This is a genomic window from Paenibacillus sp. CB74 (genome assembly GCF_055687625.1).
The window spans coordinates 5650544-6111916 of the sequence record NZ_CM146009.1; the positions used below are offsets into that span (position 1 = coordinate 5650544).

A 461373-nucleotide genomic window follows, 5' to 3' on the forward strand; every position below is an offset into this window, starting at 1 on the left:
GTGAAGTGGAGTGCTGGCAGTCGGAAGAAGAAGTTATTGGAGATAAATCAATACATGTAGCCAATTAAGATTTCATCTGAATATCGTTGGTCATATACAATTGGACATAACAAAAAACAGGACTTGGATTATCCATCATGGGCAACCCGAGTCCTGTTTGTTGCATATAAGATGTATCTTCACACGAGTTGAAGTTCATCTGGATATACATATAATTTATTTATTAACCGAATAGCTGATCAGTTGCTCGGACAGAGCTTTCATTCGTGCACCTGTTTCATTAAGCTGCTCAATCACATCCGTGAAGGATGATACAAGCGTTGCTTGTTCCTGTGAAGAGGCAGCAATCTGGGAGACTTCAACTTCCATCTGTTTGATAACCTGTTGTACATCTCTCAGGCTGGTATCGATATCACTTGTAGCCTGTTTGGCATCCACAGAGAGTTTGCGTACTTCCGAAGCCACCACGCCGAAGCCGGCACCAGCTTCACCAACACGAGCAGCTTCAATAGCGGCATTCAGACCAAGCAAATTGGTCTGTTCAGAGATTTCACGAATGAATCCGGCTACCTTGTTGATTTGGGAAGAGTTCTGAACAGCAAGTCTTGTGTTCTGCAAGATCTGTTCACTGGTTGCTTGCAATTCTTCGGCATGGGCGGCGACATGCTGCACCATATCAACGAGGTTTCCATTGATGGTTTGATTTTCTTGTATAATGTCTTCAAGCTGGTTCTGATTGGATTGGTCGTAAGATACACAGAAAACAGCAACAACATTTTGGTTATCATCAAAGATCGGAATATTCAGGGTATCAAGTTCAATACCAAAAACCTCCTTGGGAATCGTGGAAAGACTGGCTTCTCTTCCGTTTTTCAAGACGGCGAAGTTCTGGAATGAGTCCAAGAGCGCCATTCCTTTTTCAAAACCAAGGTCAAACTTGTCGGTGGTTATAACCTCCAATACCTTTTCGTGATCATATACAGTTAAACTGGCTGGTTCTCTAAGGATCTTGCTGATATAAGGCATTACTTTAAGCAGGGCATCTACAACGTTCATGGAAGAGGACCATCCTTTCAATATTTGAATGTAATATATATAACGATCTATGGAATGCTCTATCTTTCATCGGACAGAAAGTGCGTTTCGTGAACGGCATTTTGCACGAATGAATGAACATTTTATGATTAAATTTTAAAATATTTACCATTTGAAATGATTTACTGGATATAAGTGTTAGCTGTAACTATTTTTATATCAAGATATTTGTACGAGTGTATATCAATTATGGGACATATGTCCCTTTGTGTACGTTATATACGATAACGGAGGGGACGTCGGAATGAAAGAAATCATGGACTTTGGACTAGTGCGACAACTCGCCCGTGAGAATGGATTGGATCAGGTGCTGGACGAGTCTGCACTCGCTGAGTTGCGACTACTTGAGGCTGCAAAGGGCGAGATGATCTGTTCCAAAGGTGAGCGACCCGAGCGATTGTATTTTCTCGTGCAGGGCAAGCTCAAGATCTATACTACCCTGCCTAACGGAAAGTCTCTGTTGCTTCGTTTCAGTACACCACTTGCGCTCGTGGGAGATTTGGAACTGGTGAATGGCAAGGAGGCTATGAATACGGTAGAGTCTGTGAGTAAAAGCCTGTTGCTGGGTATCAGCTATCGTTCTCTCCAGAATACGTATGCAGAGAACCCTAAATTTCTCCACTTCATGCTGAGTCAAGTTACACACAAATTGTATACCTTTTCTAACCTGTCGAGTCTGAATATGTTATACCCGGTCGAGAGTCGCTTTGCCAGTTATCTGCTGTCCACAATGGGCCAGGACGATTCCTCTTCGGAAGAAATCCAGACCTCCAAGCTCACCGAACTCGCCGATATGCTGGGTACCAGCTATAGACATCTTAATAGAGTCGTTCAAGATCTGTGTAATCGAAATATAATTCGCAAGGTGCAGCGTAAGCTTCTGATCTGTGATCTGGAACAGTTGCGTGCCATCGCGGGGGGCAATATATATGAGTGATGGCATCTAAAATAAAGATCAAGCCAGCATATCTGTACGACATGACGCGGTACAACAAAATACAATATGGCATAACAAAGAGCACCCTCCCGAATATACGAAGGGGTACTCTTTGTGCTCTTTGTGCACTGCACGTCAAGTGGATTAGATATCTCCGCGCTGCTCGAACAATTGAGCGATCTCTACAATAACATGGGTTGCCTTCACCATATTGTCTACCGATACATATTCGAATTTGCCATGGTAGTTCTCGCCGCCAGTGAAGATATTTGGTGTTGGCATGCCCATATAGGATAGCTGGGAACCATCTGTTCCTCCCCGGATGGGACGAATAACAGGTTCGATATCCAGTCGGGTCATGGCTTCATGAGCAATGTCGACGATCTGGCGTACGGGTTCAATTTTCTCGCGCATGTTATAGTACTGGTCACTCAACTCAACCGTAATGCTTTTCTCTCCATACTTGGTCTTCAGTTCGTTCGCGATCTGGAGCAGATTTGTTTTGCGCTCTTCAAACTTCTCCCGGTTGAAATCACGGATGATGTAACTCATCTTAGTCAGTTCAACGTCACCCTCCAGAGACAACAGATGGTAGAAACCATCATAACCGTCCGTGAATTCAGGAGCTTCCTCCACAGGCAGGCGTCGATTCAATTCCATCGCAATTTTCAAAGAATTCACCATCTTATCCTTCGCTGTTCCGGGATGTACATTGGTGCCTCGTACGGTAATTTTGGCGGCTGCTGCATTAAAGCTCTCGTATTCGAGCTCGCCAAGTGGTCCGCCATCAACCGTGTACGCATATTTGGCTCCAAAAGCAGCTACATCGAATTTGTGCGGTCCACGGCCAATCTCTTCATCCGGGGTAAAAGCAACCCGAATCTTACCGTGTTTTACTTCCGGGTGCTCAATCAGATAGGCCATCGCGGTCATAATCTCGGCAATGCCTGCCTTATTGTCTGCACCAAGTAACGTTGTACCGTCGGTTGTGATCAGGGTGTGGCCTTTATATTCGTGCAGTTCCGGGAAATCCTTGTTGGACAGGACTACATCCAGTTCCGAGTTCAGCACAATATCAGCACCGTCATAGTTATCGATAACCTGTGGTTTGACATTTTTGCCAGTAAAGTCGGTCGCTGTGTCGAGGTGAGCCAGAAAACCAATGACGGGAACATTCTTGTCGGTATTGGATGGCAGGGTAGCCATGACATAACCGTTCTCATCCATCGTAACATCTTGCAGACCAATGGAGGTGCACTCTTCAACGAGCAGTTTGCCCAAGGCCAGTTGGCCGGGTGTGGAAGGGCATGTTTCACTATTTTCATCGGATTGGGTATCCATCTGAACATAAGTACTCAGTCTTTGAATTAATACATCTTTCATCTATTTTCTCTCCCTAGCTTGAGTAGTGTATAAGTTGAGCTACTTTGTTTTACACTGATCCACTACGAGTCCAGAATAACCTTGTGATCGCTGTTATCTCCAGATTCTATAAATCCATTATCACGAAGCAGCTTTCTTGCAGAAAGCTTGTAGCTTCTAAGGGTTATTTCCGTCCTCTCTGTTATCGTGTATCCGTTCGTCGCAACTTATGTAAATTGGGTATATTAATTATTGTGGCTCTCTAAGGTTATCATATCACGTTTTGCAGGCATTTCCAGAATGGGACAGAGCGATATATGAGGATAACTAGGTATCAAAAAGGGTACTAGGTCACAAAAATGTACGTACTTGTATTTCTATAACTGAGGTTCATAATGAATGATGAAGAAAGGATGGGTTCTAGACATGCCATTTATCACGGTTAAGGTACTGGAAGGCAAGTCGGTCGAGCAAAAACGTCAGTTGATTGAACGTATGACTCAGGTGGCTTGTGAGACACTGGATGTTGATCCGAGCAAAGTCTTTATCTTCATTGAGGATTTGGAGAAGGACAATTACGGCAAGAATGGTAAACTGTTTTCGGATTTAGACAATAAGTAAGGCTTCATATATATCATGATCAAGGAACAGGAGATGCAGCAACAATGACTGAGCAATTATTTTCGCCTTATCAATTCAAAAGCTTGCAATTGAATAACCGTGTCGTTATGGCACCGATGTGCCAATATTCTGTCACTGCGAAGGATGGCATTCCAAACGATTGGCACCAGGTCCACTATGTAAGCCGTGCGGTTGGCGGTACTGGACTCATCGTGATTGAGATGACCGATGTCGATCCGGATGGACGTATTACCGATAATGACTTGGGTATATGGTCAGATGAGCATGTACCTGCCTTCACCAAACTGGTAGAGGGAATCCATGCCTACGGCTCCAAAGTCGCCATTCAGATTGCACATGCGGGACGAAAAGCAGAGGATGCACCGCAGCCGGTTGCCCCATCGGTAGTTACATTCCCGGGAGAAAACTACAAGGAGCCACGTGCGTTAAGTACGGAAGAGGTAGAAGCCATGGTGCAGAAGTTCGCAGATGGTGTTCGCCGCGCAGTACAGGCTGGAGTGGATACCATAGAGCTTCACGGTGCACACGGATACCTGATCCACCAATTCCATTCCCCGCTGATGAATCATCGTGAGGATGTATATGGGCAGGATCTCTCCCGTTTCGGCGTTGAGGTCATTCGGGCAGTGAAAAAAGAAATGCCCGCAGATATGCCGCTGATTATGCGGATTTCGGCTGTAGAATACGCGGATGGTGGATACGACATCGACCATACGATCAACATCGCCCGTGCCTACCAGGATGCAGGCGTGGACATGTTCCATATCAGTTCAGGTGGCGAAGGACCTTCGGGACAGCGAAAACCGGGGAACTATCCGGGGTATCAGGTACCCTTTGCCCGTCGCTTCCGTGAAGAATTGAACGTTCCTGTCATCGCAGTGGGTATGCTGGAGGATGCAGCATTGGCTCAGGCAGTGATTGGAAACGGCGATGCGGACCTGGTTGCCGTAGGAAGAGGCATGTTGCGTGATCCGTATTGGGCAAACCATGCCGCTCTGGAACTGGGTGTCAGCAAGGATCAAGCTGCCATTGCAGAGCAATATTCTCGTGGATACTAATTTGCACTAAATTTATATTTACACTTGCCACTCCGATGACAGAATAACTTTCCGAGCGCTGTTATCCTCAGATTTTTTGATTTACTTTTACAAAGGTGAAAAACTGAGGATAAAGGCGAACGCGTTGCTTCTTCAGGCTATTTCTGCCCTCTGCGTTCTCGTGTAAATGTTCATTGCAAATCCTATATAGTAAAAAAATTAGGCCGCAGCATGGTTAAACCTTATGCTGTGGCCTAATTTTCTATAGTGAGATTCATGTAGACTAATTTACTGATTACTACACTCTTCGAGTTGCTTCATAGACGAATTTTTGATTCGACTGTGTAGGTGGCTGATCCGGGTTAAAGTCAGCGTATACTTTAATATCAGAGAAACCAATAAGTTCAAGAATCAGGCGTAACTCTTCTACGCCGTACCCACGCAGAGTGAGTTGTTGCATCTCTGTAGCGACAAGTTGGCCCTGATGCCATTGTTCGTAGCGAATCAGACTTCGTTTATATTGGTGTAGAAGGTTTACTTCAATGGTTGTGACTTCTACTGTGATCGTATCCCCATCGGGTAATGGAACGGTTGAAGTTTCAATTGAAGAGGGCTGTGTTACATCGGGTAGAAACAGATCAAACACAAGTCTGCCGCCAGGTTCCAAATGTTGAAATAGACTACGCAATGCGTTAATCGATGCCTCTCTGTCTTGAATGAGGAGCAGGGAACCTCCAGGGATGATAATGGTTTCGTATCGATAGGGAAGGTCTAGCTTCTCCAGATCGGCAACAAACAGCTCGGGCATAGGTAGTGCACGCTCGGTGCAACGAGAACGACAAGAGTCAATCATATCGGTTGAATAATCAAGTCCATCCACCTTCAAGCCTGCTTCAAGCAAAGGAATGAGCATCCGGCCTGAACCAGACATGGCTTCAAGAATTCGTCCTTTGCAGCCTTGAAGATAGTGGCGATAAAATTCAATATCTCCTCCCAAGGAGTGTCCCACTGGCTTGGTTAGATCATAAACGGTGGTGCATAATGGACCGTAATAACTGAATGACATGGTATAGGTATCCCCCACATTTCAATATATAATATCGAGACTGTAGAAGGGCTGGAATGGAATTATCCCTTCCGGCAACGGTTGGAATTGGATTTTTCAGAGCAGACTATCATAGGAATCACGCACCTTATATGTAGTATATTCCAATTATGGGGTGAGAGCAGAATAGAGGTCAATACTTTTCTTGGCCGTTATATGAATCCATTTGACATGAATCTTAAAATCTCAAACAATGAATTAATATATCCAAGGAGGCGATACGAGTGGAATCATCATCAAGTGCATTACCGGATATCCGGCAGGAGCTTGTGCTCCAAGCACCTGTAAAGAAGGTATGGGAGATGGTCTCAACCGCGCAAGGATTGGAGGCCTGGTTCATGCCAGGCAATCTGGAACCTGTGGAAGGGCATGAATTTATATTGGAAGCAGGCCCTTTCGGTCAGTCACCATGTCAGGTAACGGAGGTTCTGCCGCTGCACAAGCTGTCATTTCGCTGGGGTAAGGACTGGACGTTGACGTTCCAACTGAATGAACAGCCAGAAGGTACGGATTTCACACTGATTCACAGCGGTTGGGATGCGGATAAACTAACTGAGTTTGGACAGGCACATGCGATGGTGCGGGAACGTATGGAACAGGGATGGGCCGGAATCGTTCAGAAGCTTGCCCAAGTGGTTAAATAATCAGTGAGATTCGATTCAGATTCATAAAAGATCATCATCTAAGTTTATTCATTCCATCAACCCCAGGACCTCTAGCCCGTTCATTCGGGTGAACAGCGGCCTGGGGTTCGTTGCTGTACCAAACCAAGATTCGGCGGAAAGAGACAGGAAACCTTCAAATTATAAGGAAGTTACCGATTATGATACGGAAACTATTTCAGTGAGCACTAGAAACGTTTAAAATGATGAATAGGAATAAAACGACAAAATTAGACGTCTCTCGCCCTTGTGGATGGAAGGAATATATAGATGAGAAAACACTGGATTATGCTGACCCTAAGTTTCATATGCATTGTCATTTTTCCGCTGGGCTGGATTGCCCAGACGTTAATTAGCGAGCAGGGTAACCCCCAAGCTATGGATGGGAAAATTGATCTGACCCAATGGGACTTTGATCGCAAGGGTGCAGCGCCTTTAAAGGGAGTTTGGGATTTCTACCCTGGGCAGTTACTGAGCCCGGCAGATATTGAAGCGAGTGTATCTGGACGCAAGCCATTGCCGGCTTCGTCTGGCACTCAGGTTCCGGCCCGATGGAACAAATCTCTCGGACAAGCACATGGGTATGGAACCTATCATGTGCAAGTACAGCTTACACCCCGAACGACCAAAAACGATTATGGCATACGCACGAAGAATATACGTATGGCTCACCGGGTATTTATTGATGGCAAAGAGATTGGCGGGAATGGACTGCCAGGAAAGACCCCGGCGACAGATGTACAATTAAACCTGCCCTTTACAGGGTTCACCTCCATTGAAGGCAACACGGCTGACATTATCATTCAGGTATCAAACTATAGTTATTCTTCCGGGGGCATTGTAGCGCCCATCTTGTTTGGAGACGAGCATAGTATTCTGAAAAGCCAGCAGCAGGATTGGCTCAAGGATCTGATGACCTTATTCGGTTTTATCTTGCCAGCCGCCTTTTTCCTACTTCTGTTCAGATTGCGGCGTACGGAGAAGGAACTTCGTTTCCTCGGATTGTTCAGCCTTTCCGGTGCGTTATACGCTCTGACCCATGGAGAGAAGTTACTGGGGACGTTTGTACCGTTTCTGACCAACAATGAGATGCTTCGAATTCAACTCCTTAGTTCAGCCTTTGCCTATTACTTTTTGCTTCGGTATATGGATGCCCGGGTGCCAGGAGCAGTTCATCAGTGGTTTGTACGTCTGGCTGTCGTGCTACTCGTTACGCAGACCATTGTCGGTCTTACGCTCCCACCAGCTCTATTCTCGATGCTTGAGCTTCCCATGTTGCTGATCTCGCTTGTTGTCATGCTCTACACGCTGCGAGCCATGTTCTATTGGTTAAAAGGACGGCCGAATGATAGTCACTTTGCACTGGTGAGCATGATGAGCATACTCATGGTTGTTGTGTTGCATACAATTGGTGCGTTCACTACCCTAGACACAGCGTTCTTAGCGCTGATTGAACTTTTATTATTTGTATTTGCCCAGATGATTGTGACCGCAATCCGCTTCGCCCAATCATTCCGCGACGTGGAAGCCCTGTCGGAGCGTTTGCTTGCCATCGACAGCCTCAAGGACGAGTTCATGGCGAATACGTCTCATGAGTTGCGAACTCCCCTGCATGGCATCATTAATATTGCACAATCGATGCTGGAAGGTGCGGCCGGAGCAGTCACACCCAAGCAAGCCAAAAATCTGTCCATGATTACTTCAACCGGCAAGCGACTTTCACTGTTGGTTAACGACATTTTGGATTTTTCCAAATTAAAAAATAGTGAGATTGAGTTGAAACGGGTAGCTGTAGATCTGGAATCCGTTGCTCGTACTGTAGTTGAAGTCTCGGGGTTCACGTTTGAGGACAAGCCGGTTATATTGATTCAGCAATGGCCCCAGTCGTTGCCGCTTGTTGAGGCAGACGAAGACCGTCTCCGGCAGGTTTTGTATAACCTGCTGGGCAACGCCTATAAATATACTGAGCAGGGTGAGATTCGGTTGTATGCCAGTGTTGAAAGGGATTGGGTGAAGGTATCCGTTGCCGATACGGGGGTAGGCATCGCCCTGGACAAACAAGAAGATATTTTCCGGGCGTATGAGCAGAGTAACGGAACCGTGGAACGGGTGAATAATGGAACCGGACTCGGTCTGAGTATTACACGGAAACTTGTCGAGCTTGGCGGAGGTAAGATCTGGGTTGAATCGGAGCCGGGACAAGGTTCGACCTTTCATTTCACCCTGCCTGTTATGAAATTGCCGCTGCTGCAATCTCATACGAAACCCGCTGCCGCACGATATGTTGCTGCACAAGGGGCGGGGGCGAAGGAGATTGTGACGAGAGAGTCAGATGAGCCGGAAGATCTTGTGGAAGGAGAGCATACCATTCTGATTGTAGACGATGATCCCGTCAATCGACAGGTCTTGCTTAACCTGTTATCGACGGAGCGGTATCGTGTGATTGCAGCGGACAGCGGGTCCACTGCATTGAAACTCCGTGATGAATTTCCGTCCATTGATCTGGTTATTACGGACTGGATGATGCCCAAAATGTCCGGGCTTGAGTTATGTCGCAAGCTGCGCGAGCACAGTTCCTTGTCTGAGTTGCCGATTCTGATGCTGACCGCCCGAGGGTTGCCTGAAGATATCAAACACGGATTTCAGGCGGGAGCCAATGACTTTCTGAGCAAACCGGTGGATGCCGGTGAATTGCGAGCCAGAGTTCGGACGTTAATTGAAATGCGGAGTTCGGTGCAGGAAGCTATCCGGACCGAAATGGCCTTTTTGCAGGCCCAGATCAAGCCTCACTTTCTATATAATGCACTCAATGTCATTATCGCGACCTGTGCAGTGAATCCGGACAAAGCAACCGATCTGCTGATTGAACTCAGTCATTACCTGCGTGGAAGCTTTGACTTCCAGAACAGGGAGCAGCTTGTTCCTTTGACCAAAGAGCTGGAATTGGTGGAATCGTATGTGCATCTGGAACAGGCCAGATTCGAGGAAAGACTGGTGGTTGAATATGAGGTGGAGCCGGATGTGCAGCTCTATTTGCCACCTCTCAGCATCCAGCCACTTGTGGAGAATGCCATTCGACACGGCGTGATGGAGCGGGCAGCCGGCGGGACAGTTCATCTTAGGATTTTCAAAGAGAGTGAGCATGTGGTCGTGCAGGTCCAGGATGATGGTGTGGGTATCCCTCCCGAGCGTATGGCTCAGGTCAAGTCTGGGAAAACCGAAGGTCCTGGAGGTGTCGGGCTGCAAAATATAAACCGCCGCCTGATGTCTCTCTATGGTCAGGGACTGGAGATTCATAGCCATGTGGGTAAAGGCACACAGATCCGGTTCCGCATCCCTGTGCAAAAGGTGGATTATACCAAATAGTGTGCCGAGTTAAGCATTTATGGTTAACAGACTAGGGAGGGGCTGAAAACTCCGAAGGAAGCAGATTTTGCCGAATTTTCGTTCCAAGCCAGGAAATTTTACGCAGGCGTGTCGGGGCACGTCAAGGGAAAGTGACGCAGCAGGGGGTGAAAAGGCGGTAAAAGATGCACTTCAGCGAGTTTTGAGACACGACCTAATAAGCGGATGCCGATAGAATCGGCATTCTAATTGAATCTTTCATGGCAGGAGGCTGAAAGAACGGTGAGAGCCATTGTGATCGATGATGAGAAGCCAGCGCAGCTCCATCTGGAGCGCTTACTACGGACAGACGGACGGATTACATCCGTGCAATGTTTTTCAACAGCTCGTGATGGTCTTCATTTTCTGGCAAAGGAACGTGTAGATGTTGTGTTTTTGGACATTGGAATGCCGGAAATGAATGGCCTGGAAGCGGCTGAATATATACAGCAATTGGATCAGAGTATTCGTATCATCTTTGTGACGGCTTATGCGGATCATGCGGTTGAGGCATTTGAGCTGCATGCACTGGATTATGTGCTTAAGCCGGTAAGCTCCGCACGATTGGCCAAAACCATTGATCGGATCGCGGGCATAATGTCGTATCATTCCCAGGTTGCAGCTAGCGCCGAGGTACAGGCATCGGAACCTGTCTCTGTGGAGCTGGATACCGAGGTTCCGGGGCTGCTAACGTTCAAACATCTGGACATCTATAAAAGCCTAGAACAGGGTGCCGAGAAACATAAGTGGCGTACAACCAAAGCGCAGGAACTATTTGCTTTTTTGTTTCATCACAGGGAAGAGTGGGTAAGCAAGGAGATTCTGCTTGATCAGCTATGGGGTGATGTTTCCCAGGAAAAAGGTCTAACACATCTACATACCTCCGTGTACCAGATTCGAAAGCTTTTTAAGGAATGGAATATGACAGGCAAGCTGGAGTACAATATGAACCGCTATCGTCTGTTATCAGGCAACCTGGTAAGTGATGTGGATCAATTTGAGAAAGCCATGGTCTACAACGCCATCACATCAGACAATATCGATGATCTGAGACATATGATTCCACTCTATCGTGCCGATTATCTGGAAGAGCATGATTATCGTTGGGCACAGGCCAAAGCAAGGGAACTCAGACGCAAGTATACAGGGCTGGTTATGGACATCGCGAGATGGGATATGGAGCATGGTCGTGGCAAGGAAGCAATTGAGCAATTAACGTTATTGCAGGAACGGGAGCCTTATTTGGAAGAAGTCTGCCGACTCATGATGGAAGTGTATGCATCTATGGATGATCAGCAAGGCATACTTCGTTTATATCATTCATTTACATTGACATTAAGTGAGGATCTGGGGCATCAGCCGGAGCCGGAGACAAGCCGGTTATATCAGAATCTGACGGATAAATAAACGAAGTTCAGACAGGAGGGTGAGGCATGAAGCTATTCATACACCGCAAAGATCTGCGTACGGATGATCTGGCGGCATTTGATTATTTGCGGGAACACGAAGAAGAGAGTGTGCATGTTCTCATCTATGATCCATTTCTCCTGCGGCAAGGCCGAGAGAAGGAACACAGCGGTGTGAATTTTAGACAGCATGCAGCGGCATTAGGCAGGCAGTATCTTGAAGCCAAACGAAAACTGCATGTTGCTTATGGCAAACCGGCTGAAGTGGTTGATTTTATCCTGAACGAATTCAAAGGCGAGATCGATGAGATTGTCGTCCATCGGGACATGACGCCATATGCAATTGAGCGGGATAGGGCCATACGCAAAGTCAGTGAGGCATACGAGGTTCCCTTTACGCAACTGACGGATCATCTGCTGATGGATCTGAATGGATTCGCGAATTTCACGGGCAAGTCGGAGCCTTATAAGGTATTTGCGGCTTTTCATCGGCGGTGGGTGGAATTCATGAATGAACATCCCAATCCTCCTTCGGCAACAACGGTTGCCGAGTTGAAGGTGAGCGATCGTCCGATTGAATGGCCGGATGCGATGATGGTTCCTTCAGAGTTGCTGGAGGGCAGTGGTTCGAATGACGAGGACCCGCATCTCCTGCTGGATCAATTCTTATCGGATCGAATTGCTGAATATGGGGATCATCGGGATGAATATGAGGCTTACGAGCCGAGTCATCTCAGTTCGTATGTAGCGGTTGGAGCCGTGTCGATCCGCAAAATGTACGATGCCGCGAATCGCACGGCGGAAGCTGGAGAGTGGATCAGACAGCTGTGCTTCCGCGACTTTTATCTGTATCGGGCGGTCTATGAGAGTCACTATTTTACATATGAAAAGGTGTATGATCTCTCGTCACTCCATGATGATCATTTTGAACGGTGGTGCAGGGCAGATACGGGCATTCCAATTATTGATGCAGCCATGACGGAACTGAATAAAACCGGGCATATGCCGAACCGGCTACGGATTCTCACGGCGATGTTTCTCACCAAAAACCTGCAATGTCCGTTTACCTTGGGTGAAGCCTATTTCAGGCGCAAGCTGAGTGATTATGACAACATTCAGAACCGGGGTAACTGGCTATGGTGTGCCTCGCTTGGGGAGAATGCTGCTCCGTATTTTCGGGTGAACAACCCGGTAACGCAATCCGAGAAATATGATCCGCAAGGCGATTATATTCGTAAGTGGTTGCCTGAATTGAAAGACTTGCACAGCAAAGACATCCATCAGCCGCGCAAGGATGCCATTGTGGATCTCAAGGCATCGAGACAGGCAGCAATTGAGGTGTACAAACAGATTTTGGCGAGTCGTGGGAAGTAGACTCGGGCAGGGCGAGTTCAGTGTCTAACCAGATTTACCATTCTCATCCGGACGAACCAACAATAATTTGGTTGAAAGCAGGATGTTCGAAAGACCGCGTACTCGCGGTCTTTTTTACATATATAGACATGAAAATAGTGTGAAATGTGATGAAAATTTAGGGATTATTAAGAAATTGGACTACCCTTCTTAAGCAATATGGCTTTTAATAGATAGAGAGCTTTAATGTATTAAGTCATATCTGACATATTGACGAACATATGAAGGAGAAACGTGAACATGAGTGAAACACTGAAAAGAGAGCGAATTCCAGAGCTGAATCTGGTACGCGCCATGGCAATTATCGGCGTACTATGCGTGCATTCCACGTCTTATGCAACGGTGGACATGACGGGCTCAGGCTACTACTGGCTGTACAACTTTATTAATATTTTTATGAAATATGGTACGCCAACCTTTATTTTCATGAGCAGTTTCGTACTGTTCTATAACTATTATTCCCGTCCGCTGGATAAGAAACTCGTAAGTAATTTTTACAAGAAAAGATTCGTGTATATATTGCTTCCGTATTTCCTGTTCTCATTGATGTATTTTGTTATTCTGCACTTCACGCACTATCAGGGTCGACCGTTCGGCGAAACGGCTGTAAGCTTCATAACGAAATTGTTTACGGGGAAAGCATATACGCATCTGTACTTTGTATTCATTAACATGCAATTTTATCTGTTATTCCCATTGGTGTTATGGCTGCTCAAGAAGTATCCTTCTGTGGTGAAATGGTCTGTACCAATTGGTCTATTGATTCAATGGGCATTCATCGTAAGTAATAAATATGGATTCCAGGTACCCAACAAGGGAAGCTGGGCGTTCTCGTATTTTTCCTATTTCATGCTTGGTGCTTTTATCGGGGTGTATTTCCCTAAAATCAAGCAATGGTTCGTCATCAGTCGGGCCAATGCAACCAAAGGGCGCGTAGCTTCATGGATTCTGCTCTGGGCGGTCTGGATCATTGCCGGACTTGGCCATGTGTATATCTATTATCTGCTGCGTCTGAAGATCGCAACGTATAACACACTATGGTATGAATTCTTCTGGAATGTTCATACTTTCGCCTGTGCCCTGGTCCTGATCCAGGTCGCTTATCTGCTCTATCGCAAAGGGCCATCACTGATCGTGAAGCCGCTAAACCGGCTTGGAGCTCTGTCGTTTGGGATCTATCTGATTCATCCCTTCTTCCTGCTGGTGTATCGTGAATTTCCACCGCAAACAGGAGTCTCCTGGTTAGTGCATCTGTGGTATGCCGGAGGATTCGGGGTAGCGCTGATCGCTTCGTGGATTGTCGTTGGATTGACGGCAAGGTTCGTTCCCTATGCTTGGGTCATCTTTGGCAATCTGCCGAAACCGAAACCGCGACTGGTACCTCAACAGAACTCGGGCCAACTGGACGTTCGTTAATATGTATTTCCAACACAGGAATAATAAACCGTTTCTTGGTCGACCTTAGGGGAGAACAAGGAACGGTTTTTTTTATCTATACGATAATCTGGATTATGGGGAACGAGTGTTTCTTTTTCATGGTTGAGGGGTAATCATATGGCGGAACGTTAATACATTATAGATAACAGGGTTAAGGTGAATAACATGACAACATGCGAAAAATGCGGGAGACCGATGCAGGATATATTGGAATATGTGGAACACATTCTTCACGAATGTAATGAACAGGCACAGGAGTACAACTCGAAAGATTATCAGGCCTATGGCCATGAGGGTGTTCACGAGCAGATGTGATACAATAGAAAGAAACCGGATTCATACGGAACCGAGGTGACAACATGGAGACGGGTCCAGCCCCTTTCCGGCAAGGAAAGACGGAACAAGAAGCGCGACTGAGCAAAACGTGTATGTATTGCGGACAACAGCGGGTGATGTCCGAATTCCGGCGCAGAACCGGAAAGCGGGCAGGTCCCGGAGCCAGGCGGGGAGCCTGCCGCAGCTGTCGTCAGCTCGGTGGACAGGCTGAACATGGTACTCGTTCAATCGGGCATACAGGTGAACAGATAGAGCGTCAACGGGATGGCATGGTCGCCCGAGCTGCGGTTACGGACAGATCATCTGTCTCTGCGAAAAATGAAGCAGGTCAGATCGCTCATGGTATGGAGCGGGGATCTATTATGTCAACTGAGCCGGATCGAAGTCGAGTGCCTGAGCCCACATTGGACTCGACATCTTCGGATGACGATGAACAAGCTGACTTGGTGATTTCCTCCCCCCCTTCTTCAGGAATTCGGAAGAAGCGGAGAAGACGGAGGAAGAGCAAGCCAGACGGAATGCAAGGTAATACGCAGAAAGAGGCTAGTCTGGAGCATGATGGTTTGGCGGGTGAGGCAGCAACTGATCTGGCTAAGCCACAGCCAGGCGAGCGCTGGCGTGGGGAAATGCATTCGCAGGACCCTGCTGCTGCGAATGCAAAGGGCACTGCACAGCGGGCTGGTGCGCGAGCAGCCGCTGCAGTGCAGGCCGCCGAACAGACTGCGGCGGCCCACCAAGCTCTGCTGCCTGCTGAGCCGCAAGGCCCGGCAGCAGAGCCCATGGCTGCGGATCAACCGACCGCAGCCAAACGCAAGCGCAAGCGCCGCCGCAAGCGTGCTGGCGCGCTCGCGCCCGGCGCAGGGCAGGCCCGCAGCATCGCTGCTGAGGCCCATGCGCCGACACTGAGCGACCGTGGCGATGCAACCACGGTCGCTGCACCGACGGCGGCGGAGGCACAGCCTGCCGCCACCGGGCGTGAGCCTGGGCAAGCACCGGGGGCTGCTGCGGAGGCAGGGCCTCCTGCGCCCGTGCGCCAGCCTGGCTCGCCAGGGACCAAGCCGCGCCAGGCGCGCAAGGAGCGTGCGCCTAAGGCGAACGGCGAAGACGCTGCCCGCGGTGCATCCGGGCAGCGGCCCGCGCATGCCAGCCGTAGTCACGGGGCTGGCACGGATGGCCGTCCTCGCCGCCAGACGCCGGCGGCTCCGGCAGCCATCGATCCGGAAGATCCGGCTTCGCTCCGGACCAACCGGCAAGGCATGGTACGGATGCGCGGCAAAACGGACAAAGGACGTCGCTGGCATCAGGAAGTGGACATGGAACTTGCGGTCACCCTGGTCAAGGAAAAAGCTGCTGTGGTGGTCAATCGGTACACGATTCGCCGATTGTTCAGCAACAAGGATTTCAAGCGGTATATTCTGACGCGGGATCACTATACCTGTTACTTCTGTGGATCGTACGGGGATACAATCGACCATCTGCTGCCGCGTGCCAAAGGTGGACATACCACCCCGCTTAACTGTGTCTGCGCTTGCAATCTCTGCAACCAGTCCAAAGCGGCAATGGATGCTGAAGAGTTCATGCGTTCCGGGATTCCTGAATGGAATGCTGCCCATCAGGCAGAGTTGATTGAACTCGCAATGCAGGAAGCACAGCTGGAAGAAGGATGATATACTCCCGAAGATAACATCGGGTTTTAATATGAAGAGCACACCAAGACCACTAGAGGGTCGAGGTGTGCTTTTTGGATTTCATTTTGATTTCGGTGGGACGTCAGTTCACTGTGCGATAATTTCTTCAAATTGACAACGTTGTTCATGGAAGATGTACGTTATACTTGGAGTGAGTTGTGAAAGAAGCTTCATCATTCACTTGAATGATGAAAGGTATAGTGAGCATCAAACCTAAGAATGTAGATTGTATAGATTGGATGGATGCTAATGACCCCAGCAGCATTGGATATTATGTCATATATTACGGAAGAAAATATTCGTTTCTGGCTGGAGAAGTTTCGCTCTTTCGGCCCGTTACCGGGAATATTGCTTACGTTTATGAAATCATTTGTGCCGCCACTTCCAACGTTGTTGATTGTGGGCGTGAACGGTGCGGTATACGGTCTGTGGGCAGGGTTCTTATATTCATGGATCGGCATGATTCTCGGTTGCACCGTGACATTTCTGATCGTACGGGAGATCGGGAAATCTGCCTTTGTGGAACGGTGGGCACGCAAACCTCGTGTGCAACGCAGCATGGTGTGGATTCGGAGGAACGCGTTCGGGTATGTCTTTCTGCTCAGTATCTTCCCGGTGGGTCCGTTCGTCATTATTAATGTGGCGGCAGGGATCGCGCGAATGCGGTTATTATCCTTCCTGCTTGCGATGGGCTGTGGTAAAGCGATCATGATCTTCTCTGTGACGTATATCGGTTCCAATGTGGAACAATTTCTGGAGCACCCTGCACGCTGGGTGGGCGTATTGTTGTTCATTGCGGTTTCCTTGTGGGCAAGCCGCAAACTGGAGCGACACTTTACCCGGTCATCGTCAGATGGTGAAGAGTTGAGTGATCTGAATCAACCAACTGGAAAGTCAATCTCCTCATAAACAAAAGGAATATCAGTGTTCAGATATTTAATCTCTGTCAATATTGACGTTAGCTTGAAGGAGGATCAGCATGATTGATGATATCTTTGCTTTCAGTCGAGTGTTGAATCGCATGAATGAGAATGACCTTCGTTCAGCTCTGCGTGTGCTTTATATGAAATCAGCACAGGTGGTCAAGCGGCAGGAGGAGCAAGGTGAAAAGGTGGATTTTGCCGATGCGGTACAGTCTCTGTTTCGGAATATGGAACCCCCTTTTGATCTGGAATTGCTGGAACAACAAGCTCTGGCTGAGACCGACAAGCTAAATGAAATCCATATTACGTTTGGAGAATCACCTCTGAGTAGTCTGAAAATGGGAATGAGCACTTTACCTAATCAGGAAAAGCGGAGCTTTTTCTCTATGGATGATGATTATGCTGTGGGCCCGTTAGGTGATCTGACTCATCGTGCAGAACTGCAGCGCAGGCATCTCTGGCTGACCGAACGAATGTGTCTCAGTGACCGCGAGGCTTATGCCATGCATGAACTTGAATCATTAATTGAGCTTAACTCCACAATGCAGTCTCTTGATTCCAAAACGTCAATCATCATCTGGTATTCGAATAATGCACGTGAGAAGACGGGACTGCTCTATGCGATGCATTTATTACGCGACAGTAAGAGTCCTATATATCTGATCGAAACGAGCGGCTTATATCAGCAATTATTTAATACACCTGACGTTCAATATGATGTGCTCCACACAGGCGAGATTCTTCCTGAGAAGCTTCTGGCGATGTGGCACGTCTGCTCTGAGCAAGAGCCGCTGTCCAAGCAAGAACACCTGCAACTGGAACAGGATTGGCTGGAACTATCGGTACAGCCCGGACTATTGCGTATGATGGAGAATGGCGGGATTCGAAGTCTGCCTGAAGATGCGTTGGACGAGTACATTATGCAGAAGGTAAGGGAACTGACACCGAACTGGGAGCCAGGCAAGTATATCCGAGCAGCTCGTATTGTGGGCGAAGTGATTGGGACGAGCAGCCAGCATATAGGTGATGCGTTCGTGGAGTACCGTCTACGACAACTGGTGCTGCAAGGTCAGCTTGAGATGGATGGAAAGCCACTTGCAATGAGGTATTACAGTGTTCGGCTTGCCGAACGCTGAAAGGGCCTAAGGCTGAAACGTACAGATAGAAAACAAGCTACGTGATCGAAAAGGTTGAAATAAGACGAAGACCTGAGCGTTTCCTTCCTCATACAAGAAGATAATCACAAAGTATCTCGAATTCCAGCTTTTTAGAATTCCCACTTAAATAGACCGTTCTCCGGTGAGCAACTCCTACATGTCCGGGGAACAGTCTATTTGTTTTTCGTGAAGTGCTGAACCAGCATCGTCTGAACATTGTCCAATACCTTTCCAATACCATTCATTTTTATGATCTTCATTCGTATTATGGCTTCTTCCCACTCCAAATTTCCATTAGAGGACCATCCTGCCCATAGACCGGATCGGTATCCGGAATCGGAACCTCTTGGATTTCCTGAAGAGCCTTGGCGCGATCGTTTTCTTCACCTGTACGTGTGTTGTAACTCATACCGCCTGGGTAGGCACCCGCAATACGAAAGTCGGCGCTGGCCTCCAGTCGTTTATGTCCTGTCCCGGCAGGAAGCACAACAACGTCACCTGTTTGAAGATAAACTTTCTGCCCATGTTCTCCGCCTAGAATCAGTTTCACGAATCCACTCACCACCGCAAGAGCTTCATGAGCATTACTATGATAATGATGATAATTGAACACACCATTCAACCAGCTATTTCCCCATCCATGACGGTTCAGCAACGATTCTGCATGAAGAGCCTCTTCAACCCATACGTTTTTATACAAAAGCACAGGCAGGGTCGGATGATTGGGAATCACACCGTTATTCTGAAAATATAACGTCTCTACATTCTTTTTCCAATCACTCATCTCATATCACCTCATGATAAATTACCCGATATCCGCAAGGACGAACAAAAAACAATTGTAAAATGATACAAAATGTATCATTTTAAGGTTATACTCAGTACATAGACTCTCTTCAATGCACTCGTTGTATAAATCGCAAGGGGGAATCGTGTGTGAACATTGTGATTACAGGGGCTTCTGGATTTGTAGGATTCAATCTGTCACAGTATTTGGCGCAAAAGGGACATCGAATTACCCTTCTGGATCGGGATGATTATTGTCAGAGGCTCGTTCACGTCTCTCCTCTGCACGAGATGCCGTTCATCTGTTGTGACCTTGCATCGGACCGGATTCATCTGCCTTCTGGAACAGATTACATTATTCATCTGGCAGCCATGCCTCACGTGGATTATTCTTATCACCAACCCGGGGAAGTCTTCCGCAATAATACACTCAGCACCCAAGCTATTTTACAGTATGCTACCGAACATCACATCCCTGTCTTGCTGGCATCATCTGTTGAAGTGTATGGCGGCGATTGGGGCAGGGTCTATCATGAATCAGATCCGTATGCGCCGGTCTCTCCTTATTCTGCGTCCAAAGTCGCCTGTGAAATGCTTGCTCATTCCTACGCTCAATGTTACCAGCTTCCAGTCAAACTCTTTCGTTTGACCAACCTCTATGGTCCGTGGCAATTGCCAGACCGTATTATTCCTCGCAACTTCGGTCGGATGCTGGACGGACTTCCTCTGGATATTCAGGGATCGGCAGTGCGTGATTTCTTGTATGTAGATGATGCCCTCCGGGCCATTGAACAGATCATGCTAAAAGGCAAAGACGGACAGGTATATAATATATCGACAGGGCTTGGAACAACCATGCAGGAGATCGGGGATATATTGAAACCGATGGATCGATCCGTAGCTGCTGTAGAGATTCGGGAGCAAGAGCCAACCCAGTCCAGAGGGTCCAGTCTGGTCGTACATTCAGGTAGATTACGGGCGGAATTGGGATGGTTACCTCAAACCACATTGGAAAAGGGACTGGAAAAAACCTTCCGCTGGTATCAGGAACATCCTGAATGGGTCAGACAATTCAGCCGTGAATATCATACAACAAGGGAAACGCGCAGTTTCATTATTGATATGGCAAGATACACAGTTCCAGCCGTATAAAATGCACAAAAAAAGCCAGGGAAGGGTGTATTGAGTAACACCTTCCTTGGCTTTTTTGCGCCTCCGTCTCATCTTCCGTTTTCTCCGAAAAGGGACGGTTAGGCTATTTTACTTCGATCTATTGCACGAAATCTTCGTGCTTCTTGACCTCACATCAAAAGGATCTAGTGATCTTTTTTAATGTCGGCAATTTTATCCTGTACAGCACCTTTGGCTTTGTCTTTTTTACCCTCAGCCTGAAGGGATCTGTTATTGGTTGCATTACCGATCTGATCCTTCACTTCGCCTTTGGCCTTGTTTACGCCTGCTTTGATTTTATCGCCAGTTGAATTACTCATATCGAACATCTCCTTCGTTGTCTGGTGTAGTCCTTATTAACCGGGATGCCAGCATTCTAAACGCCAAAGGTTTGACCCAAGTTTTGCATTCGCAGTCGAAGAGGTTCATACTTGAGCTAGAAAAGATATCTCCACGATGGAATAAGGCTGAGCTCAACGCTGCATAATAACGACAGTGACCAATTTCGTTGCGCGAAATGATTGGATTTGGAAAACAATTCCTGTAAATATTCAGCAAACCAATCCTTCCTTGTGTACATATCGCACATCTGGTCATATGTGATCTTGTCTTAATACCACATGTGGTAGGAAAGCGGATCTTGGACAGGAGGATTGGCGGCCTTGGCTTGCCTGAACGGGTTGACAAAAAAATCGATTTTGTTACAATGTTCACAATATCTTCACAAGTGTAAAAAATTTCTTTTTCATGTTCATGTGTAAGAGGTGTAATATAAGGGTATAGAGTTCGGTTTCGGCCTGCTTGTCGTTTTGTGCGTCAACACATGTTGTCCGCAATAGATCCAAGATACAATGCATGATGTGGAAGTAGCCATGAGCTACGCTCATCCTATTGTGTGAAATTTGGTACATTTAGATGTATTCGATGTATTTTGTGGTTCGGCTCTGCTTGACAGGCATCATGAAAGTCGCGGACTTCTATCCCAAAGTAAAGGAGGACTTTCTCTTATGTCACAATCGCCTACTCAACAAGAGGTGCCAGTTACAGAAGGTGCCAACGTTTCCGAGCGCCAGTCCTTGGACGTTCTGGATCAACTGATGAAGCCTGAGGTACAGGAGTCTTTAACCGTTCTGGTGGAGAACCTGCCTAAATTGGCTGAAATGGTTACTGCTATGACGAAAGCTTATGACTTTGCACAAAGTGTAGCAACAGACAAAGTTCTGATCAGCGACACAATGAGCGCAATGGGCGAGTTCGCTAAGCCTGTTGTAGACAAAGCTAAAGGTGTAGCTTCTGCTGCCATCGAAGCCAATGACCGTGCGCAAACAGAGCAAACTTCAGTTGGCTTGTTCGCTATGCTGAAAATGCTCAAAGATCCAAACGTACAACAATCGCTTCGTTTTGCTCAATCTTTCCTGAGCATCCTGAACGAGCGTCAACAACCGAAACGTTAAGACTTAGAAGAACGGAGGATGGATATGTCGAAGCAAATTTTGATCTTGGGTGGAGGATACGGCGGTCTGTTGACTGCATTGACTGCACGTCAATACTTGTCTCCGGAAGAAGCGACAATTACTGTCGTTAACCGTTACCCTACACACCAAATTATCACGGAACTGCACCGTCTTGCAGCGGGAAGCATTGCTGAACAAGCTGTTGCTCTTCCACTTGAAAAATTGCTGCGTGGCAAAAACGTGAACTTGAAAATCGATACGGTGGATACAATCAAGCCGGACGAAAAGAAAGTTCTGATGACTAGCGGCTCCACATACTCTTACGATGCACTTGTCGTTGCTCTGGGCAGCGAAACGGCATTCTTCGGAATTCCGGGATTGCAAGAGTACAGCTTCACGCTCAAATCGGTTAGCGATGCAAACCGTATTCGTGCACACGTTGAAGCTCGTCTTGATGCTTACAAACAGTCCGGCAACAAAGCAGACGCTACGTTTGTTATTGGTGGCGGCGGCTTGACAGGTATTGAGCTTGTTGGCGAATTCGCTGACCTGCTCCCTGCAGTATGTCAAGAAAAAGGGATCGATTTCAAAGAAGTATCCCTGTACACGGTTGAAGCAGGTCCTTCCATCCTGGCAGGTTTCCCGCCAGAGCTGGTTGAGCGTGCGAAATCAAGTCTTGAGAAACGTGGCGTTAACTTCATCGTTGGCGTAGCGATTACCGAGATGAAAGAAAATGAAGTTCTGCTGAAAGACGGCAGCTCCATCCCTACGAATACACTCGTATGGACAGGTGGCGTACAAGGCAACGCTGTTGTTGCTAACAGCGGAATTGAAGTGGACCGTGGCCGTGCGAAAGTTACGGAAGTTCTGCAATCCACTTCTCACAAAGACGTGTTTGTTGCTGGTGACAGCGCAGTGGTCTTCCCAAGCGAAGGCGCTCGCCCTTACCCTCCAACAGCACAATTGGCTTGGCAAATGGGTGAGACTATTGGTCACAACTTGGGCGTTATGTTCAAAGGTGGCGCAATGGAATCCTTCACACCAGTATTCTCCGGTACGCTGGGAAGTCTGGGTCGTAAAGATGCTGTCGGCATGATCGGTGGCAACCAGACTCGTCTGAAAGGTCTGCCTGCAACCATGATGAAAGAAGCAAGTAACATCCGTTACTTGGCTCATATTCACGGTTTGTTCGCACTGGCTTACTAATCTTAAATGCTATTCAAGGGCGCCCTTTTGGGCGTCCTTTTTGGTTGTCAGTAGATGGTCGATGTGAGATTGCGTATAAACCACATATGGAATATGGCATATTAATGGGACAACGGAAAAATTCACATTTCAGAGATGTACTTAACGAATATGAACCTGGAAGCCGGCGCTTAGAAGCGTCGGCTTTCGTTTAAATATTAGATGAGCATCTATATATATTTAAGGAACGGATGGCTGCAACAAGTGTTCCGTTTACCGAGAGGAGAAATGACGTATGAACGTTTTAGTTATAGGAGCAAATGGGCAAATCGGCAAGTTTGTGGTAGAGCAGCTGGCACAGGAAGGCAAACATAAGGTAACGGCCATGATCCGCAAACCGGAGCAGGCGGACGCATTGAAGAAACTCGGTGCCGATGTGGTGATCGGGGATCTGGAGGGCAGTGTAGAGGACTTGGCTGAAGCCATGAAGGATCATAATGCCATAGTGTTTACAGCAGGCTCTGGCGGATCTACGGGTCAGGACAAAACTCTGTTGATAGATCTCGATGGAGCAGTGAAAACGATGGAAGCGGCAGAGCAGCAAGGCATCTCCAGATATATTCTGGTCAGTGCATATGGTGCGGATCAACGGGAGAAATGGTCAGAGTCCATCAAGCCTTATTACGTGGCGAAACACTATGCGGATCGTGCCTTGTTTGCAAGTGATCTGAATTACACCATTATCCGCCCGGGCGGTCTGAAGAATGTACCAGGCACAGGCAAGATTGCTGTAGGAACTGATCTTGAACCCGGTAGTATTCCGCGTGAAGATGTGGCCCGCGTCATCGTGGCTTCTTTGCAGGAAGAGAAGACATACCGGATGGCCTTTGATCTGATTGCCGGGGAGCATCAGATTGATGATGCCTTGGGCAAACTGTAAAAGGTATTGTAAGATAACGGGAGAATGAAATGATGGGAATGAGGGGGAGCGCTGCATGAACGAAGCCGTGCTGGTCATAGAAGATGAGCCCAAAATAGCACGTCTGCTTGAACTGGAATTACAGTATGAGGGATATCAGGTAGGCAAGGCGGGGAGTGGAACAGAAGGACTGGAGAAGTATGGGGAAGGTCAGTGGGATCTGATTCTGCTTGATGTGATGCTGCCTGGCCTGAGTGGAATTGAAGTGTTGCGCAGAATTCGGGCCAAAGATGCTACAGTTCCGATTATTATGCTCACCGCCAAAGATTCCGTGGAAGATAAGGTATCTGGCCTGGATCTCGGAGCCAATGACTACATCACCAAGCCGTTCCAGGTTGAAGAGCTGCTTGCCAGAGTTCGGGCCGCATTGCGTCTTGGGGCAGTGGCATCGGTTGTTTCTTCCGCTTCTTCGTCTACACCTGCTGATACAGGCAATGACTCGCCTGGACATAAGCTTGAAGCTGATGCAGGCTGGTTGACGGCTGCCGGGTTGAAACTGAATGAAGGAACGCGAGAGGTATCCCGAGATGGTGTGGCCATTGAGCTTACTCCACGTGAGTTCGACTTGCTCGTGTATCTGCTGCAGAATCAACGTCAGGTGCTCAGTCGTGATCAGATTGTGCAGGCTGTGTGGGGGTACGATTATTATGGAGACACCAATGTGGTGGATGTGTACATCCGTTATGTGCGCAAAAAGGTGGATAACGGATTCACACCGCCCTTAATACATACGGTACGGGGCGTAGGTTACGTCCTGAAGGAACAGTCATGAGCCTGCGCAGTAAAATCTACGGATATTCGTCTGTATTATTTGCTGTGCTGTTAATCGCGGTGAACCTGTCGGTCTATATCGTGTTTGAACGAATGTCGATTGATAACGAGGTTAATCGGGTGGAAGCGGAAGCAGAGTCTATTGTCAAAGGAGTGCGTCAGTCTGCCGGCTCCATTCCGCCGGACGACTTGCTGCGGGCCTACGCGCCTGTGAACGGCATGCTTCGGATCGTTAATGAAGACGGCACCAGTTCTCCGGTGACGACAACATCAGCTTCCGAGCAGCTGAGCAAGCTGCCCTATAAGTATGAAAGTGAGAAGAAATCGGAGTATACCCAAGTGGAACAGGTTGGTTATGTGTGGGTTTCCGTTCCGGTCATCTGGCCTGATGGTGAGGTGGTGAATGTACAGGTCACCGAGAGCATTGCAGAGACGGAGAATCGTCTGTCTGTACTGCGTACCGTGCTGGTGGCTGTCACGATTATTGCCCTGATTCCGGCCATTATCTCCAGCCGAATCCTCGCGAACCGGATGACCAGACCGATTCAGCAGATGACACGTACGATGAGTGACATTCAGTCCAGCGGACAATTCAAACGTCTTCCTCTGGAGGAAGGATCGAAGGATGAATTGAAAACGATGGGACAGACGTTCAACCGGATGATGGACCTGCTCGAATCCAACTTTGAGCGGCAGGAGCGATTCGTATCGGATGCATCTCATGAACTCAAAACGCCGCTGACCATTATTGAGAGCTATGCCAGTCTGCTTCAGCGGCGAGGAAAAGAGCGACCTGAGGTGTTCGATGAAGCTGTAGAAGCGATCCTGTCCGAATCGGTTCGCATGCGGGAGATGACCGAGCAACTGTTACTGCTTGCGAAGCAGCCGGAGCAGTGGAATGTACAGTTGGAGCGAGTGGATATCACGAGACTTGCGATGGATTCTACACGAGCTTTTCGCGAAGCCTACCACCGGGAAGTCCGTTGTGTCGATCCAGGTCCAATCTGGGCAATCAGCGATGAGAGCAAGCTGAAGCAACTGTTGTTTATTTTGCTGGATAATGCCCGGAAGTATAGTGAAGATTCCATTGAAGTCAGGCTTGAAGCCAAGGGGCAGGAGTGCCAAATTCGAATCGTGGATACCGGGATTGGTATGCGGGAGGACGAGCTGGAGAAGGTATTTGACCGATTCTACCGGGTTGATCCGGCCAGAACACGCAGCCTGGGTGCAAGCGGTTCGGGTCTGGGATTATCGCTAGCCAAAGAACTGGCAGGTGCAGTGGGAGCCCGGATTGAATTGAGCAGTACCGAGGGTGAAGGCACCGAAGCTTCAATTATTTTGCCTTTATCGGTTCAGAACGGGCCGCTCTCATGAAATTCTCATTCTTCTCTTATATACTATATAAACTGAACTAAAGATTGTTCACACTGACACTACGATGACAGAACAACCTTCAAATCGCTGTTATCCCCAGATTTTTTGGATTCTCTTTTGCTCAAAGGGGAAAATCCGGGGATAAAGGCGAACGCTTCGCTTTTTCAGGTTTTTTCTGTCCTCTCCGCGCTGTGTAAAAGAATAGTTCATTTTATGTAGTAGCCATTGGAAACTAAACTCAGACCGAATATATAGCATTTGAACTTGGGCTATGGGGAGAGCTATAAGGGGGGATACGTGATGACAGAGCATGAGCAGCGGCCACCGGAAATGAAGCGGCATGAACAGGGGAACAGTGGATGGGCGAAATCGCGCAGATCACTCTGGTGGGGTTCAGGGCTTCTCATTGTGCTGATTGTGGCAGCAGTTGCTTGGTGGAAGCCTTGGCAATCGACTGGAGCGGTACTTACGGCAGATGCGGCAGCCCAATCCGTACTGGATCAATATCCGGGCGAGATTGTGAATTCCACGTTGAAGGACGGGACGTATATTATGCAGCTCCGTTCGGAGACCGGATTATATGACGTTCAGGTGGATGCCGTTACGGCTACCGTGAATTCCATCAAACGGCTGGAGTCGAACCCGCAAGCGGAAGAGAAGACGTTATGGAGCCGCGAGCAGATCAAGACGGCGTTGTTAAAACAACAAACAGATAATCAATTGGTCTCACTTGAACTTGTGGAGCAACAAGGCAGTCCGGTATACACTGCGATAGTGAAGGCGAAGGATAACAGCCGTGAAGAACTCACGATTGATCCATATACGGGAGAGACGATATCTTCCAAAACAATAGCAGCCCCAACAACTGAACCAACCAAGGATGATCCCAAGCCCCAGTTTCTGAGCGAGAAACAAGCCAAGCAGAAGGCACTTGCGGAGGTTCCGGGGGAAGTGGATGACATCGAACTGCGTGGAACCAACAGCGGGAATCCGTATTATCTGGTGGAAATTGATCTGGAGGATGGCCGGGAGGCTATTGTGCAGGTGAATGCCATCTCGGGAGCCATTCGTTCCGTAACCTGGGATGAGGACGATGATTAACCTTTTGCAAGGGACAGATTAAATATAACGTTAACTCGTTGGAAAGATGATTCCTCATGTGGAGTCATCTTTTTCATTTGCTTTTAAATACATGTTTTTGAATACATACATCATGAACACCGGTTAAATGAGCAATCTCCTCATTTTCTCATCAAATTCTAATCTAACTCTCGCTGATCTCTCATTCCTGCAGGTTATTCTATGAATGTAGACGAGAACGAAACAACATACGAGGAGATGAATGATGATGATGAACAAACATAAACTTTGGATTGGTAGCTTGTCAGCAGCGGTGTTGCTCGGAGGATCGGCAGTAGCGGCTAGCGGGAATGTGAACGGACAACCGGTGCAAACTACACCAACATCAACGACACAATCCGTAACACAGAATCAGAACAGCACAGGCAAAATGCTGAATGCATCCCAAGCAAAAGCGTTGGCGCTAAAAGCAGCCGATGGGAAAGTGGATGACGTGGATCTGGAGCGCAGAAACGGCCAAACGTTCTATGAAGTTGAGATCGACAGAAAAGGCAAAAATGATGTTGTCGTTCGTCTGGATGCTTATACCGGAAAAATCCTGGCAGTCGTGGATGATGAAGACTACGATGATGACGATGACTATCAAGGCTCTGTTACAGGCAATACATCCAACAGCTCTGCCTCCAAGCAGGTCAAATTGACGGCATCCCAAGCTTCAAACATTGCGTTGAAACAAGTTACCGGTGGTAAAGTAACCAAAGTCGAGCTGGATCATGATGATGGACGCTATGTGTATGAGATCGAACTGAGAACCGCTCAAGGTGAAGCGGATGTAGATATCGATGCCAACACGGGTAAAGTGTTATCGTTCGACCAGGATTTTGACGACCAAGACTAAGCAGTAAGAGCGAGTATACGCTGATAAAACAACATATTTAAAAACTGCCTATGAACAGCCTACACAGCTAGAGATTGTTACATCATGAAGGGGCAGGGCAGGTTTAGCAGAGGACGCTTCGGAGGAAGCGTCTTTTTGCTTTTTATGGAGAGCGGGGAGTATGGAATTGTACATGTTCCGCCGGATTGTTCACTATTCGAGCAGGGACATGTCAGCTACAATCGGAAACAAGGAGGTGAAGCTGAGCCAATCAACCTTGCCAGGAATTCTAATGTTAAAATGCATCATCGATCGGAGGCAGATGTGACATATCGACTTTATTTTATGTAAGCGCTTCATAAAAAACATGGAGGTGCATTACGATATGGCTATGAACGATGGATGGTTGAAAAAGAATACACACTCACGCCGTTTTCGATTTACTCGGCGCTTGAGTTATCTGCTTATTTTGGTGCTAGTGCTGCAATCAGTAGGCATGCTGCTCGCACCCGGACCAAATGCTTCAGCTGCTCCGCTCAATGTAACGAACGGGGTACAGTTCAAGGACACCAATGGCAACATCGTTCATGCTCATGGGGGCGGGATGATCAAGGCGAATGGGTACTATTATTGGTTTGGGGAGAACCGAAATGCGAATGGAACGTTCAAGGCCGTGTCCGTGTATCGTTCATCGGATCTGAAGAACTGGGAGTACCGTAATGATGTGCTCACCAGCAGCTCAGCGACCGAGCTGAATATCTCCAACATTGAACGCCCGAAGGTCATCTACAACAGTGCCACGGGCAAATACGTGCTTTGGATGCACAAGGAGAATGGTCTAGATTATGGCGAAGCCAGAGTGGCTGTAGCTACTTCTAGTACGGTTGATGGAAACTACACGTATGTGGGCAGCTATCGTCCACTTGGGTATGATTCCAGAGATATGACGGTATATAACGATAACGGAACCGCTTATCTGATCTCCGCGACCCGAGTGAATGCCGATCTGAATATATATAAACTGACCCCGGATTTCCTGGGTGTGGAATCCCTTGTCACAACACTGTGGCCCGGACAATATCGTGAAGCACCTGCTTTATTCAAAAAAGACGGCGTTTACTTCCTGATCACCTCGGGTGCAACCGGCTGGAATCCAAATCAGGCCAAATATGCAACAGCCTCCAGTATTACAGGCACATGGAGCGGCCTTAGCAACTTCGGAGACAGCACAACATATGGTTCCCAATCCACCTATGTCGTTCCGGTAGAAGGTTCTCAGACCACATCCTATCTCTACATGGGCGATCGCTGGGCTGGAGCGTGGAGCGGACCTGTGCAGGATTCCAAGTATGTCTGGCTGCCACTCTCGTTCCCAAGCGCAACCAGTCTGGCGATGAACTGGGCCAGCAGTATCACGATTGATACAGCAACAGGTACCGTGACTGGAGTGAATACACCGGATGTCTGGGACCCGAATGCTTCATATCAGCTGATTAGCCGTAAGAGTAACAAGTTGCTAAATGTCATCGGGGGTTCTTCTGCCAACGGTGCGGATGTGGAGCAGCGAGCAGATGGGGGAACAACGAGTCAACAGTGGCAGATTACCGATGCAGGTGGCGGTTATGTCAAAATCATCAACCGTTCCAGCGGCAAGCTGATCGGTGTGGAGAATGGTTCCACGGCCGATGGGGCTGTTATTGAACAGTGGAATGACGGGGGTTGGGCTAGCCAGCAATGGCAGCTCGTCCATGTAGGTGGTGGTTATTATAAACTGAAGAACCGCAGTACAGGCAAGGTTTTGGACATCTCCGGTCAATCGTTGGCAGATGGTGCTGCGGCCATTCAGTGGACGGATAATGGCGGTACGAATCAGCATTTTCAGATTGTTAAAGTGCAGTAAGACGGTTAGATATTAGAAATAAGATTCCAATTGTAGATAAAGCTACAGATAAAGCTACAGATAAAGCTACAGATAAAGCCCTTGTCTCTTCCCTTAAGATGAGACAGGGGCTTTGTGATGTGTTCACGCTTGTTATGTGATGCTCTTACTCCATGGAATATGCAGATGTTGGGTCATATCATGATTTAATTCCGATCAACACCATACCAAACTGTGGTAAACTAGTAGAATTGTAGAAAAAGTAGAGACAGGAGTGGATAACGAAGTGAGTGAACAACATGTGCTATCCATTGAAGGCTTGCGTATGAGATACAACGGGCGTTATGTGTTGAATGGCATCGATCTGGAAGTGAATCGCGGTGAGATGATTGGATATATTGGTCCCAACGGAGCCGGCAAGAGTACGACGGTTAAGATTTTACTCGGGCTGGTTGAAGGATATGTGGGCACGGTGCGAATCTTTGGTAAGGATATTGCGGATGGGGATGTGGAGTATAAACGCAAAATAGGCTATGTTCCGGAGGTCGCGGAATTATACGAACAATTAACTCCTGCGGAGTACCTGACGTTTACGGGAGAGTTATACGGCATGTCCTATGAAGATGCGGATTATAAAGCCAAGCTATTGATGGATTGTTTTGGACTCGAAAAATCATATCATTCCCGTATTGCCTCCTTTTCCAAAGGTATGCGGCAGAAAGTGTTGTTAATCTCTGCACTGCTGCATGACCCGGATCTGTTGTTCCTGGATGAACCTCTCAGCGGACTGGATGCCAATAGTGTGATGGTGGTGAAAGAGATTTTATCGCAGTTGTCAGCCAAAGGTACAACCATCTTTTATTCGTCCCACATCATGGATGTGGTGGAGAAGATCAGCAGTCGGATTGTACTGATCGCTGAAGGACGCGTCGTGGCAGACGGTACGTTTAAGCAGCTCCAACAACAATCCATGGAAGGCACGCTCGAGGAAGTATTTAATCAATTGACGGGTTTCAATGAGCACAAAGCCATTGCTGAGCGATTCGTATCGATTGTGCAGGAGGTGTACTGATATGGAGGAAACCTCCGACTTCCGCACGCTGAAGATTCTGGATCACTTTCGTCCAATCATCGCCAGAACAGGAGCAGATTATGATGCACTGCGCCTGATTTTGCGGGTGAAATTCCAGATGGATCAACGCAGAGTTCCTACTATTTTGTCCAACAATTCAGGGAAAAAAGAGCGCAAGGAAGGTAATCAGTTTCATCGATCCCTGTGGTTGTATGGATTAATGGGACTGATGATGGTTCCCTTTATTGTGTGGGATACAGGGCATTTCATGCTTCAGATGGGTCTGGTGTTCGGCATCTTAATGTTTATGATCATGACGTCCATGATCTCGGATTTCTCCTCCGTACTGCTGGACATCCGGGACCGTAATATTATCATGACGAAGCCTGTTAATGGGCGAACGGTAGGTATGGCCCGAGCCATTCATGCAGGTGTCTATCTGTTCCTGCTGACGGGTTCGTTAACAGGTGTGCCGCTAATTGCCGCGTTGATTACGCATGGCATCGGATTCTTTCTGATCTTCCTTGTGGAATTAATTCTGATCAACATGCTGATTCTGGTGACCACGTCCTTGGTTTATCTTCTCATGATGAAGTTTCTGGATGGCGAGAAGTTGAAGGATATGATCAATATGGTGCAGATTCTGCTGTCCGTGGGAATTGCAATTGGTTATCAGCTGGTCATCCGCTCGTTCGACATGTTTGATTTTGGTATGGTATTTACCCCCGCTTGGTGGCAATTGTTGTTGCCTCCGTTATGGTATGCGGCTGCCTATGAATGGTTATTTGCAGGGGGCGGGAATGTATGGATGTATACCTTTACAGCACTCGCAGTCTTGGTTCCTTTGGTGAGTCTGATCGTATATGTGAAGCTAATGCCTTCCTTTGAGTTGTATTTGGAGAAAATGGCACACTCGGGTGAGTCTTCTGAACGCAGACGCGGAACCTGGGATCGGTTAATCTCCAAGGTGGTCAGTCGTTCCAGAGAGGAGCAGGCTTGCTTCCGTCTGTCCGCCAGCATGATGCGTAATGAACGGGAATTTAAGCTGAAGGTGTATCCATCGCTTGGCTTATCCTTTGTTTTGCCTTATATATTTTGGTTTACCCAATTGCAATCCTCCACCTGGGCGGAGTTCAGGCAAAGTTCGTTCGTATATACGTTTTACATCGTGCTGATGCTGGTTGTAACGGTGGTAGTCATGCTGAAATTTTCGGGACAATACAAGGCGTTCTGGACCTTTCGCGCTGCACCGATGGCGAATGATAGTGCATTGTATAAAGGCGCTCTGAAGGCATTCCTGTGCAACATGTTCCTGCCTATATTTCTGGCAAATGCCATTCTGTTCACCTGGACATTTGGATTACGGATACTGCCGGATATTGCGATCATCTTGTTAACGGCGACTGCGCTTGTTCCGCTGGCAGGCAAGTTGTTGCTGCGGAAGCCGCCGTTCTCCCAATCCTTCAGTATGGCGCAACAAAGTGATGGCTGGTATGTATTTGCCGCCCTCCCTGTGCTTGCCATGTTATGGGGAGTCCATGTCTTTTTCCGATCCATGTCGGGGGGCATCTGGATCTATGGAGTACTACTGATCGTGGCGAATGTGTTGCTGTGGACGCTGCTGTTTCGGGAGAAGAAGACAGCGGATAAGAGGCCGGTTGCCGTTTAAGAATAGAGTAGTAGAGAAAGAGAGTAAGAGGGCTAAACAATAAGAGAGGGTATAAGAGCTAACCTGAACACGGATGTCGGGGGTTAGCTCTTTTTGATAGGTGATACTACCCCAAAGAAATCTTCGGCCTCAGCGCTAACGAACCTGAGACAACCTATTCGGGAAAAAACATGAAATATAAATTCTAACGAACCTCAGGAACGCTATCCTTCAGAAAAGTAGTTATTTAGCTTGAAAAAGGACCAAACTAGGCACAATAACGTGTCTGAGATTCGTTAGATATTAGATCCATGCTAAAAGGACCAAATAGGGTGTATCAGGTTCGTTAAAAATGGACTGAAGCGGTGGAGGCTCACTTTCGGAATGTCGAAATACCGAAATCGAGGGAGCTCATGATGAGTTCCGAGTAATACTATACCTTTGAATGAATAACGCGGCGGAGGATGTGTTGGCGTTGTGAATATGCTTAAGTGGCAGGGGCTTGCTTGTATACAGATGTTGTAATCAGTCTAGTAATAAGGACTCGCAGTAACGTCCCGTCCATAGAGCATAGTTGAGGTTCAGGCGTGTGAGGACGCATGAGCACCCAATCAGCCGCTTGAATTGTGATAAGCGAGTGAGTTAATACGGGATGGTCTCGACATGTTTACGGCGTAGAAGTCAACGATTGGAATGGTTCTCTATCTGCATCTTGTGGCAGAGTGGGGGCACCCTATCTTGTATGGCCTGATCGGAGGATGGAATCCGCTAGCCGATCGGCTGCATCGGCTGTAGAGATCGCAGATTGCGCAGCTTCTGCGTATACCTTGCTCAGCGTGCCTGCAATCCCCGCCACCTTTTGGCGGATCAGGTCAGGCCCGGCGCCTTCCAGCTCGTAGGCGGTAGAGATGATTCCGCCTGCGTTGAGCACGTAATCAGGCGCGTACAGGATGCCGCGCGCCTGCATGCGGCCAACAACCAGCTGTCGTTCACTCAGCTGGTTGTTGGCCGCCCCGGCAACGATGGGGCAGCGCAGCTCCTCCACCGTTGCCGGGGTCAGTACGCCCCCCAGGGCACAGGGGGCGAAGACCTTGCAGTCAGCGGCGTGGATATGGGCCGGATCGGCCGAAATGGCGCCGCTGAACTGCACAAGGGCACGTTGTACACGCTCTGGTACAACGTCTGCCACAATGAGCCGTGCCCCGGCTGCATGCAGGTAACGGCACAGGGCATGCCCGACCTTGCCCAGTCCCTGGACGGCAACGGGTATGCCCTGCAAAGATGCAATGCCTTGCTGGCGCAGCGAGGTCACAATGCCGATGTGTACGCCGTAGGCGGTCATCTCGGCAGTGAAGTCATCCTGCGCCCCAAGTGAACCGGTGGTGTCCGTCACATGTGCGGTCTCCATTCGGATCTGGTCCATGTCTGTCGCCGTGGTACCCAGATCAAGGCCGGTCACGTAGCGCCCGTTCAGCCGCTCCAGACAACGACCCAGTGCGCGAAAGCGCTGCGCCCGCCTGGATACGCCTGTATCCGGGCTCCCATCGATATGATGCGACACTTCCTCAGCAACGATTTCCCCTTCAGAGGCAAGGCTCTCTTGTTGCTCTATCTTCAGATCTCCAGCGACATGCTCAACGCTCTGAGATTCACAACTAACCTCATCCGGTTTTGCATTCCTTGCAAAAGAACCATCCCATATGACCACCTTCCCGCCGCCATAGGGCAGTCCAGAGATTGCATTTTTGTACGTCATGCCTTTGGCAAGCTTCACGGCGTCCCGAACAGCCTCTTCCTCGGATGCATACGTCCAGTAGCGGCATCCACCCAGTGCAGGACCAAGGGCTGTACTATGAATCGCAATGACTGCCCTCAACCCACTAACTGCATCATGGCAAAAAATGAGTTCCTCCATGCCTTCCCGTTCCATCTCCTGCCATAGCTGCATGCCGGTACCTCCTTTTTGTTTTGCCTCATCCATCCTGATTCTGACCCGGTATCCTGTGCAATTATGCTCGATTTTATGATGATACAGCATATTCACAGTCACCAGTTTTCGCCCCTGGGACCTTCGCCCGGGTTGATAATCGGTATAAACGGTTCTATAATGGCAGTTCCGGCATGACGAAGAGCAGAAAATGCCTACGAATTGACATCCAACCGTTTAGAATAAGGGTATAACGTCCAATGATGGAGATAGAGCGAACGTACAGGAAGTATGGGTAAAACGAAATCGTCAAGTATACGCAGCAAAGGGCCGATTCACTTGTGAAGGCCAGGAAAGAGGGATTACGATTGTTTAAAATATTGGTATTTATCTTTTTGATCCAGATTGTGTACGTATCGGCTTATACACTCCGGATGATTCTGACGCTCAAAGGACAGAAATATATCGCCGCACTGATCAGCATGGGTGAGATTGTGATCTATGTGCTCGGCCTGAATCTTGTGCTTAAATATCTGACCCAACCTTCTGCCTTAATCGTGTATGCCGTGGGATACGGACTTGGTGTGTTGCTCGGAGCCTGGATTGAAGAAAAGATTGCACTCGGTTACGTTACCGTTAAAGTTATCTGTAACCAGATGGGGGGCAACGTCGCGAATGCACTTCGAGATAAAGGGTACGGCGTTACTGCATGGGTGGGTAGCGGACGTGACGGGGATCGGCTCGTCATGGAGATTCTGGCGAAACGCAAAAACCAGAAACTGCTCTATCAGACGATTCTCGATCTGGACCCCAAAGCATTTGTCATTACCGTAGAGCCCAAACAGTTCCATGGCGGCTTCTGGACACGTTCCATCAAAAAGTAAAATCGAGCAGGTCTGCAGCAGATGCAGTCCTGCTTTTTTGTTTTCATTTTATCCGACACCGTCTTGCTGTCTCAAAGTATCCCGGAAATCTTACTCCTCAAGTTAACTCTGTACGATTCAAGGTTGCTTACAGTACAGATCCTTGCCACATCGGCAGTTCCTCCTACATGTGAGACAGGGATTATTGTTGTAATCGCTCTCAACACTTACATTGAGGGCATGTCCTTCGTAACATGGCTTGGCAGCGATGGACGAATGTAATCATCATATTTCGGGAGGAATGAATTCTATGAAAACTACAATTCGAAGCTGGTGCAGCGCAGCCTTGGCTCTAACCTTGGGGCTAACATTATTATCCGGACCAGCAAGTGTTCAGGCAGCAGGCAACGCAGACTACAATCTCACAGGTTTCTCCCAAGGCAACACGGGCGGCGGCATCGTCAGCGAATCCAACACAGCTACGTATAAGAAAGTGTATAATGCGACTGATCTGGCACTGGCTCTGAAAAAGAACTCCGGTGTCAAAGTCGTTGAGATCATGAACGATCTGAATCTGGGATGGAATGAGATTCCGAGTGCAGCGCAGACTTCGCCGTTTGCCAAGCATAATGATGCGTTGACGCATCCTGTATTGAAACAGACAGGTGTAAGTAAAATTACAGTGGACGGTTTCAATGGACTCACCATTTTCTCCGCCAATGGTTCCAAAATCAAACACGCTGCGATTAGCGTGAAGCGAAGCTCCAACGTGATCATCCGCAACCTGGAATTCGATGAGTTATGGGAATGGGATGAATCGACCAAAGGCGATTACGACAAGAACGATTGGGATTATATCACCCTGGAAGAGAACAGCAACGTATGGATTGATCACTGTACATTCAATAAAGCTTATGACGGACTCATCGATTCGAAAAAAGGAACCAGCGGCGTGACCATCTCCTGGTCCCTCTTCAAAGGGGATGACGGCAGCTCGAACAGCTGGGTTACCCAGCAGATTAACGAGTTGGAAGCGAATAAGGCTTCCTATCCGATGTACAACTACCTGCGCAGCAGTGCTGTAGGTCTCAGCAAAGCCGATATTATTGCCATCTCTGGACCGCAAAAGAAAGGACATCTGGTCGGTTCCACCAGCCTGGAGTCGGCTAATGCCAATCTGTCCATGACGCTGCACCATAATCTCTACAAAGACATTCAGGACCGGATGCCACGCCTGCGTGGAGGCAACGCACATGCGTATAACATCGTGATGGATGCAACAGGGGCACGTGCCGCTAAAGCCAAAATTACAACGGCAATGGCAACAGCGATTGCGTCCAAAGGTTATAAGTTCGATATTATTGGCAATGGGGCTATCTCTACGGAAAGCGGAGCTGTATTGGTGGAGAAATCGGTCATCAAGGACGTGCTGTATCCTGTTCGTAACAATCAGACCGATCCGGCAGACCCGACCTATACCGGCAAAATCAGAGTGACCGATACAATGTATTCTTTGGATGGAAGCTCCTTCCGGGGCAGCAGTGATACATCTGGCAGTCCACTGGCACCAGTCCCGGCCGTGGTAAAATCATTCTCCTGGAATGGCTTCTCGACACTTCCTTACAGCTATACGACGGATGATCCATCTACGCTGAATGCACGCCTCACAGCATCCAATGGGGCGGGTTCGGGTAAACTGACTTGGTCCAAGGACAATTGGTTGAAGACGAGTTATTAGGCGATGATGTGATGTAAGTCTGAGAACAAAGCGAGGGGTATCGGGGTATTCTGTTGCTGGTTCTTTCTTCAAACAAGAAAAGAGTACTCCTGCAGCTGCGATAGCCGGGAGTACTCTTTATTGTATAAATTAGCTCTATAAACAGTTATTAATACAAGTTCGTCTTGTAATTATACTTACTGGTAAATATAATAAATGAATGGAAATGATAACTAGTTAATTATAAACAAAAATGAGCAAGTGAATATGAGTTTGGATATAAGGATGGTGAAGCAGCTTGGATGTATGGCTATACTCCGCACTGACTCTTGTTTATTTAATACTTGTTATTCGGATGGCCGGCGTTTTAACCCAGAGAAAGCAATGGCTCACATATTCCAGTTTTCAGCTATTCGTAGCGTTTAGCTTGGCATATGATAATGGAATTATTGCTGTAGGCAACCTGTTAGGAGAAGGGGAATTGTTAACCGTTCTTAGTAGCCTTCGATTTTGGCTACATGCCTTCGCTACGCCAACCCTTATTCTTGTTGGCTACCATATCTTGCGTAGCTCAGGTGCCAAGTTTGCAAATAGAAGTATAACGAAAGTGATCGCCTGGCTGATAACGCTGGGTCTGGTTATCTACCAGATTGTAGGCTTTACTTTATCCGAGGTTAAAAATCTCACTGCTATAGAAGAGTATGGAGTACTGCGATATATGGCAGAAGGTCATGGAGGTCCGCCGATGATGGTTATCATCGTGGGCATTGTACTCTTGTTTGTTAGCTTGATTGTGCTTTTCAAACATCAATGGGTATGGCTGTTTATTGGGACTGCGTTATTGTTTGCAGGGCAGCTAATCTCCCTGCCCGTGAAGAGTGGGGCTTTAACCAATGTGTATGAGCTGATTCTCATTCTCTCGATTTGGAGAACGACTACATTTTTGATGGATTCAACAGATCGTCGTCGTTATTAAGCCCCGGAGCATCAGAAAAGACTGGCCAATAAGATAGAGGCCAGCCATCTGTGTTCGTTTTTTAAATTCTATTATTCGGCTATCCATTTGTATCTGATGAGGCAGACGCAGCACTCACTGAGTCACGATAGATGATATTACCTTTCACATGAACACGGCCGAAACTGCGGTTCGGGTTGTCGACCTTTTTGAGCATCGACTGGACTGCCGTGCGCGCCATCTGTTCCACATCCACTTCGACAGTTGTCAGTTTGGGATCGGAGAGCATGGCATAGATATCATTATCAAAACCAACAACAGAGCATTGGCCAGGCACCTGAATATCCATCGAATTCAGTTTTTGAACCAGCAGATGGGCGACCTGATCACAGTTGCATACAAAGGCCGTTGGCAACTGCTCAGGCAGATCGATCTCAATAAACGTACCCCGTTCATCCCGATCATTCAGAATTAGATTTGGATTCATCGGCAACCGATGTTCCAGCAAGGATTTGTAATACCCGAGGAATCGGTCCTGGATGCTGCTCGTGGAATACAGGTTCCCTACATAAGCAATGTTACGGTGGCCCTGCTGAACCAAATAGTTCGTCAGCTCATAGGCAGCGTAGAAGTTATCGGTAACGACGGAATCAATGTCCGAATGTTCATCATAGAAGTCGAGAAACATTTTGGGAACTTCCATTGATCGCACCAGTTCAATATACTCTTTGCTGATCTGCCCGAGCACGATAAAACCATCGACTTTGTTGTCGCTGTACAGCTTGGGCAATGTTAATTCTTCTTCATCCTCCACATTCAGAATGTGCAGAATGCCGTAGTAGCCCTGTTCCTCCAGATGTTTGGTGATGCGCTGGAACACGCGTACATAGAACGACTGCGTAGGTCCGGTAAAACGCTCCGGGATAATTACGCCAATATTATGGGTTAAGCCTTCCTTCATCGAACGGGCAGCGGCATTATACCGATAGCCCATTTCAACAGCAAGCACTTTAATTTTTTCTTTTAATTCGCCACTCACGCCATCTTTATCATTCAACGCTTTCGAGACGGTCACACTGCTGACCCCGAGCCTGTCGGCGATATCCCGCATGGTGATATTGTTCTTCAGTATGGTCGCCTCCTTCAAGCCGGTATAGGCACAATGTGCTGTCACTATGATGAGTGCTTTCCTCCAACATAATAACAATCCATATCAGTATACATCGTTACCCACTTGGAATAAAGCCATTCTGGCTGTTGCTTCGCTAATTTTCAGCACATTGCAGGTTTCCCTGAGAGGACGCTCTACCGATGTTACGTTAATTGTTTCTGTAAAAGCTTCTCATTCTGTTCAATCAGCTGACCCCGCTGGCTGGCACAGTCCAGGGAACGATATGGATCGGCCGGTGTGTTGAACGTATAATCAACCAGTTTCTCCAGAGTGGTAGTTGCCACATGACAGCGGGTATCACTGGATGCGTAATAGATAAAGACTTCTTGCTTCTCATTGACTACGGCACCGTTGCAGAAAATAACATTGGACACATCGCCTACACGCTCGTCGTCATAAGGGGCAATGAAGTGGCCGCCCGGCTTGGCAATCATACGCGTCGGATCATTCAGATCCGTTGCGAAAGTGTACAACACATAACGCAGTCCTGCTGCGGTGTTCCGAACCCCGTGAGCAATGTGAATCCAGCCACGATCCGTCTTGAGCGGAGCAGGGCCTTGGCCGTTTTTGACTTCGTAAACCGTATGATACTGCCGTTCATCAATAACCGTCTCTTCATGAATGACCGGGTTCAGGATGTCTTCACACAGACCGAAGGCGATACCGCCGCCGCTACCAGTCGAGATGAATCCGTCCTGTGGACGGGTGTAGAAGGCATATTTTCCATCCACGAATTCCGGGTGCAATACGACATTGCGCTGTTGAGGGGAATTCGTTGTGATGTTGGGCAACCGTTCCCAGCTTGTGAGATCTCGTGTCCGAACCAGTCCTGCCTGTGCCACTGCGCTGGATGTATCAAATGCAGGAGCCTCCGGGTCTTTGCGTTCCGAACAATAGATGCCGTAGATCCAGCCATCTTCATGTTGAACGAGGCGCATATCATACTGATTCGTTTCATCGGCATCGATATCATCCCAGACCAGTGGTTTACCCGTGAAACGGAACCCGTCAATTCCATTGTCACTCTCCGCAAGCGCAAAGATCGATTTACGATCCAATCCTTCCGTACGAATGACCATGATGTATTTGCCATTGAAATAGATGGCTCCCGGATTCAGCGTTGCGTTAATGCCCAGGCGTTCCATAAAATGCGGGTTCGTCGTCTCATCCAGATCGAATCTCCAATGCAGCGGTACATGATGGCGAGTGATGACCGGATATTGATACCGATCATATACGCCATTGTAGAAGGAAGAGTTGATCTCATTGGGGCGGGCAAGCAACTGCTCCTGTTCCTCCAGTAACTCCTTGTATTTCGGGTGTATCATTCTGATCCCATCCTCTCGATTAGTTCAATACAGAATCTGCTGTTGTGATACGGGCATTTCCACGGTCCGGCAATTTCGCTCTGATCCGGTGTTCCGTTCCCGTCCACCGACCAGTACCATTCTCCGCCAGCACGCTGATCAATGATGTTCTCCTTCGTGTAGTTCCACAGCCGTTCCACTCTCTCCAGAAACAGTGGATCACCTGTGCGCTGATACGCGTTATAGAAACCGACCATCGCCTCCGCCTGAACCCACCAGATTCGCTTCTCATCGATATGTTCACCTTCTTGTTCATTGAGCAGGGAACCATCGGCATTCACGGCCACATTGGAGATGCTATAAGCAATATCCGTTACCATCGCCGCATACTCCGGATGTTGCTCCATCCCCAGAACTTTCAGTGCTTCGTCGATCAGCCAGCTGGCTTCAATGTCATGTCCGAACGAGCGCAGATCAATGATGGACTCCCACTGTTTGTTGAAAAATACCCCGAGAAACGTGGTGTCTTGGTCATACACCCGTTCATATAGAATGCCGAGCAGGCGTTCCAGCGCCGCCTTCACTTGCTGATCTGGCCACACGCGATAGAGTGTGGTGTAGGCCTCTAACACATGGATATGCGTATTCATGGTGTAATCCGCAATCACCCCGTTTTCGCTCAGCATTTCATTGGGCTGTTCCTTCCATGTACGATCAAATTGTTCCTTGTACGCAGGCAGTTCGGCATCCAGACCTTTGTCCTCAATGAGAGCAAAAAGCGTTTTCGCAAGTTCCAATGCAGAAGCATCCCCGGTAGCGCGATAGTACTCACTGAGTGAGTACACGCCGAAGGATTGCGTATACACATGTTTGCTCGTGTCCAGCGCTTCCCCTGTGTAATCTACCATCCAGTACATCCCACCATGTTCGGTATCCATCACATGGTCGGCGAGAAAACGGTATGCGTGTTCGGCGTGGTCCCGCCAGATCTCCTGCCCGGTAACCCGATACGCCGCTGCAAAAGACCAGAGTTGCCGTGCCGTGGCGATCCCGCCTTTCGGGGCCTGTTGATTCACCTGAAGATCATTGCCCACCCAACCGTAGAACCCACCGTGGGATGTATCTTTTAGGTTGGACCAGAAGGGTAAAATCTGCTTTTCCCAATGCTCCTTGATCTCAGATTGGAGTTGGGATGTTTTTGTATTCATAAGTGAGCGCTCCTTCAACGTGTTACTTAAATCTTAAAATATAAACGGACTAAAGAATATTTACATTGGCCACTCCGATGACAGAATAACCTTCCGATCGCTGTTATCCCCAGATTTTTAAATTCCTTGTCATAAGGAGAAAATCCGGAGATAAAGGCGAACGCTCCGCTTCTTCAGGTTCTTTCTGTCCTCTCCGTTTCGTGTAAATGTTTAATCAGTTTATATATTTAAGTTAACGGTAACTTTATAAAATAATATTAGTGCTCTGAAAAACAGATGTCAACGAATTACCTCGCAATTTTTCTTGTTAGGTTCTAAATAAATGAATTGACAGGTAAGCGTTACCATAATAGAATTCATTTTGTAACCTTAACGATAACTTAATTAAATTAAGAGAGGGGTCGAAACAATTGAGAAAAAACAAAGGTTGGATGATGTTGCTGACGATGCTGCTCATCACTTCACTACTTGCTGCATGTTCATCCGGAGGTGGATCTTCGCAGGCAGGGGAGGAGATCAGTACAGATCCTGCAGATATTAAGGGTGAAATTACCGTCCTTACACAACGGACAGATATTGTGGATACTGTGTTCAAAGACTACGCGGCCGAGTTCAATAAGGAATACCCGGATGTCAAAGTAAACTTCCAAGCGCTGGCTGACTATGAAGGACAAGTGAAGATCCGTATGAGCACCAAGGATTATGGTGACGTACTGATGATTCCGACCAGTGTACCAATCGCGGATATCCCTGACTTCTTCGAGCCGCTCGGCACTTATGATGAATTAAAAGACAAATACACGGCCATTGAAGAACGTATGGTAGACGGTCAAGTGTATGGTATACCAACCGTTATTACGTTCTCAGGAATCATCTATAACAAACAGGTATTCAAGGATGCCGGTATCAATGAAGTGCCTAAGACGCCTGAGCAATTCCAGGCAGCGCTTCAATTGGTGAAAGATAACACCGATGCAATTCCTTTGTATACCAACTATGCATCCGGCTGGGCGCTTACTCAATGGGAAGCGGATCTGCCAACCGTTGCGGGTAGCGTAGATTATGTGAACGTGGACCAACCGAACACAGATGATAACTTTGTGCCTGGTCAGCCGCACTATGAACTGTACAAAGTGCTCTATGATGCAGCCAAGAATGGTCTGATCGAGAAAGACCCAACGACAACCGACTGGGAAAGCTCCAAAGCGGATCTGGCCAAAGGCAAAATTGCCACAATGGCACTTGGCTCTTGGGCCATCACACAGATTCAAGGGATGACAGATACGCCGGACGACATTGGATTTCTTCCTTTCCCAACCAATGCAAGTGATGTTGTGGTACCACTCTCCGCAGACTATAACATCGGGATGAACGTGAACAGCGAGAACAAACCTGCTGCTAAAGCCTGGATTGACTGGTTCCTGGCGAAGTCAAACTATGCAGTTGAACAGGGCGGCGGTATGGATGCAGACAAAAACGCGAAATTGCCACCGATTTTGGATCAATATAAAGATGTGAAATTCTCCACGCTCACCCCTGCCAAAGAAGGTCAGGAAGGTCTCGTTGACAAGATTGATAACGAAGGCGAAATCGGCCTCTGGCAGCCTGACTTTAAGAAACGCATTATCGAAGCAGGTATTGGTAACCGCAAGGAATCCTATGACGACATCATGAAGGACCTGAATGACAAGTGGGTAAAAGCACGAGCAGAACTCACAAAATAATGGGATTAACGTAAGTGGTCAAGTGGTGAACAGACTACGGGAGCATGGGATAAAATCCATGTTGCATGGGGGCAAATGGTGTCTGAAGTTATGGTGCCGGATGCCTTCCCCGGCAGTTGTTCAGCCCAATTTTCCTGAACGGGAGTCTTTCGATATATAGGCGGGTCAACCGCTTGGAGGTGTGGAGAGCATGAAGTACTTAAAGGTTTCGAATTGGGGTTACTCAGCGCAACGCATATTTATCATCTGTGCCTTCTCAATTATTCCGCTGGCGTTGCTGTTCACGTTTGCATACTTACCGGTCATCAACATGTTCAAATACAGTTTCACCGATTGGAATGGATACAGCAAAAGATTCGATTATGTTGGGTTTGAGAACTATACACGCATCTTCAGTGATCCGGAATACTTCAAAGTATTTATTGTTAGTTTGTACTACTTCGCGGCTACGTTCGTGCAGATGGGCCTGGCGCTCTACTTTGCCACAATTCTGAGTTTCAAAGTCCGAGGAAAAAACTTCTTCAAAGGCATACTGTTCTTCCCCTATTTGCTGAATGGGGTAGCTATCGGTTTTATCTTCCTCTTTTTCTTCAAACCGGACGGCACACTCGATATGCTCATGCATGCTGTAGGGCTTGGACAATACACGCAGCTTTGGCTCGGTAATCCGAATATCATCAATGTGTCCCTTGCAGGCGCATCGGTATGGAGATACATGGGCTTCAACTTTATTATCTTCCTGGGTGCAATCTCCTCCATCCCGAAGGATGTATATGAAGCTTCGGATATTGACGGCGCCAATCGCTGGCAGCAATTCCGCCATATCATTCTGCCGAGTATTGCGCGCATCCTGCAGCTTAACCTGATCTTGGCCATTAGCGGCGCAATTAGTGCGTTCGATATTCCATATATCATGACCGATGGTTCCAACGGCAGTATGACATTTGTCATCCAAACGGTTCACTTGGCGTTTAAATATGGCAAGCTAGGACTGGCATCTGCCATGGCAGTCGTGCTGCTCTTAATCGTTATTCTCGTTACGCTCGTGCAGCGCGTCACCATGAAAGGGGAGGAATGAACGTGACACAATTCAAATACACCCTTGCGAGCGTAGTTAAATATGCTTCCTTGATTATTGCGGCGTTTATCGCACTGTTACCTATCGTGGTGATCCTGTTTGCATCCCTCAAAACCAATGCGGAATACGCCACCAGCAGCCCGCTTGCCCCACCAGCCAACTGGCTGAACTTTGCGAACTATGCGAAGGCATTCGTGGACGGCAACATGCTGGTCGGTTTCAAAAATACAATTATTATCCTGGTCATTTCCATTATCGGTGCAACCTTAACGGGTTCCATGATTGCGTATGTGTTGGATCGGTTCAAATTCAAAGGCAAAAAGATCATGGTCGCCGCATTCCTGCTCGCTACCCTGATCCCCAGTGTGACAACGCAGGTTGCCACATTCCAGATCATCAACGCGCTCGACCTGTTCAACACACGCTGGGCAGCCATCGTGATGTACTTGGGTACAGATATCATCGCGGTGTATATCTTCCTGCAATTTCTGGGCTCCATCTCCAGTGCATTGGATGAATCCGCCATGCTGGACGGTGCTTCGTACTTCACGATCTACTGGAAAATCATCTTGCCATTGCTGAAACCGGCCATTGTAACGGTCATTATCGTGAAGGGCGTTAACATTTATAACGACTTCTACACACCGTTTCTGTACATGCCGAAGACCGATCTACAGGTCATATCCACTGCCTTGTTCAAATTCAAGGGACCGTTCGGATCGCAGTGGGAGGTCATCAGTGCCGGCATCATGATCGCCATTATACCAACGATGATCATCTTCCTGCTGTTACAGAAGTACATCTATAACGGCTTCGCACAAGGCTCTGTTAAATGAATGAAACGACGAAAGGTTTTATGAAATGCAATGAGAATGCACAGGAACGAAGAGGACAGAAAAAAGCAGGAGAAACGGAGTGTTCGCTAAAAGATTTCTGAAAGAAAGCTCACTTCGTAAGCATACGCTATAACTGGATGTTCCCCTTTCATAAGGGATCAAAAAATCTGGGGATAATGGCGATCGGAAGGTTGTTCTGTCATCAAAGTGACCTTGTGTAAATTTAAAATGTTCATTTCATAAAAGCCTAACCGAAGGGAGAAATGAAAATGTCAGTTGCTGAAAAGAAAAACGTACACATTGTGGGGGATGCTTTGCCGAATATGCCGTGGGAAGCCAAACCGGAGGGAACAGAAGGGCCGGTATGGAGACATTCGGCGAATCCGGTAGTTCCGCGTAACCCGGTTAAAGGCGTTGCCCGTATCTTCAACAGTGCCGTTGTACCTTATGAAGGGAAATTCATTGGGGTATTCCGCGCTGAAACCGTTAATGGACGTCCGCATCTTCACATGGGAGCGAGTGAGGACGGTCTGGAGTGGACGATTGAAGAGGAACGCATTGCCTTTGTCGATGAAAATGGCGATCCGTTTATGCCGAACTATGCTTACGACCCACGTCTGGTCAAAGTGGAGGATACATATTACATCATCTGGTGTACGGACTTCTACGGCGCTGCATTAGGACTGGCGAAGACGGATGACTTCAAAACGTTTGTCCGTCTCGAAAATCCGATGCTGCCGTTCAACCGGAATGGTGTGTTGTTCCCGCGCAAAATCAACGATAACTATGTGATGTTGTCCAGACCAAGTGACAGTGGACATACGCCATTCGGGGATATCTTCCTGAGTGAAAGCCCGGATCTCGTGTACTGGGGCAAACATCGTCATGTCATGAGCAAAGGCGGTCAAGGCTGGTGGCAATCGGTAAAAATTGGCGGCGGGCCTGCTCCGATCGAAACGTCCGAAGGCTGGCTGATGTTCTACCATGGCGTAACTGGAACGTGCAACGGTTTCGTCTATAGCATGGGGGCGGTCATCCTGGATCTGGATGAGCCGTCCAAAGTGAAATATCGTTCCTCCAACTTTGTGCTGACCCCGGAGAAATGGTATGAAGAGCAAGGCTTCGTGGATAATGTCATCTTCCCGTGTGCAACACTGCATGATGCCGATACCGGGCGTATCGCCATCTATTACGGTGCTGCCGACACCTATGTCGGTGTGGCTTATACGACCATCGAAGAAATCGTGAACTATGTGATCGAGACGGACGAAGTCATTGCAGGAGATCACGAGGAAGGCAAGTTGTAATTGAAGTGAAAGTGCAGAACCAATCTGAAGAAGCGAAGTGGTCGCATTTATCCCCGGATTTCTCCCTTGTATAAAAGGGATTTACAGAAATCTGGGGATAACGGCGATCGGAAGATGGTACTGCAATCGTAGTGGAAGTGAATATATTCGACTGTTTTTTAAATGAAGTGAATGGGACACAGGGGAGTATTGCACATGGAATATATCAAAGGATTTACATTTGGCTGGATGAGTGGCAGGGGAGACTTCCGCAAGCCGGAAGCGAAGGAGTCCTTGCGCCTGATGGCTGAACGTACAGGCAGTTCGCATGTTATTTTTGCACTGGCGGCACATCAGGATCATCCGCAGGCGGTAGAGGTCAAATATCGGGGTGAACATCTGGTGGATGATGATGAACTGGTCGATATGATGCGTTATGCCCGTGAACTCGGGCTGCGTGTCATTCTGAAACCAACCGTCAACTGCACCGATGGCACATGGCGTGCACATATTAACTTTTTTGATATCGATGTGCCTTGTGAACCGAAGTGGAAGGATTGGTTCCGCAGCTACACGGCATTTCAGAAGCATTATGCAGCCATTGCAGAGCAGGAAAAGTGTGAGATGTTTATCGTGGGCTGTGAGATGGTGCAATCCGAGCGTCGGGATCAGGAGTGGCGCGAGGTGATCGCTGGTGTGCGTGAAGTGTACACTGGACTGGTGTCATACAACACGGACAAATATCAGGAAGATCATGTGAAATGGTGGGATGCTGTGGACGTAATCTCTTCCAGTGGTTACTATCCCATCGGAGATTGGGAGGCACAGCTGAATCGAATCGAGCAGGCGATTGCTCCGTATGGCAAACCCTTTTTCTTTGCGGAAGCCGGTTGTCCTAGCCGCAGCGGATCAGCCCAGGTACCGAATGATTGGGGACTGGAAGGCGAAGTGAGCGCTGAGGAACAGGGACGTTTCTATGAAGCCATGTTCCGGCATGTCAGTCAGCGTGACTGGGTACGCGGATTCGGCCTATGGGATTGGAGTGCACATCTCTATGCGGAGAAGGACGCGCTCACCGATGATGGATATGGAGTTTACGGTAAGCCGGCGGAGCAGGTCATTCGTCGGTTCTATGAGGGCATCACGGTAGAAGTCTAACCAGAAACAAGAAGACGTATGTGAAGATGAATCTTCAGTGATATCCTCATATGCGTCTCTTTTGGTATCAATTTAAAATACGAGATGAACATGACTCACGAAGAGACGTGTTGTGTGCATGCAGACAGGAGTGAATCCCATGGGCGACATGTCATTGGAACAGTTGAAAAAATACAGCGGAAGCAGTCCGAAACCGGAAGATTTCGATGCTTATTGGAGCCTGGCCCTCGCGGAGCTTGATGCGCAATCGCTTGAATATGAATTGATTCCAGCGGCTTTCACATCGCCGCTTGCAGAATGCTTCCATCTTTATTTCCCGGGTGTGGGAGGCGCACGTATACATGGTAAGCTGGTTCGGCCTATAGCAGCATCTATTGATGACAAGGGCCAAGCAATGGCCATGTTTCATGGATATTCCGGTGATAGCGGCGACTGGTTCGACAAGATTACATATGCAGCTCATGGCATCACCGTGCTGGCATTGGATTGCCGTGGACAGGGAGGCCTTTCCGAGGATAACCTGCAAGTTAAGGGGACAACTCTGCGGGGACATATCATTCGGGGCATCGATGACCCTGACCCCAATAAGTTATATTTCCGTAATGTTTTCCTCGATACGGTACAGACCGTACGCATTCTGATGTCAATGCCACATGTTGATGCGGAGCGGGTGGGTGTCTACGGCTGTTCACAGGGTGGGGCGTTAGCCACGGCGTGTGCTTCACTTGAACCGCGTGTGAAGCTGGCGGTGCCGGTATATCCCTTTTTATCAGATTACAGACAAGCCTGGGAACTGGGTGCCTCAACCTCTGCCTATGAGGAACTGGTGTATTACTTCCGGTTATTTGATCCAAATCATGAGCGGGAGGACGCTATTTTCAACAAGCTGGGATACATCGATATCTCCAATCTGGCTGAACGAATTCAGGCCAAGGTTTTGTTTGTTACCGGACTTGCAGACACCATCTGCCCGCCATCCACCCAGTTTGCAACATACAACCGGATTCGTTCGGATAAAGAGTTGGTAGTCTATCACGAGTACGGGCACGAGTACATTCCGGGTTTATCTGATCGAACGTTACAGGCATTTTTGGAGCTTTAGATGTAGATCATCATTCAGGAGTTCTCCATCTATACTATGCGGTGGATTCAACCCAACCTGTTTCGGGCACGTTATCTTCGATGATATTCGTGCTGTGAGCAAGGAATAATTCGTAAAGGCAAGCTTATTCCTATATATGAGGGCATATTCAGGTCAAGTGGCTCTTCCTCCCACAGGAAGGGCTTTTTTGGCATATTTAATAGGGATACATATAATGTCGAATTTTGTTGACAAAAGAAGGACTCCTGCCTATTCTTAATGGATGAATATGATAATCATTATCATAAAATAGAGAAAAGGGGTTCAACATCCATGTCTGTACAACATCGCAAATCTTCGGCTCTCACACTGGCAACGATGCTCTTGTTGTTATTTGTTATTGTGGGTTGCAGCAATACAGGAAGTGGAGATGAGTCCTCATCTGCTGCCTCGGATCAAACATCTACGAAGTCGATTACGATGTCATGGCCGCGTGATATCGGTACAATGAATCCGCATACGTACAATCCTTCGCAATTATTTGCCCAATCCATGCTCTATGAGCCATTGATCAGTTACCAGAAGGACGGAAAACTGGAACCTGCGCTGGCAGAATCATGGACCATCTCCGATGACGGCAAAGTATATACATTCAAGCTTCGCCAAGGTGTGAAATTCTCAGATGGTACGCCATTTAATGCTGAGATTGTGAAAAAGAACTTTGATGCTGTAATGAAAAATAAAGATACACATAGCTGGCTGGGCATTGTAGGTGTGCTCAACAAGACGGAGGTTGTGGACGACCAGACTTTCCGACTGACACTCACAGAGCCATATTATCCTGTTCTTCAGGATTTGTCGGTGGTTCGTCCTTTCCGCTTCCTGGGTGAAGCTGGATTCCCGGATAACGGAGATACTTCCCAAGGCATTAAAGAGCCAGTTGGAACGGGCCCGTGGATGCTGGCTGATTACAAGCAGGACGAATATGCTGTTTTCAAACGCAATCCGAATTATTGGGGAACAGCACCGAAGGTAGATCAGATTACGGTCAAAATCATTCCTGACGGTGAAACCCGTGTCCTTGCATTTGAAAAAGGCGATCTCGACCTGATCTACGGGGAAGGTGTGATCAGTCTGGATGCATTCCAACAGCTTCGTGACAACGATGAATATGTGACGCAATTGTCTGATCCGGTGGGCACACGCAGTCTGCTGCTGAACTCTTCCAATCCCAAGCTGTCCGATGTCAGAGTGCGGATGGCGCTCCAGCAAGGGTTTAACAAACAGGCGATGGTTGAGGGGGTCACTTCCGGTTTGGAAGAACCAGCCGACACCGTATTGTCCAAAAACTATCCGTACACCAATGTAGACCTGGAACCGATCACGTATGACGTGGAGAAATCCAAAGCATTACTGGATGAAGCGGGCTGGAAGCTGCCGGCTGGTGGTACGGTTCGTGAGAAAGACGGACAGCAGCTTGATTTCGAAATGATTTTTGACAAAACGGACCCGATTCAGAAAGCGATGGCGGAGACCATTCAGGCTGAGTGGAGCGAGCTGGGGGTTAAAGTAAACCTCACTGGACTGGAACTGACGGTTCAGATCAAACGTCTGAAAGCCAATGACTTCGACCTGTATTTCTGGTATAACTATGGCGCGCCGTATGATCCCCATTCTTTCATTAACGTTGTAGCGAGCCCTGGATTCGGGATTTCCGAGACCCTGAGTGCGTTGCCGATGAAAAAGGAACTGGACGATCAGGTGCATGCAGCCCTTTCATCTACAGACGAGACGAAACGCCAGGAGTTATATGGCTCCATCCTGAAAACTCTTCAGGAGCAATCGGCGATCGTACCGATCTCTTACATTAAGAAAACGGCTGTATATCAGAAGAAAATCTCCAACTTTATTTTCCCGGCGAACCGTGATGAGAATCCGTTTGTCGGCATTGAACTGGGCAATCAATAAATAGTAAATACTTTAATTAGGGAAGTGGATGGTCCTTGGTAAGGCCATGTAGCTTGATGAAAGGGAGGAACGTTTGGTGATCGGCTATATTGGTAAACGAATGATCGCGATCATTCCTATCGTTTTTATCGCTACACTTGTTACCTTTGCACTTATTCATATCTCACCAGTTGATCCGGCAGAGGCTTATCTGACAGCAGCTCATATCTATCCAACACCGGAGCTGCTTGCACAAAAGCGGCATGAATTCGGGCTGGATCAGCCCTTGTTAACCCAATATGCGCATACAATTCAGAAGATTGCCAAGCTTGACTTCGGCACCTCCTACTTGACCAATAAACCCGTATGGGATGAAGTGAAATTAAGGCTTCCGGCTACGGCTGAACTAGCCTTCTGGAGTATAATGTTATCGGCCTTGGTGAGTATTCCTTTGGGAGTCCTAGCAGCGATATATAAGAATAGCTGGATTGATATGGTCAGCCGGGCCATTTCCTATATTGGAGCATCTATTCCGCAATTCTGGCTCGGTTACCTGCTGATTTTCTTTTTCTCGGTGAAGCTGGACTGGCTGCCTGTGGAGGGGCGTGGATCGTGGGAGAATCTGGTTCTGCCTACGATTACACTCTCCTTGATTCTTATTGCGGTCTACACCCGATTGTTGCGTTCCAGTGTACTGGAGCAATTGCAGGAAACGTATGTACAGTACGCGAGAACACGTGGAATTCGCGAACGAGTCATTATGCTCAAGCATGTCCTGAAGATCGCTATATCCCCCCTCATTACGGGGATGGGGATGAGTATGGGCAAGCTGCTCACAGGCACGATTATTGTAGAGCAGGTGTTTTCCTGGCCGGGGTTCGGACGATATTTTGTTGATGCGATATTTAACCGGGATATTCCCGTGATTCAATGTTATGTCTTCCTCGCGGCATGCCTGTTCATCGTATGCAATCTGCTCGTTGATCTGGTGCAGCTCTATATGGACCCACGGATTTCGGCGAAAGGACGGGCAGAACATTGATAAACAAATGGCGTGCGGTATTTAAAGGACAGAGAGCCATCCAGATCTGCTCGGTGATCATATTGCTTTTCTTCGGGATTGCTATACTTGCTCCATGGATTGCCCCTCATGACCCGGTGAAGGTGAACCTGTTGCAGAAGCTATCGAGTCCATCGCTTGAGCATTGGCTCGGAACGGATCATCTGGGACGCGACAATCTCACCAGGCTGATATATGGCGCGCGGGTGTCGCTTGGTTTTGCTACCCTGATCTTTCTGTCTTCTTTGCTTATAGGTGTCATTGTAGGTTCAATCTCCGGTTACCTTGGTGGCTGGGTGGACAGTCTGCTAATGCGCTTGTGTGAAGGCATTATGGCGTTTCCGAATCTGGTGCTGGTGCTCGGTATTGTGGGGATTTTTGGTCCAGGTCTGATGCAGGTGCTCCTAGCACTCATGATGGTACAGTGGGTGCATTATGCACGCATCTGCCGGAATATGGTCGTGAGTCTGAAGGAACGGAATTTCATCGCGGCGGCGCGGATTAGCGGCTCTTCTTCGTGGACGATTATTCGCAAACATATCATCCCCAACGTGCAGCGTCCCATTGTTGTCATGGGTACGTTGGAGATGGGCTGGGCGATTATGGATATATCCGCACTGTCCTTCCTGGGACTCGGTATTCAACCACCCAATGCAGAGTGGGGCGCCATGATTCATGAAGGAACGGGTTATATTCGCAGTCATCCGGAGTTAATGATCTACCCGGGTGCATTGATTCTGCTGGTCGTCATTACGTTCAACATCTTGGGTGAAGCATTATCCGAGCGTTATGGCATTGCAAAACAGTAGTTGATTCGGAACCAAACTCACACGGAGGTGAACGTAACGGTGGATGATGCAACGAAAGTACTCGAAGTTCGAGGTCTGCAAGTGAATCTTAGAACAGCGGAGGGTTCCGTCCCGTTACTTGCGCCTATTGATTTCGAATTAAAAAAAGGTCGTGTCTTCGGTCTGGTCGGCGAGAGTGGCAGCGGCAAGACGGTTACATGTAACGCATTGCTCCACCTGCTTAATCCGCGCAGGATGGAGGTATCGGGCAGCATCCGTCTGAATGGACGGGAGCTGGGCTCGTTGTCTGGCGAGGAGATGCGGCGCATCCGTGGCAAGGACATCGGATTTATTATGCAGAATCCGATGAATGCTTTTACACCCGTATATACGATTGGATCTCAATTCATTGAAACTTTGCGTACGCATACGGGAATGTCCAAAGCCGTGGCCCGAGAGCGGGCCATTGCTGCCTTGGCAGATATGAACCTGCCCGAGCCGGCCAAGCTGATGAAGCGATATCCCTTCCAACTCAGTGGCGGCATGTTGCAGCGGGTGATGATCGCCATATCGATGTGCCTGCGCCCCGCTCTGGTTATTGCTGACGAACCAACGACGGCACTGGATGTTGTGAATCAGTTGAAGGTGCTTCAGGAATTGGATCGACTACGTACCGAATACGGCACATCCATCTTGCTCATCTCCCACGATCTGGGTGTGATCTCGCAAATGGCAGATGAGGTCGCAGTCATGCAGAAGGGTCGAATTGTAGAGCAGGCAGATGTGTATCAGCTGTTCGATCAGCCGCAGCATGAGTATACCCGGATGTTGTTAAATGCTAGACCCAGTATGTCTTTGGGACGATAGTGATTACAGGTGAGTTGAATCGTTCAGTGAGTGTATGTGTGGAGCGAGCGGGTATGAACTGTATTTTGAGTGGGTAGTGTAGGGGTGGAATGGACATGGTGATGTGTAATTTCGTCTTCTTCGGAGATTGCTTCTGCCAAGTACAAGAGAGGAGGATGACCTGATGCTTCAGGTACGTGAAGTGAGCCATAGCTATGGCAAACGCAATTGGCTAGATCGTTCGGGAGCACGTCCTCCTGTGCTGGCAGACATCTCACTTACGATTGAAAAGGGTGTTTGTCTGGGACTGTTGGGTACGAGCGGGGCAGGTAAAAGCACCTTGGGAAAAATCATTCTTGGTCTGGAGAAGCCCAGACAGGGTCAGGTTTTATTTCAAGGTCAGGATATCTATCGATCCAGCAAACCCGTGCTTAAGGGATTACGACGTGATCTGCAAGTCGTGTTCCAGGACTGTTATTCGGCTGTGAATCCGCTTATGACTGCCGCGCAGATCATCGGTGAGCCGCTGGATAATTACGAGCGTTTGTCGGCAAAAGAACAACTTCGTGTGGTTGGACAACTGCTTGAGCAGGTCGGACTTACACCAGAGGAAGGGAGCAAGCTTCCGCACCAGTTCAGCGGTGGCCAATTACAGCGGGTCAACATCGCACGAGCCATCGCGCTCAAGCCAAAGTTAATCGTACTGGACGAATCGATCAGCAGCCTGGATATGGTGCACCAGACACAAATCCTATCTTTGCTGGCAGAGCTCAGAGCATCTTATGGGTTGTCGTATCTCTTTATCACGCATGATATCCGGGCCGCCATGACCATCTGTGACCGCATTGCCGTGATGGATCAGGGTAGGATTGTCTATAGCGGTGATGCCGGGAATTCGGTCATGCAGTCGGATCATCCGGCTGTGCAGCAGTTGGTATCGTCCATTTTGCCTGAGCATCCATCGGGTCGTATTTCGTTTGGGTAAAGGTTGCGTGTATTTGTTGTAGATGGCTGTTGATTGGAGTTGCTTACCTTGGTTGTTCCACTGCATGACGGATACGAAGTCGCTAACGAACCGAGTGAGCGTTAAATGGCGATTTAGCGCGGAATGCAAAACGTAACGAAACTCAGTGAAGTTATTCCGATGCAAACCTGCCAAAACCTGCGAAAGCACATACAGATGGGGAGTATAACGCTTCTACGATTCGTTAGACCATAATTAAAATGAATGCTAAAAGGGTTGTCCCCTACGCCTTGAACAAGACGTAGGGGACAACCCTTTTTTATACCTGGGAATAGGCACATTTCCTGCTTTCTGATATAAGTTAAACTAAAATTACGATTGCGCCATTCGCGGAAAACAGGACTGACTTTGAATTACACATATCCCCAGATTTTTAATTTAACTTACAAGGTGAACATCTGGAAAGAAACCTATACTTCCGATGAGGATTTCTTGCAGAAATCTTTTACCCCATCTTCCGCCCAAGTAGCTCAATCTTATCCAGCCAATTCTTTCTCTGTTCATCGGACTTCTTACCGACTTGATCTACAGTTGTTATCCGCACAGGTTTGATGCCAGTGAGTGCAAAGGTGGAGATTTTCATCATTTTGTGTGCGGGCTCACCTTGGAACCATTTGAAGTACCAGCTAGGACCATCCATCGTGGTGATCATGCGAGCCGTACGGCCTTTGAGCAGTTGATCCGGGAAAGGTTTTCCTTTTTGATACTTGAAGGCATAACCTGGCATGAAGATTCGATCAACAAAACCTTTCAGCAGGGCAGGCGGTCCTCCCCACCAAATCGGGAATACCCATACGAGATGCTCGGCCCATTTAATCGCCTCTTGTGCTTCTAACAAGTCCGGTTCAAGCGGCAGTTTATTACGATAACCTCCCTCTAAATTCATGTTGAATTCCAGTTCTTTCAGGGTGATCATGCGAACCTCGGCACCAGCCTGCACCGCACCTTTACGGTAAGCTTCGGCGATTGCGCCATTGTAACTTGGGGAAACGGGATTGCCTTGGATGATTAATATTTTCTTCATGATGACGACACGTCCTGACTATTTTAGTTAATGAACACTAACCTCATGTGCAAAAAGAAAAGGTCACGTATGACCCGGTAATCCATCGGTATATCCTGATGGTATGTTGAAGACAGACTCTATTTTTATATCGTGCAGCTCTGAACCTTTTTTGGTGTTCGGCGAGGTCAGGATGGTTGCGCCTCTCCAGTTCTACTCCTGAGATACCTGCCCCAACATCAATGAGAGTCGGTGAACGGTTTCCCCGGTGTAGGGTACCAACAACTCTGGCAATTCACCTTGCATACTCGAGACGGCCATACGTGTAATCGCACCGATCACCAGAACGGCTGTGAGCCGTGAATCCTGCTGAGGCAGTTCGCCCCGCATCATTCCCTGATCGATCAGATCCATTAACGCATCCAATGGCTGACGGTAGTCCTCACTGCTGCCGGCTTCAATGAATATTTCATGATTCTGTGAAATCAACAGCAGTCCATAGGGATCTTCATCATGCAGATGGAGAACCTCAGTCACCAGTTGCTTGAAGCGCTCCAACATGGGACCTTCCTGTCGAACATACCCGTCAATCAGTGAAGTATAGTCCGCGCAGTATTGAGTGAAGGCTTCCAGGGCAACGGCATCTTTGTTTTTAAAATGTTTGTAAATCGCCGCATCGGTTACTCCGGCGGCGTCACCGATCTCTTTGACGGATATGCCGTCAACGCCTTTGGTTGCAAACAAGCGCATCGCCGCTTGTAAAATATCTTTCTTTTTACTATCCACATGAGGTTTGTTCTTCATAATCGTATAGTAAGTGATTACTAACTAAAATGCAACAAGCAATTTTGAAACTCTACATGGAGACGCGGAATAAGCGCTTACGAACAAAGCTTGCAGGCTTGAGAGAGGCAACGTATGATGAATAGAAATCAACATCGGAGCAGCAGGAAGAACGAAACGGATGGTGAATTGCGTGAAAGATGAGATGGATGCATACAGCTGGGTGACACCTGAAGGAATGCTGAATGATCACTATATAACAAGCCGCGAACAGTTGTATAAAGGAATGAACGGACGATATGTGGAGCGATTTACTGTTCCTACCGGTGGAAGTTATATTTTTAAACCGCTGACGAATCCTGCACAGCACGGACGAGAACGATGGATGTACGAGCGTGTGATGTCTGGTCTACCCCCGATCTATCCGCAGCTTGTTGCAACCTCGGACCCTACCACTGCGCCGGCACAGAGCTGGATGATCTATGAGGATCTGGGGCAGCTGGTACATGATTCGCAAGAAGTGACAATGCTGAACACAGCGGTGCATATGGCAATGTGGCATGCGTTGCCTGTTACGGAATGGAGCGAGTTGCCTCGCGTGGGCCAGAAACCGTCTATTCGCACCATGTTGGATGAGTTGCAGATGCACAGACAATCTGTGGATGACCTGTTGTCTACGCTGGATATGCGGTTGTCTTCATCGGATTGGGACAAGATTGCCATGTTGATTCTCACAGCAGAGGAAGAACTTCCTACCGTTCTGTGTCACGGAGATCTGCATCCCGGGAATCTGGCGGAAGTTGACGGTAGGCTGGTTGTCTTGGACTGGGAGCATGCCCATCTGAATACGCCGCTCTGGGACATGTACCATCTGGTAGATCTCTCGCATCCGCTGTTTCCCAGAACGGTTACGCCTGCTTTGCGAGAGCGGGTCATAGACATTTATTTGGACAAACTAGAGAGCCTGGGCGTGCAGATTGAACGGGATTCTTTGGCAGGATGGTACAACGCCTATGCTATTGTATTCTCACTCTGGATGCTGCGTTTGATTGATGGTGACCTGAGAAGTGAGGAATGTGTATGGCCGAAGGAACAGCTGAATAACCAGTGGCTTGAGACGACAGCGACGCTGGAACAGTGCATGAAGCAGATGCGTGAGGAATAGAAATGAGGGGTGAGAAGCTTGCGTAAAGTCGGACTTGTAATGCGTAAAATTCAATTCACAGAAGCACAGGGGCCGCGTGTATTTGCAGATCGGCTGAAGCAGATCGGCCTGGAGCTGGGCGTGGAGATTGTGTTCATCTCGCCGGAGCGTCATGTCAGCGGATACGACTGGTTGCCGGGGTATGAGCATGAGAAAGGTGACCTGGTGAACTACGATATCGTGCTGGACCAGATTTATAGCCAAAATATAGAGCATGTCATCTACACGGTATCCGGGTTTACGTTTTTGAAGATGTTCTTACCCAAGAGTGTATTGTTCCCGCACAGTTTCCCCGATCCCGCGCTGACGGGGTATGAGATGATGAAGCCATTTTATACGATGGTGGACAAAGCAATTGTGCAGACCGAGTTTTTGAAAACAGAACTGGGTCGCAACTTCGGCGTACATGACGTGAACGTCATCCCGATTGGCTTTAGCGAAGAGCTGGCGAACCGGCACTATGACCCGAGCCAGGTCGTGCATAATCGGGTGCTCTGGATCGGTAGGGATGAAGCGAATCGTCGACCGGATCTGGTGCTGGAATATGCGCGGCAGAACCCGGATAAGGAAGTGTACATGGTGTTCGGCGGTGTTCGCTATAAGGAAACCATGAAGAAGTACGACATTCCTGCCAACGTGAAGCTGAAATTTGCGCTCACACAGGATGAGATATTTACGTTGATGAATTCCGCTAAGGTCTATTGGAACTGTTCCGCCTTTGATACGTTTGCAATGCCGCTGACCGAAGCAATGGCGATGGGCAAAATGGTTGTGAAGCCGGAGCACGCTTGCTACGGTCACATTCGATCCACGCATGCCTTTGCAGGCAACGAGGACAACTGTTTTGAACTGGTGAACATGGCTGCCGCAGCGCCGCGCAGTGTGTCGGAAGACAATCGGGAGTATGCTTTTGGTGCTTTTTCGCGCACGAAGATGAAAGAGGGGTACCGGAACTTTTTCTCCGATTGGTTGAAATAATTCATATTTATCCTGCTATAAACTTGCTTGAGGTCACGTTAAATCAACTTGAGCAACAAGAGCAGGACGCGCAACGATAACATATTTGGTCTATGAATTGAAAACATGGCTAAGAGGCTTCTAATCGGGTAAACAATCCGGTCAGGAGCCTTTTTGTTATACCTGAATCAACAGGTGCCCTGATAGCGATCAACAGAGGGGTATATTAATTTGACCTGAATGAAATGGACATATTTTAGTATTTAACAATAAAAAAACGAGTGTTATGCTGTGAGCGTAAGGAAGGAGTGATCCCCATTGAAAGCGCTATCTGCGAGGGAATATCAGATTTTGCATTTTCTATTGGAGCGTAGGGATTTCGTTCCGGTCAAAGAAATAGCCGGTCAGATGAACTGGTCGGAAAAAACGATTTACAGGGAACTAAACGCCTTGGAACACAATTTGCACATTCGCGGGATTCGCCTCGAACGGAAGCCAGGAAGAGGTATTGCGCTGGCTTTAACTCAGGAACAGACGATGGAGCTAAGGAGAACGCAATGGTATTCGGGGAAAAGGGTAGTCTCAACCCTTTCCGTAGAGGCAAGAAGAATCAAAATATTGACAAATTTATTATATGATTCTCCTGAGGAAACCTCGATTAACAAACTGTCAGAAGAATTCTTTATCGGCAAGGCATCAATTGTGAATGATCTCAAGGCTATTGAAGAACGAATTGAACCCTTTGAGCTCCGACTGGAGAAAAGCCAACTCGGCACCCGTTTGATCGGTTCAGAGATTAACATTCGCAAAGCCATGGCCTCTCTCATTCATGAACTTGTGAGTGAAGAACGGGCGGAAGAACAAGAGCATGAATTCCGGATTGATGGCAATACACGAGTTGAATTGATAGAACATTTTGGTTGCAATTCAGTTGAGGGGATTCAACGTATTTTGGAAGAAACCGAGCAGCAATTAGGATATACCATAGGTGATCCCTATTACATCAACCTGCTGACTCACCTGCTGATTTGTATCCGCAGACTGAAGAGTGGCAAGGTCATTCGATTGGCTGATGGCATTCCTGATCATCCCGTAACTGACCCTCATGTGTATTCCATCGCAAAAGCCATGGCCGAGCGAATCAGTGAGCTATGGGAATTGGAATTACCAAGTGAAGAGGTCTATTTCATCTATCAATATCTGATCTCATCAGGCATGAGTGTTCCGTCCCTTAATCTTGAGTTGTCAGGTCTGATGGACAAGGTTTGTCCAGAGTCTAAAGTGATGGTCAAGGAATTAATTCAGACTGTATCGGGGATGATCCGGCGTGATCTCACAACAGACGAACAATTGTATAAGGGTCTGATCATTCATTTCAAACCGATGCTGAATCGTCTTAAATACAACATTTCCATTAATAATCCTCTGCTGGAGGATATACGTGAGGCGTATGCCGAGATTTTCTCTCTGGTCCGTTTGGGGATGCTGCCCCTGACCCAAGCCTGCGGGTTGAATTCGTTTAGTGATGATGAAATAAGTTACCTGGTCCTTTATTTTCAGGCATCCATTGAGAAAAGCAGTAAAAAGAAAAGAGTTATTCTGGTCTGTTCCACTGGAATAGGGACATCGCATTTGTTGAAAAGCCGGATTAATCGTTCATTTCCCGAATGGGAAGTTGTTGATGTCATTTCGACAAGCTGGTTCAAGCGGATGGAGGATTGGACGGATATTGATCTGATTATTTCAACCGTGAAACTGGAGCATCATGACTTGCCAGTTGTGTATGTCTCGGCGCTTTTAAATGATACGGATGTCAGCCTGATCAAGGCGAAGTTTAACGAGGAGAGGTTGAATCAACATCAAAACAGGGTGTTTTCGTTTCCGCTGCTCAGGGCGTACTTCCACCCATCTTATGTTCAGATTGAAACGAATACGAAGGAACAATATGCAGAAGGTACAACATCCAGTCTGAAGCTGTGTGCGTCCATACTCCAACACGTAGATGCTAATCCGGAAAATCGGACATTTGCCGAGGCCAAGTTGAATAAGCATTTGTCCGTTTTCCTGATTCGCGGTGAGGTGAATGTTAATCCGATCGTCGGTTTTAACGTCATTCAAGGTGAAACGGCCAAATGTAAACTAGAAATTGTAATCGCTTTCTTTAATGACGAACCACTAACTGAGCTATTGATAGAAATACAGAGTTTGTTGATGTGCAGGCGCATGTATGAACAGATCATGAGAATAACTACACCACAGCAGCTTTTCGAGATATTACAGTCCACGCACGATCAGGAGGAGAAAGATTATGGATATAACCAAGATTATCAACGAACGGTTGATTAAGCTGGATCTAAAAGCACGAACCAAAGCTGAAGCCATCGAGGAATTAGTGGATTTGCTGGCAAAGGAAGGAGCCATTTCCTCCAAAGAAGAGTTTATCAAGGATGTCTATTTAAGAGAGGAAGAGGGACAGACTGGCCTGGAGAACCACGTAGCGATCCCTCATGGCAAATCGGCGGCGGTCCTCAAGACCTCCCTCACCATCGGGCGAACAGAGCACCCACTTGAATGGGAGACCCTGGATGGAAAACCTGTCCATGTCGTTATTCTATTTGCTGTACGGCTTGTAGATCGGAATACAACCCACATGAAGCTGTTGGTCCAGGTTGCCAGTATGCTCGCTGATGAAGAGGTTTTGGAGCGTTTGATGCATGAGCCGGACCCGGTCCAGATTATGGAGCTGTTTGCTAGCAGGGAGAGCGTATCGTAGAACATAGCCATTTATGATTTTAATATAGAACACATTACATCATTTGGAGGGATTCTGATGAAGATTGTAGCCGTAGCCGCATGCACTGCTGGTATTGCCCACACCTATATTGCCAAGGAAAAATTGATTAAAGGTGCAAAAGCGCGTGGTCATGAGATCAAAGTAGAGACCCAAGGCACCATAGGAACAGAAAACGAGCTTTCCAGGGAAGAGATCGGGGCAGCTGATGTTGTCATTGTGGCTGCCGATATCAAAATCGGTGGAGAAGAAAGGTTCAAAGGCAAACGGATCATTCGAGTCAAAACCGAGACGGTCATTAAAGCCCCGATTAAATTCATTGAAAAGGTGGAGCAGTCTCTAGGGGTATCCTCATAACAAGGGAGGCACGGCGATGAGCGCAAAATCCAATCACGCAGGTTCAGTCATCAAAGGTCATCTGTTAACAGGCATTTCCTACATGATTCCTCTGATCGTTGCTTCAGGGTTGTGTATCGCGCTGGGTCAAATTCTGGGCGGAGCCGATGTGGGCAAAGCGGAGGGTACCATTCCGTACATGATTAATCAGATCGGCGGTTGGGGCATGGGGCTAGTGGTCCCTTTAATTTGCGCAGCGATTGCTTATTCAATCTCGGACCGTCCCGGAATTGCTCCAGGATTAATTGTTGGTTTTATATGCAGTCAGATTCAAGCGGGGTTCATTGGTGGCATGCTGGGCGGATTTCTGGTGGGTTATGTCGTACTCGGTATCCGTAAATATGTGAAGCTGCCAAAGTCCATGCAAGGATTAATGCCTGTTCTTGTTATTCCGTTTCTAGCCACACTGATCTCTGGTTTGGGTATCTTTCTGGTCATTGGTCAACCGATTGTCTGGTTACAGGACAGTCTTACTCATGTTCTTGAATCGATGCAGGGAGGATCCAAATTTGTTCTAGGTGCCATTCTGGGCTTGATGGCCACCTTTGACTTCGGGGGGCCTGTGAATAAAACGATGTCACTATTTGCTGATGGGATGTTAGTCCAAGGGATCTATGGACCTGAGGCTGTCAAGTTTGTCGGCTCCATTATTCCACCACTGGGGATTACCCTATCGTATTTCCTGACGAGAAACAAATATACGGCAGCAGAAAAAGAATCGTTAAAGGCCGCATTTCCGATGGGAATATGCATGGTCACGGAGGGTGTCATTCCGATTGCGGCAAGGGATCTGATTCGGGTGGTGACTTCCTGTGTCATCGGCTCAGCGGTAGCTGGTGGATTGATTATGATCTGGGGCGTTGAGGCTCCAGTGCCACACGGTGGACTATTCGTGGTACCCCTCTTCACCCATCCATGGCTGTTTATGTTATCTCTTCTCATAGGAACCGGAATCTGCGGTGCAACCCTATCTTTATTAAAGAAGCCCGTTACGGCGATGGATGAAGAATTTGACGATACCGAAGACGAGAGCGTAACCTTCGATGACATTGTGTTCAAAGTGGAGTAGCACCCTTCATATAGATAACGCTTACAAATTAATTATCCAAAGGAGATGTATCTCATGTTGATTACGATGAAGGAATTGCTTAAAGTAGCCAAGGAACACCAATTCGCGGTGGGAGCATTTAACGTGGCAGATAGTACATTTTTGAGAGCGGTGATTGAGGAGGCCGAACATTCCAATTCTCCAGCGATCATCGCCATCCACCCCACGGAACTTGAATTTTTGACGGATGAGTTTTTCGCATATGCCCGCCAGCGTGCACATGCCAGTCATGTTCCACTGGTGATCCATCTGGATCATGGCGGGTCCATTGCAGATATCATCCGGGCGATCAAGTGTGGATTCACCTCTGTCATGATTGACGGTTCCCTGCTCCCTTATGAAGACAATGTGGCTATTACAAAACAGGCGGTGGAAATTGCACACGCTGTCGGCGTCTCTGTTGAAGGGGAATTGGGAACGATTGGGCAGACCGGTAACTCTATTGAAGGCGGCGTATCGGTGGTAACTTACACGGACCCGGCTCAGGCAGAAGATTTTGTGACACGCACGGGGATCGACACGTTAGCCGTAGCCATCGGTACAGCCCATGGCATCTATCCCAAACATATTAAACCAGAGTTGCAAATGGAAATCCTAAGAGAAATCAATCAATTGGTAGACATCCCTCTCGTTCTGCACGGGGGGTCTGCAAACCCTGATCAGGAGGTCTCCGACTCCGTTCGACTAGGTATTTGTAAAATCAATATATCCAGCGATATGAAACATGCATACTTCAATAAAGCTCGTGAAATTCTAAGCACTACGGAATTATGGGACCCTAATGCCATTTATCCAGACTGCATTATTGAGGCTCAGAACGTCATTCGCTATAAAATGAATCTGTTCAATTCCGTGGGCAAAGCAGACTTGTATAAAGGGTTACGTTACGAGCAACGTCAGGCTGATAGTGTGAGCCTTTACTAAGCCTGCTGGCGGGGTAAATCACCCGAAAAACGATTCTCATTTCATCTCTCGGATACTCTCTGAAGCCCACTATTCACGAATTTCATTTATCGTGAATAGTGGGCTTCATTATGTGATAAAATCTACACGTATCAGAATGCTCAGCGTCAATATGTATTGGGAGAATGTGTGAGGGAGGGGAGCATGAGTGAAAGGTCTTATTATATTGACACTCCTTGTTTGGGTCGCATTATTGCTGATTGAATGGTTGATCTATCGGTTACAAGGACGCCGAATGACGTGGGTACAATATATATTGCCATGTGTGGCCTTGCTCGGTGGTGCCGTTGTAATCATGATCAGTATCGATATGGGCGGCTGGAATGGCATCGGATATGCGTTGCTCGGTGTATCACTCGGCACTGCGGGAATGTTAACACTTATTACGGTGGCGATCAGGGATGTGATGCTTCGGCGACGGGGCGGGAACTAGATTCTGCAGTAAAGCTGCTGTGCAGTTAGGATGAATTGCGCGATGGGATGGTTGCAGGAATGCATTCGTCTGTGATATATTGACATTAATTATGACAAGGGAGGTGAAGACAGGTGAATCACGAGATGCTTAACAACCGTATTAGCCAGCTGCCGATTGCTATGGCTGGCATTGTTCATACTTTTCTGACCAACGGGAGAAGTCTGTCCAATTATGAATATACGGAAGTTAACATGTGCGAGAAGATGCCTGCCTTGACCTCATTCGGACGATAAGCGATATTGCTTGAATTCTGAAGGGCCGCGGAGCTAACCTCCTGCGGCTCTTTTTGTGTTGCGGTCAGGATCTTCCAACTATAGGAGGAACCTTATTATGATGATGATTAGCGCGCAACAACTGACTCAATACCACGGAGCACATCTGGTGCTGGACGGCATTACATTTGAAATTATGGAAGGTGACAAGGTTGCCTTAATCGGCCGCAACGGAAGCGGCAAGACCACACTTATGCGCCTGATGGCAAGAATGAACAAGCCGGATGAAGGGCAATTGATGATCAAAAAAGATACACGGACCGGTTACGTGGCACAAGTTCCGGAAGGGCTAGATGACCATACCGTACTGGATGTGCTGAGCCTTGGATTCAAGGAGCTTATGATATGTCGCACGCAAATGAAGGAAATGGAGCAGCAGATGTCCGATCCGGCATGTGCAGTAGACCCTAATCAATTGGAGCGTCTGCTCAAACGATACGCGGCACTGCAAGAACAGTTTGAGCGTGAGGGTGGATACGAAATGGATGCCCGAATCAATCAGGTTGCGGACGGTCTGGATATTGCCAAGACGCATTATGAATGGCGCTTCGGTTCACTGTCCGGTGGGGAACAGACCCGGGTGGTGCTGGCCTCGCAGCTGATCGTAAAACCCGATCTGTTATTGCTGGATGAGCCGACGAACCATCTTGATCTGGAGCGGGTGGAGTGGCTGGAAGGATTTTTACGAGAATACTCCGGCACCATTGTCCTGATCTCGCATGATCGCTATTTTCTGGATCGGGTGGTGAATCGAACGCTGGAGCTGGAGGATGGTGAGGCGTTAACGGCAGCGGGGGGCTATACGGAATATATGGCGGTGAAAGAACAGCGGCTGTTGCAGCAATTCGAGGAGTTCAAGGAGCAGCAGAAGGTGATCAAAAAAATGAAGGAAACGATCCGCCAGCTGGAGGAGTGGGGCCGAGTTGGTGGCAATGAAAAGTTCTTCCGGCGGGCCGCTTCCATGCGCAAAGCACTGGAGCGGATGGAACAGGTGAAGCGTCCCATATTGGAGCGGCGCAATGCCGATTTCGATGTGCGTCCTACGGATCGAACAGGTAAACGGGTCGTGGTCCTGGAACAAGTGGAGAAGAGTTATGGCGAGCGAGCGATTCTACGCGGGATCTCGGGTCTGCTGGAATATGGCGACAAGATTGCTCTTATTGGTCGGAACGGCTCCGGTAAGACGACCCTGTTCAAGCTGTTGCTTGGTGACGAGCAACCCAATGCTGGCAAGCTGGAGTGGGGGGCGCGTGTGGATGTAGGGTATCTGGCTCAACAGGAGGAACCTGCGAATCCGAAGCTGAATGTACTCGAATACTTCAGACTTGAAGCAGGCGTGGAGGAAGGCGAAGCACGCGGGATTCTGGCACGATATCTATTCTATGGCGCGGATGTATTCCGCGCAGTGGGGCAGTTATCCGGCGGGGAATGGACGCGCCTGCGGCTGGCTCTGCTGGTGCAGCGTAAACCCAATGTACTGCTGCTCGATGAGCCGACCAACCATCTGGATATCGCATCCAGGGAAGCGCTGGAAGAGTCGTTGGTTGATTTTGAAGGTACCGTACTTGCCATCTCGCATGACCGGTACTTCGTCAATCGCCTGGCGTCCCGTGTCTGGGAACTGGAGGACGGTCAGATGACCGCTTATCTGGGAGACTATGAGGCGTATCGTGAAAAGAAGCTTGAATTGCAAGTTCGTGCGGCGGCGACAGATCAGGGTACAGCGGGGGGAGCCGCCGTACCATCCGGCGGAAAAGGCAATTCAGAGATGAAGTCAGGTATGGCGACAGCGTCGAGCGGGACTGTCCGATCAGGGAAGAAGCCAGAAGCTACCTCGGTAGCAACGGCATTGAACGATAGAAGTGGCAATGGCAACCAACCGTCTGCGGAGAAGCTTGAACAGACGTTGGCTCGTCTTGAGGTACAGATTCAGGTGTTGGATCAACAGCTGGAAACCGTGCAGAACAATCCGCTTGAACTGGAACAAATCTGGCATGATCGTGAGCAATTGTCCGCTGAATATAATGATGTATTGGCTCAGTGGGCTGAGTTATAGGTCCGAATGGCATGAGCATAAGGTTGAACAAACGAGGTCGGGGAATCTTCTCCGGCCTTTTCGGAGCGGGGTTAAAACATACCAAACGCGGAATCTGCTAGTTTTCTCAAGCTTTATTGATCCAAGAACGTGGCGACAACCTGTTCTCATTTTTACATGTCATGGTGAATAGTGTAACTTTTTTCCTCCACATGCGTTAAATACGTTTGTATGAATGGAAACGGCTCACCTAAGAGCTTACAGAAAGGGAGGTTATCGGTATCTATTATTCATTGACGTATCGGAGTTGGTCAGATGATCGACAGGCGGAGACGGGGGTGCTGGAACAGACTTCAGTCACACGGGATGAACTGTTCATGCGCAAACTGGTGGATGCCACCTTGGTGAAAAATAAACTCTGGGCGCATCTGTCCAATGAATGCCAGGATGGGCGGGAACATGCGTTATATGTAACTGCGTATGACCAACAGATGCCGGACGAGTACGGTGCAGCCATTGCGGATGCTGCGCTGGCGATGTGCAAAATGTCTTCCATGTACAGCGCAGAGTATATGTTGTGGAATGGAAGTTCATTTCAGGAGTTGGAACTCACAGCTTCATCCACCTATACGATGGAGCTTGCCGAGCAGCTGCTTGACCATTATATGGTTCGGGATGGCAAGACGTATGAATTCCTGTATTCCGTGCTGGATGCGGATCGCAAGAAAGTGTTGTTTTATATGAAAGAGGTGGATCTGTGATGAGTGAGCAAGAGCGGGGGCAAGCATCGAAACCCGGATCAAAAGCGAAGCTGGTTGCTTTCTCCCTGATGCTGGCAGTTCCTGCCGTGTTATCCGGTTGCGGCAGCAACAATGATGAATGTGACCCGGAGTATGATACCGGATGTGAATATGATTCCAGCAGCGGGCACTATTACTATGGCGGGTCGTCGTATCGAAGCAATAAGGACAGCAACAGCTCCTATAGCAAATCCAAGTCCAAATCAAGCGGCTTCGGCAGTTTCTTCCGCAGTTCGGGAGGATAACCGGATGAGGCACGTGATCCAACTGCCATTAAGTCACGAAGAGGTATTTCAGGGAGAAACGGCACGACAGATTCCATACCATCGGATGTACGGGAAGCAATATTGTGTGCCTGCATTAACAGTCTATTCTCCTTCGGAGGTACAAGAGCTGCGTACCGCAGCCGAGGCGGTAGACAGGATCTATTGCAAAGTGATGCGATTTATCCAACAGTACATGCCGGATTCCTTTTTGGAGCATCAGTTAGGTATTCATCCTGGGCTTATTCCGGCGGCACGTATGGAGATGGTGACTGGAGGCATTACCCGCCAGGATTGGATTATTGGAGAAGCGGGGCCAAAGTGTATTGAAAATAATACGGACACCCCGACGGGTATACCGGAGGCTGCTGCTTTGGAAAATATTCTTGTGGGTCTTGCCGAGGATACCACGCTAGCCGCGCCATCTGCCGAGATGGATGAACGTATTCGAGAATGTTTCAGAATGTGGCTGGAATTCTATGCAGCGCAGGGGTTACAGGGCCCCGTGACGTTCACTTCTTTTGGGGAACATGTCGAAGATCGAACGAATACCGAGTACCTGATGAAGCGTTGCCGGGAAGCGGGATACGAAGCCTGTTATGCCCCGCTAGAGGAACTGGAGATTGTTCCGGGAGAGGCTCTTTACCATAAAGGTCGGGAGATTAATCTGCTCTACCGCCTCTATCCACTGGAATATCTAGTTGATGATCGGGATGAGACAACAGGGGTGGACATTGGCGCTGCGCTACTTGATCTGGTACGAGAGGGACGATTGGGCCTGATGAACCCCGTTCAGCATGTGCTGATGCAGAGCAAAGGTTTCATGGCGGCGATCTGGTCGCTCTACGAGCGTAATGAGCAAACCCCGGAATATTGCGGGTTTACCCTCTTTGATGATACAGAGATGGACGTCATTTCCCGATATCTGCTGCCAACCTATTTTTCGGCTGAACCCTTCGAGCTGAACGCCATGCCATATGTAGCCAAAAGCTATTGGGGGCGCGAAGGCAGAGGAACTCTTTTGCTGGATGGGAATGCAGTACAGCAGAAGTTGGATCATCAGAGGCTTACGGAGCTGGAGGAAAAGTCGGCTTCTCCTCTAACCTTGAGAGCGGCAGATTCACTCCAAGAAGACGAGGATGAAGAAATTGCGGCCTACTACAATAACCAGCCCAAAATCTATCAGAAACTGGTCCCGATGGAGCAGGTCGTGATCGAGACAGAAGATGGCGCGTACAGCGGTTATCTGCTTACAGGGGTATTTGTGATCGGTGGGCGTTTGGCTGGGTTGTTACCCAGGGTCGGGGAGAAAGTAACCGGTGATATGGCCTATTATTGCGCGGCTGCGGTTCGTGAACGGATGAATGATGAGGAGGAAAAGGAATGGAGAACTTAGGATTGAACTTGCTGAATGTTGTGGTGGGTATAGGCATTTTGCTGGTGGTATTGGTATGTGGGTATTTCGCTTTTAGCAAATTGACCCGGTATAACGATAGTGAGGAGATTGCGAAAGGAAACGAAGCGGCAGGCATGTACATGGGAAGCAAATTGCTGGGACTGTGTATTATTGTGGGCATGGTATCTTTCTCGACACATTCGTGGTTGGATATGCTGCTGTGGTCGGCGTTTGGAATTATTGTGCTGTGCCTGGTCTATATTATATTTGACTTCCTCACGCCCAAAATGCGAGTTTGCGACGAAATTGCACGAGGGAATATGGCGGTAGCGCAGCTGCTGCGTTCGATTATCATCGGCGTTTCCATCGTCATCGGTACATTTTTGATGTAAAATAAGACATAGTGTTTTATAGAATGTACTATATAAACGGAAGAAGGGGCGCGGCATCATGAGAAGAGTCATCATCGATACAGATACAGCAGGAGACGATACGATTGCGATCCTGACGGCATTGCATCACTTTCAGGTGGAAGGCATCACCATTACGGGCGGTAACGTACAATTCGACCAAGAGGTTGAAAATGCCCTGTACACGGTACAGGTTGCTGGACATGGCGGCAAGGTGCCTGTGTATAAAGGATGCGAGCGACCGCTAATGGCTTACGGTAAAGCTCAGCACCGTACAGTGGAAGACGTGCATGGCGATGACGGCATGGGCGGCGCGCATTTCCCGAAGGCGGAGCAGCGTCCTGAGAGCGGGCATGCGGTTGATTTTATCATTGAGAAGGTGCATGCACATCCAGGTGAAATTGAACTGCTGGCAATTGCCCCGCTGACCAATATTGCCATGGCAATCCAGAAAGACCCAACGATTATTCCGGAGATTGCTCACCTGTACATCATGGGCGGAACGAATAATGCACTGGGCAATATCACACCGGCGGCGGAGTATAACTTCTACGTAGACCCGGAAGCCGCGAAAATTGTACTGCATGCGGGCATTCCGATCACAATGGTTGGTTGGGAGATGTGTACGCAATATTCGGTGATGGACGATGACGATCATGCAGAGATTGCGGCTCTGGGGACATCGGGTGCCGATTTCTTCACCGCAATTAACAAAGTGGTTATGCAGTTCAACAAGTCGGTACATAAGCTGAATGGTACTACTCATCCCGATACGTTGCTGATGGCTGTTGCAGCAGATGAATCCGTCATGACCAAGTCGGGTCAGTATTATGTGGATGTCGAAGCGGCAGGAGAGCTGACACGCGGATACAGTGTGGTTGATATTAACGGACGTTTTGGCAAAGAGCCGAATGTACGTGTCTGTGAAGCCATTGATCGGCCGAAATTCAAATCCATGTTGCTCGATGTTCTCTCAACGATCCAATAAACGCAGTAATTAATCTGCAGGAAAAACAAAAAAATCCGTACCTTTCCCAGGTACGGATTTTTTATTGCCCATCTTTGAAATAACTACTTCACCTGTCGTAGTAAGTTGTGCTATACTTCAACTACTACGACAGATGAAGTAACGAGGAGGAGTATCTTTTGTGATCAGCAGTGACGTTATACGTGGCTACAATGATACGCTGATCCTCTACATGCTGCTCGAAGGGGAGTCGTACGGCTACGAGATTTCCAAGAACATCAGACAGCTGACAGAGGAAAAGTACGTCATGAAGGAAACGACATTATACTCGGCCTTCACCCGATTGGAGAAGAACGGTTATATTCAATCGTTTTACCTGGATGAGAATAGTATGGGGAAGCGTCGTACCTATTACCGGATTACGCCGTCCGGCCTTGACTATTACAGAGAAAAGTGTGAGGAATGGAAGGTTACGCAGGAGGTTGTTAATCTATTTATCAGGGAGTTGTGACGGAACATGGAGACAATTATGGTGTATCTGGAGAACATGTTTGTTGGTCTGCCGAAGACACCCGAGGTGGAACATCTGAAGCAGGAGCTCCTTTCGGGGATGGAAGATAAGTACCTGGAATTGAAGCGAGAAGGCAAGTCGGAGAATGAAGCCATCGGCATTGTGATCTCGGAATTTGGTAACATTGAGGAGTTAACAGCCGAACTCGGTATTCAGCCAATCAGCCCGGAAGAGACAGTACCTGTGTTAACGGAAGAAGAGATTTACGCATATACCACTGCGAAGAGAAATGCCGGATTTTGGATTGGACTGGGTGTTTTATTGTGCGCGTCAGGTGTGGCATTTCTGATTTTCATGGATGCCTTATTTGAGAACTATGCCATTTCAGCTGCAAACCGTTCGGTGGAAACGGGCGCTGTATTAGGCCTGATCGGCATGTTCGTATTGATTGCCATTGCGGTAAGCATGTTCATATACAGCGGTATGAAGTTGGAACGCTTCAATTATATGGAGAAGGGCTTCCAGCTTCCTTATACACTTAAAATGAGTATTCAGCATAGTCGGGAAAGCTTCGCTCTGACTTATCGTATAGCCATCATTACGGGTGTCTGCCTGTGCATTCTGTCTCCTGTGTTTATTTTCGGAGCCTCTTCTATCAATGATAACTACGCCTCTTATGGTGTATCTGCCTTTATGGTCATGGCTGGGGTAGGAGTATTCCTGTTTGTATATTACGGTAATATTCAGGGGGCTTACACAAACTTGCTGGAGAAGCACCAGTTGACGGTAGAGAAGAAGCAGGAAGTCAAGGTTGTGAGAGCCGTGGAAGCGATTGTATGGCCGCTGGCGACAGCCATCTTCTTGTTCACAGGCTTTGTATATCAACGGTGGGATATCAATTGGGCCATATTTCCGATTACCGGTATTCTCTCCGGCAGCTTTAGCAATGTGTACCATATTATGAAAAGCAAAAATCCGTCCTGAGCATGTTGCTTTGGATAGTAAAGCCCACGTGATCTACTATATAGATCACGTGGGCTTTTTACACGTTTAATCTACCCTTGCTGCAACAAAAACGAGCGAATTCCTGTCGTGACCAGATCATGGTCTTCCTCATCAGGCAGACCCGATACTGTAATGGTGCCGACCTGTCCCTCATTTTCCAGAATCAGCGGGAAAGCGCCACCAGCCAGTACATAGTCCGATGAAGGCAGATTGAAGTTGTGCTCAAGGGTCTGGTTCTCGTTTCTCAAACGCAGGGCGGTATGCCAAGAACTGGATGAAAAATGATTCACCACGTTGTTTTTACGTCGAATCCAGTCCTCGTTGTCGGGATGGGTACCTTCCATCGCATGCAAAAAGAGACGATGTCCCTTCAGGGTAATGTCGATGGTCACGGCCTGGGAACGACGCTTCGCTTCTTCAACCAGATGCAGGCCAAGGTTAAGCGCCGTTTCAGAACCAAATGTGCCAAATACCAATTCTATTTCTTCCTGTTTCATTTCCTTTAATTTTTCGATCATGGTGAGGTTCAAATTACAGGCATCCCCTTTACATATATGGTTGATGTCTACATTCGACATGAACGGGGACAGTACCTTCCAAGTGCGACTGGACCATGTTACTGGACGCTATATGTGTGGCTGGAGATGGCTCATTTGGAGACCGTACATCAGCTGTGTTAAAGTGAAGGTAACCTAATATACAAAACTCTTAAAGTTAAAATAAGTTAGCCTCAGTAGGCAGGAGGAGAAGCACGATGCTGTTTTATTTGGTAGCACTGCTGGTGACTTTGGTGGATCAGGGAACCAAGATTGCAGTGAGGATGTATATGGAAGTTGGCGATGTCATGAGACTGGGTGACTCGGGCATGCAGTTACAGCATTATGAGAACAGTGGAATGGCAGGCAGCATGTTTCAGGGAAATGCACGTCTGTTTGGTGTGATTGCTGTTCTGTTCATAGCGGGCATGCTGTATTACCGGAGTAAAGGTGAGATTCGTGGTTTCTGGATGCAAGCTGGCGCGGGTTTTATGGTTGGCGGGGCTTTAGGAAATGCAATCGATCGATTTATCTATGCGCGGGTAACGGATTTCCTCGTGTTTCCGTCAGGACGCGGCATTTTGAATCTGGCTGATGTCGCAATTAACATCGGTGTGGTTATGATCATCATAGGCATGTTGATTCGTGCATATCAGAGTTATCGAGCCAAGCGTTTACGCAATGCTTTGCCAAAAGCTGAGCGTTCGTGACACACGGATAAAAGCTGTATAGTGGGTGAATATAGCTTAATAAATAAGGGACATTGGATATCATCCAGTGTCCCTTTTCTTATGCCCAATTCGGGTCGTGGGAAGAAATGCCTTGATTCATTTTTATCGAAACCGTTTTAGGAATAATAAAGGCTTGTATAGCCAACGCTCATAATATGAGTGAGTGGAAGGATTAACCAATTGGTTATTTCACCACCTGAATGGGTAAATCTTTACGTATATAAAGCTGAGGGAGGTACAACATGAGAACAACGCTTACCAAGGCTCTCGGGACAATGTTGCTATGCGGAATGATGGCTGTACTTCTATCTTCCTGTACCAGTGGGGATAGTGCGAATGGCAAAGTGCAGATTGAATTTTTCCAGAACAAGCCTGAAGCCAAAACAACCTTTGACGAATTGATCAAAACGTTTAATGCCGAGCATGACGATATTCAGGTGACACAGGTGAATCCGCCAGATGCGGAGACCGTATTGAAGACACGTGTTGTCAAAAATGATATCCCGGACATTATGGCCATGGGGGCAACCGACACCTATTCCATTCTGGCCCAGAGTGATATTTTCACCGATCTGACGGACAGCTCATTACTCCAGACGATTGATCCAAACTACATACAAATGCTTAAGGATCTCACAGGTATGGACGAAGTGACGGGTATTCCTTACGCGACGAATGCAAACGGCATCATGTACAACAAGACGCTGTTTAAGGAAATGGGATTGGACGTACCCAAAACGTGGGATGAACTTATCGCGACTGCCCAAAAGATTAAGGATGCGGGCAAAATTCCATTTTACTTCACATATAAGGATGACTGGCAGACAAGCTTGCCGTTCAATGCACTTGCCTCCAACCTGGTCGGCATTGATTTCTATCAGGAGCGTCGGGATAACAAGGTAACGTTCAAAGAGAAATACCGAGAGGTTGCTGAGAAACAGCTGGAGCTTATGAAGTACGGTCACGGCGATAACTTTGGTAAGGCCTATTCAGATGGTAACCGTGCCTTCGCAAATGGTGAAGCCTTCATGTACATCCAGGGAACCTGGGCCATCTCGGAGATTCGCAAAGCGAACCCGAATGTAGACATCGGTTTCTTCCCATTCCCAACAGGCAACGATGCAAGCAAGATTAAGTTGGTGAACGGGATCGACTCCCTATTTACCATTGCGGCGGATACGCCTAATCGGGAGCAGGCAGAGACGTTTATTGCATTTCTGTTAAAGCCTGAAAATATCGGAAGATACATTGACGAACAGACGTTGTTCTCTGCGGTCGAAGATGTGAAGCAGGATGATCCTGCCGTGCAGGAACTGATGCCTTATATCGAGCAGGGCAAGGTTATTGACTTCCCCGATCACTATATTCCGGCTGCGGTGCAGCTGAATTCCATCGTACAGTCCTTTTTGCAGAACCAAAACATCGATAACTATCTAGATACACTCGACAAAGAATGGGACAAGGTTGCCAATCGGCGCTAAGCCTTGTCTGAAGGAGGATGGAGTATGAACAAGCGTATCGCACCTTATTACTGGATGACGGTTCCGGCGGTAGTATTGTTCTTTGTATTTATGACACTGCCGGCCCTCCAGGGTATCTATTATTCATTTACGAATTATAACGGATTCGGGAAAGAGTATGATTTTGTTGGCTTCAAAAACTATTTCAACCTGTTCCAGGACGACAATGTAGGTAACGCCTACTGGTTTACGTTTAAATTCGCGATCGTGGTGACGATCCTGACCAATATCCTGAGCCTGCTCATTGCACTCGGGCTGAATGCCAAGATCAAGTTCCGTAACTTTTTCCGCGGCATCTACTTCCTGCCCAATATTCTGAGTGTACTGATCGTAGGTTACATATTTAACTACTTGTTCTCCAACGTATTCCCGATCTGGGGACAAAATCTGGGCATCAACGCGCTCTCCACGAACATACTCGGTAGCGAGAGTCTGGCTTGGATCGGTATCGTTATTGTTGCCGTATGGCAATCCGTGGCCCTGAATACGATTCTGTATTTGGCTGGTCTGCAAACGATACCAACAACACTGTACGAGGCATCCAACCTCGACGGTGCAGGCAAATGGCGTGAATTCTGGAGCATTACATTCCCGCTCATTGCTCCGTTCTTCACCATTAATATGGTGTTGGCGATGAAAAACTCGCTGATGGTCTTCGACCAAATCGTAGCCTTGACCAACGGTGGTCCCGGACGGGCGACGCAGTCCATCTCCCATCTGATCTACACCGGAGGATTTGAAGGCGGCGAATATGCATATCAATCTGCGAACTCGGTTATTTACTTCATCGTTATTGCGGTGATTTCAATTCTGCAAATCCGGTTCCTGCAAAGAAGGGAGATGGATCTGTAATGAGAAGCCGTACACGAATTAATTGGCTCGTTATGCTGCTCGTTGTACTGGGTACCCTGTTTATCCTGTTCCCCTTGTATATGACCGTTACGATTGCTTTGAAAAATCCGGAGCAGATGGCCCAATCGGTCTTTGCCCTTCCGACAACGCTTCACTGGGAGAATTTCGCAAGAGCCATCGACATGACGAACTTCTTCCAATCGTTCCGTAACAGTGCAATCGTTACCGCCTCCACCGTGCTTTTGACGTTGCTCAGTAACTCCATGGTGGCCTATGCCATTGCACGGAATATGGAGAAGCGCAAGTTTTTCAAAGGACTCTATTATTACTTTGTCAGTGCGATGTTCATTCCGTTCCCGATCATCATGCTGCCGATTGTTAAACTGACCGCATCGCTGGAGATGACGAACCTCGTAGGTCTGATCCTGCTGCACACGGTCTATGGTCTGGCATTCAACGTATTTGTGTACGTTGGATATATCCGGTCCATTCCGGTAGCGCTGGAGGAAGCGGCTTTTGTGGATGGGGCGACAACCTGGGGCACGTTCTGGAAAATTATTTTCCCGCTCATGGCACCCATCAGTGCCACGGTTGGTATTCTGACCTGCCTGTCCACGTACAACGACTTCCTGCTGCCACTCATTATTATCAGTGATCCGGGACAGTACACGTTGCCGCTTGTACAGTATGTATTCCAAGGACAGTTTAATACCGAGTTTAACCTTGCGTTTGCATCCTACCTGCTCGCGTTGCTGCCAATGATTATCATCTACCTGTTTGCACAGAAGTGGATCATCAACGGGGTTACACAGGGGTCTGTGAAATAACCGAAGATGTGCTAAAGAAAAGAATAGATGTGAATGGGATATGAACCAAGAGAGGTGGACTGTAAGAGTCCCCTCTCTTTTTTTGATCCTTGTCATTTGACGTTTGGGAACGCTCGGGAGGATTGATTAACCTGTAAATCTATGCTATTTTTTAGTCGTTAGTTTAATCGATAAACAAAGACGGAGAGAAGAGGGGATTCAGGTTTATTTTTTTGCAAGCGCTTTAATGAGAAGAACTGAATACGTAGATAAATCCGGCATCGTTAGTACCCAGTCTTCAGGAGCACGGGCGTAAAGTGGTGGGTTCTTTTACATGCAGAAAAGAGAGGAGAATGGGGAAGTTGCATAGGAAAAAAGGACATTTTAACTCCCTCCGCAATCAGATCTTCATTGGTTTCGTTCTGGTGATGCTTGTTGTTCTGCTACTCGCAGGCATATCGGCTTATGATCGTGTAGCTGCTCTGCTGACAAGCAATGCGGAGAAACATATTCATCAAACCGCCGTCCAAGCCAGTGGCAGATTGGATGCACTCATTGCACAAGTGAATTCGCTGACCGCCCAAGTGGCGGATGATTCCTATGTGCAGCGTCTGCTGAGCGATGAGAAGCAAGGCAACCCGGCCACCTTCAATCAGCGTCAAGCGCTCTTGCAGATTGCAGGCAGTTATCAGTCTTTCATCAATGGTGCGCAAAGTATGGAGATATACACAACCGGTTACCATCGCATTTTCCCTATGGATGACCGATCCCTCGATCTTAGAGTAGAACGCAGCTGGATAACCAAGGCGGATGAAGGAAAGGGCAGACTGGTATGGGCAGGTGATGATCCTGAAGACCCGGGAGTGCTGCTGGCTATTCGACGCATTAATCTGCTGGATCATTCTTTCGAACATGGAGGCTATATTGTGGTGCGGATGCAACGCAGTTTTTTTCAACTCAATGATTCCAATGGGGCAGATGGTTCGCAGGACTCGATCATGCTCTTGGATGGGGCAGGCGAAGTGGTGACTTCGGATCTGGAGATTAATCTCGATCCAAAAGCCATATTGGACAGCGAATCCGTCGTGCAGAACGGGGAGGAATCCTATATCGTCGTCCGGGAAAAGTCTGAATTAACGGGATGGACACTTGCTGTGCTAACTCCGCTGCGGGAGACAACGGAAGGGGTATCCATCCTGAGGACGGCGCTTCTCGTTTCGGGAATCATTGGTGTTGTTCTATTCCTGATCATGTCCTTCTTTCTGTCCACGATGATTACACGTCCGCTCATACGTCTGATGCGGGCCATGCGCAGTGCACAACCGGGAGCCATGAGGCCTAATCTAATGGTCAGCTCTACGATGGAGATCAATGAACTCAACAACGTATATAACCAGATGGTCTACAGGCAGAACGAATTGACCCGTGTGGTTCATGAGAAGGAAGTCATGCAGTCCCGGGCTGAGCTGAAGGCGTTGCAGTCTCAGATTAATCCCCATTTTCTATTCAACACACTGGAGGCATTTTATTGGTCTCTTGAGGAAAAGGGAGATGAGGAGATGGCACGTATGGTTGTGGCGATGTCCCGATTATTCCGCTACACGATCTCCAGTTCGCAGCAGGATGAATGGGTTACGATTGCCGACGAGCTGGAACACGCAGAGCGGTATCTTCGAATTATGCAGATGCGGTTGGGAGATCGAATGCAATGGGAAATTGAGCTCAGCGATGCGGTGCGTAAGGTCCCCATTCCCAAACTGCTTATACAGCCCTTGGTGGAAAATGCGATTCTCCATGGCATTGAAAGTAAACTGGGACCGGGAAAGATAAGCATCCATGTGGATGCTTCGACCGAGAGAGACCTGGTTCGTATTGAGGTTAGGGATGATGGCCCGGGAATGGATGAATCACGTCTTCAATCTGTCATTCATGCTTTAGATGGTGGCCCCGCTGTATCCAAGAAAGGGACAGGTGTAGGGCTAATCAACGTACATCAGCGACTGAAGCTTTACTTTGGCGGCCAACTTGGTGAACGTTGCAAGCTCTCCATAACTAGTCAGGTTGGGGAAGGGACCGTCATTTGCTTTGAGATTCCCAAAGGGGCGGAGGGTGAATATGATTCATGACAAAACGATTCTTATCGTCGATGATGAACCGCGTACAAGAGAGGGTATTCGCAAGACACTGGAAGGATGGTCGGCAGGACGAAATCACATCCTGACCGCGGAGAGTGGCACGCAGGCCGTGGAGTGTCTCAGGAAACAGCCAGCAGATCTGTTAATCACGGACATTCGCATGCCAGAATTCTCCGGCTTATCCCTCATTGAAGCCATTCAGCATTTTGCAAACAAACCTGTCGTCCTGATTATGTCGGGACATGCCGATTTTCAATACGCTCAGCAGGCCATTAAGCTGGGTGTCGTGGAGTACATGTTAAAACCGATTGATAAGGAACAGTTGCTGCAGACCGTCGAAAAGGCCTTGAAGTTTAGCGAACAACAGCGACGTATTCAAACGATGCAGGAACTGGTGGACCCCAAGCTGCTGGATGTTAAGGAGCGTGGGGAACAGAGACTCAATAGCCAGATCAGTGAAGCATTGGCCTATGTGGATACGCATCTGGGGGAACATGTGACCATGCGTGAAATTGCTGATTTACTCCATCTCAACTCCAGTTACTTTAGCGTATTGTTTAAGGAACAGATCGGCATCAATTTTAGTGAATATCTCACCCGGAAACGCATTCAGCGGGCAAAGGAGCTACTTGTGCAGACGACCCTGCCGATCTCGGAAATTGCCGAACAGGTGGGGTATCAGACGGATAAGTATTTTATCACGGTATTTAAAAGTCTGGAGGGGCTTAGTCCAAGCAAATATCGGCATTCCCTATCTGAATAAAATAACAAATAACCTCAAAAAAGTGGAGTTTTTCCAAATTACTCTGGTCTTATGGGGGCGATAGACCCATGCTACAATTTGGTTAAAGCGGTTACATTAACCGAAAAAAACCAAGGGGGTTGGGATAATGAGCAAAAAGACGATGGCCATGCTTCTGTCATGGACGCTGGTTCTCGCCGTAATTTTATCCGGATGTAACAGTTCAGGTTCGGATCAAGAGGGTGAAACGGGCAGCAGCGGCACAGATGGGAAAGTAACCCTCAAATTCATGCACCTCTGGCCGGCAGGCAGTTCTGCACAGCAAAATAAATTGGTCAACGATATCATCAAGCAGTATCAGACGGATCATCCGAATGTGACCATTAAGCAGGAAGTGCTGGAGAATGAACAATACAAGAATAAATTAAAAATTCTGTCTGCATCCAATGAACTTCCCGATGTGGGTGTAACTTGGGCTGCCGGGTTTCTGGAGCCTTATGTAAAGGGCAATCTGTTTGCGCCGTTGGATGATGTGCTCAGCGGCTCGCTTAGCGACAAGTTCATAGCCGGAACAACAGAAGCCTATGCGATTGACGGCAAAACATATGCCCTGCCTATCGAGTTAAATATCTCCCCCATTTATTATAACAAAGCCATTTTTGCGAAATATAACTTGCAGCCGCCAGCAACGTACGATGAATTCCTGAGTGTGCTGAAGACACTGACCGAGAACGGTGAGGTTCCGATCGCACTAGGCAATAAAGACCGCTGGACCGGCTCACTCTGGTATATGTATCTGGCGAATCGGTTAGGTGGAGATGCACTGGAAAAGGCGATCAATGGCTCCGGCAAGTTTGACGATCCTGCTCTCACTCAAGCTGCTGCCGAGGTACAAAAGCTGGTGGATATGAATGCCTTCAACAAAGGCTTCAACGGGTTGTCCAACGATGAGGGCAAATCCGAATTCATGAACGAAAAGGCTGCCATGTATCTGATGGGCACCTGGGAGCTGCCGAACTTCACGACCAACCCGGATATTCCACAGGAGTTCAAGGACAAGATCGGATTTTTCAAATTCCCAACGATGGAAGATGGCAAGAGCGATATTAACAGCTGGGTAGGTGGCCCAGGCGTAGGATTGTTCGTGGCCCAGAACTCCAAAGTGAAGGAAGAAGCACAGAAGTTCGTGCAATACTTTGTGGAAAAATGGGGTGAGAGTTCGGTGACTGAAGCAGGTGTTATCCCGGCAACCAAAGTGGATACGGCGACAGTACAGCTGCCACAGCTCTACATCGACCTGCTGAACGAATTGAATCAGGCCAGCAGTCTCACACTCTTTGCAGACGTGCAGATGAAACCGGCAGCCGCTCAGGCACATCTGGACATGATTCAGGCGTTGTTTGGCAAAGCGGTGACACCTGAGGACTTTGTGAAGAATCATCAGGCTGCGATTGATAAAGGCAATTGACGTACACGTGCTTGAACGCTTGAAGGGAGGATAATGTGATGGACAAAGTCATGTCCAACCGTCTCGTTGCTGCGTTGTACGTGCTACCTGCACTGCTTCTGCTGCTGATCTTGGTTTACATCCCGATTGTGCTCACCGGGTATTATGGGTTGATGCAATGGGACGGGATCGGTGCAATGACCTTTATTGGATTGGATAATTACGCCAGACTGCTTCAGGACGGAACATTCTGGCAGAGTGCGAATCATACTTTTTTGCTTGCTTTGTTCTCCGCGCTGAGTCTGATCGGTTATCTGATGATTGCTTTGGTGCTGTCAGGCAAGATTAAGGGTGCCAACCTGTTCCGCAAAATATATTTGATCCCGATGCTGCTGTCTTCGGTCGCGATCGCCCAGTTATGGCTGAAGATCTATCATCCCAGCAACGGTGTGCTTAACACCTTTCTGGAAGCGATCGGCTTCAGCAATCCGCCAGCCTGGCTGGCGGAGCCATCCCTGGTACTGTATGCACTGTTCGTACCAATTCTGTGGCAGTATGCAGGCTTCTATATTTTGATCTATTATGCGGCCCTCAAAAACATTCCGGAATCTCTGGTGGAAGCAGCCCGGATTGATGGGGCCAGTCCTTGGCAGATCGCTTTTCGAATCAAGCTGCCGCTTATTACTGAAGTCATCAAGGTGACCGTAGTACTGGCTGTGGTAGGCTCACTCAAGTATTTCGATCTTATCTACGTGATGACTGATGGCGGACCGAATGGCTCCAGCGAAGTGATGGCCTCCTATATGTATCGTCAGGCGTTCCGTAGCTTCGACTTTGGTTACGGCAGTGCTGTAGGTTTCTTCCTGCTCTTGATCTGTCTGTTTGTTACCTGGCTGCTTCGCAAAGCGACGGCATCCAAAGATACGATCCAGTATTCCTGACGCATGTCAAATGAAAGGAGGTCCATCCCGGTGAAGACGGAAACGGCCGTTAGATTGCCAACTTACCCGGGGACAGACCGAGGTTCGGCATGGTTGAGAAGATTCGGCTATGTTCTACTATATTTCCTCTTGTCCCTGGTCGCTTTGCTGCAAATTTTGCCCTTGGTCTGGCTAATGTTATTCTCGCTTAAAAATAATCAGGAAGTATTCGACATGGCGCCTTTTTCCCTTCCTGCTACCCCACGTTGGGAAAACTATGTCAAGGTATGGACAGAGGGAAATATCAGCTTATACTTCTTCAACAGTGTATGGATTACGGTAGTCTCAGTGGTGTTCACCGTGCTGTTTGCCAGTCTGGTTACCTTTGCCATTACACGTATGCGCTGGAAGGGTCGTTCGCTGGTATTGGGGTTATTCATGGTGGGTCTCATGATCCCTGTGCACTCCACGTTGATTCCGCTGTTCAGCTTGTTCCTGAAGCTGCATCTCACAGATCATCCAATGTCAGTTATCTTGTCTTACATTGCCTTTAATATGCCAATCACCATTATGATTCTGCTCGGATTCTACTACGCACTTCCTCGGGAAGTGGAAGAGGCCGCAGTGATGGATGGTTGCTCCGTGCATCGGATTTTCTTTCGGATTATCTTGCCGATGACAGCTTCGGTTATCTCCACAACGGCAATCATCAACATGATCTATAACTGGAATGAGTTCATCTTTGTTAATACGTTCATCAGTACGGATTCATACAAGACCTTGACCGTGGGGGTACAGAACTTTATCGGTCAATATACAACGGATTGGGGAGCCATTGGTGCCACGCTGATGATTAGCATTATGCCGATCCTGATTGCTTTTCTCATCCTGAGTAATCGAATTGTAGAGGGAATTGCTGCGGGTTCAGTTAAAGGTTAAAAGGCTGAACGTCGAAGGTCCTTTCATCACTTGCTTAAAAGCGAGTGGGGAGGGGCCTTTTTTGTCTTCTAAAACCTTGGATAATCGTACGGAAAAAGGACTAGATGAAAACGCTGAAAATACCTATTTATGGAATTGCAAAAAACTTTCAACTATTTTCGCAAAACTACTGCATTTTCAAACTACCTGTGCTAACATACCCTAAGAATTAAAGCCCACATGGGAAAGGTGAGAAAATGACAGCAATATCCTCAACCAAAGAGTCCCTTCGTTCTGATGCCAAGGATCTGAATCTGATTCGACTAACATGGCCTATTTTCCTGGAACTCTTCTTATTTATGTTGATGGGGAGCGTGGATACGCTCATGCTCAGCTCGGTATCCGATAATGCGGTCTCCGGCGTTGGAGCAGCCAATCAGATTATATCTATCGCTATCCTTGTACTGGAAGTCATTGGACATGGTGCTGCAATTGTAGTGGCACAATATATCGGATCAAAAAAGCTAAGTGAAGCAGCACAGGTTACAGGTAATGCCATTACACTGAACCTTATTGTGGGTCTGGTCCTGAGCGGAATCTTCCTTCTGTTCGGAGGACATTTGTTATCACTCTTGAATATTCAAGGCGAAATTTATGATTTTGCCCGTTCGTATATAAATATCGTCGGTGGCGGGATCTTCCTCCAGGCACTCATTAATGCGCTGGCTGCGACGATCCGTACACATGGTTACACCAAAGAAACGATGTACGTCGCTGTATTCATGAACGTGATTCACGTTGTTGGTAACTATGCATTGATCTTTGGTCACTTCGGCCTGCCGAAGCTTGGGGTGGAAGGGGCAGCCATCTCCACAGTAGGAAGTCGGTTTATCTGCCTGCTGATCTTCTTCTGGTTGTTGTATCGTGTGAGTGAGGTGCGGGTGGATTTCGAATACTACATTAAATTGTCCAAACATTTTATTGGCAAAATTCTGCGGATCGGCATTCCGTCTGCGATGGAATCGATGGTATATCACTCCTGCCAGCTCGTGTTCACACTGTATGTGACCTATCTGGGCGCAGAAGCCATGGCAACCAAGCAGTATGCGGGCAATATCTCCAGCTATATCTACCTGTTCAGCATGGCGATTGGTATGGGGACATCAATCATTGTAGGCCGGCTTGTCGGTGCGCGCCGCAAAGACGATGCGTACAAACGTGTTTTTGACAGTGTAAAATGGGCGCTTCTGGCCACGGTTATCATTGATGTAATTATCATTTTTTTCCGTGTGCCGCTGATGAGCATATTTACGGATAATCCGGAAATTATCAAGCTGGGTGCTCAAGTGATTCTGCTCAGTCTTTTACTCGAAACCGGACGTACCTGCAACATTGTTATCATTGGTTCCCTGCGTGCGGCAGGGGATGCGAAGTTCCCGGTATATATGGGTCTGATCTCCATGGTCTGCATGAGTCTGCCACTGGGGTACCTGCTCATATTCCAGCTTCATCTGGGGCTTGCTGGTGTATGGCTTGCCATTGCGGCGGATGAGTGGACCCGTGCAGTCATTATGTTCTTCCGCTGGAAGAGCAGAGCTTGGGAGAAACATGAACTGGTGGAGCATGATGACGAAGAGGTTGGCGCACAGCCGGTACCGGCTGTCTGACGAAGAATATGATGTGCGGATAAATAAAAGGAGAGTCAATGACGGAAAAGATTCAATCCGTGGTTGGCTCTTTTTTGCGTTCTCGGCAGAGGACTACCGAAGTGAAGTTAGCAAAAATGGTCAAAACGATACATACATCATTCACGTATAGTAAGGATATGGAAGGGGGATTTACCACAGTTGAGCCGTTACCGTGCAATGATTCAGCAAAGTTTGTTCTATATTGAAACCCATCTGCATGAAGAGATCGGGCTGGAAGAAGTGGCATCCGAGGCGTTGTTGTCGCCGTATCACTACCACCGGATTTTCCGTAATGAGGTGAGTATGACTGTGGTGGACTATATTCGTAATCGCCGGATGAGTCTGGCGTCCACAGCCCTGCGATCCACGGATGCAGGCATTCTGGACATTTCCCTGGCATGTGGATTTGAAAGTCAGGAAGCCTTCACTCGCGCATTTCGCAAATGTTATGGCATGCCACCAGGACGTTTCCGCAAATTGTTCGATCTGAAATTATTCGAAGGAAGAACCAGAGGAGGAGAAGTACAGATGAGTCAGACGTCAACGATTACAGGCTGGATGTTAACCGGAAGTCATCCGCAAAATTATGAGATGGGCATTGATCCTGCCGAAGTGCATCAGGGGAAAGCTTCAGGTTATTTGAAGGCAGTTACACCGATGGAGCCTAATGAATTCGCAACGATGATGCAGCAGTTCAAAGCGGACAAGTATGTAGGCAAGCGGATGAAATTATCGGGATTCGTGAAGACCGAGCGTGTGGAGGCGTTCTGCGGATTATGGATGCGTGTGGATAATAACGTTCATGATGTGCTCCAATTTGATAACATGCATGATCGGCCAATTACGGGTACGCAGCCATGGAACCAGTACAGTATTGTGCTTGATGTGCCGGAGGGCAGCGCGGTCATTTCGTTCGGGGTGATTTTGAACGGTAAAGGAAAAGTGTGGGTCGACAGTTTCCGCTTCGATGAGGTTGATCTGAATACGCCGCTGACACATATGGAGACAGAGTATGAGATGTCGGACGAGCCGCTCAATCTGTCATTTGAGGAGTAAATGCTGAGGTGATCAAGAAGTTGTTGCCTAAAATCAGTAACATGAATTGGGAATCTATAGATCCAGGGCTGATCCAATCGCGGGTTGGCTCTTTTTGTTGCCTTTGGGGTATAAAGAAAGTAAAGCCAAGACTAAGCTGAGAGGATATGCACCTGTCATTCAAATTGCAATTCATCCATAGCTAATTAACATAGACCTTGCTAACATAAATAAAAAAAACTGAATTTTTACACGAAAACGAAGAGTGCAGAAACAGTTTGAAGAAACGAAGTTCAAAGCTTTCTGTAAAAAGCTACTTCGGAAGCATATGCTAGGCCCTTTATCCCCGGATTTTCTCTTAGGAGAATTGATTCAAAAAATCTGGGGATAACAGCGATCAGAAGACGGTACTGCACTTGAAGTTATCTCGTGTAACGTAGAGGATGGATTCCATGAATAAAAAAGTGCTCGTGGTAGATGACGAATCAAGCATCGTCAGTGCCATTGCTTACGCGCTGCGGCGCGAAGGATATGAAGTTGAGACTGCGAGTGACGGCGAAGAGGCCTTGGTGAAGGTCGCATCGTTTCACCCACAGGTCATGATTCTGGACGTGATGATGCCAAGGCTTGATGGATACGGCGTATGCCGCAGGCTGGAAGACCGCGAGGATATCGGCATTATTTTGCTGACCGTCAAAAATGATATCGTGGACAAGATCGTTGGTCTGGAAATGGGTGCGGATGATTACATGACCAAACCATTCGAGATCCGTGAACTGCTTGCAAGGGTGAAAGCGCTCATGCGTCGTGTCGAGAAAAGCAGTCCACCACCTGACGATTCGAAGAATCAGGCCATCGTGAATGGCACACTGCGTATTCATGTTGCTCACCGCACGGTGACTGTGAATGAGGAGAAGCTGGATCTGACACCGAAAGAGTTTGATCTGCTGACCATTCTCATGTCTAATCCTGAGCGGGTTTACACACGAGACGATCTGCTGGATCGGGTATGGGGCATGGAATATGCGGGTGGGACACGGACCGTGGACATTCATATCCAGCGTTTGCGCAAAAAAATCGGAGATACGGATCAGCAAAAATTGCAGACCGTATACGGGATTGGCTACAAAGCATCTGCACCTGAACCAGGCGGGGCCATATGAGAGTCAGCATCAAGCTGAAGTTCAGTGTTTTTCTGGCAGCCTTGCTAATCCTGACCGTGGTTGTGCTTAGTTCACTGGTCCTGCGCGGTATTGAACGCAATCAGCAGTCACAGATTGAAGGTATTCTATCGCAGCAGACACGGCTGGTGAACCTGAATGTACGACAGTCCTACTACACCGAGTCGGTTCATCTCGAACAGGACGTTTTTTTACAGCGAAATGGCCGCAGACTGGCACAGGAGCTGGCCAACTCTACCGGATTGCCAATTGCACTCTATAACATGACAGGCCAGCAGGTGGGAGCATCCTTCGCCTCCGGCGAGAGTGAACTCGTACAGGAAACGTTGGACTATGCGCTGCAAAATAAAATAGCTTATCATGAGCAGGGCGAGACCCTGCTCTATGCCGCACCACTGGATGGCCCGGATGGACAGATGGGCGCTGTATGGATACAATATCCTGTCCAGAGTTACCATGAGTTCTATACTCGCATCCTTCAACTGTTCATATGGGCAGGAATTACCGTGGTTGCGCTGAGCTTCATATTAGGTTATCTGTTCTACAATCGGTTTGCCGTTGCGATTACCCGGCTGAAGAGGTCCGCAGATTCCATTCGAGAAGGGAACTACATTACGGAATCTCCTGTAAGGCGTAAGGATGAATTGGGAGAGCTGGGGCAAGGCATCTATTATATGAGTACATCCATTCAGCAAAATATCACAGCCATGCATGCGGAGCAGCAGAAGCTGCAACTGGCGATAGAGAAGCTTCAGGCGCTGGAACAGCAGCAGAAACAATATATCGGTAACATCAGTCATGAGTTCAAGACTCCGCTGACCTCGATCAAAGCTTATGTGGAGCTGCTCGACATGTATAAGGATGATCCGCAACTGCTTGATGATGCGACGAGTAACATTGGCAAAGAAACGGAGCGGCTGTACGAGATGGTGGAGAAAGTACTTCATTTATCTGCCCTGGAAAAGTACGACTTCGAGAACCAGGCCGAAGATGTAGAGGTCAGTGCTCTGCTGGAGGATGCCTGTGGCCGGATGCGTGGGAAAGCGGAGAAGTTTGCGCTGAACATGGAACTGGATCTTGAACCGGCGGTGATCCGCAGTGATCGGGAGAGTCTTATGCATATCTTCATCAACATGCTGGATAACGCCATCAAATATAACATTCCGGATGGTGTGATCCGGGTGAAGAGCGAATTACAGATGCAGGAGCGTCAAGCGGTCATTCGCATCTATAACTCGGGTACGCCGATTCCGGCAGAGGCGCGGGAGAAGATTTTTGAACCCTTTTACACGGTGAACAAAGACAGGGCCAGAAAAACCGGCGGAACCGGGCTCGGATTATCTCTCGTAAAGCAATTTGTTGAAAAGCAAGGCGGTACAATCACCTTACTTCCAAGCAGTACGAGCGATTCTCAGAATGGGGAAGGCGTGACGTTCCAACTCATTTTCCCTTTGGCTGATGCAAGTTTACAAGTTCGAAACAAGTCTGAATAACTTTGGAAGTATGCCGTGTGTATGCTTGGTCTAATAGCAAGAGGAACCAGGGGGGACCATGATGAATTGGAAAAAAGCAGCTTTGGGTACGTTCGGGGCCATTGCCCTGTTAACGACAGCAGCATGCGGGGGAACAACAGAGCCGGGGAGCAATGCACAAGGCGGAAAAACAGGCACCGATATTACGGTGAAAGATAATACCAACACGTCTGTGTACCAGAGCTTCAAGTTGGAGAAAATTGATAAATTGCCCAATATGCGCGGAATTGCATGGCTAAGTGACGACTGGATTGTATCCGACAAGGAGAATAAGTCCTTGAAACCCGTTACTGTTGAAGGTGAGGAAAGATACCCGCATAACTTATATATGTATGATCTAACCAAAGGTACAGACACGCCGCTCAAGGAAAGTGAAGTTAGCCTGGGTGCACCGCTGGTGTCACCGGATGCTCAGTACCTGTTCTATCGGGAGCCGGAGGAAAGTACGGGTAAAGGTTACATTCTGAATCTGCATAACGGGGAGACAACCCCTGCCGGTAAGGAGGATGGCTTCATCCAAGAGGGTGCATGGCTGGATAATGAACATGTCGTTTTTCCCAATATGAAGGGTGATCTGATCTCGGCAAGTGTGGATGGAACAACGAAGGTGCTGGTGGAGACAGGCAATTTCAATGTACGGAGTATCAAAGTGTCAGGCAATATGCTCTATTATATTACGGGCGAAGACGGCCAGTTGAATGCATACGACGTGAAGACGGGTGACGTGAAACAGGTGCTGAAAAGTGTGGAATGGGTCATCCCTTCCAATGATGGAACAAGGCTTGCGATTGTGAAAAGAACGGCGGATACCAAACGGGCGCTGGTGCTCACCGATCTGGAAGGTAACGAGAAGGCCACACTCGCCAGAGGCACGCAGATCTTCGGCACCAGCTGGTCGGGTGATGATTCCAAGATTGCGTATACGATCAATTCCGAGAATGATAATGAGAAAGGGCTGTTCGTCTCCAACACGGAGTCGGCAGAACAGTTCCAGATCTCGGCGGATATGGACAACGCCTCTGACCCGCTTGCCTGGAGTCCGGAAGGCAATAAGATCCTGTTATCGCAGGCGGTATTGGAGAATGAGTCGTATCACTTTGTGACCTCGGTCATTACGATCTCGGAATAAAACAGTTCAGAAAAGCCTGTTCCCGGGAAGGAACAGGCTTTTAGATATGCACTAATTCTTTGTTTTCAACAGTAATTTGACCGCTTCTGCACGCGTAGTTTTATCACTTGGAGCAAAGGTATTCAGCCCTTTACCGTTCAACATCCCGGCTTTTTGCATGCCAGCGACAGCTGCTTTGGCCCAAAGTGGAATCTGTGCATCATCTGCAAAGGTTGAGCTGGTGCCAGTTATCGCTTTTAATTGAAACGCACCGGCTACCATGACAGCCATCTCGGCACGGGTTACAGCGTCATTGGGGCGGAAAGCCCCCTCAGTGTCCCCCTGAATAAATCCTGCTTTCACTGCACGAGCTACAGCAGACTGTGCCCAAGCTCCTATTTTTGCATGATCGGTAAAAGATATTGCGGTTTCTGTGTATTCTGTTTGCAGTGCATTCATTAGCATCACCGTAAATTCAGCACGCGTAACGGATGCATTAGGCTTGAATGACCCATCGGAGAATCCACTTACGATACCTTCACGGACGGCTTCCTGAATGAAATCTTCCGCCCAGTGCCCGTTGACATCGCTAAATCCAATCTCTGCTGGCGCCTTGGGTTGTTCAACCGCAAAAACAGCAAATTTGGTGAAATGGTCTACGTCTACGTTGACTTGATTGTCATGAATTGAAGCTTCTCCCGCAGAGATCCACAACTTGTTTTGTTCATCAAAGTAGAATAGTCCAGCCTGGTGATTGGTTGGCAAGCTTGATGTATCAAAAGTCAGATTCAAGGTTACGTATTTATTGAAGTTCTGTTGAACATTCTTAAGTAACTCATATACCGGGCTGATTAATTTAGTCTGATTAGTTAGCAATTCCGAAGAATCTGTAATCTGGTCAATCGTGATCTTCATTTCTTGATTAGTTGCTCCAGCCGGGATGGTTACAGTGATGCCATCACCCAAACTCACTTGCCCAGCCTGCCCCGCAGCAAGTGTTAAACGTCCATTCGTGGTCGAATGGGTTATGGTATTAGGCGGCGAAGGGGTAATGCTCGACCCGTTGTTATTCTGGTTACCAGAGCCTCCGCCGCTGTTACCATCATTACCACCTGCTGGTGGCGTGGAATTAACACTCCATTTGGCATATAAGATCAGATCGGCTGTAATCTCTGTTTGAGCGAAGTTGAATGGAGTCTTCAACTCGGGGTCTGCGTACCAGCCTGCAAACATATAGCCGGAACGGGTTGGCGAAGCAGGTGCTGAAAGTTTCTTTTCGTATTCAACAGCTGCATCGGATACTGCTGATCCTCCGAGTGTATTGAACGTTACCTTATATGTGTTTGGTGCCCATTTTGCATACAATGTGGTCTCCTGGACAATCGATCTAGTATTCAGGTCAAATGGCGTACTCCATTCAGGCTCAGTATACCAGCCAGCGAAAGTGTGTCCTGCTTGGATTGGAATGTCAGGAGCTGTCACCAACTCACCATATGGGACCGTCTGATCAGGAACGACTGACCCACCATTAGTTTCGAAGTGAACGGTATAGGAGTTGACCGTCCATTTCGCATACAGCGTGATATTAGCGGTAACGGTGGTATTGCCGAAATCAAAAGCCTGACTCAGACCTGAATCGGTATACCATCCAGCAAAGGTGTATCCTGCTTTAGTTGGAACTGCTGGAACAATAACCTTGTCACCGTAGGATACTGTTTGTTCGTTTACTTCAGAACCGCCGTTACTGTTAAAGTTGATCGTTCGAGGCGTATAAAAGCTGAAATGCAGGGTTGTGGTATTGCCCGCACTATCGGTAACAATCAGTGCATATTCTCCTTCAGATTGAACCGTTTCTCCGTTGTTGAAGGGTGAACCGTTCAGAGTGGCTGTTCCTTCATTAAAAGTAATTGTTGGGCTTTCGTTGTATTTTCCATTATCAGTGACACCCAATACAACAGGAGCTGCTGTATCAATGGAAAAATTCAACGTTGTACTGCCAATATTGTTGGTTACCACCAATGTATAAACCCCGTCAGCCGTAACTGTAGTACCATTTGCGAATGCATTACCATTCAAAAATGCGGTACCACTATTAAATGCAGGTGTTACCGTTTGATTATATATTCCACCGTCAGATATGCCGTTGACTATAGGAGGAGTGGTTTGCTCAATTGTTATGGTCACTGACACTGGAATACTTGTACCATATGGATTGCCGGCACTATAGGTAAAGCTGTCACTTCCAACATAATTGGCGTTCGGAGTATAAGTAAATGCCCCGTTAGCATTCATTACCAATGTTCCGTTCATCGGCCCGCTTTTCAGAATAGCGGTAGAACCGTCGCTATCATTGGAAAGTACGCCTGGTGCAGACTCAGCCAAAGTGGAGTTTTGGTTCGTGGTATAGGTGTCTTCGATTGCTTCCGGAAGCCGTCCACCGTCCAAGTTGGGGAACGTTCCTGCGTTAGCAATATAATAAACCAAGTTGGATTGGCTGCTGTTTAAATTAGGTACTTTAAAATTCACCTGACCATCGCCCCCAAACCTGGTGCTCAACAGACTAAACAGGGGCTGGTTATCGTTAGTGCCAAGAGTGGAACCATTCGCCAATATCCAGTTTTTTGTCGAAAGACTGACTAACATGGGAATGATCTCACCAATGTACTCGCTACCTGTACCATTCTCGGCATGGTTAGCTTGGTTTGTAAATATAGCGTAATGTACACCATTAATCTCTGGGAAGTTAGGCAACTTGAATTCATTCGGTGTGTCTGATCCGTAGGTTGTACCAATCATTTCATATAGATCCGAATATACGGAGGTATTAACGTTCTGCCCTTCAGCAGTTAGCCAACCCGTGGGAGAGAAGGAATATGGAAATAGGCGAACCTCGCCTAACACAGCATTTCGGGTGTATAAAACATCGGGGTCTCGGGAAGGGAATATACCATTCATAGCTATGTAATAGCCCAACCCTTCTGGTGCAGCATTAGTAAGGTTAGGTAAGGCAAATGTTGTTTTTCCGTCGCCGCCATAATTATTGCCAAGCAACGAGTAGAGGGCTGTATTTTGGGTTAAAGAGAGCGTCTGTCCTCTGGCGGGCATCCATCCTGTAGGGACCGCACTGTAAGGGAATAATCTGATCTCACCAAGATAGGGATCTGCAGCCGCGGCATGGACTCGCTGTATAATGTTAGGATTATTCCATAGACCGCTTAGTCCAATCAGGAATACTAACCATAGGAAGCTTACTTTTTTTAATAATGTTATACGCATGACTCATTCCCCATTTTCCATTTAAATATGTTACGTTATGGTTATTCCTGTCCACTGTACTTTCCTAATTCATAGTGGTAAGCCATATAATGATGAGCATAGTTTAATGGATATGAGAGCAAAAATGAATACGATTATAGTTCAAATTCGAAATATATTTTTTGGATTTTCCAGAGACAAATCATTTATGGTTGAAATGTTCCATATCTTTCATCCCTTTCTATACATTTATATTGACTAAGCTATTCCGCTTCCGATAAACTAGAATGCAGGAATATAAGTCGAATGTCAGGCAGCAGTTCGAGACGAAGTTTCGGGCGGCTGTTTCTTTTCTTTTTACAAGTAAGGGTGCAACGTAGTCGTCTTGCCGGATGATCCGGCTCATAACAACATGGAATAGGAACAGGTGATATACATGTGTAACAGCGCGTATCGCGTGCTTTTATATTATAAGTTCGTGAAGATTGAAGACCCCGAGACGTTTACACAAGAGCATTTGCAATACTGCAAGGACCTCGGTGTGAAAGGACGTATCCTGATCGCATCCGAAGGCATTAACGGCACGGTATCCGGTACGCCGGAACAGACGGAACAGTATATGAAAGACATGCATGGGAACCCGCTGTTCAGCGATATGGTGTTCAAGATTGATGATGTGGAAGAACATGCATTCAAAAAAATCTTTGTTCGTCACAAAGCAGAGTTGGTTACGTTCCGCGTAGACGAAGATCTGGATCCAAATGTGATTAGTGGCAAACGCCTCTCACCGAAAGAGTTCCATGAGCATCTACAACGGGATGATGTCATCGTTATCGATGGTCGCAATGATTATGAATATGAAATCGGCCATTTCCGCGGCGCCATCCGTCCAGATGTTGAGTCGTTCCGTGAGTTCCCGGAGTGGATTCGCGAGAACCTGGGTGACATGAAAGATAAAACGATTATTACCTACTGCACGGGTGGTATTCGCTGCGAGAAGCTGACTGGATTCATGATTAATGAAGGATTCCAGGACGTGGCTCAATTAGACGGCGGTATTGTCACGTATGGTAAAGATCCAGAAGTTCAAGGCCATCTATTCGATGGTAAATGTTACGTGTTTGACGAGCGTATCTCTGTACCGATTAACCGGACAGAAGAGGATATTGTCATTGCCAGCTGTTATCACTGTGGAACGACACATGACCGATATATTAATTGTCCAACCTGCAACCTGCAGCACGTAAGCTGCGAGGATTGCGAAGAGACGCATAACCGCTTTTGTTCGGATGCCTGCCGGGAGGCAGCACCGGTACACGCATAAGCAGGAGAGCAGGTGCTGATCGTGAAGCGCGAAGAGGAACGAACGACGCGTGAACGGATTTTGTTCATGCTGAAGCAGCAAGGTACATTGACCGCGAGGGAAATGACAGCTGATCTGGGTCTGACCGGCATGGCCATTCGTCGTCATCTGACAGCACTGGAGCAGGACGGCTGGATCGAGGTTCGGGAGGCCCGGGCTACGGCTGGACGTCCATCCTCGGTGTACCAATTGACGGTACGCGGGGACAGCTTTTTCCCAAAATCATATTCGTCCCTTACGCTGGAACTGCTCGAAGAATTGTCTGAATCAGCCGGGAGCGGTGTGGTGGATGCATTGTTCGAGAGTCGCCGGGACAAGCTGCTCCGCAGCGGATTGCCACAGATGGAGGGCCAGGATCTGGCCGGACGGGTGGAGGAACTCGCGCGAATTCAGAATGCCAACGGATATATGGCGGATGCGTCCAGAGAAGAAGATGGAACCTACGTCATTACGGAAATGAACTGCCCGATTGTACAAGTTGCGAGTGTATACAAGCAGGCTTGTCGCTGTGAACTGGAATTGTTCCGCTCGCTGCTTCAAGCGGAGGTGGAGCGTACCGAATGTTACGCCGATGGCGGCAAAAGGTGCAAGTATGAGATTCGCGAAGCGTCAGGGAATTAACGGTTTATACACAAGAGATTGTTTCGATTCGTCGAAATAGTCTCTTTTTTTGGGTGAAAATGACGTAAAAACGTTATTTTTGTAGTGAGATACGTAATATAATCTGAGATAACACCAGATTCTTATACATAACTCTATGTTAGATGGGAGGCGTTAATGATGCATGAACCCGAACCGGCTTTGAAAAAGGCCATGAATCTATTGAAGGAACTGAGCGAGGATGAAGAGTTCCGCGAACAGTATGAAGCACGTCAAAAGTTTTTACGGATCAGATATCCATGATTGAGGGCGCACGAGAAGAGGGTCTCAAGAAAGGCATGGAGGAAGGAATTCAAAAAGGAATCGAAGAAAGTGAAGCTGAGAGCAAGCGGAAAATTGCATTGAATATGCTCACCTTGGGTCTTGATCAAGAGACCATTGTCAAAGCGACGGGACTAACCTCTGCTGAGCTAAAAGCAATTCAAGAAGAAAAATAAGCTATCTATATGAGGCTGCTCGCATAACATGTGGGTTGCCTTTTTTGATCTTATGTAATGTTTTCTATCACAATCAACCGATGAGAGTAAATTGGAAGCGGTTCAACCATTGACGTATATCGGGACGCCCCTTAATATTAGGGGAACAATAAAACACTAACACGGTTCATGGACTTCAGTCGCATGACAAAAGTCTATATTTGTCTGCTTTTGTCGATCAAAGCAACAATGCGTTGAAGCGTTTGTTTTGTCCCACCCTATCGTGTCAATGGAATCTCGATAAGGGTAACCACATTTTATAAGATGGAGAGGGGTTCTCACACATGAAAAAGAAATTTTGGATGTCACTGATGATGGTTGCTTCAATGATCGTTGCGGCAGGTTGCGGAAATAACAGCGGTACAGGCTCGGAATCCGAAGGATCGGGGAGTACAACAGGTGGAGGCAGCGAGGAAAAATCATACCAGATTGCCATCTCCCAGATTGTTGAACATCCATCCCTGGATGCTACACGCGAAGGTTTCATCGCAGCCCTGAAGGATGCGGGTATTGAAGAGAACAAGAACCTCAAAATCGATTACAATAACGCGCAAGGTGATTCGACGAACAACCTGTCCATTGCACAGAAAATCTCGGGTGACTCCAAAAATGATCTCGTACTTGGAATCGCAACACCATCGGCGCTGGCTCTGGCTCAGCAAGTGAAGGACAAGCCATTGCTGTTCGCGGCGGTAACAGACCCACTGGGTGCCAAACTGGTAACTGATATGGACAAGCCGGGCGGCAACGTTACAGGTGCATCCGACACGAACCCGGAGGCTATCGTACAATTGGCTGACTTTATCGCCAAAAATCTGCCGGATGTAAAAACGGTAGGCTTGGTCATTAACGAAGGTGAACCGAATGCAGTGGTTATGGCAGATAACGCAGAAAAAGCGCTCGCAACACATAATATCAAGCTGGTGAAAGCACCAGTTACGAATACATCTGAAGTTAAACAGGCAACGGATTCTCTGGTTGGCAAAGTAGATGCCTTCTACATTACGCTTGATAACTCTGTCGTAAGTGCGGTGGATACGATCATCCAAACGGCGAACAGCAATAAAATTCCGTTCTTCTCCAGTGACCGGGATACGGTTGAAAAAGGAGCTTTCGCAACGGTAGGCTTCAAATATTATGACCATGGATATCAGGTGGGTGAGATGGCTGCGGACATTCTGAAGAATGGTACGAATCCTGGTGATATGAAAGTCACCGTTCCAGACAAACTGGATCTGATCCTGAACCTGAAAGCAGCGGAAGCCCAAGGCATCACGGTTACGGATGAGATGAAGGCGGAAGTAAAAGACCAAGAAAACAACATTATTCAATAGAATCAATTCATAATACCTTTAGCTACTTCAATCAAGGGTAGATATAGATCAAAACGATTCAATTTGTCTATATCTAGTTACAGAAACAATAATTTAATGAGTTATGAGATTGATTCAATAATCTGACCGGATCATCATCCGGCAGTATGGATGCGAGGCGAACGTGCAACGGGTTCGCCTCATTCTTTTCGATAGACAGGGAGGAAGTAACGTGAGTATAAGCTGGAATTCAATTGAAGGAGCAATCGAGCTGGGACTTTTATATGCACTGATGGCTCTTGGTGTGTATATTACGTTCCGCATACTCGATTTTCCTGACCTTACCGTAGACGGAAGTTTTACAACAGGAGGCGCAATCGCGGCGGTGATGATCTCCAATGACTTCTCTCCTTGGCTTGCCTGTTTGGCGGCAATGGCTGGCGGCATGGTGGCCGGGGCTTGTACAGGTCTGCTTCATACCAAAGGCAAGATTAACGGGTTGTTATCCGGGATCTTGATGATGATCGCGCTCTACTCCATTAATATGCGTATTCTTGGCGCACCGAATAAATCCATTATGGGTATGGATAATCCATTCTCAGGTGAGCATGTCATGGTGCTTATTATTATCGTGGTACTCGTGTTCAAAATCATGCTCGATCTGTTCATGAAAACAGATGTTGGCCTGGCGCTCCGTGCCACAGGGGATAACAAACGCATGATTCGCAACTTTGGTGCAAATACGGATGTAACGACGATTGTAGGTGTCAGCTTATCCAATGGATTGGTAGCTCTGTCTGGGGCATTTATTGCCCAGCAATCCGGTTTTGCGGACATCACAATGGGTATCGGTATGATCGTCATTGGACTGGCTTCCGTCATCATTGGTGAAGCCATCCTTGGTGCAAGAACGGTGTTTTGGGCTACACTTGCAGCAATCGTTGGTTCAGTTATTTACCGGATTGTGGTTGCACTTGCCCTACAGGTCGAATGGTTTGATACATCTGATCTGAAGTTGATTACCGCGGTGATCGTCATCATTGCCCTTGTATTCCCAACGATGCAGCGTTCCATGAAGCAGCGGAGTCTGGCTCGCAAACGAACAGAAGAGTTGATGCGATCCGGGGGTCAACAGGCGAAGGGAGGTATGTGAGCATGCTGGAGATTACGCAAGTAACCAAGCTGTTCAACCCAGGTACAACGGACGAGAAGACTGCGCTCGTCGGTGTGAATCTGACGATGAATCCGGGAGATTTTGTGACGGTCATTGGCAGTAACGGAGCAGGTAAATCGACGTTGATGAACATCATTTCGGGTGTGATGAAGCCGGATATGGGTGATGTGCTAATCAATGATCGTTCCATCAAAAACCTGCCGGAGCATAAACGCAGCAGCTGGATTGGCCGGGTGTTTCAGGACCCGATGGCAGGAACAGCACCGCATATGTCCATTGAAGAAAATATGGCGATGGCATACAAGCGTGGCAAAGGACGTGGATTGGGCTTCGGCGTTACCCGTGCCAGACGTGAGATTTTTAACACGCAACTGGAGAAGCTGGGAATCGGACTGGAGAAGCGGCCTAACGCGAAGGTAGGTCTCTTGTCAGGCGGGGAGCGGCAGGCACTCAGCCTGTTGATGGCTACGTTTACCCAGCCGCAGATTCTGCTACTTGATGAGCATACGGCAGCCCTTGACCCCTCGCGTGCCGAACTGATCACGGAACTGACGGAGACACTTGTGCGTGAGATGAGACTTACCACACTGATGGTGACGCACAATATGGAACAGGCCATCCGTCTGGGCAATCGTTTAATCATGATGGATAAAGGCCGCATAATTCTGGATGTCAGCGAAGAGCGCAAGCGTACGTTGACCGTGCCAGAGTTGCTTGGTGAATTCGAGCGGATTAGCGGCAAAAAAATGGCGGATGACCGGGTCGTACTCGGTTAAAACAAGGAAATAACTTGTCCCCAAATAACTATTTCGTACTATAACAAGCTCTTTATTACAGAAACCTTTTGCGTTCTCGCAAAGGGTTTTTGTGGTATGTTGAAAATACGATGAGAAGAATACATAGGAGGAACCAGGCATGTCTTTACAATTGGATGAAGGGACATACACCGTAACCCGGCGTATGGATTCCATTCGCCTGCTGGCGAAGGAATTTGCGCTTTTTCATTTTTTATATGAGAACAAGGATAAAGTCTTTACGCGCAGCCAACTGTTGGATCGGGTATGGCCGCTGGAGTATCCGGTTGAACGCACGGTGGATGATCATATCTACCGTCTGCGCAAGAAATTAAAACGTTGGGATGAGATTAGTCTGGATACGGTACGGGGATACGGATATCGGCTTACGGTGCAAGAGAACAAGTCCGTTCTGCCCGCTAGTCCTTCTGCTCAGGACCCGGAAATGCAGGAAGTCATTCACGGATTACTTCGTAAATATCACTTGTTTGGGCAGGGAAATGCCATACAGACTCTGGTTCAACAGCAGGAAGCGCTAGGCATTCAGATTGAGCCGTACTATCAGTTGTATATCCATTTTATACAGGGCGATCTGGAATGGCTAATTACAACAAAGGAAATTTCTTTTGAAGAGCGTTTATACTGGTTACTTATTTTTGTTCATTCGCTAATTGAACCATCAGAAAGCTTACCCTTATATGAGCAAGCATTGAATTCATCGGCATTATCTGCGGAATTGCTTCGAGAACTCCGCATTTTGAACATCATTGAACTCTATGCAGAGGTAGGTCAATACGAGCGTGCTCGGATGCAACTGGAGGAGACGTATCGTCTGATAGAGACAGACGAGCTCAAGAATTTCAGACTGCCGGTAACCCTTGCAGCGTTATACGTGGAACTGTGGGGTGGTAGCGGTGAAGCTGTTGAGGCTCAAATGGCAGTGCTGCGAGCAGGATTGAAGGATGCCCCCTATCTGCGGGAGATCGGACGTTTTCAGGTGATGGAAGGTTTATGGTTGCTACGGCAAGGGCGAGTGCGTGAAGCGGAACTTAGGATGGATGACGGACTGGACGTGTTGAAAATGTCGCTGAATGTGCCGCTATATCTGAATGCTGCATATCAGATCCTCCTGTTCATGGAACAACATCGAATTGAAGGCAGACTGCGCAGGAAATATCGTCAAGTGTACGCAGAGATTGGTAAAAATTATGGTGTTCCCACCTATAAACAACGAATTGTAGATGAAATACGTAAATTTTTATCCCCTATCTCCCCATCCTCTGATCTTCCTCTGATATAACTCTCTTATGATTACAGTCAAGTAACACACAGACCACACACGGCTGTAATCAAGGGAGGAAGTACACGTATGACCGTCATTTCAAATGAACCCACATCCAATGAATCCACCGAACCCTCCGCTTCATCTGCGGAATCCTCCAGAAGTTTATGGACCAATCTCCGGTTTGTCCGCATGTTTATTGCCTATTCTCTGGCTACGTTTGGAGACTGGTTTGATGCACTCGCCATCCAGGTGATGGTGGCCTACCGATGGGGCGCCGATCCGTTGATTATCGCCCTTATTCCTGTATGTATGGCCGTACCGGGCATACTGCTGGGCTCCGTTGCTGGTGCACTGGCAGATCGGCTGCACAAAGTGAAAATCATGCTCCTGTGTGATGTAATCACGGTGGGATTAACCATTGCAATTTTATTTGCACCAAGTCCGCTGTGGTTGCTTCCACTGCTTGCCCTGCGAGCCATGATGGGAGTGTTCCATGTTCCCGCCCAGCAGGCGCTAACCCGCCAGGTGGTGGCAGAGGAGCATCTGTTTCAGGCATCGTCCCTAAATGGTTTTGTGAACCAGTGCTCGAAAGTGGCGGGACCGCTACTGGGTGCAGTCATTTTGGCCTTCTTTTCACCACAGATCTGTATATTAATCAATGCTTGTACCCGCCTGCTGTCGGGCGCAGTGTTATGGCCCTTGCGACGGTTGATGGAGAAGCCGGAGCCTGTTGAACCAGACGGAAGTACGGCTGATACAAGGGATATCCCCGAATCGTTGTTTACCCAGTGGCAGCAAGGCTGGCGTTTTATACAGAGCAGTCGCCCCGTACTGAGCACGATGCTGTTCGGCTGTTTTGGACTCATGGCTATCCTGATGATCGATTATCAATTTACGACTCTGTTTCGGGAGATCAAGCCGGGGAATGAATCGCTGTTAGGTTGGTTGGGTTCATCGGGAGGTGCCGGAGCCATAGTCATCATTTTGCTGTTAAATCGTTTGCCGAGAATTGGGTATGGGTGGGGGCTAGGTGGAGGATATCTGTTCATCGGGGCTGGAATTGCTGCATTAGGGTGGATTGGCCCACAAACACCTGAAATTTGGGTCTTAATGTGGGGGTTGTGCATTGGGGTAGGCAATGGGCTCTTTATGGTAACACTGAATTATTTGTTGCAAAAGGAAACCCCTCCTGCCTATGTAGGACGTGTCTTCGGCATTCAAAATTCACTATTCAGTGTTGTACTTGTTGTAGCCCCACTTGCAGGTGGAGCGCTCATTCGAGTTGCAGGACCGAGTCCCACCTTTCAATATATCGGTCTCGCTACGCTGGTGATTGGCCTTGCGGGAATACTGCTACAGCGCATCCTATGGGAGGCGAAGCCGCCGCTCCTATCGGAAGCGAAAGAGACCATTCCGCAGGAATCGGTCTGACTGCTTTCTCGGGTCAACATGTTAAACATTCATTGTATCTACAATAAAACGAACAGCCGCTTCCGTATTCTTCCGAAGGCGGTTGTTTGCACGTTGTACTTGTTGTGCATCGTTGAACCAATCAGACTTCCCACCAAGTGAAATAAGCAGTAGAGGCCAGCAGTCCACCAACCGAAAGTGATCCGCTGACAGAGAGGTTAATGGCTTGACCTGGAGGAACCACATAACGGCCAAATTCATTGGATTGGAAAGGTCCCGCTTGAAGGGGCATCGCCATCAATGAGGTCGCTCCTGAAGGCGCAGAAGAAGAGAATCGTACGATGGCTACGCTGGTATTGCTGCTGGAAAGATTGCTGTTGACCGCCGTGAGTGTACTGGGAGAGCTTAGCGTTCCGTTCGCGGTCAGACTCATGGAACCGCTGAAGGATGACAACAGATTCAGTGCCACTGTGATTCCACCAGAGAGCCGTGATACATACAGGGTTCTCCCACTCCCAGCTGGATTGGCTAATTGAACGGTGGCGATCACTGTTCCTCCCAGTAACCCCAGTGTTGTGGAGTTGGTGGAACCTGCATTGTACAGATTGCCGGTACTGCCAGCACTATTCTCCGGAGGAGCAACAATGCCGGGAGAGATATACGTGTTCGTATTGGACGTATAGACAGGCAGATTTAATGGATTAAATACATTATTGTTCGGCACAGTGTGCACCTCCTTTTATAAGCATCATGCTTAGAATTCCCACCAGAAGAGATTAATGGCTGCAGTCTGACTGCCAGTTCCCAAACTAATGGATAGTGATTGTCCCGGTGGAACAAGAATGGAACCGTTTAAATCCAAGAAATACATTCCCGCAGTGAGAGGTATGCTGAGCAAACTTGTGAAAGTCCCCCCAAGCGTGCCGGTATTTTGCCTTGTAGTAACGATGCTGGAATTGGCGTTGCCAAGCAATGTATTGACGGGTGTAGGTGTACTTCCTGCCGTCACCGTGCCCCCGGAATATACGGCCAGTGTAGCTGCCGCCGTTGTCCCTCCCGAAAGGCTGGCAATTCGTACTGTTCTGCCACTCCCACTTGCATTCAGGATTTGAAGAAGGAGGTTTTGGCTGGAAGGGATCGATGTATTATTGGTCGTCAGGGCAAAAAAACTGCCAGCCGCAGCTGCACCGGCATCTGCTGAAGCCTCAATACCCGGGGCTGCATAAGTGTTGGTCAGTTGAGTGAACAGGGGCCCATTAGACTGGTTGAATATATTAGAGTTTGTCATCTTGTCCCCCCCCTCTGAATAGATGAAACTGGTCTCGCGATACGATTTGTTTCGCATGTCCTCATTACTTGCATTGTATGTAACAACAAGAGAAAGCGTTTGGGAACGGACTGCTAATTCCAAAATAACGGCAGATGCCGTGCCCGTATATCCAATCCGGGCATACGATGCGTAAGCACATTTTTTAAGGGGAAATCGAGATGAGTCGAACAGCGAAGCGAAGCAAGAAGAGAACGAAGCAACCAACCAAATATGCAAGCCGTCGCCGCTCACGTCATTCCTGCCGCGCTAAATTGCTGAAACCCCCTTGTTCCCGGATTACTCGTCCCCGGTTCAAGCAGGGTACTTCCTCACGTACGAAACTCCCTGGTGCTATTCATTGTTTTACAGAGCATACGTATGTCGGAGCCGAAACCAGCAGCAGCATGAATTCCCTCCCGGCACAAGACACCTCATCACTCAGCATGTACACCTATGGCGTTGTGAATCGTGGGAAACATCCGGCTCTGGTACAGATCCAGATCAGCCCCAATGCCTTGGACTATGCTGTGGACAGCCAGGAGGTGGTCGCGGGAGGACAGACCAAAGCGCTGGTACCTTTGCGATTTTTGCATTATACCCGGCTTGCAATTCGATCCGTTGAACCGGATCAACCGACCCGGCTTGATGTTTACTTTCAGGCGCAGCGTATGCCGTAAGGGAGTAGGATTACACAGATTTGACCAGGGAGGAGGACGAGGCACATGCCTAACTTTACGACGTTTAATACGAATCCGGATAATCTGAGGACATTGATTTTCGGCCAGGATAGTACAGGCACAGCCCAGCCTGTCAGAACCGATACAAGCGGGAATGTGGTTGGCATTATTTTGGACGGGACCATTAGTAATATCTCAGGTCTGACTACCGTCACAATTAACGCAGGAACCATTACCAACATCCTGAACGGAACGATTACGAGTGTACTTGGAGCGACGATCACGGCAGGTACGATTAATAGTGTGCTGGGAGCCACCGTAACCGCAGGTACATTAACGAATTTGCTCAATGGTACAATCACAAGTGTATTGGGAGCGACGATCACGGCCGGAACGATTACGAGTGTGCTTGGAGCGACTGTAACTGCGGGAACATTGACGAACCTGCTAAATGGTACAATCACAAGTGTACTGGGAGCAACGATTACGGCCGGAACGATTACAAGTGTGCTCGGAGCGACTGTAACTGCAGGGACACTCACCAACTTGCTTGATGGTACACTTACCAGTGTGCTCGGAGCCACGGTGACAGCGGGAACGCTGACAAACTTGCTGAATGGTACAATCACAAGTGTACTGGGAGCGACGATTACGGCCGGAACCATTACCAGCGTGCTTGGGGCAACCGTAACAGCAGGGACACTCACCAACTTGCTGAATGGTACAATCACAAGTGTACTGGGAGCAACGATCACGGCTGGAACAATCACGAGCGTGCTTGGAGCGACGATTACAGCGGGGACCATTACAGGTATACTCGGAGCAACGGTAACAGCGGGAACATTAACGAACTTGTTGAATGGTACGATTACGAGTGTGCTCGGAGCAACGATCACCGCAGGAACGCTTACGAACTTATTAAATGGAACCATTACAAGTGTCCTTGGTGCAACCGTAACTGCAGGTACGTTGACGAACTTGCTAAATGGTACGATTACGAGTGTGCTTGGCGCAACGATCACCGCAGGAACGCTGACCAACTTGTTGAACGGAACCATCACCAGCGTGCTCGGAGCAACGATTACGGCAGGGACGCTCAGCAGTGTGACGTCCATTTCACAAAAGAGTTTTCAGGAGTCACAGATCATAAGCACACCTACAGCAAACACCTTCACCGCGCTTCCAGCGGTTACGACCAGTGTATTTGGCACGTATTCTTTCTTTGTATATAACCGGGGGCCAGGTGTAAACCGGGTGGATGCTCTGGTTGAGATCAGTGCCAACGGAACGAACTGGTACACGGATGTGACCACTGTGACTGGCATTTTGTCCGGATCAGTAGATGTACTCGTACCACAGCGTTTTCTCAAATACACACGTCTTTCCTACCGCTCCAGCCTCATTGGTGCACCAAGCACGATTGATGTGTTCTTTAATGGACAAGGCACATAACCCATTTATATTTCATATAGGTACATGGAGTTCCTTTGGTGGACTTCATGTACTTTTTTTGTATTGGAGGTGGTCGCATTTGAAGAACCGTTTGCTTGGAATCCATATGATTGTTCAAAATGAAGAACATCACCTGCCCCGCTGTCTCGACAGTTTGAAGCCTTTCGGCATGGAATGTTTTATCACGGATACGGGTTCCTCTGACCGCACACCCGAGATCGGCAAAACGTACGGAGCAACGGTGTTGCACGCCGACTGGCAAGATGACTTTTCCCAAGCACGAAATATCAGTCTGCCTCTGGCAGGTACAGAATGGGTCCTGTGTCTGGATGCCGATGAGTACGTCAGCCAGGGATTGGAAGAACTGCTGAAATATTTGCCCAAAGTCCAAAGAAGCATTTCAAGATTACGAATTACCATAGAGAATCGATACGGTGATGGGGCGGAAGAGCGGGTAATCTGCCAACCAGTGAGACTATTCCGTGCTCATCAGGGATATCAATATGTGGGACGCGTCCATGAGCAGTTGGTACGCAGTAGCTCATGCAGATTTGGCCAGGATGGGGCCGCTGATATGAATGACAGCAAGATCGCTACACAGGATGAAGAACATTTATTGATGGAGTCGGAACCACTTGCGCCGTTATGTCTGATTCATGATGGATACCTGGCCTCCACAATTGCGAAGGAACATAAACCAAGACGTAATTTAAAGCTGATTGAACGGGAACTCGCAGATGAGCCTGCACAGCCTTTTCACCTGTACAATCTGGGAGTAACGTATTGCCAGCTTGGTCAGATCGAACAGGCAATTGAAGCGTTCCGTGAATCATTACGTCTCACAGAGCTACTTGCGCCATATCGCCCTACACTGGTTAAAGATTATGCTAAGACCCTTGTAGGAACGGAACGTTATGACGAGGCACATGCAATTCTGACTGTGGAAAGACAGCGTTATCCAGCCTATGCCGATCTGCACCTGTTGTATGGGGAGACGTTGGAGCACCAAGGTTTGGAGGAACGTGCATACCAATCCTACGTCCGAGCAACCGAATGTCGGGAGGGACTGCAAGGTAATGAACAGAGTAATGGAGGCGGCGCATTAGACTCGCCATATGTAACGGAAGCAGGTTCCGACAGCTACAGAGCTTATTCCGCAATGGGAAGACTTGCACAGAAACGAGGATTTCTAAAGGAGTCTGCACATCTGTATGAATTGGCATTGGACAGCATGTTTGCGTATGCCCCGGCGTGGGCTGGGTTGGCAGATGTACTGCAGCAATCCGGAGAAACAGATGAGAGCATAACAGAAACATTACTCGCCAGATGCATGGGAATTGAGGAGCCGAGTCAAGGCAAATCGATTGGTGGTGAAATGCCTCATTCATATGCAGTGATGCATGAGGATCATCTGGTGCACGTGATTTATGTTCTGGCAGGCTGCGGAGCATATGAGCAGGCATTGAAAATGCTGGATACAGATGCGCGTACTGCTCGTATCCATATAGCGGAACGTATACATTGGATGTTGTGTGCGAATAAGATATCCGAAGCACTGCAATTGGCGGAAGAACACTGGGGCACGGAATGTGTGAGTGAATTCAACATGCCGGCTGAGCACAGAATGGATTGGGCACTGGCTTGTTGGGCTAATGGATTACGATTAAGCGATACATTTCTCGCAACCTCGCATCCACAGGAAAAAAACATTTGGAAGGTCATGGATCGAGTATTAACTCAGCTGTCCAAAGAGCCGCGAAGCGTTGTACCAGTGCCACAAGAACAGAAGCTTATGCAATGGGGTTCGCAGGCAGAGATAATCGCAGAGAAGGTTGTAGAGCAGGCGTTATATACGGGACAGCTTACACTTGCCGAGCAACTGCATAAGCTGCGGGCAATGATGGTGAGGGAGTATTGGGGAACTGCCGTAACTTTACGGAGGGAGTTTGCAAGTCTGTTATATCGTCAGGGCTACACCATAGCAGCCGCGAACATCCTGATTCAGTGTATGACCGAGAATGAACTCGATGCCGAAGGATTATTCTGGCTGGGTGAAACGCTGTATGCCAAAGGATACGATGAACAGGCGTTGTCTCTGTTCGAACAGGCACTGGAGCGGGAACCTGCTCACCGACAAGCCCGGGCTGGAGCAGCTGTATGTTACATGCGATTGGCCTTGAAGGCGATTCAGCAGGAGTTGGTTCGTTCCCAATCTGCCGAGATGCTCATTGCACAGCATACTGCGTTGGATCAAAGATTACGTACGGCCGAGGGCATTCCCTGGCGTACGATTTTCCATGCGAAGGAAAGGAGGAATCAGCTTGCGAGCGGAACGAATTTCCTTATGCATGATCGTGAAGGATGAGGAAGAGTTACTGCCTCATTGTCTTGCCAGTGTCCAGGGAGCGGTGGATGAAATGATCGTAGTGGACACCGGTTCGTCGGATCGTAGTGCAGAGATTGCGCGTCAGCATGGCGCGGTAGTGGTGCCCTTTGAGTGGTGCGATGACTTTGCCGCAGCACGGAATGCTGGCCTGGAGCAGGCTTCCGGCGACTGGATTCTTTTCCTTGATGCGGACGAGGTGCTCGATAGTGCTGCGCGGGAGCAGATCAGAAGCTGGACGGCGGTCAGCGGATGTGACGGATTGTTTTTAAACATTCATAACTATACAGGTACAGGTCAGCAGGGGGCTACTGTGAATCCGGTGCTGCGTCTCTTCCGCAATGCTCCGGGTCATCGGTTTGAAGGTCGAATTCATGAGCAGATTGCGGCGGCGATCTGTCGGGTTAACCCTGAAGCTGCATTTCATGTAACGGACATGATCATCCATCATTATGGGTATCAGACGGCAATTGTGGAGCGCAAAGATAAGGTGAACCGCAATGTTCGCCTGCTGGAACAGGCAGTGGAGGAAGAACCGGATCAGCCGTTCCATCACTATAATCTGGGGGTCGAGTATCTGCGTGTAGGGGAAGCGGAGCGGGCATTGGAGACGTTTGGTGTGGCTCGGATGGGGATTGATCCTGCGGTGACCAGTTACGCGCATCTGCTGTTCAAATATGAAGTTCGTTGTCTTCAGCATCTGAATCGCTGGCAGGAGGCCTTGGATCGCATTGGTGCTGCGCTTGAACTCTTCCCAGAGTACACGGATCTCATGCACCATCGCGGGGTATGTGCAGACGCATTGGGGGATACAGATCGGGCAGAGTATGCGCTACGTGAAGCTATTCGCATGGGTCCGCCTCCGCCCATATACCATACGGAAGAAGGCATCGGAACCTATCAGACGTGGTATACGTTAGGGCGATTACTGGAAGGAAGGGCCGATCTGGAGGGTGCAGTGGATGCTTACGTGGAAGCGGTGCGCGCCAAATCCAGTCTGCTGCCGCCACTCTATCGGATATTCCGTATTATGCGAGTTTCTGGTCAGGAACATCAGATTCCAGAGCTGGTGAGGGAGCGTTTTGCACTCAGTTCAGAAGAGGCTATACACAAAGTATTGGGCATTCTGGAGCAATCCCGTTGTTATGATGCGGCCCTGCAATTATTACCTGGTGTGTCGTCACAACCCAACGGAGCGATGAGGGAGCGTTTATCCGTAGCGGAGGCGATGCTCCAAATCCAGCAAGGGAGATGGAACAAGGCGCGTCTGAAACTGGAACCTGTGAGGCGCAAAAAAGGGTTGCTTGCCGCCTCATCTGCCCGATGGCTCGAACGTTTGGAGTGGATCGAGGGGAAGGAAGTTAGCGGAGATGATCCATTAACGTTATGGTTGAAGCGTAGTTCGCAGATGGGTGAAGCAGTAACTAACAATGAAGAAATTGCTGTACAGACAGGGCGAACCTTGGGTCTGAGAGCGACAATGAAGAAGGACGTGGACTCCAGCATGGACGGAACAGTTGCAGGAGCAGAGTATGATGGCTGGCAGGCCCTTGGACTGATGATGGAAGGGTGTGTACAGTCAGGACGATGGAAAGAGCTGCATAGCCTGATTCAGATGTGCCAACAGCAATTGTCCGTAGAAGGGGTATCGTCAGAAGAGAGCGCTCGTGTAGGAGAGAAGGAGAAAGAGGAAAGGAAGAGGAGCGAGAAGGAGATGGGTAGAGGAAAAGGGGAAGAAAAGGGGCCATTCCCTGGATCTTTGGATACGCTGATGGGAACCAGTTGGCTGGTGAAAGGATTGGTCAGCGCTGCGGATCATCATCTGGAGGTATTCGCACAGCCTGCAGATGGACAGCGGCATCGTTGTTGGCCTGTCGTTCAGCATATTCGGCTGGAGTTACCGGGAGCGGACGGGTTTGAGAGCTGAAGGGATCAGGTAGGTGAGGGGTGGTGGAGAATGTGGGGTCGGAGATTAGCTTGTGCATGATCGTGAAGGATGAAGCGAGGTCACTCCAGCGGTGCTTGAATGCAGTCAGGGATGTTGTGGATGAGATCATCGTTGTGGACACAGGCTCGGTAGATGATACACCTGAAATTGCACGTCTCCATGGTGCCGTTGTCATCCACTCGGAATGGAAGGGTGACTTCAGTAAAGCCCGTAATCTGTCGCTGGCCGCAGCTACGAAACCGTGGATTCTGGTGCTTGATGCAGATGAGGTATGGGTACAGACCAAGCAGATGAAGGCAGAACTCGTGCAGTTGTTAGCAGCAAGCAGAGACGACGTATGGGGATATTGGATACAGGTCACGAGTCTGCTGGGTGTGTCCGGTGAAGAGCGCGTGACGGATGCGGTATGTCGATTGTTCCGTAATGATTCCCGAATTGCTTTTCAGGGCAAAATTCACGAAGAGATTGCTTTTTCGATCATGGCACTCGCTCCGCAAGGCGTACTTCATTCTGGACTTGAGGTCATGCATTACGGATATCTGGAGCAGGTGATCAATGCCAAAAATAAAGGTGCACGCAACATGCAGTTGATCCGTTCCGCGTTGAATCAGGAGGGAAATCAACCGGAGCTGTTATATGCTCTGGCTGCCGAATGGTTTCAGCAAGCGAAGTATGATGAAGCACTCCGGTTGTTACAGCCCTTATTGGCGCAGCTTATGCCGGATTGTGGATATCACTCGGATCTGGTGCTGAAAACGGCTTACGCCTGGCGAGAGATTGGCAGCCCGGAACGGGCGTTTGCTGTGGTGGAAGCGTGGGCGCCGGTGTATGAGGATTTTCCGGATTTGTTGGAACTTGGTGCTGTACTTGAACTGGATCAAGGGAGAGAGGACTTGGCCCTGGACTGGTTAAAACAGGCTAAAATGGCTGCTTCCACAGCCAACAGGTATACATCTGTCTCTGGTGCTGGAACCTACCGCAGCCTGACGCTGGAAGGCATGGCACATGAGCGGGCTGGCCGCTGGGCAGAGGCAGAAACCGCATACACGGCGGCGCTGGACGTGCAACCCGGCAGCTTGCCTGCATGGCAGCGGCTGTTGTTGCTGGCCGCTGCCACTGGGCGGCCACACGCAATCGCAGGCGTAGCCGCCCGAGTAAGCTTGCCGCCTGCGGCATGGCAAGCACTGATCGCGGCCGCGCTGGCTGCGCATCGGCCGGAGTGGCTGCTGCGCCATGCGGCGGCGCTTGCGGGCCCGCTGCGGGCACAGCCGCTGGCCGCCGGGCTTGCGCTCGCCCAGCTGGGCGAGGACGCTGCCGCTCGGGCGGCTTTGCAGCCCTGGGCGGTGCATGCGCAGCACGGGCCAGAGGCGGCCCTGGCGCTGTGGGCGCTAGGCCACAAGCAGCCCGGCAGGCGCAACGCCAGAGCGGCAGCTCGCCAGCAGGCTGGGCTGCCCGCTGCGGCCCACACCGCCGAGGCGCTGCTGCAGCGCGGGGCCATGGCTCGCAGCAGCGGCATGGCGTCTAGCCCGCCCGGCGATGCAACGCCCGGCGGCTCTGCCGCGCCTGCGGCTTGCGTGCTCGCAGCGGCGCAAGCGCTCGCCGGCGTGGGCGCCTGGGCCGCATGGCTGCGCCTGCTGCAAGCCCTGCCGCCCCGCGGCGCGCTGGCGTTGCTCGCAGCGCTTCCGCCTGCGGCACGCTGCGGGTTGCTGCGAGCACCCGCGGGCGTCCGCGAAGGGCTGCTTGCGCTATGCGGCACGCCTGACGGCGCGCAGCAGCCCCGCGCGGACGCGGTGCCCACCCCGGAGCGCGTCGCTCACGCACTCCTTGCGGGCACGCTCGCGCTGCTCGCCGGGCGGCAGAACCTGGCACGTGAATGGGCCGAATTGGCCCAACTCACTGCGCGGCAATCTGCCGCCACAGGTCGCCCGGCGACGACCATTTCGCCGGGCCTGCACATCCTGCTGCGCCTGACAGCACCCGGCGCAGCCTCCGCCGATGCGTATACCAACCAGTGCAACATGTTACTGGTACACCTATAATTTCACTTATCACTTATCACTTATCACTTATCACTTATCACTTATCTCTCGTCTCTTATCTTTATCTTTATCTCTTATCTTTATCTTTATCTCTTATCTCTAACATCTAAGCATCTAACTTCTAATTTTAATTTCTAATCCATAGTCCCTAAATCCCAGTCCCATCCCCCAATGTGTAACCACGATCTGTTTCTCAATCCATCTCCAATTGAAAGTGCAAAAGCAACGGAGCTACCGGTCTTGGGAGCATTCCCCGAACCGTGCATGGTTCCGTTGCCAATAGATCGGTGCCTTAACCTTTGCATATCACCGCTCGAAAACAGCGAATCGGCGCGCCGTACATGTCAGACCAGATCGCATCGTCCGGCTCTTCCACATTCAGCTTATCCTTAATGTTTAGTCCGGTAACGGCCATGATTGTCTCCAGCAGATCAGGGCGCATCTCGGGTACATCGAAGGTAGCGATCAGCTGTCCGTTTGGCTTCAGCACGCGGGCGAACTCACGAAACGCTCGCAGCATTGTGCCCGTATCCAGATGCTCCAGGACAGAGATACAGAACACCCGATCAAATTTACCCGACTCGTACGGAAGCTGGGCCAGATTGGCCTTTGCACGGTGCAATCGGACGAGCGTGGATTCCGGCAGATCCTGAGCGGCCAGCTCGCCAAAATCAGAAGCGATATCCAGTCGTATCGCATCTTCAGACAAAATGCGTTCATCCCAATCACAGGCGTGAACCTCGCGGCAGTGTTCGGCAAGCCAAAATTTGAACGGATGGGAGATGCCGCAGGCTGCATCAAGGACCACATCGTCTGGACGTGCAAACCGCCGGGCCCATTCATATTCGTAGGGACGGCTCCACCATGCCGGATGCAGGGGGAAGACCAATGTGTCCGTTTTAGGGTCACTTTGCCTAATGTATCTTGATTCCATGAATTCCGTTGCCTTGGGCGTATCCATCATCCCCGAATTCCCTCCTTTAATCCTGTCTCTGCCAAAAAAGATTCCAACACCGTGCTCCACCGGCTCCGCCACTTGGCAAGATCATAGGACAGTGCAGTCTCGCGCGCATAGATTCCCAGTCGTTCCCGCTCGGCCCGATCCTGTACGAGACGAACCAGGGCGGCGGTTAGTTCCTGCTCGCCGGGAGGTACCAAAAGCCCGTTAAAACCATCCTGAATCAGATCATTCAATCCGCCGACATTGGAGGCAATCACCGGAAGTCCACAGCTCATCGCTTCCAGACAGGCATAGGAGGTACCTTCCGAGAACACGGTTGGAATTACGGCGATATCTGCCTGATGGTAGGCCTCCCGAATGTCCCGGAAATCATACGTACGCTGGGTAATCCGCTCCGCATGTGGATGATTACGATGCCAATAACGAAAGGCTCTCCCGACCGTACTGCCTTCAACCAGTTCCCCGGCAAATTCAATCTCCAGATCCGGAAAAGCCCCCAGCAGCTTATCTGCTGCCAGCATCATGGGAATAATGCCCCGTTCCATGCTGATGCGACGCGGATATATAATGCGAATTGGGCGGGGAGAGGTCAAGCGGACATCCATAGTTTTCTGTTCAACCTGTTCCTGAGTCAGACCATTAACCTGATAATCAGCATCTGCTGATATTACACTATCCGTAGCCCAATCCGTTGAATTCAGGTGGTGACGAGCAACCGTAGACGATCCGCCGACTACCTCGGCTTTTTCCAGCTTTGATAACTCCAAATGGTGACCTACCGCTCCCTTCTCATCTCGTTCTTGATCGCTATCTGTATCCCCACCTCCATCTCCGTTAGCCTTCCCACTGTATGCTCCATCACCACTCGGTCCAACCTTGCTTTCCACAGCTTTCATCCCCGATATAACTGCACCGGCATTCTCCTCATGACTGGCGAGATCGGTCTTCCATGCGGCAAGCCATTCGTCTTCCTGTTCCTGCTCGAAGGTTCGTGTTGGCGGGGCAGGTGTGAAATAGGACGTATCCACTGCATTGGGAATCAGGACGACCTGCCTTGGATCGGTATAGGTGCACGCAGCCCGGCAGAAAGTCTGGAAATGGGAATCCACGGATACAATGCGCACGAGTCCATCTAGAGCGAGTTGAATATGTTCCGCCACTTGTTGTTTGGTCTCCAGTGGCAGTCCGGGACGATCCCAGTTAATGCCGTGACAGATGCCAAGACTGCCCGGTTTGTAGGTGATGGGCTGCCACAGACAGCTTGCATAGATCACTGGGCCGCGTGCCGCGGCTGCCATTCGATCAAAGGCTTCCGGTACATTATCCATGTCGTACGAATAACCGAATACGTCAATCTGCTCCGTCCGAGTCTGGAATGCTTCAAAATAGGACAGTTGATGGACCTCGGGAATATGTCCGAGTCCGCGGATGACACTGCACAGATCCAGGATATAACGCTCCAGCCCACCACCGAATACCCGACCAAATTCCCGGTTATACCCATCGGTGAAGCTATGCGTCAGAATACTCACCACGCCCATCTCACGGTCCCTCCTTCCAGGGAATCAGCCGAGGTTCCGGATCGAGAATCGACTCGTAATGTGCAAGATTGCCCCACTCACCGCTGGGATCAATGCGCTTGTAACGCAAATATTTACGCACCCGGTCCTCCAGACTGCCTGCCCAGCCGAGATGTTGAACCTTCAATTCCGTGCTGACTCCGGGCAATACGGTGCAGGACAGGGGAAGACGGGGAACATGATGATTCTGTTGTGGATAAAAATAAGGATATCCAGGCATATAACGTACAAGTGAAGCGGTATGCCGCTTGTGCAGACACCAGAGATCATCTTCCCGGTAATGGGTCCGGCCACCCCACATATCATAGAAACGGAAGGCAAACCAGTCTGCATATTCCTGATTAATCAGCGTGCGTATGGCTTTCTTGGCCTCTGTGCTGTACAGCTCATCCGCATCAACCGATAGCAACCAGTCGGGACGTGTTCCCGCCGCCGCTTGCCATAAGGTGTTGCGAAGTCGCCATTCCTCGGCGAACAGCGGTTTCTCCAATACCTCCAGGCGGACCACCTTCGGATAGGCTTTGCATAGCTCCGGGGTTCCGTCTGTACTGGCATCGTCTACAATCACGATCTCATCCACGAACTCACTCAGATCATGCAATACTTCTTCAAGGTATCGGCCGCGTTCATTGCGAACCTGGAGCATGGCGGTCAGCTTGTTGCCTTTGCTTTTGCGAACTCGACGGATGGAGAAGGGCTCTTTGAATGCACTCGTTTCCTCTTGTGATACAGCAGCATCCTGTTCACCCTGACCTTGTTCACCGCCCCAGTGATGCACCTGGCTTCGGATGTTCTGCGCTGGCTGTGCATGATTCGGCGGCTGATCGCCTTCTCCCGATGCGTCTGTATGTGTCAGATCCACTGTTACCGTTGGCGTGTAAGTGGTTTCGGTTCGGATATTCCTGTGCACCATCGGCCCATTCAACTGTTGCCTGCGTTTCTTCGGGTCCAGCATCATGGCACCTCCCCAAGCAATTGCTGTACGGCATGATCCAACAACTCCAGCTCGACAATCCGGGCGAGCGCATCTTCATCCTCCAGTGCCGTTTCGAGAAAATGTCTGACTGCCCCGTGTCTGTCGCCTCGCAGGGCCAGCACACTTCCGGATAATTGCTGATAATCCCGGCGACTGGCATCATCCTGAATATCGACTGCATGAACCAGCGCCAGTGCCTCTTCCACGCGACCTGTCTCCTGATAAATGCGGAATTTCCAATGTCTCGCGGTTTCTCCGCCAAGTTCGTCCAGGGTGCGCAGCGCGGTTCCATAATCATCGTTCATACGTAGTAATTCCGCTCGTACAAGTTGATCTTCTCCTGCCTCCAACCAGCGACATAACTGTTCATAATGATGTCGTTCCTGTTCGTCGGATGCACTAATCCCGTACACCAGCAGGGCGTCCTCCAATTGTCCGGCCCGGGCATGGATGGCAGACAGGAAGCGATAGTGGGAGATCACACAATCACTTCGACCATTCAGGACCGCTTGGGTGAATGCCTCTTGTAATGATTGGATGGCCCGAGAATCTTCAAGCAAGTACTCATAGGCTGCGAGCAAAAAGGATATGGTCTCATGCGCCCCTGCTTTGGCTCGAAGCTGGCGATAGAAATCAGCACGTACACTGCATTGAAGCAGGGTAACGCTATCCGGAGTGCCTGACAGGATCTGCCGCAGCGCATGCAGGAAGAACAGTTCGTAGTCCCGGAGAGGGACTTCGAGATTATCCTTTTGCACCGTACCCGCTTGTGAAGGATCTTCGCCTCCCAGCCAGATGGCGCGTACGCCTTGGAATAATAGCTTCATATATCGTGTTTCGGAGGATGTACCTACCAGATCAGCGATACCCACCAGTTTGGAAATACTGCTTTCCCACAGGGGAGAAGAGGCTTCGTCTCCGACAGGCTCAGGGAGCAGGACAATACATAGCTCTGGTTCCAGCGAAGCTGCAGCCATGAGCCAGTAGGGATGAGTAACCACTGCCACAGTGCGTGGCTCCATCAATAGCTGCTCGGCTTCAGGTAAGGAGATTACAGTGATCACCGCAGGTACATCCTCTGTTTGCGTCAGACTGCTGACATAGTGGACCTCGCCCTCAATCGATAGCAGTGCAACAATATCGGGATAGGGAAAGGATGACCATCCTCCTTTGCGAGGGAAGAGAACATATCGGACAGGGGGCTGTTCTGCGACAGCTGCACGGGCCTTATCCGGACTGGCTTCGGAGTCTTCACTTGGTAACGGCGCAGGTTTTTCCATGAATCGTTCACCTCACCTTGACTGTAATAAGGAGCGTCCTTCACTATGCATGTGCTCCATGCTTCCACTTCATATGTAAAGCCCTCACGGCACTTCGCATGATATGCCTGAGACTAACATATGGGCATTCCGTCCCAAACATGAGTATCTTCCATGAATAGATGAAGTAGGCAAGCCATTATAGAGCTTCCTTAAGCTCCAATCCTCTAATTTCGGCTTCACTACACCTTCTCGATACTGTAAAAAAGATATTTGAATTCGCACTACAATAGGCTGATTTTTATCTTTTGTGTGACCAGGATCACTTTTTTTTGCTCTAAACACGGAGATTGTGATAATTCTCACATGTATAAAATAGGGAATCTGGCACAATACGTTCATCAACGTATTTGGCGGACAGACAGCGAAGGTGCAGCTTCAATGCCAAATACGCATACTGCGAAGTGAACAGAAAGAAGGGGTAACGGTATGGATCCGATTATGTTATCGCGTATCCAATATGCACTTACAACGATTTTCCATTTCTTCTTTGTCCCGCTATCCATCGGTCTTGTGCTGTTGGTTGCAATCATGGAGACGTTGTACGTTGTTAAGGGTAAGGAAATCTACAAAACGATGGCCAAGTTCTGGGGCAAGCTGTTCCTGATTAACTTTGCCGTCGGGGTTGTCACAGGTATTCTGCAAGAATTCCAGTTCGGCATGAACTGGTCCGAGTACTCCCGGTTCGTGGGGGACGTGTTTGGTGCGCCACTGGCTGTTGAAGCGCTACTCGCGTTTTTTATGGAGTCTACATTTATTGGGCTGTGGATATTCGGATGGGATCGTTTGTCCAAAAAAGTGCATCTGGCCTGTATCTGGCTGGTGTTTGTCGGCACATTCCTGTCCGCGCTGTGGATTCTGGCAGCCAATTCATTTATGCAGCATCCCGTCGGCTTTGAGATCAACAACGGCCGAGCCGAGATGAATGATTTCTTCGCACTCATTACGAATGGTCAACTTCTCGTTGAGTTCCCACATACGATTTTTGGGGCATTGATGACAGGGGCCTTCGTTGTCACCGGGATCAGTGCTTACAAATTAATGAAGAAGCAGGATGTAGAGATCTTCCGCAAATCGTTTAATATTGCGATCATCATTGGACTCGTTTCTTCATTAGGTGTGGCTTTCTCGGGACACTTTCAGGCGCAATATCTGGTGGAGACACAGCCCATGAAGATGGCAGCCAGTGAAGGCACATGGACGACGACAGAAGATCCGGCACCATGGACGGTAGTTGCTTTTATCGATCCAGACAAACAGGAGAATACCGGTGAGATCAAAATCCCTGGATTGCTCAGTTACCTGTCCTACAGCAAGTTCTCCGGCAGTGTCACAGGCATGAAGGAGCTTCAAGCCGAGTATGAGCAGACGTATGGACCGGGGAATTACATCCCGCCGGTACGAACAACGTTCTGGAGTTTCCGTATTATGATCGCAGCGGGTGGCTTAATGATTTTGTTATCCCTGTATGGTACGTTTCTGGCCATGCGCAAGAAGCTGGAGATTGCAGGAAAGTGGTTCATGCGTCTGATGGTAATTGCTATTTCTCTGCCATTTATCGCTAATACATCTGGTTGGATCATGACCGAGGTTGGCAGGCAGCCGTGGACAGTGTTTGGCTATATGACGACCGAAGCCGGTGTCTCACCGAACGTATCCGCAGGAATGATCCTGTTCTCGACCATCGCTTTTACCGCTGCGTATACGGTTCTCGGTATCGTGATGGTATACCTGTTCGTACGTGAGATCAAGGCAGGGCCATTTGCAGTCGATAAGCCGGAAGATCACGATGAATCGGCCGATCCGTTCGGCGTGGATGGAGGTTATTCCGTTGTCACTAAGTGAGTTGTGGTTTTTGCTGATTGCCGTATTGTTTGTCGGTTTCTTCTTTTTGGAAGGTTTTGATTTTGGAGTGGGGATGTCTACAGGCATTATTGCCAAAACGGACCGTGAACGCCGGACCCTGATCAACTCGATTGGTCCCTTCTGGGATGGTAACGAAGTATGGCTGATTACAGCAGGGGGTGCCATGTTTGCTGCCTTCCCGCACTGGTATGCCACGATGTTCAGTGGTTTCTACCTGCCGCTTGTGGTCGTATTACTCGCCTTGATTGGTCGCGGGGTTGCCTTCGAATTCCGCAGTAAAATGAAACAGCAGCGTTGGCGCAAAACATGGGATATCATCATTGTGGTATCCAGCGCGCTCCTGCCTTTCCTGTTCGGCGTAGTCTTTGCCACGTTCATGAAGGGTCTGCCCATTGATGGGGAGATGCAGTTGCGCGCAGGATTCTTGGATATCGTTAATCCGTACACTGTAATTGGTGGTTTGAGCGTAACCCTACTGTGTCTGGTTCATGGATTGCTGTTTGCCTCCCTACGAACAGTCGGGGAACTCCGAGAGCGTGCCTTGAATACAGCGCAAAAATTGATGCTGCCGCTAGCTGTACTGCTTGCCGTGTATGCGATATTGACGTATTTCATGACCGATGTGTTCGCCGTTCGCGGCTGGGCACTGTGGATCATGGTTGTACTTGGTGCAGTTTCACTTGCGCTTGCGGCATACTTCATTCGTCAGAAGCGTGAAGGTTGGGCTTTTGGTATGACAGGTGCTGTGATTGCAATTGCCTTTGCTTCGGTATTTATCGGACTGTTCCCAAGAGTGATGGTGAGTTCCTTTGGAGCGGCATATGACCTGACCGTATACAATGCGGCATCTGGTGCGTATTCCTTGAAAGTCATGACCATTGTAGCTTGTACACTGCTGCCATTTGTTCTTGGGTATCAGATCTGGAGTTATTATATCTTCCGCAAACGCCTGAACGAGCAGCACCACCTGGAGTACTGATATGGGACGGGGGCTGCTGAAGCTGCCGGGCATCCGGCCAGTACTCGCGCTGGCATCAGCGCTGGTACTGCTACAGGCGATGACGATCATTATGCAAGCCAAATGGTTGGCACAAGCCATCACGGCATTGTTTGAAGGTTCATCCGTAACGGAGCAGTACCCGGTACTGCTGCTGTTCCTGGCTGCTTTTGCCGCCCGATACGCTCTATCCTTCTGGTTACAACTCGTGACATCACGATATGCGGAGAGGACAGGGACTGATCTGCGCAGACAGATGGTGGAGCAGTGGTTCAGACTTGGGCCGCGTTATGCCAAGACCGAGGGCACAGGCCATCTGGTTACACTGGCACGTGAGGGCACCGCTCAATACAAGACGTATCTCGAACTGTTCATTCCTCGTATGCTGGGCATAGGATTCACACCCATCGTCATTTTGCTGTATGTGTTCAAGCTGGATATGATGTCCGGGGTTATTTTGATGCTGACACTCCCGATCCTAATCGTGTTCATGATTCTGATTGGCCTCGCAGCTCAGCGTAAGATAGACGGACAATTCAGATCCTACAAAGCGCTCGCTAACCATTTTGTCGATACCCTGCGTGGGCTGGAGACGCTAAAAACATTGGGACAGAGCAAAACACATGAAGGCTCCATTCGGCGGGTCAGTCAGCGGTATCGGAAAGCGACGATGTCTACCCTGCGTATGGCCTTTCTTTCTTCATTTGCACTCGACTTCTTCACCATGCTGTCCGTTGCTTCCGTGGCGGTTAGTCTGGGATTACGTCTGACGGAAGGACATATGTTGCTCGGTCCTGCACTGACGGTACTGATTCTCGCACCCGAATATTTCCTGCCTGTACGTATGCTCGGCGCTGATTATCACGCCACATTGGATGGTAAGGAAGCCGGAGCGGCCATTAATCAGGTGATCGAACGGGGTAGAGCCGCTGAACAGAAACAGAAGGAAGCCTATGCTAATGTTGTTGCGCATGCGGTTACGGCAGAGGACGAAGCAGGATCTACACCATCATTATCTTCGGGTAAAAGGAAAGTCGGCATCTCGACGATACGTGTCGTGTTGAGTGACAACATGGCTGCGGTGCATCCTGATCTTGATCCCGATGCTATTCCTGAGTTGGATTCTTCCTTTTCCTCCAGATCCTCTTGGAATGAGAATAGTAGACTCGCACTTACGGATGTACAGGTACGGCATGAGGATGAAGGTCCATATTCGCTAAAGGATGTCACATTTCAGACCACAGGTCTCGGCAAAATCGGTATTATTGGCGCCAGCGGAGCAGGCAAGTCCACATTAATTGATGTATTGGCTGGTTTCCAGTTACCTACTTCGGGTCAAGTACTGGCTAACGGACAGCCGGTTACATCGGATATGCTCGAATCCTGGCGAAGACAGACGGCAGCGATCCCGCAGCATCCGTATATCTTTAGTGGAAGCCTGGCCGATAACGTTCGTTTTTACATGCCGGAGGCTTCGGATGCGGAGGTGGCCAAAGCAGTTAGCGCTGCCGGATTAACCAAGTTACTGTCCTCATTATCCGGTGGGCTGCATGAGCCTATTGGGGCTGGCGGCAGACAGCTCAGTGGTGGGCAGGAGCAACGGGTGGCATTGGCAAGAGCCCTGCTGAGCAAACGAAACATTCTGCTGCTCGATGAACCGACAGCACATCTGGATGTGGAAACAGAGTATGAACTGAAACAGACGATGCTGCCGCTGTTCGAAGGCAAACTTGTATTTTTGGCTACCCATCGTCTGCACTGGATGCCGCATATGGATCGGATTATTGTTATGGATGGCGGCACGGTGGCAGAGACAGGAACACATCAGGAACTGCTGGCAAGGCAAGGTGTATATTATCAGATGATTCAGGCCCAGATGGAGGCGATATAACATGAAGTCCGGATATGAACATATGGAGGCCGTCCGTAACGGCAAAGAAAAAAATAGCTGGATTGCTCCGTATGTGGCACAGTACCGCTGGAGATTCATCGCAGTCATTGCGCTAGGCACTTGTGCTGCACTGTGTGCGGTACTGCTGCTGTTTACATCCGGATTTCTGATCTCCAAGTCTGCGCTGCGTCCTGAAAATATTCTGATGGTATATGTCCCCATCGTAGGTGTACGTGCATTTGGAATATTCCGCGCGGTGTTTCGATATATCGAGCGCTTGGCAGGACATGATGCCGTACTGCGGGTATTGGCCGATCAACGGGTGAAATTATATCGCATTCTGGAGCCACAGGCCCTGTTCTTGCGTTCTCGCATGCAGACCGGAGATGTACTTGGAGCACTCGCCGATGATGTGGAGCGGTTGCAGGATATTTATCTACGTACCGTCTTTCCCGCTGTAACTGCGCTTGTAATGTACGGCGGGGCTGTGATTGCTTTTGGCAATGTGGATCTGGGATTTGCGGTGTGGATGGGCTTGTATATGTTATTCCTTGTTGCCGCGCTACCTGCGATTTCCCTGAAAGTGACGTGGAAATGGCGTGTGCGGCTAAAAAAAGAAAACAGCAGGTTGTATACCCGTCTGACTGACGGTGTGCTTGGACTGGGAGATTGGCTTGCAAGTGGACGAGCAACCGAATTTGTTCAGCAGCAGGAAGAGGCGGAAGAACAGGTCGACATGGTTCGTCGCAAGTTGCGGCGTTGGACACGTTGGCGTGATCTGATGGCCCAGTATGTCATTGGCTTGATGGTCGTATCAGTTACAGTATGGGCCGGAAATGCCGCTTCTGTCGGACAATTACCTGTCGTGATGATTGCTGCTTTTGTGTTGGTGTTATTTCCGCTCACGGAAACACTTCTGCCTGTAGGGGATGCTGTGGAGCATCTTCCACAGTACCAGGAATCACTGGACCGCTTAAAACAGCTGGAAGGGAATCCGGATCTTCCGGGGCAGACGGGAGTGGGCGATATTGGCGGAAAAGGCGAGTCGATCTCTGCAGTAAAAAACAGCAACCCGGCGGCTAGACAACCATCAGAATCCTTACCCGCTACAGATGATACTCAACACAGACGAATTCGTCTGCGCATTCCGCCCAAACTAAGAGCAGACATCGAGATCAATCGCGTTAGTTATCGCTATGCACCGGATGATCCTTACGCTGTGCAGGATATCTCCCTTCATTTGCCGCAAGGCAAACGATTAGCTATCCTTGGGCGAAGCGGTGGCGGCAAGTCGACCTTGTTGAAGCTCATTCAGGGTGCCTTGCTTCCGTCTGCGGGGAACATTCTGATCAATAATGCACCTGTGCAGACGCTGGATGAGAGTGTGCCTGATGTCATCGCAGTGCTGAATCAGAGCCCACACCTGTTCGATACCACGGTAGCCAATAATTTACGGATTGGTCGTCCACATGCAACGGATGAGGAGATTCGTCAGGTGGCTGCCCAAGTCGGTTTATCCGGTCTGATTGAATCCTTGCCGCAGGGATATGATACACCGATGCTGGAGACGGGTCTGCGTTTCTCAGGTGGGGAAAGACAACGAATTGCACTTGCCCGGGTACTGCTCCGGGAGACACCTGTTGTGATATTCGATGAACCAACCGTGGGGCTTGATCCCGTGACGGAACGTGAACTGATGCGCACCATTCTGGACAGCTTGCAAGGCAAAACGATGATCTGGGTCACCCATCACCTGATTGGTGCGGAACAGATGGACGAACTTATTTTTATGGAAAATGGACAGATTGCCATGCAGGGTTCTCACGAACAACTGCTGGCTGGGGAAGAGCGATACCGCCGTCTCATTGAACTTGATCGGCCGGGATGGACAGGGCGGCAGCAACATGAACAACCGTTGCCGCCGGCGGCTTCGAGATAAGTGTGAGCCAGTGAGCGCGAATCAGATAAACATAACAAAGAGACGAGCCAAGAAATCTTGGACTCGTCTCTTTTTCTAGGATATGACCGCGTTGTTGCGGATACTTACATCTCTACCAACATCAATATGATGGAGGAAAGGCACAGACAAGTGCTGACGAGATAGAGCACAGCAACCACCTGTTTGTGATTCAATCCGGCACGCAGCAGTCGATAATGGGCTTGACTCGCATCGGCCTGGTAGATTGCTTTACCTTGAATGAAGCGTTTGATCACGACAAAGATGTTATCGAAGATTGGTACACCGAGCGCCAAAATTGGAATGAAGATGGACAACATGGTCGCTTGTTTGAATGCACCATCCAGAGCGATAACTGCCAGAATGAAGCCGAGGAACGTAGCACCTGCATCACCCATAAACACTTTGGCAGGAGCTTTGTTGTACTTCAGATAACCTATTGTCACACCAACCAGAGTGATCGACATGAGTGCGGAGTCACTTTGTCCTTTGGCCAGGGCCACGATGAACAAGGTAATCGCCGAAATGGCCGATAATCCACCAGCCAGTCCGTCCATGCCGTCCGAGAAGTTGATGACGGTTGTCACTCCGAAGATCCAGAGGATCGTGAGAATGAATTGCAGCCAGATCGGGAGCATAACATATTCCGCGTTGAAGGGATTCACGAATCCGGTGAACGCAATGCCTGAAGCAAATACGAGCACTGCTGCAGAGACTTGTACGAGCATCTTGGGCAAGGCAGGAAAATCTTTGCCTTTTGTTTTGTACCAGTCATCGACGGTTCCAATCGTTAGCAGAAGCATACCACCAGCGACCAGAGCCGCCGTTTCCCATGTGATTTCTTTGGTCAGAGCAATGTATGTCAGGAAAAATCCAGTAAATATCGCATAACTCGCCGTGAGTGGGATCGGTTGCCTGTGCAGCTTACGCTCCACATCCTCTCGAGGCTTGTCCACAAAATCTAGCCGGTGAGCCAGTCGACCAAGCGGCGGAATAAGCAGAACCACGACAGAAAAAGACACTATAAAAGCCAGTATGTATACCATAAACTCGCTTGTTTCACTCCCATCTACCAATTTCTCCTTATTATACGAGTTAAACAGGAAATCTGTCGATGTCATTATTGTAACCAGACGTACGAAAAAAGGTGAGCCAAAGTTCAGATTTTATCGCATTTGAGGAAGATAGGAGCCGAAATATTGTTTTACGGTTTCTGCATGATATCCATCATCACCTTGCCAGGTTGCTGCAAAGATGAAATCACCGGAACCACCCTTGCCTTTTCGCGGGTTATCTCCAGGAACCAATATTCCAGCTGCCGCCCAGATTTCCAGCAGGGCATCCCGCTCCTGTTTGCTGGAAGGCAAGATGTCTTTCCACTTTTTCTCCAGTGAGCGTGCACTGTCCTTGGGGTCTTCCGTCTGAGCTGCTTCAAGCAGCTTTACCAGAATAGCTTGGTCTTCAGGGGTTACTTCATAGCTTGTATCGTTGTCCTTACGCAGTAATTCCAGATCCATAAGGCAATAGAGAAGCCAGCCATGACGCACGCCGCCCCACTTGATCCGTTCAAAGTTCAAGACGTTTAAATCGACGTTGGAATATTCCTTGTCTGACTGCAAACGCAGGTAATTACAATCCCCGCAGGCACTGGTGTTAGGGTGAAGGGCAGGGCGTTCCGCATAGGTATGCAGAGGCATGTTCGATGTTAAAGCCCAGCTGGATAATGCGCTGCGCAGGTAAACTTTTTTGGTGGACAGACTATGTAGAAAGGCCGATATTACCCGCTCTTTGAACGAGTCATCCTGATGCATGTCGTATAGACGCTGGACAATCTCGTCATGCGTAATTGTGAGCGGGTCGAACATGACGCCTTTGCTTTTGGCATACTCAAATTCATCCCCGGAGAACGGGATAGAAGCTGTTTTCCAGCCGCCACCTCCCCAGAATGTGCTCAGCAGTATCTTTGCCGCTTTTTTGTCCATATAGTTAGCCTCCTTTATGGATATACCATCATGATAAATGTGGTTCTTCAATCGATCCCAGACCTGCCTACTTTAATGTGCGTATTCCTCGGTTGTATTCAGAATCATCTCGACGAGACCTGGAAAACGTGAGTTTAGTTCTTCCTTTCGCAGGGAATAAAAGTGCTGTTTACCTTCAATGCGTGGCTGGATCACGCCAGCTTCACGTAAAATTTTGATGTGATGGGACAATGTGGATTTGGAAATATGGTCTACTTCGAAGGCGGAACAGTTTTTCTCGCCAGAACTGGCCAGACAGTGTGCAATTTTCATGCGGATTGGATCACCGAGTGCATTGCAGACCGTAGTCAGCTTCAGTTCCGAAGCCATAGGTATCGTTGGAGTTCTCATATCTATGACGTTAGCATATTCGGCTTTTTCTTTCAATGTTTGAAAAATATCGAACTATCTCTTGCGGGTAGGATAGGAAGTGTGTTACATTTCTTTTCAGTTAGTTCGAAATTATTCGAACTGAAAGATTGGAAATCGGCTTTTTATTCTAGGAGGAATATATATGAGTACTACAAATACCACTACAATGTTGAACAACTACTTCCGTTTATTTGATGCTTCACGCACAGACGAGCGCGCCATGGAAGATCTGTTGTCCCTGTTTACACCGGACGCAGAAATTGTACTTAACGGTACCAGTCGAACAGGGTTTGATGGTTTTATGAAAGCTTTCTACGAGTATAATAAGGACGTAAAACATATGTGGGACGCGTGGGTACAACAGCCTGACGGCAGCTACCAAACTAACTGGGCGGTATGCGGACAAGCGGCAGACGGAACGGTATATGCCAAAGCAGGCATTGATATCGCGCGTGTAAATGATGCGGGGCAGATTGTGTATCTGGAGAATGTTCAGGCCGATCAGAATGCATTCAGCAAGTATAATCAGTAAATAAAATCTAGCGATTTCAGTTTGATGAATGAAAATCCAGAAATTTGAATTACTAAAAAGATAGCCACACGGAGGTCCACAGTTTTTCATGCTGTGGGCTTTTTTCTGTAGCGCTTTTAGTTAATTAGAAGGCACTGAGAACGAGGGCTTCATCACTCTGATCGCACAGTTTCTACAGGGAAATGGATGCACCAACACACTGTACATGAAAATATATGTACCTGAAAAACTGTGCATGAAAAAGACCATCCCGCATGTCGTAAGCATGGCGAGACGGTCCTCATGAATGTGCATAAGCGTAATCGTTAGAGTCGAATGTTGATAGTCGAATGTAAATTTGAGCCGGATGTAGCGAAGGAGATAGTGATTCGCTGCGTGGGTGGCGAGGGTCCGGCAATTCTAACGAACCTGAGACGTGCAACAAGGAAACGATGCTCTTTCAATGTAACGAACCTGAGACGCGCTATTGGAGGATATTTCGCAAAATCAAAATTCTAACGAATCACAGACACGTTAATGATCAACATAATAGGTTCTAGCGTAGTTTTGCGCCCATGTAAGCTGATATAAGGCGTCTCAGATTCGTTAGATTTTTAAAACACGCTAAAAGCTGCAAATAAGACGTCTACGATTCGTTAGCTGCTCCATGTTCAACGTTTTGACTCTCCAACGTGTAACATTGAGCCTTTTAACCCCGCTCCAAGCTTCAAACGCTCCAAATCTCCAATCCCAACCCCCAGACCTAACCCAATAACCAAACCCCAATCCTCCGGTCATCTTCCCGCCTTCCCTATCCCTGCATCGTCTTGTTCTGAAAAGCAGCGATATCCGCATACTCTTCTTCGAATTTGCGGGAGATGCGGATGAAGATCGGCAGCAGTTCCCGGTAGACACGGACACTGTCCGGGTCCGGCTGGTGTCGGTGCGTTGATCCGATCATGCCGGAGACGGCACTCAGGGAATCAATGCGGCCAAGGGCGTACAAACCCAGTACGGCTGCGCCGAGACAGGAGCTTTCAATACTTTCGGGGATGATGACATCCTGATCGAAAATATCGGCCATCATCTGGCGCCACAACTCGGAGCGGGCGAAGCCGCCTGTCGCCTGAATCTTTTTCGGACGACCGATCTTTTCTTCAATTGCTAACATAACCGTGTACAGGTTGAACAATACACCTTCGAGCGCAGCGCGAATCATATGTTCTTTCTTATGATGCAGCGTCAGGCCAAAGAACGAACCGCGTGCATTGGGATTCCAGAGTGGAGCCCGCTCACCCGTCATGTATGGATGGAACAAGAGCCCTTCCGAACCCGGAGGCACATTTTCCGCAACACGAGTGAGCACTTCATACGGATCAATGCCAAGTCGTTTCGCGGTCTCTACCTCGGAAGCCGCAAACTCGTCCCGTATCCAGCGGAAAATAACACCGCCGTTGTTCACGGGTCCGCCAATGACCCATGCATCCTCTGTGAGTGCATAACAGAAGAAGCGTCCTTTCGGATCGGTCACTGGTTTATCCACGACGGTACGAATCGCTCCACTGGTACCAATGGTCACGGCCACAACGCCTGGATCGATGGCGTTAACGCCCAGATTGGAGAGCACGCCATCACTGGCCCCGATGACAAACGGTGTGGTGAACGCAATGCCCATCTCCTTGGCGTACTCCGGATGCAATCCATGTTTGAGCACATGGGTGGTCGGTACCAATCGGGATAGGTGTTCCGGCGTGATGCCCGCCACATGGAGTGCTTCTGCATCCCAGTCGAGTTTCTCCAGATTCATGAGTCCGGTGGCGGAGGCCATGGAGTGATCTATGACGTATTCAGAAAATAATTTATAGAACACATATTCTTTCATGGATATGAATTTGTGCGTCTGCTGGAACAGTTCCGGTTGATCCCGGGTGAGCCACATGATCTTGGTGAGTGGGGACATCGGATGAATCGGCGTCCCTGTTCTCAGATAGATTTCGTGACCATTCATCTCCGATTTGAGTACTTCGGTCCACTCGGCACTGCGATTATCTGCCCATGTCATGGCTCGCATCAGTGGTGTGCCGTGTTGATCGACAGGCAGAATACTGTGCATGGCCGAACTAAACGATACAAACAGAATGTCTTCAGGCTTAACTCCCGCTTTAGAGGTAGCCTGTTTAACCGATGTAATGACTGCTTTGAAAATATCTTCCGCATCTTGCTCCGCAATCGCAGGTGTGGGGGTGTGCAGCGGATAATCGGCACTGCCTTGAGCCACAATGGTGCCGTTCTGCTCGAACAAGACGGCCTTGGTGGAGGTTGTGCCGATATCTACGCCGATCATATAGGGTGAAGAAGCCATTTTGTCATCCCTCTTTCTTAAATATATAAGTGAAAGAATGCTGTTACACGTTAACACTTCGGGTACAGAAAGCCTTCCGATCGCGTAAATGCGAAGTATATGCTTTCGAAGTAGCTTTCCTTCAGAAAGCTTTTAATTCCATTTCTTCAGGCCCTTTCTGTCCCCTTCGCGCACGTGGCGCTATTCATCCAACTTATATGGCATCTGTTATTTCAACTATAGATAAGAATATCAGACTTGAGGGATGGATCAAAATAGATCAGACCACGCTATCGCTTTTACACATCTTCAGTCCTTCACCGCCCCTGCGGCAATATCCGAAATAAACTGGCGGCTGATGAACAGGAACATGACAATCAGCGGAATGACGGCAAGCAACGTACCTGCGATCACCATCGCGTAGTCGGTGTTATACAGCCCGTTTAATTGAGACAACGCAATCTGCAACGTGTATTTACGCTCATCCGTCAGGACGATCAAAGGCCACAGATAATCGTTCCATACGCCGATAAAGGTAAACGCACCGAGGAAAGCAAAGGCAGGTCGCAGAATCGGCAGCGCCACGTTCCAATAGAGCCGGAAGAAATTACAGCCGTCGATGCGTCCTGCATCGAGCAGATCATTCGGAATCGACTCCGTAGCATATTGGCGAATCCAGAAGATCCCGAAGGCATTGACCATGCCTGGAATAATAAGGGCTTTGAAGGAACCGACCCAGCCGAACGTGGCCATCAGCACGAAGGAGGGCACCAGTGACAGCTGGGAAGGTACCATCATGGTCGCGAGCAGCAAGATGAAAAGCCACTTTTTGCCGGGAAATTCAAACTTCGCAAACGCAAACCCCGCCAGTGAGTCAAAAAACAGTACCAGAATGGTCACGAGGCCCGACACAAACAACGTATTCAGAAAGGCGCCCCAAAAATCAATCTGCTGTAACACTCGCGTAATATTATTCCACAATTCGCCCCCGAACCAGAGCTGCGGTGGAAACTTGTAGATATCGGACGTTGTCCGGGTGGACATTACAATCAGCCAATAGAACGGGAACATGGATATGAGCATGCCCCCGATAAGACCGGTATACAACACCAGCGATTTGAGGTGTTTGGTCGCCATGTGCGCTCCCCCTTATCACATCAGGATGATTTGCCTTGAACAAGCTTCCAGTTCACAATCGAGAACAGGGCGATAATGAGGAACATACCCCAGCCAACAGCAGCGCCGTATCCGAAGTAATTGTTAATGAAGGATTCACGGTAGAGGTACAGTACAATCGTCATGCCTGCTGCACCCGCGCCACCATCATTGCCTACCAATACTTGCGGCTCGGTGAACAGCTGCATACCGCCGATGGTTGATGTAATGACTGTGAACAGGATGACTGGACGCAGCATCGGGATTGTGATCCGGAAAAAGGACTGTATCGCGGATGCCCCGTCAATCTTGGCTGCTTCGTATAACGTCTGCGGGATACTCTGTAGCCCGGCCAGATAGATAACGGCGTTATATCCGGTCCAGCGCCAGACCACCATGGAGGAGATCGCAACTTTGATGCCCCATGGTGCATTCAGCCACTCCACAACAGGTAGCCCGACCGACTGCAACAGATAATTGAGAAAGCCATAATTGTTGGCAAATAAGGCACCGAAGATAATGGCTACTGCCACAATGGACGTGACGTTTGGCAGGAAATAACCGACCCGAAATAATGTACGGAACTTCACAAATGGTGCATGCAGCAGAAAGGCAATAATCAATGCGAAGAAGAGCATCGGAATCGTCGAATAGATCCAGATCATGAAGGTGTTGCCCACGGCTTGCCAGAATTCGGCATCGGTCAGCATGTATTTGAAATTGTTAAACCCGTTGTACGTCATGATCCCGATGCCATCCCATTTATGAAAAGCCAGATAGAGGGAGAACCCGATCGGGAATAGGCCAAATACGGCAAACAGAATATAAAACGGCGATATCGCAACATAGAGTGCACGATGCTCCCACATTCTGGACCAGAGTGACTTCTGCCGATCCAGATCAGGTCTGGTATTGCCAGGATCGGGCGTAAGACGAGGTTCAGTTACAGCCATATGAATTCCTCCTTTGCGGATAACAAGACCACATAAAACCAGGACCAGTAATCAGGATAACGCTGTATTTTATACTCACCGCTGCAATTCCCGCTCAACGCGGTGTACCGTATCCGTCCAAACCTGCTGTGGATTGGCATTTTGCTTCGCGATATCATTCAGCCTTCGCGTAATAATGTTGTGTACAGAGGGGTATCTTTCACCAAAAAAAGCATCCGGCACTTGCTGTGCCGAGTCGGCAAATACAGGGCCGGTCGCCTGACCACCGAAGAAGGGTTCCTTCTCTGTCATGGCAGAGTCGTCGAATACACCTGGTGCAGAAGGGAACAGGTTCAATGTCTGATATTGCTCCAACTGATTCTCGGGACTTTGCAGCCAGCGAACCAGTTCAAAGGCTTCCTGAGGATGTTCACTCGACTTCAGGATAGACAGGAATGATCCTCCGTTGTTGCCATCCCCTCCCGGAGCCCGAGCTACCCGCCACTTTCCGGATGTATCCGGTGCAGCTTCCTGAAGTACTTGCTTCATCCAGACAGCACCCACGAACGAGGCGACTTCACCGTTATTCATGGCTGCGTTCCAGCCCGGAGTCCAGCCATCTGCATTGGCAAGCAAGCCTTTCTCTTTAAAGGCAACGGCCGTATCCCAGCTCTTGCGCACAGTAGGGGAATCCATACCGATAAAGGACCCATCCGGGCGGAAATAACGTTCGGCAGCCTGTGATAAGACTTGATTGTAAACGGTTGCAATATTGTCGGTCAGAAATACCTTTCCGCCGAATTTTTCCTTGATCTGTTCTCCGGCAGCAGCATAGGCCTCCCAGCTGTTGATCTGACGTGTAACGTCTTCAGGATCAGACGGCAATCCGGCTTCCTTGAACAGATCTTCCCGGTAGAAGAGGGCTGTCGGTCCCGTATCCATGGGGAAACCGATCATCTGTCCATTTGGCGTCACGCCTTGCTTCCATTTCCACGGCAGATATTGGTCTTCAATATCTCCTGCACCAAGATCATACAGATTATAGAAACGGTCCTCACTGGGGAATAGCTCCATGATCCAGTCGTTCAGTGCAACAATGTCTGGCTCACCTGAGCGTGCAGCGAGTGTTGTTTTGAGCTTTGCTTTGAAATCACCGCCGATTTTCTGAGCTGTCAGTTCGATATTGGGGAACTTTTCTTTAGCCCTGGCAATCAACTTATCATCAATGGAACGGTTCCAGTACCATAATGTAAGCGTTACCTTTTTGTTGTTCGCTGAATCGTCCTGTCCGGGCCAGATGGAGCATCCGCTTATGAGCAGGACGCAGACCATCAGTATGGCTGTCCAGCATGTTCTTTTCCGGCGGATCATGTGTATTACCCCCTCATCGTTAAGTTCGAGGCATGAAGTGCTTTGTACTACAACATTAGTGTATGAGCAGTTTATTAAGTCATACCCAATATTCCTGAAATGAAACACATATTTGTGTCCATTGCGTAACATAAATTGGGTAGTTACTTTAAAAATAAAAGTTACTTGACACAATATAATTTTTATTCTAAACTAACTTACATAAAGTAACTAATGATGATGAGAATAATATAGATACGTACTATATAACATCTGAGTGATCCATTTTCGCTCTGGATGCGAATCAATCAACAGACAGTGGCCTAAACAGGAGGAACGACAATGATCAATTCACATATTATTCAACTGCTTGCCCCCAAAATTCAGACTTTTCCGAGTGGAAAAGAGTTTATATACCTGGTGGGACCGATCAAGCTTCCGGTTAACCTGGATGGGGAGACCAAGACATTTCAGTGGTATAGCTGGATGAAATCGGACAAAGCGATGGAGAGCGGCGAGTTAATTGAATCTCTCGCTGCTGCTGAACTGGCAGAGCGCCAACAATCCAGTGTTCTGGTATATGGTGACTTTGCCGAAGCGCAAGAAGCATTAATTCGGATGCACAGCATCTGTCATACAGGCGATATCTTTGGCAGCAAACGCTGTGATTGCGGTTTTCAGTTGGAGCAATCCATGAAGATGATCGCCGCTCACGGAGCAGGTGCCCTGTTCTATCTTGCGAACCATGAAGGCCGTGGTATCGGTCTGTTCAGCAAAGCGATGGCGTACATTTTGCAAGAAGAGGGTCTGGATACGGTAGATGCGAACTTGCAGCTTGGATTCACGGACGACGCTCGTAATTATGACGATGCGATTGCTGTGTTACGTGCGCTTCGTTCCGCACCCGTTACATTGATCACCAACAATCCACGGAAGCTGGCTGCCTTGCAGGAAGCGGGATTGAATGTTGGTGGACGTGTCCCACTGTGGGGCGATCGCTCTGCGTTCAACGAGAAATATCTGCAGACCAAAGTGAACCGTTCCGGTCACTTGGCAGAAAATGATGGCTGGGCTGGGGCAGATACGCTGCTTCCGCATGCACAGGCTTAATGATAATTCATTAAAGGGCACGATTAACTGGGAGCCGTTGTTGTACTCTCCATTAAGGAGAAATACAGCAACGGCTTTTTGGTGCGATCTTGATAGCCGGCAAGCAACCAGATTTCCTGATTTACGGAATGGCTTGCCGTTCTCACTGGACGGATTATACAATATAGGCATCTGATGAATGCGGGAGGAACGAAGGTGCCATTTGAGGGACAACGTATATTGCCAGCTGCGAAGAGCATGAAGCAGTTTGAAGCGATGATTGAAGGCCCTTATACCTATGGGGTGATGCTGGAAACCCATATTGCACAGCTTCAGAGTGTGATGGACGAGGCGAAGCGGTATGACAAGAAAATACTTTTGCATGCAGATCTGATACAGGGATTGAAGAATGATGAGTATGCGGCAGAGTATCTGTGTCAGCACATTCGTCCGGCAGGACTGATCTCTACACGTGCAAGTGTCATTCAGAAAGCGAAGCAGAAAGGGATTACAGCTATTCAGCGTATTTTTCTGCTGGACACCCACGCCCTGGAGAAAAGTTATCTGTTACTGGCCAAAACTCAACCGGATTATATTGAAGTATTACCTGGTGTCATTCCGCATATTATTGCGGAAGTGTCTGTGCGTACCGGTATCCCTATTATTGCAGGGGGATTGATTCGATCACCGGAAGAGGTTGAACTTGCGCTTGGTGTTGGGGCTACGGCGGTGACCACATCCAATGCAGATCTGATTCGACACTTTGAGAAATCGCTTACACCCTAAAAAGAACCCACAACAGGAGGTTATCTGTATGGAAAAGTATATATTGGCTCTGGATCAGGGAACGACAAGCTCCCGAGCTATTCTGTTTAATCGGGGCGGAGAGATCGTGCACATTGCACAGCAGGAATTCCCTCAGTATTTCCCCAAGCCGGGCTGGGTGGAGCAGAATGCCAACGAAATCTGGAGTTCCATTCTTGCCGTGATGGCTTCATGTCTGGCAGAGAGCGGCATCAAACCGGTCCAGATTGCGGGAATTGGAATTACCAATCAGCGGGAGACTGTGGTGGTATGGGACAAAGTAACAGGCAGACCGATCTATAATGCAGTGGTATGGCAGTCCAGACAGACTGCAGATATCTGTGAAGAATTGAAGATGCAAGGTCTGGGGGACCTTTTCCGCAGCAAAACAGGATTACTGATCGATCCCTATTTCTCGGGAACGAAGGTCAAATGGATCTTGGATCATGTCCCTGGCGCCCGTGAGCGGGCAGAGAAGGGGGAATTACTGTTTGGCACGATTGATAGCTGGCTGATCTGGAAACTAAGCGGGGGGACACATGTCACGGATATATCCAATGCCTCACGTACCCTGATGTACAACATCTATGATCTGCAATGGGATGACGAATTGTTGGAGATCCTCGACATTCCTAAGGCCATGCTGCCAGAAGTGCGAGGTTCATCCGAGGTATATGCACACACGACAGACTATCATTTCTTCGGTCATCGGGTTCCGATTGGTGGAGCGGCAGGAGATCAGCAGGCAGCGATGTTTGGTCAGGGATGTTACACCAAGGGCAGTATGAAAAATACATATGGTACCGGATGTTTCATGCTCATGAATACGGGAGAGAACCCGGTACAATCCGATCACGGACTGATTACAACCATAGCCTGGGGGATGAATGGCAAGGTTGAATATGCGCTTGAAGGCAGTATTTTTGTTGCTGGTTCAGCGGTTCAGTGGCTGCGTGACGGATTAAGGATGCTTCGATCATCCAAAGACAGTGAGGACTACGCCTCGCGCGTGCCTTCAACGGACGGCGTATATATGGTACCTGCTTTTGTGGGGCTGGGCAGTCCGTATTGGGATAGCGAGGTTAAGGGTGCGGTGTTTGGCCTGACCCGAGGCACGACGAAGGAACACTTCATCCGTGCTACGCTTGAAGCGTTGGCGTATCAGACCAAAGATGTACTGGAGGCCATGGAATCCGACTCGGGTATCTCCGTACATGCTTTGCGTGTGGATGGGGGAGCGGCAGCGAATGATTTTCTCATGCAATTCCAGAGTGATATTCTGGGCATTCCTGTCGAACGACCAACGGTGAATGAAACGACGGCATTGGGTGCGGCTTATCTGGCAGGATTGGCGGTTGGGTATTGGACGAGTGCGGATGAATTGACCGATCATGAAAATACGGAGCGTGTCTTCCAGCCTGTTATGGCGGAGCATCAGCGGACAGAACTGTATGCAGGTTGGAAGCGTGCAGTGAAAGCGGCGATGGCTTTTAAATAAAAAGAAATAAAATATACCTCATTGTGGGTATTTGTACTTTTTAACTAAACATATGTTATAAATGATATTTACTGGTGGAAAATGATGCATGATTTACAGGGTTATTCTTCCTGGAGATGCCGAAACGTAAACCCACTATAAGGAAAAAATCAAGTTTAGTGGATTCATTTGAAATTCCATCCTTTGGTAGAACAGGTTTTTGAATATTTTTTGAATAATGTGTCATTTCAGGACTTCACGCCGTGAAAAATCTGTGATAGGATAAAGGCACAAGTTAAAAAATGATGTCTGGAGATCGGGAGGGACCACGTGCCGCTCAGCAATTGCTGAGCGAATGACGTGGTCCTTTTTTTGTTTTTTTTATGGAAACATTAAGGAAATCAATGGGAGGTTCAGGAATGACAGAAACGTTCTCTTCAGCACACCGGACCGAATATTTGCGAGGCATGGCGAATGCACATTTTGACATATTAATTATTGGCGGTGGGATTACAGGCGCAGGTATTGCATTGGATGCAGTTTCACGCGGATTGAAGACAGCACTTGTAGAAATGCAGGATTTTGCAGCGGGTACATCCAGTCGTTCGACCAAACTGGTCCATGGCGGATTGCGATATTTGAAACAATATGAAGTGAAGATGGTTGCTGAGGTAGGACGGGAGCGGGCTATCGTTTATGAAAATGGGCCACATGTGACAACACCGGAACCGATGTTGTTACCGATCTACACGGCAGGTACGTTCGGCCGATTCAGCACATCCCTTGGACTGATGGTGTATGATCGGCTCGCCGGGGTGAAGCGCAGTGAACGACGCCAAATGTTGAATGCTGGAGCGGTGTCAGATTGTGAACCTTTATTGCGCAAACAGGGGTTATTGGGTGGTGGACTCTATGTGGAGTACCGGACTGACGATGCCCGCCTCACCATTGAAGTGTTGAAAGAAGCTGTTAAACGCGGGGCACAGGCAGTGAACTATGTCAAGGCGACGGGTTTTCTGAAGGAGGATGGCCAAATTACAGGTATTCAGGCCATCGATCAGATCAATGGGCAGAATTATACGCTGAACGGAAGCAAGGTGATCAACGCTTCCGGTCCATGGGTGGACGGTCTGCGGGAATTGGATGGCTCGCGCCAGGGGAAAACGCTGCAGATGACCAAAGGCATTCATCTGGTCTTTGATGGTGAACGATTCCCATTGAGGCAGGCAGTCTATTTTGATACACCAGATGGTCGAATGGTGTTTGCTGTCCCACGTGATGGCAAAACCTATGTCGGAACAACCGACACCGTATATCAGGACGATCCTGCACACCCGCAAATCTCCGAATCGGATCGAGATTATGTAATTGATGCAATCAATGGCATGTTTCCAGATGTACACATTGGTATCGAAGACGTGGAATCCGGATGGGCGGGTGTGCGTCCACTTATTCATGAGGAAGGCAAGAATCCCTCCGAAATCTCACGTAAAGATGAAGTCTGGGTCTCTGATTCCAATCTGATTACGATTGCCGGGGGCAAATTGACCGGATACCGTAAAATGGCCGAGATGGTCGTTGATCTGGTCGCACGCCAGATGGAGCAGGAGAGTGGACATAACATAGGCCCATGCGTAACGAAGAAGATGCCCATCTCCGGCGGTGACGTAGGCGGTTCGGCTGGATTTGTATCGTATGCGGAGCGCAAGATCAAGGATGGTGTCGCTTTGGGGCTTACTCGGCCTGCCGCAGAGCGGCTGGTTCGCACGTATGGTTCCAATGTAAAAGCACTGTATGAGCGAATGCCTGATCCCCGCACCAAGGCTGAGCTCCATGGCATGCCACAGGAGCTACTGTTGATGCTGCGTTACGCGATTGATGAAGAGATGGCTGTAACCCCGTCTGACTTTTTGGTACGAAGAACAGGTCATTTATTCTTCCGCATTGATGAAGTACGTCGCTATAAAACAGCGGTTATCTCGTATATGGCCGATTGTTTGAACTGGTCGGAAGAGCAAACGTTCAAGCACACACAGGAACTGAATCAGCTGTTGCTGGAAGCATCCGGCAAAATCTAAGGCAGGATTTCAAGGCCGAGAGTCGAATGGAACATGTAAGCGTGTAACATAGAGAGGGGATTACATCCATGACATTACAGATCGGAATCATTGGAACAGGCTGGTTCAGTAAGGTGCACGCGGATATTCTCGCACGAATGGAAGGTGTTCGTGTCGCGAGTGTCTGTGGAACAACGTTGGAAAAGGCAGAGGCCATGGCCTCCGTCTATGATGCTGTTGGTTACGGGGAACTTGAACATATGCTGGATGGTGAGAAGTTGGATGCGGTATATATCTGTGTGCCTCCGATGTCTCACGGATCGATAGAGTCCGAATTAATCCGCCGGGGTATTCCATTCCTGGTGGAGAAACCATTGAGCACCGGAATGGACGTGCCACGTCAGGTGTTGGATCAGGTGCAGAAGAGCGGATTGTTAACCTCTGTCGGATACCATTTCCGTTATCAGGAGGCTGCTCAAGTAATGCAACAAGCGATGAAAGAACAGACTGTTGGCATGGCTCTTGGCCGCTGGATGGGCGGAATGCCAGGGGTTGCCTGGTGGCGGCGTCAGGATGGTTCTGGAGGACAATTCGTAGAGCAGACTACACATATTGTAGACTTGCTTCGGTATTGTGCAGGAGAAGTTACAGAGGTATATGCTGTAGCAGCTCAGCGAAGCATGCATGAGAAACATGAAAATGTCAGCGTTGCTGATGTGGCGAATGTGACGCTCAAGCTGGAAAGTGGAGCGATTGCAAGCATCGCCAATACCTGTCTGTTGCCAGACGGAGAGGGCGGCGCAGGACTCCAATTCTACACGGATGCAGGTGTGTGGGACTGGACACCGGAACGTTTGCTTCTGCCAAGTGCCGCAACACATGCGATGGCAGGACTGGAGATTTCGGCAGGACCTAATCCATACGAGCGTGAGAATGAAGCGTTCATTCATGCCCTGCGTACCGGGGACCGTTCACGAATCCTGTCCGATTATGCGGATGCCTGCCGTACACAGGAGATTACGACGGCGGCGTTGGCATCGGCTGATTCCGGTCTGCCTGTCAAGCTTCAGCCCTCAAAGCATCTCTCTCATTAATCAAGGTTGAACGTAATATAAATACGCCTGAATCAGAAACTGATCGGTAGATCAGCCTGATTCAGGCGTATTTGTGTCGAGCGGACATGAATGGATCGGCATTCAAATTACTCGGATTTCTGCTGTTTCAACCAGTCGGAAGACCAGCTGTAGATCTGATCAATGACAGGTTCAATCGCTCTGCCTTTGGGTGTTAATTCATACTCTACACGAGGAGGAATCTCCGGAAACATGTGCCGGGTTACAATGCCTTCCGTCTCCATTTCCTTCAATCTCTCCGATAAAAGTCGTCCACTGATCGCCATCTCTGCTTCAAGCTCCGTGAACCGTTTGGGTCCGGACAACAGTTGGTACATGATCAACAGAACCCATTTCTTGCCTATAATGTCTATCGCCTGAGTAATCATACAGGGACTTGGTGCTTTTACTTTTCTCAGTTTCAACGTATTCACCTCGCTTCATGATCATTTTCTTCACAGTTGTATATGAAAGGACATGGTTTCTGCCACTTTTGGAATGGTAGAACATTCAAGTAAATGAGGGTTACTACAAAATATACTGTAACATACCTTTTGTATGTATTATACATCATATAGTGAGAAATTACTTGAAGAAATTATATTATTATTATATACTAACTTTATAAAAGTAAGTTGGTGATAAATAATACGTATAATATGAACGCGTACTATTTTGAAAATGGAACTGGGCTAAACGCTTGAAAACAGAGTGACCCTTTGGGAACTTTTACATAGATTTTTTTTACAATGTACAGCAAAAATATTCATTACATAGTAGGAACATATAATTTGTCACAGGAGGATCTACATATGAACAAAATTTTGGGTTATATTTTTCTGGTTGTGCTTGCGGGTGTGTTCGTCATGACGGGGTTTAATAAAATTACTGGAGCAGACATGATGATTCAGACATTCGAAAGTTTCTCTTATCCGACATGGACCATGTATCTGCTTGGCGCTGCCGAGTTGCTTAGTGCAGTCGGACTGCTGATTCCACGGACTCGTATCCTAGCTTCAGGCATACTGACATTCATTCTGATTGGAGCCGTGGGAAGCCATCTGATCTATGCACAATATGCTGCGGTTCCATTCCCGGCTGTGTTGTTGGTAGCTAACATTATTGTCCTGATTGTGGGCATGCGCAGATTGGAAGCGGAAGAAGAAGGCCAGATGGATGCGATTCAGGCATAATTGAGAGACAGCAAGAAGATGACCACTGCCAATAAGCGGTGGTCATCTTCTTATGTAAGACTTCGTTTGGCACGTGTGATAATTCGCAGTGTATGTTTGGTATCGGACTGCTGAATCCAAGTGTCACAGACCTGCCGGACCCACTCGGGATTTGTTTTGCCGGCATCGTTCAGCCAGTTGCTTACCGAATCCTGTACATACTTATGAGCATCCGATTTCACCGCGTCAAGCAAGGGAAGGGCCATAGCCGGGTTTTCTTTTAACTCCGGAATATGTTTGGCCCATACGCCACGAGGTCTGATGCATTCTATGGCAAACCGACGGATCAGTGGATCAGGGTCAACGCTCCATGGGATCAAATCGTGCAAAGCGGAGGATAAATCGGCAGAGATGGGCTCCCGTACCGCCATCCAGGCAATTTCCCTTACACCAAAGTGATGATCTGCTGCAAAGGGGCGAATACGCTCCAACTTTTCAGTCAGGTTGAGCCGGGAATCTAACCCAATGATATAAGCCGCCCAGCAGCGAATACTGTCTGAACGATGTTCTGCAATGGAACGAAAGAGATTGGGATGTTCATTCATGGTTAGACAATTCAACAGATTAAGCCATTGCATAGCTATGGCCGGGATGATTTTCATAATTCGCTGTTCATTCATCTGTCTTAACTGTGCAGTAATTGCTCCGGTTTCGGCATCCATTCCCCATTCATGGGTAACCCTCTCAAAAAGAGAAATATGATCTACTGCCAGCCATTCGGTCAGATTGACCGACTCAATATGTCCTGCTTGTAGCCAATTGCGGATATGCTCCGGGATTTCCGCAGCTTTACGGGCGCCTTTGCGAAGAAGAATGTCTTCAGGGATAAACAGATCTGACTTAGCATCCAACGGTATACGCCTCCTTGGTTGTATAGACTCATGCGTTATACAATACAACTTGCCGGAGAACAGGGATGTAAGGCATCTTACAACTGTGCAGTGATTTTTCGAAGGGTAGCGATTTCGTCACGATGAAGGGAGACTGATTTGAATCCGGTACGAATACGGCCTGCTCTTGCTAACTCTTGCATGGCAACGGTGACCGATTCCCGTGTGACTCCCGCCATCCAGGCAATCTCCTGATGCGTAAGTGCCAGTTGAATCTTGCAGAACTCCTCTTCTTCGATGCATCCCATCTGTTCAGCCAGCCGGAAGAGATTATGTATCACCTTTTCGTGCAGGTTACCGAGTGCAAGCGTCTGTGTCAACTCGCTCATTCGCTTGATTCGCTCACTTAGTATGTTCATCAGTCTCATCATAAATTCCGGATGCTCAATTAGGAACTGTTCAAAACGCGGTTTGTTCATCAGGCAAATATCACATTCCTCCATCGTTTCGATATAAACGGCACGTGTTCCGAGTGAGATTCCATTCATCTCTCCAAACACGTTACCTTCCGTCAACATATCAAGCGTGAACTGCTTGCCCTCCGGGTTCAATGTATATAAACGAACCTTTCCCCGTTTTACAAAATAGAAACCTTCCGTAAATGTATCCGGTGTCTGGATCTGACTGTCTTTAGGTAAGGTCGTGATAGAAGTCATCTCATCCATTTCAATCAGGTCGGCCTCGGACAAGCAGGACAGCAGGTCGAATTGTGATAAATACAGAATTTTATCCATAGCATTCCTTCCCATAACATTATGAAAATAAAAAAAGAAGAACCCACGAAAAACAACGGGTTCTCTTGCAGCGGGACTTCCGGCATCGGAAGGTCTTCTGACTATAAATGATCGAATGCCATTTTAATTATAGTAACTTTTTTAATTGAGAGACGCGTCCTTGGCTGATGCCAAGCTTTTCCGCAATTTGCTGTTGAGCCAAACCTGGATTCTGTTCAACAATTTCTTTCATTTGTTGCAGCATGCGTGCCGTTTTCGGCCGCAAATCCGGATATTCTTGGTTGTCAGCTGTGGTCCCTTCTTCCCTAGCGGGAGATGAGACAGGGGCGGATTTGGAAGCAGGACGCTCCACGGGTGCAGGAGCCTGTTTGTTCTGAGGTACGAACCAGTCGGGAGAGTCATCCGGGTGTTTTAATTGAATTGCACAAGTCCGGCAGATGAATTGTTCTTTGAAATACATTTCCGTATCTACATCACCGCAAAAAATACATAATGTTGATTTGTACTTTCTCAAAATCAACTCTTTCCCTTCAATGAAAAACTCAAGCGGATCGCCGATATGGATTTCCATCGTATCCCGCATTTCTTTGGGAAGGACAATTCGTCCAAGACGGTCCAGAGATCTCTTCATTCCGGTTCTTTTCATCGCATCTCCCCCGCAATATTCACAATTAAAACCTGTCCTTATTGTAAGGAAGAAAGGGCTTTAATACAACAATAATATTTCAAAAAAGTGGGATAATTCCATCTATTATGGGAAAATAAGTTTGGAAAGGATCGGTGCAACGGCTAAAGTGAATAATGCGGCGAGCACCATGGAGATGCTGGAGATGGTACCTGTCAGGGAACTCAGTTCAAACGCTTTGGATGTTCCTGTGCCATGGGCACCGGTTCCAAACAGTGTGCCTCGTGCAATTTCCCCATCGATGCGCAGCATCTTGACGATAGAAGGTCCCATAATCACCCCGAGCAGGCCGGTCATAATAACGAAAACAGCTGTCACCGCAGGAATGCCGCCGATTGTAGCGGAGACGTTCATGGCAATTGGGGTGGTGATAGAACGTGGGATCAAGCTATGGATCAGTCCTGAATCCAGTTGCAGCCATTTGGCAAGCAGGGCAGAAGACAGCACGGCAACCACCGATCCGGTCATGACACTGAAGACAATCTCGGAGATATGTTTTTTGAGTACATGGAAAAAAGTATAAAGCGGTACGGCAAAAGCCACGGTGGCCGGTTGAAGCAACAGACTCAGCCATTTGCCACCACTGCTATACGTGGTATAATCCGTTCCGGTTGCGAGCAATACGCCAACGACAAGAAGCGGTGTAATGAGCAACGGAGACAGATACACTTTTGGCAGGTTGCGATACATTCGTTTGGCTACCGCATAGATCCCGACGGTTAACAACAGGCAGAGGAATCCAATCATCCAGTGTGACGCTCCTTTCGTTTCGCAATTCGTGTAGCAACGAGTCCTGTGCAGGACATGACCAGGAAAGTGCTAAGTAGTACGATGAATAAAATCTGCAATCCGTCATGCTCCAACATGGGCATATAGTTCATGATGCCAACGGCTGACGGGATGAAAAATAATAGTAGTTCTCCGAGCAGCCATGCAGCTCCAACTTCAATCCAGCGCAGCTTCACGACACGAGTCTGAAGCAGAATGAATAGCACGACCATACCGAGAATCGAACCCGGTACAGGAAGATGGAGAGTACGGGCCAGCAGGTCCATAAGCAGTGAAAAAACCATTAATAGCGCAACTTGTGCAATACCAAGGCCCCATTTTTTCACTTCAATCCCTCCTTGTATCATCAACGTAATCGTTTATTTTTTTTTGAAAATGTTTCATTTGATATCATAAATTTTACATGGCATTCTTTCATGAGTAAAATGCATATTAAGAATGTTTACTATTCCATTTGTCTATGAGAGGTGGAGATCAACGGATGGATATCCGCCATTTGCAATATTTTCTGGAAGTTGCCCGACAACAAAGCTTCACCAAAGCCGCTGAAGTGCTGTATATCACCCAGCCTACCATCAGCAAGACGGTCAAGAGTCTTGAAGAGGAATTGGGGATCACGCTACTGGACCGTTATGGCAAAAAGGTGGAATTAACCGATGCAGGCCATGTGTTTTTCCGACAGGCGCTTGAGATTGAAAAATCATTCCGCAATCTGTCATCCGAACTGGACGACTTGATGAATCTGAAGAAAGGTCACCTGCGGATTGGCCTGCCGCCGATGGTGGGGTCCAGCTTTTTCCCCATGATCATTGGTGAATTCCACAAAGCCTACCCGCAGGTGACCATTCAGCTATTTGAGGATGGTGCCAAAAAAGTGGAGGCCGATGTGATTAGCGGTGCACTGGATATTGGCGTTGCCGTTCTGCCAACCGTGGACGAACTGTTGGATCATTTTGTTTTTGTGAAAGAGAAATTGAATCTGCTTGTGCACCCTTCACATCCACTTGCGGATAAAGATTCGGTTGCGCTGCATGAACTCGAAAACGACGCCTTTGTGTTGTTTCGGGAGGATTTTGCGTTGCATGATCGGATTATTGTGGCCTGCCAGCATGCGGGGTTCCAGCCGAGGGTGGTGTATGAGAGCTCTCAGTGGGATCTGCTCAGCGCAATGGTTGCCGCCAATCTGGGTGTAGCTTTACTGCCGGAAACGATCTGTCGTGAGGTAGACCACATGCGCGTGCGCATTATACCCGTGGTGGAACCGGTGATTCCATGGCAGCTCGGCATGATCTGGCGGAAGGACCGTTATCTGTCTTTTGCCACGAGAGAATGGATCGGATTCACACAGTCGATGCTGGGTGAGTAAGGGAGCGATCGGAAGGTTATTCTGTCGTTGTAGTGCCCAGTGTAAATACTCTTTTGTTGAATCAGGATCGTTGTTACAATGGAAACATAATGATGGTGGAGGTGTACGAACATGAAACTGCGGGTATCCGCTGTACAATACCAATTGCACACAATCAGCTCGTTTGAGCAGTTTGCCGCTCAGGCGGAGCATTATATACGGACAGCGAATGAATACGGGACCGAATTTGTGCTGTTCCCTGAATTTTTTACAACGCAACTAATGTCCATTGGAGACGAACAAGGTAATGCATTGACCATTGAGGATCTGCCGAACTTTACGGAGCAATATGAACAACTGTTCACGTCACTTGCTGCCAAGTACGGTATGCATGTTATCGGGGGAACCCACGTCATTCGCCGTGAGGGAAAGCTGTATAATACAGCTCACCTGTTCTACCCGGATGGTCGCATCGCACGCCAGGACAAGATTCACATAACGCCAACTGAAGTGCAGGAATGGAATATGGCTCCCGGAGATGGACTTGAGGTGTTCGACACCGATAAAGGCCGTATTGCCATGCTGACCTGTTACGATATTGAGTTCCCGGAAATTGTACGGATGGCCAAAGCTAAAGGGGCTGATGTGATTTTCTGTCCTTCCTGTACGGACGATCGTCATGGATTCTACCGTGTGCGTTATACGAGTCATGCCCGCGCGGTGGAGAATCAGGTATATGTGGTGTTAACCGGAACGGTGGGTAACTTGCCGACGGTTGACTTCATGCGTGCCAACTATGGACAAGCCGCAATAATTACGCCCAATGATATCCCGTTCCCGCCACGTGGCATTCTGGCCGAGGGTGAGATTAACAACGATATGATTGTGACCGCTGATCTGGATCTGGAATTGTTGTATGAGGTACGCGAACGTGGATCGGTAACGACCTGGCGTGACCGCCGTACTGATCTGTATACCGATTGGGAGTAGTAAAACTCCATTTATAAATGAACAGGACATCGGAACATGTAACAAAATTCATTTGTCAGTGGAAAGGGGCGATCCGGCAACATGTATACGAAAGAAATGCTGATCACCGACCCGGAGCGGAAGGGTAAAAGGGTAAAAGCGGTCGTCCGCAATTACATTGCAGCCGACTTTGAGGAACTTGTTCGCATTCAGGCGGAGAGTTTCCCTCCTCCTTATCCGGAAGAGCTGCTCTGGAGTCACGAGCAGCTCAACAGTCATGTGCAGCATTACCCGGAAGGGGTCATCTGCATTGAAGTGGATGGAGAATTGGCCGGATCGATGACCTCGCTGCGGATGCAGTGGGACCCTGCACATCCAGCGAGCCATACCTGGTCCGAAGTCACAGATGACGGCTATATTCGTAACCATCAACCGGATGGCAACACGCTGTATATAGTTGATCTCTGCGTTCGTCCGAAGTACCGCAAGTGGGGACTGGCTCAGTTGATGATGCAGGCGATGTACCACCTGGTGATTGCACAGGGTATAGATCGGTTACTGGGTGCAGGCAGAATGCCAGGTTATCATCTGGTTGCAGACCAACTGTCTGCGCAGGAATATCTGGATCAGGTGGCCGCGGGAGAGAAGCATGACCCGGTGATATCGTTCCTGCTGCGTTGTGGCCGCATGCCAGTTGGCGTGACCGCAGACTATCTGGATGACGAGGAGTCCTGCAATTATGCTGCCCTGATGGAGTGGCGAAATCCATTTCGATAAGATTTGCTCACCATTACAGATCAAACCCAATTTTGAACGAGTTATGTACACGAATGATTAAAATATACATTCATATCAAGGAGGCATTTATCCATGGAATTCACGCGTATTACATCCATTAACGATCCATTGTTTGCCCAAATGCACAAGCTGATGCAGGAGATCTTCCCAAGGGAAGAAGTGCTGGACTTCCCGCTCTGGGCAGAGCCATTGGAAGATCCAGGTATTCGGGTATTCGTGGCTGTGCACGAGGGACAAGTCGTTGGCGCGACAGAGTACCGTTACTACGAGGATTGGAATGTGGCCATGACGGACTTTACGATTATTGGGCGTGAAGGTCTGGGTATCGGCAGTTTCCTGGCCAATCACCGCAAGCGTGATCTGCAGAAGCTCGCGGCAGCCAACGGGAAGGAATTGTTCGGCATGTTTGCCGAAATCTATAACCCATATCTGAGTCAGGATCACGAATTTGGCGGGATCAAGCCGATGGACCCGTATGTACGCCGCGAAGTATTGTCCCATCTGGGATACCAGCGTTTGGACTTCCCGTATGTTCACCCATCCTGGCAAGGAGACGGGGAAGCGGTTGGCGGACTGGATCTGTGCTTTATGCCAGGCGATGAGTCACTTGGCGAACTGCCAGCCAGTCTGGTGGCAGATTTCCTGAATCGGTATTATGCGGTGTTACCGAACAAACCACAGGAATGGCTTGCCATGGTAGAGCAATTGACTGCTCGCAAGTCTGTTGCGCTGTTGCCATTGTAATTCGTTGAAAGACCCGAGCCTGGACTAACAGGGCTCGGGTCTTTTTGGTTTATTTTTCAGAACGAACGAGATCCTCTTTTTATTTGTGTGGGATATGTTACCATTAATATGGAAGATATATGTTTATTTTCATTTTTATTTAAGGAGGGGATTAGATGAGAAAAAGCAGAATTTTGTTCATATCGATTTTCGCTTTGTTTTTAACAGCCTGCACTCCAAGTGACGATGCTTCACTACCAGATGTACAGCAGAGGGAACGCAAGGATGCCATAGATATCGAACAAGTTCAGAAGGAAAACGAACTGCTGAAGGAGCAGGTGCGTAACAACCAGAAGGAAAAAGATGAAAAAAAAGCAAAAGAGCAGGAAGAAGTAGAAAGTTTAAGAGAAACGCTGAATATTGCGTTTAAACTGATGGCAGCGATGCAATCTAAAGACTATGCATATCTTGAATCGGTGTCTTCTCCGAACATAGAAATATCGCAGCAGAGCAATATCATTATTTCGAAACGGGATCAGGTAGATTACGAAGTACCTTTTCTGCAAAACGTTAGCCTGAATAATCTGGAGTATCGCGGATTTAATCCGCTGGATTCAGATCGGGTCATTTTACATATGGCTACTGTATGGTCTGATGGAAACGGTGCATTGGATCTCTATTTCATTCGTTCCGAGGAAGGCAACTGGCTCTTTGATGGTCTGCTCACGAATGGATAGGCAACCAGTCTGGCACCGTACAGATAAATAGCGACCATTCCGTCTATGTAAGAGAGGAAGGTCGCCGCATGATGAGTTCGATTGAAAAATAATTATTGTGTAGTCTTTCGATCCGGAAGCTGGCTCAAATAACTGTTGGACAAGTGTGCAAGATCCAATGCTCGATCATACTGTTCCTTGGTTATAAACCGTGAAGAAGAAACCTCATTGTTACTGGATGTAACGATTGCTGGAGGTACCTTGCCCGCCGAAATCTGTGGCGTCTCTTCCGAAGGAACAGCCTTCTGCTCTTGCCCGGTATCCTGTCTGCCCGCATCAGCTAGGGAATAATGCGTTCCGTCCCCGTATCCTTTTGCGGGTATGAAGAGAGAAGCATCGTTTAGAACCGACCCGGAAGGAAGGTAATATCGTTCGGGTAGAAGATTTCCGCCTTCACGCAACAAATCCTGTCCGAAGTGTAATTGGTCCTCCAATGATACGCCGGTGAGTCCCGCAATCGTTGGCAGAATGTCCACCTGACCTCCGATCTGTTCCAGCTGCACACCCGGGGTAACGCCCGGGGCGGAGATTATGAGCGGAATATTAATCATATCTGCTGATGTGTATTCCCGGCCATACAACTCTTTCATAAGGACTTTGTCATCCCGATCCAGTGAGTAGATGGGAAGCCCCAGGTGATCCCCGTACAAGACGAACACGCTATTTTCCCATAATCCCCGTTCCTTCAGTCCAGCAATCAACTGTCCAATCGCCTGATCGGCATAGTGCTGCGATATCAGATAATCGCCGGGCAACGTATCCTTGTAACGCTCAGGCAGCGTCAGCTTCACCTTATTTTCGGGCAAAGTGTACGGGTGGTGGGCTGACATGGAGATGATATGGGCATAGAAGGGATCACCGGAAGACTGCATGGACTCCAGCTTATCCAGTGTTTTGGAATATAGCACTTCATCCGAGGCCGAGAAGGCGATAGAATCCTGTGTGCCGAAATAATCAATATCATAATACTGGTCGAATCCAAGTGCCTTGTATAACTGATCCCGATTCCAGAATCGGACATCATTTGTATGGAATGTGGCTGTCTGATATCCGTTCGCCGCCATTAGCTTGGGTAGACTCGGCAGAGCCTTATCTGCGTATACAGTCGTTGCTGCCCCGTTCGGTGGGGTGTAGAACGAAGTATTCACAACGAATTCGGCATCGGATGTATTTCCCTGTCCCACTTGCTGATAAAAGTTCGGAAAATACAGGCTCTGTCTAGCCAATTGATTCAGGTTGGGCGTGATCTCCTGTCCATCCACCTCTAATCCAATCAGAAAGTTCTGAAACGATTCCATCTGGAGCATGATCACGTTGCGTCCGCTCGCTGCACCCTGCTTCACAATCGCAGGAAGTGGAGTCGTTTGCTTCAGTTGGTCGATGGCAGCCTGATCAATGTGAGCAACGGGCACAAGTTCATCAGGTCGATCCAGGATGGTATATGCCTCGTAACCGAGGATGCCCATCTGTTCTGCTTGTGTAAGCTCACTCATGCTGGCCCGATTGGGATAGATGTTAAGCATGCATAGGATCATGGACAGGGTCAGAATGACCGAAGCCACTCGTCTTCTGGCACGTCGTTCAAGCGGAATGCGATTCGGGCGTTCTGTACTCCCGAGCTTGATCCGACGACGAACGAGCATCCCCCCAATGATCAGTACGTCTGCAAAAATAAACAAATAATAGGGGTCCAGCAAAGAGAACATGCTGCTCTTGACCGAAGTCACCTGATTCACCTGTGCCAGCGCGTGATAGTTAACGATTACGCCATAATATTTGTAGTACATGATGGCTGCAAAGAAAATGCCTGAGAGCAGCAAATTCATGGCAAGATACATCCACATCCGCCGCTTGGCAGCAAACCACTCAATTAGACAGAAGCCGATCCAAATGAGCGGCAATTCGGTCAGCAGAGGTTTCCAGATAGGGATGTTATCGAAGATAACAATCCAGGCCAGTGAGCTTTTGATCATCATAATGATGGTAAAGAATATAAAAGGTCCGCTTAGAAATCGGGTGAGTGAACTGCGTGACAAGGTACCGCCTTCCCTTCCGAAGTTTCATTTAACAAGTATTATCCTATCTCAGCATGGCTGTGTCAAAAATGAAAGCCTTCAACAATGGACGGCAAAAAACCTCTTCCACGCAGGAAGAGGTGTGAAAAAACGTGGGTTACCGCGATAAAAACCAGATACGACCCATTCCGTTATTCGATCGTGTACGTTGTGACGTAAGAAGGTCTGGGGAACATGGTGGGCTTCTGTGCAGTCAGGCCTTCGCTTGTACTGCGGTTTCGGTGAGCGTGGCTATAGGCTTGAGATTCCTGCCAGTCTTTGAAATGTTCTTCGGATTGCCAAAGTGTGAGTACAACATACGTATCATCCTTGATAGGACGAAGCACACGAATACCGACAAAACCAGGCTCATCTTCTACCTTGCGGGCACGGTTCTTGAACCGTTCTTCGAAATCATTACGGCCATCCTCTGTGACAGGGATATTGTTGAGAACAGCGTAACCTCCGCCAGTCCAGGAGCCTGCGGCATCGAAAGCTTCATATGCGGCTACTTTATCATCAGACTCAATATTCATCAGGCGTTCTGCGGATTCAATCGCCAGACGCACATGCTCTTCGCTTCGCAAAGTGAGATGCGGGTACGCAGCAAGTGCATCCGGAATCGGTGAAGGAACCAAATAGATATACATAGAAGCTGCCTCCTCATTAAGTACATTCTATCTCAAGATAGCATATGGAATTCAGTGAGTCCAATCGGTGGATCAACTGGTTTGAGCACGTCTTTTCATGATAAAGTATAATCACTACAAACAGAACGGGTGATCGTATGACAACAACAATTCGGATATCGGTAAGACCTTTGGTGGAGTATGTGTACCGCAGTGGCAGCATACGTCCGGGGTTCCGGACCAATGCCTCGATGCAGGAGGGGACTCGAATCCACCAACGTGTCCAGAAGGAGTATACCGAAGAGGATTTAAAAGAGATTGTGCTCGAAACTGAGATCCAACACGGGGATCTGACCTATGTGGTGGAAGGGCGCTGTGATGGCCTGATTCGGTTGGAGGGTCAATTGACGGTGGATGAGATCAAATCAACTGCGGGCAATCTGGATGATCTGGGAGAGGGTCTTCCAGTGCACTGGGCACAGGCCATGATGTATGCCTATATGTACGCTGTTCAGCATGATGAACCACGTATGCAAGTGCAGTTGACGTATGTGCATTCGGTAACCCATGAAGAGAGACGGTTTCGCCGAATGGCAGAACGAGAGGAACTGGAGCAGTTTGCGGCAGAAGTGATTGCCGGCTATGCGCCATATGCGGAGATGATTGCTGCATATGAAGAAGAGCGGGATATCAGTGTGCGAGAGTTGCCGTTTCCTTTTCGCAAATACCGGGAGGGGCAGCGGAAGTTGGCGGGAGCCGTATACAAGACGATCCGCGAGGGTCAGGGATTGATGGCAAAAGCACCAACAGGCATTGGTAAAACCATGTCCGTGCTGTTCCCCACGGTCAAAGCCATTGGCGAAGGCGAAGCGAACCGATTGTTCTATCTGACCGCGAGGACAACGACACGGGTGGCGGCAGAAGAAGCTTTTGCCCGGATGCAATCGGAAGGATTGAAGATGCATGTCATAAGTCTGACCGCGAAGGACAAGATCTGTTTCAAGGAAGAGGAAGCTTGTGATACGGGGCAGTGTGGCATGTGCGAAGGATATTATGATCGTATTAATGGAGCCGTGCTGGACATGCTGGAACATGAGACGTTAATGACACGCCCGGTTATTGAGCAGTATGCACGCAAACATCGGGTGTGTCCGTTTGAGTTTTCACTGGATGCGGCATATGCAGCTGATGCGGTGATCTGCGATTATAACTATATTTTTGATCCGCGTATTTCTCTGAAAAGAATGTTGGAAGAGCAGAAACGCAAGACGGTATTACTGGTGGACGAGGCGCATAATCTGGTCGATCGTGGGCGAACGATGTTTTCCGCGGAGCTGGAGAAGGCGGTGTTTCTGGATGTGAAAAGGGAGTTCCAGTCGCTGGACAGCAGTGTGCCTGCTGCCAAAGCCATTGTTGACTACACCGGGGCCATTGATAAGTATCTGATTACCCTTCGCCAAAATGGTGGAGATGAGGGGAAAATCATTCAACAGGAGGCACCGGAGGAACTGATTGAACGCCTGGAGCCCTTTGTCATGGTTGCGGAACAGTGTCTTGTTGAAGGTGGCTCGGGCAATGCCGAGACGGATCAGTTGCTGCTGGATGCTTACTTCACGGCACAGAATTTTCTGCGTATTGCCAAGCTGTATGATGAACGTTTTATTACGTATGCAGAGTGTGTACGAAGTGAAGTGCGAGTGAAGTTATTCTGTCTCGATCCTTCGGTGTTGCTTCGTCAGACGGCCAAAGGCTTCCGCTCCCTCATTCATTTCTCGGCAACCTTGTCACCTCTTCGCTATTATCGGGATATGCTGGGTGCAGAGGAAGAAGATTATACGTTGCAGATTCCCTCACCCTTTCAGCGTGAACAGCTGGATGTGAGACTCATGCCCTTATCTGTTCGTTATAAAGACCGGGAACAATCCCGGCGACCCATTGCGGAGATGCTGCAACAGCTGGTAAGTGAATGGCCGCGCAGTAATCTGATGGTGTTCTTCCCGTCGTATCCTTATATGCGCGAGATCTATGACACCTATGCACAGCTTCCAAGTGAAGCGGATACGGTCATACAGAAGCAGGGCATGAACGAACTGGAACGGGAGCAGTTTCTGGATGGATTCCAGCCGAATCCTGAACGAACACGACTGGTGTTTGCCGTTATGGGTGGTGTATTCTCGGAGGGTGTCGATCTGCCGGGAGACCGCTTGAATGGCGTTGTGGTGGTAGGTGCGGGGCTGCCGCAGATTGGCCTGGAGAATAACGTATTACGTGATTATTATGATCGGACAGGACGCAACGGATTTAATTACGCTTATATTTTCCCGGGGATGAACAAGGTGCTGCAGGCGGGGGGACGGCTGATTCGAACGGAAGAAGACAAGGGCGTGTTGGTGCTGGTCGACGATCGTTTTATCCAAGAACCGTACCGTTCCCTGCTGCCCGAGGAGTGGCGGGACTATAAACGAATCTGATATTGCACCTTCAGAGCAGTTCCAATGGAATCAGGCAAATGCGGAACTAAGGAGTTTAACATTTTTTTTCAAATTTCTTCCCTTACATGATTGAAGGGTAGGGTGAAAGGGTTATAACTTGGTTAGCAACGAACGAACAACGGCGATTACCCTATCCGTTCCGCGGTCCGCTTCGAAAGCAATCAAGGAGGTCGGTTATAATGAAGAGAAATCATACCATGATGCAGTTTTTTGAGTGGCACCTGGCTGCAGACGGAGATCATTGGAAGCGACTGGCTGAAATGGCCCCGGAACTGAAAGCCAAAGGTATTGACTCGGTATGGGTACCACCCGTAACCAAGGCAGTGTCAGCAGAAGATACAGGTTATGGTGTATATGATCTGTACGATCTGGGCGAATTTGATCAAAAGGGTGCCGTGCGGACCAAATATGGCACCAAGCAGGAACTGGTGGAGGCCATTGCCGAGTGTCAGAAGAACGGAATTGCCGTCTATGTGGATCTGGTCATGAATCACAAGGCCGGAGCAGATGAGACGGAAGTCTTTAAAGTGATTGAGGTTGATCCCAATGATCGGACGAAGGAAATTTCTGAGCCGTTCGAGATTGAAGGCTGGACCAAATTCACATTTCCGGGTCGCGGCGATCAATACTCCTCCTTTAAGTGGAGCTCCGAACATTTCAACGGCACGGACTATGATGCCAAGGGAGAACGGAGCGGTGTATTCCGCATCGCAGGTGAGAACAAGAACTGGAATCAGAATGTCGATGATGAGTTCGGCAACTACGATTATCTGATGTTCGCCAACATAGATTATAACCACCCGGATGTGCGACGCGAGATGATCGATTGGGGGAAATGGCTGATTGACACCCTCCAGTGCGGTGGGTTCCGGCTGGATGCCATTAAGCATATCAACCACGAATTCATCAAGGAGTTCGCAGCAGAGATGATCCGTAAACGCGGTCAGGATTTCTACATCGTAGGTGAGTTCTGGAACTCGAATCTGGATGCATGTCGTGAATTCCTTGATACGGTTGACTACCAGATCGACCTGTTCGATGTGTCACTTCACTACAAATTGCATGAGGCTTCGCTTGCAGGCAGAGACTTTGATCTCTCCAAAATTTTTGATGACACCTTGGTCCAGACCCATCCTACCCATGCGGTAACCTTTGTAGATAACCATGACTCCCAACCCCATGAAGCATTGGAATCCTGGATTGGAGACTGGTTTAAGCCGAGTGCCTATGCGTTGACACTATTACGACGTGATGGATATCCGGTTGTATTTTACGGGGATTATTATGGTATTGGTGGTCCTGAACCTGTGGATGGCAAAAAAGAAATTCTGGACATTCTGCTGTCTGCGCGCTGCAACAAGGCATATGGGGAGCAGGAAGACTACTTCGATCACGCCAATACGATTGGCTGGGTGCGTCGTGGCGTAGAGGAAATCGAAGGTTCCGGTTGTGCAGTCGTTATCTCCAACGGGGATGACGGTGAGAAAAGAATGTTCATCGGAGAGCATCGTGCTGGTGAAGTCTGGGTGGATCTGACGAACAGTTGTGAGGATCAGATTACCATCGAGGAAGACGGCTGGGCCACCTTCCATGTGTGCGGTGGAGGCGTCTCCGTATGGGCCCTGCCTGAGCAGAATGAGGGCTGCGCTGACGCTGAGTAACGGCGTATATCAGGCAATATATAAGAAAAGAAAAGATGCACCGATGGATGATATGAATAATGGTGTATAGATCGATCGATAATCCACCTGAACAGGGGAGATAGCACTCCTATGTTCAGGTGGTTTTTGCATTTTTCTATGGGTGCCTAGGGCGTGTCTGAAAACTCCATCTAAGAACCTAGCGCGCCTAACGAACTCAGCCCGCCTTATTTGCATCGAATTGGCATTAGTGTAATCCTAACGAATCTCAGTAACCTTATTACTGTCAAAAGTGACTTTAATAGCGCCAATTGGAGAAACATCATCAGATTAACGCGTTTGAGATTCGTTAGAATACTGATAACCTCAGATTTTGAATAATTAAGGCTTCTAAGATTCGTTAGCTAAACGTGGGTTAACGCTCTCACCATAGGCAAACGGATCAAAGGAACCTGAGTAGACGCTGCCTATGTGTTGGATCTCCGTTTACCTACTCCAACTCAAAGGATTCCAGCGTGCCAACCATTCGCAGATCATGATCGCGGTTGAATTGTTCCCGTTTGTCCGCATCCGCGTACTCATCATGATAATGCATCAACACGGTTTTCTGTCTCACTTCGGCTGGCAGTTGCTCCAGTTCCTTCAATGAGGTATGAGATTTGATCACCAGATCATGCATATGACATTCATGGAAAATCAGCTGCACATCAGCGGCAACTTGCTCCACCCGTTCCTGGTTGAGTGTACTGTCTGCACTGTAATAGAAGTAAGGCTTGGCGATTAACCCATTGCTGACCATACCGGGAACATGCTGCGTCCGAAATGTCTCAAACGTCACACCGCCCAGTTCGAATGTGCCTCCATCTGGCAGGGGAACAACATCGTAGTAATCACTCATGGTACGTTCACCATCCGTTGTGTAGCGCATGCCGGGGGATAGTATGTTCCAGAGCGGATCTACCAATTGTTCGTGGATGAACAGACGGGGTTTGCGATCGCCCACGATCTGTGCGTAATAACCCAGCATCTGTACACCATTAATATGATCTTCGTGTAGATGTGAAATGAAAACATTGTGGATATCGGTCATGGGGAATCCATATTCCTTGAGTGCTTTGGCATTTGATTCCGGAAAATCAATGACTAGATGCGTGTCTTCGAATTCAGCCAACATACTATTGTGGTGCTGCTCCACGCTGAACATATCTCCTGTGCCGAGAAAAGTAATTTTCATTCAAATTCATCTCCTTGTGTGATCTTCAGATCAGCATCCTTGCGTTAAATCCAGTATACCTTGTTCCCGAATATATGCCTAAATCAACCTTTTTTGATAACGCTATCATTTTATATTGAACTTTGATGGCAAACAGTGTAGCGTAAAGATGGGAAGTGAACCCATATGAACGTAAACTCACCTAAAGGGAGCGTGCGAGGCGAATGAAATCTTTTCTGGATGAACAATTTTTGCTGCATAATGAAACGGCGGTCAAGTTATATGAGGATTATGCCAAAGACATGCCGATTATTGACTATCATTGCCACCTCAGTCCTCAGGAGATCTACGAGAACAAAACCTTTGGCAATCTTACGGAGGCCTGGTTATACGGTGATCACTATAAGTGGCGGCTTATGCGCGCTAACGGAATTGAAGAGCAATATGTAACTGGCGGCGAAGGCGTGACCGATTACGATCGTTTCCTGGCTTATGCGAAAACAGTGCCTATGATGATTGGTAATCCGCTGTATGCCTGGTCTCACTTGGAATTACAGCGATATTTCGGCGTTTACGAAGTATTGAACGAGGCTAGCGCACCAGCTATATGGGATAAAGTAAATGCCAAATTGAACAGCGACGGATTCGGTGCACGTGATCTGATTACCAAATCCAATGTCACTGTTGTATGCACAACCGATGATCCTACCGATTCGCTGGAGTATCATCTGAAGATTCAGGAGATTGAAGGCTTTGATACGGCGGTATTGCCTTCTTTCCGCCCAGATAAAGGACTGGAATTGAACCGGGATACATTCACCGAATGGGTGGGCAAGTTGTCACAAGCCTCCGGCACAGCGATTTCCGATTATGAATCCTTCCTTGCTGCATTGGAGTCCCGGGTGGAATTTTTCCATTCCGTCGGTGGCAGAGTCTCTGATCATGCACTTGATTATGTTCCTTACGGTGTGGCTACGCGAGAAGAAGCGGGTGAGATTTTTGCGAAGGCACTTGCAGGTCAGAAGGTAACTCGTGAGGAAGAGGACAAGTATAAGACGGTCACATTGACGTTCCTCGGCAAACTGTATGCAGAGCGCGGTTGGGTGATGCAGTTCCACATTAATGCAGCCCGTAACAACAATACACGGATGTTTGCCAAGCTTGGGCCGGATACCGGTTATGACGCCGTGAATGATACACCACTGTCATCAGCAATGATTGGATTGCTCGATGCGTTAGAACAGCAGCAGGCGTTACCCAAAACGATTCTGTATTCCTTAAATCCAAGGGATAATGAAGTTCTTGCAGCGATCATCGGCAGTTTCCAGGGCGGTGGTATTCCGGGCAAAATCCAGCTTGGTGCAGCATGGTGGTTCAATGATACGAAGGACGGCATGCTCGCCCAGATGAAGGCACTTGCGAATGTGGGTCTGCTCAGCCGATTTGTCGGTATGCTGACTGATTCACGCAGCTTCCTGTCGTACACACGGCATGAGTATTTCCGCCGCCTGGTCTGCAATCTCATTGGTGAATGGGCTGAACAGGGCGAAGCACCGCAGGATATGGAGCTGCTTGGTCAGATCGTACAGGGCATTGCCTACAACAATGCAAAAGAATATTTCGCGTTTGCCTCAGTGCCTCAAACGGTCTCTGCTTCAAAGTCATGATAGGTGATGCGTGATGCTCAACAAGTTCATCTAATTTTGCAATAAGAGAGGCTACCTTGTTTCTTCATTCCATATGTATAACAATGCTCCCATTAAGTACACCGGGTATTCATCTACCGGAGTATTGGATGGGAGCTTTTTTGAGTTTCCTTCCTGATATTGCGCACAATAACTATAGCCAGCTCCAATGACGGCAAAATGACAAAGCCAATAACGAAGCGTTTATAAGCGTTTAGTATGGGTTACTCTTGGTTATTTTTAGTTGTTTGACTTTCGCTTCCTGCGATAATATACTTAGTACACCTAATTAATTGCATATCTATTTAATTGTGATGCTATTTAATAGGTGTCCTATGATATTGGATATCTATGCATTAATAAAGAAAGAGGGAGGAATCCAATATGACTGGTATAGATCCGGTCGCTCAGAAGCTTTTATACTCCATCATGCAGTTTAATAAAGGCAAGTGGAGGCAAAATAAACCTCATGGGCGCAATCATAATGAAATTATGGTGCTGGCTTGTTTGCTGCATGGTACGCATCCAGGAGAACGTCTGGACTGGCGGGATAATCCGCCAGATTTTGAGAGAGAACTGAATGAGAGTCGCCCAGGACTTAAAGTATCGGAAATCAGTGCGTTACTGCGGGTGAAATCACCAACAATAACCCCGGTTATTCGTGGGCTTGAGGATGAAGGGCTTGTCGAACGGACCATGGACCCGACGGATCGCCGTGCTGTGCGTATCACCATTACAGAGGCAGGGCGGAACATTATTCGGGCGGCACATGAGGAGCGCATGCAAACGTTCAACCAGCTCGTCGAGCATTTGGGTGAGGAAGAAAGCATTCAATTGACGGAGTTGTTGACCAAGGTTTATACCTTTTTTGATACAGTGGTTTTTCAACAGACGGAGACGTCCACACAAGGAGATGATACGCCATGATGAAACTGTTTCGCATGCTGAAGCCTTATCGAATACCGATTATCTTCATTCTGGTATTGGTACTGTTTCAGTCGCTTGCCGAATTGTACCTGCCTACGTTAATGGCGGATATCGTGAATTTTGGCATCATTAAGGGAGATGTCCCTTATATTTGGCAGATTGGTGGATGGATGTTGGTCATTGCGATTGGCGGAACAGCGTGTTCAGTGATCGCTAGTTACCTCTCCTCCCGCACTGCGGGTGGATTTGCCAAACAACTTCGCAGCAGAGTATTCCGCCATGTGGAGAACTTCTCGCTCCAGGAGTTCGATAAGATGGGTACGGCTTCCCTGATTACGCGTACGACGAATGATATCACGCAGGTACAGAACGTACTTACGATGATGCTGCGCATGATGATTATGGCTCCATTGATGTGTATCGGTGGTATCTTCATGGCGGTCTCGCAGGACGCCAAATTATCTACGATCTTCCTGGTCGTGCTGCCTGTACTGGGCGGAGCCATTGCGCTGATTGGTTCCAAGGGATTACCTTTGTTCAAAACCATTCAGAAAAAGCTGGACCGACTCAACCTAGTGCTGCGTGAGCAGTTAACAGGGATTCGTGTCGTGCGTTCCTTTAACCGTGGTGAGCATGAGCGCGTGCGCTTTAACGGGGCCAACACGGAACTGAGGGATTCTTCGATTAAAGTTAATGTGCTCATGGCGACCATCATGCCTGTTATGATGCTGGTTATGAACTTTTCGATGATTGCCATTCTTTATTTTGGTGGAATGCGGATTGACAGCGGCAATATGAACATCGGTGCATTAATTGCCTTCATTCAATATGCCATGCAAATCATGTTCTCACTGATTATGGTTTCCATGATCTTTGTCATGATTCCAAGAGCTTCAGCATCGGCAGAACGGATTAACGAAGTACTTGATATGCAGCCGGATCTTAGCAATCCCGAGCAGCCTCATGGCATGAAATCCATGCAGGGGATGATTGAGTTTGACCATGTAACTTTCCGTTATCCGGGCGCAGAGAATCCAGCGTTGTCCGATATATCCTTCACAGCTCGTTCAGGTGAGACAACAGCCATTATTGGGGGTACGGGTTCCGGGAAATCGACATTGCTCAGTCTTATTCCACGATTCTACGATGTGACTGAAGGCAGCGTTCGGGTCAATGGTACGGATGTGCGGGAACTTCGGCAGGAAGATTTGCGTGCCAAAATTGGCTTTGTGCCACAAAAGGCAGTCCTCTTCACGGGTACAATTACGGAGAATATCCGTCACGGGAAAGACGATGCCACAATGGATGAAGTTGTTCATGCGGCTCGTACGGCTCAGGCAGAGAACTTCATTACCGAGATGAAAGATGGATATGACAGCCTAATTGCACAAGGGGGTAACAACGTGTCTGGTGGACAAAAGCAACGTCTGTCCATCGCTCGCGCACTTGTTCGCCGTCCGGAAGTCTATATCTTTGATGACAGTTTCTCTGCCCTCGATTTCAAAACGGATGCTAAACTTCGTGCTGCGCTGAAGTCCGAAACGACAGAAGCGGCTGTGCTGATTGTTGCCCAGCGCGTAAGTACAGTAATGGATGCCGATCGCATTCTGGTTATGGATGAGGGACGAATTGTCGGTTCAGGAACACATAAAGAGCTGCTGGAGCACAATGAAGTATATCGCGAAATTGTATCCTCCCAGCTGACTGAGGAGGAGATCGCATGAGTGATCATACAGAAAAACATAAAGCACCCCGTGCCTCTCGCGGACCGGGACCCGGTCCGGGTATGGGCATGCGACCTCCCGCTGAGAAAGCAAAAGATTTCAAAGGCACACTGCGGCGTTTGATTCGTTATCTCCAGCCCCACAGCTCTCGTCTACTTGGGGTACTGGTTGCAGCCATTCTGAGTACCGTATTCAGTATCATCAGTCCTAAGATCATGGCCCAAGGTACGGATATTCTTAGTGAAGGCGCCATTGCCATCCTTCAGGGTGTGCAGGGAGCCGGGATTGATTTTCCTGCATTGATGAAAGTACTATACCTGCTTGGCGGGCTCTATCTGTTCAGTGCTGCATTCATGTATATTCAGCAATACCTGATGGCTGGTGTAGCCCAACGTGTTGTCTATGACATGCGTGAGCAGATCAGTGCGAAGGTTGGACGCCTTCCTTTGAAATATTTCGACTCCCGCACGACTGGGGAGACACTGAGCCGTGCCACGAATGACGTGGACAATATCAGTAATACCCTTCAGCAAAGTTTGGCACAGTTCATTACGTCCATCGTCACGATTGTCGGCGTAATTATCATGATGCTGACGATTAGTCCATGGATGACGCTGATCACGATTTTGACACTGCCACTCAGTGTCGTTGTTGTTATGCTGGTCGCTTCCCGTTCGCAAAAACACTTTGCAGGCCAACAGAAGTCCCTCGGGGAACTGAATGGTCATGTCGAAGAGATGTACACAGGACACAAGGTTGTCAAAGCATTTGGACGCGAAGAACAATCGGTACAGCAATTCGAGAAGGTCAATGAAGAGTTGTATGAATCCGGTTGGAAGGCCCAGTTTATCTCCGGTATTATTATGCCGCTCATGAGTTTTGTCGGTAACCTGGGTTATGTACTGATCTGTGTGGTGGGTGGGATCTTCGTTACTCGCGGATCTATCTCCATCGGGGATATTCTAGCCTTCACGCAGTACTCCCGTCAATTCACACAACCGATTAACCAGATTGCTAATATCTCTAATATCATTCAATCGACGATTGCATCGGCAGAACGAGTATTTGAGTTGCTGGATGAAGAGGAAGAAGTTCCGGAGTCCAAACAACCCGTGCAACTACAGCAGCCTAGAGGTGCGGTTACATTCCAAGGTGTTAATTTTGGATATAAAGAAAATGAACTGCTCATTCATAACATGAACATTGATGTAAAACCGGGACAGACCGTAGCCATTGTTGGACCAACGGGAGCCGGTAAAACGACCCTGATTAACCTGTTAATGCGTTTCTACGAAATTCAGGATGGTCGGATTACGATTGACGGTGCCGACATTAAGGACATGGAGCGTGGCAAGCTGCGCAGTCTGTTCGGTATGGTGCTTCAGGATACCTGGTTGTTCAACGGAACGATTCGGGACAACATCGCCTATGGTCGAGAAGGTTCAACGGAAGAGGATGTCATCAAGGCAGCCGTTGCGGCACATGCGGATCACTTTATTCGTACACTGCCTGATGGATATGACACGGTGCTGAATGAAGAGGCGTCGAACATCTCTCAAGGGCAGAAACAGTTGCTGACCATTGCAAGAGCGATTCTGGCGAACCCGGCTATTCTCATTCTGGATGAAGCGACGAGTAGCGTGGATACACGGACTGAAGTATTCATTCAGAAAGCCATGAATGATCTGATGAAGGATCGCACGAGCTTTGTCATTGCACACCGTTTGTCCACCATTCGCGGCGCCGATCTGATCCTGGTTATGGATCATGGTAACGTGATTGAACAGGGCAATCATGAGGAATTAATGGCGAGTCAAGGTTTCTACGCGGATCTGTACAATAGTCAGTTTGCAGAGCAGCAACCGCAGGCGATCTGATTACAATGTAAATAACAAGAATAGCCGGGAGCCCTATTAGGGGTTCCCGGCTATTTGTCGTATATCCAGAGGAGTGACATTAGGATATGGATCGTTTTAGTTACTGATCCTTAGACTCCTTAGCAGGTTCATCTGCGCCGTTGCTAGAGATCGACCTCGCTTCTATCTTCATGTCGTCCCTGTTAGCTTCCTCCAGCGCAGACGGAGCGGGTTCACCCGGGATCAATTCGCGTTGCTCAATCATGCGTTTGACGACTTCATAACAGTCATCGACATGTTTGTTACCCACATATCGCATAGCTGTGAAGCTGAGTGCAGCGGCCAGTCCCTGTCCAGCAAATGGGACGAATTTGGCGACGGACTTAGTAGCTACGCGTACGCCAACTCTTTTCAAAACCTGGACAACCAGTTCTTTCGTCACCATACGTCCGATGACTTTGCTTCCGATGGACATGACGAATCCATAGATCATGGATTTGGTCTCGGGGTCCATGCCGTCCAACTGTTTTTGGGATAATCCGAATTTATTGTTAATGGCAGGCAACAGCTGCATCAGCATCCCCACATCAGCCAGTACGTCTGTACCGGGCAGCGGAACGAGTGTTGTACCGGCAGATGCGGTAGCTCTTTTGCGAACCATGGTACGGCATTCCTTGCGAACTTGCTCCAATTGTTCCAACGTTGCCGGAATCATAGGGAATCCCTCCATTCGTATATGGTATAGATATAACCGTTTTGAATCGTTTTGAATGGGTTTTCACCAGCAAAATTTGCAGCCTTATGACATTAAGGTGCGGAGAAACCCTTTTTTCCATGCATACATCTGGTTAAAAAAGGAAGTGGTTTGTAAGATCAACGATTTATCTAAATAGTTGAACTTATATAGCTTTTACGAATAAATGAGGATTAGGATGCATATCTGATTGGGGAACCTATTTGGAATGATGAGTGCTTAGCGCAGGGATTGTTTATGGATTCAACCTTCTTGGGTAAAGGTTAACAAGCATTGGAATGGAGGAAGAGAAGGATGGAGTTTAACAAAGCATTGTTAATTCATCATCATCATTCAGGCAAGGCCAATCGTGAGAATACAGTGGGTCTCGTGGTTGGTGTGCTGGCCCCCGCTGTCCATGAACTCGTCATTGTGCGTACCGATGAACCCGGCGAAGGAGAGAAGTTGTGTCGTGAACGCGGTGAACAATTCGATGTGGTGTTTATTCTGGGTGGGGATGGCACGGTGCATGAATGCGTGAATGGACTGGCTGATCTGCAGCATCCTCCGTTGATTGGCATATTGCCTGGAGGCACCTGTAATGACTTTGCGCGTTCGCTCGGCATTTCACCCGATGCAGAGACTGCTGCACAAGAAATGCTCGCAGGTCGGGTAGTATCTATTGATGTTGGACGAGCCAATGATCGGGTGTTCACGAACTTTTTTGGTATTGGCTTGATCAGTGATGCATCGCAGAATATTAACGAGAATCTGAAAGGCACGCTGGGTAAGCTCAGTTATTTCATCAGCACGTTGCAGACAATTAGTCACACGGAGCCGTTTCGTTATCAATTGGAGGCAGATGGGAAAGAAATGGAAGGCGAAGCGGTAATGATCTACGCAGCAAACGGCCGTTTTCTGGGAACGAATGCCCTGCCTTTTGCACCGGATGCATTGCAGGATGGGGAGCTAGACGTACTCATTATTCATGAGACAGGCATCCCGCTGCTGCGAGAGATCCTGTCACATAAGCCCGAGGGAGATTGGCAACCCCAGAGTGAGAGCATTTCATACTTCAAGGCATCTACGCTAAAAGTGAACACAGATGCCCCAATGTCAGCTGACACGGATGGCGAATTGTATATGAAGACACCCGCCGAGCTATCGGTGCTGACGGGTCATCTGAAGTTTCTAACCGGGGAGGTGTACTAAATCCCCGGTTTTTTTGTCTCATTTTGGCTGAACGGAAACTTAATTATTCCCTGCCTGTCCTTTCATATGACGTTGCCTGAACTCATCTTCCAGCATGCTCATCTGAATGGCATCATGATATTGGTGATTGTAGAACAAGACATCCCGCTTCACACCCTCGCGCTGGAATCCGAGTTTCTCATACGTGCGGATAGCTCTCTCGTTGAAGGCGTACACTTCAAGTTCGATTCGATGCAGGTTACAGATACCGAAGCCGTAGTCCAGCATAAGCAGTAACGCCTCGCTGCCGTAGCCTTTTCCTTGATGCTCCGCCTGATCGATGGCCACACGAATATGTGCACTGCGATTCTTGGCATGCATGTCCATCAGGACGACATCTCCGATGATCTGGTCATTTTCCTGTAAAGCAATAAGTAGCATGAGTCTGGAATCATCCTGTGCTGCGTTTTCAACATAACGTTCAACCTGAGCGCGTGTGAAACTATTCTGTGTTCCTGTCAGCCTGCGCATCTCAGCGTCAAACAGACCGGGGAAGTAAGCATCCACATCTGTAATCTCGAAAGGACGCAGATATATGCGCTTTGTTTCCAGCAGACGGGGGATGCGTGGGGATGGTTTTGAATGTGACATAAGTTGTTCCTCCTATCATGATCTTTCGTTCCGCTTAACCGCTCCATCCAGAAACAGGGCAACAAGTTCTCGTGCGAGTTCCTCAATGCTGCCACCATTCATATTGCGTACATCTTCGCGGTTCGCGAGCATGAGCAGTGATGTAAATGCATGGGCAAGCAACATGGGATTGGCGACCCGCAAATAGCCGTTATCCATCTCCTGCTGGAAGTGGGTCGCAAGCACTTCAAAGATACGAACCTCGGCTTCTCGAATCTGGCTGAGTTGCTCCGTATTCAGATGCTTCTCGGCTTCTCGCATCATGGTCTCGGTTTCAATATGGGAGTGTTGCATCTTCGCTTCTGCAACCTTGATTAGCCGCTCTTGTAGTGTGCCAGGTTCATCCAAGCGGAGTGAAGTCTGCTGCATACTCATTGCCATCATTCGTGTAATGGCAACGGTGAACAGATCGGCTTTGCTGGTGAAGTGATAATAGATCGATGCTTTGGTTACATTACATAATGAAGCAATCTGTTGAAGAGAGACGGGTTCATACCCATATTCCATAAACAGACGTGAAGCTGTCATCAATATGTTGGTTTGTACAGATGCTTGATCGGCACCCGTTTTGGGTCTGCCCGGAGACCGGGGAATGTTTGTTTTTTTGCTCATAATCACTGACCTCTTTACGTATTTAATTGCTAGTTTAGCAAGTTCACAAATTAGGCATTGCAAAATTAACCTTCCGGTATATATAATTAAGTCGATTATACTATGACCCGTGGTTCATTACTACATCATCACTTAAATAGGGCTTCATAGAAACAGAATAGGGAGATGAAGAGACAATGCAGGAAGGTTCGGGTTATGGTCGCTGGGTTGCTGGCAAACGAAGCAAATGGATTACACTGTTGGTATGGATCATTATTGCCGTTGTGCTTGGCATGGTATGGCCTGCTGTTGGTGATCGTGAAACTAATAACGCGCAGGATCTGAGTGAGTCCAAACCATCGGTTCAGGCAGCTGCACTTGCCGAGAAGGAATTCCCTGGTGGTGAAGGATTGCCCGCGCTGATCGTATGGCGTCAAGCCGGCGGTTTGACGGATGAGCAGATTGAGAACATTCAGGCATTAACGGAACGACTGGATCAAGATCCGGTAGAACAGCAGCAGTCCGTTGTGCCACTCTATCAATTGCCGCCACAGGCGTTGAAAGGCCAGCTTTCGGAAGACGGAAGCACCCTGGTTATGCCGCTTTTCTTCAATGAAGGTGCCGATGCAGAACAATTAGAGCAAGGCATTGAAGCACTTGAGCAAAAAACACAAGACATCTTCGGGGCAAACCCGTTCGATGTGGCTATAGATGATACTAATACACTAATTGCTCGTGTGACAGGGCCCGTAGGAATATCCATTGATGCGAGCGGACTGTTTTCCTCCGCCGATGTATCCTTGTTGATCGCTACGGTTGTACTGGTATTGGTGTTGCTGCTATTGATCTATCGCTCGCCGGTACTCGCGATTATCCCAATTATTGCGGTTGGATTCGCGTATATGGTGACCAGTCCGATTCTCGGATTCATGGCGGATCAAGGCTGGATTACGGTAGACGCACAGTCCATCTCAATCATGACTGTATTGTTATTTGGAGCAGGAACGGATTACTGCCTGTTTATGATCTCCAGATACCGCCAGATTCTCTATCATGAGCCGGACAAAAAGAAAGCCATTTTCCAGGCCATTACCGGATCTTCCGGCGCTATTGCCATGAGTGGATTCACGGTCGTTGCAGCACTGCTGGTGCTATTGCTGGCTGAATATGGGGCATATCATCGTTTTGCCGTACCATTCAGTCTGTCCATCTTTATTATGTTTATAGCAAGTCTGACACTGGTTCCGGCACTTCTCGCGATCTTCGGCCGGGGTTCATTCTACCCGTTCGTACCGCGTACTCATGAGATGGAAGTGGAACGTGCCAAGAAAAAAGGCAAGCCGGCTCCTGCTCCACGCAAAGTGAAGGAAAGCTGGATTGGCCGTACGGTGGTCACTAAACCTTGGGCCGTGCTTGCAATTACCGTGGTACTGCTGGGAGGACTGGCAGCATTCTCAACTCAGGTTAAATTCACATATGATCTGTTGTCTTCGTTCCCGGAGGATGTACCTTCCCGCGAAGGTTTCACGGTCATTGGTGAACAGTTCTCCCAAGGCGAGCTGGCTCCGGTAAAAGTGATTGTAGATTCAGGTGGCAAAGAAACCGATCTGAAGCAGCGTCTCGAATCACTGGACTACATTAGCAAAGTAGGCGATGCCCAACAGGGTGCCGAGAACGCCAACATTACCGCCTTTGATGTGGAATTCGATCTGAATCCATACTCCATGGAGGCGATGCAGCATATTCCGGATCTGAGGGCTACTGCGGAACAGGCGCTTCAAGATGCCGGTGTAACCAATGCGGACAGTCAGGTCTGGATTGATGGTCAGACAGCAGAGCAGTATGACATTGAAGTGGCTGGAGAACGGGATGCCAAGATCATTATTCCGGTGGTCATCGGCATGATTACACTATTGCTGCTATTATACTTGCGTTCTGTTGTAGCTACGGCGTATCTGATTGCAACGGTTGTTCTGTCGTATTTCTCTGCACTGGGTCTGGGTTGGATCATCATTCACTATGGCCTTGGCGCAGATGCTATCCAAGGCGCGATTCCGCTGTATTCCTTCGTATTCCTGGTGGCATTGGGTGAAGACTACAACATCTTCATGATCTCCAGCATCTGGCAGAAACGCAAAACGATGCCGCTTCGTCAAGCCATTAAGGAAGGCGTCGGTGAGACAAGCTCCGTTATTACCTCTGCCGGCCTGATTTTGGCAGGAACTTTTGCGGTACTTGCTACATTGCCAATTCAGGTGTTGGTACAGTTTGGTATTATAACGGCTGTTGGTGTGTTGTTGGATACATTCCTAGTACGTCCGTTCATGGTTCCGGCAATCACCACATTGCTGGGCAAATGGGCCTTCTGGCCAGGCAAGTATGTACCGATTGCCGAGAAGAATGAAGAGAAACAGAACCAGTCCGTGTAATGCATGGATGGGTAGTATGGGCAGCGGGGCTTCGAGCCGGCTGTCCATTTCTTTTTGCATAACAATGGCATGGAATTAGTTGAACGGGTCTGCTCCTGAGATGGAATGGTGGAACTGTAAAATATCCGCAGGATGAGGCGTGATCCTTGTTTTCTTTGCGTAGGGAAGGTTTACGTAGACAAGGGTTATGGGACATAATAGAGGAAGCGTCGGCTTAGGGCAGACGGATGAATCAACATCAATGGGACAACCAGGGGAAGGATGAAAGCAAGCATGACGAACCAACTTAATGTGTATTTTAACCATGACGGCGGCGTGGATGACCTCGTATCGCTGTTCATGCTTCTGCAAATGGACAATGTACATGTAACCGGTGTATCGGTTATTCCGGCAGACGGATATCTGGAGCCAGCAACAGATGCCAGCCGTAAAATTATCGATCGTTTCGGTACATATTCCGTAGAGGTATCCAAATCCAACTCCAGAGGAAAAAATCCATTTCCTGCGGCGTGGAGACTGCATTCCTTCTATGTAGATGCACTTCCTGTACTGAACGAGTCCGGCAAAATGGAAGCACCACTCTCTGCTATTCCTGCACACCAGCATCTGATCGAGAAAGTGCGTAACACCGAAGGCAAAACATTGCTCCTGTTCACAGGACCACTGACAGACCTTGCGCGTGCACTGGACGAAGCACCAGACATTGAAGAGAAAATCGACAAGCTGGTATGGATGGGTGGCACATTCGAGCGTGGTAACGTAGAAGAGCCCGAGCATGACGGCACAGCGGAATGGAACGTATTCTGGGACCCGGAAGCGGCTTACCGTGTATGGCAGAGCGGCATCCAGATCGATCTGGTTGCACTCGAAAGCACCAACAAAGTACCTCTGACTCCAGCCGTTCGTAACCGTTGGGCAGCAGAGCGTCGCTTCGAAGGTGTAGATTTCCTGGGGAACTGTTACGCAGGTTGTCCGCCACTGGTGTACAGTGAGACAAATTCCACATATTATCTGTGGGATGTGCTGACAACGGCTTCCGTTGGACGCGAGGACATCGTGAAGAAGAAAACGGTCAACTGTATTGTCATCCCGGATGGTCCTAGCCAAGGCCGCACAGTGGAGCAAGCAGACGGACGCCCAGTACAACTGGTGTATGATACCGATCCGGAAGCGTTCTTTACGTACATGACGGATTTGGGTAAAAAAGCTGCTCCGCAGCGCTACTAATTCAGGCAGCCTTAGGGCTCGCCATCCTTAAAGGTACAACAAAAATAAAGCCGCAGGCAGTGTCTGGAAATGGGGTTGACCCCATAATCCCGTCCCTGCCGTGCGGCTTTTTTGTTGTGGGCTATATCTAACAATCTATGCTGCCCGCTATATTTTAAATCGACTAATTAGCCCGTTCAGTTCACTGGAAAGTACCCGGAGGGATTCAGCGGATGCACTCATCTCATCCATGGATTGCAGCTGGCTTCCGGTAGCGTGTGACACCTGTTGGATACTGGAAGAGGATTCGCGCGAGATATGCTCCATATCCTCCACGGAAGCGGACACTTCCTCTGCGCTGGCAGACAGCTGCTCGGATGCTGCGGATACTTCGTGCAGACGTTCATTCATCGTCTCAATTCCGGTATGAATGGATGTGAACGAACGACCTGCTTCCTGTACAACAGCGAGACCGGACTGTACGGCAGATGTGCTTGCTGACATATGTTCTGACAACAGGGAAGTCTGACGTGTCATCTCGGCGATCAGTTCGGTGACATGCTGGGACGATTGCTCTGATTCCCCCGCAAGCTTGCGAACCTCTGAGGCAACCACTGCAAACCCGCTGCCATACTCTCCTGCACGAGCCGCTTCAATACTCGCATTAAGGGCGAGCAGATTGGTCTGTGAAGCGATACCCTTCATTAGATGTGCAACCGACTCAATTTTATCAGAGTACTGCTCTAGCTGAGAGGTGGAGGCCACCATCTGCACATTCGCTTGATGAATTTTGTCCATGCTGTCTATTGCCGTGTTGATGTTGGCTTGACCTTGCACCGCATTATTGGTCGTTTCCTGCGAGACATCCGCGACCATAGAAGAAGAGTTCGCAATATGCTGCATGCTGCGCGTGATCTCTTCCATGGCAACGGTGACTTCGCCTGCTCGTGCCACCTGTTCGGCAGCTCCACTGGCTGTATGATGGGTATGCTCGGCAATACGCTGACTCGCTTCGGCAGTTGCCTGCGAGTGTTTCGATACACCTTCTGCGGCTTGCAGCAGAGAATCGGAACTTTGACGGATGCCCGTCATAACATCACGGGTACCTGTGACCAGATGTTTGAATTCGGAAGCCAGCTGTCCGACTTCGTCCTTTCGTCCAAGTTCGACGTTGACGGTCAGGTCGCCTTTTCCCACTTCGGTAATCAACTTCTTCAGTTTCACCAACGGGCGGGTCAAGTAGTGTGCGAATCCATACACCAACAAGACACTGAGCAGCACAATAACGAGCGCTGTCCAGATCATGGTCATACGGTTGCGAGACATCAGTTCATAGACCGCAGTGGAATCCAGATCCGCACCGACTAACCCCAACACTTTTCCGTCAGCCCCATGGATGGGCACATACGCTGTAATGGTAGCTCCATAGTCATCCTGGGTGAGTTCGCCTCGAATAGGTTCATTCTGCTCAAAAGCCTGTAACATACCCGCGTAAGGGGTCTCTTCTGCGGAACCGTAAGGGGAGAAGTCGTCCTCTGCCACATCGGCAGCGGCCCCATCCACAACATAGAAATATGTATTAGTTCCATTTTCTTCGCGTGTACCCAGTGTATACAGATACTTGAGCCCATTGGCCTCGCGCAGTTGACTGAGTTGCTCACGCAATGTGCCATAATACGCTGTCTTGTTCTGTCCGGTACTGAGTGGTGCATACAGAGAAGTATCAATTAATGCAGCTGCCCGTTCAGCCACAGCCTGTGCCTGCATCCCCATGGATTGTTCGACCAGTTGCGCCGATGAACGGTACATGGTAATGCCAAGAACCGCACCCGCGGCCAGCATCAGACAGGAAAAAAATAAAAAGATCCGCATAAACAAACTGTTCATTGGTAAAAGTGTTCCCCCTTGATCTGTTGGATGAATCGTCTCTTTGTCTCTTTAGATGGTGTTTGTCGCTTCTTTGGTTCGTATGTATTGTATATCAAATATACAGTTTTCTACTTGAAATATCGGCATCCGGGCGATAAAGAATTAGCCCCCAATTCAATTTTGATCCGGGAGCTAATTACGTTTTAATATTATATTGACCAAGTACATTATTGGTACAAGCTTCATGGTTACGACTTGATGCCTTCACATGACTGAGTGATTACGCCATTACATTGTTCCGCCGCCCTGGCGAACAGAGGCAGGAATCTTTTCCGGTCCCTGATTAATATATTTATTGATAAAAGTACCTACTTTGGCATCGTCGAATTGGTCGAGTTTCATCGTTTTGGTCCATGCGGTCACCACGACTTCACTGCCTTCGGGAATATCCTTGTTGGGTACAGCCAGAATACCTGCTCCGGCTTCGCGGAATTTGGCGAGGTATTTCAGATGTTCCTTCAAGTCCTCGCTTGCGTTCTCACGATAATAGATGATGATATCCCCGTGCTCCAGATTGTGTACCAGGTAATTATAGCCCGGGAAGTCGGTGTAAAATCCAAACTTGATATCATGCGGATTATGCGGCCCGGATGTTGGAATTGTCATCTCATACTGAATGGGGTCCTCCGTATGGTCAGCCCCATAATATTTATCGTCCGTCACGTCGATTGTCGCGTTGGATTCCAGATCGGCTACATTATATGTTTTACCTGCTCCTTGCATGAAGAACAGGCCAAACGTAATAATCGACACAGCCATCATTACATGTGCAGACAGCCGAAGGGATCGACTTTTTTTCTGAATGTCCGCCCGTTCTTTCTTTTTCATGTGGCCCAGGATTTTGCCCTGTGTGCGTGATGCCCAGATATAGGCGGCGATGGAGAACAGTAACACAATTACACCAACGATGAGCCACAGGTAGGATGTACCTGCCTCATGCTCCATTTGCATATGATTCATATTGGTCATGTCCATAGAGAGTCCCTCTGCTTTCTTTGTAAAATGAGTGAATTTAACACTACATAATGTAGTGTTGGTAACAACGATGAATCCTTTCATTACGTAACGGGGAGTTGCTGGATTGGTTTATTACGTCAATAAGAACATACCTGTTGCACTACACATTATAGTGTATGATACATGCACAGTGCAATGCTGCCTTGGAAAACAAAAAAAGGCGCTCCCCACGTGAGCAGGGAGCGCCTCAATACAATTTTATGGATAACGAGGATAATGTTTACAGACGACCAAACGGCGACAGCATCAATCCGATCAGTCCCATAATAACCTCACCCAACAATCGATACAGAATAAAGAATACGACCACATTGGCGATGAGTACGCTGTACATACTGTCGATGGCCGCTTTGGTACGATTCAGTGGATAGTGGAATAGCACCGAGTTCAGAGCGACAAATATGATGATGTACGAGATCACAAGCAAGGCGATCGCGATGGAATACGAGATGATAATAAACAGATTCGCCAGAACAAGGGATACGACAGCAGGAACAAGCAATGTACCGAACTGGGCAACCAATGTTTTGGGACGAAAGGTTATTTTTTCAATTTTCAGAATAGCGTACATCAGTGCAATTGAGGCAATCAGGATAATGACGGTGAACAATAGCGGCCTTACAAATCCACCAATGAACAAGCCGTCCATGCCTATGCGACTAAAGGTAATTAAGAAGTATGTAGAAGATAGGACTGCAATCAGTGCCATCGTTAGCCATCCGTTTAGTGAATGCTGGTCGCCAACGGTTTTCATCGTCTGATAAGGACGAGCTAATACACTGAGGAAATAGGATAGATACTGTTTGCTTACTTCTTTGGCTTGCTGAACTTTCTCATTCTGCACGATATTATTCCACTGATTGGAGTTGTTGTCTCCTGCAGAAGCATGATCATGGGTGCCTGTTGATTCTGTTGTCTGTTGTTTCTGAGTAGAGACGGATGTTGTGTTCGGTCGAACGGGTGTCTCGGAAGATGTGTTCTGCGTACTGGACCAGCGAGTATATTCAGGTTCTGAAGCAGCAGCAGATTCCGGGTTCTTTACAAGAGAGGGTGAAGAGTTAGTTTGCGTTAGATTAGATCCGCACCTCTCGCAAAACTGGGCATCTCCATTTTCGTGGTTACATACTGGACATTGCATGGTATAAGCCTCCAATTTCTAGAAAATAAAAGCATGTTAACATTGTGTCTCATTTTAACGGTTGTTGACGAAGTTTGTCTATGTTTCGCAGGAATTAATACCCTTTTAAGGAAAGTTGAAACGAAGACTTGAACACGGTGTATTAAAACGTAGTTTAGAAGTAACAATAGTATAGGACTTACATGCAGGCATATTAATGTAAATTTACTGCGGTTTAAGACGAATTTTTTTTGGAGGCAAATATCTTATCGTTCGCTTCTGTGTGTAATTTACATGTTAAGTATATCTTTTGGGTTGCTCATTTCAGAAGATTTATGTATAATCAATCGTGTTAACACGTCGAATGTACGGTAGTAAGAGATGTGGGTGAGTTCATGGAACTACTGGACAGCAATGAGAGCAAGAAGAAGATGTGCCAGTATTATAACGAAATCTCGAAGGAACTGTTCGGATTTGGCACCACTCTCCTGAGAGTGACCATTGACCAGAACATTGTGACCTTCTACGCGAAGCACCGACGTTCACCGCGCTCTGACGCCCTGGAAGGGGAGGCCCCCGGCTTAAAGCTGGAAGTGGACTTCCGCATGTCTGTCTTATATAAGAAGAAATTCCGGGAGAAGCTCGAGCAACACATGGGTTTGCCAATTGAAGCTATATTGCGGGATTATGATGCGTCCACCCAGTGGGCGATCACGAATGTGATTCTGGAACAGGCCTAGGATGGATCGGCAGGATAGATTCTTGTTGAAGCATACGAAGGTTATGGCCCGGATCCATGATCAGGTTCCGTACAATTTCATATGATGGCGTCTGTCTTCGGATTGATTCTGAAGCAGAAACCGATGATGTACCGGCAGCGGGTGTCGCTTTCCTTTGTTTACGAAGAAAAGTGTTCTTGTTTATACAAGAATGCTTTTCTTTTTGTTTTTTAAGTCGAACTAGCCCTGTATAACACATCATATTCTTCGAAAATCAGAAAGACCTTTCAATCGCTGTTATCCCCAGATTTCTTTTATTCCCTTATCTAAGGGAGAAATCTTGTGATAAAGGCGAACACTTCGTTTCTCCAGGTTCTTTCTGTTTTCTACGTAAGATGTGTTATCAAGCTAGTTCAACTTATTGGTTGGGTTGTTAAAACACATATATCAGGGGGAATCAGGATCATGATGAAAAAGTGGATTAGCGGTTTGGCAGCAGTGGCAATGACATCGGTATTACTTGCAGGTTGTGGCAGCAGCACAGAGGATGCAGCAGGTGGATCAGGCAGTGGGGGAACAGCAGCTACCAAATTGGTTATCTCCACTTGGGGCTTCTCCGAAGATTTCTTCAATGAATCGGTATTTGGTCCTTTTGAAAAAGAACATAATGTAGACATCGTACTGGAAGTCGGCAATAACGCTGAACGTCTGAACAAAATTCGTCAGGGTACATCCAATGTCGATGTTATCTACCTGTCTGACTACTATGCACAACAAGGTATTGATGAAGGTTTGTTTGAAAAAATCGACCGCTCCAAAATTCCAAATGTAAATGACATTTATGATATTGCCAAAGCCCCGCTTGGTGAAGATTATGGCCCGGCTTACACGGTTGGACAGCTTGGAATTGCTTATAACCCGGACCTGGTTTCCAAAGAAGTGACTTCATGGAGTGACCTGTGGGACCCGGCGTTTGAGGGTAATCTGACTATCCCGAATATTACGGCGACAGCAGGCCCGATGGTTGTGGATGCAGCTTCTCGTGTAGCTGGTAATGATACGTTTAATGAAGATGCGGCATTTGCTGAACTGAAAAAACTGAGCGGCAATGTGGTGAAATTCTATAGCCAAACGTCCGAGTTCGTGAACATGTTCTCCCAGGAGGAGATTGCAGGCGGACCGATCATGGAAATGTATTTCAAAGACCTGAAAGCAGCCGTACCTAATGCGAAGTTTGTTACACCGAGCGAAGGTGCATATGCCGTGATGAACACGATCAATGTCGTGAAGGGCAGCAAAAATAAAGAACTGGCTGAAGAATTCATTAACTGGCAGCTTAGCCAAGATGTACAAGCAAAATCTGCTAAAGCTAAAGTTGACTCTCCGGTTAATACCAAGGTTGAACTGACTGCTGAAGAAGCAGAAGGCGTAACCTACGGTGCTGACGTTGTTGAGAAACTGAACAAGCTGGATATGGAATTCGTCAATCAACAGGTTAAAGGCTGGACAGATCGTTGGAACCGCGAGATTGCACAATAAAAACAAGTAACCGACTGACTTAAAAGTTTTCTTGGATCAACATGTTCAACTTATCATTTGCAGCAAGCAACCAATCACCGTATAGGAGTTGAGAACGGATGAGTGAATCGCTGAATCGCATCATTATGGATGTGGACACGGGGATTGACGATGCACTGGCAATTTTGCTGGCGGTCAAAAGCCGGAAGCTGGACATTCTCGGTATCACCACAGTCTGTGGGAACGTATCACTCCAGCAGGCAACAGAGAATACGTGCAAAATCCTTGAACTTGCGGGTGCACCTGAAATTCCGGTGATTGCTGGAGCGGCAGGACCCCTTACTCGCAAGTCGCATTATGAACACCGGGTACATGGACAGGACGGATTGGGCGGTGCGCTGCCTGATCCGGCGGTGTCCAAGCAAGCCGAGGAAGGTTTTGCGCCGGACTTTATCGTGGAGCAAGCCAAGTTGTATCCAGGCGAACTGACATTGATCATGACTGCTCCATTAACCAATCTGGCACTCGCGCTGATGAAGTGTCCTGAATTGCCTTCTTTATTGAAGGAAGTTATCTTCATGGGTGGCGTGGTTCGCGGACATGGCAACATTACGCCGACAGCCGAGTACAACACATACGCTGATCCAGAGGCGGCACGCATCGTATTGCACGCAGGCATCGAGAAACTTACACAAGTCGGACTGGATGTGACGCGTCAAACGCTGTTGAATGAAGCAACGATTGAGCGTCTCACCGATCCTGCACTGCGCGCGTACGTGGCTCAGAGCACGGAGATCTACATCAACCGGTATGAACAAATGAACGGTGTTCGCGCTTGCGCGTTGCATGATCCACTGGCCGTGGGCGTAGCCCTTGCCCCCGAACTCGTTGGACGCAAATCGTATTACGTCGATGTCGAAACCGCCAGCCGCTTGTGCGATGGCCAGATGGTATGCGACTTCCAAAACCGTTTGGGCGAGCAGCCCAACACCCTCGTCTGCGAAACCGTAGACGCAGAAGCGTTCCTTGAACTGTTTATCAACGCGTTAAACGCGTAGTTGCTCTGCCCCAATTAGATATTTATACGATTGCGGAGAGTGCAGAACCGATCTGGAGAAGCGAAGCGTTCCCCTTTATCCCCCGATTTTTACCTATGAAAATAAATCATTAAATCGGGGGATAACAGGGATCGAAGGACGGTACTGCAATCGGAGTACTCAAGTATCAATCTCGAATTAAATTTACAAGTCAGGAGTATGGCGATGAAAAAATCAGTAATCTACTGGCTATTGCTGCCGGGGTTCGTGTTTTTGGCGGCATTTATGATCATTCCGATTGTCCTGACGATCGGATCGACGTTTTTCCAAGAAAACTCCTTCACGTTTGAAGGATACATGCATTTTTTCAGAGACCCATACTTTTTGAAAATACTGCTTACGACGCTGCAAGTCAGCGTGGTCACCACCATCGTCTGTGTGGTGCTCGGATTCCCGACAGCTTATTATATTTCGCAGAAAGCGCCGCGCCGCAAAGGCATTTTGCTGGCACTGGCGATCTTCCCACTGCTGACCAGCCCGGTCGTGCGTTCGTTTAGCTGGATGATCATCCTTGGACGCAAAGGGCTGATCAACAACACCCTTGTTGGTCTGGGGATCGTGGACAAACCATTGGATATTCTGTACACACCAGCAGCGATGATGATCGGTCTGACGCATCTGTTCCTGCCATTGATGATTATCTCTCTGGTGGGCGTGCTGGAGAACATTGACGGTGACCTGCTCAAGGCAGCGCAAAGTCTCGGCGCATCGCGCATTACGGCATTCCGCCGGGTTGTATTCCCGCTGGCTGTGCCAGGACTTGTGATCGGAGCCGTGCTTGTCTTTGTCGGAAGCCTGACGGCGTATACCACACCTGCCCTCCTTGGAGGCAAGCAGCGCGTGATTGCTACGTTCCTGTATCAGAACGCCATGACCCTCAACGACTGGTATCTGGCCTCGGTTGTTGCCGCGATTATGATTGTGATTACATTTGTCGTGGTCGGTGTCATGAACAAAATGGCCAAAACTTTAAATCCGAAGGGGTAGACATATGCGGGAGAAACATATCGGGCTGGGCCTGTTCAGTCTGCTGGTCTTTATCTTTCTGCTGGGCCCGCTTCTGATCATATCGATCACTTCGTTTGAACCGGGAACGGTACTCAAATTTCCGCCGGAAGGGTTCTCCTTCCGCTGGTATGAGAATATTTTCAACACAGGCGGTTTCCTCCGCACGTTCCAGACGTCCATCATCATTTCCTTGCTGGGGAACCTGTTGGCACTGGTGCTTGGAGTTCCGGCTGCGTATGCACTCAGTCGTTACGATTTCAAAGGCAAGTCCGTGCTGAACGCACTGTTCCTGTCCCCGGTACTGATCCCGGGAATCGTGCTTGGTTTTACATTGATGAAATATCTGATCGTAATCTACCATCTGCCGATGTACCTTGGACTATTGATTGGTCATACGATTATCATGCTTCCATTCATCATTCGGGTTATCGCGTCGAGTCTGTCGAGCTTTGACTTCGCCGTGGAAGAAGCTGCGCTGAGTCTTGGGGCGGGACGGGTGAGAACGTTCTTCACAATCGTGCTTCCCAACATCCGCTCAGGCATTATCGCTGCGGTGTTGATTGCCTTCCTAGAATCGTTCAACAACGTGGACATCTCGGTATTCATGACCGGACCAGGGGTAAGTACATTGCCAATTCAGATGCTGACGTATGTGGAGAATTACTTTGACCCAACGATTGCAGCGATTTCCATGCTATTGATGGTACTAACCGGACTTTTAATGTTCGTGATCGAACGGATCATGGGCGGATTTTCATACTTTACTAAACGTTAATTGGAGGCGCAGAACGCTATGGCATTGCTGACACTAGACCACGTATCCGTGGCATACGATAAGCAGACAATCCTGAAGGATTTTCAGTTGGAGCTGGAAAAAGGTAAACTGCTCTCCCTGCTCGGACCGAGCGGTTGCGGCAAAACAACTACGCTGCGCCTCATCGCCGGATTTCTGGAAGCATCACAGGGCAAGTTTATGTTCGGCGGCAAGGATTATACGAAGGTTCCGGCGAACAAGCGCAACTTCGGATTTGTATTTCAGAGTTATGCATTATTCCCGCATTTGTCTGTCTATGACAACGTGGCCTTTGGCCTGCGGATGCGCAAGGTGAAAGACAAGGATATCTCTTCCCGTGTAATGCGAATCCTGGAAGTGGTTAACCTGAACGGATTTGAGAAACGTTTTCCACAAGAACTGTCTGGTGGACAGCGTCAGCGTGTGGCCATTGCTCGCGCATTGGTTATTGAGCCTGACCTGCTCTTGTTCGACGAACCACTCAGTAACCTGGATGCGAACCTGCGCCTGAACATGCGGGTGGAGATTCGCCGGATTCAGCAAGAGCTGGGCATTACAACGTTGTATGTCTCTCATGACCAGGAAGAGTGCTTCTCGATCTCGGATCAGGTAGCCATCATGAACAAAGGTGTGGTCGAGCAGCTCGACCGCCCGGAAACGATTTTCAAATATCCGGCAACGGAGTTTGTCGCACGATTCATTGGATTCCATAACTTTATTGAATTCGCGGATCGCAGCGATGCAGGTGAAGTCATCACATTACATGCGGGTGGACGCACATTTACAGCAACAGCACATCCCGGAACAGCACGTCCCGGTGCACGTAAAGGCGCGATTCGCCCGGATGATCTGATCGTAAGTGGTGATACCTCTGCGGATGTGGTGAACGCTTTGCCGGGCATTATCAAAGTCAGCACGTATCTGGGACGCAGCTATCAGTATGTAGTTGAGACGGAACTGGGTGACTTTACAGCCAATCAGGAGATGGAAACACCGTACCTTAGCGGGCAGCGTGTTAGCCTGATCTTCCCACAGGACAAGCTTGTACTGGTAGAGTAGCTATGAATGTATGGAATAGCTTGAAGAAATAAGAGCAGCGAAGAAAGCAACTCATGCGATGATTCCGGATGATGGCGGTGGTGCGCAGTCATGTGCAGCACAGCAGATTAAAGTGCAGGTTCATTGTCCGGTTCGGATCGCAGTGAAATGCTTGTGAAGAAGGAGATTATGCCCCATGCGTGCAGATCAACTGATTGTGAATGTACATGTGTATAACAGTTATTATAAACGGTTTGAAATGAACAACGTCGCTGCTGTATTGGACGGCAGATTCCTATATGTTGGACCCGGTGGACCGGAGATGATTCAGGCAGACGAAGTCATTGATGCACGAGGAAGATACATGATTCCTGGTTTGATCGATATCCATCTGCATATTGAAAGTACGATGGTGACACCGGAAACCTTTTCCCATGGCTTGATTGGCTGCGGGGTAACGTCCATTGTTGCAGAACCGCATGAAATGGCGAATGTGTTTGGGCTTGAAGGAGTTCAGGAGATGATGGCTGCAAGTCGAGAGACGACGGTGGACATGTTCTATGCGATCCCAAGCTCCGTTCCGGCAACCCCGATGGAGACGACAGGTGGTTCGATTGAAATCGAAGATATGGACGTGCTGCTCGCCACTGGCGAGATTATCTGTCTGGGTGAGATCATGAACTATGTCGATGTCATCCGTGATCCGGAGTGCAAGACGAACCAGATTTTACAGCATATCCGCAAAAACTATCCTGATCTCGTGATCGAAGGTCATACACCGAAACTGCTTGGACTCGATCTGCATCGACTGATCTACGCAGGTATTGATTCCGATCATACCCACCAGAGCATTGAGGGATTACAGGCACGGATTGCAGCAGGTATGTTTATTGAAATCCAGGAGAAATCGATGACGCCCGAAGTCATGGAGTATCTGATTCAACATGATGTGGCGCAGCACTTCTGCTTCGTCACAGATGATGTGATGCCGGATTCACTGGTGGAGCGTGGTCATCTGGATCATATCGTACGCAAGGCAATTCAGATGGGGATGCGTCCGGAAGATGCGATCTACGCAGCAACGTCTACCCCTGCTTCCCGGATGAAAATGACCGATCGCGGCAGCATTGCCCCTGGCAAAGTGGCCGATTATGTGCTGGTATCCAACTTGCATGATCTCTCCATTGATCAGGTGTACAAAAATGGCCGCAAAGCTTATGACGATTACGAACCGTATAAGCAGGAACGGATCATCGGGCAATTCCCACCTCACTTCTATAAGAGTGTGCAGTTAGAGAAACTGGGGGCAGCAGATTTTGCTATTCAGTTGTCCGACCCGAAAGTCAGTGGATCAGGTGTTGATCTCGCTGGTGAAGGTGAGTACCATTGCCGTGTCATGATGGTGAAGGATGGTTCTACTTTTGTGGAAGAACATATTGCACCGGTTCAGTCTTCGGATGGCGAATTGCGCTGGGAAGAGAGCAGATATGCGCAGATCGCGACCTTTGAACGTTATGGTGTGAACGGCAATCGAGCACATGGCTTGATCGGTGGAGACACCATCAAACGAGGCGCCATTGCAACGACATATTCACATGACAATCACAACCTGCTGGTTGTAGGACGTAATCGTGAAGATATGATATTGGCAGCTAACACCGTAATTTCGAGCCAGGGTGGCTTCTGCGTGGTGGAAGATGGCAAGGTGCTGTCCCATCTGGAACTTCCCGTAGGTGGCATTCTGACGGAAGAACCACTCGCAGTGGTATCCCATCAAGTGAAGGAACTGCGTGCAGCCATGTTGTCTCTTGGTTACGTGCATTACAACCCGATCATGTCGATCAGCACTCACTCTCTTGCGGTAAGTCCAGCTCTGAAGATCACTGACCATGGCCTGATTGATGTAAATGCAGGTAAGGTTGTATCGTTGATTGTATAAGTGGGATAGACACATCTGGTGGTATTCTTCCGATGATTGATTAGATTATTCGTTGTTATATCGTTGGTGTGTTCTATAAGAAAAAGAAGCCCCGGTTCACTCAAGTGAACCGGGGCTTCTTTTTGGCTAATTCATATACGTATTATTATGTTCTTGTAATAATTATAGTTAATACGAACCCTGTTTATATTAATTTCTCTGGATTCTTCACCTTAATGGAGACCACTTCTCCGCAATCCAAACAAACGGTATATACTCTTTCTGAACCAATCGACAATTTCTTATCCACTGGACGAAGATTAATGAAGTCGGATGCCTGTACGAAAGATGTGCTTCCACAATCGGTGCATTTCTCTACTGTAGTACTCATATGTTCATTCCACCTTTTAATCATTTTGGATGTGATCCTTAATAAATTATATTCCAGTAACTGGGATGTAGCAATTATTGATTGTCCACGTCTACCAAATCCCTTTTGGACGAGGCATAGGATTACATATATAGTAAGAAGAGAATGTTTGGACTCATAGCAGGAGGATAGAAAACGATTATGAATGAAATAAATCATGCTAAAACCATATTTTTTGACGTGGATGATACCTTATATGATCATTTACAGCCGATTCGTGGCGCGTTGCAGGACGTTCTCGGCTTGCCGGATGATTTCCCTTATGCTGAGGCATATCACCGTTTTCGTTATTACAGTGACTGGCTGTCTGCACAAGAAGATCTGTCTGCTGTACCGGAGCCGGATGCGGTGGAGCGAATGCGCCGTCGGAGGTTTGAGCTGACGATGGAGGAGTTTGGACTCGCCCTACAACCAGGTCAGGCTGAAGAACTGCAAGCTCGGTATCTGAGCAGACAGTTTGAGATTGTGCCTTTTGAAGGAGCCTATGAGCTAATTAGAAGGCTTCAGGCAGAGGGCCATACCGTTGGACTAATCACCAATGGAGAAGGAGAGCATCAGCGGCGCAAGCTTGAAGCATTGGATGTGCTCAGTCTCGTGGACGAGCATCTGATCTTCATCTCTGGTACGACTGGTTATGCGAAACCGGATCGCAGATTGTTTGAATATGTGAGTAAGCAGTCCGGGACAGATGCCCGTTCCAGCTATTACATCGGAGACTCGTGGCGTAATGATGTGGTAGGTGCAGTGGATGCAGGCTGGAAGGTTATCTGGTTCAATCATCGGGAGGCGCTGCCGGAATCCGATCATCAGCCTCATTTTGTAGCATCGAGCTATGAAGAGATCAGTCGTATTCTGACTTTTGAGGTTTTCCGAGTTTAAGGAGATATTTGTTGAAAGGAGCAGTCCTGTTACCGTTTTAGGTGCAGGTCTGCTTTTTAGTGTTTAAAGAAAGACTTCATTTCTTACGTTATACCTTCTATAAAGGCATTAATAATGAGATGTCTAACTCTTCGCTTTCAATTACAATGGCCATGAGTCCAGCTTCTGTTTTGGTTTCGTGCCATTCATGTTTATCCCAGAGTACGGCTTCCCCACAATGCACTTTAATGTATTCGTTTGCTTCGCCTCTAACCCAACCTTCTCCACTTACGATCAAAAGCAGTTGAGGAACCACAGCTTGGTGATAACCTACTACTCCACCCTCAGGCAAGTGCATACATCCGATATGAGCTGTTTTGTCAGTCTGCGTAATACGTGACATGACGAAATTAGAATCAAATTGGGTAATCTTTTTCCCTGACTCTTCTTTAAATTGAAATATCCTCATGTTTACCTCCGCAATCGTGACTAAGTTAACTTCCTACAAGGGCAACGTTCCTTATGATGGTATCATCCTAATCCAAAATAATATGGAAACCCAATCAGATGAGTCTATCATAGCTCCAATCGTTGAGGAATAGTTTGTTTACAACTCTCATTTCGTTAACGCCTGTGCCGTTGATTCTATGAAGTTGTACTTCATGGAATCTTCATTCACAAGACAGTGCAAAAGCCTTCCCAAACTATAAATGCAGTGTTATAATTAAAACAAGATTTAGATTAAGTCTAAATTAAAACGATGAATCAAAGCAGCGCCATAACAATCATTTACATTCTATTTTTATATTCGAGAGGGGATAAATTCCATGAGCACAATCCAAACTAGAAACAACACTTTTGCTAACAATGCCACAGCACTTCAAGATGTCCTGAACCGTCAGATCGCAGGTTGGTCCGTACTTTACACGAAACTGCATAACTTCCACTGGTATGTCCAAGGACCTCATTTTTTCACACTGCATGCCAAATTCGAAGAACTGTACAACCTGGCTACGGCGAACATGGACGAAGTTGCAGAACGTTTGCTTGCCATTGGTGGACGTCCGGTGGCTACGATGGCTGAACAGCTGCGTCTGTCTCCAATTGAAGAGGTACAAGGCCAATTGTCTGCTGAGCGTATGGTAGAGTCGGTGGTTGCTGATCTGCGTACCATGGTGGAAGTGATTCATCAAGGTATTCACGAAGCGGGAGAAGCAGAAGATAACGCAACAGAAGATATGTTAATTGGTTTCACCGCTGCGCTGGATAAAGAGGTCTGGATGTTAAACGCATTTCTGGGCAAATAAGCAAGGTTACCCTTCATCCTGACAACGATATGTAGAGTCCGTGAACAAAGTGCCCGTTCGCTTACAAATCCAGTGCGCTTGCCGTATAATGATGGCATCCAAGATGTACAGAATGGTGGAATGAATGATGCGGTCAGACCTGGAACAATTGCAGGAAGAAGCTGAACGGTTTATATATACATGTTATGAAGAGCTGGGCCATTCGCGTGAAGACGCGCAGGCCCGGCTTGTTGCTGTTATGGAGGAGATCGAAGTAACGGGTACCTATGTGCATACCACAGAAGAATTGGAGCAGGGTTGCAAAATGGCCTGGCGGAACAGCAACCGTTGCATCGGGCGGCTGTTCTGGGATAAATTGCGGATTGTGGATGCCCGTCATGCCGATACGGCAGGCCCGGCAGCGGATGCTGTGTTGAATCATATTCATGTGGCATCCAACGGAGGCAAGGTCATTCCGATGATTACAATTCTTCCTCCGGATGGTCCGAATGGAGCCCCGGTACGTGTCTGGAATCATCAGCTCATTCGTTATGCAGGATATGAGACAGAGCAAGGCATTATTGGCGATCCTGCTTCCGTGGAGCTGACCAAGGTAGCCATGTCACTTGGCTGGCAAGGAACAGGTGGCTCTTATGATGTGTTACCGCTCATCATTCAGGCACAAGGACAAGCGCCAGAGTGGTATGTTATACCCGAAGAAGAGATTGTGGAAGTGATGATTGAGCACCCGGAGCAGAAGGAGATTGCTGAGCTGGGTATGCGTTGGTATGGTGTGCCGATGATTGCCGATATGCGTCTGGAGATTGGCGGTATATCCTACCCGGCAGCGCCGTTTAATGGTTGGTATATGGGTACGGAGATTGGCGCCCGTAATCTGGCGGACACGTTCCGTTATAACAAGCTGCCTGCGGTGGCCGCAGCATTTGGGTTGAATACGTCAAGTGAAACGACACTGTGGAAGGATCGGGCGTTGGTGGAGTTAAATGTCGCTGTGCTGCATTCGTTTAAGAAAGCAGGCGTGAGCATTGTCGATCACCACACGGCGGCAGCGCAGTTTGCACTCTTTGAACAGCGGGAAGAGAAGGCTAGGCGTGAGCTGACCGGGGATTGGGTGTGGCTGATTCCGCCAGTCTCCCCGGCGACGACGCATATTTTCCACAGCTCGTATCGCAATGAGATTGTGAAGCCGAACTTTTTCCATCAGGATCAGGCGTATACCCTGAAAGATGGCGTGGCATCTGCCGCAGAACTGCGAAGCAGTGAGCAGCAGAATGCACAGGTAGAGCATCCCCAGCCACAGGCCGGGGATGCACCAATGAAATGCCCGTTTGCACATTAAATTGTGCAGACGGGTTATTTTTTGTGATCCTTTTTTCAAAGGCAGGGTTACCCCTCTTTCAATCGGTACCGACTGCGCATCATACCCTGAACGGCAATGGCTACCGCAATTAGTACCAGATTGAACACAAACACGGAGTACAGCGAACCAACCTCCATCAGCAGCGCTGCAACCAGTGGGGATACGATGGAGCCGATCTCAGCCGCAGAGACAATTTTGCCTATGACAGAGCTTCGACTCTCATCGGGGATATGATCACCGACATGGGCAAAGAACGAGTCCATGTAACATGCCCCGCCAACCCCGCCAATCAGCATGCCAACGTAGACCCATAGATGGGATGACGTGCTTAGAAATACAGCAACTTCGATGCCAATCAGGAACATGCCGAGCATACATAGCAACAGACGATCCCCCATCCGGTCAGAGAGATAACCAACAAAGGGTGCAGCGGCAAGCGTAGAAATCCCGGATACAGTGAAGGCGAGACTGGTTGCAAAGGGGTCCCAATGCATGATGTGAGCTGCATACAATGCGAAGTAGGTGAGAAACACCGCATAGGCGCTCATCTCCAGAAAATGTACTGTACCATAGCCGAGAAGCTGCTGACGCTGGGTAAGCTCTGTAGTTGGGCTAATCGTTATTGAGCCGGAAGCTTGATTGGATTGGGAGATACCTGTACCTTGCCTATGCAGTGCACCAGATGTTGTTGAAGGTAAAGGAGGTGCCGTCATCTTCATTCCCATCGCAGCGACCACAGCCATCAGACAACATAACGTAACAAGCAGAAAAGGAACTGACAGAGGCCAGTGCAGCGCGAGCCAGCCACTAATAACCGGACCGAGCACCATTCCGCCACCCTCACTGCTGCTGATATATCCATTATACAGTCCGCGGTTGTCTGCATTGCCCCCATCTCCGATGATGGAACGCACGACCACGGTAAGACCGGTGGAAGCCAGCCCTTGCAGCAGTCGGAGCAGGCCGAACAACACCGCAGCAGTAGACACCGCAAAGCCACCCATGCAGACAGCGAGCAGTAACAGCATGAGGATGAGAGCACGTTTACCCCCGAGTTTCTTATAAATTGCCGCAGCAGGAATGCCACCAATCACTTTCCCCACATAGAAAAGCGCAAAAATAACCCCCATCATCCAGCCAGACAGGCCAAATTCCTCAATAAACAAAGGAAACAGGGGCAGGATCATGAACCCGCCCATCTGACTAAGGAAACAAATCGTTATCAGCAAAGGCAGATTACGACGAATATCCAAGAGCCAAGACTCCTTTCACATATAAAATGGAATCCCAAACGTGCTTCATATCCCAAAGGAATGCGTAGATATCGACATATACCCGTAATGTATGCAGGATTTTTGAGAATAAGAAGAAAATGACACGCGGCGTTTACATCAAAACCATTGCGGTTATACCTGAATCATATATAATAGATGGGTTATCTATAAGGATGCATGAACGAAAGTGTACAGAATTAAAGAGGTACCTCAAGTATAAGGGGGCGATGTGAAGCATGTCAGAACAACAACCGATTATCCGCTTCGAAGCGGTGACTCAGCAATACGATCAGGATGAAGCCGTATTGAAGGCAGTCAGCTTTGAGATTGAGCGGGGTAAATTTTATACGCTTCTTGGCCCATCGGGCTGCGGAAAAACAACGATATTGAGGCTGATTGCCGGTTTTGCGGAGCCGACTCAGGGCAGTATTTATTTTAATGGTGCGCTCATTAACCGGGTGCCTGCTCACCAGCGGCAGGTGAACACCGTATTTCAGGATTACGCGTTATTTCCACATTTGAATGTATTTGAGAACGTAGCTTTTGGTTTGCGAATCAAAAAGATGAAAACGGCTGAAATTCGCAGCAAAGTGTTGGAAGCCCTCAAGTTCGTCAATCTGTCCGGTTATGAAAACCGTGAAATTGGCGAAATGTCTGGCGGACAGCGGCAGCGTGTTGCGATCGCACGCGCAATTGTGAACGAGCCAGAAATCCTGTTATTGGACGAGCCTTTGTCTGCACTCGATCTGAAGCTGCGGACCGAGATGCAGTATGAATTGCGGGAGCTGCAACAGCGACTGGGTATTACGTTTATCTTTGTTACGCATGATCAGGAAGAGGCCTTGGCGATGTCGGATGAGATCTTTGTCCTGAATGGCGGCGTCATTCAACAGAGCGGTACACCGAACGATATCTATGATGAGCCGATTAACCGTTTTGTAGCGGATTTTATTGGGGAATCGAACATTGTATCGGGCAGAATGAAGCAGGACTTTGTGGTGGAATTCGCTGGCGCACAGCACGAGTGTGTCGATCAGGGTCTCCAGCCGGACGAGCCGGTAGAGATTGTCATTCGCCCAGAGGATCTGGAGATTACAACGGAAGAACAGGGCAAGCTCAAGGTCAATGTGGACTCCCAATTATTCCGCGGGGTGCATTACGAGATATCCACGTACGACGATGCGGGCAATGAGTGGCTTGTTCATTCAACGAAGAAAGCCGTTGTTGGCGCGCGGATTGGACTCTATTTTGACCCGGAAGCGGTGCACGTCATGCGCTTTAACGAGACTGAAGAAGAGTTCGACAAACGACTCGAAGCTTATCAAGAGGCCGCTCATGCAGACTAAGGCCAGCACACGCAATGCGTATCTGATTCCGTATGTATTATGGATGGTGTTGTTCGTTGTGGCGCCGGTTCTGCTGGTCATCTATTATTCGTTCTTCGATGTGGAGGGTAACTTCACGTTTGGCAACTACGCCCGGTTCTTCACGCCGGTGTACTTGCAGATGACGCTCAGTTCGTTCTGGTATGCATTTCTGATTACGGCGTTCTCGCTGCTGATCTCGTATCCAACGGCGTATATGCTGACCCGGACGAAGCACAAGCAGCTGTGGTTGCTGCTGATCATTCTGCCAAGCTGGATCAATCTTTTGTTAAAAGCGTACGCCTTTATCGGCCTGTTTGGAACGTATGGTCTGACCAACTCCTTGCTTGAAGTGGTGGGGATTGGCACACAGCAGATTTTGTTCACCGACTTCAGTTTTATCTTTGTCTCGGTGTACATCTTCATTCCATTCATGATTCTGCCGATCTTCAATGCGCTGGAAGAGATGAATCCATCGTTGATCTACGCGGCGCGAGATCTGGGAGCCTCATCGTGGCTGACATTCCGCCGGGTGATCTTTCCGCTGACGATTAGCGGAGTGAAATCAGGCTGTCAGGCTGTATTTATTCCTGCGCTCTCCCTGTTCATGATTACCCGCCTGATTGCGGGAAACCGTGTAATTACGCTGGGAACAGCGATTGAACAGCATTTTCTCGTCACCCAGGACTGGGGGATGGGGTCAACGATTGCCGTCTTTTTGATTATTGCGATGGCGATTATTATGTTCCTGACCGGATCAGGCAAGAAGGAGGTGCGTAATGGGAAGAAACGGAAAGCTGTCTAACGTCTATCTGGCCGTTGTATTCGCCATTCTGTACGCACCAATTGCGTATCTGATCTTCTATTCCTTCAACAGCGGCGGTCATATGCGCAGCTTCGAAGGATTCACGCTTGAATGGTACAGAGAGGTGTTCGCCGATACACGGCTGCTCATCATTGTGCTGAATACATTTATCATTGCACTCCTGTCATCGGCGATTTCGACGATCCTTGGTGTAGCAGGAGCACTGGCGATCTACCATGTGCGTCGCAAACGAACGAAGAATACGTTGCTGTCACTCAATAACGTGCTCATCGTTAGTCCGGATGTCATCATTGGTGCTTCATTCCTGATTCTGTTCACCATGATTGGCATCAAACTGGGCTTCACTTCGGTCCTACTGTCTCATATCGCATTCAGTGTGCCGATTGTCGTCATCATGGTACTGCCAAAGCTGCAGGAGATGAGCCCAACACTGATGGATGCGGCGCGCGATCTGGGCGCTGGATCATGGCAGATTCTGACGCGTGTGGTGCTGCCATATGTGAAACCCGGTATTTTTGCCGGATTTTTCATGGCCTTGACGTACTCGCTCGATGATTTTGCAGTAACATTCTTTGTCACGGGTAATGGATACTCCACGCTCTCGGTAGAGATATACTCCAGAGCAAGGCAGGGCGTTTCGTTGTCCATCAATGCGTTGTCTACCCTGTTATTCCTGCTCACGGTGCTGCTGGTGGTTGGATATTACTTCATTAACCGCCGTGCAACACGGATACCTCCCGGAGGAAAGGGGCTGCGACCATGAAGCAACTGGTACGGACATTTGCGCTTGTTTTTTTGGCCGCGTTTGCCCTGATGATCCTGGCTTCGTATCTGAACAAGAGTCAGGGATATTCTGGCGGCAACACACTAACCATCTATAACTGGGGCGATTATATCGATCCTGATCTGCTCAAGGAGTTTGAGGATGAGACAGGCATTAAAGTCATCTATCAGACGTTTGACTCCAATGAAGCGATGCTGACCAAGATTGAGCAGGGCGGTACGACGTTTGATGTGGCGATTCCTTCTGAATATGCGATTAGCAAAATGAAAGAAGAAGACCTGCTCGTGCCACTCGATCATAGCAAATTAACCAACCTGGACAACATTGATCCGCGATTCATGGACTTGTCCTTTGATGAAGGCAACAAGTACTCCATTCCTTATTTCTGGGGCACGGTGGGGATTGTATACAATCCTGAGCTGGTGGACGGGTTGACGTTTGATAGCTGGAATGACTTGTGGGACCCACGTCTGAAAAATCAAATCCTGCTCCTGGATGGCGCACGCGAAGTCATTGGCATGGGATTGAACAGTCTCGGGTATTCCCTGAACGATACCAACGAAGACCATCTGCAAGAAGCACTGAAGAAGCTGTCTACATTGACGCCGAACGTCAGAGCAATTGTCGGAGACGAGATCAAGATGCTGCTTGCGAACGAGGAAGCGGCAGTTGGACTTGTATGGTCCGGGGATGCGTCGGAGATTATGGATGAGAACGACAAGCTTGATTATATGGTGCCGGAAGAAGGCTCAAACCTCTGGTTTGATAATATGGTTATTCCGAAGACGGCGACTAATATTGAAGGGGCACACCAGTTTATCAACTTCATGTTGGACCCCGACCATGCCGCTCGCAATGCCGAGTATGTCGGGTACTCTACGCCAAACGCTGAGGCGCTGAAGTTACTGCCAAAGGACATCTCCGAGGATGAGCGCTTCTATCCAGACGAGACACTGACAGGCAAGCTGGAGGTCTACGATAATCTGGGCAAAAAAATGCTCTCGCATTATAATGACCTGTTCCTGGAGTTTAAAATGCATAGTAAATAACCGCCAATAGCGTGTACACAGTTCGTTAGATCCTCAAAAAAGACAAAAAGGGTAGCTGCTCGTCATTTCACTTGAATGACGAGCAGCTACCCTTTTTATATTACCTACTTCAGAGCAAAAGCGTAGGTTATGTTTTTTCGTGTACACGTTAACGGAGGGGACAGAACAAACGAAGGAAGCAGAGCGTTCGCCTTTATCACCGGATTTTCCCATTGTAAAGGGGAATCAAAAAAATCCGGGGATAACAGCGATCCGAAGTTGTTCTGTCACCGCAGTGATCAAGTGGAAACGAATAAAGGGTTACATGCGCTTTTTGCGACCCACCATGATCCAAGCCCCACCCATAATCAGTACAATCGCTACAAAAGGCTGGATAAAGCTCAAACTGCTCAGCATCGTGCCAATCGACATCACAGCGAAGAACAGCAGCGAGATAACCGTCAGAATGTTGATGGGGATCAGCAACCATTTGTTCCGACCACCGAACCAGTAGAGTTCAAACAAACCCACAGCTACAGCCAGAATGAAGCCCGGCCACATCGTACCCCAGTTGTTAAACAGCATGGCGATCTGACAGACAATACCCACAGTGAGCAACAATCCACCGGGAACCAGCAGTCCAACCCCTCTGCCAATCATGGAGAAGTAGAGCCAGTGGAAGAACAGTCCTAGTGGAATCACGAATAACGTGGGCCAGAAGGTCGCAAAGATCGTACCCGGACCGAGTGAACCTCCCTGGTTCAGAATCAGGTACACGCCCAGCAAAATGAGAACAGGCGCAAGGATCGTACGTTTAGCCATAATATCTCTCCTTCTCAATACAAGGTCAATTTCCGAACAGTCGTATGTAGATCAATTACTTTCGTTACTCACAGCATACCATGAAGTGGAAATGTCTATCCTCCGTCTTTGGAGTTAAAGTGAACCTAGACCAAAGTCTAGGTAAGCATGTAAGGGCAACGACCTCTTTATAAATGAGTATATAGTTGAATATACTAAAAACCCACTCTATTGAAGAGTGGGTTCTGTCATTTTTTTTATCCAAAACGTAGCTTGTTATTTCACCACATCCGAATGTTTCTTGCCCCAGCTGTTCACGCCGTCATCCTCAATGATGGAGATGGCTGCATCTGCGATGTCGGGGTTCGTCATCAGTTTCTCCTGAATCCGGAACTTGATGTCATCCGCATCCGCCAGGCTGAGTCCTTTGGTTAACTCAATCAGACCTTCCACATGATAATAACGGCCTTCCTGAATGATACGCATCATCTGAATATCGGCAACATGCGTATCTGCCAGAATGGTCTGGGATACTTTGTCCTCAATATCCTGCGGAGCCGCAACACCAATTAATCCGATCATATTATCGTAACCGACACGGAAGGCTACAGCGATCATCAAGCATCCAATAATCGTGGTTACAATGCCATCAAGCAATGCAAAATTGGTTAAGGCAATGACCACGACAGAGATTAACGCGAGCGTGGCACCCAGTACAGCGACAACATCTTCGTAAAATACGAGACGGGTTGGTGGCGCAGCACGGCCTACATTTTTGATGGCAGCAGGGACCAGGGCCAATCCGGCGGCTTTGGGTGCCCGTGCTTCTTTTAGGATTTCCTTCATGGCTTTGATCAGAATGGCCCCATCAATCAGGATGTTCAAGAGGAGCACACCGATATTGATCCAGAGTCCCCCGGAATGACCGGCAGGATGCTGGAGCAAGTGAATCCCTTCATGAATGGTCTCATAGGCCATAATCGTCACGACAATCACAGCGATCATACAGAAAATGTTAATGACCCGTCCGAATCCGGTTGGGAAGCGGCGTGTAGGTTTTTTCTCGGACAACACACTTCCGACAAAGACAAACCCTTGGTTAATGGCATCAGCGAGTGAATGCATCGCCGAAGCGAACATGGCGCCACTGCCACTGAATAGGAAAGCTCCCCCTTTGCACACAGCAAGTACCGCATTACCTGCCATCGCAACGGCGGAGGAGGTGTTCCCCTTTTTGACGAGAGACATAAAGCTCTCAGACTTTGGTTGTTCAGCCACTTCGTATGTTCCTCCCAGATCAATGTAATGTGTAGAAAAGGTAGTCCTAATCTACATAGGTTGTGCATTTCAACTAAATGTTATTATAACCGCTTTGACATATCCCAGCATTATGCAAAAAAGATCATATCATCATGGATTCATGAGATTTACAGGAAGTGGAGAGATTACGGTTGGAGTAATTTACACTTCCTTAGTACTCAATAGCCTCCAAGGCACGTAGATTACGATTGGACTGTTCCAACAATTCCGTAAATGTCCCAGCCACGTAATATACAAAATCCGGATCATGTATGTACATAATAATCTGCCCGTACGAACCTTCTTCTGTCGGATCAAAGTCAAACATCAGATACAGTGACCCACCGCCGAGCATGCCAAACGCAACCCATTTTTTCTGAAAAAGGTAGGGTTTGATTCGGGGATCAAGTTCTCCGATCTCTTCTTCGGTAAAATAATCTTCCATGCGGTTCTCCACCAGCGTGGATTGCCCCTTTTGAATCCTTTCCAGGGACAACAGGTAGAATGGCTCAGTTTCCCGTCCTTCCTCAAGGCTTGGATACAAGACGTGAAAGCCATAACCGCTTCCATCTTTACGTTTATAAAACGCACGAAAATCAGCAGGTAAACGAACACCATGTTCCCGCTCGAATGCGTCAAGCTGCTCATCCGTCACCCCTTCAAACTGGCGATATGCCTCCAGAAGCTCTCGGTTTTCCTCATCTTGTACCTTCTCCTCCAGCAACATATCCAGTTCATCCATCAATTCATATATACGCTGTTCTGGCATCTAATTCCCCTCCGTATGAGCTATTCAGATAATATGGCGAGTGTTATACGAGCAAACTCTGCCTTGATTTCACCTCATATTATAGTTATAAGCCGCAAAAGCACACAAGAAACCGGAGTCCTTGCTTTACATACTACAATGGTCTCATTATTCTAAGGCGGTTGTTGCGTAATTAGCACACCTGGCTCCATCCCAATCAATGATGTACAGCTTTCACGAAAGTCGCTCCTAACAACAAATAAGCATGGTTTACAGGGGCAATCCCCTGTAACCCACGCTTACTTATTTATCAACTATATAAATGAAACTAGCTTTTCACATCGTCCTCTTTAATCAAATTTCCAACAGGACAAGCTCAGGTTGCCATACTGATAGGCTTTGAACAGGAGCGATGCCCGCTTGTTTTGATGACCTGCACCCATGGCGAGCAGTAGTGGTACAAAATGCTCCGGCGTAGGTACGGCCGCTTGAGCTGAAGGTGCCAATTTATCATAGGAGAAGAGAGACTCCGTATCCCAACTCACCAGCTTGTCATGCAGCCAGTTGTCGAATTCGGATGCCCACGGGTCAACGCCGTTACTTTCCCAGTTCAATCGACGCAGGTTATGAACGGTTCCGCCGCTGCCAATGACAAGAATGTCTTGCTCACGCAAGGAAGCGAGCGCCTGTCCGACCTGATATTGCTGCTCACCTGTCAGATAGCGATTCACAGACAAGGCAATTACGGGAATATCCGCATCCGGGTAGAGCAAGCGCAGAACGACCCAAGCGCCATGATCCAGGCCACGGACATCATCCGTCTGTACTGGAATCCCGGCTTTTTGCAATAACTGCTCTACTTCGGCAGTGGTTTCTGCCTTTCCTTGAGCCGGATATTTGATCTGGTACAGCTCGGGCTGGAAACCTCCAAAATCATAGATGGTTTCGTAATTGGCTACCGAGGATACAAGCTGAGTTGTGGATTCCCAGTGAGCAGAGAACAATACGATTGCTTTGGGTCTTGGCAGTTCCTGTCCGAGTTTCTGTAAAAATTCGGTGTACGCATTCTCCTCCAGTGCCAGTGATGGGGCACCGTGAGCAATAAACAGGGATGGCATCATTATGAATTCAGTCCTTTCGGGTCTTCGGTAGTCACATTTGCATCTATCCGGAGCCATTGTTGGAATTGTTGATATAGATCGGGTGTCACTTGATGCCCACCGTTGTAAGGTACATACGTGACGTGATGGGTATGTTGACGGAAGAAATTGGCGTTGTCTTCGCCCAGTTGCAGCGGGAATAGATGATCCTGATCCCCATGCGAGATAAACACAGACAGTTCCGAATCGGGTTGCAGCTTGTACTCGTCTTTCACAAATTGCGGGATGTACCCACTCATGGCTACAATGCCTTTAATGGCATCTCCCATGATCAGTGATAGGGTCATTGCCATAATGGCACCCTGACTGAATCCGGCGATGTAACGCCGCTTGGGATCAATCGCATATTTGCCGGACAGATCAACAATCAACTGTTGCAGTCCCAGCACGGAGGCATCATACAATTCACGGATGGGATTGCCGATGCTTTTGATCTGAAAATAAGCATAACCACTACCCTGAACGATTGGTCCACGGATGGCGACGATAATAAAATCAGACTGCATAGGCTCCATCAAACGAAGCATATCTTGCTCATCTGATCCCATGCCATGTAAGGCGAAGATGACAGGATAACGTTGATCTGGATTGTAATGAGACGGTAATCGGACTTCATGTATATAAGGAGAATTCATTGAAAACACCACCTGATGAGGATTGAGTTACATATATTATTCTGATGCTACATGATGAAGTTCACTAATATGAAATAAATATTCTTATTTATGAACAAAATCTATCATGGTTTGATTGTAGGGTCAATACTTTTTTTGTATGATGAATATATGTTGAGGCACGCACCGGATAGATAAGTAGTAGAAACCAAGCGTACGCCTGGTGTCTTATATAGATCATTAGAAGGGGAGGGACGCAATATGGATATTGGCTTGGCTATTCGTACGATCCGCAAACAGAAACAGATTACGATCATGCAGATGTGCGAGGGCACGGGGTTGTCCAAAGGTTTTATCAGCAACGTGGAAAATAACAAAACGTCACCTTCTATTGCTACGCTTGAAAGTATTGCGGATTATCTGGAAGTGCCACTTCCCTACTTGCTGTTGACACCGGAGCAACGGATGAACGTGGTACGCAAAAACGAACGCAAGGAAACGACGGCCGGTAGTGGACAGATCAAAGTGCAGCACCTTACCGCCAAAGGCGCCATGCGCATGTCCATTGTAGAATTACCGCCAGGCGCATCGACAGGGGTTAGCAAACATGCGGGGGAAGAAAGCCATCTGGTGTTGCAGGGCAAGATTCGGGCGGAGCAATGCGAAGATGTGGAAGTTCTTGAAGTGGGTGATTCGTTCACCTGGAATGCGATCGTGCCCCATGAAGTAACCAATATCGGTGAGGAGCCCGCCGTGGTGCTCATTGCGGTGTCCAAGGAATTAGGTTTGGATCATTTGTAGAATGAAAAAAGGACGACTCCCTAGTCATGAACATGCGAACATGCATACATGTACAATGGAGACGTCCTTTTTCATATTTCTAACGAACTGGGAAGGTCAGGAACACGCTATCTATTGTGGATTCGTTGTCCAGATGCCTGCGGCTTTAACGAAGACACGATCGGACAGCTTAAGTGTTGCGAGTGCAAGTTCAGCTACATCTTCCGCTTGCATCATACGGTCTTCGTCGCCAATTTTCAGTCCGGCATTGGACGCAAGCTCCGTATTAACTGTGCTTGGTGTCAATGCGGTCACACGAATGTTGGACTTGCGCACTTCCTGCATCAGAGATTCGGTCATGCCGAGTAGAGCAAACTTGGATGCACAGTATGCCGAACCTGTAGCGAACCCACGCTCACCTGCAGTGGAAGCAATATTGATGATACTGCCGCTACTTTCCTTGATCATGCTTGGAAGGACGGAGCGAGTGACGTAATATGTACCCATAACGTTCACATGCAGAATGCGTTCCCACTCTTCGGGGTCCATTTCCAGCAATGTACCGAAGCTTCCGATGCCTGCATTATTAATCAGGATGTCCACCGCTCCGAGTTCCATCTCGATGGCTGCTACAGCGGCTTCCGCCTGTGTGCGATCCGAGATATCTGCCACAGCACTGGTTACTTTCACACCGTATTCTTGACTAAGAGACTGCTGCAGAGCCTGAAGATCCGAAGCGGTGCGAGCGATAAGGCCGAGGTGCACTCCTTCTTTGGCAAGTGCTTCAGCGATGGCACGACCGATGCCTTTACCGGCACCTGTGATGATAGCTGTTTTATTTTTAAGTTCCATGTGGATAATTCCTCCTTAGAATTGGACTGGCATTTGATTATACTATATTACCCACAGTTCGGAAATTTGCTTCATCACTATTTGGTAATCTCAATGCTGCCAGAAGAGGTACGGGCTTTAATCACTTCCCGGCTCACCATTGGCGATTCAGGTACATCTACATCTCCGGAAGTAGCCTTAGCATCATAGATTCCTTCAAAATCAGGTGCAGCCTGAATGAAAATATCGCCTGATGTTCCAGATGCACTAATCGGTGCGGAATGGGATTGTTCAATATGAATGCTACCTGAAGTGAATTGAACATCGGCTGCACCGTTTAATTCGGTGATTTTAATATCTCCTGATTTAATCTTGCTGTCTACATGACCCACAATCTGATCTGCCTTGAAGCTTCCGGATGTCTGTTTTACAGTCATGTCTCCATCAATCATGGAAGCGTTAATGTTACCCGAAGTTAGAGAAAGTTCAATCTTGGACGCATGGATATTTTCCAGACGTATGGAACCTGAGGTATTATTCAGCTCAAGCTGATTGGCATTTAGACCGGTCAGATCCCAGTCACTTGAAGAGGAGTCCAGCTTAACCTCATTTAATTGGTGTCCTTCAGGCAAGGCAACCGTTATTGTGGAGTCTTGATCATTCCAATACAGGGTGAAAAATTGCAATCGTTCACGTTCTGTCTGAGACAGTTGGAATGTGCCGTTGGATAAAGTGGCCTGTTCGAAGCTTCTGACTACGGCAGGGTCCCATTTGCCATCCACTTCAATATATCCGTTCGAATCCGGGCTTACGACAAATTCAATATCTGCACTGAAATTAGCATTCATGATCATGTTCTGCAATTCATCTGCTTTGAAATCCCATCGTTTGGAATACTGTTCTCGTTTATCCCCGAATTGAACGCCATAGATGGATGTTCCAAGCAAACCTATTCCGATACAGATCACGGCGAGCGCAAGCCATTTTTTGGTGCTCATGCGGCAACATCTCCTTTCATCGTGTTTTTATTCCATTGAATGTATTGTAGTGTGATATTTTTGAAGGCTCTAAAAACGTACTTCGATGCTATGGCAAAACAAATGCCGACACCGAATGCGCCAATCGCAACGAAAATCTCTGCTTTATCGAGTTGGCCAAGGAATACGAAGTCCACAACTGCTGCCACTGGAGCCAATACCAGCAAGGATAGGCTGGCAACCGTAAGCCATACTGACCATAGAGTAAGACCAAGTGGAATGCCAAGCATCAGATTCAGGAATAACAGGCCAACGGCGGTGAAGAAGTTGCGAGTAGCTCTGGTACTGTTTCTGGGGGACCGCATTTCGCGATACGTCGGTGCATAGAATGCATCTGTTCCTGGCGTATGAATGTCATAACGATCACCGAGTGCTTCCTTGGCGATTTCTTCCGGCTGCCCCAGTTCCCGAGCGATCTCTTCTTCCAGTCTGCCTTCTCTGAGTCCAAGCTCGAAATGTTGATCATAATCTGCGAGCAATTCGGCTCGTTCCTGCGGTTCCATTGGCCGTAGATGAATCTCCATGGCTTGCATAAATTGTTGTCTATTCATTGTGAGTTCCTTCCTCAATCAGATTTGCGACATTGCGCACAAATTCATTCCACTCCGTCGTCAGTGCCGTCATGTAGTCGCGACCTGTATCGGACAGTCGGTAATACTTGCGCGGCGGACCTTCACTTGATTCTTGCAGGTAGGTGGTGCAGTAACCGTCACTCACAAGCCGGCGAAGCAAAGGATACAGCGCACCTTCAGCAACTTCGATATGTTTGGAGACCGCCTGAGCCAGTTCGTAGCCATACCGATCCTGGCGGTTGATTAATACCAGGACGCACAGCTCTAATACTCCCTTTTTGAACTGGATGTTCACATTCACACAGGTTCCTCCTTAATAGCCTCATTTATCGCTAGTGTTTATTATTCAGTAGTGGTGGATTCATCATAGCATTCAGTACTGTTTAATGCAAGGTAGTGATTTTAAAATAGTTCCGTATCCTGAAATATCGTTGATTTGTTCGTAGGATGTTGATGCTCAAGCCGAAGCTGCTTGTTTAGCTATCATTCAGCATAAGCAAAAACCGGATCGGTTACTTCCGCCTGAAGGCGGATTCCGATCCGGTCTGAGAGATGAACTTTTGTATCTGTGACTTATCGATTAATCTCTACACGTTAATCCTGTACGTCCAAAACTTTAAGATCTTCCACAGCAGGGCCCTCAATTACATGACCTGCATAATTGAAGCGGGAACCATGGCATGGGCAATCCCATGAACGCTCGCCTTTGTTCCATTCGACTTCGCACCCCAAGTGAGTGCAGGTGGTATCCACCAGGAACAGCTTTCCACTGGTGTCCTTGTAGGCGCCAGCCCGTTTACCATTATGACGAACGACAGCTCCTTCATCTTCGCCAATATCGCTAACGCTTTTGTGCACAATACCCACTTTGCCAGAGATCAATTCCTTGGCGACATTCATATTTTCCACAATAAAGTGCTTCATGCCAGGGTCAGCTTTGAATCTTGCCGGATCGAATACAGCGGCATGAGGATTGTCACGTCCAGTGATGCGATCTGCGAGAAGGTGCCCGGCCATTGTACCCGTCGTCATTCCCCATTTGGCAAAACCGGTCGCCACGTAGACACGTTCATGTCTTCCCGTAATCGGTCCGATGTAAGGCACCTTGTCAATGGAGATTAGATCCTGGGCTGACCAGCGATATGGAATGTTGCGAATGCCAAATGTCTCCGCCGCGAACTGCTCGAGGCGTTCATAATGACCGAAGGTACAGATGCCTTGTCCGGTTTTGTGATTTTCTCCCCCGAAGAGAATGAGTTCTTTTCCATCATGAAGGACAGTACGCAGAGATCGGTACGGTGTATCGTCCGAGATGTACATGCCACCAGCATAGGGTTTATCCGGTTCGACTAATACAGCATAGGATCGCTCTGCGTGTAATCGTGTGAAATAAAATCCTGGATCATAGACGGGAAAATGAGAAGCTACGACGACATGTTCAGCCGTAACAGATGGGCCATCTCCATAAGTTCTGACATGCAGTGAAGCATCTTCCTCTACATCCGTAACTGTCGTATGCTCATAAATCTGTACCCCTTGTTTCACAGCGGAATCGAGCAAGTAGTGCAGATAGGCCAACGGATCAAAGCGTGCCTGACCCGGCATGCGAATACCTGCCCTGGCGGGAACTGGAATAGGGAGCGGGTCTACCCACTCACCAGGGATATTGAGTTTGCCATAGGCGGTCAGCTCGATCTCCAGTTTTTTGATGTTTTCCTCTGATTGAATATAGACGTAGGCATCTTCCTCTGCCCATTGGCAATCAATTTGTTTTTCCTTCACCAGATTGCGCATCCATTTGGCGGCTTCGGCATTGCCTTCGTAATACATCCGGGCCTGTTCTTGTCCGAAGTGATGCATAATTTCATCAAATATGACGCCGTGCTGTGCAGATACCTTGGCAGTGGTATGACCGGTCGTGCCATCCAACACTTTTCCAGCCTCCAGTACGACTACACGCATACCCGTCTGAGCCAGCAGATAAGCGGTAGTAATCCCAGCAATACCGGCACCAATAATCGCTACATCGGCGGTGATATCTTCGGTCAGTTTCGGATAGGCATTGAATTTATGCGTAGCACGCCACAGTGATTCGGGGACGGGCGGCAGACCCGTCTTGGGATGCTGATTGTCGCTCATTAGTCTTCCTCCTTATTTATCTTCATTCGGTTGATTCGCATATCGTTCAGTGCACATCGTTGTTCTCTTAATCATGATTGCCAGACTATGCCAGGAAAAAACGGTGCGGTTCAGATTTTGCAGAGGAGATGTTCACAATTTCCTCCGCAGGCCCTCTGTTTTTTTTGTTAAACATGCTATATGATAGGATTACCGAAACCGTTTTAGGTTTTGGGAGGAGATAGAATTATATACCCGGAAAAGTTGATTATAAAAGGGTTAATCTATCCATGGAAGAACGAATTTATCCAAATTTACCCTCGTTTTTTATTAATGTATGTATTCGCTATCATTTTGAATTTAGCGAGTTTTGAGAAACGTCCTAACTACCGATAACCAAAGGAGATTCACTATGACCACCAACCAAACGAAATATCCGTTTCAAGATACAGCACTAGACTTGGATTCCCGCGTGAAAGATCTTGTATCCCGCTTGACTGAAGATGAAAAAATTGAATCCATGCTGCAATATCAGCCAGCAGTAGATCGCTTGGGTGTGCCTGCTTACAAACACGGAACAGAAGCGGCACATGGCTTGGCCTGGCTTGGCGAAGCAACATCCTTCCCACAACCGGTGGGGCTGGCATGCACATGGGATACGGATCTGATGAAGGAGATTGGCTCCGTTCTCGGAGATGAGGCACGTGTATTTTATAAACGCAATCCGGCAGTGAACGGTCTTACGCTGTGGGCACCTACAGTGGATATGGAACGTGACCCGCGCTGGGGACGGAATGAAGAGGCGTATGGTGAAGATCCGGAACTGACAGCGGAGCTGACGACAGCATTGGTCAAAGGAATTCAGGGCGACCATCCCAAGTATTACAAAGCGGTAGCTACGTTGAAGCATTTTCTTGCGAATAATAACGAAGTGGATCGTGGAAGTGGTTCATCCAGCATCGATCCGCGCAACATGCGTGAATATTATCTGAAAGCATTTGAGAAGCCGTTCAAAGAAGGCGGCGCACAGTCCATGATGACTGCGTACAACTCCATTAATGGTACGCCAGCATTGTTGCATCCTTTTGTAAACGAGATTGTCAAAGGCGAATGGGGCATGGATGGTTTCATTGTCAGTGATGCAGGCGACGTAATGGGCATCAAGAACGATCATCAGTACTATGATTCCCACACACCGGGTACGGTAGAGTCCGTAAAGGCAGGAATTGATAGCATCACCGATGATGCTGAGCTGTCCAAACAGGCACTGCGTGAAGGGTTGGAACAAGGCACACTCACGATGGATGACATCGACAAGGCGTTGTTTAATACGTTCCGTGTGCGTTTCCGTCTGGGAGAGTTCGATCCGGAAGAAGGCAACCCATACGCTGCTATTGGTGAAGAGTCCATGATGACGGAGAAAGCAAAAGAACTGTCGCTCAGAGCCGCGAGAGAACAAATGGTATTGCTCAAAAACGACAAAGGCACACTGCCGCTAGACAAGACGAAAGCAGGTAAAGTGGCTGTGATTGGTCAATTGGGCGGAACCGTCTATCGTGACTGGTATGCAGGTACCATGCCGTATAACGTAACCCCGCTTGAAGCAATCCGTGGCAAAGTAGGCAGCGATAACGTGGCGTTCAAAGATGGAAATGATCGCATTACGTTAACTTCCGTAGCCAATGGGAAGAAGATTGGACTGGCGGATGGTGAGAAATCACCTGTTATTGCATCGGGAGAAGCGGAGACGTTCATGGTGTCCGACTGGGGCTTCGGAAGTTATACTTTGCAGGCCGAAAGCAACGGCAAATATTTAACGACTGATGAAGAGACCGTAACAGCTTCCGCTGATGAAGTGTACGGCTGGTTCGTGAAAGAAGTATTCCACCTGTTGCCACAACAGGATGGCAGTATAGGTCTGACTACATGGAATGGAAAAACGGTGACTGCACCTAATGGTGGAAACGATGCATTCGCAGTGTCAGAAGAACTGAAGACTTTCGGTGCCACAGAAACATTCAAGCAGGATGTGGTTGTGAACGGAATTGAGGAAGCGGTAGCAGCTGCCAAGGCTGCGGAAACGGCGATTGTCTTTGTTGGTAATAATCCGCTTGTAAACGGGAAAGAAGAGATTGACCGTCCAAGTCTGGATCTCGCCGAATCCCAGCAACGTCTGGTTGAGGCGGTCTATGCCGCGAACCCGAACACGGTTGTCGTCATTGTAGGTAGTTATCCGTTCACGTCCAATTGGGTTCAGGAGAACATCCCTGTGGTATTGTATACTTCACACGCAGGACAGGAACTGGGTAACGCAGTAGCTGACGTTTTGTATGGCGACTATGCGCCAGCAGGCCGTCTGAACATGACATGGGTACAATCCGCAGATCAACTGACCGACATCAAGGATTACGATATCATTCAATCCGGTCGGACGTATCAATATTTTGAAGGCAATGTACTATATCCGTTTGGACATGGTCTGACGTATGCAACGTTTAAATACAGCAATTTGGAACTTAACCCAGCTCAAGTTGATACAGCGGGCAACGTAACGGTAACCGTCGATGTGACCAATACCAGTTCAATCGCCAGTGACGAGGTTGTGCAGTTGTACGTTCGTGCAGGCAAATCCCGGGTGAAACGTCCACTCAAAACGTTAAAAGGATTCCGTCGTCTTCCTATCGAAGCGGGAGCTACAGCTAAAGTCAGCTTTACCTTGCCTGTTCAGGAACTGGCAATCTGGGATGTAACACGTGATCGATATGTCGTGGAAAGTGGAACTTACTCTATTATGGTGGCCAAGTCATCTTCCGATGTTCAACTGGCTGCAGACCTCACGGTAGAAGGAGAGACGATCCCAGCTCGTAATCTAGGCGTGGCTACCCGTGCCGAGAATTATGATGCTTACCTGGGTGTTGATCTGGATGAGAGCAAAGAGGGTGGCAGTGCTGTCCGTGTAGTTGGAGAGCAAGGATGGATTGCCTTCAAAGATGCCGATCTGGGTAGTGGGGCAGCAGCAATGGAAGCACGTGTCTCCGCAGAACAAGCTGGCGCTGTGTTGGAAGTGCGACTCGGCTCACCGGATGGTACACTCGCAGGACGTGTGGAACTGGTACAAGGCGCAGCCCAACAGTGGTCTACCGTGAAGGCAGAACTCACAGGTGCATCAGGCGCGCAGGATGTATACATTGTGCTGTCGGCAGGTGTACGTATCAGCCATTTCCAGATTCGTTAAGTCAATAGCACATGGAAAAGCCTCCGAATGCATTCGGAGGCTTTTGTTCGTCTGTACGCCTTTTTATTTTCCGTCAAACGTAATCATTTTTTGCACAAATTGCTTCAATTGTTTGTTGGTTTCGTTCAGCTGCTCAATTGTGCTCATGAAATTGTTTACGAGTTCAGCCTGCTCTTGAGAGCTTGCCGTGATCTCACCCAGTTCATTCTCCATGCCCTGAATGGATTGTCGAACGGATAGAAGAGAATCTTCAATACGGGCCGTCGCTTCCTTGGTGTCCACAGACAGTTTGCGAATTTCTTTGGCAACAACGCCAAAACCTGCACCTGCTTCACCTACACGAGCCGCTTCAATGGCCGCATTTAAGCCGAGCAGATTCGTCTGTTCGGAGATTTCACGAATGAAACTGGCGACCTGAGTTACATTTCCTGATTTCTGTACGGCTTGTTTGGAGTTGTTCCGGATCTCTTCGGTTGTGGCACTGAGTTCCTCGGAGTGTGCAGCTACATGCTGAACACTGTCAATTAATTGGTTGGTCAGATTTTCGGTAACATCCATGAGTTGTTGCAGCTGGTCCTGGTCATCCATACTGTAGAGCAGATTAAACAGGGCGATGACTTCACCTTGTTCATTTTTAATGGGAATAAAAGCTACATCAAATGGAACACCAAACAAATCTTTAGGATAGTGATCGAATCGTTTGACTGTACCGCCGTTGAGATCAGCAAAATTTCGATTTACATCTAATAGAGGGTCGCCGGGTTGATAATTCAGTTGCTTTAATGATTCTCCTGCTGAGAAATATAAGAATTTTTTATGATCAATAACGGAGAGGGTTACATCCTGACGAATCGTATCTCGAAAGAAAGGCATACATGTAATTAAAGCTTGAACAATATCCATATAAAAGATGATTCCTCCCTGGTTACCTTATGTAAACGGTTAAATTTTAAATGCTAAATTAATAACTACCTATATAATATATCGTCATGCAATAGAGAAGAAAATAGAGAGAATGGATAAATCCTATTTCTTTAAGGCAGATCTCTATACGCCAAAAAGACACAAGTCCGCTGGGGGACTCATGTCTTGATAATTGGGGAGGGGGAGTACAATCAATGTTTATGGCATACTGAGCTGCATCGTAACGATAGTCTGAGTGGCTAGTGTTGCACTAACATCAATCAAGCGTTGATTCCGACTGCCGCGAAAGGGCAGAGAGACGTCACGCTCAGCTTGAATATATCGCCCGTCGATAATAACGTCGCATAGTCGGGCAAGCTGCGCTCTCGCAGGGTCAGTAACAAGCTCTTCATATGCGAATCCGGTATAGGCCCATACTGTCATATCAGGACGTGCAGTGCGGAGCTGCTGAATCCAGTTCGCACATTCTGCTGCCGAGAAAAAGGGATCACCACCACACAACGTCACGCCATCGAGCAACGGATGGTTCGTCACTTCATGCAGAATCTGCTGCTGCCGCTCCTCTGTAAAAGGCTCACCCGCCCGAAAGCTCCAAGAATCCGGACTGAAGCAGCCCGGACAGGCGTGGCGGCAACCGCTGATGAACAACACCGCACGCAGGCCGGTCCCCTCATTCACCGATTCCGGGATGTATCCATATAGATTCATCGGTGTTTCACCCGATCCCGTACTTCAGCCTGCTTTGCAGCATTAAATCGCACTTTGTAATCTCCGGTCAGATAGCCGGTTACACGGCGTAACCGCTGGAAGTGTACATGGTTCTCATGGGCTTCGCAGCCTGGGCATACATCCCCGATAACACCTTCATAACCGCATTCAGGGCAGCGATCAATCGGATGATTAATGGAAAAATACCCGATATCCTGCGCCAGTGCATATTGCACGATTCGAAGGAAAGCTGCGGTGTTGGCTCGAACGTTACCGTCCAGCTCCACATAGGAGATTGCCCCCGCATTACACAAAGTATGGAACGGGGCTTCCAGTTCAATCTTCCGATAAGCTGGAAGAGTGTGGTATACGGGGATATGGAATGAATTCGTATAATACTCCCGATCATTAACTCCAGGAATAAGCCCATATCGCGCTCTGTCGATCTTCGTGAATTTGCCGGATAGCCCTTCAGCAGGTGTAGCAAACAGGGTGATATTCAAGTTATGCTGCTCGCTCATCTGATCACAGAACTCTCTCATGGTGCGAATAATATTCAGCGCTTCACGATGTACATGAGGGTCCTGTCCATGATGGCGTCCATAGAGGGCTGTCATACATTCTGCCAGACCGATAAAACCCAGGGATAACGTACCATGTTTGAGCAACTCCCCAACGGGTTCATTCGGAGCAAGTTGCTCCCCGCCTTCCCATACACCCTCCCGCATCATGAAATCTGACGCCTTAGCAGGTTGAACAGTCTGGATACGGTACCGATGCAACAGACCATGCGCAGCATTTTGCATCACGGATTCCAGTGCAGTGTAGAATCCCGCCCGATCGGCAACCGCTCTGTTGCCCTGGCAGATGCCAAACCGGATGCCGAGCTTGACCAGGTTGATGGTATTAAAAGACAGATTACCTTTACCACTTTGACGATTACGACCAAACCGGTCAGCCAGAGTACGTGTGCGGCATCCCATGGTTGCAATGATCGTATCCGGATCTTCCGGATGATAGAAAGGCAGATTGAACGAGGCATCCACATTGACAAAGTTAGGATACATCCGCCGGGATGAACAGGTGACCGCAAGGCGGAACAGATCATAGTTTGGCTCGCCATGAGCCTGATTGATCCCTTGTTTACATTGGAAAATATGTTGAGGGAACACGGGAGTTTCCCCGTTGCCCAGGCCGCGAATCGTTGCTTCGAGCAATGAACGTGATACCAACCGTCCTTCCGCAGAAGTACATAGTCCATAATTCAGTGATGTGAATGGAATCTGTCCACCAGCCCGACTGCTCATCGTATTCAGGTTATGGATCAGCGATTCGGCAGCTTGTCCCGTCTCCAGTTCAGTCTCTTCATAGGCGAAGTCATATGCGCGTGGGCACTGATTCTTCGCTTCCATACTGTCCAGATGAAGTTGTTCATCTTCAATCAGAGCATTCTCACCAAAAAGTCGTTGTCCTTTGCGATAATGTTTGCGAAACGATCGCTGCACATAGGGCGCTAGATCCCAATCAATCTTATTGGCCGATACGCCACCATACTGACTGTTCTGCTGGGATTGGAAGATGATTGCAACCAGAGCCATTGCAGACATGATCGTCTGAGGTGTGCGAACCGATCCGTTGCCTGTATTGAAACCCGCAGCAAGAAGACGGTCAAACGGGATAAAGATGCAGTTGGTCGTGCCAAGTGCATACTGATCCAGGTCGTGTACATACAGATCCCCGTTCTCCACAGCTTGAGCAAGCTCTTCCGGCAACACATGACGCAGAGCATGCCACTTGGCGGTCTCCGAACCGAGCCTGCTCATCTTGCCGCTGAAGGAGTCCCCGTTCAGATTCGCATTTTCCCTCAGCGTATCGGCATCTTCAGCGCCAATAATTCGTCTTCCCAGGTCGGATAATAGATCGGATGCCGGTGGAGCGGCATACTCAAGCAAGTTCATGTAAGGTTCCTCCTAAAATGATGTGATGATCATTTAATTTGCGTTAAATACTATATGTAGGTTTGTATTATCCATTTATAAACTATATATGGTTTTTTGGGTGTGATAATGGTCACACAACTTAATGGACAAAATGGACTTTCCTTTAATTACTGCGGATAAAGGTTCCCAAAGCCTGAGTAGAAGCGTATAATTTCTAGTTATTCTGCATGTAAGATATCCGAAGTTGGACAAGATGAACTTTGAGCCATTTGAAAAGGCAATTTGCAGTATATTTACGCTTGTTACGTCATTAGTTCAAGACCTGCTTTTGTCCAAAAAAGGGGCGATTGGCAGAGAGTATGATTCTCTTTTACTTCTACGGTGTTAATCATATAAGTATAGATTGTGACAGATATTCGGATTCTTGATGAACCCTTGTACGTGATTAAACATTCTGATATACAGATTTGAAAGTGCAGCTGAGACAAGAGGGGTGAATCATGGGGACGGCAGAAGGCATTACGAGAGGCTTCTATGAAGACATAAAGGAAGCTGCGGCCCATATCGTGGACGTATTAAGCGGGATATTGAAGGTCAATACCATCTTCGTTGCCACGAATGATGGGGTGACGAATTTCATTTTGGAGGCCTTTAACCGTACGGAAGAGTTGATTGTTAAAGGCAGTGAGCTTTCATTTAACGAATCATATTGCAGTCTGGTGTTAAGAGACAAAGGTAGCGTTCTTACCATTCAGAATACATGTGAAAACCCAATGACAAGCTCCATGGACGTCACGAGTGGACTTGGGAGTCGTTTCTTCGTGGGTGTACCTATCATACGAAGATCTGGCGAAGCATTTGGAACGATATGTCTAATGGACAATGCTGGTTATGTGATCAGTGAAACGGATATGAAGACGCTGAACGCGATGGCTGTCTTTCTGGGATATGTTGTGGATCTGGAGAGCACCCTGCATGTGCAGGAACGAAAATTGAGTGACTCGGAACAAATGAAAGAGCAGCTCCAGGCAGAGAAAGAGCGAGCCGAATCCGAGGCGATGACCAAATCACAGATGTTAAAGCTGATGAGTCACGAGATTCGCAATCCGTTGAACGGCATTCTGGGATTGACGGATCTGATGCGTACACCGGACATGCCTGAAGAGCAATCGGAGTATGTAAATATGATCGAGACGAGTGGCAACATACTACTCTCGCTCCTGAATAATATGATGAACTTCAATATTAATGAGGCAGGCAAAACGGTTATCCATGATGATCCGTTTGATCTGGTCGGCACCATTGAAAATACCGTTTATCTCTATGCCGGAATGGCATCGGGCAAGAATATTGATCTGGGATTGAATCTTGATTTGAATGTGTCGCAAGTATTTGTTGGTGATGAGATCAAGATCGGACAGTTGCTTGCACATGTCATTCAATATGCTCTGGATTCAACGCGTGAAGGCTCAGTTCTAATCACGGCCATGGTGAACGGCGAAGAGACAGAGGATATGGGTACACTTGCGCTCAAGGTGAAGTACACGGGTCAGATGGTATCCGATAAGAAGTTGCGTACTTTGAACGGCCAAGATGAAAATTTGGATATCCAAAAACTGATCGGAAGCAATCTGGGTTTGGCAGTAAGCCAAAATCTTGCCATTCTCATGCATGGCCGTATTCAGGTGAGTAGTGCGGGAGAGAATGAGACGGAATTCCATATTGCCCTTCCCTTACGCAGATACTGGGAGTTACCTCAACTTGCAAGTATTCAGCAGCGGTTAAAAGGGAAAAAGGTGTTGCTCGCCAAGGACCCGGATATATTGCAAGGCGTTTCTTCCCTGATGCGCAGATGGGAGATGGATGTGCATATGACCTCGGGTTCGAGTGTAGCACATGAGTGGATCAAGGAGGGCTTCAAGCCGGATGTAGCCGTTGTGGATATGGGACTTCAAGAGGGCGGCGCAGTTGATTTCGTACATGAAATGAAACAGCGGCTGGAGAATCTGCCCGTCATTGTTCTGGTTCCATATGGTATGCACATTGACCCGCACGAAGCGGAAACCTTTGATGCTGTTCTGACGAAACCGGTCAGACAAGCTGATTTGTTGAATGCATTGAGTATTACGCTGCCCTAAACGGGCAGCCGAATGGAAAGTTATCTCAGTTGGCGCACCTGCTACAGGTGCGCTTCTTTGTTTTTCCCTTTGCATTTATCCAATTTCTGCGCCAAAGCCCTTTTCATCCGAGCTGGTTACGTTACAATAGAATGTGTACTTCATCTTTATAACCAATAGAGGAGGATATGCAATCAATGGATTATCGCAGATTGGGTGGAAGCGGACTGAAAGTAAGCGAGATCAGCCTTGGAAGCTGGCTGACGTACGGAGGGTATGTGGAACGTGAAAATGCGGTGAAATCAATTGAAACTGCATTCGATGAAGGCATTAACTTTTTTGATACAGCCAATGTATACGAACGGGGTGCAGCAGAAGAACTGCTGGGACAGACGCTCAAAGCGTATTCTCGTGACTCCTACGTGCTTGCAACAAAAGTATTTGGCAAAATGGGGGATGGTCCGAATGACCAGGGGCTGTCTCGTAAACATATTAAGGAACAATGTGAAGCCAGCTTGAAGCGCCTGGGCGTTGAATATGTGGATATCTATTACTGTCATCGCTATCATACCGAGACACCAATTGAAGAAACACTCCGCGCACTTGATGATCTGGTACGTCAGGGCAAGGTGCTGTATGTTGGTGTCAGTCAGTGGACTGCGGCTCAGATGGAAGCTGCCTTGGGTACAGCAGATCGCTTGCTCTTGGATCATATCGTGGTGAACCAGCCCGTGTACAATATGTTTGATCGTTATATTGAAAATGAAATTATTCCGCTAGGTGAGCGTAAGGGTATCGGACAAGTCGTATACTCCCCGCTTGCTCAAGGTCTATTGACCGGGAAATATACTTCCGTATCAGATATCCCCGAGAACAGTCGTGCGGCTAAGCTTGGATGGGACGAAGGCAAGATCAACGCGGATCGCATCGGGAAAGTTCGCCAATTGATTGAAGTGGCGGACAAGCTGGACCTGAAGGTTGGACAACTGGCCTTGGCCTGGATTCTACGCCAGAACAATGTATCCAGTGCACTTGTAGGGGCGAGTCGTCCCGAGCAGGTAAAAGAAAATGCGGCTGCATCTGGCGTGAAGCTGGATGCTACCATTATTGAGGAAATTGAAGGGATACTTTCCTGATTCCAGTCAGATATTGGGCTGGGATGATATGGAGTGAGATATAAAGCAAGGGATGTCCTGTACGCCTGTGATTGGCGTGCGGGACATCCCTTTTTCAATTGGAGCCGTCAGCTTTCCAGTGTAAGAGGCAAGGACCTTAAAGGTAAGACACATACACGGTTACGTCCTGTATTCTTGGCTTCGTATAGTGCACGGTCTGCCTGTTCGAAGAAGTCGTCATCGTCTTGCTCCACACAATGATCCGGATACACGGCTACGCCAATGGAAATGGTTAGACGTGTGGTGTGTCCGTCAGGCAGGGCAAAATGATATTTCTCTACTGCCTGCCGGATAGATTCGGCGATAGCCATGGCCTGCCGTTGTCCGCAGTCGAGCAAGAGTATAGCGAATTCTTCACCACCGTTTCTAGACACGATATCCGCAGAACGTGCGTGTTCAACAAGAAGTTGTCCGAGTTGCTTCAGAACGGCATCGCCAGCGGAATGACCAAAGGTATCGTTTACCTTTTTGAATCGGTCAATATCCATGGCAAGCAAGGACAGCTTTTGTTGGTAATCCCGCGCATGTTGAAGTTCCGATAGAAGTGACTTTTCGAACTGTCGTCGATTGCTAAGGTTGGTAAGATGATCGGTAGATGCTCTTCTCTCCAATAGAAATAACATTTCATTGGATTTATTGATGAATTCTGCGATGAAATAGATGAATATTCCACCGATGAAGGAAATGGTCATTTGTAACGGATATACCTTCATTAATGAATTCATGCTGTCTGTATTCAACATAAGGATGATAAAGATTAACGTTATGCCGAGTAGATTCATCGTAATAATTTTGGTCAGTCTGGACCAGGAAGCATAGGCGAAGTATACACCAGACAACCCGATTAGAGTCATAACAAATCCTGCATCTATGGCAGAGGATGACAAGCCAAACATCAGAATACGAAGGATCGAGAGCACAAGTCCCGTAACGACCGAAGCCAGTCCTCCCAGATATACCGCTGCGGTAACGATCGCCAGATGCCGTAGATCTACAATCGTACTCTCGTTCAGAGGGAAGGAATAGTTCATGAGTACTGTGCCATATATGCCGAATAATAAGCCGCCGATCAACTGAACACGTAACGAGGGAAAAGGCAATCGGATACTATAGAACTTTGCAATGATCCCGGATACATACATAAACGTAATCATGACACAGATATTAATGAAAAAAGTGCTAAACAACCGACATTCCCCCTTTTTACGCACATCCCTACATTTTATCTGAAAAGCGGTGTCGTAGCGAACCATATTATCCCAAATATATGAGGGGATTGCTGGGAAAGGTGTTTTATTTGCATTGCCAGGATGTTGGCGTGCATATTGACTTCGATATACAATAAGATTTATACTTAATCTAAATCAAAATGTAATCTTAGTTTTTTGGGAAAACCATCCTAAGTAGAAGATCAGTGTCTGATTTCATATAAAATGCATCAATATAAAGGAGAAATGGTTGTGAGAACTTTAAATCTGACGATACAACGGCAAGCGGTATATGATGTGGTGCGCCATTCGGAGGATCACCCGACAGCTGCTGATGTTATGAATCGACTAGTGGAACAAGGTTATAATCTGGCCTATGGTACGGTGTATAATTCTCTACGTTATCTGACGGACAAAGAATTGATACGAGAGCTTAAACTCGGAGAGACAGCAAGCCGTTACGATGCCCGGATGGACGATCATCAGCACATTATGTGTGAAGTGTGCGGCAAAGTGGACGAGGTGATGACAGAGGTTCCTCCACAATGGATGAAACAGGTAGCTGAAGAAACCGGATATGCAATCGATCATGCTCATGTGGTCTTTGGAGGTGTCTGCGGGGAATGCAGAAACAAACGGATCAAGTAAAAATAAAAGTTCCTGGCCGCCGCTTACCACTTAGGGTTAAACCTGCCTTGTCCGATGCAGCACCTCTTGTGGACAATTGTCCTGTTACACGACGGGTTATTCTGATAAGCCCGATGCCAGGGCAAGTTCATGAACTGGTAAAGGCCTTAACGGATAGCTGTTTCGATGTACTGGTCTTTCATCGATGGGAACCGGATCTGCATGAGCGTCTTGTCTTCGATCTGTTGATCTATGATCTATCTGTTGCCGGAACGATCGATGCATTTGCCGGCATTAGCAGTCGATTGAATCGTGAGGCTGAGCATACAACCCCTTGTCTCTATCTGGTCGGTGAGAAGATGATCGGCAGCGCGAGTGGACCGATGCTTCAGGAGGAATTGCTGGTGTGGCCTGCACGCCCGCAGGAAGCTCTCTACCGGGTGCAGCGTATGATTGGCAACAGTCCCGCTCTGCCCAAACGTGGCTTTTTGCCTGAGGAAGGGCAGCGTGTCGGCTTCAAAGATCTGTGGCTCGATCGTGAACGGATGAGTGTGCAGCGTGATAATAACCGGATCCATCTAACCAAGACCGAATATGATCTGTTACTCAAGCTGATTGATGCCAAAGGTGCAGTCATTTCCCGTGAGGAGATGCTCAGCGATATCTGGGAAACAGACTTTACAGGTGGAAGTAATGTGGTTGATGTTCATATCAAAAGCTTGCGCAAAAAATTGGGCGATAACGCGTCTTCGCCGCAATATATCGTAACGGTAAGAGGAGTGGGCTACCGCCTGGCGGATTAGTCCGCTTTTTTTTATTGCCATGATTATCGTTCAGATCATGCTCTTTGAAAACATGTTCATGGTTCATTCATGAAGTGTTGAGGAACCTCATCTTAATCTCATGTGAACCTCATGCAAGAGCGGCGTAGGACATGTTAGAATCAATTTAACAGTTAGATCAAGTCTAAATGTATATTTATATCGAAGCCGAATATGATTTTAGTAGTAGATATATAGCAGCCGTGAGATCCATTAGAGGAGGACGACAGGATGACAGAACGTATGACAACGAATCAGGGAGCACCTGTAGGTGATAACCAGAATTCCCGCACAGCAGGCAGAAGAGGGCCGACATTGCTTGAAGACTATCATCTCATTGAGAAAATTGCCCACTTTGACCGTGAACGTATTCCTGAAAGAGTCGTACATGCAAGAGGTGCCGGGGCTCATGGTGTATTCACGCTGGAGCAGAGTATGAAGGCTTATACAACAGCGGATTTCCTGCAAGATCCGGGTACGGAGACGGATGTGCTAGTTCGTTTTTCTACCGTTATTCACGGTACGGGATCACCAGAGACTGCACGAGATCCACGTGGATTTGCCGTTAAATTCTACACCCGGGAAGGCAACTATGATATCGTTGGTAACCATCTGCCTGTGTTCTTCATTCGTGATGCGATGAAGTTTCCCGATATGGTTCACTCTCTGAAGCCGGCTCCGGATACGAACATTCAGGACCCCGCCCGATATTGGGACTTTATGACCCTCTCACCTGAATCAACGCATATGATGACCTGGTTGTTCTCAGATCTGGGCACACCGGCCAGTTATCGGGAGATGGATGGTTTCGGCGTACATGCTTTCAAATGGATTAATGCACAGGGGCAAGTCCATTATGTGAAATACAAATGGGAGTCTGCACAAGGGGTTCGGGGATTCTCTCGTCAGGAAGCTGCCGAGGTACAAGGACAGGACTTTAATCATGCTACCCGTGACCTGCATGAACATATCAAGAACGGGCAATACCCGCAGTGGAAGTTACAGGTACAGCTCTTAAAGCCGGAACAAATGGATGATTTTGCTTTTGATCCACTCGACCCAACCAAAACATGGCCTGAAGATGTACTGCCATTTCATACGGTAGGGACCATGACACTGAATCGGAATCCGCAAAACTTCTTCGCTGAAGTGGAACAGGCGGCCTTTTCTCCTAGTTCGCTTGTCCCTGGAATTGAACCTTCCGAAGATAAATTGCTGCAAGGGCGCCTATTCTCCTATCCGGATACACAGCGGCACCGGCTTGGAACGAACTATTTGCAAATTCCGGTGAATTGCCCGTACGCACCCGTTCGTAATCATCAGCGTGATGGACTCATGAATGTGAATCAGGACCCATCTCCGGTGAACTATGAACCGAACAGTTCCGGAAACAGCCCGCAGGAAGATCCGGCATACCGGGACAGTCAGGTTCCATTACAAGGGCATGTTACACGCGAGAAAATTGAGAAAACGGATGATTACACGCAAGCAGGAGAGCTTTTCCGTTCATTTACTCCAGTAGAGCAGCAGCACTTGTTCGATAATTTGATCAATGATCTTAAGGGAGTGTCAGTCGATATTCAAATGCGTGCTTTATGCCACTTCTTCCGTGCGGATGGACAGCTAGGCGGACGTCTGGCTCATGGACTTGGTGTGGATATATCTGCACATATGCCTTCACAGGATGGAAAATAAAGCGCAGTAAAATCATATTCTCACAACATCATATGGACTGATATTCGGTGAAGACCGGGAAAACCGCGAAACGTGCGGAATTTCCCGGTCTTTGGCCTTTTTTACTGAAATGGAAAACAAATTTACAAATCATTTACATAAAATAGCTGACATAGAGGTTGACTTCTCATTTGATGGCACTACAATGGGTAGTGTGAGGGGTGTCAGAACATGAGAATACACAATTTTAAAGTGGGTGAGCGTGGGCTCAACCGATTTTTCGGTCCGCTGGAGGCCAAGATCATGGACATTTTATGGGCTCGTCCAGGCAGCAGCATCCGTGAAGTGCAGACCGCACTTGAACAAGACAAAGACGTCAATTTTAATACAGTCATGACAGTGATGAACCGGCTCGTGGACAAGGGACTTCTCGGAAAGTCACAAAAGGGCAGAACATCTTTGTACCAACCGGTACAGAGCAAGGAGGAGTTTATGAACGACCAATCCAAGGAACTGTCGCATGAGTTGGTGGATGAATTCGGAGCATTGGCATTGAATCATATGCTGGATGCACTGGACGAAGCAGATGAAGGTCTGATTGAACGCCTGGAACAGAAGATCAAGCAATGGAAAAAGGATAGCGATTAAGATGTGGAAGACCCGCTCGAAACTTTTGTTTACCGTCGGGTTTGGCATTCCGCTACTCGTGTTCATGCAGATGTTCATGTACGCGATGTACAAAATCTTTGGCTGGGATATCCCGTTTAATCTGCTCTGGCTCTGCAATCATTGGATGAGTCGATTGGGTTGGTTATCCGTTGGACATTTCCTGCTGGCACTGGTTTTGTTGACCTTTGCAGGAACAGGCTGGTTGCTAACGGTACGTATGATGAAAACACGGGCAGCAATCCACAAGCTTCGCTCTATGGAGATTCGGGCGCTATCCCGTGAGTTGGAGTCCACATATCATGATCTAGGACAGCCAAGTTTCATTGTGGTGGACAAGCTTTCACCCGTCGCATTTACCATTGGTTTATGGAGACCCTATATTGTACTTTCCACTGGGCTACTGGACATGCTTGATGCAGAAGAGGAAGTAGCGGTTGTCTATCATGAAGTACACCATCTGTGGCACCGTGATCCTTTGAAGACGACGTTACTGTCGGTATTTGCAATCATGATGCCGTATATTCCTGTTTTAAAGCACACTTCAAAGCAATACCATATCGTTAGAGAAATTCTGGCAGACAATGAGGCCATTGAACGTACAGGCAATGTGGCAGGTATTGGAAGTGCTTTGCTCAAGCTACTACGTGCTTGTCCTGAACCTTGGGGAGCAAAAGAACTGACCGCTCAATCCTCATTTGCGGATACGTCGGTGAATGTCCGAATTTCACGTCTGCTTAACCCGGAACAGGATGTGACACTGAGATTGCCACGTTATGCTGTTCTGATGTCGGTTACTGTTTTCCTATTGCTGTCTGTCTTGTTTGTCTGGTCCATCGGATAGATTAATTTGGCTAAATGTGAGGTCAAATATTTCGAATATAACGAGGAAGGAAGATGAACATGAATAATAAAAGTGTAGAGATTGGACTGCTTTTCTCCAGGATTATGATCGGGTTGATCTTTGTATTGCACGGATGGAGTAAATTCGAAGGTGGAATTAGCGGTACGGTAGGATTTTTCGAAAGTATTGGTATTCCCGGATTTCTTGCCTCCGTTGTAGCAATCATTGAGTTGGTAGGTGGTGCAGCGATGATTCTGGGTCTTGGAACACGTGTGTTTGCTGCCCTATTTGTTATCGTTATGGGTGGCGTTCTGCTTACAGCCAAAGTGGGTCAGCCATTCATGAGTGGTACCGAGTTCGATTACCTGTTGTTGGCGGGTTCCCTGACACTGCTCTTCACAGGAAGCCGCTTCCTGGCTGTGGATTATCTTTTCTCCAGACAGGGTAACGCTCGTCAGAATGTGAGTGCTTGACGCGCTAACGATTGTTAAATAAATAATGAAGTGCAGGATTAGTCCTGTAACGAGGTTCTTTATTGGCCAGGCCGGTTCGGAAATTGTATTTGCGAACCGGGCTGATCGGTAGAGAACTTTTTTAGTTTGGACGACATGCCTGTGGTTTGTTACAATGAGAATAAGTATGCTACTAAGAAAAAATAAGGAGGATGCATTTTATGATTAACGTCATTCCATCCGATGCCCGCTCCAGCTTTGATCGAGGCTGGCTCCGTGGCAGTCACAGCTTTTCTTTCGGAGAATATCAAGACCCGGAAAATATGGCATTTGGACCGATGCGGGTAGCGAACGATGATGTAATTGCACCTGGTCGCGGCTTTGGAGCTCACCCACATAGTGATATGGAGATTGTGTCCATTGTACTCAGAGGCAAGCTACGACATGAAGATAATCTGGGCAATGTCGCCGTTACAGGTTTTGGCGGTATTCAGCGAATGTCAGCAGGCAGTGGCATGATTCATACCGAGCATAATGCATCCGATACCGAAGAAGTACGTCTGCTTCAGCTCTGGTTCATGCCGCATACGAAAGGGTTGCAACCTTCATATGAGACCACATCTTTTGATCCAGCGGCACTGGCAGGAGCACTCGTGCCGATTGTATCCCCGGATGGAGGACCAAGAGTCGCGACTATTCATCAGGATATGACGATCTATCTTGGCCGATTGGCCAAAGACGAGACGTTAACCTTCAACCAGGATTCGGGCCGTCGGATGTACCTTTTCTCCATCGAAGGCAAGCTGGGATTGGATGGAGAGTACCTGTTGAACGAAGGCGATACAGCTCGTGTGGAACAGCGAAATTCAATAGAATTGCAAGGAAACGAAGATACGTTCTATATGATTATTGATTTGCCGTAGATGGCTGATGAAATGAACTCCAAGATGAAGGAGGATATATACGTATGGCGCAACAGGAATGGTTTATGGTCAAACATGCGGTAACCGGGCGAGGACTGGCGAATAGCAAAACAGATTCACTGTCCTATCGATTCCAACAGGAGGGTACAGGCTTCTTATTTACCGTGACGGGTCTGGACGAGCAGATTGTGGAACAGATTATGGAGCTTAGACAGGAACTGAACGTATTTCGTTTCGTGCAGCGCAAGGAGCAACCCCTTTTGAAGCACTGGTACTACGTAGAAGGTGAGCGAGTTGTGTACGACAGGGAGAGCCACACACTAAGCATCTATGCGAAGTCGGAGATTCGTTATGTGCCTGAAGATTATTTTGCGGATTAACTTTAAAATAGCTTGATTAGGATCTGGAATAGATAAGAAGGTCTCTGTTAAATACAGAGGCCTTTTTGCTGTCCGGATAGAGAAAATTCTTCGTAATTTTGCAAAAAAGACCACATAATTCACGACTGTCTGGCACAAGCTACCTTGTATAAAAAAACAAGAACGGAGGGGCGGCATATGGCGGACAAAACATCTGGGAAAGACAAGTCCCGACAACCGGGACGAGCTTCAGAAGAGAAAAAACATATCCCTTTGGGACTGCCATCCCCGCCTTTTCTACGGCAGCCGATTAGTGCAGTACATGAAACTCAGATTCAAGCGGTAAAGGAGATCTTCTCCGATTGCTCGGATGTGGTTTTTCGCAATGTCATGATTACACCGGAAGTGAAAGGGCTTCTGGTCTATATTGAAGGCATTGTTAACTCGGCTGATATCCAGGAGCATATGCTGCGTCCAATTATTCGAGGGCTGGTGCAGCAGCGCACAGATGAGCCCGATGTTCCACTGGATGATACAACCGTTGAGCTGACGCAGGTGAAACGGGTCGAAACTTGGGCTGCTGCGGCAGAAGGTGTGCTGGCATCCTCTGCCCTTCTGGTGGTCGGTGGAAGTCGCGAAGCCTGGATGTTCAATGTCAAAGGTGGCGTCAGACGTGGTGTGGAGGAACCGCAGACAGAATCCGTGATTCGGGGACCGCGGGAGGGGTTTACCGAAACACTGCGCGTGAATACGGCTTTGCTGCGCTTCAAGCTGAAAACACCTTCTCTCAAGATGGTAAGCATGACTCTTGGCACAGAAACCAAGACCGATATTGTGCTGACCTATCTGGAAGGTATTGCTGATCCAAAAACGATTCAAGATGTCAAGAAACGTCTGGAAAAAATCAATATTGATGGCATCCTGGAAACGGGTTATATCGAGGAATTGATTGAAGATCATCCGTATTCGCCTTTCCCGCAGATGCACTACTCGGAGCGGCCGGATACCGTTGCAGGCAATCTGTTGGAAGGACGCTTTGCCATTCTGGTAGATGGAACCCCATTCGCGCTGATTGCTCCAGTCACGATGTGGCAGATGCTGCAAGCCAGTGAGGATTATTACGAGCGATTCTTCATCAGTAATCTGGTGCGGTGGATTCGCTTCTTGTTCGTAGCCATCGCTCTGTTCCTGCCAGCCTTGTATATCTCTATTACAACATTTCATCAGGATATGCTGCCAACCACGCTAATTCTGAGTATTGCTGGTGCACGGGAAGCCATCCCTTTTCCGGCTTTGGTGGAAGCCCTCATCATGGAGCTGTCATTTGAAGCTCTTCGGGAAGCCGGGGTCAGGTTACCCAAAACAGTGGGGCAAGCCGTCAGTATTCTCGGCGCACTTGTGATCGGGCAGGCGGCAGTCCAGGCCGGGATAGTGTCCGCACCGATGGTTATTATCGTATCCATGACAGGTATAGCCTCCTTTACAATTCCGCGGTTTAACTTCGCGATCACCGTACGCCTATTGCGATTTCCGATCATGTTACTGGCGGGTATGCTCGGATTGTATGGCATTGTCATTGGCTTGGTTCTGATCTCGGTGCATCTGACACAGATGACTTCGTTTGGTGTACCTTATCTGTCAGGTCTTAGCCCGTATAGTAAAACAGATACCAAAGATATTCTTATTCGTGTGCCATGGTGGAAAATGATCAATCGTCCTTCTACGGTTCATCGGGATCAGAAACGGATGAAAGAGAAGATCAATGGTTCGCCTGAAGCTGAGGAAGGATGGTGAACACATGTTTCTTATTCGTAAATTCCGCACTGTGTTGATGTTACTGCTATGTACCATTTTCATAGCAGGCTGTTGGGATCGTAAGGAAATTAATGATATTGCCTTTGTGATTGGCATAGCCGTTGATAAGGAGCAGGACAATTACAGATCCAGTCTCCAGATTGCTCTGCCTGGACAATCCGGTTCTACCGGAAGCTCTGGAGGTGGCGGGGGGACAAGCGGGGATAAATCGTGGTTCATGTTGTCCAATACCGCGAAGACACTGAGAGGGACTACACTTGAAGGCCAAAAATCACTCTCACGAAAGATTTATTATGCACACCGCCGTACCATGCTTATTGGAGAGGATCTTGCCCGGGATGGCGTGGCTCCGATGCTTGATTTGTTTACGCGCTACCCGCTCAACCGATTCTCTGCATTACCAGTGGTGACGAAAGGCGCGGCATATAAAGTCATGGATACGGATGCACCCATAGAGAAGTTTCCATCTGAGATGGTGAGAGAGTTGTGCTTTCTAAATATGCGTAATCCACGTTCCCTTAAAACGTTCACTGATGCGATCCTGAGTGAAGGAGTAGACCCATTCCTGCCGGTTGCTTCGAAAGTGGACAATGTTCCGAAGAATTGGAAGGATGCCAAAACAAATATCAAGCTGGATGGACTGGCCATTTTTAAAAAAGACAAGTTGGTAGGCATGATTGACAAAGCTCCCGCAGATGCTTTGATTCTCGCTATGGGAGAAGCCAATGAACCAGAAGTTATGGTCAAGGCTCCACGCGGAGAAGGAGATATATTCATCAAGCTGAACGAGAACAACTCTTCACTGCACCCCAGTGTCAAGAATGGCAAGGTTAGTGTAACCGTTCAATTGTACGCCAAAGGCGTGGTAGTAGATAACGAATCAAATTACGGTGATCTGAGTGAAAAAGAGATTTTGAAATTAAATGACGCGATCCACCAAAAAATAAAAGAGGATATCGTTGAAGGAGTTCGGTTAATACAGGAAAAATACCATGCCGATATTCTCGGGATTGGTCGGTCGATCCATCAACACATGCCTAAAGAGTGGGACAAAATGAAGGATCGATGGAATGATATCTATCCTGATGTTGAGGTAAAGGTTATCCCTCATGTCATCATTGAAAATGTGGGGATAGTTAACAAGCCGATTGGTGTCATGGAGGAGGATATTGTACATGATTAAACCACTATTGTTCACCTATCTGGGGATGGTCATTATTGTCATTGTCATGGACTTCAGACACCTGAAGCAGGCCGCAGCTGTTAATCGATGGTTATCCTACGGTCTGATTGGAATAGGAACTGGCCTTTGGCTTTATGTAACCCATTTAAGCAAAACCTTTTTTGTGGCGGTATGGATTAGCCATGTCATCCAGCGCTTTTTACCGTTACCGTAGATGGGGACTGGGGGTGGTGCGAAGTACAGAATGAATGATGGAAAGGAGGTATTATATGAATCAAAGTGTGACTTCTCGACAGATTGTACTACTCGTGCTGTTGCTCAGTATTACAGGCACGTTGATTCAACCCCATGCACAGGCCATTTTTTATGCGGAACAGCATGCTTATCTCTCGTATGTACCAGTTGTTCTCGTGATGATTATATCCATGTGGATGGTAAGCCGAGTCCAGCGGAGGTTTCCGAATCAGGATCTATTTGAGGCCCTTGCTGACCGATTCCCCTTTATGGGAAGGCTCGCAGGTGTAATGTACGTTTTGTTTTTTTTCTTCATATTCGCAAGAGATATCCGATTGATTGGTGATTATGTAAGTATAACTTTATTAGAGACGACACCGATTTCCATCGTTGTATTGTCACTTATGATTATGGCGGTATTTATCGTCCGAGGTGGGCTTGGTTCGTTGATCGGAATGTCGGAACTCTATGTTACCCTGTTCCTGTTGAACTCTCTCATTGTGCCTTTCATGCTTATCCAGCAGATCAATATGGAGAATCTGATGCCTTATTTTCATGTGGATGTTGCAGGAGTAGGTAAGGGGAGTTGGTACATATTTTCTTTTTACGGAGAGATGATCGCATTGCCTTTTGTCGTTAAGGGCAGTGACTTTCGCTTCAAGTCTGTGATATGGGGCATTATCATCTCGGGATTGCTGATGATACTGATTCTTGTGGAAACCATTACATCGATAGGTGTGCCTATTGCGTCCAGGCTGGTATACCCTTCTTATGAGCTGGCAAGACAGTTGCAAATAAGTGATTTCCTGGATCGGTTTGATCTGGCGCTGGCAGCGGCGACCCTGCCTACCATGATTACCAAAATTGCATTTGATCTGTACTTTGTCTGTTGGGGACTGAAGCGAATGATTCCGAACGTATCAGGAAAGGTCATGACTGGCCCTGTGGCGCTGTTAGGATTCGTATGTGCCTTTTGGTTCTTCAAGAACGCAATTCAGCTGTATCGGTTTACTCGGGAATGGACATGGATTGCCATTGTTTTTGAAGTACTGTTCCCGATTGTGCTGTTTCTTTTCCTTCGTCCTCGCAAAAAGGATAAAAAAGAATCTGCCCACCAGAAATCGGGAGAGCAGTCCAAGAAAGAGAAGCATGAACAGGGACAAGAATCCACTGATTCGGAGAAGAACGGGGAGAAAAGAAGGCAAGATCGTCATGGGGGAGAACTCCAACCTTCCTGATACATTCCATCAAAAATCCTTATAGATGAACGGGCAAAAATAGCGTAAGCACAGTTTCGCTTCACAGAAGTACCCTGTATACTGTAGTCAGACTGATGAACATTCGGCTGGACTAACGGGGGGAACATGAATGGCTCAACATTTGGCAGGTGTGCGTGTAGCATTGACAGGACCACGAAAATCGAAAGAAATGTCCATACTGGTTGAAAAAATGGGGGGAATCCCGCTTGTGCGACCGGCACAGGGGACCGTATTCCTGGATGATCGGAGTATCAGGGATGGGCTGGTATCCTGGATCTCAGACCCGCCAGACTGGGCGGTGTTAACGACGGGTATGGGATTGGATGCATTGTTTGAAATGGCTGAGGATATGGAAGTCGCAGGACAATTGTTGGATGTATTATCGGAATCCTCCATTGCAGCGAGGGGGTACAAGACGGTGAATGCGCTCAAAAAGCGCAGATTAACGCCCCTGGTACGGGATGATGACGGTAGCACGGACGGGCTCATTCGAGAATTCGCCCCGCATGATCTCGCAGGGAAAAAGGTCATATTACAGCTTCATGGGGAGACAGCTCCCAAACTCGTTGCATGGTTGGAAGAACAAGGTGCAATCGTCAGACAAGTGCTCCCTTACCGCCATGTACCGCCGGAAGATGCAGAGCTGGAACAGCTGTTGAATGAAATTCTAAAGTTCGAGGTAGATGCTGTTGCGTTCACAAGTGGACCCCAAGTCAGATTTCTGACGCAATATGCGGCCTCCCAGGACAAGCTTGAGCCGTTGCTTGCCGCCTTCAGACAAGGCGTAATTCCTGCATCCGTAGGTAAAGTTACAGCAAACTCCATGCGTGAAGAAGGCATTGAGGCGCTGGTCATTCCGGAGGAAGAGAAGATGGGTGCACTCATCGTTGAACTTGGACGTTACTTTGCCGCAGGGCGTGCGGACAAGGTTGGCGGTCAGCAATAAAGGTTGAGTCGTTAACAGAAACGAACTCAATGCAAGGGTTGTTGGATGGTTATAACGAATGGGATATGCATAGGTTATTCCGGGTTCTGATCCGATTTTTGGATCAGGACTTTTTTCTGTTTTGTCTGAAAATAGAAGAATGGATAAGTATCATAAGCATGGACATTATTTCCTGCACGGTGTTATTATGAAAACAATATTGAATGAAAACAAGCAAGGTGCTCTTGCGTGCAGCAAGAGGTAACAGGGAATCGGGTGAAAGTCCCGAGCGGTCCCGCCACTGTAATGGTGAAGCCCTTTTTGATCCAAGTCACTCGGAAAGCCGGGGAAGACAGAAAAGGAAGCTGATGATCCAAAGCCAGGAGACCTACCTTGCATGTGTCACCAAACCCTTCGCGGAAAGGAGTGGTGTACGAAGAATCAGGAATTGGGCGAACAATCGGTGCGCCCGGCTGGCCCCTCCAGGCCACATAGTCACAGGACTACCCTTCGGGAGTCTGGGGCTGTGTTCTTGAGTGTACGTACATGCGTATCCCATCCGTTACAAGGATGGGATTTTTTTGTTTTTTTAGATAAATGCACATCCTTGCGATACCTACCCTGTGTCGGGAAATTGCAGGTAGAGGAATAGATTAGTTGGATCATAACGGGTGATGTAAGAGCCTTGTTCGATAGTCTGAGTAAACAGAGCTGACGAGTTGAACATGCAGTACAGCGGGGGAGAAGGTCGGCATAGCCGCCCTTCTTCACTGTTTAGATCAGTACGACAAGTGTGATGAAGGAGGAGAAAATCATGCAAAATCAAGGCAAGCTGTTGATTATCGGGTTCGGCCCGGGAGCAATGGAACATATCACCAAGCGGGCACTCGAAGCACTTCAGGAGAGTGAGGTAATTATCGGATACAACACGTATGTGGATCTTATTCGCCCTCTGTTGAACGGGCAAGCGATTGTGCGTACAGGCATGACGGAGGAAGTAAGCCGTGCACAAGAAGCGGTTCGACAGGCGGAGACGGGCAAAATTGTTGCCGTAATTTCCAGCGGTGACGCAGGTGTGTATGGTATGGCTGGACTGGTGTACGAGGTGCTGATGGAGCAAGGTTGGAAGCCGGATACGGGTGTTGCCGTCGAGGTTATTCCGGGCGTATCGGCCATTCAGTCCTGTGCATCACTGCTGGGTGCCCCTGTCATGCATGATGCATGTACGATCAGCCTTAGTGATCACCTTACGCCGTGGGAGACCATTATTCGCCGGGTTGAAGCCGCAGCGTCCGCTGATTTTGTCATTGCCCTGTACAATCCACGGAGTGGACGGCGCACACGCCAGATCGTGGAGACACAGGAAATGATCCTGCGTTATCGTGACCCACAGACCCCCGTAGGTCTGGTGAAAAGTGCATACCGTGAGCGTCAGGACGTTGTCATGACCACACTGGAGGATATGCTGAATCATGATATCGGCATGCTGACGACCGTGATTATCGGCAACTCCTCGACCATGATGTACGAAGGACTCATGGTCACCCCGCGCGGGTATCAGCGGAAATATACGCTGAACACCGCGGAACAGTCGCTCAGACCTCATGAGCGACTACGCACGGAAGCCGAGCCATGGTCGCTCGGCGCAAGGGAAGCCCGCGCTGCCGCCTCCGGCGAGGCAGCGGGCGAGAGCGCCCGAGCGGGCACGGCTCCGCAAGGGCAGCCGCCCGCAGGCGCAGGGGCAGCTGCCACTACGCCTGCGGCAAGCCCGGCGAGCGGCGCTGGCACCGCCGTGCTTGCCGGCGAGCGACCTGCGCCCGTTGCGGCAGAGGCCGCTCCGGGCCGAGTCGCAGAAGCGCCACGCGTCAGCGCAGCTGCGCTGGCCGCCGAGGCGCTGACACGGCTCGCGGCAGGCGGCGCGCTCGCGGGCGAATCGGCGAGCCGCTGGCTGAATGCAGCAGCGCCGAGCCGAGAAGCAAGTTCACCCCAGGCTGCGACCGCAACGGCGGTACGCACCGCGCCCGAGCCTGGGCGTAAGGCGCCGCTGTTCGAAGTCGGCGTGTCGCCCGGCGTGGGCAACAAAAAATTCACCGCAGCCCAGATGGCGCTGCTGGCGCAGTGTGCAAGTGAAGACGGCGAACTGGAGTACACGCCGGAGCACCAGATTATTCTGAGAGTGCCGACATTTGAACCGGACTCGCTGGTTGAAGAGCTGCGTGCAGCGAATTTTATCGTTGTACCGATTGGTGATGTCATCAAGGTGAAGGCCTGTGACTTCTGCAATATGGAGAAGGACGATGCTGTCCCGATGGCTAACCATTTGCAGGCCGTGATTGGCGGATTGGGTGCACCCAAAGAAACGAGTGTGGCGCTGAATGGCTGCGGTATGGCATGTTACGGGGCAGTACTGGAGGATATCGGCATCGTATATCGCAAAGGTGCATATGACCTGTTCCTCGGCGGCAAGAAATTCGGCCGCAATGCTCACCCTGCCCAGCCCGTAGCGGAGGGAATTCCGGGTGATCAGATCGGTGGCATTGTGGAACGTATTGTGGCGGATTACAAAGAAAAGGGCCATCCGAATGAGCGATTTCACAAGTTCTTCAAACGAGTCGGCGTAATTCAGGGCTTCCGCCATGTCGATGCACCGGTCACTGTGGAAGTAAACCCGATATGTGGTGACTAATTCCATACTTAATTCCTTACTAAATTTCTAAATAAGTCTTGAGTAATCATTAATTAATTCCCTGCCTGCACGACTTCTTTCGTGGAGACATGAGGGTGCAGCTTGTCAGGACCTATCTAATATTTTGCAATATTCGCTGGATTTCAGCTGACATAGATGGATTGATTTTTACGAGTAATGCAGTGAATGGGTGGAATGACTGGTTTGGCGTAGTTTTTACCGGATGAACTGGAGTGCCGAATGAATATGAAAAGTCTGATCTGCGGGTCAGACGGGGGAGGAATAACAAAGATGGATGCAATATTGTTGGTGGGACACGGGAGCCGTGATCCCGAGGGGAACCGGGAACTGAAGGAGTTTGCACATGAAGTAGCAGCGAAGGCACCTGAAAATACGTTGGTGGAGACCTGTTTTCTGGAATTAACGAGACCAAGTATTGCTGATGGTGTTACCGCTTGTGTGGACCGAGGTGCAACACGTGTTGTGTTGGTGCCGATCATTCTGTTTGCTGCCGGGCATGCCAAGATTGATATTCCTAACGCCATTGACCGCGCCAAGGCACGTTATCCGCAGGTGGAGTTCGTATACGGTCGTCCAATCGGTGTTCACGAGAAAGTTGTTCAGATCATGCAGACCCGTCTGCAAGAAGCACAACCTGTACTTGTCGCATCCCAAGGCGGCACAGCGGTAGCGGCTCCACCTGCTCCGGTGACGGATGAAGAGACTGCCGTACTGGTGCTTGGACGGGGAAGCAGTGACCCGGATGCCAACAGTGACTTTTTCAAAATGACCCGGATGTTATGGGAGAAACTGCCCTACAAGTGGACGGAAAGCAGCTTCATCGGTGTGACTCAACCCTCTTTCCCGGATGGATTGGAACGCTGTCTCTTGCTGGGCGCGAAGAAAATCATCATCATGCCTTATTTCCTGTTCACAGGTGTACTGATCAAGCGTATTGATGAAATGACCGCAGAATTTGCAGCGGCGCATCCAGACATTCAGGTTGAGGTTGGCGGATATTTTGGCTTCCACCCGAAGCTGGTTGAACTGGTACTGGAGCGGGCCCATGAGGGGTTATACGGACGTGTAACAGCTAACTGTGATAACTGTCAATTCAGACTTGAAGCAGCCAAACACCACCACCATCATCATGATCACGACCATGGGCATGACCACGATCACCACCATGATCACGACCACGACCATCATCACGATCATGGACATGAGCACAGTCACGACCACCATCATGAGCACAATCATGCGCACAACCACGATCATTCGGACCATGATCACTCTCATCTTCATGATGAGCATGACCACCAGCATGTACATGCACACGATGACCATACACATAAACATGACCACAGTCATGATCACGCGAATACTGCCGGCGATCGTCAAACGTCACTCGATTATCATCATGATCACGATGAAGAGTTGCATCATACGCATCACGAGCACGAAGATAATCGGAACAACCAGGGTGACGCAGAAGGAATCGTACAAGAAGCGGCTTCTCCCGATCAGTCACAGGTTGCAGCAACTTCGGAGCAGGTGAATCGTCCATGATCTTCATGTTGTGTGGTACGAGTGATGCCAGGGAACTCGCTCTACAGATCCAGCAGCAAGGTACAGACGTGCTGACTTCTGTCGTAACCGACAGTGCTGCCCATAGCCTGACAGAGGCCGGATTACCTGTTCGGACAGGCCGTTTGACCGTGGAAGCGATGGTGGAACTTGTGCGTGAAAAAGGTAGCCGTGCCATCGTGGATGCAAGTCATCCATTTGCCGAAGAAGCACATGCCAATGCGATGGAAGCAGCCAAACAGGCGGGCATTCCATACATTCGTTACGAGCGCACGGGTCTCGCGTACGATGATCATGCGTTGCTGCATGTCGTGTCTTCCTACGATGAAGCGGCACTCAAGGCCAAAGAATTGAAGGGCTCGGTCATGCTGACGACAGGTAGCAAAACGTTACAGATTTTCACCAAGCACCTGCTCGGTGATCCGGACATTCGTCTCGTTGCCCGCATGCTTCCACGTCTCGATAATATGGAGAAATGCGGTGAGCTTGGCGTTGAACAGCGCAATATTATTGCGATGCAGGGACCTTTTTCCCGTGAAATGAATGAAGCTTTGTACAAGCACTATGCGACGACGGTAATGGTTACCAAGGAGAGCGGCAAGAACGGAGCGGTGGATGAGAAAATTCAATCTGCACTGGAGCTGGGCATTCATGTCGTGTTGATTTCACGCCCTGAAGCTGAATTCGGAACGGTGTTTGATCATTTTGAAGGTGTACTGGATGAGTTGGAGCGTGTATTGGTGCAGTAGAGCACCCCAATAGTTTTAATTTGAATAATGAATTTTTGAATGACACAACGAGTAGAAGGAGTGAAATGCACATGGATTTCAAAACGGAATTTAAACCGTTGACCGTACAGCCACAGGAGATTGAGGGGAAAAGCTTTGAGATGATCACGAAGGAACTGGGTGAGCACCCTTTCACGGCTGAGCAATATCCAGTGGTACAGCGTGTCATTCACGCCTCGGCTGACTTCGAACTGGGCCGCAGCATGGTGTTCCACCCGGATGCCATTCAAGCAGGGATTGCAGCGCTTCGTGCCGGCCAATCCGTCATCGCTGACGTACAGATGATTCAGGCTGGCGTAAGCAAGGATCGCATTCGCGGTTTTGGCGGAGATGTGCATGTACATATTTCCGATCCCGATGTGATGGAGGAAGCCAAACGCTTGAACACCACTCGGGCCATCATCTCGACACGTAAAGCGAATCAATTATACGAAGGCGGAATCTACGCCATTGGTAACGCCCCAACAGCATTGCTGGAACTGATCCGTCTGGTCAAAGAAGGCGAAGCCAAACCGGGCCTGATCATCGGCATGCCCGTCGGTTTCGTATCCGCAGCAGAATCCAAAGACGAGCTGCGCAAACTCGACATCCCGTTCATCACCAATATCGGCCGCAAAGGCGGAAGTACCATCGTCGTAGCCGCCCTGAATGCCATCTCTCTGATGGCCGTGAAGGCGTAGTCATTTTAAGTAATTTTAAGTAACGACCACAGGTGAATAGAGGCAATCGCGACGCAAACAAACGAGCGTTACAAACTTTAACAAATTCTAGCGAACATAATGAGCTTTAACAATCCTTAGCGAGCTTTAACGTACCACGAACCTTAAAGGACTTTAAGGAATTCTCGCAAACTTAATGAGCTCTAACGAACCTCACAGGCCTTATATTGCGGATTATCATCCGTTTCATATTCTAACGAATCTGAGTAACGCTATTCCGGTGAAACACGCCGAAAAGTGGTGAAAACAACGTCTGTTTAATGAAATAACGTCACTACGATTCGTTACAATTTTTGTTTGTGGAATTTGGCCCAAATAACGTCTTCTCGATTCGTTAGAAATGTAGATGTCATAAAAAGTTATCCACTCATACTCGCATGACTGAAAGGGATTGCACGGGTATGTTGTTCACCGTCATAAGGTGATCAATCCTCAAGTATCACCAACTAGCAAAAAGAACAGCACACGCTCAAACACAAACCAAGTAACTACATTCCATGCCAAGTCCTACGGGCATGGGATGATTAGTTACCCAAAAAAACCTCAGGGCATTGTTTAGCCCAAGAGGTGGCATTATGCACTGTGCCAGATGGATGCAGAAGCAGATAGCAGCGAAGGGGACGGAATCGATTCTGAAGAAGCGGAGCTCAAAGCTTTCTGCAAGAAAGCTACTTCGGAAGCATACACTCGCCTTTGTCTCCGGATTTCTCCCTTTACAAAAGGGAATCAAAGAAATCTGGAGACAACAGCGATCATAAGAACGATCCGTACCCGTAGCGGTCACCCAAGCGCCAAAAGCCACCACCCACGCACACAGCATAATTTTCACCTCATTTAAACTAGCTAATTAAAGGACGGGAGGTTCAAAACCCATGAAAGGCGGCAATACACCAGATCCCGACAAACCCATGCGTTCCGGCTTCACCACAGGTGCGTGTGCCACAGCCGTTGCCAAAGGAGCGACGCAGCTCCTGTTAACGGGCCATGTACCTGCACAGGCCGTGGTTTCATTGCCCGCGGGCTTTGACCACTCGTTCGAACTGATCGAGCAGGAACTGACCGATGGCGTAGCGACCTGTGCCACGATCAAAGATGCCGGAGATGACCCGGACGCCACGCATCGGGCGAAGATCATCGCACATGTGTCCTGGCGGGACGAGCCAGGCATGGAGCTGGATGGGGGCATCGGCGTAGGCCGGGTCACGAAGCCTGGACTGCCCGTGCCTGTAGGCGAAGCGGCAATCAATCCCGTTCCGCGCCGCATGATTACCGAAGCCGTCACTCAGGTGCTCGCCGAACACGGCACAGCCAGAGGCGTGCGGGTTGTGATCAGCGTGCCGGACGGCGAAGAGATGGCGAAGAAGACACTGAATTCCCGTCTGGGCATTTTGGGCGGCATCTCCATTTTAGGTACACGCGGCGTGGTCGTTCCGTTCTCCACCTCTGCTTACAGAGCCAGTGTGGTGCAGGCCATCTCGGTTGCTCAGGCATCCGGATGTGATCATATTGTACTGACGACGGGCGGCAGTAGTGAGAAATACGCCATGAAGATGATGCCCGATCTGCCAGAGGAAGCTTTTATCCAGATGGGTGACTTTGTCGGCTTTGCGATCAAACACGGTAAACGGTTGGGCATGAAACGCATCACGCTGGTCGGGATGCCAGGCAAATTTGCCAAAGTGGCCCAAGGCGTCATGATGGTGCACTCCAAGAGTGCGCCGGTGGATTTTGGATTTCTTGCGTCCGTGGCCCGCGAGACTGGAGCCGGGGATGAACTGGCGCAAGCGATCGAGGAAGCCAACACGGCCACTCAGGTGGCAGATATGATGACCGAAGCCGGGTACTTGCCCTATTTTGAAAAGTTATGTACATACGCCTGTCGGCACTGTTTGGAACATGCCGGAGGCGGCGTGACAGTGGAAGTAGTATTGGTAACAATGAAAGGAATGGAACTGGGGAGGGCGGAAATCAGTGAACTCGAAGACAGCAACTGGAGCAAAGAATCGTAAAATCCGCATCATTGGCGTGGGTGAAGAAGGTGCAGCAGGACTGACAACGGATAGCCTGAATCTCATTCAGGAGGCAGATGTACTCGTTGGCGGAGAGCGCCAGTTAGAGTATTTCCCCGCATTTGCAGGTGAACGGTTAGCGATTAAGAGCGGTTTAAGCGATCTCGTTGTGAAAATAAAAGCGTTACAGGCCACACACAACGTCGTTGTGCTCGCCTCGGGTGACCCGCTGTTCTACGGCATTGCCGGGTATTTAGCGCGCCAAATCGGCCCGGATCAACTGGAGATCCGGCCTAATCTCAGTTCACTGCAGCTGGCATTTGCCCAGCTTGGCGAGAGCTGGCACGATGCCGTGCTCGAAAGCGTGCACGGTCGCCCGCTCAAAGGCCTCGCCCAGCGCATCGATGGCAAAGCCAAAATTGCGCTGCTCACGGATGAGCACAACAGCCCCGCTGCGATCGGGGTTTATCTGCAACAGTTCGGCATGACCGAGTATGATGCCTACGTTGCCGAGAACCTGGGCGGCGCAGACGAACGTGCCCGCCATTACACCCTCGACGAGCTGGCGGCAGCAGAATGCAGCCCGCTGAACGTCGTGATTTTGCTGCGCCGCAAGGATGCACCAGCGCCGCGCAAAGGCTTCGGGTTTGCAGATGAGGAATTCCATCAGCGCAAACCGGAGAAAGGCCTCATCACCAAGCGTGAAGTCCGCGCGTTCAGCTTGTCTGAGCTGAAACTGGGCGAGGACAGCATCGTGTGGGATATCGGCGCAGGATCAGGCTCGGTGGCGGTGGAGTGCACGCGGCTGGCGCCGCGGGGTCAGGTCTTCGCCATCGAAAAGAACGAAGGTGACCTCGTGAACATCGAGGCCAACCGGATCAAATTCCGGACCGATTTCACCGTCCTTCATGCCAAAGCACCAGCAGGGCTGGACGAACTACCTCATCCGGATGCGGTGTTCATTGGTGGCAGCGGCGGCGAGCTCGGCCAGCTGATCGCCCTGTGTGCGTCCCGGCTGCGCCCCGAGGGACGCCTCGTTGTGAATGCAGCGACGATCGAGACGCTGCATGACAGTATGAAGGCGATGCGCGAAGCAGGCATGGACGCCTCCGTGACGTTACTTCAGACGGCGCGCAGCAAGCCGATCCTGAATATGACCCGTTTTGACGGACTCAATCCGATCTATGTCATTACAGGACAACACACAGTAACCGAAGAAACGGAATCCGCAGACGGAGCAGAGTGATTTTTCAATGAATGAACAAGGGGGAGAGCAGCATTAGCACAACAACTGCAAGCACAACAGGAAACACTGTGTGGGGAAGCACTTCCGCAGAACCATTGGAACATAAATCAACGGATCACAAAGCCATCGGTACACTGTATGGCGTGGGTGTTGGGCCGGGAGACCCGGAGCTGATTACGGTAAAAGCATACCGGATGATTCGCGAATGCCCGGTGGTTGCATATCCAAAGAAACGTAAAGGCGGTAAGTCCTACGCCCACGAGATTGTGGAACTGTATGTGAACCCGGAAGAAAAAGAGATGCTTGGCCTGATCTTCCCGATGACGAAGGACCCGGTTGTGCTTGAACGCGAGTGGGGCAAGACCGTTGAAGCATGCTGGGGCGCGCTCAAGGAAGGCAAGGATGTGGCTTTTGTAACTGAGGGTGACCCCAACCTCTACAGCACATTTATTCATCTGGCCCGGCTGATGCGAGAGTTGCATCCTGAAGTACCGATTAGTTCGATCCCGGGTATCTCATCCGTGTTGGGTGCAGCGGCAGCGCTGGATATTCATCTGGCAGACGGAGACGAACAGGTGGGCATTATTCCGGCTACGGCAGATAAAGAAGCCATGCGGCAGGCAATTGAGCATCACGATACGATTGTATTTATCAAAGTGGCGAAGGTGCTTGACCCGATGCTTGAATTGCTGGACGAGATGGGACTCGGCGGCAAAGCTTCGGTCGTTACCAAAGTCACTTCTCCATATGAACTCGTCTGGCGCGATGCCCGTGAACTGAAAGGGCAGGAGCTGGAATATCTAAGCCTGATGGTGGTGAGCAAATGAAGACATTGGAAGCGAAAGTCTATATCGTAGGCGCAGGCCCGGGTGATCCGGAACTGATCACGGTGAAAGGTTCTAACATTTTGAGAAGTGCAGATCTGGTGCTGTATACGGATTCCCTCGTGAACGATGAACTGATTGCAACGGCGAAGCCCGAGGCAGAAGTGCTGCAAAGCTCTGGCATGGATCTAGAACGTCAGGTCGAACTGATGTGTGAAGCGACTCGTGCGGGCAGAAGTGTGGCCCGTGTGCATACGGGTGATCCGGCGATGTACGGCGCAATTCTGGAACAAATGGTACTGCTGAAACAGCAGGGCGTGGAATATGAGATCATTCCGGGTGTGAGTTCGGTCTTTGCTTCAGCAGCTGCACTAGGGGCGGAATTGACCGTACCAGAACTGACGCAGACCGTTATTCTGACACGTGCAGAAGGTCGTACCCCTGTGCCTGAACGGGAGAAACTGCGTGATCTGGCATCCCATCACTGTACGGTGGCGCTCTTCCTGAGTGCAACTTTGGCGAAAAAAGTCGTGGTTGAATTCCTCGCCGCAGGCTGGAGCGAAGATACACCTGTGGCAGTTGTGCAGCGGGCAACATGGCCTGATCAAAAGATTGTACGGACCACGCTTGCTAATCTGGCCGCCGATCTGCGCGCCGCCGGCATTACAATGCATGCGATGATCTTGGCAGGCTGGGCGCTTGATCCGGATCTCGTGAACCGCGATGCCCACCGTTCCAAGCTGTATGATAAATCCTTCACTCATGGCTACCGTAAGGGAGTGAAGTCCGGTGAGTAATCCGTTTGCAGCTGTTGCCATCACGAAGCATGGTGTGGAGATGGTGCGTAATCTGGCAGGGCAGTTCCAGGGTACAGACGTGTATTATATGAGCAAGTTTGCTCGTGGCGATGAGGAACAGTTGGGTTTTGAGTTGTTCGAAGGCTCGGTGAAGCTGATTTTGCCTGATTTGTTCAAACGATATAATGGCATCATTCTGTTTATCTCCCTGGGGGCAGTTGTGCGTATGATCGCTCCAATTCTGGTGGACAAAAAAGTCGATCCTGCCGTCCTGGTCATTGATGACCGCGGCGAAAATGTCATCAGCGTGCTGTCTGGTCACCTTGGCGGTGCAAATGAGTTAACTCGTCAGGTTGCGGAGGTACTCGGCGCACGTGCTGTTATCACGACAGCTTCAGACGTGCAAGGCACCATTCCGGTGGACATGTTTGGGCGGGAGTTGGGCTGGATCGTAGACAGCTTCGACAAGGCAACCCCTGTCAGTGCGGCTGTTGTGAATGAAGAACCTGTGGCTCTCATTCAGGAGACGGGGGAGCGGAACTGGTGGAGATATAACAAACCCGTGCCGGATCATATCCGTGTCTTCAGCAATCTGGAGGAAACGGAATCCTTCCCGTTCAATGCTGCCCTGGTCGTTAGTGACCGTCTGCTTTCGGCAGAAGAAGAGCAACGTTTTCTTACCAATGGTGTATTGTATCGTCCGAAAAGCCTCGTGCTCGGCATGGGCTGTAATCGCGGCACATCTATCGAGGAATTGGAGCAGGAAGTTCTTGCTACCTTGGAAGAGTTATCCCTTTCCGTAAAGAGCGTGCGCAACATTGCCACAATTGATCTGAAAAAAGATGAAGAAGGCCTGTTGGCTCTCTGTGCCAAATATGGCTGGGAACTCGTAACCTACACCCCTGAGGAACTGAATACAGTGAAGCTTGCGAATCCATCCGAGACGGTATTCAAATATACGGGAGCATATGGCGTAAGTGAACCTGCGGCGTTGCTTTCCTCCGGAGCGGATCATTGGCTGTTGGAGAAGAAAAAGAGCGGCAATCTGACGATCTCCGTTGCACGCGTTTTATTTTAGTAGAGATATGCATGAAATGAATCTACTTTACACAATAGCACTGCGATGACAGAATACTATTTCAATCGCTGTTATCCATGGATTTTTGATTCCCTTTTTAAAGGATAAAATCTGGTGATAAAGGTCAGTTGTATGTTACGAAGCAGCTTTCTTTCAGAAAACTTCTAACGTCGCTTCTTCAGGTTATTTCTGTCCTCTCTATTATTGTGTAACATTCATTTCATGAATAAAGAGAGTGCAATAATCTTGACCGCATCGCTATGTGATGCGGTTTTGTTTGGATTATAGAATTTATACGTTCTCAGCGGAGCTGAAGGATTCGATATTCGATATCGCAAGAAAAGGTGGAATTGAAAATGACCATTGCAGATCGTAACGCCAGGCCCCGACTGATCATCGCAGGCACCGGAAGTGGTGCAGGGAAAACGACAGTAACTTTGGGGCTGATGAGAGCACTCGCCCAGCGTGGTTTGAGTGTACAGGGGTTCAAATGCGGCCCAGATTATATTGATCCGACATATCATACCGCCGTTACGGGCAGACCGTCACGTAATCTGGATGCATGGATGACATCGCCAACGTATGTGAGAGATACGTTTGAGAAGGCATCGGCAGGACATGATATCTCCATTATAGAAGGCGTTATGGGCCTCTATGATGGCAAAGATCCGCTCAGCAATACAGGCTCGACGGCAGAGATTGCTATGGTCACGCAGACCCCTGTAATCCTGGTTGTGGACGTACGCAGCATGGCTCGCAGTGCGGCCGCGATTGTACTGGGTTTTCAACAGTTGGAACCTGCATTAAATATTGCCGGCGTGATCGTCAACCGTTGTGGAAGTGCAGGTCATTATACCATTGTGAAAAAAGCCATCGAGCAGATGTGCGGCATTCCGGTGGTTGGTTGGCTGAAGCGGGACGAAGACATGTCCATCCCGGAGAGACATCTGGGACTGGTGCCTGCCATTGAGCGCGGTGAACTGGAACCGTTATTCCAACGTGCTGCCGATGTGCTGATGGAAGGCACTGATCTGGATCTTCTGCTTGAACTGGCGGCAAGTGCTCCACCGCTCAATGCAGAAGACATGAGCCCTTCAACCGCTGTCCACACGGATTCAGATCATGCTGAATCAATCTCAAATTACGATTCACATTCCGATTCAATGACTAACGTTGATAATCGACAAGTATCATATGCACTACAGCCTGTTATTGCCGTTGCGCGCGATGCGGCATTTAATTTCTATTATCCTGACAATCTGGAATTGCTCGAAGCAGCTGGGGTTCGATTACAATATTTCAGTCCACTCGCTGGTGAAGGTATTCCAACGGATGTGGACGGCATCTATTTGGGTGGTGGATTTCCTGAGGAATTTGCAGCAGAGATTGCCGGTAACCAAGGATTCCTGGATGGACTTCGACAGGCGGCACAGACCAACATGCCTTTATTTGCCGAGTGTGGGGGCTACATGGTGCTTGGGGAAACGTTGACCAACCGTGAGGGTGCCACCTTCCACATGGCGGGTATTATCCCCGCACAGGTGCAGATGCAGAAGAAGCGAGCTGCGCTTGGATACCGTGAAGTGAGCAGCGTTCAGGATTCCTTTTTGCTGAAAAAGGGTGAGGTGCTTCGGGGTCATGAATTTCATTATTCCACGATGAGCTATCGTGACGAAGAGACGATCCCTTATGCGTATGAGACCAAAGGGTTACGTGGCTTGAAGCAAGAAGGATATGCGACAGGCAACATCGTGGCGGGGTATACGCACGTTCATCTGGGCTCTTACCCGGCAGCCGCACGAAGATGGGTGGAGCATTGTCAGGCTTATCGGAAGGAGCGATATATTCAGGAGTGAAAGCAACGGTTAGACAGTTCAAAACGATGGCTGAATTCAATAAGCAAAATGGCTCTAATCTGATTTTTATCTCATGAGTCTTTGGTCGTGAAGTTGGCGATCCCATTTTCGAATTAAAGGTTTTCAGATGAATATGTGGAATGAGTTAAAGACAGAATCATTATGCGAGGGAGGGACATCAGGATGAGAACTGTATGTGTAACCGGAGCTGCTCGGGGATTGGGGCTCGCTTTGACGGCACAGATGCTGAAGAGAGGATATCTCGTGTATGCGGCCGGTCTGGACGTGGAAGATTCCGAGGGAATTCGCATGCTTGCAGAAGGATATCCTGACCATCTGCGCGCCATCGAATTAGATATTGCGGACGACCTGTCGGTGGCTCTGTTCACGGAGACATTGAAGCTGGATACGAATCATTTGGATATGCTGATCAACAATGCGGCTATACTAGGAAGTATTACGGATCATATCCGCGGGCCGATGAATATGGCGGAGATGGCTGAAGTATTTAATGTGAATACCTTAGGTACACTGCGCGTGACTCATTCCCTGTTACCCCTCCTTCTTCAAGGACAGGTCAAACTGATTGTTGATATCTCTTCCGAGGCTGGAAGCATAGAGCAATGCAGTCGGGATGGATGGTTTGCCTATTGTATGTCCAAAGCTGCTTTGAACATGCAGGCCCGTCTTGTGCACAATGGTCTGAAGGATGAAGGCGGACAAGTGATGCTTGTACATCCTGGTTGGGTACAGAGTTATATGCGGGGTGAACTGGATGCTTCTGCGGATCTCACGCCCGAGCAATCTGCACAGCATATCGCTGTACTTATCGACCGCCATGAACAATTTAAAGGAGATCAGCCCGCATATGTGGACTACAAGGGAGAGAAACTCCCCTGGTAGTTGGTTTTTATACAGTGAGGTGAACAAGAAAGGAGATTGATTGAATGGATCAACGTAAAAAAGCATTGCTACTAGGCGATTATACACATCCGGACTGGCACCCGCTTCAGGGTGTGGATGCGGAGATCAGCCGGATTTTCCATGATACGATGACTGTACAATGCAGTGAGAATCGAAATATGCTGCTGCAAGAAAATATAACCGGATTTGATGTGTGTATCTCCTACATGGACGATTGGAAGGGGAAAGTCTCTCCACAGCAGACAGCAGGTTTGTTGTCCTATGTGAGTAATGGGGGGGGACTGGTCATTATACATAACGGCATTTCGCTCCAAAATCGTTATGAACTCAAACAGATGATCGGTGCCAAGTTCCTGCATCATCCGGCTTATGCACCACTTGAATTCACTGTAACGGGAGAAAGCCATCCCGTGACGGAGGGTATCTCGAATTTCACAATGGAAGAAGAACCGTATCAGTTCGAGTTTGGTTCTTTTGCCGAAACGAAAATATTGCTGGAATATCAATCCGAAGATGGACCGAAGCCTGCGGTTTGGGCTCATCGATATGGTGTTGGACGTATTGTTTATCTTATGCCGGGTCACCATGTACCGTCTTTTGCGCACGAAACGTACCGCAAGTTACTTCTGCAAGCAGGCAAATGGGCTGCGCGTTATGTCTGATCGGACGGACATTTTTGCATGCGGAGTAGAAGGGGTATAATATAGAGATCAACGAAGAGGAGGATGACAAAAATGAGCGATTTGTTCAAAAAGGCGATCTCGTTAGGGCTTGGACTTACTGTCGTAAGCAAAGAAAAAATTGAGAAAACCGTGGATGATTTGGTCAAGCGCGGGGAACTTGCGCCCGGTGAATCCAAAGCTTTGGTTGAACGCCTGATGGAACGGGGCGATGAAGAGCAAGGCCAGTTCAAGAGAGTGATTCAGGAACAGGTCAAGCGCGTGCTTCAGGAAGCGGGTGTGGCATCCGAAAGCGATGTAACCAGTCTGGAACAGCGTGTTGCCGTTCTGGAGAAAAAAATTGCCGAACTGGGCCACTCACCACAGCTTCAACCTGATGAATCCCCGGCTCCACTTGAAGTTCCTCCTCCTCTCAAAGGAAACGAGATCGAGTAGATGGCCGTGCGAATCAAACATGTCGGCAGATACCGTGAAATTGCCATGGCGCTGGTGCGTCATGGCTTCGGTTATATGGTCGAGGAGCTGGGGCTGTTCCAGTTGCTCGCTCTGCCCAGACGGTGGATGTCGCGTGAAGCACATACCACCAAAACGCTGAGTGAACGCATCAGGCTTGTGCTGCAGGAGCTGGGGCCGGCTTTCGTCAAGCTGGGGCAACTCGCAAGCACAAGGGCAGATCTATTGCCTGAGTCTGTCATTCGCGAGCTGGTGAAGTTGCAGGATCAGGTCCCGCCGTTCTCTTCCGAGACGGCACGGGGTATTTTGGAACAGGAATTGGATACACCGCTGGAGGAGATCTTTTCCCGGTTCGAGGATACCCCTGTAGCTGCGGCCAGCATTGGCCAGGTGCATCTGGGCAAACTTCGAAGCGGTGAATCGGTAGCCATCAAGATTCAGCGGCCCGGTATATCGCGTATTGTGCAGCGTGACCTGGATATTTTGCGTGAGCTGACAGCCATGGCCGAGAAGCGCTGGGATTGGGTGAAGCAATATCAGATTCCGCAGATGGTAGAAGAGTATGCTCAGGCATTGATGGCTGAACTGGATTATACGGTTGAAGGCCGAAATACGGAAAAGATTGCACAGCAATACCAGCAGGACAACAAGGTGAAAATTCCGACAATTTACTGGGATCAGACGTCTTCGCGTGTGCTGACTATGGAGTATATCGAAGGGATCAAGCTCAATGATCGTGATGAATTGGTCAGACGCGGCCATGATCTGAACAATATTGCTGAGCGGTTAGTGGACTCATTATTGAATCAGATCTTTATTCATGGATTCTTTCACGCTGACCCACATCCGGGCAACCTGATGGTATTGAAGGATGGACGTCTTGCCTTTATAGACTTCGGTATGGTTGGTAGCCTGAGCGATGAGATGAAACAGCAGCTTGCTTCCCTTATTATTGGGTTAATGCGCAAAGATACGGACAGCATGATCCGGGCCATTGAGAAGCTCGGCATGATGCCGGATGACATGGATCTGCGTGGGCTTCATGTGGATTTGGACAAGTTGCGTACCAAATATTACGATATTCCCTTTTCCAAGATTAGTGTGGGCCAGGCGTTAAATGATCTGTTCGGCGTAGCCCAGAGGCATCGGGTGGTGATGCCTGCCGATATTCTCCTGCTTGGTAAATCGTTGCTGACGATGGAAGGTGTGATCGAACATCTCGATCCTTCCTTGAGCATTGTGGATATGGCCGAGCCCTTTGGGCGGAAGCTGATCAAGGAACGTTTTAGCGCAGGAAGAATCAAGAATCGGTTGTTCCGCAGTGCGGCTGATATGGCCGAGAGTGTCATTGGTCTGCCAGGGCAGTTAAGACAGTTATCATCCATTATTAGCAAAGGTAAGCTGAGGCTGGAGATCAGTGTCCCTGAACTCGATGCACTCATGCGCAGAATGGACCAGATTAGTAATCGGCTATCCTTTAGTATCGTGCTGCTCGCCTTCTGTATCATCATGGTAGGCTTGATTATCGGTTCGTCGATCAGTCATCAGTCCACGATGCTATGGGATATTCCGGTCATTGAGATTGGTTTCCTGGTGGCGATTCTGATGGTGGCTTTCCTGCTCTATTCGATATTCAAATCAGGAAGATTCTAACATAGTATCGCGAGAATACCCGTAAAGAGACCTTCTTCAAAGGATCTTTGCGGGTTATTTTTCGTGAATAGAGGATGGATGAGTATATCACAGAAATATTAAGATAATAGGAGATAAGGTTTTATTTTTAAGGCTTAACTGTATTAGTACATATTGATTCCAGTGACTATAATAATAGGTCAGTAGAATAACGGACCCGGTTTCTCTGAGAGAGGGAAACCCATGGGCATCTGGAGCAGACCAGGATGTCACACAAGGAAGATAACTGATCGTTGTAACGGAACAGAAGCAAAACACTGGAACGGAAAACAGACATGATGATTCATCCAACTATCCATACGATAGGGGTGGTGAATGAGCATGTAACTTAGATGCATAGGCAATTGTGCGGAGAAGATTCCGCTATTTTGTGCTGTCTCACACACTGTTATTAATTGCTGAGTGTATTGATTAGTGATGAATGCTTCCGTTAAGCTTCAGGGTCATCTTCCAATTTGAGTAATGACATGTAGGAGGAACGGTAGAGAACATATGAATACTTTAAAACAACAATGGTTTGGCAACATTCGCGGAGATGTGCTGGCAGGCATTACGGTAGCGCTGGCGCTCATTCCGGAAGCCATTGCTTTCTCCATCATTGCAGGAGTCGATCCCATGGTCGGGCTGTACGCTTCGATTACCATTGCGATTGTGATCTCGATTGCAGGTGGAAGACCCGGTATGATCTCGGCTGCAACGGGTGCAATGGCGGTACTGATGGTTGGACTCGTCAAGGATTATGGTGTGGAATATCTTTTTGCAGCTACGATACTGACGGGTGTTATCCAGTTTCTACTAGGCATATTTAAGGTTGGGCGATTTATTACGTTTGTCCCTCATTCGGTACTGACCGGATTCGTGAACGCACTGGCGATCCTGATCTTTATGGCGCAGTTAACTCACTTCACGGGAGCGAACTGGATTATGTATGCGATGGTGGCGGGCACGCTGGCGATCATTTATATTTTGCCACGTTTTTTCAAAGCTGCTCCATCTCCATTGATTGCAATCATCGTGATGACGATTATTACGGTGGTATTTCATCTGGATGTAAGTAAAGTAGGGGACATGGGAAATCTCACAAGTACCCTGCCGATGTTCCACTTGCCGAATATTGCATGGACTTGGGATACGCTGATGATTCTGCTGCCTTATTCATTTACCATGGCACTGGTTGGGCTGCTGGAATCCCTGCTGACCGCAACCATCGTGGATGAGATGACCGAGACCAAGAGCAGCAAGAACCGTGAGGTGCGTGGTCAGGGTATTGCGAACTTTGTGAACGGTTTGTTCGGCGGCATGGGCGGCTGTGCGATGATTGGGCAGTCGGTCATTAATGTGAAGTCTGGTGGACGTGGAAGATTATCCACGTTTACTGCGGGTGCGTTTCTCGCGATCCTGTTGCTGCTGTTCAGCGGTGTGGTGAAGCAGGTACCGATGGGTGCGCTCGTCGGTGTAATGTTTATGGTGTGTATCGGAACATTCGACTGGAGTTCCATCAAGAATATTGCTCGCGTGCCACGCGCGGAAGCCTTTGTCATGATCGTGACCGTGGCGATTGTGGTCTATACCCACGATCTGTCGATTGGGGTCATGGTCGGCGTTGTGCTAAGTGTGCTGCATTTTGGCTGGAAACAGACCAAGATTCGCGTACAGGCGAGCCAGGAGCTAGGGCAGAAGGTGTACCGGGTTCACGGACCGTTCTTCTTTGGATCTTCGTCCCGCTTCGTGGATGAATTCGATGCAGAAGCTGATCCGAAGGAGATCACGATTGATTTCGGAGGGTCACATATCTGGGATAATACCGCGGTTGTGGCCATTGGCAAAGTGAAGTTTAAATACGCGAAGCTGGGCAAAACCGTGCACCTGCGTGGGTTAAACGAGGAAAGCTCCCGTATTCTTGAACGGAGTGGATTTGCCACAGCTAGCGGACACGGTTCGTAACTTGGTTGGAACGAAGTAAACAGCGAATAGATAACACAAAAAGATGATTTATAATCAGCGGCGCACTTTTTCCGGAAATCGGGGAGAGGGCATCGCTGTTTTTTTTTGAGCCTGAGGCATGCTAGGTCGGTTATATCCACAGATCAGCAACCTGAAGGCAGACTTAGAGTCTCTTACTACCCGACTCAAACTCACTTGGTCGATACAAGTTAAGCTGATCTTGGGGTTTTGTGCTACAACTTGGGGGTGTAACGCTGTATCCCCTTTTGTTTTGCTTGACTAACGTGTAAACTACAGGGTATGGAGAAGAAGAGCAACGAGTGGATTGCTTTTTAAAAAATTCATTTCATAATCATGATTGAACTAAGGAAAACTAGTCTTAATGGCAGATACTAATACTGAAGTCATTATGAAATGGACTTATCTAAATGAATATACAGAGGTGTAACGATTGGCAAACTTTGAACAACTGGGCATTCGCCCGGAATGGTGCGAGATCCTGAAACATCAGGGCATCGCCGTGCCGACTCCGGTACAGGAGCGTTCGATTCCGGTACTGCTGGGTGGACGCGATATTATCGCCGAGGCACAGACAGGCACAGGGAAAACGCTGGCTTTTTTGCTGCCGATTATTCAGAAAATTAATGTATCTGACCGTTCGCCGCAAGCGTTGATTATCGCGCCTACGCGTGAGCTTGCGCTGCAAATTACGGAAGAAGCGAAGAAGCTCACGGCAAACGATGATAAACTGCACGTGCTTGCCGTATACGGCGGGCAGGATGTGGACAAGCAACTGCGTAAATTGCAGAACGGCACCCAGATCGTTATCGGTACACCGGGTCGTCTCCTGGATCACCTGCGCCGGGGCACGTTGAAGCTGAATAATGTCAAAAAACTGGTGCTGGATGAAGCCGACCAAATGCTGCACATGGGCTTCCTGGACGATGTGGAGACGATTCTTAGCGAGCTGCCACACAAACGCCAAACGATGCTGTTCTCCGCAACGATGCCGAAGGGTATTCGCCACCTTGCGAAGACCTATATGAAAGATCCGGAAGATGTAAAAGTATCCTCGCAATCGGTAATCCCGATCAAACAAATTCGCCAGCAGGTGCTGGAATGTACGGATCGCGGCAAGCTTGAAGCACTTCGCGGCATGATTGATACGTATCGCCCATACTTGGCGATAATTTTCTGCCGGACCAAGCGTCGTGCATCCAAGCTGAACCAAGATCTGCGTGAAGCAGGTTATGCAAGTGATGAACTTCATGGAGATCTGTCCCAATCCAAGCGTGAGAACGTCATGAAAGCGTTCCGCGATGCCAAACTGCAAGTGCTGGTTGCTACAGACGTAGCTGCACGTGGACTTGATGTTGAAGGTGTAACGCATGTCTTTAACTACGATATGCCGCATGATGCGGAAAGTTATATCCACCGGATTGGTCGTACGGGCCGTGCAGGCGGTACAGGTCTTGCTGTAACGTTTGCAACAGAGCACGACAGACCTGAACTTGCACGTATTGAACAAGGGATCGACCAGAAGCTGTCCCGTATTCAGTGGACGAGCGAAGGTCCAATTGCATCAACAGGAGCAGCTAGACGTTCCATCAACAGTCAGGGGGATGACGAACGAGGCGGACGCTCTTCCGGAACAGGCAGCGCACGTCGCGGTGCAGGCCGTAACGATCGCAGAGATGGCGGACGTGGGGGGCGTGGTTCCCGCGGTGGCGAAGGTGGACGCAGTGGTGGTCGTAGCGGTGGCCGCAGTGGGGACGAGCGCAGTGCAGGCCGTGGCTCTGCGCGTAGCAGCGACAGCAGTCGAGGCGCAGTAAGCCAAGGTGGCCGCAGCAGTAGCCGCGGTGCGAGCCAAGGCGGACGCAGTGCAGGTCGCAGTGGCGATGAGCGCAGCAGCTGGGCTGGCCGTAGTGCTGACAAGCGCACCTCCGGGCGCAGCAGCGAAGGCTCTCGCCGTCCGGAATCCGCAGGACGCGGACCGGCGAAGGGCGACCGTCGCGATTCTCGTCGCGGACGGTAAAGCCTTGGCGCAAGCGGCGATATAGCCGCACCTGCGCAGGCACTATGCCATGCCACAGCGTTTGGCATGGCATATATGAGAGGGTTCGGGTACAGGCGTGCCGAACCCTCAGATCAAGGGTCGCGGGCGGAACCACGTCGCGGCCCTTTTTCAACAGGACAGATGATTCTTTCCGCTTATTCTTTTTGTCATCTGTGAGTGCCTGTTGGCACGCCTGCTTGATCCATGGAAGATGCCATTTAGATATTGGCCATCTAGTTATTCTTTTGACCGTGTACTGCGGACAACACTCGGCAAACTTCCATAAAATTCAAAACACCTCATCCTAGACCTAAGGATGGGGTGTTTTTGGCTGAATTCTTATATCATTAGAAGCATAACCTTTGATTCGTGGTGTTGATGGGCATGCAGGGATGGATGAAATTGCAATCGTCTATATACACGGAGTGAGTTTGCACTAAACTACGTTTTTTCAGTTCCAGTATGTCATCCCTACATGTGAATATCTGCGTACTGATCCCGATATTTCTCGTTATACACTCGGCCCACCGACTCCGCCAGTCCTCCGCGTGCTTTGCTCGGATAGCGTTCAATCGTGTGATAAAGTCTCATGAATCGATCTTTGGGCATAAAGCGAGCGTAGCGGGTAATAAGACTAGGGAATAACTCAATATATTTACTCTTGCGCACGGCAGCAGCAGCTACGGCTGTAAGAATCTGAATTCCATTGTGGAGCTGTAAAATGTTCACTTCATAGATTGCGATATAACGAATCGCGTCTTCCCGGATCAATTCCGGCTTAAGCCGTGCAATCTCACCGATATATTCAGCCAGCAGCCGCTCGAAGCTGCGTAGCAGCAAGGGCTTGAGCTGCAAGTCCATATCACTGCGCAGGACAAAGGATTGTAACAGCGCAACCTGTTGCAGTCGAATCCGGTCATTGTAGACGAGTGAGCCGATCTCGCGAAGCATCTCATAGGCCAGTGCTTCATCCTGCTTGCGGGCTTCGGCGACCAGGGCCCAGTTGCGGTTGATGCCCTGACGGATGAGTTCCTCATCCTGTTGCAACGTGCGCTTCAACTCACGCTGCTGCTCTACCTTGAACGAACGTTTCTGCATGAAGATCAACAATGCCAGAAGCAACAGGGAAACGCTGGCTGCCGCCATGGTCTGATCTATGGTTTCACCAAAATAGGTGGCCGCTGCACCGAACAATAGGGTAATGAACAGGTCGCGTGCAATTCGACGTTTCACACGGGAAGTCGCTTTCGCCTGAACGGAAATCAGGGTACCCTTGCCACAGGCTGTGCACTCATCTTCCCATAGGCAGGTATACTGTCCGCAACGTGTGCAGACTTGCAACTTTTCATAGGCATAGGTCGTTCGATGAAATGGTCTTATGGATACGACTAGTTTAGTACTCATGCTCAATCACGCTCACCATTCAGAATAGTGTAGAGGGTACGATCCGTGTCTTCGCGGGAAACTGGCTTCCGCCGATGAAGCTGGAGTGAAATTACCTTTATGATGACAAAAAGAAACAATATGGCGAGGCATCCGTATGTAACCATAATCCGTTCCCTTCTATGGCTTGGTGAACAAGCGCTGTTATATTGCAGTTTGCTGGCAATAACTATATCATATTTCCATAGTTGGTACTTTTGTGCCAGTTCAAGGCATGAAATCGTCGATTTTTGTCAGTCATTACAAAACTGTAACTCAAGATAGGGGTGCTTTTCAGAATTTATTAGTAGACTGTTAAGATTTCCTTAAGGCTTGACGCCTATAATAAACTATTCCCATTTTAATCTCAAACGTGAAGGAGTACACCCAATGCTGCGGACACGCAAAATACGCTGGCTGAGCGGAACGATGGTTCTGCTGGCCATTCTAACGCTGCTGCTACCTCAGGCGTTGCTGCCACACGCTGCAGCGGCTCAGGCACAGACGAGCGGAATCGATGCGGTACTTGTAGCCGATGTAAGTAATTCAATGAATACAAGTGACCGTGACAAGATCAGTAATGAAGCCATGAAAATGTTTATTGATATGCTGCCCGTCCAAGGGGACAAGGTAGGGATTGTCGCTTATACCGATCAGGTGGAGCGGGAAAAGGCAATGCTTACGATTCAGTCCGATGCGGACAAGAGCAGCCTGAAGGACTTTATTGATCAGCTCGGCCGGGGGCCATACACCGATGTCTCAGTTGGTGTCGCCGAAGCCATGAACATACTGAATCATGGTGCAGACCCATCTCACTCGCCAATGATCGTGCTGCTGGCGGATGGCAACAATGACTTTAACAAAACCAAAGGCCGTACACAGGCACAATCCGACGCTGATCTGGCGAAATCCGTGAAGGAAGCACAGGATCAAGGTATCCCGGTGTATACAATAGGACTGAACGCGGATGGCAAGTTGAACAAGGATGCACTCGCAGACCTCGCGAAGCAGACCGGAGGCAAGTCATTCATTACCGATACGCCGGATGATCTGCCACAGATTCTGAGTGAGATCTTCGCCGATCATGCCAAACTCAATGTGGTGAAGCTGCCCTCTGTGACAGGAAACGGCAGTTATCAGGAAGTTACCGTGAACGTGCCAAATGACAGTGTGCTGGAAGCAAACATCTCGATTATGTCCTCGAAGCCGGTGGAAGTGCAATTGATGGACCCTTCCGGACAAGCCGTGGACCTGAACTCGGATGCAGCCAAGCTCTCGACATCGAAGAGTTATTCGCTCGTGAAGCTGTTGAAACCCCAAGAGGGAGACTGGAAACTTCGGGTAAAAGGGGCTCCGAAAGACAGCATCGATATCAACCTGTTGTTCAACTATGATCTTCAGCTCGTTGTGGACCCGATTAAGACCAAGTCCTATACCAAAGGGGACAAGGTTGATCTTGCTGCCAAACTGGAGAATGGCGGTCAGCCACTTCAGGATAATGATCTGTATGCAGATATGAAGGCCACGCTGGTTGTGAAAGATGTCGATACTGGCAAAAGTGAAGAACAACCGCTGGAAAACACAGGATCTGGTTTTGCCGGAACGTTTGAAGTACCGGACAATCATAACTATGAATTGGTCATCCGTGCGGAAGAAGACAGCTTCTACCGTGAAAGTGCGCCAATCACGATTAACGCAGGCGGAGCAACCGGAAGCGGTGCTCAACCGACCACGCCAGGCGGTGAACAGGACAAGCCGTTCCCTTGGTTACCTGTCATTCTGGGTATTGTAGCCCTGATTGTGGTTGGTGTTGGTATCTGGTTCCTGATGGGTTGGCTGAAACGCAAAAACCGGGGCTTTGTCGGTCAGATGATCGTTGAGATTCGTGATGAGAACACGGGCGACAAGTCATATCCACAATATAAAAAGCTGGTATCCTTCCGGGGCCGATTCCATCTGCATCAATTGTTGCAACTGGACCCTGAGCTGAAGGAAACCGAAAAATATGTATTTACGCCCAGCAATGGCGATCGAATTATCATTCGTAACACCGCAGGCGGTACGTTGGAGAAATCCGGTCGTGCAGTCGATGCAAGCTCAGGCGTTGAACTGAAGAACGGTGACCGACTGAGCATCCCGCTGCAACAGGCGGACAAAACGATTTTGATCGAGTACCTGGTGTGAGGGATTAGAGCTAAGTGAATATAAGCTATCTAATTTGAACTAGCCCATTTACACGAGAACGCAGAGGGTAGAGAAAACCTGAAGAAGCGAAGCGTTCGCCTAAAAGCTTTCTGAAAGAAAGCTGCATCGGAAGCATACGCTTATCCTCAGATTTTTCCCTTTAGAAAAGGGAACCAAAAAAATCTGAGGATAACAGCGATCTGAAGGTTACTCTGTCATCGGAGTGGCAAGTGTAATGAAGCTGTAGTTACAACTTTGTTAATCGAAGGAGGACATGGAATGAAACCGATTGTTAGAGAACATATTCAGCAACTGGATGTATCACTTGGCGGAGGCATTGTCAGTGAGAAGATCAGAGTTGATACCATTGATAACCCCATTCTGATTATTGGTCTGGGAGGAACGGGAATTGATGCACTGCTGCGACTGAAATATCAGATCAACCGTCGTTTCAAGCTGCCGCAGGACCCGGTATCCAAGAAAAAAATGGACAAGCCGGACAATGTGGAATTTTTGGCTTTTGAGACAAACGAACAGGATCGCGCCAAAAAGTATAAAGGAATAGGACTTGATCCGATCAATGAATTCGTCTTGCTGTCCAATGCCGAGATTGGCGGACTGCTACAGAACCGTAGCGTGCTGGAACCGTATATTACAGACTGGCTGTCTCCCGAACTGAGCATCACGGACGGCATGAATGGCGCTGCAGGTGTGCGTCAGGCTGGACGCCTACTCTTGTTCACCAAGATTAATCAGGTTGTTCAGGCCATCGACAAAAAGATCAAAACCTTGTCCGTAGGCACCAACAAAAAACTGATGGTGTTCCTGCTGACAGGTCTGTCTGGCGGTACAGGCAGCGGATGTTTCCTCGATATTTCCTATATCGTGCGCGGCATCATCGAACGGGATCACGGCTCTGCAGGGATTGACCGCGTGAATACGCTGGGCTACCTGTTCACGCCAGACGTGAACCTGTCCAACAAAAGCTTGAGCGAACACACACGCGAATACATTCGCAAGAACGGATATGCGGCACTCAAAGAGCTGGATTATTGGATGAACGTGGATAGCCGTGGTGAGCGGTTTACACAGAAGTACGGCAATATTTTAACCGTCAACTCACCACTGCCTCCATTTAACCTGTGTCATCTGATCTCTGCGACGAATACCGAAGGCAAGCTGCTGGAGAACGCCTACGATTACTGCATGAACGTCACGGCCGAGAACATTACCAACTTCATGGCAAGTGAGGAGAAGCAGTCAGGTGAGGAGTTCGCGATCCATGACTATATCAGCAACATTCGCACGAACATTGCACAGATGAACAAGGTGTACCCGGCCAACTATGATTACAACATCATTGGTGCCTCTTCGGCTGTACTGCCGATTGAAGAGATGACCACGTATCTGGCGTATCGCATGTTCGACAAAATGAATACCATGTTCTCCAAAGCACCGAACCAGGAGGATACCGAGAAGTTTGCCCGCAAGCTCGGCATTGATCTCGAAAGTGTGGTCAAGTCCTTCGAAGCGCGCGTGCCAGAACCGCTGCCTGGATATCAGAACAGCGAGCGCCTATCCTATGGCAATGTGGTGAAATCCCAGGTTGTGAATATGGACACCGAACTGGAGCAGAACTTCCTGGCACGTGCCCGTGAAGAATATATCAAGGCGAAGAAACAACTGCCGGGTGAGATTGCTGGTCAGTTTACCGAACAGATCCGGCGTATGTTTTTGCATCCTGAACAAGGTCCGTTCTATGTATCTCGTCTCATTTATACGGAAAAAGGGTTCTGTGTACTGAAGATGATTCAGTCGTATATCGAAACCCTGCGTGAGAATGCCTTCCGCATTCCGCGTGATATTGAAGCGGCTCAGGAGCAGTCTGAAGAGAAGCTGGGCGATGCGAAGAGTGCTTTTGTCTCCAAAGAGAAGAAAAAGAATGCTTATATTGAAGCAAAAATTCATGAGTACTGGCTGCACGCCGACGTGGAACGCAACGATCAGATGATCGAGTTCTATGAAGATCTGTATGAGTTGCTGAACCAGGAAAACAGCCGCATTTATAACGTATTTACCGAGACGCTGAACGCCCTTAGCTCGATATTCGCGAAGAACGGCGATCTGCTGACACGCGGCGAGGAACAATCTGATCACAAAGGCAACAAGACATACTACTGGAACGTCGTAAGTGTACCGGATATCGTCAGTGTGGTGGACGGGCTGTTGGATAAGCGTGATACAGATGATCTGATCCGCGACTTCTCCCGTGAATTGCTGGAAAACTCCAGCCAGTGGGTGAAAGAGAACGAGATTGATATCGTCAGCTCCATCTCCGACTTCCTGAGTGAGAAATTCGGTGATCTGATTACCCGTTCCATGGAAGATTTCCTGGTGATCAAATACGGTCAGGATGAGTCGGTTGAGAAATTCGTGGAACGTTTCATTGCCGGCAAGCTGGATGATGAGGCCGTTCCGGTGTTCAATCTGAGCAACAGTACAGGCAGTCTGCATTTCCCTTCATGGGGATTTGTATCCGTACCGGCACAGGCGCCAGGTATTCTGAAAGGGATTCGCAATTATCAGAACAATGCGGTAGGCAAATCTCATTTTACCGTGAAGGAAAGTGAAGTGCGTAACCGGATCTTCTGGCTGAATACCCGCAACGGGGTACCACTCTTTGTGTATACACCGCTCAAAGTATATGAGGAAAGTTATGAACGTACCATTTTGGACAAAGAAGGCATTGGTCGTCATTTGGTACAAACGGAGAAAAACAACTGGACCTATCTGCCATCTCCGATTCCAGAGAAATCATGGGGAGATGTGTACGAGAACGCCCGTGTGAAACAGTATAATGCCCGTGTGCGTAACGAATTCGAGCAGGCGCTCGGATACAACATCGTGACAGCCAAATCCATTGATGAGAATACAAGCAACCGATATGCGATTGTGACAACAGAAGTGTTTGATCTGTCTGCCAAACTGGGAGCCTACGACATGCGTCTGACGTCCACCACGCCGAACCTCGGCGAAGTGAAGCGGGCCGTGATGGAGCTGAAACGTCTGCAATCCGAAGGGTTGCCGCGTGTAGGAGTTAAGGATATTTTCGGCAGTATTAATGAAGATATGGCCAAAGAAAACCTGGTTCGCTCTCCGCAGCTGATCGCACGCGTTCGTGAGGAACTGGCGAAGATGAATGCCATCTCGGCCAAAGTTGCCGAACTCGAAGGCATTCTTGCCCAGTACCAGGACGAAGAGCAGTGGTACGATCGCTTCATCGAAGCACTCTATACTGACACCATCGTCAAAAAAGGTGCGCTCTACGTCTATGACCGTGACCCGGAAGAAGACGCATGGGAACCATTCGCGAACCTGATGAAGAGCCGTAACTTTGCCGAGTATGAAGTGTTTGGCAACTTCCGCGGTCTGGCGGAGAAGGATCGCAGTACATTGCTGCGCAAAGCCTCCCGCCGCGATAATGATCTGACGGCTTCAGAAGATATCACTCCATTGCTGACAAAGCTGGATGATCTGGCTGCGCTGTTCATGGAATCACGTGATCGTCTCGAATACGAGCGGGTAGAACTGGCTAACGGAGAAGACATCTATCAGTTCTACAGAACGATGTCGTCCAAGCTGAACGACATTCGCAGAAGGCTGAAGTAAGATGGTGACCGGGATGGAGTTCAATTCGAACAATACCCTGAAGCGTGATCTGGAGAAGTATGCAGCGCAGTATGCAATGGAGCAGGAGCGTCAAGGCAGCCTGGGGGATGGACGCAGCAGTATCCATTACCCGGCTTTGTTCCTTTTCGTGGGTGATCTGGTTGCACCTGCCGTGTCTGCTGTGCAGAAGATCAATCGGCTGAAATGGGATAACGGAGACGGTGTGGTCTACATTCAGATCGGGACAGACGATCAGGAAACGGGTTCGGGTGAAACGAGGAATGGTGGCTCGTCCGATGATGGCCAGGTGACTCGTCACCGTTTGCCTCTGTCCGCTGGGCAGACGGAGCGGCCGTCTAAAACGCGGCGTAAAGATGTACATCGCAGTTTCCACGAATCGGACCAGGCGCTCTATGACCTGAATCGTACGCTTCGGCGGGTCAGTAACCGCATTGCCGAATATGGACGGCTGTACTCGTCATTTGATCGGATTTACGTTACGGTGGTAACCAGAGCCGATGATCCATTGAATGTATTGTTGCCAGAGCTCACCAAGCTGACGGAGATCATTTTGTCCCAAGCCTTCAAGTCGGTGCAGACAGATCTGCATGTATTGGTCAGCGAGATGGAACAGGTGGATTCCTTCGGGTATGCCAGCGCAGCAGGTCTTGCTTTTCTGCGTGAACTGGATTATATGCAGTCTTTGGACTACACGTTCAGCGGTAATCTGCTGGTGACGGAGGATGGGATCTCCATTCCGGTTACACATCACGCGTCACCGTTGTATGATCTCGTATATCTGTTGTCTGACAAAAATGAGCGTGGAACCGGCGTTCCCGGTGGCTGGATTGAAAATGCCGAGATCATCTGCCGGATCTGCCTGTTGAAGAACAGGAAGCAGGATGCGGATCACGCGGGTACCGTTTCGAGCACGGGAGCGAACACGTACAACAATACATCCTTCAAAAACAATATTCGCACCACCTCTGATCAGCATGGTTATGCAAGTGCGGGTTTTGCCGAGATCAGGCGGCCAAACAAGCCGATAGCACTGGCGGTTTTATATCACATGTATCGGTACCTGCTCGCACGCATGCGGCAGGAGCCGGATTGGAGCATCAAGGACAAGCTTGCTTTCTTCGGACTGGACGCGGCCTCGGTGGAACGCAAAGTTGAAGGTCTGTTGCCGGGGGAAGATCTGGTTAGTGGCATGAGTGGCATCATGACGCATAACGTCAGTTTCTCCGATCTGAAGCCGCTCTCGCTTCGTGAAGCGGAGAGAGCGCTGTTCGGACAAGGCGCTGAAGCGTACTTCCGTGATAACGTCGTCCGACTTGTTGAAGAGCGTGTGCGCGAGCGCAGTTCTGGCGGCTCTCTTCGCCGTCAGGCCGAACAATCCCGCGCGGAGCATCCAGAGGTTGGGTACTTCCAATGGGCAGCCTGGAGTGATAATGAGCCTGGCAGTGTTCGTGAAGCGCTGCTCGGACTGATTCGGGATAAATCGATGCAGCTTGAATCGGCACGTGCACTGTTAGAGCAACGTCAGCAAGAGCGGGTGGAAGATCAGTCGTTCAAACGAGCGTTGTTCCGTGATAAACAGAATGTACGCAATCTGATTGACTGTATGCTGGAACGAGTGTACGTACCGAAGGTAGAATTGCTGCGACTGGAAAATGAATTACATCTGCTGCGCATCTACGATACGGAGATGGAAGAGCTTCACCAATTCAGTCGCCACGTCACAGCGGCACTTGAAGCGCTGGAACGCACACTGCGAGAGACAGCTGCCCAAAGTATCGCCGCTGCGGATGAATACATCGGTCAGAACGTAATGGAGTACTACGGCAAAGTGACGGAAGAGCTAATCATCGACCTGGAAGCCAAGCGCGGACGGGATGTATGGTTCGAGGATCGTTACATGGGAGATATGAACCGGCTTGCGGCAGAAGGCGATGACCGTCTGCTCAAACGTCTGATGGAGGTATGCCACTCGTTGCTGCTTACAGCCGAGCCGTTGCGGTTACCATTTGAAGAAGAGCTGTTGCAGCGGGCCAACGTTACGATTGCTTACGGAGATAAAGACGTATTAACCCGGGATGATCTGTTCCGCAGGTTGTACCACACGCTGGAGGATCAGGCGGTTGTTCGGGTACGGGTATTCGATTATACGCAGGAACATCGGTATGAAGAGAAGTATTTCTTTGGTGACCATCATAGTGCTTTTATGGACTACGCGGCACATGCCGAAGAGACGTCACGCATCTACAAGCTGGGTGTGGTGTACGAAGAACGCAGCAGTGGTGTGGAGAAGCTGAATCTGATGGGAGGTTTCCATCTGGAGGATCTCATGGTGTATCGGAACGGCAAGGTATATTATGACTCGTACACGGAGAATGGCTATGAACTTCACCCCGCAGGTCTGGTGGAAAAGTTGTCACCCATTCGTTAAGGCGTCTGGCTGTGTCATGACACCCTTCTACAATCTTGTATTAACTCAGCCTGCTTAAGGCTGGTATGGAAAGGATGCATGTGGACATGCAGCGAAAAATCAATCTTCTCCTGGTCCTGTTCAGCCTGATTGGCGGAGCAGTGGGCTTTGCGGCAGGAGAAATCATGCTGCGTCAATGGCTTGGAGAGATGCCACGTCTGTTGCTGATGGGCTTGTACTTTGGCGTACTGGCGCTGAGCGTTGGATTGTTCTGTTTGATCGCAGAGATGATCTCACCCAAGCTGAATGGTGCTTCATGGAAGCTCCGATATCTGGGACTGTCGTGGAAATTGCTTGTTCCGGCAACACTCGCTCTGTTGTTTGTTGTTGGACTCGCGCTGCAATTGCTGTACCAGATCAATCCGGGCGGTGTGAAGCAAGTGAAGGACATCGTACTGATGATCGATAACTCGGGCAGCATGAGCGAGACAGATCCGGATAACGGACGCTTTGAAGCAGCCAAGACACTGATCAGTCAAATGGAGAGTGACAAACAGGTGGCTGTGATTACGTTTGATGACCAGCCACAGTTGTTACAGCCGTTTATTGCGCTGGATAGTGAGGCGGCCAAGAACGAGGTTTATGGCAAAATTGATGGCATTGTCACGACTTCAGGCGGCACCAATTTTGATGCCGTGCTGCGGGAAGGCATGGAACAGATTCAGGGCAAACAGGACCCGAAACGCGGTACGGTTGTCATCTTGTTATCCGATGGCTTCAGTGAAGCGGATACGGCCGATATTTTGTCCCAGTATACCAATGAACAGATTTCTATTAATACAGTCGGCCTAAGCCTGGTGGACCCATCGGGTACGGATCTGCTGCGTAATATTGCCCAGCAAACGGGTGGCATGTACTATGATGTACCGGATTCCGGCGGTCTGAATCTGGCATTCCAGCAGATCTACGATACGATTGATGAACGGACGCTGGTGACGGAGCGCACGGGTATGATGGAACATAGCGTTTATCTGGCGATTTTCCGTGTAGCAGCAGTGTTACTGATTGGAGTAGCATTGGGTGTATCCCTTGGACTCGTATTCGATAACCGTCATCTCGCGCTCAGCTTTGGTATTGGTGGTGCGGTGTCGGGTCTACTGGCAGGGCTTCTGCTGGAATGGGGCCTCGACGGTTCAAACGTGGGGGATACTTTCGTACGACTTGGTGCGATGCTCATCTTATCTGGCGTATTGACCCTCTTCTCCTGGATTGTTCCGATCAAGGAGAACACGCCGCGGAAGAGCAGGGGACGCCGTGAAGCTGGGGGCGGAACTTCTTCAGCTGAAGGATTCGGTCAGAGAGCAAGAGATTCACGCAGCAAAGGATTCTAACGTCGGGAGGTCAATGGAAATGCGATTTACGGATGCTGACCCTTCGACACCCTTGATTCGAAAACTGACACTTGCGGTGGACGAAGGGCGTTGTACACTTCGCTGGCTCTGGCCGGAACGGGTTGAAGCTGTGTATGTGGAACGGCTGGAGCTGGATATGATGAGCGATGATCGTACCGGGGAAGAGTCTGCACAGGGCAAGCTGAAGCTGTACACAAGAGAGGAATATAAGGCGAGCAACGGTTACACGGATCGGATCACGGGTTTTGGTGCCATCAAGTACACGGTGTATGTGTGTCAGATGCAGGAAGACGGGCCTGTGCTGATCCGTCAACGAGATGAAGACAATATGGTGATTGCAAGCGCTGGGAAGGCGGACATCCGCTTCTCCATTCGCTACAAGAGCGGTTTTTTTCAGAAGCGAAAAAGTGTATTGATCACCGTCACAGCGGAGGTGCCTGTTCCGAAGGAAGCCCTCTGTTATGTTCGCAAGCAGGGCGGGGTGCCGCTGAATAAGGAAGATGGTACGGTGTATCCTTTTGTGAGTGATTTTGCTCCCGGAAGAAATGAGATGCCGCCCGTTGAAGTCGCCAAGGATGATTATGTGCGATTATTCTTTACGGACGGACCGAAGTATGGAGCCGCCTATCGGCTTATATCAGACTAGATCGTTGGACTAGCGATTGGAAGATTAATCTGTCATCGTAGTGCGATTGTAAATCATCTTAGTCTGACTGATTAGGGGAGGGGAGTGGCTATGAGCTTTTTTAGTCGGTTTTTGAAGAGACAACAGCCGGAGGAACGCCCGCTGTTTTACGATATTGTCTGTCCTTATTGTTTCAGCAAGTTTTCACCGGAAGAGGTGGTGTTCCGCGCCGCCCATCATCGCGATGATGATGAGGACTACGCACTCGGGGAAGATGCAAAGTTGAATCGGTATCGCGAACGATTCGGACTCGACACGGTATTTGATATGGAGGCCGTATTGGCTCCGCATGATGTACCGGAGGAACATCGGATTTATTCCGATAATATCGTGATGGGTCTGAACGATCGGTACGGTGTCGTTACACGTCGCCGTTTGTGCCCGCAATGTCATAACGAGCTACCTGTTACGGCAGGTAAAGCGCCCAGCAATATCATTTCCATTATCGGTGCATCCCAAGTGGGGAAATCCGTCTACATGACTTCATTAATTCATACATTGCAGCATTATACAGCGGACCATTTTGACGCGGCTTGCATGCCTCTGAATGCGGAGATCAGCCGCCGGTTCCGTGCGGATTATGAAGAACCGTTGTTCGAACGGGGCGATCTGCTGGATTCCACACAGAAGGAAAAGCTGCAGGAGCCGTTTATCTTCCAGTTTGTGTTCAAGGACGAAGATAAAGCACCGCTGACCCTGGTGTTCTTTGACGTTGCGGGTGAAGGTATGGTGGAGCAGGATTATCTCGGACTTCACGGGCAGCACATCAAGAACTCGGCAGGTATCCTGTTCATGGTGGACCCGCTTCAGATTCGTTCGATTCGGGACAAAATCCGTATTAACCTCGGCAACGAGCCGGGCGAGTGGACACCGCGATACGATGAGCCGCGCGACGTGGTGCTCACGATGTTTGGAGATTTTATCGCGTATCAGGACAAAGCCAAGACGAATATTCCAACAGCCGTGGTACTCACGAAAAGCGACATGCTGCATTCCCTCAAGGATGAAGAGGGGGATTATATTAAATCTAACAGTAACGTCTTCCGTAACATGGTGCACCGCGATTATTTCGACTTAACTGAGTTCGAGAATATTGACGGAGAGATCCGCCGTTTTATCGAGAAGGTGGATCGTCCGTTCAAGGGCACGATGGATGTGTACTTCAAGGATACAGCCTATTTCGCCGTATCTGCGCTGGGCAGCAATCCGGTGGATATGAAATTGCAGGGTGTGGTTAGCCCGATCCGTGTGGATGAACCCTTCCTGTGGCTGTTGTACAAGCTGAAGTACATTGAGGGGAGAGTGGGATGATGCGTTCTTCCGTAACCCCGCCCATTGAACAACAGTTGTATACCCGAGAGCGGCGCGGGGTGTTTCGCACAACAGAGGGGTTTGATACGGTTGCGGCATCGCCGGGACTGGACCCCTCTTTTATTAAAAAAGTGCTTCACCCCTACTGTGTCTATGACGCTCCGGCGGAGCTAACAGGCCGTAGCGAGAAGGACGAGACAAAGTTTCCGGCTTCCATTCACCTGCTTCATCTGGAGAGTGGAGAGACGATCCTTGGGCAAAATGTGTACCAGTCTGCGGATTTCACGGGGCTGCGCAGTGCCTTTTTTGCTCATAACTACGTCTTGTCTCCCGAGCGCTCGGAAGAGCAGATGAAGCAAGGCGGCTGGCTGGATGTCATGTTCGCCACGTCCTATGACATCGAACAAGGTACAGTACTGCCTACGCTTGCTGAATTGCCTACATCACTTGGAAGTGGACAGGGCGCGGCAAGAGATGCAGCTGCTGGACAAGAAGGACGGGCTCAGCCTGGTGCCAGTCTGAGTGCATATTCATCGCCAAACCAGATGCTGAACGCCTTGAAGATGAACGAAGTGCTGTTCAAGCGACTGCTTTACGCGGTAATGCAGTCTGTAGCGACACGCAGAAAAGTATACATTGCACTGGACCTTCCCGCAGAAGAAGTCACCGCAGGGGCCAAAGGATTGCTGCGTTTGCTGTACACAGCGTTACCATACGCATTCCGGCGGCAGTTGGGATTCATGACGTTTGCCAAGGAGCCGCAGGCCAAGAAGGGCATCCATATCCAATTTGTAGAGCGGGGGACGTTACGTCCGAAAGACCGAAATACGGAGAAGGACTTCACCTTTGATATGGTATCCGGCAGAGTGACGCATGCGGATGCATCTGTGGCGAAGTTACCTTATGCGGAATTCGCCTGGGCCTTATTGCAGGAACCGGGTGCTGCGGATGCGTTCTATACATTTGCAGACGAGATGTTGTCTGGCATGGAACCTGGACGGGAGCTTTCCATCGAAGCCTATGGCGAACTCGCGGTGTTCTATGGTCTTGAACAAGGCAGGGAAGATCTGTACTTGGATAACAAAAGTCATGTTCTGAGTGGTTTGTTGACCTATCTGAAGCCGGAAGGTGGAACACGGCAGCGTTCCCGTCTGAACGAGCTGTTCCTGACCTTGCTCAGCCGGGAACTGGACAGCGTGAAGCGTGAGAACGTACCCGAAGAAGCGGTTGCTGCTCGCATTGGAGAATACTTCCGTGTTGCCGCGCCTGTGGTGCAATCCTGGATAGTGGACTATTTCATATACGGTGTCAATAATGCCCGAGCCCAGAAGCGTATGCGTGCAGTGCAGGAATTGTATGCTGTGTTGGATCGGGATACCCAGCTGAATCGGGCTTTCTTTGATAAAGTGCTGGCCAATGAATCGCTCACCAAGTTATTGTTCGATCCTTATCTGGACAATCAGCTGAAACGTACCGAATCGGCAGGGAATGTCGTGGAAGTGATCCGAAGATGGGTTACAGCTCATCCGTCTGCGATTCATTACAGCTACTTGCTGGAGCGGACAACCAGTGAGCTGCGTGAACGGTTATGTTCTGCACCGAGTCCGGTGCAATCCGCGAATGAAGCACTCCAGCGCGTTAGCATACTGGATCAAGTACCAGCTGAAAGTATGTATGATAAAGGTATTACGGCACGGATTGGTCAGTCTGAATCTACAGCCCGCCCTAATCGAAAAGGAGCACCTCTGTCTGTCAGTCAAGATCCGGCATATCAGGAGGAGTTAACCCGCCTGGCAGACAAGCTTGCTTATGTCATTAACCTGTTTATGATTCAGGATCTGGATCTGGAACGGGTTAACCGTGAGCAGCTACTCAGCATTGATATATTGCAACATGGCAATGAGGTTCGGGATTGGGCAGCACGTCAGGGCGCTGATGTATCTGCTCGAACGAACATGATGCTGGCTGCGAGAGCGTGGCTTAGTGGCGAGGGAAATGAAGATGAGGCATTGGAGGCACTTTCCCTTCCGGAACGCAATGATCTTCAACGCTGGACACGTCGCTGGCTTGCTGTGGAGCTCCAGGCTCATCCGGGGATCGCGGCCTATGAAGCGTTGCCGATGGCTTTTTATCGGGGCGGAAGCGGTAGCAACCGACTGGATTATCCTGGCCTGATTGAGTTCGTCCGTACCAATGCAAGTCGGGTTGAAGGGCTGTATCCATTTTTCGAATGGTCAGGAGATCAACGTATGTTTGTTCGGGGTTCCAATACGCATAAAGGATATGCGGATGCCCTTGTGGCCTATTTCAAGGCCCATGACCGTGAAGCTTTCAAGTCGAAGTCGGCTTTCAAACCGTATTATGCGAGAGCGAACAAGGCAATGAAGCCGGTCTATGACCGTGCCAAGACAGAATTGTCATCCACATTGATGAGGATGCTAACAGGCAAAAGGAAGAATCTGTTTGGATTGCTCCTCTTGATCCTGGTTCTGGGTATTGCTGGCGGTACATATGCATGGATGAAAGATTCTGTAGAGCCGCCAGCGGCATCTCCTCCATCTACCCAGGAGCCTGCCATACCGTCTGAACCCGAGGTACAACTCGCGGAGCAGATTGCTTATATAATTCCTCCCAGTGAACAGGAGGGTACCCAATCACCTGCTCAACTGGTGATCCGTTTCAGAAACGATACGGGAAGCACTGAGTTTGAGCAAGGCAAACTCCAATTGACAATGAAAGATGGCAGTACCCAGGAGCTGGATACCACAGGCAGGTGGGAGAGCTTTAATCGGAATGAAGAGCCGGATAACCAAGAGCCTTCTGATGGTAGTTCAGGAAGTACTTCCGAAGGAAGCACGGATGGGTCGTCAGCGGGAACCGCGGGGAACAACGAGCAGGCGGAGGATGGCGATCAGCAGGCGGACCCATCAACATCGGGTGATAACACTTCAGATCCTGCTAATGATACAACAACGGATACAAGGACGAATGCATCGTCTAATGCTGCGAGTGGAGGCACGGATCAAGGCACCGATGTAGATCAAGTTACTACAGGTTCGACATCACCTGACACATCCGTATCCAATGAAGAGAATGCGACCAATCCTGCACAGATGTCTATTGGAGATGCAGATCGTCTCTATCCGTATGGATTGCAGATTGATCTTCCAGCAGATCTTGATGCTGAGAGTATTGCCAGTGTGCAGAGTACGCTGGGCGGGATGACCGTCATCCAATTGATGCCGCAGCCGAAGCTGTAAGTTATTTTATTTGGCCCTGTTGCATAGATTCATTGAGTACCTTTTGATCAAATATTGAAATATGCTGACTTCATATCTTATTAAACGTGTATGTGGGATGACCTTGAACTTTAGATTTCAAGGTCATCTTTTTTTGATCCACACCCCAGATGTAGCAATCGCACGACAAAAAATTGATACATTCACAATTCGGACACAAAATCAATGATTCAAGTGCCTGGGAGATAAGCAGAAGTGATGAAATGCGCGTGATGAATGAGAAAAGCTCTCATATGTAAACGTAAAGAACCACTCCAATTTGCTTAAAAAGGTCCAAATTAAGCTTGGAACAAGCAGAAGATTTGCATTTTCATGTTGACAAATGATAATGATTATCAGTATCTTTAGTGTAGAAGATATTTGCGTCGGAAATACACAGAATTATAATTTCGTTTTCGTTGTCATAGCCGGATTACATAATCGGGATAAATGAGAGAGGGATGATCGCATGTTTCGTCTGGAGACGACCAAGCTGGATATCGCTTATGAGGAAAGACTAATTGTAGAGGATCTGAATATTCAGATTCCCCAAGGAAAAATTACAGCACTTGTTGGAGCCAATGGATCAGGGAAGTCAACCATCCTGAAAACGATGGCACGTATTATGTCACCAAAAGCAGGTAATGTATTACTCGACGGGAAGTCCATCCATAAACAATCCACGCGTGAAGTTGCCAAGCAACTTGCGATTTTGCCACAGAATCCAACCGCTCCTGAAGGACTTACCGTTACTGAACTGGTATCGTATGGTCGATTTCCTTATCAAAAAGGATTTGGCTCCATGCGGGCGGAAGACAAACGCATGATTGAATGGGCGATTGAAGTGACAGGTATGACAGAATTCCACGATCGTCCGATTGATCAACTGTCCGGTGGACAGCGCCAGCGTGCCTGGATTGCCATGGCACTTGCTCAAGAGACGGATATCCTGTTCCTGGACGAGCCAACAACGTTCCTAGATATGGCTCACCAGCTTGAAGTACTGCAACTGCTTGAGCAGCTGAATGCCACAGCTAACCGTACCATTGTTATGGTTGTACATGACTTGAATCATGCTTCCCGTTATGCACATCACATGATTGGTATCAAAAAAGGTAAAGCCATTGCTCAGGGTTCACCTGTGGAAGTCATGAACTCGGATGTGCTTCGTGAAGTATTCAACATTGAAGCAGATATCGTGATTGATCCGCGTTCCGGTGTACCACTCTGCTTGCCCTACGCACTTGCAGGCGAACGCCAGCAACCGAAACAACCGGAGCAGATGGTTATGAACAGTGCAATGGTTCATGCTGGAGGACGGACAGAACAGCGCGTTCAAGCGTTAGGAAGTTAACAAATGGGCCATATGTGGTCCTTACATTATAGAATGAAGCCGCTATGCGCTATCGCAGGCGGCTCTTTTGCGTTCATGGGGAATTTGCAACGCATGGGAGCGAAGGGGAACGTGCAGACCCGGAATTTGGTAATCACATCGGATCAGGTTTATAATAATAAGACAGGCTGTATGTTCATTGGTTATATTAACGTGCTCGGAGCAGCCCAAACCAACACTTGTCATGGGAGGAATCAGTCATGTCCGTATATTCATATCAAGCGGTAACCACCGCGAACCAGGAAGTCTCACTGGATCTGTATCAAGGTAAGGTATTGGTCATTGCCAATACAGCTAGCAAGTGTGGACTTACTCCGCAATACGGTGAATTGCAAAAACTTTATGATCGTTATCGCGATCAGGGTCTCGTTGTACTGGGTTTCCCTTGTAACCAGTTTGGAGGGCAGGAGCCAGGTACAAGCGAGGAAGCCGAGTCATTTTGCCAAATTAACTATGGTGTGAATTTCCCGGTGTTTGCCAAGGTAGATGTGAATGGTGAGGATACACATCCCCTGTTCCAATACCTCAAGGAGCAACAACCTGGCGCAGGTGAAACGAGCGACATCCAATGGAACTTTACCAAGTTCCTTGTTAACCGTGAAGGTGAAGTGGTCGGTCGTGTTGAACCGAAAGAATCTCCGGAGACAATGATCGCAGATATTGAGAAGTTGCTCGGTTAAACCATGATTGTTTGAGAAGCCTGTCCTTGCATGTGCAAGGACAGGCTTCTTTGATTATTTTATATACGTGGCTTGTTGAGGGAGAACATCCGTTTTAATCATATCGGGTGTGGAGAATGGGCAGGAGCAGCAGAGCAGCATAGGGGATATTTCCTGCAGCTCTCATCAGGGGGACGTCAAGCGAGACAGGAACCACGCAGAGTACGACAAACATTGAACGACAAGGAGTTGCGGAAGCCATTCGCATAGCATAAATAGACCTAAATTCGGGGACAATGAAATCAATACAATGAAGGGAAGAAAGGCATAAAATACAGCGAGTGACCTCCTTCGACAATTTTTTTTTGTTTAACCTATTGCAATGTGAAAAAGATCACATTATAATAAGTGTATAAAGTGAAATAAATCACATACACAGTTTCGGATAAGAAGTGAAATATTTCACAACCATAATAACGTTATATTCAAACTCATTTATATATTTCGAGGAGGAACTTTTAATGAAAATCGCAGTTATCGGATGTACACACGCAGGGACCGCAGCCATCGTAAATACCGCCAAATTGTACCCGGATGCTACCATCACCGTGTATGAGCGCAATGACAACATCTCCTTCCTATCTTGTGGCATTGCGCTCTACGTAGGTGGGGTTGTGAAAGATCCTGACGGCTTGTTCTATTCTTCGCCTAATCAGTTGGCAGAGCTTGGTGTTGAGACCAAGATGCTTCATGAAGTTACAGCAGTCGATGCCAAAGGTCATACCCTTCAGGCTAAAAACCTGCAAACCGGGGAAGAATTTGAAGATACGTTTGACAAACTGATCGTGACCACTGGTTCATGGCCTGTCGTTCCGAAGCTGGAAGGCATTGAGATGGACAACATTTTACTTTGCAAAAACTACAATCATTCCAACACGATTATTGAAAAAGCCAAAGATGCCAAACGTGTTACGGTTGTAGGTGCCGGATATATCGGCGTTGAATTGGTGGAAGCTTTCCAGATGAACGGCAAGGAAGTTACCCTGATCGACAGTGTGGACCGGATTTTGAACAAATACCTGGACCCTGAGTTCACAGATGCGATTGAAGATACGCTGACTGGCCGCGGCATCAAGCTGGCTCTCGGTCAAACGGTACAGAAGTTTACTGGAGAGAATGGCAAAGTGACCAAGGTGATTACGTCCAAAGGAGAGTTCGAAACCGATCTGGTTATTCTCTGCATTGGTTTCCGTCCAAATACCGAGCTGCTCAAAGGCCAAGTGGATATGCTGCCAAACGGCGCAATCATCGTGGATAAATATATGCAAACGAGTCAAAAAGACGTCTTCGCTGCGGGTGACAGCTGCGCCATTCATTACAACCCGACAGGCAAAGCATCTTACATTCCACTGGCAACCAACGCCGTGCGGATGGGTACACTTGTAGCCCGTAACCTGGTTCGTCCTACGACACCGTATATGGGTACACAAGGAACATCGGGTATCAAAATATATGAGCAAAATATTGCTGGTACGGGGATGACGGAAACGTCTGCTGCTGACGAAGGTCTGATTGTGGAGTCGGTAGTACTGGAAGACAGCTATCGTCCGGAGTTCATGCCAACGGCGGAGAAACTGTTGCTCAAAGTGGTATATGAGCAGGCTACTCGTCGGATCGTTGGAGCACAGGTGATGTCCCAGGTTGATCTGACCCAATCGATTAATACGATCTCGGTCTGCATCCAAAACAATATGACCGTAGATGAGCTGGCCTTCATCGACTTCTTCTTCCAGCCACACTACAACAAACCGTGGAACTTCCTGAACACGGCGGGTCTGCAAGCACTGCCACCGGTAGAAGTAAAAGCACCAGCAATGGTGTAAGGAAGCAGAATCCATGCTAAGCAGTGAGCATGACAGACGACATACGAGGATAAGTCAGGGGTGTCCGAAAATGCGACATGTACAATTACTGCCGAGCTTACGAAACAAGGCAGACGATCATAAAGGAAAAGGAAGACTGGCGAGTATATCCTCAGTCTTTTTTTTTCATGAAAATCGTTACCTTTTGTATTGCGGCTACAGTTTCTTGATTTATATTAATGTCTATATTACGTAAGCTGATAAAATAAATAAACCGACCCACTCTTATAAAGTAGGCCGGTCTTCGAGCTAACTCATAATCTTTAGATTAGGTCGGATTTGTTTAACAGGCGCTGAATCAGAGTTGCTACTTCTGCACGCGTAACATTAGCTTTTGCTGCAAGCTGACCATCATTACGTCCGCTGATGAGGCCTGCCTTGGCTGTCAATGCAATGTTACCCTTCGCCCAGCTGCTGGCATCAGCGCTATCCTTAAACGCGGAGAGAACTTCGTTAGCATTCAGATCAGCGTATTGGTCTGCAAGACCTGTCAACTTCATCGCTCTCGCGATTAACGTCATGGCTTGTTCCCGCGTAATCGTGTCATTCGGGCGGAACGTGCCATCCTCGAAACCGTTAATTAATTCGTAGGAAGCTGCAGTCTGAACCGCACTGGAATACCAATCCTTCGTAGTGACATCCCGGAATGGTTGTGGACCTTCACCCAGCTTGAGACCCAATCCACGTACGACGATGGCTGCAAACTCAGCCCGTGTAATCGCTATGTCTGGATTGAATGTAGTATTGTTGACACCTTGGATGACCATACGAGAACCCATATCGTTTACCGCATCTTTCGCCCAGTGATTCTCCACATCTGCAAACGTCAGAGGGTTCCATACAATTCCGTACGTGCTGTTCGTCAAACTGTTAATCTCAGCATAAAATGTTCCTTGATCCAAAACAACCTTGGTTGGTACATGTCGTACTGTACCGTCAGGCTCCACAACAATCCCGGTTGTAATCTTATTCGGATCAATCTCGGCGGACAATGCAATTCTGCGTTCAACGTATGCATTGAACTTCGTGATTTCAGTCATTCGGCCGTTGTATTCTCCAGATACGGTGAAGTCAACAGGTGGAGCAATGAGTGTAAAATCACCTTGAGCTGCTGCATTTAATGCAATCTGATTCATGGTATCCGAAGAATTGGCTATCGTAATACGAACCACGATATCTTCCAGTTTCAGACCACTGCCGAGGTTTTTGGCAATTGCATCAATGTTAATCTCTGATGCAGGTAGCGTGTAACTTGCCTGATCCGTCTGGAGAACCAGGGTTGCCGACAGACGTTCCATACTTTTCACTGATTGACCGTTTAACTCGCCAACAATGACATTAGAGTATGATTTGACCGGAATAGTGACGATCGCCCGAGGGCCCTCTGCATCCAGCTTTGCTTGCAACCTCGCCGGATCCACGACAAGTACCGTGGTTTTAACACCATTCGCTTCCGTTGTTTTTATCTTACCTGCATTTTCAGTTTTGCCGTTGACGATAATGATGACATCTTCGTTGCTTGCATTGTTAGTACTATTGTTGCCGTTATTCGTGTTCGGATTCGTGGTGTTGCTTCCCCCAGAAGGTGGGGAGACGACGGGAACATCAGGATTACTGGTCCCTGGAGCAGGCTCATTCGTTACTGCAGATGAAGTCCATCCGAATCTTACAATCTTGCCTTCGATATCTACCTCAGCAATAGCGATTTTATCTCCGTTTGCTGCGTTGATTAAACCATTGTTCGGCCAGTTTTCGTAGCCTGTAGCTACATCACCAATAGATGGAACGTTGATATTTCCGCTACCAAAATTTTTGTAAACAAAGCGGTGTCCATTAACCTGAATTGCAGGAGTTACTGTAATGAGTGTTTTGCCGTTATTTGTTAACCCGCTAGGATCAACAGCGACCACGATCAGGTCGGTCGCAAGATTCGCAGTGAACTCAAGTGATGTTTCCGTTCCGGCTGGAACAGATCCGTTTGCAGCTACTCGCACCTTAACTGTATGTTCACCGCTGAGGTCAGGGGCATTACTTCCGTTAAACAAGATATAGGCTCCATTATCAACTTGATATTCCATGGAAGTGTCCAACCCGATAATGGTGTTGTTCTGGTCATCCGCAGTGACATTCGGTGCAGCAGGGATTGATGCACTGGAACCTACAGTTACTGGTGTTTCTGATGATGCAAACGTAGAAGAGGTTGCTTTGGTACGAACATAATACGTACTTGGCTCCAATCCTGTAACAGTTGTGTTAGCGATAGCTGTCCATGCGCCGTTGATGTCTTTTTTGTATTCCATTTGATCGGTTACACTCGTAAGGGTTCCATCATGAGCACCGCTCAATGTTTGATCGGTCTTGCCGATATCTGTTGGAGCCGCAGGACGCGATGGAATCACCAATGTTTGAGCTGAGCTATCTGTAGTTGTTGTGCCGTTACCTGTTTGTACGATAGACAACGTGGTACCGATCCAGCTGTTGTTTATCGCGATCTGACCTGAACCATCTGCAACGGCACTTGCGCCGTTGATGGAATATGGAGCGTTAGGCACGAGTCCTGTCAGTTGCTCATCTGCATAGATGATAACAGCGGCTGGTGTTGCTTCTGGTGTAGCAGACGCCGAGCCAATGGTCACTGGTGTTTCCAGTGATGCAAACGCAGCAGAGGTTGCTTTGGTACGCACATAATATCGATCTGGTGAGAGATTCGTAATTTTAGTGTTATCAATAGCTGTCCATGCGCCGTTGACGTCTTTTTTGTACTCCATTTGATCTGTGATATTCGTGATTGTTCCATCACTCGCTCCATCAAAGGTTTCATCGGTCTTGTCGATTCCGGTTGGAGTCGCAGGACGCGATGGAATGATCAATGTTTGAGCGGAACTGTCTGTTGTGGTGGTGTCATTACCTCTTTTCACAATGGACAACGTGATTCCGATCCAATTGTTGTCTATGGTGATATATCCTGAACCATCTGTAATAACGTCCGCTCCGTTGATAGAGTATGCTGCATTAGGCACAAGTCCAGTCAATTGCTCGTCCACATAGTTGATTACAGCGGCTGGTGTTGCTTCTGGTGTAGTAGCTGCCGAGTCAATGGTTACTGGCGTTTCCAGTGATGTAAATGCAGAGGAGGTTGCTTTTGTACGAACATAGTACATACTCGGCTCCAGTCCTGTAACAGTTGTGTTGGCGATAGCTGTCCATGAGCCGTTGATATCTTTTTTGTATTCCATCTGATCTGTGACATTCGTAATTGTACCATCCTGAGCGCCGATTGATGTTTCATCGGTCTTGCCAATGCCAATTGGAGTTGCAGGACGAGATGGGATGACCAATGTTTGAGCTGAACTATCTGTAGTTGAGATGCCATTGCCCGTTTTTACAATGGACAGCGTAGTTCCCATCCAACTATTGTCGATAGCGATATGCCCTGAGCCGTCCGCGGAAGCACCAACTCCATTGATTGAGTATGCAGCATTAGGAATAAATCCTGTCAATTGCTCATCTATATAGCTGATTACAGCGACTGGAGTTGTTTCAGCTGTAGCTGTACGGTTTATGGTTACTGCATAATATTTCACGGTTGTGTTATCGGCTGCCGTCACCTTAATGTATGCAGTGGTACCTCCACCTGCGGTGAGCGGGATTGTTGAGTTGCCTGTAACTGCACCTGTGGTATAGTCACTGTTGCTGAATAACTCAATCTTGGCTTGATTGTCTGCCAGTACAAGATCGGCTAGTCCCAGTGTTGAGGTCGTGTCAGATACGTTAACTGTCCAGCTAACCGCTGTCCCAGATGTTGTTCCATCTCCGCCCCTTGGAGCACTGTCAGTCTGTCCAAGTACATTGGTTAGACCCGCGTTGTTGCTGCTCGGTGCAGCATCTCCGAGTACAATCCGTGCGTTGTCATTACCTACAATATAGAACTTTCCATCATGATAAATAACGGAGTTGAGTCCCTGACCACTTATACCGAATGTATTCTCATCATAAGGTGTCCAATTCACCAGATCAGAGGAAGAATACATAATGTATTCATCTGTACTTCCATATAAGATCCCCGCTGTTACATAGACGCCATCACCGTAAGCGATTGCTTTTAAATCGACTGCGTTGACATTATCGATGCTATGTCTGATCCACGTTGAACTATTATTCAAAACTCCGCTTGACTCCAAGACAAATGGGTTGCCAAGTTCATCGGAGCCAGTGACTACATATTTCCCATTAGCGTAGGTAACATCACTAAACAGGTAATATTTTGGAGCATCATAATTGCTAAGTGAGACTATAGGCTCCCAATGTAATCCGCTTGCGTCCGCCTGCCAGACTCCGCTTTCCCCGAAAGCAATATAATCTCCATTTACAAACTTCACATTAATACCATAGGTGCTCCCCAGGTTATCACCTTTCGTCCACAAGGTGCCGTCAATAGAAGACAGGCTATCGCCCTTATCCGTTACTGCAACAAAACCTCCACTTGCACCATAGGTCAGCGCTACCACTCTACCCGTTACACTTGCGGGAAGATCACTGAGTATCCAATGTTCACCATCAGTGGATACCCCGATTCTTTTACCCATGGCAACAAAAGTGTTATTCCCGTAAGTAACTTTGGAAAACCCTTCCTTAGGAAGTGTCTGGCTGGTTGTACTTAAATGCTCCCAGTCGCTCGTGGAATGCAGTATAATTCCATCCGTTGTATCATTTCCATAGAGTGAATCACCGACAACCACCCATTTGCTACCGTTATAAGCGATGCTCTGAAGATTTCCCGTGATTTTTTTCCATTCGGACTTGTCTGCAGTAACAACGAGGCTATTCGGAGCGGAGGTCACCAGGACCATACCCGTTCCATTCGAAGCTGCAGATTGGATGATCATATTGGTTACTGTGGGCTCCGAAGTCCAATTTACGCCGTTATCCGTGGATGAGTCCAGTTTACCTGCCTGACCGAAACGATAAAGTGTTGCTCCGACTTTGACAGTACCCATTGTATTGTCATAAGAGGGATCAGTTACAAACGATATTCCATCAGTGCTGGAGTAACCAATCGTTGAATTTTTAATAAGATATAGCTTTCCATTATAGATCGAGAATCGTTCCAACGAGGAAGTACCATTCAAAAAACCATTCGTCCAACTACTTCCGTTACTTGAATATGCATAACCGGAAAATACATTACCACCGACAACAAATTTCCCTGATATATAGGCCATATCCATTAAATAAAAGTTTGAGCTAGAAGTACCGTTTGAAGGCCAAATTTTTGGCATGGTACTCCATAACGTCCATGTTGCTCCATCCGAAGATGAATAAATAATGCCGACATCTTGCGCTCGGTCGCTGGCATGCCATTTTCCACCAACAGCATAAAAATTGCCGTTAATATAAACGACTTTTTGCAAAATGTCACCATTAATTCCCGATGATTTGTCAATCCAAGTCTCACCATCAGACGAAACGATCAATCTTGCTTTATTAGGAGTAGATTCCACCCCTACTGCAACATATACATTGTTTGCATACACAATGCTTCTCCATGATGTTTTTTCGTTAGAAACTCCTGTATTCACTACAGCCCAATTTAATCCATCTATGGATTGAACAATACGTCCCTTTTCACCCACTGCAGTGTATTTCCCGTTAGCATAAACGACGTTTCCCAGATTACGATCAACGTTGTTATTAACCGCGGATAGTATGTTCACATTTCCGTTAGTGGAGGCATGAGCTTGAGGAAGAAGGACATTAGGGAGAACCAGAGTGAATATCAAAGCATACATCAAAACTGTTCTCCAGCGTAAAGATTGTTTGAACATGTTTAACCCTCCTAGTATCAGTTGATTTTCTATGAAATGATCTACAGAAAATCATTTGATGATGTGTATAATATGGAACTGATTCCGACCCCAGCCCTTCCCCAAAAAATTTAATTAAATATGTGTGTTTATTATACAAATTGATTCTGAACAATTTCTGAACAATTTCCTTCATATAAATGTAAGTTTCTATACCCACCGCATTGAAACGAAACAACGCCTTTTAAAGCATATTTTTAAATTACATTGTGATAATTTGCACAAAGTTTCGTGCTAGACCCATATACAATTGAGATATGGCATTCAACGTATCAACAAAGAAGTTCAGGTGTTTTATTCCACGAAGAACAATGAAGGAGAGGATGAATGATATGGCAGCAAAAACACCTCTTGAGGTTGCTCAATATACGGCGCAAACAGGCATGAAGAAGGCTCAAAATCCGGTGTCTTCTGTACTGGTGCTTAGTTTTCTGGCAGGTGCTTTTATTGCGCTGGGTTTTCTACTGGATATTCGGGTGATTGCATCTGCGCCGGCAGAGTGGGGAAGCTTGGTTAATCTGATCGGTGCGGCGGTGTTCCCGGTTGGATTGATGCTAGTACTCATAGGTGGTGGAGAGCTGCTGACAGGTAACATGATGGCTGTTCCGCTCGCGACGATTGCTCGAAAGTTATCCGTAGGTAGCATGTTGAAAAATCTAACATTAGTGACGATTGGTAACTTTGTTGGAGCTTTGTTTGTCGCGTACGCGTTTGGACATGTGCTTGGTCTGACTGGAGAGGGTGTATATCTGGCTAAAGTGGTGGATATGGCTGGTCACAAGTTGCATGACGGATTCCTGCAGGCTTTTATCTCCGGCATTGGCTGTAACTGGCTGGTCGCGTTGGCTGTGTGGCTATCTTATGCATCGGATACGATGAGTGGCAAGGTACTGGGCATTTGGTTTCCAACGATGGCGTTTGTGGCCATTGGATTCCAGCACGTTGTGGCTAATATGTTCCTTATCCCTGCGGCAATCTTTGAAGGGCATTATTCGTGGGGCCAATATGTAATGAATTTCATTCCGGTATGGCTTGGGAATCTGACTGGAGGTGCTCTGTTTGTAGCTGCAGCCTATTGGGTGGTGTACCTGCGCCAAGCTGAGCCTAAAGTGAAACCAGAGGTAGCGACGTCAATTGAACCTGTGGAGACGGAGGCTAGAGTGATGTTGAGCAAGCAGGCGTAGCGGAATAACATTACAATGCACGACCCGAAACTTGTGCTTCATATCACTTAGAAGTGAAGAGGATTCTGATCTTGCTCCGTTTCATGGCGAAGATGCTGTGAAGGAGCAGGTCGGAGTCTTTTTTGTGGTGTTTTTGTTCGATTTTAACGCAAAATAAATTCGCCATGAAAAGGTTCGGGGGAACGAAACCTGTTCATGGCGAATTTCGGGAGTGGTCCATGATATGGCATGAGGAGGAAGTGGGGAAACACTAGCCTAATGCCTTGTTTTTAATTTACCCCTGAATTCTGAAGTTGAATCAATTGGCATAACATTTTTTTAAAAATATTTTGAAGCCGCTATAGCGGTGAATATGAAGCAAAAAAATACTGCTCTCTTTACGTGATAACCTCGAAGAAGATATGATATAGGGATAGCTTTTGAAGAGGGGGAGCCATACGATGATCGATCAAGAGAATGGGGTATTTGCAGCGGTATGCCCGCTCGATTGTCCAGACACTTGTGGTCTGTTACTACATAAAGAGAACGGTAAAATTGTGAAGGTGGCAGGCAATCCGGACCATCCGATAACCAAGGGTGCCATTTGTAATAAAGTTAGAAATATGACGGAGCGGGTATATCACCCCGAGCGTCTGCAATATCCGATGAGACGTGTTGGAGCCAAGGGTGAAGGCAAGTTCGAACGAATCAGTTGGGATGAAGCAATCAGGGAGATTACGACCAAGTTCACTGCATTGTCCGAGACCTACGGATCGGAGAGCATCCTGCCCTACAGCTTCTACGGTAACATGGGCATTCTCGGCGTAGACGGCATGGATCGACGGTTCTTCAATGCACTAGGTGCAAGTGTGCTGGAGCAGACGATCTGTAATGCCGCCGGAAATACGGGCTGGAAATATACGATGGGCGCCAACCATGGAACGGTGCCAGAAGATACGGAGCATGCAGATCTTATTCTGGTATGGGGCGGCAATATCGTCAGTACGAATATGCACCAGGTCGTTTTGGCGGAGAAAGCACGCAAGAAGGGCGCCCAGATCGTCGTAATCGACGTTCATCGCAATCGTACCGCTCAATGGGGAGACTGGTTTATTCCGCTGTACCCGGGCACAGACAGCGCACTGGCGCTCGGATTGATGCATGTGCTGTTTGAACGGGGACTGACGGATGAAGCATTTATGCAAGAGTATACGGTAGGACACGAGGCACTACGTGATCATGTCCGCAGTTACACCCCTGAACGCGTTGCGCGCATTACTGGTGTGCCGGAGGAGACCATTGTGAAGCTGGCCGAAATGTATGGTAACGCACAGGCAGCCCATATTCACATCGGCAATGGCCTCCAGCACCATGATAATGGGGGCATGAATGTGCGTAGCGTAGCTTGTCTGCCTGCCATTACAGGGCAATGGCTGAAGCAAGGCGGCGGTGCCGTGCGTACCAACAGCTACGCGAGCACGAATAGCGATGCGCTGGAACGTCCGGAACTGCGGCAGAATTCGGAGCCGCGGGTGGTGAACATGAACCGGATTGGTGAAGCGCTGCTGGAAGCGGAGCAGCCGATCCGGGCCATGATGGTCTACTGCAGCAACCCACTGGTGGTGGCACCGGATACCGAACGAGTGGAGCGAGGTTTTGCACGGGAAGATCTGTTCACGGTTGTGCATGATCTGTTCATGACGGATACAGCAAAATATGCAGATATCTTGTTGCCGGCCACCTCTTCATTTGAAGCGACGGACCTGTATGCCTCCTATTGGCATCAGTATGTTCATCTGCAAGAGCCGGTGATTGCACCGATTGGGGAGAGCAAGAGCAATGTGGAACTGTTCTCACTACTTGGGCAGGCTATGGGGTACGATCCTGCAATCTTCGGAGAAACGCCGGAACAGATGATTAAGGATGCACTCCAGGATACAGGTAATCCTTACATGAATGGAGTTACGTTAGAAGGACTGAAGGAACACCGATTCATGAAGCTGGATATGACACCACATGCTGCATTTCTGGATCAGCTGCCTACGCCTTCAGGCAAAATCGAGTTGTATTCGGAGACAATGGAACAGCGAGGGCTTCCGCCGCTCCCTACCTATAGCGCTCTGATTGAAGGATATGATGGGGAGAATCCGGCTGGACCTGCCGATACGTATCCGCTGATGTTCCTCTCGCCGCCGAACCATAATTTTCTGAACTCCACCTTTGGCAATTCAGCCAAACACCAGCGTTTGGAAAAGATGCCTCTTTTGCAAATGCACCCTGAGGACGCTAACCGCAGAAACGTGGAGGATGGAGATGCAGTGATCGTATGGAATGATCGTGGGCGTATCGAACTTACCGCCAAAGTAAGTGAAGCCATGTTGCCGGGAACCGTCATCAGCCAAGGCTTATGGTGGGATGGTGAAGGCAAGAAGCAACGGGCGAATTCGCTGACGTCCAATCGGTTGTCGGACATGGGTAACGGGGCTACCTTCTTCTCGGCCACTGTCGAAGTGAAGCGTCAATGAGTGTGCTTGCAGCGCGATTTTTTTGAGGTAAGATGAACAAAGAACAGAATGTAGCTGGATATAAAGAGCAATACAGGTAACACTTCCAAAGGCCTTCGCTCTGGCTGGTTATGCCGTCAGGGCAAAGGTTTTTTTGGTATGGGAACACGTTTGTAGCGTATTAAGGAGAATGAACTAGAGATGATGAGATGGCTGGATAACTATCCAAAAGAAGTGAAAGTTTTTTTGCTGGCAAGTCTGGTTAACGCAACCGGTAGTGCCTTAATGTGGCCGCTGACCACCATGTATGTGTTTGATGAGCTAGGACGAACGATGGCTAACGCGGGTTTTGTAATCCTTATTCAATCCCTAGGTGGCATCTTCGGACAATTGCTTGGAGGGTCACTGTACCATCGGGTGGGCGTTAAGAAGCTGATTATTGGCTCACTGGCGCTGAATGCGTTAGGTTTGTTTGCGTTGCCCTGGATTAGCGCGTACTGGGTTATATTTATATGTGCCATGGGCTGGATCGGTCTGTTCAGTTCATTGTCGCTGCCAGCGATTCAGGCTTTTATCGGCTTCCGGTTTGCGGAGCGACGCGGTGAATTATTCAATATTATCTATGTAGCGAACAATATCGGGGTGGCGATTGGTACGGCACTGAGTGGTTTTCTCGCTGACTTTTCCTATCACCTCAGCTTTGTACTGAACGGAGTGACTTCAGCCGGATTTGCGCTGTTCTTCTGGTATTATCTGTCGCGGGTTGAACCGGATCAGGGGGAAGTACATCTGACGAAACGCAAAACCGTCCCCGATGGGCCGGGCGTCTGGGCATTGCTGGGCAATACCCGATTATATCTGTTTATGAGCTTGGGCGTGCTGTTCCTGTTATTCGGCAATTCCATCTGGAACACAGGTGTGTCACCGTACATCATCTCTGAGGGGATGGAAAAAAGAATGTACGGTCTGCTCTGGACCCTGAACGGGGTGCTGATCTTTGTAGGCCAACCTTTCACCAGTTGGGTGAAACGGACCATGGCCCGTACCTCAACGGCCCAGATGACCGCAAGTGCGGTGTTCTATGGCATGGCCTACATTGTCATGATTACCATGTACAGCTATCCGGGCATGGTGCTCGCCATGGTACTTGCCACATTTGGAGAGATGCTGATTTCCCCTGCAACCCCTGCATTTATCTCGGAGCACGCGGGCAGGGCGGCCCCTTTTTACATCGGGATATCGGGTGGAATCGGTGCGGTTGGACGGGTTATCGGCCCATATGCGATGGGGGTCATGTATGACAAGCAAGGACTTATACCTGTCGCGTGGCTGGCAACGGGCACAGCGGCAATTGCGGTAATGGGTTTTGTGCTGCATGCGGTGTTGAACCGTAATCGTGAAGTGAAGGAGTATGGGATGGATACGTAACAGATCCAATCGGGTTGAACAGGATGTGGAAGAACGGGTTGAAGTGGACGGTAAATCCACTTTAATCTGTCTCCTCATCCGTAAACTATGGTTGACAAAAAAATGTTTTTATGCTATAATTTACATATAAAATTATTCCGTATATAATAAGATTCTCCTGGCCAGGGAGAATCTTATTTTTGTTTGTACGGGAGGAATAAGTATGAAGCAAAATGAATCCAGTATCACATCATTGATTTCGACCTTTGGCCGAGCCTATCATTGCCAACATGATACACCTCTTATTTTCAATGATTTTATCGCTAGTGCCCTTATCACTCCTCAAGAGTTTTCAGATATCAGCAATAACATGGTTAAAGGCATTCATTTTTTCAACCCGGATATGGCCCACCAGCTCAAGGACGACCCGGAAAAGGTTCTAAAATGGATAACCCAGATACAATTATCTCCAATAACTCTGGCTCGAGCCGCTTACTGTGAGCATGTACTTTTGCATGAAGTGACGTTGGGATTGAAGCAGGTAGTCATTCTTGGCGCCGGAATGGATACGTTTGCTTGGAGGCATCCGGAATTGGAGGACACGCTGGATATCATTGAAGTGGACTATCCGGCTACACAGCAATTCAAGAAGGAGCGGCTGAAGCAGGCGAGGCTGACTGTTCCGGATAATCTTCACTTTGTACCCATGGATTTTACGCGAGAGCTTTCAAATGACAGCTTGACTCTTGAAGGTTTGGAGAAACGTAAGACGTTGGCCAGTCTCTTGGGGGTTTCGTATTATTTGCCCAAAAATGATCTATTTAACGTGATTCGTCATGTGTTTGCGAACCTGCCATCTGGAAGCTCTATAGTTCTGGATTATGCAGATGAACACCTTTTTGAGGAAAAAGGGAGATTTAATCGGGTTGAAAATATGGTTAAATTGGCTGCAATGGGCGGTGAGCCCATGCAATCCGGCTACGCATATGTGGAGATGGAGGCCATGCTTGAAGAAGCAGGGCTGCTTATTTATGAGCATCTCACTCCGGAGGCGATTCAGGAACAGTTTTTCCAAGATCGAATTGATCATCTAAGTGCATTTGAAACGATACATTTCATTCACGCAGTAAAAAAATAAATCGATCCGGCAAGTATGGTCACCAATATAGCCCGTATTTGCATAGTAGATGCTAACCTTCACCCTATAGCGGGGTGAGGGTTGTTTTGTCTTTAGAGAGACCAGCTTCAATTGCCGGCTAGTGAATGATTTTCACGATGAGATGAGAAAGGACTGTTCAGAAATCAGACTTGTTATCGTTCAATTCCATGTCATTCCATGTGCTCCCCTCTATTTGTGCATAATGCTCATATAATAGAATGGATCTGGTTAAAGGCAGGAGGCTGCATACGATGTACAAGGTTTTGTTGGTCGATGATGAATTTATGATCTCGGACGGGATCGCTAGTGTTGTGAACTGGTTGCGATTAGGAACAGAGCTGATCGGCATTGCTCAAGATGGATTGGAAGCGCTTGCTATAATCGATCGGCAGCGCCCGGATATCATCATCTCGGACATTCGCATGCCGGGAATGGATGGGTTACAGCTGGTTGAAGCTGTGGCAGAGAAGTATCAGCATATTTCATTTATCATGCTCACGGGGTTTACGGAGTTTGAATATGCGAAGACCGCCATGCAGTATGGGGTGAAACATTATTTGCTCAAGCCCTGCAGTGAAGAACATCTCGTCGAGGCTATCAGTGAATTGGTCAGTGAGAAGCGGGAGTTAACTGATCAGGAGCGTTTTGTACAATCGATCCAATATAATCTGGAGCGTGTACTGCCGCATGCCAAGGAATATTTTCTGAAAGAACTGGTGACCAACAGAACTTATGGGGTCAAGGAATGGAAGTATTTCGAGGAATTATTCGATGTACAGTTTCAGGATCAGCGTGTGCGGTTGCTGCTGGTAGAGATTGAGGGGGATCATGAGTACTTGCACTTGTTCGCGGTCAAGAACATTGCCGAGGATATTTTTCACAATCCGATCTTAAGTACCACGGTTGGAGGTCATGTGTTATTGATGATGGAGGACAAGTTGTCTGAAACACAGTTGTTCCGTAATATCGATGAGATTCGCACCACATTTACCCGATATTATCATGATGATCTTACGATTGCCCTGAGCGAACCAGGAGATCTTCCACAGGCGCGGCAATTGTACATGCAGACGCTGGTTTACCTCAATTACCGTTTCTACCTTGGTGAGGGCAGTCTTATTATGGAGCGGGATGTCTACTCCCCCGGGGAGCGTACTCTTCCCGAATTCGAATATGATCCAGAGCGGATGGCTACTGCGATGAAGGCTGGACACTGGCAGGAAGTCGGAACAGAGCTGAACCGGATGTTTCAGATGCTTGCCAGCTTGCGATACGATATATCCCAGACGAAGTCCTATCTTATTCAAATATTTATGGAAATGATTCGACTCAGCGGCTCTGCCGAGATGAAAAGGTATATGGATCAGCTGCCGGGCATGATTGAATCCAGCACCCTGCACTCTTTTCAACAGTTTCTGCTTGCCGTTGCCAAGGAAATCACGCTGCGCCGCTACGAACAGCACCGCTCCAGACAGTCGCAGATGGTGGGCAGTGTGAAGCAGATCGTGGAGAAGCGTTACAGGGACGAAACTCTGACGCTCCAATCCATCGCCGGAGAAATATACATGAATCCAGACTACATTGGCAAAATGTTCAAAAAAGAAACCGGTGAGAAATTTACGAACTATGTGTTAGGCTACCGCATTCGCAAAGCGTTGGAGCTTCTGGAGCAGGACGGGACCTGCACGGTATCCTCGCTTGCCGAACAGACGGGCTTTGGTGCCAACTGGCCTTATTTTAGCAAAATGTTCAAGAAATACACGGGCTTCTCCCCCTCCGAGTATAAAAAAGTACCCTAGACAGCGATGCTGTCGCTTCTACATAGTGTCCTGTATATCCGAATCCACATGCGACTCACATCTGATTTATGATCACACCCTGTGTGCCAGTCAACGGCAGCAGGGTCTTTTTTTGTCGGACGGAACTCGGTTTTGAACATGCATTTAACGGAAATGAGCATGGGAAGAAAAGCCGCTCGATTCTATCATTAGAAGTGTCAAGTGAATGAATGAACATCGAGAGTGGAGGTTGAGTGGATGGAGCTGAATCGAAGCCGGGGGATTGAACCTGGGCGTTTGAAGCCAGCAGGCAAATGGAGTTCGGTGAAAAAGGAGCTTGTACGCAACAGATACGTATATCTGATGCTCGTTCCTGTTGTAGCCTATTATCTGATTTTCAGCTATGGACCGATGTACGGGCTGCTGATGGCATTTCAGGAATCCTACAGCCCGATCAAAGGAATCTTGGCAGGCGAATGGGTCGGATTTGACAATTTCACGATGTTTTTCGAAAGTTATTATTTCTGGCGACTGATTAAGAACACGCTGATTTTGAGTTTTTACAGCATTGTGTTTGGTTTTCCAGCTCCGATTATCCTGGCCCTGTTACTGAACGAAGTTCGTAAAAAGTGGTTCAGAAGCACGGTGCAGACGATCAGTTACATGCCGCACTTCATCTCGGTTGTCGTTGTGGTTGGAATGTTGAAAACGTTCTCATCTCTGGATGGCGGACTGTTCAATGTCATTCGTGACTTTTTCGATCTGCAGCCAATCATGTTCTTGGCGGAGAAGGATATGTTCCGTCCGATGTACATTCTGTCCAACATATGGCAGGGGGCAGGATGGGCCTCAATTATCTTTTTGGCAGCACTTAGTGGCATTGATCCACAGTTGTATGAGGCTTCCAAAATTGACGGTGCAGGCCGCTGGAGACAGCTGTTACATATTACACTGCCGGGCATCATGCCAACGATTGTGATCATGTTAATTCTGCGCATGGGGGCGGTCATGAATGCTGATTTTCAGAAAATATTGCTGATGCAAACGGCACCGACCTATGAGACATCCGATGTCATCTCCACCTTTGTTTATCGATCCGGAATTTTGGAGGGGAACTATACGTATTCAACCGCCATCGGGCTATTCAACGGTGTCATTAATTTCGCGCTGCTCATCATCGCAAATGCGATCAGCAGAAAGCTTAACTCAACCAGTCTCTGGTAATTGGAAGGTGAAGCGATGAAACAGTCTATAGGGGAACGAGTTTTTGATGTATTCAATACACTGCTGCTCTTGGTCATCATGATTTTATGCTTTTACCCGATGCTGTACGTGTTCAATTCTTCCATCAGTGATCCGGATCAGATGCTGCGTTCCCGGTCATTGATGCTCATTCCTGAAGGTTTCCAGCTGGGAGCGTACAAGTCGGTATTTCAGGATACTCGCATCTATACGGGATATATGAACACCTTGTTCTATGTTGTGGTGGGTACAGCCATCAATCTGCTCATGACTTCGCTGGCAGCCTACGGGTTATCACGCAGTGATCTGATGGGCAGAAAAACGTTGATGAAATTAATTACGTTCACGATGTTTTTTGGCGGGGGTATGATTCCAACTTTTCTGCTGATTCAGAATCTGGGCATGGTGGATACCCGTTTTGCGCTTATTATTCCGGGTGCCATCAGCACATTCTATTTCCTTATTATGAAAACAAACTTTGAGGGCATTCCGATCAGTCTGATCGAATCGGCGAAGCTTGATGGTGCCAATGACTTTCTGATTTTGTTCCGAATCGTACTGCCTTTGTCAAAACCAATCCTGGCGGTCATGATGCTGTATTATGCAGTTGACCATTGGAATGATTACGTCGGGCCAATGCTCTATCTACGCAGTCAGGAGTTATATCCGATTCAGATTATTATGCGTGATATTCTGATCAGCAGCAGTACGGAGGCCATGGGTGCTGGCGCCGATACCGGCTTCGCCATTGGGGAGAACATCAAATATGCGACCATTATTATCTCCACACTGCCGATTATGCTGGTATATCCGTTCATCCAACGTTATTTTGTTCAGGGCGCTTTAATCGGTGCTGTGAAACAATAAAAAATGTATCCTATGGAGGCGAATTACGTGAAAAAAAGAATGGGGTCCATCCTGTTGTCATCATTACTTACCATGTCTTTGCTGGCGGGCTGTACGGGGGATAATGAACCAGGTAACGCAGAGCCAGCAGAAGGAACAGAACCTGCGGTTCAGGCGTTGACCGAGATACCGCTGCCGATTACAAGTGAGCCATTTACCATTGACTACTGGCGCGCCAATGACGCCAAACTAACGGCTTCCTTGAACAACTTTGGCGATATGGCCGCTTACAAGGAAAAAGAGAAGTTGACGGGCATCCAAGTGAAGTTCACACATCCTCCGCTTGGACAACAGCGTGACCAATTCAATCTGTTGATCTCCACAAAAGAGCTGCCGGACGTTATATATTATAACTGGGCCGATGCGGTTGGCGGACCGGAAAAAATGATCAAGGACGGCCGGATCATCCGATTGAATGAATTGATCGACAGTTATGCACCGAACTTGAAGCGGATCATTGAATCCGATCCGGATGTGAAGAAGCAGATTGCACTCGACGATGGAACGATCTATATGTTCCCACTGCTGAAGCTGGATGCGTTGAAACTGAATGCCACTTCCGGTTTGATTATGCGCCAGGACTGGCTCGATAAACTGAATCTCAAGGTACCTACCAACATCGATGAGTGGTATACGGTACTCAAGGCATTCAAGGAACAGGACCCTAACGGCAATGGCAAGCCAGATGAACTGCCATTCACCGGAAACTGGGGACCGGGCAACCTGACCAAGCTCCATGATTTTGCGGCGGCTTTTGGTGTCATTGGTGGCTTCCAGTTGAATGGAGACAAGGTGGAGTTCGGACCAATTCAGCCGGGCTACCGTGATTTCCTGGAGACCATGGCCAAGTGGTACAAGGAAGGGCTGATTGATCCCGAGATCATGACCAATGACGGCAAAGCGTTCGACTATAAGGTCACCAGCAATCTGGCAGGCGCATATCAGGGCGGTGTATTCAGTGGTATGGGGAAATACTTTAATCTGATGAGAGATACCGATCCGAACTTTAACCTAACCGGTGTACCGTGGCCCGTATCTGCGGATGGAACTTCGTATGCTACCTTTAATCTGGAGAATAAGGTCCTAAGTTATGGTGAGGCTATTACGGCTTCTGCAGACGAAGATAAATTGAAATATATTGTGCAGTGGATGGACTACAACTATAGCGAAGAGGGTAGTGATCTATTCAACTTTGGTATCGAGAATGACAGTTATGTTCGGGACGGAGACGGTGTGAAATTCACAGATACCATCATTGATAATGCAAACGGTCTGACGTATGATCAGGCATTGGCTTCCTATGCTTTGTCCATTATGGACGGTCCAATCAATCAGGATAGCCGTTACCTGGATGCCTTATTATTTGACGACGGACAGCGTGCAGCGAATGCGGAATGGATGAAAGCAAGCTCGGCCTTAACACTCCCACCAATTCGCTTGTCCACAGAAGAGGTAACCACAAGTACGTCCATCATGAGCCAGGTGAATACGTATTTGAATGAGACGATGACAGCCATCATTAGCGGACAGAAACCAATCACTGAATTTGACAAGATGACCGACACCATCAAGAGCATGGACATTGAGCGGGCGATTGAGGTTCATCAGGCGGCTTATGACCGATATCAGTCCAAATAAACCGTGAGACATCGAGCGCTAAAACTTTGGGAAAACCTTCCTGTATGTGATATACCTAGTAGTATCACGTGGTTCAAAGGAGCGCTTTGGTCATGACAGCCTACCGCAAACTCAGCATCAAAATGAAAATGTTTCTGATGATCATGGTCATGATGGCGTTTATCATCATCCTGGCGTTTGGTTCCTTGTACTATACGTATTCGGTGTATGACAAACAGCTGTTTGATAAGTCGTCTCGTCTTCTGAACCTTTCCTCGTCTACAGTGGATGTTGAACTTCAAAAGTTGGAAGCGTTATCACTGAACATGATCTCTGATACACAGATTCAAAGGGCCTTGAAGTCTTTGCTGGATGATGATAGCGCATATTCAAGCTTTATTGAACGGAAGAAGATCACAGATCGGCTATGGGAGCATATTAGTGGGGCTGCACGATATGTGCAGTCCGTTCATCTGATTGATTCCAGAGGAAGAGTGAATAAATATGGCGAAACACTAACCGTATCCCCTGAAAAATATGATCGGATGATTGAGGCGGCGGAGCAGGCTAATGGTGCGGTACGCTGGCTGTACCCGGATGACGATGACCCGATGCTGGTTATGGTGCGTCAGGTGCGAGCCTACGAACCGATGACCCTGGAACCGGTAGGCATACTGTTTCTGCGTATTAATATTGAGCGACTCGTTGAGGAGTATGCGGGCATGGACAGCCGGGACAGTGACATTATTTTAAAAGCAGGCACTGAGGTGGTCTATCCTTATCGCCAGCTTCCAGATGCGGTGTCCGCAGGACTGAATCCTCTTCCAGGCAGTGGAGGATATGAGGTCAAAAATCTGGATGGGAGGGAGATATTCCTTTCCCAGAAAAAATCCGCCTATACCGGCTGGGTTTATTATAATATGGCCTCTTATGATGAGATTTTTGAACGTATCATATGGTTGAAAAATAGTCTGATTGTCGTATATCTTATCGCCATTCTGGTTGTCCTCGCGCTTGGTATGGTGTTCGCACGCAGTCTGACAAGGCCGATCAGGCAGCTCATCAGTCAGATGAAGGAGGTTCAGTATGGGGATCTGGAGAATATGGATGCCAATCTGTCCATTCCAACACACCAGCACATGGATGAACTGGGGTTATTACAGCGTACGTATCGAATGATGATTACACATATCAATACATTGATCAAAGAAAATTATGCAAGCCAGCTGGTCATTAAAGAAACGGAGTTTAAGGCGCTTCAGGCGCAGATCAATCCACACTTTCTGTATAATGCGCTGGATTCAATCCATTGGCTCGCCAAAAAGAACAGGCAGGAGCAAATCTCCAGTATGGTGCTGTCACTCGGGTATTTACTGCGCTCCTCCATCAGCTTCAGGCAAAATATCATCACCCTTGCCGAAGAGCTGGAGATCGTCAGCCATTATATCACCATTCAGACCTACCGTTTCCGGCAGCGGCTGGATTTTCGCTTGGATGTGCCCGCTCCTTATCTGGAATGTGCCATTCCCAAGTTAACCCTACAGCCATTACTGGAGAATGCCATTCAATACGGATTGGAACCACAGGTTGGATCATGTCTGATTCGAGTGTGTGCCGAGATTTCAGGTGGCAAGCTGGCCCTGATCGTGGAGGATCACGGTCCCGGTATGGAACCCGAATATGTGGAACAAGTGCTGCGTGGCGAAGTGAAGACCAGAGGAACAGGTATTGGTTTGCTGAATATCAGGGAGCGGGTACGTCTGGCTTTTGGCGAAGAATATGATGTTCTGCTGGAGAGCAGGCCGGGGCTTGGAACGAGAGTAACGGTGCTGCTGCCACCCCCATCACCAGGTAAGGAGGATAGGCCATGAGAAGATTATTGCGATCCATAGGCATGATCTGTCTTCTGCTGACTCTTCCTGGCTGCGTGAGCCAACTGGATCAAAGGCCAGGCATGATCGTTGACGAAGAGCCGATAACGCTGCGAATCGCTTGGTGGGGTGGGGAGTTTCGCAACAATGCAACAATCGCCGTTATCGATCTGTATGAGAAGTTGAACCCACATGTAAACATTGAATACGAATATAGCAGCTTCAACGAGTACTGGAGAAAACTTGCCCCACATGCAGCAGGCAATGCGTTGCCCGACATTATCCAGATGGACATCTCCTATCTGTCCCAGTACAGCTCGTTGCAACTGTTGGAGGATATGACGCCGTACATGCAGAACGGACTGATTGACACGACAGATATTGAGAAGAAACAGCTGGAGAGTGGTAGCCTGAATGGCAAAACCTATGGTCTCAGTTTGGGGGTTAACGCCATGCTCAGCATCTATGATCCGGAAGTGTTGAAGGCCAATGATATTGAATTGCCAACGGATACGTGGACATGGGCGGATTTTGACCGTATGGGCGAGCAATTGCTGGGGAAAGGCATTTATCTGGGAACTTATTTCACGCCGGAACAGTTTTTTGCGTATTACTTGAGACAGTATGGTTCCAAGCTATACGCCGAGGATGGCAAGAGGTTGGGTTATGAGGATGATGGATTGTTTATTGATTACTTTGGCAGGATGCAGCAGCTCGCGGAGAAGAAACTTATTTTTGCACCGGATATCTGGACATCCGACATTGGCCAACCCGACAACGACCCGTTTTATCTGGGAGAGGCTTTGTTTAGCTGGGGGTATTCCAACCAATTTATCAGCACCACTCAGCGTTATGGCAAACCCTTAACGATATCCCCGATGCCTGGGCCAAACAGCCAGGATGGGTTGTTTTTGAAGCCAGGCATGTTTTTCTCCATCGCGGGCAATTCCAGACATAAGGAGGAGGCGGCCAAGTTCATCAGCTTCTTCGTAAATGATTTGGATGCCAATCTGTTGCTGAAAGGAGAGCGGGGTGTGCCTGTCTCATCCCGTGTTAAAGAGCGGATGAAGCTGGTGGTTGAACCAGAGCTGGCGCAGGTGTTTGATTATATTGATTGGGTTGCCGATCACAGCAGCCAGATGGACCCGCCTGATCCTGTAGGTGCACCCGAGGTCACTGCGGTGCTGCGGGAGTTGTATGATCTGCTGTTGTTTGGCAAAATTACACCTGAGAAGGCGGCGAAAATTTTCCGTGAGCGGGCAAACGCAATTCTGGGTGGAAAGTGATAAAAATGGACTAGATCATATATGTATTTAATAGACTTGGAGCTGTTGTCGTTCACAAGCTCAACCTTCATTCTACTCGGATGAGGGTTTTTGTTATGGTATGGTGTATATTTCCTCTAGTATAATGAAAATGGGTAGTGGTCCTATCTGTAGATTAGATAGATTCTATCCATATATTAATGGATGAGGAGTGTCAGGATATGTCCATACATCAGATAGGTCACAAGGTGTCTTTTGCAGATATACATACGAAGTTGCCTCAGAAAAGTTGGATGTACACTCAGAATGAAGCGCACAACGGTGAATTTGAAGCCGAGGAAGTATGGTTACATTCTGGTGATCTTCATATCAGTGAACTGTTGTTGGATGAAGGACCTTTCTTGATCTTGGTTGACGGAAATCTTACAGTGGATCGTTATATTGGAAATACAAGTTCCGACGCGGCCAGTTCCAATCTGGTTGTACTTGGGAATCTCATAACGCCCTATATGATCGTGGGTGGGCAGGAAATATATATTACAGGTAATCTCTATGTGGAGGATATGTTCTGGGGGGATTATAACCATGGAGAATTGACAGTGAGAGGGAATGTAGAAGGTGGATTGCTGGTAAGTACCGAGCAATATAAGATTCAGGTTCAAGGACAGCGTAATGTGAAGCGTCAGCTTGAAGAATGGGAGGATCTCGGACCATGGCGGGGCTCTGACATGTTGGCGTTATTGGTTCCTGAATGTGTGATTGATGAAGATACAGAGCCGTTTCCTTGGCGAGAAGAAATGTTAAGGAGGCTGCAGCAAGGACAGCCTGTAATCAACCGAAAGTACATTCATGCTGAACAATCAGAGCCAGATGTGCCGGATTGGTTCGAAGATCATCGGGTTACCGCTGAGAACATAGAGCGTCTTACTCATCCATCTTTGTTGCCTGTAAGAGAGGAGGATGAGTTACTGAACAGCTATGAATTTTGGTTGGACGAGCAATTTTGCCGAGTATCGGTCTATGGAGATGAGCATACGGAGGGGTATTTCCGCAGTCTGTATTTTCAGGATGACCACAATTGTGCATTGTTGCTTAAGATGGAGCCATCAGATCAAGGTTCCAACTCTCCTGATAAACATATCGTACAGCAGGGTAAACCTGTCTGGATGATCTCAGGGGCATATCGTTATCTGCACAATGAGAATTCGGAATGGAATGTATTCTCGGAGAACTCACCTGCTGATATTCAGCAGTTAAACGAGCAAGGATGGAATACCTTGCTGCAGTCTGTATCGAATGTTCAGTATGCCCGTTCCTTAATTTCGCACCAACTGATCCATGATTTATTAGCACTGCCTGTCGTGGAGCCATATGACGATTATTATGATGATGATCGGCACGGACTGTGGATTGGAGAGTTATATTTTGCATTTCGACAAGCAGGTCAGATGTCTAATGGTGTTCCCCAGCCAGCCATGCTACGTATTGGAAGAGAGTATGTGGATGCTCAAGGGGAGACGCAGGTGGAGAAATACTATTATACTCTGCACCAACATGCAGACGGCTCGGAAAGTGTGTTGATCGAATACTCGGCTCAGAATAACGAGGATGAGGAAGAAGAACCGTTGTTGCTTGAAATTCATTATATTGGCGGCTCTCAGTTACTGCATGCCGTTCAATTGCTGGAACGTGGACGCAAAGTGCTCATTCAAGCGAATGAGGATCTACTGAATGGGGAGCCACCGTACGCTGCTGAATCATTTGCGAAGCGATTCTGGAAATCAAAAGGATATCTGAAATGAATAAAACAACCTTCACCTCGTTTGCAGAGGGAAGGTTGTTTTACTCTTTATTTGGTTTTTTCGATGGTTGCTATTGTTAGGGCATGCTACTTAACCAAACTGGGCTTGATGCAGTCGGCTGTACGAGCCTTTACGTGCGAGCAGCTCTTCATGACTTCCTTGTTCAGCAACGCTGCCGTTCTCCACTACCACGATGCGATCCGCATGTCTAATAGTTGCTAGTCGATGAGCAATCACCAAAGTTGTACGTCCCTGAGCTAGCTCGGACAAGGCCAGTTGAATGGCAGCTTCCGTCTCGGTGTCGAGTGCGGAGGTGGCTTCATCCAGAATGAGGATAGGCGGGTTCTTCAGGATCATTCTTGCGATGGATAGACGTTGCTTCTGTCCGCCGGAGAGTTTTACGCCACGTTCACCAATCATGGTGTCCAGTCCATCTGGCTGGGATTGTACCAGTTCTTCCAGTTGGGCCCGGCGAATGGCTTGCCAGATTTCGTCATCGGAAGCATTCAGCTTGCCGTATGCAATATTTTCACGAATCGTTCCGTCAAACAGGAAAATATCCTGCTGCACAATCCCGATATGGGAGCGCAGTGATTCCAGCGTCATGTCCTTCACGGGAATGCCATCAATGGAGATATGTCCTGCATCCACATCGTAGAAACGTGGGATCAGACTGCATAGCGTCGTTTTGCCTCCTCCTGAAGGTCCAACCAGAGCAACTGTCTGACCTGCCTGAACATTAAGGTTGACCTCAGACAGCGTGGGTTTATGTTCTCCATAAGAAAAGGTGACGTTATGAAAGGCAATATCGCCTTTCACATCCGAAATTGGTTTTGCCTGTGGTGTATCTTCTACATCCGGTACAGCTTCAAGCAGCTCCAGATAACGTCTGAAACCGGCGATGCCTTTGGGATACGTCTCAATGACGGAGTTAATCTTCTCGATTGGTCCGAGGAATACATTGGATAACATTACAAAAGCGATGAACTCCCCGTAAGTCATACTTCCTTGGATGACAAACCAGGTTCCACATACCAGTACAAACAGGGATACAAATTTCATCAGAATGAAGCTAAGTGAAGAGTTCCAGGCCATAATGCGGTAGGTAATTAGTTTGGTGAGTCTGAAACGTTCGTTGTTCTCAACGAAACGGCCTACTTCATGCTTTTCATTGGCAAAAGCCTGTACCACACGGATGCCGCTCACATTGTTCTCTACCCGTGCATTATAATCGGCGATATCTGCAAACATGCGCTTGAACGCTTTGGACATTTTGCGACTGAAATACAATGACAGGTAGATCATCAGCGGCACAATGATAAACGTCATCACAGCGAGCTGCCAGTTGATCCCCAGCATAATACCGAAAGCCCCGCCGAGTGTCATGAAGGCAATGAATAAGTCCTCAGGTCCGTGATGCGCGATCTCACCAATATCCATCAGATCGTTGGTCATACGGGAGACCAGATGCCCGGTCTTATTGTTGTCGAAGAAGCGGAAGGACTGCTTCTGTACACGTGTGAACAGTTCTCTACGCATATCGGATTCGATGTTAATACCGAGCTTATGGCCCCAATAGGTGACGGCATAATGGAAAAAGGAACTGAGCAGGTAGATGCCGAGCAAAAAGGCACATGCCGCCAAGATCATGGACCAATTGCCAGCCGGAAGCAGTTGATCGACTACCTGGTTAACGGCAAGTGGAAAGGCCAGCTCGAGCAGCGCGGCGGCGATGGAACAGGAGAAGTCTAATATAAAGAGCCTTTTGTAAGGACGATAATAAGACATGAAACGGCGAAGCATATGTAAGTCCTCCTTGATATGACACAAATGCCCGAGCAGGCTAAATCAGCCTGTCCGGACACCTGTATTCATGCTTATGTTATTTGCGGTTTTGCTCCGCACGTTCTACGATCATATCGGCGAATTCTTCAGCCTGACCTTGAATTGCAATCGGGTCGAAGTACCAGTAACGGTCTTCCAGCAATTCGTACACCTGATTGTTTTTCACAGCCGGCAGGGATTGCCAGATGGAGTCGCCTTGGTAATTTTTATTGTTCTCTCCGACGGTCAAGAAGATATGATCCCCTGCATAATCACCAACAACTTCACGCGAAATCTCTTTCCATTGGGTGTCACCCATCAGTTCTTTTTTGGTGATTTCGAGTGGGGCAAGTTGCAAAGCACTGTAGACCGCCTGTCCGCCTCGACCAAAATTATCTCCATATCCATAATAACTCTTGTCAGATACTTCAAGGATGGAGAAGGTTTCCTCCGGTTTGATGACGGTTTTCACCTTGGCACGAGCGGCTTCGATCCGTTCGTCGTACGTTTTCAGCCAAGCTTCGGCTGCTTCGGATTTGTTCATCAGCTCTCCGAATCCCCGAATTTCGTCATGTACATTGGTGAATGTACCATAAGGAATTACTACGGTAGGTGCGATCTTTTGATAACTCTCAATTTCACTGGCTTGGTCAGAGTAGGTAATGATCAGATCCGGGTTCATGGCAATGACCTTCTCCATCGATACCGCTGCCCGATCACCGATACTTTCAATGCCCTCCACCTGATCCGCATAGAACGGGTTTTCCAAATAATATTGAACAGCACCAACGGGCTTCACGCCCAGCGCGAGCAGATCACTTACGTACATATCGGTCACGATTCGTTTCGGTTCAGCCGGAATTTCAACATCCCCACTTAATGACTTGTAGACTCGCGTAGCATTCGAATTGTCCGAACCGGACGACGTGTCTGTGTTCGTCTCCGAAGAGGCCGTTGTCGTTTCAGCTCCCGTTGCCGATGTCTGTTCGGTGGCAGTGGAGCCCGTTCCGCTGCTACAAGCAGCCAGAATCATAATGATGGCAAGCATAAGCAGCAAGCCGGAAAATCGTTTTTTTGCAGCAAACATATCCTTATTCCCCCTATGTATAATCAATAATGATTATTATTCTCATTAATAACATAGAGGAAGACGTGAGTTTTGTACATGGACAACTATGATCACTATCGCATGGACAATTATGATGTTAGGTGATGCATGATATGCTGCAATTGCTTCATAACGGACAAAGGATCAAATCCGTAGAACGTGTCGGCATCGATCTCGTATACACGTCCTTCCCGAACGGCGGAGAGGGTACCCCAGAATTCCTGATTCAGCAGGTTATCCAGCTTTTCTCGCTCGGAGGGTTCCTCAGGGTAGGCAACAAACATGTGATCTGCTGCATACAAGTGAATCTCGGATAACGGAACATGAACGTACCCTGTCAGTAACTGCCCATCCTGCACCATCTGTGAGGGTGGGGTGAAACCAAGGGATTGATACAGCACATGGGAAGCTCTGCCCCAGCCATGACCATAGATATAAGCGCCGTCCTCTCCGATCATAAATATGCAAACGGCGGACCCGCGTGTTCCTTCCATCCATTGATCCAACGTATGATTGGCTTCTTGCTCAAGTTGATGATAACGATCTAATAACCCCCGTGCATTGGATTCAAGCCCGGTAACTCGTCCCAGATGAAGAAGCTGCTCCTGCCAATCGAGTTCCTCAAAGGGCATCAGAATGGTTGGGGCGATTACACGTAGTTCATCTGAACCGGGATGTGGTGCATATCCGATAATGACATCAGGATGAGCATTTGCAATCAGCTCTGGATGTTTAACCAGCTCATATTCGGAATGCTGCTCAAATGTTTCATGACCCTCATGACCAGGTTCACCACATTTATCTTCCATCCAGCTTGCTACCGCTCCCATGTGAGGAGTGTGGCCCAGTGCCAGAAGTGAGGCTGTATAGTTGTAAGTCAATGATACAATCTTCTTGGGCATTTTCCGATAGTGAGTTGGTGCTGAGCCAACCATCTGTTTGAATTTTCGGCTTAGATAGAACGTGTCCCTGTAGCCTGTCAATTGTGCAATTTCCTGTAGCGTAGGATTCGCGATCAACAGATGCTCTTGGGCCATCCTGATTCTGAGACGAGTCACATATTCAACAAAAGTAAGACCAGTATGTTTCTTGAACTCCCTCGAGAAATGCTCGGGACTCACATTGGCATCTCGTGCCAATTGTTCGCGGGTCAGCGAATGTGTATACATCTGATGGATATGTCTGAGCACGTTATCGAGCCAGGAGTGATCTTCAGGAGCAGAGTGGGTCACATGATCTTGCAAGATGTCCAGTAACTCATAGAACAACATATGTGGCCTGAAAGGACTGGAATCCTGACCTTTCGAACAGGCTTGGACCAGTTCTACTGCCTTGTCAGCGAGATTGCGGCTCACAATGGGGGCTGGTAACCCGAAAGGCCAGGACAGATGATCATTTTCAGTGGAATCAAATGCAATCGCAATGCCCTGTATGGGCGACAGAGAGCCGCGCTTGTTCTCGTGCTGAAGCAGGTTTTCGGCTTGCCGAACGACTGCGGATCCTGCATTTAATGTGAGTTTTCCCTCTGCACTAATTATCCTGGCCTGACCAGCGGTAACAACGTATAGTACATGAAGTGTGTTCCACATTTCATCTATGCGGGAGAATGCCTCGCGGTCGTGAAGCTGCACCAGATGACACAGCTTGAACAGGGCAACCGGTACAGACTGAATCTTCTGCAAGGAAATGGAGCGGGACAGCGATTTTTGATGATACGTGGGCTTGGAAATATTCATTAGATAACTGTCTCCTTACATATGTCAGCAGGGGCATAATTCGATTCATGCCCTTTGTATACTGGCGTAATTCTCGGATCTCGACTATTATGCAGTATATACTATAAATGAAGTGACGTGGATGGACAGATTGGACAATTCAACTTTTTCTGTGAAAAATGGACAAAGTGGTTGAAATCGCTATCAACACCGACTATAATGAAAATGTCGAAACGTTTCAATCTGGCGTTTACTGCCAGTTTCATTGCGTTAGGCATAAACTGTCCAGAGCGCGTCAGATTGAAAGACGTGTCATAACCATCACGAATGGTGTGGACAATGGTACGGACTGGAACGGGACACATTCAACCATGGTGCCGTAAGGATGGAGACAAGGATTTTTTTTGAGAACACCTCGAAACGTTTCGATTGACATCCATAGCTATGATATGTATAAAGATTAATAAACGATAATACAGGATGAAGTGGTTGTTCCAACCATGTATCGTATAAAATGTAGATAACCTTAGAATTTGTTCTAGTTTAGAAGGAGCGAACGTGGAATGGCAACGATTAAGGATGTGGCAAAGCTGGCAGGTGTAGCACTCTCGACTGCTTCCTATGCGCTGAGCGGGGATAGCAAGGTTAGTGCCAAGACCAAGGCTAAGGTGCTTGAGGCAGCACGAGAACTGAATTACCGCAAGAACGGCTTTGCCATGGACCTGAAGCGGAGCCGGACGAACACGATCGCTTTGATCCTGACCGATCTGTCGGGCCCGTATTACTCGGAGTTGATCCGTAGTGTACAGGATGTAGCCCTCACGAATGGGTATGACCTGATTGCGTGCAGCTCCATGGGTGGACGGGATTCAACGGCAGTGAGATTTTTGCGTGAAAAAAGAGTAGACGGAGCCATCATCCTGGCGCATAACATCCATGATGATATTCTGGTGGAATCTGCCGGACAGCGCTTTCCGATCATTGTGATGGATCGTCAACTGTCGAGTGACCATTTGGTCAACGTGCTGGTGGATGGAGAGCAAGGCGGTTATCTTGCCACGCACCATCTGATCCAGTCTGGACATCAGAAGATTGCTTATATCAGTGGCCCATCCAACTCGTATGACAACGCACTCCGTTACCAAGGGTATCTGCGAGCGATGCGGGAAGCGGGACTTGAAGAAAAGTCCAAATGGCGTCTGAATGGCAACTTTGTGCGTGAGGGTGGATACAGTGCAACCAAGATGATGATGATGCAGGGCGATCTTCCCTCAGCGGTATTTTACGGTAACGATGAGATGGCCATTGGCGGCCTGAAAGCCTTGGAAGAGCGTGGTATATCGGTGCCGGATGACATTTCCGTGATCGGTTTTGATGATATTCAGTTGTCGGAATATGTTCGTCCACCGCTGACAACGATACGCCAGCCGAAGCATGAAGCCGGGTCGCTCGCCGGACATCTGTTATTCCAGATGCTCAATGGCGAAGCGGTTGACCCTTCATATACGTTAACGATTAATCTGATCGAGCGCAGCTCTGTACGTTCGGTTTAGGCCGAGTCTGACAACCAAGGAAATGCCTGCATGCTGAAGTGAAAGTTCAATGATGGGGTTATCGTCCGGACGGGCTGTAAAAGGCCGGTTTGAAGAGGCCCCTATTCTTTTTCAGATTTATCGAAACGTTTCGATCTTATACTAATTCAAGGAGTGAACCCTATGACAACGATGATTAATGAACCGATCCGGTTGAATGCCGGGGAGTTATCCTTTACCTTTTTGAACAGTGGCGACCTATACCAGGCTACATCTGGTACAACAATGTTGAACCAGTTGCTCAGCAACCAGATTGATGGATCTCTGAACAACCTGTACCTGCGTGTACACGAGGGAGAGAACATCAGCTCGTTCCCGTTGCTCGGTGTACGTTCGAATAGCAAAGTAATTACAAGCAAAGCACAGTCCAACAGCCAGTTGATCTGGGAGGGCACAGTCCAGCCGAAAGGCAGTGAACAGGGTATCGGCTATCAGGTCGTATTTACGGCTACACCACAAGGTGTTTGGTTCTGGGATGTGAAGCTCACTGGACAACAACAAAATGTAGATGTGGTATATGGACAGGATGTGGGTCTTGCTGATCCAGGTGCGGTACGCAGCAATGAAGCTTATCTGTCACAATACATTGACCATACGGTGTTCCAAGATGAAGCGAAAGGGTATGTGGTATGTTCCCGTCAAAACCAGCCTCAGGGCGGTGCATTTCCGTATATGCAACAAGGTTCCCTGACGAAAGCAATCGGTTATTCCACAGATGGATTCCAATTCTTCGGTCTGTCGTACAAGGAAACGAATCAACCAGAGAGCTTGAATCGCCCAACACTTGCGAATGAGACGTATCAGTATGAATTTGCCTATACCGCATTGCAATCGGAACTGCTGAATCTGAACGGAGAGGCTCAAGTGGTCTTCTATGGACTGGCGAAGCCTAATCATGCCGAAGGAATCTCTGCACTGGAATTCGGAGATGAAGTTACAGCAGCTTGGAATGAAGTACAGGCTCTGACTGTGGAAAATGGCGACGTGTTGGAACAGGTGAAACTGTCCTCCTTCCTGGGTGAACCTCTGGTAACGCTTGATCTGACGCAAGATGAGATTCATGATCTGTTCCCTGATCGTCATCAGGAAGAGCACAACGGTGAGGAATTGTTATCCTTCTTCACAGGCAGCTATGAGCATATCGTACTGAAAGCAAAAGAATTACTTGTGGAGCGTCCGCACGGTCACATTCTGATGAGTGGTGGCAACGTGCAACTTGGGGCACAGGTTATTACAACGACATCGTATATGTACGGTATTTTCAACTCACAGCTCGTTATTGGGAACACCAATTTTAATAAAATGATCAGTAATGCCCGTAATGCCTTGAACGTGCCGAAGACGGCAGGACAACGCATCTATGTGGAAATGGACGGACAATATCGCCTGCTGACAATGCCATCCCTGTTCGAGATTGGCTTCAACTATGCACGCTGGATCTACAAAACCGAATCCGACACGATCATCGTGACCAATTACACAGGTGCACATTCGACGGAAGTAAGCATGAACGTACGCTCCACAAGTGGTGCGGCATACCGTTACCTGGTAACGAACCAGATTACGATGAATGTGAATGAATACGAGTATCCGCTGCATATGACGCAGGATGGCGATACGTTGATCTTCAAAGCTGACCCACAAGCGATTAGTGCCGAAACGTATCCGGATCTGCAATACCGTATGTCGGTGGATGGTGCGACTGTAAATGTAGGTGACGAAACGTTGCTGGCAAGTGGTATCCGCAGTGGTTCCGCATCGCTGGTTACACTTAGTCTGGAAGCGAGTACTGAATGGACGCTGAAGGTACAAGGGGTACTGGAAGGCCAAGCGAACAGCGGAGTGGCAGCAAGCTCAAGTCTGACTTTTGAAGAGGAAGTGCAGGCATATCGCGAGTTCTTCGCAGGTGTGATGAACGGGTTCCGTTTGTCCCGTGGAGAAGGTCAGAGTGCAGAGGATCTGTTCAAAGTGAATGCGCTGGCTTGGTGGTACACCCACAACATGCTGGTTCACTACTCCGTACCTCACGGTTTGGAGCAATACGGCGGCGCGGCATGGGGTACACGTGATGTATGCCAAGGTCCGGTGGAGTACTTTATGGCAACGCAAAAATATGAGCAAGTTCGCGATATCATTAAAATGGTCTATACTCACCAATACGAAGATGATGGCAACTGGCCGCAATGGTTCATGTTTGATAAATACTTTGCGATTCAACAGGAAGAAAGTCATGGCGACATTATTGTATGGCCATTGAAAGTATTGGCGGACTACCTGACAGCAACTCGCGATTATGCAATCCTGGATGAGAAAGTACCTTATACCGTCAAGCATAGCTTCGGGTTCACGGAAGAGACAGCAACGGTACTGGATCACGCGAAAAAAGAGATCGAATATATCCGTTCGCACTTCCTGCACGATACGTTCCTGTCTTCCTACGGAGATGGCGATTGGGATGATACGCTCCAACCAGCCAATGCACAGCTGAAGCAATACATGGTGAGCAGTTGGACGGTGGCATTGACGTATCAGTCCGTGAACGTGCTCTCGCAAGCGCTGAAATTCAAGGATGCAGACTTTGCGAAGGAGCTTGACGTACTCGCACAAGGCATTCGTGAGGACTTTAACCGTTACATGCTGGGCACAGATGTGATTCCGGGCTTTGTGTACATGGAAGAAGCCGACCAAGCGAAGCTGATGCTTCATCCAACGGACACAGAGACAGGCATTCAATATCGCCTGTTGCCAATGACGCGCAGCATGATCGGTGAATTGCTGAATGCGGAGCAAGCAGAATCGCATTACGCATTGATCCGTGAACAGTTCCTGTGCCCGGATGGCGTGCGTCTGATGAATCGTCCGGCTCAATATGCTGGCGGTGTAAGCACACACTTCAAACGTGCAGAGCAAGCATCCAACTTCGGACGTGAGATTGGTTTGCAATATGTACACGCCCATATCCGTTACGTGGAAGCGATGGCGAAGCTTGGCAAGACAGATCAGGTATGGAATGGTCTTGCGATGATCAACCCGGTTGGCATCGGAGAGGTTGTGCCTAACGCGGAGATTCGTCAAGCGAACTCGTACTTCAGTAGTTCTGACGGCAAGTTCAATACGCGTTACGAGGCACAGGAGCATTTTGACCAGCTTCGTAAAGGGACTGTACAAGTGAAAGGCGGATGGAGAATCTACTCCAGCGGCCCTGGAATCTACATGAACCAGCTGATCTCCAATGCGCTTGGCATTCGTCAAGAGGGCGGCGATCTGGTCATTGACCCGGTATTGCCAGCTGAGCTGAACGGCATGCAATTCGAATTCGAGTATGCAGGTGAGCCAGTGACATTTATCTATCACTTGAACGAAGGTGCTGTGAGTCGTGTAGCGGTGAATGGCAAGGACATTCGCACCGAGCGTACAGCGAACCGTTACCGTCAGGGCGGGGTTTGCATCTCGCTTGATGAGTTCAGACAGGCACGCAGTGCGACTGAGCGCACAATCGTTGATATTTATATGTAATACTATGTAAGTTGTAAAGGTGATCTATCTCTATACGATCTATCTTAAAATGCATCCTTTAGAATGCTCATTGGATTCTTCTTTATCCAATGAGATACTGGGGGTGCTTTTTATATTTTTTGTATTAGATAACAAAGGTAAACAATTCTTTTTTGTAGAATTATATTTTAGTATTAATCTATTGCAGTTTAGTTCATGGTTGTAAAATTCCATCACAAGGGGGGATCGTTAATGGGGTCTTATTGGGAAGATAGATTTGAAATGGAAGGAAGAATTTGGGGAGATTTACCTAGTGAAATGGCATTTAAGGCAATATCACTTTATAAGCAGTTTAATATAAAAAAAGTACTCGTTTTAGGAGCGGGATATGGGCGGAATACCAAGGAACTATCTAACTTTTTTGATGTAGATGGAATTGAAATTTCGTCAACTGCCATCAAACTTGCACGGGAATTTGATACTAAATCTAACTTTATTCATGCTTCCATATTTGATATTGAATTAGAAGAGAGATATGACGCTATATTCTGTTACAATCTTCTTCATTTATTCAAGCAGAACGAACGAGATTTAATCATAAACAAATGTATTGAACTTCTTAATGACAATGGAGTAAGCTTTTTTTCTGTATTTTCAGACGAGGATAGCAACAATGGAAAAGGAAATCAGATTGAACCCTGTACATATGAATATAAAAAAGGGAAGTATGCTCATTTTTTTACGGAGGATGATTTAATGGAGCACTTCAAACACTTTACCATTTTGGAGACTGGCCATCTCAAAGAGCAACTTTTTTATACACATCAGAGTAGCACGTGGATTAGCTTAAGATATATTAGTACTCTCAAGAAATAATTTAAGATGTGGCTATCACTTGAAAAATAATAGCTAAAAGGATGGCATTATAATACAGTGCCATCCTTTTAAAGTAATCAAAAAGAATTATTGTGCTCGATTTTGGTTGTATTTCTTTCGAATTTAATACGATAAAATACAGTACCGATCAAAGTTAAAAAAACCATGGTAACGAAAAGCCCCGATCCACCAAGCTGATTCAATAAAAAACCACCTAGAATTGGTCCTATGAATTTTCCGAAATACAAGAATGATTGAGCACCGTAGTATGTACCTCTTAGATGATCTGGTGCTATTCTGTCTACCATAGCACTGGCAGCAGGGAAATATAGAATTTCTCCTACTGTGAATACAAATATAGATATAAGAAGAAATACTAAATTAGGGGAAAAGCGCTTTAGAAACACACTATGTATTCATAGAAAGGTTTCCACGATATTTATTTCAGCATAAAAATCACGGAAGACACCGCGGGAAAACTCAAAAAAACTCCACTATTTTCATCATGGTGGAGTCTTTTTTTATACATAAGAAGGAGACGTACTTTGAAGCGTTTTGTGAGAGAGAACACATTGTCCTAATGTAAATCTATTTATTTCATTTGTACGCTCTTGGTGTTTCGATGTTCACCGCAAAGGCACTGCCAGCAACGTGTGCAACAGCTCATTATGCTGCACATGCTTGGTGACGTACCCCTGTTGCTCCAGCCATCCGCATAGCTCACCCAGCAGAGGGAAGTGACGGTCACGCAAGGCGCGCAACTGTTCTTCGTGTCCAGATAATTCAGCTTCACGGACATACGCCTCGCGGTGAGCAGCATTGACAAACATCAGATCCGTTAGACCGATACGTCCGCGCGAGGTTAGAACTCGCTGCATCTCCTGTAAGGCCAGTAGTTGCTGATCTGGACTCAGATGATGGAAGGCGAAGCTGGATACAACAAAGTCAAAGGATTGATCCGCAAAAGGCAGAGCCAGAAAATTACCAAGCTTCACCTGCATCTCGGGATATTTGGTACGACATCTGCGCAGCATCTCCCGGGACTGGTCGATTGCAGTCATGTCTGCGCCGCAACGTAGTAGTTTTCCTGCGAGATTACCCGTGCCTGTACCGATATCGAGTCCTTTCTCGCCTGGGGCGGGCGAGATCCATTGAGCTGTCTGTTCCAGTCCCTCATCATAGTTGTGATACAGGTAAAAGGAAGACTGCACCGTATCATTTGAATCACTCGATGTGGACTCATCTGTATTATGATATGGATGTGAAATCTCATGCTGATCGTTTATAGGCGAGACGTTGTCTGAACGATGCCTGTCCTCTGAAAAGGATTGCCTCGCACTGTCCCTGTGTCCACCCTGCACTCGCTGATCATGGACGGCTGCTTGTGTGTCATAATTCCACCGATCATGCCAGTTCTGCCGTGCTTCACGCAGACGCCGCGCACTGTCCGCAAGATCGTGCAGATGGCTGACATCCAGCGGTCCGTCCTGGCGATTCAGATCAATCATACGCTGGGTTGTATCCATCATACGTTTCAGTTCAATCCATTGGGCATACATGACGGCCTGTTGCAGCTCCAGATATTCTTCCAGCCGCTGCTGATTCCCCTGATCGATCTCTCCGAGCGCGTGTGTAATATCCTGCAGAGACATGCCAATCTCACGCAGCGCAGCAATGGTTTGAAGCCGCCAAATATCATTTTCTGTGTAGGTGCGATACCCGTTAGTGGTCTGTTTGGCGGGTAGAATTAATCCTTTTTCCTCATAAAAACGAATGGCTCTCGCCGATATCCCGAGCCTGCTTGCTGCCTCTTTGATATTCATCATGCGTCCCCTCCTTATCGAACCAGTATAAACCATGACGTTACGGCAAGGTTAAACGTTTATTTCATTTCATTATGCGAAAAGGTTCAAACCCGGTTGGAATTTTAGTCAACGTTGAGGCTATGCTACAATATATAGAACAAAGCCAGTTAGACAGTGTCGCTAACGAATCATGGTTTCCTAACTTCTAACTCATCACTCGCTTAACTTCCGGCGTTGTAACGTACAGCGTTGTCGACTATAGCACGAAAGGTTGAATCATTATGCTTACCAGCCATACATGTACGATTCGTCCATCCGAGATTAAAGATGCAGCACAGCTCATGGAGTTGGACACCCTGGTATGGGACAAATACACCTCTCCTGCACCGATGCAATGGCGCTCCAGACAGCAATACCTGCAGTATTGTCCGCCAGGCAGCCAATTGATTGCGGTGCAGGGAGAGCGGGTATGTGGTTATGTGGGCTTTCAGCCAGCGACAGGTATGCCCGTCAACCGTCACGTTTACGAGATTCATATTGCAGTTCATCCTCATGATCGGCGTTGTGGTATCGCTACTGCTTTGATGGATGCTATCAAGCAGCATGCGGCCCAACAAGGCGTTCGTAAGCTCAGGCTGCGTGTACTCTCCAGCAATCCGGGAGCGATTACGTTTTATACCCAGTGTGGATTTGTGACGGAAGGCAGGTTGGTGTCCGAGTTTTATATCGGCGGCAAGGATGTGGACGACATTCTTATGGGTTATTTTATCCAGACCAAATAGAAATGTAGCTGAGGAGGAGGAACAACGATGGACATGGGACTTCAAGGTAAAAAAGCACTGGTGCTGGCTTCCAGCCGCGGGCTGGGCAAAGCGGTAGCCGCTCAATTGGCAGCAGAAGGTGCTGACGTCATGCTCGCCAGCCGGAGCGAAGAAAAGCTCGCAGCCGTGAAGCAGGAGCTTCTGGCGCTTGGTGGTGGTGGACGTGTGGAGTATTGTGCAACCGATGTGACACGTAAGGAAGATATTGAGGCGCTGATTCACAAGACAGCAGAGCTGTTCGGGCAGATTGATATTCTGGTAAACAATTCGGGTGGTCCGCCATCGGGTTCATTTGAGTCACTGACGGATGAGGATTGGGAACGTGCATTTGAATTAAATGTGCTCAGTTATGTAAGGCTGATTCGCGGTGCTCTTCCTTATATGAAAGAACACGGAGGACACATTGTGAATATCGCTTCAACTTCCGTAAAGCAGCCCATTCCGGGTCTGGTGCTGTCCAACACGTTCCGTACCGGCGTTTTTGGATTGGCAAAGACGTTATCCCAAGAGCTGGCTCCATACGGAATTTTAATCAACACGGTGGCGCCAGGACGTATTGCCACAGACCGCATTCGTGAGCTGGACGCTGCACGGGCAGAGCAGAACGGAGTCAGTGAGGATGAAGTCTCCGAACAGTTCCGCAAGGAGATTCCACTCGGCCGTTATGGTCAACCAGAGGAGTTTGCCAAAGCGGTGGTGTTCCTGTTATCCGGGGCCAATACGTACATCACCGGAACCTCATTGATCGTGGATGGTGGTATGGTCCGAGCCCTCTAAGGAAGAAGTTTGATCGACAGATTTAAAGTGATATGGAAACGGATTGCGATATCAAGACAGAGCCCCTCCTTAATGTCCACTTGTTGTGGAGAAGGAGGGGCTTTATCTTGATTCATGCATTAAACCGGGTGTATAAAGAAGCCTGTGCTTGTCTAACGTTCTGGGCCTAATCCTTTGTTAAGATAAGTCTTTGATGCTGTCATTAGGTGACTTGTCGACTTTGCTGGAATTCGGATTCGGCACTGTCTTGGCCTCGCCGTCTGGTCTTGCTCCATGATCATGGATGTGACCTGCTGGACCTTCTGGCTGTTTACCATTGACGAGGTCAGTAACTCGTTGAGTAATGTCTGCCTCGCGCTCATCGAATTGGCTTTGTGTGATCTTGCCGTCGGTTAACTGTTGTTGCAGTTCTGCTTTCTGGGCAGTAACGAGTGTATCAATAACCGTCTGCACGTCCACGTTCTTGGTGGCGGCAATCTCGGCAATAGTGCTGCCTGCTTCACGGGCTTCCTTCAGTTCTTCCGTTGTAACCCCGAGGATGGAGGTCAGTTCCTTGGTATAACGTTCTGCTCCTGGTCCACCAAATCCACCCCGACCACGCCCACCTGCTCCAACGTCCTTCTTATTACCATTTACCAGGTCAGTCACACGTTGTGTAATTGTAGCTGCACGCTCATCGTATTGGGTTTGTGTGATTTTGCCATCGGTCAACTGCTGCTGGAGTTCTGTTTTCTCCGCTGCGACCAGTTGATCAATGACGGTCTGTACATCTACATTTTGGGTTGCTGCAATCTGGGCAATGGTGCTGCCTGACCTGCGCGCTTCTTTCAGCTCATCGGCAGACACGCCAAGCACGGAGGTAAGTTCGTCCGAATAGCGCTCCAGCCCGGGCCCCAAACCTCTAACCCCGTCTTCTGGTTTTATTTTATGTGAATTTATTGTAGGAGCGTTGTCCGTCTGGCCTGAAGGGTTTGCTGCCGGATCTGCATTAGCTACTGAATGTGCAAACATGCCTCCACCGAGTGCAATCGTCATAGCCATTGCGCTGGTAACCACTACTGTTCTTGATGTTTTGGCTCTCTTCATCCTGGATCATCCTTCTTTCTTCTGTAGGTTGGTATGGGTGTTCACCCACAACGTTATATTAGAGAGCAAGAATGAAGGGAGGCTGAGAGGAACCTTAATTGTCAGTAAAAAATGGATCAATAACCAAGAATGCCCCTCACCCGTGTTTAAAATGTACACAGGAAAGGGGCATACGGTTGGTCTTAGTTAGATTTTAACTCAATTATGTAAACAAATTAGCGTAAAAGTTCCCATTCATGCTGCAGCATGCCGTATACTGCATGGTTCACGTAACCTTTAGGCAGCTTCTCTGCCTGACGAATGACACCCTCTAGAACGAATCCGAGTCTTTCCGGGATAGCGCGACTGCGTTTGTTGTTCGTTGCCGAGCGAATCTCAACGCGATTCAGATCCAGTGTGACCAGTGCATAATCAACCAGAACGCGACAAGCGCTTGTCATCAAGCCCTGACCCTCAAAACCTTTCCCAAGCCAATATCCGATGCTCACCGAGCGGTTGGTCCAGTTAATCTCGTGGAATCCGATGATGCCGGCAAGATCACCTTTTAACCACACACCGGCGGTGAAGCCGCCATTTTCAGCACCTTGTTTTAATGCATTAGTAATGAAGTTCGAGGTGTGTTCCACTTCTGTCACATGATCAACCCACGGTAACCAATGTCTCAGTTGATCCCGTGAACGATCCGTGAGTTCGAACAGCGGTTTGGTGTGTTCCATGGCCAGCGGCCGGAGTTCGGTATATTCATCCAATGAATAGGTAAACATGAATGCAACCTTCTTTCTTTATATAGTGTTGTTCAAAAAAATCCACTTTTGATTACGAATTATGCCTAGCGGCATTATCAGCATCGAATATGAAATTCAGCCGAAATGTCCGTTGCTCACGTAGCTCTATCTACGCTCCGCTACTCCATTTCTAGCTTCATTCCATCTTCTCGGTACTGAAAACCAGATTTTTTTGAACACGTGTTTGTAGTGAATTAACGGGAAGTCTTGGGTAACTTTTGTTCCAGTGCAAACAGGTCTTCTTCCATCGATGCCATGCGTTGATTGACCGTTGTGCGCGCGTCACGGAGTGCCTGATTATATATGTAGGGAGCGAGCTGTGTCATGAACAGGTCGAGGACACCCCAAGCGGCCAGATCACCCAGTTCTTCGCCACGTTCCTCTTCGAAATACGACTGGATGGTACGAATGGCTTCATCCTGCTGTTCTTTGGTCAGTTTAAGCGAATTTGATGTGATGGGAAACCCTCCCTTTAATTTTATTTTACTATCATGCTACATGATTCGAGCGAACCCGTCAAAATGGTTTTGGGCCTATTTATGCACGGCTGTACCTGACTTTGGTGCCTTCTTTATTGAACTCCTCCCCCGTTAAAGGTATATTTAAATGAAACGCGTTGCAATTACTGAAAGTTCCAATCAATTCATGAAAGGTTTGATACCTGTGGACAATCGTACAACCCCACCTAACTTTATCAAAAATATTATTACCGAAGATCTCCGGTCAGGGAAAGTCCAGGAAGTTATTACCCGTTTTCCTCCGGAACCGAACGGTTATCTGCATATCGGCCATGCCAAGGCGATCTGGATTAACTTTACGCTGGGCGGCGAATTTGGCGGCAAAACGAACTTGCGCTTTGATGACACGAACCCGGTCAAGGAAGATGTAGAGTACGTTCAATCGATTCAGGAAGATGTGAAATGGCTCGGATACGAGTGGAACGAGAAACGTTTTGCCTCGGATTATTTTGATGAGATGTACAACCGTGCGGTCTTGTTAATTAAAAAAGGTAAAGCCTATATCGACGACCAAAGCGCCGACGAAATTCGTCAAATGCGCGGAACGCTGACAGAGCCGGGCAAGAACAGCCCGTACCGTGATCGTTCGGTGGAAGAGAATCTCGACCTGTTCACTCGTATGCGTGCAGGCGAATTCAAGAACGGGGAGAAAGTGCTGCGTGCCAAGATCGATATGTCTGCACCGAATATCAACCTGCGCGATCCGGTAATTTACCGGATTTCACATGCACATCATCATAACACGGGCGACAAATGGTGCATCTATCCGATGTACGCTTTCGCTCACCCGCTCGAAGATGCCATTGAAGGTGTAACACACTCCCTCTGCTCCCTGGAGTTCGAGGACCAACGTCCATTCTACGATTGGGTTATTGCGGAATGTGAGATGGAGAGCCAACCGCGTCAATACGAATTTGGCCGCCTGAACCTGTCCCAGATGGTGACCAGCAAGCGGAAGCTGAAGCTGCTCGTGGACGAAGGCCATGTGGATGGTTGGGATGATCCTCGTATGCCGACCATTTCGGGTCTGCGCCGCCGGGGATATACGCCGGAAGCCATTCGTGATTTTGTATTCGAGACAGGCATTTCCAAGAGCCAAGGGGTCATCGACCTGCAAACGCTGGAGCACTTTGTACGTGAAGACCTGAAACTGAAAGCTCCACGCACGATGGCTGTCCTGCACCCGCTCAAAGTGGTTATTACCAACTACCCGGAAGGGCAAGTGGAATGGCTCGAAGCAGAGAACAATGTGGAGAACCCGGAGATGGGGAATCGCCAAATTCCGTTCTCTCGTGAGATTTATATCGAACAAGACGATTTCATGGAAAATCCGCCGAATAAATACTTCCGTTTGTTCCCTGGCAACGAAGTTCGTCTGAAACATGCATACTTTATCAAATGTAACGATGTAATCAAGGATGCAGAAGGCAATGTGATCGAGATTCATTGTACCTATGATGTGGAGACGAAGAGCGGTAGTGGCTTCACTGGCCGTAAAGTTAAAGGTACAATCCATTGGGTAGAAGCGACTCAAGCGGTACCTGCTGAATTCCGTCTGTATGAGCCTTTGATCCTGGATGAAGCACCAGAAGCTGAGGTTGAAGTGGCTGTAGCTGGGGCTGAAACGGAGGTTGTGGAAGAGCAACCGGAGAAAACGTTCCTGGATCAACTGAACCCGAACTCCCTTGAGGTTGTTCACGGGTATGTGGAACAAGAGATGAAGGAAGCGAACGCTCAGGACAAGTTCCAATTCTTCCGTCACGGTTATTTCAGCGTAGATCCGAAACATTCCGAGCCAGGACGTCCGGTATTTAACCGGGTCGTATCTCTGAAAAGCTCATTCCAACTGCCGAAGGCATAAGCTCGATGAATCAGCTTAAGCTCTGTTCATCGGAGTGCTGGCAAGCAGACAAATGATATGTTAAAGCAAGGGCATCCTTTGTCATGATCATGGCGAAGGATGCCCTTTTGTTTTTCAACATATAGTTAGGTTAGTTTTAGACCGAGTATATAATATGGCATGAGCATGAACATGAGTTGAAGTGGTGGATGTGCGTGTGAGGCAAGAATCTAACGAACCGAGGACATGCTATTAAAGCTTATTTCGGCATTCCAGCAACGTAACGAATCGTAGACACCTTATTTCCTCATTTATCCTGTCTTTTCGAGATTTTTAGTGTCTTTTATGCGATATAACGTGACTGAGATTCCTTAGCTTTAGCATTAGGTGAAATTACTGCAAATAAGGAGTCTAAGGTTCGTTAACATTAGAAGCAGGGCTGTGTTGAGAGTATAGATGAAGCACTTGATGAGGGGGAGTTATGAGAACCGGGATAAAGCTCGGGATAAGTTATATTGCCTGTTGTAAAGTTAGTTTGAGATACAGGGAGGACTGGATCAGAGTACAAACTAGGAACTACTAATGTATCTTGCCACTATTAAGTTGTAATGGGTACAGTTCAGTCTGGAACTGTACAAGGTGAAGGGCATTAAGTCGAGAGCGCCCCTTTCTCTGTTCTTCTTTACTACTACTATCCATAATCTTTTGTTTGAATGTTTGAACGTTAATTTGCACGATAACGGAGAGGACAGAAGAAAGCTGGAGAAGCGGAGTGTTCGCCTTTATCCCTGGATTTTACCCTTTGAAAAGGGAATCAAAAAAATCCGGGGATAACAGCGATCGAAAGATTCTTCTGTCATCGTAGTGCTCTTGTGTAAATCAATCTTTCAATTTTTCTAACAAAAGATTATCTCTCCTCATCCATATTGCCCATCTCCGTCAACACAACCGGCTGATAGCCGTTACGGCGGTTTGACAACCACATGATGCTGAATCCAACAGCACCGATGAGCGAGAAGAATACGCCAATACTGTACATGACTTCCGCCCCGAAGTTCTGGAACAGCCAGCCGCCGAACAGACCCGCAATAACCCCTGAGAGACCGCCCCAGGCCATCGTATAGACCGCTTGACCGGAGGAACGATAGGGTCTTGGAATGAACAGCATGGTCAGTTGTGTGCCTACATAGAAGTACCCACCGAACGTGATGGAATGCATCAGCTGAATGAATACAATCTCCATCGGGTTGCTGGCCAGTGCCATAAGCTGCCAGCGCAGTGCAAACAGCAGACTGATCAGGATGAGAGAGGCCAGAAGCATACTCATTTTGCGTTTGAGCAAGCGGTCGAGCAGCAGGAATACACCGACTTCGAGAATGGATGAGGTGAAGATGGCCCAGCCGACCATCTGTTTGTCGCCACCCATCTCTACAATATATAAGGACATAAATGTACTGTTCATGGCATTGGGTACCGAGACCAGTACACCGAGACCGATAAATGTCATGAAATACGGATTGAACATGACTTTGCCAAACCGCCGAAAAGTCACCACGGGTGTATCTGAAGCAATAGGCTGTCTGGGCAGGAACACGGATAACACGAAGGCGACAGTAATCATGCACGCAAAGATAATGGATACACTGCCGATACCAAAACGGTCAATGAGCGGACCGGCTGCAACGGCAGTCAGTGCCCAACCGAGTGAACCCCAGAGCCGGAATGATCCAAACTTCTGGGTTGTGCCATCGATATATCCGAGAATCAGGCTATTGGTTTGAGCGAATAATGGGCTTTGAAAAAAATAAAAAAAGATCATGGCTACATAGATCCATGTATAACTGGGCGCATAGAATACACCTTGGGCGAGCACAAAAGTGCCTCCCATCATGATCATCAGAATGATGCGAATATTGCGGGATTTATCGCTCCAGAAACCCCAGAACGGGTTGGCGAACAAGGAGACAAAAGGTCCAATCGCCATCAGACTGCCAATCTCCAGTTTGGTCATGCCAATCTCTTGCAGATATAACTGCAGGAATCCGGCAAAGATGGAGATGGCGCCATATATGAAAAAGTTATATAGTTTCAGAGATCCCAATGAGGGATTACCTTTTGAAGGTACAGGTCTGTCCAATTAAGCCATTCCTTTCAAATGCATATTGTTCAATGTATCATTTGTTGAAAGGGGATTCAATCTATAGAAAAAGTTGATCCATTGATATAACAAGCTCATATCGTTACCAGGAGGGAACAAGCCAACATGAACTCAAGGGAATGGACAGGCATCATATTGGCAGGAGGTTTATCCAGCCGCATGGGGACCAACAAGGCCATGCTGGAACTAAACGGTTCTGCTGTACTGCAACATGTCACAAAGGCCTTGAGACCCGCAGTATCGCGTATCATCGTGGCTGCCGGACCCCATGTGACAACCTACAGTGCAATGGACTACGACTGCGTTCAGGATCACTATCCGGGGAAGGGGCCACTCGCCGGTCTTCACGCGGCGCTGGAAGCTTCCGATACAGATTGGAATCTGGTATGCGCTTGCGACATGCCGCTCCTGCAAACGTCTTTTTTCGATGGAATAAAAAAGCTGGTTGAATCGCATAACTCATATTCTGCTATCGTTCCACGCGTGGATGGACATGTCCACCCTCTTGCAGGGGCCTACCACAAGCGAGTGCTCCCTGATCTGGAGCAGCGTCTGAATCAGGATCATCTTCGAGTCATGCGATGGCTTGAAGAGATCGGTTGCCGCTATGTGGAAGTGGAAGAGCTTGAGAGCGCAGGTGTCCATCAAGTAGCGATGCAAATGAGTAATATGAACACGCCGGAAGAGTATGAGCGTATACGCAATCAAGATTCCGGACTTGATTCAGATCTATAGGATACAGGATCACCTGATTCATCTGCATGATGGTTGCGGTATTGAAGCGGGCTCTGGCCTGTCCAACGTTTGAATTGTCTGCTGAAATGGGACAGATGGGTGTAGCCGAGCTTCCACGCAATTTCCCCGAGCGACAGCTCAGGCTGTTCGATCAGTACCTTGGCCTCCTGCAATTTCAAGCTGGACAGGTAAGCCCTGGGTGATCGCCCGTACACCTTGCGAAAGACCTGTAGACCATATCCCGGGCTGATGCCAAACGAGGATATAATCTGCTCTACTTTGACCGTGGATACACTGCTTTCCTTGGTTCGAAGCTGGGCATGGAATGCCTGCTTGATTGCCTCCGCTATAGCTCCCGCATAATGCATGGCTGTTGGAGCTGGTGCATGTGAAGCAGCAACGGAAGTTGTGGATTCCGGTTCATTGTCAGCGGCCTGGGACAACAGGGCGAACAGTTCAAACATGCGTGCCTGCATGATCATTTTGTCCGTGGATGTGTAGGCTTCGGATACATTAATCATGCTCATCCAACTCTCCAGCACAACGCGCATCTTCCGATTAACGGCCGTACCTGCTGCGTAGATTTGGCTATGCTGTGACATTAGCTTCAGGGTAAAGACCGGATCATCCACATTAAAGTGAGCGCTAAAATAAGTCATGCCTTCCGTCGATACACATTGATTCGTATGTTTGAACCCGGGAGGAATGAGAAGAATGGAACCTTCCTCCACGGTATAGGTATAACCATGAATCACACTCTCCTGAGTACCTTGGATGATCAACATAATCTCAAAACCCGGATGTGATTCCTCCGGCATCGCCCATCCATGGGGTACTTGTTGGCTGTGCGCACCATAGAATTTGATGTTGGAGTCGATAATAGGCAGCCAGTGGGCCAGCGTATGGTGAGGCATTTCTCGGAGCTGTGATCGGATATCCATAACATTCACCTCGGAAAAGGGTAAAAACAACTCGCCTTATACAATCGGCACCCTTAGTATACTTCATTATAATCAGTTTAACGCGAGCATGGATAGTCCATGGAACATATCAGCGTTTGAAGAGGTTACTGAACAATCCAAGTTCTTCAACCGATAATAATGTAAACGCTACCATTAAGGCTTGGAATATGTCAACTCTTGCACACGTCAAGATCATTATATTTTCCACTTAAAAAGGAGATTAAATCATGGACAAATTATTATATGGTGTGGCCTACTATGATGAATATATGCCTTATGAAAGATTGGACAAGGACATTCAGATGATGAAGGATGCAGGGATCAACGTAGTCCGCATTGCAGAATCAACCTGGAGTACTCATGAACCGCAGAATGGCGTATTTGACTTCTCTTCGGTAGACCGTGTGCTGGACGCCATGCATGAAGCGGGGATTCAGGTCATCGTTGGAACACCAACGTATGCTGTTCCAACGTGGATGGTCAAGGAACATCCAGACGTGCTGGCTACTACCTCACAGGGACCTGGTAAATATGGTGCAAGACAGATCATGGATATTACACATCCAACCTATCTATTCTATGCCGAGCGGATCATCCGCAAGCTGATCTCTCGGGTAAGCACACATCCAGCGGTCATCGGTTATCAGACGGATAACGAGACGAAACATTACAATACGGCCGGAGATAATGTACAATTGCAATTCGTCAAATATATGCGGAACAAGTTCAGCTCTCTGGATGAGCTTAACAAGGAATTTGGCCTCGATTACTGGAGTAATCGGATCAATAGCTGGGAAGACTTCCCGTCTGTTGTAGGAACGATTAACGGTAGTCTGGGTGCTGAGTTTGCCAAGTTCCAGCGGCAGCTGGTAACCAACTTTTTGGCTTGGCAAGTGGGGATCGTGAATGAATACAAACAGGAAGGACAGTTTGTTACCCAGAACTTTGATTTCGATTGGCGTGGATATTCCTACGGCATTCAAGGGGATGTGGATCATTTTGCCGCATCGAAACCTTTTGACATCACCAGTGTGGATATCTACCATCCTTCCCAGGATGATCTGACAGGCATTGAGATTTCATTCGGCGGGGATGTGGCGCGTTCTACCAAACAATCGAATTATCTAGTACTGGAGACCGAAGCGCAGGCATTCTGGCATTGGGTTCCCTATCCGGGACAACTTCGGTTGCAGGCATTCAGTCATCTGGCATCCGGAGCGAACATGGTCGCCTACTGGCACTGGCATTCGTTGCATAATTCGTTCGAGACGTATTGGAAAGGATTGCTCAGTCATGACTTTGAACCGAATCCGGTGTACAACGAAGCGAAGACCATTGGCAGGGATTTTGCCCGTCTGAGTCCAAAGCTCGTTAATCTGAAGAAAAAGAATCGGGTGGCTGTGCTGTTCAGCAATGAGGCGCTGACATCAATCAAGTGGTTTGGGTTTAACTTCACCAGTGACAAGAATTATAATGATGTGGTTCGCTGGATGTACGATGAATTATATAAAATGAATATTGGCTGTGACCTGATCGACCCGTCTGTTGAGAATTATGCGGCGTATGACGTGCTCGTTGTACCTGCTCTGTATGCTGCATCGGATGCGTTGCTGGAAAAATTGAATCAATTCGTACAGGATGGCGGACATATCGTCTACTCGTTCAAGAGCGGCTTTGCAAATGAGCATATCAAGGTACGCTCTAGCTGCCAGCCTGGCCTAATCAGTGAGGCATGCGGAATCAGCTATAACCTTTTTGTAGAGCCAAAACATGTTTCGCTGCGGGATGATCCATTTGGGGTTGGTGAAGAGCAGAATCAGATCCACACCTGGATGGAATTAATTACACCGACAACGGCTGAAGTACTTGCTTGGTATGATCATCCACATTGGGGTGAATATGCGGCAATTACCCAGAATGCCTATGGAAAAGGCAAAGCAACCTATGTCGGCTGTTACACCAGTTCTGCTGTGATCCGTAAGGTACTGGAACGTGTCATGAAGGAAGCGGGTGTATGGGGAGCTGAGCAGGAACTGGCTTTTCCAATCATTGTGAAGACAGGTGTGAACGATCAGGGAAGTACGATTCGCTACTATTTCAATTATGCGGATGAGGCAACATCCTTCGTGAATGCCTATGGGGAAGGGACCGAACTTCTGGAAGGAATTCCGATTGCTGCGGGAGAGAAGATCGAACTGGAGCCATGGGGCGTACGGATTATCGAACAATAATAGGAAATAATAATTACCAAAATGAATATCAAGACCAAAGCGCCCTCGGCTTCCATGCTGGGGCGTTTGTCTATTTTAGCTCAGGAGTGGATGCGCTGTGTTTACTGAATGTTATCGGAAGCTGACAGATCCTTTCAAACGCAGCATTCGTAATAAATTGATTCTTACCATGACGCTGCTGGCTGTTCTACCCGTCATTGCCATGACCGCTATGGCAGCTGAGAATACCCGCTCTTCCATGGAAGAGGAGATTATGGAGACCAACCGTGCCAATGTGAACTGGGCCTCCATCTATCTGGGCGAACAGTTCGCTCGCATGAACAATATTATCTATTCGATTCAGATCAGTGACGAATTGCATCAGTATCTGGCGTTGAATCAGGAAGCGCCAGCAGCCAGCCGATTTGACGAACAGAAGGCCATGTTCAATATGCTGAACAGTGTATACTATTCTGCCGGCAATTATGTGTTTGGCGTTGAACTGTATCTGAAGGAACTGGACACCTTGTTCACCTTCAACTCCATGGATTCTCGCATCAAAACGGTATCGGAAATCCCGGAAGGGTATCATGAGCTTTTTGCACAACATAAAGATTTTACAATTATCAATGATCCGGACGATCCGCAAAAGTTTCACATGACTCGCAGCATGAATCGCTTCGAGGATCAGGCACAGATCGGCGCCATCAGTCTGGAGGTCAAGTGGGCTGAGTTCAATCAGACCCTGGAGCTGCTGGATAGCAGGGGGGATTATGCAGTATACATCGCCGACAGTGCGGGCAACCCGGTCTATCAGCCGAATCAAAACATCCAGCCGTCCGCTGAAGCATTGGCACAATTGGCAGGCGCCAAAGAAAGATCCGGTTTCATCCGTACAGCCAAGGAATACGTATTCTATCATTCCATCGACCCGTCAGGACTGCGTGTGATCAAGATTGTACCTGCCCATATGATTAACGAGAGTGCCTTGGAAACGATGAAATACGGACTGGTTGTAGGTGGCCTGGCAACCGTCATTTCTGTGGGAATAGCTGCGCTCGTGGCCTGGCGTACATCGAAGCCCATTGTCAGACTGGCCAATTCCATGAAGGGTATTCAGTTGATTAAGGACAGAGAAGTGGTACGAAGCGGCCGGGTGGATGAAATTGGTCTGTTGGAGAAAAATCTGCATGGCATGTCAAGCCGTATACGGGAACACATTCGGGACAACTACCTGATGAATCTGGAGAAGCAGACGGCGGAGCTCAAAGCTCTGCAATCCCAGATCCATCCGCATTTCCTGCAAAATACGTTGCAGATGATTGGCGGCATGGTCTACTCGCAAAAACCGGCAGACAGTTATAAAGTCATTCGAGCCTTGAGCGAGATGTTTCGTTATATTGTGAGAGCGCCGGATGGACTTGTCCCTTTACAGTCTGAACTCGATCAGTTGGAACATTATATGCTCATTCAGAAGCAGCGTTTTGGGGGCAAGCTTGAATATACACTGGAGATTACCGGAGAACTTCGGGCGTGTTATATTCCCAAGTTGTCTTTGCAACCCATTGTGGAGAATGCATTTTTGCATGGTCTGGAGAAGAAACCGGGGGAGTGGAAGCTGGGCATTGAGGTCGTCTGTGAACCTAAAGAGGTAACGATTCGAATTCGTGATAACGGTGTGGGTATGGATGCTGAGAAACTAGCGGAGATGCAGTCCAGGCTGGAGCGACTTACCTGGGAGGCTGATCGGGTATGGAGTTCAGGGACGAGTATTGGACTGGTTAATGCAGCCTCACGAATGGTAATGCATTTTGGACCTGAATACGGGATGAGCATGGAAAGTGAATACGGACAGGGGACGAGTGTTACAGTACGAATTCCCTGCAATACAGGAGGCGAAGCCTTGTGAACAAGGAACTGTACAGAGTACTGCTGGTGGATGATGAACCGTGGAACCGGGATATTTTGCGCAACCTGGGGAATTGGAGTGAACTCGGAATGACGGTTGCAGGTGAAGCAGAGGATGGTGAGCAGGCCATACAACTGGTCAAGCAGCATCAGCCTCACATTATCATTACGGACATGCGCATGCCCGGCACAGACGGTGTGGAGCTGCTACAGACGCTGAGCGGACAGTACCCACAGATCAAGGTGATCGTGGTGAGCGGGTATGATGACTTCAATTATGCCAAACATGCGATCCGCCATCGGGCTGCGGATTATCTGCTCAAACCGGTGAATCCGGATGAACTGAATGGTGTACTAGCCAAATGTGCCAAAGAATTGGAAAAGGTTCAATCTGCGCCGGAATCATGGGAAGCGTATCCGCCTTCCTTTGCTGGTGATTTTTCTTTGTTTCAACAGCAGGCTCGTTTGCGGTTTAATGACCTGAACATTCAAAGTCTGCGGGAATGGTTCCAGCAACTGCAGCAGAAGCTGGAACGCAGCGAGATTAACAGACCCCGGCAGCTTGGACGAGTGGCCTATGAACTACAGGCTTTGCTGGATGAACTCTGTGTCTCCAATGGATTGTACGAGCGGGGTGAAGCAACGGTGTTACCCCCTTCAACAGCGCTGGCTTCCATAGAATCCACAATTGCCTGGATATCCGCCCCATATTACCAGGCTCTCGAGCAACTCATTGCGCAGCGCAAATTCAAGAACAAGCTGAACCTGGAGGAAGTGAAGCAATACATGGAGCAGCACTGTATGGAGATGGTTACGCTGGAGCAGCTCGCCCAGATCTTTTTTGTCAGCAAGGAATATCTCAGCAAGGTATTCAAGAAAGAGTATGAGGTGAATGTGACCGATTATGTCGTCCAGTTACGCATGACACGAGCGAAGGAATGGGTGATGGATGATCAGATTCCGTTCAAACATATTGCCGAGATGGCGGGGTATGAGGATGTGTCCTACTTCTATCGGGTATTCAAGAAACATTTCGGAGTTTCACCGGGGGAGATGCGCAAGGGACTATCGCGTATGCCAGGCAATTCAGGCAGTGGCACGCAATGAGCCGTCCAAGAAAGCCCTTTGGGCTGGATTAAGGTTTAAAATAATCCAATACACAAGTCTAATTTTGTCCAATGAAGCGCTTTCATTTTCTGATATATAATGAGCCTATGAAAGACAAACCAGTCACACACCGGGAGGTCATAAGAGATGAAAGTATGGAAAAGCGTAGCAAGTGCGGTACTGGTCAGTGTTCTGCTCGCAGGTTGCGGTTCCAATGCAGGAACGGACAATGGGCAGGAAGAATCGGCATCAGGCAGCACGGTGTCCCTCAAAGTATTCGTTGCACAACCTCGGCTGAAAGAACACTACGATAAATATATAGAACAGTTCAAAGCCAAGGAGAAAGCAGAGAAAAACATTGAGGTGAACGTGCAACTGGAGATGCCGCCAGCAGACAATGCACCTCAGATTCTGAAGACACGTCTCGCCTCCAATGATGCACCGGATGTGTTCGCCCTGCATGCAGTCAATGAGATTCCACCGTTCAGCAAAGCGGGTTATCTGGAAGATCTGTCGGATCAACCTTTTGTCGATAAATTACTGGATTCGGTGAAACCTTCCGTAACCAATGCGGAGGGCAAAGTCGTAGCTGTTCCATTGGAAACGTTATCATGGGGCTATCTGTACAACAAGGATATCTTCGAAGAGCAAGGGCTGGAAGTACCAACAACGTTAACAGAAATGAAGGCGGTCGTGGAGAAACTGAAAGCAGCCAACATCACACCGTTTGAACTGTCCTACAAAGAATCCTGGATTCCGCAATTATTCCTGCCGCTCACTGTGGGGGCTTTAACACAGTCGGAGCACAAAGACTTCATCGACAAGATGAATCAGGATCAAGGCTCCTTCTCGGATATGAAAGCGTTGTTCGATATCTTCGATCTGGTCAATGCGAATGGTACAGAGAAAGCGCTGGAAGTCGGCGGAGATGATGGTTCAGCAGCCTTCGCTTCAGGAAGCGCAGCGATGTGGATTCAGGGACCATGGTTTGCCGAGACAATTCTGAAATCCAACCCGGACCTGAACTTTGGTGTGGCACCGATGCCGATCAATGATAACCCGGATGATACTAAAATCAATCTGAGTACGTCCACTTCACTGGCAGTATCGTCATCCAGCAAGAATAAAGAAGTGGCACTCGATTTCGTGAACTACATTCTTGATGATAAGGATTCAAGTGCATTCTACGAAGCACTCAAATTCAATCCGGTTGCCAAGATCCATGACTTCAAGAGCTTCCCATGGGTAGACGATGCCCTGAAATATGTAAACGAAGGCAAAGCCTATCAGGACCCTTCTATCCCTCAAGCAGTTAAAGATGAATCAGGCAAAGCGTTACAAGGCTACTACTCCGGGCAATTAAATCAACAGCAGGTTATCGATGCGCTCGACAAAGCGTGGAAATCCTACAACAAAGTCAACAAGTAAGGAGCTGCGAGGCCCAAGCAGATGAAACGGCTGGCAGAACGTTCTTCGTTCCCCCGTTTACAATCGATTATCCGCTTCGAGTGAAAAGGGGGAGAACCTATGGCTACGAATGTGTTCAAGAAGTATCTGTCATTGCTCGCGTTCACTGCGCCTGCCTTTGTCATCTATGCGATTTTCCTGCTGTACCCTACGTTTAGTGGCATGTTCTATAGTCTAACGGATTGGAACGGACTTAATCGGGATTACAGCTTTATCGGTCTGGGCAACTTCGTGGAATTGTTCAAAGAAGATCCGGACTTTCTGAACTCCCTGTGGTTCACGATGAAATATGTAATATTTATGCTCATTCTGCAAAATGGAATTGCCTTGTTGCTCGCCGTGTTGATCGAATCACGGACGCGCAGCAAAGGGCTATTCCGGACCTTGTTCTTCATGCCTAACATGATCAGTACAATCATTAGTGCCTTCATGTGGACATTCATCTTCTCTCAGGTGCTGCCACAGCTCGCACAGAAACTGGCCATTTCATTCTTGGACCAGCAATGGCTGGGAGATCCGAAGTTTTCATTTTACTCCATTCTGATCGTATCGCTCTGGAACGGTGTGGGGTATATGATGATCATCTATCTGGCCGCTCTCCAAGGTGTGCCAAAAAGTCTCAAGGAAGCGGCTGTCATTGATGGCGCCAACGCGTTCCAAGTGCTGCGCAATGTGGTGCTGCCGATGATTACTCATGCTGTGACCATCTGTTTCTTCCTGACGCTGAACGGAGCATTTAAAGTGTTCGAAGTGGTCTATGGACTGACGGGTGGTGGACCGGGCCGGGCGACGCAGGTTATCACGATGAACATCTATGAAGAAGCGTTCTCCAATAACTTCAGGTACGGCTATGCGAGTGCAAAATCGGTTGTGCTGTTCATCATCGTTCTAATCTTCACACTCATCCAGATCACCGTCATGAAGAAGAAAGAGGTGGAAGCATGAGGATGCAACGACTGAACAGTTATCTGATCCGCCTGCTGCTGATCTTGGGATCTCTTGTGGCCATGCTGCCGATCTACATGGCGGTAGTGAACTCTTTTAAAACACAAGGAGAGATGTTCCAATCCTTTATCGCACTGCCGACGACGCTTCACTGGGAGAATTATTCGGACGCATTTAACAAAATCAATCTGTTGGGCAGTTCGATGAACTCCGCGATTGTATCCTTTCTGGGGATCGGAGGAATCGTCTTCTGTGCCTCATTGGCTGGATACAAGCTGTCACGTACCTCTGGTCGACTGAGCAATCTGATCTTCTTCCTGTTTGTGGCATCCATGCTGGTGCCGTTCCATTCGATCATGATTCCGCTGACACGGGTAGCCAAAGGCATGGGTGTACAGGGAAGCACGTACGGATTGGCCTTAATCTATATCGGGCTTGGTGTGAACATGGCCATCTTCCTCTATCACGGATTTGTGAAGTCCATTCCGCGGGAATTGGAGGAATCGGCTCAGATTGATGGATGTAACGAGTTCCAGACATTCTTCCAGATTATCTTCCCGCTCTTGCTTCCAATCACAGTCACCATCGCGATTCTGGACTTCCTGTGGATCTGGAATGACTTCTTGTTGCCACTGCTCATGTTGACTGATGTGAATCGGTATACGCTGATTCTGTCCACGAACATGTTGTTTGGCGAATATAACAAGGAATGGCCTTTGATTCTGTCATCCTTGGTTCTGACTGCGATCCCGGTTATCCTGATCTATGCGTTCTTCCAGAAGTTCATCATGGAGGGGATTGCAGAGGGTGCTGTAAAAGGATAGCGAATAGAAGGATGATACGATGAAATCCCGGAGCGCTGTTGGTATCGACCCGCTTTTGGTATTCGTCCAAATGTACAAAACTAACGCAAAAAGCCTTGATCTGAAGGACATTGTCCTTTTCGGTCAAGGTTTTTTTGTTGTGAAATCAGGACCCAGCAATGGAAGTCATGAGCCAGAGTCCATGAGCCTGTGTACAGCTTCTGCAAGGCATTGTAGTCCACGCTCCATCTCCTCAGAAGAAGCATAGGCGTAAGACAGCCGAATGTGACTCGCATCCAGTCGGTCATATAGGTAGCCCGGGTGGATAAGCACATCCTGCTCCAGACAGGTATGGAACAATTGGCGGATAGAGAGAGGGGACACAGTGAATTGCAGCCAGATATAAAAGCCGCCAGCAGGTATTTTCCATTCCGCAATTCCATGAAAGTGACGTTGCAACAGATCCAGCATGAAGTCTCTGCGTCTGCGTAACTCAGGGCGAAGGCGTTCCATATGTTCTGCATGATGTCCTTCTGCGAACCACAAGGCAGCGGCTTCTTGCGCGAGTGAGCTGGTACCATAATCGGTCTGCATCTTGATGTCTGCGAGCCGGCGTATGACCGGCTCTGGCCCAACCAGCCATCCGAGGCGTAAGCCGGGACTGACTGCCTTCGACAGGGTGCCCATATGCAGCACCCGTCCTTCCTGGTCACGCGCTTTTAGCGATGACGGAGGAGGTTGATCCAGCCACAGATCACTATAGGCGGCATCCTCCAGTATGGAGATGCCCATTGTTTGAGCGGTGGTCATCAGTTCTTCCCGGCGCTGATCACTCATCACAGAGCCAGTGGGATTATGAAAGCTCGGGATCGTATAGAGAAGCGAGATGTGGTCTTGATCTTTTACATGCTGCGCTGCGTCCTCCAGACGTGCAATGTGCAATCCATCGTCATCCATCGGAATTCCGCTCATTTTCAATCCTGCCGATTGAAAGGCGTGAATGGAATAAAGGTACGACGGTTTTTCCAGCAGAACCGCTGATCCGCGAGGGAGCAGTCCAACCGAGATCAAGTGCAGTGCCTGAAGAGACCCGGATACAATCAGTATGGAATCTGGAGAGGCTTGAATGCCAGCTGTCTGCAAATGAACGGATAAAGCCTCACGAAGCTCCAGACTTCCCTGAGGTTCCAGGTAGTTCAGTGTGCGAGAACGTTGGGACAGGTCATACAGGATGTCGTTAAAAGCATCCTGAGGCATCAACTCCGGGGCAAGCTCCCCTGTACCAAGACGTATGATGCCAGGCCGAAATTCTGCCTGATTAATCTGCTGGATCTCAGGCAGGTTGGGATAGTACCAACCCTCCTCAATGGCTTCATTCCAGTTGGGCATCGCTCTGTGAGCCATGCCATGCCAACCGGAGCCGGAGATATAGGTTCCCCCGCCATGTCTGCCTTCAAGCAGACCCGCGGCAGCCAGATTATCAAGGGCAGTGACCAATGTACTGCGGTTTACCCCCATGGACTCAGCCCATAGTCGCTGTGAGGGAAGACGGTAGCCTGCCGACCATTCACCTGTTGTGATTTTGTGGCGGATATAGGCTTCAATCTGGCGATATAAAGGCAGGTCGAGAGAAGGATTTGGCTTCCACCTCATGTGTAGTCGGGAATCAAAACGTTCCATGACAGGCAGAATCACCTCCGTTTGTCTGTGTAACGAACACTATAACATTTGGTTGGGTCTGATGCCATCCAAGTGGTTGGTTACGTCAGCCATTATCTGTCCTACGATGGAATACAGAGATAAGGGGGAAGAACGATGGAGGTTGTTATTCACGCAGTGATTCTGGCGTTTGGGCTGATTTTGCCACTGGGTGTGCAGAATGTATTTATTTTTAACCAGGGCATGAGCCAGAGACGTTATATACATGCGCTGCCTGCTGTAATAACCGCAGGTGTCAGTGATACGTTGTTGATCGGGGCAGCCGTTGGAGGAGTATCGCTTATTCTGCTGCAATGGCCAGTGCTGGCGAATGTGTTATATGCAGCAGGAAGTTTGTTTTTGCTGTATATGGCATGGAGTATCTGGAGGTCGTCCGAATCTGAGCAAGGTTCGCAGACGGTAATGTCAGCGGGACGACAGATTGCGTTCGCTACATCCGTATCTCTACTCAATCCCCATGCGCTACTGGATACGGTTGCCGTGATTGGCACCAGTTCACTTCAGTATGTGGGCGTGGAGCGTATGTATTTTGCCCTGACAGCCGCAGTTGTATCTTGGATATGGTTTCTGGGACTTGCAGGTGCGGGTAGGGTGATTGGGAGAACGGATCGAACTGGACGCATCAGTCTGGTGTTTAATCGATTGTCCGCTGTGGTCATGGTCGGGCTGGCCGTTATGATGCTGTGGAAACTCATCTATGCATAGAAGGACGTGATGTGGCTTATTTTGTTTGGAATTAGAAAACTCCCCGTGACGTTAATCACATGGGGAGTTTTATGTAGGTGCTGAATTTGGTTATCAATAGATGCCTGCTGACCTGGTTATTGATATGAAACATGTAGTGCTTGATAACGCTTCGGTGTTGCGTCTTTTATATATGGTTAATCATTTAAGTAAGGGTCATCGTTTCGAATTTATTCTGCCTTCAGCAGCATGGATTCAATAAACACTTTCAGGTCACGGCTTACGCTATTCAACTGATCAATGACCTCGCTGAACTCGGTTACCATCACAGCCTGTTGGTTGCTAGACTGTGAGATGGAAGTGATCTCCTGTTCCATCTGCTGGATGGAATGCTGGACATCCTTCAAGGAACGTTCGATATTTACCGTGGCTTCTTTGGTACCTGTAGAAAGTTTGCGCACTTCAGATGCAACGACGCTGAATCCGGCACCGGCTTCGCCAGCCCGGGCTGCTTCGATAGCCGCGTTCAGACCGAGTAGATTGGTCTGTTCTGAGATTTCACGGATGAATGCGGCGACTTTGTTAACCTCGCCTGAGTTCTGCACTGCCATACGCGTATTGTCCAAAATCTGTGTAGATGAGGCTGTCAATTGTTCGGATTGAGCGGCTACCGTCTGTACCATATCCGTCAATCTGCCGCTGATCCCGCCGATTAATTCAGTGAAATACTCCAGTTTCTCCTCATTCTGAAGAGAGAAACCAATGGCAAGTGTGCCCACAATATTTCCTTGCTCATCCCGAAGTGGGGTGGCCGCCGAATTGATTGATGTGCCATAGAATTTTGCATCAATTCGGTTTGCTGAAGTCTCTCCGTGTATAAGTGCCCGGCGGAGTGTAGGGTCATCGAGGGAAACGGGATCTCCGGCCTTGATCCCCAGATCGAGCTCGTTGCTGGGAACATAATACCAGAACTTCTCCGTATCGGTTACTGCAATCATGATATCGTGTTCTTTGAGCATAATTTTAAAATACGGACTCGCTGCAACGAGTGCTTCAACAATGTTCAATAAGGTTCAGCTCCTATAGTGTATGTGTGCATATCATCTAGATGTATTGTATATACATCGTCAGAATTAGCGGAATCTTGAAGACCCAACAAGGGCAATAACATATATTAATTAAAATTTTAATAAATGAAACAGGAGAATGGATTATTTTCAGAAATTTATGAAAACATGACAAAAAAGCAGGCGAGAACAATCAAGTTCTCGTCTGCTTTATTATCCGCCAATCTGGGACATGCGCCGTACAGTCGGCGTATGAGATTGCATTTTTTGTTCCAAAGCCAGAGCCATTTCATGATTCTTCGGTTTCGTACCCAGCGCTTTGAGGAAGAGTGCCGCCATGGCATCCGGATCATCCACGAAACGGCGAACATTATACTCATCCGACCAGTACAGACAGGCTTTGATATGTCCGTCAGCGGTCAACCGAAGTCGGTTGCAATTATCACAGAAGTGATCGCTCACGGGATGAATCAATCCGAATGTGCCTTCGGAGCCCACAATTTTCATATTGCGTGATGGGCCATTGCCCGCAGGGCCTGTTGTATTTTCTACCGTCCAGCCTGCTTCAGCGCATACATCTGTCACGGCTTCCAGCGGCAAATAAGATTTGCGCCATGAATCCGAAGCGTGTCCAATCGGCATATATTCAATAAAACGCACATGAAGAGGTTGATCCATCGTCATTGCAATGAAATCCTTGATCTCATCATCGTTGATACCCTTCATGAGCACGACATTCAGCTTAATCGGAGCAAGGCCAGCGGCTGTTGCAGCTTCAATGCCTTTCAGTACCTTGTTCACATCCCCGCCCCGGGTAATCATGGAGAAACGATCAGCGCGTAGGGAATCCAGACTGATGTTAATCCGGTTCAATCCAGCGTCCTTCAATGCTTGAGCTTGCTTATCCAGTAGAAGAGCGTTGGTCGTTAGTGCAATATCGTCAATACCTTCAATCGCTGAGATCATGCCGACGAGCTTATGCAGATCCTTGCGCACCAATGGTTCGCCCCCGGTGAGCCGAACTTTACGCATGCCCATCGGAGCGAGCACCTTCAGTACCTGTGCGATCTCTTCGTAGCTCATAATCTCATCATGTGGAGCAAACTCCATGCCCTCTGCAGGCATGCAATACACACAGCGTAAATTACAGCGGTCCGTAACAGAAATACGGATGTAGTCATGTATTCGGCCAAATGAATCCTGAAGCAATTCCATGCAGACCACCCTTTCATCGGTTCAGATTGGAAATCTTCTATTATAAATGATACGACAATTTCAAAAGGAACAGTTGCATCAAATTTTAGCTATTTCTCCAATCCGCGTCAACGATAACGTCAGATGACAGCATTTTTGGCGGGGTGGTTCAGGTGGAATTGTCCCACGAGTTGTTGCAGAAAGACTGTAATGGCTTCCACATTATGCGAAGAATGCTGAACCTGTAACATATCACGAATCAGCTCCATCATCTCGGCTTCTACCTCAGCGGAAGTCGCCCGATTTTGATGGCTGATTGCAGCGATATTTTCCATCAGCATGACCACTTGATCTACGACTTGTGTGCGCTCAGGTTCTTCAGCGGTAGCATTTTTCAGAAGTTGCGAAGCGGCCTGAACCAGTGTCGTTCCTTCAGCAAGTACCTGATCACCCTCTGTGATTAATTGGGAAGCAGCTCCTGCTGCTGTTGAGATTCGGTCCAGAATCTGATGAATATTTTCAGTAGAAGAACGGGATAAATCAGCCAGCTTACGAATTTCCCCTGCCACGACCGAGAAGCCCTGGCCGTGTTCGCCCACGCGTGCAGCTTCAATGGTAGCATTCAGAGCCAGCAGATTGGTCTGAGCTGAAATTTCATCAATGACAGCCAGTGCGCGGTAAATCTCCTTCATCGTATCCATAAAGGACAGGATGGTACGATTGGTATCGGATACCGCTCCCGAGATTTGGGTCATTTTATCGCCGATTCGTTCCACTTCCTGCTGGGCTACGCCGATCTGTTCGGTTGCAGAGGTCTCCAGTTGTTGCAGCGTTATGCGCATGTGATCGGCAGCAATTCTGGCCTGATCCAGATCTTCCAGTTGGGTGCGAATGGCCTGAATCATCGAACCAAGCTTGTGGTTCACACGCTCAGTCGTGCCCTGGGTTGTCTCTGTTGAAGTTCGCATCTGAACCTGATTGTCCATAACGTCTACGGTGGCAAGTTGTACCTTCAGCATAATGCCCTCCAGAGAGTCAATCATGTTGTTGATCCATTTCGCCAGTTCACCCGATTCGTCTTGGGCAAAAGAAGACGTGTCCAGGCGCTGGGTCAGATCCCCCCTGCCTTCCGCATTAATTCGAATAAAACGGCTGATGCGCCGCAAGTCTTCATGAACCCGCCGATATTGGCTACGATGCAGCTGTAATGCAGTGAAGAATCCGAATAACACGTTAAATGCTGCTATTGCTGCTGCGCTCCATCCACTTCCGGTGAAGGCATAGACAAGGGCGGCTCCTGCAACGCCTGACAAAAGCGTGAAGAGACTATGCTGCTTGAACTGGCGCCAGCCGATGTTTCGTATCCGATACACTTCCTCTAAATCACCTTCACACATCATGCCCCAGCGATCAGGACAGTGTGGCAGCTGGAAGGTGATGCCTTTGCCGATTACAGAAATATGTCGGTAATCCGAGTAGCCGGGAAAGGCTACGAACAGATTGGAACCATTCTGAATGGTGTTTGCTACTCCGGGGTGCAGTTCTCCGGTCGATGGATCGGTGAACATCAGTTCCAGCTCGGTATGCTCTTTAACGGAAACGATGCCCCATTCGGTGGTGACGCCATCTTTGAGGTTTTCCCCATGCGTAAAGGTACGGTCTTCGAAGCGGCTTCGGGATAAGGCAGTGCCGGGTTGCAGATGAGGCCGTAATATCGACTCGGCCATAAAGAGGTAATTGTCACCGGAATCGGGATAGATATGACCGGACTCTCGTTGAATCAGGTCACCCAGTACATCCCCGGGTACACGGCTGCATAATGAACCGACATAGCGACCTTCCTGCAGAATTGGGGAGATAAACAGCAAGGTGACATCATCGTGAAAAGCGGACGAGCGTGGACCAATATCCAGCGTCAGGGGATCAGAGTAAGGACCAAACAAGCATTTTTTTTCCTGCTGACCTGCTCTGGAGTACTTCAATCCTGGTCCTATCAAAGCTTCGTGATCCTCATAGATCTGTCCAATATGTTTCTTATATGTAGAGAATACCACCTGATTCTGTTCGTTCAGCATGAATAGCTCCGTACTATCAACAGCTCGAATATAACTGGCTTGAAACCATGCATCTAGTTTGCTTCCTTGCGGTGTACCTTGTAATACATCCTGTAATTGAAGCGACTGTATCTGTTGAAGCAAACGGTCCAGGTGGTTCCACTGTTCATCTGCCCAGTCCATCATAATCTGCCGTCTCGTTTCGGCAATTCCCTCAAAAATCTGTTCCACATCTTCCTTCATATGTGCGTTCAACCGATACGATCGCCACAGCGGCAATCCTTTTCTCCATCCCAGCCAATCAAACATCATGACCACCCCGATTTCTGGATTTGAAAGCTTCGTTCTACTGATCTTTGGATAGACCTACATATGTGGTTTTCAAAGTGATATATGACAAAGGAAGCCAGCCTGCGTGGTGATTGATCCGGAATAGTGATACCGCATTCATCATTCAGGAGTCTTGACACGTGGAGGTGGAGCCCTTGTACGTCTATTCAATCTTTATACAAGAAAATGGACAAGAATACGAGGGCATATGTCATATTTTCCGAATATTTATTCAATAAATACAAATGATCGTGCGTTTGTTGTTAAGTGAAATGTATGTTAGCTAAATACGAGGAAAACTCACATGGATATATCTGAGAATACATCTCATTTTACATTGTGTAACATGAACAGGCCCATACTCAAAACACACTGTATAATGTAATCCCCGCCCAAAGCGATATAGTATTATCTAACAAGCAAACCTGTTACGTTCGTGTATATAAACCTCCCATTCAGCCTTGTGTGCCATGAAAATAACTTCCACAAAGGAGAATGCCCATGTCCTCCGCACCCTCAGCTACAGTCCCTGGAGCCTGCCATATTGATGTAGATCATGTGTCCGTTGTCTTTGGCACAGGTACACAACAAGTCACTGCTTTGTCGGATGTTACATTCCAGATCGAGTCCAATGAGTTTGTCTCTCTGCTGGGCCCTTCCGGCTGTGGCAAGTCGACCTTGCTCCGGTTAGTGGGTGATCTGCTTCAGCCCACCTCAGGCACCGTTCGCATTGCCGGTCAGGAGCCAGAGCGGGCTCGACTACAGCGACAGTTCGGTATTGTCTTCCAGACACCCGCCTTGTTCGATTGGCGCACCGTTCGTCACAATGTGGAATTGCCACTGGAGCTGCTCGGTACCCGCCGGAAGGAGTGCCGCCGCATTAGCAGTGAGCTGCTTGAAATGGTAGGACTAACCCGCTTCGCCGACCATTATCCATGGCAGCTCAGTGGAGGCATGCAGCAACGAGTATCCATTGCGCGTGCCCTTGCGCTTGATCCACCATTGCTGCTCATGGATGAACCCTTCTCGGCACTGGACGAATTCACCAAAGAAAAGCTTCAATTGGAGCTGCTTGAGATCAAGCGCTCAACAGGCAAGACCTTCCTCTTTGTCACACACAGTATCCCCGAAGCGGTATTTCTGTCCGACCGGATCATCGTACTCTCGGCGCATCCGGGGCAAGTACATTCCATTCATTCCGTCGACCTGCCTTCTGAACGCCATAGTGAACTGAGAGAAACGGATGCTTTCTACCACATGATCACAACCATTCGCAATTGCTTCTACGAGGAGCGTGATGAATCTCATGTCCCTGCGGTTCTTTAAACCGGGATATCGATCCTGGGTCGTCATCTGGATTATGGCCGTATTGGTGCTGTGGGAGGGAATCGCCTGGATGCTCCAACTATTCCTGTCACCCCAGCAGGCGGCGTCTCGCCTTCCTTATCTGCATGATGTGCTTGCAGCCTTGTTTCGTTACTCGGGTACGCTGGCAGAGCAGGGGGCGGTCACGTTTGGCAATGCGGCCATTGGTTTTGCAGGGGGAACGCTGCTGGGCCTGGGTCTGGCTCTGCTCATGAGCGGAGCTGTATGGCTGGAGCGCACGTTATCGCCATATATAGTCTCCTCACAGATGGTTCCGGTGATTGGTCTCGCACCAATTGTGTACGGCATCATTCACAACGCGGAATGGGCCCGAATGGTTATGGCGGCGTACGTAACTTTCTTCCCGATCATCATCCATACGTTGAAAGGATTAAAAAGTGCAGCGCCAGAGCATCTGGAACTGATGCGTTCCTGTGGAGCTTCATTGACTGCACGATATATCAAATGTCTGTTGCCCTCAGCACTGCCGGGATTATTTTCAGGTATGAAAATAGCTGCTCCGCTGGCGGTGACCTCCTCTATCGTTGTGGAATTGATGGGTGCCCCTGACGGACTCGGTGTCCTGATGGTTAGTTCGTTATATTACGGCCATGCCCAAGTGGGCATGTTCTGGGCAACCATCATGCTTAGCATTGGCATTGGCCTGATCTCGTATCTGGTCATCAGTCTGGCCGAACGTTGGCTAACCCCCTGGCAGCCTGAATTCAGGGCCAAAGGAGGCGATGCCACATGAGTGAAGGTAGGGTAATGCAGCGGAAACGTGATGAAGGTGTGGCAATTGCTGCTGTAACGGGAACTGCTACGCCCCTCCCTGGTTCACAGATGACATCTGCTCCCGGATCGGAAATCCATGGACAACCGGGACAAGCCGAAAAGGCAAGATTGGGCATCGGCGTTCGCAGGCGATCGATTGCACTGAGCATGCTTCCTTGGGGTGCGGGTGTATTGTTTCTCTCCCTCTGGCAGCTGAGGTTGTTTCATTGGATATTCTCGCTGGAAAGCTACCAACTGCCTGTGCCTTCCGCGATTGCGGCATCGATACAGGAGAATGCCAATATGCTCTTTCGATATGCGATGTACAGCGGAACCGAAATGCTGGGGGGATTCCTGCTGGGTTCCCTGTTGGGCGCTCTGGCGGCAGCGGGTGCATCGTTCTTTCCTACAAGCGGCAAGGCGGCGGTTACGGTTCTGTCGGCACTGAACGCTGTTCCGATCGTGGCTCTTGCCCCGATTATGAACAATTGGTTCGGTGACGGGATCTGGTCACGTATTGCAGTCATCACCGTCATTACGATGGCGGCTATGGCGGTCAGCCTGTTTAAGGGGCTGACCTCCATTCAGCCGCAGTATAGTGATCTGCTGAGTGGCCTCGCCGCAAGCAGGATGCAGTTTTTTTGGAAGCTGAGACTGCCTCATGCCATACCTTCCCTCTTTGCGGGTCTGAAGATCAACATGTCGACCAGTATTATCGGGGCCATTGTGGGTGAGTTTTTCATCGCCTCCCAGGGGCTGGGGTACTTGCTCTCGGATCAGATTCGATTGGCGAACATGCCCTTGGCCTGGTCCTGCATTGTCATCGCCGCCGCGCTCGGTATTGTGTTGTATGAAGCGGTTGTCCTGGCAGAAAAGCGGCTCATTCCGTGGAATCGTGCACGCACAGATCACTAACATACATCAGGGTATCAACCATAGATCGTAATACGTGATTGAGGTTGTTCAATAAGTCCACGGTACTGAAAACCAGACTTTTTTGAACACGGACTGATGATTGATAAATCGTATATACACAGGGGGTTGTTCTGTCCATGTACAAAACGTTGAAGCCGGGTTTGCTGGTATTGGTCCTGTTGGTTGTTACGATGCTGAGTGCATGTTCTACGCAGTCCGAGCCGGCCGCTGAGCCTGTTGCTGCAAGTTCAGGAGGGGCGGGCGAAGCAGATCAACCCTTAACCAAAGTGAGAATTCAACTGAAATGGGTGCCTCAGGCGCAGTTTGCCGGAATCTATGCAGCGAAGGAAAAAGGTTTTTTTGCAGATGAAGGCATTGATGCCGAGATTATTCCGGGTGGGCCGGATATCGTGATTGAGCAGCAGGTGGTCAATGGCGCCGCCGATGTAGGGATCACCGGAGTGGACAGTCTGCTGGTCAGCCGGGATAACGGTCTGCCACTCGTCTCACTCGCCCAGATCTCACAGAAGAGCAGTTATCGCTTGATCGCCAAGAAGTCGCTAGGTATTACCGATCCCGCTCAGATGAAAGGCAAGAAGGTCAGTACCTGGTTCGGCAGTCAGCAGTTTCAGGTGCTCGCATTCATGGAGAAGAATGGCCTGGACCCGAAGAAAGACATTGAACTGGTGAAGCAGGGCTTCACGATGGATCAGTTTTTTAATGACCAGGTAGATGTGGCGACAGCAACGATCTATAACGAATACCACGTGGTGTTGGAAAGTGGAACAAAAGAATCCGATCTGGATGTGTTCAACATTGAAGATGCCGGTGTTGGCATGCTGGAGGATACGCTGATTGCCAAGAAAGATTGGGTAGACAGCAATCGTGAGCTTGCGGTCAAAGTGACCCGTGCCATTCTGAAGGGCTGGAATTACGCCATCGACAATCAGAATGAGACAGTGGATATCGTGATGAGTAATGTGACGGAGGGCAGCACCACTCGTGAGCATCAGGTCACGATGCTGGAAGAGATTGCAAAGCTGATTCGCCCGGAAGGATTTACGGAGCAGCAAGTCGGCAGTTTTGTGGATGAATCATTTACCCGAACTGCGGATATTGCGCTGAACTATGGCCTGATCAAAAAAGCCGCCAACCTGGATGAAGCACTGGAGAAAAGCATCTATGAAGAAGCGGTGAAATAAACGTGTGGAGGAGGATGACGAATGAGTTCTGTGGATCAGCAGCCTCAGCCGCTTGGCGGTACGAAGGAAGAATGGCTGGAGAAGGATCGCAAATACGTATGGCATCACATCTCACCTCATAACGATCATCCGATGATTGCGGTAAGTGGGGAGGGCAGCTGGATCACCGATCAGGATGGTACACGTTATCTGGATGCGATGTCTGGACTATGGTGTGTGAATGTAGGGCATGGCCGTGAGGAAATTGCGAGAAGTGCCTACGAACAGATGAAATCCCTCGCTTATGTACCGATGACGCAGAGTCACGAACCGGCAATTTTGCTGGCAGAGAAGCTGAATGATTGGTTGGAGGGGGAGTATCGAATCTTCTTCTCCAACTCGGGTTCAGATGCGAATGAGGTGGCTTTCAAAATAGCCCGTCAGTATCACCATCAGAATGGTGAGCCTACTCGGCACAAATTCATCTCCCGTCACCGTGCCTATCACGGTAACTCCATGGGGGCACTGGGCGCCACCGGGCAAGCCGCCCGCAAGATCAAATATGAACCGCTCGGCGTAGGTTTCTCTCATGTTCCACCACCGTATTGTTACCGCTGCCCGTTTGGGCGAAACAAGGATGGATGCGGACTCGAGTGTGCAACCATCTATGAAGAGGTGATTCGTTGGGAAGGTCCTGAGACGGTTGCCGCAGTGATTATGGAGCCGGTGATCACTGGGGGTGGCATGATTGTCCCTCCGCCGGATTATATGCGCACCGTGCAAGAGATCTGTCAGCGCTATGGCGTGCTACTCATTGTCGATGAGGTCATCTGTGGTTTTGGCCGCTCGGGGCAGAAGTTTGGTCATCAGAACTATGGTATTCAGCCAGATATGGTGACGATGGCAAAAGGCATGACCAGTGCCTATTCACCGCTATCCGCAACGGCGGTGCGGGCCGATCTGTATGACACGTTCCGGGAACCCGGAACAGATGCGCATTTTCGTCATGTGAATACATTTGGTGGGAATCCGGTGTCCTGTCGGGTAGCGCTGGCGAATCTGGAAATTCTGGAACGAGAGAGTCTGGTCAGCCGTGCGGAGGAACTGGGATACCTGCTTCGTGAGAAGCTGGAACCATTGCTGGAGCTGTCCATTGTGGGGGATATCCGTTCATTCGGATTCGCCTGTGGGGTGGAATTGATTGAAGCAGACGGGTCTCCTGCGGAAGCGGATAAAGTAATGAAGGTGCTCGCCAGTTGTAAGCGGGATGGCATTCTGATCGGCAAGAACGGAGATACCGTGCCAGGGTTTGCGAATATTTTGACGATCTCCCCGCCGTTTGTCACCACGGAGGAAGAACTGGACCTAATCGCAGGAAGTTTGCTCGCTGCGTTGCGAAGTCTGGATGCGAGTTAGTAACTGGATATGGATGAGAACACACATGTACGACAAGTACGACAGAAGTGTTGGCAAGCAAAATTAAGCAAAATAAAGTGTTTCAACACATGATGTGATAACAATGCACAAGGAGGTGAGGGACGATGCAGACCACAACAGGCAAACTCATCAATCAGCTTCGGTTGAATGAGCGAATTGAGCAGTTATCACAGATTGGGCGAATCGCAGAGACGGGCGTCTGTCGACTTGCCCTGACCCCGGAAGATATGGACGGAATCATACAGGTTCGCCTGTGGATGGAAAAGGCCGGTCTGACGACCCGAGTTGACCCCTTCGGCAATCTGATTGGTCGTCTGGAAGGTGCGGATCAGGCGCTGCCGATCCTCATGATTGGTTCCCATATCGACTCTCAGCCGTATGGCGGTCGATATGATGGAGCGATTGGTGTGCTCGGTGCACTCGAAGCGGTGCAATGCCTGATCGAAATTGGCATTCAGCCCCGTATGCCGATCGAGGTGATTGCTTTTTGCGATGAAGAAGGTTCCCGTTTTAACAAAGGCCTGTTCGGCTCGCGTGGTATAACCGGTCAGTTGGAAGAAGGCGAACTGGAGCGGCAGGATAAAAACGGAGTGACCCGCCGGGAGGCGCTGGAAGCCTTCGGCTGTTCTCCTTCGGATTTTGAAAAAGCGATCTATCCGCCAGGTTCCATAGGCAGTTATCTGGAGCTGCACATTGAGCAGGGGCCAGTGCTGGAATCGCTGAATGCTCCGATAGGTCTGGTGACCGGCATCTCGGGTCCGCTGTGGCTTACGGTTACGATGAAAGGTATGGCGGGTCATGCCGGCTCCGTTCCGATGGGGATGCGGCATGATGCTCTGGCAGGCAGCGCCAGAGTTATTTCCGCTTTTGACGATATGGTGAGAGAAGACCCGGAAGCTCCAACTGTAGGTACGGTAGGAAGTCTGAGAGTGTTTCCGGATTCGCGTAATATCATCCCGGAGGAAGTCAGCTTCACGGTTGATTTACGAGACATGGAGATGGAACGCAGGAACCGGCTGGAAGCCCGATTGATGAACATTTTGGATGACGTGAGTTCCCGATATGGTCTAACGTATTCGCTGACCGAGGATACGAACAGTGAGCCAAGGTATTGTGCAGAGTCAATCCAATCGGTGATTCGTTCATCTGCGGAAGAGGTCGGGGTTACTTTGCCAGAACTGATGAGTGGTCCGTTCCATGATGCGTTGGCCCTTTCGCGTGTGTGTGATTATGGCATGATCTTTGTCCGTAGCAAGGACGGCATCAGTCATCATCCCAGCGAATATTCCTCTCCGGAGGATATTGGACTCGGCACGGAAGTGCTGTATCGAACCATTCGAAGGATGTGCGGTGGAGTGAACCAACCAACCATTTTACCTGAGGAGGCGTTGTGACGATATGGGAAAAATCAGCATCGGATTAATCCAGGCATCACATGAGATTGAAGGTTCGGCTCCCATTGAAGTTCACAAAGAGGCTGCGGTTCAGAAGCACATCACGTTGGTCCGTGAAGCTGCTGCAAGAGGGGCCAAGATCATTGGATTGCAGGAAGTATTTTATGGGCCGTACTTTTGTACAGAGCAAAATCCAAAATGGTATGCATCCGCTGAACCCGTGCCGGAAGGGCCCACGACCAAGCTGTTTCAGGAGTTGGCGAAGGAGCTTGCGGTGGTGATTATTTTGCCGGTGTACGAGGTGGAGGGCATTGCTTCGTATTACAATACGGCAGCCGTTATTGATGCAGATGGTACGTATCTGGGCAAATACCGCAAACATCATATCCCGCATGTGGAAGCAGGTGAGGGTACGAATGGGTTCTGGGAAAAGTATTATTTCAAACCAGGCAACCTCGGGTTTCCGGTATTTGATACGGCCTACGCCAGAGTGGGTGTGTACATCTGTTATGATCGTCATTTTCCGGAAGGGGCACGATTGCTCGGGCTGGCAGGTGCAGAGATTGTGTTTAATCCATCTGCTACGGTTGCAGGTACATCGGAATATCTGTGGAAACTGGAACAACCCGCTCACGCGGTAGCTAATGGTTATTATGTGGCAGCCATCAACCGGGTCGGCGTGGAAGCGCCGTGGAATATGGGTGAATTTTATGGGCAGTCGTACTTGGTCGATCCACGAGGCAGAATGGTTGCCATCGGCAGCAGGGATCAGGATGAGGTCGTCATTGGCGAGATGGATACGGAGATGATTCGTGAGGTACGTAATGTATGGCAGTTCTACCGTGATCGCAGGCCGGAAACGTACGAACATCTGGTTAGTCTGTAGGAAGCGGCAACACGTGATCGGTAAGTGATTCTGTCAGCGGGGTGGAACGTATAATGCACGCAAGTTTGTTTGAGTTTGAGATAGCGTAGATCATTCTCCAGGAGGTGCACGACATTGATGAACAGCTCAGGAACAACGTTATCCGATTATGGATGGGAGAGTCGTTTTGCCGAGATGAAACCCGCCATGACAGGTAAGGAAGCGATGGAGGAATCGAACCGCTGTCTGTACTGTTACGATGCACCTTGTATCAAGGCCTGTCCAACCGACATTAATATCCCGTCTTTTATTAGCAAAATATCAACAGGGCACCTGAAAGGATCGGCCCGCACCATCATGGATGCGAATCCGGTGGGAGCTAGCTGCGCACGTGTCTGTCCCACAGAGGAACTGTGTGAAGGCGCATGTGTGCTGAACGAATCGTCGAAGCCGATTCGTATTGGTGACTTGCAGCGTTACGCCACTGACTGGGCGCGGGCGAAGAATGAGCCGTTATTCCAGGCGGCGTCTGCCAATGGGAGAACCGTCGCTGTTGTGGGAGCGGGGCCAGCTGGACTGTCGGCGGCACGTGAACTGGGGCGCGCAGGGTATGAGGTGACGATCTATGAAGCCAAACCCAAAGGCGGTGGGCTAAACACGTACGGCATCGTATCCTTCCGTCTGCCCGAATCGGTTGCGTTATGGGAAGTGGAGCAGGTGGAAGCGCTGGGTGTGCAGATCCGTTACGGGGTGCGCATTGGTGTAGATATTCCTGCTACGCAGTTGCTGGAGCAGCATGAAGCGGTCATTCTGGCTTGCGGCATGGGATCGGTGCCCATGCTGGGCATTGAAGGAGAGACACTGGAAGGTGTCTATGATGCGATTGAACTGGTGGAGTCTACGAAGCAGGGTGTTCCGCCGGCACTGAATGGTCTGAAGGTCGCCGTGATTGGCGCGGGCAATACGGCGGTAGATGCAGCGACCTGTTCGGTGCGTCTGGGTGCCGAGCGGGTGCAGATGTTATATCGGCGCGGGGAAAGCCAGATGACGGCGTATGCGTTTGAATATACGTTTGCCAAGCAGGAAGGTGTGGAGTTCCGCTGGTTTACGATGCCGCAGCGTATTATTGGAGACGAGAACGGTCGGGTTCAGGCTGTAGAATGTGTGAAAATGGAACTGATTACTCCGCCTGGAGGTGGGCGTGCATTGCCTGTGCCTGTGGAGGGATCGGAGTTCATGATTGAATGTGATACGGTCATTCGGGCGATTGGACAGCATCGTTTATTACCATTAATCGAAGCGATTGGACTGCGTCATCACTGGGGCGTTGTCGAGATTGAGCCGCACACGTACCGTACCTCGCATCCTCAGATCTATGCGGCAGGAGATGTTATTTTTGGTCAGGGCCAGGGTGAGGCGATGGTTGTCTCGGCTGCACAGCAAGGTAAGCTGGCCGCCGCCGCAGTCATGAAGGCATTGCCTGGGCAGGTGGAAGAGACGGCGTAAGTGGTGAGGAAGAAAAGGGAAATAAAGAGCACGGAAAGTGTCAATGAAAGGGTGAGAGGAAAGAGTACGGGTGGGAGGACGCTAGGGATGGCTAGAGAGATGAGGTGTAGATCTGAGCAAGATGTCTGGTATGCATCGAACCTCGCATTCTCGCATCCCTGATGCGCTAACGAACCTTACACACCTTATTGTGGCAATTATGGAGGATTGAAAAATCTAACGAATCTCACACGTCTTATGTTGACAAAAAACCGTCGAAATAAAGCCTAAATGAGCGATTACAGCCCAATAAGCTTTCTACGATTCGTTAGATTTTGAAAGTGCCGCAAATGAGTCGAATAAGAGGTGTACGGTTCGTTAGATTACAAGTGCTATCCAGCAACACCGTTACTACGCAGAGATCCTGAGCACGACCAAATATCCAATACAACGGTATACATTGTACTAAACATTTACACGAAACGGAGAGGAAAGAAAGGACCTGAAGAAACGAAGTGCTCGCCTTTATTCCCGGATTTTCCCTTTAGAAAAGGAATCAAAAAAATCTGGGAATAACAGCGATCGGAAGGTTGTTCTGTCATCGGAGTGTTCAGTGTAACTAATAAGGTCAAACACCAAGGAGGGATCGTTATGGCTGACTTATCCATTAATCTGGCAGGTATTCGATCACCCAATCCATTCTGGTTGGCTTCTGCACCACCGACCAATACGGGGTATCAGGTTCAGCGTGCGTTCGAAGCGGGCTGGGGCGGCGCGGTGTGGAAGACACTGGGTGAGCCGATTATCAATACATCCTCGCGTTTTGCGGCGGTTCATTTCGGCGGACAGCGGGTGGCGGGGTTTAACAATATTGAATTGATATCCGATCGTCCGCTGGAAGTGAATCTGCGGGAGATTGCCGAGACCAAGAAACGCTTCCCAGATCGCGCGGTTGTCGCTTCACTGATGGTGGAACCTACGCGGGAGAAGTGGCATGAGATTGTGAAAAAGGTGGAAGCCGTCGGCGTCGACGGTCTGGAACTGAACTTTGGCTGCCCGCATGGCATGGCTGAACGTGGTATGGGAGCCGCCTCTGGTCAGCAACCTGACCTGGTCGAACTACAGACGATGTGGGTGAAGGAAGTGGCGACCACACCAGTGATTGTGAAGCTCACGCCGAATATCACGGATATTACGGCAACCGCCCGGGCAGCTGTTCGCGGCGGCGCAGATGCGATCTCCCTGATCAATACGATTAACTCCCTGGCAGGTGTGGATCTGGATTCGTGGAATACCGTGCCACATGTAGGCGGCAAAGGAGCGCATGGCGGGTATTGTGGCCCAGCTGTGAAGCCAATTGCACTGAACATGGTTGCCGAGTGCGCACGTAATCCGGAGGTGGGTGTGCCAATCTCGGGTATTGGTGGCATATCCGACTGGCGGGATACGGCAGAGTTTTTGCTTATGGGTGCTACAGGGGTTCAGGTATGTACCGCAGCGATGCATCATGGATTCCGCATTGTAGAGGACATGATTGATGGGCTGAATGACTATCTGGATGAGAAGGGTCTGAGCAGCGTAGCAGAGTTGGTAGGCCAGACGGTTCCGCGATATTCGGATTGGGGCAATCTTGATCTGAACTACAAAGTGGTCGCTCGCATCAACCGCGATGTCTGCATTAATTGCAACAAATGCCATATTGCGTGTGAGGACACTTCGCATCAGTGTATTGACATGTTGACCGACCCGTCCGGTTCCTATCTGGAAGTGGTGGAGGAGGATTGTGTTGGCTGCAATCTGTGTTCGATCGTGTGCCCGGTGGATGGGGCGATTGAGATGGTGGAGCTTGTGCCTGAGCAGGAGCCTGTAACCTGGAATGAACGTCAGTCTGCGATTGCCATGCTGCAATCGGTCGGAGATCAATCAACCAAGGAGGCGATATCATGAGTACCCGCAAATTGATTCGTAATGGTGTGTTGGTCACAGCGTCAGATACCTTTGAAGCAGATATTTTGATCGAAAAGGGTAAAATTACACAGATTGGCATCGGACTGGTGCCAGACGAACGAACGGAAATGGTGGATGCAGCCGGCTGTTACGTTATTCCGGGCGGTATCGACCCGCATACACATCTGGATATGCCATTCGGTGGAACAGTAACGGCGGACGATTTTGCAACGGGAACGACAGCGGCAGCCTTTGGCGGTACAACGACGATTATTGATTTCTGCCTGACACAAAAAGGCCGTCCATTAATCGAATCCCTCCAGGAATGGCATGCCAAAGCCGAGGGTAAAGCCGCCATCGACTATGGTTTCCATCTGATGATTGGGGAGATGAATGATCAGGTGCTGGAGGAGTTGCCGCAGATCATTGAAGAAGAGGGGGTGTCATCCTTTAAGGTGTTCATGGCGTATAAAAACCAGTTTCAAGCCGATGACGGGATTCTCTTCCAGACGTTGCAAAAGGCAAAAGAGTATGGCGCACTCGTCATGGTGCATGCCGAGAACGGGGATGTTATTGACCTGCTGGTTCGACAAGCACTCGCCGAAGGGCGCACGGAGCCAATTCATCATGCGCTGACTCGTCCATCCATGCTGGAGGGAGAAGCGACAGGCCGAGCGGCACGACTGGCTGCACTTGCGGATTCACAGTTGTATGTGGTGCATGTGACCTGTGCGGAGGCTGTGGAGCAGATCGCGCGTATGCGTGAAATGGGTTACCGAATCTGGGGGGAGACCTGTCCTCAGTATTTGACGTTGGATCAGTCGATCATGGATCAGCCGGACTTTGAGGGTGCAAAGTATGTCTGGTCACCGCCGCTGCGGGAAGCAGCGCATCAGGAAGTACTATGGAACGCATTGAAAAGCGGTCAGTTACAGACGATTGGCTCTGATCATTGTTCGTTTAATTTCAAAGGGCAGAAGGACCTGGGCAAGGATGATTTCAGCAAAATTCCGAACGGGGGGCCGGTCATCGAAGATCGACTCAGCATTCTGTATTCAGAAGGTGTAGTCAAAGGGCGGATTACGCTCAATCAATGGGTTGATCTATGTTCGACAAGAGCAAGTAAGTTATTTGGATTGTTTCCGCAGAAAGGGACTCTGGCTGTAGGGACTGATGCGGATATCGTTATTTTTGACCCCTCTGTAAACAGGGTGATCTCGGCAGATACGCATCATATGAATGTTGATTACAGTGCATTTGAAGGCATGCAGGTACAGGGGTGTCCGGTGACGGTGTTGTGCCGTGGGGAGTATGTCATTCGAGATCGGCAGTATGCCGGGACAGCGGGAGCAGGGCGATATGTGAAGCGCAACAAATATGATGCAGGTGTACCCATGCCATTGAAACAGCCTGTGGCGGCAGTGAATGGAGGGATAAACTGATGTCGGATCATGATGTGTTTGAGGCCGAGAGGATCGCCATCGAGCGAATGGTTGCGCAGGGGTATCGGATCTATGCGGTACGGGAACATCTGGAGGGTGCTCATGTCATATGGGAGCACCCGGATCTTCCCGAGGAGAAACAAGAGCAATACGTGGGTACAGCATCTGGACGGAAGTGGTTCAGTCATATCCTGATTCGCCAGCTTCAGGAGCAGCGGGGAGCTTAGACCATAGACCATAGGACTGTGCTAATCCTTCATGCGATCGGGCCATGAACATACTCATAAGCATAGATCGCGAGCTCAATCGCAACTCGCTTTTCGGGGAGGATATAATCTTCTCCCAGAAGCGCTTCGATTTTGTCCAAACGGTGATAGAGTGTCTGTCTGACAATATAAAGAGCGGTAGCCGTCTCTTGCTTGGAACAGCACAATACGAAATATTGCTTGAGTGTGCGCAGTAATTGGCCTCCTTTCTCCATATCGTAACGGATAAGAGGGCCCAGATATTCTTCAATAAAATCTTCCAGATTACCGCTCTGCTTCATGTTGGCAATGATGCGATAACAATGAAGATTACTGTAAAAGGGCTGCTGCATCTCGCCGATATCCTTCTGAATCCGCAGTGTCTCTTTTGCGGATTCCAGGCTTTCCTTTAGACGGGAGAGATTCGCGCAGCTATGACCGATAGCGAACAGACCTGAGAAGAGACGATGGGTCTGTTCCTGCTCGTGCTGCTGCAATTGTTCGATGCAGCGCCAGAGACTGCTTTTGCGCTGAGATCCAGGTAGTGGGTCGAGAATGATAAGAATGATCTGGTGGTTCAGAACGGTGCTGTAGAGGGTGAAGTTCTCCCGGGCGAACACGGAACGGGCGACGATGTTGCGTTGGATTAATATCTTCTGGAGTCTGAGACTGTCTGTGTATGCGGGGTTGCTGTCGAATAGGATGATGTTCGCTTTGCTCGTTGCAAGAAGGGGATTGACCGTGGAGACATATTCATGGATTTCCTTCGTGGAGTGATGTCCGTTAAGCCAGTCAATGACCCACATATCTTCTTTGTAGCGACGTTTCTCTTCCATGTATTTGGTTCGCATCCAGTCTTGGGCAATCGCTGCCGCGCAACGTTCCAGTGCCTGAATGACGAATTCATCCGAGGGATTGATGGGTATATTTGAATCATGCTCCGGCAGTTTTTGGTGCATCAGCACAAGGTCGGCAAAGGTGTAGTCCAACGCCTGAACAGGCAGATAGAATAGATGGCAAGCGTTCCTGGTTAGTGGGGCTTCCTTCGAAATATCTACTTGATCCGATCGTCCTCGCTGCAAAAACCAATCCTGCCGCCGAGTCTCCAGCTGCTCTGGCGAGCAATAGGGAACGCTACTTGCTTCCCCTTCAAGTGGGTATAACGCCACGGCACATCCGGTTGTTCGTGATAGCAATCGAAGTAAGGGTTGTACGCCATCTCCATTCAGAAGAAGTTGGTTAAACGAGGTGGTGAGATTATCGAGTTCGGCGATCATCCGCTGATGACTGCGAATCAGGGTGAAATGCAGGTCTTGTGTAATATCAATATAACGGACTTGTTCGTGGAACCAGATCAACGGGAAATCCGCTGCCACTGCAATTTCTTTCATGGCACCGAGCTGTGACTTGGTGTGATCCCCCAGTTCCATGCAGAGTCCGGCAGCCCCGCGTGCAATTAACTGACGCAGGAAAGACAGACCTTGCTGCTCACCTTCCTGCCAGCCAATGCCTGTCGTCAGCACCAATTCCCCGCCATTGAGCAAGTCCCCTACCTCAGGCACTTCCATAATATGAACCCAGCGAACATACCGCTCCAGCGCACGATCACTGGCCAGAACCTCTGCCTTGCGAAACACGGGACGTTTTAACATGTCTCTGACTTGAATATGAAGCGTAGTCTCCCCCACACAACCACCTTCCTTCCCCAATACATGTAATCTATCTGGAGCTGGAATCCGTTAACTTGCATAATTAATCCATATTATAAGTCGATTTACAGCAGATCGGCTGAAATCTCACGTTCATTTGTTTTAAATGACAAATGGGTCTCTTCTTTTTGTAATTTTGATTAAAAAGATGTGTTTCTATGTCATTCAATGTGACGCGTTCTCTACTCCAATGAGAGCGAGGTCTATGTTCCTGAAGTAATCTTCTCTTATATAAAGCTTTTAGCTCCGCTTCCTTAGACTATTTTTGTCGTCAATATCTCGTTTGAATTTACATAAAAAAGCCCCTTAGCATTACATCGGAATTCAATCATTCCAATATGCGCTAAGGGGCAAGAGGTTAGAACGTATAGTCTGTATCGAAGTTGTACTCGAACCGTTATATGAGAACAACTCTCTACTTCTTAATCTTCAATTCTTTTCTTTTTGAATTTCATCAGGAACTCATACACAATCGGTACGATAACCAGCGTAAGCAGCGTGGAGCTGATCAGACCGCCGATTACGGTAATTCCGAGTCCTTTGGAGATGATCCCCGCACTTTCTTCGAGACCTGTAACCAATGGCAACAGGGCGCCGATGGTTGCGAGAGCGGTCATCAGAATTGGACGCAGACGTGTTGCACCGGCTTCCAGCAAGGCTTCACGGGTAGGCATACCCTCTTTTTCCTTGTGAATAACTCGGTCGATCAACACGATGGCGTTGGTGACTACGATCCCGATAAGCATCAGTCCACCCATCATGGCGGAGACGTCAAGTGTACCCCCAGCGATGAACAGACCTACCATAATACCAATCACCGTAAATGGCAGGGAGAACAGGATGGCGAATGGTGCCAAACCGCCGCCGAACGTTACAACAAGCACGAAGTATACAATGGCGATGGCTGCCAGCATGGCTAGACCAAGCTGAGTAAAGGTATCATTAATCTGTTCGGTTGTACCGCCGAACTTCACTTCAACGCCGTCAGGCAGATCCAACTTGTCGATCTCAGCCTGTAAGCTACTTGAAGCCTTCGTTACATCCGAAGCCAGGATGTTGGCTGTCACTTGTACAACCACCTTACCATCAATTTGCATGATGGAGTTCGGGGAGGTGCCTTCTTCCACTTTGGCAACATCTTTGATCGGTACTTGGATGCCAAGCGGTGAAGTGACGGTTTCATCCTCAATCTCTTGAATGCTGTTAAATGTTTTATCGTCTGTCTCTACATATACTTTATATGTTTTGTTATCAATATCAACTTCCGTGAGCACAGGGCGTTCCCGTACTGGGCTCAATGCCATGGCCAGTTGGCCAGCAGTCAGGCCCAAGGAACTTAGTTTCTCCTGATCTGCCACGAGTGTATATTGCCCGTAAGTGTCAGCGAGTGTGGTGTCTGCTTTTTCAAAATTATCCGTATCCGCTTCAACCAGTTTCAGAATTTCGTCCGATACAGGTTTGAGCTGCTCTACATTATCGCCATAGATGGATAGGCTCAGGCCACTGCCACCCAGACCGCCGGACATGTCGAGCTCATTCCAGGTTCCTACGGTAACTTCTTTCTTCAATCCTTCGACAAGCTGTTCCTTCACGTTGGTGAAGTCTTTTGTATCTTTGTTATATTCGATATAGAAGAGAGCCGAGTTGGAGCTGCCGCCACCCATACTGCTCAGTGGATTGCTTCCACCGATGGAATATTGCATTTTCTCCAGACCCGGTTGTTTCAGCAACCACTTCTCGGCAACAAGTGCTTCTTTTTCTACATCTTCACGCAAAGCTCCGGTTTGCGGGTTGTACGTAATTGTCACATATTTATCCTGTTGTTCCGGCAAGAAGCTTGCACCGATGAATGGATACAGGAACAAACTGCCTACCAGCAGGATCACTGCAATACTGACCGTAATGAGTTTGTGTGACAGGGTCCAGTTCAGCAGGCGTTTGTAACCTTCCGCCATCTTGCCTGGTTTTTCTTCGTGATTCTGCTTGTTCTTCAGCCCTTTACGGAACAGGGAATGCGCAAGCATCGGCACGATGGTAATGGCAACGATCAGGGATGCCAGCAAGGCGAATACCATGGTCAATGCAAATGGCAGGAATAGCTCACCAACCATACCACTTACCAATGCCAGTGGCAGGAATACCGCAATCGTTACGATCGTGGAAGAAAGAATGGGAATGAACATCTCGCGCGTTGCTTCGCGGACCAGTTCACGGCCTTTCAGTCTCTCTCCTTTGAGTGTTAATCTGCGGTAGATGTTCTCGATAACAACGATGGAGTCATCGACAACCCGTCCGATGGCAACCGTCATGGCACCCAGTGTCATCATGTTCAAGGTAATATCCATGATATTGAGCGCAGTCAATGCCATGAGCAAGGAGAGCGGGATCGAGATAATGGAGATAATGGTTGAACGAATATTACGCAGGAACAGCAAGATGATCAGGATGGCAAACAAAGCACCGAAAACAGCTTTGCCCAGCATCGTGTTCACCGAGTCCTGGATCGGTTTACCTTGGTCGAGAAGTACAGTCAGGTCTGCATTTTTGAACTGCTTCTGCAATTCTTCCGCTTTGTCTTTAACTGCATTCACGACATCAACCGTGTTGGCATCGTTGGATTTTACAACGGAAATACCGATGGATTCCTTACCGTCTGTCCGGGAAATGGATTCCGCTTGACCGATGACTTCGATCTTGGCAATTTCACTTAGCTTTACAGTTGGAATGCCCGGCGCATTGGCAGCACCAGAAGGACTACCTACACTGGCGTTACCGCCAGCAGCTTGGCCTGCGGCAGGGTCTGTTCCTTGTGCAGAGCCAGGAGCTGTACCTTGAGCTGCATCACCAGCCGCGGAGCCTTCACCTGTTGGTGCTCCAGAGCCTTGTGGAGCTGCGCTTGAGCCATTGCCTGCAGAAGCGCCGGCACCGCCGGGTACGACTGGAATGGCAAGGTTTTTCAGATCATCGATGTCGACGATGTTGCCATCTACGACAACGGCTTTCTGGGATTTATCCAGTTCGAACAGTCCCAGGGGCACACGAATGGATGAACCTTGAACGATGCCGTTTACCGTGTCTTCCGTTAGGCCCAGCTCGGCCATTTTGGCTTGATCGAACTTCAATTGAACTTCTTTTACATATTGACCTGACACCTGAACCTGAGCTACACCTTCAATGTCTTCGAGTGCAGGCTGAATATCCGATTCAACCAGTCGTGTCAATTGTTCCAGGTCACCACCGTGCTTGTCGGACAGGCTTAGGGATACAACCGGGAACGAGTTAATGCTGAACTTGGAAATGGTCGGCTTCTGTACGCTGTCAGGCAGTTGTACTTCATTCAGTGCCTCACGAACGGTTGCCGTTGCATTGGTCAGATCTGTTCCATAATCAAATTCGAGTGTGATGGATGCTGCATTCTCCATGGACGTGGAGGTAACCGTCTTAACGCCATCAACATTCCGCAGCTTTACTTCCAGCGGCTTCGTGACATCTTCAACAATTCCCTCCGGTGCAGCCCCCGGATCAATGGCAGTGACATTCAGAAACGGTACGTTGATGTTCGGAATGGTCTCTTGCTTCATCGTCAATCCGCTGTACAAACCTGCGAATGAGATGATGATTGTCAGAATCCAGATCGCAAACTTGTTGTTCAGTGAAAAATTAATAATACCTTTCATACGATGGTTTCTTCTCCTCTCTGTTTCTCCTGTTTATGTGTGTGACGAGTCAGCAGGGATGAACCGGCTATACATGGCATCCAAAATATGCTGAAGCTCGGAATGCAAGGGTTGAATGGCAGTTACGTTCTCCAGATTGTGCATCATGCCCAGAATAATGGCGCGTCGCGGCGTGAATTCCATCATCTCCTGTCTGAGAATGGCAATGGTTTCAAGTACATCAATCTTCGGTTGCCCTGCGGGCAAATCGGAGGCGGCGACATCCTGCATTTGTTTGATGATATGGATAGGATGTCGCATCACCGTGGAATCTGGATGGGCCTCGGTAATCCAGGCAGGCCATTCCTCCAACGGAATCAAAGGCTCAGGTCGTTGGTTAAGGAATCCATGTGCGGCATAATCCATCATTTGCAGCAAGTTTGTTGCCATTTTGGTAACGGTGAGAGAAGGCATCTCTGTAAACCAGATTTTGACGTAGGAGAGGAACAGTCCGTGTGTCAACAAAATAAGATCAATCGTATATGGTTCAATCTCCGGTCCATACTGCTCTTCCAGCTTATCCTTGAACCAATGTAAGGTACGGATCTCCAGATCTCTTTGCTGTGGATGGCACTGTTCCTTGCGTTGCTGTTCATCATCCATCATCATGCTTCGCAATTGTACCCGCAAAAATTCCTTGAATTCGGCTACATGAATGAGCAGAGTTTCAATCTGCTTGTGCAGGCGTTCTCGCGGGGAGAGGCTGGTTTCATGCTCAATCTGCGTCATCTCGTCCATCAGCGTGTACATGCAGTACTCCAGCGTACTGGCTTCCAGTTCCTCTTTGGATTTGAACATGATATAAAGGCTGCCTTTGGACATCCCGCATAGTTCAGCAATCTCTTGCATGGATGTTGCAGCACTGCCTTTGGATGAGAATAGCTTAAGTGCTGTAGTAATGATGAGTTTTTTCTTCTCATTCATCTCATGTATAGGGTTCATTAACGATACATTCACCTCATCAGGGAACTTGTGAGTTCTTGAATTGACTTTAAGGTCAAACCAAGTATAAACGATCTGGTTAAAGGAATTCAAATGGGAGTAAATTGGAAAATTAATATGGAGGAAAGAGGATGATCAAAGGGAAAAAGAACAACATGTAACAAGGTGTAACCTGTATGTACGATGGGGTGTTGCTATCAAGAACGTTTAAGTTAGGCTCCTCCAGTGAAGGCGTACAAGGCGAGTATAATAATGGCGACTAGCGCGATGAGATAGAAGATAGCCATGCCGATCAGCAGGGCATACCCAGTATAAGAGCCAAAGCGTGCCAATAATTTTTTCAACATTACACCCTCCTTTCTTACGTAGCAGTGTATAGGGAGGTTCCCTATTTCTATCATATCCGAAAAAAGACGACTTCCTGATCGAAGTCGTCTTTTTTATTTTACAGAATTTAATAGATATCCTAATGGAAGCTAAGAAGTACACGATAACGGAGATTGCAGAACCAACTTGAAGAAACGGAGTGTTCGCCTTAAAGCTTTCTGTAAGAAAGCTTCTTCGGAAGCATATGCTATCACCGGATCTATCACTCTTCAAAGGAAATCAAAGAAATCTGGGGATAACAGCGGTCGGAAAGTGGTATTGCAATCGGAGTTATAAAGTGTAATTCAGTTGTTCCGTTACGTGATCAGTTTCAAACCAACCGCTGCAACCAAAATCATCGCGATAAACAGGATACGCTTCGCTTCTTTCCGTTCACCGAACAGGAACATGCCTGTTAACGTGCTGCCTACCGTCCCGATCCCGGTCCACACCGCATACGCTGTGCCCATGGGAATGGACGTCATGGCGTAAGATAACAGTGAGAAGCTAAACACAAACGATACCAGCATCAGTACGATATAAGGCCAGCCTTTGCGAGTAGAAGCACCATTAATACCGATCACGCCGAAAATTTCACATATCCCTGCACCCACAATTGCCATCCAAGCCATTATACTGCACCTCCTTTGGCTTCTTGCTGATCCGTAACCAGTTTCAGTCCGATTACGCCGCAGAGCAACAATCCAATGAGCAATACTTTGGCCAAGCGGAACGGTTCGCCGAATAAGACCATTTCCGTAAGGACGGTACCTGCCGTACCAATTCCCGTAAAGACGGCATACACCGTACCGACAGGCAATCTTTTGGAAGCAGCAATGATCAGTCCAAAGCTGATCACGATGGCAATCCCCGTCAAAGTCCACTCCCAGGCATTCGAGGCATGTTTCAGCCCGCTTACCCAGACAATCTCAATAATGCCACCGACAAATACATATAACCAGTTGCGGTTCATGATGTTGAATCTCCTTCCGGCACAACACTTCGTGCCTCTTCGTTCAGATGATGAATGCCATGCCAGAAGACAGGCCAGGATGCTTCCAACCGTCTCTTGTACCGACGGGAACTTCCATAGATGATCTCCACCGTAATCCCGTCGAGAAACGTCATGAATGCAATGGCGGCCTGCTCCGCGGGAATGGGTGAAATATCCCCATGACGTATTGCCCGTTGAAGCAAACGAGTTAGCGCACGTTCCATACCATCGATAAACGGATACACCAGATCCATCACTTCGCTATACAGGGAAAGTGGTGGGTAGAAACAATTGCGCAGCATCAAGCGAGCAGAGGCGTGTGCATTGTATTCTTGTTCGAACCAGATCAGCAAACCCTTCAGCCTCTGCTCCAATGGCAGATCCTCATGATCACGGAAATATTCGAGTGTGTGCCGTGTTACTTCGTGAAAAGCAAACGCCAGGGTGTGCAAAAACAAGTCATCCTTGCAGCTGAAATGTGCATATATGGACGGTTTTTTAATCCCGACTTCATCAGCTATAGCTCGTAGTGAAGCCCCCTCATAGCCATCTCTGGCAAAATGGAACAGGGCTGCATCCCGAATGGATTGTGCAGTCATCAGATCACCTTCCTAACGGTCGTTAGGTAATTATATTTTCACACTTCACATCACCTGTCAAGATGAAAATATCCGCCTGCACACGAGAGTACAGGCGGATACAGGTATGAATGTGGTGCTTGTCTAAAAGGTCGTAAGACCCAAAATCAGCTGTAACTTATAAAGGATACCTTTCAAGAACATGGTCTTCTCCTGAAACTCATCCAGGTCCAACGTGAACTCGGCATCATCATTATTCCAAATACGCTCAAAATAATTCGCGATATCGCGCGTGAACTTATTGTCTGGAGGTGCAGCAACCCATAGATCATTCTCCAGATTGTAGTCATTCATGTTTCGGGGTGTGAAGTTGGTTGAACCACCGAGCACGATATGATCTCCGCTTGCCTTGGCAATATAGATCATCTTGGTGTGGTACTGCTCCTTGGTGGTGTTATACCAGCGGATCTGTATTTTACCCTTGGATTTATCATGCAATTCGGCGGCAACAGGGCGATTAGGAATGCCGATTTTTTCCTGACCAAAAGCATTCTCATTAGGATCAAGTACAAGCCGGATGTCGGTTCCTCGTTTTTCGGCTTCGAGCAGGGCTTCCAATACTTTCGGAGAGGCCACATAGAACATGCCCATCCATATGGTATCACCTTTGCCAGCCTGATTGATTTCATGGAGAACAGCGTCATTCACTTTGCCTTCAGTTAAATAGCGTATTCGCAAATCTCCCGTGTTTGAATCCTTCGAAGGAGCTGTGTAGGCAGGAACCTGGCCTCCGCCCGAGATATCAAGTACAGCTTGCTCTGATTGCAGAATATCCCCTATGACTGGACCTGTTACTTCAAATGCAATGTTCGAGTGGTAAGCACTCGCATCATGGATATTGCCGGAAGAGACAATCGCCGTCTTTTCACTAACAACAACTTTGCGGTGATTCGCCTTCACATTGAGCAGCTTGAGATAGGAACGCACAGTGACATCTGGACCATCTGTGGCCATCAGGTTCTTGATCCAGCCATCCCCGGATTGGCCAAACCACTGGAAGAAGGTTCGCCAGACCGCAGAGTATACCGGAGTTGAATCACGCAAAGGGTCCACATCCGTAATGACTACATGAATGCCTGCTTGTTTCATTTGTTCCAGCAACGGATTCGGTGCTGAGTTATAGTTGGTATTTACTTCATCTGTAATAAACCAAATGTCCATATCAGGATGCTGATTTTTTTTGGCGACCAGAGCTTCGGTAAATTCAGTACTTACGGGAGGAAAGTTCTGTCCCTTGTGTTGATAATTATTGAACAGGAACATATCGACCAGGACAAACTGCTCTGCTTCCTCCACAATCTGCATCATGCGCTGAAAGATCTGCTGTTCATGCTGCATCTGTCCGTCGGAGGAAGGATAGGTCAGGTCATGCAGGAATTCGACTTGATCCACACGATACTCCGGACTTTCGTAGGAAATGCCCGGTGGCAATGGTTTATAGGTCTGATAGAGCATGACGGCGATGAGCCATAGGACCAATAGGGCGATCCCTGTTCGTATGTATGGAAATTTGCCGCGTGAAGACTTGCGGTCTGATGTATGGCGGCGCAATGAGACCAACGGTGGACTCCCCCTTCTGTACGTGCTGACTTCTATTACCACACGAATGATAACGTTGACGCAGGATAACCCGGTAGAATAACGAATGTAGCCGTATAGTACATATAGCAAATTGGCAGGATGCAATCGACAGGTGTCTGAGCGTTGTGTATAATGAGTGTATTATTTTTGTAGAATGTTAGGGTTTTCATATGCCTGACAAGGACGGGGAACCAAGGATATAACCTGTGAAATCTGGACAATTAGGAAAGAAAGTGGGTAATAAGGTGTATTCCATCAAACAAGTCGCAGCCATGCTCGATATCAGGGCGGTAACAATCCGGGCTTGGGAGAATCGGTATAATGCGGTCACCCCTGAGCGGACGGAATCGGGTTATCGAATGTATACCGAAGAGAATGTTGAGGATCTGCGCTGGTTGAAAGAACAGGTAGAGCTGCATCAGACTAATATCTCGGAAGCGGTACGGATGTTGAAAGTAAACAAATTAAACCCACCCGAGGCAGCTGCGCCTATTCCGATCATGGCTCCGGTGCCTTCAATGGAAGAAGCATACGAACGGATGGCAGATCAGATCTATGACTCGCTCTACAACTTTCAGGGTGAACGTGCCAATGGTTTGATTGATTTTGGTTTCACCATGTACGGGTACGATTCGATGTTCTATCATGTGCTGGTTCCCATACTGGTTCGGGTTGGAGATGCATGGGAGCAAGGCAGGGCTTCGGTCGCTCAGGAACACTTCATGACTCAGCTGATTTCACAGCGGTTTTATCAGTTTTTCCATCTGTTCCCGATCTATCCGCATCTGCCCAAAGTTCTGGCGTTGTGTCCGGAAGGGGAGCATCATCAGGTTGGGTTGCTGCTGTTCTCTCTCTTTATGCGTAAAAATGGAGCAGAAGTACTGTATCTCGGAGCGAACACGCCGGAAGAAGGCATTTTCCCGATTATCCGGGAGCAAAAGATCAAGTTGGTCTGCCTTTCGATCACAAGTCCGGGGCTGCTTGAACGGTGCGATCAACTTATAGAGCGGATTAAAAATGAATTTCCACATATTCGCTTCGTACTTGGTGGGAAAGGCTATGAGCGTGCAGAACATGCTCGTTACCCGCAATGGATCATGCCTGAGGATTCAGCAGATTGGCAGTCATGGATAGAACGTGAGTATCTCACAGAGCAACCACCTGGTGCGAGGTTTGGACAGGCAAATAATTAAGTATGATCTCAAATGACAATGAATAAGCTAGTGTATACAGGACATCCTTTGACGAAAGTGATCAAGGGGTGTTTTTTGCTTTTTTGATTGGAGTATTCTCGTAATTTGACCGATGGGTCATTTTTTGGTTTACAAGGTCGTATAATATTTGTATTATATTTGTATAATGTTTTTGCTGGTTACCGCTTAAAGTGTTCTTGGGCGGTTTAATAATAGGCTAGGGGCTAGAGAACTATAGGAATTCCCTACATAGAGAGGTGAGTGGCATGATACCGAATCAACAACGCAAACGTGCAGCTGTGATTGGCGCGGGTCCGGGTGGACTCGCAGCAGCGATGCTATTGTCCGGTCAGGGGTACGAAGTAGATGTATATGAGAAACAGCCAGTCATCGGGGGGCGTTCTGCCAGATTGGAACTGGGTGAATATCGATTCGACCGGGGCGCTACATTTTTGATGATGCCTCAGCTGATTGAAGAGATGTTCGACGTGGTGGGTCGCAAGTTATCCGATTATGTGCATATGAAAGAGTTAACCCCACTGTACGCACTGAACTTTGGTGACAAGGTGTTCACACCTTCTCGTAATCGGGAAGATACAGCCGCGCAGATTAAGGAATTGTTCCCGGGCAATGAAGACCATTACCTTCGGTTCATGCAAGAAGAAGAAGTGAAGTTTGGCAAAGTCATGCCTTTGCTCCGCCGTCCTTTTGGCAAGCTGACGGACTATCTACGCAAAGACGCGGTAACAGCTCTACCTAAGCTTGATGTCCACAACACGGTCTATGGAATCTTGTCCCGCTATTTTACAGACGAGCGTCTACGCTGGGCATTCACATTCCAATCCAAATACCTTGGCATGTCTGCCTGGGATTGTCCGGGTACGTTTACCATACTATCGTTCATCGAGCATCACTACGGATTGTTCCACCCCATTGGCGGTGTGAATCGGATCTTCCAGGCCATGGCTGATGTCGTGGAAGAATACGGAGGAAGGATACATACTTCCACCCCGGTGAAACAGGTCATCGTTCGCAAGGGTCGTGCCGAAGGTGTGTTGCTTGAGAACGGTGAACGCATTGAAGCGGACCATGTGGTCGTGAACGCCGACTTTGCACATGCGGTGAACCATTTGTTCGAACCGGGCGTACTTAAGAAATATACCCCGGAGAAAATGAAACGCAAAAAGTACTCCTGCTCTACAGCGATGCTGTATCTGGGGGTGGATGGTGAAGTGGACCTGCCGCATCACTCGATCTATTTTCCAGAGGACTACCGGTTGAACGTTGATGAGATTACGAAGCACAAAATGTTGTCAGCCGATCCATCTCTATATATTCATAACCCTTCCAGACTCGATTCGACACTGGCACCGGAAGGAAAATCTGCTTTATATGTTCTGATGCCTACGCCTAACCTTACCGCAGACATCGATTGGGAAGCAGAACGTGAGAATGTGCAGGAGGCCATGATGAAGCGCATGGAAGGCATTCCTGAGCTGGCAGACATTCGCAGCAGGATTGAAGAATGTATGCTGTTCACTCCACTCGACTGGGAGACTGAACTGGATGTGTACCGCGGAGCAACATTCAACATGGCGCATAATCTGGGTCAGATGATGTACCTGCGTCCCCATAACCAGTTTGAAGAGTTGAAAAGCGTATGGCTGGTTGGAGGAGGAACACATCCGGGCAGCGGTTTGCCAACGATCTTTGAATCGGCTCGAATCAGCGTGAGGCTGATCCAGGAAGAGGACGCGCGCACGCGCTCCAAGCCATCCTCTTATGTGAAGACGGCAGAAGCCGGAGGGCATTCATGAAGCGGGCCGCCATTGTAGGGGCAGGGATTGGCGGACTTACTTCGGCACTGTTGTTGAACCGTCAGGGATGGGATGTCACCGTGTATGAACGGGGGTCGCGCGTCGGCGGACGCATTGGTTACGAGCAGGAAGGAGAGTACCGGATCGATCAGGGGCCGACCATCGTGCTTCTTCCCGAAATGTTACTTGGCATCTTGGAAGAAGCCGGCGTAGATCGTTCGAAGATTGAACTGCTTCGCTGTGATCCCCTATATAGAGTGCATTATCACAGTGGTCGTGTCATGACCAAGATGACGTCACGTGAGGAGCAGACGGCGGAGATTGAGCGTTTGTTCCCGGGAGAGAGTCGAGGGTTCACGCGGTTCATGAAAGACATGGACACGTTGTTTCCGGCAGGCCGGGCAGCGTTTCTGGAACGGGCTTTTCCGCGCAAAAGGGATTTCTTCACACCATCTCTCATGACACTTATGGGCAGATTGCGTGCACACAAAAGTGTCCGGAAAGCGGTGGGCGATTATTTTCAGCATGAGGAATTGCTAGATGCTTACTCGCTACAAAGTCTATACATCGGTGGATCGCCGTTCGGGACGCCAGGCATCTACTCCCTGCTTCCCTATGCAGAGCATGAATATGGAATCTGGATGGTGAAGGGCGGGTATGCAGCATTACCGGCTATTCTGGAACAGGAACTGATCTCACGTGGTGGACGTGTTGTACTGAATGCGGAAGTTACAGGGCTCACGATTAAAAATGGTGTATGTGAAGGTATAGAAACGGCAGCAGGCGCAGAAAATGTGGATGCAGTTATCTACAATGGCGATTTCCCCCATCTTTCGGGTTTGCTTGGTCAATCATCAGAGGTAGCGCGTAAAAGAAAGCCATATCGTCCCTCTTCCGGATGTGTATTGCTCTATGTGGGCGTGGACAAAACCTGGGAAGATACAACGACGCACCAGTTCTTCCTGCCACCAAGTCTTGAAGGCAGTTTACAGGAAGTGTTCAATCAGCGACGCATTCCGGCAAAGTCCTCATTTTACGTATTTAATCCGGTCGCATTGGATGAGACGGCAGCGCCTTCAGGACAGAGTGTATTGTATTTCCTCATTCCCGTACCCGATGCTGAAGGTGTCGACTGGGAGCAGGAGAGCGAGGCGTTGGCAGAACGTGTACTGGAAGAAGCGGAGCAACGTGGATTCCCGGGACTTCGTGCAGCGATCAAGTGGAAAAAGGTGCGCACACCCGCTGACGCAGAGCGAGACGGGCTCTATGGGGGCGGAAGCTTCGGTATTGCGCCAGTGTTGTTCCAGTCCGGTGTATACCGACCGCAACCCAAACCATTCCCGAATATCAAGGGATTATATGCCGCAGGAGCATCTGTACATCCTGGAGGCGGAGTGCCGATTGTGATGCAGAGTGCACGTATGGCCGTCAATCAACTCACGAAGGAGATGGGAACATGAATGAAGCGATTTTGAGCAGGTGTGAAGAGTTGATGCAAAAGGGTTCTTCCTCTTTTTATCAGGCCTTTAGAGGGCTGCCAAGTCCGCGTCGGGAAGCGGTATATGTCATTTATGCCTTCTGCCGCATGATCGATGACAGTGTGGATGAACCGGAACAATCGGCCTATACGATTCATGAGATCCATGATTTGTTTGATCGACTGGACGAAGCGGAAGGACACTTTATCTGGCCAGCACTGAGATGGTTGTTTAGCAGTTTCCCTCATCTGGATAAGGGGCCATTCTTCCGTCAGATGGAAGGGCAACTCACCGATCTTAAAGTAACGCATTATGCAACGATGCAGGAACTGGAGCATTATTGTTATCTGGTGGCTGGAACCGTAGGCGAGATGTTGTTGCCTGTATTGCGGGATGATAATGGCGCGGAAGTAGCCGTAAACGGGATTGCTTTGGGTAAAGGAATGCAGATCGTTAACATTATTCGGGATGTAGGTGAAGATCGGGCCCGAGTGCGCCGGTATGTTCCGCTGGAGATCATGGAGAAGCATGGTTACTCGGAGCAGGACTTTGAAGACGGGATCGTGGACGAACGCTTTATTGCCATTATTCATGAGTTAAAAGCAGCAGCATTGAACTGGTTCCGTATTGGCATGGATCGATTGGATACTTATCCGACGGAAAGTGCGTTTTCGATTGAGCTGGCAGCAGCCTTTTACTCCACCATTCTACACGCGGTTGAGCGTAACGACTATGACGTATATACCAAACGGGCATATGTTAGTGATGAATTGAAACTGGAGATGCTGGGTACGATTGTGAAACGTTACCCGATGCTGGCCTATCAAGCTTCCCGAACGGCGGTATCCTGATGATTCAGTGGCTTTACTGGGCTTGGTATGTCATTGGAGCAACCTTGATGTTGACGATCGGCGTACCGGACGTGTTGTCCTTTTCCAATGGTTTATTCTTAATCTTCTATGCGTTGTATGTGCTGGATCTGATCTACCAGGGGCGCAATCGGACAGGTCTGTCCGACCAGTCAGTCATCTGGTTGAAACCCGGGCTGTGGATCGCTTCCATGATCATCTGGTTGGGTGGTATGGGCGTGGAGTGGGTAGGGGTGCATACGCATTGGCCCTTTGGTGAGTATGCTTACTCTGACTTTTTCGGGATTCATCTGTTCAGTGTGCCTGTTACGCTGGGTTTCGCCTGGATCGCAGTGGTGGGTAACTCGGCGCTGTTAAGTGGCGGGGGTTCAACCTGGGCTGGCAAGCTACTTCGAGCCGTGAAGACCGGGTTCTGGGCGGTGGTTCTTGATCTGGTGCTCGATCCTGTCGCGCATGCAAGAGGATTCTGGGAGTGGCAGGCTCCAGGTGGATTCTACGGGGTCCCGTGGACCAATTACATAAGCTGGTTTATCATGGGCGCATTCCTGTCCCTGTTCCTTCCGGCCATGCCTGGTGACCGTAGCTCATTGCTGCGTGCAAAATGGCTGTATCAGCTCTTTATTCTTCTATTCGGCTTACTCGCCCTGAAGGAAGGAATTACAGGCAGTTTTATCATCGCCATTGCAGGAATGCTTCTTGCCGAAGGGAGCTGGCTCTATGATTCGCGCCGTAAAATCAAAACCCTTTAATCGAATTTTTGCCTTATATAATCATTATTATCTGCTGCGTCGGCGCTTCCGCTCCTTCACGCTCACGGGGTCACTGGACCCGCAGGTGGATACCAGGGACGACTCCACGATTGATCCCACTCGTCCGGTGATCTATTTCATGAACCACAGCTCCTGGTGGGATGGTCTGCTGCTCTATCATGCGGCCAGGCAGACATCACGGGGAGATCATTATGTGATGATGGAGGAACAGCAACTTCAGCAATATGCCTTTTTTCGTAAACTGGGTGCATATTCAATCAATAAAGAGAGTGCGTCCGGTATTCGGACCTCTCTACAGTACACCAGTGAACTATTGGATTCGGGCAAAAGGGTATGGATTTTCCCCCAAGGAGAAATTCTGCATCAGGAGGCCAGACCGATTCTGTTCCGTCCAGGCATCGGATTGCTGCTTCGCCGCTCTCCGAATGCCATCGCAGTACCGGTAACCTTGTGCCACGGGATGGTCCAGCACGATTTACCGGAGATATCGATGCAGGCGGGTCCTCCTGTGATGGAAGACTGGAAGACGCTCAAGAGTGAAGAGATTGCCTCCAGACTCGGTCTTGTGTTGGAACAGCAGTTAGACGATCACAGATCAGCGCTTGTACGAATGGGACAGGGGAGCTTGCCAGATGCGCTTCCGCTGATTCGTCATGTACGTTCGACCAGTGAAAAATACGACGCTGCGCGAAAGCGGGTGAACCGTTAGAATGAGTGCATCTGAAACCTTCTGGATTGTGCTGACAAGCATATTGGGAATACAACTGTTGTTCGCTCTATGGAACGTCTCCTGTCTGCCCAAAGTACGTTCATTCCGGTCAGACAAGATACAACCACCGGACCTGCTGGTCTCGGTGCTGATTCCGGCCAGAAATGAAAGACTACATATCGAAGGATGTCTGGAAAGTGTGCTCGCGAGTGATACGTCGGGATTCCGGATGGAAGTGCTGGTGCTGGATGATCGCTCCGAAGATGAGACAGCGGCCATGGTTCAGGCGATTGCGGATCGTGATGCGCGTGTGCGTCTGCTGCATGGTGTCGATCTACCCGAGGGCTGGATGGGGAAATCCCATGCGTGTCACAGGTTGGTTCAGGAGGCCGAGGGAGAGTGGTATATGTTCGTGGATGCGGATGTGCGCCTGGAGCCAAGTGCCATTCGGCAGACTCTTGCGGCAGGGTGTGAGCAGAGCGGTGGTCTGGTAACCGGTTTTCCTTTTCAGGTAACGAAGACCTGGATGGAAAAGCTTGTCGTACCGATGATGGTCTTCACCATCATCAGTCATCTGCCCATTTTCATGATCCGCAGATCATCCAGTCCGATGTTTGTGGCCGCTACGGGGGCTTTTTTGTTGATTCATCGCTCCAGTTACGAAGCATCCGGTGGTCATGCTGCCATTCAGGCCCATCTGGTAGATGACATGAGTCTAGCCAAGGCGGTCAAGCGTGCAGGTCATCCGGTGATGCTGACTGACGTGCATGACGTAACGAATACCCGCATGTATCAGAACGGTGCAGAAGTGTGGAACGGATACAAGAAAAACATGTACGAAGGTATGGGCCGTAAAGACGTACTGCTGCTTGGCACGATGTTGATGTATACGCTGATGTATATTGTGCCTCCGCTGGGATTAATTTTTGGACTCATGACAGGTAGTTCGATGTCCATTCTGTATGGATTGATAGGAACATTACTGGGTATGGCTGTGAAAAGAGTAGCGGATCATGCTGGCGGACAACCCTGGTGGCTTGCCCTTCTGCAACCGGTCAGCATGGCCTGTGTCATTGCCATCGGACTTGCTTCCTGGCAGGCGGGTCGCTCCGGCAAGGGGTATGTATGGAAAGGTAGGCGGTACAGTTGAGAGGTAACGTCATCATTATCGGTGCAGGATTCGGAGGTCTATCGTGTGCGATCCGACTTGCTTCACAAGGTGTGCAGGTGACCATTCTGGAACGGCAGGATCATGTAGGAGGTAAGCTGCAGCAGATTGAGCGAGACGGTTATCATTTTGATCGGGGACCGAGCACGATCACGATGCCATCCACCTTTCGTTCCGTCTTCGATCATGCAGGTGTAACAATGGAAGATTACGTACAGCTATATGAGTTGGAGCCGCGTACGCGTAATATATTTGCAGATGGCACAGTGGTCGATTTGTCAGGCAAACGCGGGTGGATGAAGGAGCAGATCGCGGCGTACAGTCCGGAGGATGCGGCTCGTTATGATGCGTTTATGGATGAGTCTGCCGCACTGTATGAGGAAGCCAATCGTCATTTTCTGGGTAAGTTGTTGCTGTCTCCTTCTGACAAATACAATCTTCAGATGCTGCGCAGCCTGCTCCGCGTGAGGCCAACGGTGAAGCTGGATAAGTTGTTGCGTTCGTATTTCCGGCATCCGCATACACTCGCTATGTTCGGGCGGTACGCAACCTATGTGGGATCATCGCCGTATCAGTCTCCTTCGATCTTTGCCATGATGGGTCATGTGGAAGCAGAGGTGGGCATCTACGGGGTCAAAGGAGGAACCTATCAACTGATCGAGGGCATGACTCGGCTGGCACAGGAAAAAGGTGTACAGATCATTACGGGCATAGAGGTGCGGCAGATTGTTGTTCGGAATGGCGCAGTGGCAGGCGTGGATACGAATCAAGGCTTCCGTGAAGCCGATCAGGTGGTTGCCAATGGAGATGTGCTTAGCGTGAATCGACTACTGCTGGCACCGGAAAACCGGAAAGAGATGAGTGATGCCCGCATACAGAAGTATGAACCATCCATTTCGGGATTTGTAACGCTGGCAGGTGTGCGAAGACAATATGATGAACTGCTGCACCATACCGTCTTTTTCCCGGAGAGGTATGAACCGGAGTTCGACCATATATTCCGTGACCGTAAAATGCCCGAAGATCCTACGATCTATATCTGTTACTCAGGTTATTCGGAAGCAGACATGGCCCCGGCAGGAGCCAGTAACTTGTTCATTCTGGTCAATGCCCCCTACTTGTCGGATTCGTGGAATTGGGAGCAGCAGACGGAACGTTACGGAACGTTTGTACTGGAACAATTGGCAGCGCGGGGAATTACCGGGTTGAACCAATCCGATGTGTTGATCCGATACACGCCGCGAGATATCGAACGGGATACGTTGGCGCATCAAGGCTCGATCTATGGCATTTCGTCCAACTCGGTGAAGCAGACCTTCATGCGTCCAGGCAATCGAAGCAAAGATGTCCAGGGACTCTGGTACGTCGGCGGTACAACACATCCAGGCGGCGGAACCCCGATTGTGACCTTATCCGGGCAGCTTGTTGGTGAGCAGTTGGCATCGGAAATCTTGAGATAAGAAGGCATAAAAGATAGTGGTGCTCCGAGATTTAAGTGAGACATTTGGTTTCGGAGCATCCTTTCCATAGCTGGATTGGAACGTTATACTGGATAGAGTTATGCTGCAATGCTTATTAGATGAATGTTTTTGTCTTTTGCATAAGACATCTATACATAGAAGCAAGGAACGGGCAGGTTATCCTGTCGATCCGCACGATTCTCACATAGGAGGTCTCATCATGAATGAACAAGAGCGAGCCGGCGAACGGCTGCTTCCCGAAGTGGCTACGGGAGAACGGAAGCTGGAACACGTGCGCCTCTGTCTTGAGGAGAATGTGGCAGGAGAAGGGGTAACCAGCGGTATGGAGCGGTATGCTTTTCGTCATCACCCACTGCCGGAGCTGGATTTTGCAGAGGTGCATCTGGAGACTTCGTTTATTGGCAAAAAAGTACGTACACCCTTGCTCATCAGTTCGATGACGGGTGGAAGCAAAACAACGGGCGCTATCAATGAGCGCCTCGCCCGAGTAGCGAACGCCAGAGGCTGGGCGCTCGGCGTAGGTTCGATCCGGGCTGCCGTGGAACAGCCAGAACTGGCAAGTACCTTCGATGTGCGGCGCTGGGCACCGGACATCCCGGTCATAGCCAACCTGGGCGCGGTGCAGCTAAACTATGGTTTCACAACAGCTGACTTCCAGCGCGCCGTAGATATTGCGGGTGCGGACATGCTCGTGCTTCATCTGAACACGTTGCAGGAAGTTTTCCAGCCGGAAGGTAATACGAACTTCAGCGGATTATTTCACCGGATTGAGAACTTGTGTCGTGAGTTAGACGTGCCTGTTGGCGTAAAAGAAGTCGGTTTTGGCATCGATGGCTTGACGGCTCAACGCTTATATGAAGCAGGTGTGGCGTTTATCGATGTAGCTGGTGCTGGTGGTACAAGCTGGGTGCAGGTAGAGAAGTATCGTAACAACAACCCGGTACGCCGGGCGGCTGCGGAAGCTTTTGCCGACTGGGGCATTCCGACAGCGGAGTGTATTCAGGAAGTGCGAGCGCTGAATCCGGCGGGTGCTCTGATTGGCAGTGGCGGACTTTACACGGGCGTGGATGCAGCCAAAGCCCTCGCGCTCGGTGCGAATCTGGCTGGTTTTGGCCGATCTCTGCTCGAATCCGCAGTCGCTTCCGACGATGCTCTGAATGAGCGATTGGAACAGGTCGAATTCGAGCTGCGTACCGTGATGTTTGGCATTGGCGCAGGGCGGATTGAGGATTTGAAACAGACGGAGCGGCTGGTGGAACGGCGGTAAGCGCAGGGTTAAAATGAAAATGATATAAACTTCATTGGAGTTATTTAATTATATATTTTGAATCTACTCATATTGCTTCCTACTATAATCTGCAACAAAAATAGTGTAGAAGATACTTCATTAAGAAATATCCTCTACACTATTTATTTTATTAAAATTGTCTGGCACTTATATTCATATCCATTTTATGACCTGTTGAACTATAGATATAAACTTTGACGTTTGTTGTGCCTATAACACCTATTCTTGTTGTTTTTTGAGTTCCTTTTTTGATTGAAATATCAATTGGAGAAAGATTGCCCACAGTGATCTTGACATAAATAGTATCCGTACTAGTGTTGTTAATCCAAAGATTAGAAGTCTCTCCATTGTCAGAATTCAATGTGAATGATTTTTCATATGCATTGTAACTACTGTAATTGAATGGTCTTATAAGTTGTATGTCCAATGAAGTAACAATCGGATCATTAGAGTTCTCCACAGTGATTGGAGGGTTAGTAAAAGCATCTTTGACTCTATCCTCTAATCCAACAGCACTAGCTTGATGTAAAGAAAGTAATAAAGAGAAGACTAAGCCTGCGCCTAAAATCATGTTTAAGGACAATGTAATTTCCTCCTCTATGCTTTTAGTATGTAATGAGGATGTACCAATTACTTATATAATTGTGTTGCCGAAAGATTACATACATTCCTCTTTCACAGTGACATTCTCATTGGTTACAGTAACGTATGAATTGCCGGACAAGTATTCCGTATAACCGCAAACCATTTTGTTATAGGTTTTACCGCGGCTGTCTGTAAACTCTAAAGAGACAGTACCCTCTCCGGAAAGTTTCAGCTGTGGGGCGAATTTCACTTTTGCTCCGCTGGGAATATCCTTTTTGAATACGTAGGTGGAGCCACTCTCGTTGGTATTATACGAGTCGCCTTGGGCTAAGTTAGTCTGAATATTGGTGAGGTTATAGTCAGACTGATTGTGGATTGTGATTCTCAAGTGGCGAAAGGGATCGACTGCATCCAGAAAGCTCATAAAAGCGACTATGGCGATTCCGAGTACGATGGCGGACAAGATAATGATTTTCTTTTTGGAGAATCGGCGATGTGTGTACAATATAATGCACTCCTTTCCTATGAGTTATAAACGATGGGAGGAGATCAAAAGTTATAGATAAAATGGATACATATGAAAATTGAAGTTCAAATCGTCAGAATTACTTCATGCGCCAAGCGGGAGAACAGGATACAATAAGATACTAGCAGTGCAAAAAGGACTGCAAAGAGGTTCTACATAATGAAGATCACTCAAAATAAGGAGGGGGATAAATGGAACTTTCTCCAATGAATCAGGAAGATTATGCGAGTTTTTGCATTCGATCGATTAAGGATTTTGCACAGGAAAAAGTAGAAGCAGGCACTTGGGCGGAGGAAGAGGCGCAGCAACTGGCCGAGGAATCTTATGAACGTTATCTGCCAGAAGGTTTGAATACACCCGGAGCATATCTCTACAATCTAGTGCATCCTGTGGACGGAAATGTGGGGTATATCTGGTTTAATATCACGGATAATCGTCGTGGTAAAGATGCATTTTTACTGGACATTGTGGTTGAAGAAGCACACCGCGGTAAAGGGTATGGAACAGAGACGATGGAGGCGCTTGAACAGACGGCCTTGAGTCTTGGCGTGGATCGCATCGGATTGCATGTGTTTGGACATAATGTGCGAGCGAGTAGCCTTTATCGCAAGATGGGATATGAAGTAACGGATCTAACGATGTACAAGGAAATCAAAGGGTAAACCAATAGCGGATGGGACGCTGGTCGAATTGGCGAAGTTCCTTGATGCCTTGAGGTTTGTCATATATAATGTATAGGATTATCCATACCGAACAAGTAATCAATGAGGAGTTGTCATATACATGGCTTTGAAAGCTGGAATCGTGGGTTTGCCTAACGTTGGTAAATCTACATTGTTTAATGCAATTACACAAGCAGGTGCCGAATCGGCAAACTATCCGTTCTGTACAATTGACCCTAACGTGGGGATCGTTGAAGTACCCGATGAGCGTTTGGACAAACTGACAGAACTCGTTGTACCTAAGAAAACAGTACCAACGGCGTTTGAGTTTGTAGATATCGCGGGTCTGGTTCGCGGTGCGAGCAAAGGCGAAGGTCTGGGTAACAAGTTCCTTGCCCACATTCGTGAAGTAGACGCAATTGTACACGTGGTACGTTGCTTTGTAGATGAGAACATCACACACGTCGATGGTAAAATCGACCCGGTAAGCGACATCCAGACCATCAATCTGGAGCTGATCCTGGCTGATATCGAGAGTGTTGAGAAGAAAATCGACCGCTCCAAGAAAAACATGAAGGGCGGCAACAAGACTGCCTCTCAAGAAGTAGAAGTGTTGGAGAGAGTGAAGGCTGTTCTGTACGATGACAAGCCGGCACGCAGCATGGAACTTACAGATGACGAGCTTCTGATCATCCGTGATCTGCACTTGCTCACTCTAAAGCCTGTTTTGTACGCAGCCAATGTAGCTGAGGATGAAATTGGCGACGTGGCGAACAATGCTTACGTGCAAAAAGTAAGAGAATTCGCAGCTGCTGAAAACGCAGAAGTGGTGCCAATCAGTGCGAAGGTTGAAGAAGAGATCTCCGAGCTGGAAGGCGAAGATAAACAAATGTTCCTGGAAGAACTTGGTATCGAGGATTCCGGTCTGAACCTGTTGATCAAAGCGGCTTACAAATTGCTCGGTCTGTACACATACTTCACAGCAGGTGTACAGGAAGTTCGTGCATGGACAATCCGTAAAGGTACCAAAGCGCCAGGCGCAGCAGGTGTTATTCACACGGACTTCGAGCGCGGATTCATCCGGGCAGAGGTTGTTTCTTATGACGATCTGGTGGCAGCAGGTTCCATGAACGGTGCCAAAGAGCGTGGACAACTTCGTCTTGAAGGTAAAGAGTACGTTGTAAATGACGGCGACGTTATGCACTTCCGTTTCAACGTTTAAGTTGTTACACATTTATATGTAGACTTAAAATTATGACCCTACGACCTTCTTCGTGAAGTTCGTGGGGTCTTTAACTTAGAGCTCTGAAGATGAGGATGCAACGGAGAATAGTCTTCCAAGAGAAACGGGTTCTTTGTTTTCATAATCAAAATCAACTGCTGAGATAGAGATGTAAATAGGCATATTATGGTATAATAGAGGAGACAAAGTAACCGGTGGATAATCGATACGGTGATGCTTACCCGAAAGGGGGTGACGCCGTGTCATTTCTTGCAGTAGTGCAGCATTTCCTAGAAATTAGCGACAAGCTAATTAGTATTGCAGTGGGGTTAATAGCCGTATGCAGTGCGTGGAAAGCAGCGCGGAACAAGAAAAACCACCGGGATTAGGTTGGTCGCCTTGCAATCCGGTGGTTTTTCATTCGTTTGATTGAAATTCGCCGTGGTCGCCCACCGGCCTTTGTTGGAGAAGTCACGATGTTAGCGCATCGTGGCTTTTGTTTATTTTACACTTGCTATACTTGTATTATACCACAGTAGGATCATTTCGGAACCACATCGAACAACAATTTCATTTTGTATCTTGCAGCACCAAAAAATAGTTCATCCGCTTGCGGAACAGTTACTATTCAGAACCATAAGAATATGCTATAATTAAGAGTCGTATACCACGTTAAAATTCGCACTGTAACCGATGAGTCGAAGCGAGTTTCATACAGGGTACACGATTTCTTGATATCACTTTAAAAGTAAAGGATTTGATGACGTTGTAGCGATGTTATACGTCGATCATACATGAATGTGAATACATGCTGCGGTCAGGGGATTCATTGAGAATCCTGTGCGTTGTGGAATATAGATTATAAATGTAATTAATGTTGAATTGAAATCATTATTGAAAATGTAATGTGCTTGGACAAAATAATGCGTGAGGTGACTATACATGTTGGATAAATTACAGGCGTTAGCCGACCGTTATGACAAGTTGAGCGAGCTTTTGTGTGACCCGGATGTGGCAAGTGACAACAAAAAGCTGCGGGAATACTCGAAAGAACAATCCGATCTGCAACCGACTTATGAAGCGTACACGGAATACAAACAGGTAAGTCAGGATCTCGAAGCTGCAAAGGAAATGCAGGGTGAGAAACTGGATGATGAGATGCGTGAAATGGTCAAAATGGAAATTGAAGAACTGAGTACTCGCCAGAAGGAACTGGACGAATTGATTCGTGTACTCATGCTGCCAAAAGATCCGAATGACGACAAGAACGTTATTGTTGAGATTCGCGGGGCAGCTGGTGGAGATGAAGCAGCGTTGTTTGCAGCAGATCTGTATCGGATGTACACACGTTATGCAGATGCACAAGGCTGGCGTGTAGAGCTGATGGACGTTAACACGAATGATCTCGGTGGATTCAAAGAGGTTGTTTTCCTGATCAACGGACGTGGTGCTTACAGCAAAATGAAATACGAAAGCGGCGCACACCGTGTGCAGCGTATTCCAACAACCGAGTCTGGCGGACGTATTCATACGTCAACTTCAACGGTTGCGGTTATGCCAGAAGCCGAAGATTTTGATATCGAAATTCATGATAAAGACATCCGTGTGGATACATTCTGTTCCAGTGGTGCTGGTGGACAATCGGTTAATACGACGAAATCCGCAGTACGGGTAACGCACGTTCCAACGGGAATTGTGGCGACATGTCAAGATGGAAAATCACAGAACTCCAACAAGGAAAAAGCGTTGCAGGTTCTGCGTACACGTATCTTCGATATGAAACGTATGGAAGAGGAAGCAAAGATCTCTGTTGAGCGGAAAAGCAAAGTGGGAACGGGTGACCGCAGTGAGCGGATTCGTACGTACAACTTCCCGCAAAGCCGTGTGACGGATCACCGGATCGGCCTGACGATGCACAAGCTGGATCAAGTGATGAACGGAGAGATTGAAGATATTCTGTCTGCACTGACCATTGCTCAGCAGACTGAAATGATGGATAGAGGAGAATAATCTGTGACCCGAGCGCAGTTTGTCATGACGCCGGAACAGAGCTGTCGGGAAGCCTTCGTGGAGGCTTCCTCTTTTTTGGAGAAGTGCGGCGTGTACGAGCCGCAAAACAATGCCCGGCTGCTGCTGGAACATGTACTCGGCGTCTATGGCGCCGCTTACTACATGATGCAGCCGGAGCCTTTTCCCAGCGAGCATCGCAGCCGCTGGGAGGACGCCGTCACGCGCAAGGCTGCGGGTGAGCCGGCGCAATACATTATCGGCAGCCAGGAATTCTATGGGCTGCCGTTCGAGGTCACGCCGGCCGTGCTGATTCCGCGGCCGGAGACCGAGCTGTTGGTCGAGGCTGTGCTGCGCGAAGCCGACCGCGTGTTTCCTGACGGCGCTCCGCTCGCCGTCGATATTGGCACGGGCAGTGGTGCCATCGCGGTGACGATGGCTTCACTGCGCCCGCGCTGGCAGGTCGGCGCCGGGGATCTCTCGGCGGCTGCCCTGCAAGTGGCCGCGCGGAACGCGGCCGCGAACGGGGTACAGATCGACTTCCGTGAAGGCGATCTGCTGGCACCGTTCGCCGGGGCACAGGTGGACATCCTGGTGTCCAACCCGCCATACATCCCGGCGGCAGATATCGCCGGGTTACAGCAAGAGGTGCGCGATCATGAGCCGCGCATGGCACTGGACGGCGGTCCGGACGGGCTTGCACCGTACCGGATCATGCTGGAGCAGCTGGCGCTGCTGCCTGCACCGCCGCAGATCATTGGTTTTGAGCTGGGCCAGGGGCAGGCTCGCGACATCGCGGCTCTACTTGAAACGGCGGGACATTGGCCGGAAATTATCATTGTACCGGACCTTGCCGGAATCGAGCGGCATGTCCTGGGTGTTCGTACTTCGGAACAGGTGACGAAAATGTAAGGTTCCGCGGGTTTTCTTTTTGCCGTGAAATCCTCTACAATGAGATATACCGAAGATTTCTGAATGCTTGGGGGAACATAATTACATGCTGCACAAATTTAAAAAGATAGATTATTCTATCGTGTTTATACTGGTTATTCTGATGGTTATCAGTATTTTGTCGATTTACAGTACAACGTTTGGTCGTCCGAAGCTGGAGGGACTCCCGAAAAGTGCAGTGATTTTTTATATTTTTGGATTCATCGTCTTTTTTGGAATGTCGATGATCAATTATAAATTTATAATCAAAAATTATTTATATATCTATGGCGTGGGTATGCTGCTGCTCATTTTCGTAATGTTTTTTGGTAAAGAGTATTACGGTGCAAAAGGTTGGCTGTCCATCTTCGGGGTCAGTTTGCAACCTGCTGAGTTGTTCAAGTTATGTCTAATTGTGTTTTTATCAGCCTTTTTGGCCCGAAAGAAGAATCGTCCGCTCTATTTCGGACGTGATGTTATTCCGATCTCACTCTGTGTTCTGCCGCCGTTACTACTGGTATTGCTTCAAAATGACTTGGGAAATGCGTTAAGTTATGTTGTCATTCTTGTGGGCCTATTGTGGATCGGCAACATTAAATTTACGCATGCCCTCATTGGTTTTATTATTGCTGTGGCGACTTTTATCGGCGGTACACAGGCGTATATTCATTATCATGATGAGATTGTTAAATTTCTGAATGACATTGGACGTTCGCACTGGGCGGATCGTTTTGACCCCTGGCTTGTACCAGAGCTGACCTCAAGGGATGTACTCTGGCAGACGTATAATGCGAAGCTTGCGATCGGTTCTGGCGGTATTACGGGCAAAGGATATATGGAGGGCACAACGATTCAGTCGAATCGGGTGCCGCTGGCCTATGCAGACTCGATCTTTGTACAGATCGGGGAGGAGTTTGGCTTCATCGGTGCCTCGGTATTGCTTCTCCTATACTTTATCCTGATTCACAGGCTGGTGCTGATTGCACTGGAGTGTAAGGATCGCGCCGGACCTTATCTTATTGTAGGTATTATAGCGATGCTGCTCTACCAGATCTTTGTTAATATTGGTCCATTCATTGGTCTGATGCCACTGACAGGGATTACGCTGCCATTTATCAGTTCGGGCGGTACCTCCATTATGCTCAACATGATCAGTATGGGGATTGTGATGAGTATCAAGGTTCACACGGAAGAAAACGAGGATATTCTCGGCTCTGCGGAACAACCGAGTATTACCGATCTGGTGATGAAATTGCTAAGACGCAAGCCATCCCAGCAGGAGCAATAACGTTCTCGGAATTAAAAAATCTGGGATAACAGCGATTGGAAGTTTATTCTGTCATCGTAGTGTCAGTGTAAATAATCCTTAGTTTAACTTATATAACTACAGAACCCTGGAACAGATCAGCCCTATTCACTTAGGGATGAATGTTTCCGGGTTTTTATTTTTACGGTGGGAGATAGGCCTCTGATTTGTTTGATATTCATCCTGAAGCAATCTGATTTCCATTTTATCATCCAATTATATACAATGGAAATATTGAGTTTAATTGGAAATCATAGAATGCTAGATTCAGGGGGATGGACGGAGTCATGTTGAGAATGTTGAAAAAGATGGATGGTGTGATTCTCTTCATCATGCTGTTGCTCATGATTATTAGTGTATTTGCAATTTACAGCGGAACGCAAACAGATGCTCATCTGGCGAGTCACCATGTCAAAACGATTTATTTCTATGTGGCTGGATTCATTGCGGTGCTTGTCATCGGGCTTGTGAATTACAAGTTATACGTGAAATATGCGTTTTATTTGTATGGGTTTGGAATTATACTGCTGATCCTCGCTAATGTCCTGGGCAGTTCGATCAATAATGCCAACGGTTGGCTGAAGCTTGGGGAATTTTCTTTTCAACCGGCAGAGCTGTTCAAGATGATTCTGATTCTGTTCCTTGCTCATTTAATTGTGAAGAGACAACGAGGCACGCTGCAATTTTGGAGAGATATTGTGCCGATTGGCTGCTGGGCGTTTATTCCATTTGCTCTGGTTATGGCTCAGAATGATCTAGGCAATGCATTGGGGTATGTGGTGATTCTGGCTGCGGTATTCTGGATCGGAAATATGAGACTGAAGCACGTATTAATTGTACTGACGATTGTGGGAGTGACCTTCTTTGGTTTTGTTAAAGCCTATACGTTCTACCATGATGAAGTATTTACTTTTCTTGAAAAGATAAAAAGGGAGCATTGGGCGGAGCGAATTGATCCATGGCTTGTGCCGGAAAAGGCTACCTCCAAAGCGTCCTGGCATACGAAAAATGCAGGTTTAGCCATTGGTTCAGGGGGCATTATCGGCAAAGGTTATTTGCAAGGAACATCCGTTCAGAGCGGTCGAGTCCCTTATACGTATTCGGATTCCATTTTTGTCGTGATCGCAGAGGAGTTTGGCTTTGTCGGTGCATCCGTACTGATTCTGTTGTACTTTATTCTGATTCAACGTATGGTGTGGATTGCTCTGAGTTGCAGAGATCGCGCGGGACCCGTCATCATTGTAGGTATTATCGGAATGTTGTTGTATCAGGTGTTTGAGAATGTGGGAGCGTTCCTCGGCCTGATGCCGCTCACAGGAATTACGTTGCCATTCATCAGTTACGGGGGCACCTCCCTGCTCATTAACATGGCTTGTATTGGCGTGGTCATGAGTATTAAGTTATATGGACAGGAAGAGGAGGATGAACTTCTCATGGGGGAGCAGCAACCGCGGTTGTCGGAACGTTTATGGAATATGCTCAAGAAAGAGAAAAGTGCTGTGTAACTGCTGAAATAGTTTAATGAAAAGCACAGTGGTGGAGCGACTAACGTGATTGTTCATTGTTCATAAGGATAACGAGGTTGATTTGCCCTGTAACCAGGTGCGGATCAGCCTTTTTAACATGACTGGTGAGTGTATGTATATCATAGAATCGATTTAGTAGATTTATTGTATATGCTAGGTTTACTTCCGTCTCTCCCGGGCATACTGATAGACATGAGAGAGTTGCAGGTCGCGTGATCAGAGAGCTGAGGGGGAGAACGGAATGAACAGACGAATTGTAAAGCAAATTGGACTTATTATTGTATGTTTTATGATGATGATCATGATGTGGGAAGGTCAGAAAACGGATGCAGCTGTGGCGGCCACAGCGATTCCTGAACAATCGATTCGCTTGCGTATTCTAGCAAACTCGGATGCACCGGGAGATCAATTGGTGAAACGCGAGATTCGGGATGCTGTCGTTGCTCAGATGGGTGAGTGGGTAGCCGAACTGGAGAATCCGCAAAGTCTGGATGAAGCACGCCATGTCATTCGTGAGCATTTGTCCGAGATTGAAAATAGAGTAGGAGAAGAGTTGGCCAGTCGCGGTTTGAAGTATGAGTATCAGGTGGAATTGGGTTCAGTTCCGTTCCCAACCAAGCTATATGGAGGCACCGTGTATCCTGCTGGTGATTATGAAGCGGTTCGGATTACATTAGGCGAAGGCAAAGGTCAGAACTGGTGGTGTGTGTTGTTCCCGCCGCTGTGCTTCATTGATGCAGGGACCGGGGATGCACTGGCGAAACCTTCAAACGTATCGGCCGCAGCGGCTGAACCTGGAGATGCAGAGGCGTCTGTGCAGGGAGAGACACCGGAGGCGAGATTCTTTCTGTGGGATATGGCTGTGAAACTATGGAGTTGGGTAACTGGATTGTTCGCATAACAACGAATTTATACTATAAAAGAGGGTGGCTTCAATTCAGGGAGCTGCCCTTTTGATATGAATTGGCGTTGAAGCTACAGTGAGACTCATGCGTGGAGCGAAGTGTGAAGGGCATCCGAGGCGGGACAGGTATGTTATAATTACTTATATTGAACATGGAGTATGAAGCGAAGTGAACAAGGATGTGTATGGAGTTTAAAGTGTATTTCTCACGTGCACAAGTAACCTATTATGATGTTTAGGAATGATGGATATATGAATAGAGAGAATGAGCAAGTGCAATTCACCTCCGAAATGGGAAATGACATGGAGGTTCATGACAAGGGAACTCCAGCAGAGATGGTCACAGTCAATTGGGATGTGCGCGTTTTATTAAGCAATGAGAATGATCATGGATTGGGTAATATTGAATTAGCGGATGTGAAAAAGGGGAGCGCCCATCAAAGGGCGCTCGCCGACTTGCAGGCTGCCGCAGCCTGTCTTCATCAAGGTCAGACGGTGGCCTTTCCGACCGAAACGGTCTACGGCCTGGGTGCGGATGCGCGTAGCACGGCAGCCGTTGAGGCTGTATTTGTCGCCAAAGGCCGACCTTCCGACAATCCACTGATTGTGCATATCGCGCACCGTGACCAGTTGGACACTCTGGTCACGGAAGTGAATGAGACAGCGGAAGCGCTGATGGCGGCCTTCTGGCCGGGACCGCTGACGCTGGTGCTGCCGGTTAGGCCGGGGGCGGTGTCCCCGCGTGTCACCGCCGGTCTGGATACGGTGGCCGTGCGCATGCCGGACCATCCGGTGGCCTTGCAGTTGATCGCGGCGGCGGCATGCCCTGTGGCTGCGCCAAGCGCCAACCGCTCCGGGCGGCCAAGCCCAACACTCGCGTCTCATGTGCGCGAGGATCTGGATGGCCGCATCGGCGGCATCGTGGACGGCGGTCCCACCGGGGTGGGCGTCGAGTCCACGGTGGTGCAGGTCGGTGACGACGGTACCGTCACCATCCTGCGCCCTGGCGGCATTACGGCGGAACAGTTGTCCGCCGTTGCCGCCCGTGTCGCCACGGACCCCGCGCTACTCGCGGAGGGGGCCGTTGGCGTGGGAAGCCCGGCGCCGCGCTCGCCGGGCATGAAGTACACGCACTACGCACCCGCAGGGGCGCTGTGCGTGGTGGAGGGGCCGCCCGCAGCGGTGGCGGCCTGGACCAGTGCCGCCCTCGCAGAGGCGGCGCAGCGCGGAGAGCGCACCGCCGTGCTGGCGTTCGCCGAGCACGCGGAGCAGTACCGCGCCGATGCCGTGTTCTCGCTGGGTGACGCCAGCGAGCTGGAGGAAGCAGCGCGCAGGCTATACGCCGCGCTGCGCAGCTGCGATGAGCAAGGCGCCACATATATTGTGGCTGAAGCCTGCTCACGCGAAGGGCTGGGAGCAGCCGTCATGAATCGGCTGCTCAAGGCGGCGGGTAACCAACTCATTCAAGTTGGCGACCCACAGCCCTCCTAAGCTCTCCTGATCATACAGTCAGGAGAGCTACGCACTCTTTTCCAAAACAAATCAATTAAAACATCGCATCCACCTGCCTACAATCTAGCCTTATGTATCATGGAGATGGAGTACATCCGTCGTCGTTTACCTTTCATCGGTCATGTTTAGGTCCTTGTCCGCATATCGTGTACAAGAACCTTTACGTGACTTGGGGGTATGGGGATGTGGGATGTGTCTGCCCATGTAGGGCAGTTGGTAACCATTTTGATCATGGCAGTTGCACTTGGCCTCGATGCGTTTTCACTTGGGATCGGAATTGGCATGAAGGGCATTCGGCTAAGGGATGTATTGCGAATCAGTACAGTAACGGCGCTATTTCATATCATCATGCCGCTCATCGGTATGTATATGGGCAAATACGTCAGCTCGCTGCTCGGTGACATTACGACGTATGCAGCAGGTGGATTACTTGTTCTGCTGGGTGGTCATATGATTCTGAATGCATTCCGTGAAGGCGATACCAAGCTGGTGGACCACCGTTCCCTGCTCGGCGTTATACTGTTTTCCCTCAGCGTAAGTGTGGATTCGTTCTCCGTTGGCGTTTCCTTAGGGATGTTTAGCAGTGATCTGATCTTAACCGTACTGGCTTTTGGCTTTTGTGGCGGGGTGATGTCGGTGATGGGTCTGCTATTAGGCCGTCGGGTGAGTCAGAATCTCGGGGATTATGGTGAGGCCATTGGTGGCGCAATCTTGCTTGCGTTTGGACTTTTGTTTATATTTTAGAATAAAACTTGAGATATCCTATCATTCGCATCATATGTAAAATGGGGAGGCTAACACAATGAAACATATTTTATTCGTATGTACAGGCAATACGTGCCGCAGCCCCATGGCAGAGGGGCTTTTGCGAAAGTTGGCATCGGAGCGCGGCATTCAGGTAGAGGTTCGTTCCGCAGGTGTGGCAACTACGTCGGGTATGCCAATCTCCCGTCATGCGGAAGCTGTTCTGAGAGATCATAACGTTGAAGGTCCACCTCATTCCACTCAACTAAGCGCCAACCTGGTAGGTTGGGCGGACCTGGTTCTTACATTAACACGGAGTCATAAGCAGCATGTTATGCAGGTATTTCCCGACTCTGTCCACAAAACCTATACATTGAAAGAGTATGTGGAGGACGACGAGCAGGTATTAAGAGATGTTCAGGAATTGGACAGCCTGTTTGCAACGCTGGAGATGAAACGTGCCCTTGGGCAAGAGATCCTGGCATCGGAGCGTGAGCGAGCCATTGAGATCAGACAACGCATTCCTAGTTTCGACATCTCCGATCCATTTGGTGGGAGTCGTGATGATTATAATATCGCTGCGGCCGAGATTCGGACGGCATTGGACCGGCTTTTGGATAAGCTGGGATAATTCTGATCCTGCGGGGCAGGTTAGAGAAACAGGACACGTGATGTAAATTAACCGTTGATTTTAAACGCGGGTTGTTTTATGATGAAGGGGAAAACAGGGATCCGGTGTAACTGGCGACGAAGTGGGCATAACCACGATGGAGCACCGGAACAAACGGCCGGTCGCCTGGGCAAAAGAGCAATTCTGCGTTACCCGCAGACTGCTCTTTTTTTCGTCTTTCATCTGATTATTCGCTATAATAGATCCTGAGATGCCGTGCAAGAATACGAAGGACAGCCAAGAGACAGCGGGCATGATTTTATCGGGAGGCGATGATAGGATGACTATAGAGTTAGATTCAGAACAACCCGGATTGCAGGAACAGACCGCATCCATTCTGCATGAACTGGCGCTTGCCGGACAGCTTGGGCCTGGACAGATCGTTGTGATCGGTACAAGCACAAGTGAAGTTGCAGGGGCACGGATTGGTACGAGTGGTGCTATTGAAGTGGCGCAACAGCTTCTTGCGGGTATACGCGAAGTGCAGGAGGAATTCGGTTTTGATACCGTATTCCAGTGTTGTGAGCATCTGAACCGTGCGCTGGTCATGGAACGTTCTGTGCTGACTCGTCTTGGATTGACTGAGGTTGGTGCAGTACCCGTGCCCAAAGCCGGAGGTTCAATGGCATCCGCAGCATATCGTTCGCTGACCGATCCATGCCTGGCTGAACATGTGCAGGCCCATGCGGGACTGGACATTGGGGAGACGATGATTGGCATGCATCTCCGGCATGTAGCCGTACCTTTTCGTACAGCGCTCCGCTATGTTGGAGATGCGCGTGTGACCACAGCGTTGACTCGTCCGAAGTTAATTGGCGGCGAACGCGCGGTGTATCGTATGGAAGAACAACCAGATTCAACATTTTGTGACTAACATATAAAGTGAGACTAATTAGGTTACACTCCTGACTTTGATTGCATCACCATCTTCCGATCGCTGTTATCCCCAGATTTTTTATTCCCTATTTAAAAGGGGAAATCCGGTGATAAAGGCGACCACTTCGTTTCTTCAGATTGGTGTTGCACTCGCCGTTTTCGTGTAAACATTAGTTTCACTTTATAACTTCACTTATAACTGGGAGGAATTTAATCATGGAACAATTGCGCAAGAATGACCCGGCAGTACTGGAAGCGATGAATCTTGAACTGAAGCGTCAACAGAACAACATCGAACTGATTGCATCCGAGAACATCGTGAGTGAAGCAGTAATCGAAGCATTGGGATCTGTACTGACCAACAAGTACGCTGAAGGCTATCCAGGTAAACGTTACTATGGCGGTTGTGAGCATGTGGACGTAGTTGAAGACATTGCGCGTGATCGTGCCAAAGAATTGTTCGGAGCAGAACACGTGAATGTTCAACCTCACTCCGGCGCACAAGCGAACATGGCAGTATATCTTGCAGCGTTGAAACCTGGTGATACTGTACTTGGTATGAACCTTGCCCATGGTGGACACCTTACGCACGGTAGCCCGGTTAACGCTTCCGGTTTGCTGTACAACTTTGTGGCATACGGCGTGCAGGAAGATACATTCCTGATTGATTATGATGAAGTGCGCAAAGCGGCTTTCAAACACCGCCCTCGTCTGATCGTTGCAGGTGCAAGTGCATATCCGCGTACCATTGATTTTGAAAAGCTGGCTTCCATCGCCAATGATGTAGGTGCTTTGTTCATGGTGGATATGGCTCATATTGCAGGATTGGTTGCTGCTGGTTTGCATCCAAACCCGGTTCCACATGCGCATTTCGTAACAACAACAACACACAAAACGTTGCGTGGACCTCGTGGTGGTATGATTCTGTGCCGTAAAGCATGGGCAGCAGCGATTGATAAAGCGGTATTCCCGGGTTCCCAAGGTGGTCCTTTGATGCACGTAATTGCTTCCAAAGCGGTAGCATTCGGAGAAGCTTTGCAACCAGAGTTCAAAACATATGCACAGAACGTTGTGAAAAACGCACAGGTTCTGGCTGAAACACTGATCGCTGAAGGCTTGAACATCGTATCCGGTGGTACAGATAACCACTTGATGCTGATCGACACACGCAGTGTGAACATCACAGGTAAAGAAGCTGAGCATGTACTTGATTCCATCGGTATTACCGTGAACAAAAATGCAATTCCATTCGACCCTACAAGCCCGTTTGTAACGAGTGGTATTCGAATTGGTACACCTGCTGCAACTTCCCGTGGCATGAACGAAGAAGCGATGGTTGCCATTGGTAAGATCATTGCCAAAACGTTGAAAAATCCAAAAGATACGGCGAAGCTGGATGAAGCGCGTGCAGAAGTGACTGCACTGACAGACCAATTCCCGCTCTATACCGACCTTAAATACTAAAAACTTTGCTCATGCTGCTTTCTTTTGAGTGTTCTTAATGTACACACGCAGACGGAGCAAACCGAAAGAACCTGAAGAAGCGTAGCGCTCGCCTTTATCCCTGGATTTTACCCCTTATTAAGGTGGTTCAAAAAAATCCGGGGATAACAGCGATCGGAAGGTCATTCGGTTTGCGGAGCATCTTTAGTGTTTACACGTTTTTGAACATACTCAATGACATAACAGCAGGAGCAAAACAGGACCGGATGGATCATTTTCCGGTCCTGTTTTTTATAGGATTCGGTATTCTGTAATGATTGGGTGCCCTTTGATGGTGTAATTCGTTGTTGGTGATGATATAATATACAGGATTTATCGAGCCCATGAATGGTGGCTAGGTATATTTGGAAATGCTGAACATGAAGAACTTACCGGAGGGACAAATTAGATGGGAAAATTAGTAATATGTGATCACCCTTTGATTCAACACAAACTGACGTTTATACGCGACATGCGTACGAATACGAAAGATTTTCGTGAATTGGTGGATGAAGTGGCAACGTTGATGGCTTATGAGATTACAAGAGATGTTGAACTGGAAACGATTGATGTACAGACACCTGTAGCTGCAACACAAGGTAAAGTCATCTCTGGACGCATGCTCGGACTGGTGCCGATTCTGCGTGCAGGACTCGGAATGCTGGATGGCGTTGTAAAATTGTTGCCAGCCGCAAAAGTTGGACATGTTGGTCTGTTCCGTGATCCGGAAACACTGCAACCGGTAGAATACTACACCAAACTGCCTACAGACGTGACAGAGCGTCAATTGATCGTAATTGATCCGATGCTTGCAACTGGCGGTTCGGCGATTGCAGCTATTGACGTGCTCAAAAAACGTGGCTGTACCCAAATCAAGATGATGAACCTGGTAGCAGCACCGGAAGGCGTTAAAGCTGTACAGGATGCACATCCTGATGTGGATATCTATGTCGCAGCACTGGACGACCGTCTGGATGATCATGGTTATATCGTTCCAGGACTTGGCGATGCAGGAGACCGTCTATACGGCACTAAATAAGCATATCTCATGCTTGTAATCGGAACTTATAGAAAAGGGGCTTTGCTCGAATGTCCAAGAAAATTAAAGTCATGACGATCTTCGGGGTGCGTCCGGAAGCCATCAAGATGGCTCCGCTTATTTTGGAATTGCAAAAACACCCCGAGTCTATTGAATCTATTGTTTGCGTAACTGCGCAGCATCGTCAGATGTTGGATCAGGTTCTTGAAGTTTTCGACATTCATCCCGATTATGATCTGGATGTGATGAAAGACCGTCAGACATTGAATGAAATTACGATTCGTGTATTAGGCGGTCTGGAGCCGGTATTGGCTGAAGCGAAGCCGGATATTGTGCTGGTTCACGGGGATACATTAACTACCTTTGTAGCAAGCTATGCAGCATTCTTGCAGCAGATCCAGGTAGGACATGTGGAAGCAGGACTTCGGACGTGGAACAAGCTTTCTCCATATCCGGAAGAGATGAACCGTCAGCTGACGGGCGTACTGGCAGATCTACACTTTGCGCCTACGGATTGGTCTTCTTCCAATCTTGCCAAAGAAAATAAATCAGAGTCTAGTACGTACGTCACAGGCAACACGGTAACAGATGTGTTTCAATATACAGTACGGGAGGACTACACACACCCGGTACTTGATTGGGCCCAAGGCAAACGCCTTGTGCTGATGACAGCTCATCGCCGTGAATCTCAAGGCGAGCCTCACCGCAACATTTTCCAGGCCGTCAAACGGATTGCCGACGAATTTGAAGATATTGCCATCGTGTACCCGGTGCATCCAAGTCCTGCTGTGAAGGAGCCGGCTCACGCGATTTTGGGGAATCATCCCCGTATTCAATTAATTGATCCACTAGACGTGGTGGATTTGCATAACTTTTACCCGCATACTCACTTGATTTTGACCGATTCAGGCGGTTTGCAGGAAGAAGCACCTTCGTTTGGTGTGCCTGTGCTTGTATTGCGCGATACGACAGAGCGCCCGGAAGGTATTGAAGCTGGAACGCTGGAACTGGTAGGTACCGAAGAGGAACGTGTATATGAACGGACCAAAGCTTTGCTTACAGACAAAAACCTGTATGCAAGCATGAGCCAGGCTGCTAATCCATACGGTGATGGACATGCTTCGGAAAGAATTGTCAATGCGATTCTGCACCATTTTGGTGTAAATAGTGAGCGTCCGGAATCATTTCACAGAAAATTCAAAAAATAATACAATTTTTCTGACGGATTTATAAAGGGCATAGCATACAGTTAAACTGTACGGTTTACGCGGGTTTATGGGCTTTGAGGGTCTGTATTCCCGTCGTTTTCCCCTTTAAAACGCTAAAATCATTCAATTGACAAAGGCTCTCATCATTCAGTAAAATTAACTGGGATTGCAAGGGTGGCGTGGAAAATGGCCGATTCGAACAAACCAAATTCATCCCGTAACCATGACGATAATGTATGGAAAGCGATGGGGCTCGTGACAGCTTTTGGGATCGAGATTGCCATTCTCGCTGTTGCCGGATATTACGCTGGCTCCTGGTTGGACAAGACCATTGGAGGTAACGGAATATGGATCGCCGTAAGCGTTCTCTTTTTTCTTGCGGCAGGCGGTGTAAGCATCTACTTTATCGCGAAAAAATTCATGGGGGAAAGTGATGAGTGAACTAACCAGATACCGCAGATCGATGACTGTTTTCATCATGTACTTTCTTATGATTTGTTTTCTCGCAGCGGCCTTTATGCCACGTGTGGAGACAATTGCTTTGGGACTAGCCCTGGGTACAGGAATTAGCTGGATCAATGCATTTTACTTGGGCTACAAAGTAAGGAAAATGTCTGATGATGCGGCAGAAGGTAACTTGAAGCGTGTGAACCTGGGATTTTTGACAAGAGCGGCACTCGCTGTGCTCGGTATATTCATATCGATGCGCTTTCCGCAGTACTTCAATACATATGCGGTTGCAGGCGGTCTCGTCATTGCACAATTTTCCTTACTGATTATAGGGATTGTCCATTCCCGCAGAGCAGAATGAAGTTAAGGGCTGCAGCTTTCAAGTCGAGAAAGGGGTGAGAAAAATATGCATGAAGCTCCAATTATTATGCTTGGCGGATTTCGACTGGATCTATCGGTTGTGTTGATGCTGGTAGTTACAGGTGCCCTTGTTTTTATTTTTGCTGTACTGGCCACACGAAGACTATCCGTTGAAAACCCCGGCAAGCTGCAAAATTTTATGGAGTGGGCAGTAGAATTCGTCCGCAATCTGATTTCCAGTACAATGGATATGAAGAAAGGTAAACATTTTATCTCTCTCGCTCTTTCCATGATTATGTTCATTTTTGTAGGAAACATGCTCGGACTTCCGTTCCAAGCGGTAACTGCAGTGGACAGCGCAGAACATGCGCAAGTGTTCGGTAAACCGATTGTTACAGCGGTGGAAGCGTTTGAAGAAGCGCATGCCAAGGACCCTGAAGCACACCCACACGTTGAACTGGCTTGGTGGAAATCACCGACAGCCGACTTGTCTGTAACGATGGGACTCGCTCTCGTAGCGTTCCTTGTATCTCATGGACTGGGATTGTTCCGCAACACCAAAGGATATCTCCAGCATTACCTTAAGCCATTCGCCTTGTTCTTGCCAATCAACTTGATTGAGACGGCATCCAAGCTGTTGACACACGGTATGCGTCTATTCGCGAATATCTTCGCGGGTGAGGTACTGATCGCAACGATCCTGAAACTGACCACATTCAAAGTGTTTGGTGCTATCGCAGCAATTCCGTTATTAATGGTGTGGCAAGGCTTTAGTATCTTTATCGGCGCGATCCAGGCATTTGTGTTTGTTATCTTGATGATGGTGTACATTTCACAGAGCATCGAGACGCACGACGAGCATTAAGTTTCAAGCCCTACGAAGAATTCTTCACCAGGCTGAACAATAAAAAATTCGATTTATCATTTTAAGGAGGATATACAAATGGGAGCAATGGCATTAATCGCAGCAGCAATTGTTGCAGGACTGGGCGCGTTTGGCGCAGGTATTGGTAACGGTATGGTAATCAGCAAAACGGTGGAAGGTATTGCCCGTCAACCGGAAGCAAAATCCACTCTTCAAACAACAATGTTTATCGGTGTAGGTTTGATCGAGGTATTGCCGATCATCGGTGTGGTACTCGCGTTCATGTTCTACGGTATGGCTTAATTAAATTTTAAAGGTTTGGCGGGGAAGGCCATAGCCATCCGCGCCTTCTTTTTAGGTAATGTCCGTTCTAACGGATGACGTTTCAAGGATACCTCCAGGAAGGAGTGAACAGATTGAGTTTCATATGGGAAAATACGCTTCTTGCGATTGTTGCATTTGCAATTTTATACTGGCTGCTTAGCCGTTATGCCTTCGGGCCTTTGTTCTCCATTATGGAAAAACGTCGTGAACTCGTGATGACGCAGATGAATGAGGCTGCACAGACTCGGGAACAGGCCATTGCCTATGTGGAGGAACAAAAACAAGCTCTTGAGCAAGCACGTAAAGATGCTTACGACATCATTGAACAGTCCAAACAAACGGGTGGCAAACAAGCTGAATCGATTTTGGCTGATGCGAAAGCTGAAGCTAATCGTCTGAAAGACGATGCAGTACGCGAAATCGAGAGCGAGAAGAACAAAGCAGTCGCAGCACTTCGCAGCGAACTGGGTACAGCTTCCGTTCAGATTGCATCCAAATTGATCAAAAAAGAAGTTGAGAACGGTCCTGCACAAGAAGAGCTTGTGAACCAATACCTCAATGAGGTAGGAGGCCGACAATGAGCCGCGATACGATTGTTGCCAAGCGTTATGCGAAAGCATTGTTCGAAGTTGCTCTTCAGCAACAGCAGGTGCTTGAGGTTGAACAGGAACTGGTTGCAGTAGTCAGTGCATTGACCGGAGATGCAGATATCGAGAAATTTATCGTATCCCCTAATATCTCTGATGAAGCCAAGCAGAACGTGATTCACTCAAGTCTTGATGGCAAGGTATCCGATTCAGTCCTTCGTACAGTCTTGTTGTTGATTGAACGCGGACGCGTTGAATTGCTGGGAGACTTACTGAATGATTATCGGAAGATCCAAGGTGAGTCGCTGGGCATCGCTGATGCACGTGTCTACTCGACTTATGCGTTGAATGATGAAGAAAAAGAAGCGGTAGCCCGTGAATTCGGTGGCCGTGTGAATAAAAAGATTCGTATCGAGAACATTGTTGATCCGACTCTGCTGGGCGGATTGAAAGTCGCCATTGGCGATACGATCTATGACGGCAGCTTGGCTGGCAAGCTCGAACGTCTTGAGCAGTCTTTTAACAGACGAGTACAGTAGATTGGGGTGAGGACACTTGAGTATCAAACCAGAAGAAATCAGTACATTAATTAAGAGCCAAATCGAACAATACAAGACCGATATCGATGTAGTCGAAGTCGGAACGGTAATCGAGGTTGGTGATGGTATCGCTCGTGTTTACGGACTTGAGAACGTCATGTCCAACGAGTTGGTTGAATTCCCAAGCGGTGTTATGGGACTCGCCATGAACGTGGAAGAAAGCAATGTCGGTGTCGTTATCCTGGGACCTTACTACGATATTCGTGAAGGTGACCAAGTGAAACGTACGGGCCAAATCATGCAAGTGCCTGTAGGCGAAGCATTGATTGGACGCGTTGTGAACCCGCTCGGTATTCCAGTGGATGGCAAAGGGCCGATCGCTACAACGGAATTCCGTCCGGTTGAAGGTAAAGCACCAGGCGTAATGGATCGTAAATCGGTTCATGAGCCGATGCAAACAGGGATCAAAGCCATTGATGCCATGGTTCCAATCGGTCGTGGACAACGTGAGTTGATCATCGGTGACCGTCAAACAGGTAAAACATCCATCGCAATTGATGCGATCCTGAACCAAAAAGGTAGCGGCATGAAGTGTATCTATGTGGCTATTGGTCAGAAACAGTCTACGGTTGCTCAAGTTGTGGAAACCCTTCGTCGTAAAGGCGCAATGGAGTACACGATTGTTGTAACTGCAGCAGCTTCCGATCCATCACCACTGTTGTACATCGCACCGTATTCCGGTTGTTCGATGGGTGAGTACTTCATGTACAAAGGCGAGCACGTTCTGGTCATCTATGATGACTTGACCAAACAAGCCTCTGCATACCGTGAGCTTTCCTTGTTGCTTCGTCGTCCACCGGGCCGTGAGGCTTATCCGGGTGACGTCTTCTATCTGCACTCCCGTTTGCTGGAGCGTGCTGCGAAGCTGAATGATGAACTTGGTGGTGGTTCTTTAACCGCACTGCCGTTCATTGAAACACAAGCTTCCGACGTATCTGCATACATCCCAACGAACGTAATCTCCATCACGGACGGACAAATCTTCCTGGAAGCTGACTTGTTCAATGCTGGACAACGCCCGGCGATCAACGTAGGTATTTCCGTATCCCGTGTCGGTGGTTCTGCTCAGATCAAAGCGATGAAAAAGGTTGCAGGTTCCCTGCGTCTCGACCTCGCTCAATATCGTGAGCTTCAAGCGTTCTCCCAGTTCGGTTCCGATCTGGATAAAGCGACTCAGGCTCGCCTGAATCGTGGTGCGCGTATGATGGAAATCCTGAAGCAAGGTGTTAACCAGCCTCTGCCTGTAGAACAACAGGTTGTCAGCTTGTACACTGCGGTTAAAGGATTCCTGGATGAGATTCCAACAGGTGATGTTACTCGTTTCGAGCGTGAGTTCCTTGCGTTCATGGAGAGCAGCCATCCGGAGATTCTTGCATCCATCCGTGATACTAAAGAATTGACTGCAGACAACGAAAATGCACTGAAAGGTGCAATCGAGAAGTTCAGAAAGAGCTTTGCTGTCTCTGTCTAAATAAATGATTGCAGGTGCGGAGTTGTCTAACCGATTCCGCATGTCTGCATGTAATACGTTGACTCTGTCAAAACAGGGTTGTGCTTACGATGTAGTTTTGACTCTGTCAAAACTTTAAGGTGGTGAAATCATGGCAAAAGGCATGCGCGAAATTAAGCGGCAAATTAAAAGCGTACAAAGCACCAAGCAGATCACCAAAGCAATGGAGATGGTAGCTGCTGCAAAACTGCGTAAAGCGCAGGAAAAAGCGGAAGCAGCCCGTCCTTATTCGGAGAAACTGAAAGAAGTTGTAGCGAGTATTGCATCTAGCACGCAAGGCATACAGCATCCGATGCTGGAGAGCCGTCCGGTCAAAAAAACAGCTTATCTGATCATTACATCGGACCGTGGTCTTGCGGGTGGATACAATGCGAACGTTTTGCGTCAGGTTAATCAGACGCTCAAAGAGCGCCACAACTCCCAGGATGACTACGAATTGTTCGTCATTGGACGTAAGGGACGCGACTACTTCAGACGTCGTGAAATGGCGATGGCATCCACAACAACGGATCTGTCGGATTCGCCTTCATTTGCAGATATCAAATCCATCGCACACGAAGCTGTTCATGGGTTTGAACTGGCTGAATTTGATGAATTGTACATTTGTTATAACCGCTTTGTGAATGCGTTGACCCAGATTCCTACGGTAGAAAAACTTCTTCCAATGGAAACACCTGAGGTAACTGCTGCGGAAGGACCAACGGCAAGCTACGAATACGAGCCGTCTGCTGAAGCTGTACTTGAAGTTTTGCTTCCGCGTTATGCGGAAACGCTGATCTATGGTGCACTTCTGAACGGTAAGGCGAGTGAGCTGGGTGCGAAAATGACGGCAATGGGTAATGCAACCAAAAATGCATCTAAACTCATTAATGACTTGTCATTGACATACAACCGTGCCCGCCAAGCGGCGATTACGCAGGAGATTACGGAAATTGTGGCAGGTGCCAACGCAGCACAAGGCTAACCGTTTTTTTATTAATGAAGGCTTGCAGAGCAAAGATAAACGAACGGTACATTATTTTTGCAAAAGTAGCAGGCTTGTAGGAGGGGAACGTTAAGATGAACAAAGGACGCGTTGTGAGCATCATGGGTCCGGTTGTTGACGTCGAGTTTGATCGCGGCGGTCTGCCGGAAATCCTCAATGCCATTACGATCACTACAGTAAGTGAGAGCGGCGTTAGTGTAAACCTTACACTCGAAGCTTCGAAACATCTGGGTGACAACCGAGTACGTTGTATTGCGATGTCCTCCACGGATGGACTTGTTCGTGGTATGGAAGCTTTAGATACAGGAGCACCAATCTCTGTACCTGTCGGTGAAGCAACACTGGGTCGTGTATTTAACGTACTCGGCGAAGCAATTGATACTGGCGGTGCCGTAGCTGCTGAGCACAAGAACCCGATTCACCGTTCAGCACCTGCATTTGATGAACTGACTACCCAAGCAGAGATGCTGGAGACAGGAATCAAAGTTATCGACTTGCTTGCTCCTTACGCTAAAGGTGGTAAGATCGGTCTCTTCGGCGGTGCCGGTGTAGGTAAGACGGTAACCATTCAGGAATTGATCAACAACATCGCACAAGAACACGGTGGTATCTCCGTATTCGCGGGTGTTGGTGAGCGTACACGTGAAGGTAATGACTTGTATCACGAGATGAGTGATTCCGGCGTTATCAACAAAACAGCAATGGTCTTCGGACAAATGAACGAGCCTCCAGGCGCACGTCTTCGTGTAGCCCTCACAGGTCTGACTATGGCGGAATACTTCCGTGATGAAGAAGGCCGTGACGTGTTGCTCTTTATCGATAATATCTTCCGTTTCACCCAAGCGGGTTCAGAAGTATCTGCCTTGCTTGGACGTATGCCTTCCGCGGTAGGTTACCAACCTACGCTGGCAACAGAAATGGGTCAACTGCAAGAACGTATCACATCAACGAAAAAAGGTTCTGTAACATCCATCCAGGCCATCTACGTGCCTGCGGATGACTACACTGACCCGGCTCCTGCAACGACGTTTGCTCACTTGGATGCAACGACGAACCTGGAGCGTAAAATTTCCGAGATGGGTATCTACCCTGCGGTAGATCCACTGGCTTCCAGCTCCCGGATCTTGTCCCCTGAAGTTGTAGGTGAAGAACACTACAGCGTAGCTCAAGGCGTTAAACGTATCTTGGCGCGTTACAATGAATTGCAAGATATCATTGCGATCTTGGGTATGGACGAGTTGAGTGAGGAAGACAGAGCGCTTGTATACCGTGCTCGTAAAATCCAACGTTTCTTGTCCCAGCCTTTCCACGTTGCTGAAGCATTTAACGGTATTCCGGGTAAATACGTTCCGGTTAAAGAAACGGTGCGCAGCTTTAAAGAGATTCTCGAAGGTAAGTATGATGATCTTCCGGAAGCAGCTTTCCTCTTTGTTGGTACAATTGAAGAGGCAGTGGAGAAAGCCAAAACACTGGTTTAGTCTGAATCCAGGATTGTCCTTATGTGGGCTATCCTTCGGATAGTTTCAGGAGGGATGGAATTGAGCACCTTTTTGTTGGAGATTGTAACACCTGAGCGTCTGGTGTATTCAGAACAAGTGGATAGCATCACGGCTCGTGGTATTGAAGGGGAACTGGGCATTCTGCCTGGTCATATTCCTATGGTTACACCTTTGCAGATTGCACCAATCTATATTCGTAACGGAAAAGAAAATAAACAAGTTGCTATCGGTGGCGGGTTTATCGAAGTACGTAAAGATAAGGTTGTTGTACTCGCAGAGAGTGCTGAATTCCCGGAAAACATTGATGTGGACCGTGCGCGTGCGGCGAAAGAGCGGGCAGAGCGTCGGCTTGCAAGCCAAAGCAATCAGGACCACTTTGATCACCGTCGTGCAGAGATTGCGCTGCAAAAAGCGGTTAACCGGATTAACGTTTTTGGCAAATAAACGATTCTTGGAAGCCCGGCGGCTTAGTCTGCCGGGCTTTTTTGAGTTTGTCTGATAGAATTGTTTTATCGAATATATCAAAATGGCGACTGCAAAATCTCATCATATCCCTTCAGTAAACAGAAGTATTTTAAGCAAAATATTCACCGATGATGAGGAATTGCATAGAATATAGGACTAAAGTAGTGGGCGTATTTACCACAAAGAGAACCATTTTTTTCATGAGAAAATTAAAATTATTTCCGAGGAAATGACAGAATCGATATCGAAATAGCGCTCTTTTATGTCGTTTTAGTCACAAAATCCCGGCAATTTAAAATTAAAATATTTGAGAAGTGGAAATCAATGTAATTGACAATGTATGATGAAAGAGCCTATATTCCATAGAGTCAGCAGAAGCAGGAAGCTGCGTAGTAGATTCCATAGTCTTGCACAGCCGGATTGTTGCTGCTCGTTCTTTGGGTATCAGGAGATTCCTGCCTGGCAGGAGTAAATCTGACAGTGCGCTCAGTATGTTGTGCTCAAGACATTCCAGTTTACTAACAAGTTATGGGTGCCGGGCATATGATATGCTGATCGCTGCAACAAATGTGGAGGTAAAGAATATATGGATACTGATCTGACGAATCAGGTGAACCAGGCGTTAAGCACCAATGGCTTGGTCTCAATCATCGTCTCCCTTTTATGTATTGCGTTGTCTTGGTGGGCTTTGCAGAATCTCAAACTGGATTTAATCATCAGACAACCACGAGGTGCTCAGGGAAGACTGTTACATTTGTTGCTCGCCATCATTCTGGGGCATGCCGTTGCTGGCTTTGTCATTGACTACTTGTCATGGACTCAAATGTTGCGTAATTTGTTTTAATGTTGAGATGGTTGGTTAATCATCTGTTAGGCCCTTGAAGGAGCTCATTGTCGAATAACATCGATTAATTGTGTTAACAATTAGAGTATGAGTTGTCGGTAAAGAAATTAAGAAAAAAATGTGACGTAAAATTGGATGAATTTGAGATGTTTTATGTAAAAATGCTTGTATCGTACAATTCAACAATGTTATGATGGAAGTTAGGGAATTCACAATTGTTCACTTATTTTGTAGTTATAAACGGGATATCCGGTTCATGCCGGCTAATAACCATCCCACTCTGTCTGTTCTGATGCTCTGCTGGCTTGTAAGACACTAATTTTACATGCTGAATAGCAAGAAGCACGGCACATGGTATCATTGATATGGATTATAAAAACCAATTCTTTTCTGAACAGACATCTGTGGCAATATGCCAGAATATGTCGAAATTCCACACACAGCAACAGTCCTTTCTACACACAGTGGGGCTTACGTATTCCGGAATGAAGAAAAGGGAATAAAAGCGCGGAGGGAACCATGATGAGCAAATTTATCGTCCGCGGTGGCAAAAGGTTGACCGGAAGTGTCAAAGTTAGCGGCGCTAAAAATTCTGTTCTTCCGATCATCGCTGCCTCTCTCTTAGGGGAAGAAGGACAAAGCGTTATTATTGACGCGCCTCCTCTAGACGATGTGATGACGATTAACAAGGTGTTGGAATCGCTGGGAGCGGGAGTTACATACCGGGACGAAGTGATTACCGTAAATGCGGAGAAGCTTACTTCCTGTGAAGCCCCGTACGAATGGGTAAGTAAAATGCGGGCGTCTTTCCTGGTCATGGGGCCTCTGTTGACTCGAATGGGTCATACAAGAATCTCACTTCCTGGTGGATGTGCCATCGGTACACGGCCTATTGATCAGCATTTGAAAGGTTTTGAAGCCATGGGCGCAGAGATCAGCTTGGGCCAAGGTTATATCGAAGCTCGTAGCCAAGGACGGTTACGTGGCGCGAAAATTTATCTGGATGTGGCTTCCGTAGGTGCCACTCAAAATATTATGATGGCTGCAACATTGGCCGAAGGCGTAACTGTTCTGGAGAATGCTGCCAAAGAACCTGAGATTGTGGATCTTGCCAATTTCCTGAACGGGATGGGTGCCATCGTACGTGGTGCTGGTACTGGAGTCATCCGCATTGAAGGTGTGGAGAAACTCACAGGCGTTACACACACAGTCATTCCGGATCGGGTAGAAGCGGGTACGTATATGGCTGCTGCTGCAATTTCTGGTGGTGACGTGTACATTGAAGGTGCGATCTCTGATCACCTAGGCTCCGTTATCGCGAAGCTTGAAGAGATGGGTGTAACCATCCAACCGGATGAGAATGGCGTGCGTGTAATCGCAGATCGCCCTCTTAAGGCTGTGGATGTGAAAACATTACCATACCCAGGATTCCCAACAGATATGCAGTCCCAGATGATGGCACTCTTGCTCGCATCTGAAGGAACAAGTGTTGTGACAGAGACTGTTTTTGAAAACCGATTCATGCATGTGGATGAGTTCCAATTGATGAATGCGGAGATCAAAGTTGAAGGACGTTCGTCCATCATCACAGGTAATGCCAAACTGAAGGGTGCCAAAGTAACGGCTACCGATTTGCGTGCGGGTGCCGCACTCATTATTGCAGGTCTTGTTGCTGAAGGTACAACGGAAGTGGGCGGTGTTCATCACATCGACCGTGGTTATGTACATCTGGCTGAGAAGCTTAACGGACTTGGCGCTGACATCTATCGGATCTCGGTTGATGAGCCTAAGCTGGAAGCAACCAAAGCTCCTAGTGAAAAAGTGGAGAAAGAAGTACCGATGTTTAAGGTGCAACCAACTTTGGCTTAACACTGGGTTGTATAGTGAAAATATGGTCCCTCTATGATGAACGACACGCTTGTGTGGTTTATGAATGCGATGGAACGTATATTGTAAAAAAAATGATAAAGCTAAGCCATCTGGCTTGGCTTTTTTTGTGTTTACTTTTAACAAGATGATGAGGAATTTGATACCTGATTCTATTAATAGCTGGTCCTAATTTATATAACATAACATCGTATTCTGTACCAAGTCTGAACAAAATGAAAGAGCGTCTTTTTTAAGAATTTGGTTTACGGATAAACACCCATTTATGGCGACAGATCAGCATTTGTAAGAGATACACGGCAAAATAAAGCAGGTGAGTGAATGGAAGGAAAAGGGCCTCGTTTCTCTTAAATCAGGTTCTATCAGATCGAGCTAGGTCATAACCTAAACTATGGATTTGAACAACACGACCGGCACATGACCGGCCATAGACAACGGAGGGTTATAGTCGAATGAAAGAAGCTCGTGTACAGGTAAAGGTACCCCTTATCCCTCGTCCAGGTATGCAAGAGCCGGAGGAGAATATCGTTTCTGGAGTGGAAATAGACAAGCCTGCCCCATTAAATCTGAGGACTGTTCCATCACAGCCTGCAAGATTATCAAACCCAGGACGGGTGTCGACAGATGAGCTGAACCAGCAGGCAACCGAGCATATTCATATACCTGTAATTGAGCTGGATCAATTCCGCCGTGTGAAGCGTAGCCGAATGCGGACATTCGGGCGAAAACCCCGATGGGGACGCAACGCTACACGATGGCAACCTGCTGCCGCTGTATCTGCCTTATTGGCAATGGCTTTGCTGATTCCGGTCATTCTGGTATGGCCACGGACAACCGAATCACCCAAGCCGATCCCTGCTCCAACAGATGCCAGCAGTACAAAAACTCCAGCTCCTGTGCCAGCAGTTCCTGTTACCTATCCAGAACCCCAGGTACGCGTATACCTGTCTGCAACGGGCACAACAATGAATCTGCCGCTGGAAGACTATGTTACGGGGGTTGTGGCTGCTGAGATGCCGGCGGAATTCAGGCTGGAGGCGTTAAAGGCGCAGGCGATAGCGGCTCGCACGTTTATCGTGCGAAGGCTTGCTGCTAGTGATACAAGCGGTGTTCCATCAGGTGCGGGGGATGTGACGGATACGGTCAGCCATCAGGTGTTTATTCCGCCAGATCAGGTAAAAGCAGATTGGACTCGCCTAGGGAAGGCGAAGGAATGGGAGAAGCTGCAACAGGCTGTGCGCGAAAGTCGAGATACGGTGATGACATATCAGGGCAAGGCGATCACCGCATCCTTTTTTTCCACAAGTAATGGGTATACCGAGAATGCGGAGGATGTGTGGGGTAACGCTGTACCGTATCTGCAAAGTGTGGACAGTCCATGGGACAAAACCCTTGCCCCAGGCTACAAACAGACCGTTACCATGAAACGTAACGAGATTTTGCAGAAGCTGAACCTGGATGCCATTCCGGTTACCACCCAGAAGAGTGGGTCGTGGATGGAGGTATTGTCTACAACCAAAGGACATCGGATTAAGGAAATGCAGATTGCAGGTGAAACCTTCAGTGGTCCAGAGGTGCGCAAGCTACTTGGATTAAGATCTAGCCAGTTCAGTTGGAAGACCACAGGTGATGAGGTCCAGATTACAACGTATGGATACGGGCATGGTGTTGGCATGAGCCAATGGGGAGCAAACGGCATGGCGCAGGAGGGACACACGGCTACCCAGATTCTCAAGCACTACTATACTGGCATCTCATTCGGACAGGCATCCAAGATGCTTGCATCGAAGTAGGAGAACCTAGGCGCTTTAAACTATATTATCCAGTCACATCCTATATCATTTCGCCTTTAGCCGATAAATGCACTTCATAGAAGGATTGGCCTCTACAGCCAATCCAGACCAGTCTACCAACCGCCCTTTCCGGAGGTTTTAAGACTTGGCTATATATGCGGAGAGTGCTAGCGTATGCAGAGCGCAGGGGGCAGAAAAGACCTGTAGAAGCAAAGCGTCCGCCTTTACTACCGGATTTCACCTTTGAAGAAGGTGATAGAAGAAATCCGGTAGTAACCAGCGGTCGAAAGGTTTTCTGGCCCCGAAGCGGCGCACGCACTAATCACTCCCCCCACACACATATATAGCACTCTTTGAAACCTCCGTGAAAATAATTAGAGTCGCGCGTGTATAAAAGAGTTGCACCCGGTAACACTTGTTACTGAGGTGATCAAGATGAATGAACAAAACAAAAAAACAGTCCAAGAAGAAACTCCTAAAACAACTCAAGGAGTACCGGCTAGCCAGCCCTCTTCATGGAAAAGAGCAATGTCCAAACGCTGGGTCTTCCCGGCAGCCTACATCGCAGCAGCAGGCATTATACTAACCTTAGTGTGGGTCTATCAGGGAACAGGCGACAAAGCTATGAACCCGGACTCTGCTAGCGGGGTAGTAGAAACAGGTGCATCGGCGGGTACAGAAGGAACAGCAGCAGGCGGAGAAGAAGAAAGTGTGGAAGTTGTTGCCAAGTCGGAGAATTTTGTATGGCCGGTAGCGGTACCGTCCGAAATTTCGGTCGTAAAACCTTTCTATGATAGCGAAGCTTCAACCGAGGAACATGAAGCTGCAATGGTGCAGTACAATGATACATTCATCCCGAACACGGGTGTGGATCTGGCACGTGGGGATAACAAAACGTTTGAAGTCAAAGCAGCGCTTGCCGGTAAAGTTACCCGGGTTGAGCAAAATCCGCTCACAGGTCAAGTTGTGGAAATCACACACAATGATAACCTGAAAACGGTGTACCAAAGCTTGGCAGACGTCAAAGTGAAACAGGACGACGAAGTGAAACAGGGAGATGCGATTGCATCTGCTGGTGTCAATGAATTGGGTAAAACGCTTGGCAACCACCTTCACTTTGAAGTGTACGAAGATGGACAGCCGGTTAACCCGCAAGGATATCTTCCGGAAAAATAAATGATTTTTACCGCAGCAACATGATGGGCAGAGGGTTCAACCTCTGCTCTTTTTGTGCTTTTCAGAAAATAATGGGACCTTCGAAGCTTGTCACACCTCTAAACCGCGAATATATAGGCATGCTCCTCATATAATGTACCAAACTATCCACACAGTAGGGAGGCGGGAGCGTGCACGATTACATCAAGGAACGGACCATCAAAATTGGTCGCTGCATTGTTGAGACGAGGAATACGGTCCGTACCATAGCCAAAGAATTCGGCGTGTCAAAGAGTACTGTGCATAAGGATCTGACGGAGCGTCTGCCGGAAATCAACCCTGATCTTGCTGACCAGGTGAAACACATTTTGGAGTATCACAAGTCAATCCGCCATTTGCGGGGCGGTGAAGCGACCAAAATTAAATACAAAAAAACGAGTGGCAAGAAACGTGAGGTGTTGGCTTCCGCCAAATCGTAAGCATCTGCACAAAGACGTAGGTCAAAAAGCTCACACATGCATTGAATCCCTCCCCTGAAGTATGATATGTTAAAAGCTGGTACAGGATCGAATTATGACATCTTATCAGCCCGATTTTTACATATATATGTTGCACTTTGTCGAACGAGCGGTGACGTGATAAGGGACTCTTTTTCACAGGATACGCTGACCAAATAATATCACTTTGGGGGCTCTTTTATGTTTAGCAAGGATATCGGTATTGATCTTGGCACGGCAAACGTGCTTATTCACGTGAAAGGAAGTGGGGTTGTCCTCGATGAACCTTCCGTCGTGACCATTGAAAGAGATACGAAGCGTGTCCTTGCTGTTGGGGAAGAAGCGCGTCGTATGGTGGGGCGTACTCCAGGTAACATTGTTGCCATTAGACCGCTGCGTGACGGCGTTATTGCGGACTTCGAGATTACGGAAGCGATGCTCAGACATTTCATTAATCGTGTGGGTGCAAGAAGCTGGTACAGCCACCCTCGAATTTTGATCTGTGCACCAACGAACATTACTTCCGTGGAACAGAAGGCCATCCGCGAGGCGGCAGAACGCAGCGGTGCCAAAGAAGTGTTTCTGGAAGAAGAGCCGAAAGCGGCAGCGATCGGTGCGGGAATGGATATTTTTCAGCCGAGCGGCAATATGGTCGTGGATATCGGCGGCGGTACGACTGACGTTGCAGTCCTGTCTATGGGCGACGTGGTCACCGCCTCTTCTATTAAAGTCGCAGGGGACAAGTTCGACGAAGCTATTATCAAGTTTATCAAAGCCAAGTACAAGCTTATGATCGGTGAACGGACCGCGGAAGATATCAAAATTGCGATTGGTTCCGTACATCCGGGTGGACGTCAAACCGAGATGGATATTCGCGGACGCGATATGGTATCCGGTCTGCCTGTTACCGTAACGGTATCGGGAAATGAAGTACAGGAAGCACTCTGGGATTCTGTGCAATCCATCATTGTAGCAGCGAAGTCGGTATTGGAACGTACACCGCCTGAATTGTCAGCGGACATTATCGATCGTGGTGTTGTATTGACAGGTGGAGGTGCATTGTTGAACGGACTGGACGAGCTTTTGTCCAATGAATTGCATGTACCGGTATGGGTTGCGGAAGATCCAATGCACTGTGTCGTGAAGGGGACAGGCATAATGCTTAATAATTTGGATCAGGTGGTTAAGAAAAAGTTCTAATCTGCCGATATAAAAAGCAAAGGTTCGCCATGCTCGGAAAGCAGAACGGACAAGCAGCCAACCTGCGATGCAGTGCAAGCGCTTGAGGAGAGGGGTTAATACATGTTAAGAGGTCTGTACACCGCTACTGCGGGGATGATTACGCAACAACGCCGCCATGACACAGCAACACAGAATATCGTAAATATGAACACCACGGGATATAAACAGGTCAACAGCGTAAGCCGTTCCTTCCCGGAAATGCTCATTACCTTGGTAGGCGGAGATGCAAATCTCCCGACAAAGCGGCTGGGCAAGCTGAACACGGGGGTGTTCGCGGAAGAGAGTTTGTCCATGAATTTGCAGGGGACCATTATGGAGACGGGGCAGAAAAATGATTTTTCCATTTCATCCAATATGACGGTCAATGATCCGCAGACTGGACAACCTGTCCCTTTTGATGCATCAGGCAAATTTGTACGGGCCGATGGCACGGTAACTTATCAGCCTCAGGCGTATTTTACAGTTCAGGATGCAGAAGGTAACACCGGTTATACACGTGATGGTCACTTCGAGATTACAGGAACGGGACAACTGCTGAGCTCAACAGGTTCACAAGTGTTGGATAATAATGGACAACCTATAGTGTTGACAGGTTCTGTAGAGCAATTTAAAGTGGATGAGCAAGGCCGTTTGGTGGATGCAGCAACCGGTGCACCGACAGGGGTTACTCTCGGCATTAGTGTCATTGACCAGCCGAATCAACTGGTTCGTCAAGGTGATGGCAATTTCAGTCTCAGCGATGAAAACGGCGCAACGGCCCGGATGATGGCTGCTGGTGATAATGTGCAGATCCGTCAGGGTTATCTGGAAGGCTCCAATGTTGATGCTTCACAGGCAACAGTCGATATGAACGCCGCATTCCGGGCGTATGAAGCGAATCAGAAGGTCGTACAGTTCTACGACCGCAGTTTGGATAAAGCCGTCAATGAAGTCGGGCGTGTATAACGCCGACGTTTAAATATAACCGCGCAGCGGAGAGCCAAAGCGATTGCGCTGCAAAGCAGAGAGGCTCACGCGAAGCGAAGAGCCAAGACGCAGCCGAGCCTATGCGAGGAATGCGTGGCAGTACCTGAGCACAGCGAGGGTCTCGACAGTCCTTTGCGAAGCAAAGCAGGGAAGAGACCACGCGGAGCGCGAGAGCCAAGACGCAGCTGAGCTTATGCGAGGAATGCGTAGAAGTACCTGAGCGAAGCGACGGTCTCGACAGCCCTTTGCGAAGCAAAGCAGGGAAGAGACCACGCGGAGCTACCACGCCGCATAAAGAGCGTGCCGGGCTATGATTCAGCCATGTGAAACTATGGCGAGAATCATAACCCGGCAGTCGCGGCGAACACACACCACCGTCACTTAGCAAGATCGTACCCCACTTACCTAATCCGCCTGTTTCGGGAGTCCAGAGGGCAGCGCCATCTGGGGCCCTCCCTACTAGGGAGGGTTTGGGAGGGTGGACAGGACACAAGGGGAGGGTAAACCACCGATGAATAATTCGATGATTAGTGCCAAGGTTTCCATGACTGCCATACAGCAAAGACTGGATGTCATTGCCGATAATATTGCCAACGTGAATACGGCAGGCTATAAGAGCAAGCAAGCGGCCTTCGAGGATGTGCTGACCCGGGTGCAACAACAACCGGACAAGTACAAACTGGATGGACGCTCCACACCGATGGGATATAACCTCGGTTTTGGTGCTCGTTTGGCGGATGTGACGAAGGATATGTCTCAAGGCCCCTTGAACGAGACAGGTCTTCCGACTGATCTGGCCATTGAAGGAAATGCCATGTTTGCAGTTGAAGCGAACGGGGAGAAAATGTGGACACGTCAGGGTGCATTTCATTTTGTACCGGATACAAGACCAAAAGCCAATCCAAATGCACCAGATATGATGGTGATGGTCAATGGTGAAGGCCACTTTGCTCTGGATCGTCAAGGTAATCGCATTACGGCACCGAATAATAGCAAAGTTGCTTTTGATGAAAATGGCAACCTGTTAATCCGACGCGGTAATGAGGCGAACGCAATCATTGGGGCACAACTGCAAGTGGTAGACATTGAACGCCCTGAAGGTCTGGTACAATATGCGGATAACCTGTTCGGCCTGGATGCGGGATTAACCGAGGATGATGTATTTGGCGCGAATGCAGCTACACGTCAAGCAGCTGCCTTAATCCGTCCAGGATTTCTGGAGCAATCCAATGTGGATATGACACAGGAGATGACTCTGCTTATGCAAGGACAGCGGACATATCAACTGGCGGCCAAGGCGCTAACTTCAAGTGATTCCATGTTGGGTCTTGCCAACAATCTGAGAGCGTAAAAGGTGAATGTGATGACAGAAACACAGCAGCAGAACAGTAAGCCAGAGAAAAAGGAAGTCAAGAAGAAGAAGAGTGGATGGCGCATCGCTAGATGGTTCTTGATCCCGGCCCTGCTTGTTCTTGCCCTCGCTGGCGGAATGGTAGCTGGATATGTGGTACTGGGCAAGCAGGATATCGGTTCCGTATGGCAATGGAGTACATGGGAACATGTATATAATCTAGTGTTCGCTCCATAATGTAACGAGTTAAGCGAAAACTCCTGCGCAGGCAGGAGTTTTCTTTTTGACGTTGAAAACAGTATAATGATGGATGACGTTTGACGTCAAAAGAGGCCTCCCCTGCGAAAGACATTCGTCATCGCGAAGAGAGACCCCTTATCTTAACCTTCACTACTGCAGTCATGAAGGATATAACTAGTGTTAACTGAAAATATGCTTTCCATACAAAATTTAAATTAAAACATTTTATATGAGCTTCGCCTTTGTCATGTGGGGGTTGACCTTGCAGCACCGAAGTAAGTGGAGGGAACGGAATCGTTCAGAAGAAGCGAAGCGCTCGCCTTTGTCACCGAATCTTGACCTCTCGGAGGTTGATCAAAAAATTCGGAGACAAACAGCGATTAGAGGGACGATCCGTAACCGTAACGACCACCTTAGCCCTAAGAGTCAATCCATGATGAAGAACGCTCATATAAACATCCCGAGAGGAGATTACACTGTGCTCGATATCAAACAGATTCAAGAAATCATCCCGCACCGTCCCCCGTTTTTGCTGGTGGACAAGATTCTAGAGATTGAGGATGGCAAACGTGCCGTTGGTCTGAAGAACGTAACCATTAACGAACCATTCTTTATTGGTCATTTTCCAGAGTATCCGGTAATGCCGGGTGTATTGATTACTGAAGCGCTGGCTCAAGTTGGTGCAGTAGCCATTCTGAATATGGAAGGCAATAAAGGCAAAATCGGCTTTTTGGCGGGACTGGACAACTTCCGATTCCGTGGACAAGTCGTGCCCGGAGATACGTTGATCCTGGAAGTGGAGATTACACGTTTGAAGGGTTCCATTGGTAAAGGTAAAGCAACCGCCCGTGTAGACGACAAAGTGGTCGCTGAAGGCGAGATTATGTTTGCACTGTCTGACCCAAGCTGATTACACACGTAAGCAATGACATCATGTCGGAACGTAGACGGGCCGAATGATGGAAGATGCTGAAGTATCTCAGCACACCTGAATTTATATAGACGGAAGGGGTTTATCGGAATGGAACAGTTAAGCACAGCAGCAGCAGAGACGTTGCAGCAATGGTTGGAGGATGCTTCGATTGATGAAGCAACGAAACAGGAGCTTCGTGACTTGCAGGATCAGCCGAAAGAGCTAGAAGAACGTTTTTACAGAAACCTGGAGTTTGGTACAGGGGGATTGCGCGGGGTCATTGGTGCAGGAAGCAACCGGATGAATCGTTACACCGTAGGTCGGGCGACGCAAGGATTTGCGCGTTATTTGCTTGAGCAGCATGGTGACCAAGAAGGCAAACCTTCTGTGGTCATTGCTCATGATTCCCGTCATTTCTCACCTGAATTCACACTGGATGCTGCGCTTGTACTGGCTGGAAACGGCATTGTAGCCAAGCTGTTCCCATCCCTGCGTTCAACTCCAGAGTTGTCATTTGCAGTGCGTAATCAGAAGGCTACTGGCGGAATCGTTGTAACAGCGAGCCATAACCCACCGGAATACAACGGATACAAGGTCTACAATCATGAGGGTGGTCAATTGGTACCAGCTGAAGCGGAAAAAGTCATTCAGTACATCCAGGAAGTGCCTTCCCTTGCTGACGTTAAGAAGCTGACGCAAGAAGAAGCAGAAGCGCAGGGGCTCCTGATCTGGTTGGGTGAAGACCAAGACCAAGCATTCGTGGATACCGTAGCAAGCCGCAGTCTGAGCCGCGAACTGATCCAATCGGGCATTGGTCGTGATTTCAAAATTGTATATACACCGCTGCACGGAACAGGCAACATCCCTGTACGTCGTGTATTGGAGCAGATCGGATTCGAGCAGGTGCACATTGTAGCCGAACAAGAACAGCCAGATGCTGAGTTCTCTACTGTGAAATCCCCCAACCCGGAAGAACGCGAAGCGTTTACGCTTGCAATGAAGCTGGGAGAATCCGTGGGCGCTGACATTTTGATCGGAACAGATCCGGATGCAGACCGTATGGGTGCTGTCGTGAAAGACAACGATGGCAAATATTTCGTCTTGTCTGGTAACCAGTCTGGTGCCATTATGGTACATTATCTGCTGAGTCGCCTACAAGAGACAGGAACACTGCCAAGCAATGGCGCAGTTGTCAAAACGATCGTAACTAGTGAGATGGGTGCTGTTATTGCTGAACATTACGGTGCAGAAGTGATGAACACACTGACAGGCTTCAAATATATTGGTGAAAAAATGAACCAGTTCGAAGCAACAGGCAGCCATACCTTCTTGTTCGGATATGAAGAGAGTTATGGATACCTTTCAGGCAACTATGCCCGTGACAAGGATGCTGTCCTTGCCTCGATGCTGATTGCTGAAGCTGCTGCTTATTATAAAAGCCAAGGCAAGACACTCTATGATGTCTTGCAAGAGCTGTACAACCAATTCGGATACTTCTTGGAGAAGCTGGAATCCCGTACGCTGAAAGGCAAAGACGGCGTAGCTCAGATTCAGGCCAAAATGACGGACTGGCGTTCCAATCCGCCACAAGAAGTGGCGGGAATTGCTGTACAAGATGTATTGGACTACTCCCTTGGTCTGGACGGTCTTCCGAAGGAAAACGTACTGAAGTTCATTTTGGCAGACGGTTCATGGTTCTGCTTGCGTCCTTCAGGAACAGAACCGAAGATCAAAGTATACTTCGCCGTTCGTGGAGAGAGTTTGGAAGATGCGGAAAGCCGGATCGAGCGTCTGGTGACCAACGTAATGTCGCGTGTAGACGCGCAATAATACGAATGCAACAAAGCGTTAGGACATGAGAAGGCCTCTCCGCACCGTAAGGTTGGTTGGCGGAGGGGTTTTTCTTTGAAATAAAAGTGTAGATAGACTGGCATATATCAGGGCTTGTTGACACAAGCTGTTTGTAACCTATTGTATGAATGTTAAATGAACGAATTACTTGAGCTGAACGTGCATTTGGTTCCAACACTTGAGGAGGTACATGTAGTGCGTCAAAAATGGCTTTATTGGAATAACGCTTCTCGGAAGTGGTTGTGGCTCGTCGTTATTATCGGTCTGGTTGCGTCCATCCCTGTAATCAGTGATCGGGTGCAGACAGAATCTTCTGCCAAAAAGGTAGAGCTTGTTTTCAACTATCGGGGTCTGCTGGATATCTCCGCGTATCAGGCACATCCGCAAGATTTCATGAATGAACAATTGACTCGTCTAAAAGACGCAGGCGTAACAACGATGGCAGTGTTCGAAAGTACATTGGACGAGCTGAGAAAGACACGCCGACTGATGGTATACAACGGCCAGGATCTCGCCAACCTGACCAAAGATGTGATCCCTTCTAACGCAAATTACACGTATGTGTTATTTACATCAGAGGAAAACGCACGGACGTATACCCCTATTATTGAACAAACGTTCGCTGATCGGCAGATTCCGGTACAACCATGGGAATATGAAGGTCGTAGCGGCTTAATATTGCAGACTCCTCCAGAGAATGCCAACATGCAGCCTTTGCAGCCCGATCCGGTTGCCGTGAAGATGCTGCGTGATAAAGGTTTTTACATTTTGCCGCGGATCTCAGACAGTGTGCCATACAGCCAGGAATCGATGGAGCGCTTGCTTACCTTCTTCGAAGAGAATGGCGTAAAGCGCATCTTGTTTGATGGTGATGCTGTGAAAGGGTACAATGATAATGCAGAGATGAGAAGTCTCGATCAATTCGCACAGTTGCTGAACAAGCACAATATTGGTCTTGCAGCCATTGAGAACTTGAAGAAACCGCAGTCTGGATTCCAGACCCTTGCTTATAAAACGGATTACAACGTTACGCGTCTGTACTCGCTTAGTGATGGCGATGCCAATCTGGACGTAGACACGATCGCTGACCGTTTTGTACTGGCAACCAAAGACCGCAACATTCGTATGCTTTATATGAATGCATCGCCAAGTCGGAATACAGCCAAGGCCATGATTACAGATCCAATTGAGAATCTGATCAACAGCCTGGGTGAGCCGGGTCATGCGATAGAACGTATGGCGAAGCATGGCTTCGAACTCGGACAAGCTGAAGCATTCACAGTGAAGGATTCGTCGATTCAACGTTATGCCAAGCTGGTTGCTCTCGTTGGTGCGATTGCGATGATTGCACTTATGGTTTCTTATTTTATCCCACTACTGACCTTGATCGCATTTGTGGTTGCTTTGGTGGGCAGTGCAGGATTGTTCCTCTTGAAACCAACGCTGCTGGAGCAAGGAATAGCCTTGCTTGTGGCCATAGCGGCGCCGACCATAGCGATGGTGCTGGCCGTTCGTACCGTGAACTATCAGCAACAGCGTCAACCCGACGCATCTGCGGGTCGTCGTTTGAAACAGACTGTAGTTTTATATGTAAGAACGTCAATTATTTCGTTCCTGGCCGTACCATTTGTCATTGCGTTGCTTAACAGCATTACGTACAGTCTGGTCATTAACCAGTTCCGCGGCGTAAGTCTGTTGCACTTTGCACCTATGGCACTGGTAGCGATCTACATTGTGTTTTATCGTGGTTCTGGATCGTTCTCTATTAAGAAAATTAAAGAAATGCTTCGTATGCCAATTAATGTGTTAATGGTTGTATTGGCACTCGTTGCTGCCGTTGTTGGATACTATTACTTGAGCCGTACAGGCAACTCGGGATCAGTAACACCATTCGAGATGTTCCTGCGTACTACGCTGGAAGATACGTTCGGTGTACGTCCGAGATTCAAAGAATTTATGCTGGGACACCCGCTGTTTATCGTTGGCGTGTTCGCCGCTTTAAAATATCGTAAAGTCATCTTTGTGCTCATTATTGCAGCGATTGGACAATTGTCCATGGTGGATACGTTCGCGCATATCCATACGCCGGCTGTATTGTCACTCATTCGTGGAGTGATGGGATTGGGACTTGGCTTAATCTTCGGTATCATTGCTGTGGGTGTGTGGCAAGTAGCGGAAGGATGTTGGAAAAAATGGTCACCACTTCTCAAAAGTTAGTCATCTCGGGGTATTACGGATTCCGCAATAGCGGAGACGAAGCGGTGCTAAAGTCGATTTTGACAGCACTGGAAGAGGAAAGCCAAAGGTCGAACATCACCATTGAACCTATTGTTCTCTCGGGTGACCCCGAGTGGACAACCTCCATGTACGGTGTACGCTCCGTGAACCGTATGAAATTAAAGGAAGTCCGTGAAGCACTCAAGGAGAGCGATGGGCTAATCAGTGGCGGAGGAAGTCTATTGCAGGATGCAACTGGACTGAAATCCATTCCTTATTATCTGGGTGTGATCAAGCTGGCTCAGATGCTGAAAAAACCAACGTTTATCTATGCACAGGGTATTGGCCCTGTGAATCGAAAAATTTTTAACCCGATGATCAAATCAGTCTTTAAGAGCTGCACCTATGTATCTGTTCGGGATGAACAATCTGCAGATTACCTGCGTGGTCTCGGGCTACAGTGGAATCAGATCCATGTTGTACCCGACCCCGTAATGGGTTTGCCACTACCTGAGACTAAAGTTAAGAGTGGCACAGGTGCAGTTTCAACCAATGGAGCTACCCAAGCTAACCAAGTGGAAACTACATCTGGAGCACACACGAAGCTTCCAGTGATCGGGATATCGGTACGGTTCTGGGAGTCGGATCGTAAAGAGCTAACGGCTATTGCCGCGGGATTGAAAAAGTTATGTTCCAAAAGAGCTGTTCACTTGCGTTTTCTGCCGTTTCATTTGCCGATTGATGAACAAGCATCACGATTCCTTATGGAATTGCTCGGTGATGTGACCAGTAAAGGCAGTGAGATCAGCATCGCACAGGATCTGACCGACCCTCAGCTTATGCTGGAGGAAGTCAGCAAGTGTGATCTTGTCATCGGTATGCGTCTGCACAGTCTGATCTATGCAGCTTCGCAATATGTGCCACCGGTGGGCATCTCGTATGATCCGAAAATCGATCAATTCTTGCTTCGACTGGATAGTGAACCAGCAGGGGATACGAGCTCACTAGATGGCGACAAACTCGCCAAGACTGTCGTCGGATTGCTGGATCAACGATCACAGTGGCTGAAGGAACATGAAGATGGCATCACCGAATTGAAGCAGGAAGCTAGAGTGCCTGCACAGCAGATTATTAACTATTTAGGCCGCAAAGGATGAGATAAAGATGAGTCAGACCGGATCCATACCTACCGTTTCGATCTACGGCATTCCTTTTTCCAAACTGACGATGAAAGAAACGGTAAAGGTTCTCCAGGAAGCTGTGCTGTCCAAGCAACCACATCAAGTCATTACAGCCAACCCGATTATGGTTATGGCTGCACTGGAAAATCCCGCAATCATGGAAGTCATGCAATCTGCGGAATTAATTGTTCCTGATGGAACAGGGGTTGTATGGGCGGCGAACTATTGTGGAGATCCAGTAGCTGAGCGAGTGCCGGGATTCGAGCTTTTACATGAATTGCTGCGTGTTGGAGAAAACTATCGATGGGGTGTATATTTACTCGGTTCCACCCCTGAGGTGATTCAAGAAACGGCAGTTCGGTTACAACAGCAATATCCGGCGATTCGTATTGTGGGTTATCGCGACGGTTATTTTGGTCCGGCTGAGGATGAACAGGTTATTGCTTCTATTCGGGAAGCTTCACCTGATCTGTTGTTTGTAGCACGTGGGGCCGATACACAGGAACCATGGATTCACAAGTACAAAAATGCACTGCAGGTTCCCGTAACCATGGGCGTTGGCGGCAGCTTTGATGTGATTTCGGGCAAAACCAAACGGGCGCCTATGCTGTTCCAAAAGTTAAGACTGGAGTGGTTTTATCGCTTGTTGCGTGAACCAAGCCGGGCTGGCCGGATGCTTGCGCTTCCGAAATTCGCTGTTAAGGTGATGCGTGACAAAGAAAACGTGACAAAAGCCCGTTAAAAACAGGTAATTAAGAGATAAATGCTTGTTTATGCTAGAAATTGAGGATAGCTTTTCGGGTGGGATCGGCGTATAATTCATTCCGGATTACATGTGTGCCACTCAAATGAAACTTTAAGTTGCACGTTGCCACTTCGATGTCAGAATAACCTTTTGATCGCTGTTATCCCTGGATTTCTTTTTCTAACCTTTACAAGGTTGAAATCCCGTGATAAAGGGGAACGCTTCGCTTCTACAGGTTATTTCTGCCCTCTCCGTTCTGGTGCAAATGGCATTTTTCATCAAAAGTGACTAACAATAATTTTTATATATAAAAAGAGATCAGGGGATTTATAATTTCGTACAGGTATTATAATTGGGGGTCGAATGTTCAAATGGTAGCGATCTTTATCATTGGATTTATCGTGTCAATGGGACTGGCTCTTGCCCTGACACCGCTTGTCAAAAAGTTCGCAGTCCGCATTGGCGCGATGGATACGCCGAATGCACGTAAAGTACACACACGGATCATGCCGCGTCTTGGCGGTCTGGGGATATTCCTGGCCTTTATTATTACAGTTGCTGCATTGCTTCCGTTTGTATCGGCGTGGTTTACGACTCGGGATATGAGTTTTGTCAGTGCGTTTCTGATTGGTGGAACCATTATCGTGCTGATCGGAGCACTCGATGATCGGTTTGAACTGTCGGCCAAAGTGAAGCTGCTTGGTCAGATCGTAGCTGCATCTGTCGTTGTATTCGGATTTAACATCCGCGTAGATTTCGTTAACATTCCTTTTCAGGATTCCTATTCTTCACTTGAAGCTTGGGTATCCATTCCGCTGACGATCTTATGGATCGTTGGTGTAACCAATGCGATTAACCTGATTGATGGTCTGGATGGTCTGGCAGCCGGTGTATCTGGTATTGCCATTGGTACCATTGCTGTGATGTCCTTCCTGATGGGTAACATGATGATTGCCCTGATGTGTCTTGTATTGCTGGGTAGCATTATCGGATTCCTGTTCTTCAACTTCCACCCGGCGAAGATCTTCATGGGGGATACCGGATCACTATTCCTTGGTTTCTCTCTGGCGATGTTATCCATGCTGGGATTCAAACAAATTGCTATCGTGTCCTTTATTACCCCGCTGATCATTATCGGTGTGCCGCTCTCGGATACCTTCTTCGCGATCATTCGTCGTGCGGTACAGCGGAAACCGATATTTGCACCGGACAAAGGCCACCTACATCACTGCCTGCGTGAACTTGGATTCAGTCACCGTCAGACGGTGCTGATCATATACGGAATTGCCGCATTCTTCGGAGTTTTGGCGATTATCCAATCGTCCGCTGCCATGTTTGAAGCCAACTGGGTAACATTTGTGGTCATCTGCATCATGATGTTCTTCCTCCAGGTAGGAGCAGAAGTCATCGGACTTGTTAGCAAGACGAGAAGACCGGTTATCAACTTCCTGATGCGCATGCGTGTCAAGATGAGCCCAGAGACTCGTTCGAAATCATAAATAGATAAATGTAATGCTTATAGCTATTCTTGAATATTATTCCAGACCCAACCTTATCCCTCGTGGATAAGGTTTTTTGTTTATTTTGAGATTTTTACTAAATAATTGGAACCTTTTGCCGATATATAAAGGTAACTGACTTAAAAAGAGGAGAGATGATACGTAATGCAACAAAAGAAACGGCCGTTGGTCTGGATCATGTTGGTCACCATGGTGTTCTCATTGTTCCCACAAGGTCTATTCGGTGGGGCTGTTGCTTCAGCTGCAGACGGTGATCCGGTAGCTCCAGGATCTAATGCTTATACCACATATTTTACGCCAGATCTTAGAACATTGCGGGAGACCGCTGCTCTATCTATAGTTCAAGATTCAACCAAGGCCTTCTTGACACGTTCGAATGCATACACAACCTCAACTTCATCAATTACAATTACAGGTTCTTATGCGTTTGTATCGAATACGAGCTTGAAGGTTAAGGTTGAACAACTGAATTTGGTTACATCCGGTTCAGATAGCAAATGGGTACCGGACTCCACTAAATCAATCACAACTGCTGTTACTGCTGATCCAAGTGGCAATAACAAATTCACAGCCAATAACCTGAATCTGTTCCCGGGATTCAACCGGGTTACTTTCTCGGGTAACCAGGGATCAGTCGAGCGCTCAGATACATTCTATGTATTGTACGATCAGGCTCCATTTATTGAGAGCTTCCAAGTATTCACGGACAGTTCCGCTACGGGCGGTAACAAGTCCTATAACTTGAATGAAGGTTCCAACACGGTTGTAGATACCCAGCGCGTATCTATTCAAGGTAAAGTACAGAACTCTACACTTGTAAGTGTAAAAGTGAACGGCGGGGATGAAATTAATGCTTCCATGCTGCAAGATGGATCGTTCTTCTTGCCACAGCTAGCATTAAAAGCAGGATTGAATAATCTGAAATTCAAAATTTCAAGCGCATCCAATGCCATTGAAACAGAACGTTCTATTTATTATTTCGATAAAGATCAGCCCTTTACGGATTTGAAAGTGCAATTGGGTGGACAGGACAAGTCTATTTTGGGGAGCAATCCAACCTTTACAGGTACTAGCCAAACCACTGCAACATTGACTGGACAGGTGCTGCTCCCTTACTCAGCGAGCCCAAATCCATTTAGTCCTACGAATGGTGAGATCACGCTGTCTAATGGTAACTTGACGCAACCAACTAATTTTGTGTTTGAAACGGTCCCGGCTGAAGAAGTACTTATCACGGGTTCCGATGGTGTAACCATTGAGTATCGATTGGTAAAATTCAAGGTTACAACACCGTACAATTTGGAACTCGCCGCAGATGGCACATCTCCGAAGAAGGATCAGACGCTTCGTCTCCGTCTTGCATATGGTAATTTCAGTGCAGGGTACAATGCGAGCTATATCTTCTCTCCAGGGGCACAGGATATTACAGAGATCTACTATTTGCCTGATTATAAAGAAGGCGAAGCCATTGATTCCCAAACAAAACTTGATGGCACTAAGCTGCAAAGCGATGAATTCTACATCTTGGTAGAATCCAGTGAACCTATCTCAGGGACGCTTGTAGGTGAATACTTACCAACAGGTACTACAAAGCTTACAATTGACCCTGTCAATACTGTGGATGAGATGAAACTGAAAGATAACCAAAAAATCTATAAAATATCGGGTTTCCTTGGTGGAGATCAACAAGTACGCTTTTACTATGGTAGTCCGACAAACTTACCTAAGATTGTGAAAATTTCTTATGTAACAGCGAGCTCTATTTATGTGGAAAGTCTTCAAAACGGACAAACCTACACTTTTAACTCCAAGAGCAGTACGGATAAGCTTACGTTAAAAGGTCGTTTCATTGGTTTCAAAACCCTAGACGGGGATAACTTTGTCGCGGAAATACTTGTAAATGGTAAAAAATTCACACCTTCAACAGCATTCCCGAAAAAAGATGATGGAACGTTCAGTGTAGATCTTCCCGTCTTGAAATCAGGACCGATTGTCTATGGTGAGAACACGATTCTAATCCGTGCTACAGACGAGGATGCCAACAAACTTCCAATCACGATCTCGACTACGTTGAAGATCAACGTCATTGACCAGAATCAATCAACAGTGACATCATTCATGCCTACGCTGATTCCTAAGGACTCACGTCAGCAGTTTATTAACAAACCAATTACGCAATATGAAGATGACGAGATGAAGCGCATTTTCTCGGTTACACCTGAATTTGCGTTTAAAGAAGACAAGTATGTTACAAGTGAAGAGAATTATGACCTCGTCATTAATGGCGGTGGTGCAGATATTGTGAACGTCTACTTTGGTTCCGATAAAATTTTCACTAAAGAATTGACAAGTACAACGATTTTCGAAGTAAATCAACCAGCTACAACCGGATTTCCAAGTTATGATATTACAGGTAATAGTGACCTGTTTATCGCACGGATTCAGAATCTGAAGTTTGATGTACCAGGAACACATGTGTACACACTCGAACTGATCAACAGTACTGGTGCGAGAACGACACAACGTTTGGAGATTGTACGCGAACCTTCTTCATACCGTATTTTGTCTCCACAGCCTACGGTAGGTAATAACATCGTTGTGAACAAAAACTTTGTTCGTTTCGATATTGAAGCTGAGGGAGCATCCCAAGTATTGATTGGTAAAGAGCCTGCAGTTAAACGTACGGATATGAATAATCGTTTTGTATTGGATTATGTAGGACTCAAAGCAGACAAGAATAATGCAATTAAGATTCAGATTATCCGCGAGGGTGGCACCATTAACGATACAATCAATGTGTATTATACAGGTGCGATCGCGATTGATTCACAGTACATGGCTCCTAAGGTAGCCAACAAATATACTGTGTTTAACAAAAATGTGGTGCTTTCATTCCCGAAAGGAACAGTACTGCAATCGACAACAACAAGTGGCATGGTGAAGTTCTATCCAGACAATAAACTGCTGTTTGGTATCGCTGATCCAAAAGACGGTGTTGTAGAACGGAAGAATGACTACGGTAATGTTATCGGAGTTAATGCAGATGACAGAAGCACCAATGGTGCCAGCGTAATCCGTATTCCTACCGAGTTGTCGAGTTTCTTCGCCTCAGTGATTAATACAGCCAACTTTACTCAAGTATCTGATATATACTGGATCAACGGTGGTCTGGGTGAACTGGGTGATCGTGGTACGAACGGATACAAGGCAGGAACAAACGGAATTACGCCGTATTCCATCGATGGAGAGTTCACGAGATATGCTCAGGAGCGTATTCTGACTCCATCCCAGCGCGGAACGTTAACGCTGAGCTATGATCCATCCATTGTTGACGATGTAGGGTCTACAATTACCGTATATCGTTACTCGGATGACTCTAATGTAGGCAAATGGGTTTCCATAGGTGGTGCAGTAGATACGAAGAGTCACACTATTACCGTACCGTTTGATGAATTTGGTTATTACAAAGTCATGAAGCAAAGTCAAAGCTACCCGGATATCACGAATCACCCTTGGGCACGGAACTTGCTAAATGCGATGTATTCCAAAGGAATTATGAATCCGCTGAGAACCAATGCATTTGGTGCGGATGATCAGACAACACGTGGCGAATTTGCCACTTTGCTTGTCAAAGGTATGGATATTCAACTGGTTAAACCAAGCAAAACAACCTTCACCGACGTTTCGGAGAACACCAAATCAGATCGTTGGACCTATGAAGCGATCGAAACAGCAGCACGCGCAGGTATAGTTCAAGGACTTAGCGATGGCTTCTTTGGACCGGACCAGCCGGTTACACGGGAGCAGGCAGCTGTTATGATTGCGCGTGCGATGAATGCCAAGCTTGCAGCTAATGACAGTAAGCTGACGGCTACGTTGGCCAAATCGTTCCTGGATTCAACTTCTATTGATTTCTATGCACGACCAGCTATTGTGGCGGTTACCAAAGCAAAAATCATGGAAGGAAGCCCTGTAAACATTCCAGGTGCAGCCAAAACGCAATACCAATTCAATCCAAAAGGTAATATGACACGTGCTGAAGCAGCTAAGATTGCTGTAGAACTGCTTAAGAAGAGCACGAAACTATTCCCTAAAACATTGAGCTAATCTAACAGTGTTGAGATAATTTTAGGAAGGACCTGTCCCTTTTACTAAAGGGGTGGGTTCTTTTTATCACTGTAGAGAAGCTTATATAGAATTCATTTATAATAGAAGAAATCTGTTTTTTACCAATAACTATTTTTGTAATTTGCTAGAGATTAAGATACAATAACGGTAAATACACAATGATCTAGAGGGTGAAGTTAGCTAATGAAACCGATTTATTCGAGAGCCCAGCTGGGCTACATGAAGGCAAAGACACAGTTCGAGAAGCAGGCAGTCATTCTGGAGAAAAAGTTGGAAGATACACGTAAGACAGAAGAGATTTCTCAGGAAGTAATGGAAGGACTTGTACAGTCCACTGGCTTCCATGATGCGTATAACAGTCTGGTTTTGGCTGAGAATGAATTGATTGAATGGTCTCACACCACGATGAAGCATGAGAAGACATACCGGGAGAACAGACAATCAATTGACGATATGTATCTAAGATTGAACAGCGATCCGAATATGCGTGCTCAGATTATTGAGCTGGCGATGAAGATCCGCTAAGTTATAGTCACTGATCCAAGAAGAGGGCCCTCAGGGCCCTCTTTTTTTATTTTCAATATTGTAGAATTTGTCGCTTCATTGTGGAAAATAACGGGTATAAATAAACGTCCACATCAATCCTTACGCAGATTGGATTCGGAGAATACGTCATGAATTCAATTTCACTAAAGGTTTTGAATCCGTTAAAGACCCGCACTGCATCAATACATAAATAAATTCAAAACTTTTTTTGAGGAATCCGCAACTTTTTGAAATCTGCTGCGTTTAAGATGTAGAGTCGAAAACATTGGGCAACTTACCAAGAATGACCTCGTGAAGAATCTTGTCTATTTATTAGAAAAAATTGCTTTACGGCACGAGAGACCCATTGTATAATACGTAAGGTAGGATTAGGAAACTACTCTATTTACGTATGATTCTATCTTTTATTCTTGTTTACAAGTTTCTGTGATATGCTCACAGACATCATTTATATTAACTTGCTCATAACTCTGGAAAGGGGGTGCGACAATAGAATGAGGAATACGAGCGACCCTATTAAAGAAAATTCCAATGTTATGAACGCCCAAGGAGGAGACAAAAAGGTTATGAAGAAAATTTTATCCGTAGCACTGTCTACAGCAATGGCATTCTCAATGTTTGCATCTGTAGCATTCGGTGACACAGCAGTAACACCACAACAACAGTTTGATGCATTGAAAGCAAAAGGTATCTTCAATGGTTACCCAGATGGTACAGCTGGTCTGGACAAAGAGATGACTCGCGCTGAGTTCGCAAAAGTTATCACTAAATTGCTTGGTCTGAAAGAGATCACTGGAACTCTTTCTTACACTGACAAAAACTACACAGCTAAGAACTGGGCTGTGCCTTACATCGAAGCAGTAACTGCTGCGGGTATCATGGAAGGTAAAAACGTAGAGAAAAAAATCTTCGACTTCAATGGTAAAGTGACAGTAGCTGAAATGGCTACAATCTTGACTCGTGCACTTGATCTTGAAATCCCAACTGAAACTAACAACAATGCAGCAGCATGGGCTAAAGGTTATGTTCAAGCAGCGATCAACGCAGGTCTGATCGACGCTAACGCTAACTTCTCTGGCAATGCTTCCCGCGAATTGTTGGTAGGTGCAGCTTACTCTATCGATCAAGCTCAAAGCTTGAAAGTAGAATCTTACACAGTAACTGAAGCTGGTAAAGTAGTTGAGTTCAAAATCAGCGACGGCGAAACTGTAAAAGTAACTTTGGATAAAGCTCTCGAAGCTAACAAAGAAACTGAAGTGAAATTCACTTACAAAGATAAAGAGTTCACTGAGAAAGTTACTTATGTAGTAACTACAGCTACTAAAGTTGAGAGCGTATCTGCTACTAACTTGAAAGAAGTAACTGTAAACTTTGACGGAGACGTTAATAAAGCATCTGCTGAGAATGTAGCTACTTACACAATCAAAGATGAAGCTGATAACAATGTTTCTATCAAGTCTGTAGAACTTCAAAACGGTGGTAAGTCTGTTATTCTGACTTTGACTAATTCCCTTACTAACCAACAAGACTACAAACTTTCTGTTAACTCGCTGAAAGGTTCAGACACAACTAAACTTGTATCTCAAAAAGATATTGAGTTCAAACCAGTTGATTCTGTATTGCCTACAGTAGAGAATGTTGAAGGTTTGGGTAATAAAGCAGTTAAAATTACATTCTCCGAGCCAGTAGTTGTAACAAGTTCTGTTGCTGCAACATTCAAATTGGACGGAAATGCAATTTCAGGTGTGATTTCAGGATCTGGTACTCGTGAAGTGATCGTTGAAGTGTTCAACACATTGAGTGTTGGTAAACACACTTTGACAATTAATGATCGTGTTCAAGACTATGTTCCTTACAAATTGATTGAAACAACTAAAGACTTCGAAGTTGTTGAAGACAAAACTGCTCCAACAGTTACAGAAGTTAAAGATGTTACACTTGAAGGTGCAACAGTAGTATTTAGCGAAGATGTTAAAGATTCTGAAGCAATCAAAGGTGGCAACTACTATTGGTTGAATGGTTCAACTAAACACTATGCTAACAGCACTGTTGAAAGAATCAACTCCAAAACATTCAAATTGACATTCAGTGGTTCCGATAAGCTTCCAGCTGTTGCAACTGATCTGTATGTTCAAAACATTCTTGACTACAGTGGCAATGTGATTGCGGCAGATACTAAAGTATCTATTAACCCTGTTGTTGACCAAGTTCGCCCTGAAGTTGTAAGTGCATTGTATGATGAAAATTCTTACGATAGCATCAAATACACTTTCTCTAAATCTGTTGATCTTTCCACTTTCAAAACTACAAATGTAGTAATTAAAGATAAAGATGGTAAAGCAGTAACAGATGTTGGTGTATCCATCTTTGGTGGTGCTACTGGAACAGCTAAAGAGTTCACACTTCAATTCTCTAAAGCTTTGGATGCTGGTAAATACACAGTTGAATTGTCTGGATTGCAAGACACAACAACTTTGAAAAACACTATGCTTCCACACACAACTACAATTGAAGCTAAAGATGCTGCAGCACCTTCAGTAGCTGGCGTATCCGGTAACGGAAATGTGTATTATGTAACATTCAGCAAATCTATGGATGTATCTTCTACTGCTTCTATTCTTAACACTGAGAACTACTTTGTTAAGTACACAAGAACTGGAACAGCTAATGACATCACAGGTAAATTGCCAGCTGGTACTAACATCACACCAGTGAATGACAATAAAGGTGTAATTATCACTTTGCCTACGAATGTAACTGCTGTTAAAGAACTTACAATTCAAGGTGTTAAGAGTAATGCTGGTGTATTCTTGTCAGGATACTCTGCAACATACGGAACTGCTAGCAACCCAATCACTAACACATTCAAAGTAGATCGTGCAAATGCAACTGCAAAAGATACTGTTTTGGTTAAATTCAACCAACCAGTTTCCAATGTTGACAGAACTGCATTCTCTATTGCTTCTAACACAATCACAAATGCTGTTGTTGATTCCAATGACAATACAGTAGTTAAATTGACTCTTGGAAGCAAGTTGAGTGCAAATGCGGGTGAAACTCTTGCATACACTGCAGATGCAGCTAAAAACCTTGTTAATGCTCCATTGACTGCAGCTAGCATTACTATCGACGATACAATCGCTCCATCTGTAAGCAAAACTGATGGTAAAATTGCATTGGGTGCTGGTGGAGACATCTCCTTCGATGGTACTACAAATGAAGTTACTATTAAACTTGATGAAGAGGTAGTTGTTAAAAACACTGCCAACTTGAAAGATAACTTCAAAGTTTACAAAGCAGATGGTACTGAAATCACTTATGGTAGTGGTTCAAACACTTATGCTGTGAAGAACGCAAATGCTCTTACAAACGCTGCTGGTGCAAACTCAATCGTGCTTGACTTTGCAAATGTTAACTACAGTGGAGCTATCAACATCGTATTCACAAACAGCAACGGAAACTTCGTTGATGCTTCTGCAGTAGGACTTGATGGTGCTGCTAAAACAGACCTGAAACTTGCTGATTTCGATACTCGTGGTTCCGATAACTCAACTGGTACTTTGGCAGTTACTTCTGGTACTAGCGCAGCTCCAGCTGTAGCTGATATCACTGTAAATGTTGTTGTTGGTACAGGTGATAGTGTTGAAGTAGATAACGTAGTTGCAGGTGACATTGTAAAAGTATACGATGTTGCAACTGGTGGAACAGCGATTGGTTCTGTTACTTCTACTGGGACAACTGCTACTGTTACAGGACTCACTTTGAACCCTGCTGGTGATACAGTTCATGTAACTGTAACTAAAGCTGGTAAAACTGAATCTGCACGTACAGCTGTAACTTTTGCTGCTGAATAATTAATTTTTTAAAAAAAGTGTTTCTCTCTTAAAGAGAGAAACACTTTTTTGATTTAAACAAGATCGTAACTTTCTCCCCTTCCCAAACGTTTATACTATAATAGCAACAAGCAACTTATGGGAGGTTTGGAAGTGAATCAAAAGAAAATGTTTGTGAGCTTGCTCGCAAGTGCAATGTTGATCAGTTCAACCGCTGGCATCGCCATGGCAGCGAGCACAACCAACAAAACGTCTGCAACCAGTTCAAATAGTAGTACATCGAAGAAAACGACAACGCAGAAGGTTGTACATACCCTGGGTAATCTGTCAGCTGTTAAAGTGACAGCACGAAGTTCCGTAAGATTAACAGATGTAAACATCTTGGCACAGGACGATGGCAATGTGGTTACGTATACATTGTCTTACAAGAATAATGACAGCACCCCAATGATGATGCTCGATTACTGGAGCAAAGTGAAAACCAAGGGAGGAACATCGTTCTCACCTAAACTGATCGCAAAAGATCAGGAGAAGAAAACGGTCGCGCCGGGATCAACCGTTGAGTTGACCTATGTCATGAAAGTGGGTCGCGAAGTGAAACTGAGCGATCTGAACTTCCTCATCGTGAAATGGGATTTCAGTCAAGCTAACTATGAACGTACGCTGGGTAAGTTTAACGTGCCCGCATCCTATAGCATTACTACACCTGTAGGTAAGCCGAAGACGGTTCGTCTGAGTGATTCTGCTGTGAAGGTGAAAGTATCAGGCATTAAAGTATTTCCAGGTGAAGATAAGAAACAGTATGTGAAAATTGGCGTGAATTTAAACAATATCAGTTATAAATTACTTGAAAATCCGAATATCAAATGGATTTTGCGTACGCCAAGTGGTACTAACTATCCGCTAACTCCGGATAAAGACAGCACGAGTGTCAGTATCCAAGCTCAAGCTAATAAGGCTCTCAGTCTGATGGCATCTCTTCCTACGTCAGTGAAGCTGCAAAAGTCTGAGTTGTTGCTGGTAGAAGAACAGGGTGAAGAGAAAAGTGTTCTCCCTGTTGCTGCACTGCAACTGCCAGAGGCTAGCAAGACGAATGTTGAGGTTGCTGCCAATCAGCCCAATATCATCTCTGTTGAAGGACAACGACTGTCCACATTGCTTGAATCTGCCAAAGTTCGAATCGATGATGGTGAGTACAGTCTTAACCTTCAAATGAAATTCAAGAATGAAGGCAAGAAAGCCGTTAAGGTGCCGACATATACCTTCGAGGTACGGAATACAGACGGAACAGTCTATCCAATCGAAACCAAAGCTTTGGATGCATTGAAGTTGAACCCGGGTGATATCAAGACGATTAAGCTGAATGCAACCCTTCAGGGTGATGGGGATACCAAAAAGATCAAGCTCTATGTAATGAGTCCGGTGGACAAAAATGAAAGTACAGAGTCAGCAACAGCTTCTTCTCCAACCAATGGATTCGTCTTTTCCTATCCTGTAGGTGTCTACGCAATCCCTGAATCGGTATCCAGCGGAGATGGATTAACGACCGAAACAGTCATTAAGAATAACAAAGGTACATTTGGTGTGTCTTTTGGATCGTTACAGCGGTTGCCGTGGCTTGATAGCGATATTATTGCGGCAAAAGTGACCATTCGTAACGCAGGGAATAAAACCGTTCAACTTCCTGAACTTGAAGCAATGTTTATGATTGATTCTGCTGAGATTGAAGGAGACAAGAAGCTAATTTACACACAAAGTGGTAAGCTACTTGGAGCGGGCATGACCACTGAGGCGTACCTTTTGACCAAGATTCCTTCCGAATTACGTATCTCTCGTCTGGAGCTTAGTCTAAACGAGAAAATTAGTGAAGAAGAAACGAATGAGTGGATCACGCTCAATACGTCTGGACTGATTTCACCGGTATCTTATGTTGGAAGCGGCAAGACATACACATCGGGTACGGCGGATAAAGAGACCGAAATGGGTGTACGAAGAACGATTCGTTATCCAGGAACGTCATCGGACATTGTATATACCGAATTCGAAATGACGAACAAATCACTGCGTCAAAGTGGGCTTGGCAAACTTGTAGGTTACTTCAAGACATCGGATGGCCAGTATTACAGAGCAACTGCGAAGCAAGCAGAGCGTCTGCCTGGACCGGGCCAGAAGTCGATTGTTACATTCTGGGCTAAGATTCCGAAGACTGTTACCTTCTCAGACTTGCGCCTAATTGTGGGCGAAGGTATTGCAGACAGCAAGTTTGTAACGGGCGAAGGGGAAGCAACTGCATATGTGAATGCTCTGGCATTCGAAGTGCCGCCAACCTCCATTAGTGTTCAAGGCTCGTTAACCAATATTGATCTCTATCCTTACTCTTGGACTGCCAACAGTGTGAGAGCATATCTGGCAGGCAGCTCATCTGTACAGATCGAGATGAATTACAGCTTATCCCGTAATGAAGAGATTGAGATGGGTGAGAACGAGCATAAGTTAATCCTTACAATGACGGATCAAGCAGGCAAATCATATGAGAAAGAGTTAACTTTGGGAACCGATCTGAAAGTGGGAACCAACCAGACACTGAGCTGGAGCGTAGAAGACAGCTTCTTCGAGAAGCTTCGCGGTGGTTCGTATCGCTTAAGCGTAGATGATCAGTTCCAGGGACAACGTCTTCGTCTTGCGGAACAAAGCTACGGATATGACCTGACCAAACTTCCGAAGGAAGAACCCGTCGATATAAGATAGAGGCATAGATTCAAATAATCGTTAGATTTGTCCAAAAAACCTCGTTTCCACCCCAACGGAAACGAGGTTTTGCTTGTCGCATCCCTATTTTTTCTCTATAGTTAAAGTTAATAGATTACCAGAGGAGGAAAATGATTCACATGAAACCTTATATGAAAGTGTCCCTTGCTGCGCTCGCGATTGGTGTTGGCGTGTGGGTTGGGTCGGTATACAGCAATACAGCCATCGGTGCAGGGACAAGCCAGCCAGGAACAGCAGACGATCCGGTTGTAACGAAGAGTTATGTAGATCAGCAGATTCAAAAAGCATTGGGTGGCGGTGCTAGCACGGGTTCTGGTAACTCATCCGGTAACAATGCCGGCTCTACAGGAACCGGGAATTCTGGTAGTACAGGTGGAGATACGTCGCTTCCTCCACTGGTCTCAGGTGCTTCTGATGCCGTTGAGATCGTAACGGTGAAGCCGGGTCAACAGCTGATCGGCAAATCTGGCGCGGAGTTCATCGTACGTAGCGGCAAGGCTGTGATCGTCAGTGAGGGTACGAATGGTGTAGCGGATCTGACGGACGGGATTGACCTGACGAATGGACAGGCAGCGCCGACCAATCACCTGCTCTCTTTTCCAAGGGATGGACGGGGGATTGCTGTATTGGAAGGGAACAAATATAGCCTAACCGTAATGGTTCGTGGTGGATATACTTTGAAATAGGTTTTGCTTCTGTTAAAGGAATTATTCATTCTTCATCCATTTCATTTGCTCAGATTAACCAGTTCTAACAAACATTAATACGGCTAGCCAGCCTTGTTCCTGCTCACTCTATAACTGTTGATAATTAATTAATGGAGGTGCAGGAACTATGGCTAGAAGTAATCGCAAAGTGGTACCCGAAAGTCGTCAAATGCTGGATCAGATGAAGTATGAGATTGCTGCAGAGTTTGGCCTCAATGTGGGGTATGGTGGCAGAGGATTGGCTGGTGCGGATACAGAATTTGGATCTGAACTGGGTGAAGTGAGTGATCACTCTTATGGGCAATACAAAGGGTGGGGACATCTGACTTCCCGCGAGAATGGTTCGGTTGGTGGAGAGATCACCAAAAGGCTAATTCGTCAGGCAGAGCAGCACTTATAGGGCATTTTCCTTACCCCGTTTCGTTTGACACGTCTTGACAAATACGTTAAGATGGCATTTGAGGTATGCAACCTTTTCCACTAGGGAAAGGTTGATTTTCGTTTGAGGCAATTACCTGAAAAATCCTTATCTTCGTAACTCCGGACCTTGGGTCCTTATTCCATTTCGGAAAAGCTTCGAGGGTACAGTGAACGAATCGCTGTCATGTTTTGTTCGGGCAATCGCCATACTACTAGTTATGGGAGGTTGAAACTTCATGTCTATTAAAGGCCGGCATCTATTTACATCGGAGTCTGTAACTGAAGGACATCCGGATAAAATCTGCGATCAGATCTCAGACGCCGTATTGGACGCGTTTCTTGCAAACGACCCCAATGCTCGTGTAGCTTGCGAAGTTTCCGTAGCCACAGGCTTAGTGCTTGTCATCGGTGAAATCAGTTCAGCTTCTGAATACGTGGACATTCCGTCCATCGTTCGTAATACAATTAAGGATATTGGCTACACACGTGCCAAGTTCGGTTTTGATTATAACACTTGTGCAGTTCTGACTTCTCTGAATGAGCAGTCTGCTGATATTGCCCAAGGTGTTAACGCAGCGCTTGAGAATCGTGACCCGGAACAAGTTGCTCGTGAAACAGAAAACATTGGTGCAGGTGACCAAGGTCTGATGTTCGGTTTTGCAACGAATGAAACACCTGAACTCATGCCTTTGCCAATCGCACTGTCCCATCGGATCGCACGCCGTCTGGCGGAAGTGCGTAAGAACGGTACGTTGGAATATCTTCGTCCGGATGGTAAAACGCAAGTAACGATTGAATACGACGGTGACAAGCCGGTACGTGTGGATACCATCGTTGTGTCTACTCAGCACGCTGAAGAGACTACACTGGAACAGATCCAAAAAGACATTAAAGAACATGTCATCCTGCCTGTCGTTCCAGCGGAATTGCTGGATGAGCAGACTAAATATTTTATCAACCCAACAGGACGTTTCGTTATTGGCGGACCTCAGGGAGATGCAGGCCTCACTGGACGTAAAATCATCGTAGATACTTACGGCGGTTATGCACGTCACGGCGGTGGTGCGTTCTCTGGTAAAGATCCGACAAAAGTAGACCGCTCCGCAGCATATGCGGCTCGTTACGTAGCGAAAAACCTTGTAGCTGCAGGACTTGCAGACAAAGTGGAAATCCAGCTCGCTTATGCGATTGGTGTAGCCAACCCGGTATCGATCAACGTGGATACATACGGTACTGGCAAAGTCAGCGAAGAGAAATTGGTTGAGCTTGTGCGCAACAACTTCGATCTTCGTCCGGCTGGCATCATTCGTATGCTGGATCTGCGTCGCCCAATCTACAAACAAACCGCTGCTTACGGTCACTTCGGTCGTACAGATCTGGATGTACCTTGGGAGCAAGTGGACAAAGCAGACCTTTTGAAAACTCAAGCAGGTCTGTAATTAGCTAATTGCATAGTGATCTTCTACTGAAGCCCTTTATTCCAATATGGAATCAGGGGCTTTTTGCATCTTTTTACAAAATAAAACACCATACATTTCCATTTTATTAATTGAAAATCCCTCTTTGACCGACATAAATATAGAGGTCTGTAGATCAGACAATTAGGAAAATGGAGATGAGGGGGAAGGTTGGGTGTTTGTGAGAAAAATGGCCCGTAAGGGATTAGCTAGTCTTATGATTTTGATGTTAGTCACTCAAGGGATACTCGCCGGATGGGTAGGAGTTGAGTCCGCATATGCCGCTGATGAGTTAACGGAAAAAGGAATTCGCACAACGTCACCTGCTGTGAACGAACAGCAGGCGAGTGGATCAGCACCACTGACAATTGATTTTATTAAGCCAGTAAAGAAAATCGACACTTCTACTGAGGAAATTACTGTTTACCGAGTTCAGGATGACTCGATCGTAACAAAAGTTTCCGTAGCGAATGCAGCTGTGACTGTCATTGCAGATGATGCAGCTACTGATGCATATCTAGGGAAACGTGTGCAAATCCAGCTTCCTGCAACTCTGCCTGGAGGGTCATTCTATGTTACGATTGGTAGCCAGTCTTTCGTATATGGGGATGGTCAACCGGTTGAGGGTCTGAACAAAGAGTGGACATTCCGGACATCAGGAGTTAGTACAGCTCAATTAACTGGGCAGTCGCCTCTTAACGCAGCTGCGAATGTATCTCCTTCAGCCAATATTCAACTAACTTATGATCGGGCAATGAAAGTCGGTGCTGGCAAGCTCCAGATCTATCGTGGCACTACATTATTGGAAGAGATTGATGCCAATTCAAACCGAATTAGTTTCAATACGGCGAGAACCACGGTGACGATTGATCCAGTGAACAATTGGGCGAATAACAGCACGATTTACATAGCAGTTCCGGAAGGTTTTTTGCGTGATGACCTGAACAATGATACGGGAGCCATTCAGCGAACAACATGGGGATTCAATGTAGTATCCGATCCCACAGCCCTGACCGTATCCAGCCTGTCTCCAACAAACGGAGCAACAGGCGTATCACTCACGAATGAGTTTACGTTGACATTCAACAAAGATCTGGACCGGAATTACGCAAGTTCAGCTACGGTTAAGAATGCAAACGGCGGGATTGTGGCTTCGACGACATTAATTAGTACGTCCAACCCCAGACAGTTGCGCATCATCCCGCAAACGACTCTGACAAGCAACACAACGTATACGGTTGATATTCCTGCGAATGTGTTCCGGGATCAGACGGGGAATCTGTTTACGGGTCTGAATGGAACCACATCGTGGACCTTTAGAACGTTGACCGTAGACACAACACCACCTGTACTTAAAACAGCCAAAATGTACAGCAATACGATTATTCGATTAACGTATGATGAGTTGCTCTCCAGCCTTGATCCGTTTGCTTCCAGCTTCACAGTGACAGTTAACGGAGAGAACCGGAATGTAAGTTCTTCCTATGTTTCAGGAGACAGTGTGTATGTTGTTCTGGATACTGGTGTAGCTGTAGGTCAGGTTGTCCGCATTGCCTACGCACCGGGAACAGGAACACGTAAAATTCAGGATTTGTCTCTTAACGCGGCTCCAGCATTCGGAGCCAGAGATGTAGAGAATAGTCTCGATTCCATTATGTCGAAACCACGCGAAGGTACAGCATATTACAATACGATCAGTCTGTACTACCCAGAGACCGTCTATATTAACTCCAGTGATGCGGTGAGACAATTCAGTGTTACAGCAGACGGATCAGCGGTGGGCATCAGCAGCATATCCACCAATAACAGTTCGTTGGTAACGCTTAGTCTCAGTCGTTCCATCCAGAATGGTGAAGTGGTACAAGTATCCTACGCGCCAGGAACATGGCCGGTGAAAGACAGTCGTGGTCAAGCTCTAGCTGGATTCAACGGGTTCTATGTACGTAACAGTATTGACACGAAACCACCTGAGTTCAAGAGTGCAGAAGTGAGTGGTACGACGATGTGGATTAGATATAATGAGCCGCTGAGCCGTACGAACAAACCACTCAAGAGCCAATATTCCGTATTGGTAGATGGTAAAGCCGTATTTGTAAATGATTCCGAGATTGAGGATGATCTGATTACATTGACGCTAGCCAACACAGTTGCCAGTACTCAAAATGTAACCTTTTCTTATGTGCCAGGTACCCTGAGGTTAACCGATCTAAACAACAATCCTGCAGGATACGTTAATCTGGCTCCAGTAAAATATACCTTTGGTAACGGGAAAATATTGTCGGCAACGCTTCAAGGGGACAAAGTATATATTAACTTTAGAGATGCACTTCAGGCTCAGACGGCTCTAACGGCTGCACAGTTTAGTGTGCAGCTTGGAGGGACAACAACGAATGTCCTGAATGCTTCCATATCGGGTTCGATCGTGACTCTTAATCTCTCAAACTCGGCAACAGCAGGACAGACAGGGACGGTCAGCTATACTCCGGGAGCCGTTCCGCTGCGAGATGCGTTGAACAACACCATTACTGCGTTCGGACCGCTTCCTCTGCAACAAAATGGTAGTAGTTCGACAGGCAACCAGACGAACAGTCGTCCTTCTTGGCTTACAGAACAAGACTCGTCAAGTTATGGACAAGCTCTGCTTGTGATGAGCACAGATACAGCAGCTACAGTTTCGATGATGTCACGCAACAATCGCTCTACTCGTCAGTTCAATGTAGACGGTGCGAAGCTTTTGCAGACCTTCCAGTACGCAACAACAACTGGCAAAACAACACAACCTGTTGTATTTGAAGTCCCTGCCAGTGAATCTTCCGCTTATGTAGGATTCCCGCTTAACACATTGGCTCAGGTTGCATTAAGTAACCGTACAGGTTCAATTGGTGTCAAATATGGTGATCGTCTGTGGATGGTCCCACTATCCAATCTGGATGTATCCGCAATGAGTCAAGCTGTAGGGGGAAACACAACCAACACGGATGCCTCCTACTTCTATGTACAGGTGGAGACGGTTCCTGTCTCCAGTTCAGGGACGATCGACGGAATGCTGGCGGTTGCTGGAGCACAGAAGCTTGGTAATGTTACAGACATCTACCTCTCTGCATTTAGTGGAAATACGAATCAACGGGTAGAGCAGAATATCAAAAGCCAGCTCGCAATGCAGTTGCCTGTAAACACACCTACAGCAACTTCCGGGTTTACGTATATTGATCCGACTACACTGATTCTGGCGAATGTGCCGCATACGTTTGCGAGTACAACAGGAGGAGTGGTCGTTAAAGGACAACTGAACGGTAACCAGACCATCGTGCCTGTCACTCATTCCGTGAGTTATCAGGATACCTCCAGCCATTGGGCAGGTGCAGTCATCAAAGAGTTGTCGTCCAAATGGATCATTGGGGCCACGAATGGCTCCTATTACGGACCTAATCAGAAAATAACACGTGCCGAGTTTGCCGAATTGGTAGCGAAAGGTCTTGGTTTAAAAGGAGATCAGAATGCTGCACGTCGTTTCCGTGATATTCGTGGAGGAGATCTGACCAGTGCCTACATTGGTGCCGCGGCAGAAGCCGGCATTATTACAGGCAACACGGATGGTACATTCAAACCGGAAAGCGAAATCACGCGTGAACAGATGGCTCTCATGATGGTTCGGGCGATGAGCTACGGTGGGAAAACGGTCTCACTTCAATCCTCTGCTACGTCGACATTGTCCAAGTTCAAGGACAGCAATAAAATTCAGTCCAAGGATTCTGTTGCCAAAGCAGTGCAAGAGGGAATTATTCAAGGCATGACAGCGAGAACATTCGAACCCCAGGGGAACGCGACTCGCGCTCAGGCAGCAGTCATGTTAAAACGGGTTTTGGATAAGTTGGAATATCTATAAATTAACAGGGACACTTCAAGGAGGCGAACTTCTTGAGGTGTTCCTTTTTAGTAATCCTAGATTTAAACTATCACCACATGAATTGGTGAAAAAGGTATTAGAAAGCCGAAACCAATTATCATTGCAGAGGTACTATAATGATATTGAATTTGTGGTAGAAGACTTTTAAGTTAATAGGACATATATGAATTATAAATGGACTTCTGTTGTGCTGACTCGTGCACAGACGAAGTCTATTTTTTGATTAGTTGAACTACATAGCATAAACGTGTGGAATGGATTAACCAATAAATACCTCAAAGTTAGCTAGTGGCGTAACTTTTTCCACAAAAAGCAGTCTATTAATAGAAGAGTATACTAGGGATCTCGCTATCGGCTGCCTACTTGGCAGTGTTCGTGATGTCTAAGATTGATATACAAGATGGGAGAGACGTTTCAGACATGCTGGGGAAACATGGGAAACAGCTGGAAGACGTTAAGGGCAGTAAGGTGAAGAAATGGGCGATTGTGACACTGGCGGGTGTAATCTGGATTGCACCGGTGATGAGCGCAGGTGGGCAGATGTGGTCAGGTACTTCGTGGCAATCGGTGGCCGCAGCGGCATCTACGAATACAAGTAAGTTGAGTGAAGAAATTCTGACTTCGGGTGCGAAGCTCATGAAATACAGATATACGACAACACGTTCCGGTTCCAAGGTCAACGTACTGGCGGATGTGGTCCAGGTGGATCTGCAGAACCCGTATGTGAAGCTGGATGTGATGACAGGCAAGGGCGGTAATCTGAACAGCAAACAGAGCACAGGTGCCATGGCCAAGGAAAATGGTGCAGTGGCAGCTGTAAATGGCGATTACTTCAATGTATCCGGTGAACTCGCGCCGATTGGTGGACAGGTCTCTGATGGCGTACTGGTCTCCACACCTTCCGAACTGTCGGGCATGTATGCACTCACGGTGACCAAGGACGGTAAACCGATGATCGACGAGTATTCTTTTGATGGAACGGTGAAGGCCCAGGATGGTTCAACCTTTGCTTTGCGTGGGATAAATAAAGAGGATTATACGGTAGAGTCGGGCGCGGTGAAATATAGTCATGCCAACTCTATGTATATTTATACACCGGCATGGACCTCCACTAAACGTCCGAATGACCCTTCCACAACGCCAACAGAGGTTCTTGTGCAGAACGGAGTCATTACCCAAATCTCGGATAAAAAAGCGTTAAACATGACGGTGCCGCAGGATGGGTACATTTTGCGTGCGCATGGAACAGCAGCGACATGGATCATGAGCCATCTCTCTGTTGGGCAAACCTTGGATGCGGATTACAAGCTGAAAGCCAAAACAACCGGGCAATCGGTTGATCCAAGTAATCTGGAGATGATGATTGGTGGTCATACCATTTTGGTGAACGGTGGCAAGGCGGCTTCCTTCTCCCGGGATATCGCTGCGTCCGGTATTGGTGGAATTCGTGCAAGAACGGCAGTAGGCTACTCTCAGGATGGTCGGTATGTCTACATCATTGCAGCGGAGAAAAACAGTAACAGCAGCGGGATGTCGCTGACAGAACTGCAATCCTTTATGACCAGCGTGGGTGTCTGGAAAGGTATGAACCTGGACGGTGGCGGCTCCACAACGATGGTAACACGTCCGTTAGGTGAGCAGACCGCAGGTCTGACGTTCAACACAGAGTATGGCACCGAGCAACGTCAGGTTGTAAACACGCTGGGTGTGTTCTCTACGGCTCCAGCAGGTAAACTGAAGGGCTTTGCCGTGAGTGGCAGCCAAACGTTGCTGGTGGGGCAAGAGGGCAAGTACACAGCCAAAGGATATGACACCTACTACAACCCGATCGCAACAGGTGATATCAGCATGTCTTGGAAATCTAGCAACAACGGCATTGTGAGTGTCAGCAACGGCACGATCAAAGGCGTAAAACCAGGCACAGCAACGCTGACGGCAACGAGCAATGGAGCTTCATCTTCCATTAAAGTATCGGTACTGGGTGGAAGTGAATTGGCTTCTCTGACAGCAGGATCAGGTCTCGGTTCGCTCAAAGCGGGCACAACGATGTCCATTCCTGTAACGGCAACAACGAAGAGCGGACAAAGTGTGACAGTTCCGGCCGATTCGCTGACATGGGAATTTATCGGGTTCAAAGGTAAAGTTACGGCGGACCAATTAACCGTATCTTCGGTCAACTCTGGTGCACAAGTGGGATATGCGATTGGACGTTATGATGGTTACAGCACAGTCGTTGTACTCTCGGCTTCTGCAAGCGAAACGATCTGGGAGAACTTCGAAAATGTGAGCTATCCGATCAACTTCACGACAAACGCAGCGGGTGTGACCGGATCGGCAACTGTTACAGCAGGAACGGGTGAAAAAGCCGGCTCCAATGTATTGCAACTTGGTTATGACATGACTGCTGGAACAGGTAAAATGTATGCTTATGCACAACTGAATGGTTCTACCGGCAGAGAGGTATCTGCTGCAGCGACATCAATGTCGATGGATGTTATGGGAGATAAGAGCCTGAACTGGTTGCGCGCTGAATTCACGGATGCCAATGGCAAAACGGTATATGCCGATCTTGCTAAAGCGATTGACTGGAGCGGATGGAAGAAGCTGAGCGTGGACCTGAACGGACTGAATATCGCCTATCCGGCGAAGCTGAAGCGAGTTTATGTGGTGAATGTGGAAGAGGGTCAGGATGAGCGCGCGAAGACAGGTATGGTTGCTTTTGACAATATCGCATTCACGATGCCTTCCAAGTCCAGTGAAGTTGGATTGCCTACGGGAACAGCTTCGCTTGTGCTTGGACAGAAATCGATGACGGTGAATGGAACGAAAAAAGCAATTGATGCAGCACCAGTCCTGAAAAATGGTACGACGTATGTGCCAATCAAACATGTTTTGGACGCTTTTGGTGGTCAGGCAAGCTGGGATAGCAAAAATCAGCGGATCACAGTATTACGTGGTAGCAAGCTGATTGATCTGGTTGTAGGGCAGAAAGAATTCATTCTAAATGGTAAAAGACAAAGCGCAACTGTTGCACCATACGTAACGGGTGGTAGGACTTTAGTCCCACTCAGACTCGTTTCCGAGCAGCTTGGACTCACTGTAAAATGGGAACAGAAAACGAAGACCGTTACCATCTCATCGTGATATGGTATGATATATACCGGAAACGATAGAAATGGAGTCGAACAAACGTGGATTTACAAGCCGATGCCATAGACCGCGTCATTAAAAACGCCATACAAGTCATGGAAAACAGCAAATATCAAATGTTCGAAATTATGGACGCAACTCGCGATGAGCTGAAGACACTCAACGAGGAGTTGAAGTCGGTACTGAAGGAAACGGCGGAAACGATCGAGAAAGTAGATCAATTGGAGTTGAACTACCGCCGTTCCCGGATCCGGCTGACTGAGGTTAGCCGCGACTTTGTCCGTTATTCCGAGCATGATATCAAGCAGGCGTACGAGAAAGCAACACAGCTGCAGCTGGATCTGATGATTTATCGTGAGAAGGAAATGTATCTGAAAGCCCGTCGGGATGATCTGCAGAAGCGTGCCAAAAATGTGGAAGCTTCTGTAGAGCGTGCCGAGACCATCGGTTCGCAGATGGGTGTTGTACTCGAATACCTGTCAGGTGAACTGGGTCAAGTGACCCGGATCATCGAATCTGCCAAGAATCGACAAATGATTGGTTTGAAAATAATTTTGGCCCAGGAAGAAGAGCGGAAACGTATTGCTCGTGAGATTCATGACGGGCCTGCACAGATGCTCGCAAATCTAGTGCTTAGGACGGAAATTGTAGAAAGAATGCTCATTAAGCAGGATTTTAAGATGGTCCAGGCCGAAATAGTAGATTTGAAAGGCCAGGTTCGTTCCAGTCTTGAAGAAATGAGAAAAGTTATTTTCAATCTGCGTCCTATGGCACTGGATGATCTGGGACTGATTCCAACGCTTCGGAAGTATGTGCAGGATTTTGAGGTAAAAACAAAAATCCGGTCGCTTTTTGAAACAAGAGGTAAGGAACACCGTTTATCTTCCGCGATGGAGGCAGCGATCTACCGCCTCGTGCAGGAAGGTCTGTCGAATGCTGCAAAGCATGCTTATCCCACTTATGTTGTAGTGGAAATTACATACCAGGCTCAGCTCGTCAAAATTGTCGTTCAGGACAATGGGCTTGGGTTCAAACCGGAGCTTCTTGCAAAGAAAAGCAAGGATCATACCCACTTCGGTCTGATTGGGATGAGAGAACGGGTTGAACTGTTAGAAGGAAGAATAGAGATTGAGTCCGGAGAAAATCAAGGAACCAAAATAGTGATTCATATCCCGACAAACGTGGATAAGGGAAAGGAGTAGCAGGATGATGGAAAACCGTGATACTGGTAAAGCATCGATTAAAGTTCTTTTGGCTGATGATCATCAGCTGTTCCGTGAGGGACTGAAACGCATTTTAAATATGGAGGACGACATTGAGGTCATCGGCGAATGCGGCGATGGAATTCAAGTGCTCGAATTCTGCAATCAGGATAAACCGGATATCGTATTGATGGATATCAACATGCCGATTGAAAATGGGGTTGAAGCAACGGAGAAATTGCGTGAGCTGTTCCCTGATGTCAAAGTCATTATCTTGTCCATTCATGATGATGAAAGTTATGTGTTTGAGACGCTTCGTAAAGGGGCTAACGGATACTTGCTGAAGGATATGGAGGCCGAGTCTCTGATCAATGCGATTCGTTCCGTGCATGAAGGACATGCGTTCATCCATCCAAAAGTAACAGGCAAACTGATCATGCAGCTGCGTCGTATGACGTATCTTAATGAAACAGGGGCGATGAGTGAAGGAGCTTCGAAGGAAGCGGGCGTTAAATTTGTCGCTGGTGACAATAACCCGCTCACACGTCGTGAGGCTGAAGTGCTTCGCTTAATGGCAGAAGGTAAGAGCAACAAAATGATTGGTGAATTCCTGTTCATCAGTGAAAAAACAGTAAAAAACCATGTCAGCAGTATTCTGCAGAAGATGGAAGTGGACGACCGTACACAAGCTGTTATCAATTCGATCAAATATGGTTGGGTTACGCTCTAATACCTTATGTTTATCGTAGAAGCAGTATTCTTATGGTAAGTCAGTCCATTGGTTGATTCAACCTTGACGAAGTATAGATTGGTGTTCACTCGCGCCCTTTCCAGAATGCTGGATTGGTCTGCGGGTTAATGGACTTTATCACTGCAAATGAGCAAAGCGTAAGGTTGTGCGGAACATGTGTTCAAGCTTAGGCGTGAATGAATGACCTGGCCTGTCTTTCTTCGTCCGGTGTCGATCAGCGTGGAATATGAGTGATAGGAAATGCAAGTGTAACCCTTCAGGAAGTACAGCATATACTTGTTGTATACAGGGATGTTCGCCATGGGTGAGCATGACCTTCCGAGGAGGTGCAGTTGCCATGGTTGCTCATCTGACTATGATTCTGCTCATATACTTCCTGGCGGCAATGGCCGTTCATGCCATGCACCAGCGCCATCTTTCTCGTCCGGAATCTGAAGGATTCGAGCAGATCTTGCTCATCCCTTCCAATCAGGCAGGGCGGATCGAAGGCATTGTAAGAGCACTTTGCCGGGAATTGTTATACCGTGGAAAGAGCTTCAGATTAACCGTTGTTGCTGATCGTACAGAAGCGGAAACGATTACGATTATTGAAAAGCTTATGCAAAGGCAAGGAATGGAGACATCTTATCTGCCTGCTGTCCCTGCTGATATTGAACGGATAGCACAGACCGATCACACTTTTCGACTGATCGATTTGCGTGAGTCTGAGCAATAAATCATCATCTGAACGGGAAATGGGATTAACATTTCGTAGATCTACAGTGAAAAGATTACAGCAGAAGCTGTAGTCTTTTTTTGTAATTGTAGCCAAGTCTGCTTTTAAATTAAAAATGGGTTTTTATGCAATCTATGGTTATTGCCTGGGTCCTGACGACGTAGTGATCATTAAAATAAGTTTTTCGAAGTCAGAACTCTTAATTTAAAAGTATAGACGATAGAGATTGGAAAAAGTTTCGCAATTTTATAGAAAGATTCTGGTTATTAGAAGAATTGTATGATGCGTGAATAACCTTGTGCTGTGAAGATTCAATTGGTATAGTCATAAGTAGATTGATCATAAGAAGATTGGATATGGACATGAAGCACATGCGCCGGCGAATAGCCGGGTTGGCATGTGCTTTTTTGCGTTCGGAAAAATAACGATGGGGGAGGAGAGTAAATGAAGGTTGCCTTATATGTGTGCCGTACAGGGGAAGGGTGGAGCATGATGTTGTCACTCGATATTCGTGTGGATGTGGCCTGGTGGCTAGAGGGAGGAAGTGGGCGACATGTGCTGCGCTGGTTGCTGTTAGATCAGGCGTTGCCGTTAAGTCAGGCATCCTGGTTGGTTGAACATTTTGAGATGGAGCGAAGCATGGATCAGTGGGGCCAGCGCGAATGGCAGAGTTATCTTGCGAGGAAGCTGGATGTATATGAACTGGCCTCGGGGGAAGTTGAGGCGAGAAAAGGTGTAGCGGGCACAGCGGGGAATGTCGCTGCGCGTCGCATTCAGGTAGGCGGGATGCCGCCGTCGTATCCCGCCGGGCAGTGGGCTCAGCTGGAGCGGGACGCGGCCCTGCTGGCTGAGCGGATCAGCGGCCGCCAATTACTGGCGGCCGAGGCGGAGGCGTTGCTGGCGGATACCGCCCAGCCGCCAAGGGAGTGGCGCGCGGCTGCGCAGCTCGCGTGCTTGCACGGGCGGCTGAGTATCACAGCCGCCCTCCAAGGGCCTGCCACGCGCCGTCGGCACGCGTGGCTTGGACGCGCGCGAAGCGCGCCCCGCTGCCACCGTTGTGGCAGCGAAGCCAGGCAGCGCGTGCCCTGCGCTGCCTGCGGCCTGGCGGCGTGCGCCTACTGCGAGGCCTGCCTCGCGCTGGGGCGCAGCCGTGCTTGTGCGCCGCTTCTACGCAGTGCAGCGCAAGGGGCCGTGCCAGTACGCGGCGAAGCACCGCGTGGCACGGCCTTGGCCCCCACCGGCGGCGGGCTCGCCCGGTGGGGGCTTAGCGCAGCGCAGAGCGCGGCAGCAGCCGCGGCGCTCGCGTTTTTGGCCCGGCCACCCGCAGGAGATGGGCCGGGGCGGTTCTTGCTGTGGGCCGTGACCGGGGCCGGCAAGACCGAGATGATTTTCCCCTTGCTCCAACATACATTGGATCGCGGTGGACGAGCACTGGTTGCTACGCCGCGCAGAGATGTGGTACTGGAACTGGCTCCGCGTCTGGCCAAAGCCTTTCCGGACACCTCGCTCGCTACCCTTTACGGAGGCAGTGACGAACGTTGGAAAGACGCTCAACTGACGCTCGCGACCACACATCAACTGATGCGTTTTCACCAGGGATTTGATCTCGTCATCATTGATGAACTGGATGCTTTTCCGTATCACAACGACCCCATGCTCGCTCACGCAGCGTCATCTTCTTGTAAGCCGGAGGGCAATTTCGTCTATCTGTCTGCTACACCGCCAGCTCGGCTACAAAGGGAGGCGGCACAGGGAAGCCTCACTCATGCCAAAGTTCCAGTGCGTTTCCACCGTCATCCTTTGCCTGTGCCAAAATTGATCAAGATGGTTACCGTTGCTGAATGTATTAAGAAACGAAATCTTCCGTCTGCTTTGAAAACTAACATCCAAATTTCATTGCAGCGTGACGCCCAGGTATTTGTGTTTGTGACACGCATTGCCCAGATTGAGGCGTTTGTGAATCTGGTGCGCCGTACCTTTCCCGGAATACATATCGAAGGAACTTCATCTCAGGATCCCGATCGCGCCAGCAAAGTTACAGCCTTTCGTGAACGTATAATTCGTCTGCTCGTAACCACCACAATTCTGGAGCGTGGCGTGACCATTCCGCGTAGCGATGTCTTTATATTGGATGCAGACAATGGACTCTTTGATGAAGCTTCACTGGTTCAGATGGCGGGCAGAGCAGGACGTTCGATGGATGACCCGGCGGGTAGAGTGGTTTTTGCATCATCTCGTCGGACACGTTCACAGGTGAAGGCCGTTGCACAAATTCGGAAAATGAACACCATCGCTCGTCGCAAAGGCTACCTGCATCCGCCATCCCTGAAATAATTGTTAATTGTTTTCTTCCTAAATATATGAATTAGCATCCATATTTCAAATTACACACAGTTTATATTTCCGTACATACCATCAGATTCTCCAGACCAGATTGGAGGTTTACACCATTATGTTTAACTGGCTCAGCAACATCACCGATCACGCTCAGCTTCTTACCCAACGCCTCCATCATCTGCTCGCCCCACCTGGAGCGACTTGTCTGACATGCGGCACTCGGGCGATCCTTTCCTCGCTCTATCCGGGTATATGCCCACGTTGTGTGAAACAAATTCCATGGATTCGTTCCATCCGCTGTCTGCGTTGCGGTCGCGGTGTCGGATGCCCGGACTGTGCTCGTCCACATATGCAAAACCGTTCTTTTATCCTCAACCGCAGCGCCGTACAGTACACCCCTCTTATGAAAGAATGGATAGGCATGTACAAATTCAGAGGCCATGAACGATACGCGCCGCTCTTAACCGTGCTGTTGATTCAAGCCTTTCAAGCGATGAGCGAGGAACAGAATTGTGCTTTGTTAAAAGAACCCCCAGCCCCCGTGGCTCATCTCGCCACGCCTGCTCAACAAATGAAGCCGCAATGGCGGCCTGCCGCGGTCACCTATGTTCCCGTGAGCAGCGAGCGCCTGGCCGAGCGCGGCTTCAATCAGGCGGAGCGGCTGGCTGCTGGGCTTGCCACCGCCTGCCGCCTACCTATCGTTGATCTGTTGCAGCGCCAGATCAACACCACCAAACAAAGCTTCAAATCACGCGGTGAGCGTATCGAAACGATGAAGAACGCTTTTTCCATCAACCCCGAAGGCATTCATTTAATTGAAAGACTATACAGGGAATCTCATCTGACAGCAAAAAAGGGCATGTCACATGACGAACCCATACAGATCCTGCTGATCGATGATATATATACAACAGGCAGCACCTTGGACGCTTGTGGGCAGGTTATCTTAAATGATGGTTTTACCATGGGAATTCCGGTTGAGATTTACACACTAACACTGGCAAGATCATAGAAAGGAGCTCCGAATAATGAATGACTGCCCAGCATCTTTCAGCCACTTTAGGTGTGGGATCTATACTTTATGATTAATAGTAGACAGGAAAATATGTTCTTTTATTAATCGTTGGTGCATATGTGTGTATCACCTTTCCATGTATACCGTGTGAAATATAATTGTTTGATGAAATTATAAATGAAAGCGCAACAAGAAATTTTTTACATGTAAAAAAGAGGAATTGGTTTTCTCGCGCAGAATAGATAGTTTTGCCGTTCATAGAGGTGACAGCATAGGGAGTGGCACAACATATCTTTTGAAGGGGAGAACAAAAGTGGTCGCAGGAAAAAGAAAAAACGGATTTTACTTATGGACTGTCCGTCTACTAGTATTCATGCTGGTATTCGGACAGTTTGGCATGTACGGGGGGAACCGGGCACATGCAGCGGTAGGAAGCGGGATAGTCTCATCAAGCAATGATTATCAATATGTAATGACGAACAACAACGGTCAACTACAGGTGAATCAAACACCAATTAAACTGAGTTGGGCGAGATCCTACGAGATTTCAACATCAGGATATTCCTTTAGGAGAAGTCAATCGATTAATGGGGCAGTTGAGGACATAACCAAGATTTCATTTGGCTCCTACACTTCTACTTATGCCGGCCAAATTACCAATGCTTTTATTATCGACTTTGCAGAGGTATGGGAGTACTACAGCACTATGGAATACAGACAATCCGGTACGAATGTTGGAGTATGGAATAATTCCACCGTTGATGAATTCGGAATGACTACGCCAAGATATGTGCAAAGCTATGAGGCTACACAGTTAAGTCTTGTGATTAACGCAGATACAGGAGCGGTAGTAGATTTTGTATCAAACTTGAATCCGTATTATATACGGAAAGCAGAATCATTCAGTTTTGTTAAAGAGCCAGGGACAACACAGCCCATTACTACGGTTCCAGCTGTTCCAACTAATTTGGTGGCTGATGCCACTGATGTAGCTTTTAATCTCAACTGGTCTGCTGCTCCACAGGCTGTCCAATATGAGATTGAAGAGAATGGTATCGTCAAAGGACTAATTTATGGTGTTAATTATTTCAACTCCCTTTCTAAACCGAATACTACATACACCTATAGAATACGTGGAGTTAATAAGTTAGGGACTAGTGAGTGGAGTGAGCCGTTTACATTAACGACATTGCTTGAGAAACCCGTTTTGGCTGTAACGGCAGAGGAAGGCAAGAATACGATTCAGTGGAAGGCGGTTGACTTTGCAAATCGCTATCAGCTACAGATCGACGGTGGCGCACCAATCGAGTTAGGAAACGTAACTTCTTATGTACATGAAGGGCTCGAAGCGAATTCAACACATACCTATGTGCTAAAAGTATTCTCTGCTAACAATGAAAGCACGTGGAGTAAAATGGTGAGTCAGTTAACAGTACCTGACCGTACCGATGGATTGATAGTTACTGATGCCACCTTAAATAAATTAACGGTAGCTTGGACTGCAGTAAAGGGGGCTACCGGATATGATTTGGAGATTGATGGCACTAATGTTGCTGTAACCGGGACCACGTATAGTAAAACTGGCCTTGCAGCCAATACAGAGTACACATTTAGAATCAGACCTAAAAATGCTGGTGGTACAGGAAGCTGGAGCGATGTAATCATAGGAATCACCCAGATGAGTACACCTGTTATTCAGTCAAACCCTTCACAAGAAGAAATTATCCTCATCTGGTCACCAGTTTATGGTGCTACGTCATATGAAGTTGAAGCTGATGGCGTTGTGGTTGGAGATATAACAGATTCAATCTATACGCACACGGGGCTTAAACCTGGAACGGCACATAAATATCGCGTACGAGCTATAAGTGACAATAACAATAGCGCATGGTCGGCGGTAAAATCACAAAATACGTTGCCAGATTCCGTTAATGGATTAGTGATTAGTGCAGCAACCAATGCAGCTATTACTCTGAAATGGACAGCAGTAACTGGAGCAACGGGATATGACCTCGAGATCGATGGAACGGTTATCCCTGTAACAGGAGTAAGCTACACGAAGAGTGGTCTTGCAGCAAACACAGATTATACTTTCCGTATTCGCTCGAAAAATGCCGCCGGTGTAGGGGCATGGAGTGATCTGATTAGCGGAATAACGCAGTTGAGCACACCTGTTTTGAAAGCCACGTCGGAGGAGACGGCAGTTAACTTGACTTGGGCTGATGTAGCTGACGCAACGAAGTATGAGATTGAGGTTGACGGAGCAGTGGTTGCAACGGTAGAAGAGCCTAGTTATAGCCATGCAGCATTGCTTCCAGGAACGGCTCATAAATATCGCATTCGTGCGTTGACGGAGACCAATACGAGTGCATGGACAGCAATCTTAACACAGAGCACGATTCCAGCTTCCGTTACAGGATTAACTGTTAGCTCGGCTACGAATGTAGCCATTGCATTGAAGTGGACAGCAGTGACGGGAGCGACGGGGTATGACCTGGAAATCGACGGTACCGTTGTCCCAGTAACGGGAGTGGCCTATACGAAGAGCGGTCTTGCAGCAAATACAGACCATACCTTCCGTATCCGTTCGAAGAACGCCGCAGGAGTAGGTGCTTGGAGCGATCTGATTAGTGGAACAACACTATTAAATACACCTGTATTAAAAGCAACATCAGAAGAAACATCAGTTAATCTAACTTGGGCAGCTGTTGCAGATGCGGCCACTTATGAAATTGAAGCAGATGGTACAGTAATTGCCACAGTTAGTGATCCGGCATATTCACATATTGGATTGTTACCAGGAACAGCGCACAAGTATCGTATACGTGCTCTAACGGATACCAATACAAGTGCATGGACAGCAATTCTGACGCAGAGCACGATTCCAGCTTCCGTTACAGGATTAACTGTTAGCTCAGCTACGAATGTAGCCATTGCATTGAAATGGACAGCAGTAACGGGAGCAACGGGATATGATCTGGAGATCGACGGAACGGTTGTCCCAGTAACGGGAGTAGCTTATAGCAAGAGCAGTCTTGAAGCGAACACAGACCATACTTTCCGTATTCGTTCAAAGAATGCTGCTGGTGTAGGTACTTGGAGCGAACTCATTAATGGAACGACACTTCTAAACACACCGGTATTAAAAGCGGCATCAGAAGAGACTGCAATTAATCTGACGTGGGCTGAGGTAGCAGACGCAACAAAGTATGAGATTGAGGCTGACGGAGCAGTGGTTGCAACGGTAGAAGAACCTAGTTATACCCATACAACGTTGCTGCCAGGAACTGCTCATAAATACCGGATACGTGCGTTGACGGACACGAATACAAGTGCATGGACAGCAATCTTAACGCAGAGCACGATCCCTGCCTCTGTTACAGGATTAACTGTTAGCTCGGCGACGAACGTGGCCATTGCATTGAAATGGACAGCAGTAACGGGAGCCACGGGATATGATCTGGAGATCGACGGAACGGTTGTCCCAGTAACGGGAGTAGCTTATACGAAGAGCGGTCTTGCAGCGAACACAGACCATACTTTCCGTATTCGTTCAAAGAATGCCGCTGGTGTAGGTACTTGGAGCGACTTGATCAGTGGGACGACGCTTTTGAATACACCGGTGCTAAAAGCAGCATCGGAAGAAACTGCAATTAACCTCACATGGGAAGCTATTGCTGACGCAACGAAGTATGAGATCGAGGCTGACGGAGCAGTAGTGGCAACAGTAGAAGAGCCAAGCTACAGTCATACAGGACAGTTGCCAGGAACGACCCATAAGTATCGTATCCGTGCTTTGACAGAGACCAACACAAGTGCATGGACAGCGGTATTGACCCAAAGTACCATCCCTGCTGCAGTTAACGGTTTCATGTTAAATACCGCTACACCTGTTGCTATCTCAATGAAATGGAGCCCTGTTTCAGGCGCCACCGCTTATGATTTGGAAATTGACGGCGTTGTATTTTCTGTGAGTGGATCTGCTTATACGAAAAGTGGTCTTCTAGCGAATACAGATCATACCTTCCGTATTCGTGCGAAGAATGCTGCTGGTATGGGTAGCTGGACTGAGATCATAACCGCTTCGACTCAATTAAATGTACCAACAACGCTGAAAGCTGTACCTGAAGAAACGGCAGTTACGCTGACATGGAATGAAGTTGCAGGTGCAACAAAATATGAAATTGAGGCAGATGGAATAGTGGTTGCTACGGTGAGTGATCCCTTGTATGTCCACAATGGATTACTTGGTGGGACTGCGCATAAGTACCGTATACGTGCCCTGACCGCCACTAATGTGAGTGTCTGGACAGCAATACTCTCCCAAACTACGCTACCTTCCAGTGTCTCAGGTTTAAGTATTAACTCTGCAACCACAGCAGCTATCGCGCTGAGATGGACTGCTGCAACTGGAGCTACAGGGTATGATCTGGAGATTGATGGTACGGTGGTTGCCGTGAGTGGAGTTGCTTATACGAAGAACGGACTTGCACCAAATACGGAACACACCTTCCGAATTCGTGCCAAAAATGCTTCCGGTGCAGGTGCATGGAGTGAGATGATTACAGGAACGACACAATTATCTACACCTGTGTTGAAGGGGGCTTCGGACAGAACAAACGTTATTCTGACATGGGACGGGGCTGTGGGTGCCTCGTCTTACGAGATTGAAGCCGATGGGCAAATTGTAGCGACTGTCAGTGATGCAACATTTATTCATTCTGACCTCTTGCCGTCTAGCTTGCATAAATATCGCATTCGCGCATTTAACGAGCAGAACACAAGCGTATGGTCTTCTGTACTAAGTACTAAAACATTGAATTAGGAATATAAAATTGGGGAGCAGGGTTGCGTATATGTGCATCCTGCTCCCCTCTTTTGTTTTGCAAATAGACTATGGATTCATCAGAGAAAATAAGGTAATGTATAGTTATTATCTATTCGGAAATGGAAGTTTGAGAGGGGCGTTTTAGCGATGAATCTGGGTAATTGTCCTCGCTGTGGTAAATTATATGCGTTGAATTTTAGAGATGTATGCTCGAATTGTATAAAGGAAATAGAGCAGGAATATCAAATCTGTGTAGATTATTTGCGCGAAAACAAGGGCACCAACATACAGGAGCTATCCGATGCAACAGATGTTTCAATTAAAAACATTACCAAGTTCATCCGCGAGGGACGAATTTCCATCGAGAACGCCCCGAATATGATGTATCCTTGTGAAGTATGTGGAACATTGATTCGTGAAGGTCACATGTGTGACTCTTGCCGTAATCGTTTAACGAAAGACTTGGCAGGAGCAGCTCGTGAAGTAGGTCAGAAGGATAACAACAATGTAGGCGGACGAACCTACAATGCTGTCGACAAACTACGCGATTAATAGGAGCGAGGGCTCAAATACATGTTTTGCTATAACAAATGTTTTGAAACGTACCGATAAACTTATTAAAGATTATCGGTTTTTTTAATTATCCTAATTATTTTTAGAGCATAAAGATAAAGTAAGAAAAACGTATATCGTCGTTAAAAACCCTAATGTGAAAGGAAGTGCAAGTTAAATGAAAATCAATGAACCGAGTAGGATTGGCGCCATCAATTCATATCAAAGGAACGTTGAATCCAATCAGCAGGCTGATGCCAAGAAGAGCCGCCGTAAGGACGAGGTATCCATTTCTCCGGAGGCGATGAAGATGCTTGAGGAACAAGGTCGTACACAGGATGCAGGACGCATACAACGGATACAGGAACTAAAAGAACAGGTGAGTTCGGGAACGTATCAGGTAGACAGTAGCAAGCTTGCTGACAAGCTGCTGCCATATTTTAAGTCTTTTGATAAGGAATAGGTGATCACGTAATGGCAGCACTGGACAGATTAATTGCAGTTTTGCAGCAAATGGAACAAAGTCACCGCGATATGCTTGCACTCAGCGAGGTCAAGAGACAGGTCATTGTCAAAAACGATGTGGATGAACTCATTGCCCTCCTCAACAAAGAATCTCGTTTCATGAAACAACAGGAGCCATTGGAGATCGAGCGGCAGAGCGCAGTTCACGAACTGCTACAGGAGCGAGGCATCAAGTCCATGCTGAACCTGAATATTACTGAGATCTCGAAGCTGATTTTTGATCCGGCTGACAAACTGCGATTGCTTGAAGTCCAGAAAAAGCTGGCGGGGACACTGCATGAATTAAAGGAAATCAATCAACTGAATCAAAAGCTGATCGAGCAATCGTTGATGTTTATTGATCTTTCAATGGACATCTTCGCTTCTCGGCCAGAACAGGATGCCACATATCAGCATCCTGCTGATAAGAACGGCAATCCAGGGCGAATCGGTCTGTTTGACACGCGTGCCTGATTAATTAGGGGGAAACCAGGTGACATCTACATTTCATTCAATCGAAACGGCTAAACGCAGTTTGTTCACACAGACGACAGCTCTTAGCACAACAGGCCATAACATAGCCAATGCTAACACGGAAGGCTACTCACGCCAAAAGGTAAACATGCAGGCATCTATTCCAATGGAGCCGTTCGCATTTCTGCATAGTACAACACCAGGACAGCTTGGTACAGGGGTAGAGTTCGACTCCATTACACGTGTGCGTGAGAAATTTCTGGATGACCAGTATCGCAATGAAAATACCAACTTCGGGAGTTGGTCCATTCAACGCGATACACTTGAGAAACTTGAGGCTATTGTAAACGAACCATCGGACACCGGTTTTCGAACTGTTATGGATAATTTTTATAAATCCTGGTCAGACCTGAGTAAGAATCCTGAAGATGTTACAGCACGGCGGATCGTGAAAGAAACGACGTTAGCTCTGACCGATGCGATGAATCAGATCAGCCGCCAACTGGATGCACTGAGTCAGGATTTGGATAGTAACATCGCTGTGAAAAGCAATGAAATTCAGGGCTACCTTGGTAATATTGCAAACCTTAATAGCGCCATTGTAAAAGTCGAGTCCCTTGGCGACAATGCCAACGATTTGCGTGACCAACGTGATCTGATGACAGACAAGCTGTCTAAAATCATGAATGTTACTGTTACTGATTCTCCGCAAGGATACCAGATTCAGATGAGTGGACAGGCACTGGTCACAGGTGGAGCGGTACAAGTAGCGGTAGATCCTGCTTTTCTGAATGCTGCGTATACAGCAGGCACGCTCACCAACGGAGAGGTCCATGGCATGATCAAGTCCCGAGACACTTTAGTGACCGATTATCAGAAACAAATGGATGACTTAGCGAATACGCTTGCCAACGGTGATATTGAGATCACCCTTCCTGCGGGATCTGTCTTGCCAGATAATACTGTACTCGATGGAGTTACATACACAGGTGCAGCACGGACATTGTCAGCTGACTTGAAGGTTACGGTTAAAGGTCTGAACGGTCTGCACCAGCTAGGATATAGTATGGACGGGACCAATTCGCCAGGACTACCATTCTTTACAGCAGCGGGTGGTGGAACAGCCATTACAGCTGGCAATATTTCATTGAATGCCGAAATCTTGGCTGACCCGAATAAAATTGCAACTTCACTTCGAACCACTACGGATTCTTCAGGAGCAGAAACGGTGATTAAAGGTAACAATACACTGGCTAATCTGCTGGCTAACTTGAAGGATACTCCGATGAAATCCATTGATGGTTTGCGGAATGCAACGATTGGTGCCCAGTTTAGTGCGATTGTTGGACAGTTGGGTGTTCAATCTCAAGAGGCGGCACGTCAAACCTCAAACTCGGAGTTCTTGGTAGAGCAAGTGGACACCAGACGTCAGTCCGTTAGTGGTGTATCGTTGGATGAAGAGATGGCCAACATGATCAAATTCCAGCATGCTTACAGTGCTTCTGCACGTTTTATGACCACATATGACCAATTACTTGAAAAATTAATTAACTCTACCGGGGTAGTAGGCAGATAATGGAAAGGAGCGACATAACAGACGATGAGAATTACTAATAATATGTTGAGCTCGCAATTGATTCTTAACCTGAACCGGAATGCGCAACAGATGAATAGTACACAAACTCAATTGGCAACAGGACGGAAGATCAACAAACCTTCTGACGATCCGGTAGGGATTACGTACTCCCTTCGTTATCGTGCAGAACTGTCTTCCAATGAGCAGTATCAAAAAAATGTGGATAGCGCTGTATCATGGCTGGATTTTAATGATACAGTAATGGACCAAGCTGGCAGCGTGGTTCAGCGGTTGAGAGAACTGACTGTGCAGGCGGCTACGGGGACTAACCCGCAATCTGCACTTGATAGTATCAATGAAGAAGTGAAGCAATTAAAAGCACAGCTTGTTGATATTTCAAACAGTACCTTGAATGGGAAGTATGTATTCAATGGTGAAACTTACGATGTTAAACCTTATGACTTCCCTACCAGTGCTGACGGTTCGTTTGATACAACGAATGCTACTTCCGTCGTTACTGATTCGGGTAAGATTAATTTTATCGTGGGTGAGAGTATCCAATTACCAATTAACGTGACCGGTAATGAAGTGTTTGGTGATTCTACGGAAGCTGATAATCTTTTTGTAATATTTAATACGATTAGTCAGGCTCTCGCCAGTGGGGATCAAAAGGAATTGTCCAATCAGCTTGCAAATATTGATACTCGAACAAACAAGATGCTTGCGATTCGTGCAGAGATTGGAGCAAAAACCAATCGCGTCGAACTCATGCAAGGTCGGTTAAGTGACCTTGAAGTGAACTTAACGGATTTGCAAGCAAAGGTTGAGGATGCAGATTACGCTGAATTGTCAATTAAGTCTAAGATTCAAGAAAATATATATAATGCTTCACTTTCTGCAGGTGCTAAAATTATTTCCCAGTCATTGGTTGATTTTCTAAGATAAAAGGGGAGATTATCTGGTGAGTACTCTTCCAATTGTGCAGATTCAGACTACACCAACGGTACTGTATATCGATGCAGACATTGGTCAGCAGTCGATCCGCCAGCCGAAGGCAGAGGTCCAGCTCCACACCAAGCCTGGTAAATTAACGGTGCAAAGCCATGCAATAGAGCTGAATGTGGATCAGTCCAAGGCTTTTTCTGCCTATCATGGTGGGAATATGATCGATATGAATGCCCGAATATATTCGGGTATTCAGCAATTATTCTTGCAGAATATGGCTGAGCGCGTGCAACAAGGGAATGATCTGGCAGCAATCCACAAACCAGGCAATACGATTGCCAATATTGTGGGAACGAATTGGCAAGCCAAACCGTTTCCGGAGACACGCACGGCAGCTTCCTCTGATAATGTGGATGTACGTGTGTTTACGCAAGCACCAGACATTCGCTTTGAAGCAGCTGAATCCGAGATGAATGTAATTGTGAACAAGCCAGAAATTGAATATCAACGTGGCAAGTTGGATATATATGTGCAGCAATATGCTTCTATACAATACACTCCGCCTACGATTGATATGGGATTATAAGATATAATGTAAAGCTATAGACGGTTATAATACCCCGCTATAGCTTTTTTTCTATAAAATCATCGCCAAGGAGGCGTTTATTATTTTTATTGAGACAAGTACATGGGGAAAGATTGAAGTAGATGAAAACAGCACATATCAATTTCCAAGGGGTCTACCTGGTTTTGAAAACGAAACTAGTTTTGCACTAATCCCTTGGGAAGACACACCATTTAGTTACTTACAATCATTAACGGAGAAAGAGCTCTCTTTCTTGGTAGTCAGTCCTTTTGAGTTTAAGCAGGACTATAGTTTTGAACTGAGTGAAGAAGATAAAGAAGAACTAAAAATCGAAGAAGATGTAGCCGTTTATTCTATAGTCACTATACATTCAGATGTGACAAAATCAACGATGAATCTCTTGGCCCCAGTTATAATTAATCCTGCACATCGGGTAGGCAAGCAAGTTGTCCTTCAGCAAACAGGTTATATGACTAAACATCTCATATGGACAGAAGAAGCGACTTCGGCGAAGGAGGGGGTCTGAAATGTTAGTATTGTCACGTAAAAAGGGAGAATCTATTATCATTCAAGATAATATTGAGGTAACTGTATTGGCAGTGGAAGGTGATACAGTACGGATTGGTATCTCTGCCCCCAAGCACATTGATATCTTTCGGAAAGAGGTATATGCCTCTATTCAGGAGGCTAATCGAGAGTCTGCAAAACCGGATGCTCCTAGTGTCGCTGCTTTTATGGAGTTGCTCCAAGGCATTGAAAACAAAAAAAAATAAAAATATTCCAATTTACTATTAACAGTTCTTCTCTTCCTGTCGATATATAGTTTAGACGCTGCTTCGGCAGGGCGGCCGACCTTAATGTCGCGGCGTTTACCACAAGGATGTGGAACTAACTTATTTTCAGGGAGGAAATTACTAATGATTATCAACCACAATATCGCTGCAATGAACACTCACCGTCAATTGGGTGCAAACACAGCCAACACAAACAAGGCTATCGAAAAATTGTCTTCCGGTCTGCGTATTAACCGCGCTGGTGACGATGCTGCAGGTTTGGCAATTTCCGAAAAAATGCGCGGTCAAATCCGCGGTTTGGATATGGCTACTAAAAACGGTCAAGACAGCATTTCCTTGATCCAAACAGCTGAGGGTGCATTGAACGAAACTCACTCCATCCTGCAACGTATGCGTGAATTGGCAGTTCAATCTTCCAATGACACGAACACAGATAAAGACCGTGAAGCTCTTCAAAACGAAGTGGATGAGTTGGCTAAAGAGATCACTCGTATCTCCAACACAACTGAGTTCAATACTAAGAAATTGCTTAACGGTTTCGCAGATGGTGCTTCTGGTGTAAGTAGCGCAGCTAACCTGAGCTTCCATATTGGTGCAAACGCTGATCAAAACATCTCGCTTACAATTAAAGCAATGGATGCTGCAAGCTTGTCTGTTGGTGCAGCAACAGGATCTTCTTCTGCAACTGGTGCAACAGCAGCTGCAGTAACCGGTGGTATCAGCATTTCCAGCGCAACTTCCGCGAACGCTGCCATCACAACAATCAACAACGCGATCGAAACAGTTTCCACAGAGCGCGCAAAACTGGGTGCTTATCAAAACCGTTTGGAGCACACAATCAACAACTTGGGAACAACTTCCGAGAACTTGTCTGCTGCTGAATCCCGTATTCGTGACGTAGACATGGCTAAAGAAATGATGAACCAAACGAAAAACAACATCTTGGCTCAAGCTTCCCAAGCAATGTTGGCACAAGCAAACCAACAGCCACAAGCTGTTCTGCAATTGCTTCGTTAATTTTATATTACCTCAAAAACTGCCAGGCTTTGTCTTGGCAGTTTTTTTGTGTTTAGAATATAAATTCCATAAATTTTCAGATGAATTCCACGAAAAACGACTAATTAAAATAGAGAAATGCACCGACATATAGTATAAGACTGAAGAGACGAGAGGGTTCTATGACTAATACAATTTCGTTATGCATGATAGTTAAAGATGAAGAGAGCGTTTTGGAACGATGCTTAGATAGTGTTAAAGGATTTGTTGATGAGATTATTATTGTAGACACGGGCTCAACAGATAGCACACGAGAAATAGCAAGAAGATATACAGATCAAATCTATTCATTTGAATGGGTTGATGATTTTTCTGCAGCCAGAAATGAATCCATTGGATATGCTACATCTGATTATATTTTAGTATTGGATGCTGACGAATATTTGGAATCAGGATATGAATTGAAAAAAGACTTGCAGAAGGAACTAGATTTCTATGTCTTCAATATTAAGAATACAACAAATCAAGGTACAGCATTCAATCATACTGCAGTAAGATTATTTAAAAATAATTTTGAATTATATTATGAGAACAGATTACATGAACATTTAAACATTATTGATAATCATAAAAACTTTACAAGTGGGATCTCTAATTGCTTAATTGTTCACTCGGGATACGGAGATTCCAATAAACTGGAAGAAAAAAAGGTGAATAGAAATCTTCCACTGATGAAATTGGAAGTTAAAGAAAATCCGACAGGATATAACTTATTTAATATGGGAAAGACATATTTTGGATTACAGGATTACATGAAGGCAGTAGAGTTTTTCAAACTAGCATATTCATTAAGTAAGGATCGCATGTACCTGCCTGAATTAATAACTAAATTGGCATACTCTCTTGCAGAGATAGGACAGAGTGATGAAGCATTAAATATTTTAAGAGATGCAACATCAATTTATCCCAATGAAACTGAAATGAAATATATCCAAGGTGTTATATATAAAAATGCAGGATATTATAAAGACGCCGAAGTTTGCTTTTTACGTTGTCTTGAACTGGGGGATCAGGGTACTGCGGTGACGGAAGGCAGTGGTAGTTTTAGAGCTCATCTTGAGCTGTCTGAGCTATATGAACTGCAAGGTGATCTTAATGAAAGTTATAAAAACAAGATAAAAGCTATGGAAACAAAAAGCTCATTAGAAATTATTTTTAATTATTTGGAATTTACATTGAGAATGAATCAGCCTGTTGAAGAAATTATACAAAATATTGAGAAGTTCTATAAAATGGAGAGTATACAAGACTTACAAAACCTAATGAATATGTTGTATGGTTTGCGTCATCCTTTATTGCATCACTATCTGGAAAAATTCAAAATAGCGGCAGATGCTCATATTAGCGCAGTCGCGATGATTTACAGTAAGGATCGGCAAGTGATGGTGGGAGTTCTGGATCAGACTGAGGATTTCACTAAAGAAGAAAATGGTGAGGATCTTCTACTCTTAGCGTATGTGTTCAAAGAAATAAATTTACTTACTCAACTTCAATCTTTGATGAACTTGGGAAGCAAGGAATTAAAGAGTATTAGAATGCTTTTTCAAGGAAAAGCTTTGCCTGGTTCAATCAGTGTGAGTTTAGAAAGAGTGTTGTTTGCATTGTGTGAGAAGTTGATTATTATCGAGGAATTTGATTTGTTCCAGGAACTTGCAGAAAAACTTATGGAATCAAAACAAAATTATAAAGTAACACTTAGCAAACTCTTGAAAAAATTTAACTTTGATGAGTTGGCTATAGATGTGTTAACTACTCTGTATAACAATAAAAACAATAATATTGAAGTTATACAGTTACTTGGAGACTTGTGCTTCCGGAATAATTATTTTGAAGATGCGATATTCTTTTATAATTATTTAAAGGAAAATAACCCTAACTATCAAGTCTATGAGAGATGTTTTGAATTAATTAAAAATTCCAATGATGAGTTTGAGAAAGTGCAATTACAGAAGGAGATATCCAAACGTTATCCAACTGCTTTGTGGGCAGGTAACGTACAAATTTGAATTAGAGAGGGATGAATTAAATGAAAAATGTTTTAATTTTTGGGGCTTCCGGATATGGAAAACGTGTATTGTATTCTTTGGATGAGCGTTACATTAAGGTATTAGCTTTTGTAGACAATCATCAAGCAAAACATGGTCAGACGATAAATAGTATACCTGTAATTTCTCCAGAACAAATTCATGTTTATAAGTACGATAATATTATTATTTCTGTCGGACCCTTGGAGAAAGATATAAAAACTCAACTAACTAACCTAGGAGTAGAAGAAAAAAAGATTATAACTTTTCTTCCTGACCATGAGGAAGTTAAGTGGCTTGAGAATAGGTATGTCATGGCACGTTCTTGTATTGATGAAATAAATAGAAATCAAGTTGCTGGAAGTGTTGCAGAACTTGGAGTTTATAAAGGTGAATTTGCAAGTTACTTAAACAGGTATTTTCCAGATAAAATGTTGTATCTTTTTGATACTTTTGAAGGATTTGATGCGCGAGATGAGCATGATAAAGATGAATATGAAGAAAGTTCACCGATGTTTACGGACACCAATGTAGAACTAGTATTAGATAAAATGCATTTCCCCGATAATATAATCGTAAGAAAAGGTTATTTTCCTGATACAGCAGTTGGATTAGAAGATACTTTTTGTTTTGTAAGTCTGGATACTGATCTATATAAGCCTATTTTACAGGGATTAGAATATTTTTACCCACGTTTAGAAAGAGGCGGGTATATATTTATTCACGACTATGATAAGGTCAATTGGCCTGGGGTGACTTCGGCTGTAAGAGAATTTAGCGAAAGATATAATGTTCCCTATCTCCCTATCTTAGACAGAGGAAATAGTATTGTTATAGCTAAATAAGTAAATGATTCATTGTCTCAGATGCAGTAACTTCTTTGGATGCCTTAATTAGTAGAGGAGAGACCCGATAATTTTCTGGGTGTGATCCTCTGCTGAAATAGTTTAGAAATATATAATCTAATGCTTATTTTATTTCTAAGTCATAAACTTGTAGGAATAGCTTTGAAGATATAATTCTCAAGAATTAGTCTTTAGCAAAGGACTCGAAGTTAGGAAGACTTTCATCCCAAGTTGACTAAGGTGATTGATTTTGCTTTTAAGGAGCGGAGAGTTTGAGAAAATATTTTAAACCTAGAATAGGATTAGTCAAAGCTGCGGAAGGAGATACTTTAGAGTTTGACTTGCCTGAATTTATAGAACGTGAATTTGACTTTAGAAGATACACTTACTTTAGTACCTTTGATTATTTCCATGAAGTATTCGATTTCGAGATTGTTCTATCTTTAATAAATGGATTCGAAGCGGGCGATTATCAAATATTAATTAACTTGAATGATGAATCGGAATTGTACGATGTTAACTTTTGGAAGATGGTATATGATGTTTGGTACAATGATGAAGTATCGAGTTTGGTATTAAAAGATCAACATAAAGATATAAAAAAAGGATTACTGGAACTAATAAATTTAGGTTATGCAAATCAGGCTAAGGAAACAATTGAGCTTCTTATTGTGGATTTTCCTGAGGATTACGAATGGATAACTTATTTAGCATCAGCTCAGTATGCGTTAAAAGATATTGCTTCAGCAATAGTATCACTTCGCAAAATTTATTTACATAACCCTATTGATGAAGACAATTTATATAATTTAAGTTTTATGTATATATTGGATGGAGATGTCCGAAAGGCTGTTTATTATCTTCACCGTTTGAAGAATATTACGCAGAATAGCCACTTAATAAAAAGTATTGATGATATGTTAGAAGATTGCTATAAGTACTTATAAGGAGAACATATGGGAGAATTCTATATTAACAAATACAATGAGTATTTAGTGGAAAAGTACACAGAGGATAAACGAAAAAGTGTGTTAATCGATTTTCAACCCGATAGTAATACACTTATGATAACCTTTAGTAGTTTGCACAGAGGGGTTTTGGGACTCCCGCCGTTTGAATTGTTCCGGATGACAAAAAAATTAGGTATAAAAAAGATTTTATTAAGAGATTTTGATCAAGCTTGGTATCACAAAGGGCTGCACAATGTTTCGGATGTAGATAATATAAATCAATTGGTCAATTATTTGGAGGAATTAATACAAGCTTCCCAAGTAGACAATATTGTGGTAATTGGAGCTTCAATGGGGGGATACGCTGCTATTCTATTTGGGTTACTTACAACGTACAATGTTAAAGTACTCTCATTTAACCCCCAGACTTTTTTGGATTACAACAACAATATTCTCTATAATGAAAATAGATGGACAGATGCAATAAAGGTAATTCCTAAAGAAACGCCAGAAGAATATCTTGATATAGTTCAGTTGTTAAATAAAAAAAATGAAGCAGGAGCTGGACAGAAGGAGTTTCATTTATATTATAGTTTAACTGATATTCATCATGCTGAGAGGTTAGAAGGATATGATGGAGTTATACTTCATAAGTTTAATCATGATGATCATCACTTGTCGCGATTTTTAAGAGATCAAGGATTACTTCAAGAAATATTTAATCAATTTTTATTTCCTAACTAGCAGAGGGGAAGGTTTCCGAAACTCGGAAACCTTTTTTCTTTTGAGTTTAAAGTGAGATAAATTGGAAAAATCAAAAGACAATCTAAACTAATGAAAGCCTCATTTTGTACCGATATACAAATTATAGACGTCATAATACAATAAGATTTGATTTCGAGTAAGAATCAATTCTGTAAGAATACAAGAGGGAAACATTACTATACTAATTCGAGGTGGAGCAGCATGATTACGGCACTAATATTGGCTGGCGGAACTGGAGTAAGAATGAATAGCAGGACAAAGCCAAAACAATTCTTGGAGCTTCATGGTAAGCCAATCATTATCCATACGTTGGAACATTTTGAGAAGCACGCACTCGTTGATAACATTGTAGTTGTTTGTGTGGATGGATGGGAAAAAGAACTGGAAAACGAAATTAGAAGAAACTATATCAGCAAGGTGAAATGGATTGTTTCAGGGGGCGAAAATGTACAAAGGTCTACTTACAACGGATTGCAAGAAATGTATAAAGACTGCGATAATCCAGAAGAGTCTATTATAATCATTCACGATGGGGTGCGCCCATTAATTGATGAGAAATTAATTACAGAGAATATTGAGATGGTAAAGAAACGTAGATCGTCTGTTACTGTAAGCTACGCTATTGAAACTGTAACAGCAGTCGACGATACCGGCAAAATTGTAAGAGTCGAGAATAGAGATAAAGCCAGAATTGCCAAAGCTCCACAATGTTTTTATGTGAGTGATCTGATGAGAGCACATCACAGAGCTATAGGAGAAGATATTGATGGGATGATCGATGCAGCTTCTCTAATGAATTATTATGGTCATGATCTTCATACTGTCCTCGGTTCAAATTATAATGTGAAAATAACTACGCCGGCCGATTATTATATTTTCAGAGCTTTGTTTGAAGCGGAAGAAAACTCTCAGATCTTTGGCCTATAATTTTGGGGATTGGGTGATTACGTGAATACTATTTTAGAACAGGACTTTAAACATATATACAAGGCTGAACTTCCATGGGAGAAAATAAAGGGAAAAACATTTTTTGTAACAGGAGCAACGGGGTTTATAGGTTCGTTGATCATTCGTTTCCTAGATTATATTAATCAAGAGCATAATTTAAACGTAAGAGTAATTGTGTTGGTCCGTAGTCTAGAAAAGGCTAAAAAACAATTGAGTAGCTATAAAGTTGAGATCATACAGGGAGATGTTTGCAGTCTTCCACAAATACCGACAGCCATAGATTTTATAATCCATTGCGCTGCAATCACAAACTCTAAGGAAATGATTGAGAAACCAGTAGAAGTTACGGAAGGCATCGTTCAAGGAACCTCCAACCTAATGAAACTTTCGCTTGATAAAAAGGTGGAAAGTGTAGTGTTCCTATCTTCAATGGAAGTGTATGGAAGAACACAAGGCACAGGTAAAGTGGAAGAGAATATGTTAGGTGACATTGATATATTTAATACTAGGAGCTGTTATCCATTAGGTAAACGGATGGCGGAAAGTATCTGTTATAGTTACTTTTCTCAGTATAATATTCCAGTAAAGATAGCCAGGTTAGCGCAAACTTTTGGAGCAGGAATTTCTAGATCCGAGAATAGGGTCTTTGCTCAATTTGCAAAAAGTGTTTTACAAAATGAAGACATTGTTCTTCATACTGATGGAGCATCTATGGGGAACTACTGTTACTCGGCGGATGCTTTAAAAGCGTTATTTGTACTCTTGTTAAAAGGCGAAGATGGACAGGCGTACAATGTAGTTAATGAGGATGCAAGTATGACAATCAAGGAAATGGCTCACATTGTAGCAGAGAAGGTCTCTCAAAATAAGATATCTGTTAAGTATGATATTCCAAGTGAAAATAAATTTGGGTACGCTTTACCAAACAATACAAGGCTATCGGCAAAGAAATTAAAAGAGCTGGATTGGGAAGCGAAGTATAATCTCGAAGAAATGTATAAGCGAATGCTTGAATATTTTTCGGATAACGATCGTGTTGTGAGATCATGAAGGAAAGTTTAAGAGAGTTTTCTTATATTTTGTATCGTAAATTAAAAGCTTATTTATTAAGTACACTTTTCTATGTGTTTAGAATTTATCCGGTTAAAAAGGGAAAGGTTGTGCTCTCCAACTTTGAAGGAAGAGGTTATGGATGCAACCCTAAATATATAGCAGAAGAAATTTTAAAAAGGAATCATTATAAAATAAATAAGATGGAAATCGTCTGGTTAGTAAATCATTTAGAGAGTTCTTTTCCTGAAGGAATCACAAAAGTGAAAAACAATTTATTGAATAGAGCATATCAATTAGCAACAGCTGGTGTATGGATTGATAATGTCAGGAAACCTTTGGAGACCCGTAAGAGAAAGAAACAACTGTATGTAGCTACTTGGCATGGTGCAATTGGTTTCAAGCCGGTTGGTAAACTAAGAGGAAAAGCTTTCCCTAAAATTGCTGAAATAGTTAGTAGACATGACTCCAGCTTAGTAGATTATTTTATTTCCAATTCTAGATGGTGCACAGAAATGTATCGTAGGGCTTTCTTTTATGAGGGTACAGTATTAGAAACAGGCACACCGCGTTGTGATGTGCTAAATAGCCCAACAGAAAAAACAAGATGCGATATACGTGAGGAATATGGTCTTCCAATCAATACAAAAATTTTACTGTATGCCCCAACATTCCGAGGGGGTAATCAAAGAACTTCAGGAATGAATGCTGCCCTGCAAGGCATGGAGATAAACTTAATAAATGAAGAATTACTCAATGCAATGAAAGAGAAATTTGGTGGCGAATGGGTTATGTTCATCAGGTTGCATCCTAATGTACAAAAAGCTCATGGAGAATTGTTTGAGGTTGTGGATAAGAATATTATTAATGTTAGCGATAGAGAGGATGCATACGATTTACTAGCTAGTGTGGATGCTTTTATATCTGACTATTCAAGTATGGCTTTCGATGCAGCCTCTAAGAAAGCTCCAGTATTTATATATGCCAATGATATTGAGGAGTATGTAAATGAGAGGGGAGAGTTGCTCTGGAATTTGGAAGAACTCCCTTTTTCAATCAGTTACAACAACGTCGATTTATTAAGGTCGATTAAGGAATTTGATTCTCAGTCGTATCAAGATAAACTACACGTTTTTTTTGATCTGGTTGAATTGAAAGAAGATGGGTTAGCTAGTAGACGGATTGTGGATAAGATTGAGGGATTTTTGAAGTGTGAGGTCTAAGTATATGGAATTTAAAAATGACAGAATATATTATAATTTTGACCAAAATTTTAATATGATTAGACACTTGCCCATAGCAATTTACGGAATAGGATTCAATACCGGAAAACTACTGGAGCTAAATACTGACTACAACATCATTAGTGTTATTGCTAATGAAAGAATAGGCGAAATCGTTTATGGCAAAGAAGTCATTTCCATTGATTCCATTCCAGATGAAGTCAAAATTGTTGTGATTGTAGCACAAATGAAATCTATAAAAACAATTTATAAAAGGATTAAGGCAATAGAAAATAAGGGAATTCAAGTATTTGATTTTTTTGGTAATAATTTATCTGAAAATAGTAAGTATCAACCCATACAAGATATCAACCAAAACATCTTGATTGAGATGAGAGCCAAAATTGATGACTATGATATTGTATCATTCGATTTTTGGGATACATTGATTATGCGTAAAGTGCTCCAGCCCGAAGATATTTACGAGTTAATTCAATACGAGCTAACTAAAAATAAATTAACTTACAATGTTAAAGTCTTGAATTTTAAAAAATTAAGATTAAAGGCTGAACAAATTTTAGTGGATCAGGGAGTGGTTCCGAATTTAGAAGAAATTTACAACATTATTCGTGAATTGGAACATAAAATAGATGTTCCACTATCCAGAACGTTATTAGATATGGAGGTTCGAATTGAAGTAAATCATTGTGTTCAAAGAGAATCTGTGGTGAATTTACTGAGTTATGCAATTTCACAAAATAAAAAAGTATATTTGATGTGTGAGACCGCAATGTCTTCTGAGCAAATAAAAAAAGTGATCAACAGTTGCAATATTGCAGGACTTAATGATTATGAGCTAGTCGTTTCTAGTGAAATTAGAAGGAAAACTGCAGGGACAACACTATATGATTACCTTAAGAAAGAATCAGGAGTAGGAAAGTGTCTCCACTTTGGCAACAAAAATGCAGAGTTTGCTAATGACCCTAACATTGATTTTTATTATATTCCTAGTTCAATTGAAATGTTGAGAGAACCGTTCGGAAGCATAGTGGATAGTGTTCCTTATAACTTCTATGCCAATCTAAGCCTAGGGCTATTGGCGTCTAAACTCTATAAGGACCCATTTGAATTCCAAGAACAAAATAAGAAGGCTCGTATCCATACTACGTATGAGTTAGGATACTCTTGTTTTGGAGCTCCTACTTTAAAATATCTCTCATGGTTAATCGGACACTTAAAGAATAATGAAGATTCATTGTTGTTGTTTTCCTCAAGAGATGGTTATTTCTTGCATAAATTATATGAGGAAATCAGATCTGAGCATAAATACTTGAATCTTCCCAAAGGTCTATACTTTTATATATCTAGAAGAGCTGTGACAGTTGCTGCAATTCGAAATAGAGATGACATTATTAAAATTGTTGAGTCAGTATTTAAACTATCGGTTGGTAAGTTGAGTTTAATCTTAGAGGAAAGACTCGGGTTGAACTCATTTAGACAAGACGAATTACTCAATTGTCAACTTGCTGATTTAATTGGTAGAGATGACAAGTTACGAATTGTTAATAGAGTCTTAGAATACAGCGAGCAAATAATCAATAACGCCTCAATTGAAAGAGAAAATTATCTGAATTATATAGATGAAGTTTTAGAGAATAATTATGATCAAATATATCTTTTTGACTTGTATACAAAAGGGACGAGTTATTTTCAGCTAAATTCATTGATCAGCTCCGAATTAAAATTAGTGTGTTTCGGATTGAAAGATTATCCTAACGAATATATTTCGAACACGGAGCATGTTAAAGCGATGTTCGGAAATAATGAACTTTCCAACTATTCATGGTTCGAGAGGTTTTACCAGGTTTTTGAAGTTGCTTACGCATCAGCTGAGGGACAACTTCGATGTTTTGATGATAAGGGATTGCCGCAATTTGTGCCGGGTAGTCAGTATGATGAGAAAGAAATAAACGATTTGCAACAAGGAATCCTGAATTATATTCATGATTATAATACAATCAATACAAATTGGGTTACACAAAACCTCAGTTTAGAATTGGCTGATTCTTTTATAGGTTTGCTGGATTCAAGAAAAACAGTAATATCAGAGCAAGTGAGTAAAGGGTTTAGTTATTATGATGGATTTGCTTCAGAGGAATTACGCAATATTTGGGAAGATTTGATTTAAGGAGAGAAGTGTTATGAGAAAAAGAACTAAAGAGACATTGATTAGTTTGATAGAATCTCTTCAAGATCTTAATTCTAATATAAAATTATGGATTGAATCAAGAAGATACACGGATGCTCTGGAGCTTTTAAAAGCCTGCCAGGAAGGAGCAATCAGTGTAGGTACTATTATAGAGAAGGCTTCTAATAATTACTCTGAAATAATCAGGAAGTTGGAAGATTATTGCGAAGAGGTTTACCAGTTGTATGCTAATTTGGAAAATCAACAGATTAACGCAATGGGACAATTGGATAAGTTATTGTTGCAACTCAATGAGATTAAAAATTCGATTGTAAATGATATTATTGTGCATTATGAAGTAGTGTTTTTACCATACAAAGCTGCAATGTGGGACTCTATGGAGAGTGTATGGACAGCTGCGAATGATGATCCTAATTGTACATGTTATGTAATTCCTATCCCCTTTTATGAGTTAATGCCGAATTCAAAAGAGCATACGTTGAAGTATGAAGGTACTGAATTACCTTCATATGTTCCAACTATCCCCTTTAATAACTACGATTTTAAGCAGCGTATGCCTGATATCGTTTATATACACAATCCGTACGACCAGTATAACAATGTTACTTCTGTTCATCCTGCTTTTTATTCCTCAGTGTTAAAGGACTACACAAATTCTCTAGTTTATATCCCCTATTTTGTAACGGGGGGATCGCTTTCAGAGAGTCTTGGTTCTTTACCAGCATATCAATATATGGATAAGATTATAACTCAGTCTGAAAGTTTAAGTCGTTTCTATGAGCCCCATGTATCCTCGGATAAATTATTAGCTCTAGGTTCTCCTAAAATAGATAAGGTTATGACGCTATCTAAAGAGAATCAGCAAGTGCCATTAGAGTGGCAGCACCTTGCTAAAGATAAAAAAGTTATTTTCTATAATACGTCTCTTTCTGGTTTGTACGAGTGCAAAGCGAAATATCTGGAGAAGATGAGATATGTTTTTACTTGTTTTGAAGGTAGGAAAAATGAGCTGTTGTTATGGCGTCCGCATCCTCTAGTGAAAGCAACATTAAGATCAACGTTTCCCGAGTTATACCGTGAGTATTGTGATTTAGAAGAGGAATTTATAGAAAAACATTTAGGAATATTAGATACGACCTCGGACATTTCACTTTCCGTAGCAATTTCAGATGCGTACATCGGTGAAGAAGGGTCTTCAGTTATACATTTATTTGGTGCTATGGGCAAACCAAATTTCTTATTGAATTTAAATTCAACTGATAACTTTAATGAGAATTTAGTAGGGTTTATAGATGCTTATATTAATGGAGATGAGGCCTGGTTTTCTCACGTACATTATAATTCTTTATGTAAGGCAAATATAATATCAGGGGAAGTGGAGTTGTTGAGCGGCTTTCCTAATGAATTACCATCCGGCGACCGATTATACCACGATATTATAGAGGATAATAATAAACTGTATTTTGCACCCTCTAAGGCAAAAGAGTTAGCGGAGTATGACTTAGGAACAGGTGAATTAAACAAGTATCAATATGAAGATACCCCGGATAATGTTTTCTCACGATTTACAGCCATGAAAAAAATAGATCATTACTTGTATATGCTGCCCATAAACTATACTGCTTTAGTGAGATATAATATCGAAGATCAGACCTTCAAATATTACTCTGAGGTTGTAGATAAACTTAATCTAAATAATATAGAGGGGAACCAAGTTTTGTATTTTATGGGTTCAATGCTCCACGATGATGAAACTCTTTTAATGCCAGCAGCTCAAACCAATGCTGTAATTGAATTTAACACTAGAACAGAAGTTACTACATTACACCGGATAGGAAATCGAAACAATGGATTTTATCGTATGGAGTATGATGGGAATAACTACTGGATGATCTCTAATGGGGAAGGCCCTATTGTCAAATGGAACAGAGAAACAGGAGATATTAAAGAGTATAATGAATTTCCAGAAGGCTTTGTGTCAGGCGGACAAGCTTTCCTCGCAATTATACCTTGTAAAGACGATCTACTTCTTTTTCCTAAAGCGGGTAATATGATCGTTAAGATCAATAAAAAAGATGGAAACATGAGTGAATTCAAATTATCTTTGCCTTACAAAGAGGGAGAAAGGAAATCACAGTATTACAATTGGCCGAATAACTATTATTTTGTTAAAAAAGTGGATGAGAATCAAATTATCGCCTTAACTGCGTACGACAGTTCTCTACTTACAATTCAACTCAACAGCAAACATGTTACAGTTCAGCAGTTGAAAATCACAAAAAGGCAACCGCAACTTATGTTCCAAAAGTGGGGAAGTAATTTACCATTTGCTTGTAGAGAAGGGATTCTTTCCTCGCTTGAAGATTTTCTGGACTTCATTCAAGAAGAGAGATCCTCTAACCACGAGGATGTAAAAAATGCTTATAAAGGCGTCATTAATAACATGGACGGAACAAGTGGGTTGAAGATACATCAACACTTTATGAGAGAATTAGCCGAAGTATAGTTTGAACTTTGAAAAGATACGTTAACTATGGTGGTGAATGAGTTATGCTTGAACTGAGAAGCAACTTCTTGCAGAAGGAAGTTATTGCTGAGTACGAGGTTTCTAAAGAAATAAAGAAAATGTGGTTTACGGAGTTAGATTTAATCCGAAAGTTACAAGAGGTTTGTAAAAAACACCACATCAAATTCTTTATGGCGGGAGGTACGTTGTTAGGCTCGGTAAGACATAAGGGCTTCATTCCTTGGGATGTAGATGCAGATTTTATAATGACACGAGCCAATTTTGAGAAGTTAAAAAGTGTAGCGAATGAGGAATTTCGTGAGCCGTTTTTTCTACAAACGATTGAGAATGAAAGAGATATTTTTTTGGGCGGGTTTGCAAGACTGCGCCATGGTGGCACAACACACATTACCCCTATTCATATAAATCGCAAAGCAAATTTAGGGATATGGATTGATATAAGCGTATTTGATTATCTGCATGAAGATCAGATTAAAAGAGAAAAACAAATCCATAAAATCAGATTTTTTCAAAGGTTAATGTTTGCAAAAGTGTATAAAGAGAAGGAAGTTTTCATTGAAATCTCAAAATCAGAATGGAATGAATTTAAATTTTATGCAGATTTTGTGTCTAGAGAATGGATCAGCAGTCAGCTACATGAAGCTTTAACGGAGAGCGGTGAATCTAATTTACTGGCTTGTTTCACATATCATGCTGATCGCTACTATCCGCTTGAATTCAACATAGAGGATTTTAATAGATCTGTGATTCTTCCATTCGAAAATTTAGAATTACCAGCTCCGAATGGATACAAGAATTATTTGGAAATTCAGTATGGTTTGAATTATATGGAGTATCCACCACTACAAGAACGCAGGCCGTATTTAGGCATTATGAGTTCTGATATTCCTTACACTAAATTTTTGAGAGATGTAAATACCATTGGAGAATTTTTAGAATGTAAAAATGTTATTATTTTCGGAGCCGGTCAAATGCTTCAATACTATTTAGGTAACATCCAGTATAAAAGACCTGTATACATTGTTGATAATGACGAATTGAAGTGGGGAACAGAGGTTCAGGGAGTTCAAGTGAAGGCACCACATTGCCTCTTAGAAGAAGGGTACAAAGATAAAGTGATCTTAATTTGCAGTATTTATTATAAAAGTATTGTGGACCAATTAAAAAATATGAATATTAGTGAGTATGCAATTTTTGTACAGAATCAATATTGGCTTTAAATTAAACAGGGGGAGGTATTATGGACAATCTATTCGAGACTACAATCCGAAAGGCATTTAAAGAAAATTTCTACACTTATAAGAATAAGAAAATCATACTTTATGGGACAGGGGTAGTAGCCGAGTTCATCCTGAATAATAACCCCGGTTATAATATTATAGGTCTGATGGATGGGAACAAGAAGCATGGAGAACTACTAGGTAAGAAAGTATATTGCTATGAAGAGGTGTTAAAAAACAAGCCCGATATTATTATCGTGGCAGCTGCTAAAAGAAATATAGAAATGATCTATGATCGGTTAGCTTATTTTTGTCATACCAATAATATTCCCTTGTACTCCGTTGACGGAAGGAATTTATTTACTGTCTACGGCTATCGGGGCTTATCGGATTCCCAGATGCAGTATTTTGATGTACATGAAACGTTACTAAAGAACCAAATTGACAAGAATAAGATCATTTATTTTGATATTTACGATGTTTTAATCATGAGAAAGACACTAATCAAGTCGGATGTATTGGATATTGTTGAATATAGGTTAGCTCAAGCTAACATTCATATTCCTGACTACATTAATGCAAGGGTTAAAGCCGAGCAAGAAGTTATGAGGTCACACGGCACTATTAATGAAATATATGAAAAGTTAGCTGAAATTAGCAATATCCCTGTTGAAAATGCTCTTGAAGCTATGGCAGTTGAGCTAGAAGTTGAGACGTCTATTACTTGTAACCGGAGTTCAATTCATGCTTTGATGCGATATGCTTTAGATAAAAATAAAAAGGTATATTTGGTCAGTGATACTTATTTTCATAAAGAATTTTTAGAATCATTGTTACTAAGCCAAGGAATAACTGGTTATTCTGACTTAATCATTTCAAATGAGCATAAACGAACAAAACGTGAGGGATTGCTCAGCTTTTGGAACAAAACTCATCATAACACTGAAATTTCTCTTTTTATAGGAGTGGACTCGGAAAGTGAAATAATTCAGGAAAACCAAAGTATGATGAACCTCTTTTTGATCAAAAGCGCATATGACATGTTTCTTTTATCCTCATATAGGGATATGATTTATAGCCTCAATAATATCAATGAGCGTTCTCTATTTGGATTAATTGTAGCTCAATTGTTTAATTCTCCATTTGCTCTCTATAATTCGGACGGAAAACCGAAAGTTGATCAAAATTATAACTTTGGATACATTTTTATAGCTCCACTCATTATACAGTATGTATTTTGGATCATAGGCAAGATGAAGATTGAAAAATATGATGATGTATTATTTGCTGCTAGAGATGGGTGGATTACACATAGGCTGTACTCCCTTCTACGTGAGAAGATGAGCATGGACATCCCAAAAGGGGTATATTTCCAAACATCAAGAACACTCTGCACTCTTGCTTCTGTGACGACAGAAGAGGATATTCGCTGGATAGCTGAAGTGCCTCACGCATATGAGCCAGAACAGATGCTTAAACGTAGATTCGGATTAGCTCCTTCAGAAATAGATGAGTACGTTGAAGAAAATCATGTGGATTCTGTGTGGTATGCATATGATCATAAGGAAGCAATATTTTTGAACTCAAAACTTATTAGGGAAAGCTACTTGAATTATATAGAAAGTTTAAATCTGAAAACTGAAGGAAAGTATGCTTTCGTGGATTTTGTATCTTCGGGGACTTGTCAATTGTTATTGGATAAGATTACTGCATTCCATTTAGATGGGCTATATTATTGCAAATACAATAACAATGATGAATCAAAATTGAACCTTTCAGGTGATTCTATGTTTGAGAATATGGTGGAACAAGTATATTGTAGCTATTCTTATGAAAATTACTTGTTATTAGAAACGGTAATGACTTCGCTTAATCCTTCCATTGCAAGCATTGGTCTTGACGGTGAATTTATATATGGTAAGGAAGTAAGGAACAGAAAGGAAATGATGTATGTTCAGGAAGTCCATCAAGCTGTCGAAGACATTTTTGTAGACTATATAGAGAATATGCACATTATGAATGTGGAAATTAATAAATTTGTTGTAGATAGCATGTTTAGCTATCATCAATCCAAATATACTAACGAACAATGTGAAATTTTTGATAATTTAAGATTAATGGAAGACTTCGGCCAATGGCATATGACATTACCACGAGTAACTTAGAAGGTGGATAAGAAATGACTTTACTCATAACACAGTATTATAAAAGTGATAATGATGAAGTAGAACTCAGTCAGGAAGAAATGGATATCTGTAGTTATATTTCTCAGAATAACGAAGATAACTATGATCAATTAATATCAGAGGATCCGAGATGGAATGTCTTTCTACAATTAACACGACTGAGGAAATCATTGTTAAACTGGTATGACTTTAAGCCTGGCTCCACTGTACTTGAAATAGGTGGTGGTTTCGGAGCGTTAACTGGTCTCCTCTGTGATCATTGTGCAGAAGTGGTTTCAGTGGAGGGATCACTTCAACGAGCCAAACAAATTGAGGAAAGACACAAAAATCGAACGAACCTTAAAATTTATGCCGCCAACATTAAAGATATTCCATTAGATCAAAAGTTTGATTATATTACTCTAATTGGACTTTTGGAGTTCGAGGGAAACGGCAGTAGGGACAGGTTAATCTATAGTGACTTTTTAAAATCCATAGGCGAGCATCTTAAACCTGGCGGAAAACTTATCATCGCTGTCGAGAACAGATTCGGCTTGAAGTATTTGTGTGGTGCGCCTGATCCATACTATGGAATTCCTTTTGCCCAAATCAATCAAAGCTCTTACAAAAAGGGAACAGGCCACTCTTTCAGTAAGCATGAATTAACTACAATCATAGAAAATGCAGGTTATAAACATTTTAAGTTTTATTATCCTCTGCCGGACTATAGATTGCCTCAATTGATTTATTCTGAAAAGTATATACCTAAAACAAGTTTGAAGGAAAGATTAACCCCGTACTATATTGATTCTTCTTCACTGCTAGCATATGAGAACGATTTGTACGATGATATAATTGAAAACAATGCTTTAGAATTTGTGGCAAACTCTTTTCTAGTGGAATGCTCTTTTAATGATATGGATTTTTGTGATGTGATTTATGCTGCTGTCTCTACTGATCGTGGACGAAGAGAAGGGTTCGCAACTACAATTCATAGTGATGGCAATGTCAAGAAAACACCCTTATATTCAGAAGGGTTACCTCAATTGCAAAACATAAAAGAAAACCACGATGAATTAGAATCGAGTCAGTTAAAAGTAATTCGAACACGTATCAAGGAAAATAGATTAATCATGCCTTACGTAGCTTACGATACTTTATCGGATCATTTAAAGAACATCATACGAACGAATCCTGAAGAGTTTGTATTGTTGTTTGATCAGTTATACAACAGTATACTGCAATCATCAAGTAAAACTGAGCACATGAATCCTTCCTTTCACAGCTATAACGATGCTTTGAATTATGGAGTGATTTTGGAGAAGGCTTATCTGGATATGATTCCCGTGAACTGTTTTTATCACGATCAAGAACTTATTTTCTTTGATCAGGAATTTGTAAAGGAAAAATACCCTGCTAAATATGTTTTATTCAGGGCTCTAAAGTATACGTATTTTTTCATTCAAGATGCAGAAAGATATATCCCGCTTGGTGACATGCAGGAAAGATATGGGCTTCGTCATTTGTGGGAAGAATTTGAAAAAGAAGAATACAACTTTGTATCTTTGAATCGAAAATATAACGAATATCATAATTTCCTTAAAAGAACCTATATAGACCGAAACGGTATGCTCATTAATGCAAAACAATTACTAAAAGATCGAAAAAAAGATTAAGGGGAACTGAGTATGATCAGCGAGAAGGATTTTGTAGTAAACACATTTAGAGAGAATTTCTCTGATTTCAAAAATCGTAGGATTGTTCTGTACGGAATCGGTTTTCATACTCAAGCTATTCTCTCTGCTTTTCCTGATTTTAATATTATTGGATTAATGGATCCGGTAAGAACAGATGATATTTATGACAAGAAAATACTAACATTTGAGGAAGCCTTTGAGTCAGATGTTGAAGCTATTGTTGTGATAGCACGCTCAAAATCAGTTAAAATAATATTTAATAGGATTTCGAATTTATATGTTGACAGTAATGTAATTCTCTATGACGTAAATAGAAATAATTTGTTTGAGTTGTTTGATGATCAAAGAATTTCAGATGAGAATGAGATGTATTTCCAGGTTAATGAGAATTCACTAAAAGAAGAAATATTGAAGCACGAAATTATCAGTTTTGATATTTTCGATACCTTAATGATGAGGAAAGTTCTTTATCCTCAAGATGTCTTTGAATTAGTTGAAGGAAAGGCTTTGCAAAATGGACTCAGTGTGCAACAGTTTAGACAAAAAAGAGCTGAGTCCGAACGTTCATTATTAATGAGAACAAACCCTAATATCTATGAAATTTACGAGGAATTGCAAGATCTAACTCAAATATCATCAGAAGAGAAAGAAGAGTTATTAGCACTTGAACTGGCGACAGAAAAAGAAGTGCTTATAAAAAGAGAAAAAATGGTTGAGTTACTTCAGTATGCAGTGGCTCATGGTAAGGATGTATACCTCATCTCTGATATGTATCTACCGAAGACAATATTGCTTAGATACCTTTCTGACTTAGGTATTCTTGGATTTAAAGATTTATTTGTTTCTTGTGAATACCGTACGCCTAAATGTGATGGTTTGTTCGATATTTTCAAAGATAAAGTTAAAGCAAACAGTTATCTTCATATCGGGGATAATTATGATGCGGACTATACGTTTGCCAAGCTACATGGTTTAGACTCATTTTATATAAAAAGTTCTTTGGAGATGCTAGAAATCTCATCTTATCGTAGTATATTTAGGAATTTAACTTCTATTAACGATCGGTCTTTACTGGGGCTTCAATTATCCCGGATATTTAATAATCCTTTTGCTCTTTATGAGTCTGATGGTCGTCCAAAGCTCATTTCGACATATGACGTGGGTTATTCTTTTGTTGCCCCAATTATAACCAACTTTGTACTGTGGTTGCTTAATGCATCAAAAGAGGGGGATTATGATAAAATATTGTTCTTAGCAAGGGATGGATACTTAATTCAAAAACTCTATCAACAAGCTATTAACATTCTAGATATTGAAAATATACCTCCAGATGAATACTTCCTTACTTCAAGAATGATTTGTGCCGGATCATCGATTAGGTCGAAAGAGGACATTATTGAAATAGCTAAAATTCCTTTCACAAACTCACCGGAAGATTTACTAAGAACACGTTTCAATCTAGAAACAACTGAAATTTTACCTTATGATGTAAGGATGACTGTTGAAGAATACGTCTTGGAGCATGAGGCGGAAATTCTATCACGTTCTTCTATAATTAAAGAAAATTACATGAAATATATAAGGGAATTTAACTTTTCCAAAGAAGATAGGATTGCGGTGTTTGATTTTGTATCCACGGGTACATGTCAGATGTATCTTACAGATCTTCTTCCTTGTGAACTAACAGGTTTATATTTCTTGAATTACAAGGTTAATAACCCGAAGAAGAGTCAGTTAGTCATTAAGGCGTTTTACGAAAATGATTTCACATATCAAACGCAGAGCTATATCTTTGAAAATTATAATTTTATGGAATTGGTTGTAACTTCATTCGAACCTTCACTAGCTTACTTCGATGAGCATTTAAATGCTATTTATAGGCCTGAAAAACGAAGTGAAAAAGAAATGCGGTATTTAAGTGATATGCATCAAGCTATAACAGATTTTTTCTGTGATTATACATCTAGTGTATATCAACGTCAGGTGCCTATCAATAATATGATTTCTGAAGTGATGTACAGCTTTATACAGAAGAAGTTTACAAATATTGAAAATGAAAGTTTTGATAATATGGTATTAATTGATGATTTTGGTGTTGGGGAAATAGAAGTGGTTTGTTAAAAAAAGTAGGGATGTGTAAGAGAGGTGGAAAGCGTTAAGATTAAACTTTGACGCTTTCCATTGTCACTTCCTATTTTTCAATTGAATTTTGAATCAATTTCTTGATTTGTGTAGAACTAGTTCCCTTAGTGTAAGGGAAAAACTCAATGTTAGAACCTAGTTGGTTTAAACGATCCTTATCTTTGTTCCAACTTGCCTCATCTTTCCAATCATCTCCAGAAAAAAGACAATCAAACCGATAGATCTCCCATGCCTTTAATTTGTCTATATTATCCATAGAAACCAATACAGCTTGATCTACATATTTAATTGACTCAATTATCGTACGTCTTTCTTCTTGAGAAATAAAAGGCATTATGTTCTTAAAGTGCATTACTAGTTCATCTTCTAAAATTCCCACAATTAAAAAATGACAACGTTCTTTTGCTTTCTTGAGTAAATTGAGATGTCCTACATGGAATAAATCGAAGACTCCCGCAATGTATCCAACCTTGTAAGGAGGTTCTTGACTTATAGAATCTTTTAAACTATTCATTTATTTCACTCCTACTATCTTTTTTTTGGATAAGCGTCTGTCTAAGCGTATTTTAAAAAAAAATGCATGTAAAGTCTATTTATATGCGAATTTTAAATACCTCTTCATTCTCACTTTACGTTTACCGATAAATATAATAAATAATTCCATCGGGGGATGAACGATGAATCTACAGTTCTCACTTTCAACGAATTCAGTGAACAGTACTTCAAGTTCTTTAAGTCAACCAAGTGAAGCATCAGTAAATCCGAGCACACAACTCATTCAAGCGGTGAGAAACGGCGTTGATATGTCCAAGCTTGAACACCAAGGGATTAGCATTCCGTTTGGTGACGAACACCTTATTAAAGCGATTGACAAAGCTGTAAAAGCCCTTCAGGGACCTACAACAACTTTGGAGATGAGCGTTCACGAAAAAACTCACCAAATCTTAGTTAAAGTCCTGAATAAAGAAACTGGTGAATTGATTCGCGAGATTCCACCTGAAAAAACATTAGACTTGGTAGCCAAGATGATGGAGATCGCCGGTATCCTGATTGATGAAAAGGTATAGGAGGTTACTATAAATGAACATGCGAATTAACGGCTTCTCAGGCATGGATATTGACAGTATGGTCAAATCTCTTATGACAGTGAAGAGAGTCCCACTTGATAAGTTAAATCAACAGAAACAGATTCTGGATTGGACCAGAGATAGCTATAGACAGTTAAATAGTAAAATTGTGCAGTTGAGCAACAAATTGCAACAAATGGATTTGTCCGCAGCAACAAACACACAAAAATCTACGGTTAGTGGAAATACAACAGCAGTTAGAGCTGAGGCAAATGCAGATGCGATTTCCGTAACAATGAGTGTCGAGGTGAAGACGCTCGCCAAAAAAGCCAATTTACAAAATGCAACGGAACTAACGACGGGAACACCTAGTGTAAAAGCAAGCCTAAGCACTACTTTAGTACAACTTGATAAATCAGGCTCCCCGCCAGAAAAATATGAACTTCATATTAATAATAAATCGTTGGAATTCAAAAATACAGATTCTATATCAACTGTATTATCTCGTATTAATTCCGAAATCCCAACAGCTAATGCAAGTTATGATGAAATCAGTGGAAAGCTGACAATTACCTCAAGAGAGAATGGAAAAGAAATTTTAGAGACGGGAAGTAATGGTCAGCCTCAAACGAGTTCCTTATCGGTTATGCTAGGTTTGTCAGCGAATGCTGCGGAAAAAGGGGAAGTAAATATAACCACTTCTTCAGGTACCCGGAAATATGAAACTACTGGAGATACGTTGTTAGTCAATGGTGTGAATTTGACCTTATTAGAAACGAACGTAGGCTCACCCAGCAAAGTCTCAACGCAGTCCGATCCTACAAAAGCGATAGAGACGATCAAGTCATTTGTTGATACCTACAATGAATTGTTGGGATTGATGAACACAAGATTATCTGAAGAAAAGTATCGTGACTACGCACCTTTGACTGCAGAGCAAAAGAAAGACATGAAGGAAGATGACATAAAAAACTGGGAAGAGCGAGCCAAAAGTGGACTTTTGAAGAATGATACCATTCTAAGCTCGGCTGTAGCCTCGATGAGGTCTGTCATTACAGGAAACTTGAAAGTGCTAAGTGAGGCAGGAATAACAACAGGGCAATATTATGAAAAGGGTAAGCTACAGATTGATGAAGTTAAACTTAAAAGCGCGTTGGACAGTAATCCCGATAGAATCCTAAGTGCTTTTAGAGGTCCTTCTACCGACGCTAACAATCCAGCTATATTTAGTGGATTGAGAAAAGAGTTGAATTCAACCCTGGATATGTTGGTAAAAAAAGTTGGTACCTCTAAGACGGACACTGATGCAAGCATGACTCTCAAAACGGAGAGTAGTATGGGCCA

General features: G+C 47.5%; 375 protein-coding genes and 2 riboswitches (2 of these 377 only partly in view). Of the genes, 289 read left to right on the forward strand and 86 right to left on the reverse strand.

Translation table 11 applies throughout. The features are described from left to right. Positions 1-68, forward strand: the final stretch of a protein-coding gene (locus ACX9NY_RS24980; protein ID WP_339257903.1) for an alanine/glycine:cation symporter family protein. 1369 nt of this gene lie to the left of the window's left edge; the window shows 68 of its 1437 coding nt (coding positions 1370-1437); its start codon lies off the left edge, out of view; the stop codon is at positions 66-68. 148 nt (positions 69-216) lie between these two features. Here ACX9NY_RS24980 and ACX9NY_RS24985 read toward each other — a convergent pair whose 3' ends face one another. Further along, on the reverse strand, positions 217-1056 hold the full coding sequence (locus ACX9NY_RS24985; RefSeq protein WP_339238660.1) for a methyl-accepting chemotaxis protein: 840 nt from the start codon (positions 1054-1056) through the stop codon (positions 217-219). Positions 1057-1339: 283 nt separating this feature from the next. Here ACX9NY_RS24985 and ACX9NY_RS24990 point away from each other — a divergent pair, with 283 nt between their 5' ends. Then, on the forward strand, positions 1340-2032 hold the full coding sequence (locus tag ACX9NY_RS24990) for a Crp/Fnr family transcriptional regulator (protein WP_339257901.1): 693 nt from the start codon (positions 1340-1342) through the stop codon (positions 2030-2032). Between the two features lie 144 nt (positions 2033-2176). Here the strand turns inward: ACX9NY_RS24990 and pepT are convergent, their stop codons facing one another. Continuing rightward, positions 2177-3415 (reverse strand): peptidase T, encoded by a 1239-nt coding sequence (pepT, locus tag ACX9NY_RS24995; protein ID WP_472475703.1) that lies wholly within the window; start codon positions 3413-3415, stop codon positions 2177-2179. A 405-nt stretch (positions 3416-3820) separates the two neighbouring features. On the opposite strand from pepT, the gene ACX9NY_RS25000 reads away from it, so the two are divergent. Then, positions 3821-4015 carry a tautomerase family protein gene (locus ACX9NY_RS25000; protein WP_253441854.1) on the forward strand — a complete coding sequence of 65 codons (195 nt, stop codon included), beginning with the start codon at positions 3821-3823 and terminating at the stop codon, positions 4013-4015. 44 nt (positions 4016-4059) lie between these two features. Continuing rightward, positions 4060-5094, forward strand: a complete 1035-nt coding sequence (locus ACX9NY_RS25005; protein WP_339238656.1) for an NADH:flavin oxidoreductase/NADH oxidase — start codon at positions 4060-4062, stop codon at positions 5092-5094. 277 nt (positions 5095-5371) lie between these two features. Here the strand turns inward: ACX9NY_RS25005 and ACX9NY_RS25010 are convergent, their stop codons facing one another. Beyond that, on the reverse strand, positions 5372-6139 hold the full coding sequence (locus ACX9NY_RS25010) for a class I SAM-dependent methyltransferase (protein ID WP_472475705.1): 768 nt from the start codon (positions 6137-6139) through the stop codon (positions 5372-5374). 263 nt (positions 6140-6402) lie between these two features. Between ACX9NY_RS25010 and ACX9NY_RS25015 the strand changes: the two genes are divergently transcribed. The 9 genes from ACX9NY_RS25015 (at position 6403) to ACX9NY_RS25055 (ending at position 18563) form a co-directional block, all read left to right on the forward strand. Further along, positions 6403-6822 (forward strand): SRPBCC family protein, encoded by a 420-nt coding sequence (locus ACX9NY_RS25015; protein WP_445252766.1) that lies wholly within the window; start codon positions 6403-6405, stop codon positions 6820-6822. A gap of 288 nt (positions 6823-7110) precedes the next feature. Further along, positions 7111-10206 carry an ATP-binding protein gene (locus ACX9NY_RS25020; protein WP_472475707.1) on the forward strand — a complete coding sequence of 1032 codons (3096 nt, stop codon included), beginning with the start codon at positions 7111-7113 and terminating at the stop codon, positions 10204-10206. Between the two features lie 261 nt (positions 10207-10467). Then, complete coding sequence (locus ACX9NY_RS25025; RefSeq protein WP_339257896.1) at positions 10468-11631, forward strand: response regulator; 1164 nt, start codon at positions 10468-10470, stop codon at positions 11629-11631. Between the two features lie 26 nt (positions 11632-11657). Next, complete coding sequence (locus ACX9NY_RS25030) at positions 11658-13004, forward strand: cryptochrome/photolyase family protein (protein WP_472475709.1); 1347 nt, start codon at positions 11658-11660, stop codon at positions 13002-13004. A 279-nt stretch (positions 13005-13283) separates the two neighbouring features. Next, the gene (locus tag ACX9NY_RS25035; protein ID WP_339238651.1) at positions 13284-14459 is read left to right on the forward strand and encodes an acyltransferase; all 1176 of its coding nucleotides are present in this window, start codon (positions 13284-13286) and stop codon (positions 14457-14459) included. Positions 14460-14645: 186 nt separating this feature from the next. Next, positions 14646-14795: a hypothetical protein gene (locus tag ACX9NY_RS25040; protein ID WP_210109379.1), complete on the forward strand. Its 150-nt coding sequence runs from the start codon at positions 14646-14648 to the stop codon at positions 14793-14795. 44 nt (positions 14796-14839) lie between these two features. Beyond that, a complete protein-coding gene (locus tag ACX9NY_RS25045; protein ID WP_472475711.1) occupies positions 14840-16483 on the forward strand; it encodes an HNH endonuclease in 1644 nt (547 codons plus the stop codon). A 270-nt stretch (positions 16484-16753) separates the two neighbouring features. Then, complete coding sequence (locus ACX9NY_RS25050) at positions 16754-17413, forward strand: TVP38/TMEM64 family protein (protein WP_472475713.1); 660 nt, start codon at positions 16754-16756, stop codon at positions 17411-17413. Positions 17414-17483: 70 nt separating this feature from the next. Continuing rightward, positions 17484-18563: a DUF1835 domain-containing protein gene (locus ACX9NY_RS25055; protein ID WP_472475715.1), complete on the forward strand. Its 1080-nt coding sequence runs from the start codon at positions 17484-17486 to the stop codon at positions 18561-18563. Positions 18564-18849: 286 nt separating this feature from the next. On the opposite strand, the gene ACX9NY_RS25060 is transcribed toward ACX9NY_RS25055, so the two are convergent. Then, complete coding sequence (locus ACX9NY_RS25060) at positions 18850-19368, reverse strand: cupin domain-containing protein (RefSeq protein ID WP_472475717.1); 519 nt, start codon at positions 19366-19368, stop codon at positions 18850-18852. Between the two features lie 152 nt (positions 19369-19520). Here ACX9NY_RS25060 and ACX9NY_RS25065 point away from each other — a divergent pair, with 152 nt between their 5' ends. Further along, positions 19521-20522 (forward strand): NAD-dependent epimerase/dehydratase family protein, encoded by a 1002-nt coding sequence (locus tag ACX9NY_RS25065; RefSeq protein WP_339238645.1) that lies wholly within the window; start codon positions 19521-19523, stop codon positions 20520-20522. Between the two features lie 164 nt (positions 20523-20686). Here ACX9NY_RS25065 and ACX9NY_RS25070 read toward each other — a convergent pair whose 3' ends face one another. After that, entirely contained in the window at positions 20687-20860 is a 174-nt protein-coding gene (locus tag ACX9NY_RS25070) for a CsbD family protein (protein ID WP_091012520.1), read from the reverse strand. Between the two features lie 687 nt (positions 20861-21547). Here ACX9NY_RS25070 and ACX9NY_RS25075 point away from each other — a divergent pair. The 10 genes from ACX9NY_RS25075 (at position 21548) to ACX9NY_RS25120 (ending at position 32880) form a co-directional block, all read left to right on the forward strand. Further along, entirely contained in the window at positions 21548-21994 is a 447-nt protein-coding gene (locus ACX9NY_RS25075) for a DUF1641 domain-containing protein (protein WP_017691658.1), read from the forward strand. Between the two features lie 24 nt (positions 21995-22018). After that, positions 22019-23200, forward strand: a complete 1182-nt coding sequence (locus ACX9NY_RS25080) for an NAD(P)/FAD-dependent oxidoreductase (RefSeq protein ID WP_036606574.1) — start codon at positions 22019-22021, stop codon at positions 23198-23200. Positions 23201-23474: 274 nt separating this feature from the next. Beyond that, on the forward strand, positions 23475-24119 hold the full coding sequence (locus tag ACX9NY_RS25085) for an SDR family oxidoreductase (protein WP_472475720.1): 645 nt from the start codon (positions 23475-23477) through the stop codon (positions 24117-24119). A 55-nt stretch (positions 24120-24174) separates the two neighbouring features. After that, positions 24175-24930 (forward strand): response regulator transcription factor, encoded by a 756-nt coding sequence (locus ACX9NY_RS25090; protein WP_472475722.1) that lies wholly within the window; start codon positions 24175-24177, stop codon positions 24928-24930. Then, positions 24927-26303 (forward strand): sensor histidine kinase, encoded by a 1377-nt coding sequence (locus ACX9NY_RS25095; RefSeq protein WP_339257891.1) that lies wholly within the window; start codon positions 24927-24929, stop codon positions 26301-26303. The genes ACX9NY_RS25090 and ACX9NY_RS25095 overlap by 4 nt, the downstream gene beginning before the upstream one ends. Positions 26304-26603: 300 nt before the next feature. Then, positions 26604-27404, forward strand: coding sequence for a PepSY domain-containing protein (locus ACX9NY_RS25100; RefSeq protein WP_472475724.1), 801 nt, complete (start codon positions 26604-26606; stop codon positions 27402-27404). A gap of 241 nt (positions 27405-27645) precedes the next feature. After that, positions 27646-28281: a PepSY domain-containing protein gene (locus tag ACX9NY_RS25105; protein WP_472475726.1), complete on the forward strand. Its 636-nt coding sequence runs from the start codon at positions 27646-27648 to the stop codon at positions 28279-28281. Positions 28282-28645: 364 nt separating this feature from the next. Then, positions 28646-30160 (forward strand): RICIN domain-containing protein, encoded by a 1515-nt coding sequence (locus tag ACX9NY_RS25110; protein ID WP_472475728.1) that lies wholly within the window; start codon positions 28646-28648, stop codon positions 30158-30160. Positions 30161-30425: 265 nt separating this feature from the next. Continuing rightward, positions 30426-31211 carry an ABC transporter ATP-binding protein gene (locus ACX9NY_RS25115; protein WP_339238638.1) on the forward strand — a complete coding sequence of 262 codons (786 nt, stop codon included), beginning with the start codon at positions 30426-30428 and terminating at the stop codon, positions 31209-31211. Between the two features lies 1 nt (position 31212). After that, positions 31213-32880, forward strand: coding sequence for a hypothetical protein (locus ACX9NY_RS25120; protein WP_472475730.1), 1668 nt, complete (start codon positions 31213-31215; stop codon positions 32878-32880). A 712-nt stretch (positions 32881-33592) separates the two neighbouring features. On the opposite strand, the gene ACX9NY_RS25125 is transcribed toward ACX9NY_RS25120, so the two are convergent. Continuing rightward, the gene (locus ACX9NY_RS25125; RefSeq protein WP_472475732.1) at positions 33593-34807 is read right to left on the reverse strand and encodes a Leu/Phe/Val dehydrogenase; all 1215 of its coding nucleotides are present in this window, start codon (positions 34805-34807) and stop codon (positions 33593-33595) included. A gap of 347 nt (positions 34808-35154) precedes the next feature. On the opposite strand from ACX9NY_RS25125, the gene ACX9NY_RS25130 reads away from it, so the two are divergent. The 3 genes from ACX9NY_RS25130 to ACX9NY_RS25140 all read left to right on the forward strand — a co-directional run bounded on the left by ACX9NY_RS25130 (position 35155) and on the right by ACX9NY_RS25140 (position 38342). Then, positions 35155-35670 carry a DUF2179 domain-containing protein gene (locus tag ACX9NY_RS25130; protein WP_062836740.1) on the forward strand — a complete coding sequence of 172 codons (516 nt, stop codon included), beginning with the start codon at positions 35155-35157 and terminating at the stop codon, positions 35668-35670. A 289-nt stretch (positions 35671-35959) separates the two neighbouring features. Beyond that, positions 35960-37387 carry a pectate lyase family protein gene (locus tag ACX9NY_RS25135; RefSeq protein WP_472475734.1) on the forward strand — a complete coding sequence of 476 codons (1428 nt, stop codon included), beginning with the start codon at positions 35960-35962 and terminating at the stop codon, positions 37385-37387. 277 nt (positions 37388-37664) lie between these two features. Further along, the gene (locus ACX9NY_RS25140) at positions 37665-38342 is read left to right on the forward strand and encodes a hypothetical protein (RefSeq protein ID WP_472475736.1); all 678 of its coding nucleotides are present in this window, start codon (positions 37665-37667) and stop codon (positions 38340-38342) included. A gap of 79 nt (positions 38343-38421) precedes the next feature. Here the strand turns inward: ACX9NY_RS25140 and ACX9NY_RS25145 are convergent, their stop codons facing one another. From ACX9NY_RS25145 to ACX9NY_RS25155, 3 genes are all read right to left on the reverse strand, one after another. Beyond that, on the reverse strand, positions 38422-39495 hold the full coding sequence (locus tag ACX9NY_RS25145; protein ID WP_342571364.1) for a substrate-binding domain-containing protein: 1074 nt from the start codon (positions 39493-39495) through the stop codon (positions 38422-38424). Positions 39496-39635: 140 nt separating this feature from the next. Further along, a complete protein-coding gene (locus ACX9NY_RS25150; protein ID WP_339257882.1) occupies positions 39636-40820 on the reverse strand; it encodes a glycoside hydrolase family 130 protein in 1185 nt (394 codons plus the stop codon). Next, on the reverse strand, positions 40817-42007 hold the full coding sequence (locus ACX9NY_RS25155) for an AGE family epimerase/isomerase (protein ID WP_472475738.1): 1191 nt from the start codon (positions 42005-42007) through the stop codon (positions 40817-40819). Before ACX9NY_RS25155 ends, ACX9NY_RS25150 begins: the two co-directional genes overlap by 4 nt. A gap of 410 nt (positions 42008-42417) precedes the next feature. Between ACX9NY_RS25155 and ACX9NY_RS25160 the strand changes: the two genes are divergently transcribed. The 11 genes from ACX9NY_RS25160 (at position 42418) to nikE (ending at position 54796) form a co-directional block, all read left to right on the forward strand. Then, positions 42418-43731, forward strand: coding sequence for an ABC transporter substrate-binding protein (locus ACX9NY_RS25160; RefSeq protein WP_472475740.1), 1314 nt, complete (start codon positions 42418-42420; stop codon positions 43729-43731). A gap of 190 nt (positions 43732-43921) precedes the next feature. Beyond that, positions 43922-44809 carry a carbohydrate ABC transporter permease gene (locus ACX9NY_RS25165; protein ID WP_472475742.1) on the forward strand — a complete coding sequence of 296 codons (888 nt, stop codon included), beginning with the start codon at positions 43922-43924 and terminating at the stop codon, positions 44807-44809. Beyond that, positions 44806-45645 (forward strand): carbohydrate ABC transporter permease, encoded by an 840-nt coding sequence (locus ACX9NY_RS25170; protein ID WP_339238628.1) that lies wholly within the window; start codon positions 44806-44808, stop codon positions 45643-45645. Before ACX9NY_RS25165 ends, ACX9NY_RS25170 begins: the two co-directional genes overlap by 4 nt. 269 nt (positions 45646-45914) lie before the next feature. Continuing rightward, complete coding sequence (locus ACX9NY_RS25175; RefSeq protein WP_339238627.1) at positions 45915-46952, forward strand: glycoside hydrolase family 130 protein; 1038 nt, start codon at positions 45915-45917, stop codon at positions 46950-46952. Between the two features lie 195 nt (positions 46953-47147). Continuing rightward, the gene (locus tag ACX9NY_RS25180) at positions 47148-48089 is read left to right on the forward strand and encodes a glycoside hydrolase family 113 (RefSeq protein WP_472475744.1); all 942 of its coding nucleotides are present in this window, start codon (positions 47148-47150) and stop codon (positions 48087-48089) included. 139 nt (positions 48090-48228) lie between these two features. Beyond that, a complete protein-coding gene (locus tag ACX9NY_RS25185) occupies positions 48229-49191 on the forward strand; it encodes an acetylxylan esterase (RefSeq protein ID WP_472475746.1) in 963 nt (320 codons plus the stop codon). Positions 49192-49503: 312 nt separating this feature from the next. Beyond that, a complete protein-coding gene (gene nikA / locus ACX9NY_RS25190; protein WP_472475748.1) occupies positions 49504-51138 on the forward strand; it encodes a nickel ABC transporter substrate-binding protein in 1635 nt (544 codons plus the stop codon). A gap of 76 nt (positions 51139-51214) precedes the next feature. After that, positions 51215-52159: a nickel ABC transporter permease subunit NikB gene (gene nikB, locus ACX9NY_RS25195; RefSeq protein WP_472475750.1), complete on the forward strand. Its 945-nt coding sequence runs from the start codon at positions 51215-51217 to the stop codon at positions 52157-52159. Next, on the forward strand, positions 52156-52986 hold the full coding sequence (gene nikC, locus ACX9NY_RS25200; protein ID WP_339257874.1) for a nickel ABC transporter permease subunit NikC: 831 nt from the start codon (positions 52156-52158) through the stop codon (positions 52984-52986). Before nikB ends, nikC begins: the two co-directional genes overlap by 4 nt. A gap of 39 nt (positions 52987-53025) precedes the next feature. After that, complete coding sequence (locus tag ACX9NY_RS25205; RefSeq protein WP_339257873.1) at positions 53026-53832, forward strand: ABC transporter ATP-binding protein; 807 nt, start codon at positions 53026-53028, stop codon at positions 53830-53832. 163 nt (positions 53833-53995) lie between these two features. After that, on the forward strand, positions 53996-54796 hold the full coding sequence (nikE, locus tag ACX9NY_RS25210) for a nickel import ATP-binding protein NikE (RefSeq protein ID WP_472475752.1): 801 nt from the start codon (positions 53996-53998) through the stop codon (positions 54794-54796). Between the two features lie 484 nt (positions 54797-55280). Here nikE and ACX9NY_RS25215 read toward each other — a convergent pair whose 3' ends face one another. After that, on the reverse strand, positions 55281-55862 hold the full coding sequence (locus ACX9NY_RS25215; protein WP_472479397.1) for an NAD(P)H-dependent oxidoreductase: 582 nt from the start codon (positions 55860-55862) through the stop codon (positions 55281-55283). Between the two features lie 189 nt (positions 55863-56051). After that, positions 56052-56642 (reverse strand): TetR/AcrR family transcriptional regulator, encoded by a 591-nt coding sequence (locus ACX9NY_RS25220; protein WP_472475754.1) that lies wholly within the window; start codon positions 56640-56642, stop codon positions 56052-56054. 160 nt (positions 56643-56802) lie between these two features. Here ACX9NY_RS25220 and ACX9NY_RS25225 point away from each other — a divergent pair, with 160 nt between their 5' ends. The 17 genes from ACX9NY_RS25225 (at position 56803) to ACX9NY_RS25305 (ending at position 72153) form a co-directional block, all read left to right on the forward strand. Next, positions 56803-57786 (forward strand): phosphotransferase family protein, encoded by a 984-nt coding sequence (locus ACX9NY_RS25225; RefSeq protein WP_472475756.1) that lies wholly within the window; start codon positions 56803-56805, stop codon positions 57784-57786. Positions 57787-57804: 18 nt separating this feature from the next. Beyond that, entirely contained in the window at positions 57805-58803 is a 999-nt protein-coding gene (locus tag ACX9NY_RS25230) for a glycosyltransferase (protein WP_472475758.1), read from the forward strand. Between the two features lie 297 nt (positions 58804-59100). Beyond that, positions 59101-61128, forward strand: a complete 2028-nt coding sequence (locus ACX9NY_RS25235) for a BglG family transcription antiterminator (RefSeq protein WP_472475760.1) — start codon at positions 59101-59103, stop codon at positions 61126-61128. Continuing rightward, entirely contained in the window at positions 61091-61555 is a 465-nt protein-coding gene (locus tag ACX9NY_RS25240; RefSeq protein WP_472475762.1) for a PTS sugar transporter subunit IIA, read from the forward strand. Before ACX9NY_RS25235 ends, ACX9NY_RS25240 begins: the two co-directional genes overlap by 38 nt. Before the next feature lie 57 nt (positions 61556-61612). Continuing rightward, the gene (locus ACX9NY_RS25245; protein WP_253441734.1) at positions 61613-61930 is read left to right on the forward strand and encodes a PTS fructose transporter subunit IIB; all 318 of its coding nucleotides are present in this window, start codon (positions 61613-61615) and stop codon (positions 61928-61930) included. A 16-nt stretch (positions 61931-61946) separates the two neighbouring features. Further along, entirely contained in the window at positions 61947-63038 is a 1092-nt protein-coding gene (locus ACX9NY_RS25250) for a PTS fructose transporter subunit IIC (protein WP_442033010.1), read from the forward strand. Between the two features lie 54 nt (positions 63039-63092). After that, positions 63093-64001 (forward strand): ketose-bisphosphate aldolase, encoded by a 909-nt coding sequence (locus ACX9NY_RS25255; protein ID WP_472475765.1) that lies wholly within the window; start codon positions 63093-63095, stop codon positions 63999-64001. 187 nt (positions 64002-64188) lie between these two features. Further along, positions 64189-64473: a hypothetical protein gene (locus tag ACX9NY_RS25260; protein WP_472475767.1), complete on the forward strand. Its 285-nt coding sequence runs from the start codon at positions 64189-64191 to the stop codon at positions 64471-64473. A gap of 113 nt (positions 64474-64586) precedes the next feature. After that, positions 64587-64748 (forward strand): hypothetical protein, encoded by a 162-nt coding sequence (locus tag ACX9NY_RS25265; protein ID WP_339238616.1) that lies wholly within the window; start codon positions 64587-64589, stop codon positions 64746-64748. A gap of 97 nt (positions 64749-64845) precedes the next feature. Then, the gene (gene abc-f, locus ACX9NY_RS25270; RefSeq protein ID WP_472475769.1) at positions 64846-66843 is read left to right on the forward strand and encodes a ribosomal protection-like ABC-F family protein; all 1998 of its coding nucleotides are present in this window, start codon (positions 64846-64848) and stop codon (positions 66841-66843) included. A gap of 317 nt (positions 66844-67160) precedes the next feature. Then, a complete protein-coding gene (locus ACX9NY_RS25275; RefSeq protein WP_339257856.1) occupies positions 67161-67583 on the forward strand; it encodes a hypothetical protein in 423 nt (140 codons plus the stop codon). Further along, a complete protein-coding gene (locus tag ACX9NY_RS25280) occupies positions 67583-67867 on the forward strand; it encodes a hypothetical protein (protein ID WP_192135170.1) in 285 nt (94 codons plus the stop codon). The genes ACX9NY_RS25275 and ACX9NY_RS25280 overlap by 1 nt, the downstream gene beginning before the upstream one ends. A gap of 4 nt (positions 67868-67871) precedes the next feature. Continuing rightward, the gene (locus ACX9NY_RS25285) at positions 67872-69281 is read left to right on the forward strand and encodes a glutathionylspermidine synthase family protein (protein ID WP_339257855.1); all 1410 of its coding nucleotides are present in this window, start codon (positions 67872-67874) and stop codon (positions 69279-69281) included. Then, on the forward strand, positions 69269-69673 hold the full coding sequence (locus ACX9NY_RS25290; RefSeq protein WP_105600354.1) for a DUF350 domain-containing protein: 405 nt from the start codon (positions 69269-69271) through the stop codon (positions 69671-69673). The genes ACX9NY_RS25285 and ACX9NY_RS25290 overlap by 13 nt, the downstream gene beginning before the upstream one ends. A gap of 58 nt (positions 69674-69731) precedes the next feature. Then, complete coding sequence (locus ACX9NY_RS25295; protein WP_339238607.1) at positions 69732-70679, forward strand: nucleoside hydrolase; 948 nt, start codon at positions 69732-69734, stop codon at positions 70677-70679. Between the two features lie 160 nt (positions 70680-70839). After that, positions 70840-71169, forward strand: a complete 330-nt coding sequence (locus ACX9NY_RS25300; RefSeq protein ID WP_342571348.1) for a PadR family transcriptional regulator — start codon at positions 70840-70842, stop codon at positions 71167-71169. 6 nt (positions 71170-71175) lie between these two features. Next, entirely contained in the window at positions 71176-72153 is a 978-nt protein-coding gene (locus ACX9NY_RS25305; RefSeq protein ID WP_339257853.1) for a permease prefix domain 1-containing protein, read from the forward strand. Between the two features lie 71 nt (positions 72154-72224). On the opposite strand, the gene ACX9NY_RS25310 is transcribed toward ACX9NY_RS25305, so the two are convergent. After that, complete coding sequence (locus ACX9NY_RS25310; protein WP_339305029.1) at positions 72225-72704, reverse strand: heme-degrading domain-containing protein; 480 nt, start codon at positions 72702-72704, stop codon at positions 72225-72227. Between the two features lie 224 nt (positions 72705-72928). Between ACX9NY_RS25310 and lspA the strand changes: the two genes are divergently transcribed. The 14 genes from lspA (at position 72929) to ACX9NY_RS25380 (ending at position 89346) form a co-directional block, all read left to right on the forward strand. Further along, entirely contained in the window at positions 72929-73420 is a 492-nt protein-coding gene (lspA, locus tag ACX9NY_RS25315; RefSeq protein ID WP_339238599.1) for a signal peptidase II, read from the forward strand. Between the two features lie 311 nt (positions 73421-73731). Further along, positions 73732-74922, forward strand: a complete 1191-nt coding sequence (locus tag ACX9NY_RS25320) for an ABC transporter substrate-binding protein (protein ID WP_472479399.1) — start codon at positions 73732-73734, stop codon at positions 74920-74922. A gap of 24 nt (positions 74923-74946) precedes the next feature. After that, complete coding sequence (locus ACX9NY_RS25325) at positions 74947-75813, forward strand: carbohydrate ABC transporter permease (RefSeq protein ID WP_036606633.1); 867 nt, start codon at positions 74947-74949, stop codon at positions 75811-75813. Then, a complete protein-coding gene (locus ACX9NY_RS25330; protein WP_105600348.1) occupies positions 75813-76640 on the forward strand; it encodes a carbohydrate ABC transporter permease in 828 nt (275 codons plus the stop codon). Before ACX9NY_RS25325 ends, ACX9NY_RS25330 begins: the two co-directional genes overlap by 1 nt. Positions 76641-76972: 332 nt before the next feature. Then, entirely contained in the window at positions 76973-78745 is a 1773-nt protein-coding gene (locus tag ACX9NY_RS25335; RefSeq protein WP_472475774.1) for a cache domain-containing sensor histidine kinase, read from the forward strand. Then, entirely contained in the window at positions 78735-79517 is a 783-nt protein-coding gene (locus ACX9NY_RS25340; RefSeq protein ID WP_339305036.1) for a response regulator transcription factor, read from the forward strand. The genes ACX9NY_RS25335 and ACX9NY_RS25340 overlap by 11 nt, the downstream gene beginning before the upstream one ends. Before the next feature lie 127 nt (positions 79518-79644). Next, positions 79645-80964: an extracellular solute-binding protein gene (locus ACX9NY_RS25345; protein WP_472475776.1), complete on the forward strand. Its 1320-nt coding sequence runs from the start codon at positions 79645-79647 to the stop codon at positions 80962-80964. 38 nt (positions 80965-81002) lie between these two features. Beyond that, on the forward strand, positions 81003-81884 hold the full coding sequence (locus ACX9NY_RS25350; RefSeq protein WP_339238588.1) for a carbohydrate ABC transporter permease: 882 nt from the start codon (positions 81003-81005) through the stop codon (positions 81882-81884). A 30-nt stretch (positions 81885-81914) separates the two neighbouring features. Further along, positions 81915-82802 carry a carbohydrate ABC transporter permease gene (locus tag ACX9NY_RS25355; protein ID WP_472475779.1) on the forward strand — a complete coding sequence of 296 codons (888 nt, stop codon included), beginning with the start codon at positions 81915-81917 and terminating at the stop codon, positions 82800-82802. Positions 82803-83038: 236 nt separating this feature from the next. Next, positions 83039-84448, forward strand: a complete 1410-nt coding sequence (locus ACX9NY_RS25360; protein ID WP_339238586.1) for an MATE family efflux transporter — start codon at positions 83039-83041, stop codon at positions 84446-84448. Between the two features lie 198 nt (positions 84449-84646). After that, entirely contained in the window at positions 84647-85525 is an 879-nt protein-coding gene (locus tag ACX9NY_RS25365; RefSeq protein ID WP_472479401.1) for a helix-turn-helix transcriptional regulator, read from the forward strand. Between the two features lie 431 nt (positions 85526-85956). Continuing rightward, complete coding sequence (locus ACX9NY_RS25370; RefSeq protein WP_339238580.1) at positions 85957-86667, forward strand: response regulator transcription factor; 711 nt, start codon at positions 85957-85959, stop codon at positions 86665-86667. Continuing rightward, the gene (locus tag ACX9NY_RS25375) at positions 86664-88178 is read left to right on the forward strand and encodes a sensor histidine kinase (protein WP_472475781.1); all 1515 of its coding nucleotides are present in this window, start codon (positions 86664-86666) and stop codon (positions 88176-88178) included. The genes ACX9NY_RS25370 and ACX9NY_RS25375 overlap by 4 nt, the downstream gene beginning before the upstream one ends. Before the next feature lie 58 nt (positions 88179-88236). Then, the gene (locus ACX9NY_RS25380; protein ID WP_472475783.1) at positions 88237-89346 is read left to right on the forward strand and encodes a hypothetical protein; all 1110 of its coding nucleotides are present in this window, start codon (positions 88237-88239) and stop codon (positions 89344-89346) included. 51 nt (positions 89347-89397) lie between these two features. Here ACX9NY_RS25380 and ACX9NY_RS25385 read toward each other — a convergent pair whose 3' ends face one another. Next, the gene (locus tag ACX9NY_RS25385) at positions 89398-92601 is read right to left on the reverse strand and encodes an InlB B-repeat-containing protein (RefSeq protein WP_472475785.1); all 3204 of its coding nucleotides are present in this window, start codon (positions 92599-92601) and stop codon (positions 89398-89400) included. 415 nt (positions 92602-93016) lie between these two features. On the opposite strand from ACX9NY_RS25385, the gene trhO reads away from it, so the two are divergent. The 9 genes from trhO (at position 93017) to ACX9NY_RS25430 (ending at position 101076) form a co-directional block, all read left to right on the forward strand. Then, the gene (trhO, locus tag ACX9NY_RS25390) at positions 93017-93904 is read left to right on the forward strand and encodes an oxygen-dependent tRNA uridine(34) hydroxylase TrhO (RefSeq protein ID WP_472475787.1); all 888 of its coding nucleotides are present in this window, start codon (positions 93017-93019) and stop codon (positions 93902-93904) included. Between the two features lie 12 nt (positions 93905-93916). Next, entirely contained in the window at positions 93917-94564 is a 648-nt protein-coding gene (locus ACX9NY_RS25395) for a helix-turn-helix transcriptional regulator (RefSeq protein ID WP_339238573.1), read from the forward strand. 156 nt (positions 94565-94720) lie between these two features. After that, the gene (locus ACX9NY_RS25400) at positions 94721-94846 is read left to right on the forward strand and encodes a hypothetical protein (protein WP_472475790.1); all 126 of its coding nucleotides are present in this window, start codon (positions 94721-94723) and stop codon (positions 94844-94846) included. Next, complete coding sequence (locus tag ACX9NY_RS25405) at positions 94843-95040, forward strand: hypothetical protein (protein ID WP_472475792.1); 198 nt, start codon at positions 94843-94845, stop codon at positions 95038-95040. The genes ACX9NY_RS25400 and ACX9NY_RS25405 overlap by 4 nt, the downstream gene beginning before the upstream one ends. Before the next feature lie 323 nt (positions 95041-95363). Further along, positions 95364-96413 (forward strand): ABC transporter substrate-binding protein, encoded by a 1050-nt coding sequence (locus tag ACX9NY_RS25410; protein ID WP_315938603.1) that lies wholly within the window; start codon positions 95364-95366, stop codon positions 96411-96413. 271 nt (positions 96414-96684) lie between these two features. Next, a complete protein-coding gene (locus ACX9NY_RS25415; RefSeq protein ID WP_472479403.1) occupies positions 96685-97545 on the forward strand; it encodes an ABC transporter permease in 861 nt (286 codons plus the stop codon). A gap of 2 nt (positions 97546-97547) precedes the next feature. Further along, on the forward strand, positions 97548-98342 hold the full coding sequence (locus tag ACX9NY_RS25420) for an ABC transporter ATP-binding protein (protein ID WP_036606660.1): 795 nt from the start codon (positions 97548-97550) through the stop codon (positions 98340-98342). Between the two features lie 139 nt (positions 98343-98481). Continuing rightward, on the forward strand, positions 98482-99660 hold the full coding sequence (locus ACX9NY_RS25425) for a winged helix-turn-helix domain-containing protein (RefSeq protein ID WP_472475794.1): 1179 nt from the start codon (positions 98482-98484) through the stop codon (positions 99658-99660). Positions 99661-99729: 69 nt separating this feature from the next. Next, positions 99730-101076, forward strand: a complete 1347-nt coding sequence (locus ACX9NY_RS25430; protein ID WP_472475796.1) for an MFS transporter — start codon at positions 99730-99732, stop codon at positions 101074-101076. A 121-nt stretch (positions 101077-101197) separates the two neighbouring features. Here the strand turns inward: ACX9NY_RS25430 and ACX9NY_RS25435 are convergent, their stop codons facing one another. Continuing rightward, entirely contained in the window at positions 101198-101779 is a 582-nt protein-coding gene (locus ACX9NY_RS25435) for a hypothetical protein (protein WP_472475798.1), read from the reverse strand. Between the two features lie 30 nt (positions 101780-101809). Continuing rightward, complete coding sequence (locus tag ACX9NY_RS25440) at positions 101810-102343, reverse strand: hypothetical protein (RefSeq protein WP_472475800.1); 534 nt, start codon at positions 102341-102343, stop codon at positions 101810-101812. A gap of 200 nt (positions 102344-102543) precedes the next feature. Here ACX9NY_RS25440 and ACX9NY_RS25445 point away from each other — a divergent pair, with 200 nt between their 5' ends. The 5 genes from ACX9NY_RS25445 (at position 102544) to ACX9NY_RS25465 (ending at position 110863) form a co-directional block, all read left to right on the forward strand. Next, a complete protein-coding gene (locus ACX9NY_RS25445; RefSeq protein WP_339257835.1) occupies positions 102544-103041 on the forward strand; it encodes a DUF6385 domain-containing protein in 498 nt (165 codons plus the stop codon). 45 nt (positions 103042-103086) lie between these two features. Continuing rightward, positions 103087-104493 carry a DUF6385 domain-containing protein gene (locus tag ACX9NY_RS25450; protein ID WP_472475802.1) on the forward strand — a complete coding sequence of 469 codons (1407 nt, stop codon included), beginning with the start codon at positions 103087-103089 and terminating at the stop codon, positions 104491-104493. A gap of 79 nt (positions 104494-104572) precedes the next feature. Further along, positions 104573-106858: a glycosyltransferase gene (locus ACX9NY_RS25455; protein ID WP_472475804.1), complete on the forward strand. Its 2286-nt coding sequence runs from the start codon at positions 104573-104575 to the stop codon at positions 106856-106858. Further along, on the forward strand, positions 106815-108803 hold the full coding sequence (locus ACX9NY_RS25460) for a tetratricopeptide repeat-containing glycosyltransferase family 2 protein (RefSeq protein ID WP_472475806.1): 1989 nt from the start codon (positions 106815-106817) through the stop codon (positions 108801-108803). The genes ACX9NY_RS25455 and ACX9NY_RS25460 overlap by 44 nt, the downstream gene beginning before the upstream one ends. 56 nt (positions 108804-108859) lie before the next feature. Then, positions 108860-110863, forward strand: a complete 2004-nt coding sequence (locus ACX9NY_RS25465; RefSeq protein WP_472475808.1) for a glycosyltransferase — start codon at positions 108860-108862, stop codon at positions 110861-110863. A gap of 292 nt (positions 110864-111155) precedes the next feature. Here the strand turns inward: ACX9NY_RS25465 and ACX9NY_RS25470 are convergent, their stop codons facing one another. Genes ACX9NY_RS25470 through ACX9NY_RS25485 form a run of 4 tightly spaced genes read right to left on the reverse strand, consistent with a single transcriptional unit; the run spans position 111156 to position 115660 of the window. After that, entirely contained in the window at positions 111156-111827 is a 672-nt protein-coding gene (locus tag ACX9NY_RS25470) for a class I SAM-dependent methyltransferase (RefSeq protein WP_342571332.1), read from the reverse strand. After that, positions 111824-113365 (reverse strand): glycosyltransferase family 4 protein, encoded by a 1542-nt coding sequence (locus tag ACX9NY_RS25475; protein WP_472475810.1) that lies wholly within the window; start codon positions 113363-113365, stop codon positions 111824-111826. The genes ACX9NY_RS25470 and ACX9NY_RS25475 overlap by 4 nt, the downstream gene beginning before the upstream one ends. Before the next feature lies 1 nt (position 113366). Next, the gene (locus ACX9NY_RS25480) at positions 113367-114362 is read right to left on the reverse strand and encodes a glycosyltransferase (RefSeq protein WP_472475812.1); all 996 of its coding nucleotides are present in this window, start codon (positions 114360-114362) and stop codon (positions 113367-113369) included. Next, positions 114359-115660, reverse strand: a complete 1302-nt coding sequence (locus ACX9NY_RS25485; protein ID WP_472475814.1) for a tetratricopeptide repeat protein — start codon at positions 115658-115660, stop codon at positions 114359-114361. Before ACX9NY_RS25485 ends, ACX9NY_RS25480 begins: the two co-directional genes overlap by 4 nt. Positions 115661-116128: 468 nt before the next feature. Here ACX9NY_RS25485 and ACX9NY_RS25490 point away from each other — a divergent pair, with 468 nt between their 5' ends. From ACX9NY_RS25490 to cydC, 4 genes are read left to right on the forward strand one after another with little or no spacing between them, the layout of a single operon-like run. Continuing rightward, positions 116129-117544: a cytochrome ubiquinol oxidase subunit I gene (locus ACX9NY_RS25490; protein ID WP_472475816.1), complete on the forward strand. Its 1416-nt coding sequence runs from the start codon at positions 116129-116131 to the stop codon at positions 117542-117544. Beyond that, the gene (gene cydB, locus ACX9NY_RS25495; RefSeq protein WP_339238536.1) at positions 117489-118544 is read left to right on the forward strand and encodes a cytochrome d ubiquinol oxidase subunit II; all 1056 of its coding nucleotides are present in this window, start codon (positions 117489-117491) and stop codon (positions 118542-118544) included. The genes ACX9NY_RS25490 and cydB overlap by 56 nt, the downstream gene beginning before the upstream one ends. 1 nt (position 118545) lies before the next feature. Continuing rightward, positions 118546-120453 (forward strand): thiol reductant ABC exporter subunit CydD, encoded by a 1908-nt coding sequence (gene cydD / locus ACX9NY_RS25500; protein ID WP_472475818.1) that lies wholly within the window; start codon positions 118546-118548, stop codon positions 120451-120453. A 1-nt stretch (position 120454) separates the two neighbouring features. Continuing rightward, a complete protein-coding gene (gene cydC / locus ACX9NY_RS25505) occupies positions 120455-122392 on the forward strand; it encodes a thiol reductant ABC exporter subunit CydC (RefSeq protein WP_472475820.1) in 1938 nt (645 codons plus the stop codon). A gap of 104 nt (positions 122393-122496) precedes the next feature. Here the strand turns inward: cydC and ACX9NY_RS25510 are convergent, their stop codons facing one another. The 3 genes from ACX9NY_RS25510 to ACX9NY_RS25520 all read right to left on the reverse strand — a co-directional run bounded on the left by ACX9NY_RS25510 (position 122497) and on the right by ACX9NY_RS25520 (position 124761). Further along, positions 122497-123456 (reverse strand): MraY family glycosyltransferase, encoded by a 960-nt coding sequence (locus ACX9NY_RS25510; RefSeq protein ID WP_472479405.1) that lies wholly within the window; start codon positions 123454-123456, stop codon positions 122497-122499. Positions 123457-123576: 120 nt separating this feature from the next. Beyond that, positions 123577-124392: a hypothetical protein gene (locus tag ACX9NY_RS25515; protein ID WP_472475822.1), complete on the reverse strand. Its 816-nt coding sequence runs from the start codon at positions 124390-124392 to the stop codon at positions 123577-123579. A gap of 72 nt (positions 124393-124464) precedes the next feature. Beyond that, positions 124465-124761, reverse strand: coding sequence for an ArsR/SmtB family transcription factor (locus ACX9NY_RS25520; protein ID WP_339238528.1), 297 nt, complete (start codon positions 124759-124761; stop codon positions 124465-124467). A 184-nt stretch (positions 124762-124945) separates the two neighbouring features. Here ACX9NY_RS25520 and ACX9NY_RS25525 point away from each other — a divergent pair, with 184 nt between their 5' ends. Next, a complete protein-coding gene (locus tag ACX9NY_RS25525) occupies positions 124946-125335 on the forward strand; it encodes a nuclear transport factor 2 family protein (RefSeq protein WP_237177210.1) in 390 nt (129 codons plus the stop codon). 790 nt (positions 125336-126125) lie between these two features. Here the strand turns inward: ACX9NY_RS25525 and gntK are convergent. From gntK to ACX9NY_RS25545, 4 genes are all read right to left on the reverse strand, one after another. Next, on the reverse strand, positions 126126-127676 hold the full coding sequence (gene gntK, locus ACX9NY_RS25530; protein WP_472475824.1) for a gluconokinase: 1551 nt from the start codon (positions 127674-127676) through the stop codon (positions 126126-126128). Between the two features lie 288 nt (positions 127677-127964). Continuing rightward, the gene (locus ACX9NY_RS25535) at positions 127965-128792 is read right to left on the reverse strand and encodes a carbohydrate ABC transporter permease (protein WP_036612996.1); all 828 of its coding nucleotides are present in this window, start codon (positions 128790-128792) and stop codon (positions 127965-127967) included. 20 nt (positions 128793-128812) lie between these two features. Beyond that, a complete protein-coding gene (locus ACX9NY_RS25540; RefSeq protein WP_339243235.1) occupies positions 128813-129679 on the reverse strand; it encodes a carbohydrate ABC transporter permease in 867 nt (288 codons plus the stop codon). A gap of 159 nt (positions 129680-129838) precedes the next feature. Then, positions 129839-131113 carry an ABC transporter substrate-binding protein gene (locus tag ACX9NY_RS25545; RefSeq protein WP_472475827.1) on the reverse strand — a complete coding sequence of 425 codons (1275 nt, stop codon included), beginning with the start codon at positions 131111-131113 and terminating at the stop codon, positions 129839-129841. Positions 131114-131434: 321 nt separating this feature from the next. On the opposite strand from ACX9NY_RS25545, the gene ACX9NY_RS25550 reads away from it, so the two are divergent. The 5 genes from ACX9NY_RS25550 to ACX9NY_RS25570 all read left to right on the forward strand — a co-directional run bounded on the left by ACX9NY_RS25550 (position 131435) and on the right by ACX9NY_RS25570 (position 137613). Then, positions 131435-132202, forward strand: a complete 768-nt coding sequence (locus ACX9NY_RS25550; RefSeq protein ID WP_339257820.1) for a GTP cyclohydrolase II — start codon at positions 131435-131437, stop codon at positions 132200-132202. A 195-nt stretch (positions 132203-132397) separates the two neighbouring features. Next, entirely contained in the window at positions 132398-132967 is a 570-nt protein-coding gene (locus ACX9NY_RS25555; protein ID WP_339238522.1) for a glycerol-3-phosphate responsive antiterminator, read from the forward strand. Positions 132968-132995: 28 nt separating this feature from the next. After that, positions 132996-134483 (forward strand): glycerol kinase GlpK, encoded by a 1488-nt coding sequence (gene glpK, locus ACX9NY_RS25560; RefSeq protein ID WP_472475830.1) that lies wholly within the window; start codon positions 132996-132998, stop codon positions 134481-134483. A gap of 398 nt (positions 134484-134881) precedes the next feature. Further along, on the forward strand, positions 134882-136540 hold the full coding sequence (locus tag ACX9NY_RS25565) for a glycerol-3-phosphate dehydrogenase/oxidase (protein ID WP_472475832.1): 1659 nt from the start codon (positions 134882-134884) through the stop codon (positions 136538-136540). 68 nt (positions 136541-136608) lie between these two features. Beyond that, entirely contained in the window at positions 136609-137613 is a 1005-nt protein-coding gene (locus tag ACX9NY_RS25570) for a Gfo/Idh/MocA family protein (RefSeq protein WP_339257817.1), read from the forward strand. A 107-nt stretch (positions 137614-137720) separates the two neighbouring features. Here the strand turns inward: ACX9NY_RS25570 and ACX9NY_RS25575 are convergent, their stop codons facing one another. Then, positions 137721-138020 (reverse strand): winged helix-turn-helix transcriptional regulator, encoded by a 300-nt coding sequence (locus ACX9NY_RS25575; protein WP_026081419.1) that lies wholly within the window; start codon positions 138018-138020, stop codon positions 137721-137723. Between the two features lie 423 nt (positions 138021-138443). Here ACX9NY_RS25575 and ACX9NY_RS25580 point away from each other — a divergent pair, with 423 nt between their 5' ends. Beyond that, positions 138444-138824 (forward strand): DoxX family protein, encoded by a 381-nt coding sequence (locus ACX9NY_RS25580; protein ID WP_472475834.1) that lies wholly within the window; start codon positions 138444-138446, stop codon positions 138822-138824. Between the two features lie 50 nt (positions 138825-138874). Here the strand turns inward: ACX9NY_RS25580 and ACX9NY_RS25585 are convergent, their stop codons facing one another. The 5 genes from ACX9NY_RS25585 to ACX9NY_RS25605 all read right to left on the reverse strand — a co-directional run bounded on the left by ACX9NY_RS25585 (position 138875) and on the right by ACX9NY_RS25605 (position 142287). Then, a complete protein-coding gene (locus tag ACX9NY_RS25585) occupies positions 138875-139714 on the reverse strand; it encodes a DNA alkylation repair protein (RefSeq protein WP_472475836.1) in 840 nt (279 codons plus the stop codon). A 77-nt stretch (positions 139715-139791) separates the two neighbouring features. Then, on the reverse strand, positions 139792-140487 hold the full coding sequence (locus ACX9NY_RS25590) for a Crp/Fnr family transcriptional regulator (RefSeq protein ID WP_472475838.1): 696 nt from the start codon (positions 140485-140487) through the stop codon (positions 139792-139794). Between the two features lie 127 nt (positions 140488-140614). Next, positions 140615-141133 (reverse strand): AbrB/MazE/SpoVT family DNA-binding domain-containing protein, encoded by a 519-nt coding sequence (locus ACX9NY_RS25595; protein WP_047840820.1) that lies wholly within the window; start codon positions 141131-141133, stop codon positions 140615-140617. Between the two features lie 105 nt (positions 141134-141238). Further along, entirely contained in the window at positions 141239-141919 is a 681-nt protein-coding gene (locus tag ACX9NY_RS25600) for an LrgB family protein (protein WP_339238508.1), read from the reverse strand. Continuing rightward, complete coding sequence (locus ACX9NY_RS25605; RefSeq protein WP_017691758.1) at positions 141916-142287, reverse strand: CidA/LrgA family protein; 372 nt, start codon at positions 142285-142287, stop codon at positions 141916-141918. Before ACX9NY_RS25605 ends, ACX9NY_RS25600 begins: the two co-directional genes overlap by 4 nt. 155 nt (positions 142288-142442) lie before the next feature. Here ACX9NY_RS25605 and cidR point away from each other — a divergent pair, with 155 nt between their 5' ends. From cidR to ACX9NY_RS25630, 5 genes are all read left to right on the forward strand, one after another. Then, a complete protein-coding gene (gene cidR / locus ACX9NY_RS25610; protein ID WP_472475840.1) occupies positions 142443-143327 on the forward strand; it encodes a cidABC operon transcriptional activator CidR in 885 nt (294 codons plus the stop codon). Positions 143328-143438: 111 nt separating this feature from the next. Further along, entirely contained in the window at positions 143439-144296 is an 858-nt protein-coding gene (locus ACX9NY_RS25615) for a carbon-nitrogen hydrolase family protein (protein ID WP_472475842.1), read from the forward strand. An 81-nt stretch (positions 144297-144377) separates the two neighbouring features. Next, positions 144378-145052, forward strand: coding sequence for a GNAT family N-acetyltransferase (locus ACX9NY_RS25620; protein ID WP_472475844.1), 675 nt, complete (start codon positions 144378-144380; stop codon positions 145050-145052). 93 nt (positions 145053-145145) lie between these two features. Beyond that, positions 145146-145817 (forward strand): GNAT family N-acetyltransferase, encoded by a 672-nt coding sequence (locus tag ACX9NY_RS25625; protein ID WP_340014844.1) that lies wholly within the window; start codon positions 145146-145148, stop codon positions 145815-145817. A gap of 155 nt (positions 145818-145972) precedes the next feature. After that, positions 145973-146533 (forward strand): hypothetical protein, encoded by a 561-nt coding sequence (locus ACX9NY_RS25630; protein ID WP_472475846.1) that lies wholly within the window; start codon positions 145973-145975, stop codon positions 146531-146533. 92 nt (positions 146534-146625) lie between these two features. Here the strand turns inward: ACX9NY_RS25630 and ACX9NY_RS25635 are convergent, their stop codons facing one another. Both ACX9NY_RS25635 and ACX9NY_RS25640 read right to left on the reverse strand, forming a co-directional pair. Next, positions 146626-148608, reverse strand: coding sequence for an LTA synthase family protein (locus tag ACX9NY_RS25635; protein ID WP_472475848.1), 1983 nt, complete (start codon positions 148606-148608; stop codon positions 146626-146628). 170 nt (positions 148609-148778) lie between these two features. Next, positions 148779-149276, reverse strand: a complete 498-nt coding sequence (locus tag ACX9NY_RS25640) for an antibiotic biosynthesis monooxygenase family protein (protein ID WP_472475850.1) — start codon at positions 149274-149276, stop codon at positions 148779-148781. A gap of 137 nt (positions 149277-149413) precedes the next feature. On the opposite strand from ACX9NY_RS25640, the gene ACX9NY_RS25645 reads away from it, so the two are divergent. Further along, positions 149414-151726, forward strand: coding sequence for a helicase C-terminal domain-containing protein (locus ACX9NY_RS25645; protein WP_342571309.1), 2313 nt, complete (start codon positions 149414-149416; stop codon positions 151724-151726). A gap of 200 nt (positions 151727-151926) precedes the next feature. Then, entirely contained in the window at positions 151927-153408 is a 1482-nt protein-coding gene (locus tag ACX9NY_RS25650) for an alpha-amylase (protein ID WP_472475852.1), read from the forward strand. Positions 153409-153877: 469 nt separating this feature from the next. Here the strand turns inward: ACX9NY_RS25650 and ACX9NY_RS25655 are convergent, their stop codons facing one another. Next, positions 153878-154621, reverse strand: a complete 744-nt coding sequence (locus ACX9NY_RS25655; RefSeq protein ID WP_472475854.1) for an MBL fold metallo-hydrolase — start codon at positions 154619-154621, stop codon at positions 153878-153880. Between the two features lie 203 nt (positions 154622-154824). On the opposite strand from ACX9NY_RS25655, the gene uxaC reads away from it, so the two are divergent. From uxaC to ACX9NY_RS25675, 4 genes are all read left to right on the forward strand, one after another. Further along, positions 154825-156267 (forward strand): glucuronate isomerase, encoded by a 1443-nt coding sequence (uxaC, locus tag ACX9NY_RS25660; RefSeq protein ID WP_472475856.1) that lies wholly within the window; start codon positions 154825-154827, stop codon positions 156265-156267. Between the two features lie 402 nt (positions 156268-156669). Further along, positions 156670-157212: a MarR family winged helix-turn-helix transcriptional regulator gene (locus ACX9NY_RS25665; RefSeq protein WP_339238482.1), complete on the forward strand. Its 543-nt coding sequence runs from the start codon at positions 156670-156672 to the stop codon at positions 157210-157212. Beyond that, positions 157209-158936 carry an ABC transporter ATP-binding protein gene (locus ACX9NY_RS25670; RefSeq protein ID WP_472475858.1) on the forward strand — a complete coding sequence of 576 codons (1728 nt, stop codon included), beginning with the start codon at positions 157209-157211 and terminating at the stop codon, positions 158934-158936. Before ACX9NY_RS25665 ends, ACX9NY_RS25670 begins: the two co-directional genes overlap by 4 nt. Next, entirely contained in the window at positions 158933-160813 is a 1881-nt protein-coding gene (locus tag ACX9NY_RS25675; RefSeq protein ID WP_342571303.1) for an ABC transporter ATP-binding protein, read from the forward strand. Before ACX9NY_RS25670 ends, ACX9NY_RS25675 begins: the two co-directional genes overlap by 4 nt. Positions 160814-160913: 100 nt before the next feature. Here ACX9NY_RS25675 and ACX9NY_RS25680 read toward each other — a convergent pair whose 3' ends face one another. Next, positions 160914-161507 carry a hypothetical protein gene (locus ACX9NY_RS25680; RefSeq protein WP_472475860.1) on the reverse strand — a complete coding sequence of 198 codons (594 nt, stop codon included), beginning with the start codon at positions 161505-161507 and terminating at the stop codon, positions 160914-160916. Between the two features lie 333 nt (positions 161508-161840). On the opposite strand from ACX9NY_RS25680, the gene ACX9NY_RS25685 reads away from it, so the two are divergent. Beyond that, complete coding sequence (locus ACX9NY_RS25685) at positions 161841-162737, forward strand: diacylglycerol/lipid kinase family protein (protein ID WP_342571301.1); 897 nt, start codon at positions 161841-161843, stop codon at positions 162735-162737. A gap of 39 nt (positions 162738-162776) precedes the next feature. Here ACX9NY_RS25685 and ACX9NY_RS25690 read toward each other — a convergent pair whose 3' ends face one another. Together ACX9NY_RS25690 and ACX9NY_RS25695 are read right to left on the reverse strand one after the other, a co-directional pair. Continuing rightward, positions 162777-163367, reverse strand: coding sequence for a GNAT family N-acetyltransferase (locus tag ACX9NY_RS25690; protein ID WP_472475862.1), 591 nt, complete (start codon positions 163365-163367; stop codon positions 162777-162779). Between the two features lie 15 nt (positions 163368-163382). Then, positions 163383-164018: a TetR/AcrR family transcriptional regulator gene (locus tag ACX9NY_RS25695; protein WP_472475864.1), complete on the reverse strand. Its 636-nt coding sequence runs from the start codon at positions 164016-164018 to the stop codon at positions 163383-163385. 176 nt (positions 164019-164194) lie between these two features. Between ACX9NY_RS25695 and ACX9NY_RS25700 the strand changes: the two genes are divergently transcribed. Continuing rightward, the gene (locus ACX9NY_RS25700) at positions 164195-166426 is read left to right on the forward strand and encodes an MMPL family transporter (RefSeq protein ID WP_339257799.1); all 2232 of its coding nucleotides are present in this window, start codon (positions 164195-164197) and stop codon (positions 166424-166426) included. Between the two features lie 273 nt (positions 166427-166699). Further along, a complete protein-coding gene (locus ACX9NY_RS25705) occupies positions 166700-167653 on the forward strand; it encodes a nucleoside hydrolase (protein WP_127548851.1) in 954 nt (317 codons plus the stop codon). 147 nt (positions 167654-167800) lie between these two features. On the opposite strand, the gene ACX9NY_RS25710 is transcribed toward ACX9NY_RS25705, so the two are convergent. The 3 genes from ACX9NY_RS25710 to ACX9NY_RS25720 all read right to left on the reverse strand — a co-directional run bounded on the left by ACX9NY_RS25710 (position 167801) and on the right by ACX9NY_RS25720 (position 171716). Beyond that, the gene (locus ACX9NY_RS25710; RefSeq protein ID WP_339238464.1) at positions 167801-169519 is read right to left on the reverse strand and encodes a methyl-accepting chemotaxis protein; all 1719 of its coding nucleotides are present in this window, start codon (positions 169517-169519) and stop codon (positions 167801-167803) included. Positions 169520-169789: 270 nt separating this feature from the next. Beyond that, positions 169790-170536, reverse strand: coding sequence for a DUF3105 domain-containing protein (locus tag ACX9NY_RS25715; protein WP_339238462.1), 747 nt, complete (start codon positions 170534-170536; stop codon positions 169790-169792). A 262-nt stretch (positions 170537-170798) separates the two neighbouring features. Then, a complete protein-coding gene (locus ACX9NY_RS25720; protein WP_472475867.1) occupies positions 170799-171716 on the reverse strand; it encodes a hypothetical protein in 918 nt (305 codons plus the stop codon). 374 nt (positions 171717-172090) lie between these two features. Here ACX9NY_RS25720 and ACX9NY_RS25725 point away from each other — a divergent pair, with 374 nt between their 5' ends. The 7 genes from ACX9NY_RS25725 to ACX9NY_RS25755 all read left to right on the forward strand — a co-directional run bounded on the left by ACX9NY_RS25725 (position 172091) and on the right by ACX9NY_RS25755 (position 179807). Continuing rightward, on the forward strand, positions 172091-172435 hold the full coding sequence (locus ACX9NY_RS25725) for a Na-translocating system protein MpsC family protein (RefSeq protein WP_017691786.1): 345 nt from the start codon (positions 172091-172093) through the stop codon (positions 172433-172435). A gap of 447 nt (positions 172436-172882) precedes the next feature. After that, a complete protein-coding gene (locus ACX9NY_RS25730) occupies positions 172883-173953 on the forward strand; it encodes an ABC transporter substrate-binding protein (RefSeq protein WP_339243229.1) in 1071 nt (356 codons plus the stop codon). Positions 173954-174063: 110 nt separating this feature from the next. Next, entirely contained in the window at positions 174064-174990 is a 927-nt protein-coding gene (locus ACX9NY_RS25735; protein WP_339261538.1) for a nucleoside hydrolase, read from the forward strand. A 204-nt stretch (positions 174991-175194) separates the two neighbouring features. Further along, on the forward strand, positions 175195-176016 hold the full coding sequence (locus ACX9NY_RS25740) for an ABC transporter permease (RefSeq protein ID WP_036612869.1): 822 nt from the start codon (positions 175195-175197) through the stop codon (positions 176014-176016). 4 nt (positions 176017-176020) lie between these two features. Then, a complete protein-coding gene (locus tag ACX9NY_RS25745; RefSeq protein WP_124116640.1) occupies positions 176021-176812 on the forward strand; it encodes an ABC transporter permease in 792 nt (263 codons plus the stop codon). Between the two features lie 18 nt (positions 176813-176830). Next, the gene (locus ACX9NY_RS25750; RefSeq protein ID WP_339238458.1) at positions 176831-177889 is read left to right on the forward strand and encodes an ABC transporter ATP-binding protein; all 1059 of its coding nucleotides are present in this window, start codon (positions 176831-176833) and stop codon (positions 177887-177889) included. Positions 177890-178064: 175 nt separating this feature from the next. Beyond that, positions 178065-179807, forward strand: coding sequence for an adenine deaminase C-terminal domain-containing protein (locus tag ACX9NY_RS25755; RefSeq protein WP_339257795.1), 1743 nt, complete (start codon positions 178065-178067; stop codon positions 179805-179807). A 184-nt stretch (positions 179808-179991) separates the two neighbouring features. Here ACX9NY_RS25755 and ACX9NY_RS25760 read toward each other — a convergent pair whose 3' ends face one another. Next, positions 179992-180177: a hypothetical protein gene (locus tag ACX9NY_RS25760; protein WP_339257794.1), complete on the reverse strand. Its 186-nt coding sequence runs from the start codon at positions 180175-180177 to the stop codon at positions 179992-179994. A 180-nt stretch (positions 180178-180357) separates the two neighbouring features. On the opposite strand from ACX9NY_RS25760, the gene ACX9NY_RS25765 reads away from it, so the two are divergent. Next, positions 180358-181095, forward strand: coding sequence for an HAD family hydrolase (locus ACX9NY_RS25765; protein ID WP_339257793.1), 738 nt, complete (start codon positions 180358-180360; stop codon positions 181093-181095). A gap of 97 nt (positions 181096-181192) precedes the next feature. On the opposite strand, the gene ACX9NY_RS25770 is transcribed toward ACX9NY_RS25765, so the two are convergent. Continuing rightward, positions 181193-181543: a cupin gene (locus tag ACX9NY_RS25770; RefSeq protein WP_339257792.1), complete on the reverse strand. Its 351-nt coding sequence runs from the start codon at positions 181541-181543 to the stop codon at positions 181193-181195. Positions 181544-181901: 358 nt separating this feature from the next. Between ACX9NY_RS25770 and ACX9NY_RS25775 the strand changes: the two genes are divergently transcribed. Continuing rightward, the gene (locus ACX9NY_RS25775) at positions 181902-182381 is read left to right on the forward strand and encodes a Dps family protein (RefSeq protein WP_339238446.1); all 480 of its coding nucleotides are present in this window, start codon (positions 181902-181904) and stop codon (positions 182379-182381) included. 127 nt (positions 182382-182508) lie between these two features. Next, a complete protein-coding gene (locus ACX9NY_RS25780; RefSeq protein ID WP_472479408.1) occupies positions 182509-183720 on the forward strand; it encodes a nitric oxide synthase oxygenase in 1212 nt (403 codons plus the stop codon). A gap of 47 nt (positions 183721-183767) precedes the next feature. Here ACX9NY_RS25780 and ACX9NY_RS25785 read toward each other — a convergent pair whose 3' ends face one another. Beyond that, entirely contained in the window at positions 183768-184994 is a 1227-nt protein-coding gene (locus ACX9NY_RS25785; RefSeq protein ID WP_472475871.1) for an MFS transporter, read from the reverse strand. A gap of 257 nt (positions 184995-185251) precedes the next feature. Between ACX9NY_RS25785 and ACX9NY_RS25790 the strand changes: the two genes are divergently transcribed. Genes ACX9NY_RS25790 through ACX9NY_RS25805 form a run of 4 tightly spaced genes read left to right on the forward strand, consistent with a single transcriptional unit; the run spans position 185252 to position 189038 of the window. Beyond that, positions 185252-186361: an ABC transporter ATP-binding protein gene (locus tag ACX9NY_RS25790; protein WP_124116634.1), complete on the forward strand. Its 1110-nt coding sequence runs from the start codon at positions 185252-185254 to the stop codon at positions 186359-186361. Further along, complete coding sequence (locus tag ACX9NY_RS25795; RefSeq protein ID WP_017691799.1) at positions 186351-187184, forward strand: ABC transporter permease; 834 nt, start codon at positions 186351-186353, stop codon at positions 187182-187184. Before ACX9NY_RS25790 ends, ACX9NY_RS25795 begins: the two co-directional genes overlap by 11 nt. Further along, positions 187159-187968 (forward strand): ABC transporter permease, encoded by an 810-nt coding sequence (locus ACX9NY_RS25800; protein ID WP_062836831.1) that lies wholly within the window; start codon positions 187159-187161, stop codon positions 187966-187968. Before ACX9NY_RS25795 ends, ACX9NY_RS25800 begins: the two co-directional genes overlap by 26 nt. Beyond that, the gene (locus tag ACX9NY_RS25805; protein WP_472475874.1) at positions 187965-189038 is read left to right on the forward strand and encodes an ABC transporter substrate-binding protein; all 1074 of its coding nucleotides are present in this window, start codon (positions 187965-187967) and stop codon (positions 189036-189038) included. The genes ACX9NY_RS25800 and ACX9NY_RS25805 overlap by 4 nt, the downstream gene beginning before the upstream one ends. A 300-nt stretch (positions 189039-189338) precedes the next feature. On the opposite strand, the gene ACX9NY_RS25810 is transcribed toward ACX9NY_RS25805, so the two are convergent. From ACX9NY_RS25810 to ACX9NY_RS25830, 5 genes are all read right to left on the reverse strand, one after another. Next, entirely contained in the window at positions 189339-189839 is a 501-nt protein-coding gene (locus ACX9NY_RS25810) for a hypothetical protein (RefSeq protein WP_017691802.1), read from the reverse strand. A gap of 255 nt (positions 189840-190094) precedes the next feature. Then, positions 190095-191096, reverse strand: a complete 1002-nt coding sequence (locus ACX9NY_RS25815) for a cation diffusion facilitator family transporter (protein WP_472475877.1) — start codon at positions 191094-191096, stop codon at positions 190095-190097. A gap of 193 nt (positions 191097-191289) precedes the next feature. Beyond that, positions 191290-191886 (reverse strand): SMI1/KNR4 family protein, encoded by a 597-nt coding sequence (locus ACX9NY_RS25820; RefSeq protein WP_472475879.1) that lies wholly within the window; start codon positions 191884-191886, stop codon positions 191290-191292. Positions 191887-192215: 329 nt separating this feature from the next. After that, positions 192216-192986 (reverse strand): DODA-type extradiol aromatic ring-opening family dioxygenase, encoded by a 771-nt coding sequence (locus tag ACX9NY_RS25825; RefSeq protein WP_472475881.1) that lies wholly within the window; start codon positions 192984-192986, stop codon positions 192216-192218. After that, positions 192986-193660, reverse strand: a complete 675-nt coding sequence (locus ACX9NY_RS25830; protein ID WP_342571286.1) for an alpha/beta hydrolase — start codon at positions 193658-193660, stop codon at positions 192986-192988. Before ACX9NY_RS25830 ends, ACX9NY_RS25825 begins: the two co-directional genes overlap by 1 nt. Positions 193661-193900: 240 nt before the next feature. Here ACX9NY_RS25830 and ACX9NY_RS25835 point away from each other — a divergent pair, with 240 nt between their 5' ends. Beyond that, positions 193901-194440, forward strand: a complete 540-nt coding sequence (locus ACX9NY_RS25835; protein WP_339243225.1) for a helix-turn-helix domain-containing protein — start codon at positions 193901-193903, stop codon at positions 194438-194440. 111 nt (positions 194441-194551) lie between these two features. Here the strand turns inward: ACX9NY_RS25835 and ACX9NY_RS25840 are convergent, their stop codons facing one another. The 5 genes from ACX9NY_RS25840 to ACX9NY_RS25860 all read right to left on the reverse strand — a co-directional run bounded on the left by ACX9NY_RS25840 (position 194552) and on the right by ACX9NY_RS25860 (position 198998). Then, positions 194552-195271, reverse strand: a complete 720-nt coding sequence (locus ACX9NY_RS25840) for a 3-ketoacyl-ACP reductase (protein WP_339238429.1) — start codon at positions 195269-195271, stop codon at positions 194552-194554. A 77-nt stretch (positions 195272-195348) separates the two neighbouring features. Further along, complete coding sequence (locus ACX9NY_RS25845; protein ID WP_342571284.1) at positions 195349-196248, reverse strand: DUF4097 family beta strand repeat-containing protein; 900 nt, start codon at positions 196246-196248, stop codon at positions 195349-195351. After that, on the reverse strand, positions 196245-196838 hold the full coding sequence (locus ACX9NY_RS25850) for a DUF1700 domain-containing protein (protein WP_472475884.1): 594 nt from the start codon (positions 196836-196838) through the stop codon (positions 196245-196247). The genes ACX9NY_RS25845 and ACX9NY_RS25850 overlap by 4 nt, the downstream gene beginning before the upstream one ends. After that, entirely contained in the window at positions 196831-197160 is a 330-nt protein-coding gene (locus ACX9NY_RS25855; protein WP_339257782.1) for a PadR family transcriptional regulator, read from the reverse strand. Before ACX9NY_RS25855 ends, ACX9NY_RS25850 begins: the two co-directional genes overlap by 8 nt. A gap of 293 nt (positions 197161-197453) precedes the next feature. After that, positions 197454-198998: an FAD-dependent oxidoreductase gene (locus ACX9NY_RS25860; RefSeq protein ID WP_472475886.1), complete on the reverse strand. Its 1545-nt coding sequence runs from the start codon at positions 198996-198998 to the stop codon at positions 197454-197456. Positions 198999-199389: 391 nt separating this feature from the next. On the opposite strand from ACX9NY_RS25860, the gene ACX9NY_RS25865 reads away from it, so the two are divergent. Continuing rightward, entirely contained in the window at positions 199390-202212 is a 2823-nt protein-coding gene (locus ACX9NY_RS25865; RefSeq protein WP_472475888.1) for a glycoside hydrolase family 3 C-terminal domain-containing protein, read from the forward strand. Positions 202213-202275: 63 nt separating this feature from the next. On the opposite strand, the gene ACX9NY_RS25870 is transcribed toward ACX9NY_RS25865, so the two are convergent. From ACX9NY_RS25870 to ACX9NY_RS25880, 3 genes are all read right to left on the reverse strand, one after another. Further along, the gene (locus ACX9NY_RS25870; RefSeq protein ID WP_472475890.1) at positions 202276-203115 is read right to left on the reverse strand and encodes a methyl-accepting chemotaxis protein; all 840 of its coding nucleotides are present in this window, start codon (positions 203113-203115) and stop codon (positions 202276-202278) included. Between the two features lie 219 nt (positions 203116-203334). Continuing rightward, positions 203335-203844 (reverse strand): anaerobic ribonucleoside-triphosphate reductase activating protein, encoded by a 510-nt coding sequence (gene nrdG, locus ACX9NY_RS25875; RefSeq protein WP_339238413.1) that lies wholly within the window; start codon positions 203842-203844, stop codon positions 203335-203337. Next, positions 203841-205802: an anaerobic ribonucleoside triphosphate reductase gene (locus ACX9NY_RS25880; protein WP_472475892.1), complete on the reverse strand. Its 1962-nt coding sequence runs from the start codon at positions 205800-205802 to the stop codon at positions 203841-203843. Before ACX9NY_RS25880 ends, nrdG begins: the two co-directional genes overlap by 4 nt. Before the next feature lie 482 nt (positions 205803-206284). On the opposite strand from ACX9NY_RS25880, the gene ACX9NY_RS25885 reads away from it, so the two are divergent. After that, positions 206285-207922, forward strand: a complete 1638-nt coding sequence (locus ACX9NY_RS25885) for an ATP-binding response regulator (RefSeq protein WP_339238409.1) — start codon at positions 206285-206287, stop codon at positions 207920-207922. A 176-nt stretch (positions 207923-208098) separates the two neighbouring features. Next, complete coding sequence (locus tag ACX9NY_RS25890) at positions 208099-209037, forward strand: aldo/keto reductase family protein (protein WP_339238407.1); 939 nt, start codon at positions 208099-208101, stop codon at positions 209035-209037. Between the two features lie 107 nt (positions 209038-209144). Here the strand turns inward: ACX9NY_RS25890 and ACX9NY_RS25895 are convergent, their stop codons facing one another. Continuing rightward, the gene (locus ACX9NY_RS25895) at positions 209145-210263 is read right to left on the reverse strand and encodes a GGDEF domain-containing protein (RefSeq protein ID WP_339238405.1); all 1119 of its coding nucleotides are present in this window, start codon (positions 210261-210263) and stop codon (positions 209145-209147) included. A 273-nt stretch (positions 210264-210536) separates the two neighbouring features. Between ACX9NY_RS25895 and ACX9NY_RS25900 the strand changes: the two genes are divergently transcribed. The 29 genes from ACX9NY_RS25900 to ACX9NY_RS26040 all read left to right on the forward strand — a co-directional run bounded on the left by ACX9NY_RS25900 (position 210537) and on the right by ACX9NY_RS26040 (position 243384). Next, positions 210537-210932 carry a Fur family transcriptional regulator gene (locus tag ACX9NY_RS25900; protein WP_036612807.1) on the forward strand — a complete coding sequence of 132 codons (396 nt, stop codon included), beginning with the start codon at positions 210537-210539 and terminating at the stop codon, positions 210930-210932. Then, positions 210908-211714 (forward strand): winged helix-turn-helix transcriptional regulator, encoded by an 807-nt coding sequence (locus tag ACX9NY_RS25905; RefSeq protein WP_253441518.1) that lies wholly within the window; start codon positions 210908-210910, stop codon positions 211712-211714. The genes ACX9NY_RS25900 and ACX9NY_RS25905 overlap by 25 nt, the downstream gene beginning before the upstream one ends. A 249-nt stretch (positions 211715-211963) precedes the next feature. After that, the gene (locus ACX9NY_RS25910; RefSeq protein WP_472475895.1) at positions 211964-213427 is read left to right on the forward strand and encodes a catalase; all 1464 of its coding nucleotides are present in this window, start codon (positions 211964-211966) and stop codon (positions 213425-213427) included. Between the two features lie 210 nt (positions 213428-213637). After that, on the forward strand, positions 213638-214054 hold the full coding sequence (locus ACX9NY_RS25915) for a BlaI/MecI/CopY family transcriptional regulator (protein WP_339238401.1): 417 nt from the start codon (positions 213638-213640) through the stop codon (positions 214052-214054). Between the two features lies 1 nt (position 214055). Next, complete coding sequence (locus ACX9NY_RS25920; protein ID WP_472475897.1) at positions 214056-214916, forward strand: M56 family metallopeptidase; 861 nt, start codon at positions 214056-214058, stop codon at positions 214914-214916. Positions 214917-214975: 59 nt separating this feature from the next. After that, positions 214976-215389, forward strand: coding sequence for a DoxX family protein (locus tag ACX9NY_RS25925; RefSeq protein ID WP_253441511.1), 414 nt, complete (start codon positions 214976-214978; stop codon positions 215387-215389). A 200-nt stretch (positions 215390-215589) separates the two neighbouring features. Beyond that, a complete protein-coding gene (locus ACX9NY_RS25930) occupies positions 215590-216291 on the forward strand; it encodes a pirin family protein (protein ID WP_339238397.1) in 702 nt (233 codons plus the stop codon). Between the two features lie 44 nt (positions 216292-216335). Beyond that, the gene (locus ACX9NY_RS25935) at positions 216336-216671 is read left to right on the forward strand and encodes a hypothetical protein (protein WP_339238395.1); all 336 of its coding nucleotides are present in this window, start codon (positions 216336-216338) and stop codon (positions 216669-216671) included. A 177-nt stretch (positions 216672-216848) separates the two neighbouring features. Then, positions 216849-218444, forward strand: coding sequence for a spore germination protein (locus ACX9NY_RS25940; RefSeq protein WP_339238393.1), 1596 nt, complete (start codon positions 216849-216851; stop codon positions 218442-218444). 4 nt (positions 218445-218448) lie between these two features. Then, positions 218449-219648 carry a Ger(x)C family spore germination protein gene (locus tag ACX9NY_RS25945; RefSeq protein ID WP_472475900.1) on the forward strand — a complete coding sequence of 400 codons (1200 nt, stop codon included), beginning with the start codon at positions 218449-218451 and terminating at the stop codon, positions 219646-219648. After that, complete coding sequence (locus tag ACX9NY_RS25950; RefSeq protein WP_472475902.1) at positions 219641-219862, forward strand: hypothetical protein; 222 nt, start codon at positions 219641-219643, stop codon at positions 219860-219862. The genes ACX9NY_RS25945 and ACX9NY_RS25950 overlap by 8 nt, the downstream gene beginning before the upstream one ends. 55 nt (positions 219863-219917) lie before the next feature. Then, on the forward strand, positions 219918-221120 hold the full coding sequence (locus tag ACX9NY_RS25955; protein WP_472475904.1) for a GerAB/ArcD/ProY family transporter: 1203 nt from the start codon (positions 219918-219920) through the stop codon (positions 221118-221120). A gap of 130 nt (positions 221121-221250) precedes the next feature. Further along, a complete protein-coding gene (locus ACX9NY_RS25960; protein WP_472475905.1) occupies positions 221251-222087 on the forward strand; it encodes a uroporphyrinogen-III synthase in 837 nt (278 codons plus the stop codon). A gap of 199 nt (positions 222088-222286) precedes the next feature. Continuing rightward, positions 222287-222476, forward strand: a riboswitch (cobalamin riboswitch). Between the two features lie 404 nt (positions 222477-222880). Continuing rightward, entirely contained in the window at positions 222881-224752 is a 1872-nt protein-coding gene (gene cobJ, locus ACX9NY_RS25965) for a precorrin-3B C(17)-methyltransferase (protein ID WP_472475906.1), read from the forward strand. A gap of 291 nt (positions 224753-225043) precedes the next feature. Next, entirely contained in the window at positions 225044-226321 is a 1278-nt protein-coding gene (locus ACX9NY_RS25970) for a sirohydrochlorin chelatase (protein WP_472475907.1), read from the forward strand. Then, positions 226318-227088 (forward strand): precorrin-6A reductase, encoded by a 771-nt coding sequence (gene cobK / locus ACX9NY_RS25975; protein WP_472475909.1) that lies wholly within the window; start codon positions 226318-226320, stop codon positions 227086-227088. Before ACX9NY_RS25970 ends, cobK begins: the two co-directional genes overlap by 4 nt. A gap of 71 nt (positions 227089-227159) precedes the next feature. Beyond that, positions 227160-227807, forward strand: a complete 648-nt coding sequence (locus tag ACX9NY_RS25980) for a precorrin-8X methylmutase (protein ID WP_472475910.1) — start codon at positions 227160-227162, stop codon at positions 227805-227807. 911 nt (positions 227808-228718) lie between these two features. Further along, complete coding sequence (locus ACX9NY_RS25985) at positions 228719-229855, forward strand: cobalt-precorrin-5B (C(1))-methyltransferase (RefSeq protein WP_472475912.1); 1137 nt, start codon at positions 228719-228721, stop codon at positions 229853-229855. Continuing rightward, positions 229818-231101, forward strand: a complete 1284-nt coding sequence (gene cbiE, locus ACX9NY_RS25990; protein WP_472475914.1) for a precorrin-6y C5,15-methyltransferase (decarboxylating) subunit CbiE — start codon at positions 229818-229820, stop codon at positions 231099-231101. Before ACX9NY_RS25985 ends, cbiE begins: the two co-directional genes overlap by 38 nt. A gap of 11 nt (positions 231102-231112) precedes the next feature. Further along, positions 231113-231928 carry a precorrin-2 C(20)-methyltransferase gene (gene cobI / locus ACX9NY_RS25995; RefSeq protein ID WP_472475916.1) on the forward strand — a complete coding sequence of 272 codons (816 nt, stop codon included), beginning with the start codon at positions 231113-231115 and terminating at the stop codon, positions 231926-231928. Beyond that, positions 231925-232722 carry a precorrin-4 C(11)-methyltransferase gene (cobM, locus tag ACX9NY_RS26000; protein ID WP_076332461.1) on the forward strand — a complete coding sequence of 266 codons (798 nt, stop codon included), beginning with the start codon at positions 231925-231927 and terminating at the stop codon, positions 232720-232722. The genes cobI and cobM overlap by 4 nt, the downstream gene beginning before the upstream one ends. Next, positions 232715-233800: a cobalt-precorrin 5A hydrolase gene (locus ACX9NY_RS26005; protein WP_472475918.1), complete on the forward strand. Its 1086-nt coding sequence runs from the start codon at positions 232715-232717 to the stop codon at positions 233798-233800. Before cobM ends, ACX9NY_RS26005 begins: the two co-directional genes overlap by 8 nt. Before the next feature lie 356 nt (positions 233801-234156). After that, the gene (locus ACX9NY_RS26010; protein WP_472475920.1) at positions 234157-235656 is read left to right on the forward strand and encodes a cobyrinate a,c-diamide synthase; all 1500 of its coding nucleotides are present in this window, start codon (positions 234157-234159) and stop codon (positions 235654-235656) included. Between the two features lie 183 nt (positions 235657-235839). Beyond that, positions 235840-236559: an SDR family oxidoreductase gene (locus tag ACX9NY_RS26015; RefSeq protein ID WP_339238367.1), complete on the forward strand. Its 720-nt coding sequence runs from the start codon at positions 235840-235842 to the stop codon at positions 236557-236559. 44 nt (positions 236560-236603) lie between these two features. Then, positions 236604-237242: a ThuA domain-containing protein gene (locus ACX9NY_RS26020; protein ID WP_339238365.1), complete on the forward strand. Its 639-nt coding sequence runs from the start codon at positions 236604-236606 to the stop codon at positions 237240-237242. Positions 237243-237314: 72 nt separating this feature from the next. Then, complete coding sequence (locus ACX9NY_RS26025; protein WP_472475922.1) at positions 237315-237695, forward strand: phasin family protein; 381 nt, start codon at positions 237315-237317, stop codon at positions 237693-237695. After that, positions 237696-239366, forward strand: a complete 1671-nt coding sequence (locus ACX9NY_RS26030; protein WP_339238360.1) for an ABC1 kinase family protein — start codon at positions 237696-237698, stop codon at positions 239364-239366. It begins immediately after the preceding gene. Positions 239367-239897: 531 nt separating this feature from the next. Continuing rightward, the gene (locus ACX9NY_RS26035; RefSeq protein WP_342571266.1) at positions 239898-241349 is read left to right on the forward strand and encodes a SulP family inorganic anion transporter; all 1452 of its coding nucleotides are present in this window, start codon (positions 239898-239900) and stop codon (positions 241347-241349) included. Positions 241350-241800: 451 nt separating this feature from the next. Next, positions 241801-243384 (forward strand): DEAD/DEAH box helicase, encoded by a 1584-nt coding sequence (locus ACX9NY_RS26040; RefSeq protein ID WP_472475924.1) that lies wholly within the window; start codon positions 241801-241803, stop codon positions 243382-243384. Positions 243385-243876: 492 nt separating this feature from the next. Here ACX9NY_RS26040 and ACX9NY_RS26045 read toward each other — a convergent pair whose 3' ends face one another. Then, positions 243877-244809 (reverse strand): hypothetical protein, encoded by a 933-nt coding sequence (locus ACX9NY_RS26045; protein WP_472475926.1) that lies wholly within the window; start codon positions 244807-244809, stop codon positions 243877-243879. A gap of 408 nt (positions 244810-245217) precedes the next feature. Here ACX9NY_RS26045 and ACX9NY_RS26050 point away from each other — a divergent pair, with 408 nt between their 5' ends. From ACX9NY_RS26050 to ACX9NY_RS26095, 10 genes are all read left to right on the forward strand, one after another. Continuing rightward, positions 245218-247011, forward strand: a complete 1794-nt coding sequence (locus ACX9NY_RS26050) for a vWA domain-containing protein (RefSeq protein WP_339238351.1) — start codon at positions 245218-245220, stop codon at positions 247009-247011. Positions 247012-247290: 279 nt separating this feature from the next. Then, positions 247291-250680, forward strand: a complete 3390-nt coding sequence (locus tag ACX9NY_RS26055; protein ID WP_472475928.1) for a tubulin-like doman-containing protein — start codon at positions 247291-247293, stop codon at positions 250678-250680. 1 nt (position 250681) lies between these two features. Further along, a complete protein-coding gene (locus tag ACX9NY_RS26060; RefSeq protein WP_472475930.1) occupies positions 250682-253129 on the forward strand; it encodes a transcription initiation factor TFIID in 2448 nt (815 codons plus the stop codon). Between the two features lie 86 nt (positions 253130-253215). Next, the gene (locus tag ACX9NY_RS26065) at positions 253216-254499 is read left to right on the forward strand and encodes a vWA domain-containing protein (protein WP_339238345.1); all 1284 of its coding nucleotides are present in this window, start codon (positions 253216-253218) and stop codon (positions 254497-254499) included. A gap of 19 nt (positions 254500-254518) precedes the next feature. Beyond that, positions 254519-255166 (forward strand): beta-mannanase, encoded by a 648-nt coding sequence (locus ACX9NY_RS26070; RefSeq protein ID WP_339238343.1) that lies wholly within the window; start codon positions 254519-254521, stop codon positions 255164-255166. A gap of 90 nt (positions 255167-255256) precedes the next feature. Next, entirely contained in the window at positions 255257-256516 is a 1260-nt protein-coding gene (locus tag ACX9NY_RS26075; protein ID WP_339238341.1) for a TRAFAC clade GTPase domain-containing protein, read from the forward strand. Then, complete coding sequence (locus ACX9NY_RS26080) at positions 256513-259776, forward strand: GAP1-N2 domain-containing protein (protein ID WP_472475933.1); 3264 nt, start codon at positions 256513-256515, stop codon at positions 259774-259776. Before ACX9NY_RS26075 ends, ACX9NY_RS26080 begins: the two co-directional genes overlap by 4 nt. A gap of 487 nt (positions 259777-260263) precedes the next feature. Continuing rightward, a complete protein-coding gene (locus ACX9NY_RS26085; protein ID WP_339238337.1) occupies positions 260264-261148 on the forward strand; it encodes an ABC transporter ATP-binding protein in 885 nt (294 codons plus the stop codon). 239 nt (positions 261149-261387) lie between these two features. Continuing rightward, positions 261388-261867, forward strand: coding sequence for a glutathione peroxidase (locus tag ACX9NY_RS26090; protein ID WP_339305213.1), 480 nt, complete (start codon positions 261388-261390; stop codon positions 261865-261867). A gap of 500 nt (positions 261868-262367) precedes the next feature. Continuing rightward, positions 262368-263729: an FAD-dependent oxidoreductase gene (locus ACX9NY_RS26095; RefSeq protein WP_339257747.1), complete on the forward strand. Its 1362-nt coding sequence runs from the start codon at positions 262368-262370 to the stop codon at positions 263727-263729. A gap of 302 nt (positions 263730-264031) precedes the next feature. Here ACX9NY_RS26095 and ACX9NY_RS26100 read toward each other — a convergent pair whose 3' ends face one another. Then, positions 264032-269593, reverse strand: a complete 5562-nt coding sequence (locus ACX9NY_RS26100; RefSeq protein WP_472475936.1) for an S-layer homology domain-containing protein — start codon at positions 269591-269593, stop codon at positions 264032-264034. A gap of 371 nt (positions 269594-269964) precedes the next feature. Between ACX9NY_RS26100 and ACX9NY_RS26105 the strand changes: the two genes are divergently transcribed. The 11 genes from ACX9NY_RS26105 to ACX9NY_RS26155 all read left to right on the forward strand — a co-directional run bounded on the left by ACX9NY_RS26105 (position 269965) and on the right by ACX9NY_RS26155 (position 286346). Further along, positions 269965-270816: a formate/nitrite transporter family protein gene (locus ACX9NY_RS26105; protein WP_339238333.1), complete on the forward strand. Its 852-nt coding sequence runs from the start codon at positions 269965-269967 to the stop codon at positions 270814-270816. 440 nt (positions 270817-271256) lie between these two features. Next, positions 271257-273320, forward strand: coding sequence for a molybdopterin-containing oxidoreductase family protein (locus ACX9NY_RS26110; RefSeq protein ID WP_472475938.1), 2064 nt, complete (start codon positions 271257-271259; stop codon positions 273318-273320). A 183-nt stretch (positions 273321-273503) separates the two neighbouring features. Continuing rightward, positions 273504-274727, forward strand: a complete 1224-nt coding sequence (locus ACX9NY_RS26115; RefSeq protein WP_339261535.1) for an MFS transporter — start codon at positions 273504-273506, stop codon at positions 274725-274727. 202 nt (positions 274728-274929) lie between these two features. Then, a complete protein-coding gene (locus tag ACX9NY_RS26120; RefSeq protein ID WP_339257745.1) occupies positions 274930-275844 on the forward strand; it encodes a class I SAM-dependent methyltransferase in 915 nt (304 codons plus the stop codon). A 272-nt stretch (positions 275845-276116) separates the two neighbouring features. Continuing rightward, positions 276117-277664, forward strand: coding sequence for a response regulator (locus ACX9NY_RS26125; protein ID WP_472475940.1), 1548 nt, complete (start codon positions 276117-276119; stop codon positions 277662-277664). Between the two features lie 237 nt (positions 277665-277901). Further along, on the forward strand, positions 277902-278867 hold the full coding sequence (locus ACX9NY_RS26130) for an ABC transporter permease (protein WP_339238325.1): 966 nt from the start codon (positions 277902-277904) through the stop codon (positions 278865-278867). A 15-nt stretch (positions 278868-278882) separates the two neighbouring features. After that, positions 278883-279752: a carbohydrate ABC transporter permease gene (locus tag ACX9NY_RS26135; RefSeq protein ID WP_105600198.1), complete on the forward strand. Its 870-nt coding sequence runs from the start codon at positions 278883-278885 to the stop codon at positions 279750-279752. Between the two features lie 27 nt (positions 279753-279779). Further along, on the forward strand, positions 279780-281429 hold the full coding sequence (locus ACX9NY_RS26140; RefSeq protein ID WP_339257744.1) for a type 2 periplasmic-binding domain-containing protein: 1650 nt from the start codon (positions 279780-279782) through the stop codon (positions 281427-281429). 92 nt (positions 281430-281521) lie between these two features. Continuing rightward, entirely contained in the window at positions 281522-283279 is a 1758-nt protein-coding gene (locus ACX9NY_RS26145) for a sensor histidine kinase (RefSeq protein WP_339257743.1), read from the forward strand. Further along, the gene (locus ACX9NY_RS26150) at positions 283276-284565 is read left to right on the forward strand and encodes an ABC transporter substrate-binding protein (protein WP_472475943.1); all 1290 of its coding nucleotides are present in this window, start codon (positions 283276-283278) and stop codon (positions 284563-284565) included. Before ACX9NY_RS26145 ends, ACX9NY_RS26150 begins: the two co-directional genes overlap by 4 nt. A gap of 200 nt (positions 284566-284765) precedes the next feature. Beyond that, the gene (locus ACX9NY_RS26155) at positions 284766-286346 is read left to right on the forward strand and encodes a hypothetical protein (protein WP_472475945.1); all 1581 of its coding nucleotides are present in this window, start codon (positions 284766-284768) and stop codon (positions 286344-286346) included. A gap of 90 nt (positions 286347-286436) precedes the next feature. Here ACX9NY_RS26155 and ACX9NY_RS26160 read toward each other — a convergent pair whose 3' ends face one another. The 3 genes from ACX9NY_RS26160 to ACX9NY_RS26170 all read right to left on the reverse strand — a co-directional run bounded on the left by ACX9NY_RS26160 (position 286437) and on the right by ACX9NY_RS26170 (position 291014). Next, positions 286437-288149, reverse strand: a complete 1713-nt coding sequence (locus ACX9NY_RS26160; RefSeq protein WP_472475947.1) for an ABC transporter ATP-binding protein — start codon at positions 288147-288149, stop codon at positions 286437-286439. A gap of 79 nt (positions 288150-288228) precedes the next feature. Continuing rightward, positions 288229-289257 carry an ABC transporter substrate-binding protein gene (locus ACX9NY_RS26165; protein ID WP_339257739.1) on the reverse strand — a complete coding sequence of 343 codons (1029 nt, stop codon included), beginning with the start codon at positions 289255-289257 and terminating at the stop codon, positions 288229-288231. A 110-nt stretch (positions 289258-289367) separates the two neighbouring features. Beyond that, positions 289368-291014, reverse strand: a complete 1647-nt coding sequence (locus tag ACX9NY_RS26170; protein ID WP_472475950.1) for an ABC transporter substrate-binding protein — start codon at positions 291012-291014, stop codon at positions 289368-289370. A gap of 542 nt (positions 291015-291556) precedes the next feature. Between ACX9NY_RS26170 and ACX9NY_RS26175 the strand changes: the two genes are divergently transcribed. The 3 genes from ACX9NY_RS26175 to ACX9NY_RS26185 all read left to right on the forward strand — a co-directional run bounded on the left by ACX9NY_RS26175 (position 291557) and on the right by ACX9NY_RS26185 (position 296956). Continuing rightward, the gene (locus ACX9NY_RS26175) at positions 291557-292546 is read left to right on the forward strand and encodes a LacI family DNA-binding transcriptional regulator (RefSeq protein ID WP_342571253.1); all 990 of its coding nucleotides are present in this window, start codon (positions 291557-291559) and stop codon (positions 292544-292546) included. A gap of 162 nt (positions 292547-292708) precedes the next feature. Further along, positions 292709-296101, forward strand: a complete 3393-nt coding sequence (locus tag ACX9NY_RS26180) for a GH36-type glycosyl hydrolase domain-containing protein (RefSeq protein WP_472475952.1) — start codon at positions 292709-292711, stop codon at positions 296099-296101. A 231-nt stretch (positions 296102-296332) separates the two neighbouring features. After that, positions 296333-296956, forward strand: coding sequence for a class I SAM-dependent methyltransferase (locus tag ACX9NY_RS26185; RefSeq protein WP_472475954.1), 624 nt, complete (start codon positions 296333-296335; stop codon positions 296954-296956). Between the two features lie 77 nt (positions 296957-297033). Here ACX9NY_RS26185 and ACX9NY_RS26190 read toward each other — a convergent pair whose 3' ends face one another. Both ACX9NY_RS26190 and ACX9NY_RS26195 read right to left on the reverse strand, forming a co-directional pair. Next, on the reverse strand, positions 297034-297363 hold the full coding sequence (locus ACX9NY_RS26190) for an MFS transporter (protein WP_472475956.1): 330 nt from the start codon (positions 297361-297363) through the stop codon (positions 297034-297036). 219 nt (positions 297364-297582) lie between these two features. After that, entirely contained in the window at positions 297583-298782 is a 1200-nt protein-coding gene (locus ACX9NY_RS26195) for a methyltransferase domain-containing protein (protein ID WP_472475958.1), read from the reverse strand. 260 nt (positions 298783-299042) lie between these two features. On the opposite strand from ACX9NY_RS26195, the gene ACX9NY_RS26200 reads away from it, so the two are divergent. Then, on the forward strand, positions 299043-299543 hold the full coding sequence (locus tag ACX9NY_RS26200) for a GNAT family N-acetyltransferase (protein ID WP_472475960.1): 501 nt from the start codon (positions 299043-299045) through the stop codon (positions 299541-299543). Between the two features lie 27 nt (positions 299544-299570). Continuing rightward, the gene (locus ACX9NY_RS26205; protein ID WP_472475962.1) at positions 299571-300359 is read left to right on the forward strand and encodes an SDR family oxidoreductase; all 789 of its coding nucleotides are present in this window, start codon (positions 299571-299573) and stop codon (positions 300357-300359) included. Between the two features lie 177 nt (positions 300360-300536). Here ACX9NY_RS26205 and ACX9NY_RS26210 read toward each other — a convergent pair whose 3' ends face one another. The 3 genes from ACX9NY_RS26210 to ACX9NY_RS26220 form a co-directional block, all read right to left on the reverse strand. Next, positions 300537-301445: a gas vesicle protein GvpG gene (locus ACX9NY_RS26210; protein ID WP_472475964.1), complete on the reverse strand. Its 909-nt coding sequence runs from the start codon at positions 301443-301445 to the stop codon at positions 300537-300539. Between the two features lie 215 nt (positions 301446-301660). Then, positions 301661-302209, reverse strand: coding sequence for a GNAT family N-acetyltransferase (locus tag ACX9NY_RS26215; RefSeq protein WP_253441402.1), 549 nt, complete (start codon positions 302207-302209; stop codon positions 301661-301663). Positions 302210-302424: 215 nt separating this feature from the next. Further along, positions 302425-302712 carry a DUF2164 domain-containing protein gene (locus ACX9NY_RS26220; protein WP_472479410.1) on the reverse strand — a complete coding sequence of 96 codons (288 nt, stop codon included), beginning with the start codon at positions 302710-302712 and terminating at the stop codon, positions 302425-302427. A 163-nt stretch (positions 302713-302875) separates the two neighbouring features. Between ACX9NY_RS26220 and ACX9NY_RS26225 the strand changes: the two genes are divergently transcribed. Further along, positions 302876-304609, forward strand: a complete 1734-nt coding sequence (locus tag ACX9NY_RS26225; protein WP_472479412.1) for a glutamine--tRNA ligase/YqeY domain fusion protein — start codon at positions 302876-302878, stop codon at positions 304607-304609. Between the two features lie 886 nt (positions 304610-305495). Here the strand turns inward: ACX9NY_RS26225 and ACX9NY_RS26230 are convergent. Then, the gene (locus tag ACX9NY_RS26230) at positions 305496-306725 is read right to left on the reverse strand and encodes an MFS transporter (protein ID WP_472475966.1); all 1230 of its coding nucleotides are present in this window, start codon (positions 306723-306725) and stop codon (positions 305496-305498) included. A gap of 126 nt (positions 306726-306851) precedes the next feature. On the opposite strand from ACX9NY_RS26230, the gene mobA reads away from it, so the two are divergent. Next, positions 306852-307481, forward strand: coding sequence for a molybdenum cofactor guanylyltransferase (gene mobA, locus ACX9NY_RS26235; RefSeq protein WP_472475968.1), 630 nt, complete (start codon positions 306852-306854; stop codon positions 307479-307481). On the opposite strand, the gene ACX9NY_RS26240 is transcribed toward mobA, so the two are convergent. Beyond that, on the reverse strand, positions 307451-308422 hold the full coding sequence (locus ACX9NY_RS26240; RefSeq protein ID WP_472475970.1) for a helix-turn-helix domain-containing protein: 972 nt from the start codon (positions 308420-308422) through the stop codon (positions 307451-307453). The genes mobA and ACX9NY_RS26240 overlap by 31 nt on opposite strands. 248 nt (positions 308423-308670) lie before the next feature. On the opposite strand from ACX9NY_RS26240, the gene ACX9NY_RS26245 reads away from it, so the two are divergent. From ACX9NY_RS26245 to ACX9NY_RS26270, 6 genes are all read left to right on the forward strand, one after another. Next, positions 308671-310674 carry a beta-galactosidase gene (locus ACX9NY_RS26245; protein WP_472475972.1) on the forward strand — a complete coding sequence of 668 codons (2004 nt, stop codon included), beginning with the start codon at positions 308671-308673 and terminating at the stop codon, positions 310672-310674. A 97-nt stretch (positions 310675-310771) separates the two neighbouring features. After that, positions 310772-312562 carry a sensor histidine kinase gene (locus ACX9NY_RS26250; protein ID WP_472475974.1) on the forward strand — a complete coding sequence of 597 codons (1791 nt, stop codon included), beginning with the start codon at positions 310772-310774 and terminating at the stop codon, positions 312560-312562. Continuing rightward, positions 312559-313668, forward strand: a complete 1110-nt coding sequence (locus ACX9NY_RS26255) for a response regulator transcription factor (RefSeq protein ID WP_472475976.1) — start codon at positions 312559-312561, stop codon at positions 313666-313668. The genes ACX9NY_RS26250 and ACX9NY_RS26255 overlap by 4 nt, the downstream gene beginning before the upstream one ends. Before the next feature lie 147 nt (positions 313669-313815). Continuing rightward, entirely contained in the window at positions 313816-315096 is a 1281-nt protein-coding gene (locus tag ACX9NY_RS26260) for an ABC transporter substrate-binding protein (RefSeq protein ID WP_472475978.1), read from the forward strand. A 99-nt stretch (positions 315097-315195) separates the two neighbouring features. Continuing rightward, the gene (locus tag ACX9NY_RS26265; RefSeq protein ID WP_124116573.1) at positions 315196-316080 is read left to right on the forward strand and encodes a carbohydrate ABC transporter permease; all 885 of its coding nucleotides are present in this window, start codon (positions 315196-315198) and stop codon (positions 316078-316080) included. After that, positions 316077-316904 carry a carbohydrate ABC transporter permease gene (locus ACX9NY_RS26270; protein ID WP_062836914.1) on the forward strand — a complete coding sequence of 276 codons (828 nt, stop codon included), beginning with the start codon at positions 316077-316079 and terminating at the stop codon, positions 316902-316904. The genes ACX9NY_RS26265 and ACX9NY_RS26270 overlap by 4 nt, the downstream gene beginning before the upstream one ends. Before the next feature lie 165 nt (positions 316905-317069). Here the strand turns inward: ACX9NY_RS26270 and ACX9NY_RS26275 are convergent, their stop codons facing one another. Then, on the reverse strand, positions 317070-318563 hold the full coding sequence (locus ACX9NY_RS26275) for an aminotransferase-like domain-containing protein (protein WP_472475981.1): 1494 nt from the start codon (positions 318561-318563) through the stop codon (positions 317070-317072). A 135-nt stretch (positions 318564-318698) separates the two neighbouring features. On the opposite strand from ACX9NY_RS26275, the gene ACX9NY_RS26280 reads away from it, so the two are divergent. Further along, positions 318699-319307: a LysE/ArgO family amino acid transporter gene (locus ACX9NY_RS26280; RefSeq protein WP_339238278.1), complete on the forward strand. Its 609-nt coding sequence runs from the start codon at positions 318699-318701 to the stop codon at positions 319305-319307. Positions 319308-319516: 209 nt separating this feature from the next. On the opposite strand, the gene ACX9NY_RS26285 is transcribed toward ACX9NY_RS26280, so the two are convergent. From ACX9NY_RS26285 to ACX9NY_RS26295, 3 genes are all read right to left on the reverse strand, one after another. Further along, positions 319517-320353 (reverse strand): methyl-accepting chemotaxis protein, encoded by an 837-nt coding sequence (locus ACX9NY_RS26285; protein ID WP_301290204.1) that lies wholly within the window; start codon positions 320351-320353, stop codon positions 319517-319519. Between the two features lie 213 nt (positions 320354-320566). After that, positions 320567-321568: a GTP 3',8-cyclase MoaA gene (gene moaA / locus ACX9NY_RS26290; RefSeq protein ID WP_339238273.1), complete on the reverse strand. Its 1002-nt coding sequence runs from the start codon at positions 321566-321568 to the stop codon at positions 320567-320569. A gap of 119 nt (positions 321569-321687) precedes the next feature. After that, a complete protein-coding gene (locus ACX9NY_RS26295; protein ID WP_472475984.1) occupies positions 321688-323913 on the reverse strand; it encodes a methyl-accepting chemotaxis protein in 2226 nt (741 codons plus the stop codon). Positions 323914-324432: 519 nt separating this feature from the next. Between ACX9NY_RS26295 and ACX9NY_RS26300 the strand changes: the two genes are divergently transcribed. The 11 genes from ACX9NY_RS26300 (at position 324433) to ACX9NY_RS26350 (ending at position 336963) form a co-directional block, all read left to right on the forward strand. Next, positions 324433-325257, forward strand: coding sequence for an ABC transporter ATP-binding protein (locus ACX9NY_RS26300; RefSeq protein ID WP_472475986.1), 825 nt, complete (start codon positions 324433-324435; stop codon positions 325255-325257). Beyond that, complete coding sequence (locus ACX9NY_RS26305; RefSeq protein ID WP_339238268.1) at positions 325229-326050, forward strand: ABC transporter permease; 822 nt, start codon at positions 325229-325231, stop codon at positions 326048-326050. Before ACX9NY_RS26300 ends, ACX9NY_RS26305 begins: the two co-directional genes overlap by 29 nt. Further along, positions 326047-326985, forward strand: a complete 939-nt coding sequence (locus tag ACX9NY_RS26310; protein WP_472475988.1) for an ABC transporter permease — start codon at positions 326047-326049, stop codon at positions 326983-326985. Before ACX9NY_RS26305 ends, ACX9NY_RS26310 begins: the two co-directional genes overlap by 4 nt. Positions 326986-327122: 137 nt before the next feature. Then, a complete protein-coding gene (locus ACX9NY_RS26315; RefSeq protein ID WP_472475990.1) occupies positions 327123-328187 on the forward strand; it encodes an ABC transporter substrate-binding protein in 1065 nt (354 codons plus the stop codon). A gap of 21 nt (positions 328188-328208) precedes the next feature. Then, on the forward strand, positions 328209-329582 hold the full coding sequence (locus ACX9NY_RS26320) for an aminotransferase (RefSeq protein ID WP_472475992.1): 1374 nt from the start codon (positions 328209-328211) through the stop codon (positions 329580-329582). 125 nt (positions 329583-329707) lie between these two features. Continuing rightward, positions 329708-330997, forward strand: coding sequence for a M20 family metallo-hydrolase (locus ACX9NY_RS26325; protein ID WP_472475994.1), 1290 nt, complete (start codon positions 329708-329710; stop codon positions 330995-330997). A 4-nt stretch (positions 330998-331001) separates the two neighbouring features. Next, complete coding sequence (locus ACX9NY_RS26330; protein WP_472475996.1) at positions 331002-331883, forward strand: nitrilase-related carbon-nitrogen hydrolase; 882 nt, start codon at positions 331002-331004, stop codon at positions 331881-331883. 117 nt (positions 331884-332000) lie between these two features. Further along, the gene (locus ACX9NY_RS26335; protein WP_472479414.1) at positions 332001-333368 is read left to right on the forward strand and encodes an NAD(P)-dependent oxidoreductase; all 1368 of its coding nucleotides are present in this window, start codon (positions 332001-332003) and stop codon (positions 333366-333368) included. 630 nt (positions 333369-333998) lie between these two features. Then, positions 333999-335294 carry an NAD-dependent dihydropyrimidine dehydrogenase subunit PreA gene (gene preA, locus ACX9NY_RS26340; RefSeq protein WP_253441370.1) on the forward strand — a complete coding sequence of 432 codons (1296 nt, stop codon included), beginning with the start codon at positions 333999-334001 and terminating at the stop codon, positions 335292-335294. After that, positions 335291-336736, forward strand: a complete 1446-nt coding sequence (hydA, locus tag ACX9NY_RS26345; RefSeq protein ID WP_472475998.1) for a dihydropyrimidinase — start codon at positions 335291-335293, stop codon at positions 336734-336736. The genes preA and hydA overlap by 4 nt, the downstream gene beginning before the upstream one ends. Then, positions 336736-336963 (forward strand): hypothetical protein, encoded by a 228-nt coding sequence (locus ACX9NY_RS26350; RefSeq protein ID WP_253441366.1) that lies wholly within the window; start codon positions 336736-336738, stop codon positions 336961-336963. Before hydA ends, ACX9NY_RS26350 begins: the two co-directional genes overlap by 1 nt. 29 nt (positions 336964-336992) lie before the next feature. Here the strand turns inward: ACX9NY_RS26350 and ACX9NY_RS26355 are convergent, their stop codons facing one another. The 8 genes from ACX9NY_RS26355 to ACX9NY_RS26390 all read right to left on the reverse strand — a co-directional run bounded on the left by ACX9NY_RS26355 (position 336993) and on the right by ACX9NY_RS26390 (position 346906). After that, positions 336993-338669 carry a PucR family transcriptional regulator gene (locus ACX9NY_RS26355; protein ID WP_339238250.1) on the reverse strand — a complete coding sequence of 559 codons (1677 nt, stop codon included), beginning with the start codon at positions 338667-338669 and terminating at the stop codon, positions 336993-336995. 443 nt (positions 338670-339112) lie between these two features. Continuing rightward, complete coding sequence (locus ACX9NY_RS26360) at positions 339113-342367, reverse strand: efflux RND transporter permease subunit (RefSeq protein ID WP_472476001.1); 3255 nt, start codon at positions 342365-342367, stop codon at positions 339113-339115. Positions 342368-342400: 33 nt separating this feature from the next. After that, positions 342401-343348 carry a TetR/AcrR family transcriptional regulator gene (locus ACX9NY_RS26365; protein WP_472476003.1) on the reverse strand — a complete coding sequence of 316 codons (948 nt, stop codon included), beginning with the start codon at positions 343346-343348 and terminating at the stop codon, positions 342401-342403. A gap of 212 nt (positions 343349-343560) precedes the next feature. Continuing rightward, on the reverse strand, positions 343561-343695 hold the full coding sequence (locus ACX9NY_RS26370; protein ID WP_339238245.1) for a hypothetical protein: 135 nt from the start codon (positions 343693-343695) through the stop codon (positions 343561-343563). Positions 343696-344031: 336 nt separating this feature from the next. Beyond that, complete coding sequence (locus ACX9NY_RS26375) at positions 344032-344346, reverse strand: DMT family transporter (RefSeq protein ID WP_062836933.1); 315 nt, start codon at positions 344344-344346, stop codon at positions 344032-344034. Continuing rightward, on the reverse strand, positions 344346-344687 hold the full coding sequence (locus ACX9NY_RS26380; RefSeq protein WP_339238244.1) for a DMT family transporter: 342 nt from the start codon (positions 344685-344687) through the stop codon (positions 344346-344348). Before ACX9NY_RS26380 ends, ACX9NY_RS26375 begins: the two co-directional genes overlap by 1 nt. Then, complete coding sequence (locus ACX9NY_RS26385; protein WP_339238242.1) at positions 344684-345307, reverse strand: TetR/AcrR family transcriptional regulator; 624 nt, start codon at positions 345305-345307, stop codon at positions 344684-344686. Before ACX9NY_RS26385 ends, ACX9NY_RS26380 begins: the two co-directional genes overlap by 4 nt. Before the next feature lie 123 nt (positions 345308-345430). Next, positions 345431-346906 carry a phospholipase D family protein gene (locus ACX9NY_RS26390; RefSeq protein ID WP_472476006.1) on the reverse strand — a complete coding sequence of 492 codons (1476 nt, stop codon included), beginning with the start codon at positions 346904-346906 and terminating at the stop codon, positions 345431-345433. A 227-nt stretch (positions 346907-347133) separates the two neighbouring features. Between ACX9NY_RS26390 and ACX9NY_RS26395 the strand changes: the two genes are divergently transcribed. The 9 genes from ACX9NY_RS26395 (at position 347134) to fni (ending at position 357679) form a co-directional block, all read left to right on the forward strand. Then, positions 347134-348120: a MerR family transcriptional regulator gene (locus tag ACX9NY_RS26395; protein WP_339257711.1), complete on the forward strand. Its 987-nt coding sequence runs from the start codon at positions 347134-347136 to the stop codon at positions 348118-348120. 266 nt (positions 348121-348386) lie between these two features. Further along, positions 348387-349937 carry a phytoene desaturase family protein gene (locus tag ACX9NY_RS26400; RefSeq protein ID WP_342571223.1) on the forward strand — a complete coding sequence of 517 codons (1551 nt, stop codon included), beginning with the start codon at positions 348387-348389 and terminating at the stop codon, positions 349935-349937. Continuing rightward, the gene (locus ACX9NY_RS26405; RefSeq protein WP_472476009.1) at positions 349934-351397 is read left to right on the forward strand and encodes a phytoene desaturase family protein; all 1464 of its coding nucleotides are present in this window, start codon (positions 349934-349936) and stop codon (positions 351395-351397) included. The genes ACX9NY_RS26400 and ACX9NY_RS26405 overlap by 4 nt, the downstream gene beginning before the upstream one ends. Continuing rightward, on the forward strand, positions 351394-352266 hold the full coding sequence (locus tag ACX9NY_RS26410; protein WP_472476011.1) for a phytoene/squalene synthase family protein: 873 nt from the start codon (positions 351394-351396) through the stop codon (positions 352264-352266). The genes ACX9NY_RS26405 and ACX9NY_RS26410 overlap by 4 nt, the downstream gene beginning before the upstream one ends. Further along, entirely contained in the window at positions 352266-353033 is a 768-nt protein-coding gene (locus tag ACX9NY_RS26415; protein ID WP_472476013.1) for a carotenoid biosynthesis protein, read from the forward strand. Before ACX9NY_RS26410 ends, ACX9NY_RS26415 begins: the two co-directional genes overlap by 1 nt. Then, positions 353002-353763 carry a lysophospholipid acyltransferase family protein gene (locus ACX9NY_RS26420; protein ID WP_472476015.1) on the forward strand — a complete coding sequence of 254 codons (762 nt, stop codon included), beginning with the start codon at positions 353002-353004 and terminating at the stop codon, positions 353761-353763. The genes ACX9NY_RS26415 and ACX9NY_RS26420 overlap by 32 nt, the downstream gene beginning before the upstream one ends. 1 nt (position 353764) lies before the next feature. Beyond that, a complete protein-coding gene (locus tag ACX9NY_RS26425) occupies positions 353765-354913 on the forward strand; it encodes a glycosyltransferase family 2 protein (RefSeq protein WP_472476017.1) in 1149 nt (382 codons plus the stop codon). Then, on the forward strand, positions 354910-356391 hold the full coding sequence (locus ACX9NY_RS26430) for a phytoene desaturase family protein (protein WP_472476019.1): 1482 nt from the start codon (positions 354910-354912) through the stop codon (positions 356389-356391). Before ACX9NY_RS26425 ends, ACX9NY_RS26430 begins: the two co-directional genes overlap by 4 nt. 220 nt (positions 356392-356611) lie before the next feature. Further along, entirely contained in the window at positions 356612-357679 is a 1068-nt protein-coding gene (fni, locus tag ACX9NY_RS26435) for a type 2 isopentenyl-diphosphate Delta-isomerase (RefSeq protein ID WP_472476021.1), read from the forward strand. Between the two features lie 151 nt (positions 357680-357830). Here fni and ACX9NY_RS26440 read toward each other — a convergent pair whose 3' ends face one another. Further along, complete coding sequence (locus ACX9NY_RS26440; protein WP_472476023.1) at positions 357831-358283, reverse strand: hypothetical protein; 453 nt, start codon at positions 358281-358283, stop codon at positions 357831-357833. 75 nt (positions 358284-358358) lie between these two features. Then, the gene (locus ACX9NY_RS26445) at positions 358359-358790 is read right to left on the reverse strand and encodes a hypothetical protein (RefSeq protein WP_472476025.1); all 432 of its coding nucleotides are present in this window, start codon (positions 358788-358790) and stop codon (positions 358359-358361) included. A 212-nt stretch (positions 358791-359002) separates the two neighbouring features. Between ACX9NY_RS26445 and ACX9NY_RS26450 the strand changes: the two genes are divergently transcribed. The 53 genes from ACX9NY_RS26450 (at position 359003) to ACX9NY_RS26710 (ending at position 426864) form a co-directional block, all read left to right on the forward strand. Then, complete coding sequence (locus ACX9NY_RS26450) at positions 359003-359473, forward strand: GNAT family N-acetyltransferase (protein ID WP_339257698.1); 471 nt, start codon at positions 359003-359005, stop codon at positions 359471-359473. Positions 359474-359594: 121 nt separating this feature from the next. Continuing rightward, positions 359595-360695: a redox-regulated ATPase YchF gene (gene ychF / locus ACX9NY_RS26455; protein ID WP_062836948.1), complete on the forward strand. Its 1101-nt coding sequence runs from the start codon at positions 359595-359597 to the stop codon at positions 360693-360695. A gap of 215 nt (positions 360696-360910) precedes the next feature. After that, positions 360911-361084, forward strand: a complete 174-nt coding sequence (locus ACX9NY_RS26460; RefSeq protein WP_339238215.1) for a hypothetical protein — start codon at positions 360911-360913, stop codon at positions 361082-361084. 553 nt (positions 361085-361637) lie between these two features. Next, positions 361638-362705, forward strand: coding sequence for a peptide chain release factor 1 (prfA, locus tag ACX9NY_RS26465; RefSeq protein WP_339238213.1), 1068 nt, complete (start codon positions 361638-361640; stop codon positions 362703-362705). A gap of 24 nt (positions 362706-362729) precedes the next feature. After that, positions 362730-363614: a peptide chain release factor N(5)-glutamine methyltransferase gene (prmC, locus tag ACX9NY_RS26470; RefSeq protein WP_472479416.1), complete on the forward strand. Its 885-nt coding sequence runs from the start codon at positions 362730-362732 to the stop codon at positions 363612-363614. An 85-nt stretch (positions 363615-363699) separates the two neighbouring features. Beyond that, positions 363700-364920: an FtsW/RodA/SpoVE family cell cycle protein gene (locus ACX9NY_RS26475; protein ID WP_472476029.1), complete on the forward strand. Its 1221-nt coding sequence runs from the start codon at positions 363700-363702 to the stop codon at positions 364918-364920. Positions 364921-365225: 305 nt separating this feature from the next. Then, on the forward strand, positions 365226-366443 hold the full coding sequence (locus tag ACX9NY_RS26480) for an FtsW/RodA/SpoVE family cell cycle protein (RefSeq protein WP_339257694.1): 1218 nt from the start codon (positions 365226-365228) through the stop codon (positions 366441-366443). Positions 366444-366705: 262 nt separating this feature from the next. After that, positions 366706-367365, forward strand: a complete 660-nt coding sequence (gene spoIIR, locus ACX9NY_RS26485) for a stage II sporulation protein R (protein ID WP_472476032.1) — start codon at positions 366706-366708, stop codon at positions 367363-367365. Between the two features lie 339 nt (positions 367366-367704). Beyond that, positions 367705-368859 carry an L-threonylcarbamoyladenylate synthase gene (locus ACX9NY_RS26490; RefSeq protein WP_472479418.1) on the forward strand — a complete coding sequence of 385 codons (1155 nt, stop codon included), beginning with the start codon at positions 367705-367707 and terminating at the stop codon, positions 368857-368859. Positions 368860-369063: 204 nt separating this feature from the next. Then, positions 369064-369624: a manganese efflux pump MntP gene (locus tag ACX9NY_RS26495; protein ID WP_339238203.1), complete on the forward strand. Its 561-nt coding sequence runs from the start codon at positions 369064-369066 to the stop codon at positions 369622-369624. A gap of 58 nt (positions 369625-369682) precedes the next feature. Then, complete coding sequence (locus tag ACX9NY_RS26500) at positions 369683-370255, forward strand: low molecular weight protein arginine phosphatase (RefSeq protein WP_472476035.1); 573 nt, start codon at positions 369683-369685, stop codon at positions 370253-370255. A 96-nt stretch (positions 370256-370351) separates the two neighbouring features. After that, positions 370352-370433, forward strand: a riboswitch (ZMP/ZTP riboswitch). 141 nt (positions 370434-370574) lie between these two features. Next, positions 370575-371168 (forward strand): TIGR01440 family protein, encoded by a 594-nt coding sequence (locus ACX9NY_RS26505; RefSeq protein WP_169479777.1) that lies wholly within the window; start codon positions 370575-370577, stop codon positions 371166-371168. A 218-nt stretch (positions 371169-371386) separates the two neighbouring features. Then, positions 371387-372634, forward strand: coding sequence for a serine hydroxymethyltransferase (locus ACX9NY_RS26510; RefSeq protein ID WP_253441329.1), 1248 nt, complete (start codon positions 371387-371389; stop codon positions 372632-372634). A 427-nt stretch (positions 372635-373061) separates the two neighbouring features. After that, positions 373062-373691: a uracil phosphoribosyltransferase gene (gene upp / locus ACX9NY_RS26515; RefSeq protein ID WP_017691929.1), complete on the forward strand. Its 630-nt coding sequence runs from the start codon at positions 373062-373064 to the stop codon at positions 373689-373691. Positions 373692-373741: 50 nt separating this feature from the next. After that, complete coding sequence (gene wecB, locus ACX9NY_RS26520) at positions 373742-374899, forward strand: non-hydrolyzing UDP-N-acetylglucosamine 2-epimerase (RefSeq protein ID WP_339257685.1); 1158 nt, start codon at positions 373742-373744, stop codon at positions 374897-374899. Between the two features lie 186 nt (positions 374900-375085). Further along, positions 375086-375340 (forward strand): AtpZ/AtpI family protein, encoded by a 255-nt coding sequence (locus tag ACX9NY_RS26525; RefSeq protein WP_024632723.1) that lies wholly within the window; start codon positions 375086-375088, stop codon positions 375338-375340. After that, the gene (locus ACX9NY_RS26530; protein WP_062836961.1) at positions 375333-375710 is read left to right on the forward strand and encodes an ATP synthase subunit I; all 378 of its coding nucleotides are present in this window, start codon (positions 375333-375335) and stop codon (positions 375708-375710) included. The genes ACX9NY_RS26525 and ACX9NY_RS26530 overlap by 8 nt, the downstream gene beginning before the upstream one ends. 45 nt (positions 375711-375755) lie before the next feature. After that, positions 375756-376574 carry a F0F1 ATP synthase subunit A gene (gene atpB, locus ACX9NY_RS26535; RefSeq protein ID WP_339238196.1) on the forward strand — a complete coding sequence of 273 codons (819 nt, stop codon included), beginning with the start codon at positions 375756-375758 and terminating at the stop codon, positions 376572-376574. 78 nt (positions 376575-376652) lie between these two features. After that, the gene (gene atpE, locus ACX9NY_RS26540; protein ID WP_017691934.1) at positions 376653-376877 is read left to right on the forward strand and encodes a F0F1 ATP synthase subunit C; all 225 of its coding nucleotides are present in this window, start codon (positions 376653-376655) and stop codon (positions 376875-376877) included. A gap of 113 nt (positions 376878-376990) precedes the next feature. Further along, positions 376991-377479 (forward strand): F0F1 ATP synthase subunit B, encoded by a 489-nt coding sequence (gene atpF, locus ACX9NY_RS26545; protein ID WP_339238194.1) that lies wholly within the window; start codon positions 376991-376993, stop codon positions 377477-377479. Beyond that, on the forward strand, positions 377476-378024 hold the full coding sequence (locus ACX9NY_RS26550) for a F0F1 ATP synthase subunit delta (protein ID WP_036612565.1): 549 nt from the start codon (positions 377476-377478) through the stop codon (positions 378022-378024). The genes atpF and ACX9NY_RS26550 overlap by 4 nt, the downstream gene beginning before the upstream one ends. A 16-nt stretch (positions 378025-378040) precedes the next feature. Further along, the gene (atpA, locus tag ACX9NY_RS26555) at positions 378041-379555 is read left to right on the forward strand and encodes a F0F1 ATP synthase subunit alpha (RefSeq protein WP_047840700.1); all 1515 of its coding nucleotides are present in this window, start codon (positions 378041-378043) and stop codon (positions 379553-379555) included. 130 nt (positions 379556-379685) lie between these two features. Further along, a complete protein-coding gene (gene atpG, locus ACX9NY_RS26560; RefSeq protein WP_076209796.1) occupies positions 379686-380558 on the forward strand; it encodes an ATP synthase F1 subunit gamma in 873 nt (290 codons plus the stop codon). A gap of 95 nt (positions 380559-380653) precedes the next feature. Beyond that, positions 380654-382057 (forward strand): F0F1 ATP synthase subunit beta, encoded by a 1404-nt coding sequence (gene atpD, locus ACX9NY_RS26565; RefSeq protein ID WP_047840699.1) that lies wholly within the window; start codon positions 380654-380656, stop codon positions 382055-382057. A gap of 60 nt (positions 382058-382117) precedes the next feature. Next, positions 382118-382522 (forward strand): F0F1 ATP synthase subunit epsilon, encoded by a 405-nt coding sequence (locus ACX9NY_RS26570; RefSeq protein ID WP_062836965.1) that lies wholly within the window; start codon positions 382118-382120, stop codon positions 382520-382522. 607 nt (positions 382523-383129) lie between these two features. Next, entirely contained in the window at positions 383130-383387 is a 258-nt protein-coding gene (locus ACX9NY_RS26575) for a DUF1146 family protein (protein ID WP_124116534.1), read from the forward strand. Between the two features lie 522 nt (positions 383388-383909). Next, positions 383910-385256 (forward strand): UDP-N-acetylglucosamine 1-carboxyvinyltransferase, encoded by a 1347-nt coding sequence (murA, locus tag ACX9NY_RS26580; protein ID WP_082762960.1) that lies wholly within the window; start codon positions 383910-383912, stop codon positions 385254-385256. 470 nt (positions 385257-385726) lie between these two features. After that, on the forward strand, positions 385727-387067 hold the full coding sequence (gene spoIID, locus ACX9NY_RS26585; protein ID WP_472476041.1) for a stage II sporulation protein D: 1341 nt from the start codon (positions 385727-385729) through the stop codon (positions 387065-387067). Between the two features lie 435 nt (positions 387068-387502). Next, a complete protein-coding gene (locus tag ACX9NY_RS26590) occupies positions 387503-388243 on the forward strand; it encodes a peptidoglycan DD-metalloendopeptidase family protein (protein ID WP_472476043.1) in 741 nt (246 codons plus the stop codon). 170 nt (positions 388244-388413) lie between these two features. Then, on the forward strand, positions 388414-388701 hold the full coding sequence (spoIIID, locus tag ACX9NY_RS26595) for a sporulation transcriptional regulator SpoIIID (RefSeq protein WP_024632710.1): 288 nt from the start codon (positions 388414-388416) through the stop codon (positions 388699-388701). A 219-nt stretch (positions 388702-388920) separates the two neighbouring features. Further along, on the forward strand, positions 388921-389919 hold the full coding sequence (gene mreB, locus ACX9NY_RS26600; protein WP_253441322.1) for a rod shape-determining protein: 999 nt from the start codon (positions 388921-388923) through the stop codon (positions 389917-389919). A 102-nt stretch (positions 389920-390021) separates the two neighbouring features. Then, positions 390022-390906, forward strand: a complete 885-nt coding sequence (locus ACX9NY_RS26605) for a flagellar hook-basal body protein (protein ID WP_433747875.1) — start codon at positions 390022-390024, stop codon at positions 390904-390906. A 532-nt stretch (positions 390907-391438) separates the two neighbouring features. Continuing rightward, complete coding sequence (locus ACX9NY_RS26610) at positions 391439-392278, forward strand: flagellar hook-basal body protein (RefSeq protein WP_472476046.1); 840 nt, start codon at positions 391439-391441, stop codon at positions 392276-392278. 12 nt (positions 392279-392290) lie between these two features. After that, entirely contained in the window at positions 392291-392515 is a 225-nt protein-coding gene (locus tag ACX9NY_RS26615; RefSeq protein ID WP_472476048.1) for a DNA-directed RNA polymerase subunit beta, read from the forward strand. Between the two features lie 481 nt (positions 392516-392996). Continuing rightward, positions 392997-393428: a 3-hydroxyacyl-ACP dehydratase FabZ gene (gene fabZ, locus ACX9NY_RS26620; protein ID WP_145324406.1), complete on the forward strand. Its 432-nt coding sequence runs from the start codon at positions 392997-392999 to the stop codon at positions 393426-393428. A gap of 111 nt (positions 393429-393539) precedes the next feature. Further along, the gene (locus ACX9NY_RS26625) at positions 393540-395261 is read left to right on the forward strand and encodes a phospho-sugar mutase (protein WP_339238179.1); all 1722 of its coding nucleotides are present in this window, start codon (positions 393540-393542) and stop codon (positions 395259-395261) included. Positions 395262-395477: 216 nt separating this feature from the next. Further along, on the forward strand, positions 395478-397499 hold the full coding sequence (locus tag ACX9NY_RS26630; RefSeq protein ID WP_339238177.1) for a DUF5693 family protein: 2022 nt from the start codon (positions 395478-395480) through the stop codon (positions 397497-397499). Further along, positions 397475-398656, forward strand: coding sequence for a polysaccharide pyruvyl transferase CsaB (gene csaB, locus ACX9NY_RS26635; RefSeq protein WP_472476050.1), 1182 nt, complete (start codon positions 397475-397477; stop codon positions 398654-398656). The genes ACX9NY_RS26630 and csaB overlap by 25 nt, the downstream gene beginning before the upstream one ends. A gap of 7 nt (positions 398657-398663) precedes the next feature. After that, positions 398664-399422 (forward strand): WecB/TagA/CpsF family glycosyltransferase, encoded by a 759-nt coding sequence (locus ACX9NY_RS26640; protein ID WP_472476052.1) that lies wholly within the window; start codon positions 398664-398666, stop codon positions 399420-399422. 374 nt (positions 399423-399796) lie between these two features. Beyond that, complete coding sequence (locus tag ACX9NY_RS26645; protein WP_315937577.1) at positions 399797-400924, forward strand: glycosyltransferase family 4 protein; 1128 nt, start codon at positions 399797-399799, stop codon at positions 400922-400924. Positions 400925-401089: 165 nt separating this feature from the next. Then, on the forward strand, positions 401090-405052 hold the full coding sequence (locus tag ACX9NY_RS26650; protein WP_472476054.1) for an S-layer homology domain-containing protein: 3963 nt from the start codon (positions 401090-401092) through the stop codon (positions 405050-405052). A gap of 204 nt (positions 405053-405256) precedes the next feature. Next, complete coding sequence (locus ACX9NY_RS26655; protein WP_472476056.1) at positions 405257-405598, forward strand: hypothetical protein; 342 nt, start codon at positions 405257-405259, stop codon at positions 405596-405598. 587 nt (positions 405599-406185) lie between these two features. Then, positions 406186-409473, forward strand: coding sequence for an S-layer homology domain-containing protein (locus ACX9NY_RS26660; RefSeq protein WP_472476058.1), 3288 nt, complete (start codon positions 406186-406188; stop codon positions 409471-409473). 132 nt (positions 409474-409605) lie between these two features. Further along, positions 409606-412200, forward strand: a complete 2595-nt coding sequence (locus ACX9NY_RS26665) for a hypothetical protein (RefSeq protein WP_472476060.1) — start codon at positions 409606-409608, stop codon at positions 412198-412200. Positions 412201-412340: 140 nt separating this feature from the next. After that, entirely contained in the window at positions 412341-412907 is a 567-nt protein-coding gene (locus tag ACX9NY_RS26670; RefSeq protein ID WP_472476062.1) for a hypothetical protein, read from the forward strand. A gap of 148 nt (positions 412908-413055) precedes the next feature. Beyond that, positions 413056-413328, forward strand: coding sequence for an alpha/beta-type small acid-soluble spore protein (locus ACX9NY_RS26675; RefSeq protein WP_017691962.1), 273 nt, complete (start codon positions 413056-413058; stop codon positions 413326-413328). Between the two features lie 256 nt (positions 413329-413584). Continuing rightward, the gene (gene metK, locus ACX9NY_RS26680; RefSeq protein ID WP_472476065.1) at positions 413585-414787 is read left to right on the forward strand and encodes a methionine adenosyltransferase; all 1203 of its coding nucleotides are present in this window, start codon (positions 413585-413587) and stop codon (positions 414785-414787) included. Positions 414788-414980: 193 nt separating this feature from the next. Beyond that, positions 414981-418691, forward strand: a complete 3711-nt coding sequence (locus ACX9NY_RS26685; RefSeq protein ID WP_472476066.1) for a SwmB domain-containing protein — start codon at positions 414981-414983, stop codon at positions 418689-418691. Between the two features lie 441 nt (positions 418692-419132). Then, on the forward strand, positions 419133-421856 hold the full coding sequence (locus tag ACX9NY_RS26690) for a stalk domain-containing protein (protein WP_472476068.1): 2724 nt from the start codon (positions 419133-419135) through the stop codon (positions 421854-421856). Between the two features lie 47 nt (positions 421857-421903). After that, entirely contained in the window at positions 421904-423064 is a 1161-nt protein-coding gene (locus ACX9NY_RS26695; RefSeq protein WP_074092506.1) for a sensor histidine kinase, read from the forward strand. Between the two features lie 7 nt (positions 423065-423071). After that, positions 423072-423794, forward strand: coding sequence for a response regulator transcription factor (locus tag ACX9NY_RS26700; RefSeq protein WP_026081439.1), 723 nt, complete (start codon positions 423072-423074; stop codon positions 423792-423794). 358 nt (positions 423795-424152) lie between these two features. After that, entirely contained in the window at positions 424153-424530 is a 378-nt protein-coding gene (locus ACX9NY_RS26705) for a hypothetical protein (protein ID WP_339238150.1), read from the forward strand. Positions 424531-424974: 444 nt separating this feature from the next. After that, positions 424975-426864: a helicase-related protein gene (locus tag ACX9NY_RS26710; protein ID WP_472476071.1), complete on the forward strand. Its 1890-nt coding sequence runs from the start codon at positions 424975-424977 to the stop codon at positions 426862-426864. 61 nt (positions 426865-426925) lie between these two features. Here the strand turns inward: ACX9NY_RS26710 and ACX9NY_RS26715 are convergent, their stop codons facing one another. Continuing rightward, entirely contained in the window at positions 426926-427216 is a 291-nt protein-coding gene (locus ACX9NY_RS26715; RefSeq protein WP_472476073.1) for a hypothetical protein, read from the reverse strand. A 72-nt stretch (positions 427217-427288) separates the two neighbouring features. On the opposite strand from ACX9NY_RS26715, the gene ACX9NY_RS26720 reads away from it, so the two are divergent. The 24 genes from ACX9NY_RS26720 (at position 427289) to ACX9NY_RS26835 (ending at position 458941) form a co-directional block, all read left to right on the forward strand. Further along, positions 427289-427879, forward strand: a complete 591-nt coding sequence (locus ACX9NY_RS26720) for a ComF family protein (RefSeq protein WP_472476075.1) — start codon at positions 427289-427291, stop codon at positions 427877-427879. 316 nt (positions 427880-428195) lie between these two features. Then, entirely contained in the window at positions 428196-432707 is a 4512-nt protein-coding gene (locus tag ACX9NY_RS26725) for a fibronectin type III domain-containing protein (protein ID WP_472476077.1), read from the forward strand. Positions 432708-432857: 150 nt separating this feature from the next. Next, the gene (locus ACX9NY_RS26730; protein ID WP_472476079.1) at positions 432858-433262 is read left to right on the forward strand and encodes a TIGR03826 family flagellar region protein; all 405 of its coding nucleotides are present in this window, start codon (positions 432858-432860) and stop codon (positions 433260-433262) included. 178 nt (positions 433263-433440) lie between these two features. Beyond that, positions 433441-433725, forward strand: a complete 285-nt coding sequence (flgM, locus tag ACX9NY_RS26735) for a flagellar biosynthesis anti-sigma factor FlgM (RefSeq protein ID WP_053779526.1) — start codon at positions 433441-433443, stop codon at positions 433723-433725. 11 nt (positions 433726-433736) lie between these two features. Beyond that, on the forward strand, positions 433737-434240 hold the full coding sequence (locus tag ACX9NY_RS26740) for a flagellar protein FlgN (protein WP_145149342.1): 504 nt from the start codon (positions 433737-433739) through the stop codon (positions 434238-434240). A gap of 19 nt (positions 434241-434259) precedes the next feature. After that, complete coding sequence (gene flgK / locus ACX9NY_RS26745; RefSeq protein ID WP_472476081.1) at positions 434260-435816, forward strand: flagellar hook-associated protein FlgK; 1557 nt, start codon at positions 434260-434262, stop codon at positions 435814-435816. A gap of 24 nt (positions 435817-435840) precedes the next feature. Continuing rightward, on the forward strand, positions 435841-436761 hold the full coding sequence (gene flgL, locus ACX9NY_RS26750) for a flagellar hook-associated protein FlgL (RefSeq protein WP_472476083.1): 921 nt from the start codon (positions 435841-435843) through the stop codon (positions 436759-436761). Positions 436762-436777: 16 nt separating this feature from the next. Beyond that, the gene (locus tag ACX9NY_RS26755; protein ID WP_472476085.1) at positions 436778-437347 is read left to right on the forward strand and encodes a DUF6470 family protein; all 570 of its coding nucleotides are present in this window, start codon (positions 436778-436780) and stop codon (positions 437345-437347) included. 112 nt (positions 437348-437459) lie between these two features. Next, positions 437460-437873: a flagellar assembly protein FliW gene (gene fliW / locus ACX9NY_RS26760; RefSeq protein ID WP_472479421.1), complete on the forward strand. Its 414-nt coding sequence runs from the start codon at positions 437460-437462 to the stop codon at positions 437871-437873. Between the two features lies 1 nt (position 437874). Then, the gene (gene csrA, locus ACX9NY_RS26765; RefSeq protein ID WP_024631614.1) at positions 437875-438120 is read left to right on the forward strand and encodes a carbon storage regulator CsrA; all 246 of its coding nucleotides are present in this window, start codon (positions 437875-437877) and stop codon (positions 438118-438120) included. A 144-nt stretch (positions 438121-438264) separates the two neighbouring features. Next, positions 438265-439158 (forward strand): flagellin Hag, encoded by an 894-nt coding sequence (gene hag / locus ACX9NY_RS26770; RefSeq protein WP_338588701.1) that lies wholly within the window; start codon positions 438265-438267, stop codon positions 439156-439158. Positions 439159-439319: 161 nt separating this feature from the next. Beyond that, positions 439320-441203 (forward strand): glycosyltransferase, encoded by a 1884-nt coding sequence (locus tag ACX9NY_RS26775; RefSeq protein ID WP_472476088.1) that lies wholly within the window; start codon positions 439320-439322, stop codon positions 441201-441203. Between the two features lie 20 nt (positions 441204-441223). Beyond that, positions 441224-442066, forward strand: coding sequence for a TylF/MycF/NovP-related O-methyltransferase (locus ACX9NY_RS26780; protein WP_472476090.1), 843 nt, complete (start codon positions 441224-441226; stop codon positions 442064-442066). A 272-nt stretch (positions 442067-442338) separates the two neighbouring features. Further along, on the forward strand, positions 442339-443013 hold the full coding sequence (locus tag ACX9NY_RS26785; RefSeq protein WP_472476092.1) for a tetratricopeptide repeat protein: 675 nt from the start codon (positions 442339-442341) through the stop codon (positions 443011-443013). Positions 443014-443022: 9 nt separating this feature from the next. Beyond that, positions 443023-443760: an alpha/beta fold hydrolase gene (locus ACX9NY_RS26790; RefSeq protein ID WP_472476094.1), complete on the forward strand. Its 738-nt coding sequence runs from the start codon at positions 443023-443025 to the stop codon at positions 443758-443760. 222 nt (positions 443761-443982) lie between these two features. Further along, positions 443983-444708 (forward strand): IspD/TarI family cytidylyltransferase, encoded by a 726-nt coding sequence (locus tag ACX9NY_RS26795; protein ID WP_472476096.1) that lies wholly within the window; start codon positions 443983-443985, stop codon positions 444706-444708. Between the two features lie 21 nt (positions 444709-444729). Further along, positions 444730-445779 (forward strand): NAD-dependent epimerase/dehydratase family protein, encoded by a 1050-nt coding sequence (locus ACX9NY_RS26800; protein WP_472476098.1) that lies wholly within the window; start codon positions 444730-444732, stop codon positions 445777-445779. Further along, on the forward strand, positions 445776-447002 hold the full coding sequence (locus tag ACX9NY_RS26805; RefSeq protein ID WP_472476100.1) for a CDP-glycerol glycerophosphotransferase family protein: 1227 nt from the start codon (positions 445776-445778) through the stop codon (positions 447000-447002). The genes ACX9NY_RS26800 and ACX9NY_RS26805 overlap by 4 nt, the downstream gene beginning before the upstream one ends. A gap of 4 nt (positions 447003-447006) precedes the next feature. Next, complete coding sequence (locus ACX9NY_RS26810; RefSeq protein ID WP_472476102.1) at positions 447007-449190, forward strand: hypothetical protein; 2184 nt, start codon at positions 447007-447009, stop codon at positions 449188-449190. Between the two features lie 13 nt (positions 449191-449203). Then, positions 449204-451717, forward strand: coding sequence for an NHL repeat-containing protein (locus ACX9NY_RS26815; RefSeq protein ID WP_472476104.1), 2514 nt, complete (start codon positions 449204-449206; stop codon positions 451715-451717). A 44-nt stretch (positions 451718-451761) separates the two neighbouring features. Then, positions 451762-452958: a LicD family protein gene (locus tag ACX9NY_RS26820; RefSeq protein WP_472476106.1), complete on the forward strand. Its 1197-nt coding sequence runs from the start codon at positions 451762-451764 to the stop codon at positions 452956-452958. Positions 452959-452978: 20 nt separating this feature from the next. Beyond that, entirely contained in the window at positions 452979-455123 is a 2145-nt protein-coding gene (locus tag ACX9NY_RS26825; RefSeq protein ID WP_472476108.1) for a hypothetical protein, read from the forward strand. A gap of 14 nt (positions 455124-455137) precedes the next feature. After that, positions 455138-456799, forward strand: coding sequence for an SAM-dependent methyltransferase (locus tag ACX9NY_RS26830; protein ID WP_472476110.1), 1662 nt, complete (start codon positions 455138-455140; stop codon positions 456797-456799). A 12-nt stretch (positions 456800-456811) separates the two neighbouring features. Beyond that, on the forward strand, positions 456812-458941 hold the full coding sequence (locus ACX9NY_RS26835; RefSeq protein WP_472476112.1) for a hypothetical protein: 2130 nt from the start codon (positions 456812-456814) through the stop codon (positions 458939-458941). Between the two features lie 70 nt (positions 458942-459011). Here the strand turns inward: ACX9NY_RS26835 and ACX9NY_RS26840 are convergent, their stop codons facing one another. Continuing rightward, positions 459012-459476, reverse strand: a complete 465-nt coding sequence (locus tag ACX9NY_RS26840) for an FAD synthase family protein (RefSeq protein ID WP_472476114.1) — start codon at positions 459474-459476, stop codon at positions 459012-459014. 163 nt (positions 459477-459639) lie between these two features. Here ACX9NY_RS26840 and ACX9NY_RS26845 point away from each other — a divergent pair, with 163 nt between their 5' ends. Next, a complete protein-coding gene (locus ACX9NY_RS26845; RefSeq protein WP_472476116.1) occupies positions 459640-460029 on the forward strand; it encodes a flagellar protein FlaG in 390 nt (129 codons plus the stop codon). A gap of 13 nt (positions 460030-460042) precedes the next feature. Next, positions 460043-461373: the 5' portion of a flagellar filament capping protein FliD gene (fliD, locus tag ACX9NY_RS26850; protein ID WP_472476118.1), read on the forward strand. 151 nt of this gene lie beyond the right edge of the window; 1331 of the gene's 1482 nt are visible here — the first part of the coding sequence; the start codon lies at positions 460043-460045; the stop codon falls past the right edge of the window.

Coding starts and splice junctions, on each gene's coding strand:
- ACX9NY_RS24985 (WP_339238660.1), bottom strand. CDS start 1,056: ATGAACGTTGTAGATGCCCTGCTTAAAGTAATGCCTTATATCAGCAAG.
- ACX9NY_RS24990 (WP_339257901.1), top strand. CDS start 1,340: ATGAAAGAAATCATGGACTTTGGACTAGTGCGACAACTCGCCCGTGAG.
- pepT (WP_472475703.1), bottom strand. CDS start 3,415: ATGAAAGATGTATTAATTCAAAGACTGAGTACTTATGTTCAGATGGAT.
- ACX9NY_RS25000 (WP_253441854.1), top strand. CDS start 3,821: ATGCCATTTATCACGGTTAAGGTACTGGAAGGCAAGTCGGTCGAGCAA.
- ACX9NY_RS25005 (WP_339238656.1), top strand. CDS start 4,060: ATGACTGAGCAATTATTTTCGCCTTATCAATTCAAAAGCTTGCAATTG.
- ACX9NY_RS25010 (WP_472475705.1), bottom strand. CDS start 6,139: ATGTCATTCAGTTATTACGGTCCATTATGCACCACCGTTTATGATCTA.
- ACX9NY_RS25020 (WP_472475707.1), top strand. CDS start 7,111: ATGAGAAAACACTGGATTATGCTGACCCTAAGTTTCATATGCATTGTC.
- ACX9NY_RS25030 (WP_472475709.1), top strand. CDS start 11,658: ATGAAGCTATTCATACACCGCAAAGATCTGCGTACGGATGATCTGGCG.
- ACX9NY_RS25035 (WP_339238651.1), top strand. CDS start 13,284: ATGAGTGAAACACTGAAAAGAGAGCGAATTCCAGAGCTGAATCTGGTA.
- ACX9NY_RS25040 (WP_210109379.1), top strand. CDS start 14,646: ATGACAACATGCGAAAAATGCGGGAGACCGATGCAGGATATATTGGAA.
- ACX9NY_RS25045 (WP_472475711.1), top strand. CDS start 14,840: ATGGAGACGGGTCCAGCCCCTTTCCGGCAAGGAAAGACGGAACAAGAA.
- ACX9NY_RS25050 (WP_472475713.1), top strand. CDS start 16,754: ATGACCCCAGCAGCATTGGATATTATGTCATATATTACGGAAGAAAAT.
- ACX9NY_RS25055 (WP_472475715.1), top strand. CDS start 17,484: ATGATTGATGATATCTTTGCTTTCAGTCGAGTGTTGAATCGCATGAAT.
- ACX9NY_RS25060 (WP_472475717.1), bottom strand. CDS start 19,368: ATGAGTGATTGGAAAAAGAATGTAGAGACGTTATATTTTCAGAATAAC.
- ACX9NY_RS25070 (WP_091012520.1), bottom strand. CDS start 20,860: ATGAGTAATTCAACTGGCGATAAAATCAAAGCAGGCGTAAACAAGGCC.
- ACX9NY_RS25075 (WP_017691658.1), top strand. CDS start 21,548: ATGTCACAATCGCCTACTCAACAAGAGGTGCCAGTTACAGAAGGTGCC.
- ACX9NY_RS25080 (WP_036606574.1), top strand. CDS start 22,019: ATGTCGAAGCAAATTTTGATCTTGGGTGGAGGATACGGCGGTCTGTTG.
- ACX9NY_RS25085 (WP_472475720.1), top strand. CDS start 23,475: ATGAACGTTTTAGTTATAGGAGCAAATGGGCAAATCGGCAAGTTTGTG.
- ACX9NY_RS25090 (WP_472475722.1), top strand. CDS start 24,175: ATGAACGAAGCCGTGCTGGTCATAGAAGATGAGCCCAAAATAGCACGT.
- ACX9NY_RS25095 (WP_339257891.1), top strand. CDS start 24,927: ATGAGCCTGCGCAGTAAAATCTACGGATATTCGTCTGTATTATTTGCT.
- ACX9NY_RS25100 (WP_472475724.1), top strand. CDS start 26,604: ATGACAGAGCATGAGCAGCGGCCACCGGAAATGAAGCGGCATGAACAG.
- ACX9NY_RS25105 (WP_472475726.1), top strand. CDS start 27,646: ATGATGATGATGAACAAACATAAACTTTGGATTGGTAGCTTGTCAGCA.
- ACX9NY_RS25110 (WP_472475728.1), top strand. CDS start 28,646: ATGGCTATGAACGATGGATGGTTGAAAAAGAATACACACTCACGCCGT.
- ACX9NY_RS25120 (WP_472475730.1), top strand. CDS start 31,213: ATGGAGGAAACCTCCGACTTCCGCACGCTGAAGATTCTGGATCACTTT.
- ACX9NY_RS25125 (WP_472475732.1), bottom strand. CDS start 34,807: ATGCAGCTATGGCAGGAGATGGAACGGGAAGGCATGGAGGAACTCATT.
- ACX9NY_RS25135 (WP_472475734.1), top strand. CDS start 35,960: ATGAAAACTACAATTCGAAGCTGGTGCAGCGCAGCCTTGGCTCTAACC.
- ACX9NY_RS25150 (WP_339257882.1), bottom strand. CDS start 40,820: ATGATACACCCGAAATACAAGGAGTTACTGGAGGAACAGGAGCAGTTG.
- ACX9NY_RS25155 (WP_472475738.1), bottom strand. CDS start 42,007: ATGAATACAAAAACATCCCAACTCCAATCTGAGATCAAGGAGCATTGG.
- ACX9NY_RS25165 (WP_472475742.1), top strand. CDS start 43,922: ATGAAGTACTTAAAGGTTTCGAATTGGGGTTACTCAGCGCAACGCATA.
- ACX9NY_RS25170 (WP_339238628.1), top strand. CDS start 44,806: ATGAACGTGACACAATTCAAATACACCCTTGCGAGCGTAGTTAAATAT.
- ACX9NY_RS25175 (WP_339238627.1), top strand. CDS start 45,915: ATGTCAGTTGCTGAAAAGAAAAACGTACACATTGTGGGGGATGCTTTG.
- ACX9NY_RS25180 (WP_472475744.1), top strand. CDS start 47,148: ATGGAATATATCAAAGGATTTACATTTGGCTGGATGAGTGGCAGGGGA.
- ACX9NY_RS25185 (WP_472475746.1), top strand. CDS start 48,229: ATGGGCGACATGTCATTGGAACAGTTGAAAAAATACAGCGGAAGCAGT.
- nikA (WP_472475748.1), top strand. CDS start 49,504: ATGTCTGTACAACATCGCAAATCTTCGGCTCTCACACTGGCAACGATG.
- nikE (WP_472475752.1), top strand. CDS start 53,996: ATGCTTCAGGTACGTGAAGTGAGCCATAGCTATGGCAAACGCAATTGG.
- ACX9NY_RS25220 (WP_472475754.1), bottom strand. CDS start 56,642: ATGAAGAACAAACCTCATGTGGATAGTAAAAAGAAAGATATTTTACAA.
- ACX9NY_RS25225 (WP_472475756.1), top strand. CDS start 56,803: ATGGTGAATTGCGTGAAAGATGAGATGGATGCATACAGCTGGGTGACA.
- ACX9NY_RS25240 (WP_472475762.1), top strand. CDS start 61,091: ATGGATATAACCAAGATTATCAACGAACGGTTGATTAAGCTGGATCTA.
- ACX9NY_RS25245 (WP_253441734.1), top strand. CDS start 61,613: ATGAAGATTGTAGCCGTAGCCGCATGCACTGCTGGTATTGCCCACACC.
- ACX9NY_RS25250 (WP_442033010.1), top strand. CDS start 61,947: ATGAGCGCAAAATCCAATCACGCAGGTTCAGTCATCAAAGGTCATCTG.
- ACX9NY_RS25255 (WP_472475765.1), top strand. CDS start 63,093: ATGTTGATTACGATGAAGGAATTGCTTAAAGTAGCCAAGGAACACCAA.
- abc-f (WP_472475769.1), top strand. CDS start 64,846: ATGATGATGATTAGCGCGCAACAACTGACTCAATACCACGGAGCACAT.
- ACX9NY_RS25280 (WP_192135170.1), top strand. CDS start 67,583: ATGAGTGAGCAAGAGCGGGGGCAAGCATCGAAACCCGGATCAAAAGCG.
- ACX9NY_RS25285 (WP_339257855.1), top strand. CDS start 67,872: ATGAGGCACGTGATCCAACTGCCATTAAGTCACGAAGAGGTATTTCAG.
- ACX9NY_RS25290 (WP_105600354.1), top strand. CDS start 69,269: ATGGAGAACTTAGGATTGAACTTGCTGAATGTTGTGGTGGGTATAGGC.
- ACX9NY_RS25295 (WP_339238607.1), top strand. CDS start 69,732: ATGAGAAGAGTCATCATCGATACAGATACAGCAGGAGACGATACGATT.
- ACX9NY_RS25305 (WP_339257853.1), top strand. CDS start 71,176: ATGGAGACAATTATGGTGTATCTGGAGAACATGTTTGTTGGTCTGCCG.
- lspA (WP_339238599.1), top strand. CDS start 72,929: ATGCTGTTTTATTTGGTAGCACTGCTGGTGACTTTGGTGGATCAGGGA.
- ACX9NY_RS25320 (WP_472479399.1), top strand. CDS start 73,732: ATGATGGCTGTACTTCTATCTTCCTGTACCAGTGGGGATAGTGCGAAT.
- ACX9NY_RS25325 (WP_036606633.1), top strand. CDS start 74,947: ATGAACAAGCGTATCGCACCTTATTACTGGATGACGGTTCCGGCGGTA.
- ACX9NY_RS25330 (WP_105600348.1), top strand. CDS start 75,813: ATGAGAAGCCGTACACGAATTAATTGGCTCGTTATGCTGCTCGTTGTA.
- ACX9NY_RS25335 (WP_472475774.1), top strand. CDS start 76,973: ATGGGGAAGTTGCATAGGAAAAAAGGACATTTTAACTCCCTCCGCAAT.
- ACX9NY_RS25340 (WP_339305036.1), top strand. CDS start 78,735: ATGATTCATGACAAAACGATTCTTATCGTCGATGATGAACCGCGTACA.
- ACX9NY_RS25345 (WP_472475776.1), top strand. CDS start 79,645: ATGAGCAAAAAGACGATGGCCATGCTTCTGTCATGGACGCTGGTTCTC.
- ACX9NY_RS25350 (WP_339238588.1), top strand. CDS start 81,003: ATGGACAAAGTCATGTCCAACCGTCTCGTTGCTGCGTTGTACGTGCTA.
- ACX9NY_RS25360 (WP_339238586.1), top strand. CDS start 83,039: ATGACAGCAATATCCTCAACCAAAGAGTCCCTTCGTTCTGATGCCAAG.
- ACX9NY_RS25365 (WP_472479401.1), top strand. CDS start 84,647: ATGATTCAGCAAAGTTTGTTCTATATTGAAACCCATCTGCATGAAGAG.
- ACX9NY_RS25370 (WP_339238580.1), top strand. CDS start 85,957: ATGAATAAAAAAGTGCTCGTGGTAGATGACGAATCAAGCATCGTCAGT.
- ACX9NY_RS25375 (WP_472475781.1), top strand. CDS start 86,664: ATGAGAGTCAGCATCAAGCTGAAGTTCAGTGTTTTTCTGGCAGCCTTG.
- ACX9NY_RS25380 (WP_472475783.1), top strand. CDS start 88,237: ATGATGAATTGGAAAAAAGCAGCTTTGGGTACGTTCGGGGCCATTGCC.
- ACX9NY_RS25385 (WP_472475785.1), bottom strand. CDS start 92,601: ATGCGTATAACATTATTAAAAAAAGTAAGCTTCCTATGGTTAGTATTC.
- trhO (WP_472475787.1), top strand. CDS start 93,017: ATGTGTAACAGCGCGTATCGCGTGCTTTTATATTATAAGTTCGTGAAG.
- ACX9NY_RS25400 (WP_472475790.1), top strand. CDS start 94,721: ATGATGCATGAACCCGAACCGGCTTTGAAAAAGGCCATGAATCTATTG.
- ACX9NY_RS25405 (WP_472475792.1), top strand. CDS start 94,843: ATGATTGAGGGCGCACGAGAAGAGGGTCTCAAGAAAGGCATGGAGGAA.
- ACX9NY_RS25410 (WP_315938603.1), top strand. CDS start 95,364: ATGAAAAAGAAATTTTGGATGTCACTGATGATGGTTGCTTCAATGATC.
- ACX9NY_RS25415 (WP_472479403.1), top strand. CDS start 96,685: ATGGCTCTTGGTGTGTATATTACGTTCCGCATACTCGATTTTCCTGAC.
- ACX9NY_RS25420 (WP_036606660.1), top strand. CDS start 97,548: ATGCTGGAGATTACGCAAGTAACCAAGCTGTTCAACCCAGGTACAACG.
- ACX9NY_RS25425 (WP_472475794.1), top strand. CDS start 98,482: ATGTCTTTACAATTGGATGAAGGGACATACACCGTAACCCGGCGTATG.
- ACX9NY_RS25430 (WP_472475796.1), top strand. CDS start 99,730: ATGACCGTCATTTCAAATGAACCCACATCCAATGAATCCACCGAACCC.
- ACX9NY_RS25440 (WP_472475800.1), bottom strand. CDS start 102,343: ATGACAAACTCTAATATATTCAACCAGTCTAATGGGCCCCTGTTCACT.
- ACX9NY_RS25445 (WP_339257835.1), top strand. CDS start 102,544: ATGAGTCGAACAGCGAAGCGAAGCAAGAAGAGAACGAAGCAACCAACC.
- ACX9NY_RS25450 (WP_472475802.1), top strand. CDS start 103,087: ATGCCTAACTTTACGACGTTTAATACGAATCCGGATAATCTGAGGACA.
- ACX9NY_RS25465 (WP_472475808.1), top strand. CDS start 108,860: ATGATCGTGAAGGATGAAGCGAGGTCACTCCAGCGGTGCTTGAATGCA.
- ACX9NY_RS25470 (WP_342571332.1), bottom strand. CDS start 111,827: ATGATGGATACGCCCAAGGCAACGGAATTCATGGAATCAAGATACATT.
- ACX9NY_RS25475 (WP_472475810.1), bottom strand. CDS start 113,365: ATGGGCGTGGTGAGTATTCTGACGCATAGCTTCACCGATGGGTATAAC.
- ACX9NY_RS25480 (WP_472475812.1), bottom strand. CDS start 114,362: ATGATGCTGGACCCGAAGAAACGCAGGCAACAGTTGAATGGGCCGATG.
- ACX9NY_RS25485 (WP_472475814.1), bottom strand. CDS start 115,660: ATGGAAAAACCTGCGCCGTTACCAAGTGAAGACTCCGAAGCCAGTCCG.
- ACX9NY_RS25490 (WP_472475816.1), top strand. CDS start 116,129: ATGGATCCGATTATGTTATCGCGTATCCAATATGCACTTACAACGATT.
- cydB (WP_339238536.1), top strand. CDS start 117,489: ATGAATCGGCCGATCCGTTCGGCGTGGATGGAGGTTATTCCGTTGTCA.
- cydD (WP_472475818.1), top strand. CDS start 118,546: ATGGGACGGGGGCTGCTGAAGCTGCCGGGCATCCGGCCAGTACTCGCG.
- cydC (WP_472475820.1), top strand. CDS start 120,455: ATGAAGTCCGGATATGAACATATGGAGGCCGTCCGTAACGGCAAAGAA.
- ACX9NY_RS25510 (WP_472479405.1), bottom strand. CDS start 123,456: ATGGTATACATACTGGCTTTTATAGTGTCTTTTTCTGTCGTGGTTCTG.
- ACX9NY_RS25515 (WP_472475822.1), bottom strand. CDS start 124,392: ATGGACAAAAAAGCGGCAAAGATACTGCTGAGCACATTCTGGGGAGGT.
- ACX9NY_RS25520 (WP_339238528.1), bottom strand. CDS start 124,761: ATGGCTTCGGAACTGAAGCTGACTACGGTCTGCAATGCACTCGGTGAT.
- ACX9NY_RS25525 (WP_237177210.1), top strand. CDS start 124,946: ATGAGTACTACAAATACCACTACAATGTTGAACAACTACTTCCGTTTA.
- gntK (WP_472475824.1), bottom strand. CDS start 127,676: ATGGCTTCTTCACCCTATATGATCGGCGTAGATATCGGCACAACCTCC.
- ACX9NY_RS25535 (WP_036612996.1), bottom strand. CDS start 128,792: ATGGCGACCAAACACCTCAAATCGCTGGTGTTGTATACCGGTCTTATC.
- ACX9NY_RS25540 (WP_339243235.1), bottom strand. CDS start 129,679: ATGTGGGAGCATCGTGCACTCTATGTTGCGATATCGCCGTTTTATATT.
- ACX9NY_RS25545 (WP_472475827.1), bottom strand. CDS start 131,113: ATGATCCGCCGGAAAAGAACATGCTGGACAGCCATACTGATGGTCTGC.
- ACX9NY_RS25550 (WP_339257820.1), top strand. CDS start 131,435: ATGATCAATTCACATATTATTCAACTGCTTGCCCCCAAAATTCAGACT.
- glpK (WP_472475830.1), top strand. CDS start 132,996: ATGGAAAAGTATATATTGGCTCTGGATCAGGGAACGACAAGCTCCCGA.
- ACX9NY_RS25565 (WP_472475832.1), top strand. CDS start 134,882: ATGACAGAAACGTTCTCTTCAGCACACCGGACCGAATATTTGCGAGGC.
- ACX9NY_RS25570 (WP_339257817.1), top strand. CDS start 136,609: ATGACATTACAGATCGGAATCATTGGAACAGGCTGGTTCAGTAAGGTG.
- ACX9NY_RS25575 (WP_026081419.1), bottom strand. CDS start 138,020: ATGATTACTCAGGCGATAGACATTATAGGCAAGAAATGGGTTCTGTTG.
- ACX9NY_RS25580 (WP_472475834.1), top strand. CDS start 138,444: ATGAACAAAATTTTGGGTTATATTTTTCTGGTTGTGCTTGCGGGTGTG.
- ACX9NY_RS25590 (WP_472475838.1), bottom strand. CDS start 140,487: ATGGATAAAATTCTGTATTTATCACAATTCGACCTGCTGTCCTGCTTG.
- ACX9NY_RS25595 (WP_047840820.1), bottom strand. CDS start 141,133: ATGAAAAGAACCGGAATGAAGAGATCTCTGGACCGTCTTGGACGAATT.
- ACX9NY_RS25600 (WP_339238508.1), bottom strand. CDS start 141,919: ATGATTGGATTCCTCTGCCTGTTGTTAACCGTCGGGATCTATGCGGTA.
- cidR (WP_472475840.1), top strand. CDS start 142,443: ATGGATATCCGCCATTTGCAATATTTTCTGGAAGTTGCCCGACAACAA.
- ACX9NY_RS25615 (WP_472475842.1), top strand. CDS start 143,439: ATGAAACTGCGGGTATCCGCTGTACAATACCAATTGCACACAATCAGC.
- ACX9NY_RS25620 (WP_472475844.1), top strand. CDS start 144,378: ATGTATACGAAAGAAATGCTGATCACCGACCCGGAGCGGAAGGGTAAA.
- ACX9NY_RS25625 (WP_340014844.1), top strand. CDS start 145,146: ATGGAATTCACGCGTATTACATCCATTAACGATCCATTGTTTGCCCAA.
- ACX9NY_RS25630 (WP_472475846.1), top strand. CDS start 145,973: ATGAGAAAAAGCAGAATTTTGTTCATATCGATTTTCGCTTTGTTTTTA.
- ACX9NY_RS25640 (WP_472475850.1), bottom strand. CDS start 149,276: ATGTATATCTATTTGGTTCCTTCACCGATTCCGGATGCACTTGCTGCG.
- ACX9NY_RS25645 (WP_342571309.1), top strand. CDS start 149,414: ATGACAACAACAATTCGGATATCGGTAAGACCTTTGGTGGAGTATGTG.
- ACX9NY_RS25650 (WP_472475852.1), top strand. CDS start 151,927: ATGAAGAGAAATCATACCATGATGCAGTTTTTTGAGTGGCACCTGGCT.
- ACX9NY_RS25655 (WP_472475854.1), bottom strand. CDS start 154,621: ATGAAAATTACTTTTCTCGGCACAGGAGATATGTTCAGCGTGGAGCAG.
- uxaC (WP_472475856.1), top strand. CDS start 154,825: ATGAAATCTTTTCTGGATGAACAATTTTTGCTGCATAATGAAACGGCG.
- ACX9NY_RS25665 (WP_339238482.1), top strand. CDS start 156,670: ATGACTGGTATAGATCCGGTCGCTCAGAAGCTTTTATACTCCATCATG.
- ACX9NY_RS25670 (WP_472475858.1), top strand. CDS start 157,209: ATGATGAAACTGTTTCGCATGCTGAAGCCTTATCGAATACCGATTATC.
- ACX9NY_RS25675 (WP_342571303.1), top strand. CDS start 158,933: ATGAGTGATCATACAGAAAAACATAAAGCACCCCGTGCCTCTCGCGGA.
- ACX9NY_RS25680 (WP_472475860.1), bottom strand. CDS start 161,507: ATGATTCCGGCAACGTTGGAACAATTGGAGCAAGTTCGCAAGGAATGC.
- ACX9NY_RS25685 (WP_342571301.1), top strand. CDS start 161,841: ATGGAGTTTAACAAAGCATTGTTAATTCATCATCATCATTCAGGCAAG.
- ACX9NY_RS25690 (WP_472475862.1), bottom strand. CDS start 163,367: ATGTCACATTCAAAACCATCCCCACGCATCCCCCGTCTGCTGGAAACA.
- ACX9NY_RS25695 (WP_472475864.1), bottom strand. CDS start 164,018: ATGAGCAAAAAAACAAACATTCCCCGGTCTCCGGGCAGACCCAAAACG.
- ACX9NY_RS25700 (WP_339257799.1), top strand. CDS start 164,195: ATGCAGGAAGGTTCGGGTTATGGTCGCTGGGTTGCTGGCAAACGAAGC.
- ACX9NY_RS25705 (WP_127548851.1), top strand. CDS start 166,700: ATGACGAACCAACTTAATGTGTATTTTAACCATGACGGCGGCGTGGAT.
- ACX9NY_RS25710 (WP_339238464.1), bottom strand. CDS start 169,519: ATGAACAGTTTGTTTATGCGGATCTTTTTATTTTTTTCCTGTCTGATG.
- ACX9NY_RS25715 (WP_339238462.1), bottom strand. CDS start 170,536: ATGGACATGACCAATATGAATCATATGCAAATGGAGCATGAGGCAGGT.
- ACX9NY_RS25720 (WP_472475867.1), bottom strand. CDS start 171,716: ATGCAATGTCCAGTATGTAACCACGAAAATGGAGATGCCCAGTTTTGC.
- ACX9NY_RS25725 (WP_017691786.1), top strand. CDS start 172,091: ATGGAACTACTGGACAGCAATGAGAGCAAGAAGAAGATGTGCCAGTAT.
- ACX9NY_RS25730 (WP_339243229.1), top strand. CDS start 172,883: ATGAAAAAGTGGATTAGCGGTTTGGCAGCAGTGGCAATGACATCGGTA.
- ACX9NY_RS25740 (WP_036612869.1), top strand. CDS start 175,195: ATGAAAAAATCAGTAATCTACTGGCTATTGCTGCCGGGGTTCGTGTTT.
- ACX9NY_RS25745 (WP_124116640.1), top strand. CDS start 176,021: ATGCGGGAGAAACATATCGGGCTGGGCCTGTTCAGTCTGCTGGTCTTT.
- ACX9NY_RS25750 (WP_339238458.1), top strand. CDS start 176,831: ATGGCATTGCTGACACTAGACCACGTATCCGTGGCATACGATAAGCAG.
- ACX9NY_RS25755 (WP_339257795.1), top strand. CDS start 178,065: ATGCGTGCAGATCAACTGATTGTGAATGTACATGTGTATAACAGTTAT.
- ACX9NY_RS25760 (WP_339257794.1), bottom strand. CDS start 180,177: ATGAGTACTACAGTAGAGAAATGCACCGATTGTGGAAGCACATCTTTC.
- ACX9NY_RS25765 (WP_339257793.1), top strand. CDS start 180,358: ATGAATGAAATAAATCATGCTAAAACCATATTTTTTGACGTGGATGAT.
- ACX9NY_RS25770 (WP_339257792.1), bottom strand. CDS start 181,543: ATGAGGATATTTCAATTTAAAGAAGAGTCAGGGAAAAAGATTACCCAA.
- ACX9NY_RS25775 (WP_339238446.1), top strand. CDS start 181,902: ATGAGCACAATCCAAACTAGAAACAACACTTTTGCTAACAATGCCACA.
- ACX9NY_RS25780 (WP_472479408.1), top strand. CDS start 182,509: ATGCGGTCAGACCTGGAACAATTGCAGGAAGAAGCTGAACGGTTTATA.
- ACX9NY_RS25790 (WP_124116634.1), top strand. CDS start 185,252: ATGTCAGAACAACAACCGATTATCCGCTTCGAAGCGGTGACTCAGCAA.
- ACX9NY_RS25795 (WP_017691799.1), top strand. CDS start 186,351: ATGCAGACTAAGGCCAGCACACGCAATGCGTATCTGATTCCGTATGTA.
- ACX9NY_RS25800 (WP_062836831.1), top strand. CDS start 187,159: ATGGGAAGAAACGGAAAGCTGTCTAACGTCTATCTGGCCGTTGTATTC.
- ACX9NY_RS25805 (WP_472475874.1), top strand. CDS start 187,965: ATGAAGCAACTGGTACGGACATTTGCGCTTGTTTTTTTGGCCGCGTTT.
- ACX9NY_RS25810 (WP_017691802.1), bottom strand. CDS start 189,839: ATGGCTAAACGTACGATCCTTGCGCCTGTTCTCATTTTGCTGGGCGTG.
- ACX9NY_RS25820 (WP_472475879.1), bottom strand. CDS start 191,886: ATGCCAGAACAGCGTATATATGAATTGATGGATGAACTGGATATGTTG.
- ACX9NY_RS25825 (WP_472475881.1), bottom strand. CDS start 192,986: ATGATGCCATCCCTGTTTATTGCTCACGGTGCCCCATCACTGGCACTG.
- ACX9NY_RS25830 (WP_342571286.1), bottom strand. CDS start 193,660: ATGAATTCTCCTTATATACATGAAGTCCGATTACCGTCTCATTACAAT.
- ACX9NY_RS25835 (WP_339243225.1), top strand. CDS start 193,901: ATGGATATTGGCTTGGCTATTCGTACGATCCGCAAACAGAAACAGATT.
- ACX9NY_RS25840 (WP_339238429.1), bottom strand. CDS start 195,271: ATGGAACTTAAAAATAAAACAGCTATCATCACAGGTGCCGGTAAAGGC.
- ACX9NY_RS25845 (WP_342571284.1), bottom strand. CDS start 196,248: ATGAGCACCAAAAAATGGCTTGCGCTCGCCGTGATCTGTATCGGAATA.
- ACX9NY_RS25850 (WP_472475884.1), bottom strand. CDS start 196,838: ATGAATAGACAACAATTTATGCAAGCCATGGAGATTCATCTACGGCCA.
- ACX9NY_RS25860 (WP_472475886.1), bottom strand. CDS start 198,998: ATGAGCGACAATCAGCATCCCAAGACGGGTCTGCCGCCCGTCCCCGAA.
- ACX9NY_RS25865 (WP_472475888.1), top strand. CDS start 199,390: ATGACCACCAACCAAACGAAATATCCGTTTCAAGATACAGCACTAGAC.
- ACX9NY_RS25870 (WP_472475890.1), bottom strand. CDS start 203,115: ATGGATATTGTTCAAGCTTTAATTACATGTATGCCTTTCTTTCGAGAT.
- nrdG (WP_339238413.1), bottom strand. CDS start 203,844: ATGAATCTATATGGATACATCCCGGAATCGGTGAATGAGGGGACCGGC.
- ACX9NY_RS25880 (WP_472475892.1), bottom strand. CDS start 205,802: ATGAACTTGCTTGAGTATGCCGCTCCACCGGCATCCGATCTATTATCC.
- ACX9NY_RS25885 (WP_339238409.1), top strand. CDS start 206,285: ATGGGGACGGCAGAAGGCATTACGAGAGGCTTCTATGAAGACATAAAG.
- ACX9NY_RS25890 (WP_339238407.1), top strand. CDS start 208,099: ATGGATTATCGCAGATTGGGTGGAAGCGGACTGAAAGTAAGCGAGATC.
- ACX9NY_RS25905 (WP_253441518.1), top strand. CDS start 210,908: ATGCAGAAACAAACGGATCAAGTAAAAATAAAAGTTCCTGGCCGCCGC.
- ACX9NY_RS25910 (WP_472475895.1), top strand. CDS start 211,964: ATGACAGAACGTATGACAACGAATCAGGGAGCACCTGTAGGTGATAAC.
- ACX9NY_RS25915 (WP_339238401.1), top strand. CDS start 213,638: ATGAGAATACACAATTTTAAAGTGGGTGAGCGTGGGCTCAACCGATTT.
- ACX9NY_RS25920 (WP_472475897.1), top strand. CDS start 214,056: ATGTGGAAGACCCGCTCGAAACTTTTGTTTACCGTCGGGTTTGGCATT.
- ACX9NY_RS25925 (WP_253441511.1), top strand. CDS start 214,976: ATGAATAATAAAAGTGTAGAGATTGGACTGCTTTTCTCCAGGATTATG.
- ACX9NY_RS25930 (WP_339238397.1), top strand. CDS start 215,590: ATGATTAACGTCATTCCATCCGATGCCCGCTCCAGCTTTGATCGAGGC.
- ACX9NY_RS25935 (WP_339238395.1), top strand. CDS start 216,336: ATGGCGCAACAGGAATGGTTTATGGTCAAACATGCGGTAACCGGGCGA.
- ACX9NY_RS25940 (WP_339238393.1), top strand. CDS start 216,849: ATGGCGGACAAAACATCTGGGAAAGACAAGTCCCGACAACCGGGACGA.
- ACX9NY_RS25945 (WP_472475900.1), top strand. CDS start 218,449: ATGTTTCTTATTCGTAAATTCCGCACTGTGTTGATGTTACTGCTATGT.
- ACX9NY_RS25950 (WP_472475902.1), top strand. CDS start 219,641: ATGATTAAACCACTATTGTTCACCTATCTGGGGATGGTCATTATTGTC.
- ACX9NY_RS25955 (WP_472475904.1), top strand. CDS start 219,918: ATGAATCAAAGTGTGACTTCTCGACAGATTGTACTACTCGTGCTGTTG.
- ACX9NY_RS25960 (WP_472475905.1), top strand. CDS start 221,251: ATGGCTCAACATTTGGCAGGTGTGCGTGTAGCATTGACAGGACCACGA.
- cobJ (WP_472475906.1), top strand. CDS start 222,881: ATGCAAAATCAAGGCAAGCTGTTGATTATCGGGTTCGGCCCGGGAGCA.
- ACX9NY_RS25970 (WP_472475907.1), top strand. CDS start 225,044: ATGGATGCAATATTGTTGGTGGGACACGGGAGCCGTGATCCCGAGGGG.
- cobK (WP_472475909.1), top strand. CDS start 226,318: ATGATCTTCATGTTGTGTGGTACGAGTGATGCCAGGGAACTCGCTCTA.
- ACX9NY_RS25980 (WP_472475910.1), top strand. CDS start 227,160: ATGGATTTCAAAACGGAATTTAAACCGTTGACCGTACAGCCACAGGAG.
- ACX9NY_RS25985 (WP_472475912.1), top strand. CDS start 228,719: ATGAAAGGCGGCAATACACCAGATCCCGACAAACCCATGCGTTCCGGC.
- cobI (WP_472475916.1), top strand. CDS start 231,113: ATGAACAAGGGGGAGAGCAGCATTAGCACAACAACTGCAAGCACAACA.
- cobM (WP_076332461.1), top strand. CDS start 231,925: ATGAAGACATTGGAAGCGAAAGTCTATATCGTAGGCGCAGGCCCGGGT.
- ACX9NY_RS26010 (WP_472475920.1), top strand. CDS start 234,157: ATGACCATTGCAGATCGTAACGCCAGGCCCCGACTGATCATCGCAGGC.
- ACX9NY_RS26015 (WP_339238367.1), top strand. CDS start 235,840: ATGAGAACTGTATGTGTAACCGGAGCTGCTCGGGGATTGGGGCTCGCT.
- ACX9NY_RS26020 (WP_339238365.1), top strand. CDS start 236,604: ATGGATCAACGTAAAAAAGCATTGCTACTAGGCGATTATACACATCCG.
- ACX9NY_RS26025 (WP_472475922.1), top strand. CDS start 237,315: ATGAGCGATTTGTTCAAAAAGGCGATCTCGTTAGGGCTTGGACTTACT.
- ACX9NY_RS26030 (WP_339238360.1), top strand. CDS start 237,696: ATGGCCGTGCGAATCAAACATGTCGGCAGATACCGTGAAATTGCCATG.
- ACX9NY_RS26035 (WP_342571266.1), top strand. CDS start 239,898: ATGAATACTTTAAAACAACAATGGTTTGGCAACATTCGCGGAGATGTG.
- ACX9NY_RS26045 (WP_472475926.1), bottom strand. CDS start 244,809: ATGAGTACTAAACTAGTCGTATCCATAAGACCATTTCATCGAACGACC.
- ACX9NY_RS26050 (WP_339238351.1), top strand. CDS start 245,218: ATGCTGCGGACACGCAAAATACGCTGGCTGAGCGGAACGATGGTTCTG.
- ACX9NY_RS26055 (WP_472475928.1), top strand. CDS start 247,291: ATGAAACCGATTGTTAGAGAACATATTCAGCAACTGGATGTATCACTT.
- ACX9NY_RS26060 (WP_472475930.1), top strand. CDS start 250,682: ATGGTGACCGGGATGGAGTTCAATTCGAACAATACCCTGAAGCGTGAT.
- ACX9NY_RS26065 (WP_339238345.1), top strand. CDS start 253,216: ATGCAGCGAAAAATCAATCTTCTCCTGGTCCTGTTCAGCCTGATTGGC.
- ACX9NY_RS26070 (WP_339238343.1), top strand. CDS start 254,519: ATGCGATTTACGGATGCTGACCCTTCGACACCCTTGATTCGAAAACTG.
- ACX9NY_RS26075 (WP_339238341.1), top strand. CDS start 255,257: ATGAGCTTTTTTAGTCGGTTTTTGAAGAGACAACAGCCGGAGGAACGC.
- ACX9NY_RS26080 (WP_472475933.1), top strand. CDS start 256,513: ATGATGCGTTCTTCCGTAACCCCGCCCATTGAACAACAGTTGTATACC.
- ACX9NY_RS26085 (WP_339238337.1), top strand. CDS start 260,264: ATGTTTCGTCTGGAGACGACCAAGCTGGATATCGCTTATGAGGAAAGA.
- ACX9NY_RS26090 (WP_339305213.1), top strand. CDS start 261,388: ATGTCCGTATATTCATATCAAGCGGTAACCACCGCGAACCAGGAAGTC.
- ACX9NY_RS26095 (WP_339257747.1), top strand. CDS start 262,368: ATGAAAATCGCAGTTATCGGATGTACACACGCAGGGACCGCAGCCATC.
- ACX9NY_RS26100 (WP_472475936.1), bottom strand. CDS start 269,593: ATGTTCAAACAATCTTTACGCTGGAGAACAGTTTTGATGTATGCTTTG.
- ACX9NY_RS26105 (WP_339238333.1), top strand. CDS start 269,965: ATGGCAGCAAAAACACCTCTTGAGGTTGCTCAATATACGGCGCAAACA.
- ACX9NY_RS26110 (WP_472475938.1), top strand. CDS start 271,257: ATGATCGATCAAGAGAATGGGGTATTTGCAGCGGTATGCCCGCTCGAT.
- ACX9NY_RS26115 (WP_339261535.1), top strand. CDS start 273,504: ATGAGATGGCTGGATAACTATCCAAAAGAAGTGAAAGTTTTTTTGCTG.
- ACX9NY_RS26120 (WP_339257745.1), top strand. CDS start 274,930: ATGAAGCAAAATGAATCCAGTATCACATCATTGATTTCGACCTTTGGC.
- ACX9NY_RS26125 (WP_472475940.1), top strand. CDS start 276,117: ATGTACAAGGTTTTGTTGGTCGATGATGAATTTATGATCTCGGACGGG.
- ACX9NY_RS26130 (WP_339238325.1), top strand. CDS start 277,902: ATGGAGCTGAATCGAAGCCGGGGGATTGAACCTGGGCGTTTGAAGCCA.
- ACX9NY_RS26135 (WP_105600198.1), top strand. CDS start 278,883: ATGAAACAGTCTATAGGGGAACGAGTTTTTGATGTATTCAATACACTG.
- ACX9NY_RS26145 (WP_339257743.1), top strand. CDS start 281,522: ATGACAGCCTACCGCAAACTCAGCATCAAAATGAAAATGTTTCTGATG.
- ACX9NY_RS26150 (WP_472475943.1), top strand. CDS start 283,276: ATGAGAAGATTATTGCGATCCATAGGCATGATCTGTCTTCTGCTGACT.
- ACX9NY_RS26155 (WP_472475945.1), top strand. CDS start 284,766: ATGTCCATACATCAGATAGGTCACAAGGTGTCTTTTGCAGATATACAT.
- ACX9NY_RS26160 (WP_472475947.1), bottom strand. CDS start 288,149: ATGCTTCGCCGTTTCATGTCTTATTATCGTCCTTACAAAAGGCTCTTT.
- ACX9NY_RS26165 (WP_339257739.1), bottom strand. CDS start 289,257: ATGTTTGCTGCAAAAAAACGATTTTCCGGCTTGCTGCTTATGCTTGCC.
- ACX9NY_RS26170 (WP_472475950.1), bottom strand. CDS start 291,014: ATGAATATTTCCAAGCCCACGTATCATCAAAAATCGCTGTCCCGCTCC.
- ACX9NY_RS26175 (WP_342571253.1), top strand. CDS start 291,557: ATGGCAACGATTAAGGATGTGGCAAAGCTGGCAGGTGTAGCACTCTCG.
- ACX9NY_RS26180 (WP_472475952.1), top strand. CDS start 292,709: ATGACAACGATGATTAATGAACCGATCCGGTTGAATGCCGGGGAGTTA.
- ACX9NY_RS26185 (WP_472475954.1), top strand. CDS start 296,333: ATGGGGTCTTATTGGGAAGATAGATTTGAAATGGAAGGAAGAATTTGG.
- ACX9NY_RS26195 (WP_472475958.1), bottom strand. CDS start 298,782: ATGATGAATATCAAAGAGGCAGCAAGCAGGCTCGGGATATCGGCGAGA.
- ACX9NY_RS26200 (WP_472475960.1), top strand. CDS start 299,043: ATGCTTACCAGCCATACATGTACGATTCGTCCATCCGAGATTAAAGAT.
- ACX9NY_RS26205 (WP_472475962.1), top strand. CDS start 299,571: ATGGACATGGGACTTCAAGGTAAAAAAGCACTGGTGCTGGCTTCCAGC.
- ACX9NY_RS26210 (WP_472475964.1), bottom strand. CDS start 301,445: ATGAAGAGAGCCAAAACATCAAGAACAGTAGTGGTTACCAGCGCAATG.
- ACX9NY_RS26215 (WP_253441402.1), bottom strand. CDS start 302,209: ATGTTTACCTATTCATTGGATGAATATACCGAACTCCGGCCGCTGGCC.
- ACX9NY_RS26225 (WP_472479412.1), top strand. CDS start 302,876: ATGAAAGGTTTGATACCTGTGGACAATCGTACAACCCCACCTAACTTT.
- mobA (WP_472475968.1), top strand. CDS start 306,852: ATGAACTCAAGGGAATGGACAGGCATCATATTGGCAGGAGGTTTATCC.
- ACX9NY_RS26240 (WP_472475970.1), bottom strand. CDS start 308,422: ATGGATATCCGATCACAGCTCCGAGAAATGCCTCACCATACGCTGGCC.
- ACX9NY_RS26245 (WP_472475972.1), top strand. CDS start 308,671: ATGGACAAATTATTATATGGTGTGGCCTACTATGATGAATATATGCCT.
- ACX9NY_RS26260 (WP_472475978.1), top strand. CDS start 313,816: ATGAAAGTATGGAAAAGCGTAGCAAGTGCGGTACTGGTCAGTGTTCTG.
- ACX9NY_RS26265 (WP_124116573.1), top strand. CDS start 315,196: ATGGCTACGAATGTGTTCAAGAAGTATCTGTCATTGCTCGCGTTCACT.
- ACX9NY_RS26270 (WP_062836914.1), top strand. CDS start 316,077: ATGAGGATGCAACGACTGAACAGTTATCTGATCCGCCTGCTGCTGATC.
- ACX9NY_RS26275 (WP_472475981.1), bottom strand. CDS start 318,563: ATGGAACGTTTTGATTCCCGACTACACATGAGGTGGAAGCCAAATCCT.
- ACX9NY_RS26280 (WP_339238278.1), top strand. CDS start 318,699: ATGGAGGTTGTTATTCACGCAGTGATTCTGGCGTTTGGGCTGATTTTG.
- moaA (WP_339238273.1), bottom strand. CDS start 321,568: ATGGAATTGCTTCAGGATTCATTTGGCCGAATACATGACTACATCCGT.
- ACX9NY_RS26295 (WP_472475984.1), bottom strand. CDS start 323,913: ATGATGTTTGATTGGCTGGGATGGAGAAAAGGATTGCCGCTGTGGCGA.
- ACX9NY_RS26300 (WP_472475986.1), top strand. CDS start 324,433: ATGTCCTCCGCACCCTCAGCTACAGTCCCTGGAGCCTGCCATATTGAT.
- ACX9NY_RS26305 (WP_339238268.1), top strand. CDS start 325,229: ATGAATCTCATGTCCCTGCGGTTCTTTAAACCGGGATATCGATCCTGG.
- ACX9NY_RS26310 (WP_472475988.1), top strand. CDS start 326,047: ATGAGTGAAGGTAGGGTAATGCAGCGGAAACGTGATGAAGGTGTGGCA.
- ACX9NY_RS26315 (WP_472475990.1), top strand. CDS start 327,123: ATGTACAAAACGTTGAAGCCGGGTTTGCTGGTATTGGTCCTGTTGGTT.
- ACX9NY_RS26320 (WP_472475992.1), top strand. CDS start 328,209: ATGAGTTCTGTGGATCAGCAGCCTCAGCCGCTTGGCGGTACGAAGGAA.
- ACX9NY_RS26325 (WP_472475994.1), top strand. CDS start 329,708: ATGCAGACCACAACAGGCAAACTCATCAATCAGCTTCGGTTGAATGAG.
- ACX9NY_RS26330 (WP_472475996.1), top strand. CDS start 331,002: ATGGGAAAAATCAGCATCGGATTAATCCAGGCATCACATGAGATTGAA.
- ACX9NY_RS26335 (WP_472479414.1), top strand. CDS start 332,001: ATGAACAGCTCAGGAACAACGTTATCCGATTATGGATGGGAGAGTCGT.
- preA (WP_253441370.1), top strand. CDS start 333,999: ATGGCTGACTTATCCATTAATCTGGCAGGTATTCGATCACCCAATCCA.
- hydA (WP_472475998.1), top strand. CDS start 335,291: ATGAGTACCCGCAAATTGATTCGTAATGGTGTGTTGGTCACAGCGTCA.
- ACX9NY_RS26350 (WP_253441366.1), top strand. CDS start 336,736: ATGTCGGATCATGATGTGTTTGAGGCCGAGAGGATCGCCATCGAGCGA.
- ACX9NY_RS26360 (WP_472476001.1), bottom strand. CDS start 342,367: ATGAAAGGTATTATTAATTTTTCACTGAACAACAAGTTTGCGATCTGG.
- ACX9NY_RS26365 (WP_472476003.1), bottom strand. CDS start 343,348: ATGAACCCTATACATGAGATGAATGAGAAGAAAAAACTCATCATTACT.
- ACX9NY_RS26370 (WP_339238245.1), bottom strand. CDS start 343,695: ATGTTGAAAAAATTATTGGCACGCTTTGGCTCTTATACTGGGTATGCC.
- ACX9NY_RS26375 (WP_062836933.1), bottom strand. CDS start 344,346: ATGGCTTGGATGGCAATTGTGGGTGCAGGGATATGTGAAATTTTCGGC.
- ACX9NY_RS26380 (WP_339238244.1), bottom strand. CDS start 344,687: ATGAACCGCAACTGGTTATATGTATTTGTCGGTGGCATTATTGAGATT.
- ACX9NY_RS26385 (WP_339238242.1), bottom strand. CDS start 345,307: ATGACTGCACAATCCATTCGGGATGCAGCCCTGTTCCATTTTGCCAGA.
- ACX9NY_RS26400 (WP_342571223.1), top strand. CDS start 348,387: ATGATACCGAATCAACAACGCAAACGTGCAGCTGTGATTGGCGCGGGT.
- ACX9NY_RS26405 (WP_472476009.1), top strand. CDS start 349,934: ATGAAGCGGGCCGCCATTGTAGGGGCAGGGATTGGCGGACTTACTTCG.
- ACX9NY_RS26410 (WP_472476011.1), top strand. CDS start 351,394: ATGAATGAAGCGATTTTGAGCAGGTGTGAAGAGTTGATGCAAAAGGGT.
- ACX9NY_RS26415 (WP_472476013.1), top strand. CDS start 352,266: ATGATTCAGTGGCTTTACTGGGCTTGGTATGTCATTGGAGCAACCTTG.
- ACX9NY_RS26420 (WP_472476015.1), top strand. CDS start 353,002: ATGATTCGCGCCGTAAAATCAAAACCCTTTAATCGAATTTTTGCCTTA.
- ACX9NY_RS26425 (WP_472476017.1), top strand. CDS start 353,765: ATGAGTGCATCTGAAACCTTCTGGATTGTGCTGACAAGCATATTGGGA.
- fni (WP_472476021.1), top strand. CDS start 356,612: ATGAATGAACAAGAGCGAGCCGGCGAACGGCTGCTTCCCGAAGTGGCT.
- ACX9NY_RS26450 (WP_339257698.1), top strand. CDS start 359,003: ATGGAACTTTCTCCAATGAATCAGGAAGATTATGCGAGTTTTTGCATT.
- ychF (WP_062836948.1), top strand. CDS start 359,595: ATGGCTTTGAAAGCTGGAATCGTGGGTTTGCCTAACGTTGGTAAATCT.
- prfA (WP_339238213.1), top strand. CDS start 361,638: ATGTTGGATAAATTACAGGCGTTAGCCGACCGTTATGACAAGTTGAGC.
- prmC (WP_472479416.1), top strand. CDS start 362,730: ATGACGCCGGAACAGAGCTGTCGGGAAGCCTTCGTGGAGGCTTCCTCT.
- ACX9NY_RS26475 (WP_472476029.1), top strand. CDS start 363,700: ATGCTGCACAAATTTAAAAAGATAGATTATTCTATCGTGTTTATACTG.
- ACX9NY_RS26480 (WP_339257694.1), top strand. CDS start 365,226: ATGTTGAGAATGTTGAAAAAGATGGATGGTGTGATTCTCTTCATCATG.
- spoIIR (WP_472476032.1), top strand. CDS start 366,706: ATGAACAGACGAATTGTAAAGCAAATTGGACTTATTATTGTATGTTTT.
- ACX9NY_RS26490 (WP_472479418.1), top strand. CDS start 367,705: ATGGTCACAGTCAATTGGGATGTGCGCGTTTTATTAAGCAATGAGAAT.
- ACX9NY_RS26495 (WP_339238203.1), top strand. CDS start 369,064: ATGTGGGATGTGTCTGCCCATGTAGGGCAGTTGGTAACCATTTTGATC.
- ACX9NY_RS26500 (WP_472476035.1), top strand. CDS start 369,683: ATGAAACATATTTTATTCGTATGTACAGGCAATACGTGCCGCAGCCCC.
- ACX9NY_RS26505 (WP_169479777.1), top strand. CDS start 370,575: ATGACTATAGAGTTAGATTCAGAACAACCCGGATTGCAGGAACAGACC.
- ACX9NY_RS26510 (WP_253441329.1), top strand. CDS start 371,387: ATGGAACAATTGCGCAAGAATGACCCGGCAGTACTGGAAGCGATGAAT.
- upp (WP_017691929.1), top strand. CDS start 373,062: ATGGGAAAATTAGTAATATGTGATCACCCTTTGATTCAACACAAACTG.
- wecB (WP_339257685.1), top strand. CDS start 373,742: ATGTCCAAGAAAATTAAAGTCATGACGATCTTCGGGGTGCGTCCGGAA.
- ACX9NY_RS26525 (WP_024632723.1), top strand. CDS start 375,086: ATGGCCGATTCGAACAAACCAAATTCATCCCGTAACCATGACGATAAT.
- ACX9NY_RS26530 (WP_062836961.1), top strand. CDS start 375,333: ATGAGTGAACTAACCAGATACCGCAGATCGATGACTGTTTTCATCATG.
- atpB (WP_339238196.1), top strand. CDS start 375,756: ATGCATGAAGCTCCAATTATTATGCTTGGCGGATTTCGACTGGATCTA.
- atpE (WP_017691934.1), top strand. CDS start 376,653: ATGGGAGCAATGGCATTAATCGCAGCAGCAATTGTTGCAGGACTGGGC.
- ACX9NY_RS26550 (WP_036612565.1), top strand. CDS start 377,476: ATGAGCCGCGATACGATTGTTGCCAAGCGTTATGCGAAAGCATTGTTC.
- atpG (WP_076209796.1), top strand. CDS start 379,686: ATGGCAAAAGGCATGCGCGAAATTAAGCGGCAAATTAAAAGCGTACAA.
- atpD (WP_047840699.1), top strand. CDS start 380,654: ATGAACAAAGGACGCGTTGTGAGCATCATGGGTCCGGTTGTTGACGTC.
- ACX9NY_RS26575 (WP_124116534.1), top strand. CDS start 383,130: ATGGATACTGATCTGACGAATCAGGTGAACCAGGCGTTAAGCACCAAT.
- murA (WP_082762960.1), top strand. CDS start 383,910: ATGAGCAAATTTATCGTCCGCGGTGGCAAAAGGTTGACCGGAAGTGTC.
- spoIID (WP_472476041.1), top strand. CDS start 385,727: ATGAAAGAAGCTCGTGTACAGGTAAAGGTACCCCTTATCCCTCGTCCA.
- ACX9NY_RS26590 (WP_472476043.1), top strand. CDS start 387,503: ATGAATGAACAAAACAAAAAAACAGTCCAAGAAGAAACTCCTAAAACA.
- mreB (WP_253441322.1), top strand. CDS start 388,921: ATGTTTAGCAAGGATATCGGTATTGATCTTGGCACGGCAAACGTGCTT.
- ACX9NY_RS26605 (WP_433747875.1), top strand. CDS start 390,022: ATGTTAAGAGGTCTGTACACCGCTACTGCGGGGATGATTACGCAACAA.
- ACX9NY_RS26610 (WP_472476046.1), top strand. CDS start 391,439: ATGAATAATTCGATGATTAGTGCCAAGGTTTCCATGACTGCCATACAG.
- ACX9NY_RS26615 (WP_472476048.1), top strand. CDS start 392,291: ATGACAGAAACACAGCAGCAGAACAGTAAGCCAGAGAAAAAGGAAGTC.
- ACX9NY_RS26625 (WP_339238179.1), top strand. CDS start 393,540: ATGGAACAGTTAAGCACAGCAGCAGCAGAGACGTTGCAGCAATGGTTG.
- csaB (WP_472476050.1), top strand. CDS start 397,475: ATGGTCACCACTTCTCAAAAGTTAGTCATCTCGGGGTATTACGGATTC.
- ACX9NY_RS26640 (WP_472476052.1), top strand. CDS start 398,664: ATGAGTCAGACCGGATCCATACCTACCGTTTCGATCTACGGCATTCCT.
- ACX9NY_RS26645 (WP_315937577.1), top strand. CDS start 399,797: ATGGTAGCGATCTTTATCATTGGATTTATCGTGTCAATGGGACTGGCT.
- ACX9NY_RS26650 (WP_472476054.1), top strand. CDS start 401,090: ATGCAACAAAAGAAACGGCCGTTGGTCTGGATCATGTTGGTCACCATG.
- ACX9NY_RS26655 (WP_472476056.1), top strand. CDS start 405,257: ATGAAACCGATTTATTCGAGAGCCCAGCTGGGCTACATGAAGGCAAAG.
- ACX9NY_RS26660 (WP_472476058.1), top strand. CDS start 406,186: ATGAAGAAAATTTTATCCGTAGCACTGTCTACAGCAATGGCATTCTCA.
- ACX9NY_RS26670 (WP_472476062.1), top strand. CDS start 412,341: ATGAAACCTTATATGAAAGTGTCCCTTGCTGCGCTCGCGATTGGTGTT.
- ACX9NY_RS26675 (WP_017691962.1), top strand. CDS start 413,056: ATGGCTAGAAGTAATCGCAAAGTGGTACCCGAAAGTCGTCAAATGCTG.
- metK (WP_472476065.1), top strand. CDS start 413,585: ATGTCTATTAAAGGCCGGCATCTATTTACATCGGAGTCTGTAACTGAA.
- ACX9NY_RS26690 (WP_472476068.1), top strand. CDS start 419,133: ATGCTGGGGAAACATGGGAAACAGCTGGAAGACGTTAAGGGCAGTAAG.
- ACX9NY_RS26700 (WP_026081439.1), top strand. CDS start 423,072: ATGGAAAACCGTGATACTGGTAAAGCATCGATTAAAGTTCTTTTGGCT.
- ACX9NY_RS26705 (WP_339238150.1), top strand. CDS start 424,153: ATGGTTGCTCATCTGACTATGATTCTGCTCATATACTTCCTGGCGGCA.
- ACX9NY_RS26710 (WP_472476071.1), top strand. CDS start 424,975: ATGAAGGTTGCCTTATATGTGTGCCGTACAGGGGAAGGGTGGAGCATG.
- ACX9NY_RS26715 (WP_472476073.1), bottom strand. CDS start 427,216: ATGTGGACGAGCACAGTCCGGGCATCCGACACCGCGACCGCAACGCAG.
- ACX9NY_RS26720 (WP_472476075.1), top strand. CDS start 427,289: ATGTACAAATTCAGAGGCCATGAACGATACGCGCCGCTCTTAACCGTG.
- ACX9NY_RS26730 (WP_472476079.1), top strand. CDS start 432,858: ATGAATCTGGGTAATTGTCCTCGCTGTGGTAAATTATATGCGTTGAAT.
- flgM (WP_053779526.1), top strand. CDS start 433,441: ATGAAAATCAATGAACCGAGTAGGATTGGCGCCATCAATTCATATCAA.
- ACX9NY_RS26740 (WP_145149342.1), top strand. CDS start 433,737: ATGGCAGCACTGGACAGATTAATTGCAGTTTTGCAGCAAATGGAACAA.
- flgL (WP_472476083.1), top strand. CDS start 435,841: ATGAGAATTACTAATAATATGTTGAGCTCGCAATTGATTCTTAACCTG.
- csrA (WP_024631614.1), top strand. CDS start 437,875: ATGTTAGTATTGTCACGTAAAAAGGGAGAATCTATTATCATTCAAGAT.
- hag (WP_338588701.1), top strand. CDS start 438,265: ATGATTATCAACCACAATATCGCTGCAATGAACACTCACCGTCAATTG.
- ACX9NY_RS26775 (WP_472476088.1), top strand. CDS start 439,320: ATGACTAATACAATTTCGTTATGCATGATAGTTAAAGATGAAGAGAGC.
- ACX9NY_RS26780 (WP_472476090.1), top strand. CDS start 441,224: ATGAAAAATGTTTTAATTTTTGGGGCTTCCGGATATGGAAAACGTGTA.
- ACX9NY_RS26790 (WP_472476094.1), top strand. CDS start 443,023: ATGGGAGAATTCTATATTAACAAATACAATGAGTATTTAGTGGAAAAG.
- ACX9NY_RS26795 (WP_472476096.1), top strand. CDS start 443,983: ATGATTACGGCACTAATATTGGCTGGCGGAACTGGAGTAAGAATGAAT.
- ACX9NY_RS26805 (WP_472476100.1), top strand. CDS start 445,776: ATGAAGGAAAGTTTAAGAGAGTTTTCTTATATTTTGTATCGTAAATTA.
- ACX9NY_RS26810 (WP_472476102.1), top strand. CDS start 447,007: ATGGAATTTAAAAATGACAGAATATATTATAATTTTGACCAAAATTTT.
- ACX9NY_RS26815 (WP_472476104.1), top strand. CDS start 449,204: ATGAGAAAAAGAACTAAAGAGACATTGATTAGTTTGATAGAATCTCTT.
- ACX9NY_RS26820 (WP_472476106.1), top strand. CDS start 451,762: ATGCTTGAACTGAGAAGCAACTTCTTGCAGAAGGAAGTTATTGCTGAG.
- ACX9NY_RS26825 (WP_472476108.1), top strand. CDS start 452,979: ATGGACAATCTATTCGAGACTACAATCCGAAAGGCATTTAAAGAAAAT.
- ACX9NY_RS26830 (WP_472476110.1), top strand. CDS start 455,138: ATGACTTTACTCATAACACAGTATTATAAAAGTGATAATGATGAAGTA.
- ACX9NY_RS26835 (WP_472476112.1), top strand. CDS start 456,812: ATGATCAGCGAGAAGGATTTTGTAGTAAACACATTTAGAGAGAATTTC.
- ACX9NY_RS26840 (WP_472476114.1), bottom strand. CDS start 459,476: ATGAATAGTTTAAAAGATTCTATAAGTCAAGAACCTCCTTACAAGGTT.
- ACX9NY_RS26845 (WP_472476116.1), top strand. CDS start 459,640: ATGAATCTACAGTTCTCACTTTCAACGAATTCAGTGAACAGTACTTCA.